Annotated in this window: 389 protein-coding genes, 17 tRNA genes, 1 rRNA gene, 2 other RNA genes and 5 pseudogenes; 140 read left to right on the top strand and 274 right to left on the bottom strand. The window is 37.8% G+C overall.

All coding sequences use genetic code 11. The features are described 5' to 3' along the window. From PTQ34_RS04475 to PTQ34_RS04360, 24 genes are all read right to left on the bottom strand, one after another. Nucleotides 1-325, bottom strand: a 16S ribosomal RNA gene (locus tag PTQ34_RS04475); the annotation flags it as partial. A 544-nt stretch (nucleotides 326-869) separates the two neighbouring features. Next, on the bottom strand, nucleotides 870-1,736 hold the full coding sequence (locus PTQ34_RS04470; RefSeq protein ID WP_273932318.1) for a Ppx/GppA phosphatase family protein: 867 nt from the start codon (nucleotides 1,734-1,736) through the stop codon (nucleotides 870-872). Next, nucleotides 1,733-2,827: a tRNA nucleotidyltransferase/poly(A) polymerase family protein gene (locus tag PTQ34_RS04465; protein WP_273932317.1), complete on the bottom strand. Its 1,095-nt coding sequence runs from the start codon at nucleotides 2,825-2,827 to the stop codon at nucleotides 1,733-1,735. The genes PTQ34_RS04470 and PTQ34_RS04465 overlap by 4 nt, the downstream gene beginning before the upstream one ends. Next, a complete protein-coding gene (locus PTQ34_RS04460; protein ID WP_273932316.1) occupies nucleotides 2,787-3,452 on the bottom strand; it encodes a CiaD-like domain-containing protein in 666 nt (221 codons plus the stop codon). The genes PTQ34_RS04465 and PTQ34_RS04460 overlap by 41 nt, the downstream gene beginning before the upstream one ends. After that, nucleotides 3,449-3,688, bottom strand: coding sequence for a hypothetical protein (locus PTQ34_RS04455; RefSeq protein ID WP_273929732.1), 240 nt, complete (start codon nucleotides 3,686-3,688; stop codon nucleotides 3,449-3,451). Before PTQ34_RS04455 ends, PTQ34_RS04460 begins: the two co-directional genes overlap by 4 nt. Next, nucleotides 3,685-4,755 carry a 3-isopropylmalate dehydrogenase gene (gene leuB, locus PTQ34_RS04450; RefSeq protein ID WP_273932315.1) on the bottom strand — a complete coding sequence of 357 codons (1,071 nt, stop codon included), beginning with the start codon at nucleotides 4,753-4,755 and terminating at the stop codon, nucleotides 3,685-3,687. Before leuB ends, PTQ34_RS04455 begins: the two co-directional genes overlap by 4 nt. A 9-nt stretch (nucleotides 4,756-4,764) precedes the next feature. Then, nucleotides 4,765-5,235 carry a 3-isopropylmalate dehydratase small subunit gene (locus PTQ34_RS04445; protein WP_273932314.1) on the bottom strand — a complete coding sequence of 157 codons (471 nt, stop codon included), beginning with the start codon at nucleotides 5,233-5,235 and terminating at the stop codon, nucleotides 4,765-4,767. Between the two features lie 422 nt (nucleotides 5,236-5,657). Further along, nucleotides 5,658-6,725, bottom strand: a complete 1,068-nt coding sequence (locus PTQ34_RS04440) for a hypothetical protein (protein ID WP_273932313.1) — start codon at nucleotides 6,723-6,725, stop codon at nucleotides 5,658-5,660. A gap of 478 nt (nucleotides 6,726-7,203) precedes the next feature. Further along, nucleotides 7,204-11,880 (bottom strand): DNA-directed RNA polymerase subunit beta', encoded by a 4,677-nt coding sequence (rpoC, locus tag PTQ34_RS04435; protein WP_273932312.1) that lies wholly within the window; start codon nucleotides 11,878-11,880, stop codon nucleotides 7,204-7,206. Then, a complete protein-coding gene (gene rpoB, locus PTQ34_RS04430) occupies nucleotides 11,873-16,015 on the bottom strand; it encodes a DNA-directed RNA polymerase subunit beta (protein ID WP_273932311.1) in 4,143 nt (1,380 codons plus the stop codon). The genes rpoC and rpoB overlap by 8 nt, the downstream gene beginning before the upstream one ends. Before the next feature lie 48 nt (nucleotides 16,016-16,063). Beyond that, complete coding sequence (locus PTQ34_RS04425) at nucleotides 16,064-16,273, bottom strand: TOBE domain-containing protein (RefSeq protein ID WP_273932309.1); 210 nt, start codon at nucleotides 16,271-16,273, stop codon at nucleotides 16,064-16,066. 192 nt (nucleotides 16,274-16,465) lie between these two features. Next, nucleotides 16,466-16,843, bottom strand: a complete 378-nt coding sequence (gene rplL / locus PTQ34_RS04420) for a 50S ribosomal protein L7/L12 (protein WP_273932307.1) — start codon at nucleotides 16,841-16,843, stop codon at nucleotides 16,466-16,468. A 26-nt stretch (nucleotides 16,844-16,869) separates the two neighbouring features. Next, on the bottom strand, nucleotides 16,870-17,355 hold the full coding sequence (rplJ, locus tag PTQ34_RS04415) for a 50S ribosomal protein L10 (protein ID WP_273932306.1): 486 nt from the start codon (nucleotides 17,353-17,355) through the stop codon (nucleotides 16,870-16,872). Nucleotides 17,356-17,455: 100 nt separating this feature from the next. Next, nucleotides 17,456-18,157, bottom strand: coding sequence for a 50S ribosomal protein L1 (rplA, locus tag PTQ34_RS04410; protein WP_273932305.1), 702 nt, complete (start codon nucleotides 18,155-18,157; stop codon nucleotides 17,456-17,458). 57 nt (nucleotides 18,158-18,214) lie between these two features. Next, nucleotides 18,215-18,640: a 50S ribosomal protein L11 gene (gene rplK, locus PTQ34_RS04405; RefSeq protein ID WP_273929742.1), complete on the bottom strand. Its 426-nt coding sequence runs from the start codon at nucleotides 18,638-18,640 to the stop codon at nucleotides 18,215-18,217. 10 nt (nucleotides 18,641-18,650) lie between these two features. After that, nucleotides 18,651-19,181, bottom strand: a complete 531-nt coding sequence (nusG, locus tag PTQ34_RS04400; RefSeq protein ID WP_273929743.1) for a transcription termination/antitermination protein NusG — start codon at nucleotides 19,179-19,181, stop codon at nucleotides 18,651-18,653. A 9-nt stretch (nucleotides 19,182-19,190) separates the two neighbouring features. After that, nucleotides 19,191-19,373, bottom strand: coding sequence for a preprotein translocase subunit SecE (gene secE / locus PTQ34_RS04395; protein ID WP_273929744.1), 183 nt, complete (start codon nucleotides 19,371-19,373; stop codon nucleotides 19,191-19,193). Between the two features lie 14 nt (nucleotides 19,374-19,387). Next, a tRNA-Trp gene (locus PTQ34_RS04390) sits at nucleotides 19,388-19,463 on the bottom strand. 10 nt (nucleotides 19,464-19,473) lie between these two features. After that, nucleotides 19,474-19,641 carry a 50S ribosomal protein L33 gene (gene rpmG, locus PTQ34_RS04385; protein WP_178696420.1) on the bottom strand — a complete coding sequence of 56 codons (168 nt, stop codon included), beginning with the start codon at nucleotides 19,639-19,641 and terminating at the stop codon, nucleotides 19,474-19,476. 79 nt (nucleotides 19,642-19,720) lie between these two features. Beyond that, entirely contained in the window at nucleotides 19,721-20,920 is a 1,200-nt protein-coding gene (tuf, locus tag PTQ34_RS04380; protein WP_273932304.1) for an elongation factor Tu, read from the bottom strand. A 60-nt stretch (nucleotides 20,921-20,980) separates the two neighbouring features. Continuing rightward, nucleotides 20,981-21,055 (bottom strand) — tRNA-Thr (locus PTQ34_RS04375). Between the two features lie 154 nt (nucleotides 21,056-21,209). Beyond that, nucleotides 21,210-21,286 (bottom strand) — tRNA-Gly (locus PTQ34_RS04370). Between the two features lie 30 nt (nucleotides 21,287-21,316). After that, nucleotides 21,317-21,401 (bottom strand) — tRNA-Tyr (locus PTQ34_RS04365). Nucleotides 21,402-21,445: 44 nt separating this feature from the next. After that, nucleotides 21,446-21,521: transfer RNA gene (locus tag PTQ34_RS04360), tRNA-Thr, on the bottom strand. Between the two features lie 168 nt (nucleotides 21,522-21,689). Between PTQ34_RS04360 and PTQ34_RS04355 the strand changes: the two genes are divergently transcribed. Next, complete coding sequence (locus tag PTQ34_RS04355; RefSeq protein WP_273932303.1) at nucleotides 21,690-23,303, top strand: flagellin N-terminal helical domain-containing protein; 1,614 nt, start codon at nucleotides 21,690-21,692, stop codon at nucleotides 23,301-23,303. Nucleotides 23,304-23,721: 418 nt separating this feature from the next. On the opposite strand, the gene hemC is transcribed toward PTQ34_RS04355, so the two are convergent. The 11 genes from hemC to pta all read right to left on the bottom strand — a co-directional run bounded on the left by hemC (nucleotide 23,722) and on the right by pta (nucleotide 34,636). Further along, complete coding sequence (hemC, locus tag PTQ34_RS04350) at nucleotides 23,722-24,651, bottom strand: hydroxymethylbilane synthase (RefSeq protein ID WP_273932302.1); 930 nt, start codon at nucleotides 24,649-24,651, stop codon at nucleotides 23,722-23,724. Beyond that, entirely contained in the window at nucleotides 24,648-26,378 is a 1,731-nt protein-coding gene (locus tag PTQ34_RS04345) for a proline--tRNA ligase (RefSeq protein ID WP_273932301.1), read from the bottom strand. The genes hemC and PTQ34_RS04345 overlap by 4 nt, the downstream gene beginning before the upstream one ends. A 147-nt stretch (nucleotides 26,379-26,525) precedes the next feature. Then, a complete protein-coding gene (gene hemA, locus PTQ34_RS04340; RefSeq protein ID WP_273932300.1) occupies nucleotides 26,526-27,797 on the bottom strand; it encodes a glutamyl-tRNA reductase in 1,272 nt (423 codons plus the stop codon). Beyond that, a complete protein-coding gene (locus tag PTQ34_RS04335) occupies nucleotides 27,797-28,681 on the bottom strand; it encodes a polyprenyl synthetase family protein (RefSeq protein WP_273932298.1) in 885 nt (294 codons plus the stop codon). Before PTQ34_RS04335 ends, hemA begins: the two co-directional genes overlap by 1 nt. After that, a complete protein-coding gene (locus PTQ34_RS04330) occupies nucleotides 28,668-29,132 on the bottom strand; it encodes a hypothetical protein (RefSeq protein ID WP_273932297.1) in 465 nt (154 codons plus the stop codon). Before PTQ34_RS04330 ends, PTQ34_RS04335 begins: the two co-directional genes overlap by 14 nt. Beyond that, a complete protein-coding gene (locus PTQ34_RS04325; protein ID WP_273932296.1) occupies nucleotides 29,125-29,376 on the bottom strand; it encodes a DUF2018 family protein in 252 nt (83 codons plus the stop codon). Before PTQ34_RS04325 ends, PTQ34_RS04330 begins: the two co-directional genes overlap by 8 nt. Before the next feature lie 185 nt (nucleotides 29,377-29,561). After that, nucleotides 29,562-29,795 (bottom strand): hypothetical protein, encoded by a 234-nt coding sequence (locus PTQ34_RS04320; protein ID WP_404814906.1) that lies wholly within the window; start codon nucleotides 29,793-29,795, stop codon nucleotides 29,562-29,564. 9 nt (nucleotides 29,796-29,804) lie between these two features. Next, nucleotides 29,805-31,337, bottom strand: coding sequence for a DUF3373 family protein (locus tag PTQ34_RS04315; RefSeq protein ID WP_273932293.1), 1,533 nt, complete (start codon nucleotides 31,335-31,337; stop codon nucleotides 29,805-29,807). 96 nt (nucleotides 31,338-31,433) lie between these two features. Then, nucleotides 31,434-32,309: a class I SAM-dependent methyltransferase gene (locus PTQ34_RS04310; RefSeq protein ID WP_273932292.1), complete on the bottom strand. Its 876-nt coding sequence runs from the start codon at nucleotides 32,307-32,309 to the stop codon at nucleotides 31,434-31,436. Between the two features lie 35 nt (nucleotides 32,310-32,344). Beyond that, the gene (locus tag PTQ34_RS04305) at nucleotides 32,345-33,538 is read right to left on the bottom strand and encodes an acetate kinase (RefSeq protein ID WP_273932291.1); all 1,194 of its coding nucleotides are present in this window, start codon (nucleotides 33,536-33,538) and stop codon (nucleotides 32,345-32,347) included. 102 nt (nucleotides 33,539-33,640) lie between these two features. Next, nucleotides 33,641-34,636, bottom strand: coding sequence for a phosphate acetyltransferase (gene pta / locus PTQ34_RS04300; protein ID WP_273932290.1), 996 nt, complete (start codon nucleotides 34,634-34,636; stop codon nucleotides 33,641-33,643). Nucleotides 34,637-34,701: 65 nt separating this feature from the next. On the opposite strand from pta, the gene flgH reads away from it, so the two are divergent. Further along, entirely contained in the window at nucleotides 34,702-35,412 is a 711-nt protein-coding gene (gene flgH / locus PTQ34_RS04295; RefSeq protein WP_273932289.1) for a flagellar basal body L-ring protein FlgH, read from the top strand. A 1,187-nt stretch (nucleotides 35,413-36,599) separates the two neighbouring features. Here flgH and PTQ34_RS04290 read toward each other — a convergent pair. Genes PTQ34_RS04290 through PTQ34_RS04255 form a run of 8 tightly spaced genes read right to left on the bottom strand, consistent with a single transcriptional unit; the run spans nucleotide 36,600 to nucleotide 46,178 of the window. Then, entirely contained in the window at nucleotides 36,600-38,663 is a 2,064-nt protein-coding gene (locus tag PTQ34_RS04290) for a phage tail protein (RefSeq protein ID WP_273932287.1), read from the bottom strand. Further along, nucleotides 38,663-38,881 carry a hypothetical protein gene (locus PTQ34_RS04285; RefSeq protein ID WP_273932286.1) on the bottom strand — a complete coding sequence of 73 codons (219 nt, stop codon included), beginning with the start codon at nucleotides 38,879-38,881 and terminating at the stop codon, nucleotides 38,663-38,665. Before PTQ34_RS04285 ends, PTQ34_RS04290 begins: the two co-directional genes overlap by 1 nt. 9 nt (nucleotides 38,882-38,890) lie before the next feature. Further along, nucleotides 38,891-39,742 carry a phage BR0599 family protein gene (locus tag PTQ34_RS04280; RefSeq protein ID WP_273932285.1) on the bottom strand — a complete coding sequence of 284 codons (852 nt, stop codon included), beginning with the start codon at nucleotides 39,740-39,742 and terminating at the stop codon, nucleotides 38,891-38,893. Between the two features lies 1 nt (nucleotide 39,743). Further along, nucleotides 39,744-40,448, bottom strand: a complete 705-nt coding sequence (locus tag PTQ34_RS04275) for a hypothetical protein (RefSeq protein WP_273932284.1) — start codon at nucleotides 40,446-40,448, stop codon at nucleotides 39,744-39,746. Then, nucleotides 40,429-41,418, bottom strand: coding sequence for a hypothetical protein (locus PTQ34_RS04270; RefSeq protein ID WP_273932283.1), 990 nt, complete (start codon nucleotides 41,416-41,418; stop codon nucleotides 40,429-40,431). The genes PTQ34_RS04275 and PTQ34_RS04270 overlap by 20 nt, the downstream gene beginning before the upstream one ends. Further along, nucleotides 41,411-42,832, bottom strand: coding sequence for a hypothetical protein (locus PTQ34_RS04265; protein WP_273932282.1), 1,422 nt, complete (start codon nucleotides 42,830-42,832; stop codon nucleotides 41,411-41,413). The genes PTQ34_RS04270 and PTQ34_RS04265 overlap by 8 nt, the downstream gene beginning before the upstream one ends. Before the next feature lie 8 nt (nucleotides 42,833-42,840). Then, nucleotides 42,841-43,425: a hypothetical protein gene (locus PTQ34_RS04260; RefSeq protein ID WP_273932281.1), complete on the bottom strand. Its 585-nt coding sequence runs from the start codon at nucleotides 43,423-43,425 to the stop codon at nucleotides 42,841-42,843. Nucleotides 43,426-43,427: 2 nt separating this feature from the next. Continuing rightward, complete coding sequence (locus tag PTQ34_RS04255) at nucleotides 43,428-46,178, bottom strand: hypothetical protein (protein WP_273932280.1); 2,751 nt, start codon at nucleotides 46,176-46,178, stop codon at nucleotides 43,428-43,430. 88 nt (nucleotides 46,179-46,266) lie between these two features. Here PTQ34_RS04255 and PTQ34_RS04250 point away from each other — a divergent pair, with 88 nt between their 5' ends. Further along, a complete protein-coding gene (locus tag PTQ34_RS04250) occupies nucleotides 46,267-46,506 on the top strand; it encodes a hypothetical protein (protein WP_273932279.1) in 240 nt (79 codons plus the stop codon). On the opposite strand, the gene PTQ34_RS04245 is transcribed toward PTQ34_RS04250, so the two are convergent. From PTQ34_RS04245 to PTQ34_RS04170, 16 genes are all read right to left on the bottom strand, one after another. Next, complete coding sequence (locus tag PTQ34_RS04245) at nucleotides 46,503-46,946, bottom strand: hypothetical protein (RefSeq protein WP_273932278.1); 444 nt, start codon at nucleotides 46,944-46,946, stop codon at nucleotides 46,503-46,505. The genes PTQ34_RS04250 and PTQ34_RS04245 overlap by 4 nt on opposite strands. Before the next feature lie 179 nt (nucleotides 46,947-47,125). Beyond that, nucleotides 47,126-48,418: a hypothetical protein gene (locus PTQ34_RS04240; protein ID WP_273932277.1), complete on the bottom strand. Its 1,293-nt coding sequence runs from the start codon at nucleotides 48,416-48,418 to the stop codon at nucleotides 47,126-47,128. Beyond that, complete coding sequence (locus tag PTQ34_RS04235) at nucleotides 48,415-48,834, bottom strand: hypothetical protein (RefSeq protein ID WP_273932276.1); 420 nt, start codon at nucleotides 48,832-48,834, stop codon at nucleotides 48,415-48,417. The genes PTQ34_RS04240 and PTQ34_RS04235 overlap by 4 nt, the downstream gene beginning before the upstream one ends. A 3-nt stretch (nucleotides 48,835-48,837) precedes the next feature. Next, nucleotides 48,838-49,857 (bottom strand): hypothetical protein, encoded by a 1,020-nt coding sequence (locus PTQ34_RS04230; RefSeq protein ID WP_273932275.1) that lies wholly within the window; start codon nucleotides 49,855-49,857, stop codon nucleotides 48,838-48,840. 9 nt (nucleotides 49,858-49,866) lie between these two features. Further along, a complete protein-coding gene (locus PTQ34_RS04225) occupies nucleotides 49,867-50,277 on the bottom strand; it encodes a DUF5675 family protein (protein ID WP_273932274.1) in 411 nt (136 codons plus the stop codon). Further along, a complete protein-coding gene (locus PTQ34_RS04220) occupies nucleotides 50,264-50,683 on the bottom strand; it encodes a hypothetical protein (RefSeq protein WP_273932273.1) in 420 nt (139 codons plus the stop codon). The genes PTQ34_RS04225 and PTQ34_RS04220 overlap by 14 nt, the downstream gene beginning before the upstream one ends. Beyond that, entirely contained in the window at nucleotides 50,684-50,899 is a 216-nt protein-coding gene (locus PTQ34_RS04215; protein ID WP_273932272.1) for a hypothetical protein, read from the bottom strand. It lies immediately after the preceding gene. Continuing rightward, nucleotides 50,853-51,200, bottom strand: a complete 348-nt coding sequence (locus tag PTQ34_RS04210; protein ID WP_273932271.1) for a hypothetical protein — start codon at nucleotides 51,198-51,200, stop codon at nucleotides 50,853-50,855. Before PTQ34_RS04210 ends, PTQ34_RS04215 begins: the two co-directional genes overlap by 47 nt. Next, complete coding sequence (locus tag PTQ34_RS04205; protein ID WP_273932270.1) at nucleotides 51,197-51,733, bottom strand: hypothetical protein; 537 nt, start codon at nucleotides 51,731-51,733, stop codon at nucleotides 51,197-51,199. Before PTQ34_RS04205 ends, PTQ34_RS04210 begins: the two co-directional genes overlap by 4 nt. A gap of 1 nt (nucleotide 51,734) precedes the next feature. Further along, the gene (locus PTQ34_RS04200) at nucleotides 51,735-52,112 is read right to left on the bottom strand and encodes a hypothetical protein (RefSeq protein WP_273932268.1); all 378 of its coding nucleotides are present in this window, start codon (nucleotides 52,110-52,112) and stop codon (nucleotides 51,735-51,737) included. 8 nt (nucleotides 52,113-52,120) lie between these two features. Continuing rightward, nucleotides 52,121-52,348, bottom strand: coding sequence for a hypothetical protein (locus PTQ34_RS04195; protein WP_273932267.1), 228 nt, complete (start codon nucleotides 52,346-52,348; stop codon nucleotides 52,121-52,123). A gap of 9 nt (nucleotides 52,349-52,357) precedes the next feature. Beyond that, nucleotides 52,358-53,095 carry a hypothetical protein gene (locus PTQ34_RS04190; protein ID WP_273932266.1) on the bottom strand — a complete coding sequence of 246 codons (738 nt, stop codon included), beginning with the start codon at nucleotides 53,093-53,095 and terminating at the stop codon, nucleotides 52,358-52,360. Further along, complete coding sequence (locus PTQ34_RS04185; RefSeq protein ID WP_273932265.1) at nucleotides 53,095-53,400, bottom strand: hypothetical protein; 306 nt, start codon at nucleotides 53,398-53,400, stop codon at nucleotides 53,095-53,097. The genes PTQ34_RS04190 and PTQ34_RS04185 overlap by 1 nt, the downstream gene beginning before the upstream one ends. A 1-nt stretch (nucleotide 53,401) precedes the next feature. Continuing rightward, on the bottom strand, nucleotides 53,402-53,590 hold the full coding sequence (locus PTQ34_RS04180; protein WP_273932264.1) for a hypothetical protein: 189 nt from the start codon (nucleotides 53,588-53,590) through the stop codon (nucleotides 53,402-53,404). Then, the gene (locus tag PTQ34_RS04175) at nucleotides 53,583-54,272 is read right to left on the bottom strand and encodes a hypothetical protein (protein ID WP_273932263.1); all 690 of its coding nucleotides are present in this window, start codon (nucleotides 54,270-54,272) and stop codon (nucleotides 53,583-53,585) included. The genes PTQ34_RS04180 and PTQ34_RS04175 overlap by 8 nt, the downstream gene beginning before the upstream one ends. A gap of 20 nt (nucleotides 54,273-54,292) precedes the next feature. Then, a complete protein-coding gene (locus PTQ34_RS04170) occupies nucleotides 54,293-54,658 on the bottom strand; it encodes a hypothetical protein (protein WP_273932262.1) in 366 nt (121 codons plus the stop codon). Nucleotides 54,659-54,784: 126 nt separating this feature from the next. Here PTQ34_RS04170 and PTQ34_RS04165 point away from each other — a divergent pair, with 126 nt between their 5' ends. From PTQ34_RS04165 to PTQ34_RS04140, 6 genes are all read left to right on the top strand, one after another. Then, entirely contained in the window at nucleotides 54,785-55,747 is a 963-nt protein-coding gene (locus PTQ34_RS04165) for a major capsid protein (protein WP_273932261.1), read from the top strand. A gap of 134 nt (nucleotides 55,748-55,881) precedes the next feature. Next, complete coding sequence (locus tag PTQ34_RS04160) at nucleotides 55,882-56,802, top strand: phage tail tube protein (RefSeq protein ID WP_273932260.1); 921 nt, start codon at nucleotides 55,882-55,884, stop codon at nucleotides 56,800-56,802. Next, complete coding sequence (locus PTQ34_RS04155) at nucleotides 56,799-57,308, top strand: hypothetical protein (RefSeq protein WP_273932259.1); 510 nt, start codon at nucleotides 56,799-56,801, stop codon at nucleotides 57,306-57,308. The genes PTQ34_RS04160 and PTQ34_RS04155 overlap by 4 nt, the downstream gene beginning before the upstream one ends. Before the next feature lie 23 nt (nucleotides 57,309-57,331). Beyond that, nucleotides 57,332-57,616 (top strand): hypothetical protein, encoded by a 285-nt coding sequence (locus tag PTQ34_RS04150; RefSeq protein WP_273932258.1) that lies wholly within the window; start codon nucleotides 57,332-57,334, stop codon nucleotides 57,614-57,616. After that, nucleotides 57,616-59,103, top strand: a complete 1,488-nt coding sequence (locus tag PTQ34_RS04145) for a structural protein (protein WP_273932256.1) — start codon at nucleotides 57,616-57,618, stop codon at nucleotides 59,101-59,103. Before PTQ34_RS04150 ends, PTQ34_RS04145 begins: the two co-directional genes overlap by 1 nt. Nucleotides 59,104-59,413: 310 nt before the next feature. Beyond that, complete coding sequence (locus PTQ34_RS04140; RefSeq protein WP_273932255.1) at nucleotides 59,414-59,926, top strand: LPD3 domain-containing protein; 513 nt, start codon at nucleotides 59,414-59,416, stop codon at nucleotides 59,924-59,926. A gap of 186 nt (nucleotides 59,927-60,112) precedes the next feature. Here PTQ34_RS04140 and PTQ34_RS04135 read toward each other — a convergent pair whose 3' ends face one another. From PTQ34_RS04135 to PTQ34_RS04100, 8 genes are read right to left on the bottom strand one after another with little or no spacing between them, the layout of a single operon-like run. Then, nucleotides 60,113-60,358, bottom strand: a complete 246-nt coding sequence (locus PTQ34_RS04135; RefSeq protein ID WP_273932254.1) for a Mor transcription activator family protein — start codon at nucleotides 60,356-60,358, stop codon at nucleotides 60,113-60,115. Beyond that, nucleotides 60,355-61,545 carry a PBSX family phage terminase large subunit gene (locus tag PTQ34_RS04130; protein WP_273932253.1) on the bottom strand — a complete coding sequence of 397 codons (1,191 nt, stop codon included), beginning with the start codon at nucleotides 61,543-61,545 and terminating at the stop codon, nucleotides 60,355-60,357. Before PTQ34_RS04130 ends, PTQ34_RS04135 begins: the two co-directional genes overlap by 4 nt. Continuing rightward, nucleotides 61,542-62,033: a hypothetical protein gene (locus PTQ34_RS04125; RefSeq protein WP_273932251.1), complete on the bottom strand. Its 492-nt coding sequence runs from the start codon at nucleotides 62,031-62,033 to the stop codon at nucleotides 61,542-61,544. The genes PTQ34_RS04130 and PTQ34_RS04125 overlap by 4 nt, the downstream gene beginning before the upstream one ends. After that, entirely contained in the window at nucleotides 62,026-62,427 is a 402-nt protein-coding gene (locus PTQ34_RS04120) for a hypothetical protein (protein WP_273932250.1), read from the bottom strand. Before PTQ34_RS04120 ends, PTQ34_RS04125 begins: the two co-directional genes overlap by 8 nt. Beyond that, nucleotides 62,402-63,064: a DUF6475 domain-containing protein gene (locus PTQ34_RS04115; RefSeq protein WP_273932249.1), complete on the bottom strand. Its 663-nt coding sequence runs from the start codon at nucleotides 63,062-63,064 to the stop codon at nucleotides 62,402-62,404. The genes PTQ34_RS04120 and PTQ34_RS04115 overlap by 26 nt, the downstream gene beginning before the upstream one ends. Beyond that, the gene (locus tag PTQ34_RS04110) at nucleotides 63,064-64,011 is read right to left on the bottom strand and encodes a replication initiator protein A (protein WP_273932248.1); all 948 of its coding nucleotides are present in this window, start codon (nucleotides 64,009-64,011) and stop codon (nucleotides 63,064-63,066) included. Before PTQ34_RS04110 ends, PTQ34_RS04115 begins: the two co-directional genes overlap by 1 nt. Further along, nucleotides 64,008-64,289 (bottom strand): helix-turn-helix domain-containing protein, encoded by a 282-nt coding sequence (locus PTQ34_RS04105; RefSeq protein WP_273932247.1) that lies wholly within the window; start codon nucleotides 64,287-64,289, stop codon nucleotides 64,008-64,010. Before PTQ34_RS04105 ends, PTQ34_RS04110 begins: the two co-directional genes overlap by 4 nt. An 8-nt stretch (nucleotides 64,290-64,297) precedes the next feature. Beyond that, the gene (locus PTQ34_RS04100; RefSeq protein WP_273932246.1) at nucleotides 64,298-64,432 is read right to left on the bottom strand and encodes a hypothetical protein; all 135 of its coding nucleotides are present in this window, start codon (nucleotides 64,430-64,432) and stop codon (nucleotides 64,298-64,300) included. A gap of 85 nt (nucleotides 64,433-64,517) precedes the next feature. Here PTQ34_RS04100 and PTQ34_RS04095 point away from each other — a divergent pair, with 85 nt between their 5' ends. Further along, a complete protein-coding gene (locus PTQ34_RS04095) occupies nucleotides 64,518-64,679 on the top strand; it encodes a hypothetical protein (protein ID WP_273932245.1) in 162 nt (53 codons plus the stop codon). Here the strand turns inward: PTQ34_RS04095 and PTQ34_RS04090 are convergent. Together PTQ34_RS04090 and PTQ34_RS04085 are read right to left on the bottom strand one after the other, a co-directional pair. Then, nucleotides 64,671-64,898: a hypothetical protein gene (locus PTQ34_RS04090; protein WP_273932244.1), complete on the bottom strand. Its 228-nt coding sequence runs from the start codon at nucleotides 64,896-64,898 to the stop codon at nucleotides 64,671-64,673. The genes PTQ34_RS04095 and PTQ34_RS04090 overlap by 9 nt on opposite strands. Continuing rightward, entirely contained in the window at nucleotides 64,895-65,110 is a 216-nt protein-coding gene (locus tag PTQ34_RS04085; protein WP_273932243.1) for a hypothetical protein, read from the bottom strand. The genes PTQ34_RS04090 and PTQ34_RS04085 overlap by 4 nt, the downstream gene beginning before the upstream one ends. Before the next feature lie 109 nt (nucleotides 65,111-65,219). On the opposite strand from PTQ34_RS04085, the gene PTQ34_RS04080 reads away from it, so the two are divergent. Continuing rightward, complete coding sequence (locus PTQ34_RS04080) at nucleotides 65,220-65,909, top strand: S24 family peptidase (RefSeq protein WP_273932242.1); 690 nt, start codon at nucleotides 65,220-65,222, stop codon at nucleotides 65,907-65,909. Nucleotide 65,910: 1 nt separating this feature from the next. On the opposite strand, the gene PTQ34_RS04075 is transcribed toward PTQ34_RS04080, so the two are convergent. The 4 genes from PTQ34_RS04075 to PTQ34_RS04060 form a co-directional block, all read right to left on the bottom strand. Then, a complete protein-coding gene (locus PTQ34_RS04075; protein ID WP_273932241.1) occupies nucleotides 65,911-66,435 on the bottom strand; it encodes a hypothetical protein in 525 nt (174 codons plus the stop codon). Beyond that, nucleotides 66,435-66,659 carry a hypothetical protein gene (locus tag PTQ34_RS04070; protein WP_273932240.1) on the bottom strand — a complete coding sequence of 75 codons (225 nt, stop codon included), beginning with the start codon at nucleotides 66,657-66,659 and terminating at the stop codon, nucleotides 66,435-66,437. Before PTQ34_RS04070 ends, PTQ34_RS04075 begins: the two co-directional genes overlap by 1 nt. 132 nt (nucleotides 66,660-66,791) lie before the next feature. Beyond that, a complete protein-coding gene (locus PTQ34_RS04065; protein WP_273932239.1) occupies nucleotides 66,792-67,175 on the bottom strand; it encodes a hypothetical protein in 384 nt (127 codons plus the stop codon). Nucleotide 67,176: 1 nt separating this feature from the next. Then, the gene (locus tag PTQ34_RS04060) at nucleotides 67,177-67,407 is read right to left on the bottom strand and encodes a hypothetical protein (RefSeq protein WP_273932237.1); all 231 of its coding nucleotides are present in this window, start codon (nucleotides 67,405-67,407) and stop codon (nucleotides 67,177-67,179) included. 562 nt (nucleotides 67,408-67,969) lie between these two features. On the opposite strand from PTQ34_RS04060, the gene PTQ34_RS04055 reads away from it, so the two are divergent. The 17 genes from PTQ34_RS04055 to PTQ34_RS03975 all read left to right on the top strand — a co-directional run bounded on the left by PTQ34_RS04055 (nucleotide 67,970) and on the right by PTQ34_RS03975 (nucleotide 76,191). Then, complete coding sequence (locus tag PTQ34_RS04055) at nucleotides 67,970-68,155, top strand: hypothetical protein (RefSeq protein ID WP_273932236.1); 186 nt, start codon at nucleotides 67,970-67,972, stop codon at nucleotides 68,153-68,155. Beyond that, a complete protein-coding gene (locus tag PTQ34_RS04050) occupies nucleotides 68,136-68,315 on the top strand; it encodes a hypothetical protein (protein WP_273932235.1) in 180 nt (59 codons plus the stop codon). Before PTQ34_RS04055 ends, PTQ34_RS04050 begins: the two co-directional genes overlap by 20 nt. Before the next feature lie 117 nt (nucleotides 68,316-68,432). After that, a complete protein-coding gene (locus PTQ34_RS04045) occupies nucleotides 68,433-68,723 on the top strand; it encodes a helix-turn-helix domain-containing protein (protein WP_273932234.1) in 291 nt (96 codons plus the stop codon). Between the two features lie 10 nt (nucleotides 68,724-68,733). Then, a complete protein-coding gene (locus PTQ34_RS04040) occupies nucleotides 68,734-69,690 on the top strand; it encodes a MerR family transcriptional regulator (protein ID WP_273932233.1) in 957 nt (318 codons plus the stop codon). A 12-nt stretch (nucleotides 69,691-69,702) separates the two neighbouring features. After that, nucleotides 69,703-69,957: a hypothetical protein gene (locus tag PTQ34_RS04035; protein WP_273932232.1), complete on the top strand. Its 255-nt coding sequence runs from the start codon at nucleotides 69,703-69,705 to the stop codon at nucleotides 69,955-69,957. 9 nt (nucleotides 69,958-69,966) lie between these two features. Then, nucleotides 69,967-70,161 (top strand): hypothetical protein, encoded by a 195-nt coding sequence (locus PTQ34_RS04030; protein ID WP_273932231.1) that lies wholly within the window; start codon nucleotides 69,967-69,969, stop codon nucleotides 70,159-70,161. Then, nucleotides 70,151-70,969, top strand: coding sequence for a PD-(D/E)XK nuclease-like domain-containing protein (locus tag PTQ34_RS04025; RefSeq protein ID WP_273932230.1), 819 nt, complete (start codon nucleotides 70,151-70,153; stop codon nucleotides 70,967-70,969). The genes PTQ34_RS04030 and PTQ34_RS04025 overlap by 11 nt, the downstream gene beginning before the upstream one ends. Further along, nucleotides 70,969-71,796 (top strand): DNA-methyltransferase, encoded by an 828-nt coding sequence (locus PTQ34_RS04020; RefSeq protein ID WP_273932229.1) that lies wholly within the window; start codon nucleotides 70,969-70,971, stop codon nucleotides 71,794-71,796. The genes PTQ34_RS04025 and PTQ34_RS04020 overlap by 1 nt, the downstream gene beginning before the upstream one ends. Before the next feature lies 1 nt (nucleotide 71,797). Beyond that, nucleotides 71,798-72,628, top strand: a complete 831-nt coding sequence (locus PTQ34_RS04015; protein ID WP_273932228.1) for a recombinase RecT — start codon at nucleotides 71,798-71,800, stop codon at nucleotides 72,626-72,628. Further along, on the top strand, nucleotides 72,615-72,818 hold the full coding sequence (locus tag PTQ34_RS04010; protein WP_273932227.1) for a DUF3310 domain-containing protein: 204 nt from the start codon (nucleotides 72,615-72,617) through the stop codon (nucleotides 72,816-72,818). The genes PTQ34_RS04015 and PTQ34_RS04010 overlap by 14 nt, the downstream gene beginning before the upstream one ends. Beyond that, a complete protein-coding gene (locus tag PTQ34_RS04005) occupies nucleotides 72,815-73,366 on the top strand; it encodes a single-stranded DNA-binding protein (protein WP_273932226.1) in 552 nt (183 codons plus the stop codon). Before PTQ34_RS04010 ends, PTQ34_RS04005 begins: the two co-directional genes overlap by 4 nt. 12 nt (nucleotides 73,367-73,378) lie before the next feature. Continuing rightward, a complete protein-coding gene (locus tag PTQ34_RS04000; RefSeq protein ID WP_273932225.1) occupies nucleotides 73,379-73,837 on the top strand; it encodes a hypothetical protein in 459 nt (152 codons plus the stop codon). 9 nt (nucleotides 73,838-73,846) lie between these two features. Then, nucleotides 73,847-74,290 carry a hypothetical protein gene (locus PTQ34_RS03995; RefSeq protein WP_273932224.1) on the top strand — a complete coding sequence of 148 codons (444 nt, stop codon included), beginning with the start codon at nucleotides 73,847-73,849 and terminating at the stop codon, nucleotides 74,288-74,290. Between the two features lie 9 nt (nucleotides 74,291-74,299). After that, a complete protein-coding gene (locus PTQ34_RS03990; protein ID WP_273932223.1) occupies nucleotides 74,300-74,911 on the top strand; it encodes a hypothetical protein in 612 nt (203 codons plus the stop codon). Then, nucleotides 74,904-75,707 (top strand): phosphoadenosine phosphosulfate reductase domain-containing protein, encoded by an 804-nt coding sequence (locus tag PTQ34_RS03985; protein ID WP_273932222.1) that lies wholly within the window; start codon nucleotides 74,904-74,906, stop codon nucleotides 75,705-75,707. Before PTQ34_RS03990 ends, PTQ34_RS03985 begins: the two co-directional genes overlap by 8 nt. Nucleotides 75,708-75,718: 11 nt before the next feature. After that, the gene (locus PTQ34_RS03980) at nucleotides 75,719-76,033 is read left to right on the top strand and encodes a DUF7768 domain-containing protein (protein ID WP_273932221.1); all 315 of its coding nucleotides are present in this window, start codon (nucleotides 75,719-75,721) and stop codon (nucleotides 76,031-76,033) included. Next, entirely contained in the window at nucleotides 76,030-76,191 is a 162-nt protein-coding gene (locus PTQ34_RS03975; RefSeq protein ID WP_273932220.1) for a helix-turn-helix transcriptional regulator, read from the top strand. Before PTQ34_RS03980 ends, PTQ34_RS03975 begins: the two co-directional genes overlap by 4 nt. Here PTQ34_RS03975 and PTQ34_RS03970 read toward each other — a convergent pair. From PTQ34_RS03970 to PTQ34_RS03945, 6 genes are all read right to left on the bottom strand, one after another. Then, a complete protein-coding gene (locus PTQ34_RS03970; protein WP_273932219.1) occupies nucleotides 76,183-77,367 on the bottom strand; it encodes a tyrosine-type recombinase/integrase in 1,185 nt (394 codons plus the stop codon). The two genes, PTQ34_RS03975 and PTQ34_RS03970, sit on opposite strands and share 9 nt — an antisense overlap. A gap of 146 nt (nucleotides 77,368-77,513) precedes the next feature. Then, nucleotides 77,514-77,589 (bottom strand) — tRNA-Lys (locus PTQ34_RS03965). Nucleotides 77,590-77,614: 25 nt separating this feature from the next. Beyond that, nucleotides 77,615-77,691, bottom strand: a tRNA-Glu gene (locus tag PTQ34_RS03960). A gap of 33 nt (nucleotides 77,692-77,724) precedes the next feature. After that, nucleotides 77,725-77,801 (bottom strand) — tRNA-Asp (locus PTQ34_RS03955). Between the two features lie 12 nt (nucleotides 77,802-77,813). Then, nucleotides 77,814-77,889: transfer RNA gene (locus PTQ34_RS03950), tRNA-Val, on the bottom strand. A gap of 18 nt (nucleotides 77,890-77,907) precedes the next feature. After that, nucleotides 77,908-77,983 (bottom strand) — tRNA-Lys (locus tag PTQ34_RS03945). A gap of 99 nt (nucleotides 77,984-78,082) precedes the next feature. Between PTQ34_RS03945 and PTQ34_RS03940 the strand changes: the two genes are divergently transcribed. Together PTQ34_RS03940 and PTQ34_RS03935 are read left to right on the top strand one after the other, a co-directional pair. Then, nucleotides 78,083-79,585, top strand: a complete 1,503-nt coding sequence (locus PTQ34_RS03940) for a M20/M25/M40 family metallo-hydrolase (protein WP_273932218.1) — start codon at nucleotides 78,083-78,085, stop codon at nucleotides 79,583-79,585. A gap of 179 nt (nucleotides 79,586-79,764) precedes the next feature. Beyond that, nucleotides 79,765-82,443, top strand: coding sequence for a hypothetical protein (locus PTQ34_RS03935; RefSeq protein WP_273932217.1), 2,679 nt, complete (start codon nucleotides 79,765-79,767; stop codon nucleotides 82,441-82,443). 460 nt (nucleotides 82,444-82,903) lie between these two features. Here the strand turns inward: PTQ34_RS03935 and PTQ34_RS03930 are convergent, their stop codons facing one another. Then, nucleotides 82,904-83,773, bottom strand: coding sequence for a polysaccharide deacetylase family protein (locus PTQ34_RS03930; RefSeq protein WP_318532614.1), 870 nt, complete (start codon nucleotides 83,771-83,773; stop codon nucleotides 82,904-82,906). A 43-nt stretch (nucleotides 83,774-83,816) separates the two neighbouring features. Here PTQ34_RS03930 and PTQ34_RS03925 point away from each other — a divergent pair. From PTQ34_RS03925 to PTQ34_RS03905, 5 genes are all read left to right on the top strand, one after another. Continuing rightward, a tRNA-Glu gene (locus tag PTQ34_RS03925) sits at nucleotides 83,817-83,891 on the top strand. Between the two features lie 75 nt (nucleotides 83,892-83,966). Beyond that, nucleotides 83,967-85,064 (top strand): glycosyltransferase family 4 protein, encoded by a 1,098-nt coding sequence (locus PTQ34_RS03920; RefSeq protein WP_273932216.1) that lies wholly within the window; start codon nucleotides 83,967-83,969, stop codon nucleotides 85,062-85,064. After that, nucleotides 85,064-86,275, top strand: coding sequence for an O-antigen ligase family protein (locus tag PTQ34_RS03915; RefSeq protein ID WP_273932215.1), 1,212 nt, complete (start codon nucleotides 85,064-85,066; stop codon nucleotides 86,273-86,275). Before PTQ34_RS03920 ends, PTQ34_RS03915 begins: the two co-directional genes overlap by 1 nt. Further along, on the top strand, nucleotides 86,272-87,294 hold the full coding sequence (locus PTQ34_RS03910; RefSeq protein ID WP_273932214.1) for a glycosyltransferase family 4 protein: 1,023 nt from the start codon (nucleotides 86,272-86,274) through the stop codon (nucleotides 87,292-87,294). The genes PTQ34_RS03915 and PTQ34_RS03910 overlap by 4 nt, the downstream gene beginning before the upstream one ends. Beyond that, on the top strand, nucleotides 87,291-88,232 hold the full coding sequence (locus PTQ34_RS03905) for a glycosyltransferase family 9 protein (RefSeq protein ID WP_273932213.1): 942 nt from the start codon (nucleotides 87,291-87,293) through the stop codon (nucleotides 88,230-88,232). The genes PTQ34_RS03910 and PTQ34_RS03905 overlap by 4 nt, the downstream gene beginning before the upstream one ends. A gap of 177 nt (nucleotides 88,233-88,409) precedes the next feature. Here the strand turns inward: PTQ34_RS03905 and PTQ34_RS03900 are convergent, their stop codons facing one another. Then, nucleotides 88,410-88,676, bottom strand: coding sequence for a hypothetical protein (locus PTQ34_RS03900; RefSeq protein ID WP_273929767.1), 267 nt, complete (start codon nucleotides 88,674-88,676; stop codon nucleotides 88,410-88,412). A 71-nt stretch (nucleotides 88,677-88,747) separates the two neighbouring features. On the opposite strand from PTQ34_RS03900, the gene PTQ34_RS03895 reads away from it, so the two are divergent. Further along, nucleotides 88,748-89,011 carry a hypothetical protein gene (locus tag PTQ34_RS03895; RefSeq protein WP_273932212.1) on the top strand — a complete coding sequence of 88 codons (264 nt, stop codon included), beginning with the start codon at nucleotides 88,748-88,750 and terminating at the stop codon, nucleotides 89,009-89,011. Nucleotides 89,012-89,155: 144 nt separating this feature from the next. Here PTQ34_RS03895 and murA read toward each other — a convergent pair whose 3' ends face one another. Next, nucleotides 89,156-90,421, bottom strand: a complete 1,266-nt coding sequence (murA, locus tag PTQ34_RS03890) for a UDP-N-acetylglucosamine 1-carboxyvinyltransferase (protein WP_273932211.1) — start codon at nucleotides 90,419-90,421, stop codon at nucleotides 89,156-89,158. Nucleotides 90,422-90,522: 101 nt separating this feature from the next. Between murA and PTQ34_RS03885 the strand changes: the two genes are divergently transcribed. The 6 genes from PTQ34_RS03885 (at nucleotide 90,523) to PTQ34_RS03860 (ending at nucleotide 95,720) form a co-directional block, all read left to right on the top strand. Further along, nucleotides 90,523-91,155, top strand: coding sequence for a CHAP domain-containing protein (locus PTQ34_RS03885; protein WP_273932210.1), 633 nt, complete (start codon nucleotides 90,523-90,525; stop codon nucleotides 91,153-91,155). Between the two features lie 98 nt (nucleotides 91,156-91,253). Then, complete coding sequence (locus tag PTQ34_RS03880) at nucleotides 91,254-91,766, top strand: rhomboid family intramembrane serine protease (RefSeq protein WP_404814905.1); 513 nt, start codon at nucleotides 91,254-91,256, stop codon at nucleotides 91,764-91,766. A 3-nt stretch (nucleotides 91,767-91,769) separates the two neighbouring features. After that, nucleotides 91,770-92,570 carry a ferritin-like domain-containing protein gene (locus PTQ34_RS03875; RefSeq protein ID WP_273932209.1) on the top strand — a complete coding sequence of 267 codons (801 nt, stop codon included), beginning with the start codon at nucleotides 91,770-91,772 and terminating at the stop codon, nucleotides 92,568-92,570. Beyond that, the gene (locus PTQ34_RS03870) at nucleotides 92,567-93,067 is read left to right on the top strand and encodes a SixA phosphatase family protein (RefSeq protein ID WP_273932208.1); all 501 of its coding nucleotides are present in this window, start codon (nucleotides 92,567-92,569) and stop codon (nucleotides 93,065-93,067) included. The genes PTQ34_RS03875 and PTQ34_RS03870 overlap by 4 nt, the downstream gene beginning before the upstream one ends. Before the next feature lie 421 nt (nucleotides 93,068-93,488). Beyond that, entirely contained in the window at nucleotides 93,489-94,580 is a 1,092-nt protein-coding gene (locus tag PTQ34_RS03865) for a PocR ligand-binding domain-containing protein (RefSeq protein WP_273932207.1), read from the top strand. 12 nt (nucleotides 94,581-94,592) lie between these two features. Then, a complete protein-coding gene (locus PTQ34_RS03860; RefSeq protein ID WP_273932206.1) occupies nucleotides 94,593-95,720 on the top strand; it encodes an EAL domain-containing protein in 1,128 nt (375 codons plus the stop codon). A 418-nt stretch (nucleotides 95,721-96,138) separates the two neighbouring features. Here the strand turns inward: PTQ34_RS03860 and hypD are convergent, their stop codons facing one another. The 20 genes and pseudogenes from hypD to folD all read right to left on the bottom strand — a co-directional run bounded on the left by hypD (nucleotide 96,139) and on the right by folD (nucleotide 114,357). Next, nucleotides 96,139-97,236 (bottom strand): hydrogenase formation protein HypD, encoded by a 1,098-nt coding sequence (gene hypD / locus PTQ34_RS03855; RefSeq protein ID WP_273932205.1) that lies wholly within the window; start codon nucleotides 97,234-97,236, stop codon nucleotides 96,139-96,141. 177 nt (nucleotides 97,237-97,413) lie between these two features. After that, a complete protein-coding gene (locus tag PTQ34_RS03850) occupies nucleotides 97,414-97,698 on the bottom strand; it encodes a HypC/HybG/HupF family hydrogenase formation chaperone (RefSeq protein ID WP_273932204.1) in 285 nt (94 codons plus the stop codon). A 152-nt stretch (nucleotides 97,699-97,850) separates the two neighbouring features. Next, a complete protein-coding gene (locus PTQ34_RS03845; protein WP_273932203.1) occupies nucleotides 97,851-98,687 on the bottom strand; it encodes a sensor histidine kinase in 837 nt (278 codons plus the stop codon). Beyond that, nucleotides 98,681-99,337 carry a response regulator transcription factor gene (locus tag PTQ34_RS03840; protein WP_273932202.1) on the bottom strand — a complete coding sequence of 219 codons (657 nt, stop codon included), beginning with the start codon at nucleotides 99,335-99,337 and terminating at the stop codon, nucleotides 98,681-98,683. The genes PTQ34_RS03845 and PTQ34_RS03840 overlap by 7 nt, the downstream gene beginning before the upstream one ends. Before the next feature lie 377 nt (nucleotides 99,338-99,714). Beyond that, entirely contained in the window at nucleotides 99,715-100,473 is a 759-nt protein-coding gene (pstB, locus tag PTQ34_RS03835) for a phosphate ABC transporter ATP-binding protein PstB (RefSeq protein ID WP_273932201.1), read from the bottom strand. Nucleotides 100,474-100,514: 41 nt separating this feature from the next. After that, the gene (locus tag PTQ34_RS03830; RefSeq protein ID WP_273932199.1) at nucleotides 100,515-102,293 is read right to left on the bottom strand and encodes a PhoX family protein; all 1,779 of its coding nucleotides are present in this window, start codon (nucleotides 102,291-102,293) and stop codon (nucleotides 100,515-100,517) included. Between the two features lie 10 nt (nucleotides 102,294-102,303). Then, nucleotides 102,304-103,119 carry a phosphate ABC transporter permease PstA gene (gene pstA / locus PTQ34_RS03825; RefSeq protein WP_273932198.1) on the bottom strand — a complete coding sequence of 272 codons (816 nt, stop codon included), beginning with the start codon at nucleotides 103,117-103,119 and terminating at the stop codon, nucleotides 102,304-102,306. Further along, nucleotides 103,106-103,939 carry a phosphate ABC transporter permease subunit PstC gene (pstC, locus tag PTQ34_RS03820; RefSeq protein WP_273932197.1) on the bottom strand — a complete coding sequence of 278 codons (834 nt, stop codon included), beginning with the start codon at nucleotides 103,937-103,939 and terminating at the stop codon, nucleotides 103,106-103,108. Before pstC ends, pstA begins: the two co-directional genes overlap by 14 nt. A gap of 19 nt (nucleotides 103,940-103,958) precedes the next feature. After that, nucleotides 103,959-104,945 (bottom strand): phosphate ABC transporter substrate-binding protein PstS, encoded by a 987-nt coding sequence (gene pstS, locus PTQ34_RS03815; RefSeq protein WP_273932196.1) that lies wholly within the window; start codon nucleotides 104,943-104,945, stop codon nucleotides 103,959-103,961. A 363-nt stretch (nucleotides 104,946-105,308) separates the two neighbouring features. Then, a complete protein-coding gene (locus tag PTQ34_RS03810) occupies nucleotides 105,309-105,893 on the bottom strand; it encodes an aminotransferase class IV (protein ID WP_273932195.1) in 585 nt (194 codons plus the stop codon). Beyond that, nucleotides 105,859-106,766, bottom strand: a pseudogene (locus PTQ34_RS03805) (aminodeoxychorismate synthase component I). Before PTQ34_RS03805 ends, PTQ34_RS03810 begins: the two are co-directional and overlap by 35 nt. 359 nt (nucleotides 106,767-107,125) lie before the next feature. Next, nucleotides 107,126-107,791 (bottom strand): hydrogenase nickel incorporation protein HypB, encoded by a 666-nt coding sequence (gene hypB, locus PTQ34_RS03800; protein ID WP_273932194.1) that lies wholly within the window; start codon nucleotides 107,789-107,791, stop codon nucleotides 107,126-107,128. A 187-nt stretch (nucleotides 107,792-107,978) separates the two neighbouring features. Further along, entirely contained in the window at nucleotides 107,979-109,079 is a 1,101-nt protein-coding gene (ychF, locus tag PTQ34_RS03795) for a redox-regulated ATPase YchF (RefSeq protein WP_273932193.1), read from the bottom strand. Continuing rightward, on the bottom strand, nucleotides 109,079-110,479 hold the full coding sequence (locus PTQ34_RS03790; RefSeq protein WP_273932192.1) for a leucyl aminopeptidase: 1,401 nt from the start codon (nucleotides 110,477-110,479) through the stop codon (nucleotides 109,079-109,081). Before PTQ34_RS03790 ends, ychF begins: the two co-directional genes overlap by 1 nt. Further along, nucleotides 110,460-111,074, bottom strand: coding sequence for a DedA family protein (locus PTQ34_RS03785; protein ID WP_273929789.1), 615 nt, complete (start codon nucleotides 111,072-111,074; stop codon nucleotides 110,460-110,462). Before PTQ34_RS03785 ends, PTQ34_RS03790 begins: the two co-directional genes overlap by 20 nt. Nucleotides 111,075-111,083: 9 nt before the next feature. Continuing rightward, the gene (locus PTQ34_RS03780; RefSeq protein WP_273932190.1) at nucleotides 111,084-111,617 is read right to left on the bottom strand and encodes an adenine phosphoribosyltransferase; all 534 of its coding nucleotides are present in this window, start codon (nucleotides 111,615-111,617) and stop codon (nucleotides 111,084-111,086) included. Nucleotides 111,618-111,881: 264 nt separating this feature from the next. Beyond that, nucleotides 111,882-112,214, bottom strand: coding sequence for a hypothetical protein (locus PTQ34_RS03775; protein WP_273929791.1), 333 nt, complete (start codon nucleotides 112,212-112,214; stop codon nucleotides 111,882-111,884). Between the two features lie 14 nt (nucleotides 112,215-112,228). Further along, on the bottom strand, nucleotides 112,229-112,663 hold the full coding sequence (gene rpiB / locus PTQ34_RS03770) for a ribose 5-phosphate isomerase B (RefSeq protein ID WP_273932189.1): 435 nt from the start codon (nucleotides 112,661-112,663) through the stop codon (nucleotides 112,229-112,231). Next, nucleotides 112,650-113,525 carry a signal peptidase I gene (lepB, locus tag PTQ34_RS03765; RefSeq protein WP_273932188.1) on the bottom strand — a complete coding sequence of 292 codons (876 nt, stop codon included), beginning with the start codon at nucleotides 113,523-113,525 and terminating at the stop codon, nucleotides 112,650-112,652. Before lepB ends, rpiB begins: the two co-directional genes overlap by 14 nt. Further along, nucleotides 113,509-114,357: a bifunctional methylenetetrahydrofolate dehydrogenase/methenyltetrahydrofolate cyclohydrolase FolD gene (gene folD, locus PTQ34_RS03760; RefSeq protein ID WP_273932187.1), complete on the bottom strand. Its 849-nt coding sequence runs from the start codon at nucleotides 114,355-114,357 to the stop codon at nucleotides 113,509-113,511. Before folD ends, lepB begins: the two co-directional genes overlap by 17 nt. Before the next feature lie 350 nt (nucleotides 114,358-114,707). Between folD and yedE the strand changes: the two are divergent. The 9 genes and pseudogenes from yedE to gltS all read left to right on the top strand — a co-directional run bounded on the left by yedE (nucleotide 114,708) and on the right by gltS (nucleotide 123,594). Then, nucleotides 114,708-115,924 (top strand): annotated as a pseudogene (gene yedE, locus PTQ34_RS03755) (selenium metabolism membrane protein YedE/FdhT). Next, the gene (gene yedF / locus PTQ34_RS03750; protein WP_059432293.1) at nucleotides 115,924-116,163 is read left to right on the top strand and encodes a sulfurtransferase-like selenium metabolism protein YedF; all 240 of its coding nucleotides are present in this window, start codon (nucleotides 115,924-115,926) and stop codon (nucleotides 116,161-116,163) included. Before yedE ends, yedF begins: the two are co-directional and overlap by 1 nt. A 303-nt stretch (nucleotides 116,164-116,466) precedes the next feature. Then, a complete protein-coding gene (locus PTQ34_RS03745) occupies nucleotides 116,467-116,820 on the top strand; it encodes a c-type cytochrome (RefSeq protein WP_273932185.1) in 354 nt (117 codons plus the stop codon). Continuing rightward, a complete protein-coding gene (hemL, locus tag PTQ34_RS03740) occupies nucleotides 116,817-118,091 on the top strand; it encodes a glutamate-1-semialdehyde 2,1-aminomutase (RefSeq protein ID WP_273932183.1) in 1,275 nt (424 codons plus the stop codon). Before PTQ34_RS03745 ends, hemL begins: the two co-directional genes overlap by 4 nt. A gap of 499 nt (nucleotides 118,092-118,590) precedes the next feature. Next, a complete protein-coding gene (locus PTQ34_RS03735) occupies nucleotides 118,591-118,899 on the top strand; it encodes an AtpZ/AtpI family protein (RefSeq protein WP_273932182.1) in 309 nt (102 codons plus the stop codon). A 10-nt stretch (nucleotides 118,900-118,909) separates the two neighbouring features. Then, nucleotides 118,910-119,392 (top strand): hypothetical protein, encoded by a 483-nt coding sequence (locus tag PTQ34_RS03730; RefSeq protein ID WP_273932181.1) that lies wholly within the window; start codon nucleotides 118,910-118,912, stop codon nucleotides 119,390-119,392. A gap of 1 nt (nucleotide 119,393) precedes the next feature. Then, nucleotides 119,394-121,316 (top strand): hypothetical protein, encoded by a 1,923-nt coding sequence (locus PTQ34_RS03725; protein ID WP_273932180.1) that lies wholly within the window; start codon nucleotides 119,394-119,396, stop codon nucleotides 121,314-121,316. Between the two features lies 1 nt (nucleotide 121,317). After that, entirely contained in the window at nucleotides 121,318-121,614 is a 297-nt protein-coding gene (locus PTQ34_RS03720; protein WP_273932179.1) for an EscU/YscU/HrcU family type III secretion system export apparatus switch protein, read from the top strand. Between the two features lie 765 nt (nucleotides 121,615-122,379). Next, nucleotides 122,380-123,594, top strand: a complete 1,215-nt coding sequence (gene gltS / locus PTQ34_RS03715; RefSeq protein WP_273932178.1) for a sodium/glutamate symporter — start codon at nucleotides 122,380-122,382, stop codon at nucleotides 123,592-123,594. Between the two features lie 140 nt (nucleotides 123,595-123,734). On the opposite strand, the gene PTQ34_RS03710 is transcribed toward gltS, so the two are convergent. Further along, nucleotides 123,735-123,821: transfer RNA gene (locus PTQ34_RS03710), tRNA-Leu, on the bottom strand. Between the two features lie 453 nt (nucleotides 123,822-124,274). Between PTQ34_RS03710 and PTQ34_RS03705 the strand changes: the two genes are divergently transcribed. Continuing rightward, nucleotides 124,275-125,939 carry a DEAD/DEAH box helicase gene (locus PTQ34_RS03705; RefSeq protein ID WP_273932177.1) on the top strand — a complete coding sequence of 555 codons (1,665 nt, stop codon included), beginning with the start codon at nucleotides 124,275-124,277 and terminating at the stop codon, nucleotides 125,937-125,939. A 212-nt stretch (nucleotides 125,940-126,151) separates the two neighbouring features. Next, nucleotides 126,152-126,805 (top strand): superoxide dismutase [Fe], encoded by a 654-nt coding sequence (sodB, locus tag PTQ34_RS03700; protein WP_273932176.1) that lies wholly within the window; start codon nucleotides 126,152-126,154, stop codon nucleotides 126,803-126,805. 151 nt (nucleotides 126,806-126,956) lie between these two features. On the opposite strand, the gene PTQ34_RS03695 is transcribed toward sodB, so the two are convergent. The 14 genes from PTQ34_RS03695 to rpmH all read right to left on the bottom strand — a co-directional run bounded on the left by PTQ34_RS03695 (nucleotide 126,957) and on the right by rpmH (nucleotide 140,698). After that, nucleotides 126,957-127,679 carry a YaaA family protein gene (locus PTQ34_RS03695; protein ID WP_273932175.1) on the bottom strand — a complete coding sequence of 241 codons (723 nt, stop codon included), beginning with the start codon at nucleotides 127,677-127,679 and terminating at the stop codon, nucleotides 126,957-126,959. After that, nucleotides 127,676-128,263: an HIT family protein gene (locus PTQ34_RS03690; RefSeq protein ID WP_273932173.1), complete on the bottom strand. Its 588-nt coding sequence runs from the start codon at nucleotides 128,261-128,263 to the stop codon at nucleotides 127,676-127,678. Before PTQ34_RS03690 ends, PTQ34_RS03695 begins: the two co-directional genes overlap by 4 nt. Then, nucleotides 128,253-129,026, bottom strand: coding sequence for an indole-3-glycerol phosphate synthase TrpC (trpC, locus tag PTQ34_RS03685; RefSeq protein ID WP_273932172.1), 774 nt, complete (start codon nucleotides 129,024-129,026; stop codon nucleotides 128,253-128,255). The genes PTQ34_RS03690 and trpC overlap by 11 nt, the downstream gene beginning before the upstream one ends. Further along, complete coding sequence (locus PTQ34_RS03680; protein ID WP_273932171.1) at nucleotides 129,023-130,303, bottom strand: tetratricopeptide repeat protein; 1,281 nt, start codon at nucleotides 130,301-130,303, stop codon at nucleotides 129,023-129,025. The genes trpC and PTQ34_RS03680 overlap by 4 nt, the downstream gene beginning before the upstream one ends. 23 nt (nucleotides 130,304-130,326) lie before the next feature. Then, nucleotides 130,327-131,103: a tRNA1(Val) (adenine(37)-N6)-methyltransferase gene (locus tag PTQ34_RS03675; protein ID WP_273932170.1), complete on the bottom strand. Its 777-nt coding sequence runs from the start codon at nucleotides 131,101-131,103 to the stop codon at nucleotides 130,327-130,329. Nucleotides 131,104-131,243: 140 nt separating this feature from the next. Further along, nucleotides 131,244-132,776 carry a bifunctional phosphoribosylaminoimidazolecarboxamide formyltransferase/IMP cyclohydrolase gene (gene purH, locus PTQ34_RS03670; protein WP_273932169.1) on the bottom strand — a complete coding sequence of 511 codons (1,533 nt, stop codon included), beginning with the start codon at nucleotides 132,774-132,776 and terminating at the stop codon, nucleotides 131,244-131,246. After that, nucleotides 132,776-133,546, bottom strand: a complete 771-nt coding sequence (locus PTQ34_RS03665) for a DnaJ domain-containing protein (RefSeq protein ID WP_273932168.1) — start codon at nucleotides 133,544-133,546, stop codon at nucleotides 132,776-132,778. Before PTQ34_RS03665 ends, purH begins: the two co-directional genes overlap by 1 nt. A gap of 233 nt (nucleotides 133,547-133,779) precedes the next feature. Further along, a complete protein-coding gene (gene purL / locus PTQ34_RS03660) occupies nucleotides 133,780-135,984 on the bottom strand; it encodes a phosphoribosylformylglycinamidine synthase subunit PurL (RefSeq protein WP_404814904.1) in 2,205 nt (734 codons plus the stop codon). A 91-nt stretch (nucleotides 135,985-136,075) separates the two neighbouring features. Continuing rightward, entirely contained in the window at nucleotides 136,076-137,392 is a 1,317-nt protein-coding gene (gene mnmE, locus PTQ34_RS03655) for a tRNA uridine-5-carboxymethylaminomethyl(34) synthesis GTPase MnmE (protein WP_273932166.1), read from the bottom strand. Next, complete coding sequence (locus PTQ34_RS03650) at nucleotides 137,389-138,315, bottom strand: Jag N-terminal domain-containing protein (protein WP_273932165.1); 927 nt, start codon at nucleotides 138,313-138,315, stop codon at nucleotides 137,389-137,391. Before PTQ34_RS03650 ends, mnmE begins: the two co-directional genes overlap by 4 nt. After that, nucleotides 138,312-139,877 (bottom strand): membrane protein insertase YidC, encoded by a 1,566-nt coding sequence (gene yidC / locus PTQ34_RS03645; protein WP_404814903.1) that lies wholly within the window; start codon nucleotides 139,875-139,877, stop codon nucleotides 138,312-138,314. The genes PTQ34_RS03650 and yidC overlap by 4 nt, the downstream gene beginning before the upstream one ends. Nucleotides 139,878-139,881: 4 nt before the next feature. After that, the gene (gene yidD, locus PTQ34_RS03640) at nucleotides 139,882-140,238 is read right to left on the bottom strand and encodes a membrane protein insertion efficiency factor YidD (RefSeq protein ID WP_273929839.1); all 357 of its coding nucleotides are present in this window, start codon (nucleotides 140,236-140,238) and stop codon (nucleotides 139,882-139,884) included. Continuing rightward, nucleotides 140,235-140,561, bottom strand: a complete 327-nt coding sequence (rnpA, locus tag PTQ34_RS03635) for a ribonuclease P protein component (RefSeq protein WP_273932164.1) — start codon at nucleotides 140,559-140,561, stop codon at nucleotides 140,235-140,237. The genes yidD and rnpA overlap by 4 nt, the downstream gene beginning before the upstream one ends. 2 nt (nucleotides 140,562-140,563) lie before the next feature. Then, the gene (gene rpmH / locus PTQ34_RS03630) at nucleotides 140,564-140,698 is read right to left on the bottom strand and encodes a 50S ribosomal protein L34 (protein WP_273929841.1); all 135 of its coding nucleotides are present in this window, start codon (nucleotides 140,696-140,698) and stop codon (nucleotides 140,564-140,566) included. Nucleotides 140,699-140,856: 158 nt separating this feature from the next. Between rpmH and PTQ34_RS03625 the strand changes: the two genes are divergently transcribed. Together PTQ34_RS03625 and PTQ34_RS03620 are read left to right on the top strand one after the other, a co-directional pair. Next, nucleotides 140,857-141,354: a uracil-DNA glycosylase family protein gene (locus tag PTQ34_RS03625; RefSeq protein WP_273932163.1), complete on the top strand. Its 498-nt coding sequence runs from the start codon at nucleotides 140,857-140,859 to the stop codon at nucleotides 141,352-141,354. Further along, nucleotides 141,351-142,565, top strand: a complete 1,215-nt coding sequence (locus PTQ34_RS03620; protein ID WP_273932162.1) for a hypothetical protein — start codon at nucleotides 141,351-141,353, stop codon at nucleotides 142,563-142,565. The genes PTQ34_RS03625 and PTQ34_RS03620 overlap by 4 nt, the downstream gene beginning before the upstream one ends. A 292-nt stretch (nucleotides 142,566-142,857) precedes the next feature. Here PTQ34_RS03620 and PTQ34_RS03615 read toward each other — a convergent pair whose 3' ends face one another. The 14 genes from PTQ34_RS03615 to gatC form a co-directional block, all read right to left on the bottom strand. Continuing rightward, the gene (locus PTQ34_RS03615) at nucleotides 142,858-144,732 is read right to left on the bottom strand and encodes an ammonia-forming cytochrome c nitrite reductase subunit c552 (protein WP_273932161.1); all 1,875 of its coding nucleotides are present in this window, start codon (nucleotides 144,730-144,732) and stop codon (nucleotides 142,858-142,860) included. 28 nt (nucleotides 144,733-144,760) lie between these two features. Then, on the bottom strand, nucleotides 144,761-145,270 hold the full coding sequence (nrfH, locus tag PTQ34_RS03610; RefSeq protein ID WP_273932159.1) for a cytochrome c nitrite reductase small subunit: 510 nt from the start codon (nucleotides 145,268-145,270) through the stop codon (nucleotides 144,761-144,763). A gap of 318 nt (nucleotides 145,271-145,588) precedes the next feature. Continuing rightward, entirely contained in the window at nucleotides 145,589-146,107 is a 519-nt protein-coding gene (gene ppa, locus PTQ34_RS03605) for an inorganic diphosphatase (RefSeq protein WP_273929846.1), read from the bottom strand. Nucleotides 146,108-146,116: 9 nt separating this feature from the next. Then, the gene (locus PTQ34_RS03600; protein ID WP_273932158.1) at nucleotides 146,117-146,686 is read right to left on the bottom strand and encodes an adenylate kinase; all 570 of its coding nucleotides are present in this window, start codon (nucleotides 146,684-146,686) and stop codon (nucleotides 146,117-146,119) included. Nucleotides 146,687-146,916: 230 nt separating this feature from the next. Then, on the bottom strand, nucleotides 146,917-148,722 hold the full coding sequence (gene aspS / locus PTQ34_RS03595) for an aspartate--tRNA ligase (protein WP_273932157.1): 1,806 nt from the start codon (nucleotides 148,720-148,722) through the stop codon (nucleotides 146,917-146,919). A gap of 66 nt (nucleotides 148,723-148,788) precedes the next feature. After that, nucleotides 148,789-149,586 (bottom strand): shikimate dehydrogenase, encoded by a 798-nt coding sequence (locus tag PTQ34_RS03590; protein ID WP_273932156.1) that lies wholly within the window; start codon nucleotides 149,584-149,586, stop codon nucleotides 148,789-148,791. Between the two features lie 143 nt (nucleotides 149,587-149,729). Next, complete coding sequence (locus tag PTQ34_RS03585; RefSeq protein ID WP_273932155.1) at nucleotides 149,730-150,518, bottom strand: SPOR domain-containing protein; 789 nt, start codon at nucleotides 150,516-150,518, stop codon at nucleotides 149,730-149,732. A gap of 11 nt (nucleotides 150,519-150,529) precedes the next feature. Further along, nucleotides 150,530-151,072 (bottom strand): DUF1882 domain-containing protein, encoded by a 543-nt coding sequence (locus PTQ34_RS03580; RefSeq protein WP_273932154.1) that lies wholly within the window; start codon nucleotides 151,070-151,072, stop codon nucleotides 150,530-150,532. Then, nucleotides 151,072-152,316: a serine hydroxymethyltransferase gene (locus PTQ34_RS03575; RefSeq protein WP_273932153.1), complete on the bottom strand. Its 1,245-nt coding sequence runs from the start codon at nucleotides 152,314-152,316 to the stop codon at nucleotides 151,072-151,074. Before PTQ34_RS03575 ends, PTQ34_RS03580 begins: the two co-directional genes overlap by 1 nt. Nucleotides 152,317-152,332: 16 nt before the next feature. After that, the gene (gene lysS, locus PTQ34_RS03570; RefSeq protein ID WP_273932323.1) at nucleotides 152,333-153,817 is read right to left on the bottom strand and encodes a lysine--tRNA ligase; all 1,485 of its coding nucleotides are present in this window, start codon (nucleotides 153,815-153,817) and stop codon (nucleotides 152,333-152,335) included. Further along, nucleotides 153,817-154,284, bottom strand: coding sequence for a Fur family transcriptional regulator (locus PTQ34_RS03565; RefSeq protein ID WP_273932152.1), 468 nt, complete (start codon nucleotides 154,282-154,284; stop codon nucleotides 153,817-153,819). The genes lysS and PTQ34_RS03565 overlap by 1 nt, the downstream gene beginning before the upstream one ends. A gap of 1 nt (nucleotide 154,285) precedes the next feature. Further along, nucleotides 154,286-154,942, bottom strand: coding sequence for a CvpA family protein (locus tag PTQ34_RS03560; protein WP_273932151.1), 657 nt, complete (start codon nucleotides 154,940-154,942; stop codon nucleotides 154,286-154,288). Between the two features lie 2 nt (nucleotides 154,943-154,944). Further along, a complete protein-coding gene (locus tag PTQ34_RS03555; RefSeq protein WP_273932149.1) occupies nucleotides 154,945-156,039 on the bottom strand; it encodes a type IV pilus twitching motility protein PilT in 1,095 nt (364 codons plus the stop codon). Between the two features lie 13 nt (nucleotides 156,040-156,052). Next, nucleotides 156,053-156,340, bottom strand: coding sequence for an Asp-tRNA(Asn)/Glu-tRNA(Gln) amidotransferase subunit GatC (gatC, locus tag PTQ34_RS03550; RefSeq protein WP_273929857.1), 288 nt, complete (start codon nucleotides 156,338-156,340; stop codon nucleotides 156,053-156,055). Nucleotides 156,341-156,500: 160 nt separating this feature from the next. Here gatC and PTQ34_RS03545 point away from each other — a divergent pair, with 160 nt between their 5' ends. Genes PTQ34_RS03545 through PTQ34_RS03515 form a run of 7 tightly spaced genes read left to right on the top strand, consistent with a single transcriptional unit; the run spans nucleotide 156,501 to nucleotide 161,476 of the window. After that, the gene (locus tag PTQ34_RS03545) at nucleotides 156,501-157,061 is read left to right on the top strand and encodes a hypothetical protein (RefSeq protein ID WP_273932148.1); all 561 of its coding nucleotides are present in this window, start codon (nucleotides 156,501-156,503) and stop codon (nucleotides 157,059-157,061) included. After that, the gene (locus PTQ34_RS03540; protein ID WP_273932147.1) at nucleotides 157,058-158,044 is read left to right on the top strand and encodes an L-seryl-tRNA selenium transferase; all 987 of its coding nucleotides are present in this window, start codon (nucleotides 157,058-157,060) and stop codon (nucleotides 158,042-158,044) included. Before PTQ34_RS03545 ends, PTQ34_RS03540 begins: the two co-directional genes overlap by 4 nt. Then, nucleotides 158,044-158,379 carry a hypothetical protein gene (locus PTQ34_RS03535; protein WP_273932146.1) on the top strand — a complete coding sequence of 112 codons (336 nt, stop codon included), beginning with the start codon at nucleotides 158,044-158,046 and terminating at the stop codon, nucleotides 158,377-158,379. The genes PTQ34_RS03540 and PTQ34_RS03535 overlap by 1 nt, the downstream gene beginning before the upstream one ends. Next, nucleotides 158,366-158,977, top strand: a complete 612-nt coding sequence (locus PTQ34_RS03530; protein ID WP_273932145.1) for a type III pantothenate kinase — start codon at nucleotides 158,366-158,368, stop codon at nucleotides 158,975-158,977. Before PTQ34_RS03535 ends, PTQ34_RS03530 begins: the two co-directional genes overlap by 14 nt. Further along, nucleotides 158,971-159,594 carry an ATP phosphoribosyltransferase gene (hisG, locus tag PTQ34_RS03525; protein WP_273929862.1) on the top strand — a complete coding sequence of 208 codons (624 nt, stop codon included), beginning with the start codon at nucleotides 158,971-158,973 and terminating at the stop codon, nucleotides 159,592-159,594. The genes PTQ34_RS03530 and hisG overlap by 7 nt, the downstream gene beginning before the upstream one ends. After that, complete coding sequence (locus PTQ34_RS03520; protein ID WP_273932144.1) at nucleotides 159,591-160,691, top strand: metallophosphoesterase; 1,101 nt, start codon at nucleotides 159,591-159,593, stop codon at nucleotides 160,689-160,691. The genes hisG and PTQ34_RS03520 overlap by 4 nt, the downstream gene beginning before the upstream one ends. Beyond that, complete coding sequence (locus PTQ34_RS03515) at nucleotides 160,688-161,476, top strand: phosphatidylserine decarboxylase (RefSeq protein ID WP_273932143.1); 789 nt, start codon at nucleotides 160,688-160,690, stop codon at nucleotides 161,474-161,476. The genes PTQ34_RS03520 and PTQ34_RS03515 overlap by 4 nt, the downstream gene beginning before the upstream one ends. 165 nt (nucleotides 161,477-161,641) lie before the next feature. Here PTQ34_RS03515 and glnA read toward each other — a convergent pair whose 3' ends face one another. Together glnA and abc-f are read right to left on the bottom strand one after the other, a co-directional pair. Next, nucleotides 161,642-163,072 carry a type I glutamate--ammonia ligase gene (gene glnA, locus PTQ34_RS03510; RefSeq protein ID WP_273929865.1) on the bottom strand — a complete coding sequence of 477 codons (1,431 nt, stop codon included), beginning with the start codon at nucleotides 163,070-163,072 and terminating at the stop codon, nucleotides 161,642-161,644. 195 nt (nucleotides 163,073-163,267) lie between these two features. Then, nucleotides 163,268-165,208, bottom strand: a complete 1,941-nt coding sequence (gene abc-f, locus PTQ34_RS03505; protein ID WP_273932142.1) for a ribosomal protection-like ABC-F family protein — start codon at nucleotides 165,206-165,208, stop codon at nucleotides 163,268-163,270. A 130-nt stretch (nucleotides 165,209-165,338) separates the two neighbouring features. Here abc-f and PTQ34_RS03500 point away from each other — a divergent pair, with 130 nt between their 5' ends. The 3 genes from PTQ34_RS03500 to PTQ34_RS03490 all read left to right on the top strand — a co-directional run bounded on the left by PTQ34_RS03500 (nucleotide 165,339) and on the right by PTQ34_RS03490 (nucleotide 168,489). Further along, on the top strand, nucleotides 165,339-166,697 hold the full coding sequence (locus PTQ34_RS03500) for an MATE family efflux transporter (RefSeq protein ID WP_273932141.1): 1,359 nt from the start codon (nucleotides 165,339-165,341) through the stop codon (nucleotides 166,695-166,697). A 116-nt stretch (nucleotides 166,698-166,813) separates the two neighbouring features. Beyond that, nucleotides 166,814-167,428: a M48 family metallopeptidase gene (locus PTQ34_RS03495; RefSeq protein WP_273932140.1), complete on the top strand. Its 615-nt coding sequence runs from the start codon at nucleotides 166,814-166,816 to the stop codon at nucleotides 167,426-167,428. Nucleotides 167,429-167,493: 65 nt separating this feature from the next. Continuing rightward, complete coding sequence (locus PTQ34_RS03490) at nucleotides 167,494-168,489, top strand: hypothetical protein (RefSeq protein WP_273932139.1); 996 nt, start codon at nucleotides 167,494-167,496, stop codon at nucleotides 168,487-168,489. Between the two features lie 190 nt (nucleotides 168,490-168,679). Here the strand turns inward: PTQ34_RS03490 and PTQ34_RS03485 are convergent, their stop codons facing one another. Then, nucleotides 168,680-170,968 (bottom strand): DNA translocase FtsK 4TM domain-containing protein, encoded by a 2,289-nt coding sequence (locus PTQ34_RS03485; protein ID WP_449727696.1) that lies wholly within the window; start codon nucleotides 170,966-170,968, stop codon nucleotides 168,680-168,682. 147 nt (nucleotides 170,969-171,115) lie between these two features. Continuing rightward, nucleotides 171,116-173,452 (bottom strand): flagellin N-terminal helical domain-containing protein, encoded by a 2,337-nt coding sequence (locus tag PTQ34_RS03480; protein WP_273932138.1) that lies wholly within the window; start codon nucleotides 173,450-173,452, stop codon nucleotides 171,116-171,118. A gap of 100 nt (nucleotides 173,453-173,552) precedes the next feature. Between PTQ34_RS03480 and PTQ34_RS03475 the strand changes: the two genes are divergently transcribed. Beyond that, nucleotides 173,553-173,750, top strand: a complete 198-nt coding sequence (locus PTQ34_RS03475; protein WP_273932137.1) for a hypothetical protein — start codon at nucleotides 173,553-173,555, stop codon at nucleotides 173,748-173,750. Nucleotides 173,751-173,783: 33 nt separating this feature from the next. Here PTQ34_RS03475 and PTQ34_RS03470 read toward each other — a convergent pair whose 3' ends face one another. From PTQ34_RS03470 to PTQ34_RS03460, 3 genes are all read right to left on the bottom strand, one after another. Beyond that, nucleotides 173,784-174,158: a YbgC/FadM family acyl-CoA thioesterase gene (locus PTQ34_RS03470; protein ID WP_273932136.1), complete on the bottom strand. Its 375-nt coding sequence runs from the start codon at nucleotides 174,156-174,158 to the stop codon at nucleotides 173,784-173,786. Continuing rightward, nucleotides 174,158-174,646: a DUF4149 domain-containing protein gene (locus tag PTQ34_RS03465; RefSeq protein ID WP_273932135.1), complete on the bottom strand. Its 489-nt coding sequence runs from the start codon at nucleotides 174,644-174,646 to the stop codon at nucleotides 174,158-174,160. Before PTQ34_RS03465 ends, PTQ34_RS03470 begins: the two co-directional genes overlap by 1 nt. Before the next feature lie 169 nt (nucleotides 174,647-174,815). Next, a complete protein-coding gene (locus tag PTQ34_RS03460) occupies nucleotides 174,816-175,433 on the bottom strand; it encodes an MBL fold metallo-hydrolase (protein ID WP_273932134.1) in 618 nt (205 codons plus the stop codon). Between the two features lie 55 nt (nucleotides 175,434-175,488). On the opposite strand from PTQ34_RS03460, the gene PTQ34_RS03455 reads away from it, so the two are divergent. From PTQ34_RS03455 to kdsB, 7 genes are all read left to right on the top strand, one after another. After that, complete coding sequence (locus PTQ34_RS03455; RefSeq protein ID WP_273932133.1) at nucleotides 175,489-176,265, top strand: NAD+ synthase; 777 nt, start codon at nucleotides 175,489-175,491, stop codon at nucleotides 176,263-176,265. A 1-nt stretch (nucleotide 176,266) separates the two neighbouring features. Next, nucleotides 176,267-177,406: a DegT/DnrJ/EryC1/StrS family aminotransferase gene (locus tag PTQ34_RS03450; protein ID WP_273932132.1), complete on the top strand. Its 1,140-nt coding sequence runs from the start codon at nucleotides 176,267-176,269 to the stop codon at nucleotides 177,404-177,406. Further along, the gene (locus tag PTQ34_RS03445; protein ID WP_273932131.1) at nucleotides 177,393-178,346 is read left to right on the top strand and encodes a tetraacyldisaccharide 4'-kinase; all 954 of its coding nucleotides are present in this window, start codon (nucleotides 177,393-177,395) and stop codon (nucleotides 178,344-178,346) included. The genes PTQ34_RS03450 and PTQ34_RS03445 overlap by 14 nt, the downstream gene beginning before the upstream one ends. 125 nt (nucleotides 178,347-178,471) lie before the next feature. Continuing rightward, nucleotides 178,472-180,181, top strand: a complete 1,710-nt coding sequence (locus PTQ34_RS03440; protein WP_273932130.1) for a DUF262 domain-containing protein — start codon at nucleotides 178,472-178,474, stop codon at nucleotides 180,179-180,181. A gap of 20 nt (nucleotides 180,182-180,201) precedes the next feature. Continuing rightward, nucleotides 180,202-181,044, top strand: coding sequence for an acetylglutamate kinase (gene argB / locus PTQ34_RS03435; protein ID WP_273932129.1), 843 nt, complete (start codon nucleotides 180,202-180,204; stop codon nucleotides 181,042-181,044). Between the two features lie 23 nt (nucleotides 181,045-181,067). Beyond that, a complete protein-coding gene (gene thrC, locus PTQ34_RS03430; protein ID WP_273932128.1) occupies nucleotides 181,068-182,486 on the top strand; it encodes a threonine synthase in 1,419 nt (472 codons plus the stop codon). Continuing rightward, nucleotides 182,483-183,223 carry a 3-deoxy-manno-octulosonate cytidylyltransferase gene (kdsB, locus tag PTQ34_RS03425; RefSeq protein WP_273932127.1) on the top strand — a complete coding sequence of 247 codons (741 nt, stop codon included), beginning with the start codon at nucleotides 182,483-182,485 and terminating at the stop codon, nucleotides 183,221-183,223. The genes thrC and kdsB overlap by 4 nt, the downstream gene beginning before the upstream one ends. Nucleotides 183,224-183,964: 741 nt before the next feature. On the opposite strand, the gene selB is transcribed toward kdsB, so the two are convergent. Together selB and selA are read right to left on the bottom strand one after the other, a co-directional pair. Beyond that, nucleotides 183,965-185,791: a selenocysteine-specific translation elongation factor gene (gene selB / locus PTQ34_RS03420; RefSeq protein ID WP_273932126.1), complete on the bottom strand. Its 1,827-nt coding sequence runs from the start codon at nucleotides 185,789-185,791 to the stop codon at nucleotides 183,965-183,967. Beyond that, nucleotides 185,784-187,127 (bottom strand): L-seryl-tRNA(Sec) selenium transferase, encoded by a 1,344-nt coding sequence (selA, locus tag PTQ34_RS03415; protein ID WP_404814902.1) that lies wholly within the window; start codon nucleotides 187,125-187,127, stop codon nucleotides 185,784-185,786. Before selA ends, selB begins: the two co-directional genes overlap by 8 nt. Before the next feature lie 94 nt (nucleotides 187,128-187,221). Here selA and PTQ34_RS03410 point away from each other — a divergent pair, with 94 nt between their 5' ends. Together PTQ34_RS03410 and PTQ34_RS03405 are read left to right on the top strand one after the other, a co-directional pair. Continuing rightward, nucleotides 187,222-188,868 carry a 4Fe-4S binding protein gene (locus tag PTQ34_RS03410; RefSeq protein WP_273932124.1) on the top strand — a complete coding sequence of 549 codons (1,647 nt, stop codon included), beginning with the start codon at nucleotides 187,222-187,224 and terminating at the stop codon, nucleotides 188,866-188,868. Then, nucleotides 188,861-189,556 (top strand): TorD/DmsD family molecular chaperone, encoded by a 696-nt coding sequence (locus PTQ34_RS03405; RefSeq protein WP_273932123.1) that lies wholly within the window; start codon nucleotides 188,861-188,863, stop codon nucleotides 189,554-189,556. The genes PTQ34_RS03410 and PTQ34_RS03405 overlap by 8 nt, the downstream gene beginning before the upstream one ends. Before the next feature lie 172 nt (nucleotides 189,557-189,728). On the opposite strand, the gene PTQ34_RS03400 is transcribed toward PTQ34_RS03405, so the two are convergent. Then, nucleotides 189,729-189,959, bottom strand: coding sequence for a hypothetical protein (locus tag PTQ34_RS03400; protein ID WP_273932122.1), 231 nt, complete (start codon nucleotides 189,957-189,959; stop codon nucleotides 189,729-189,731). 150 nt (nucleotides 189,960-190,109) lie between these two features. On the opposite strand from PTQ34_RS03400, the gene PTQ34_RS03395 reads away from it, so the two are divergent. From PTQ34_RS03395 to prmC, 3 genes are read left to right on the top strand one after another with little or no spacing between them, the layout of a single operon-like run. Then, on the top strand, nucleotides 190,110-191,486 hold the full coding sequence (locus PTQ34_RS03395; RefSeq protein ID WP_273932121.1) for a sodium-dependent transporter: 1,377 nt from the start codon (nucleotides 190,110-190,112) through the stop codon (nucleotides 191,484-191,486). 2 nt (nucleotides 191,487-191,488) lie between these two features. Further along, the gene (locus PTQ34_RS03390; protein WP_273932120.1) at nucleotides 191,489-192,697 is read left to right on the top strand and encodes a M48 family metallopeptidase; all 1,209 of its coding nucleotides are present in this window, start codon (nucleotides 191,489-191,491) and stop codon (nucleotides 192,695-192,697) included. Continuing rightward, nucleotides 192,684-193,475 carry a peptide chain release factor N(5)-glutamine methyltransferase gene (gene prmC, locus PTQ34_RS03385; RefSeq protein WP_273932119.1) on the top strand — a complete coding sequence of 264 codons (792 nt, stop codon included), beginning with the start codon at nucleotides 192,684-192,686 and terminating at the stop codon, nucleotides 193,473-193,475. Before PTQ34_RS03390 ends, prmC begins: the two co-directional genes overlap by 14 nt. A 573-nt stretch (nucleotides 193,476-194,048) precedes the next feature. Here prmC and PTQ34_RS03380 read toward each other — a convergent pair. The 3 genes from PTQ34_RS03380 to PTQ34_RS03370 form a co-directional block, all read right to left on the bottom strand. Beyond that, the gene (locus tag PTQ34_RS03380; RefSeq protein WP_273932118.1) at nucleotides 194,049-195,053 is read right to left on the bottom strand and encodes a glycoside hydrolase family 3 N-terminal domain-containing protein; all 1,005 of its coding nucleotides are present in this window, start codon (nucleotides 195,051-195,053) and stop codon (nucleotides 194,049-194,051) included. Between the two features lie 10 nt (nucleotides 195,054-195,063). Next, nucleotides 195,064-196,137, bottom strand: coding sequence for a tyrosine-type recombinase/integrase (locus PTQ34_RS03375; protein ID WP_273932117.1), 1,074 nt, complete (start codon nucleotides 196,135-196,137; stop codon nucleotides 195,064-195,066). A gap of 252 nt (nucleotides 196,138-196,389) precedes the next feature. Then, complete coding sequence (locus tag PTQ34_RS03370; protein ID WP_273932116.1) at nucleotides 196,390-197,607, bottom strand: argininosuccinate synthase; 1,218 nt, start codon at nucleotides 197,605-197,607, stop codon at nucleotides 196,390-196,392. Between the two features lie 112 nt (nucleotides 197,608-197,719). Between PTQ34_RS03370 and PTQ34_RS03365 the strand changes: the two genes are divergently transcribed. After that, nucleotides 197,720-198,211, top strand: a complete 492-nt coding sequence (locus tag PTQ34_RS03365) for a DUF4405 domain-containing protein (RefSeq protein WP_273932115.1) — start codon at nucleotides 197,720-197,722, stop codon at nucleotides 198,209-198,211. A gap of 63 nt (nucleotides 198,212-198,274) precedes the next feature. On the opposite strand, the gene PTQ34_RS03360 is transcribed toward PTQ34_RS03365, so the two are convergent. Continuing rightward, complete coding sequence (locus PTQ34_RS03360) at nucleotides 198,275-199,690, bottom strand: hypothetical protein (protein ID WP_273932114.1); 1,416 nt, start codon at nucleotides 199,688-199,690, stop codon at nucleotides 198,275-198,277. 9 nt (nucleotides 199,691-199,699) lie between these two features. Continuing rightward, nucleotides 199,700-201,091 (bottom strand): MBOAT family O-acyltransferase, encoded by a 1,392-nt coding sequence (locus PTQ34_RS03355; RefSeq protein ID WP_273932113.1) that lies wholly within the window; start codon nucleotides 201,089-201,091, stop codon nucleotides 199,700-199,702. An 878-nt stretch (nucleotides 201,092-201,969) separates the two neighbouring features. Here PTQ34_RS03355 and PTQ34_RS03350 point away from each other — a divergent pair. Further along, nucleotides 201,970-202,197 (top strand): AbrB/MazE/SpoVT family DNA-binding domain-containing protein, encoded by a 228-nt coding sequence (locus PTQ34_RS03350; protein ID WP_273932112.1) that lies wholly within the window; start codon nucleotides 201,970-201,972, stop codon nucleotides 202,195-202,197. Between the two features lies 1 nt (nucleotide 202,198). Next, the gene (gene mazF / locus PTQ34_RS03345) at nucleotides 202,199-202,537 is read left to right on the top strand and encodes an endoribonuclease MazF (protein ID WP_273932111.1); all 339 of its coding nucleotides are present in this window, start codon (nucleotides 202,199-202,201) and stop codon (nucleotides 202,535-202,537) included. Nucleotides 202,538-202,664: 127 nt separating this feature from the next. Here mazF and PTQ34_RS03340 read toward each other — a convergent pair whose 3' ends face one another. The 7 genes from PTQ34_RS03340 to PTQ34_RS03310 all read right to left on the bottom strand — a co-directional run bounded on the left by PTQ34_RS03340 (nucleotide 202,665) and on the right by PTQ34_RS03310 (nucleotide 207,128). Continuing rightward, entirely contained in the window at nucleotides 202,665-202,943 is a 279-nt protein-coding gene (locus tag PTQ34_RS03340) for a hypothetical protein (RefSeq protein ID WP_057031531.1), read from the bottom strand. A gap of 166 nt (nucleotides 202,944-203,109) precedes the next feature. Beyond that, nucleotides 203,110-203,439, bottom strand: a complete 330-nt coding sequence (locus PTQ34_RS03335) for a hypothetical protein (protein ID WP_273932109.1) — start codon at nucleotides 203,437-203,439, stop codon at nucleotides 203,110-203,112. Then, entirely contained in the window at nucleotides 203,439-204,188 is a 750-nt protein-coding gene (locus PTQ34_RS03330; protein ID WP_273932108.1) for a nucleotidyl transferase AbiEii/AbiGii toxin family protein, read from the bottom strand. The genes PTQ34_RS03335 and PTQ34_RS03330 overlap by 1 nt, the downstream gene beginning before the upstream one ends. Continuing rightward, nucleotides 204,181-204,576 carry a hypothetical protein gene (locus PTQ34_RS03325; RefSeq protein WP_273932106.1) on the bottom strand — a complete coding sequence of 132 codons (396 nt, stop codon included), beginning with the start codon at nucleotides 204,574-204,576 and terminating at the stop codon, nucleotides 204,181-204,183. Before PTQ34_RS03325 ends, PTQ34_RS03330 begins: the two co-directional genes overlap by 8 nt. Before the next feature lie 52 nt (nucleotides 204,577-204,628). Continuing rightward, the gene (locus tag PTQ34_RS03320; protein ID WP_057097539.1) at nucleotides 204,629-205,654 is read right to left on the bottom strand and encodes a hypothetical protein; all 1,026 of its coding nucleotides are present in this window, start codon (nucleotides 205,652-205,654) and stop codon (nucleotides 204,629-204,631) included. Continuing rightward, nucleotides 205,651-206,760, bottom strand: a complete 1,110-nt coding sequence (locus PTQ34_RS03315) for a hypothetical protein (RefSeq protein ID WP_273932105.1) — start codon at nucleotides 206,758-206,760, stop codon at nucleotides 205,651-205,653. The genes PTQ34_RS03320 and PTQ34_RS03315 overlap by 4 nt, the downstream gene beginning before the upstream one ends. 137 nt (nucleotides 206,761-206,897) lie before the next feature. Beyond that, on the bottom strand, nucleotides 206,898-207,128 hold the full coding sequence (locus PTQ34_RS03310; protein ID WP_273932104.1) for a hypothetical protein: 231 nt from the start codon (nucleotides 207,126-207,128) through the stop codon (nucleotides 206,898-206,900). A gap of 279 nt (nucleotides 207,129-207,407) precedes the next feature. On the opposite strand from PTQ34_RS03310, the gene PTQ34_RS03305 reads away from it, so the two are divergent. Together PTQ34_RS03305 and mobP1 (PTQ34_RS03300) are read left to right on the top strand one after the other, a co-directional pair. Next, nucleotides 207,408-207,944: a hypothetical protein gene (locus PTQ34_RS03305; RefSeq protein ID WP_273932103.1), complete on the top strand. Its 537-nt coding sequence runs from the start codon at nucleotides 207,408-207,410 to the stop codon at nucleotides 207,942-207,944. A 2-nt stretch (nucleotides 207,945-207,946) separates the two neighbouring features. Further along, complete coding sequence (gene mobP1, locus PTQ34_RS03300) at nucleotides 207,947-209,617, top strand: MobP1 family relaxase (RefSeq protein ID WP_273932101.1); 1,671 nt, start codon at nucleotides 207,947-207,949, stop codon at nucleotides 209,615-209,617. A 378-nt stretch (nucleotides 209,618-209,995) separates the two neighbouring features. Here mobP1 (PTQ34_RS03300) and PTQ34_RS03295 read toward each other — a convergent pair whose 3' ends face one another. From PTQ34_RS03295 to PTQ34_RS03180, 23 genes are all read right to left on the bottom strand, one after another. Next, nucleotides 209,996-210,349 carry a hypothetical protein gene (locus PTQ34_RS03295; protein WP_273932100.1) on the bottom strand — a complete coding sequence of 118 codons (354 nt, stop codon included), beginning with the start codon at nucleotides 210,347-210,349 and terminating at the stop codon, nucleotides 209,996-209,998. 102 nt (nucleotides 210,350-210,451) lie between these two features. Further along, nucleotides 210,452-210,832 (bottom strand): entry exclusion lipoprotein TrbK, encoded by a 381-nt coding sequence (trbK, locus tag PTQ34_RS03290; RefSeq protein WP_273932099.1) that lies wholly within the window; start codon nucleotides 210,830-210,832, stop codon nucleotides 210,452-210,454. Between the two features lie 60 nt (nucleotides 210,833-210,892). Further along, entirely contained in the window at nucleotides 210,893-211,543 is a 651-nt protein-coding gene (locus PTQ34_RS03285) for a hypothetical protein (RefSeq protein ID WP_273932097.1), read from the bottom strand. Between the two features lie 96 nt (nucleotides 211,544-211,639). Then, nucleotides 211,640-220,993: an SNF2-related protein gene (locus PTQ34_RS03280; protein ID WP_273932096.1), complete on the bottom strand. Its 9,354-nt coding sequence runs from the start codon at nucleotides 220,991-220,993 to the stop codon at nucleotides 211,640-211,642. Nucleotides 220,994-221,148: 155 nt separating this feature from the next. Beyond that, nucleotides 221,149-221,388, bottom strand: a complete 240-nt coding sequence (locus PTQ34_RS03275) for a hypothetical protein (RefSeq protein ID WP_273932095.1) — start codon at nucleotides 221,386-221,388, stop codon at nucleotides 221,149-221,151. 80 nt (nucleotides 221,389-221,468) lie between these two features. Continuing rightward, nucleotides 221,469-221,789 carry a DUF7768 domain-containing protein gene (locus tag PTQ34_RS03270; RefSeq protein ID WP_273932093.1) on the bottom strand — a complete coding sequence of 107 codons (321 nt, stop codon included), beginning with the start codon at nucleotides 221,787-221,789 and terminating at the stop codon, nucleotides 221,469-221,471. 10 nt (nucleotides 221,790-221,799) lie between these two features. Continuing rightward, entirely contained in the window at nucleotides 221,800-224,169 is a 2,370-nt protein-coding gene (locus tag PTQ34_RS03260) for a DNA topoisomerase (RefSeq protein ID WP_318532613.1), read from the bottom strand. A gap of 14 nt (nucleotides 224,170-224,183) precedes the next feature. Further along, nucleotides 224,184-224,321 (bottom strand): hypothetical protein, encoded by a 138-nt coding sequence (locus PTQ34_RS03255; RefSeq protein ID WP_273932092.1) that lies wholly within the window; start codon nucleotides 224,319-224,321, stop codon nucleotides 224,184-224,186. A 79-nt stretch (nucleotides 224,322-224,400) separates the two neighbouring features. Next, nucleotides 224,401-224,907 carry a hypothetical protein gene (locus tag PTQ34_RS03250; protein WP_273932090.1) on the bottom strand — a complete coding sequence of 169 codons (507 nt, stop codon included), beginning with the start codon at nucleotides 224,905-224,907 and terminating at the stop codon, nucleotides 224,401-224,403. A gap of 296 nt (nucleotides 224,908-225,203) precedes the next feature. After that, a complete protein-coding gene (locus tag PTQ34_RS03245; RefSeq protein ID WP_273932089.1) occupies nucleotides 225,204-226,265 on the bottom strand; it encodes a hypothetical protein in 1,062 nt (353 codons plus the stop codon). A 9-nt stretch (nucleotides 226,266-226,274) separates the two neighbouring features. Then, nucleotides 226,275-226,712, bottom strand: coding sequence for a cag pathogenicity island Cag12 family protein (locus tag PTQ34_RS03240; protein WP_273932088.1), 438 nt, complete (start codon nucleotides 226,710-226,712; stop codon nucleotides 226,275-226,277). Beyond that, the gene (locus tag PTQ34_RS03235) at nucleotides 226,705-228,597 is read right to left on the bottom strand and encodes a type IV secretory system conjugative DNA transfer family protein (RefSeq protein ID WP_273932086.1); all 1,893 of its coding nucleotides are present in this window, start codon (nucleotides 228,595-228,597) and stop codon (nucleotides 226,705-226,707) included. Before PTQ34_RS03235 ends, PTQ34_RS03240 begins: the two co-directional genes overlap by 8 nt. 2 nt (nucleotides 228,598-228,599) lie before the next feature. Next, a complete protein-coding gene (virB11, locus tag PTQ34_RS03230) occupies nucleotides 228,600-229,595 on the bottom strand; it encodes a P-type DNA transfer ATPase VirB11 (RefSeq protein WP_273932084.1) in 996 nt (331 codons plus the stop codon). Beyond that, a complete protein-coding gene (gene virB10 / locus PTQ34_RS03225) occupies nucleotides 229,595-230,728 on the bottom strand; it encodes a type IV secretion system protein VirB10 (RefSeq protein ID WP_273932082.1) in 1,134 nt (377 codons plus the stop codon). Before virB10 ends, virB11 begins: the two co-directional genes overlap by 1 nt. 7 nt (nucleotides 230,729-230,735) lie before the next feature. Then, complete coding sequence (locus PTQ34_RS03220) at nucleotides 230,736-230,903, bottom strand: hypothetical protein (protein ID WP_273932080.1); 168 nt, start codon at nucleotides 230,901-230,903, stop codon at nucleotides 230,736-230,738. A gap of 53 nt (nucleotides 230,904-230,956) precedes the next feature. Next, nucleotides 230,957-231,859 (bottom strand): P-type conjugative transfer protein VirB9, encoded by a 903-nt coding sequence (virB9, locus tag PTQ34_RS03215; protein ID WP_273932078.1) that lies wholly within the window; start codon nucleotides 231,857-231,859, stop codon nucleotides 230,957-230,959. Continuing rightward, nucleotides 231,856-232,530, bottom strand: a complete 675-nt coding sequence (locus PTQ34_RS03210) for a virB8 family protein (RefSeq protein WP_273932076.1) — start codon at nucleotides 232,528-232,530, stop codon at nucleotides 231,856-231,858. The genes virB9 and PTQ34_RS03210 overlap by 4 nt, the downstream gene beginning before the upstream one ends. Beyond that, on the bottom strand, nucleotides 232,531-232,770 hold the full coding sequence (locus PTQ34_RS03205; protein ID WP_273932074.1) for a hypothetical protein: 240 nt from the start codon (nucleotides 232,768-232,770) through the stop codon (nucleotides 232,531-232,533). Next, nucleotides 232,767-232,970, bottom strand: a complete 204-nt coding sequence (locus tag PTQ34_RS03200) for a hypothetical protein (protein ID WP_273932072.1) — start codon at nucleotides 232,968-232,970, stop codon at nucleotides 232,767-232,769. Before PTQ34_RS03200 ends, PTQ34_RS03205 begins: the two co-directional genes overlap by 4 nt. A gap of 21 nt (nucleotides 232,971-232,991) precedes the next feature. Further along, nucleotides 232,992-234,011 carry a type IV secretion system protein gene (locus PTQ34_RS03195; protein WP_273932069.1) on the bottom strand — a complete coding sequence of 340 codons (1,020 nt, stop codon included), beginning with the start codon at nucleotides 234,009-234,011 and terminating at the stop codon, nucleotides 232,992-232,994. Between the two features lie 8 nt (nucleotides 234,012-234,019). Next, complete coding sequence (locus PTQ34_RS03190) at nucleotides 234,020-234,805, bottom strand: type IV secretion system protein (protein WP_273932067.1); 786 nt, start codon at nucleotides 234,803-234,805, stop codon at nucleotides 234,020-234,022. Continuing rightward, the gene (locus PTQ34_RS03185) at nucleotides 234,786-237,563 is read right to left on the bottom strand and encodes a VirB4 family type IV secretion/conjugal transfer ATPase (protein ID WP_273932065.1); all 2,778 of its coding nucleotides are present in this window, start codon (nucleotides 237,561-237,563) and stop codon (nucleotides 234,786-234,788) included. Before PTQ34_RS03185 ends, PTQ34_RS03190 begins: the two co-directional genes overlap by 20 nt. Nucleotides 237,564-237,583: 20 nt before the next feature. Next, nucleotides 237,584-237,868: a TrbC/VirB2 family protein gene (locus tag PTQ34_RS03180; RefSeq protein WP_273932063.1), complete on the bottom strand. Its 285-nt coding sequence runs from the start codon at nucleotides 237,866-237,868 to the stop codon at nucleotides 237,584-237,586. 147 nt (nucleotides 237,869-238,015) lie between these two features. Between PTQ34_RS03180 and PTQ34_RS03175 the strand changes: the two genes are divergently transcribed. The 6 genes from PTQ34_RS03175 to PTQ34_RS03150 all read left to right on the top strand — a co-directional run bounded on the left by PTQ34_RS03175 (nucleotide 238,016) and on the right by PTQ34_RS03150 (nucleotide 241,394). After that, nucleotides 238,016-239,092: a Fic family protein gene (locus PTQ34_RS03175; RefSeq protein ID WP_273932061.1), complete on the top strand. Its 1,077-nt coding sequence runs from the start codon at nucleotides 238,016-238,018 to the stop codon at nucleotides 239,090-239,092. Nucleotides 239,093-239,194: 102 nt separating this feature from the next. Next, a complete protein-coding gene (locus PTQ34_RS03170) occupies nucleotides 239,195-239,506 on the top strand; it encodes a hypothetical protein (RefSeq protein WP_273932059.1) in 312 nt (103 codons plus the stop codon). 1 nt (nucleotide 239,507) lies between these two features. Next, entirely contained in the window at nucleotides 239,508-239,957 is a 450-nt protein-coding gene (locus PTQ34_RS03165) for a hypothetical protein (protein ID WP_273932057.1), read from the top strand. A 54-nt stretch (nucleotides 239,958-240,011) separates the two neighbouring features. Then, on the top strand, nucleotides 240,012-240,332 hold the full coding sequence (locus tag PTQ34_RS03160) for a hypothetical protein (protein ID WP_273932056.1): 321 nt from the start codon (nucleotides 240,012-240,014) through the stop codon (nucleotides 240,330-240,332). After that, on the top strand, nucleotides 240,319-240,777 hold the full coding sequence (locus tag PTQ34_RS03155; protein ID WP_273932054.1) for a nucleotidyl transferase AbiEii/AbiGii toxin family protein: 459 nt from the start codon (nucleotides 240,319-240,321) through the stop codon (nucleotides 240,775-240,777). Before PTQ34_RS03160 ends, PTQ34_RS03155 begins: the two co-directional genes overlap by 14 nt. Further along, a complete protein-coding gene (locus tag PTQ34_RS03150; RefSeq protein WP_273932052.1) occupies nucleotides 240,777-241,394 on the top strand; it encodes a recombinase family protein in 618 nt (205 codons plus the stop codon). The genes PTQ34_RS03155 and PTQ34_RS03150 overlap by 1 nt, the downstream gene beginning before the upstream one ends. 82 nt (nucleotides 241,395-241,476) lie before the next feature. On the opposite strand, the gene PTQ34_RS03145 is transcribed toward PTQ34_RS03150, so the two are convergent. From PTQ34_RS03145 to PTQ34_RS03015, 27 genes are all read right to left on the bottom strand, one after another. Continuing rightward, the gene (locus tag PTQ34_RS03145; protein WP_273932050.1) at nucleotides 241,477-241,755 is read right to left on the bottom strand and encodes a hypothetical protein; all 279 of its coding nucleotides are present in this window, start codon (nucleotides 241,753-241,755) and stop codon (nucleotides 241,477-241,479) included. Between the two features lie 8 nt (nucleotides 241,756-241,763). Further along, entirely contained in the window at nucleotides 241,764-242,039 is a 276-nt protein-coding gene (locus tag PTQ34_RS03140) for a type II toxin-antitoxin system YafQ family toxin (protein WP_273932048.1), read from the bottom strand. Nucleotides 242,040-242,051: 12 nt separating this feature from the next. Next, nucleotides 242,052-242,276 carry a hypothetical protein gene (locus tag PTQ34_RS03135; RefSeq protein WP_273932047.1) on the bottom strand — a complete coding sequence of 75 codons (225 nt, stop codon included), beginning with the start codon at nucleotides 242,274-242,276 and terminating at the stop codon, nucleotides 242,052-242,054. Between the two features lie 257 nt (nucleotides 242,277-242,533). Beyond that, on the bottom strand, nucleotides 242,534-242,983 hold the full coding sequence (locus PTQ34_RS03130) for a hypothetical protein (RefSeq protein WP_273932046.1): 450 nt from the start codon (nucleotides 242,981-242,983) through the stop codon (nucleotides 242,534-242,536). After that, nucleotides 242,974-243,282, bottom strand: a complete 309-nt coding sequence (locus PTQ34_RS03125; protein WP_273932044.1) for a hypothetical protein — start codon at nucleotides 243,280-243,282, stop codon at nucleotides 242,974-242,976. Before PTQ34_RS03125 ends, PTQ34_RS03130 begins: the two co-directional genes overlap by 10 nt. Nucleotides 243,283-243,382: 100 nt before the next feature. Beyond that, nucleotides 243,383-243,526, bottom strand: coding sequence for a hypothetical protein (locus tag PTQ34_RS03120; protein ID WP_273932043.1), 144 nt, complete (start codon nucleotides 243,524-243,526; stop codon nucleotides 243,383-243,385). Next, the gene (locus tag PTQ34_RS03115; RefSeq protein ID WP_273932041.1) at nucleotides 243,507-243,815 is read right to left on the bottom strand and encodes a hypothetical protein; all 309 of its coding nucleotides are present in this window, start codon (nucleotides 243,813-243,815) and stop codon (nucleotides 243,507-243,509) included. The genes PTQ34_RS03120 and PTQ34_RS03115 overlap by 20 nt, the downstream gene beginning before the upstream one ends. A 12-nt stretch (nucleotides 243,816-243,827) precedes the next feature. Next, entirely contained in the window at nucleotides 243,828-244,100 is a 273-nt protein-coding gene (locus PTQ34_RS03110; RefSeq protein ID WP_273932039.1) for a hypothetical protein, read from the bottom strand. Between the two features lie 139 nt (nucleotides 244,101-244,239). Beyond that, nucleotides 244,240-244,935: a hypothetical protein gene (locus PTQ34_RS03105; RefSeq protein WP_273932038.1), complete on the bottom strand. Its 696-nt coding sequence runs from the start codon at nucleotides 244,933-244,935 to the stop codon at nucleotides 244,240-244,242. A 9-nt stretch (nucleotides 244,936-244,944) separates the two neighbouring features. Next, complete coding sequence (locus tag PTQ34_RS03100; protein WP_273932036.1) at nucleotides 244,945-245,112, bottom strand: hypothetical protein; 168 nt, start codon at nucleotides 245,110-245,112, stop codon at nucleotides 244,945-244,947. Beyond that, nucleotides 245,109-245,714 (bottom strand): hypothetical protein, encoded by a 606-nt coding sequence (locus PTQ34_RS03095; protein WP_273932034.1) that lies wholly within the window; start codon nucleotides 245,712-245,714, stop codon nucleotides 245,109-245,111. Before PTQ34_RS03095 ends, PTQ34_RS03100 begins: the two co-directional genes overlap by 4 nt. A gap of 14 nt (nucleotides 245,715-245,728) precedes the next feature. Further along, complete coding sequence (locus PTQ34_RS03090) at nucleotides 245,729-245,992, bottom strand: hypothetical protein (protein ID WP_273932032.1); 264 nt, start codon at nucleotides 245,990-245,992, stop codon at nucleotides 245,729-245,731. 62 nt (nucleotides 245,993-246,054) lie between these two features. Beyond that, the gene (locus PTQ34_RS03085; RefSeq protein WP_273932030.1) at nucleotides 246,055-246,615 is read right to left on the bottom strand and encodes a ParA family protein; all 561 of its coding nucleotides are present in this window, start codon (nucleotides 246,613-246,615) and stop codon (nucleotides 246,055-246,057) included. A gap of 80 nt (nucleotides 246,616-246,695) precedes the next feature. Continuing rightward, the gene (locus PTQ34_RS03080) at nucleotides 246,696-246,821 is read right to left on the bottom strand and encodes a hypothetical protein (RefSeq protein WP_273932029.1); all 126 of its coding nucleotides are present in this window, start codon (nucleotides 246,819-246,821) and stop codon (nucleotides 246,696-246,698) included. Between the two features lie 323 nt (nucleotides 246,822-247,144). Next, nucleotides 247,145-247,474, bottom strand: a complete 330-nt coding sequence (locus PTQ34_RS03075) for a hypothetical protein (RefSeq protein ID WP_273932027.1) — start codon at nucleotides 247,472-247,474, stop codon at nucleotides 247,145-247,147. A gap of 11 nt (nucleotides 247,475-247,485) precedes the next feature. Further along, the gene (locus PTQ34_RS03070; RefSeq protein WP_273932025.1) at nucleotides 247,486-247,950 is read right to left on the bottom strand and encodes a class I SAM-dependent methyltransferase; all 465 of its coding nucleotides are present in this window, start codon (nucleotides 247,948-247,950) and stop codon (nucleotides 247,486-247,488) included. A 1-nt stretch (nucleotide 247,951) separates the two neighbouring features. Then, on the bottom strand, nucleotides 247,952-248,737 hold the full coding sequence (locus tag PTQ34_RS03065) for a hypothetical protein (RefSeq protein WP_273932023.1): 786 nt from the start codon (nucleotides 248,735-248,737) through the stop codon (nucleotides 247,952-247,954). Between the two features lie 2 nt (nucleotides 248,738-248,739). Next, nucleotides 248,740-249,915, bottom strand: a complete 1,176-nt coding sequence (locus PTQ34_RS03060; protein WP_273932022.1) for an AAA family ATPase — start codon at nucleotides 249,913-249,915, stop codon at nucleotides 248,740-248,742. 64 nt (nucleotides 249,916-249,979) lie between these two features. Then, nucleotides 249,980-250,216, bottom strand: coding sequence for a hypothetical protein (locus PTQ34_RS03055; protein ID WP_273932020.1), 237 nt, complete (start codon nucleotides 250,214-250,216; stop codon nucleotides 249,980-249,982). A 207-nt stretch (nucleotides 250,217-250,423) separates the two neighbouring features. Further along, nucleotides 250,424-250,864 carry a hypothetical protein gene (locus PTQ34_RS03050; protein WP_273932018.1) on the bottom strand — a complete coding sequence of 147 codons (441 nt, stop codon included), beginning with the start codon at nucleotides 250,862-250,864 and terminating at the stop codon, nucleotides 250,424-250,426. A gap of 88 nt (nucleotides 250,865-250,952) precedes the next feature. Further along, the gene (locus tag PTQ34_RS03045) at nucleotides 250,953-251,369 is read right to left on the bottom strand and encodes a hypothetical protein (RefSeq protein ID WP_273932016.1); all 417 of its coding nucleotides are present in this window, start codon (nucleotides 251,367-251,369) and stop codon (nucleotides 250,953-250,955) included. A 652-nt stretch (nucleotides 251,370-252,021) separates the two neighbouring features. Beyond that, nucleotides 252,022-253,290, bottom strand: a complete 1,269-nt coding sequence (locus PTQ34_RS03040) for a tyrosine-type recombinase/integrase (RefSeq protein WP_273932014.1) — start codon at nucleotides 253,288-253,290, stop codon at nucleotides 252,022-252,024. A gap of 195 nt (nucleotides 253,291-253,485) precedes the next feature. Beyond that, nucleotides 253,486-253,583 (bottom strand) — tRNA-Sec (locus PTQ34_RS03035). A gap of 454 nt (nucleotides 253,584-254,037) precedes the next feature. Next, nucleotides 254,038-255,012 (bottom strand): selenide, water dikinase SelD, encoded by a 975-nt coding sequence (gene selD, locus PTQ34_RS03030; RefSeq protein ID WP_404814901.1) that lies wholly within the window; start codon nucleotides 255,010-255,012, stop codon nucleotides 254,038-254,040. Nucleotides 255,013-255,068: 56 nt separating this feature from the next. Continuing rightward, the gene (locus tag PTQ34_RS03025; protein WP_273932012.1) at nucleotides 255,069-255,410 is read right to left on the bottom strand and encodes a hypothetical protein; all 342 of its coding nucleotides are present in this window, start codon (nucleotides 255,408-255,410) and stop codon (nucleotides 255,069-255,071) included. A 70-nt stretch (nucleotides 255,411-255,480) separates the two neighbouring features. Next, a complete protein-coding gene (gene murI, locus PTQ34_RS03020; RefSeq protein WP_273932011.1) occupies nucleotides 255,481-256,266 on the bottom strand; it encodes a glutamate racemase in 786 nt (261 codons plus the stop codon). After that, the gene (locus tag PTQ34_RS03015) at nucleotides 256,250-257,050 is read right to left on the bottom strand and encodes a YihY family inner membrane protein (RefSeq protein ID WP_273932009.1); all 801 of its coding nucleotides are present in this window, start codon (nucleotides 257,048-257,050) and stop codon (nucleotides 256,250-256,252) included. The genes murI and PTQ34_RS03015 overlap by 17 nt, the downstream gene beginning before the upstream one ends. A gap of 256 nt (nucleotides 257,051-257,306) precedes the next feature. Here PTQ34_RS03015 and PTQ34_RS03010 point away from each other — a divergent pair, with 256 nt between their 5' ends. The 18 genes from PTQ34_RS03010 (at nucleotide 257,307) to PTQ34_RS02925 (ending at nucleotide 271,379) form a co-directional block, all read left to right on the top strand. Continuing rightward, nucleotides 257,307-257,534: a hypothetical protein gene (locus PTQ34_RS03010; protein WP_273929897.1), complete on the top strand. Its 228-nt coding sequence runs from the start codon at nucleotides 257,307-257,309 to the stop codon at nucleotides 257,532-257,534. Between the two features lie 9 nt (nucleotides 257,535-257,543). Next, a complete protein-coding gene (locus PTQ34_RS03005) occupies nucleotides 257,544-258,329 on the top strand; it encodes a histidinol-phosphatase (RefSeq protein ID WP_273932008.1) in 786 nt (261 codons plus the stop codon). 587 nt (nucleotides 258,330-258,916) lie between these two features. After that, nucleotides 258,917-259,108, top strand: a complete 192-nt coding sequence (locus tag PTQ34_RS03000) for a twin-arginine translocation signal domain-containing protein (RefSeq protein WP_404814898.1) — start codon at nucleotides 258,917-258,919, stop codon at nucleotides 259,106-259,108. Nucleotides 259,109-259,117: 9 nt separating this feature from the next. After that, nucleotides 259,118-262,078, top strand: coding sequence for a molybdopterin-dependent oxidoreductase (locus tag PTQ34_RS02995; protein ID WP_273932006.1), 2,961 nt, complete (start codon nucleotides 259,118-259,120; stop codon nucleotides 262,076-262,078). 2 nt (nucleotides 262,079-262,080) lie between these two features. Then, nucleotides 262,081-262,701 (top strand): formate dehydrogenase FDH3 subunit beta, encoded by a 621-nt coding sequence (fdh3B, locus tag PTQ34_RS02990; RefSeq protein ID WP_273932004.1) that lies wholly within the window; start codon nucleotides 262,081-262,083, stop codon nucleotides 262,699-262,701. Further along, the gene (locus tag PTQ34_RS02985; RefSeq protein WP_273929901.1) at nucleotides 262,698-263,618 is read left to right on the top strand and encodes a formate dehydrogenase subunit gamma; all 921 of its coding nucleotides are present in this window, start codon (nucleotides 262,698-262,700) and stop codon (nucleotides 263,616-263,618) included. Before fdh3B ends, PTQ34_RS02985 begins: the two co-directional genes overlap by 4 nt. 109 nt (nucleotides 263,619-263,727) lie before the next feature. Then, nucleotides 263,728-264,105: a 30S ribosome-binding factor RbfA gene (rbfA, locus tag PTQ34_RS02980; protein WP_273932002.1), complete on the top strand. Its 378-nt coding sequence runs from the start codon at nucleotides 263,728-263,730 to the stop codon at nucleotides 264,103-264,105. 9 nt (nucleotides 264,106-264,114) lie between these two features. Further along, nucleotides 264,115-264,546, top strand: coding sequence for a ribosome maturation factor RimP (gene rimP, locus PTQ34_RS02975; RefSeq protein WP_273932001.1), 432 nt, complete (start codon nucleotides 264,115-264,117; stop codon nucleotides 264,544-264,546). 136 nt (nucleotides 264,547-264,682) lie between these two features. After that, nucleotides 264,683-265,123 (top strand): LPP20 family lipoprotein, encoded by a 441-nt coding sequence (locus PTQ34_RS02970; RefSeq protein ID WP_318532612.1) that lies wholly within the window; start codon nucleotides 264,683-264,685, stop codon nucleotides 265,121-265,123. Next, nucleotides 265,099-265,749, top strand: a complete 651-nt coding sequence (locus PTQ34_RS02965; protein WP_273932000.1) for a hypothetical protein — start codon at nucleotides 265,099-265,101, stop codon at nucleotides 265,747-265,749. Before PTQ34_RS02970 ends, PTQ34_RS02965 begins: the two co-directional genes overlap by 25 nt. 54 nt (nucleotides 265,750-265,803) lie before the next feature. Continuing rightward, nucleotides 265,804-266,916 (top strand): sigma-54-dependent transcriptional regulator, encoded by a 1,113-nt coding sequence (locus PTQ34_RS02960; protein WP_404814900.1) that lies wholly within the window; start codon nucleotides 265,804-265,806, stop codon nucleotides 266,914-266,916. A 64-nt stretch (nucleotides 266,917-266,980) separates the two neighbouring features. Further along, complete coding sequence (locus tag PTQ34_RS02955) at nucleotides 266,981-268,003, top strand: aspartate-semialdehyde dehydrogenase (RefSeq protein WP_273931996.1); 1,023 nt, start codon at nucleotides 266,981-266,983, stop codon at nucleotides 268,001-268,003. A gap of 10 nt (nucleotides 268,004-268,013) precedes the next feature. After that, entirely contained in the window at nucleotides 268,014-268,382 is a 369-nt protein-coding gene (locus tag PTQ34_RS02950; protein ID WP_273931995.1) for a DNA methyltransferase, read from the top strand. 14 nt (nucleotides 268,383-268,396) lie between these two features. Next, nucleotides 268,397-268,573 carry a hypothetical protein gene (locus tag PTQ34_RS02945; protein WP_273931994.1) on the top strand — a complete coding sequence of 59 codons (177 nt, stop codon included), beginning with the start codon at nucleotides 268,397-268,399 and terminating at the stop codon, nucleotides 268,571-268,573. 77 nt (nucleotides 268,574-268,650) lie between these two features. Then, nucleotides 268,651-268,773 carry a hypothetical protein gene (locus PTQ34_RS02940; RefSeq protein WP_273931993.1) on the top strand — a complete coding sequence of 41 codons (123 nt, stop codon included), beginning with the start codon at nucleotides 268,651-268,653 and terminating at the stop codon, nucleotides 268,771-268,773. Between the two features lie 55 nt (nucleotides 268,774-268,828). Next, on the top strand, nucleotides 268,829-269,869 hold the full coding sequence (gene hemE, locus PTQ34_RS02935) for a uroporphyrinogen decarboxylase (RefSeq protein ID WP_273931992.1): 1,041 nt from the start codon (nucleotides 268,829-268,831) through the stop codon (nucleotides 269,867-269,869). Continuing rightward, on the top strand, nucleotides 269,869-270,777 hold the full coding sequence (locus PTQ34_RS02930; protein WP_273931991.1) for a radical SAM protein: 909 nt from the start codon (nucleotides 269,869-269,871) through the stop codon (nucleotides 270,775-270,777). Before hemE ends, PTQ34_RS02930 begins: the two co-directional genes overlap by 1 nt. A 35-nt stretch (nucleotides 270,778-270,812) precedes the next feature. After that, nucleotides 270,813-271,379, top strand: coding sequence for a tetratricopeptide repeat protein (locus PTQ34_RS02925; protein ID WP_273931990.1), 567 nt, complete (start codon nucleotides 270,813-270,815; stop codon nucleotides 271,377-271,379). A gap of 494 nt (nucleotides 271,380-271,873) precedes the next feature. Here the strand turns inward: PTQ34_RS02925 and PTQ34_RS02920 are convergent, their stop codons facing one another. The 11 genes from PTQ34_RS02920 to PTQ34_RS02870 all read right to left on the bottom strand — a co-directional run bounded on the left by PTQ34_RS02920 (nucleotide 271,874) and on the right by PTQ34_RS02870 (nucleotide 283,544). Then, complete coding sequence (locus PTQ34_RS02920; RefSeq protein ID WP_273931989.1) at nucleotides 271,874-272,401, bottom strand: hypothetical protein; 528 nt, start codon at nucleotides 272,399-272,401, stop codon at nucleotides 271,874-271,876. A gap of 8 nt (nucleotides 272,402-272,409) precedes the next feature. Next, nucleotides 272,410-273,252, bottom strand: a complete 843-nt coding sequence (cmoB, locus tag PTQ34_RS02915; RefSeq protein ID WP_273931988.1) for a tRNA 5-methoxyuridine(34)/uridine 5-oxyacetic acid(34) synthase CmoB — start codon at nucleotides 273,250-273,252, stop codon at nucleotides 272,410-272,412. Nucleotides 273,253-273,276: 24 nt separating this feature from the next. Next, a complete protein-coding gene (locus PTQ34_RS02910) occupies nucleotides 273,277-273,672 on the bottom strand; it encodes a hypothetical protein (RefSeq protein WP_273931987.1) in 396 nt (131 codons plus the stop codon). A gap of 94 nt (nucleotides 273,673-273,766) precedes the next feature. After that, a complete protein-coding gene (gene ftsZ, locus PTQ34_RS02905) occupies nucleotides 273,767-274,918 on the bottom strand; it encodes a cell division protein FtsZ (RefSeq protein ID WP_273931986.1) in 1,152 nt (383 codons plus the stop codon). A gap of 10 nt (nucleotides 274,919-274,928) precedes the next feature. Further along, a complete protein-coding gene (gene ftsA / locus PTQ34_RS02900) occupies nucleotides 274,929-276,305 on the bottom strand; it encodes a cell division protein FtsA (RefSeq protein WP_273931985.1) in 1,377 nt (458 codons plus the stop codon). 11 nt (nucleotides 276,306-276,316) lie between these two features. Then, complete coding sequence (locus PTQ34_RS02895; protein ID WP_273931984.1) at nucleotides 276,317-277,771, bottom strand: peptidylprolyl isomerase; 1,455 nt, start codon at nucleotides 277,769-277,771, stop codon at nucleotides 276,317-276,319. A 223-nt stretch (nucleotides 277,772-277,994) separates the two neighbouring features. Then, nucleotides 277,995-280,013, bottom strand: a complete 2,019-nt coding sequence (gene glyS / locus PTQ34_RS02890; protein WP_273931982.1) for a glycine--tRNA ligase subunit beta — start codon at nucleotides 280,011-280,013, stop codon at nucleotides 277,995-277,997. Nucleotides 280,014-280,070: 57 nt separating this feature from the next. Continuing rightward, nucleotides 280,071-280,838: an endonuclease/exonuclease/phosphatase family protein gene (locus PTQ34_RS02885; protein WP_273931980.1), complete on the bottom strand. Its 768-nt coding sequence runs from the start codon at nucleotides 280,836-280,838 to the stop codon at nucleotides 280,071-280,073. Beyond that, nucleotides 280,835-281,317: a tRNA (cytidine(34)-2'-O)-methyltransferase gene (locus tag PTQ34_RS02880; RefSeq protein WP_273931979.1), complete on the bottom strand. Its 483-nt coding sequence runs from the start codon at nucleotides 281,315-281,317 to the stop codon at nucleotides 280,835-280,837. Before PTQ34_RS02880 ends, PTQ34_RS02885 begins: the two co-directional genes overlap by 4 nt. A 313-nt stretch (nucleotides 281,318-281,630) precedes the next feature. Next, nucleotides 281,631-282,461: a formyltetrahydrofolate deformylase gene (purU, locus tag PTQ34_RS02875; protein WP_273931978.1), complete on the bottom strand. Its 831-nt coding sequence runs from the start codon at nucleotides 282,459-282,461 to the stop codon at nucleotides 281,631-281,633. Between the two features lie 141 nt (nucleotides 282,462-282,602). Beyond that, the gene (locus PTQ34_RS02870; protein ID WP_273931976.1) at nucleotides 282,603-283,544 is read right to left on the bottom strand and encodes an NAD(P)-binding domain-containing protein; all 942 of its coding nucleotides are present in this window, start codon (nucleotides 283,542-283,544) and stop codon (nucleotides 282,603-282,605) included. A gap of 70 nt (nucleotides 283,545-283,614) precedes the next feature. Between PTQ34_RS02870 and PTQ34_RS02865 the strand changes: the two genes are divergently transcribed. Further along, nucleotides 283,615-284,832, top strand: coding sequence for a glutamate-5-semialdehyde dehydrogenase (locus PTQ34_RS02865; protein WP_273931974.1), 1,218 nt, complete (start codon nucleotides 283,615-283,617; stop codon nucleotides 284,830-284,832). Nucleotides 284,833-284,994: 162 nt separating this feature from the next. Here the strand turns inward: PTQ34_RS02865 and yihA are convergent, their stop codons facing one another. From yihA to mraY, 33 genes and pseudogenes are all read right to left on the bottom strand, one after another. Then, complete coding sequence (gene yihA / locus PTQ34_RS02860) at nucleotides 284,995-285,594, bottom strand: ribosome biogenesis GTP-binding protein YihA/YsxC (RefSeq protein ID WP_273931972.1); 600 nt, start codon at nucleotides 285,592-285,594, stop codon at nucleotides 284,995-284,997. Next, entirely contained in the window at nucleotides 285,591-286,064 is a 474-nt protein-coding gene (gene lptA, locus PTQ34_RS02855; protein ID WP_273931970.1) for a lipopolysaccharide transport periplasmic protein LptA, read from the bottom strand. The genes yihA and lptA overlap by 4 nt, the downstream gene beginning before the upstream one ends. Continuing rightward, nucleotides 286,061-286,570 carry an LPS export ABC transporter periplasmic protein LptC gene (locus PTQ34_RS02850; protein ID WP_273931969.1) on the bottom strand — a complete coding sequence of 170 codons (510 nt, stop codon included), beginning with the start codon at nucleotides 286,568-286,570 and terminating at the stop codon, nucleotides 286,061-286,063. Before PTQ34_RS02850 ends, lptA begins: the two co-directional genes overlap by 4 nt. Nucleotides 286,571-286,704: 134 nt before the next feature. Further along, complete coding sequence (locus tag PTQ34_RS02845; RefSeq protein WP_273931967.1) at nucleotides 286,705-287,205, bottom strand: KdsC family phosphatase; 501 nt, start codon at nucleotides 287,203-287,205, stop codon at nucleotides 286,705-286,707. Further along, complete coding sequence (gene hisB, locus PTQ34_RS02840; protein WP_273931965.1) at nucleotides 287,202-287,774, bottom strand: imidazoleglycerol-phosphate dehydratase HisB; 573 nt, start codon at nucleotides 287,772-287,774, stop codon at nucleotides 287,202-287,204. Before hisB ends, PTQ34_RS02845 begins: the two co-directional genes overlap by 4 nt. Before the next feature lie 29 nt (nucleotides 287,775-287,803). After that, nucleotides 287,804-288,019 (bottom strand): annotated as a pseudogene (locus PTQ34_RS02835) (SPOR domain-containing protein); the annotation flags it as partial. Between the two features lie 312 nt (nucleotides 288,020-288,331). Beyond that, nucleotides 288,332-288,820: pseudogene (locus PTQ34_RS02830) on the bottom strand (septal ring lytic transglycosylase RlpA family protein); the annotation flags it as partial. A gap of 94 nt (nucleotides 288,821-288,914) precedes the next feature. Next, on the bottom strand, nucleotides 288,915-289,697 hold the full coding sequence (locus PTQ34_RS02825; RefSeq protein WP_273929929.1) for a lytic transglycosylase domain-containing protein: 783 nt from the start codon (nucleotides 289,695-289,697) through the stop codon (nucleotides 288,915-288,917). A 22-nt stretch (nucleotides 289,698-289,719) separates the two neighbouring features. Further along, on the bottom strand, nucleotides 289,720-290,484 hold the full coding sequence (locus PTQ34_RS02820; RefSeq protein ID WP_273931963.1) for a TatD family hydrolase: 765 nt from the start codon (nucleotides 290,482-290,484) through the stop codon (nucleotides 289,720-289,722). Nucleotides 290,485-290,514: 30 nt separating this feature from the next. Next, nucleotides 290,515-292,056: a DNA repair protein RecN gene (locus PTQ34_RS02815; protein ID WP_273931961.1), complete on the bottom strand. Its 1,542-nt coding sequence runs from the start codon at nucleotides 292,054-292,056 to the stop codon at nucleotides 290,515-290,517. After that, nucleotides 292,053-292,922 carry an NAD(+)/NADH kinase gene (locus PTQ34_RS02810; RefSeq protein WP_273931959.1) on the bottom strand — a complete coding sequence of 290 codons (870 nt, stop codon included), beginning with the start codon at nucleotides 292,920-292,922 and terminating at the stop codon, nucleotides 292,053-292,055. Before PTQ34_RS02810 ends, PTQ34_RS02815 begins: the two co-directional genes overlap by 4 nt. Nucleotides 292,923-293,255: 333 nt before the next feature. After that, complete coding sequence (locus PTQ34_RS02805; protein WP_273931957.1) at nucleotides 293,256-293,945, bottom strand: hypothetical protein; 690 nt, start codon at nucleotides 293,943-293,945, stop codon at nucleotides 293,256-293,258. 341 nt (nucleotides 293,946-294,286) lie between these two features. Next, the gene (locus PTQ34_RS02800; protein WP_273931955.1) at nucleotides 294,287-295,426 is read right to left on the bottom strand and encodes a trans-sulfuration enzyme family protein; all 1,140 of its coding nucleotides are present in this window, start codon (nucleotides 295,424-295,426) and stop codon (nucleotides 294,287-294,289) included. Between the two features lie 9 nt (nucleotides 295,427-295,435). Further along, the gene (locus tag PTQ34_RS02795; protein WP_273931953.1) at nucleotides 295,436-296,176 is read right to left on the bottom strand and encodes an amino acid ABC transporter ATP-binding protein; all 741 of its coding nucleotides are present in this window, start codon (nucleotides 296,174-296,176) and stop codon (nucleotides 295,436-295,438) included. Then, nucleotides 296,173-296,832, bottom strand: a complete 660-nt coding sequence (locus tag PTQ34_RS02790) for an amino acid ABC transporter permease (RefSeq protein WP_273929936.1) — start codon at nucleotides 296,830-296,832, stop codon at nucleotides 296,173-296,175. The genes PTQ34_RS02795 and PTQ34_RS02790 overlap by 4 nt, the downstream gene beginning before the upstream one ends. 180 nt (nucleotides 296,833-297,012) lie before the next feature. Next, the gene (locus PTQ34_RS02785; RefSeq protein ID WP_273931952.1) at nucleotides 297,013-297,762 is read right to left on the bottom strand and encodes a transporter substrate-binding domain-containing protein; all 750 of its coding nucleotides are present in this window, start codon (nucleotides 297,760-297,762) and stop codon (nucleotides 297,013-297,015) included. Nucleotides 297,763-298,091: 329 nt separating this feature from the next. After that, on the bottom strand, nucleotides 298,092-299,600 hold the full coding sequence (locus PTQ34_RS02780; RefSeq protein WP_273931950.1) for a 2-isopropylmalate synthase: 1,509 nt from the start codon (nucleotides 299,598-299,600) through the stop codon (nucleotides 298,092-298,094). 61 nt (nucleotides 299,601-299,661) lie between these two features. Beyond that, complete coding sequence (gene pssA / locus PTQ34_RS02775; RefSeq protein ID WP_273931948.1) at nucleotides 299,662-300,399, bottom strand: CDP-diacylglycerol--serine O-phosphatidyltransferase; 738 nt, start codon at nucleotides 300,397-300,399, stop codon at nucleotides 299,662-299,664. A gap of 10 nt (nucleotides 300,400-300,409) precedes the next feature. Beyond that, nucleotides 300,410-300,790 (bottom strand): hypothetical protein, encoded by a 381-nt coding sequence (locus tag PTQ34_RS02770; protein WP_273931946.1) that lies wholly within the window; start codon nucleotides 300,788-300,790, stop codon nucleotides 300,410-300,412. A gap of 163 nt (nucleotides 300,791-300,953) precedes the next feature. Continuing rightward, entirely contained in the window at nucleotides 300,954-302,921 is a 1,968-nt protein-coding gene (gene ftsH / locus PTQ34_RS02765) for an ATP-dependent zinc metalloprotease FtsH (RefSeq protein ID WP_273931944.1), read from the bottom strand. A 21-nt stretch (nucleotides 302,922-302,942) separates the two neighbouring features. After that, a complete protein-coding gene (locus tag PTQ34_RS02760) occupies nucleotides 302,943-303,764 on the bottom strand; it encodes a 50S ribosomal protein L11 methyltransferase (protein ID WP_273931942.1) in 822 nt (273 codons plus the stop codon). 18 nt (nucleotides 303,765-303,782) lie between these two features. After that, on the bottom strand, nucleotides 303,783-304,157 hold the full coding sequence (locus PTQ34_RS02755) for a chemotaxis response regulator CheY (protein ID WP_273929943.1): 375 nt from the start codon (nucleotides 304,155-304,157) through the stop codon (nucleotides 303,783-303,785). 72 nt (nucleotides 304,158-304,229) lie between these two features. Continuing rightward, nucleotides 304,230-304,967 (bottom strand): amino acid ABC transporter ATP-binding protein, encoded by a 738-nt coding sequence (locus tag PTQ34_RS02750; protein WP_273929944.1) that lies wholly within the window; start codon nucleotides 304,965-304,967, stop codon nucleotides 304,230-304,232. Next, on the bottom strand, nucleotides 304,957-305,682 hold the full coding sequence (locus tag PTQ34_RS02745; protein WP_273931939.1) for an amino acid ABC transporter permease: 726 nt from the start codon (nucleotides 305,680-305,682) through the stop codon (nucleotides 304,957-304,959). Before PTQ34_RS02745 ends, PTQ34_RS02750 begins: the two co-directional genes overlap by 11 nt. A gap of 27 nt (nucleotides 305,683-305,709) precedes the next feature. After that, nucleotides 305,710-306,456: a transporter substrate-binding domain-containing protein gene (locus tag PTQ34_RS02740; protein WP_273931938.1), complete on the bottom strand. Its 747-nt coding sequence runs from the start codon at nucleotides 306,454-306,456 to the stop codon at nucleotides 305,710-305,712. A gap of 48 nt (nucleotides 306,457-306,504) precedes the next feature. Beyond that, the gene (hisA, locus tag PTQ34_RS02735) at nucleotides 306,505-307,215 is read right to left on the bottom strand and encodes a 1-(5-phosphoribosyl)-5-[(5-phosphoribosylamino)methylideneamino]imidazole-4-carboxamide isomerase (protein ID WP_273931937.1); all 711 of its coding nucleotides are present in this window, start codon (nucleotides 307,213-307,215) and stop codon (nucleotides 306,505-306,507) included. Nucleotide 307,216: 1 nt separating this feature from the next. Continuing rightward, nucleotides 307,217-307,831 (bottom strand): imidazole glycerol phosphate synthase subunit HisH, encoded by a 615-nt coding sequence (gene hisH, locus PTQ34_RS02730; RefSeq protein WP_273931935.1) that lies wholly within the window; start codon nucleotides 307,829-307,831, stop codon nucleotides 307,217-307,219. Between the two features lie 14 nt (nucleotides 307,832-307,845). After that, nucleotides 307,846-308,736, bottom strand: a complete 891-nt coding sequence (locus PTQ34_RS02725) for a PDC sensor domain-containing protein (protein ID WP_273931934.1) — start codon at nucleotides 308,734-308,736, stop codon at nucleotides 307,846-307,848. Nucleotides 308,737-308,738: 2 nt separating this feature from the next. Then, a complete protein-coding gene (locus PTQ34_RS02720; RefSeq protein ID WP_273931933.1) occupies nucleotides 308,739-310,511 on the bottom strand; it encodes a nucleoside-diphosphate sugar epimerase/dehydratase in 1,773 nt (590 codons plus the stop codon). A gap of 270 nt (nucleotides 310,512-310,781) precedes the next feature. After that, on the bottom strand, nucleotides 310,782-311,885 hold the full coding sequence (locus PTQ34_RS02715; protein ID WP_273931932.1) for an aminotransferase class I/II-fold pyridoxal phosphate-dependent enzyme: 1,104 nt from the start codon (nucleotides 311,883-311,885) through the stop codon (nucleotides 310,782-310,784). 137 nt (nucleotides 311,886-312,022) lie between these two features. Next, nucleotides 312,023-312,098 (bottom strand) — tRNA-Phe (locus tag PTQ34_RS02710). Nucleotides 312,099-312,140: 42 nt separating this feature from the next. Then, entirely contained in the window at nucleotides 312,141-313,358 is a 1,218-nt protein-coding gene (gene murD, locus PTQ34_RS02705; protein WP_273932320.1) for a UDP-N-acetylmuramoyl-L-alanine--D-glutamate ligase, read from the bottom strand. A gap of 29 nt (nucleotides 313,359-313,387) precedes the next feature. Beyond that, the gene (gene mraY / locus PTQ34_RS02700) at nucleotides 313,388-314,452 is read right to left on the bottom strand and encodes a phospho-N-acetylmuramoyl-pentapeptide-transferase (RefSeq protein WP_273931931.1); all 1,065 of its coding nucleotides are present in this window, start codon (nucleotides 314,450-314,452) and stop codon (nucleotides 313,388-313,390) included. A gap of 106 nt (nucleotides 314,453-314,558) precedes the next feature. On the opposite strand from mraY, the gene gpmI reads away from it, so the two are divergent. The 5 genes from gpmI (at nucleotide 314,559) to PTQ34_RS02675 (ending at nucleotide 319,505) form a co-directional block, all read left to right on the top strand. Beyond that, nucleotides 314,559-316,037 carry a 2,3-bisphosphoglycerate-independent phosphoglycerate mutase gene (gene gpmI, locus PTQ34_RS02695; protein WP_273931930.1) on the top strand — a complete coding sequence of 493 codons (1,479 nt, stop codon included), beginning with the start codon at nucleotides 314,559-314,561 and terminating at the stop codon, nucleotides 316,035-316,037. A 196-nt stretch (nucleotides 316,038-316,233) separates the two neighbouring features. After that, nucleotides 316,234-316,977 (top strand): 3-oxoacyl-ACP reductase FabG, encoded by a 744-nt coding sequence (gene fabG, locus PTQ34_RS02690; RefSeq protein WP_273931929.1) that lies wholly within the window; start codon nucleotides 316,234-316,236, stop codon nucleotides 316,975-316,977. 119 nt (nucleotides 316,978-317,096) lie between these two features. Continuing rightward, nucleotides 317,097-317,330 (top strand): acyl carrier protein, encoded by a 234-nt coding sequence (gene acpP, locus PTQ34_RS02685; protein WP_273929954.1) that lies wholly within the window; start codon nucleotides 317,097-317,099, stop codon nucleotides 317,328-317,330. A gap of 28 nt (nucleotides 317,331-317,358) precedes the next feature. After that, nucleotides 317,359-318,567: a beta-ketoacyl-ACP synthase II gene (locus PTQ34_RS02680; RefSeq protein ID WP_273931928.1), complete on the top strand. Its 1,209-nt coding sequence runs from the start codon at nucleotides 317,359-317,361 to the stop codon at nucleotides 318,565-318,567. 2 nt (nucleotides 318,568-318,569) lie between these two features. Then, on the top strand, nucleotides 318,570-319,505 hold the full coding sequence (locus PTQ34_RS02675) for an acetyl-CoA carboxylase carboxyltransferase subunit alpha (RefSeq protein ID WP_273931927.1): 936 nt from the start codon (nucleotides 318,570-318,572) through the stop codon (nucleotides 319,503-319,505). A gap of 1,180 nt (nucleotides 319,506-320,685) precedes the next feature. Here PTQ34_RS02675 and PTQ34_RS02670 read toward each other — a convergent pair. Next, nucleotides 320,686-321,999 (bottom strand): MiaB/RimO family radical SAM methylthiotransferase, encoded by a 1,314-nt coding sequence (locus PTQ34_RS02670; protein ID WP_273931926.1) that lies wholly within the window; start codon nucleotides 321,997-321,999, stop codon nucleotides 320,686-320,688. 8 nt (nucleotides 322,000-322,007) lie between these two features. Further along, nucleotides 322,008-322,829, bottom strand: a complete 822-nt coding sequence (panC, locus tag PTQ34_RS02665; RefSeq protein ID WP_273931925.1) for a pantoate--beta-alanine ligase — start codon at nucleotides 322,827-322,829, stop codon at nucleotides 322,008-322,010. A 113-nt stretch (nucleotides 322,830-322,942) separates the two neighbouring features. Between panC and hisD the strand changes: the two genes are divergently transcribed. Then, nucleotides 322,943-324,229 (top strand): histidinol dehydrogenase, encoded by a 1,287-nt coding sequence (gene hisD / locus PTQ34_RS02660; protein ID WP_273931924.1) that lies wholly within the window; start codon nucleotides 322,943-322,945, stop codon nucleotides 324,227-324,229. A gap of 195 nt (nucleotides 324,230-324,424) precedes the next feature. Here the strand turns inward: hisD and PTQ34_RS02655 are convergent, their stop codons facing one another. Then, the gene (locus tag PTQ34_RS02655; protein ID WP_273931923.1) at nucleotides 324,425-325,048 is read right to left on the bottom strand and encodes a hypothetical protein; all 624 of its coding nucleotides are present in this window, start codon (nucleotides 325,046-325,048) and stop codon (nucleotides 324,425-324,427) included. A 255-nt stretch (nucleotides 325,049-325,303) separates the two neighbouring features. Between PTQ34_RS02655 and PTQ34_RS02650 the strand changes: the two genes are divergently transcribed. The 13 genes and pseudogenes from PTQ34_RS02650 (at nucleotide 325,304) to PTQ34_RS02595 (ending at nucleotide 335,193) form a co-directional block, all read left to right on the top strand. Beyond that, nucleotides 325,304-326,104 carry a flagellin gene (locus PTQ34_RS02650; protein ID WP_273931922.1) on the top strand — a complete coding sequence of 267 codons (801 nt, stop codon included), beginning with the start codon at nucleotides 325,304-325,306 and terminating at the stop codon, nucleotides 326,102-326,104. A gap of 116 nt (nucleotides 326,105-326,220) precedes the next feature. Next, on the top strand, nucleotides 326,221-327,195 hold the full coding sequence (locus PTQ34_RS02645) for an agmatine deiminase family protein (RefSeq protein ID WP_273931921.1): 975 nt from the start codon (nucleotides 326,221-326,223) through the stop codon (nucleotides 327,193-327,195). Then, nucleotides 327,192-328,085 carry a cation diffusion facilitator family transporter gene (locus PTQ34_RS02640; RefSeq protein ID WP_273931920.1) on the top strand — a complete coding sequence of 298 codons (894 nt, stop codon included), beginning with the start codon at nucleotides 327,192-327,194 and terminating at the stop codon, nucleotides 328,083-328,085. Before PTQ34_RS02645 ends, PTQ34_RS02640 begins: the two co-directional genes overlap by 4 nt. Next, nucleotides 328,082-328,981 carry a carbon-nitrogen hydrolase gene (locus tag PTQ34_RS02635; protein WP_273931919.1) on the top strand — a complete coding sequence of 300 codons (900 nt, stop codon included), beginning with the start codon at nucleotides 328,082-328,084 and terminating at the stop codon, nucleotides 328,979-328,981. The genes PTQ34_RS02640 and PTQ34_RS02635 overlap by 4 nt, the downstream gene beginning before the upstream one ends. A gap of 156 nt (nucleotides 328,982-329,137) precedes the next feature. After that, nucleotides 329,138-329,869 (top strand): annotated as a pseudogene (locus tag PTQ34_RS08860) (HAMP domain-containing protein); the annotation flags it as partial. Nucleotides 329,870-330,106: 237 nt separating this feature from the next. Then, nucleotides 330,107-330,727 carry a methyl-accepting chemotaxis protein gene (locus tag PTQ34_RS08855; protein WP_404814899.1) on the top strand — a complete coding sequence of 207 codons (621 nt, stop codon included), beginning with the start codon at nucleotides 330,107-330,109 and terminating at the stop codon, nucleotides 330,725-330,727. A 123-nt stretch (nucleotides 330,728-330,850) separates the two neighbouring features. Then, nucleotides 330,851-331,309: an N-acetyltransferase gene (locus PTQ34_RS02625; RefSeq protein WP_273931917.1), complete on the top strand. Its 459-nt coding sequence runs from the start codon at nucleotides 330,851-330,853 to the stop codon at nucleotides 331,307-331,309. Then, nucleotides 331,258-331,758, top strand: a complete 501-nt coding sequence (locus PTQ34_RS02620) for a hypothetical protein (protein ID WP_273929967.1) — start codon at nucleotides 331,258-331,260, stop codon at nucleotides 331,756-331,758. The genes PTQ34_RS02625 and PTQ34_RS02620 overlap by 52 nt, the downstream gene beginning before the upstream one ends. Further along, nucleotides 331,755-333,563 carry a penicillin-binding protein 2 gene (gene mrdA, locus PTQ34_RS02615; protein ID WP_273931916.1) on the top strand — a complete coding sequence of 603 codons (1,809 nt, stop codon included), beginning with the start codon at nucleotides 331,755-331,757 and terminating at the stop codon, nucleotides 333,561-333,563. Before PTQ34_RS02620 ends, mrdA begins: the two co-directional genes overlap by 4 nt. Before the next feature lie 81 nt (nucleotides 333,564-333,644). Then, a complete protein-coding gene (locus tag PTQ34_RS02610) occupies nucleotides 333,645-333,779 on the top strand; it encodes a pentapeptide repeat-containing protein (protein ID WP_318532615.1) in 135 nt (44 codons plus the stop codon). Between the two features lie 315 nt (nucleotides 333,780-334,094). Next, nucleotides 334,095-334,655: a P-loop NTPase family protein gene (locus PTQ34_RS02605; protein ID WP_273931913.1), complete on the top strand. Its 561-nt coding sequence runs from the start codon at nucleotides 334,095-334,097 to the stop codon at nucleotides 334,653-334,655. A 48-nt stretch (nucleotides 334,656-334,703) separates the two neighbouring features. Further along, nucleotides 334,704-334,967: a ribbon-helix-helix domain-containing protein gene (locus PTQ34_RS02600; protein ID WP_273931911.1), complete on the top strand. Its 264-nt coding sequence runs from the start codon at nucleotides 334,704-334,706 to the stop codon at nucleotides 334,965-334,967. A 7-nt stretch (nucleotides 334,968-334,974) separates the two neighbouring features. Further along, nucleotides 334,975-335,193, top strand: coding sequence for a hypothetical protein (locus PTQ34_RS02595; protein ID WP_273931910.1), 219 nt, complete (start codon nucleotides 334,975-334,977; stop codon nucleotides 335,191-335,193). A 183-nt stretch (nucleotides 335,194-335,376) separates the two neighbouring features. Here the strand turns inward: PTQ34_RS02595 and PTQ34_RS02590 are convergent, their stop codons facing one another. The 10 genes from PTQ34_RS02590 to PTQ34_RS02545 all read right to left on the bottom strand — a co-directional run bounded on the left by PTQ34_RS02590 (nucleotide 335,377) and on the right by PTQ34_RS02545 (nucleotide 345,331). Further along, nucleotides 335,377-335,562: a hypothetical protein gene (locus PTQ34_RS02590; RefSeq protein ID WP_273931909.1), complete on the bottom strand. Its 186-nt coding sequence runs from the start codon at nucleotides 335,560-335,562 to the stop codon at nucleotides 335,377-335,379. 43 nt (nucleotides 335,563-335,605) lie between these two features. After that, nucleotides 335,606-335,966, bottom strand: a transfer-messenger RNA (tmRNA) gene (ssrA, locus tag PTQ34_RS02585). A gap of 288 nt (nucleotides 335,967-336,254) precedes the next feature. Next, entirely contained in the window at nucleotides 336,255-336,794 is a 540-nt protein-coding gene (locus PTQ34_RS02580) for a DJ-1 family glyoxalase III (protein ID WP_273931908.1), read from the bottom strand. 41 nt (nucleotides 336,795-336,835) lie between these two features. Then, nucleotides 336,836-338,428 (bottom strand): arginine--tRNA ligase, encoded by a 1,593-nt coding sequence (argS, locus tag PTQ34_RS02575; RefSeq protein WP_273931907.1) that lies wholly within the window; start codon nucleotides 338,426-338,428, stop codon nucleotides 336,836-336,838. Beyond that, nucleotides 338,428-338,685, bottom strand: coding sequence for a twin-arginine translocase TatA/TatE family subunit (tatA, locus tag PTQ34_RS02570; protein ID WP_273931905.1), 258 nt, complete (start codon nucleotides 338,683-338,685; stop codon nucleotides 338,428-338,430). Before tatA ends, argS begins: the two co-directional genes overlap by 1 nt. A 13-nt stretch (nucleotides 338,686-338,698) precedes the next feature. Next, nucleotides 338,699-339,310: a guanylate kinase gene (gene gmk / locus PTQ34_RS02565; RefSeq protein WP_273931904.1), complete on the bottom strand. Its 612-nt coding sequence runs from the start codon at nucleotides 339,308-339,310 to the stop codon at nucleotides 338,699-338,701. A 2-nt stretch (nucleotides 339,311-339,312) separates the two neighbouring features. Next, nucleotides 339,313-341,181, bottom strand: a complete 1,869-nt coding sequence (locus PTQ34_RS02560) for a midas domain-containing protein (protein ID WP_273931901.1) — start codon at nucleotides 341,179-341,181, stop codon at nucleotides 339,313-339,315. A gap of 42 nt (nucleotides 341,182-341,223) precedes the next feature. Further along, nucleotides 341,224-341,991 carry a flagellar biosynthetic protein FliR gene (fliR, locus tag PTQ34_RS02555; RefSeq protein WP_273931900.1) on the bottom strand — a complete coding sequence of 256 codons (768 nt, stop codon included), beginning with the start codon at nucleotides 341,989-341,991 and terminating at the stop codon, nucleotides 341,224-341,226. Nucleotides 341,992-342,560: 569 nt separating this feature from the next. Continuing rightward, nucleotides 342,561-344,234, bottom strand: coding sequence for a dihydroxy-acid dehydratase (gene ilvD / locus PTQ34_RS02550; protein WP_273931899.1), 1,674 nt, complete (start codon nucleotides 344,232-344,234; stop codon nucleotides 342,561-342,563). Nucleotides 344,235-344,254: 20 nt separating this feature from the next. Then, entirely contained in the window at nucleotides 344,255-345,331 is a 1,077-nt protein-coding gene (locus PTQ34_RS02545) for a DUF5416 family protein (protein WP_273931898.1), read from the bottom strand. Between the two features lie 163 nt (nucleotides 345,332-345,494). Here PTQ34_RS02545 and PTQ34_RS02540 point away from each other — a divergent pair. Next, nucleotides 345,495-345,570 (top strand) — tRNA-Val (locus PTQ34_RS02540). A 222-nt stretch (nucleotides 345,571-345,792) separates the two neighbouring features. On the opposite strand, the gene PTQ34_RS02535 is transcribed toward PTQ34_RS02540, so the two are convergent. Together PTQ34_RS02535 and PTQ34_RS02530 are read right to left on the bottom strand one after the other, a co-directional pair. Then, complete coding sequence (locus tag PTQ34_RS02535; protein WP_273931897.1) at nucleotides 345,793-346,278, bottom strand: phosphatidylglycerophosphatase A family protein; 486 nt, start codon at nucleotides 346,276-346,278, stop codon at nucleotides 345,793-345,795. Next, nucleotides 346,271-346,726, bottom strand: a complete 456-nt coding sequence (locus tag PTQ34_RS02530; RefSeq protein WP_273930001.1) for a hypothetical protein — start codon at nucleotides 346,724-346,726, stop codon at nucleotides 346,271-346,273. Before PTQ34_RS02530 ends, PTQ34_RS02535 begins: the two co-directional genes overlap by 8 nt. Nucleotides 346,727-346,769: 43 nt before the next feature. On the opposite strand from PTQ34_RS02530, the gene ffs reads away from it, so the two are divergent. Continuing rightward, nucleotides 346,770-346,867, top strand: an RNA gene (gene ffs, locus PTQ34_RS02525) — signal recognition particle sRNA small type. Between the two features lie 369 nt (nucleotides 346,868-347,236). Here the strand turns inward: ffs and PTQ34_RS02520 are convergent. Further along, entirely contained in the window at nucleotides 347,237-348,415 is a 1,179-nt protein-coding gene (locus tag PTQ34_RS02520; RefSeq protein ID WP_273931896.1) for a tetrahydrodipicolinate N-succinyltransferase N-terminal domain-containing protein, read from the bottom strand. Nucleotides 348,416-348,514: 99 nt separating this feature from the next. On the opposite strand from PTQ34_RS02520, the gene PTQ34_RS02515 reads away from it, so the two are divergent. From PTQ34_RS02515 to PTQ34_RS02500, 4 genes are all read left to right on the top strand, one after another. Beyond that, nucleotides 348,515-349,264 carry a sulfite exporter TauE/SafE family protein gene (locus PTQ34_RS02515; protein WP_273931895.1) on the top strand — a complete coding sequence of 250 codons (750 nt, stop codon included), beginning with the start codon at nucleotides 348,515-348,517 and terminating at the stop codon, nucleotides 349,262-349,264. A gap of 197 nt (nucleotides 349,265-349,461) precedes the next feature. Then, complete coding sequence (locus PTQ34_RS02510) at nucleotides 349,462-349,653, top strand: hypothetical protein (protein ID WP_273931894.1); 192 nt, start codon at nucleotides 349,462-349,464, stop codon at nucleotides 349,651-349,653. Further along, nucleotides 349,637-349,762 carry a hypothetical protein gene (locus tag PTQ34_RS02505; protein WP_273931893.1) on the top strand — a complete coding sequence of 42 codons (126 nt, stop codon included), beginning with the start codon at nucleotides 349,637-349,639 and terminating at the stop codon, nucleotides 349,760-349,762. Before PTQ34_RS02510 ends, PTQ34_RS02505 begins: the two co-directional genes overlap by 17 nt. Nucleotides 349,763-349,859: 97 nt before the next feature. After that, nucleotides 349,860-350,036: a hypothetical protein gene (locus PTQ34_RS02500; protein WP_273931892.1), complete on the top strand. Its 177-nt coding sequence runs from the start codon at nucleotides 349,860-349,862 to the stop codon at nucleotides 350,034-350,036. Between the two features lie 427 nt (nucleotides 350,037-350,463). On the opposite strand, the gene PTQ34_RS02495 is transcribed toward PTQ34_RS02500, so the two are convergent. The 3 genes from PTQ34_RS02495 to PTQ34_RS02485 all read right to left on the bottom strand — a co-directional run bounded on the left by PTQ34_RS02495 (nucleotide 350,464) and on the right by PTQ34_RS02485 (nucleotide 351,203). Next, entirely contained in the window at nucleotides 350,464-350,715 is a 252-nt protein-coding gene (locus PTQ34_RS02495) for a hypothetical protein (protein ID WP_273931891.1), read from the bottom strand. Nucleotides 350,716-350,760: 45 nt separating this feature from the next. Beyond that, complete coding sequence (locus PTQ34_RS02490) at nucleotides 350,761-350,892, bottom strand: hypothetical protein (RefSeq protein WP_273931890.1); 132 nt, start codon at nucleotides 350,890-350,892, stop codon at nucleotides 350,761-350,763. A 110-nt stretch (nucleotides 350,893-351,002) separates the two neighbouring features. Further along, nucleotides 351,003-351,203, bottom strand: a complete 201-nt coding sequence (locus PTQ34_RS02485; protein WP_273931889.1) for a hypothetical protein — start codon at nucleotides 351,201-351,203, stop codon at nucleotides 351,003-351,005. 865 nt (nucleotides 351,204-352,068) lie between these two features. On the opposite strand from PTQ34_RS02485, the gene PTQ34_RS02480 reads away from it, so the two are divergent. From PTQ34_RS02480 to mobP1 (PTQ34_RS02460), 5 genes are all read left to right on the top strand, one after another. Beyond that, nucleotides 352,069-352,488, top strand: a complete 420-nt coding sequence (locus PTQ34_RS02480; RefSeq protein WP_096025738.1) for a hypothetical protein — start codon at nucleotides 352,069-352,071, stop codon at nucleotides 352,486-352,488. A 120-nt stretch (nucleotides 352,489-352,608) separates the two neighbouring features. Then, nucleotides 352,609-352,827, top strand: coding sequence for a DNA-binding protein (locus PTQ34_RS02475; RefSeq protein ID WP_063998393.1), 219 nt, complete (start codon nucleotides 352,609-352,611; stop codon nucleotides 352,825-352,827). Between the two features lie 2 nt (nucleotides 352,828-352,829). Then, on the top strand, nucleotides 352,830-353,801 hold the full coding sequence (locus tag PTQ34_RS02470; protein ID WP_273931888.1) for an AAA family ATPase: 972 nt from the start codon (nucleotides 352,830-352,832) through the stop codon (nucleotides 353,799-353,801). A gap of 402 nt (nucleotides 353,802-354,203) precedes the next feature. Beyond that, the gene (locus PTQ34_RS02465; RefSeq protein WP_273931887.1) at nucleotides 354,204-354,734 is read left to right on the top strand and encodes a hypothetical protein; all 531 of its coding nucleotides are present in this window, start codon (nucleotides 354,204-354,206) and stop codon (nucleotides 354,732-354,734) included. A gap of 165 nt (nucleotides 354,735-354,899) precedes the next feature. Next, nucleotides 354,900-355,916, top strand: a complete 1,017-nt coding sequence (mobP1, locus tag PTQ34_RS02460; protein WP_273931886.1) for a MobP1 family relaxase — start codon at nucleotides 354,900-354,902, stop codon at nucleotides 355,914-355,916. On the opposite strand, the gene PTQ34_RS02455 is transcribed toward mobP1 (PTQ34_RS02460), so the two are convergent. The 8 genes from PTQ34_RS02455 to PTQ34_RS02420 form a co-directional block, all read right to left on the bottom strand. Further along, nucleotides 355,913-356,053: a hypothetical protein gene (locus tag PTQ34_RS02455; protein ID WP_273931885.1), complete on the bottom strand. Its 141-nt coding sequence runs from the start codon at nucleotides 356,051-356,053 to the stop codon at nucleotides 355,913-355,915. The two genes, mobP1 (PTQ34_RS02460) and PTQ34_RS02455, sit on opposite strands and share 4 nt — an antisense overlap. 97 nt (nucleotides 356,054-356,150) lie before the next feature. Continuing rightward, nucleotides 356,151-359,006 (bottom strand): type I restriction endonuclease subunit R, encoded by a 2,856-nt coding sequence (locus PTQ34_RS02450; protein ID WP_273931884.1) that lies wholly within the window; start codon nucleotides 359,004-359,006, stop codon nucleotides 356,151-356,153. After that, nucleotides 359,003-360,172: a restriction endonuclease subunit S gene (locus tag PTQ34_RS02445; RefSeq protein WP_273931883.1), complete on the bottom strand. Its 1,170-nt coding sequence runs from the start codon at nucleotides 360,170-360,172 to the stop codon at nucleotides 359,003-359,005. The genes PTQ34_RS02450 and PTQ34_RS02445 overlap by 4 nt, the downstream gene beginning before the upstream one ends. Next, on the bottom strand, nucleotides 360,172-360,453 hold the full coding sequence (locus PTQ34_RS02440) for a type II toxin-antitoxin system YafQ family toxin (RefSeq protein WP_273931882.1): 282 nt from the start codon (nucleotides 360,451-360,453) through the stop codon (nucleotides 360,172-360,174). The genes PTQ34_RS02445 and PTQ34_RS02440 overlap by 1 nt, the downstream gene beginning before the upstream one ends. Further along, nucleotides 360,450-360,662, bottom strand: a complete 213-nt coding sequence (locus tag PTQ34_RS02435) for a THUMP domain-containing protein (protein WP_273931881.1) — start codon at nucleotides 360,660-360,662, stop codon at nucleotides 360,450-360,452. Before PTQ34_RS02435 ends, PTQ34_RS02440 begins: the two co-directional genes overlap by 4 nt. A gap of 13 nt (nucleotides 360,663-360,675) precedes the next feature. Continuing rightward, on the bottom strand, nucleotides 360,676-362,238 hold the full coding sequence (locus PTQ34_RS02430) for a type I restriction-modification system subunit M (RefSeq protein ID WP_273931880.1): 1,563 nt from the start codon (nucleotides 362,236-362,238) through the stop codon (nucleotides 360,676-360,678). Between the two features lie 406 nt (nucleotides 362,239-362,644). Beyond that, on the bottom strand, nucleotides 362,645-363,907 hold the full coding sequence (locus PTQ34_RS02425; RefSeq protein WP_273931879.1) for a tyrosine-type recombinase/integrase: 1,263 nt from the start codon (nucleotides 363,905-363,907) through the stop codon (nucleotides 362,645-362,647). A 184-nt stretch (nucleotides 363,908-364,091) separates the two neighbouring features. Continuing rightward, nucleotides 364,092-364,167: transfer RNA gene (locus PTQ34_RS02420), tRNA-Ala, on the bottom strand. Nucleotides 364,168-364,250: 83 nt separating this feature from the next. On the opposite strand from PTQ34_RS02420, the gene PTQ34_RS02415 reads away from it, so the two are divergent. Both PTQ34_RS02415 and PTQ34_RS08890 read left to right on the top strand, forming a co-directional pair. Further along, nucleotides 364,251-364,336: transfer RNA gene (locus tag PTQ34_RS02415), tRNA-Leu, on the top strand. Between the two features lie 241 nt (nucleotides 364,337-364,577). Continuing rightward, nucleotides 364,578-365,399, top strand: a complete 822-nt coding sequence (locus tag PTQ34_RS08890; RefSeq protein ID WP_449727697.1) for an IS256 family transposase, variant Zn-binding type — start codon at nucleotides 364,578-364,580, stop codon at nucleotides 365,397-365,399. Nucleotides 365,400-365,699: the final 300 nt, after the last annotated feature.

Below are 365,699 nucleotides of genomic sequence, written 5' to 3'. Positions count from 1 at the left end.
GTCTCAGTTCCAGTGTGACTGATCATCCTCTCAGACCAGTTATGCGTCATAGCCTTGGTGAGCCATTACCTCACCAACTAGCTGATACAATATAGTCTCATCCTACACCGAAAAAACTTTCCCGACTTAACTTATGTTAAGAAGGAGTATGGAGTATTAGCAGTCATTTCTAACTGTTGTCCTCCAGTGTAGGGCAGATTAACTATACATTACTCACCCGTGCGCCACTAACTCATAAGAGCAAGCTCTTACTTGTCCGTTCGACTTGCATGTATTAGGCACGCCGCCAGCGTTCACTCTGAGCCAGGATCAAACTCTCCATAAAAAACCTTAAAATAAATAAGGTATGTGAAGTTTAATCTTAAAACTATTTAACTATATAAAATAGTTTGGCTCGATTAGATCACTTGTTTAGATTTCAAAGATTGACTTTGTATTCGTTTAACATAAAAAATATTAAAAAACACGCTAAAATAATGAAATAATCATATTCCAGCAAGGCTTTTCTCCAAAAGCGAGCTGAAATTATACAAGTGCTTTGCTTAAAGTTTGATTAAAATTAAAAAGTTTTTTTAAAAGTTTTTTGAAAATTTTTTAAAAGTTTTTAGGGAATTCTAAAATTGGCTAGGGAATTCTAGGTGGAATTCTAGAATTTCTAAATAAAAATCTAGAATTCCTAGAGTAAATTCTAGAAATACTAAGTAAATTCTAGAAATACTAAGTAAAAATCTAGAATTCCTAAACAAAATTCTAGAATTCCATAAGTAAAATTCTAGAAATACTAAGTAAATTCTAGAATTCCTAAATGAAAAAATACCCCCTAACCCCTAAAAAAACTAGTAGCTGCGAAGCAAAAAAACTAGGGAATTCTAGAATTGTTTAGCTTTTAGAGAGCCACTAAAAAGCGCAAAACAAATGCCCTCTCTAAGCCCATCATCTACCACCACAAAATGCGCAGATACTTTTGCTAGCAAGCATTTCATCAAAGCCGTCCCACAAAGCAAAAGATCGCTACGAGCCTTGCCTACAAGTGTGTCTTTATCATTGCTGGCTAGAATTTTAGCAGCGGCTGTGTCAAAATCTCCTAGCTCTAAGCGCATACCATTTATGAGCTTAGCATCGTAGCTCGCGTAGTTTAGACCGATTTTTAGTGCGGCTACTGTGGTTGGCACACCAGAGCTAAGCACCACCATGCTAGGCTCAAAGCCTGAAATAAACTCGCACGCACTAGCGCAAACCTCGCTGGCTGCGTCATAATCGCTGCAAAAATCATTAGCAAAGCTTACGATACCAAAATCAAAGCTTTTTAGCTCGCTTTTAAAAGAAATCTCCGTGCTAGCCCCGCCAAGGTCTATAAAAAGAGCGTTCTTGCTAGAAATTCCAAGGGCTTTTAGCCGTGAGTTTATGCCAAGTGCTACAAGCGAGGCTTCTTTTTCTCCGCTGATTATTTCAAGTTCTATGCCAAGCTCGTTTTTGATCTGCGCTAAAAAATCAGGCGCATTTTTTGCCCTTCTAAATGCTGCTGTGGCTGCGCCAAAATACTCCCCGCTTAGCTCATGCTCGCTTTTTAGCTCTTTAAGGGCTTTTAGAATTCGCTCTTTTGCCTGAGACTTTAGCCCACTCTCATCCATGCCACGAGCCGAGCCTACAATGCGCTCAAAACCCCATATAAGCTCGCCGTTTTGCTTCATTTTACACGCTCTTAGCGTGTTTGAGCCTAGATCTATTCCTATCATTTTTGCCCTTTTATTTTTGAAATTGCGGTATTTATTGCGCTTTTTTTTGCCCTTAAAATCAGTCTTTCTCGCTCTTTTGACTCTAAGCGTTTTAGCTCGTTTTCATCTAGGCTAAGTCTTAGTTTTTCGTCAAAAACTCCCATTTTTTTTGCTAGGTTTATGCGAGCTTTTGTATTTAGTCCTAGCCAGTTTTTTAGCGGTATTTTCAGTGCTAGTTCACAGAGCTTTTTAGCACTTGCTCGCTTTAAAAAAGCCTGCTTTTTTACACTCTCAAAACCAGCTAAAAGCACACCATACTCACAAAAAATATCATAAGGGATACTAAGATGATTTTTAGTAATTTTAGCATGAGAGATAGCACGCTTGATGAAATCATCGCTAAACTCTGAGCCAATTAGCTTTTTATCAAGCCCTAGCTCTCTCATTGCTAAAAGCCCTTTTTTAAGATATTTTGCGCCAAAAAGTTTATTTAGCTCCATTCGCACTCGCTCGCTACTAAGGTCGCTAATATCGATGTTTCGCATAAGCTCTAGGCTTTTTTTCTCAATTTTTAGATTAAACCTAGCTACAAACTGCGCAGCTCTTAGCACCCTAAGGCTATCATCGCAAAAAGTCTGCTTGCTAACCACCCTAAGCTGCTTAGCAAGCAAGTCAGCTCTGCCGCTATGAAAATCTAGAATTCTATTATCAAAAATATTTAACATAAGCGCATTTATGCTAAAATCACGGCGCAGCGAACCACTACGCTCATCATTACACACACGCACTTCAAAGCCCCTGTGTCCAAAGCCACTTTTGCTCTCAGTGCGAGCCAAAGCTAGATCAAAGGCTCCAAGCTTGTAGACAAAAAAGCTTTTTCCCACGCCCTTTGCCCCAAGTTCGCTCATAATGCTATCAAAAAGCTCTGGGCTAAGGTCGTAAATCTCGATATCATAATCATAGCAAGCAAGCCCAAGTAGCGCATCTCGCACACAGCCGCCTACAAAATACGCTCTTTTGGTGTGCGGCGCAAGGGCAGATTTGATTTTTTCAAACTCGACTTTTAGCTCGCTATTTTGGTAGTTTAGTAAGTCTTTCGTTTGTATTTGCAAGTAAAAATTCCAAAAAACGAATAGTAAGATCAAGGCGCAAACTTAGATTGCCCTCGCTGTTTTTTAGCCCAGCAAAAAGCACTTCTAGCCTCTCTTTTAGTGCTAAAAGATACTCTTTTTCGCTATTTGCGCTAGTATTTTGAGTACTATCAATAGAGTTTATTGCAGTAATTCCTATAGCTGCATTTGCTGCAAGCGTGGCATTTGCTGTAAGCGTGGCGTTTGCCAAAAAGTTTTTATCCTGCTCATTTGGCGTAGCATCAAGACCAGCAAACTCCATTTTTGCAATGCTATCAGGCAAATCTGCGCTAGTATCCTTTGCCCGAGCCTCACCTGCCTGGGCCTCACCAAAAACTCTAATCTCAGCTCCAAATGTATTGCTATTAGTATTTGTGATATTTAGAGTGTTTTCATTTTCTTTTTCTTTTATTACGCTAGCTACACTAGCTGCGCTAGCTGCGTTTAGCTGCGCAGCTTCATCGTTTTTTATAGCAGCGTTTAGTACTTCATTTGCAGCTCTTAGAGGCTTTGGAGCTTTGGTGGGAATTCTAGAATTCTCTAGCTCTTTAAGCTCAGCTCCCACTTCTTCAATAGCCATTTTTGCGATATCTTCGATACTGTTCATAGGCTAATCAACCACCTTTTAAACTCTTTTATTTCATTTTCATCTCTTAAGCGCAAAAACATTTCAAGTTTTTCTTTATTTGGCTCTGCCATTTCTTTTTTTAGGCGGCGCAAATGCGCTGCAGCCTTGAAATTATCAGGGTCGCTTTCAAGGATTTTTTTATATATTTCAAGGGCTTCTTCTTTTAGCCCTTGATTTTCATATATCAGTGCTTCGGTGATATTAAACTTACTCATGCTTTTTTGATATAATCGCTTATTATCGTGCCTATTTCGCTAGTGGTGCAGATTTCTTTGGCATCAAAGCTAGCTAAATCTTTGGTGCGATATCCATCTTTTAGCACGGCTTTTACAGCATTTTCTATTGCCATAGCTGCTGCTTCTTGCCCCAGTGCGTAGCGTAGCATCATAGCAGCACTTAGTATCATAGCAATTGGATTTGCTATCCCTTGCCCTGCGATATCTGGTGCTGAGCCGTGGATTGGTTCGTAGATGCCTACTTTGCTACCCACAGAAGCACTTGGTAGCAGTCCTATTGAGCCGCAAACCATACTTGCCTCGTCGCTTAAAATATCGCCAAAAAGATTTTCTGTTAAAATCACATCAAATTGCCTAGGATTGCGGATTAGCTGCATTGCGGCGTTATCTACATACATATACTCTACGCTTACATCCGGATAGCTTGGTGCCATAGCATCCACTACCTCACGCCACAACCTGCTAGTTTCTAGCACATTTGCTTTATCCACCACGCAGAGCTTACCACGCCTTTTGCCAGCTGCTACGAAAGCCACCTTTGCTATGCGCTCGATTTCAGAGCGTGAGTATACCATAGTATTGTAGGCTTTATCATTCCCCATAGCTCTTGGCTCGCCAAAGTATAGACCGCCGGTTAGCTCACGCACGATTAGCACATCTACGCCTTTGATTATCTCAGGCTTTATGGTGCTAGCATTTATAAGCTCATCAAAGATTATCGCTGGACGCAGATTAGCAAAGGCTTCTAGTTCTTTGCGTATCTTTAAAAGTCCTTTTTCAGGGCGAATGCTAGGGTCTAGATTATCCCACTTTGGCCCACCGATTGCGCCAAAAAGCACTGCGTCACTTGCCTTTGCAGCATTTAGCGTATCATCAGGTAGCGGCACGCCAAAGACATCGATCGCCGCTCCACCCATCAAAAAATACTCATAATCTAGTCCAAAGCCAAACTTAGCAGATACGCTATCAAGCACTTTTATCGCTTCATCAGCTATTTCTGGGCCTATGCCATCGCCTTTTATGACGCAAATTTTATATCTATCCATTTTATTATCCTATAAGTTTTTTTTAGCGTAGTTTATGAGTCCGCCAGCCTTTACTAGCTCTTGCATAAACTCTGGCATAGCTTCAAATTTATATTCTTCATTTTTGCTTAGATTCTTGATGCTACCATTATCTAGGCTTACTTCTAGCTTGTCGCCCTCAGCGATTTTATCAGTGTCTTTGCACTCTAAGATTAAAAGCCCAGTATTAAAGGCATTGCGGTAAAAAATTCTAGCAAAACTTTTTGCTATTACGATATCTACGCCAGCTGCTTTGATAGCTATTGGTGCGTGCTCACGGCTAGATCCACAGCCAAAGTTCTCGCCTGCTACTATGATATCACCCTTGCCTACTTTGCTGCTAAAGCTAGGATCAGCATCTTCCATAACATGCTTTGCCAAAAGTGCTGGCTCGCTGGTGTTTAGATAGCGTGCTGCGATGATTACATCAGTGTCAATATTGTCGCCAAACTTCCAAGTCATAATAAATCCTTAAATAAAAATTTGCTGATTATAGCTAAATATTTTTAAAAGTAGCTTTTTTTACATAGGTTTTTTAGGGGTGCGGGGGTGTTTTTTAGCAAATTTAGAATTCTTAAATAGAATTCCCACTTAAAGAATTCTAAAATTCCATGACATAGTAGGGAATTTTAGACGGAATTTTGAACGAGATTGCTCTCTGCTTTGCTCCCCCACAATGACGGAATTTTAGAATTCTCTGTGATGAGATCCTCGGGTCAAGCCCGAGGATGACACACTAACGGACAATGGCAGAATTTCCGCAATGACGGAATTTTGGACGGAATTTTGAACGAGATTGCTCCCTCTGCTTTGCTCCCCCACAATGACGGAATTTCCGTAATGACGGAATTTTAGAATTCTAACTAGCGGACGCGAAGCAAAAACTACGCATATACCGGCGTTTGCTTGGCTATATCAATGTGAGAGATAGCGCCTGCCTCTCCACTCTCAAAGAGAAAAACTCCACTTTTTTGTAGCACGCCAAGCGTTTGATCATCGCTATTTTTTAGCTCAAAACCACTTTGCGTAGAACCTAGAAATATAGCCCCCACGCCAGCCTCGCCAAGAGCAATTAGGCGGCTGCCCTCGCTGTCATTTAGCCACACTCTAAGCCCAGCAAAAATACTGTCATTTTCATCTATCCAGCCATTGCCATCCTCATCATAGCTAGCAAGCTCGCCAAAGCCATCGCCGGTTTTTGTGCCAAAAAGTTCGCTGCCATCGTCGATTGCGCCATTGCCATTTTTATCTAGGGCTAGAAAACCAGAGCCGCTTTTAAGCCGTGAAATCTGATCTAGCTCACCATCGCTATCAATATCAAAGCTAAAAGTGCGCTCATCTAGGCTAGGCAGTTCGCCAGAGAGGTTTATAACCAAGGGATCTACAAGGCGAAAGCTAACGAGCTGCTTAGAAATAGAGAGGTTCTGTTGCACGAAACTTTGGCTAAGATTAAAGTTTAGATCAAGATTTATTTCTTTATCTGCGGTTTTGATGATGCCCTGTGCAGCCATGCTTAGAGCGCTATTTTTTTGCGTGCTGCTCTCTAAGGTAGTAGTGGTCAGCACTTCTGCGTAAATGCCGTCTTTGGTGTAGCCCTGCTTCGTGCTAAACTCGATTTTTTCGCCGTTTAAAGTCCTTTTCATATTATCAAGGATATCCCTGAGCTTGTCATTTTCGCCGCCGCCAAGCCCTAGGCTATCACGCAGATTTTTTAGGCTTTTTATCGCTTCATCAGCAAATTTGATGATATTTTTAAACATATCTTGCTCTGAGCTAATTTTTAGCTCGCTTTGGGTGGTAGCACTTGCGCTAAATACTGCGCCTTGTCCGCTAGCAAAATGACCCTGCGAACTAGTTTCACTCGTGCTTAGCTCGGTTTTGCCAGCATTTTGTTTTAGCTCTGTGGCAGTAGAGTTTGAGTGTAGATTTAGATTATAATCCATTATTTTCATATAACAATCCTTTGTTTAGAACTGCTAGTATATCGGCAAAAGCTGTGAAATATGAAGTAAAAAATGAATTTTTATAATGAAATTTTATTAGGAATTCTAGAATTCCATAAATCTAGAATTCCTTATAGAGATCCTCGGCTCAAGCCCGAGGATAACACAAGGCAGGTCAATGACACAAGGCTTAGGAATTCTAAATTTTTGCTCGCTTTTAGGCTGGATAAGCCCAGCTTGCAAATTCTATAAGGGCTACGCCCTAAACCCTTGGGGGCCCCTAAAACCCCGCTAAAATTTAAAATTCTCCTTCGCAATGACGGAATTTTAGACGGAATTTTAGAATTCTCTGTGATGAGATCCCCCAAGGATGCTGGGGATGACATAGTAGGGAATTCTAAAATTCCCTAAAACTAGAATTCCCTAAGATAAAAAATACCCCCTAACCCCCAAAAAGCCTAGGAATTCTAGATTAAGATTTTCAAGCTTATTCGTTTATTTTTAGCTTGATTTCTTCGTCTTTATAAAGCCCAGTTCCTACTGGTATCATGCGACCTAAGATAACATTTTCTTTTAGGTCTTCTAGGTTATCACGCTTGCTAGCGATGCTTGCTTCTGTTAGCACCTTTGTAGTCTCTTGGAACGAGGCAGCTGAGATCACGCTATCAGAGCCGATAGCTGCTCTTGTTACACCTAGCAAGATTGGCTCAGCAATAGCTGGCTCGCCACCTAAGCGCAAGATTTTCTCGTTCTCATCGCGAAATTTACGGCGGCTAACCATATCGCCTACGATAAAGTGAGTATCGCCACTATCTACGATTTTTACTTGGCGCAGCATTTGCGAAATGATGATTTCAATGTGCTTATCACTGATGATAACGCCCTCTGAGCGGTAAACATCTTGAATTCCTCTAATTAAATAGCTGTGAAGTTCTTTTTCACCTAGAATTCTTAGCACATCGTGGCTAGAAATATCACCATCTGTTAGTCTCTCGCCCACATGCACAAACTCACCATCTCTAACTAGGATTTGGCGAGATTTATCAACGCTGTATTCTACGCTGGTGCCGTCGTTTGCAGTGATTACGATGCGAGTTTTGCTCTTTAGTCTAGTATCGATTTCGATCACACCATTTATCTCAGCGATATAGGCGATATCTTTTGGCTTTCTAGCTTCAAATAGCTCACTTACCTTAGGCAGACCTGCGGTGATGTCTTTTGATGTAGCGACCGCTTTTGGACGGCTAAAGATTACATCACCTTTTTTGATCTCTTGACCTTCTCTAACAGCGATTATATCGTCTTTTTCTACTGGATATTTTACTACCTTACCACCACTTGTAATAAGGATAGCCGCATTTGCTCTATAATCTCTGTCTTTATTGCCTAAAATCTGCGCTGTGCGTAGCAGGGTACTTGAAGTCATCACAAGCTTGCCCTCCTCGCTCTCAGCATCAGCTAGGATTTGAGCGTTTGCGCTTACACGAACCTTTGTAGCAGAACTGCTCTCACTAATGTCTTTGATAAGGCTATTGCGAGGATCTTTTGCTTTTAGATCTTTTGGCACGATTTCATAGTCCTCAGAGCTGATAAACTCAAAGCTAACCGTACCACTCTCAGCCGAGCGGAAGGCAGTAGAGTGCGGATCCCACTGAGCGATTACTAGTTTTTCATCACTAGCTGGGCAAGCGATGATATCACCGTCTTTTACTTTTTCATTATCAGCGATGTTTATTACACTTTGGCGTGGGATATAGTGACGAAGCGCCTCTCTATCATCTTCATCAGCAACTACCACAAATAGACCTTTTTCTTCTACTTTGTAGCCTTTTTTGATATTTTTAATACGCTCTAAATAATCGCCTTTTAGGATATAGTACTTTAGAATTCCCTCTGCGTTTGCTTTGATATTTTGTGTTACAGGATCGCCATCAGCTACTTTGATCTCACTAGCAAATGGAATACGATTTGGCACGCTCCAGTCTTCTTTTACCACTTCGACGATGCTTTCATTTTCTTTTACTTTATCGCCTTTTGCGTATGGAAGGTAGTATTTACCCTCGACCATACCGCTAACTCCTGCTAGCTCGTTTGAACCAGCTAGATTGCGCTTGCGGAAGGTATAGCGAAACTCGTCTTTTTCGCCTTTTACTATTATAGTGCGGTCTTCGTGAGAGTCTTCTATATCTATCACGCCGTCAAATGGAGCTTTTACCTTAGGCTCAACTAGCAATATAGCAGCATTACGACGGCTGATTACATAGTTGCCCTCATCTACTTCTAGGTTATAGTAGCGGATAAAGCCTTCTTTTTTAGCGATTACTTGGTAGTCTTGCTGGAAGTTTGTAGCAGCAGCACCAGAGTTAATCGTTCTTAGTGTTAGCTGCGTTCCTGGCTCGCCGATTGATTGAGCGGCGATGATACCTACAGCCTCGCCAGGGCGAACCATTTTGCCCTCACCTAGATTTATACCATAGCATTTAGCACAAACGCCTTTTGGCGCTTTACAAGTAATAGGCGTGCGGATTGAAGCTGCTTTTATGCCAGCATCGCCGATAGCACGAGCGTTTTGCTCTGTTATTAGCGTGCCTTCTGTAAATAGCACTTCATTTGTGATAGGATCGATCACATCATCGCTTAGCACACGACCAAAAATTCTATCTTCTAGGCTCTCAACTAGCTCTTCACCGACTTTTAGCTCAGTTACTTCAACACCCTCGTGAGTGCCACAATCATCCATAGTAACCTTAACATTTTGGGCTACATCGATTAGCTTACGAGTTAGATATCCGGCGTTTGCGGTTTTAAGCGCAGTATCTGTTAGACCCTTTCTAGCACCATAGGTTGAAAGAAAATACTCAATTACACTTAGACCATCACGGAAGTTTGATGTAATAGGTACATCGATGATTTGCGCACCGGCTGCTGATTTATTACCAGCTGATTTTGTTACTAGTCCTCTCATACCTGCTAGCTGTGCGATTTGTCCCACGCTACCACGAGCACCAGAGTCAGCCATCATATAAATTGAGTTAAAGCCGTTTTTATCAGCTATGATGTGCTTCATCATATCTTCTTGGACTTTTTTACCAGTATTTGCCCAAGTGTCGATTACTAGGTTTGCTCTAGTTTTATCATCTAGTAAGCCTGCGTCGTATTCTTTTTGAAGTCCAAGGACTTTTTTGCGTGCTTCATCTACAAAGGTATATTTGCTCTCAGGCACGATAATATCAGTGATAGATATAGAAATACCAGCCTTTGTAGAATAGCGGAAACCAAGATTTTTGATAGCATCAAGGAAAGATGCTGTCACGGCTAGTCCACCATTTTTGTATACATAGTTTACAAGATTTGCTATATCGCCTTTTTTAAGCACTTTGTTCCACATATTCTCAGGCACAGATTTTTCGCCCATATCAGGTAGGATTGAACGGATGATTAGCCTACCAGCTGTGGTAACTACTTGGCGTTGGTCAATGATAGTTTTTATGCGAGCATGAAGGTCTAGCAAATGCTCTTCTTCTGCTATGCGAACTTCATCTACATTTGCAAAGATTTTATTTTCACCTTTTGCATCGTCTTTTTCTAAGCTTAGATAGTAAATTCCTAGCACCATATCTTGACCCGGTATGGTTACAGCCTTTCCAGATGCTGGTAGAAGGATATTCATAGAACTTAGCATTAGCACATTACACTCAGCAATAGCCTCTTGTGATAGTGGGACATGCACAGCCATTTGGTCACCGTCAAAGTCAGCGTTAAAACCAGCACAAACTAGCGGATGCAGCTGAATAGCTTCACCTTCAATAAGCACTGGATGGAAAGCCTGAATAGACATTTTGTGAAGTGTTGGCGCACGATTTAGCAGCACAGGGTGGTCTTTTACCACTTCTTCAAGGCACTCCCAAACTTCATTTGTGCGGTCATCTATCATTTTTTTAGCTTGTTTTACTGTAGTTGCGTAGCCTTTTTCTTCAAGGCGAGCTAGCAAATGTGGCTTAAATAGCTCTAGTGCCATTTTCTTTGGCAAGCCGCACTCATCCATAGCTAGGCGAGGTCCAACTACGATAACAGAACGACCTGAGAAATCCACACGCTTACCAAGCAAGTTTTGGCGGAAGCGACCTTGCTTACCTTTGATAATCTCGCTTAGCGATTTTAGTGGGCGTTTGTTTGCACCTTTTACAGCATTTGCTCTTCTACCATTGTCAAATAGCGCATCCACTGCTTCTTGGAGCATGCGCTTTTCATTTCTTATAATAATCTCAGGCGCATCAAGCTCAAGTAGGCGTTTTAGACGAGTATTGCGGTTGATAACACGGCGATAAAGGTCATTTACATCGCTAACTGCGAACTTTCCACCATCAAGATTTACAAGTGGGCGAAGATCAGGTGGCAATACTGGTAGTATCGTAATCATCATCCACTCAGGGCGATTTCCACTATTTAAAAAGCTCTCAACTACCTTTAAACGCTTAACAAGAGATTTTTTCTTCACATCAGAGTTTGTAGCTTCTACTTCTTCTTTTAGCTCGTTTAGAATTTCTACCAAATCAAGCTCGCTTAGCATATCACGGATGACCTCTCCACCCATTCTAGCCTTAAAGCCACTTTCTTCATAGCGTGATTCTAGCGCTACATACTGCTCTTCGTTTAGTACATCGTATCTTTCTACTTTTTTTGTACCCTCAGCATCATAGCAAGCATCACCTGGATTTTCTACTATATATGCTTCGTAGTAAAGCACACGCTCTAAGTCTTTCATTTTTATACCAAGTAGCGTGCCTATGCGGCTTGGCAGTGAGTTTACATACCAGATGTGAGCTACTGGAGTTACAAGCTCTATATGTCCCATGCGTGAGCGGCGGACTTTTGAGCTAGCTACTTCTACATGGCATTTTTCACAAATCTTGCCTTTATCACGCATTTTTTTGTATTTGCCACACATACACTCATAGTCTCTAACTGGACCAAAGATTCTAGCGCAAAATAATCCATCTACTTCTGGCTTTAATGAGCGGTAGTTTATGGTTTCTGGCTTTTTTACCTCGCCAAAGCTCCAATTGCGTATAGCCTCAGGGCTAGCAAGGCCAAGCTCAAAGGCCTCAAAATCTCTTGGGCGAGCGTCTTCTTTTATTTCTATTAGTTGTAAATCTTTATTCATTTTCTTCACCTTCGCCATAAATCTTAATATCCAAAGCCAAAGACTTAAGCTCGTTTGTCAAAACAAAGAAGGTCTCTGGAATTCCTGTTTGTGGTATGTTCTCACCACGGCTGATAGCTTTATATGCACTTAGACGACCATCTACATCATCTGATTTTATCGTTAGCATTTCTCTTAGAGTATGAGCAGCACCGTATGCCTCTAGCGCCCAAACCTCCATCTCTCCAAAGCGTTGTCCACCGCTTAGTGCCTTACCACCTACTGGTTGTTGTGTTACAAGAGAGTAAGGACCAGTGCTTCTAGCATGGACTTTTTCATCTACTAGGTGATGTAGTTTTAGCATATACATACATCCTACATGCACACGCTCAGCCATTTTTGAGCCAGTGCGACCATCATAAAGCTCGGTTTTGCCATCGCTATCTATTTTTGCCATTTCAAAAAGCTTAGCAAACTCGCTAACCTTAACACCATCAAATACAGGAGTGGCAAACTTCACACCTTTGCTCCAGTCTCTTGCGTATTCTATAAGCTTTTCATCACTGATTTTTTCTAGTGTTTTTTTAGCATCCATTAGCTTTGAGACATCAGCGATTTCTATCATTTTTGCTCTTAGATTTTTAATCCAGTCTTTTTGTTTAGCATCAAAAATCTCTTGGATCTGCTCGCCTAAGCGCATACCTACAAGCCCAAGGTGGCTTTCTAGAATTTGACCTATATTCATACGGCTTGGCACGCCTAGAGGGTTTAGAACTATATCTATAGTGCGTCCGTCTTTTAGATACGGCATATCAACCTCAGGCACGATATTTGAGACGATACCTTTGTTACCATGGCGACCTGACATTTTATCGCCTACTTTTAGCTTGCGTTTTGTGGCTATATAGACCTTTACTTGTTTTACCACGCCACTTGGCAAGATATCATCTTTTTCTATGATTTCTAGTTTTGCCAAATGCTCGTCTCTTAGTTTTTTCTTTTCATCTTGGAAATATTTTTTGATTCTATCATATTCTGCTTGAACCTTTGATGAGTAGTTTTCTTTAACAAAGGCTGCGATTTTAAAGCGACCGATAGTATCTAGATCTTCTTGTTTTAGTATTCCGCCTTTTTTATATGAGCTTTTGCCGATTTTCACAGCTTTTTCAAGCGGAGTTTTTAGCAAGAAATTCTCTATAGTTAAAATCTCTTCTCTATCAAACATTAAAAGTCTATCGTGGTGTTCTTTTTCAAGCACAGATTTTTCATTTTCATAAGCTTGGATAGAACGAGCATCTCTTTCATAGCCTTTTTTAGTAAAGATTTTTACATCAATTACCACGCCTTCCATAGTAGCACCAGCATAAAGTGATTTATTTACCACATGTCCTGCTTTTTCGCCAAAAATCGCACGAAGCAAACGCTCTTCTGGAGTTGGCTTAACCTCTCCTTTTGGCGTTACTTTGCCCACCAAAATCATTCCTGGATAAATTTTAGTTCCAATTTTTACTATACCGCTTTCATCAAGGTGAGTTAGTTCATCTTCTTTGACATTTGGGATATCACGAGTGATTTCTTCTACGCCGTCTTTTAGCTCTCTTGCTTCTATTTCTTTTTCATAGATATGCACGCTAGTAAAGGCATCTTCACGGATCATTTTTTCACTAATTACCACCGCATCCTCGTAGTTATAGCCGTTCCACGGCATGAAAGCTACAAGAGCGTTTTTACCTATTGCAAGCTCGCCATTATCCATACTTGGGCCATCAGCGATGATTTGACCTGCTTGTACTTTATCACCTTTGCGGACGATAGGATGCTGTCCAAAAGCAGTATTGTTGTTTGTGCGTAGATTTTTTTCCATGCTATACTGATCGATATATGGACCAGTTTCATCTTCGCCAAGCACGAAAATATTTTTGTTATCTACTTTTTCTATAATTCCAGGGCGAGATACCTTTATACTCTCCCACGCATCTCTTGCTACTACGCTCTCCATACCAGTACCAACTATCGGTGCTGCGCTTTTAATAAGTGGCACAGCTTGGCGTTGCATGTTTGAGCCCATGAGTGTTCTTTTTGCCTCGTCATGCTCCAAGAAAGGAATAAGAGAGGCTGAAACACCCATAACCATACCATTACAAAGATCCATTAAAGTAACTTCTTCACGGCGAGAAAAAAGAATTTCTCCATTTTTGCGAGTTTCTATAAGATCATCTTTTATCATGCCATTTGCATCAAGTGCCGTAGTAGCTGGGGCTATAGAGTGACCTTCTTCTTGCGCTGCTGTTAGATAGACGATTTCATTAGTTATTTTGCCATTTTCTACTTTGCGATATGGAGCTTCTATAAAACCCATATCATTTACCTTAGAATAAGTAGAAAGAGTATTGATAAGACCGATGTTTTGACCCTCTGGAGTCTCTACTGGACAAATACGACCATAGTGAGTTGGGTGAACATCACGCACCTCAAAGCCAGCACGCTCTTTTACTAGACCGCCTTCACCTAGGGCTGAGAGACGACGTTTGTGAGTGATTTCGCTTAGTGGGTTTGTTTGATCCATGAACTGACTTAGCTCGCCACCTGTGAAAAACTCCATTATAGTAGTAGTGATCATTTTTGGATTGATTAAATCATAAGGCATAATCTCATCAAGATTTGTGCTTAGGCTAGTGAATTTATCTTTGATAGCTTTTTGCATTTTTACAAAGCCAAGATGAAGCTCATTTGCCAAAAGCTCGCCTATTGAGCGAATTCTACGGTTACCAAGGTGGTCTCTATCATCGATTACGCCATCATTGTTTTTAACACGGATTAGGTATTTTGCGGTTTTGATTAGATCCTCACGAGTTAGAACATTTACATAATCAGGCACATCAAGACCTAATTTGTGGTTCATTTTCATACGACCAACACTAGTAAGGTCATAGCGTTCAGGATTAAAGAAAAGGTCATTTACAAAAGCCTTAGCTGCTTCTTTTGTAACAGGCTCGCCAGGACGCATTACTTTATAAATGCGAATTGCAGCTAGGTCGTTTTCATCATCTACATTTTCGCTTTGGCGAAGTAGTTTTAGAGTTTCGGCATCTTGTAAAAATGAGTTTATAATAGCAGTATCCACACCAGCTGCACGGTCGTTTGCTATATCAATGCTACTCTCGCTATTTAGGATTTTTGCGATTTTATTCTCATCAAGCTGAGTTAGGGTATCATAGATCACCTCTCCGCTTTCTTTATCGTAAATAGGACTAGCAAGATAGCGGCTAAGCAGCACTTCTAGTGGATATTCTACAAACTTCAAGCCATCAGCAACTAGCTTTTCAGCTTTGGCTTTACTTAGGCGTTTACCAGCTTCTAAAACCACATTGCCTTTTTCGTCTTTTAGGTCATAATCAAGCTTGCTAGTATAGTCCTCAGGGATAAAAGGCGCAAGCACTTTATTTTTCTTTATTTTTAGGTTTATGATTGGATAGAATAATTTTACTATATCTTGTTTTTTATATCCAAGCGCACGGAAAAGCACAGTAATAGGTACTTTGCGGCGTTTGTTTATACGCACATAAAGAACATCTTTTGTATCATACTCGAAATACAGCCATGAGCCGCGATCTGGAATTATTTGAGCTGTGTAAATCATGCGGTTTGCTACGGTTGGGCTTTCTTCTTCTTTAAAAATAACACCCGGGCTTCTGTGTAATTGATTTACAACAACACGCTCAACGCCGTTTATAACAAAGCTTACACGATCAGTCATAAGTGGAATATCACGAACAAAAATTTCTTGTTCTTTTGAGTCTTTTATACCCACTTTTTCACCAGTTTTTTCATCTCTTTCGTGAACAGTAAGGCGGATTTTCATTTTTAGATTGACAGCATAAGTAAGCCCACGCTCCATACACTCGCGAACAGTATATTTAGGTGCGCTAAGCTCAGAGCCAAGGTATTCTAGGCTAAGACGATTTTGCGCATCGTGGATAGGAAATATTGATTTAAAAACCTTTTCAATACCACTTTCCATTTTATCATTATCGATATTTAAAAAGTGTTCAAAACTCTTTTTTTGAAGTTGAAGTAAATTTGGGATTTCGATTTCTTTGGCGACGCCAGAAAAATCAACCCTTAAACGATTACCAGAAAATAGGCTGTTTAGCATTATTTTTCCTTGCTAAATAGAAATATAAGCGTAAAAACGCAAGACGAATTATTCCTTTACAGGAATTACATGAATAGCTTTTACAAGCAATTTTACTTTATCACCAGGTTTAATGCCAAGATTCTCAAGCGAATCAGTAGTAAGCACAGAACTAAGTGTATCACATGCATCAAATGAACATTCTATTTGTGACATTACATCACCTTTTTTGATTTTTTTGACTGTAGCTTGGATATTGTTTCTTACTCCGTATTTCACGAATTCCCCCTCGGCGCCAAAGGACGCATTTAAAAATAGAATCTAAAGAATCAAACCTCTAAAGAAACATTAAGGATAATAAGAAAATTATTTTAATATTTTTTAGATATTCTATAAATCTAGAATTCCTACAAGGAATTCTAGATTAAAAAATTATTTTCTAGTCAAACTAGAAATATTTGTGAGCTAAAATTATTTAAGCTCTACTTTTGCACCTGCTTCTTCAAGCTCTTTTTTAGCTTTTTCAGCATCTTCTTTGCTAGCGCCCTCTTTTAGAACTGATGGAGTTTGCTCAACTGCATCTTTTGCCTCTTTTAGGCCAAGACCAGTAATAGCACGAACTACTTTAATTACGCCAATTTTGTTTGCGCCAGCGTCAGTTAGAACGACATTAAACTCAGTTTTTTCCTCAGCAGCAGCGCCAGCAGCAGCAGCGCCAGCAGCACCAGCTACTACAACTGGAGCAGCACTTACGCCGAATTTTTCCTCGAATTCTTTTACAAGCTCAGAAAGCTCAAGAACAGAAAGACCTGAAATGTACTCTAAAACATCATTTTTTGAAATTGCCATTTTTTATCCTTTTTTATTTTTTAAAATTAAGCTGTCTGCTCTTTTTTCTCTTTAAGAGCATTTAAGCCGATAACGAAATTTTGTAGTGGAGCATTCCAAACTTGCAAAAGCATAGCGATAAGCTCGTCTTTGCTTGGTAGTTTTGAAAGAGCCACAACCTTAGCAGCATCTGCAACTTCGCCGTCAATGTGAGCAGCTTTTAGCTTAAAAAACTCAGCATTTGCCTCAGCAAACTTAGCAGCTACTTTACTTACACTTAGCGCATCTCCACCCCAGATAAAGATATTTGTATCTTTTAGAGCGATACCATCTTTATTGCTGTTTTTAAGGGCAATGCTAGCTAGAGTGTTTTTAATGATTTGAACCTTTACATCAGCAGCTCTTGCAGCATCGCGCAAAGCTTCAAGCTTTTTTGTAGTAAGACCTTTAAAATCAGCAACTACAATAGCCATATCACTACTAAATTCATCTTGTAGTTGTGAAATTATTTTAGCTTTTTCTTCTCTAGTCACTTTCTTCTCCTTTCCGAAAGGCGATTTCAAGCAGGACTTTAAGGAATTCTAGAATTCCTTAAAAATTAAGTCAAAGACTCCGACTATCTCCAATCTAAGATTATTTCATATCAAGTAGCTCTTGAACATCAAGGCTAAGAGATGGGCTCATTGTAAGGCTAAGAGCCGCAGATTTGATGTAGCGTCCTTTAGCAGATGCAGGTTTTTGGCGGTTAATAGCTTTTACAAAAGTTTGTAGGTTTTCGCTTAGTTTTTCTTTGCTAAAGCTTACTTTACCTACACCAGCGTGGATATTTCCTTGTTTGTCAACACGGAAGTTAACTTGACCACTTTTAGCATTGCTAACAGCTTGAGCAACATCCATAGTTACTGTGCCAGTTTTTGGACTAGGCATCAAGCCTTTTGGTCCAAGTGTTCTAGCTACTTTACCAAGAACACCCATTAAATTTGGAGTAGCGATAAGCACATCAAAGTTAATCACACCTTTAGCTATCTCATCGATAAAATCCTCAGCACCAACAATATCAGCACCAGCTGCTTTAGCCTCATCAGCTTTAGCATCTTTTGCGACTACTGCTACACGAACCTTTTTTCCAGTTCCAGCAGGTAGCACAACAGAACCACGAACCATTTGATCAGCGTGGCGTGGGTCAACATTTAGGCTTAGAGCGATCTCTACAGTTTCATCAAACTTAGCTGATGCAAGAGTTTTTACTGTAGTAATAGCTTCATCAAGTACATAATCTTTGCTAGAATCTACTTTTTCAAGCAAAGTTTTAAATCTTTTAGTTATTTTTGACATTATATTCTCCGCAAATTTTGCTTCCACTTAGTATTTAAAGTCTGCGTGGTAATAGACTTAGTCCTCTACAGTAATTCCCATAGAGCGAGCTGAACCAGCTATAATCTTAGCAGCTTGCTCACGATCTTTAGTATTAAGATCAGCTATTTTTTTCTCAACTATCTCAAGAACTTGAGCTTTTGTAAGCTTGCCAACTTTGTTTTTAAGAGGGTTGTCAGCACCTTTTTGCACACCAGCTGCTTTTTTGATAAGGTCAGTTGCAGGTGGTTGTTTAGTAATAAATGTAAAGCTTTTATCAGCATAAACAGTGATAACAACTGGGATATTAAAGCCAGCCATATCTTTTGTGCGCTCATTAAATGCTTTACAGAATTCCATAATATTAACACCTTGTTGACCAAGAGCTGGACCAACTGGTGGGCTTGGATTTGCTTTTGTAGCAGCAATTTGAAGCTTGATTTCACCAACGACTTTTTTAGCCATTTTCTACTCCTTAGATGATCTTCTCGACTTTTGTGTATTCTATCTCAACTGGTGTATTGCGACCAAAGATTGAAACATTTAGGCGCAATTTACCTTGAAACATATTATATTCTTCAACTGTAGCGTTAAAGTTCGCAAACGGACCATCAGTAACACGCACAATCTCACCTGGCTCAAAAGAAATTTTTGGTTTAGGTGCTTCTTTTGTACTTGCTTTTTCGATGATTTGTTTTACATCTTTTTCGCTAAGTGGGCTTGGCTTTTTTGCCTCGCCGATAAATCTGCTAACCTTTGGTAAAGATTGAATCAAATGCCAAAGACTAGTATCTAGCTCAAGATTAGCAAAAACATAACCAGAATAAAGGCTACGCTCTTTAATCTTTTGCTTACCATTTTTGATCTCTATAACATCCTCAGTTGGCACAAGGATTTGTGCTAATTTCTCAGGAATTCCGTGATCAACTACTAAATTTTCAATAGCTCTTTTAACAGCCATTTCACTACCTGCATAAGTTTGAATAGCATACCATTTATGTGACATAGCGATTCCTTATGCTACAAATTTAGAAATGCTAAAACTCATTAGCAAATCTACAAGTGCTAGAAATATTGAAACTACAGCTACAACTGAAACAACAGCTATAAAAGCAGTTCGCACCTGCTCTTTTGTAGGGAAAATGACCTTAGCTAGCTCAGCACGAGCAAGTCTGAAATATCCTATCAACTTATTCATTTAAAACCTTATAATGGCAGGGCAGGAGGGATTCGAACCCCCAACCATCGGATTTGGAATCCGGCGCTCTACCGTTGGAGCTACTGCCCTAAGGGCAATATTATTTAAGCTTAGTTTCTTTATGCACCGTATGCTTTTTAAGGCGTGGGCAATATTTTTTAAGCTCAATTTTATCAGTTGTTTTTTTGCTGTTTTTAGTGGTAGTATAGTTGATATCACCACACTCAGAACATTTTAGACCTATTTTAATACGAGTATTACTTGCCATTTTTTTCTCTTTTAAAATTTTTTAAAGGCGAATTCTACAATAAGTAAAATTCGCCATAGGGAATTCTAGAATTCTAAGCTTAGCTTAGGATTTTAGAAACAACGCCTGAACCAACTGTGCGGCCACCTTCGCGAATCGCAAAGCGAGTTCCATCTTCTAGCGCAACTGGAGCGATTAGCTCAACAGTGATCTTAACATTATCACCAGGCATAACCATCTCTGTGCCAGCTGCTAGAGTGATTGAGCCAGTAACATCTGTTGTGCGCACATAGAATTGTGGGCGATAGTTGTTAAAGAATGGAGTGTGGCGTCCACCTTCGTCTTTTGTAAGAATATAAACCTCTGCTTCAAATTTTGTATGAGGAGTGATTGATTTTGGTTTACAAAGAACCATACCACGCTCAACGTCTTCTTTTTTAGTTCCGCGTAGTAGAACACCAACATTATCACCAGCCTCACCTTGATCCATTTCTTTGCGGAACATCTCAACGCCAGTTACAGTTGTTGTTTGAGTATCTCTTAGACCAACGATTTCAATAGTATCGCCTACTTTTACTACACCTTTCTCAACACGTCCTGTAACAACAGTACCACGACCTGAGATTGAGAAGATATCCTCGATAGGCATCAAGAAATCTTTATCAGTATCACGAGTTGGAGTTGGGATATAGCTATCAACAGCAGCCATAAGCTCCATAATTTTAGCTGACCATTCGCCATCTTTGCCTGCTTTTGCTTCTTCTAGTGCTTGAAGGGCTGAACCTTTTATGATTGGAGTATCATCACCAGGGAAACCATACTCGCTTAGAAGCTCTCTAATTTCCATTTCAACTAGCTCTTGAAGCTCTGGGTCATCAACCATATCGCATTTGTTCATAAATACAACGATGTATGGAACACCTACTTGGCGAGATAGTAGGATGTGCTCTCTAGTTTGTGGCATTGGGCCATCTGCTGCACTAACAACTAGGATAGCGCCGTCCATTTGAGCAGCACCAGTAATCATGTTTTTAACATAGTCGGCGTGTCCTGGGCAGTCTACGTGAGCGTAGTGGCGTGCATCAGTCTCATACTCGATATGTGAAGTTGCGATTGTAATACCGCGCTCTTTTTCTTCTGGAGCATTATCGATATTGTCATAATCTTTAAGCTCTGCTAGACCTTTGCGAGACAAAACAGCTGAGATAGCAGCAGTTAGTGTAGTCTTGCCGTGGTCAACGTGACCGATAGTACCAACATTTACATGTGGTTTGGTGCGGTTAAATTTTTCTTTTGCCATAGTATCCTCCGGGCTAAAAATTTAAATTACAAATTTACATACTAGCGAATCATCTAAAACTGGAGCTCATAGCGAGACTTGAACTCGCGACCTCTTCCTTACCAAGGAAGTGCTCTACCTCTGAGCCATATGAGCCTATGGCGAGAGAATATGCGCTAGCTAAGTAAACAACAAAAAAATCTAAACTGGAAAATCTGCGCAGACAAAAATCGCCCTCGCAAAACGAAGTAACATCAAAAAAGAAGTTACAGCTCCCAGTAAAAACTAGAATTCCTATAGAATTCAGTCTTGGAGCGGGAAACGGGACTCGAACCCGCGACCCTCAGCTTGGAAGGCTGATGCTCTAGCCAACTGAGCTAATCCCGCGTAACAGCTCGTGTAAAACACAAGAGCTAATGGTGGTGAGACGTGGATTCGAACCACGGAAGACATAGTCAGCAGATTTACAGTCTGCCCTCGTTGGCCACTTGAGTATCTCACCCTGACTATGATTGACTGGTCAAACACTGTTAAAAAAATTAAAAATGGAGCTGGTGAACGGACTTGAACCGCCGACCTACTGCTTACAAGGCAGTAGCTCTACCAACTGAGCTACACCAGCATTTTTGTTGACAGGCTGGAATTATAGTCAAAAATTTTTTTTTTGTCAAGGGTTTTTAGAAAAAAAATTGCAAAAAAGCAAAAAAATATTTTTTTTATAAAAATGCTAAATTTTTTAAAGATTTTGGCGATATAATAAGGCAGAAATTTTATATATAAAATAGGTAAAATGTCTTTTAGAATTAACACAAACATAACATCGCTATCATCTAATAATAGCACTGAGCGCACAAACAAAAAGCTAACTGCCTCACTAGAACACCTTAGCTCTGGTTTGCGCATAAACAAAGCTGCTAATGATGCTAGTGGAATGACTGTGGCTGATAGTCTGCGCTCTCAAGCAAGTAGCTTAGAGCAAAGCATAGCTAGCGGAAATGACGCAATAGGTATACTACAAACCGCTGATTATGCTATGGCTGAACAGATAGAGATAATAGATACCATAAGAGTAAAGGCTATACAGGCTGCAAATGACTTTCACACTAGAGACTCTCGCTTGGCTATACACCAAGATATCATGCGCCTTTTAGAAGAGTTTGATAATATCGCAAACACGACTACTTTTAATGGTCACAAACTACTAAATGGTAATTTTAGCAATAAAAACTTTCAAATGGGTGCTTACTCAAATGAAATTATATCTATTACGATACCTAGAGCTGATAGCAAGGCTGTGGGGCATTTGTCTTTTGCTACTAGCTCACCTCTTATGTATGAAAACACAACTGACTTTGCCAAAGCTGAGTGGACTTTCACTCTTAATCATGGAACTATAGGCAATGAAAAATTAGAGTTTAATTTTACTGGTCAAGATTTGCTCACACAAGGGTTTAAATACATCACAGATAGAGTAAATGCTGTGCATGTAGAAACTGGCATTAGAGCAAGTGCTAGGAGCGATTTGGCTACACCTGTTCCCATACTTGGATCAGGATTTTTTGGTCCAGTCGATCTTAGTATAAATGGCTATAAAATTTTAAGCAATGCTACTGTTCAAAAGGATGATGCTGATGGCATAGTGCTAAATGCTATAAACTCTCAAAGTTCTCTTACAGGTGTTACAGCCACGATAGATAATGGTTCTGGTCGCATGATGCTAAATAGCCACAACGGTTTACCTATATATATAAAAACAAATGATAATGGAGCAAAGGGAGCCTTAGGACTATCATTTACTGATCCTACTGATGCAACAAAATTCTTAAACGATGTTCTTGTTCTTGGAGAGCTTACTTTTTCTAAATACGGCTCTATACCTACCAGCTACTCCATAACACCAGCAAACACAATAGCAAAAAATCAAAAAGGCGTAGTTTCAACCGGTATCTCAGATGATGGAAAAACTAAATTTGAGGATAGCACTACTCCACATAAAGCTGCTGTAAATCTACATGATTTTCTTACAGAGCCTATGTCTGGCTCGCTAGCAAAGGCAATGGGTCATGGAGTGGTAGGAACTCAAGGTTCAAATGTTACTCAAGAACCGGGCGTTCTTACATATAATGGCTCGCAAACTTTGATAGATATAGCTGTGGTAGCACTTGGTGATCTTGATCGTATTCGCTCAAACATTGGCTCAATACAAAATCAAATCACAGCTACAATAAACAATATCTCAGTAACTCACCTAAACATAAAAGCAGCCGAGAGCCAAATAAGAGATGTAGACTTTGCTAACGAAGTAGCGCAGTTTAATAAACAAAATATTTTATCTCAAAGCGGCAGCTACGCAAGCGCACAAGCAAATCAAATCCAGCAAGCTATAATAAGATTATTACAATAAATTAAGCTAGCAAATCTAGAATTCCTAGGTTTTTTTTCTTAGGAATTCTAGATTTTATTCTAGGGAATTCTAGAATTCCTTTGTTTTTCTGGGGGTTAGGGGGTTTCTTTTTAGGAATTCTAGATTAGGAATTCTAGATTTTTGCTCGCTTTTAGACTAGATAAATCTAGCTAGCAAATTTTATAAGGGCTACGCCCTAAACCCTTGGGGACCCTAAAACCCCGCTAAAATTTAGAATTCTCTTGCTTTATCTGCGTTTTTGGGGGTTAGGGAGTATTTTTAGGGAATTCTAAATTCCCTGTCATCCCCCAGCTTGACTGGGGGATCTCTATAGGGAATTCTAAATTCTATTCTAGGGAATTCTAGAATTCCCAAAAAGACACCCCCTAACCCCCAGAAAAACTGATATAAGCAAGAGCTAAAACTCCATAGCGTTGCTCATCTGCTCGCTACGTTCTAAAAGCTCTTTTGCTCCACGAGCGATAAACTCTCTAGCTAATATCACCCCAGCCTCGCTGCCAAGCTTAGCGCAAAACTCACGCTCAGCACTCAAAATCTCGCTACCATCCACAAGCCCCAAAATGGCTTTAACTCGCACTTTATCGCCGCTAAGCACGGCTGAAATGCCAATAGGTGCCTGACAGCCGCCATTTAGCGTATCTACAAAAGCACGCTCAATACTTGTCTCGATCACGCTTTTTTCATCGTTTAAAAAGGCGATCGCTTCTTTTACAGCCGAGTTTTGGCTAGCTATTTCAATGCCAAGCGCACCCTGCCCCATAGCAGGCACGCTACCAAGCGGGCTAATGTGATTTACAAGGTTTTCTAGCCCAAGGCGAGTTATGCCAGCCTGGGCCAAAATAATCGCATCAAAAACGCCGTTTTTAAGCTTTGAAATTCTAGAATTCACATTTCCACGAAGTGAAATTACTTTAAGATCTGGTCTGCGAGCTAAAATCTGCATTCTACGGCGCAGGCTCGTAGTGCCAACCCTAGCACCAAGTCTTAAGCCCTCTAAGCTAGTATAATTCATACTAAGCAAACAATCATCGGTATTTTCACGACTACACACGCAAGCAAGCTCAAGTCCTGCTTCAAAGCGTGTTGGCACATCTTTTAAGCTATGCACAGCAACATCAGCGCGTCCTTCTAACAAAGTATTTTCTAGTTCTTTGGTAAATAGCCCTTTGCCGCCGATTTTAGCTAGTGGGGTGTCTAGTATAACATCGCCTTTGGTACTCATTTTGATAATCTCGCACTCGTGCCCAGCGGCCTCTAAACGCTTTTTTATATGCTCACTTTGCCACATAGCAAGAGCTGATTTTCTACTTGCGATACGAATTTTCATCTTTCATCCTTTAAAAGCTCTAAAAGCTTGTTCTTAACTAGCTCTGCACTGATTTTTTCTTTGATTAGCCCTTTTCTTGTGATTAGCTCCACTTCGCCGCTATTTGCGTAGTCTTTGCCGATAACCACGCCAAAAGGCACGCCAATAAGCTCGAAATCAGCGATTTTCTCACCATACCTTGCCCCTGCTCTATCATCAAGTAGTACTTCAATGCCCTGTGTCTCAAGCTCGCTCTCCAAGCTAAGAGCAAATTCCAAAGCAGCGCAGTTTTTGATATCAGGCACGATGATATGGACGCTAAATGGAGCGCATTTTTTATCCCAGATTATGCCACGCTCGTCATTACTAGCCTCTACCATGACAGCAATAAGCCGTGAGATACCTATGCCATAGCAGCCCATGATAAAGGGCTGAGTCTTGCCGTTTTCATCCAAATAAGTCGCATTCATCGCCTCGCTATATCTAGTGCCAAGCATGAAAATATGACCTACTTCAATGCCCTTTTTCATCACTAGTGGCTCGCCATTTAAGTCCAAATCGCCCTCTTTTACCGCCACTAGATCAGCCCACCTACTATCATTAAAGCCAGTCATTTTAAAGCCGATTATGTGATAGTCTTTTTCATTTGCGCCGATTATCATCTGCTCTTCATCCCTTAGCTCATTATCAATGTAGAACTCCACTGCATTAGGCAGTCCCTTTGGCCCACAAAAGCCAGCTACTAGATGGGCAGCTGCTATTTCAGCCTCGCTAGCATCCATTAGCTCCAAGGCCTTACTAGCATTTTGCGCTTTTGCCTCTTGAAGCTCATCATCCCCGCGCACGAAAAATACCACGATTTTTTCGCTAACTCCGCCTTTGCCATCATCAAAAAGCCCTTTTTTTATCACAGCTTTTACAAGGTAAAATGGATCTACATGAAAAAACTTTGCTAACTGCTCAATGCTAGTGATATTTGGCGTATGAAACTTGCTTGTAGCGTTTGCCTCTGGGCGCTCGCTGCTGCTTGTGCGAGGCTTGCGGATGGCTGCTTCTACATTTGCTGCGTAGCTGCTACTTAGCAAGATATCATCTTCGCCATTTGGCGCTAGCACCATAAACTCTTTTGAGCCAGAGCCGCCTATTGCGCCACTATCTGCGCTAACTGCTCTAAAATCAAGCCCCAGCCTAGTAAAAATACGCTCATAAGTAGCGTGCATATTCTCAAACTCTCTGCGCAAATCATCTTCGCTACTATGAAAGCTATAAGCATCTTTCATCACAAACTCACGCCCTCTCATAAGCCCAAAGCGAGGACGCGCCTCATCACGGAATTTTAGATTTATTTGATATAGATTTAGCGGGAGTTGCTTGTAGCTAGTAATTCGCCCACGCACCATATTTACCACGCTTTCTTCATTTGTTGGGCTTAGGACAAACTCGCCATTTTTGCGGTCATTAAGGCGCAAAAGCTCTTTGCCAAATTTATTCCAACGCCCACTTTCACGCCAAAACTCGCTAGGCGTCATGTAGCTAAAACGCACTTCATTTGCGCCGGCTTTATTCATCTCTTCTCTTACAACTGCGCTGATTTTTTCAAGCATTTTAAGACCCAGTGGCAAAAAGTCATAAAGCCCAGTGCCAAGCTGGCTGATAAAGCCTGCCCTTATTAAAAGCGCATGGCTAGGCAAAACCGCATCTTTTGGGGCGTCTTTTAGAGTTGGTATAAACATTTTAGAAAATTTCATATTTTATCCTTATTTGTACTTTTGCTATGGCACACCCCAGCAGAAAGCACCATAAAATTAAAATCTAGAATTCCTAGGCAAAATTCTAGAATTCCTAGGGCTAGAATTCTAAAATTCCTAAGTAAAATTCCAGAATTCCTAGGAATTCTAGATTTGCGTTTTATCCTTGCTAGTAATTTCTAAATCAAACAAAAACTCAAGCGCAGATATAGTATCACTATCGTTGCGGTCTTTTAACCGCACGGTGGGCTTGTGTAAAAAGGCCTTGAAAACTTGATGTAAAAGCTTTCTAGCCTCGTTCTCATCGCTACGCTTTAAATATCCGTGTTTTATCGCCTTTTCTAGCTCGCTCTCACAAATATCTTTTGCCCTTTGACGCAAAGCCTTGATTGATGGGGCTGAGTGCTTTTGTTTTATAGCTTTAAAAAACTCAGCCACGCCATCATTTACTATACCAAAGGCAGCCGTGGCCTCTTCTTGGCGCAAGGCAATATTTCCCTTTACTATCTCATCAAGGTCATCAACAGCGTAAATATCAATGTTAAAGCTCTCTTTTACATCCACATTTCTAGGCACACAAATATCAAAAATATAGCGCCTAAAATCACGCTCTTCTATAAGCTCATCTGTGATAATGGCCTTTGGCGCAGCCGTAGCTACAAAAATCAGCGCATAGCGATTGATTAACTCTGCTAGCTCGTCCCAGTCCTCTACGCTAGCAAGGCTACCAAGCTCGCTAGCAAGGGCATCAGCTCTTTGTTTGCTGCGGTTTACGATGATTACATTTGTGTGAGCTGCTACTAGGTGCTTTGCTAGCAGACTTGCCATTTGCCCAGCTCCCACCACGACAGCACTCATGCCCCCTAGGCTTGCTCCCATGTTTTCATAGATTTCTTTGGCTTTTGCCACAGCTACTGAGCTAATTGAAACTGGATTTTTAGAAATCTGCGTTAGGCTCTTTACCTTTGCAGCTGTCTTAAAAGCCCAGTGTATAAGAAAGCTTAGCTCACCCCCGGCATTTGCACTTTCATAAGCAAACTTAAAGGCCTCTTTTAGCTGACCTGCGATTTGATTTTCGCCTACAACTAGGCTATCAAGCGAGCTTGCCACGCTAAAAAGATGATGAATCGCCCCACTACCCTCATAAACGCCAGCATAATACTCTAAGGTCTCAAAATCCACTCCAGTAATGACTCTAAGCGCATTTAATATATGCTTGGTAGCACTTGTGGTATCATCACAAACTGCGATTAGCTCCACGCGGTTACAGGTGCTTATAGCCATACATTCGCTTATATTTTGCGCTGCGCAAATCAGGCGCAAAATCTCTTTTTTCTTTGTATCGCTATTTAGAGCAAGTCGTTCTCTAAGCGCGATATCTGTGTTTTTGTGAGTAAAGCTGATTATTAAATATTGCATTAAAACTTCCTATTTATCATAGCATTTACTACTTCTTTTAGCTCAGTATTTTTAACCGCACTTAGCGCCTTATCTGCGTAGTCTTTGGCAATCTGGACGCTTTTTTCTATAATTTTGTATTTATTAAATTGTTCTTTTAGCCAGCTAAGCTCATCTGCGCTTAAGTCCTTGGCAAATAGTGCTTTTAGACGCTCTTTTTGGCTTTCATTTTGCGCTTTAAAAAGCAAGATATAAGGCAAGGTGCTTTTACCCTCTTTAAAATCGCTCATAGCAGGCTTGCCAAGCGTAGCCTCATCGCTAGTAATATCTAGGATATCATCTATGATTTGAAAGGCTATACCAAGGTTTTTGCCGTATTCTTTATGAGAGTTTTCATCAGCACCTACTAGCAAGGCAGCAGCCCCAGAGGCAGCCTCGATAAGCACGGCTGTCTTATAATAAATCATGCGAAAATACGCATTCTCATCGCTGTTAAAAGCCTTGCTAAGTTCTACATCCATAAGTTCACCAAGACTTAGTTTACAAACAGCATCGCTGATTAGACTTGCGATTTTTTCATCAAACTTGCTAAGTTCAAAAAAGCCCTTTGAGTATAGAGTATCGCCTAGCATGATAGCGTTTTTATTGCCAAAAACTGCGTTTATGCTAGCCTTTCCCCTGCGCAAAGAGGCATCATCAATCACATCATCGTGAAGCAGGCTTGCTAGGTGGATTAGCTCCACAACAGCACAAAGTCTAACGCTTTTTTCATCATCGCCTGCGATTTTATAAATCAGCTTTGAGCGAAGTTTTTTGCCACTAGAAATCTTAGCAAACATATCGCTAACAACGCTATAATCAAGCTGGGCTATAAACTCGTTTAATTTATCATCAATTTTGTTCATCTTGTACCTCTGGATTTGGGTAATACTCGATATCCACTCTTTGGCTTTTATCCATCACATGCACGCCAAACTTAGCAGCACCAGCTTCAAAAGATAAAAACTCTATATACACTCGCACTTCATCTAAATAAGGATTTTTGCGTGCTAGCAAAATATTTTGGCTATATAGCTCTAGCCCCCTTCTGCGTGAAAACATTATCTGGCGTGGGTATAGTCGCCATTTGCTATGAACCACGAGATTTAGCCCATCATAAAGCGTCCAGCTAAACTCAAACGTTTCTTTACGCAAGGTAGCTTTTTCTGTGATAAACAAATAGGCTTTTTGATCCTTTGCTAGCAAAAAAAGTTTTGTGCTAGTCCAAGCAGGCGGCCTAGAGTGTGCAAAACTAGCACAAAACACGCAAAGTAAAAGAGCTTTAAAAAAACTTTTTAGCCAAAAAGCCTTATTCATTTTTGCTTAAAATTCCGCTTACCAAATCTATATAGAAGTCGTTTTTTGCCTCATCAAGCTCGGTAGTGTGAAGCAGGCTAGCAACGCTCTCATCGCTAATGCCAGCCTTGCTAGCTAGTATTTTTAGAGCGCAAAACTGCTCAAAAACTATCTCTAGCTCAGAGCTAACCACGCTTGGGTTTGCCCCAAAGATTATCTCAAAAGCCTTGTCTCTTGGGTTGCCTTCAAAAAGTTCATCAAACATTTATTATCCTTAAAAAAGCTTATTTTATAATATTTTTGATAAATATAGGCTAAGAAAAAGGTAAAAATTTAGAGAATTTTAAAATTTGTTAGCTTTGCTTTTGGAATTCTAACTTAGGAATTTTAGAATTCCTAGCTGAGATTTTAGGAATTCTAGATTTTGGGAATTCTAGAATTCCTAGAAAATTATTTTCCGGCGACTTGTTCTTTGTTTGGATTATCAGCAGCGCCAGCGATGAGACAGGCTTCTAGTTCTTTAGCATCGCCTGGATTATCAGAGACTTTGCGCTCTATCCAGCGAGAGATTTGCGCCATGGTCTTTTTAGCTGGGTCTGGTGCGTCATATTTAGCAATAAGGGATGAACAATCAGCCGCGCTTAGCAAAGCAAAAGTAGCAATAGAGGCTAAAAGAATTACCATTAATCTCATCTAAAATCTCACATTATAAAAGAGTGAAAATATATTTGCTTTATCGTTTACTTTATAAGTCCCACCCACAGGAACGCTGCTGTTTGCGTATTGATAATCTATATGAGTGTAGGCAAAGCGCAAATACTGATTCAAATCAAGTCGCCAAATAGCATAAATATCATAAACATTTCCGCGTGTATTTCTAAAATCTAGTGGGTCATTTATACCAGGGCGAGAGAGCGCAACCCAGTACTTGCTACCGTGAAAGAACTCAAAGCCAAGATTAAATGCCTTGGTAAAATCATAGCGCGCTCCGAGGTGAATAGCCCAAGCGTCTTTGTTATTCCAGTTTAGTTCGCCACTTTGTATAACTTTATTTTGTATACCAGCGATAGTAGCCTGTCCTACTGCCTGGCTACCTGGTATTGAATTTTCAAAGACTCGCGCCATTGCAGCTATCATATTTAGGTTTGAGGCTATATCTGTTTTTATTTTTTCTGAGTTATCAACGCCTTTTGAGCCACGGTAGTAGCTAGCTGAGACAAACCAGCTAAATGGTGAGCCAAAGGTATTTGAACTCTCAAAATGTAGGTTCAATAAATCATTATTTCCTAGATTATAAGTATCATCTAGAATTTTTAATGTTGTATTTGGCATATCTGCATCTATAGGTAGTGAGTATTTATCGCCGTGAATGTAGCTTAAAATAAGCAAGTTTTTACCAAAATCTCCAAGCGGCAGCTCACCCTCAGCCATTAGCAGATACAAATTTGAGTCTTTGCCCTTTTGGGTGCCAAGTAGATTTCTGCCCCCTACTATATCAATCTCTGAGCCTTGATAAAAACGGATATATCCAGCACGAAAAGCTGCGCTATAGTCTTTTAGACTCTGTGGTTTATAAGTAAGCACCAAGGCATCACCCATAGCATTTACTAGCATTGCTGGATAGGTACTCATACGCACTGAGCTGTTGCGTAGGTTTGAGCCTGGGCCATCGGTGCCTGGCTGACGACCGATAGTAGCCACAAAGACATCTGGGATGATGTCATAGTCTATGTAAGCTCTATCAAGATACACAACAGAGTTGCCCTGAGGGTTTCTACCACCCTCATAATCGCCTATAAAGGTTCTATTACCCATATTTCCCCAGTATTTTGCCATAGCAAGGCGACCTGTGAATCTAGTGCGGTCGTTGATTTGAGCGTTGAGATTTAGATGAACTTCTGTTGCCCATTTGTTTTCATTATTACTCTTTACACCGCCTATTTTGCCATGCACACTAGCACCACCAACGGTAAAATCAAGTCCCATTTTTACCTTGCTAAGCGCTGCGTTTAGCTCATTTTCATCGACTCTGTCTTGAAGTTCATCAATTTGTTTTTGAACTTTTTCGTTGTTATTGTTTGCGCTAGAGGCTTTTAGCTCATTAACTTGGGCTTGTAAGCTTGCGATTTGCTCTTGTAGTTCTTTTAAATTTACTTTGTTTGCATTAGCAGCTAACGCAGCACTAGCTACAAACGAGAACAAAAATATTTTTGTCAAGATTTTCATATGAAACTCCAAAAAATGAATGCTGTAATTATATAGAATATATCTTTATATAATTATTAAATTATAGGAATTCTAGAATTCCTATAAAAATAATATCTAAGCCTTACTCCAAAAAGCTAGCGAGCCAACATTTACATCTGGTGTTACTCCCATCTCTAAAAATATTTGCTCATCTTTTATGATTTTTCTCTCCAAAGCCTGACGCAAAACATCAGCGAAGTTGATATTCCAGCTATTTTGAATCATAAAATCTTTGTGCATATCTGAAAGTGGCCCAGAGTTTTTAAGCTGAAAGCCAAAAGGCTCTATGTGTGCACCACGCACAAACTCTCCAGCTTTTATTACCTCATCAAACCAGTTTTCGTTTATTTGCATTACTTGTTCTATGCTGTGGCAGGTAAAGACAAAGGCGCGTTTAAAAGGCTTTTTAAACGGCAGTTTTGGCTCAAGGTGATTGAAATGAAAAAACTCTGTTTTCATCTTTGGGGCTTTTTTGGCTAGTTTTTGTGCGATTTCTACACCGCTTTTTGTAAACTCTCCACCGATGTATTTAGCCTCCCTTGGTCCACCGCCATAAAATATCTCAAAAAGATTTCTTCCATAACCACAGCCAAGCTCGATTATGGCATCATAAGGGCCGGTTGCATCTATTAGATCAATTAGCAAGATTCTAAAATTATAGCTAGTATGCTTTGGCAAGATTATAATATTTCCATTAAAGCCCATTTTAGAATAAAGCGCAATATTTGTATCTTTTATATGCGGTTCATCATCGCTAATTTCTTTTTTCATATATGAAACTTCGCCAGTTGTATCATTTACTCCTAGCGTATAGCCACGCTCTTTTTTTTCTAGTTCTTTTATAGCTTGGAGTGCGTTTGCGCCACTTTCTAGCTGACTCTCTAAAAACTTTGCTCTAAAAGCCCAGGCTTTTTCATAAAAATCTTGCCAGTGTGGTAATTGAAATGCCATTTTTTATCCTTTTAAAAATTTTCACGCATTATACACTATTTTTCTATGGTTTCTTTTGTTTTTTGCGCAATTGCTAGTTCTTCATCTGTTGGAATTACCAAGATTTTTATCTTTGAGTCATCTTTTGAGATATCGCGATTTTCATGCGAGTTTTGTTCATTTTTAGCCTTGTCTATCTCTATACCAAAAATTTCTAGCCCCTCACACACAGCCGCACGCCATTTTGCGTCGTTTTCGCCTATGCCAGCTGTGAAGATTATACAATCAATAGCCCCGATTATCGCATGATATGCGCCTATGTATTTTTTTACCCTTCGCACATGCATAGCTAGTGCTAGGCTTGCTTTTGTATCGCCCTCGCTTACTTTTTGGTGTATATCTCTCATATCATTTGTGCCAGCTATTGCCATAAGGCCGCTTTTTTTGTTCATTATAGCATCTATCTCAGCTGGAGTGTATCTAGTATATTCTAGCAAAAACGGCACAATAGCAGGGTCTATATCTCCACTTCTAGTGCCCATCATTAGCCCTTCAAGTGGCGTTAAGCCCATGCTAGTATCTACGCATTTTCCGCCTTTTATCGCGCAAACTGACGCTCCTGAGCCTATATGTAGGCTAATTGCGTTTAGTTCGTTTTCATCCTTGCCTAGTAGCTTTGCGGCTTGTTTGCTTACATACTCGTGGCTAGTGCCGTGTGCGCCGTATCTGCGAATCTTGTGATTTTCGTATAGCTCCCAAGGTAGCGCATACATGTAGGCCTCAGGCGGCATGCTTTGGTGAAATACAGTATCAAAAACAGCCACATTTGGTATTTGTGGGCTTACCCTTTGACACTCCCTTATACCTGAAATGCTAGCTAGATTGTGTAGTGGGGCTAGTGGGATTAGAGCTTCTATTTTTCTTAGCACATCAGCATCTACTAGCACTGCGCTTTTAAAGACATCAGCACCTTGAACGACTCTGTGTCCTACAGCAGCTATATCTGCTAAGCTTTGTAAAGCTCCTACCTCAAAGAGTAAAAAATTCATCATATCAATACCAAAGCCGTGGTTAGTAATAGGCATGCTACGCTCTACATTTGCGCCGGTTTTTACATTTGTGATTTTCACGCCTGAGTTTGCTTGGCCGATTTGCTCTATTAGTCCTTTACAGATCACGCTCTCATCGCTCATATCAAAGAGCTTAAATTTAATAGAACTTGAACCTGAGTTTATAACAAGTATTTTCATATCTTACCTTTTATTTTAGGGAATTCTAGAATTCCCTACTATGTTATCCCCCGACTTGATCGGGGGATCTCTATATGGAATTCTAGAATTCCCTAGCAAATTTTATTCTTGGAGAGCCGAGATTAGCACGGTATTTACTATATCATCTACGCTGCAGCCTCTGCTTAGATCATTTACTGGCTTTTTTAGCCCTTGCAAAATTGGACCGATTGCTAGGGCGTTTGCGCTTCTTTGGACTGCTTTATAAGTGATATTTCCGCAGTTTAGATCAGGGAAAATAAACACATTTGCCTGCCCAGCTACCTTTGAGTTTGGCATTTTTGATTTTGCTACTTTGCTATCCACAGCCGCATCAAATTGCATCGGCCCATCCATTGCTATATCAGGTGCTGCTTTTTGTGCTATTTCTAGTGCTTCTTTTACAAAATCTATCATCTCGCCTTTTGCACTATCTCCGGTTGAGTAGCTTAAAAAAGCTACTTTTGGCTCATAGCCAAAGCTTTTTGCTGTGTTAGCCGTGCTTAGAGCAATGCCAGCAAGCTGCTGGGCGTCTGGGCGTGGTGTGATGGCACAATCAGCAAAAAACCATACTCTTTCGTTTTTTTCACTTTCATCTTTCTCGCTTGCGCCACCCAAAACCATCACAAAAGCCCCACTAACTGTGCTTATGCCATCTTTCATTTTGACAAATTGTAGTGCTGGGCGGATGGTATCAGCAGTAGTTGTCTTTGCCCCACTTACCATAGCATGCGCGATGCCTTTATACACTAGCATTGTGCCAAAGTACTCAGGGCGCAAGATTAGCTCTTTTGCCTCACTCTCACTCATCCCCTTTGCCTTTCTTAGCTCAAAAAGAGTGCTAGCAAAGTCATCAAAATACTCACTAGTGCTAATATCTATAAACTGAGCCTTACTAAGCTCTAGCGACCCCGCGCGAGCTAAAATCTCATCTTTTTTGCCCAAAAGTATAATCTTTGCACCATCAATTTCTAGCACCTTGCTAGCAGCTTTTAGCACACGCTCATCATCACTCTCAGGTAGCACCACAACACGCTTTAACGCTCTAGCACGGCTTAGCAAATCAGCAGAAAATCCCATATCCTCTCCTTTTGGAACTAATTTTGCTTATATTGTAGCAAAAAAATCTATTTATAGGTATAAAAATGAAAAAGCAAGTAATTTTGTTGTGTAGTTTCGTAGCAGTTGGGGGGATTTTTAGCGGTTGTGCGAGTGCTGACCCACACATCGCAATGACGCCACCTGCGTATGTAGAGCAAATGCCTAGCAAAGAAACAGGCCTTGGCATCTCTCAGCCTGGCAGTCTTTTTGGCCGTGGGGACAATCCACTTTTTGCCGACCGCAAAGCTATGAATGTAAATGATATCGTAACAGTAATAATCCAAGAAAACACAAACCAAACCAGTCAAGCTAACAAAAACACCACAAAAGATAGCACAATTGCGCTAAATGGTGGGCAGTTCACAGCTGGCGCGGGACCACTTAGCAATGTAGCAAACACGCTAAATAAATACTCAAACATCGGTTTTAGCGCAGGCGGAGAAAGCGGTTTTAGCGGCAGTGGCACTAGCACACGCACAGAGGCCTTTACTACCACAATCTCAGCTCGCATCGTAAAAGTGCTCTCAAATGGCAATTATTTCATCGAAGGTAGCAAAGAAATCCTCTTAAACAACGAAAAACAAATCATGCAAATAACAGGCGTCATCCGTCCATATGACATCAGCCAAAACAACGAAATCAGCTCACGCTATGTAAGCGATGCTAAAATCTCATATATCACTCAAGGCGACATCGCAAAAGCCACAAACAAACCATGGGGAACTAAGCTAATAGAAACTATTTGGCCATTTTAATCATAGCCTAGGAATTCTAGAATTCCTAGGCAAAATCTAGAATTCCTAATCTAGAATTCTCAAAAAAATATCACAAGAAATTCTAGAATTCCTTACTATGTCATCCCCCAGCTTGACCCGAGGATCTCTATATGGAATTCTAGAATTCCTAGGCAAACCCCCTAACCCCCAGAAAAACAAAGGAATTCTAAAATTCCATGCTATGTCATCCCCCAGCCCCTTTGGGGGATCTCTATATGGAATTTTAGATTTATTTATGATGAGATCCACAGGTCAAGTCGAGGGATAACACAAGACTTAGAGAATTCTAGAATTTTCGTCATTGCGAGCGAAGCGAAACAATCTCTAGGAATTCTAAATTTATTCTTGGAATTCTAGAATTTTGCTCGCTTTAGTGGGGCAAGCCCCGCTGCTTTTTATAAGGGCTACCGCCCCTAAAAGCCTACTAAAATTTAGATTTCCTAGATTGCTCCCTCTGCTTTGCTCGCTTGCAATGACGCAGGGAATTCTAGAATTCTTAAGAAAAATCTAGAATTCTTAAGAAAAATCTAGAATTCCTAAGCAAAATCTAGAATTCCTAAAAAATATCACAAGGAATTCTAGAATTCCTAGGCAAAGATCTATATTCTAAAAGTTTTTTTAAATTATTTTTGAAGAAAAACTACAAAAAGAATTTGTAGAGCTTTATGATAGTGGTAAAAAAATAAGTTAAATAATTTCACCCAGATTTTACCCAAGTTTTATTTTACACTCTGTATAATATTGAAAAATCAATAGAAAGGACTTGGGTAAAATGGTAAATAAAATGCTTCAAAGTATGATTTTATCGTATCCTGGTGCCGTGTAGTAGCGTGTGCTGTCTTATTTTAGCTTAGTATTTCATTGTTTTAGCGTTTTTGGCTGTGATTTATACAAGGCTTTATACAAGGATAAAAGCCCTTAATCTAGAATTCCTTAAACGCAAAAAACCCTAGCAAAAACACTAAGGGCAAAAATAATCATAGAAAGAATTCACAAAATGAAATAAAATAAAAAAAGTGCTTAGCGAAATACGGCAATATTTCACTAAGCGATTAGCCAAAAAAGTTTGTCGAGTTTTTGGTATAGCAATTATATACAAGGCGCAATTATATCAAAATACCCTTAATTTTGCTTAACGCTACTTAACTAGCCTTATTCTACACTCATCACGCTACTATGCTGATTTTATCGCTGGGGTATGCTAAGCCATGTTCGCCGATAGCATAAATGCTAAACTTAGTATCTCTTGGCGCGTTTAGCGTGATATTATCCCCTGTGCTAGTAGCTGTCTTTGCGCCGCTGCCATCGCTCCACTCAATTACCACATAGCCATCTATTCTGCCCTCATCTGCGCCAGCTGGTATAGTGTCTATATTGCGGTAGTTTGCGCCACCTAGCTTTATTCTATTTCGCCATTTTATCCTTACTTCATCGCCACTTCGCACGGCTTGTAGATTGCTTGGGGTGTAGGGCTTGTAGTTATCGTCATTTAGCTCCACTTTTAGCGTTTTTTCTATTTGTCCCCTTGAGTTTGAGAGCACAAAGCGCAAGGTAGGATTTAGGCTCACACAGCTTAGGGTTTGAACTTCATTTAGATCTACCGGTGCAAACCACACCTTTGCGCCTTTTTTATGCGCCCCTATCGGCGTGCCAGCTATGCCTCTTATAAGTCCGCCTATTTCCCATTTGCCACCGCCTAAGTCCCTTCTAAACTCATAGCCCATAACCTCATCATCAATAGCCACACTCATTTTTAGCCTTTGCCAGCCAGCCCTTGTAGCTTTTACAGCCCAAAGTTTGCTGATTTGCTCTATTTTAAAAGTAGTAGTTAGATCCACGCTCTCTCCCACCGCTATATCATCTAGCAGCGTAGCTACAGCACTATTGTCCAAAACCGCCTTTTCTCCGGTGCTACCATCTTGACAATAAGCTCTCTCTGCTAGCCCATCAGGATAAGCACACAGCGGATAAACGCCCCTTAGCTCATCAAGCTCGGCTGGGGCTTTTATGGCACCTATGATAATATCATCTTCAAACAAATCATAATTATCATCGCTCTGCATTTTATCTGCGCCTATTTGCGTTACTTGCTTGTCAATTTGCAAGCTATACATGTCTTCGGTGGCTTCTACTTCTATTTTGCCACTTTCTTCTTTATCGCCGCCTAAGCCCATTATGCGAATAGGCATGTTATAAATCCCTAGCTTTTCATTGCTAAACCTATAAACATCGCCCACCATAAGATTTGGATAGTCATTTATAGATACGCTAAACTTTAAACTAGCCCACGGATAGCACATTTTTTTAACTAGCCTATTTAGCACGCCACTTAGTGAAAATATATCCCTTATCATCATAAATGAAGTTTTAAAGTTTTTATCATAGCCTAGAATTTCTCTTGTGGCTGGGTTTTGAAAGGTTATGCTGTTTTCTTCGTGCTTATCTGCGTCTGTGAATTTTACTACCAAAGTTGAGTAGCAACTCTCCCAGCCTTTACGCACAAACTTTACGCCGCTAGCCTTGCTCTCATCTATGAGGGCTAAGCTATCAGCATTATAATCGCCCCTTAAAAGTCGCATTTTGATTTTACCTGTGCTTTTATCTAGGGCTAATGCTCCATCAATCGTTCGTAAAATCTCTTCTATCCACTCCTTTGCCTCTTTACTCTCACTCATCACAAAAGAAATGCCAAGTGGTTCGTTAAATAAAGTCTCGCCGCAGATATCAAAGCTCTGCGCATCTAAGGCATCTTCGCTAAGCCCTAGCATTTTTACAAAAATATATTTTAGCACCGCTGCTGGATTTGCGCTGCCATTTATATCTTCATGCGCTGGGTTTTTTAGCATACCTAGCTTTACTCTTTTTGCTACTACTGAGTAGTTGGGTGCGCTGCGGACATTATCGCCGATAAAGCCATTAAATACCAAATAAGCAGTATTTCTATACGCTATTGGCACGCCTGTTTTTGATGTTAGATAGGCATCAGGTATTACTTGCTCGCCGTTGTAGCAACACACTGCGCTATATGGATTTCCGCTAGGGTATTGCTCGTTCTCTAGGCCAGTTTTAGCTATAAATACTCCGGTGCCATTTGGCACTGGGTTATCAGCGCACATTTTTTTATCATCAATCATAAAGCTTACAAGGCTATCAATTTTGGAGCATAAACTATACGCTATACCCATAAAATAAGCAAAGCCTACTTGTTGTTTTTTCTTTTTTGCGCCCATTACATGCTTACCTCTATTTTTTTGCTTCTTAGATCGCCGCACCATATGACATTACCACTTAGTTTAGCAGTGCCAAAAAGCTCAGGTATAGCCCTGCCGTTTGAGTTGGTAGGATAGTCAAAGTTATTTAGCCCTGATGAGCTTGGCATATTTGCACTTGGTCTTGGCATTAGTAAAAATACCACCACCATCACAATAGCTAAAACGAAAAAATACATTTTACCCCCTTAAAAACCTTTTAGCATAGGATTTATATTTGGCACAAAAGGAAAGCCACCATAATTTAGAGAATTTGAGAATTTATTCATGCAAGTTATTATGCTTTTATCACAGCCGATTTCTATTTTAACTGAGCTTATATCAGCATTTCTTAGCGCATAAAATGGATTTAAAAGCTCTATTTTAGAGCCTGTGTGATTTATAATAAACCCTGAGTTTGCCCCAGCTTTACACACGCCGCCGTTATAATATCCGCTAGGCTTAGAGCCTAAAAGCGGATGAGATAGCCAAATGTTAGTCTCAGCTATTTGGCACTCACTTAATTTTAGAGTAAGGCTATAGGCATCTTTTAGCACACCGCAATAAAAATCGCCCAAGCTATGCGTGCACTGCGCGCTAAATGTGCGCTGTGGCAAAGACGAGCTAAACACCCCAGCCATAGAACAAACGCTTAGCGTAGCCTGTCCCTTTTCTAGGTCATAGTCTACCCCCTCAGCCTTGCCAAAAAGCAAGATTTCTAGCTCTTTATTGCGCAGTCTTATTACTATAACTTTCATGCTATCATTATAGCTAAGCGCACGAAAGCTATCAATGGGCTCTAAGCCTAGGTTGCATTTAATCTGCGCTTTATCGCCGTTTGCTTCATTGCTGATTTCACTGCGCTCAAGTGCAGCTGGGCTAAAGGTGATAGTCTGCCTTTGTGCCATACCGCTAAGCTCAAGGCTAACTTCATCTGTGCTGCCAGTATAAGCCCAAGTATAGCCACCCACGCAAAATAAAAATAAATCGCAATTTGGATAGCTTGCCTCTTTAAGCGTAGTTAGTTTATGGTTTATGCTTATTTCATATTTATACTTCATTTTACTCCTTTATGATTTCTTTGAAATTTAGGCTAATTTCATAGCGCACAGGGCTTTTTTGCGTAAAGGTAAGGCTATCGCTATCAAAGCGCACAGGCACTAGCTCACAAAGATAGTTTAGCTCTTTTGGCTCTGCTTCAAGACCGTGATACTGCATATCATATTTTATCCAATTGGTATAATACTCTTTTAAATCCTTATCAAAAACTAGAATTTCAGCAATGCCTGCTGATTTTACGCTAAGGAGTTTAAAAATGCTTATAGTGTTAAATCTAGTGCCAAAATACCCTTTGCTGCTTTTGTATCTAAGTACGATTTTTGATAAATCCTCTTTTGGATCAGGCTGCTTTTTGCTAGATAAAACGAAGTATTTATCTTGCCCAAACAGCCCTTTGCTAATATCATGGCTATTTGCTACATATACGCTATTATCTTTTAGCTTTATGATTTTAAAAGTGCTGTGATAGTCAAATAGCCAAAAATCTTTTAATTTGCCCATTTTGCTAGCAAAAAAGTTTAGAGCCCCTAATACTTCTTTGCTGCTAAAAAATACATATTTATAGCTAAAAGTGCGAAGTGATCGCCCTTTTACATACTTAAACTGCGCATCTCTGCCTAGTAGATTATAGGCGTTTTCATTGCTTAGTTTAGGCTTGTAGCAAGGCGTGTGTGGATGAAAAATGTCCTTATAGTCTATTTGAAACATCGTTAAATTCCTTAAATGTTAAACTAAACTTTGCGGTGCTATCGTTTATGTAGTTTAGATTTATTTTTTTCTCAGCCTGACTTAGCATTAGTGGCATTAGCAAAGCCCCGTCTGCTTTGATATACGGCTTACTTTCTACTTCTAAGGCTAGTTCTTTTCCATAGTTTATCTTCCATATGGGATCATAGGTGCTTATTTTGCCGTTATAACTATATATTCCTTGCTCTTTTAGCTTTATTATCTCGTAGTTATCCCCAGCTTGCCATAGGATAAAAAAGGTGTTTTTTCTATCCGCCTTTTTAAAATACTCTAAAAGCTCTTCGCTATAATCAAAAATCAGCGTTTTAGGAAAATGGTCTGACCAGCGATCGTTGCTTTTATCATCATAGCGTTTTACTTTAAAAAGCTCTAGCCACCTTGGCGTGTAGATTTTATCTTTTTGTGCGTAGCTTAGTAGATTATCTATGCGCCTTAGCTCGTTTTCATTTTTAGCTGTGTAGTTAAATGAAATTTCGCTTTTAGGCTTACTTAGCACATTTGCCCTACTTTCATGCCCATCTTGGCTAGTAAAAACATCAGTTTTAAAGCTAAGGCTTTGTTTTATAGGAAACTCTGGCACAAAGTCAAATATAGGCAAAAGCAAGGCTTTTACAAACACTGTATTTTTAACGCCGTTCATAGTGAATTCCAGCTGTTCGCTCACATCCCCAAACTCATCCATGTTTAGCTGTATTTCTAGTTTTACAGCTTCATTTGGCGGTATTATATCGCCGTTTTTTGCGCCTGTGATTTTGATTTTATCATGAGTTGGCAGCTCGTTTATAATGTAGTTTTCAAAAGTAGAGTTTAGTATATAAAACACTATTTTTTGGTTTTTGGTAATAGAGCCTATATCAAGCGTCATATTAGGCGGAATTAGCACTACTTCGCCACGGTTTAGGTGTGTTTTTGTTAGGACTGCGTTAGACATTTTTTACCTCATCAACTTGGATTAAAAGCCCATATCCATCGCTTAAGCTAGAGTGCAAAAAATCATAGGTTTTTTTACCTACTTTAAGAGTAGTGTTTGTGGGGTAGTGATTTTGTGTTTTTAATATCTTGTCATATACCCATTTTGTATTAAGGGTTATATCTGCCCACGATAAGCCTTTTAAAGGTGCCCCACTTAGTGGATTTTTGCTATTTTCTGAGAATGCATCATCAAAGCCCCTGCAATACCTTAGCTCGCCAAGATATCCATAATAGCTATTAGCGCGCGTACCATTTACATCAAAGTATTTACCAGTAGCAGATACTTCATCATCCGAGTGCCTAAAACCTAAAAAGGCAAAATCATCATCGCCACTTACCAAATCGCCAGTGCCTATAATAACTATATTTTCGCCAAACTGAATTACTAGCATTTGTTTATCAATATATATAAAGGTATTGCCTTTTACATAATTATCCCTTGGGGCGTAGAGCAAATCATTTCCCATTTTATCGCTTAACTCATCATCGCTAAAGCTAGTGCCTGATATAAACTCAAAATAAAGCCCATCTCTATAAGGGCTAGTAGGTCTATTTTTTAGAGCTTTTGCCTGTGGATTTAGGCTTATTGACATGCGAGTATAGGGCTCTAGCACGCTACTAGCTAACACACTCTCAAAAGCATGAGCAAAGCCATCATATGTCCACCCCGGAGCATATATCAAGGTACCGCCATCAGCACGGTCTATATGAAAGCCATCCCCATATCCATAATATCCTACGCTCATTTTGCCGTTTTTATCATATGTCGGTCTGCCACGCGCAGGAAACGAAAGCGTAGAGCCAATAGGAAATTTTACCTCTTTAACATACGGCGAACTTACAAAGGCAGCTACTGCATCAGGCTTTAGCCCTTGGTGCAGAGTTTCTAAACTAGGCGCAAAACCAGCATTGCAAGCTACTATAAGCTGAGAAAGTGCTATACCGTTTTTTAGCACATGCATATTGTCATAAAAGTCCAAATCATAGCGGTAAGCCTTATCTTTTGCTACAGCGTGAATGCTAGTTTCTTTAAAAGTAGCATTTAGATATGCTGGATAGTAGAAATAATTATTAAAGTTCATAGTAAAAGAAAAGCCCGGTGATTCAGCTTTCTTTAATAGCTCAAAAGCAGTTACAAAGCCCAAAAACTCGCCTTTGTCATTATATCTACAATAACACGCATTGGCATTTTGGCTAATGTGTCCATTAAGCTTGCTTATTTTGCTAAAAATTATCTTTTCGCCACCTTTGGTAAGAAATACTAGCTCTTTATCAGTATGCCTTGGCACATACCAGCCATTTTCTTTTAATATGCCGGCTAGGCGGTCTTGTAAATCACTATCGCTGATAACACCTAAGATATATTTTTTCATCATTTCCCCTAGTCTATGGCAATAGCTATAAAAGAACAAGCCCAAGAATTAAAATATTTAATCAAAAAGCAGTCTCTATTATCTATCCTTATTATATCCCCAGTTTTTAGTCCTGCTTTTACCGTTAATACTGTTTCGTTTTCACCATTTATCACTGCTTCTCCAAAGTAACTTGCATATATGCCGTCATATTTATATCTAGCTGCATCACTATATACATTACTAAAAATGCTCTTTTTATACAAATCTATTTCTTGCCCCATTGCGAGCATAGCAGCACCTAGCCAAAATGATGCATTTACAAAAATATCCTTATTATACTCTTCATCATCATAGACATAATCTCTGCGTAATTCTCCGCTATACAGATTTTCGCAAATCATATAATCAAGACCATCATTATCAAGCTCTGCAAAGCTCATCACTCTAATTGTGTTTATAAAATAATAATAATGCCCACTGCCCTTATATCCATCAAATTTACACCTAGATTTTAAGGGTGCCTTTAGCGTTTTTGCCATGCTTTTAGATACTTTATCAGCCAGTTTTGCGTGGTCTATGCTATTTTTGCAATATGCGTGAAACATTGGCATTTTTAGCCCCCATTTATGATATTTTTTATTACTTTGCGACCGGTGCGACTTTGTAGATACTCTTCCATGACTCCATCGCTTACTTGGTTTAAAATCACTATTTCTTGGTTTTGTGGCGTTGTTTGTGCTAAAAGCCCTAGATTTAGAGCCTCTAAGTTGCTCATGCCTTGACGGCTTAGCACACCTTCGCCAGTTTGAAGTATAGCTGGCACTTCCCCAGCTTGTAAACTCCCACCGATATAGCCAGTGCCACTACCAGCCTCGCCCACCACGCCACCGGTGTGATACTTTTGCGCTTTTATCTGCGCTACATTCATTAGCCCTTGCGCTATAGCCATAGCTGCTAAAACTGGACCTAGATAAGGACCGCCTTGCTCGTAGGCTTTTTGCGCTGAAGCGTAGGTGCTAACTATGGTTTGTGCTACTTGAAATGCTTGGAAAGCTCTAAATGCGGTTTTATTCTGCCCATCGCTCATGTCATAATACTGCTTTGCTAGCGAGCTAAGTCCACTAAACATAGTGCTAGCATTGCCAAGACTAGCGGTAAAGTGTGCTTGTTCCAAGGCTTTTTTCTTTTCATAATAAAGAGCGTCCATCTCGCTAAGCTGTCCGTAATGAGCTTCAATGCGCGCTTTTTCTTGGTTTAGATACTCATGGGTGGCGTTAAATCTAGTTAGCATTTGCTCGCTTATGCCAGTATTCCAGCCAAGAGCAGAGCTTAGAGCATTGTAGTTATCTTTGCGCCTTTCTTCGCCAAATTGCATATCTGCGATTTGCTCTTTAGAATATCCTTGATTTTCTAGCTCTAAGGCAGTTGCTTCGTTAGCAAAGGTAGCGGCCTTTGATTTATCGCCTAGCATTTCGTAGTATTTAGACATTTTTTCTAAGTATTTTATACGCTCATCATTTTGCTTGCGTAAATTCTCTTTTTCTATTTCTAGCTCTTCATCAGCAAAAACTTGCGCCATTTCTACTTCGCTAAGCCCTAGGCGTTTATATTCAAGCGTTTTTAGCTCACGCTCTTTTAGCTTTTTATTTTCATAGTCTTTTAATAGCTCATATTTTTTAATCTCATTTCTTAGCTCTGCTTCGTATTCTCTTTGTAATTGCTCTGCGGTTTTGGCTGTGCTTTTAGTAGTTTTAGAATTCCTTGAAAAATACTGCTCTTTTTGCGCCCCAATTAGCTTGTTCGCTTCAAGCTCGCTTGTTATACCACTTTTTGCTATTTGCTCCCTTAAAGCCTTTTCTTTTATCGCCCAAGCCGAGCTTAAATCGCCGATAGTCTCATAATAGCTAAGGTATAGTCTTTCTTGCTCTTTTAAATCTACTTCTAGTTCTTTTACGCCACTATTTGCGTTATTATTTACTAGCTGGGCGGCTGTGTTTGGGGGAGTGGTGTTTGTTGTAGGGTAATTTATTTCCTTGTATTTCTCATTGAAAATTTTGTTGTTTGCTTGACTTCGAAATTCTAGCTTTTTTAGCTCGTTGTCTGCGTTTTCTTTAAGAAAGCCAAGACCTGGAATTTTAGCTAGCACTAAATCTATTTCATAACCTAGTTTTTGAAAGCCTATTGCTAGATCAGTTACCCAAGTAGCAAAGCCATTTAGAAAGTTTGCTATATGCCTCTCAATGGTATTTAGACCGCTGGCTAGCTCGCCAGTCTCGTCATTTACTGCCCTCACAGCTCCCACGCACTCCCACAGCCCAGCTATCACCGCCACAGGCAAAAGTCGCATAAAGGCAGCCCCAGCCGCACTTAGCCCAGCACTCATCGCCCCAAGCGCGCCAGTAGCAGAAAATGCCGTGGTGCTAAAAGTAGCAAGAGATACATTTGCCATTAGAATTTTACTTTGCATTGCTACAAAGCCAGCCCCAGCTACTAGCAATACTTCGCCAACCTCGGCTATACCTTTAACAAGTGAGCTTATAGCTTCTTTGTTTTCTGCTATAAACTTATTTAGCCCAGCTATGCTGTTTTTTAGCGCATCAAATACAGGCTTACTAGCCTCAGACATAAGCCCTGATATGCTAGATTTTAGCTTGTTTAGCTCCATTTCATAAGTGCCAGCACTAAGCTTCGCCACCGAGCTAAACTCAGCCAAACGCTGCTGCAAGGTAGCAAAGAGAGTGCCATTTTGGTTTGCTAGTTTTAGCTCCTCGTTTGTTAAGCCTACTATTTTCATAAATGAGCCCATTTCAGACCCAGCTAGCACCGTGCCAGTAGCTAAGCTATCAAACATAGGCACAAGGCTAGCCATATCCTTACCTGCTACCTGCGCTGCTAGGGCAATGGCGTTAAATGCGTCCATCGCCTCACTGGCTGAGCCTTGATTGTTTGCGGTGGCATAAAACATAGTAAAGGCATCTGTTGTATCACTTACTTCATTGCCAGTAGCGGTGGCTATGCTTTTTAGCCTCTCTAAGGCTTCGCTTGCTACTGCGCTAGACATTTGCCACTTTTGCTGGGCGGTTATGACTTCGCCAGTGCTTGTTACATTTGCTGCATTTGCGCTAATAAGCCCTGTTAGCTTGGTTTGTAAGCTTTCTAGCTGGGCGTTTGCTGCTATACCAGCTGTGGCTAAAGGAATTAGCTGATTTTTAAGCACTTCAAGACCCAAAGTATAAGCCTGTAAGCTGTGTGCCGCCATATCTATATTTTGGCGCATTTTGCTTAATGTGTTTGTGGTGTTGTTTATCGCTACACTTGCGTTATCTTGTGCGTTTATGCTTATATTTATATTAGAATTTGCCACTTTTTAGCCTTTTTTTTGGCAATTCTAGCTATAATGATGGACAATTTTTTATAAAATTTGTCAATGAAATATTTTTAAGGGTTTAAAAATGTATTTTACTTCTAATTTTGGCACTGTTTTAGCTCTTATATTTTTATTTTTTTATTTTTTCCCAAAAGTTGCCAAGGCGACTTTTCTTTGGTTTTTTGTAATTTCACCTATTATTGTAGTTTTATACACATTTGCGCCTACATTTTTGGCTGTGAGTTTAGCTGTGTTTACGGCTATAGGCGCAGTTGGCGCAGTTTATAATGCGTATAAAAAGGAAAAAGTTAGCCTAAAACTCTAAACTCTTTTTATCTCACGCTCTAGCCAGCGTTCAAATTTTGGCACTTCATCACGCACAGCTAGTTCAAAAAAGGGATCGCCTTTGTAGCCTGGATGTTTTACTTTTTTAGCAAATACAAACTCACTACCCACCACCCAGCGTAAGAATTTACGCCTTTTCGCCCTTATTTCATGCGCCTTTGTCCCATTATGGACGAAAATGCCGTAACTTGCACGCTTATTATCAATGCCCACTTCGTAGTGTAAATCGCTTTTTTTGCGGTTATAAAGGGCAGAGAGTAAAACGCCAGTTTGCGTGTGCTCGTCTGCTCTATTAAAGGCGTTTTGATATATTTCATCAGCTAGTTTTGCCACAGCTCTTTTACGAATTAGCTCTTTTAGATTTTGGCTTTTGGCTTTAAAAAGCTTTATTGCTTCATCACTTATGTTTATTCTTATCATTTCAAAGTTACCCCCAAATTCTAAAATTCCGTCATTGCGGAATTCCGTCATTGCGAGGAGTGAGCGTAGCGAATGACGAAGCAATCTCATTCAATGACAGTTTAAGCGAGATTGCTTCGCTTCGCTCGCAATGACGAGAATTCACGCAATGACGGCGATTTTAGCGCGCAAGACAAAGCCTAGATATTCTTGAGAGTATCAATCTCGCTATATATTTCATTTTTCTGCTCATCATCTATATTTAGTAAATCAAGATTTACTAGCTCTTTTTTCTTAGCATTCTCCCAGCTTATAGGCATACCTAGCTCTTTTAGAGCGGACGCTATTTCTATCTGCGAGCTTAGATCATCTATTTGATAGTCCTTAGCATAAGCACAAGCAAAATCATACTCCACCCCAAGCCACATAAACACGCACTCAAAAAGCACTCTCTCAAAGTTCTCTAAGCCCCTAGCAAAGGTATTTAGCTGTGAGTTTAGATTTTCAAACTTAAACTTTAAAGCCGCACCGCTGTCATTTGCCCTAGTGCTAAATGAGGCTGGATCTAGGCTGATTTGCTCTATTATGGCCTCTAGCTTTTCTATTTGGCTCATGTATATAGTAGCACTTTCCCCACTAGGGCTTATAAAAGCTGGTGGTTTGTCATAATACAGCAAGCAATTATCAGTGCTTACTTTTAGCTCGTTAGGGCTAGCATTTTGCGTGGCGTTATAAGTAAGAATGCTAAAGGTCTGCCCACGCAGAATTTCATCAAGCTCAGATCTAGCATTATAAATGCGCCTTGAAATTCTAGCAATATCATAGCAAATGCTCCCAGCCAAAAAATCAGAGCCAAAAGAGAGAGCAAAAATAGGCGTAATGCCAAGATTATGCTCGTAGCTCTCTATGATTTTAAAGCTTTCATCTCTTTTTTCAAATTTGCTGCTGTCTATATAGTGGTATTCTTTTATAGTTTTACTCTCTTTAAAGGGCTCTTTTATCTCTTTTAAGTTTTCTAAAATCACCCATTTAAACACGCCATTATCTAGTTCGTAATCATATAGATTTAAAGGGCTTATGTTTTTAAAATACGGCAAAGCACGGCTTTCTTTTTGCTCTTTTAAGGACGCTCCTAGCTCTTTTGGCATATCCACCATTACAAGCCCTAAGCCATATAAAAAGGCATTTTCAAAGACCTTGCTTATAAAAATATCTATGCTATTTCCGTTTTTATCGCAATCATCAAAGATGATTTGCATAAGCTCATTACCACTGCTTCTCATAGCTGTTTTTTTGAAAATATAGCCTTTAAATCTATCTACTGTGGGTTTTAAGTAGTTTGTGTAATAGGCTATATTTTTGCGTGAGTTATACTTGCTATCAACTTCACGGCTAAACTGGTCTAAATACCCACCATTGCTAAACCCACCAGCCCCTAAATAAGCATTTTTTATAAAAGCCCATTTGCTTTTTGCCTCCGCTAAGCTCATCATCTACCCCCTTTTAGCTCAAACTCACTAACTAGAATTTTAAAGTTTTTTAGCGTATCGCCATCATCTTTGGTAGCTATAAACCTACATATACCCCCACCCCTTGTTTTATCATCATTTGGCTCAAATTGGGCGTTATGCAATCTTTCTTTTATCTCATATTCTAGCGAGTAGAGCTGTTCGTATATCTTTTCTAGCCCTATTTTTTCGTGTAACTGGGCACCAAAATACACGCTAAAGCTTATATCACAAGCCCACAAATCAAAATCATCGCTAAGCCTTATTTCATTTGGCACTATGCGGATTATGGGATAATCACTTGGGCTAATATTTGGCTCTAAGCCTATTTTTAGGCTTTTTATACCCTTAATGCCAGTTAAAAGCTTCCCAATTTCTTTTAGATACTCATAAGCGTTCATTGTTTAAACCCACTTTTGCACTCTTAAATTCCCAGCTGTGTAGTCGGTGCTACCCCTTAAATTCACACAAATACCAAGGCGCAAGGTGTCATCAACCTTAAAAGCGCTTTTGCCATTTTGATAGTTTATTAGCAAAATGTTATCTTCTAGCATTTCTATTTCATAAAAGCAGCCTTGCGGATATGAGCCAAACCACCACCCAAAACTGCTATATGAAGTGCTATTAAGGGCTTTTTTATATCCGCCTGAGTAGGCGTAAGTGTTTAGTGATACATTATCGCCATTTTCCCTGTAAATAACGCTAATTGCTGCATTTACGCTGGTGCTATCGTAATAAACTCTAATTTTCTTTATATCTTTTGAGAATAAAAATGCCTGATCGCCACTAACATCAGCAAAGGTTAAAAAGCCTTTGTCATTTACAAAGCAATCGCCGGTATTATTTATATTTGTTAAATCATCCCCACTTATAGGTGCCCAGCCTTTAAGCTTTGATGATAACTCATTAAGCTCGGTTTTTAGGGCATACGCACTAAGATTTATTGCGCCGTCAGCATTTTGAATTACCACTTCGCCTTTTTTAGCATAAGTTTGCTGTATTTGCGTTTTTAGCTCGTTTATTTTCTCATCTACGCCACTGCTACCAGTGTTAACTTGGCTTAGCTCGTCTTTTGTAGCAAAGCCACTAAGCTCAGCTTTTTTAGCGTATAAATTATCTGCGCTTTGCTGTGTTAAAAAAGAGTTAGCTTCTAGCTTTGAGATATATTTACTATCAGCCGCCGCTAGGGTTAAATACTGGCTTAAATCAGCATTACCTAGCTCAGTTTTTAGCGCATATATACTACTTGCCTCTTGTTTGGTTAGATAGCTAGGCACTGAGCCATCACTATTTGCGCCGCCTTGTTCTATTAAAGCTAGAATTTGCTCTTTTGTTAAAAGCTTGGCAAAATTATAGTTTAATATCTCTCGCCACGCAGTAGCACCTAGCTCAATACTTTCTAGTCCGTTTTCTAGTATTGCCATTATCGCCCCTTAAAAATTATTTATGATTTCAAGCGTTACTGGGCTTAGGTCGTCTTTATACATAGCACGAAGTCTAGCCATAAACTCATCAAGCGCAGCCCTACTATTCCACACGCCACGCGCGTCGTAGTTAAAGCCTAGCAAAATGCAGCCCTCAGTGTGCTCAGGCAGATTTCCTGAGTGAATTAGAATATATCTAGCTTGCGGCACTTGCTTATTATAGATATGTGGCAAACGGCGCTTAAAGCGTGGGCTATTGTGCCAGCGCATATTATAGCCCCCAGCTGGCACACGCCTATCAAGCCCACTTCGCACTTCATCAGCTCCCACTGGCTCAAAGGTGTAGCACGTAAAATCACCAAAATATAGTCTACCCCAAGTGCCAATCTCGTTCTCTTTAAATCTCTCAATCTCTATCATACTCATCCTTAAATCTATCACTTGGACGTCTTGCATAGGCGTTAAATCCGCTCTCTGCGCTATGAAATCGCCTTAAATCTTTAACATCGTCTTTTAGATGATGCAACTCATTTTTAAGTTCTTTAAACTCACCCTCTAGCCTACCCCTAAGCTCAGCATTGTGCCTATTTTCCATTTCTTGCTTTAAAGCCATATCTTTTATAAGCGCGATTATGCTTTGCTGGGCTTCGTTGTTTTCATTTATCAGCTTTCTAAGCTCGGCGGCGAATTTAGTGCCAAACTCCCTGCCACGCTCTTGCTCTGCCTTATATAGCTTCCAACAGCCAAAGCAGATTACAAGCATTAAAGCCGTGCTAAAATAGCCGTGTTCTATGCTAGTTTGGATAAAAGTGGCTAAAAGCTCCATTTATTTACTCCCCATTTCTACACAAACACCCAGCGCATTTTCTAGCTCTTTTGTGTATAGATACAGCTCCCACACCATAGCTGCCGCCTCACTCTCAGTGCTTGCTGTCATATTAAAATCTCTTTTTACACTTAGAAGCTCGCTATAATCTACCTTAGGTCTTTCTTTGCTAAGGCTTACTATCTCGTGTTTGCTGCTGCAACCTGCTAAAAACATCGTTGATAGCCCTACGGCAAGTGCTATTTTTATCACTGATAATTTTGTATTTAACACGCTCAACATACACTCGCTCCTTTTCGTTTTTATCCTTTGCTTTTGCTAGGAATTCTAGATTTCTTTTATGCTCTATCTCGCTCTCATCCAAGGCAATTTCTAGCTCTTTATTTGCCCTTAGGCTTACTTGCACGGCTTGGCTCAGGCTCTCATTTTCGCTTTTTAAGCTAGAAATTTTATAGCTACTATAAGCCACGTAGCCCCCACTTGCCAAAAGAGCGATTATTATGTAGATATAGCTCATGATACACTAGCCTTTGGGCGTAAAAAATAATACCTACCATTTGTGCCACGAATACATTTAATTGAAGTTCTTGGTAAAGGAATTCTAAATACTTCATTTCCACTTGTAGTTACTGGCTCTGAGTATTTGCCATCATCTATGCTTACTACAAAGTTATTTGCTGGGTAGTATGTAGTAAGTAGCGTGATATAGGCAATATTTGTTATATCTTTTTCAAAATATATATAAAAACCTTGTTTTTCTACTGGATAACTATTCATGTCATAAAGCAAAATAGCAGTGCTATAACTAGCCCCAGTTAAAAAAATATTTGATGGGTAATACCCCCCACCATAGTTATTAAACCACTCAATCCTAGCATTTATGCCATTTAGCTTAAAAGTAACTCCACCAGCACCACCACTGCCTATACCTACAATGTCAGTTACTTCTAGCTTTGTGTCATCTTTTGTGTAAAAAGCAAGGCTATTTAGATAGCCAGCACCACCATCGCCATTACCCCAGTTTCTAGCTATTACATGTATTTTTTTCATATTATCCCCTTAACTCTGCTAGAATTTCAGTTTTTATCTCAGTTTTTAACTGCGTTTTTAGCTCGTCTAAATCAAGCTCGGTTAGACTGTCAAATACTGCCATTTTATTTTTTACTTCATCAGCGATAGTATTTAGCTCACTTTTATACGCCCCAGTGTCAAACTCGTCTAGCTGACCTAGTGTTACTACTTCTTTTTTAGCTTTATCTATAAATGTATTTACCCTTGCTTCATGAGCCTCAGGGTCAAACTCATCAAGCTCTGATTTTAGAGCAAAGTCGCTGGTATCTACATTTGCGCCGTTTTTTGGCACGCTAAGCGTGTAGCTTTGCCCATTTTTATCCGTGATTTTAAGGCTTTTTATCTCTTTATTTGCCATTTTTGCTCCTAGTTAAAAGCTATGGTTAGCTCTGAGCTACTCTCATCAAAGCTTAGCTCATAAGTGCTACTTTGCCCACCACCGGCTAGCTCGCCAAGTGCGTATAGCTCTTGCAAGGTTTTATAGCTTGGCTCGCCACTCTTGGCTGTATTTACCCAGATGCCCTCAGCATAAGCTACTGGAAAGCTTGTTAAGTCGTTTTGTTGTTTTAGTGTATCTGCTACTCTTACTGCCATTTTACTCTCCTACTCAAAAACTACGCTAACCCGCCCTAGGTTTGCTTGGCTTGTTCTTACTAGCTTGAAGTTTTCTGTATGACCGCTAGCGTTGGTAAAGCTTACCTGCCCACACTCCACTAAATCCGTGCCAAAACCACCGATTTTTGCGCTACTTGGCATATTCCAGCTAGTAGGACAAGCAAAAAATGCGTATTCATTTTCCCCAACATTTAGGCTATATGTGCCCCTGTAATTCGTAGCAAATCTCTTATTTGCCAAGCCTAGTATAAACGCACTATCAAAATCACCAAGCTGTGCTACGCCATAATAAAACTTATGCTTAAAGCTAATTGTCTTTGAGGCGGTGGCAGTTTTTTGCCCATCACCTGCGCTTAGAGTAAAGGTTTTATTGCTTCTTAAATCGCCACTCCAAGTAGCAGTTCGCTCAGTAATGCCACTTAGGCTTATATCGCTTAGGCTTTGGGTGGTGATTTCTTTGTTATACGCCCAAGAAAAGCTTAGATTTGTTACGCTCTGCCCTATTTCATACTCGCTCGCAGCTGGGCTCATGGTAAAATTAGTGATTTTTGGGTCTACATAATCAATCTTATCAATTATGCCATTTAGTGCCTTTTCTACGCTGTCCCACTCTGGCTTAGCCCCATTTGTATAGCTTACGCTATCAGCACTGCCAGCTGCGCCACCAGCGAATTCGTAAATGTCGCCATTTTTGTCTTTGATTTTTAGTTTTTTTACTGTTTTCATTATTTATCCTCAATGTCAAGTGTCGCTATATCCATAAACAAAGTATGGTTGTCTTCATCAAAATCAGCGTAAATTTCCCCATTTTTTAGGTTTTTAGAATTTCCACTGATAAAGCCTTCTATCTTTGCCCCACTTTCATTTACGCTGCCTAGATAAATGCCTTTATTGTCTTTATCAAATACCACGCAAATACAAGGCTGCCCATCTTCATCAAAACTAGCTTTTAGCTCTTTTAGAGCTTGTTCTTTTACCTGAGTTTTGCTAAGGTTGCCGCCATTTTGCACTACTAAAAACGCCTTTGTCATTTCACCCCCTTAATAGAATTAAAATAAAAAGTAAAGTAGTAAAACCCCACGCAATTATTTCTATTTTTACGTATTTTTTAGGATTTTTTGCTAGGATATTTGCTAGTTTATCAAGTCCAGCGGCAAGTAAATCACGCCCCCAGTAAATCACGCTTAGCACCCTTATTTTATATAGCTGCCACTTACTCATGATCTAGTTCTTTGTATAAATTAGGATTTTGCTTAAAAAGCATTAGCCTATCAGTAGCACTCATGGCAGAAAACTGCTCTTTTGTGATATTTGCGCTAGCATTGTCATACGACCCACTTGCCCCAGCCCCAGCTTGCCCCACTGGATTTAGATACTTTTGATTTTTGCCTATAAAGTCATTTATAAAGCTTTCTTTGCTCATGGCAGTGCCATTTATATCAAAATACGCCGCCCCACTCTCATCTATTTTTATAGCATTTGCTAGCCTTAGCTCTACATCTTCTCTAAAAAGCGGATTTAGATTTGAAATTGAGTTTACACACTCATTTAGAGCTGATTTTTTAAGTAGTTCAAGCTTGCTAGCTTTCTCAGCATTTATCGTGCTTGTAAGCTCAGCTATTTTAACCTCAAGTGCATTTAGCTTAGCACTATCGCTTTTGCCTTTGCTCTCTATTAGCTCTTTTAGCTGGCTTAGGGCTGGATTATCCCCACTTAGTCCAAACTCAGCTTTTATAGCATTTAGCTCACCTTTTAGCGCGTTTAGCTCTGCGTTAGAATTCGCACTTTTTGCCTTATCAAGTTCTGCTTTGTGAGCAGAGCCAAGCTGCTCTAAATAGCTTTTTAGCGCAGTTATATCTGCCCCACCTTTTTCTAAGTTATTTAGAATTTCATTTAAGTCCATATCTGTCCTTTCAAAGTAAATTAGCCCCTAAGCAAAGGTGCGTTAAAGGCATTTATAAAAGTAGAGCTTAGCTCAGTTTGCGCTTTATCTTGCAAAGCTAGGGCTTGGACGCTCTCAAATTCCGCTTTATACTGCTTTAATTTGACAGCAAAGAGATCATCTGCGCTAGTTTGATTTTCTAAACAGCATAGAATATAAGTTTTTAAAACCACTAGCTTAGAGATAAAAAACTCATTTTTTAGTTTTAGATAGTTTATTTCAGTTTTTGCTCTTAGTTCGGTATTTGGGCTTATATTTTGCTTTAAATACTCATCAAAATAATCATATTCTAGGCTTGTGATGGTGTTTTCGTCTAATACACAAGCCCCAATTAACTCAGCTAACACTATAAACCTTTTTCTTTTTTGGCAATTTTAAAAAAACACAAGGACATTTTTCAAAAAATTTTGTCATTTTAAAAAAATACAATTCTTTTTAAGCTTGAAAAAGCAAAAAAAACACAAGGAGAGACCATGGCAAATCCAGGCAAAATAGCACTAGCAGATATGGTAGTGCCAGACATTTGGGCGAAGTTTACCACCCAGTCAATTTTATCTCATAGCGAGTTTTATGCTAGTGGAATTCTAGCTAGCAATGACTTGCTTACACAGTTAGCAAACGGCGAGGGCAAAAGCCTTAATATGCCTTATTTAGGCGAGTTAAACGGCATAGCGCAAGGTGGCGGCGCAGGATATGATGGCACTGCTATATCACAAATTGGCGGTATTGAAGTAGGCAAAAATGTAGCTACTAAGATTTTTAGCGCAGCTTCTTTTGCTGAGACTGACTGGGCGGCGCAATTAAGCGGAGCTGATCCAATTGGCGCAATCACTAACCAACTAGGCGCATTTTGGGCAAAAGAGCAGCAAAAAAGTCTAATTGCTACCATAAATGGGGCAATAGATGCGCTTGATACTGCCAAAGCAGGCGAAAAGCACACCCTAGACATCAGCACAAATGTAATCGACGCAGCAGCTGTGATTGATGCAAAATCTTTGCTAGGCAGCGAAGGTAATAAAATCAGCGCAATCTGTATGCACTCAAAGGTATACTACAAGCTAGTTAAAGACAATCTAATAGAGTTTGTCGCAAAAAGTGAGCAAAATAGCGAATTCCCAACTTACCTAGGGCTTCGTGTAATCGTAGATGATAGCCTAGTAGATACTGCTGGTGTATATACAAGCTATCTTTTTGCTAACGGCGCAATCGGCTATGCCAATATCACACCGCCTCACTCAGTAGAGCTAGAGCGTGTGGCAGATAGTGGAATTTCACTGCTATTTTCTCGCCAAGGCTGGGTAATGCACCCTTATGGATTTAGCTATCAAGGCACATTTAACCCTGATAATGTAGCACTGGCTAACAAAGACAACTGGAAGCTTACAGGCAACACAAAAGCCGTCAAAATCGCTCGCATTAAGCATAAAATCGCTTAAGGCTAAAACCAAAAATAGCCCCTTTTGGGGCTTAAAGGAATTCTAGATGATTAGCAAAACTTTTAAAGATGCACTAAGTGGCGTAAAGCCAGCAGAGCAAAAAGCAGAGCAAAAAAGCAAAAAGGAGAGCAAAGATGTCAAAGGTTCTAAGTAGATGCGGCTTAAAGGTGGGCTTAGAGACAACGCCTGGCGTTTATGAAGCACCAACGCAGGTTTTAAAGCTAAATAGCGTAATTACTCCAAATGTGGAGTTTGATAGCGTAGAAATTCCAAATTTCAGCTTTTATGCTGGGGCAAAGGATGTTATTACCATAGCTGACTGGGGGCAAGGGTCATTTGATGTAGAGACCTGCTTTTTTGATAATTTAGATTTTTATAGCACGCTTTTTAAAATTTGTAATCTAAAGCAAACTGAAGATGATCAAGGCAACGCAGTATTTACCCCTGATACACATAGCCAAAATACAGCTAGCGTAGATCTAATCTTACCTGATAGAAAGTTCAAACTTCAAGGCGCAAAATCAAACTTTAAATTAAGCGGGCAAGTAGGCGATAAGATAAATATAACCTTTGGGCTAAAAGCAGCTTATAACGATAGAGAAATGGGCAACAATACCATAACTGATATTAAAAGTGGCGAAGCTCTTGTAATTCGCCGTCTTGGTGGTATGACTTTAAACGGCGTGGCGGTAAATCTTAGCGAGTTTAGCTTTGATATGGGGTGTAATATAGGCTATGAGAAATTTACAAATGTAGGCGAATTTCACATAAGCGACTACGAGCCAAAACTTACTCTTAAAATGCGACTTGAAAAAGACGGCGCAGATGGCTTTGATGAGTTTAAAGCAGGCAGCACAATGAGCTTTGTGGCGATTTTTAGAAACGCAGCTGGCAAAGACTGCTTTAAGCTAGAAATTCCAAGGGCAAAGCTAAGCGAACAGCCAAAGTTTAGCGATAGTGATGGAATTTTTGTGATTGAGCGGACATTTTTAGCCATTGCTGATAAAGGCGATGATAACTTCAAGCTAACTTATATCAAGGAAGACAATAGATGATAAAGACCAAGTATAACGCAAAAATCAGCATTGATGATAAAGAGTTTAATGTAGTTGTAAGTGAGCCTAGCCTAGCGCAAAGAAAAGAGCTAGAAAGCAGAGCCAGTGAGCAAAAAGCAAAGCTTGATGAGCTAAGTGCTATAAACTTACAAAGAGAGGAGCTCTCGCTAGAAATAGCAAACAAAGAAAAAATTCTAAGCATAAACACCGAGCTTTTATCCACGCTTAACGCACAGCAAAAAGCAGAGCTGCTAAAAGAAAATAAAAGCATTTGCGCTGATATTTTATCGCTAAAAAAGCAAGCGAGCAAGCTATCTGCCCAGCTAAAAAGCGGTGATGAGATAAATGCCCAGTTTGAAAAGCTTATGGAGTATAAAGCCCTAATGCTAGTTAGCGGGGATGATAAAGACGAGCTATTTGCGCTAATTAAAGAGCGTGGTATAGCATTTAGCACGCTGTGGAGTGAGCTAAATGAGGCTGTGCTAAAAGATAGCCAAAAAAAGTAGAGCGGCTTTGTAAATGGGTGGAAATGGTAGCCTTAAACGGCGAAATTCCACCAGCCCCAAAGGACAAAGCAGAAGTAGAGTTTTACGAGCAAAGGGGCATTATTATACTTGATGAATATAGCGCATTTTTAGGCTCAGTGTTTTTTAGAGTATTAGAGGCTGGGCAGTATCAGATGCGCCTAAATGAGAGTATCTTGCGTAGCTATTGCCAGCGTTACGAGCTTGATTTTATAGACACTTACGAAATGTTTAGCCCTATGTTAACTTCGCTAAACAAAGCACTAAGCAAAAAGATAAAAGATGGATAATGGACTTTAAAGCACTACTTGATTTACTTGACAAACAGATAGAAAAAAGCGCAAAAAAGTTAAATGCTAAGCTTTTAGAGCTTTTAGAAAATAACGGCGATTTAAATACCGCCTTTGCTAGTTTTAGTGATGAATTTTGGGCTGATTTTCTAAAAGCCTATAATAAGGCAAATAACTCGGAGTTAAATCTAGATGAGCTAATGAACCTAAGAGCTGATAAAATCACACTTAGCAAAGCACTATACACTGAGCTAAGAGAGGTAAAAAACAGCGTCCAAGGCGTGATAAAAACAGCAATTAAAGAGCAAAAAAGCGCAAATGAACTAGCAAAAATGCTTTATGAGGGCTATGATTTTAAAGCTGATCCGCTAAAAGTAAAGACAAAATATCCAAAATATCTATGGGAAAAATCCGCCAAAACCAAGGTAAAAAACATAAAAACACCGGCTTTAAGGGCGTCTTATTCTAAGCTTTTAAAAGATGAGAGCAAGCTAGTAGCAGATAGGGCTCTAAAAATAGCTGGATATGAAAAAGCACGCTACTACGCAAAGCGCATAGCCCTAAATGAAACTGCTAGGGCGTATAATGACGCAAGAGCCTTTGAATACAGCTCTAGCAAAGATATACAAGTAGTAAAAATCCAAATGAGCAAAACCCACGCACGCACCGACATTTGCGACTATTATGCTAGCGTGGATAAATATGGGCTTGGGGCAGGCGTTTATCCAAAGGATAAGGCACCTGTGCCGCCCTTTCATCCCTTTTGTAGATGCCAAATGATACCCAAATACGCTGATGAATACAGCAAACCTAAGCTAAATGCTGATGCTGATAAAGAGTATCTCTCAGGGCTAAAAGAGTGGCAAAGAGCTAGAATTCTAGGTAGCAAAGACAAAGCTAAGGAAGCCCTAAAAACTGGCGATATAAACAGCGTATTTAACGCAATGAAGCCTGAGAGATACAAGGTTAAAAGCATAGATGAAGTAGCGGAATTTCAAAAACAAAATGGCAAAATCTCGCCTTTAAAAGAGCCTGATGAAGCGATATTTTTAGATGAAATAAGCCAAAATCAAGCAATAAAGATTATGGGCAATTATTTAAAAACTGATTTAGAACTAGCAAAATCACGGCGCAATTTTATAATTTCTAAAAATATCAAGCAGTATTTAAAAGATATTTTTAAAAATAAAAACTTACACTCTATATTTTTGAGTGAAGAGACATTAGCACAGCATTTTTTAAAGCACCCTGAAATAACAGCAAATGATTATTATTTTGTGTTAAAATCACTTGATAAAAAGCCTTTGGCAAACTTTGAAAGTGGCAAAAATAATCAGCTATTTTATTACGATAATAGTGAAAAAATTTATTATAGAGTAGCCATAAAAGTTACTAAAAATGATGAAATATTTGTAAAAAGCGTGGTAAAAGGCGACAATCTTATTAAAGAAATTAAGAACAAGCAAAGGACTTTGCAAGAGTCTTAAAAGCTGCTACTTGCGAACATTCAAAGTAGCTTTAATAGCATTCCCCGCAAGGGTGCCCCCTTGCGTTCGCGACTTGAGTTGCGCTAGGCTTTTCTTTGCTCTATCAGAATTATACCACAAAATCCATTAAAAAAACTTAAAATTATAAGTGAAAATGATAAGATAGTAAGAACTTTTATAAATGATTATAAGGTATCTAAACTAAGAAAAGAGCTAAAAAAGGCAGTAAAATAAGGCGCTAGACATATTATACACCTCTTAGTCTAGCTGGGTATTGCCGGGCGAATATCGCAGAGTTTAAAAACCCTAGGTGACCAACGCCGTAATTATACCACAAAATCATTTAAAAACTCTTAAAAATTCTAAAATTCCTAAACGAAGTGATATAATCTCGCCTTTAAAAGAGGTAAATAATATGATAAAATTAAATGGCACTATAAAAAATAACGAAGAGGTTATAAATACGCTTAAAGAATTAGCAGGGGTTGATTTGATGAATGGCGAGTTTAAGGCACAAATAAATCACAATCAAAGAGAAAAGCTTATATCAAATAGGGCAATAAGCAAAAGTGAGAATAATGGATTTAGTAGGCAAGAACATTTAATAGCTGTTGCCAATATAGACAAGCTATTTAAAGGGGCGAGATTGTTAGGTAGATTTGATGACATTAAGCACGGACAAAAAGATGTAAAAATATTGCGTTTTGAGAATTATTGTATTTTTGAAAATAAAATAGCAAAATGCTTAATAACTGCCAAAGAAACTAAAAATCATAAAATGCATAAAATAAATATATATTCGCTTGAACTCAGTGCAAACTAAGTTAACCGCAAGTGGCGAGATATGCTAAAAGCATTGCGCTTAGTTTGCTAAATAAAAAGCGTAGTGCTGTTGCGCCACTCAACGCTCGGCTTAATATTTATGGCGCAATTATACCACAAATATTTTAAAAAATCTTAAATATTCTAGAATTCTACCTTAGAATTCTCTTTTAAAATTCTAAAATTCCTAGCTTCTATCATAAATGCGCCTTAGTGTGCGGTAGCTTAGTTCGTATTTTTTGGCTAGGCGTTTGATTATGTCATCTTTGCTTACTTCAAGGTCTTTTAAAAGCTTAATGTCCCTTAAAATGCTAAGTTTTTTGCTAGGCATTTTGGGTATATAAAAGCTCATGCCGCCGCAATGCTCGGCTAGTTTAGCAAAGTTTTCAATGCCAATTAGCTCTAAAAGTAGCTCTAAGTTTTGGCTTTTCATATATCTAGCCTTAGTCCTATGGTGCTAGGTCCAGTTTTGATAAGTGGCTCTAAAGCATAGCGCAAAGCATCTATTGCGTGGTTATTATCATCTATAATTTGTGCTGTAATCTCGCCTGAGTATTTATCCACCTTGTAGCTATATAGACTAAACTCGCTTATGGTATTTACGCATTTTGGGTGTATGTAAATACGCTCAAAGCTACGGATAAAGGCAATGCCATCTTCTATGCTACCTTTGCCCTTTTTTGCTGGGCTTATGCTATAGCCTTGCCTATTTAGATAGCTTATAGTCTCAGGTCTTGCGCTATCAGCGATTATATGCGCTGTTTTTGCCCCACTCATAGAGCCGAAAAAATTATCCAGCTCATCAATCTCTATGCCCTTTGCGTAGCGTTCGTCTGCTATGTATAGATTTCGCCCTAAAATATAGCATTTAATAAGTGCTGTTGGATCATTTGCAAAGCCCCAGTCGGCACCAAAATAGCAAGACGCCCCATTTAAGTCACCCAGCTCTTTTATCTCCCATTTGCCATAAAACACCTGCGCCTTGCTTGAGATTTTAGGCTGTCCTTCCCAGATATGCAAATACTCATCAAAATCCACTCTTTTTTTATACTCCATTTCTTCTCTCATCGCCTCAGTGAAAAATGGATTATCTTGGTAATTTACTCGCAAAACTAGCGCATTTGGTGGCGGATTTACTATGAATTTTTGATAGGTTTCATCGCTTTTTAGCTTGGGGTTAAAGCTCACCCAAATTTCGCTATTCTCAGCCCTTATTGTAGGTGCGATTAGATCCCAGCTCTCACGGCTTACATTTTGGGCTTCTTCTATCCAGCATATGTTTATGCCCTCCATTGACTTAATTTTATCCACATTGCGATAAAGCCCAGCAAAGATAAACTCAGAGCCATTAGCGCATTTTATGGAGTTTTCTGTTATGCTAAAAATAGAGCTTAGCCCAAGCTCGTCAATTTGATTGCTTATAAGCTTGTGTGCGCTTTCTTTTATGCTATTTTGTATCTCACGACAGCAAAGAATTCTAGTTTTATTGCTCGCCGCTTTTAGCACCAGCATTCGCACTATATTCCAGCTTTTACCTGAGCCACGACCGCCATAAGCTACTTTATAGCGTATATTCTCAGCTAAAAATCTCTTAGCCCATTTTGGTAGCTTTATAGTCATTCTACAAACTCTATTTTTATTAAAGCATTGCTTTGGTTTTGGCTTTGATTTACTTCTACGCTAGGCTTAGGATTTGCTATGTATTCTAGGTCTTTTAATGCGCTAGTGCCAGCCTTAATATCCTTGCTACTCTCAAACATACCATCATTAAACCCATCTAGAATTCTAGCTTGAAAACGCTTAGCTAGGTGGCGATTGCTAGCCATTATCTCGCAGTCATCGATGATGGTATTTATGCGGTTTATGATCTCCGCCTTTTGGGTTTCATTTGCTTTCCCAAATTCTGCGCTTATTTTCCCACTAGCCTCACTAAACGCCGAAATAGCTTCTTTTTGGCTTTGGGTAATTTCCCACCCACTGCGCTTTATTTTGTTTGCTAGTGAGCTAGGGCTTAGGTTATATTTTTTTCTTAGCTCGGCTTGGCTTAGTCCTTTTTCGTAGTCCTTTTTTACACTAGCCCAAAAATCAGCACTCAAAGCCTTAGCCATTTATGCCCCTTATTTCTACCTTTACGCTTACGCCTTTTTGCCCTTTCATCTTTGGGCTTTTGGCGTAGCTAACCTTTGCCAAGTGTTTTGCTGTATCGTCAGTGATGATGCCAGCTGCCACTAGGCAGTCTTGTATCATCTTGCCCATATAGACATGGTTGTCGCAGTCAAAAATGCGAGTGCCACTAAAATCAAAAGCTATCTCGCAGGGCTCATCAAAAGCACCATAACGCTCTTTAAGCCCAGCAAAAAGCCCCTTTGTAAGTGCTAAATATCCTTGCTTTATCTGCTGTCTTTTGCGCCAGTGTGACCCAGCGTAAATCGCATTTAGGCTAACTACCAAGTGCTTAGGCAGCTCTAGGCTAAAGCTAATTTGCTTTGATTCTTTTGGCATCGATTACTCCACGCACCATTTCATTAAAGGCTAGTTGCGCTGGGCTTTTTTTGCTCTCTATGAGCTTTTTAGCCTCACGCCCCCTTAGCTCTTTTACCTTGCCATCCGTGCTGATTATCGCTAGGCTCATAAACTCGCCTAAGCCATTTTGCGCCTCGCTTCTACCGCTTAGATAAAACTCGCTAAAAGGCTTATTGCGATTTGCTAGGTAAGCGCTTATGAATTCCTTGCGCTTGGCGGTATTCATGGGGCTGTCGCTTGCCACATCAATGCTAGATATCGCCACCCAGCCACCAAGGGCTTTTATAGCGTGCATAATGGCATCATCGTCAAATCTTACGCTAGGATAATCGCTTAACCTACCCATCATTTCTAGCACTAGCGTCCATGCGTTCACTGCCCTTTCTTCTGGCGAGCCGTAGATGTGATTTAGCAGCTCGGCGATTTTTGGCATTGAGTTATATACACGCTCTTTTAGCACCGCACTCACAGCCATTTGCCACTGATGCGCCTCTAAGTGCTTTAAGCACTCGTAGTAAATGCTAGCATTGGCTTTTAGTCGCTCAGCATTATCAGCGCAAAAGTCAAAGTAAATCGCTAGGGTATTAAAACCACCTAAGAATTCTTGCTCACTCATCATGCTCCCCTTTCACTGGGTAAGGCTAGTTCGCTCTCTACCACTTGTGCTTGTCTATCGCTTAGCCAGTCTTGCAAGGCATCCACCATTTGCGCTGGTTGCATTGATTGCCCTTGCTTTTTATCTAGCGGTGGCATAAACACGCCTTGCCAGCCGTTTGCCATAGTGTTTTTGATAGCCGTCTCACACGCTCCGCTTTTAGCCTCTATATCATCAAGCTTAGCAAAAAACGCCTTTTTGCCTGTGGCTGTGAAGTTGTGCCTACGCTCACGCTTATAGGCGCAAAAGTCTTGCCAAGTTTGCTCGCTGATATAGCTAGGCTTGTCGTTTATGCCTAGCCACTGGCGAGCGGTTTTTGGCTCTTGTGCTTTATCTTGCGGTTTATCTTGTGCTTGGCTTTTGCTTTTCGCTTGATTTGGAATTCTAGAATTCCCTAGCTCACTCTGCGAAAAATGATGGCGACTTGTCGCCTCGCTTGGCTGAGTTCGGTTCGCTTCGGCTTGTTCGCTCTCGTGCGTGCGCATGCGCGCGTTTGGCTTACTCAGTTGGCTTATTGTATCTGGCTTATATGTATGAGACCTGCAATTTTTGCCGTTTTGAATCGGCAATTCTTGCAGATTTAAATCTGCAATTTTTGCCGTTTTAAAACTGCAATTTTTGCCGATTTGAAATACTTGAATTTCATACATTTTACACAAGCCAAGTTCTATTGAAATTAAATTATGAAGTTTAAGCTCATCAATATATTTTGGCACACTTCGCACACCACAGCCCATAGCCTCAGCCATCTCTGCTTGTTTCATCTTACAGATGATTTGCCCTTTTGAGTTTGTAAAGCCCTTTTTTGCGCTTAGCTCGTATTTGTCAAGCAATATCGTATATAACACTTTTGCCCTGATTGACATTTTGGCTGTTTTTATATCATCGTAGAATTTTGAGTAACTCATTTAAAAACCTTCAAAACTTTAATCTCATAAACATGCAAATAGCCGTGTGATACTTCTATATATCCAGCCTTGCTAAGAGCTTTCATCGCTCTAACTACTGTTTGCTGGCTTATGCTTAGTAGTGCTTGTATATCTTTGCTTTTTATGCGACATACTTTTTCGCCGTGCTTGTTTTTATTCTTACTAGATTTATAAAAATCATCTAAAAGACAAAACACAAACTGAGCGTTTTTTGTCAGTTCACGGTTTTTCATAAGTTCATCATATAACTTTATCATCTTAGCACCTACCTACACCTTGGAATTTCTATCGCTGAGCGTTGCTCGCAAGCAGTTGGCATCGGCAGCATCGCCACAGCAAATAGCAGCAGCACCATAATCACCGCCGCACAAATAATTTCAAAAAGGTTTAGAATTTTCATTTTATGCCTTTAATTTTGAGTGTTCACTCTAAAAGCCCCTTTTGCTATAATTAGCGTGCCAAATCTTATGAAAGGAGCTTTTACAATGGACAATCTAAACCTTGATATGCTGATAGTGGGCAACATAGTCGCCACACTACACGCACAAGGCAAAGACGCAAACGCTATAAAAGAGTATTTGCGCTGCCTTGGGGTAAACGATGAGCAAACAGTCATAGTAGACCACTTGCTACCAAAGCTAAACTAAACGCTTAGCGTCTTTTTCTAGCCTTGCTTGGTATGCGTCTCTAGCATTATCAAAGCAAGGTTTAAATAACTTTTTAACCTCTTTAAACAAAAACTCGCCACTTTCTCTATAGTCGCAATCCCAGCGTTTTAAGCTATTAAAAGCAGCGATTAAATCTTTTATCACATACATTTGCGCTTCTAGCTTTCTAACTCTTTGTTTTAATTCTTTTTTACTCATTTTTGCTCCCTTAATTTTAGTTGCGTGCGTGTTGGTGGCAGACCGAGCCAAGCTCTTATATCTTGCCACGCCTCAAACGGAATTCCGTGTTCTTTTGATAGCTTTAGCATTACTTCGTAGCTGGGTTTTTTCAATGACCCCGCTAAAATGTGTTTTATGCTATCTTTTGCGTAATACTCTAAAAGTATTTTTTTAAATTCTTTGTAATTCATAGGCGCAAGTGTATCACAAGGACACTTAAAAAATCTTTAAGTGTGATATTGAATTTTGATTTATAAAATAAAAAGTGGTATAATAGAACACTTTTTAAAAGGAGACGATATGAAACTAAACAAAGATAAAACTAGGCTTATAATGGACGAGCGTGGAGTTACGCAAAGCGATTTGCTAGATTTTTTAAAGCTTAAAGGACAAGCCACTTCAATAGACACGATAAAAGGCTGGTTTAGAAAAACAGCACCAAAAAATCCAAGTGATGAAAAAATACATTTAATTGCTGATTTTTTATGTGTTGATTTAACAAAAATAATTGAAAAGCAAAAAGAGCTAGAACCTTTTACCTCGCCACAAATACCACTTTTACAAATGCGAGCTGGCTTTGGCACAGAGGGCACGCTAGACCCTGATTTTAAGGTTGAAAGGTGCATCAAGCTACCGCAAGAATTCTTAGGCAAGGTAAATGCTAAATACGCAAAAATCATTCAATGCTACGGCGATAGTATGATGCCTGAGTTCAATGACGGCGACTATCTTTTGGTGGAGTTTTTAGGTGGTAGAGACTATATAAAACGCCCTGGAATTTATCTAGTTCGCCTTGGCGATGTGGTGTATATAAAGCGCATTGAGTTCTTGCCAAATAATGATATAAATCTCATTAGCATAAATCCAGCTTATCCAGCATTTACCGCTAGTAGCAAGGGCTATGCTTGGGAAATACTAGGCGCAGTATATGGCAAAATCACAGTTAAAATAGGCTCAGGTTTTCAGTTTGCTAGTCAAGGTGTGAAGTAAGCTATATATCGCCGTATTTTGCCCTATATTTGATGAGTTTAGAATTAAGCTCATCAAATGTTTGGTGTAATTTTTGAATAGTGAAATTATTATTATAAGCTAGTGTGCGAAATGCTGTATATAAACCATTTTTGCCTATACCTACATGATGATTGTTTTCTAGCTCTGCATTTACCATGCTAATAAGCTTTTTTTCTGAGTCTGCGTTTAGCTCTTTGCCTGCTTCTTTTAGCATTTTTCTCATCATGCTAATGCCTACTTCTATGTATATCATAGCAAGTTTTTTATTATTAGCAAACTCATTTTCAGCTAGTGTGTAGCTGAGCCACGAGATTATTTTATAAGGACACGCGCCATTGACATTTAACTTGTGGTTAAATATATGCTCTGCGTATTGGTCAAATATTTTTTTTAGTTCATTGTTGGCTTGGTCTTTGTCTAGTGCTTTTGCGCCAAATTGATTTGTTATGATATTAAATATCTCTAGCGCATTTGTCGCTGTGTCTAGGTCTATATTTAAATTCATTATTTAGCAAATCTTTTGTTTATAAAGTCCAGCATTTCTCTATCTCGGTCATCTAAATTAAATAAAGAGATAGTTCTTTTATCGCCTTTAAAGTAGTTTTGCAAAAGCTCTCTATCACTTTGATTTACATGGTTTTGTATATCGCCGTCTTGTAGCTTTTTGCCTTCAAAAGCCTTGTTAAAAGCATTTGTTACAAGCTCTTTTGTGAATATTCTTTCTTTCATTTTTTTCCCTCTTTTTGTAAGACTACAATTATAACAATATTTTTTAAGTTTTTGCGAAAAAAGGCTTAATTTCTTTTAATTTCTTTTAATGTCTTTACTTTTTGCTTTTTGCTTAAAATTTAGGTTAATTTTCTAAAATAATTTAGCTAAAAAGCCTAGTGAGTAATGTAGTAGCTCGCTAGCACTGCGCCTTATAAGCTCATCTTTGCCACTGCTAGCGCATTCGCTTAGCCACTCACCAAAGCTCTTTTTTTGCTCTAGGCTTTTGGGCTGTTGTTTTAGTAGCTCTAGTCCCTTGGGGCTCAAAATAGCATTATAGATAAAATCATCATTTATAGTGCTTTCAAAGTCTATAAAGCCACTATCTTTTAGCCAAATTAGCGTGGCAAACATTATCTTAGCATTTACTTCGCCAAAGTCGCTTTTATAGTTTAGCTCGCATTTACAAGGGAATTCCGTGTATAAAAATGCTAGAATTTTGCCTACATATAAATCAAAGGTTTTGATATTATCCATTTTACTCCGCAAAGACTATGTTAAAAAAGCATTCTTTGTTGTTTTCTTTGATATTTTTAAATGATACTAGCATAGCCCTTTCTAGCTCGTTTAGGGGCTTTTTACAAATGGGGCATTTATAAAGTTCGGTTATTTTTTCCCAGCTTGAGAATACCATTGCTCCACAGCATTTACACTCTACACCGATTTGCTCTGCGTTGTTTAGCACGATTTTTGCGTTTTTTATATCCATCTTTTTCCTTATTTTTGTGAAATTATAGCAGATTTTTTAGAATTTTTGCTTTTTTATCTATTTTTCGCATTTTTATGCTTTTTTAAAAAAGTGTCTTTTTATCACACTTTTTAAGCTATATTTAAGTGTCCTTTTGATACACTTCCACCAGCGAAACAAAAAGAGCTTAAAAGAGCCACAAAGTTAAAAAGCACTTTTTGGAGTAGCTGGGTTTTTTTCATATTTTCACCTTTTTTTAAGATTAAGGGGGTTCGCCCCCTAGAATATGAAAAATGTTTTTTAACTTAACATTGTCAAAGATAAAAGCTTGAAAACAAACAAGGGAATTCTAGAATTCTAGAATTCCCAAATGCCAAGATTATCCAGTCAAGCTGGATAATGATACAAAAAGACAGCTTAGGCAAGCAGTGGGGAAACAATAATGTGCATTTTAAGCATCCTTAAGAAAAATTAAAATCATGTTTTTTCCTCCTAGAAAGTTTAAACTATTGCTTAGTAATTCTAGAAAATTCCGCCGCTAGCCCCACTGCTTTTTTAAGCTGTCTTAAAAAAAGGAGAAAAAATGATAAATGGATTTGAGTATAGGGACAACTTACCAAAATGCCCTGAGCGAAGTGATAGCTGGCTAAGTCCGTCTAGCTATGAGTGCGATGAGTGCGACGAGTGCGAAGACAGCCAAGAGTCAAGCGAACAAGACGATGATGAGCTAGCCTATCAGGAGTTTTTAGATGAGTTTAGCAAAAAATGAGCCGCTAAGACCAAACGGACTGAGCCTTAAACAAGTGGGGCGTAAGCTAGGATATAGTGAAACCCAAATTCTAGTTATACAAAAGGAAGCCCTAGCAAAAATGGCAAATATCCTAAAAGCGGGAGGCATAAAAAGCCCAGCGGATCTAGGTGTGCTATGAGAGTATGGGGCGGATGTGAAAGGCGCAAAAATAATGATGATGCGCTAAAAATGTTAATCGCTGTCGGCGCTGTGGTGCTAACCATAGCCTTAATAATAATCTAAAAAAGGATGAAAAATGATAACAAATTCACAAGCAAAGCACTCGCTAGAGCTAGTAGCGAGCCTGCTAGTAAAATACGGCAAAGTAAGCTCTAGAGAAGTATTTATCGAATATGGTGTGCGTGGTCTAGCCCAGCGCATAGTAGATCTGCGCAAAATCGGCTTTAATATCGCTACTTTTAGAGTGAGGGGCGATTGTATATACGAGCTGATAAAAGCTCCAAGAGAGTATGAAAAGCTAATCACCCAGTATAAAATCAACCTAGCAAGAAAGCGCAAAATACGCAAAGAATTCCTAAGCGCATAAGGGGGAGAAAATGGCATATTTTTACGGAGAATATTCACAAAGTCAAGTAGAAGCTATCTCAGGTGTGCCTTTTGATACCATAAGGCAATACCAAAGACTAGGGCTAATAAAGCCAAAGCAAAAGCCAAGCGCAAGTGGCAGAGTGGAGCTATACTATACAGATGAGATAATAAAGCAAATACAAGCACTTTACAAAAAAGACACAAACCCACAAAAAGAGCAAGATTTAGGCAAAGATAACGAGTATATCTCGGTAACTGCTGGCGATCTGATTGATACGCTTGGCTGCGCTAAAGAGACAGCTTATAGGTATATCAGGGCTTACGGGGTTAAAAGTCCAATTACCATTTATGATGACGCGCCTCAGTATAAGATAAAAAAGAGCGACCTTGAAAAAATAAAGCAAGAGTATAAAGCAAATGTAAAAAAATACCACCCTAACCCTAAACCTAAACCTATAAGCCGCACTACATTTAAAGATGAAGTTTTAAATTTCTTTAAAGGGCAAAGAGACGACTTTGAAATAACTCTTGGCGAGATAGCGCAGATAATTGGTATAGACCCTACAAATAACACAGCGTCTTATGGAAACCTGCGAAATGCTGTTTTGTCGCTACAAGATGACGGAATTTTGAAAACAGAAATGAAGTCTCGCAAAATATTTGTATCTCTACAAAAACAGCCAGTAGGGGCTGAGGCTTATGCGCTAAGGCTAGAAAATGAGCGGCTAAAAAGTAAGCTAGACAAACTAGAAGCTGAAAATAAAATCTTGTGTGAAAACCATAAAAACGAAGTGGCAGAGCTAGAAAATGCTTATAACGCTCTAAAAGCAGAGCTAAAAAGCGTAAGAGATGAGCTAAGTCAAATGATAAAAGCTCACAACGAAGTAGCAAAGCCTACAATACAAATCTACACGCCACAAGAACAGACACAAGCTGGGGGTTGGCTTAGTAGATTTTTTGGATAAAGGGGGGTAAAAATGAGAATAGCAGACATAAAAAAGCAAAATATAGAGCTAAAAAAGCAAAATGCTGAGCTAAAAAAAGAGCTAGATTTAGCAAACGATCAGCTAAAAGCCTTTGAGAGTTTAATCTCTCGCAAAGAGAACAAAATAGGCGAGCTGATAAAGCAAAACTCAGAGCTAAGCGCAATAATACTGCGCCAAAGCGAAGAGCTGCGAAGTGCTAACGAAAAGCTAACAAAGCGCAAAGGGCTTTTTAGCTGGCTGTGGTAAAGGACGAAAATGAACGAAATAAACGCAAAAATATCTAAGCTGTGGTTTTATCTACACTCGCTAAACACTGCGCTAGATAATGTAAGAGAGGCAAACTCAGTGCAAACTCGCAATGATGAGCGCTCAGCGGCTTTGCTAGATAAAGCAGATGCTTTGCTAAAACAAGTAGAAAACGAGCTAAAGGGGCTAGACAATGACAAATAAAGACTACCACGCTCACAGCGCAATTAGCAAGAGCGATATAGATTTGTTTTTACAAAGTCCAAAGAAATTTGCGCTTAAAAAGGCTGGCAAATTAGCTAGCGATGATAGCCCAGCCTTGCTACTTGGCTCGTGCGTGCATAAGCTGATTTTAGAGCCAAATGACTTTGAGAGTGAGTTTATAGTAGAGCCTAGAATTGACAAGCGTAGCAAAGAGGGCAAGGCGGCTTATAGCGATTTTTTAGAGTTAGCTTTTGGCAAGAGCATTCTAAGCCCTATGCTTTATGAACAAGCAAGGGCTATGGCAAAAGCCGTGCTAGCTAACAAAACAGCGCAGAAATTCATCACTGACGGCTTTGCTGAGAGAAGCTTTTTTAGCACTTACAAAGGGCAAGAGATAAAGTGCCGCCCTGACTACTATAATCAAAAACTAGGGCTTGTCGTGGATGTCAAAACCAGCGCAAATGCTAGCGAGTTTGGCAAAAGCATAGGCAACTTTAACTACCACATCCAGCAGGCACTATATAGCGATATTTTAATGGCAAATGGCTTAGCGGTTAATGGCTTTGTCTTTGTGGTGGTGGAAAAAACTGCGCCTTATATGGTGGGGTTTTTTACACTTAGCGAAAAAGCGGTAGAGTTTGGGCGTGAGTGCTATCAAAACGCCCTAGATAAAATCATCGCTCTAAAAGCGCAAAATCTAGAATTCCCAGACTTTGCGGGGCTAAGCATAGATGAAAACGGGCAAATTAACCAAAAAATAATTCAAGAGATAGACCTGCCAGCGTGGGTATATAATAAGGGTGCGTGATGCAAAAATGGCAGATTTTTAACGATAATTTTCAAAACTACAAAAGCCGCCATTTGCCAAAAGCCCAGCTTGTAATCGCTGATATCCCCTACAATCTAGGCGCAAATGCTTATGCTAGTAGCAGGCAGTGGTATAAAGACGGCGGCTTAGTGGATGGATTTAGCGATGGAAATTCAAAAGAGCATTATAGCGATAAAGCTGGAAAGCAGTTTTTCGACACGGATAAAAACTTTAATTTAGCTGAGTTTTTTCACTTCTGCCATAAGCTAATCATAAAAGAGCCCAAAGCTGTTAATTCTGCTGGCTGTATGCTAGTCTTTTGCGCCTTTGAACAGCAATTTAGACTAATAGAGCTAGCTGAGAGGCACGGCTTTAAGCACTATATAAACCTAGTTTTTAGAAAAAAAAGCTCGGCGCAGGTGTTAAAGGCAAATATGCGAATTGTAGGAAATTGCGAGTATGGACTTTTATTTTATAGAGATAAACTGCCAAAATTTCGCAATAACGGCAAAATGATAATGAACTGCTTTGAGTGGGAAAATGACAGCAAAATAGCAAGAATTCATCCCACGCAAAAGCCAGTTAGGCTACTTGAGAAGCTAATTGCGCTTTTTACTGACCCTAATGATGTAGTGATAGATCCTTGCTGTGGAAGTGGCAGCACGATAATCGCCGCTAGAAATCTAGGGCGCAGAGCGTATGGCTTTGAAGTAAATAAAGACTTTGCGAGTAAGGCGGCGGAGTGGCTAAATTCTAGCTATGAGCCTGATCTCTTTAGCCTTTGCGAGCAGAACGAAATAAAACAAAAATACAAAAAAGGTGCGTAAAATGAACGAAGTAGTAAAAAAAGAGAGTTTGCCAGTAGCGGTAAAATCAGCATTAAATAGCGAGCAAGCACTCTCAAAAATGGCTGAGTTTTTTAGCGGTGATAGCGCAAAGATGACACGCTTCAAGTCCGCTCTCATTGACATAGCAAGCAGCGAAAACCTAGCGCAATGTAGCGTGAACTCGGTGCTAAAAAGCGCATTTAGCCTAGCTGAGCTTGATCTAGACATTAACCGCAATCTAGCCCAAGCTTATATCGTAAAGTATAAAAATGACGCCCAAGCCGTAATCAGCTACAAAGGCTGGCAAACCCTAGCTGAGAGAGCTGGCAAGCGTATAAAGGCGCATAGCGTGTTTATCTGCGATGAATTCAGCCGAGATCTTAGCGAGTTTGATGAGAAAATAATCTTCGTGCCAAATGACAAAGAGCGAAATTCTAGCGATGATGCGTGGTATATGAAAAACTTGCGTGGCGTGCTAGTGCTGATAAAAGATATGAGCGATGGCTATACCAAGCGCGTTTTTGTGCCAAAAGACAAGCTAGAAAAGATAAAAACCAAAAGCCCTAGCGCAAAGAGCAATTATAGTCCGTGGGCGCAGTGGTGCGAAGAGATGTATCAAGCAAAAGCGATAAAATACGTGCTAAGCCGTGAAGCACTGAATTTTAAAAGCGTGGCTATCGCAAACGCAATTGCGCTTGATAATAAGGCTGATATGGAGATGGCTAGTGATACGCCAAAAATCAGCCAAATTGATCTAAACGCAATAGCCTATGAAGCTACCGAACCGCAAATAATAGACGAAAATGGCGAGGTTTTAAATGGCAACCAGTAAGCAAGTAGGCGGCGATCACTACGCTATTATGAACATCCAGCCAATAGAGTTTATCCTAGCAAATCAGCTAGGATTTTGCGAGGGTAATGTCATCAAATACCTTTGCCGCTATAAGCGCAAAAATGGCTTAGAGGATCTCAAAAAAGCAAGGCAATATCTAGATTTTTTGATTGAAAGGGAGAGCAGATGAACTTATTTATTTTTAACGGCACGATTTGTAGAGATATAGAGCTAAAATATACGCAAAATTCAAGCTTGGCGGTGATCTCTAACTCACTAGCCTTTAATAAAAAAGACGCAAATGGCAATCAAAGCACGGTATTTTTGGACTTTGTGGCTTTTGGTAAGACAGCCGAGCTGATAAATCAGTATTATCAAAAAGGCGATATGCTCTGCGGAGTGGGCGAAATATCAGCCGATGAGTGGCAAGAGCAAGATACAGGGAAAAAACGCACAAAGCATAAAATCATCATCCAAAAGCTAGAATTTACCAAAAGCCCTAAGGCGTGGGCTGGGAATTCTGCTAATAACAGCTGGAATTCTGGGGCTGAGGCAATGGCGCAAAATATCGCAAATAGTGGGGCTGTGCTTGGCGTGAGCGTAACAAACTACGCAAATAATGGTGGGAATTCTAATCTAGGCTACAATCAAGCACCGCAAAATTATAACCAAGCGCAAAATCGTAGCAATTCACAGCCGCAAAATTTGGCGCAAGATTTAGATGAAATTCCATTTTAAAAGGTGGAGCAAATGTATTTAGACTATGATACAGCCCCAGCGCAGATAAAAGCTAGACTGATAAAAATAGCTAATATGAGCGTAAATGACCGCTCAAGGATATATGTCAGCCACAATTTTAAAGTAAGGGGCAAAACCAAAACATCAAAATACGATGGCTTTTTGTATCAAAAAAAGGGCAAAAATCATCGCACATCGCCAGTGTTTTTTGATAAAGTGGGCTTTAAGCTAAAAGAGCTAGAAAAAATAGAAAAAAATACATATTTAGCAAATCTAATTGAGAGCTACAAAGACGCTGTGCGAAGTGGCGCAAAGCTGGGGCATTTAGCCGGTGAGCTTGTAAATATGGGGCTTTTTAATGGTGCGAGCGCAGCGCATATGTATTTTCGCCAAAGCAATTACGGCAGAGATGAAGTAAATAAGGCTATTTGTGAAATCCTAGATAAATGGGGGATAAAAGCAGATGAATAAGGATAAAAAATGAGCCTAGCTAAACAAATAAAAGACAATTTAGGCACTGAACTAGCCGAGCTTTTAAGCGAGTTAAAGCAGCTAAGAGCCGAGCGAAAAAAAGGACACGCTAGCAAAGTCGTATATATGATAGATACCACCACGCAAATCGGCGGTAAATTACACGAGGCAGGATGTGGCTTTAGCCCTTGCTTTTTTGGCTCGCTTAAAGAGTGCGAGAGTGCTATCCGCTGTGCTTGCGCTGCGTGCTACAAAGCCCTTGAACGTGATAAATGCAAGCCTAGGCTAGTATCAAGCTACGATAGCGACAAGATAGCAAAGGGTGCGGTGCGCATATATTACACCGAAAAAGGCTCTAAAAAATCAGCTATAAGGGAATTCCGCCCTGTAAGCTTTGAGCTAGCAGGCACGCTAGAAAAAGCCAAAGAGCTAATGGGGCTAAATGATGAATAAGGATGAAAAATGAAAATTGATTTAAATGAAATCTACGCTAAATTAAAAGCGTGGAGACACGAGCGAGGCATAACAGCGCAGAGCCAAAAAGAGGGATATTTAGTTAATGTGATGGAAGAGCTGGGCGAGTTGGCAACGGCGCTTAGAGAGTATGAGAGATTCTCTAAGCCAAGTTATCCTTACCCAAAAAATAAAAAATACGCCGAACACGGGATAATTGACGCTTTGTGCGATATTAGCGTTTTTACGATAAACGCAGGGGCTGATATACCTTGTGATTTTAAGGTTACCCAAATCCAGCCAAACGCAAATTACAGCATAAATGCTGAGTTAAATTTTCTCATAGAGAGAGTAACTCATTTTAATAAAGCTATTATTTTTGGAGATTATCCAAAAGATACAGCTATTTATTTTAACTCAATTTTGGATAAATGTGCTGATATTTGCGAGCTTTACGGCTTTAATTTTCAAATTGCTATGGATGAAACTATTAAAGAGATTAGCTCACGCACTGGCTCGTATGATGAAGTAAGCAAAAAGTGGGTAAAAGATGAGAGCGATGAGGCAAGGGCTAGGTGGTATCAAGCTAACTATGAGTTGGCAAGGATTAGCGATGAATAAAAAAATCTATATCGCAAAATTAAGCGGTGGCAAAGATAGCACTGCGATGGTGGATTTGCTACTTCGCAATAATTATCCGCTTGATTATATCCTTTTTTGCGACACGCTCGCTGAGTTTGGCGCAATGTATGAGTATTTAGATAAGCTAGATGCTTATTTTAAAAAGGCTTATGGCAAAAGCATAACACGCACAAAGCCAAAAAAGAGCATAAACGAGGCGGTATTTTCTAGGGTTAGTAAAGGCGAGCATAAAGGCGAAATTAAAGGCGCATTTTTGCCGCAGATGGGCTATTGCGACTGGCGGCTATACTCTAAGCTACACACTGAGGACGATTTTATAAAAAATCTTGGTGTAAGCAAAAGTGATGTTATCACTTACCTAGGAATAACGATAGATGAAAAGCACAGGGCAGATTTAGAAAATGAAAATCTAGCTTACCCTTTAATCACTGATTTTAAAATGAGTGAAAGAGACTGCCAAAACTATTTAAAAGAGCGTGAGCTAGAAAATCCGCTTTATAGGCATTTTACACGCACGGGCTGTGCTTTTTGCCCTGCCCAGTCAATGCGGGCTAAGTTTAATTTATGGAAATATTATCCTAGCGAGTGGCAGAAAATAAAAGAACTAGAAAGCGAGATTTTAGCGCAAGAGGCTAAGGGCGAAAAAATCTATAATAAATACTGGTTTAATAAGTGGAGTGTGGACGAACTAGAAACACGCTTTAAAGCGCAGGATGACGGCTGTGGCTCGCTCTTTGATGATGAGCCGTTAAAAGATTGTTTTTGTAAATTTTGAGGGATAAAAAAATGAGTAAATTAGTATATATAGCAAGTCCATTTAGCAAAATTTGGGATAAAGAATTTGCGGTGCTGTTGGCAGAAAAAGCCTGTGATGAAGTGGCAAAAATGGGCTTTTATCCAGTAAGTCCTGTGCTGCTGTGGGCTGGGCGAATAAGCGAAAAAAACGCAGATGAGAGAGAGAAAAACTTAGAAGCTAGCCGTGAGCTTTTAAAATCTTGCGCTTTTATCTATGTAGCAAAAAGCAAACATAGCTGTGAGAGTGCTGGCATAGAAGCTGAGCTTAACCTAGCAGCTGCGCTAGGCATAAAGGAGCTAAAATGAGCGAGTGGCTAAGCACAAAACAGCTGTGCGCCTACTTGCACATCAGCAAAGCCACGCTTTGGCGGTATCTCAAAGCTGGCAAGCTCCCACAGCCAAAAAGGCTAAGCGATAGAATTCTGCTTTGGGAGAAAAAGCTAGTAGATCAAATGCTAGCATAAGCTATCTATATAATCAGCCCAAAACTGCATTAGCTCACGCTTTTCATCAAGGCGCAAGGCGTGGTTATACGCACTTCGCACAGTGTCTTTTTGCTCGTGGGCTAGGCACAGCTCGATTATCTCTGCGCTTAGCTTGTGCGTGGTGCTTAGCTCATTTAGCGTAGTGCTAAAAAGCCCACGCAGTCCGTGAAAGTCTTGGGCTTTGCCAAAGCCTAGAATTTTTATTGCCTTATTTAGCGTGCTATCGCTCATCGGCTTTTCATTGTGGCTAAAAACTAGCTCGCAGGTTTTATCCATACTTTTTAAAATCGCTTCTACCCCAGAACTCATCGGCAAAATAAACTCTCTTTTCATTTTCATTTCATTAGCTGGGATTATGATTAGCTTTTTGCTAAAATCCAGCCACTCCCAGCGTAGTTTTCGCACATTTGCTGAGCGTAAAGCCGTGTATATCCCAAACTTCAAAGCAGATTTTATAAGCTCGTTTTTGTAGCTATTTATGGCGGTTAAAAAGCTTTGTAGCTCGGTAGCGTCAGTAATAAAGCGGTGGTGCTTTACTTCGTGCTTGTCTTTGAAAAAATCGCTAAATTCCAAATCAGCCAAAGGGCTAGTATAATCATCTATAAGCCCTTCAATGCTAACAAATTTTAAAATATTTTTTAGAATTCCAAAGGTTTTTGACTTAGTCTCATAGCCATCGCCCCTTTTGTCTTTTAGCTCTAAGTTTTTGATAAGCTCTACAAGCTCATTGCGCTTTAAATCTTTGATTTTTCGCTGGGCTAGGCGTGGGAGCAAGTGATTCTCAAGTCTAGCTTTTATGCTTTTTTTAAAGGTGGCTAAACCCCTTTTTTCTTGCTCTTTTAGCCAAAGGCTCGCTACTTGATTAAAGCTAAGCTCGTTTTCTTGCTTTTCTAGCTGTGGGTCTAGCCCTTTGGCGATTTGCTCTCTTAGCTCATCAGCCTTGCGCCTAGCATCACTTAGACTTAGGCTTGGGTATTTGCCCAGCGTGATTGATTTTTGCTTTTTATCTTTTTCGTAGATAAACAAAAAAGCCTTGCTAGTTTGCGTAACATTTAAAAATAGATTTTTGCTCGCTTCATCATTTAACAAAACTCGCTTTTTATCACTTGGAATTCTAAACGCTTTTATCTGCGCATCTTTTACAAAACTTGCCATTTCATCCCCCTTTATACAAGGAATTATACAAGGTTTTTGCTGAAATTAAATGAAATCTTATGAAATCATTTGAGACTATAAAAGCCCTGAAAGCTTGATATATTCGTGCTATTTGATACTTTTTGAAATTATTTGATTTTAATAAGTGGTGCCCCGTGTAGGGGTCGAACCTACGGCCTTATCATTAAGAGTGATCTGCTCTACCAACTGAGCTAACGAGGCAAAACAAATTTAAAAAAAGAAAGTCTGGCGACCCTTGCAAGATTTGAACTTGCGTTCTCGCACAGAGAATGCGATGTCCTGGGCCCTCTAGACGAAAGGGTCAAGCCTGCAAAATGGTCAAAAAACCGAAAGAAATGGCGCGGCGAACGGGGCTCGAACCCGTGACCTCCGACGTGACAGGCCGATATTCTAACCAGCTGAACTACCGCCGCAACCATAAAAGATGGTGGTCGCTATAAGACTCGAACTTATGACATCTACCTTGTAAGGGTAGCGCTCTACCAACTGAGCTAAGCGACCGATCGTTAAAAAAGAAAGTGGTGTCCTGCGTTGGATTCGAACCAACGGCCCCCTCCTTAAAAGGGAGATGCTCTACCGACTGAGCTAGCAAGACATAAACTTGATTAACGAAGTGGAATTATAGCCCAAAAAAATACAAATGTCAAGATTTTTTAGTATAATTTTCAAAAAATTTTTTCTAAAAGGTGTAAAAATGCGATTTTTAGGGTATTTTGAGCAGATTTGTTCTATCCCACATTGTTCTTATCAGGCACAAAAACTAGGCGAATTCCTTCTAGAATTCTCAAAATCTCGTGGTTTTGATACCAAAATTGATGAGAATTTTAATATCCACGCTATAAAAGGCAAGCCAAAAATCTGCCTTCAAGCCCATTATGATATGGTTTGCGTGGGCGAGGCACCAAAAATAGAGCTTGAAAATGATGGAGAGTTTTTAAGTGCGAAAAACTCCACGCTAGGCGCTGATAATGGCATCGGGCTTGCTATTATTATGGATATAATGGACGAGGCGCAGGATTTAGAGGTGCTTTTTACTAGCGATGAGGAGGTGGGGCTAATCGGCGCAAATGCTTTTGCTGGCGAGATTTGCGCTCCAGCTCTACTAAACCTTGATAGCGAGGATGATAGTGAGGTCATCATCGGCTGCGCTGGTGGGCTTTTAGCAGAGTTTAGGCGTGAGTTTGAGCCTTGCGAGCTCGGTTTAGGCGAGCTTTTTAGCCCTAGCGTGAGTGAGCATTTTGGCACTGGGCTTTTATCTAATGAAGGCTCTCATAGCACTAGCGCAGAAAACTGCACTCAAAATAGCAGCAATTTAAGTGCTAATTACTACGAGCTTAGCTGCGAGGGGCTAGAGGGTGGGCATAGCGGCATGCAAATAGCCAAAAATATCCCAAATGCCATCAAAGAACTAGCGCATTTTGCCAAAAATCATGGCGCAAACATCCTTGCTATAAGCGGTGGAGATAGAGACAATGCTATACCTACTTGGGCAAAGGCGCTAGTATCTGCTTCTAGCAAGCTACAAAGCAAGGGGCTAGTCAAGGCTAAAAAGCTTGATTTATTAGGCGCAAAAGAGCTTTTTGCTAAACTTTGTGATGATGATTTAAAAAATCCCATTATAATGAAATCAAATTCGGCTGATTTCACTAGGAATTCTAGCAATTCTAGAATTCCTTTGTTAAATGATTTTTTGCTCGCTCTACCGCATGGTGTGCTTGGCTGGGATGAGGGGCTAGGACTGCCAAAAACTAGCGCAAACCTTGCTATAGTGCGCACTAGCCTTACTAGCAAAGATGAAAATGCGCGCATAGCTTTTAGCGTGCAAATATATGCTAGAAGCAGCAGCCAAGAGGAGCTAGCAAAGCTAAAAAATAGCTATGAGGCAATAAGCGAGCTTGCTGGCTTTCAAAGCTCGTTTGGGGCTAGTTCTATACCCTGGGAGCCTGAGCAAAGCGAGTTTGCTAAAAGCGTGCTAAATGCTCTACAAAAATACCGCCCTAATGCTAAAATAACAGCAATCCACGCTGGGCTAGAATGCGGCTGTCTAAGCGCAAAAATGAAGCAAAAAGGCAAAAAGCTAGTAGCTTGTAGCATAGGGCCAAACATCAGCGGCGCACACACAATAAACGAACGCTGCGAGATAAAAAGCGCACAAATCATAGCCCAAGTCGTGCGAGATGTGCTAAAAAACGCCTAAGACGCCCTAGAAATTCTAGAATTCCTAGGCAAAATCTAGAATTCCTAAGTAAATTCTAGAATTCCTAGCTAAATTTCTTAGGAATTCTAGATTAAAATTTTAAGATTTTAATGGTAAAAAGCTTAAAATGTGCTACAATTATGAGATTTATTCGCTTATGATTTTAAGGAGGTTTTATTGTGAAAAAGGTGCTTTTAGCTTTGTTTTTAATGTCTGGCTTTGTTAGTGCTGGTTTTAGCATAACTGATTTTAAAATAACTGATGAGAGTGGTTTTACGCAATCATCTTTTGGATTTTTAGAGCTAGATATCCCAACTGGTAGCGTTCGGCAATACAATGTTAATGTTACTGATATTATACCTGGTGTTTCCAAAGTTTTCTTTACAAACAATAGCCAAGGCAATATTCTACTACGCTTTAACGCTGGTGTTACATCAAAAAAACAAGCAGTATTTAAAGTAGGTAGACAAAAAGGTGATCAAAGCAACTTCCCCAATAGCGATTACTACGCTCTTTCATCGTGCGAAGTGGATAAAAACCCGAGAAATAGACCTACAAGATCATTTTTTATCATAAATAGAAATGAGACAAAAGTTCTAGAGTTTTATTTGCGAGATTGCGATACAGGCGATATTGAGACAACAGGAAAAATAAATCTACAAACCACGCTTTTAGCAATCAGGACGCAAATGAGCGATAATAGCGTTGATCCGCAAAATGGCTCTAGCGCGGATCGTGGTCTGCCAGCGGTAATCATAGCTCAAAAGACAACTAGAGACTTTTCAACTAGGTCTGCTACAGGCAAAGACGAGTTTTTGTGCAAAACAAGGAATAATATACAAAGCCTAGACCTCTACGACGGAAGTGGCAAACAAATAACGCCATTTACTTACAATTGCGAAAATGATCAATGCTTAAAAATTAATTTTACAATAGAAAATAAAAGTGGCACAAACTACCGAAAAATGCATTTAAAACTCACTTGTCAAGATGGGAAAAATCAGCAATATTACTTCGATGCTAGACCAAAGGAAATAAAAGTATCTAATCTACCAAATCCAAATAATGATTGGCTATATGCTGAACAAAGGTATAAAAGCGACGACGGCAAAGCTTATGATGATGGGTTTAGTGATGCTATAAATATAAAACAAATAGGCTCTTTAGCAAATTGCGATAATTGTAAAGTAGTAGCAAACAACATAGAATCTAAAACCATGAAACCTATCACTCTAACCCCAGTAGATGCAGAAGGCAATACAATAGAGAGCTACAACTCTATTGCCGAAATAGCAATAACAGGCAAAATATACAGCGATGGCGCTAATCAAAATCCAATAAACGAAACAAATGGCAACGCTCTAATTCGCCCTTGCGTAGCTGGTAGCAAAGCTAACTGTGAGATAGCTATAGCTGAGATTAACGGAGCTGCAAAAAGCGAGATATACACAGATATAGTAAATAAAACAAAAGTCCTAGCCTACAATAATGTAGGTCCAACTGTGCTATATGGCGTAGATACCGAGTGGACAAGATACTCTCAAAGCCAAGTAACCCCGCTTTGCGATGTGCTTGAAAGCCACGATTATGAGAAAAATGTAATGATAAACGGCAAAGAACACCATCTTGTAGGTTGTAATATACCATTTGTGAATGCAAATGGTGGTGAGATAAACTTTTATTCCTTTAAACCAGCTCTTTATAAAATGCTTTTTGAGAGCAAAAACTCACCGGCAAATGATAGCTACGGCACAGATAAGCTTACTTATATACATACAATAAAAGCAGAGGACTACAACGCTACAAATAATAAAATATTTGAAGCGGCTGATTTTAACGCTAGTATTTTGGCAATAGGCGCATCGCTTGAGAGTTTAAAAAATAATCGCACCCTTAGCCACTACGACAATAACCTAAAAGTAGCTAATACGCTAAAATTTTCAGGTAATCCAGCAAATCCTACTATCACTATAAATGGTAGCAAAACAAACGACATAGCAGCTGATTTTAGAGTAACAGTAAACAATGATGAGACTGATATAAGCGGTGCTATCATGCTCACATTAGAGCCAAACAATCCTTACAATCACGAAAAACTCTACAAAGCTAATCCTACACCAACAGAGATTACAGACAAAAATAACATTGATATAAATATGCCCAACGATAAATTCTACGCTGGCAAAAACATAAAGGTTAATAAACTAAACCTCAAGCGTGAGGATCTACTAGCTAGAAGCTATGCCCATATAGGTAGCTCAAGCGTGAATATAGACATGACTAAAAACGCAGACTTAAACACAACAATTACAGAGGAGAAAGCAGCCTTTATTTCTAGCTACAAAGGCGATGATCTAAACTTCGTAGACGCTGCTATCATCGCTCCAAACCTAGCTAGCAACGGAACTACTGATGGCGCTGTGTATCTAGCTGGATACTGTGAGTCTACAAGTCTCACAGCATGCAAAGAAATTGAGGTTTTTATCTCAAGCGCCATCGCAGGACATATAAACTACTATGGCTTTAGGGATATAAGAGGAACCGCTACTGATAATAGTCTTTTTAGGTATGAAAGAGCGGAATTTGCGCAGTTTAAAAACGGCGCAGATTTTCTAAAGAGTTTTGAAGCCGACAAAGTAACCATAATGCTAAAAGGCGATCAAGCAAAAGAGTATTGCAATATTTTTAGAAACTGCTATGAGCTAGAAACTGACAAGTTTGGCACTACATTTAATAGCTACAAAGCTAGCATTACAAAATGGCACGGCGGTGGCGACGAACAGGGCAAAACCATAGTTGATAATATAACAACAGACGGCAAAAACACTCGCCGCAAAGAACAAAGACTAAGTTTCTAAGCAATTCTAGAATTCCTAAGTAAAATCTAGAATTCCTAAGTAAAAACTAGAATTCCTAAGTGATTTTATCTAAGGAATTCTAGAATTCCTAAGCCTTGTGTCATCCCCCAGCCTGATCGGGGGATCTCATCAAATAGCCATCATTGCGGAAATCGCCGTCATTGCGAGGAAGAATTATAAAATTTTTGCGGGGTTTTAGGGGCGGCAGCCCCTAAGGGTTTAGGGCGTAGCCCTTATAAAATTTGCGAGCAGTGGGGCTTGCCCCACTAAAGCGAGCAAAAATCTAGAATTCCTAAGGATAAATTTAGAATTCCTTAAAGATTGCTTCGCTTCGCTCGCAATGACGAAATTTCTAGAATTCCCTAGGGAATTCTAGAATTCCTAGCTTTGGTCGCTTTACTCCCCTCAATGACGTAGGGAATTCTAGAATTCCCTAAGTTAAAAATACCCCTGCTAACCATCACTTAGATTTTATTAGCGAATAAAGCTGTGAGAGCGTGTCGTTGCAATATATAAATAGCGTTTTTTTCAGCCAAAAAGTGCTATTTTTGATAGCTATGCGCTTAATATGTTCGCACTCATTATCGCTTAGATTTGCCCCACGCTTTGTGGTGTAAAGCACCTTGTAGCCAGCGTCTTTGGCGATTTTTATAGAGTTTTCATCATAGACGCCACGAGGCCAGCACAAATGCACATCATCAAAGCCAAGGCGCTTTTTAATCGTCTGTTTACAAAGCCCGATATCATCTGCTAAATCAAGCTTGCCAAAATATCCGTCCGTATGTCCGTGCGTGTGCGAGTGAAAGCTAAAAACATCGCTCATCGCCTCTATCTCATCCCAGTTTAAAACAACAGCGCCGGGGCGTTCTTTTGCGAGTATTTTGGCCTTTTCGTGGCAGGCAGGCTCAAAAGCTAGTGGATGTTTGCTAGCCTCTTCTATCCAGCTAGTAATTAGAAAAATCGTAGCCTTTAGCCCATATTTTTTAAGAATAGGATAAGCATAAATGTAGTTATTTCTCCAACCATCATCAAAGGTAATTAGCACGGATTTTTTTGGCAGGGTGATTTTGCCTTGTTTATACGCTAGTAGCTCATCAGGTGTGATGGTGGTATAGCCGCCCTTTGCTAGCATTTTCATCTGCGCTTCAAAGTTTTTTTGTGAAATAGCAATAGTACCATCATTTTCAAGCACATGGTGATACATCAGCACGCTTATGCTCATTTTTGTCCTTTTTGCATTTTTGTCCTTTTTGCTGTGATTATAGCGAATTTTAGCAATTTTGCGCAAAAATCTAGAATTCCTTAGGAATTCTAGATTTTTTAAGCACATTTTAAGCCCTTAAAAGCTAGAATTACAGCCTTTTTACACCTTTGGCCCCTTCGTCTAGCGGTTAGGACATCGGCCTCTCACGCCGGTAACACGAGTTCGAGTCTCGTAGGGGTCACCAAGATTTAAGCTCTTTTTAATCACAAGCTTTTAAAAAATTCGTTATAATCATTTAAAAACCCTATTTGGCAATATAATGAAAAAAATAAATATCCTACACACCGAGTGGAGTACTGGCTGGGGCGGGCAAGAGATGCGCATACTCTCTGAAAGCCTTGCCTTGCGTGATACTTATGGCGCAAAGGTGCTACTAGCTACAAGAGATGGTGCAGTTTTAGGTCAAAAGGCAAGCGAGGCTGGGCTAGAGGTAGCATACTTTGGCTTTAAAAACTCGCTTGATATCCGCTCAGCCTATGGCATAGCAAAACTAGCCAAAAAGCATGAAATAGACATTATAAATACACATAGTGGCAAGGATACTTGGATAGGCTGGATGGCTAGCATTTTAAGTGGAGCAAAGTTTGTGCGAACTCGCCACATCGGCAATAAAATCAGCTCTCATCCGCTAAATTTTGTAAACAAAAGAGCTGATTTTATCATCACAACAGGCGAGCAAATCAGGCAAAATTTCATTGATTTTAACGGCATTTTGCCAAGCAAGATTAAAAGCATACCAACAGGTATTGACACTAAGATTTTTGAGCCTAACAAATACGATAAAAACAAGGTGCGTGATGAGCTAGGAATTCCTAGAAGCGCAGTTTGCGTGGGCAGCATGGGGCTTTTTAGAGAAGTTAAAAGGCTTGATATTTTCTTAAATATCGCTCTTAGCATACACAAAACGCACCCAAACACACACTTTTTGCTAGTTGGCAGTGGCGATACTGAAAGCTTTGTGCGTGATTTTATATCTATGCATGAGATGAGTGAGTTTGTTACTCTTTTGCCTTTTAGCCCTGAGCCTGCAAAAATGCTTAGTGCTATGGATATTTTTATGCTGACCTCATCTAGCGAGGGCGTGCCACAGACCTTGATGCAAGCCCTGTTTATGCAAAAAGCTTGCATTGCGACAAATGTTGGTAGCGTGCGAGATTTGTTTTTTAAAGATAATTTTTTGCTTTGCGACTGTGATGAAAATCAGCTAAAATCTGCGCTAAAACTGCTCTTAGAACATCCCCAAATGCTTGAAAATCTAAGTTCAAACAAACAAGAGTTTGTAAGGACAAACTTTAGCCTAGAAAAAATGGCTAGCGATGTCTATAGCGTATATAAAGAGATTTTAGGGAGCAAATAATGAAACAAGCCACTTTTAGCCAAAGCAGCCTTGAAAAAACAGCAATTCTAGAGAATTCTAAAGCTAAAATCACACTAATTAGCATTTTTAACGCACTTTTATGCGTACTTTTTTTTGCTTTGCCAATTAGCGAGGCTGTAAAACAAATCTCTCTTTATGCGCTAATCGTCCTTGGCTTTTATATAATCTGGCGGCAAAAACTTTCTTTTAAGCTTGATATGGTTGGTATTTTTCTCATCGCCTATGCTGGCTTTTTTGCGCTTAGTGCGCTTATAAACGCTCAGATGAAATACATGCTAGACCCCATTCGTAGTGTCGCACTTTTTTTGGTAATTTATGGACTTGGTGCAAAAAATATTAGGCTAAATTTTGTGCTATATTGCCTTTTTGGCGGTTATTTGATAGCATTTATTATGGCTAGTTACAAGGTCTTTTTTGCAGGGGCTCAGCTTTTTGAGCTAAAAAGCATCGGCTATGTAAATACAAGCGCCATTTACTCGCTCTTTATACTTAGCATTTTTCTTTGTGCTTTTTGGTGGAGACTAGTTAGCAGGTGGCTTTGTATAGCAGCGATTTTGCTTAGTTTTAGTGGGGTGGTGCTATCAGCTTCTAGGACTTGTATTTATCTGCTGCCTTTGCTGTTTTTGCTTTTTGGCTTTTTTGCTCTTAATTCTAGCAAAAATGAGAGCAAATTTAGCTGGGAGCATTTATTTATCATGCTTGGAGTGATTATAGCTTTAGCTTTAGTAGCTTTTTTGCTTACACTTTTGCCACACGAGCGTATTGCTTATAAAATCAGCCTTGGCAGTGGTTTTCTTAGCACAAGACTTTATATTTTTGGCTCTGCGTTTTATACTTGGCTAGAACATCCGTTTTTTGGTATTGGTGGGGCTGAGTTTTTAAATGTAGATAACTCTATTTGGTATCCAAATAGCCCAGAACCACACGCTCCACACGCACACAACACGATTTTACATCTACTTTCTACAACTGGTATTTTTACCGCACTTTGTTATATTATTTTTTGTCTTTTTGCTCTTGTAAAGTTCTTTAAAGCACGCAAAAGTGCCCTTGGGCTTTGCGCTTTATTAATTCTAGTCTTAGGCAATATCACAGGGCTAGTTGAGCTTCAATTTCACAGCGAAAATTTACTTTTGACGATGTTTATTTTTGCTCTTGCTTGTTCTTGCTTTAAGGGGCAAAAAGCATGAAAAAACTAGTATTTCTAAGAGAAAATCCAAACGCGTCTGGTGGGGCTGAATTATACTTAAAGTGGCTTAAAGCTAACTTTGAGAATTCTAGAATTCCTAGCCAAATTCGTGGTTTTAGCGGCAGCAAAAAGCTTGCTTCATGGATAAAAGCCCTGCTTTTTAACAAAGAAGCAAGAGCAAAAAAAGCCCCTGATGAGCTGTATTTTAGCCTAGCTCGCATTGATAGCAGCGATATTTACCGCACAGATGATGGCGTTCACAAAGTTTATCGCAAAAGCAAAAAGTTTTGGTGGCTAAATCCTATAAACTTCGTTCACCCCTACTTAGAGAAAAAATGCTTTGAAAACGCAAAATGCATAATAGCAATATCGCAAATGGTAAAAAGGCAAATCATAGAATGCTACAGCGTGCCTGAGAGTAAGATAGAAGTGCTTTATAATGGCGCAGAATTCCCTAAAAAAATAGATAAAAAAAGCGCAAAAAAACAGCTTTGCACTAGGCTGGGGCTTGATGAGAGCGAACCACTTGTGCTTTTTGTAGGCTCTGGCTTTAAAAGAAAAGGCGTTAAAGAACTCTTGCTTGCGCTAAGCGAACAAAAAAGTGCCTATAATGCTCTTTTTGTGGGCAAAGATAAGCGGCTTGAGGGCTATAAAAATCTAGCAAAAAGTCTTGGTGTAAAAGCACATTTTCTTGGTGCTAGCGATGGGGCTAGCGAGTATTTTGAGGCCTGCGATATACTAGCTTTGCTCTCAGTCTATGAGCCCTTTGGGCTAGTGGTGCTAGAAGCGATGAGCTATGGCTGCGCTGTGATAGCTAGCGATAAATGCGGGGCAGCAGAGTTGCTTGAGAGAGAATTTATAGCCAGTGATAGCACCTGCGCTAGCAAGATACTAGCAGGGCTTTTAACAAATAGCCAAAAGCTAAAAGGGGCAGGCTTACAAAACCGCCAAAAAGCAAAAGAACACTCGCTAGAAGCAAATGTAAAAGCGCAAATCGAGCTTGTTAGGCGGTATTTATGAGAGTTTTTATAGAGCTACCTACTTGGCTGGGCGATAGCGTGATGGCAAGCGCTGCTATAGAAAATATCGTAGCAAACTACAAAGAAGCAAAAATTACATTTTTTGGCAAAACAGCTGCTTGCGAGCTTTTTAGTGCTTTGCCAAACTGCGAGCTTATCATCACCGATAATAGCAAAAACTCAAAATCTAGGCTTTTGTGGCTCTACTCATTAGCAAAAAAATTACAAAATTACGATATTGCGCTTTCTTTTCGCTCGCATTTTGCTAGCAAGTTTTTATTGTTTTTTATAAAAGCAAAGAAAAAAGCCCTTTTTAAATACCAAAAAAACGAGCTTCATCAAGTAGAAAAATATTTAAATTTCGTAAATTTAGCCCTAAGATTAAAAAGCTTAAATAAAGCTTTAAAATTACATTTTTCACCCTATTCTTACGCTCGCCAGACGCTAGGGCTAAACCCTGGCGCAAGCTACGGCTCGGCTAAACGCTGGGGGGCAGAAAAGTTTGCCGCCCTAGCTAGTGCCCTTGCCTCAAAATACGATATAATCATCTTTGGCGCTAAAGGTGAAGAAGAAATCTGCGCTAAGATTTCAGCTATTTTAGAGCAAAGTAACATAGCCCACCAAAATCTCTGCGCTAAAACTAGCATAAAAGAGCTTGCGCAACATATCGCAGGACTTAGCCTTTTTATCACAAACGACAGCGGTCCCATGCACATCGCCTCTGCCTTTGGAGTAAAAACTCTTGCTATTTTTGGGCCTACAAACTGGATAGAAACTGCGCCGTATGATAAAGAAAATTCTAGAATTCTACGCTTAAATTTGCCTTGTTCGCCTTGTATGAAGCGAGTTTGTCCTCTAGGGCATCACGCATGTATGGACAAGCTCACAGCCCAGGTGGCACTAGCTAAACTTAGCGAACTTGGGATAAAACCAAGCTAGGAATTCTAGAATTCCGTCAAAATTCCGTCATTGTCCGTTAGTGAGTCATCCTCCGACTTGATCGGGGGATCTCTATAGTGAAATTCCGTCTAAAATTCCGTCATTGCGAGGGAGCAAAGCGACCGAAGCAATCTCGTTCAAGTCTTAATAATAAGGCTTAAAAATGAGATTGCTTCGCTACGCTCGCAATGACGGAATTTTAGAATTCCCTAACACCGAAATCACCCAGTCAAGCTGGGTAATGTCATACCAGCCATTTATCGCTTGGGCTGAGTGGGCAAGTTTGTCCGTAAATGTGTTTGTGTTATCTGCTATTTTATTTAGCGTTTTATTTGTTTTTTCGCTTTGTTTATTGAATTTATTTAGAGCATTTGTTAAATTATTTATACTAGCTTGAGCGTTACTGGTATTTACTTCTACGCTTGATTTGACATTTAGGCTCATTTTTACCACCTTTTTATATTTTTTCTGTTAAGATTTTGGAGTTTTAAAATTTTCTTGTCAAGGATAAAAAAATGTTTTCTGCTCCGAGTAGCATTTTTGCTATTATTTTTGTTTATTTATTAATTAAATGGTATATAGATGGTGGAAAATACGCAAAAATAAAAAGTCAAAGTATGAAAAAATTCAGGCAAGATTTAAAAAACGGAGTAGTGTCTTTTGAGCTTAAAAATTATCCTAATTTAACAAAAAATGATATTAAGGAAGAATTGGGCGATACTATAAATATCAGGTTTTATGATAGCGCATTAGGGCAAAAAGCAATTTATAAAGACTAATTCAGCTAGCACCTAGTTCGGCATTCATTGCGCTGATGTGTCGTTCTAGCACTTAGCTGCGCTCTGAGCGTGGTGGAATTCCGTAGGGAATTCCATATAAAATTCCGTTAGAATTCCTAGGGAATTCTAGATAAAATCAAGTTCTTAGTCTTCTTCTTTTAGCCTTTTGATATCAGCACCAAGGGCGCTTAGTTTGCCCTCTAAGTTCTCATATCCCCTATCCAGGTGATAGATGCGGTGGATATTGCTAACCCCGCTTGCCCCAAGTGCTGCGATGACTAGCGCTGAGCTAGCACGCAGGTCTGTTGCCATCACATCAGCTGCTTTTAGGCTGGCGCCAGTTATGGTGGCGATGTGTCCGTTTAGCTTGATATTTGCACCCATGCGAACTAGCTCACTAGCGTGCATAAAGCGGTTTTCAAAAAGCCTTTCATCTATGATGCTAACCCCCTTTGCCACGCAAGCAAGCGCCATGAACTGCGCTTGCATATCAGTAGGAAAGCCAGGAAACTCCGTAGTAGTAATCTCCACAGGGCTTAGAGATTTTGGCGGTATTATCGTTATGCTCTCATCTTTATACTCAAAGCTAGCCCCCATAAGCTCAAGCTTGTCAATCACAGCGCCAAGCAGCTCTTTTTGCGTGTGATTTAGGGTGATTTTTGACGCACCTATAGCAGCTGCACATAGATAAGTGCCTGCTTCGATTCTATCGCTGATGACTTTGATATCAGGCATAGAGAGCAGTTCTCCATCGCTGCCCTCAAGCTCTATCTCGCTAGTACCTATGCCACTAATGCTAAGCCCGCTATCACGCAGAATTTCACAGATTTGGACTACTTCTGGCTCTTTTGCGGCGTTTAGAATTCTAGTTTTGCCCTTAGCTAGTGCTGCTGCCATGAGTATGTTTTCACAGCCTGTGACGGTGATTTTATCAAACATTATCTCACAGCCCTTTAGCCCTGATGGTGCGTGAGCTACGACATAGCCATCTTCTATGCTAATTTGTGCGCCCATTTTTTCTAGTGCCGCGAGGTGCAAATCAATCGGCCTTGCACCTATTGCACAGCCTCCTGGCAGACTTACCTCGCAGTGGCCAAAGCGTGAGAGCAAGGGGCCAAGCACCAAGATACTAGCGCGCATTTTGCGGACTATATCATAAGTCGCTTTTGTAGAGTTTATGCTAGTTGTATCTATGCTTAGCATGTGATTAGCTAGATTTGTGTTTGCGCCAAGATTGCCAAGAAGCTTGATAAGCGTTTTGATATCTACCACTTCTGGCATATTTGTTATTTTTACTTCGTTTTTAGCTAGGATTGTGCTTGCAATGATTGGTAAAGCAGCATTTTTAGCACCACTGATTTCTACGCTGCCACTTAGTTTTGCGCCACCTGTGATTTGTAAAAAATCCATTTTTAGCCCTTAAAATCAAAAAATTTTGCGTAATTATACTAGAAATTCATTATTTTTGTGTATAATCACAGCCTTTAGGCAAAATTTTATGGGGTTTTATTGTGAGAAAAAAGTTTAAAACATTAGTATTTCTAGCTTTGGGGGCATTTTTTATCACAGGTTGTGCCACTGGTAGTTCGCAAAGCGCGACAAACTTTTATAACAAAAATAAGCAATCTTATCAAACAAGCACAGAAAAAAGAGAAAAAAATCCAAACTTTAATCTAAAAAAATACACAAACACTCGCATTGGTGGTGATTGCTCAGGGCTAATTACAGCGATAAATAAAAATAATAATAGCGCAATTTTTGATCCAAAAGAGCTAAACAAATACTACACCAGCGGTCGCAAAAGTCAAGCTATGTTTGATTTATATAAAGATAAAAACAAAATTTATTTTTCTCAGCCACAAGTAGGCGATCTAGTGTTTTTTAACAACACCACAAGAGCCACCAAAGGTCGCAGTAAAAAGCTTATCACGCATGTTGGGATTGTCTCAAAGGTAAATAAAGACGGTAGCGTGGAATTTTTACACAACACAGGTGGCAAAAATGTCGTTAGCGTGATGAATCTAAGCCTACCAAACGATCATCAAATAGCTGGTAAAAAGGTAAATGCTTATATCATCTCAAGATGCAAGGACAGCTCATGCCTTGTTAGCAATCGTTTTAGCGGCTATGGTCGTATAAAATAAGCCATGTAAAATAAGCCGTGCTAAAGAGTAATTTTAACAAAAACTTTAACTCTCTAGAATTCTCTAGAATTTTAAAGAGCCTTTTAGAAGTTAAGGCTATTTGCCTTTTAGTTATCCTTAATGTTTTAGTATATATTTTTACTAGCTTGAGCGTAAGTGATTACTATTACATGCTTTTGGGGCTAAATGCTCTGTTTTTTGAGGGTTTTTATCATCAGCTTTTAAGCTCTATTTTTATGCACGGCTCGGCTGAGCATTTGGGGATGAATATGCTAGCTCTCATTGCCTTTGGATACCGCTTAGAGCGTGCTTTGGGAGCATTTAACTTTGCTTTGCTTTATTTACTTGGTGGTGTGCTTACAAACTTGCTTAGTCTTAGCTACCTTTATTTTGAGCCTTACTCAAATCTAGTAGGCGCAAGTGGTGCTATATGCGTGCTTTTTGGCTTTATGGCGTATTTTATGCCTATGCTTCGCTCAGGGCTTTTTGTAGGACTTTTGATCATGAGTTTTGCGCCTATGCTACTTGGGGTTCAAGTAGCGTGGTATGCGCATCTTTTTGGCTTTGGCGTGGGCTTTGGCGCAGGGTTTTTAAAAGCTAGAAAAGGATAGAAAATGAACTTTTTTGAAGCGATTTGGGACTGTCTAAACGAAAGTAGCATTTCTAGCAAAACTATAAAGCTGCGTGCTATAGAAGCAAATCTTAATAGCATTAGCTTTGAGGGGCTAGCAAAGCCTAAAAGCTTGCAAACTCCAAGCTACGCTAGTTTTTGTAAAGTCTATGAAATGTCTGATTTTCCAAGGATAAAAAATACTGATAAAAATGCTGTATTTTTACATGCTATCGCTCACATTGAGTATAGTGCTATTGATATCGCTCTTGATGCTTGCTACCGCTTTAGAGGTTTGCCGCTGCAGTATTATAGCGACTGGATGGAGGTAGCAAATGATGAGATCAGACATTTTAGCAAGATAAACGAACAGCTAGAAAAAACAGGTATAAAATACGGCGATTTACCGGTTCACAACGGGCTTTTTGTCGCTTTACAAAAGACTCAGCACAGCTTGATTGATCGCATGGCGATACTTCCTCGCCACATGGAGGCAAGCGGACTAGATGCAAATACAAATATTTTGAGCAAAATAGATGAGAACTCGCCGCTTCGATCTTTGCTAGAACTAATCCGTGATGAAGAAGTCTCGCATGTGGCAAAAGGCGATAAGTGGTTTAAATACGCCTGCAAACAAGAGGGCATAGAGCCTAACTCTTGGCTAGAAATCGTGCGAAAATACTATCCAAAGGCCTTTGAAAATCCAAAGCCTATTGATAAAGAACGCAGATTTCAGGCTGGATTTAGCGCAGATGAAATCGCACAAATCGAGCTACTAGCTACAAAAAATAAAGAAAACATATGAAAATAGTATATTTTATCCGCCACGCAAAGGCAGTTCATGATGGCACACCTGATTTTGATAGAGGCTTAGAGCAGCGTGGATTTAGCGATGCAAGGCTGATGGCAGAGCATTTGAAAGAAAAAAATGTGAAATTTGATAAAATCATCTCTAGCCCATCAAAGCGCACGATGATGACGGCGCAGATTTTTGCGCAGGTTTTGGAATATAATAAAAATATAAAAGAAGTAAAAGAGCTCTACGCAAGCAGCGCAGGCCGCATAATCTCAGTGCTAAATGATGTAAAAGACAAGCACGACTGCGTGGCAATTGTAGGGCATAATGAAGAAATCACCGAAGTCTGTGAACTACTAAGCGATGAGACACTAGGGCATATACCTACAAGTGGGGTTTGTGCTATTGCCTTTAAGGTCGCTAGCTGGGCGGATGTGGAGATAGGCTCAGGTAAGATGATATATTTTGATAGTCCAAAAAGGGCAAAAAAATATAAAAAACACTAGGGAATTCTAGAATTCCATAGTGTTTTGCTCTAGGAATTTTAGATTTAATTACTAGGAATTTTAGAATTCCCTACTATGTCATCCCCCAGCCCCTTTGGGGGATCTCTATATGGAATTCTAGATTGTAGGAATTCTAGATTTTCTGGGGGTTAGGGGGTGTCTTTTTTTGGGAATTCTAGAATTCCTTAATGCTTTGCCTTAGGAATTCTAGTTTTTATTGCTAGGGAATTCTAGAATTCCTAGTCAAAAATACCCCCTAACCCCTAAAAAGCAGATACAAACTAACAAGCCTAGGAATTCTAGAATTTTCATACAAAACTCAAAAATAATTTTTTTTTAAAATTCAAGTTGATATTTCACATAAATTTTATATTATGATATAAAAATACATAATTCAAAAAAAATATTTTAGGTGGATGCTTTGGAAAGTAAAATAAGATTAAATCAGCTAATAAACGAAGATATAATAAAACAATTTCAAAGATCATTTGCTACTTTTACAGGACTGCAAATCAATGCCTACGATATGGAAGGCGATCTAATAGTTTCCAGCGATGAAAGCACGCCAATAAAGTGCAAAAACGAAGGGCTAAATCTAGCTCTAAAACATAAAAAAGCTATGATTTTTAACTGTGCTGGGAGCGTGTATTTTACCTCGCCGATAATCGTAGAGCGCGAGGTCATAGCCTGTTTTATAGGTATAGGAGCAAAAGACGCCAGGAGGTGCCAAAACGCAGAACAAATCCAAAAATCAGCCAAGTTTTTAGAATTGCTCTCAAGCGCAATCTCGCAAATGGCACACGACAACTACCGCGCCCTAAAAAATAGCGAGCAACAAAAAGAGGTCTTAAAATCCCAAGCTCGCTTTATTATGAGTGTATCAACTAAAATTCAAGAATTCCTACAAAACATTTTTAGCTCTCTTGATAACATAAGCAAAAATATAAAAAACGAGCAAAACGAAGAGCACCTAAAATGCTTAAGCAACGCTAGTCACAGCGTTTTTGCTTCTATTAAAGATATGATTGATTACATAAAAATGAGCGATGAGAAAATCTACCTTGAAGAAATAAAATATCAAAGCAGTGAGCTAAAAGAGCAGATTTTTGCCCAGCTATTGGGCTATGATGCAAGGGTGATTTTGGCTCCTAATGTGCCAGAGTGGCTTTTTGGTGATCCAGGTCGCATCGGTCAAATGCTAGTAAAAATCATAAAAACCATATTAAATGAAAAAAGCAAGGCAAAAATACTAATAAATTTGGATAGCAAAAAGCTAGCTTACGCTTTAAATCTAAATATCACGCTAAATATCTCAAAGCTAGAAAATGATGAAATAGAAGCGTTTAAAAATATTTTTGAAGAAGTAAATATAAACTTTAAAAACGAAAAGTTTGATGCTGTGTTTTTATACCTGCTTTTTGAGCAAATGTTTGTGAGCCTTGATATCAAAAGAAACGCTAATAGCGTCACTATCATGGCAAGCATACCTCAGCTAAAAGTAAGCAATAACTAAAAAGGACACAAAATGTTTGAGAAAATATTAACAAAAATAGCAAATTATAAAGGCGACTTTGAGGGCTTATCAGCTATCATCAAAGACACCTGCGAAGAGCTAAAAATCGCAAAACTAGAGTCCTTTTTTTATGAACAAAACGCCAAAGAACAGCCAGCCTGCGTGCTTTACGCAAAAGATGGTGCCAAAAGCCACTTTGCCTTTGCCAAAAAATACGAGGGAGAAAAAACACTAGTTTTTCACATCCACGCCTTTGATGAAAGCAAGCCTTGGACTGCTATGCAAAAAGAGCAAATTCAAGTTTTTACAATGGTTTTATTTACTTTTTACCAAAAATTTGAACAGCAAGATAGCCAAAAAGACCCAAAAACCAAAAAAATAGAAAAAGATTGCCTAAAAGCTATTAAAAACGGCGAGTTTGTGGCTTTTTATCAGCCAAAGGTGCTGCTTAGTAATTACACTCTTTTTGGTGCTGAGGCGCTGTGTAGGTGGCAAAAGGACGGCAAATTAGTGCCGCCAATTGAGTTTATACCGGTACTAGAGCAAAGCGAGCTTATTTGCAAGCTCGATTTTTACATGCTTGAGTGTATTTGCAAAGATATCAGGCGCTGGCTTGATGAGGGCAAAAAAGTAGTAAAAATCTCAGTAAATCTCTCACGCAACAACCTAAAAAACGAAAATCTGCTAAGCGACTTGCTAGCCATCATAGATAGGCACAAAGTCCCGCACGAACTAATAGAAATCGAGATTTTAGAAAGCTCAGGCGAGGTAAGCTATAAAGAGCTAGAAAAGCTCATCTGTGGGCTAAAAGAACATGGCATCGGGGCAGCGGTAGATGACTTTGGCACCGGCTTTTCATCGCTTAGCCTACTAAAGGCACTGCCTTGGAATGTGATAAAAATCGACCGTAGCCTACTGCCTGAAAACAGCAGCAAAAACAGCGAGCAATACCGCTTGCTTAGCCACCTTTTAACCATGCTTTACGATATGGGCTTTAAGTGCTTGGTTGAGGGTGTAGAGACCTTAGAACATATAAAAATCTTAAAAGAAAATAATTGCTATGTAGCACAAGGATATTATTTTGATAGACCTTTGCCAGTAGAGCAGTTTGAAAAGCGACTTTTAGGGATAAAAGAGTAAATTTAGGAATTCTAGTTTTTGGGGGTTAGGGGGTATTTTTTATCTTAGGGAATTCTAGAATTTAACGCAGGAATTCTAGATTGTAGGAATTCTAGTTTAGGGAATTCTAGAATTCTCTGCGTCATTGCGAGAGAAGCAAGGCAGAGGGAGCAATCTCGTTTAAAATTCCGTTTAAAATTCCCTAAAATTCGTCATTGCGAGGGAGCAAGCGACCGAAGCAATCTCGTTTAAGTCTTAATAAATAAGATTGCTTCGCTTCGCTCGCAATGACGAATTTTAGGGAATTTTAGAATTCCAAAAAAAAGATACCCCCTAACCCCCAGAAAAACTAGAATTTCTAGAATAAAAACTGGAATTCCATATAGAGATCCTCGGGTCAAGCCCGAGGATGACAGAAGGCCCCAGAATTCTAGAATTCCTAAATATTTCTAGCGTATTTGTAGTAAGCAGCACAGGCTCCCTCGCCGCTCACCATACACGAGCCTATGGGGCTTTGCGGCGTGCAGGCTTTGCCAAATACCTTACAATCATAAGGCTTTGCAAGTCCTTTTAAAATCTGCGGACAAATACACGCCTTGCTCTCAGGCTTACTCATAACGCTACAATCAAAGCGTTTTTTAGCGTTTAGCGCGTCATACTCGCTGCGCAGATCAAGTCCGCTTTGCTCTATTAGCCCAAGCCCACGCCAGAGCATATCACAGGGCATAAAGTATTTATTTATGAGCGTTTTAGCCACTTCATTACCCTTTGCAGAGACAACTCTTGAGTATTCGTTATAGACCTCGTGCGTGCCTGCTAGACATTGCTCTAACACATTTAGCACGCTAGCCATCACATCAAGAGGCTCAAAGCCTGAAATTGCAATAGGCTTTTTAAACTCAGCGCAAAGCCCCTTATACTCATCACTTCCTACGATCACGCTTACATGCGATGGGCCCAAAAAGCCATCGATTTTGGCTGTTTCGTCGCTCATTATCGCTCGCAGTGGCGCAGGGACTGTAACATGATTTATGTGAAAAAAGAGATTTTTTACATTTTCATTTAGTGTTTTTTCTACTAGCACAGCACTCATCGGCGTCGTAGTCTCAAAGCCAATAGCAAAAAATATTACATTTTTGCTAGGGTTTTGCCTAGCGATTTCTAAGGCTTCAAGTGGGCTATAAAGTGCCCTTATATCATGCCCCTGCCCTCTAAGCTGTGCTAGGCTGTGCGTGCTGCCAGGCACTCTTATCATATCAGCTAAGGTCGTAAATATCGTATTTTCCATACTTGCTAGTTTGCAAGCCTCATCAATAGCCCTGCGCGGCATCACGCACACAGGACAACCTGGTCCGTGGATGAAGTTAATGCTCTCTCCCACAAGCTGCGGCAAGCCAAACTTCATTATACTATGCGTGTGCCCACCGCAGATTTCCATTATATTAAGCGGCTTTTTTAGCGCCTTGCTTTTTGCCCTTATTAGCTTAGAAAGGGCTAAAATCTTATCCTTATCCCTAAAATCGTTTATTAGATCCATTAAAATCCTTCATATGTTAAAAATACTAGCTTATATAGAGCTGTTAAAATATCTTTATCAATCTTTTTAAGTTCATTATAAACGCTATCTTTTTGTAGTTGTAGATGCTTATTTTTCAGCTTGATAAAATATGAGTTTTTTCGCCTTTAAAGACTATATCTCAGCCATTTTTGCCCTTTATGCCTTGCTCATCGCCTTTAAGCCAAGGTCGCCCTCACTCTCATCTATCTCGCCACTGCTCATATCATCAGCGATTTTTTGGTATAGCTCTAAGCTTGCTAGGGCTTGTTCGGTGTCGATTTTGCTCATCGCAAAGCCCACATGTATAAGTATATACTCGCCCACAGCTACTGGCTCACCGATGAGATCCAAGCTCACGCCACGCTTTACGCCCAAAGTCTCAACGATAGCAAAGTTATTTTCATCAATGCTAAGCACTTTTGAAGGTATTGAAAGACACATTTTTTATCCTTATTTTCACGCATTAAAAGCGCTAATTCTAGCAAATATTTTTTTAATTTTCAAATTGCGCATTTTTATAATAACCCAAAAGCAAATCTAGAATTCCTAGGAATTCTAGATTAAAGTGCTTTTGGAATTCCAAACTAGAATTCCTACGCGTCAGCGCAAAGCACAGCAAAGGTGCTGCCGTGCTTTGTAGAGTTTGCTTTTAGCAAAAAGCTATGGATTTTACAAATTTGCTTACAAGCCCAAAGTCCAAAGCCAAGAGAGCCGCTGTTTTTGTGATTTTGCCCTTTATAAAACTTCTTAAAAATCAGCTCTTTTTCACTTTTGCTAAAACCCTCGCCAAAGTCTCGCACGAAAATTCCGCTTTTACTAAGTCTTATGATAACACGCCCAGAGCTGTATTTTAGCGCATTTGAAATTAGATTATAAAGCAGCAAGCCCATTAGCTCCCTATCACAAAACACGCACTTTTGCCCGCTTATTTCTATTCGCTCATCTGCTAGTTCGTTTTTTACTCTTAGGGCTAGCTCTGCTAGGTCTATTTTTTCTATTTTTGGCTCTATATCGCCTATAAAAGCTGAGTTTAGCGTATCAAGTAGCTTTGTGATTTTATCGCAAGAGTAGATGATTTTTTGCGCAAAGGCACTAGCTTGTAAGCTTTGAGCACTTAGGCGCATTATGGCTACTGGGTTTTTTATTTCATGGCAAATGCCCTCAATCAGGCTTTGTTGCCTAGCGTTTTGTTGGGCGATTTTGCTGGCTTGTTTTTTTAGTTTTTTATCTTTTTCGTAGATGATTTTTGCGATTTTTTTGCTTTGATTGTAGAGTAAAAAATACAAAGCCCCGCTAAAAACAAGTGAGATAAAAAGCAAGTAAAACACTATCTCATCGCTTCTAGCTAAAAAGTCATTTGCGCCTAAAATCTTTAGCAAAATAGCAGCAAAAAACACTAAGCAAAGCATAAGAATTCCCACCGCTAACATAGCTTATAGCCCTCGCCTCTAATGGCTTTTAAATGCTCTCCGCTGCTGCCTAGCTTGCGCTTTAAGCGTGAAATAGCAATGTTTATCGCCTTATCACTCACCTCATCATCGCCCCAAATCTGGCTAGCTAGCTCGTAGCGTGAAATAAGCAGTTTGCTGTGAGCTAAAAAATAGCTTAAAATATGAAACTCCAAAGCCGTAAGCTCTAAAATCTCGCCGCCTACTCGCACTTCATTTTGGGCTAAATCCATGTAAATATCCCCAAAACTAAGCTCGTCTTTATCCACAGCAGTCCTGCGCAAAACAGCTTTTATCCTAGCTTTTAGTTCGTTTATATCAAAGGGCTTTGCTATATAATCATCGCAACCGCCCTCAAAGCCAGCGATTTTATCGCTATTTGCGCCCTTTGCACTTACGAAAATCACAGCCACTTCATGCCCTTTTGCCCTTAGCTTTTTTACTAGATCAAGTCCGTCTTCGCTGATTAGATTTCTATCTACAAGCAGCAAACTAGTCCCTCCAAGGCTAAGCTCAGCCTCCACGCCAGCACTGCTTAAAAAGCACCTTGTCTCATATCCAGCTAGCTTTAAGTGGTATTCTAAAAGCTCTAACATATCTTTTTCATCATCTATTATTATGATTTTTGGCATTTTAGCTCTTTTGTTTTTTGGTAATTTTACTATAAAATCTAGAATTCCAAATTTTAGAATTCCTTAAATTCTAGAATTTAAACATTTTGGAATTCCAAAACTAGAATTCCTAAGCTTAAATTTTTATTTTTGGGGTTATGGGGTATTTTTTATCTAAGGAATTCTAGATTTTATCTAAGGAATTCTAGAATTCCAAAACTAGAATTCCTTAAATTCCAGAATTTAAACATTCTAGAATTCCAAAACTAGAATTCCTAAGGCTCCAAGATTGTGCGGTGATTTTTTTCGTCGCATGCCAAAGATAGAATACTTAATTCATCAAGGCGTGCGGCGAGAAAAAGCACCCGCAAGCTGAGCCTTTGGAATTCTAGAATTCCCTAGCCTATTTTTCCACCCACATAATCACTTAGTAGCTTCGTCTTTGGACGGTTAAATATATCTTTACTATCCCCAGCTTCAATAAGCTTGCCAAGATACATAAAGGCCGTCACATCAGCTATGCGCTTAGCTTGGCTCATATTGTGAGTTACGATTAGCACGCAGTATTTTTGTTTAAGCTCTAAGATTAACTCTTCAATCGCAGCCGTGCTAATAGGATCAAGAGCAGATGTAGGCTCATCAAAAAGCAAAATTTCAGGGCTAAGCGCAATAGCCCTTGCGATACAAAGGCGTTGCGCTTGACCGCCACTTAGCTTTGTAGCATCGCTGTCTAACCTGTCTTTTACTTCCTTCCATAAATTTGCCTTTTTAAGAGAGCTTTCTAAAATCACATTAAGTTCGGCTTTATTCTTTATGCCTTTGATTTTAAGGCCATAAAGCACATTATCCCTTATGCTCATGTTAAAAGGCGTGGGAGCTTGAAAAATCATACCGATTTTACTTCGCAGTTTTATTAGATTTGTATTTTTGCTTAAAATATTCTTGCCTTTAAAGTTTATTTCGCCTTTGTAGCGATTACCTTGTGTGATATCGCAAATTCTATTTATTGAGCGCAAAAGCGTGCTTTTGCCACAGCCTGAGGGGCCTATTAGCGCAGTTACGCTTGATTTTGCTAGGCTTAGATTAATATCTTCTAAGCTTGCGTCATTTTTATTCGCATAATAAAAGCTAAAATTTTTAATCTCTAAAATACTCATTTTCTTTCCTTTAAACAGCCTAGAATTTAAGAGCCAAAAATTTAAGAGCCCAAAATTCTGCCATCAAGCTTTCTTATTTGCATAATTGTGCTTCTTGGTGTTTTGCCATAAGGGAAGGTGCTATTTGCGCCTTTTTCGCCAGGGTGTTGGACGCCTACTAGCATTGTTTTACAATCATCGCTGATAATTACACCAGTAATTTCACAAGCAATAGGCCCACTTAAAAATCTTCTTATTTCTCCACTTAGCGGATCAGCACAAAGCATTTGGTTATTGCCCATATTAGCATATGCGCCTTTATTGCTGTATTTGCCATCTGTTTGTATCCAAAGCCTACTATATTTATCAAACTTTAATCCATCTGGACTATTAAAGATATTATCTTTATTTATATTTTTGCTAGCACCTGTGTCGCTAAATGGTTCATTACCAGCTAACAAAAATATATCCCAACTAAACTTAGTATTTATGTGTGAGCCATCATTTACAAAGCGCAAAATATGTCCGTAGATATTATTTTTTCTAGGATTTGGGGCATTTGGCTCTTCTCTTTTGTCGTTATTTGTAAGCGTAACATAGACAAAATCAGAGTTTGGGTCAGCTGCTACCCACTCAGGTCTATCCATAGGCGTAGCACCTACTATGCTAGCTGCAAGTCTTGCGTTTATTAGCACATCAGCTTGTGAGTTAAAGCCATTTTTGTCATCAAGCCCATTTTTACCATGTACTAGCTCTATCCACTCGCCACTGCCTTTATTATCCCCTACTTTGCCATGAAATTTTGCTACATACAAAGTGCCTTCATCTAAAAGATTTCTTGCTTTGCCGTCATATTTATTTTTTGAGACAAATTTATATATAAACTCATTTTTTTCATCATCGCCCATATATACTACTACATGAGAGCTTTTATCTAGCACTACCTCGGCATTTTCGTGTTTAAATCTACCAAGGGCTGTTTTTTTAACAGGCATAGAGTTTGGATTATATGGGTCTATTTCTACAACCCAGCCAAAGCGGTTTGGCTCATTTGGATTTTTTGATACATCAAATCTCTCATCAAGGCTCCAGCCATACTCGCCAGCACCTTTTTGAATTCCATATCTTTTTTGCGCGGCATCTTGACTAAACTCTGCGCTAGCATCAAAAAAATCATTAAAGTTTTCTTCGCAAGTTAAATAAGTCCCCCAAGGTGTCTTGCCACTAGCGCAGTTATTTATAGTGCCATGTACTAGCTCGCCTTTTTTATCAGCTTTTGTTTTTAGTTTTTCATCGCCTTTTGCTGGACCTGAAATTCTCATAGCAGTATGGGCTGTGATTCTGCGGTTATATTTGCTATCTTTTACTAACTCATAAAAGCCATTTTCTAGCCTTTTTACCTCAAATATACTAACTCCGCAAGAATTTTGCATATACCTTACATCACTTAGGCTTATATTTTTGCCTTTGTGATTAAACATTATTTCAGGATTTATATACTCATTATTTACAGCTATTAAAGCTCTGTTATTTTCAAGCTCAAACATAAACATACCATCATTATTATCGCCCATTACAAAATTAGCATTTTGTATAGCGTTTTCATTTATATTTTTACTTTCATCATACTCACTTGCCTGTGAAAATAGCGGATCTCCCCACGAAATAAGCGGCCTAGCCTCATAGCCCTCAGGCACCACAAACGCATCTTTTGTATTTATATCTATTGCCTTAAAGCCTAAGAGTGCATTTTTATCTTGCGTTTTAGCCATTAGTGATGGCACAAAAAAACTAGCGCAGCTAGTTAGCGCTGCTGTTTTAATAAAATTTCTTCTATTCATTGTTTTTCCTTTATTTTCTTTTTAAAAACATAATTTTACTAATAATATTTGCTCCAAGCACCATGATAAGTAGTAGCAATGCCCCGCTCCACGCAGCATTTCTAAGTGCCTCATCACTACTTAGGCTAAACTCATAAATGCTTACACTTAGACTTGGCAGCGAGCTAAAAATATCAAAGCTAAAAAAATCATTATTAGCATTTGTAAATAATAATGGCGCACTCTCACCTGCTATCCTAGCAACACCCAAAATCACGCCTGTTATAAGCGCAGGTCTTGCATTTGCCATCATCACACTCATTATCACCTGCCTTTTACTAGCCCCAAGTGCGTAGCTAGCTTCTTTTAGCTTAGGATCAACCGAACCAAGTGCTTCAAAAAAGGTCTTTGCCACCACACAAAGCATGATAAAGCCCAAAGCTAGCGAGCCAGCTATGCCAGAATAAGAGCCAAAAGTGCTAACAAAAATCGCATAAATAAACACACCAACAATAATGCTAGGTGTGCTAAGTAAAATTTCTATCACGCAGATTAGGCCGTTTTTTACAGCCTTGTTTTTTGAGTATTCGCTTATGTAAATACCAGCAAAAGAGCCGATAAACAGCCCAAAAACACTAGCCATAAAAACTAAAATAATCTGTCCTAAAATAGCATTTGCTAGCCCACCAAAAGCAGTAGGCAAGGTAAAAATCGCGGGACTTAGCCCCAAAATGCCTTTGTATATAAGCGAGCAGATGATAATAAGCAAAAAACCCACTCCAGCAAGCCCAAAAAGCACGCAAAGTGCGGTAAAAATATTATTTTTTATCTCATTATTTAAAAACATATCTTACTCCACTTGAACAAAGCGCAGAAATCACAAACAAAATAAAAGCCAAAGCAAATAATGCGCTCTCATGCGCTGGGTTTGTCATAGCTTCGCCAAATTGTAAAGCGATAGTTAGCGCAATAGAACTAGCAGGTTCAACCAAGCTTGGCTGAACTTTTAGCACTCCACCCATTAAAAAAACCACCGCCATAGTCTCACCAAGAGCCCTTGCTAGGGCTAAAATCGCACCGGCTAAAATTCCAGTTTTAGCGCGAGGTAGGACTACTTGGCATAGCACCTGAGCCCTTGTAGCACCAAGTGCGTAAGCTGATTCTACCACGCTTTTTGGCACAGCGTTTATCGCATCTTTGCTAACACAGGCTATCAAAGGTAAAATCATAATAGCAAGCACGCCAGCACTAGCGAGCAAACCTACACCAGAGCCACCAAAAATAGAGCCAACTAAGGGCACAAAATATAAAAATCCCCACATACCATAAATGATACTGGGAATCGCCGCTAAAAGCTCTATACAAATGCTAAAAAACGCTCTAAATCTTTTAGCCAAAATGTGAGTAAGAAAAACTCCAACCCCAAGTGCTACTGGCAGGGCAAAAATCATCGCCAAGGCAGTGCTAAGCAAGGTAGCATAAATAGCAGCCCCGCCGCCAAAATGCCCTTTATTAACATCCCACACACTATCAAAAATAAATCCTATCCCAAAGCTTTTAAATGTAGCACTTGATTTAAAAACTAGCACCGCAAAAAGTAGCAGTGCCAAAAACACTACAAAATACGCTCCAAAGCGAATTAGAACCTTAAAACTAAGCTCTTTCATTGTTTGTTCTTATTTGTTATTATTGTTTATCCAAATACTCTTTTATCGCTTTTGCTGTATTTTCATCAATTGGCTCATAGCCTAGCTTTCTTGTAGCATTTAGCGCCTTTTCATCACTCATAGCCCAGTTAAAAAACTTCGCTACTTCTTTATTATTTTTGCCCTCTTTATGTAGTAAAATAAAACTAGCTGCAACTAGCGGATACGACCCCTTGCCACTAGCGTTTGTAAGAATTTTGTAAAAGCCATTTTCGCTAGTAAATTTAGCATTTTTGCTAGCTACCCCAAAGCTTGCTGGGCTTGGCGCAATATACTCATTTTCAGAGTTTTTTAGGCTAGCTAGATTCATGTTTTTAGCATAAGAATACTCTAAATATCCTATACTAAAAGGCGTTTTTTCTATCATAGTAGCCATTAGCGGATTTGAGGCGACTGGCGTTACTTTTGCTTCCCAATTTATGCTTTTTGCTACGCCGTATTTATATTTCCACTTTTCATCATTTGCTAGGTAGTTTGTGAAGTTAAATGTAGTTCCACTAGCATCACTGCGCACTATTACGATTATATCAGCGTTTGGCAGCTTTATGCTAGGATTTAGAGCTTTGATTTTCATATTATTCCATTTTGTAATCTCACCGCTATAAATCATCGCTAAGGTGCTAGGATCAAGGCGTAGATCTTTAATACCATCTAGATTATATCCAAGCACAACAGCCCCAATCACAGCTGGAAACTGAACTAGATTTTTTTCTTTTAATACCTCTTGCGTTAAGGGCTCATCACTACCGCCAAAGTCGCCATTTTTTGCGCTTATGCTAGCAATCCCCTTGCCTGAGCCACCACCTGAGTAGCTTACCTCATTTTTAGTTTGTTCATAGTAGATTTTTGAGAGTTCTTTGTAAATTGGCATAGGGAAAGTCGCCCCCACACCAGTAAGACTAGCAGCACTTGCACTAGCGCAAATCACAGCTGCACCAAGACCTGAAAGTAAAGTTTTTTTAAGCATTTTCGCTCCTTTTTTATAAATTGCGAGCGAATTATAAAAATGCTTAATAACTTTTTGGAAACAAAATTTAATTTTGGAATTTCAAATTCTAGAATTCCTTAAATTCTAGAATTCCAAACTAGAATTCCTAAGCCTTGTGTCATTGTCCGGCTTTACCGGACAATCTCTATAAAAACCCCCGTACCCCCAAGAAAATATCTAAATTTTGAAATTCCAAACTAGGATTTCAAATTCTAGAATTCCTTAAATTCTAAAATTCTAGAATTCTAGAATTTAAAAAATATAGACGCAACACACAACTTCGAATAAATTTGTTATTGATCTAAAATTTTAAAAAATTTTCTAGCAAAATACATTCTTTTTTTATATTATTTTAAATTTATCTAACTCTACAAAGCCTATCATAGCGTTCATTAAAGCGATCTTTTTAGCGTTCAAGAGCTCATTTTTACTTATGTCTTTTGGTTTTAAAAAGCCGTTTTGAAGTAGCCTTTGTCTTGAAGTGCCTTTTAAAAGTGGAGTTTTTGGAGTAAGCCACAGACCTAAGCTCTCATCAAAAATAGCTAAATTCGCTATGCTAGTGTCTGTTATGAGAGAGTTTTTCATCATAATTATCTCATCAAAGCCGCTTTTAGCTTTGTCTATGTCGCTTCTATCTAGATATTTTTTATCGTAGCTAAAGCTTATATTTACTAGCTTGAACTCGTAAAAATCACGCATTTTGTATGGAAAATACTCTACGCTTACAAGCTCGCCGTTTTCATCATATATCACTTTGGCCCTGTAAATTCCGTCTGTTTTTGGCTTTAAGACCTTTGCAAAGTCAAATTTAAGCTCGTTTAAGACGGAATTTTGAGCTCTTTTGATGTGAAAATCTAAATTTAAAACATTACCGTTTTGAATTTTTATAGTCTCAAAAAGGAAAATAGACTTTTTGGATGAGTTCATCATACTCCTTTTTTGCCTCACTCATTACCGTAATACCTCCACCGCTGAAAAAATACAGCCCATCAGAGCGCTCTTTGACAAACCTTATCATAACAAAGCTTTGGCAAACTACTCCGTCAAAATATATAAAAACTCCTGTATAAAATCCCCTGGGCTCTCTTTCGCACTCTTTGATGATGCTCATTGTCTCTTGCTTTGGCGTCCCTGTTATGCTACCTGCTGGAAGCAAGCTAGAGAAAATCTCATCAAAACTTATCCCTTTTTTTAGCTTTGCGCTAATGTGTGAGCTAGTTTGATATAGCTGCGCTACTTTTTGTATGTATCTAAAACTCTCTACTTTAACCTCAGTGGAGATGGCGCCAAGATCATTTCTCATGAGATCTAGCATCATAGCTGATTCGCTAAACTCTTTTGGATCGTTAAAAGCATTTCTTTGGCTTTTGGAAGTGCTGCGTTTATCGTGCCTTTCATAGGAAAAGCATGGATAAAACCATCTTTTATAGTAACAAAAGGCTCAGGGCTGAAGCAGACAAAATCATCTTTTTTATAGATAATAGCTTCGCCCTTTGTATGCTCAAATATATCTTTTAAACTTAAATTTGTTTCTATCTTAGTAGAAAAACATAAATTTAAAAGATAACTATCTCCGTTTTTTTGATGATTTATGACTTTATCAAAGCTTTTTTTGTATGTATCAAAGTCTATTGGATATTTTTTTATAAAATGATTTATGGGGCTAGCTTTTTTTACATTTAGTTTAAATTCTATGCCAAATTTCTTTGCGTCTTTGGGGTGAGTGATGATATTTTGCTCTGGGGTATCGTAGCTAAGAAGAGCTATGAAAGGCTGATTTTTAGGGAATTTATAGAGCATTACTTTTTCTAGCGAATTTCGCAACTATTTTTGCTTTTTTAGCCAAATCAAAAGCCATCATTGACCTCCTGAGCGGTATTAAATTTTTAAAAGGCAATTTTAACTAAATAAATCAAAATATAACTTAAATTTATGATGCTTGGAATTCCAAACTAAAATTCCTAGGAATTTTAGATTTAAAAATATTTGGAATTCCAAAACACTGGCGGAATTTTTGAAATTCCAAATTCTAAAATTCCTAGAAAATATAAAAAAGAAAACCCCCGCACCCCCAAGAAAAAAGATACTAGGGAATTCTAGAATTCCCTAGTGATAGGAATTCTAGATTTTATTTAGGAATTCTAGAATTCCCTAGAAATTTACTTTTTCAGCAAGGCTTTTTGCTCAGCGATAAACTCTATCCACGCCTCAAAGCCCTCGCCGGTTTTGCTATCAAGTGTGATGAGTTTTGAGAGCGGATTTAGCTTTGCTAGCTCGCTTTTAGCACGCTCTATGCTAAAATCAAAATGCTCTATTAAACTAACTTTTGTGATAATCACAAGGTCGCTGCGGCGAAACATCACAGGGTATTTTGGGATTTTATCATCGCCTTCTGGCACGCTTAGAAGCACGACATTTGCGTGCGTCCCCACATCATAGCTAGCAGGACAGACAAGATTTCCCACATTTTCTACAAAGAGCAAATCAAGCTTATCAAGCGGCAAATTATCAAGCCCCACCTTTACCATATCAGCATCTAAATGGCAGCTTTGGCCGGTGGTGATTTGGTAGGCTTTTGCGCCGGCCACTATGATGCGATCAGCGTCTTTGTTTGTCTCCAAATCGCCCTCCACCACGCCGATTTTTACGCTCTTTTTGCCAAGCTCTTTTATCGTGCGCTCTAAAAGCGTGGTTTTGCCAGCACCTGGGCTACTCATTAGATTCATCGCCAGTAAGCCCCTAGCGTTAAAATCAGCTCTTATTTTTGCCGCAGCTTTATCATTTTTGCTAAGAATGCTCTCAAATACCTCAAGCGTGCTTTTCATTTTTACCCTTTTTATAAATTTATTAAAAATTCCCTTGAAATTGCCCTTTATTTAGCTACAATCACTCCTAAATTCGGGGGCGATCAGCTGTATTTGATAAAAATCGCAAATGATATCTATTTGTTTTATAACCCTTGAATTTTTATTTCTAGAATTCCCAAAAATACCTAAGGAATTCTAGAATTCCCTACACATTAAATCTAAAATGCATCACATCTCCGTCTTTTACTTCGTATTCCTTACCTTCTATGCGTAGTTTGCCAGCTTCTTTTGCACCAGCTTCGCCCTTACACGCTACAAAGTCTTCATAGCTTATTACCTCAGCTTTGATAAAGCCTTTTTCAAAGTCATTGTGAATGACACTTGCCGCTTTTGGGGCTAGCCAGCCACGCTTTATAGTCCAGCTACGCACCTCTTGCACACCTGCTGTAAAGTAGCTAATAAGCCCAAGCTTAGCAAAGGCAGCTTTTATTATAAGCTCCAATCCACTCTCATCTGCTCCCATCCCAGCCAAAAGCTCTTTGGCTTCCTCATCGCTCATACCTACTAAATCTTCTTCAATCTTAGCACAAAGCTTGATAACTTGCGCGTTATTTTCTGCTGCGTGAGCTTTTATCGCTTTTACATATTCATTATCGCTTGAAAGCCCATCTTCATCTACATTTGCGCCGTATATCATCTCTTTTGCTGAAAGCAGTCTTAGCTCTTTATTAAGACTTTCAAAAACATCTCCACCATCAAAGCTACTAGCCTTTTTGCCAGCATTTAAATGCTCTAAAAGCGCATTTGCGCACTCCAAGCTAGCCTTTGCTTCTTTGTTTGCCCCAGATTTTGCCTCTCTGGCAAGTTTTTCTATTTTTTTATTTAGTTGCTCCATATCAGCCAAGATTAGCTCAGTTTCTATTATTTCAGCATCTCGCACTGGATCAGTATGCCCTTCTACATGCGTGATATTACTATCATCAAAGCAGCGCACGATATGAAGTAGCACTTCACACTCTCTAATATTTGCTAGAAATTTATTTCCAAGTCCCTCGCCCTTGCTAGCACCTTTTACAAGCCCAGCGATATCTACAAACTCCACCTGAGAGTGCATAATTCGCTTTGGCTCTACGATTTTTGCTAGCTCATCAAGACGTGCATCAGGCACTTCTACCACAGCCTTATTTGGCTCAATGGTACAAAAAGGATAGTTTGCAGCCTGAGCGTTACTAGCCTTTGTTAGAGCATTAAATGTCGTGCTTTTGCCCACATTTGGCAAACCTACTATTCCTACTGCTAGTCCCATTATTTGCTCCCCAAACTCTCTAAAAACGCCACGCAGGCTCTAACCCCAGCCCCAGAGCCACCTGCTGGATTTAGCCCCCAAGCCTTGCTTACAAAAGCAGGCCCTGCTATATCAAGGTGTAGCCATTTGTCTTTATACTCATCTTTTATAAACTTATCTAGAAATAACCCAGCTGTGAGAGCCCCGCCATAGCGAGTATTAGCAGCGTTTGAGACATCAGCGATATCACTTTTTATATGCTCAGCTAAATGCTCATTAAACTCTAAAATACTAAAAAACTCTCCACTAGTTTTTGCCGCTTTATAAAAATCACTTTGTAGCTCGTAGTTATTGCCCATTATAGCGCTTGTATACTCCCCTACGCCTACTACACAAGCCCCTGTTAAAGTAGCTAGGTCAATGATAAAATCAGGCTTAATGTTTTCTTGCGCCCACGCTAGCGTGTCAGCTAGCACGAGGCGACCTTCTGCGTCTGTATTTCGCACCTCTATGCTAACGCCATTTTTGGCAATTAGCACATCATCAGGCTTATAAGCCTTGCTGCCTATTGCGTTTTCTACGCAGCCTAGCACTGAGTGAATTTCTAAGGCAATTCCAAGCTCGCTAGCAGCTTTGATTATACCAAGAGCTGCTGCTGCGCCACTTTTATCAGCTTTCATACTTAGCATATAATCACTTGGCTTTAAGCTAAGTCCGCCAGTATCGTAGGTCACGCCCTTACCTACAAAGCAGACCTTTAGCTTTGCGCCTTTTGGTTTGTAGCTAAGATGAATTAGTTTTGGCTCGTGTGGACTAGCGTTTGCTACAGCTAGCATAGCGTTCATTTTCTCTTTTTTTAGCTCACTCTCGCCTAAAACTTCACATTTTAGCACTTTGCTATTTTTGGCTAAGTCACACGCATCCTTTGCCATACGCTCAGGCGTGTAAATAGCTGGTATTTCATTTACTATATCACGCACGAAATTCACACTCTCACTTAGAATTTCACAATTAGCTAGAATTTGCTCTGTACCTTTTAAATTAGTATCAATTAGCACTTTTTCTAAGTTTTTTGGCTTTTTATCACTTTTGTATTTTTCATAGCTATAAGCACCTAGCAAAATTCCCTGCACCGCAGCTTTTAGCTCGCACTCGCTTTTAAAATCAAAGCAAAGCTTGGCACTTTTGATTTTTAGCTTTGAGATAGCGCGTATTGCAGCTGAGGCGGCATTTGCAATAGCGTTAAAATCACGCTTTTTAATAGCAGAATAAATGCGCCTTTTCTCACTTAGATTTAAAAGCCCCTCACCCTTGTAATCATAAAAGTCAAAGTCTTTAAAATCAGCCGCTGTTTTAATCTCATCTTTTTCAAGCAAGATTATTTCATAATCGCTTTTTGCTTTACTTAATTCTATTTTCATTTTTTCTTAACTCCCTTTTTTTAAGCATGTTTGATTCTATTTTTTTGAATGTTAGCACCACGCTAGCAGCAACCATTATTAGCAGCGGTACGCCAAAATACCAGTGTTTTTCTATCCAGTGAATCACTATCCAAATCTCATCGCCAAAATACCAAGCTAGCAAAATCGTAATCGCCGCCCAAACCCAAGCACTAATTAAATTTATAATAGCAAACTTAATGCTAGAATAGCGAGTAACGCCTATGCTCATCGGTATCACCGTGCGAAAGCCATAAAGATAACGCTGCACAAAAATCACCGGCCAGCCGTATTTTTGAAGCAAGACATGCGCTATGGCAAACTTCGTACGCTGACTAGCTAGCTTTTTTTGGATATATTTTTTGTTATAGCGACCGATGTAAAAATATATTTGATCCCCACAAAAGCCACCAAGCCCAGCTATAAAAATAACAAGCCCCAAATTTACCCCGCCAGAGTGCGCAGCAATGCCAGCTAAAATGAGTGCTAGCTCACCTTCTAAAATACACCAAAAAAACACAATGAGATAAACCCAACTAGGATAAGTCTCAAAAAGTCCGGTAAAAAACTCTTGCATTTCAAGCCTTTATAATTTTAATATACTATAAACATCACAAAGCGCTCTTAGCTTGCTAGCACCGCCAAGCTCTGTTAGTTCTATGATAAAGCAGGCTTCAACCACTTTTGCGCCTACGTTTTTTACTAGCTTGCAAGCAGCTGTGGCTGTACCGCCGGTGGCTAGCAAATCATCTATTAAAAGCACTTTTGCGTCCTTTTGCCCTCTAAACGCGTCTTTGTGAATCTCAATCGTAGCAGAGCCGTATTCTAGCTCATAACTCTCTTTAAAAGTAGCACAAGGCAGTTTGCCAGCTTTGCGAATAGGCACAAAGCCAAGGCAGAGCCTGCTAGCAAGCGCAGCACCAAAGATAAAGCCCCTACTCTCAATCCCAGCGATAAAATCAATATCGCTATTTTTGTAGCAAGATTCTAGATAATCAAGCAGTCTAGCAAAGGCCTGCGCATCGTTTAAAAGCGTGGTTATATCACGAAATAAAATTCCAGGCTTTGGAAAATCTGGTATAACTCTAATGTCTTTTTCTAATTGCTCGCTAAATGTCATTTTTGTCCTTTTTTATACTAGGAATTCTAGATTTTATCCTTAGGAATTCTAGAATTTTACCTAGGAATTCTAAATTCTATCCTAGGAATTCTAAATTCCGTCCAAAAATTCTGTCCTAGGAATTCCAAAACTCTCAACCCAAGATTAGGATTTTTGAGTGATTTTTGCTTTGGCGGTGCGAAGATAGAATGCTTAATTCATCGAGCACCGCCAAAGTAAAAAGCACCACCCATCGGGTGCAAAGCAAAAAAGCCGAAGATAACCTTATAGCAAGGCTTCGATTTTGCCCTCAAGCTCTTTAATATGCTGATTTAGCTTATCATTTTCTAGGCGGTATTGAGAGTTTCTAGTCCTTAGGTTTGTTACATCGCCTTTGATTTTGTTTAGCTCATCGGTTAGTATATCGATATTTCCAAGACTTCTTTGAAGCTGAACTTGTAGTTTGCGGATGACGATTTCAGTATCATCAAGGTTTGTTTTCATAAAATCCCTCATTGTGCGTTCTTTGCCAAGCAAGGTTTTATAATAAAACACCATAACCGTAAGATAAGCTATCAAACACACCAAAGAAGTGTAGAAAATAAAATCAAAAACCATTTTTTCTCCAAAACTTAAAGTTTATCAATGCGCCCTTGATGCCTGCCGCCCTCAAACTTGGTATCAAAAAAGGCTCTCAACATCGCTATAATCATCTTTTCATCGCTAAAACGACCTGAGAATGCTAGCACGTTTGCATCATTATGAAGTCTGCTTAGCATAGCAGTATTTTCATCGTGACAAAGTGCGCAGCGTATATGTTTGTGGCGGTTTGCGGCTATACTTATGCCAATTCCAGAACCACAAACTAGAATTCCCTTAGCCCCTTTATCATTTTCTAACTTCGCCGCAAGAGCGTTTGCAAAATCAGGATAATCAACGCTAATCTCAGGGCTATTACAGCCAAGATCTACGCAATCAAATCCACGCTCTTTGCAGTATTTAAGAGCAATTTCCTTGCCTTTAAATCCGCCGTGGTCGCTAGCTAAATATACTTTATTTGCTTGCATTTATATATCTCTCATCACTTTCTAAGCTATCAACAAAACGTCCTACTCTATCCCAGCGAACTTCTTTTTTGTCCCCGTCCCAGCTAAAATAGACAAACCACGGCTTGCCTACTACATGCTTGTAATTTATTGGTCCCCAAAAGCGGCTGTCATTGCTATTTTCTCTATTATCGCCAACCATAAAAAACTCATCTTCTTTTACTTTAAAATAAAAAGCATTAAAATCAAGCCCATCAAGTGGCGCTAACTCAGGGGCAAAAATAGCGCTCATAGCAAAGCGCCCTTGTGCCGCAAACATCGTAGCTATACTAAAAATATCTATTTCTTGCCCACCAAAATTATCCTTACGCTCGCTAGAATCATAGTGAATTCCTAGGTTTTTATAAGGCTCACGCACATAAAACTTTCCGCCGATTTTAAAAAGATTTTCATCGCCATAAGTTTTGCGTATTTCATCATCGCTCATATTTGGGCGCAGATACATAGCCCTTGGGGCAAAAATCACCTCATCGCCAGAGACAGCAAAAAGACGCTTTACATAATAAATCTTTGGCTCATTTGGATAGCGAAACACGACTATATCGCCACGCTGTGGTCTTTTTCCCTCCCAAAGGTGCCCATTGCCATTAAAATCAGGCGCTACTGGCAGCTCCAGCCACGGGATATGCGGCGTAGGCATACCATAGCTAAACTTTTTTACAAAAAGAAAATCACCGATTAAAAGCGAGTTTTTCATAGACCCTGATGGTATCACAAAGGCTTGCGCCACAAAAAATATAAAAAACAGCACAATAATAATCGTGCCAGTCCAGCTAGAACTAAACTTGCTTAGTTTTGAAAGAAAATTATGCCCTGAGTTCATTTTTTGCGCTTTTTATGGTATTTGATAGCAGCATTGCTATTGTCATTGGACCAACGCCGCCTGGCACTGGGGTTATGAAGCTACATTTATTCTTTATAGCCTCAAAGTCCGCATCCCCACACAGCGAGCCATCATCAAGCCTGTTTATACCTACATCAATGATAGTCGCGCCGTCTCCAACCATATCAGCACTTAGGAATTTTGGCTTGCCGATAGCTACTACGATGATATCCATAGAACGTGAGATTTGAGCTAGATTTTTTGTCTTTGAGTGAGCGATGGTCACAGTCGCACCTGCATTTAGCAGCAAGGCTGCCATAGGTTTGCCAACTATATTTGAGCGGCCAATTACTAGAGCGTTTTTACCTACTAAATCAATATTATATTCTTTAAAAATCTCCATTATACCAAGTGGCGTACAAGGCACGAAGCCATCTAGCCCTGAGTTTAGCTTGCCTACATTTAGAGCATGAAAGCCATCTACATCTTTATTAGGATCAATCCGTCTTAAAACTTCGTTTGTATCAAGGTGCTTTGGCAGTGGGAGCTGAACTAGAATTCCATGAATGCTATCATCTTTATTTAGCACTTCAATTAGGCTTAAAAGCTCATTTTGCGTAGTTTGCTCGCCTAGGCGGTGCATGACTGAGCCCATGCCAGCAGCGATGCAAGCTTTTTCTTTGCTTGCTACATATGTTTGGCTAGCTTTATCTTCGCCCACTAAAATCACAGCCAAAGTAGGCTTAATGCCCTTTGCTATTAGTTCTTCGCAGTCTTTTTTTACTCTCTCTTTTATTTTTGCGCTTAACGCCTTGCCATCGATTATTGTCATTTTAACCACCTTTAAATATAAAAAAAGCGTATGATAGCAAAATTTTTTTTAAGCATAATTTAGAAATGAGTAAATTTTTATATATTTTTTTTATATTTTTTTTATATTTTTTTTATATTTTTTTTATATTTTTTTATTATTTTGTACCCTAAAAGCTGGGTAGTAGGATGTCTTGGGGCTTGCACACTTTAAAAAAATGCTTTAAGGGCTGTAAGCTAGTCCAAAAAATAGACTGAACCATAAAAATCAAATTTAATTGTTTTATTTAAGTAATATTAAATTTCTTTATTTATTACAATTGCGTTCTTAAAGTTGCCAGTTTGGCAAATAACAATTTCAAATGTTAATCAATGATTTCTGCCTTAAATCAATTTAAACAAAAATATCTTATATATTTTTGGGACACTGCAAAGTCTATGATAGCACTTGCCATCATAGCTTCTATTTACTTTGGTTTTTTTGGTACTGGTTGGCAAGTAACTGGTGAGATGACGCGCTGGGGTGGTGAGTTTTTAGAGCTTTTTGGTCTTGATACTAGCAAATATAGCTATTATAAAATGACAAATCTCTCAGGCAATCCGCTTACTCGCTATGAAGGACTTGTGCTTATAGGTATGTTTATTGGCGCATTGATAGCGGCTCTCTTTGCAAATAAGGTTAAATTTCGCCTACCAGCTAGCCGCATACGCATCTTTCAAGCTATAGCTGGTGGTATCCTCTCAGGTTTTGGTGCTAGACTTGCTTTTGGTTGTAATCTGCTTGATTTCTTTACCGGACTTCCATATTTTTCTTTGCATACTTGGGAATTTGCTGTGTTTATGGTGCTTGGTATTTGGTGTGCTACAAAGGTCGGTAAGCTAAAAATTTTTATGCCAAAAGCTACTCCCCAAAATGTGGTATAAATGGCAAAGGCATCGAGCATGACAAAGGACGCGCAAAACGCCATTTTAGATATGGTGTGGTGATTTTGATTGCTACGCTTGTTTGGCTTGTTTATCTTTTTGTCGTTACAGAACCATTTAAACTAGGAGTAAAATCTAGCTTTCTTCCACTTGGGCTTATCTTCGGTCTTATTTTTGGTTTTATTATATCTCGTGGTCAAGTATGCTTTACATCATGCTTTCGCGATTTGTTTTTGTTTGGTCGTGATAATGCCGCAAAGGGAGCATTTTACGGAATGCTTATCGCCACATTTATAATTTTTGTGCTTATGTTAAATGGTTATTCGGCTTTTGTTAGAAGCTTTTCAATTGCTGTTGCTTTAGGTGCATTTTTATTTGGTTTTGGTATCGTGTTTGCAGGAGGTTGCGAATGCGGATGGGCTTATAGAGCAGCTGAGGGACAGACGCATTTTATGATAGTTGGTGTGGCAAATTTCGCCGGAACTGCTATTTTAGCAATTATTTATGATCAAATTCCAGATTGGATCAAGTCTGGTCCAAAGATTCAGTTTTTAAATGAGCTTGGTTCTTTGCCAGGACTTACATTAAATGCTGGACTTTTATTGCTTTGTGTTGCACTGATTTTTGCTTATAAAAAACGATTTTTTGCAAAAGGAGGTTACTAATGAAAGCTAATTATGAAATAACTTATAGTCTTGATATCCAAGGCGAGGCTTGTCCTATGCCAGCGATTGCTACCTTGGAGGCATTACCACAGCTAAAAAAAGGAGAGGTCTTAGAGGTGCTTTGCGACTGTCCACAGGCGATAAACTCTATCCCTGTTGATGCAAAAAACCGCGGTTTTGAAGTTTTATCTATAGAACAAGATGGTCCGACTCTTAGATTTATCATAAGAAAACCATAAATCAATATGAATAAATTTGGGTTAGTTTTAGCCCAAATTTTTAAATTTATAAGTGTAGTTTTTTTCTATTTTGCATATATGAGTAAAAAATTAACAAACTAAGAGCCACAGCTAAAAAAATAACTCTAAAAGAGCCTAGAAAATAGCAAAATGGGAATTCTAGAATTCCCTTAACTCACTGCTAGACTTCTAGCACTCATTTGAATTTTAAAATTTCGTAAAAAGACAAAATTTTCTAACTTAACCGCCTTTTAATATAAAAAAGCGTATGATACTAGAATTTTTTTTAAGCATAATTTAGAAATGAGTAAATTTTTATATATTTTTTTATTGTTTTGTGCCCTAAATGCTGAGGACTTTATCTCAAAAATGGAATACGCTCGCATGCTATACCAAAATCCCAGAGGTATCGGCTGTAATAAATGCCACGGCGAAAATGGCGAAGGCAAGCTAATAGCTAACTACAAACAAAAAGATACCAAAAACGGCAAGCTAAGCACTTTAAGCCTAAGCGCACCGCAAATAAACAATATGGATTTTGAAAGCTTTAAAAAATCAATAAATAAAAGTACAGGTATGATGCCAAGTTATTTTCTAACAGATGCTGAAATACTCACTCTTTATGAGTATTTACAAACCAAAAAGGAGCAAAAATGACAAATCAAAAAGCCTTTGAAAAAGCCAAAGAATACATCCCAGGTGGCGTAAACTCGCCTGTTCGTGCCTTTAAAAGTGTAAAAGGCTCTCCAATTTTTATTGAGCGTGGAAAAGATGAGTTTATCTACGATATAGAGGGCAAAAAGTATATTGACTATGTGCTTAGCTGGGGGCCACTTTTTCTAGGACACAGCGATAAAAGCGTAGAGGGCGCAATTACTAAAACCATGAAAAAAGGACTTAGCTTTGGGGCTCCAACGCTGATTGAAACCCAGCTAGCAAAGCTAATTTTAAGCAAAATCAGCTACCTTGATAAAATCCGCTTTGTAAGTTCAGGCACAGAAGCTACCATGAGTGCTATCCGCCTAGCAAGAGCTTATAGCAAAAAAGATGGAATAATCAAGTTTGAGGGCTGCTACCACGGACATAGCGACAGCCTACTTGTAAAGGCAGGTTCAGGCGCAACCACCTTTGGAAACTCAAGCTCGCCTGGCGTGCCAGAGGATTTTGCTAAGCACACGCATTTAGCTATTTATAACGACATTGCTAGCGTGGAGAAATGCTTTAATGAAAGTGATGATATCGGCGCTGTGATAATAGAGCCTATTGCTGGAAATATGGGGCTTGTGCCAGCTAGCCTTACATTTTTGACCCAGCTTAGAGATTTGTGCCGCAAAAAAGGTGCTGTGCTTATCTTTGATGAAGTTATGAGTGGCTTTAGAGCAAGTATGACAGGCTCTTATAAGTTTAATAAAATCAAGCCTGACCTAGCTACTTTTGGTAAGGTTATTGGCGGTGGGCTAAACGCAGCTGCCTTTGGCGGAAAAGATGAAATAATGAGCCTTCTAAGCCCAGATGGAGCTGTGTATCAAGCAGGCACGCTAAGTGGAAATCCACTGGCTATGGCAGCTGGAATTGCTACACTTAGTAAGATTTTTGCTACTCCAAATGTATATGAAAAACTAAATAGCAAGGTAAAAAGCATACTAAAATGTATGAATAGCAGCGCAAAACGCAAAGGCATAGCCTTGCAAACAGAGCATCGTGGCACGATGTGGGGCTTTTTCTTTAATGAAAATAAGGTTACAAACTACGATATTGCGCTAAAAAGCGATACACAGATGTTTGCGAAGTTTCACGCAGCTATGCTAAAGCGTGGGATTTACCTTGCCCCTAGTCAGTTTGAGACTTGCTTTATTAGCACGAAGCACAGCAAAAATAGCATTGAGGCGACGTGCGAAGCTATAGAAGCAAGCTTTAAAGCACTTTGATTTTTGCGAATTGTTATTAGTGACGGATTGTGCTTAAAGCCTAGTAGGCGCACGGCTCAATGAACCTTATGTTCTATTTACGCCGTACACCTACTAGCCTTTAAACACACTACGCCTATTCTAAAATTCGCCCACTTCGTGAAATTCTAGAATTTGGTGTTTTTTAAATTCTAGAATTTGGCATTAAATTCTAGTTTTAAATTCTAGAATTTAAAAATTTTAACAGTCGCGACAGCGGCAATAAAAACAAGGCGCGGCACTTGAGGTGAATTTGTCCGCCGCGGTGCGTGCGCTAGATATATAATCTGCGGAGCATCGCGGCGGACAAAGACACCCAAGAGCCCCGCCAGCCGATAAAAGCAGCAGCAATAAAAAACACGGCTCCAAGATCGTGAGGTGAATTTATTCGCCGCGCGCTGATGATAGAATACTTAATTCATCGAGGCGTGCGGCGGATAAAGGCACCCACGAGCTGAGCCGATAAAATAAAGATAAAAAAATGAAAGAACAAAACAATAGTAAAACTTTTAAAATAGCGCGTGCAGCTGATAGCCTAAGCCTTGGCATTAGCATGGTAGTAGCTGTAGCAATTGGCACAGGTCTTGGCGTGTGGTTACGGCAGTACTGGGGAAACTGGGCGCTTTTTGGCGGAATTGCCCTTGGCGTCTTCGCAGCGATAAATAATGTCTTCAAAGCCTACAAAGCCCAAAAAGCAAGCTATGATGAGCTTGGCGATACTCACGCTATAATAAAGCCAAATAGCACTAAAAAAACCGCCCAAGATGACGATATAGGCAAAAATATTTAAGTGAGTAAAAGTGGCAAAAAAACTAGCTTTAATTTATCTTTGTAGCGACGCAGTGCTGATTGTTATTTGTGCGTATTTTGGCGCAGTCCATGTGCTAAACTCACAAGTTGCTTTAATCTCTAGTTCGCTCATCATCTTAGCTAGTTTTTTAGGATATAAAAAGCGTGTGGCAAAAAAAATAGTAAATGCTGATATAAGCGCATTTGATGATGTTTTTGATGATAATGAGAATTCTAGAATTCCCAGCCAAGATGAAGTAGCAAAGCTAGAGAATTCTAGAATTCCTAATGAAAAAACCCCAAAAATACCTTTGCGCCTTTATGAGTTTGGCTCTGTATTCTCGCCTTTGCGCTTGCTTGGCTATGTTTTGCTTATTTTAGCTTTTTTTATTCTATTAAAAAAAGAGCTTTTTGAGCCACTTAGCTTTTTAGCTGGCATTGCTGTGATGCCTATTTCTGCGCTATTTTCAGCTGTTTTTATAAAAGCAAAATAATATGATAAACACATCCATAACCCAGCCGTTAGTAGACAAAGAAATAAGGGAACTAGAGCGAGATAAGCGCATAAAAGATGTCTCGCAGCGAGTAACAAGCACCAAAGACACCACCACAAAAGACGCTACAAGCAAGCCGCTTTTTGACAAGCAAGAAATCCTAGGAGAAAAACAAACCTTAATAGAACAAAAGCTAGGTGAGCTTACAAACAAGCTACTAAGCGGGCTAAAAAGTGGCGAACAAGGCCCAAATATGCCACGCCTGCTCCAAGTCGCCCCAAACCTAGCAAGCGATGTAAGAGAGCTGCTAAAAGCCCTAGAGGGCAACGAAAAGCTAGCCACTTTTAAAGAAGCCTTAGCAAAGTTCATAAAGCCGATTGAAAACCTAAGCCCACAAGGCGTAGCACAAGGGATTAAAGACTCAGGCATAATGCTAGAAGCCAAAATCGCCCAAAGCCTAGAAGCCCAAAGCCTACCAAGCAAAATCAAAGAACTACTTAGCCAGATGAAAAACACGCAAAATCAAGGGCTAAAAGAAAGCTTTTTAAAGCTACCAAACGACAGTGATGCTAAAAAGAGCATAAACGACCTTCAAACCCTGCTAAAAGAGCAAAAAAAGCTAAATCAAGAGATTATAAATAACTCGCCTTTTAAAGCCCTAGACAAGGCAAGCAACGCCCTAGAAAACGCAGCAAAATACCTTGATAAACTCTCAAATCTAGGCAAAAACCTTAGCCTAAAAACAGCCCAAAATCTGCTCTTGCGCATAGAATCAAGCATACAAAACGCCCAAAAAAGCGCAAATAACTACAATCTAAATAGCGCTACACTAAAAGATGCTAGAGCTATCAGGGAACAAATAAATGCTAGCGCAAACGAGCTACAAAACGCTCTAAATTTGCTAAAAAATAAAGATAGCAATTTTAAAGCCTTTCTTACTCGCTATGATCCAAATAATAAGGAAAATGCCACGCTAAAAGAGGCTTTAAGCAAACAAAACGAGCCAAAAGCAAATCATATAAGAATAAATATACAAACAAGCAACACAGGTAGCACAGCGCACTCGTCTTCTCTAAACGCAAACTCTGCGCAAAACGCCAGTTTATCGCAAAACGCTAGCCAAAATAGCTCTTTATCTCAAAACGCCAGTTTCTCGCAAAACTCCACTCTAACACAAGAGCAAAATAGCTTTAAAAACATAAATCTATCGCAGTTTAAAGAAGCAATCGCCTCAGAGGTAAACACCCCAAATCTCCAAGGCAAAATCACTGAACTAGCTCGCGCCTTAACTAGCCTAAAAAACACTCTTAGCCCAGAACTAGCTAGCGCAAAATCAGCCCTTGAAGAAATAAAAAGCCTTGCTCGCTCAGCCAAAAGTGCTGCTAAAAGCATAGGCGCAATCAAGCCAAATAATGCAGAACAAGCTCTAAAAGAGCTACAAAGCGATATGAAATCTGTGCTTTTAAACCTTAAAGAAAGCACGCAAAATCAATCCAGCACGCAAAATATCCACACCGCTGCGCAACGACTTTTAACCCAGATTGAAATCCACCAGCTAGCAAGCTTTGCGCAAAACTCGCTACAAACCTACCTGCCCTACCACTGGGACGAGCTAAATAGCTCAAACCTTAGCTTCAAGCGTGGCAACAAGGACAAGTTTTACGCTCGCATTGAGCTTAGTTTTGTGAAATTCGGCGAAATTGGCATAGTGCTAGGTCTGGCTGAGAATAAATTTCTTGATGTTAGCATACAGACTGGCAATGATGGCTTTAAAGAAATTATTTTAAGCGAGACCAAAAGTCTTAAAAGAGCGCTAAACGAACTTGGGCTTGTGGTAAATAACTTTTTTGTGGCTAGCAAAGGCGGCAAAAGTGCCTATGAACAATTCGAAGACATCGACCTAGGATATAACATAAAGGCATAAAATGGCAGAGAAAAAAGCTAAAAATCCACTAAAATCAGCTCTAAAAAAGGCTGTCGCCCTAGGCTATAACAAAGAAAAAGATGGCGCCCCAAAGGTGCTAGCAAGCGGTCAGGGCGTCATCGCTGAAAACATCATCGCAGCAGCCAAAGAAAACAATATCCCTATAAAAAAAGATAAAGACCTAGTTGAAATCCTAAGCAAAATCGATATAGACCAAGAAATTCCACCAAATCTATACCGCGCGATTGCTGAGATTTTTAGCTTTCTTTATCGTGCCACGCAAAATGCCAAGCGATAGTTTTTTTTGGGGGTTAGGGGGTATTTTTAGCTTGGGAATTCTAGAATTCCTACGAAATTTAATTTAAAAATTCTAAAATTCCTACTAGGAATTTTAGAATTTATTCTAGGAAATTTTAGATTTAGTCTTAGGAATTCTAGATTTTATCCTAGTAATTCTAGAATTCCCTACTATGTCATCCTCGGGCTTGACCCGAGGATCTCTATAGGGAATTTTAAATTTATTTGTGATGAGATCCCCCGATCAAGTCGGGGGATGACACAAGGCTTTGGAATTCTAGAATTTTCGTCATTGCGAGCGAAGCGAAGCAATCTCTAGAAATTCTAAATTCATCCTTAGGGAATTCTAGAATTTATTTAGGTAATTCTAGAATTTTGCTCGCTTTAGTGGGGCAAGCCAGCCCCGCAAATTTTATAAGGGCTGCGCCCTAAACCCTTAGGGGCTGCCACCCCTAAAACCCCACTAAAATCTAGAATTCTTGCTCGCAATGACGGAATTTTAAACGGAATTTTGAATGAGATTACTCCCTCTGCTTTGCTCCCTCGCAATGACGGAATTTAATCTAAAAAATCTAGAATTCCTACTAGGAATTCTAGATTTAGCTAGGAATTCTAGATTAAAAGACACCCCCTAACCCCCAGAAAAGATAAGCTAAAAATGAGTAAAATAGTAACAATAAAAAATAAAATTTACTTTTTTATACTGATTTTTCTCTTTGTTGTTATTTTTTTGTTAGTATTTTAGCAAAAAAATAAAGGAGATTAGATGCAAACAATTTCATTTGATTTTTATTCTACTTTGGTGGTTATGGTCTTGGTGCTTTTGCTTGGGGCTTTTTTGAACTCTCGTATAAAGGTGCTTAGCAAATACAATATCCCAGAAGCCGTGGTAGGCGGCATCATAGCAGCTAGCTTGTTTTTGCTTTTGCGTGTTTTTGGCGATATCAAGCTTAGTTTTGATGGCTCGCTAAAAGACCCGCTGATGCTAGCATTTTTTAGCTCTATTGGCTTGCTCGCTGATTTTTCATCGCTTAAAAAAGGTGGCAAAAAACTCTTTATTTTTTTAGTCGTCATTAGCGTGCTTTTAGTGCTGCAAAACGCCGTTGGTATAGGCATTGCCACAGCCCTTGGACAAAACTATCTTATAGGACTTTTAGCAGGTTCAATCACTATGAGCGGAGGGCATGGCACTGGCGCTGCGTGGGCTAGTGTGTTTGGCGCTGAGCCTTATAGCTTTGCTGGGGCTTTGGAGGTGGCTATGGCAGCAGCTACCTTTGGGCTAGTAATAGGCGGCATTATAGGCGGGCCGGTGGCTACTTATCTTATCAAAAAGCACAATCTTAAAACCCCAGGCGATAGCGCAGAGAGTGTCCATATCCCTATAACCGAGCTTGAAGCATATAAAGAGCGCAAAATTACGCAAAACAGCTTCACCCAAAGCCTTGCTTTGCTTGCTATTTGTTTGCTTGTGGGGGTTTATGTTGCTGATTTTGTAAAGGGGCTTGAGCTTGGTTTTACCTTGCCTACTTTTGTGTATTGTCTTTTTACTGGCGTGATTTTGCGCAACTCTTTAAGTGCACTTAAAATCCACGAGGTCTTTGATAGAGAGGTTGGCTTGCTTGGCAATGTTAGCCTTGCGCTATTTTTAGCTTTTGCTTTGATGAGCATTGATCTAGTTCAGCTAGCAAATCTTGCTTTGCCGATATTTAGCGTGCTTTTTGTCCAAAGCGTGCTTATGGTGTTTTTTGCGATTTTTGTTACATTTAGATTTTGTGGGAAAGACTATGATGCAGCCGTGCTCTCAGCTGGGCACTGCGGCTTTGGCATGGGTGCTACGCCGACAGCTATGGTAAACATGCAAGCTGTGTGTAAAAACTACGGTATGAGCCACACAGCCTTTATCATCGTGCCGCTATGCGGAGCCTTTTTTATAGATATAGTAAATGCCATTGTGATAAATGGCTTTTTATCTTTATTTTAGGCTTGAAATGTAAGTTAAATAATTTCACCTAGATTTTACCCAAGTTTTATTTTACACTCTGTATAATATTGAAAAATCAATAGAAAGGACTTGGGTAAAATGGTAAATGAAATGCTTTAAAGTATGATTTTACTATATCGTGGTGCCTCGGGTCGGACTCGAACCGACACATGGTTGCCCATACCAGATTTTGAGTCTGGCGCGTCTACCAGTTTCACCACCGAGGCAAAAAGGCTGTGATTTTAGCCAAATTTTCTTTAAGCTTGGCTTATTTGCTTGAATTATTTTTAGATTTTTAAAAAAATATTTTGTTAGCAGAAGCAAAAATAAAAGCGCAGAAAGAAAGAGATAAATTAACAAACATCACCATAAATGAAGTTAATTCTACCTTTAAAGAGTGTTTTTTTAAATATTGTAGGCATAAAAAAATGCATTAAGACCAAATAGTATAAAATCACTAGAAGCTTGCTATAAAAATTATTTTTCAAAACTTGATAATAAAAAACTTTATAAAATTACACGCAAAGATATCTTAAAGGCTCTCGAGCCACTCATACAATCTAACAAAGCTACAACGCTTGAAACAGCCATTATTTTTTTAATATGAGCTTACTGCCACACCAAAGGATAGCTCAAATGTAATACACTATACAAATGCCAGAGAATTAAAGCAAGAAAACATGGTAAAGCTACTAGTAATTTTATGCAACTTTGTAAATGTAGCAAGTGTTATAGACAATGCGATAGTTATGCAAAACAGACTAGAAGCAATAGCAAAAAATGAAAATTCTAATTTACGACCAATAGTGCTATTTCAAGCACAAAGTGGAGCAAATGAAGATGCGCATACTTTTGAGAAACTAAAAAATAAGCTAGTAAATATCGGTATAAAAAAAGAGCAAATAGCGATAAAAACTGCTAAAATCAACGAACTAGATAAAATTGATTTATTAGATAAAGATTGCAAAATACGCTATATCATCACTATAAACGCACTAAAAGAAGGCTGGGATTGTCCTTATGCGTATATTTTAGCTAGTATTGCTAATAAAAACTCTACTGCTGATGTAGAACAGCTAATAGGTAGAGTATTGAGGCAGCCAAACGCTAGAAAATACACAAATCAAGAATTAAATGTAAGCTATGTGCTTACTTGCTCAAATGACTTTGAAAGAACCGCTAAAAGTGTAATAGCTGGATTAAATGGAGCTGGGTTTAGTAAAGATGATTATAGGCAAAAGGATTTTAGAGAGCTAGATGAGTCACGAGAAGATAAGGGTATTTTGGAGTATGCAAATGATGAAAATAACAGCAATGAAAATAGCGAGTTTTTATCTGCTGATGTTAGTATAGACAATATCACAAAGAATATAGAGTTAGAAAATAAAGTAAGTAAAATACTTGAAAATGCCAAAACTATGGCTAATGAATACGACAAAGAAATAAAAGAAAATTCATCTAACTTAGATTATTTTGGAGATTTAGAAGTGAAAGCTAGTAAGATAAAATTTGAAGTTGAAAAAATACCGCAATTTATAAAGGTTTTGCCTAGTGGCTCTATTTTATTTGAAGAATTAAATAGCAAGGTGCTAGAAAAAGAATATTTGGAAAAAGATTTTAAATTAGCAGATAAAGATATACAAATCAATTTTGACTTAGCAGAAGGCAGTATTTTTGAAGTGTATTTGAGTGAAGAAGATAGTTTGCCAAAATATAAAAAAGTAGCACAAATACAAAGAGAGTATTTTAAGCAGTATCTAAAAACAACAAATGATGAAACTAGAATTCGCCAAAGTATAAATTTGATTTTTGGTAAGCTAAGAAATGATAATGCTTTAAACGAAAATGATTTAAAAAACTATATAGAGCGTATAGTAAATAATCTAAGCGATGAAAGAAAAGCAAAATTATTAGATGAAATAGACGCATACACAATAAAAATAAAAAATAAAATTAAAGAGTTAAAAAGTGAATATAGAGAAAAAGTATTTTATGACTTATTAAATAAAGGTATCATCAAAATAAAAAATACTTTTAGCTTTCAGCCAAAAATACAAGCTTATAAACTAAGCTCTTTGCATGATAAATCTCTTTACCAAGAAGAAATAGACAATTTGAATTCGTTGGAAAATAAAGTGCTAACCGAGATTGTATCGTTAGGTAACATAAAATGGTGGCATAGAAATAAAGATATGAAACCTGGATTTTGTATAAATGCTTTTATCAATCATTACCCAGATTTTATAATTTGCACCGAAAATGAAAATATCATAATGCTAGAAACAAAGGGAGATGATAGAACAAATGATGATAGCAAGACAAAGCTCAAATTAGGCTCAAAGTAGGAAGATAAAGCTGGGGATAAATACTTTTATTTTATGGTGTTTGAAAATAGTAAAATTGAAGGCTCTTTACTAGTAGATAAGTTTATTGATACTATAAAAGAGTTGTGATATTTAAATTTCGCAATATTTGTAAATTTATTTAAGAGTTTTACGCTCTTGCTGAATATTTTAGGCTATAATTTCAAATCTCAAATTAAATCAAAGGAGAAAATATGCTAGAGTTAAGAAACCTACCATTTGACCCAAATTCCAACGCAGTAGTTAGTAAAGAAGCCTGTGATTATCACCACGGCAAACACCACCAAACATATGTAAATAACTACAACAATCTAACAAAAGATAGCGAACTAGCTAATGCTAGTTTGTATGATGTGCTTGTAAGCTCACAAGGCGGATTATTTAACAACGCTGCGCAAGTGTATAATCACGATTTTTACTGGGATTGTATAGCGAAAAAAAGCGATAAAAGCAGTGAGCTTGAAGCGGCTTTAAAAAGCGATTTTAAAGACTTTAAAGCTGAATTTATAAACTCAGCCACAACTCTTTTTGGTGCTGGCTGGACTTGGCTAGTTTATAACCCAAACACAAGCAAACTAGAGATCAAAAACACCTCAAACGCAGCTACACCAGTAACTGATGGATTAGTGCCACTTCTAGTAGTTGATGTATGGGAGCACGCTTATTATATAGATAGTCGCAATGCTCGCCCGGCGTATTTGGAGAAATTCTATGAAAATATCAATTGGGATTTTGTAAGCACAGCTTACGAATGGGCGAAAAAAGAGGGGCTAAAATCTGTGAAATTCTACATAGATGAGCTTCACCCTGTAGCATCTGGTTGCTGCGGCGGCGGATGCGGTCATTAAATTTCTATTTAAACTCTAAAGAAATTTAGAGTTTAGTTGTGTTTATATTTTGTTTTTAGCATTTTTTGGTTTTATTATAGCGTATGTTATGATAAAACCTTTGATAATCCAAAAAATTGTTAAAAACCACCCTAAGCTAATTGAAATAAAACTAATCTTGGCTTATTTCAAAGCTATAAGTGATTTTATTTTTTATCTTTGTAATTTCAAGTAGTTTTAAATCAGGAATCTTTAAAGCCAAAAACTCATCAAAAGAGCCACAAGCATTCATAGCAATATAGCGCAAAACAAGCCCTCTATAAGCCTTAGCAAAGTGACTAACGACCTTGCCGCCCTTGATAAACTTTAAAACAATATATTCTTTGCTAGGCACATAAAACTTCTCATAAAACCCAGCCCTTAAATCTAAAATTTCATCATTTTGCAAATACTGATCCAAAACCGCACTAAGCACGCTTTTATAGTAGCTTGCCGTGTCTATCCCAGCGCATTTTTCGCCTTGTTTTAGCTTATAGCAAGGCACTTTATCATTTGGCTTTAATACGCCAAAAAGATTAGAAAAAATTAGCAAATTTTGCTCTAAAAAGTCCTTGGCATCCTTATCTAAACTCCCATAATCAAGATAATCATAAGCCACGCCGCTATAACGCAAAATAGCCTCTAAACTCGTGCTAAAATCAAAAATCTCAGGCTTTTTAAGCCCTGTTAAAGCGCAAATCTGCGCCTCATCGCCACTTTTAAAAACGCTTAGATATTTATCCCAAAGCTCCGCTCTTAAAGCACCTAAACTCTCATCAAAGCTAAGCTTGCCTATATCAAATCTAGAATTCCCACCAGAATTTTTACTCTCGCTTGGGGCTAGCAATATTTTCACTTTTTATCTCCAAAAAGCTCATTAAACGCCACTTTTAGCTTATCAAACTGCTGCCCAAAAGGCACGCCATGAACGCGCGCACCGCCAATTGTGGTTATGAAGTTCGTATCTCTCTCCCACCTAGGCACAAGGTGTAAATGCACATGCTCAGCTATCCCAGCTCCAGCACAAGCTCCTAAATTCATCCCTAAATTTACTCCTTTTACGCCAAGAGTATTTTTTAGCACCGCTACGCTTTTTTGTGCTAGGCTAGATATTTCTAGCCAAATCTCACTCTCTAAGCTTTCTATATTATCGCTGTGCTTAAATGGTATTATCATAAACTCGCCTAAGGTATAAGGATAGCGGTTCATCACGCCATAGCAATGTTTTGCACGAAATAGCACGAAGTTTTCATCATCTTTGCTAGGCTCATTAGCAATAGTGCAAAACACGCAACCACTAGGCTTTGAGCCAAAATACTCACTACGCCAAGGCGCAAAAAGATGAGCAAAGAGCTCTTTATTTTCTGAGTTAGGACAAAACTCGTAGTTTTTCTCACTGCTTTGCTCTACTCTAGGAATTCTAGAATTCTCATTTTCCATATTTTATCTCTTTTAAGGCAGCCCCTGGGCTAGTTTGTTTCATAAAATGCTCACCTATCAAAAAGGCATTTACGCCTAAGGCACTAAGCTCTTTTAGCTGTTCGTGTGTCTTTAGACCGCTTTCAGCTACGATGACTTTGTCTTGTGGGATCTCAGGGACAAGGCGAGTGCTAAGGCTCATATCCATTGCTAGCGTATCAAGGTTTCTGTGATTTATGCCAATGATTTGCGCTCCAGCATAAAGAGCCATTTCAAGCTCAGCTTCGCTATGAACCTCAACAAGCGCAAAAAGCTTGATTGAACGAGCATAATCTAGCATTTCTTTAAGCTTTTCTTTGCCCAAAATTCGCACTATCAAAAGCACAATATCAGCACCATAAAGCCTTGATCTAGCGATTTGATAAGGATCTATTAAAAAATCTTTGCGCAATAAAATCGTGCTATTAAAACGCCTAATAAGTCCTAAATACTCAATATCTCCGCTAAAATAATAAGGCTCAGTTAACACAGAAATCGCACTTGCGCCGTTTTGTTCGTATTCAGTAGCGATTTCTAGTGGATGAAAATCAGCTCTTATTAGCCCTCTACTTGGACTTGATTTTTTTATCTCAGCGATTATATTCATAGAGCCTCTAAGTGCCTCTAAAGCGTCTCTTGGTTCATATCCGCTACTCATGGCTCGCTCTAAATAATCCAAGCTCATTTTCTTTTTTTGTTCAGCAACTCTATCTTTTGTCTTTGCTATTATGTCATCTAAAATCATTTTTGCTCCATTACACATTTGTTTATCGCATCTAAGTGCTCTTTTACCTCATCACTACTAGCAAATTCTTTATCTGTTAAAACTCGCTCTAGCCACTCTTTTGCGCTTTTACACTCACCTAGCTTGTAGTATCCCCACGCAACTGAGTCAATGATAAAAAGTGCCGCTGGGTCAAGCTCGTGGGCTTTTAGCGCAAGTTCTAAGCCTTTTTTAGCATCTATATCGTGATTTATAAGCAAATATCCGTAGTAGTTGTAAAAAATAGCATCCTTGCTCTCATAAACAGAGCGTTCAAAAAGCTCTACTACTTGCGCTAAAAGCTCTTTGCTAGGTTTGCTTCCAGCGTTTTCGTATTTATATATCGCCATTCTAGCAAGGTAGCTAGGCTCTTTGCTGTTTTCATAAAGCTCACTAGCTAGCTTATAAGCATTCTCAAAAAGCCCTAGCTGAGAGTAAAGCTCCATAAGAACTCCATCATCAAAGCGGTATTTTTCAAGCAGTGCCCTAGCCCCAGCAAAATCACGCTTAAAAAGCAGCACACTTAGCCCATCACGCAAGAAATTCTCACCCCCAAAGCTATCATAAAGCATAGAATAAACAGCAGCCATATTTGTACTATCTTCATTTGCAGCATAAAGCCCAAGCAGCACCAAGCAAGTCTGCTTTGTGCATCCATACTTGCTAACCCAATCACTAGCAAAAGAAATAGCCTCTTTTTGCCTGTTAAGTACATTTGCTAGCATGTCAACGAGCTTTAAAAGATTTATCTCGCTAGGCTCTAGGCTATAAGCCTTTTTAAAGGCAAAAAGTGCCAAGTCCTTTGAGTCCTCAAGCACATAAATAGTACCTAAAATGCTGTAATTTACAGCTGAGTTTGGCTCCATGGCAACTAGTTTTTTTATGATTTTTTTAGCATTTGCGATTTTTAAATTTTGTAGCTCATAGCCAGCTAGAATTCGCAAAACATCGCTATCTTTGCTCATTTGCTTTTTTGCTACCTGGACTAGCAAATCTAGCTTATCATTTCTTAGCACAAAAGCTAGTTTTAAAGCCTCTTTAGCACAGATTAACGAGCCAGTTTTTTTATACAAAGCAAAAAACTTCTCAAACGCCACTTCCTCATCTCCCCTATTTAGCGCATCAAAAGCCTCTAAATAAGCCAAATCATCGCTATTTTCTACATTTACCTGCGCTAGATTATTTGGCATGGTAGCAGTAGTCTTCGCACACGCTCCAAAAAACAGCATCACAACCAACAAAAGCCAAGTAGCTTTCATTTCCTTACCTCTTAATTAAATTATCAAATCAACGCTTGCAAATCAACGCTTATAAGATCTGCTTTAATAAAAACCTCTTTGGCAAAATCTGAGTGCGTTCCACTCTCATTACAAGCAAAAAGTGAGCCAAAAACGCAAAGTGGCGATTTTGCGCCCTTTTTAGCCACTACTAGCACGACATTTGCAGGCTTGCTAGGCTTTGAGTGCAAAAACGCTAGTTTAATAGGCTTTAGCCCCGCTTCTAATAAAGCTTGCAAAAGCCTATCAACGAGCCTTGCATCATAGCACAGTACCAGCTCGCCTTTTGGCGCAAGTAGCTTAGAGCATTTGCTAGCAAAGGCTGATATATCAAAGTTACTAGCATTGCGGCTAGTGTTTTTGTGAGCGTTTTTATTCTCTCCACCAAAATCATAAAAAGGCGGATTACAAATAATTCGCTCAAAGCTTTGGTTTCTTTGACAGCTTTGACTAGGAATTCTAGAATTTTCATCAAAATTACTAGGAATTCTAGAATTCCCGCTCTCCCAGTCTTTAAAAAAATCAGCGCAAATGATGCTAGCTTTTATATCATTTGCCTGGGCGTTAATCTGCGCTAGCTCGCAGTTTTGTGGCTGGATATCAATGCAACTTAAAGCGCAATTAAAATCTCTAGCTAAAAGCAAGCCCAAAATTCCGCATCCACAGCCTACATCTAGCAGGCTTTGGCTGGCTCTAAAAGAGCAGTTTTTTCTAGCAAAATCCCACAAAAACAAAGAATCGCTATTGTAGCGATAGCCATCTTTTAACTGAAAAAGCTTCATTTTAAATACTCAAAACTAGCAAAAACTAGACCACTTAAAAAGCAAGTATCTTTGAGTGATTTTTGCTCGCGCGTAGCAAGATAGAATACATAATTCATCGCAGCTGCGCGCGAGTAAAAAGCGCCAAAGAGACGAAGCTTTTAGTGCCAAAAATGGCGAATGCCGGTGAAGTATAAACTCATCCCATGCTCATCACACGCTGCTATCACCTCATCATCCCTTATGCTACCACCTGGCTGGATCACATTTTTTACGCCCACTTTGGCAGCAATATCAATGCTATCACGAAACGGAAAAAACGCCTCGCTAGCAAGCGCGCAGCCTGTTAAATCAAGCCCCATATCATTAGCCTTTGCCACAGCTGCACGAGCTGCGTCCACTCTGCTTGTCATACCCATGCCAATAGCTACCAATGCACCATTTTTTACATACGCTACGCAGTTTGATTTGGTTAAGGCTGCGATTTTCCAAGCTATTTTTAGATCATTTAGCTCAGCTTCATTTGCGCTTTTTTTACTCATTAGCTTAGCATTTGCTACCTCATCATCGCTTAGCTTATCACGCTCTTGGAACACAAATCCACCATCAATTGCTTTATAATTAAAGCTCTCAGTGCTACCAAGCAAAAACTCGCTTTCATGGCTAAAAATCTTTGTGCGTTTTTTATCACTATAAGCTTCGAGTGCCTCAGGCTCCACGCTAGCAGCGATGATAACCTCAGTAAAGACCTCTTTCATAGCAAGGGCAAGTTCTTTTGTAAGCTTGCCATTTATCGCCACCACGCCACCAAAGGCACTTATAGGATCGCATTTAAGCGCAGCTTTATAGCTCTCAAGTAGATTTTCTTTTATTGCAAAGCCACAAGGATTTCCATGCTTACAAATAACCACAGCAGGAGCATTGCCAAAGGCGCTAGCAATAGCCACAGCTGAGTTAAGATCAGTCATATTATTAAAGCTTGCTTCGCCTTTTAGCACTTTAAAGTTTTTGCTGATAAAGTCATCATACTCATACACAGCGCCTTTTTGGTGCGGATTTTCGCCATAACGACAATCAAATACCTTTTTTCCAGCTATAAAGCGAGATGCGCCAAAACCACCATTAAATCTATCATTCATATAGTTTGCTATCATGCTATCATAGCTTGCTGTGTGTTCGTAGGCTTTTATCATTAAATATCTACGGAATTCTAGATCCACGCTATTATTTTGAAGTTTTTCAAGTGTTAAGCCATAGTCTTTTGCGTCTGTCAAAATCAGCACAGAAGCATGATTTTTAGCAGCCGAGCGAACCATAGCAGGACCGCCTATATCAATGTTTTCTATAATCTCATCAAAATCATCAGTTTGTTTGATTGTGGCTTTAAATGGATACAAATTAACACAAACTAGATCAATTGCGCCTATATCATGTTTTTTAGCATCTTCTACATGCTCTTTTATATCTCTGCGGTGAAGGATTCCGCCATGGATTTTTGGATGCAAGGTCTTTACACGCCCATCAAACATCTCAGGGCTTTTTGTATATTCGCTAACCTCTAAGGCTTTTATGCCATTTTCTTTTAGCACTTTATAAGTCCCACCGGTGCTAAGAATTTCCCAGCCAAGGGCTTCTAGCCCCTTAGCAAACTCTACAACTCCACTTTTATCACTTACGCTAATTAACGCTCTCATTATTCACCTTTCATTTTTTTGATTTGTTCGTAGGCCTCGTTTATTTCTTGAGTTTTCTTTGTCGCTTTTGCCACCTCATCGCTGCTAGCCCCAGCACCCAAAAAATCAGGATGATGCTTACGGCTTAGCTCTCTGTATTTTTTCTTTATCTCAGCAAAACTAGCATCTTTTGAAACGCCTAGCACTTCGTAAGGGTCTATTTCTCTCTTGCTCTCGTAGCTACCATTTTTGGAATTCCAGCTAGAATTCCAACTAGAATTCTCACCTTGCCAAGACCTGCTAAACTCACGCTCAAAACTAGCATAAAAAGCAGATATATCGCCAAGATTAAAGCCCCTTGCCACCTCATCAATCGCTCTTTTTTCATTTGGGTGCAGCGAGCCATTTGCGTAGGCAAGGTGAAGCAAGTAGACGATCACGCTAGCGCATTCATCATTAGTTAAAAACCTTGCGCTTTTATACATTCTAGCCATTTCTTCTATGCTAGTTTGCGAGTTTTTTTGCTCATCAAAGATGCGTTTTAGCCTAGCTCTTGCGCCAGGGTCTTTTAGCTCTTCTTCGCACATATCAAGTATGCCTGAGATGTAACGAGCCTCGCTCTCATTAATAACCCCATCAGCCTTGGCAATGCGAGCAAGAAGCGCTACCAAAAAGGCAGCATCTTGTTCGCTAAAAGCCTTGTGCGCCGAGCCTGCTGGACTTTTGGCATAGCCCTTAGTAAGAGCGTAAAAAATAAGACCGATAATAAAAAGCGAAAACCAAAAACCCATTTTTATCCCAAAAATTTTGATTTTATAGCTTAGCAATTTAAAAAATTTCTAAGCTATAAAATTAAATAAATTTCAAAAATTCTTAGGAATTCTAGAATTCCTAAGAATTTTGAATTCAAAAAATTCTAGAATTCCTAAGAGTTTTGAATTCAAAAAATTCTAGAATTCATAAGAGTTTTGAATTCAAAAAATTCTAGAATTCCAGCATTTAAAACTCTAAATTCTAGAATTCCCTATTTGCTTAAAATTTCACTAAAACTTGAAAAATACAGCTTTTTAAGTTTATCTAAGCTCATTTCTATACTGCCTAGTTCAAAGCTATTATTAGCCTTTGTTTTGCCGATTTTTTGGCATTTTACGCCGGCTTCTTTAGCCATAGCTTCAAGTTTAGCTATATTTTTTTTGCCTTTTACGCCCACAATAGAGCGTGAGAAACTCTCGCTAAATAGCCATCTCTCATCATCATAAGGACACTCGCCCTTAAAGCCCACACCGCCAAAGGCAGACATTTTAGCTAATGTTATAGCCACACCACCCACGCCCACGCTATTGGCAAATTCCAGAATTCCCTTATCATTTGCTTTGATAACCAAATCCCAAAGAGCCCTCTCAGCTTTAAAATCAAGCTCTTTTAGCTCGCCGCCACAAACGCCAAAGAGGCTTTTCATATACAGCGAACCAGCAAAATCCGCCCCAGTATCCCCAAGCACAAAAACACTCACGCCGCTTTCTTTAAAGTGCGAATTAAGCAGTTTTTTCGCATCTTTTAGCACGCCAACCATAGCAATAGCTGGTGTTGGCTGAACGCTAATGCCGTTTGTTTCATTATATAGGCTCACATTTCCGCTTACAACAGGTGTATTTAGCTCTTTACAAGCGATTTTTATACCTTCGCAGCCTTTGGCAAACTGCCACATTACCTCAGGATTTTGCGGATTTCCGTAGTTTAGGCAGTCTGTGATAGAAAGTGGCGTAGCACCGCTCATTGCTACCTTTCGTCCAGCAGCTGCTACCGCAGCGGCGGCGCCTACTAGCGGATTTACAAAGTTCATTCTAGTATTACACTCACACGCCATCGCCACAGCCGCACCACTCTCTTTAATGCGGATTGCCCCAGCACCTAGCGAGCCTGGCATTTTTATGGTATTTGTGCCGATATGAGCGTCGTATTGGTCATAGATATAGGCTTTATTTGCGATATTTTCATCTTTTAGCAAGGTTTTAAAGGCCTTTTTAGCACTAATTTTTCTAAAATCATCTATTTTTATATTTTTGATTTTGTTTAAATATTCTGGCTCTTTTGTAGGGCGATCTAGCACTGGGGCAAGTTCTGTGACAGGCGCTATTGGTATAAGCCCAGCTAGCTCTCCCCTCCAAAATAGCTCCATATTGCCAGTGTCTGTTACTTCGCCTATTACTTCTGCGTGAAGTTCGTATTTTTCAAAAATCTCTTTGATTTTATTCTCAAAACCAGGTTTTGCGCAAATTAGCATGCGCTCTTGGCTCTCGCTTAGCATTAGCTCGTATGGATTCATGCCCTCTTCACGCATTGGCACTTTATCAAGGTATAGCTTCATGCCAGCACCACTTTTGCCAGCCATTTCAAAGCTAGAGCTAGTTAGCCCTGCTGCGCCCATATCTTGAATTCCTACGATATAATCGGTCTTAAATAGCTCTAAGCAAGCCTCCATCAAAAGCTTCTCAGCAAAAGGATCGCCTACTTGAACAGTTGGGCGAAGTTTTTTGCTAGCTTCGTTAAAGCTATCGCTTGCCATCACAGCCCCACCTAGACCATCTCTGCCAGTGCGACTGCCTACATAGATTACAGGGTTGCCAGCAGAGCCTGCTTTTGCGTAGAAAATCTCATCGCTTTTACAAATCCCAAGCCCAAAGGCATTTACTAAAATATTTCCATTAAAACTCTCATCAAAGCTAGTCTCGCCAGCTACTGTTGGCACGCCCATACAGTTTCCATAGTGGCTAATACCTGCCGCGACGCCTTTGATAAGGTATTTTTGGTGCTTATTTATACTCTCATCTTTGCCTTTAATCTCGCCAAAGCGCAGTGAGTTCATACTAGCCTCTACGCGAGCTCCCATAGTAAAAATATCACGAAAAATTCCACCCACGCCAGTAGCTGCGCCAGCAAAAGGCTCGATAAAGCTTGGGTGATTGTGGCTTTCCATTTTAAATACAGCCGCCCAGCCCTTGCCGCAGTCTATAACGCCAGCATTTTCGCCAGGTCCTTGGATGACCCACTTTGCCTTGGTTGGAAAGCCATTTAGGTATTTTTTGCTAGATTTATAGCTACAATGCTCACTCCACATGGCAGAAAATACGCCAAGTTCAAGCAGATTTGGCTCACGACCTAGGATTTTTAAAATACTTTCATACTCACTAGGGCTGATTTTATGCTGTGCTACTATTTCTGGGGTGATTTGATTATTCATTTTTACTTCCGTTTTGATTGAAATTAATGCGTGATTATATCTAAATCGCTGTGAAATTGCGCTAAATTTAACTTGAAATTTATTTTCCAAGGCAAAATGAGCCAAACATCGCATCTAAAATATCACTATTATAAGCAGGCTCGGTGATAGCTGCGATATTTTTTAAAGCCGCATTTATATGAAAAGCAAAGATTTCTAGCTCGCTTTCATTTAGCTTAAAAACAGCTTCTTTTAGCTCCTTAAGGGCAGCTTTTACAAGGCTTATTTGGCGATTTGAAGTTAGCATTAGCTCGCCACTTTGCTCAAAGCTAGCTAGCTTTTTTATCTCTTTTTTAAGTCCAGTTATATCATCTTTTGCGCTGATTTTTATAGGCTCATTTGGCAAAGAGTTTGTAGGGAATTCTAGATTTAGATCGCATTTGTTTAGCACCAAAATTTTAGTTTTTTCATAACTAGCTAAAAGCTTTATTATTTCATCATCTTCTTTGCTTTTATCTTTGCTAGCGTCAAATACAGCGATGATGATATCAGCGTCATTTGCAGCTTTTTTGGAGTATTCTATGCCGATTTTTTCTATCTCATCAGTGCTAGTGCGAATTCCAGCAGTATCTACAAAACGCACAAGAACTCCGTCAAAATTAACGCTTTCTTCAATAGTATCTCTTGTAGTGCCTGCCTTATTGCTTACAATAGCTCTATCATAAGCTAAAAGTGCGTTTAAAATAGAGCTTTTGCCTACATTTGGCTTGCCGATAATCGCTATTTTAAAGCCATCAATTAGCCCTTTTCGCTGCTCGCTTATGCTAACAATGCTTTCTAATCTAGCAATGCTAGCATCCAAACGCTTTAGAATTCCCTCTAAAACATCACTTGGCAAATCATCATCGCTATAGTCTATACAAGCTTCGCAGTGAGCTAGGATATAAATAAGCTCTTTTCTAAGAGAGCTACAAAACTCTCCAAGCTCTCCACAAAGCGTGCGTGCTAGCATTTTAGCTGCTCCTGCAGAGCGAGCTTCTATCATCGCAGCTATGCTCTCAGCCTTGGCTAAGTCCATTTTGCCATTTAGCACAGCCCTTTTGCTAAACTCACCTGGGTTTGCCGCCCTTGCGCCAAGGGCTAAAAGCTCGTCTATTATAGCAGAACTAGCCGCCTCGCCGCCGTGAGTGTGAAACTCCACTACGTCCTCACCAGTAAAGCTAGCCGGGGCTTTAAAATATATAACCAAAGCCTCATCAAGCAACTCCCCGCTCTTGCTATGAAGCTTTTTTAGATGAGCATGGCGAGGGCTAAGCTCGCCCCCACCGCTAAGAGTCTTAGCAAGTTCTAAAGCCCTAACCCCGCTAAGCCTGATTATGCTTATAGCACCGCTTGCGGCTCTTGCTACTATGGTCATCGGCTGTGAAAGTCGTTTATAATGATATATTTGCCCTCTTCACTATTTTTGATACCGACATATTTGTCTTTAAATCTCTCTCTTAGTTGTTCTAGGGCGATTTTGATTAGCACGCCATCAAGCGGTTTTGTGTTAGCATGACCAGTTTCTTCTACACGGCGAATAATGCCTTCTAGATACACTCTCATACCAGCTTCTTGATTTTTTAGAAACTCAGCGATTTCAAGGCGAACATTGAGATTGTATTTTGAGTTTATCCAGTTATACAGTAGACTTGAGAGTGCTTTGTAGCGATATCCTTCTTTGCCTATTAGTAGGGCGCAATCTTCGCCATCAAGCTTGATATATACGCTATTTTCATCATATTTGCTAACTTCTTCAATGTGTATTTTAAAATCACTTGCGTCAAAAAGAGTTTTTAAGCCACTTTCAATTTCATTTAAAATCTCAGTGTTTAATTCCCCGCCTTGCTTATTTTCAGCTTTTTTGACAAATGGCATCTCTTTTGGCTCTTCTGGTTTATTTTCATTAGAAGCATTAAAGTTATCAATGATATTATCATAAGCTTTAAGTACATTTGAGCGTTCAGGTTTTTTGCTAGGGAATTCTAGATTTTCTTTACTCTCAAAACTATTTGGCTCAGGCTTAAAACCACTCTGGCTTTTTATCTCAGGCTTTGGCGCAGGACTTTGGACTTTAGCCTCAAATCTACTCTCGCTAAAATCTTCTTTAGCAGGTTTTTTAAAGTCTTTTACCTTGCGTTTAGTAGTGCTTACCTCAAACTCTCCAAGCTTTTTAAAAAAGCCTAAAAACCCAGCACTAGGCTTTGTGATAATCTCTACATTTACATCCGCAGCTGATACGCCTAGTTCTACTGAGGCTTTTAGATAAGCCTCGCTTAGTGAATATGCTTGGATTCTCATTTTTCGCCTTTATGATGAGCGGCAATCTCTTCTGCTTTGTGGCGAGCAAAGAGCTTATTTACCACGATTTGTTGTAAAAGCGAGCATACATTGTTTGTAAACCAATATAGCGTAAGTCCTGCTGGAAAGGTGATAAAAAATAGCGTAAATATAGCAGGTAACCAGCGCATGATTTTTTGCTGCATTGGGTCGCTAAAGGTAGTTGGGGTAATGCGTTGTTGTAGATACATAGCCACACCCATTAAAATAGGCAAGATAAAATACGGATCTTTTATCGCAAGGTCATTTATCCACAAAGCCCATTGGGCACCCTTTAGCTCAATTGCATTTAGTAGCACGCGGTAGATAGCAAAGAAAATAGGAATTTGTAATAAAATCGGCAAACACCCACCCATAGGATTTGCGCCACTTTTCTTATACAGCTCCATCATGTGAGTATTTAGCTTGGCTGGGTCGCCTTTATATTTTTCTTGGATTTCTTTCATTTTTGGGGCAATATCTTTTAGCTTGTTCATTGATACCATGCCCTTATATGTAAGTGGGAATAGAATAATGCGTATAACAATAGTCATCACGATAATCGCCCAGCCCCAGTTGCCAAAATATCCATAAAGCCAGCTTAAAAAATCAAACACAGGTCTAGCTATAAAAGTAAACCAACCATACTCCACAGCGTCTGCTAGGCTTGACTCAATTGAAGTTAGCACTCTTTTTTCTTTTGAGCCGATATAGCCTTTAAGCTTCAGCTCGCCGCTACTTCGCACGAAAGCTAGGGTATTTTCATCCTTTGAGTTTTGGATAAAGACATTTAATTTACGCTCTTTATCGTAAAATAAGCTTGTATAGTAGCGATCAGCACTTGAGATAAGATCTATATTATTATAGGTTTCATCACCTTTTGCATCGCCATCTTCTATTATATCTAGGCTATCATCGCTTTTGCGAAGCATCACACCATGGACTGTGTAGCCATCAGCTAGCACATCTGGTCTATGACCTGGAGTGATGAAAAAATCACTATTTGATTTTACACTCAAATCATAAGAGCCATTTGCGTAGAAAGTAAGGTGTTTTGAAATGCTCTTTGCGCCTAGTTCTTGGGTTAAAATTGCCTCAAAAATTCCACCATTTTTTGGCTCTATTTGCTCTATTTTATAAGGTGTTTTAAAGGCTAGTTCATTTAGCGCAGTATCACTAAAACGCACTTCGAGTGGCATAGGGTCTTTGCTGATTAGTTCTATATGAGAGCCATCTTCATTTACAAACTTTGCGTTATTTAATATAAAACTAGAAATACGTCCTAGCTCATCAATTGTAGCGTTAAACTCGCTAGTATTTATGTGAGCTAAAATAGCTTTTTGATCCTTAGTAATAGGGGCTTTTACTAGATTTGAAGCATCATTTGGATCTAGAATTCCCTCTTTTAGCGCAGGGGCAGCATTGCTCGCATTTAGGCTAGCGTTATTTTCTAGCTGTTTTTTTGGCATAAAATAAAAATCATAAGCTATAAAAAAAGCCACAGAAAGCACCGTGGCAATAAGTAGTCTTGTTTGGGTTGTCATATTGCTAAACACTTGGATTTGTCCTTATATTTTTAATAAGATAAAATTTTTTATTTTTGTAAGGGACTAGCCAAAAGCTAGGGAATTTAATACTTTTAGAATTTGGGAGCAGATTATTTTTTGCTATATTTTTCTTTATAACAGGATATTCTATGCCACCGCTAAAAAGCTGATTACAGCGTAGAATTCTAAGCATTATCGCTAAACTTGCTTTGAAAAAATTCTCATTTTCTAAAAGCCAGCTAGCATAGCTAGAACAGCTTGGATAATACCTGCAATTTTGCCCCAAAAGCGGTGAAATAAATGCTTTATAAACCCTTATAAAAAAGAGTGGTATAAAATTCATACTTTTTACGCTCATTGCAAAGCCCCTATTTTTTTAAGAGCCCAGCGGATATTTTTGCTAGCTTGAGAATACTTTGAACTAAGCAAACTATCCTTTGCGATTATCACATAATCACCAAGCTTAGCAGTGCTGGCCAACTCACTAAATATCGCTCTTAGGCGTCTTTTGGCACGATTTCTGGCTACAGCATTGCCGATTTTTTTGCTTGCCACTACTGCAAACCTAAACTCATCAGCTGCCAAAAAATACACGCTAGCATCATAACAATGCCATTTTTTAGCATTTTTATATACCTTAGCAAACTCGCTTGTATCGCTAAGACGCCCATATTTTGGCATTATTAGGCTGCTAGTCTTTTTCTGCCTTTTGCTCTGCGTGCGCTTAGAACTTTGCGGCCATTTTTAGTTTTCATACGCTCTCTAAAGCCATGAGTGCGTTTTTTAGGCACTTTGTGTGGTTGATATGTTCTTTTCATCTTGTATCCTTTAAAAATAAAATAAAGCGGAGATTTTAGCCAAACTTTGCTTAAACTTTTATTTGTATGCTCTAATTTATTCTAAAATTCTTTAGAAATTCTAGATTTTAAGCTAAAATCAGCTAAAATCTCAGCCAAATTTTTTTAGTAAAATCAAAATGAACCAAAATTTAATTAAAAATGAAATCATAAATTGTAATCTATGCCCACTCTCAAAAATACGCTCTACTAGCGTAGAACCAGTGCTTGAGAGCGTGGATGTGCTTTTTGTGAGTGAGTTTTTTGATGAGAGTTTTGAGCCGCTTTGTGATTTTAGCTGGGCTTATACTAGTATTTTTAAGTGCATCCCAAAGCAAAATGCCTTAGCGCAGTTTTTAAAAAACGCTGATTTAGCTACTTCTCTTGGCTTTTGCGCTGAGTATTTAAAAAGTGAAATTAGCATTTCACAACCAAAAGTGGTAGTAGCCCTTGGGCAAAGTGTTTTTGAGTTTTTTGTAAGTCCGTTAGAATATGCTTATTCTAGCATTGTTGGGGATTTTTATCGCTGCGGGGAGTTTTTTATCATGCCAGCACACGAGAGTGCGCATCTAGCAAAAAACCCTAGCCTAAAAGAAAAAATGAGAGAAAATCTAGACAAAATAAAAGGAATGATATGAAAAAATCTTTAAGAGCATTTTTGCTTAGTATTTCGTGCTGTGCTAGTCTTTTTGGAGCAGCAAATAAACTAAGCGATATCGAACCAGCAAGAGAGTTTTATGTGGATTTAGAACCAAAAGCCTGCGATACAAAATGCCTTTTAACTCTGCTAAAAAAAGGGCAGATTTTTAGCTTTTTATCTAGATTTAGAGAAAATTTCGCAAATGACGAGTTAAGTATGAAATACAGAGATTTTCTAGCTGGAAACTTTGGCTCTTTTGTTACTTCATCTACGCCTAGCTTTGTGCCTACTGGTAATACTGCTAAAATCGCCGTGCTAATCCCGCAAAAAACCATAAAAAGCTACTCTGTAATCGTAAGCAACTCTATAATCGCTTATAGTGCTGCTGCGAAAAATAAAGCCTTGGTGCAGTTTTTTCTTTTTGATGATGAGAGCAATATAGGATCTGTGCTAGAAAATATCCTAGCGCAGGGCTTTAACTACGCTATTGCGCCTATTACTGATGCTGCCTTGGAGCAAATCGCTGATGAGAGGTATAAAGGAATTTTCTTTTATGTGCCGACCTTACACGCAAGTCTAGCTCGCTATGAGCAGCCAAATATACTTTTTGGCGGTGTTGACTATGATGGGCAAATACGCTCTTTAAGCCAAAAAACAGATGGTAAAATCGCCTCAATAAGCGATGGTAGCAGGCTTGGCTCTATGCTAAATCGCCAAGTAGCCTTGCAAAATCCAGATGCTTTTTTAAGCGTGATTGAGACAAAAAATGTGGATTTAAGAGGTGAACTAAGGCGTTCAGGCTTTATGGGGGCTAGCGTTTTTCTAAATACCACTTTGCTAAAAACCTCGCTGATTAGCTCACAATTTAGGGTATATGATGTAAATGTAAAAAAGGTGCTTTGTACGCAGATTTGCTACGACCCTGCGCTTTTTAGCCTTACTCAGCCAAGCGATAGGGCAAATATGTTAATTGCGATTTCTTTTAGTGATATTGATGAGAATCTGCTAGCAAACGCAAAACTACTTGGCGTGGATCTAAAATACGATAGAGTTGCGTATCCGGTGATGTTTGGGATGGACTATATCATCACAAATTTCATTGACAAAAACGCTCATAGCTTTTTTATGGAGAGCGTGAGTGGCTCACAAGTCCAGTATAAAACGCAGATTTTACAGCCTACAAAAAGCGGCTTTGAAATCGTAGAGTAAAATATTAGCAAATATCTAGGGAATTCTAGAATTCAAAATAATCTAGAATTCCCTAGATATTCTAGAATTCCCTTTTTAAACTTCATCTAGAATTCCCAGATAATCTAAAATTCATTAAACATCTACTAGTCTAGAATTCCCTAGACAATCTAGAATTCCCTAGACTTTACGCTTGGTAAAAATTGAAAATATATAAAGCAAGTATTTAAGAAATAAAAAAGCCCTTAGAGTCAGAAAACCTAACTCTAAGGGCAAGGGCTAGCAAGCACTAGCCCTCTTTGATCAAAGCATCTTAGTAACTAGAAAGCTTTGGATCAATTTTCTTGAAATTATAAGGCTTGTTGTTTTTATCAAGCTCTAGTTTGTCAGCTGCTGGAGCATCATTTATATTGCTGTGCTCGTAGAAGCGATCGCCTGCTTTGTGGCCTGGTTTGCCAGCTTGGTGAGAATCTTCAAGGTCTACTTTGTAAGTGATCTCGCCTGGATTAAATTTTTGGATGTCATCAAAGCCTAAGTTGCTGATTTTAAAGTCTTTAAAGCCGTATTTTACAGCAACCTCCATTAGCTTAGTTTGACCCATTCTAGCCATCTCAAGAGCTTGTAAAAGCATTCTGCTAGCTTCTCTTGGAGCGTGGAAACCAGTTGAGTTTTCAGCACCTACGAAGTCACCTCTCATTTGACCTTTACGGTGAAGCTCTAGGATTTCTTTTAGCTCAGCTGAGATTTTAGCATCATCTGCTTTGCCATTAGTTTGGAACTCAGGCAGTGCGCCTAGTCTTTCACGCATATTTTTGATATCCATGATTAGGCTTACTGTTGCATACTCAACACTTCTTAGATCAAAGGCGATAGATTTTTGGATATCGCTAACTTGTTTTTTCAAGTAGTCTTCGCTTTGAGTGTGGCAACTTTTACAAGCAGCGTTTATATCTTTAAGCGGAGATGTGATGTTGTGTTGAGTAACTTTTGTTGAACCTTTGCGAACAAAAGGCATGTGACAATCAGCACAAGTTACGCCGTTTGCTGCGTGAACGCCAGCACTATAAAGCTCAGTTTCAGGGTGTTGAACCTTGATCATAGGAGCTTTTGTGATTTTGTGTTGCCAGTCTTGCGGGAAGATATCTCTTGTAGCTGGCTCATCATAGTACTCATCAAACATTTCAATTCTAAATGGAGCATTTTTAGGCCATTGTTTCCAAGGGAATACTAGTTTAATACCATTCACTTCAGCTTCAGTAGCTTTGTTGCCATCTCTCCAGCTATCAAACTCATCATAGTCTTTTTGAGTGCCGTTCCACCATTTTTTAGTTGGGTCACTTGCGATAGTCTCAGCAACTACTTTTGTTTTTGTGCCAGTTGGGCGGAAGTAGTACTCTACGTGGCATTGTGAACAAACTAGAGTTCTCATCTCAGAGCGAGTAGCTTTTAGACCTGTGGTAGCGTCTTTTTGGTAGCCTCTCCAGTTGCTCATAGCCTCGATAAATGCTGTGCGAGTTACACGAAGTTCCATAGTGTTTGGAACATGGCAGTCGCCGCAAGCTGGTCCCATTCTTTTACCGCCGTGAGGGCCGCTGTGCTCAGCTGAGTTTTCTTTGATATCGCCTAGTGCTGGAACTTGTTTGATCATAGTCCAATATTTAGCAGAGTTAAATGATATCCATTTTTCCTCAGGAGTTGTTCCTAGTGCTGCGTTGTTTTCTAGCCATTTTGTCCAGCCAGAGTGGCAGTTCATACAGGCTGCTGGTTGGCCGCCAAATTTTGCAAAGCCGTGAGCGTTTAGGAAATCTTTGTTATTTCTTGCTGTATCCATTTGGTCAACTTGAATCCAAAAGTGTCCACGCTCTTCGTTAGCATCTATGCTAAATGGATAGCCAGCCCAAAGAATAGTAAGTTGTGGATAGCGGATAAGCTTAGAATAAGAGTGGTTTCCACCAAACTCAGTCTCAAACGGAGCCTCAGTTTCTACTGCTTGATACATATCAGCATGCTCTGGGAAGTTTTTTGACCACACATCAATTCTTGGATCATCGTCACTCATCATGACAATATCTTTTGATACAGCACCAGCCATATCAGGTTGTGCTTTTTTGTTTGAAATATCACTATTCAACCAAGAAAAGCCTACCACTGCTGCTATTACTACTATAGCAAATAAGACCTTTTTCATTGTCTTTCCTTTCTTTAGATTTTATTTGTTAAAAGCCACGAGTGTGCCCTACACCAGCGTGACATTTGGCACATTGAAGTGAATCAGAAAAATGCGGATCATCAGGTTTTGTTGTCGCATTTACTACTACGCCTACTAGCTGCGCATGACAGCGAATACAGTTTGCTTGAACTGCCGCTTTTGTCACAGTATTAGCATCAAAGTGCTGTGGTAAATCATCTAGCTTAAAAGTGAAAGAATACGCATGAGAAACACCACTTTTAGCTTTAGAAACCCATTTGCTAACAAACCCATCGTGTGGCAAGTGACAGTCGTTACAGGTCGCACGAGGTTTTCCGGCTACTATTTGAGCGTGAGAGCTCTTTCGCCAACTTGCATAAACATCATTCATAACATGGCAGTTGTTACAAGCAGCACTATCGTCGCTTAGGTATGATAAAGCATTTGCGTTGTGAGCGGTATAGCCTGCAAGCGCAAGCACGATAATTACAAGAACTACAAACCATGAAAGTCCAGATTTTTTAGCATTGTTTTGCAAACCCAGCCTCCTTTCCTCGTAAAGATAGAAAATTGAAGTGGCATTATAATACTTTTTAAATACTTTGTCAAGGTTTTTAAATAAACTTTTAATAGTATATTTTTTATCTTTTTTGCCTAAAAAATAATACTTTGTTTGCTATTTTGCTGGGTATTGCTGTTAAATATTTATTTTAAAAAAATAAGAAGTATTTTCAAAAAAAATAGTAAATATAAAAATATTTATAAATAAAAATTTATTTAATAGAAAATCTAGAATTCCTAAGGAATTCTAGATTTTTTTAAAATTTTTACTTAGGAATTCTAGAATTCCTAGAAATTATTTGTAATTTTTAATAGCTTTATCTAATATTTCTTGTGCTTTTTTAGCGTTTTCAAAGCCTTTTACTTTTACCCATTTGCCAGGTTCAAGTAGTTTGTAAGTCTCAAAGAAGTTTTTAATTCTATCTTGAGTTGCTCTTGGTAAGTCGCTAAAATCATTTATATTTTCATATCTTGGATCGATTTTTGTAACAGGCACAGCTAGAAGTTTCTCATCCATTCCAGCCTCGTCTTCCATCACAAGCACGCCTATTAGACGGCATGGGATAACTGAGCCAGCTTGAAGTGGGTATTCATTTAGCACCAAAATATCAGCTGGGTCGCCATCATCAGCTAGTGTGCCAGGCACAAAGCCGTAGTTTGCTGGGTAAAAAACAGCTGAGTAAAGCACACGGTCAACCACTACAGCGCCACTATCTTTGTCTATTTCGTATTTTACATTTGAGCCATAAGGTATTTCTATTACAGCATTTAGCTTATCTGGGTTTGAGCCGGTTTTGATTTTTGAGATATCCATTTTTTCTCCTTATTTTAGATCATTTATTAGCTTGGTCATATTTGCTACGATTTCTTCTATGCTTGCTTCGCCACTGATAGTGTATAGCAAGTCATTGCGAGTGTAAAAGTCTTTTATACTAGCAAGTGGTTCAGTATATACTTTCATGCGGTTATAAAAAACCTCTTCATTATCATCAGCTCCTCTTGCGCGGCCTAGCACTCGGTCTTTTGCGGTTTGTTCGCTTACTTCTACTTCTATGACGCCTTTTAGCTCGATCTCTCTTTCATCACGCAAAACATCATCTAGTGTAGTCATCTGCTCTACACTTCTTGGATAGCCATCAATGATGATATAGTCTTTTGGGCTTGATTTTATCGCATTTACTATGGTACCTACTACGATATCAAGTGGCACTAGATTTCCACGGCTGATAAAACCATCAATTGTCTTGCCACGCTCAGAGCCACTAGCTACTTCAGCGCGAAGCAAATCTCCTGTGCTAAAATGCGCAAAACTAGCATCGTTTTTAGCAATAATGCTAGCATCTGTGGTTTTTCCACTACCTGGCGCACCGATGATTAAAAATAATTTTTTCATTTTTATCCTTTTGTTAGAGTTCTAAGTTTTATAGGAATTCTAGAATTCCTTAGATATTTAGTTTTAGAGAATTCTAGAATTCCTGGGCTTTTTCTAGCGATTTTTAGAGTGGGCGTAGTGTGCATATTTTTTGTGCGGTGCGGTGCAGGGATAGAACAGATAGTTCATCCCAAACCGTGCTAGCCCAAAAACACGCACAATAGGTGTGCTATAACAAATCGCAGTTATTATTATTTGCTTTGCTCTCTTAGTTTTATGCCCAGCTCTCTCATCTGCTCTCCACTCACCTCGCTAGGTGCTTTTGTCATCAAACAAGTTGCCTTTTGGGTTTTAGGGAAGGCGATTACATCTCGTATGCTAGGGCTTTTGGTTACAAGCATCATAAGACGATCTAAGCCTATAGCAAATCCACCATGTGGTGGCGCACCAAAGCTAAGCGCATCTAGCAAAAAGCCAAATTTTTCTCTTTGTTCGTCTGGTTCTATTTTTAGCAATTTAAAGACTTTTTGTTGAATATCGTCTTTGTGAATTCTAATAGAACCACCGCCAAGCTCCACGCCATTTAGCACCACATCATAAGCAATGCTAGTGATGTCTTCTAAATCGCTTTCATCAGGGTTGTTTGGCATAGTAAAAGGATGGTGCATAGCTGAGTATGAGCCATCATCATTTTGCTCAAACATAGGGAAATCCACTACCCAAAGGAACTTTAACTCATCAGGATTGATGATACCAAGCTCATCAGCTAAAAATAGTCTAAATCTACCCATATAATCAAGCACGATTTTTTTAGCTCCCACGCCAAAGAACACTACATCGCCGATTTTTAGCTCTGTGCGAGAAACTAGCTCTTTTAGATCGCTTTCATCAAAAAACCTAACTAGAGGACCTTTTAGGCTAAGTCCGTCAAAATTCACGCAATTATCTTGACCGGCTGTGTCTTTTGGATCTTTTATTTGGATAAAGGCTAGACCTTTTGCGCCAAATTTTCGCACAAACTCTTCAAAGCGTTGCATTTGTCTTTTGCTAAAAATATTATCGCCGCCCTTTACTACAATAGCTTTTGCTCTGTTATGTTTTTTGCCTTTTTCATCTTTAAATGGATCAGCAAAAATGCTGTTATTTGAGCGAGCAAAAATATCAGCTACATCTATTAAAGGCATATCAAAGCGCAAATCAGGCTTATCAGAACCATAGCTCTCCATCGCCTCATTATACTTCATACGCATAAAAGGCATTTTTATATCCTTGCCACAAGCGGCAAATACATCTTTTAATAGCTCTTCGCCCACAGCAATTACATCATCTTGATTGCAAAAGCTCATCTCCACATCAATCTGAGTAAACTCAGGCTGGCGATCAGCTCTTAAATCCTCATCTCTAAAGCACTTTGCGATTTGAAAATATTTATCAAAGCCAGCACACATCAAAAGCTGTTTAAAAAGCTGCGGGCTTTGAGGTAAAGCATAAAATGAGCCATTGTGAACACGGCTTGGCACTAGATAATCTCTTGCGCCCTCAGGCGTAGCACGGGTAAGAATAGGCGTCTCCACCTCAACAAAACCAAGGCGATCAAGTGTGTTTCTAGCAGCTATCATAGCCTTTGAGCGAAGTTTAAAGCGCTCAAAGGCACCTTTTTCTCTAAGGTCTAAAAAGCGGAATTTTAGCCTAGTTTCTTCACCTACATTTGCATCGCCTATTACAAAAGGAAGTGGTGCAGAAGCGTTTTCTATAACAAGATCGCTTGCTACTACTTCAATCTCTCCAGTTTTTAGCTTAGGGTTTATCATATCAGCACTTCTTGCGCGAAGCTTGCCCTTTACTTTTAGCACATACTCATCACGCACATGACTTGCTACTTCGTGAGCTTGCCTGCTGTCTTTTGGGTCGCAAACCACCTGAATAACACCACTTCTATCACGCAAATCTATAAAGATAACACCACCGTGATCACGGTAGCTATCAGCCCAGCCACAAAGCTCGATTTCTTTGCCGATATCGTTTTTGCTGAAATTTGTACAATAATCTGTTCGCATTTTTTATCCTTAAAAATCCATAAAAATCGCAATTATACACTTACAAAGCTTAAAAGTAAGAATTTTTTAAAGGCTTAAAGCTTTGCGCATAGCAATTTGTATTTTTTCTCTCTCATTTTTTTTACTACTAAAATGCTCAAATGCTAAAACTGCTTGATACAAAAGCATTTCTAGTCCATCTTTTACCCTTAGGTTTTTTGCTTTTGCTAGTTTTATAAACTCTGTATCTCTGCCATAAACCACATCAAAAGCGTATTTTGCACCAGAAAAAAGCTCATCTAAAAGCTTCTTATCACAAGGCAAACCAGCAAAAGTAAGTCCAGCAGGAGTAGTATTTACAATGAGTTCGTAGCTTTTGCTAGCTTTAAAATTCTGCGTGGTAAAATAAGCAAACTCGCCAAAAGCCCCCGCTCTACCCTCTGAGCGGTTTAGCACGCTTACTTCTGCCCCGCTAGCTTTTAGAGCGTGAGCTAGGGCTCTTGCTGTGCCTCCTGCGCCGATGATTAAAGCATTTTTTATATTTTCAAACTCAGCTATAGCCATCATAAAGCCTGGTGCGTCTGTATTAAAAGCGTGAATTTTGCCAGCATTTAGTACCAAAGTATTTGCGCTGCCGATTTTTTTTGCTAGTTCGTCTTGTTCGTCAGCGCATTCTAGGGCTATTTCTTTAAAAGGCACGGTGATATTTGCCCCACTTAGCCCAAGGGCAAAAAACTTTTGCCTTAGCTTACTAGCACTTGCGCTAGTATCAAGCAAATAGCGTGAGTAAACACTATTTATGCCAAGTGCTTCAAAGGCGTTATTATGAAGTCTAGGCGAAATGCTATGAGCGATGGGATTGCCGATGACTGCGTAGTAATTCATTTTAAATCTTTGTGAAATTATTATCTAGAATTCCTTATAAAAAACTAGAATTCCTAGAGCTTTTTGGCTTGGGAATTCTAGAATTCCTTATAAAAATCTAGAATTCCTAGGGCTTTTTAGCTTGGGAATTCTAGATTTAAAGCTTATTTTATTTTATAAATATAAGCTTTTTGGTCAATATCAGCTTTGATTTGACCTAGTTTTTGGTTTAGTTCTGCGCCACTAAATGGACCAATTAGCACTTTTATGACCTTTTTGCCATTTACTGTGGTTTCATAGGTTTTATACTCATATCCTGAGCTATTTAGCTTTTTGATTAGCGAGCTTTTAGGATCAAGCTTTGCTACACTTGCTACTTGCACATATGAACCTGCCATCACTGATGAGCTAGCAGTCTTAGCTTTAATCTCTGGCTTCGTTAGCTCTTTTTCTAACGCAGGTTTTTTTGGTTCTGGTTTGATAACAGTTGGCTCAGGTTTTTTAGGCTCTGGCTTTTTGATTTCGGGCTTTTGGGGCTCTGGCTTAGCAGCTGGCTTTTTAACCTCAGCTTTTGGTGCTGGTTCAGGTTTTGTCGTCTCTGGCTCTTTTGGGGCTATTAGCTCTGCTCTTGGCTCGTCTTTTAGCTCTAGTACTTGGTTGATAGTAGGTGCTGGCTCTGTTACGATAGGCATTTGCTCAAAGCTCTCAGGCATAGGCATAGGAGCTACCGGTTCATCTGGCAGTATCAAAGCACCTGCTGTATTTTGGCTTAGCACTGGTTCTTCTTCATCATTTGTGTTTAAAAACTTAACTACAATCACGATGATTAAAAACAAAATAATAAGCGAAATAATCGTAGTTATTATTTTTTTAACTTTGCCGTTTGGGTTTTCGTCATCATTTTCTAAGATTATATCTTGTAACTCTTGATTTTCTTGGTTTTTTTCTTCCATTTTAGCCCCTTTTACATAAATTTTGACCAGCTTGCGCCACGCTCTTTTTGGAAAAGGTCATAAGGCAAGTTTAGAATCTGGAATTCCCTAGGCATATCTACATTAGGAAACATTCGCCAGCTACAAGGCATTTTTTGGCTTAGTGTCATAGAAAGCTTGTTTGCTAGCTGATACGCCTCACTAAGTACGGTATGACCCTTGTGAACATAAAGGTGTAGATGTCCATTTGTCTTCGTCCTATACGCAGTAAAGTTCACAAAGCCCATTTCTCTAAGCATCAGCTGAGCTCTGTGCCAAAAACGATCTGGGTCATAGCCATTGTAGTCAAATACTATGTTTTCTACGATTTTTTCTTTGTCATTTATAAGGTCGTGAGCTATAACTCTTTTGCCCTCAAAGTGCTCTTTTTGAATAGACATAGTAAGCTGAGAGTCGATGCGCTCATAACGATCAAAGAAATTCTTGCCATTAAACTCCACTTTACGAAGTTTTCCAGTATTTTCATAAAAATGATCACCGATGATTTTAATCAGCGTAAGCTCTACACTTTGCATTAAAATACCGCCTTATTATAGATGATAAAATTTCTTGCTAGTGCTGTTAGCTCATCTTTGATTTTAGCTTGTTTGCTTTCATTGCCTATATCATCAAGCACATCAGCAATTCTAGTTGCGATTAACTCAAATTGCTCTTCTTTCATGCCACGAGCAGTTAGGGCTGCTGAGCCTACGCGAATTCCACTTGTGATAAATGGTGAGCGCTTCTCGCCTGGAACTGTGTTTTTATTTACAGTAATTCCAGCTCTGCCAAGCGCCATATCAGCATCTTTTCCGCTAAAATCGCGGTCTAAGAAGCTTACTAGCACAAGGTGGTTATCAGTACCGCCACTTACTAGATTATAGCCACGAGATACTAGAACTTCGCCAAGACGCTTAATATTTGCTTTTACCTGCTTAGCATATACTTTCCACTCAGGGCTTAGGTTGTGTTTAAAACCTACTGCTTTGCCAGCGATTACATGCATAAGCGGTCCGCCTTGAATTCCTGGGAAAATTGAGCTATTTATTTTTTTGGCAAACTCTTCTTCGTTTGTCATAATAATACCGCCTCTTGGGCCTCTTAGCGTTTTATGCGTTGTAGAGCTTACTACATGGCAGTGCGGGAATGGATGAGCATGCTCGCCAGCTACTACAAGTCCAGCGATGTGAGCCACATCAGCAAAAAGATATGCTCCCACGCTATCAGCAATTTCACGGAATTTCTTAAAATCAATCTCTCTTGGATACGCACTTGCGCCACAAACTATCATTTTTGGTTTTACAATATTTGCGATATCTGCCACGCGCTCGTAGTTTATGCGTCCATCAAGCTCCACGCCATAAAAAAAGCTCTCATAATTTTTACCCGAACTTGAGACTTTTGATCCGTGAGTTAGGTGTCCGCCGTGGCTTAGATCCATGCCTAGAATTTTATCGCCTGGATTTAAAAATGCGCCATATACACCTTGATTTGCTTGGCTGCCACTATTTGGCTGAACATTAGCAAAAGCACAACCAAAAAGCTCCTTACATCTATCAATAGCGATTTGCTCTATCTCATCTACAAACTCACAGCCACCATAATAGCGTTTGCCAGGATAGCCCTCAGCGTATTTGTTTGTTAGTACTGAGCCCATTACTTCCATTACTTCTGGATAAGTGAAGTTCTCACTAGCGATCATCTCTAAGTGATCGCATTGGCGAGCTAGTTCTTTGTTTAAAAGCTCGTAGATATCCTTATCAAAATCTTTTAGTTCCATTTTTACTCCTTTGAAATTAGTCTTTTTTTGGTCTCATTGCTGGAAACAAAATCACATCTCTAATGCTTTGTTTATTTAATAGCAGCATTACAAGGCGATCAACTCCTAGCCCCCAGCCAGCAGTCGGTGGCATAGCGTATCCTAGAGCTTGGCAGTAGTCCTCATCCATCTCGTGAGCTTCATCATCGCCTGCGTTTTTAGCATCAATTTGAGCTTTAAAGCGTTCGTATTGATCTAGTGGATCGTTTAGTTCGTTAAAGGCATTTGCTAGCTCTTTACCAGCGATAAATAGCTCAAAACGCTCAGCTATTTCAGGATTTTCATCACTTCTGCGAGATAGTGGGCTAATGCTAATTGGGAAATCAATGATAAAGGTAGGATTTATAAGCTTGCTTTCTACATAATTATCAAAAAGCTCAGCTTGTAAATGACCTAAATCAAGCTTAGAATTCGCTTCAAAGCCATCGGCTTTAAGTTTATCTAGAATTCTAGATTTATCATTTATTATTTCTTTTGGAATTCCGCCTATTTCGTGTAAGGCGTCTAGATATTTTATGCGTCTAAATTTTTTGCTAAAATCAATTTCCAGATCACCATAAGGTAAAATTTTTGGTAAATTTAAGCTATCAATTAAAAAACTAAATAGCTCTTCTGTTAGATCCATAACCTCAAAATAATCATGCCAGGCCCAATAAAACTCAATGCTAGTAAACTCAGGGTTGTGGGTTAAGTCCATGCCCTCGTTGCGAAAACATCTATTCATCTCAAAAATAGCGTTCATTCCACCTACGATTAGGCGTTTTAGATATAGCTCTGGAGCGATTTTTAGGTAGAAATCCACATCAAGCGTGTTGTGATGAGTGATAAATGGTCTTGCGTTTGCACCACCTGCAATTGGATGCATCATAGGGGTTTCAACCTCTAAAAAGCCACGCTCTTCAAAAAACTTGCGAATTCCTGATATTATTTTAGCTCTTTTTATAAAATCATCTCTAACATCACCATTCATTATCATATCAAGGTAGCGCTTACGGTAGCGAATCTCTGTATCACTTAGTCCGTGAAACTTCTCAGGCAGCGGGCTTAAAGCCTTGCTAGCTAGCACGATTTTGCTAGCGTGTATGCTAAACTCGCCAGTTTGAGTGATAAAAGCATAGCCTGTGATTTGCACTATATCGCCTACTTCAAGGTTCTTTTTAAACTTAGCGTATTCTTCTTCGCCAATTGAGCCAAGAGAGTAATAAACTTGTATATTTCCGCTATCATCTTCAATGTTAGCAAAAGTAGATTTTCCAGCCACTCGCTTTAGTTTTAAGCGACCTGATAGAGTTACAATCTCATCAGCTTTTTTCTCAGCCAAGTCTTTGATAAAAGCAAATTTCTCTCTAAACTGGGCTATACTCATACCACGCTTTAAAAACTGCGGATAAGGATTAACCCCAAGGCTTTTTAGCTCGTCTTTTTTAGCAATTCTTACTTGTTCTAATTCATTATCAAATATCATTTATTTCCCTTTTTACTACATTCAGCGCAAATTCCATATAACTGCATCAAATGCCCTGTGAGAGTAAAATCATGCTCTTTTGCGATATCAAGTTGCTTTTGTTCTATTAGAGCATTCTGGAATTCTGTAATTCCACCGCAGATTTTACAAATCATGTGATCATGGTGCGGTTTGTTAGCAAGTTCGTATTTTTTACCCTGAGCCCCAAAGCTAAGAGAGGTTACAATACCAGCATCCTCAAGTAAATTTAGAGTGCGATACACAGTTGCTATACCAAGATTTAGCTCTGGATAAATAGACTTTATATGTAAATACAAATTCTCAGGCGTAAAATGGTCATTGTTGTTATAAAGGCATTTTAGTAAGATCTCGCGCTGTTTGGTGTATTTTAGCCCATTTTGGCGCAAAATCTCTTTAAAAAGCTCTAAAAGGTTGTTGTATTCTATATTTACTATGTTTGACATATTAAAGCCCACTTGCGTTGTTTTCAGTAATGCCTAGGTTTAAAGGCTCTATGTTCAAAGTAGCATTTGCCTCATTTATACTAGCATTTAGTTCATCAGCAATAGCTTTTTGAACTTCTTGTTTTATATTTTGCGTGGCAGTTTCACTTATTTTTTTAGCCTCGCTCACAGCTGGGATATTTTGGTTCATTATAAACTCGCCAGCAGTTAGCAAAAATGGATATAAAAAGCTTTTTTTAGAATAAGGCTCTATTTTTTCGTTTATAATCGCAATGCGTGAGATGATAAAAACAAAAATCGCAAAAACCAAAAAAATCTTCGCAGAGCCTACAATGAAGCCAAGCAAGCGATCCAAAAAGCTAAAGCCACTCATTTTTAGTATTTTGTTAAATATCTGTCCAAGTCCCAAGCAAACGACCCAAAATACAATAAGAGTGATTAAAAAGCCGATATGAAACCAGAAATTCTCAGCAATAGCATAAATATTTTTACTTATTAACTCGCCTACTTCACTAGCATAGCGACTAGCTACGATAACACCACCGATAAGACCTATAATACCAAAAATCTCTTTAATAAAGCCATTTAAAAGACCTTTTATACCAAGCACCAAAACAAGTGCCACCACCACTAAATCAAACCAAGAAACAGCATCCATTATCATACCCCCATACCAAGCTGAGCTTTTAGTTCTTGTAAATTTACAGAATATTTTAGTGCTGATTCTTTGCTAATTAGCCCAGAACGGATAGCATTCATCATAGCCTGGGTTTGTGTTTGCATTTTTGTGTTTTGCTGATTAAGCTGCATTTGTGAGTAAATTTGATGTATTTTGTTCTCACGGATAAGATTTGATATAGCGTGATTTGAGATAAGAATCTCATGAATTGCCGTGCGACCTCCACCTATTTTTGGCAAGAGAGCTTGAGAAACTACTGCGTTTAGTGAGCTTGAGAGCATTACTCGCATTTGAGCTTGTTCACTCTCAGGATAAGCCTCTACTATGCGGTTTACTGTTTGCACAGCTGAGTTAGTGTGCAAGGTGCCAAATACCAAGTGTCCAGTTTCAGCTGCTGTTAAGGCAATGCTAATTGTTTCTTTATCTCTCATCTCACCGATTAGGATTACATCTGGGTCTTCACGCAGTGCTGAGCGAAGAGCGTTTGCAAAGCTCTTTGTATCATTTCCCACATTGCGATGAGAAAAAAGTGAGCGTTTGTGAGTGTGATAAAACTCAACTGGTTCTTCAATAGTGATAATATGCTTGCGCTCAGTTATATTTATCTCATTTAGCATAGCTGCTAGCGTGGTTGATTTACCAGAGCCTGTTGGGCCAGTTACTAGCACCAGACCTTTTTCACGGTGAACCAAATCTTTAAATATTTCAGGTGAGTTTAGATCATCAAGTGAAGGAATTTTTTCAGGTATCACACGAAAAGCAGCTGCTAGATCGCTGCTTTGGCTATTTATACTCATTGTGTAGTAGTAGTTCGCGCGAAAGCGGCCTACACCTTTGCGGTTAATGGCAAAATCTAGTTCTTTATTTTCTTCTAAAAAGCTTTTTTGTGTATCTGTGATAATGCTATAGCAAAGCCTTTCTATATCATTGCCAGTCAGCTTGTTACCATCAAGCTGACGCATAATGCCATCAATGCGGATTTGAGGCTCAGACCCAGCTACAAGGTGTAAATCGCTTGCTCTATTTTGCGATACATTATATAATAAATCATCAATATTTATCGTAGAAAAATCCATCTTTAATCCTTAATTATTCTATGATTTTTGGAACTTCAAAGTATGTTTCATATGTTTTTGGAGCGTGTTTTAAAATATCTTTTATAACCTCGCTTTTTACAGGTTCATCCTCTCTTAGGCGAGCACTTTGTTTTATCGTACTTACCTCAGCTTCAAGTCCAGCAAGATCAAGTTCATCAAGTATCTCTACAAAGCCTACAATTTTACCAAGTTCGGCTTTAAACTCCTCTTTTTTGCTCTCGGGAATTTTTAGCGCAGAAAGCCTTTCAAGCTTGTTTAGCATATCATCTGTGATTACCATTGATTTTCTCTTTTTTAGAATTTTGGCTGAAATTATAGCACAATTTTCGCATATTTCAAGGCTTTTTGATAATTAAAATATAAAAGATCTTTATAAAGTAATTTTAAAATATTTATGCTACAATGTGCAGGTTAAAATCACTTTATTTAAAGGACGAAATTTGGCTAATGATAATCTAGAGTATATAAAAGAAGGCTTAAGCACCCAAGAACAAATCCTAACTCAAGCAATCGCAGGTGAGCGTTTTGCTAGAAAACACAAGGGTAAAATCATAGCAATAGTAGTTATTGGCATACTAGCTATAATCTACTTTAGCGTAGCTCATTTGATAGAACAAAACAACATAAAAGCAAACAATGCCCTTTTTAGCAAGCTTTTGGCAAATCCAACTGATACTGCCTTGCAAAACGAACTAGAAAAAGCAAATATCAATCTTTTTGCTCTTTTTGCTCTCGGGCAAGCAAAAGAAAATAATAGCACGGCTTTAATAGATCGTGCTTTAAATAATATAAAAGATGAAAATCTGCGCCAAATCTTACTAGCTAGCAAGGGCGAAAATGTAGCTTTAATGGGCGATTATGAGACTTTAATCTCTGGCTTTAAAGAGTTAAAAAATGCTAAATTTGACGCTGCTAAACTAGAATTCTCTAAAATTCCAGAGAATTCTAGTTTAAAAGAAATTAGTAAAAATCTAGAACATTATCAAGGGATAAAACAATGAAAAATTTAATCTTTTTAGCAATTTTTGCACTAGTTTTTAGTGCTTGTTCTACAAAAAGGCAGTATTTTGAGCCAACAAATATAAGTGGTGATGCTAAAATCTCAAGTCTAAATGCTAGCATAAAGCACTCTACACGCAATGGTGCTACGCTCTCAAATGGCACTCTAATCACGCAAAATGGCCTCCAAAGTAAAGCCCTAAGTGCTAATGAGTATTTTCTTGGCTCGTATGAGGGGCAGGATGTAAGTTCTACAATCGAGGGCAAACTAACGATCCGCCAAGGCTCTGCACTGGTTTTTGAACATCAGTTTGATGAGGCAATAGTCTCAGCCTCTATAGAGGGCAACCGCCTAGCAGCACTAAGTGCGGCAAATAAAATCTACTTGCTTTTGATAGATACAAATGAAGTTATTTTAGAATACGCAAGTGGCGCAAGCTACGCGCAAGATGCTAGGACAGCTGCGCCTGTGTTTTTAAATACCATTATTGTATATCCTACGCTTGATGGTAAGGTAATGATAGTGCAAAAAGACAGCGGTACTATAGTGCGTGATGCTGTGGTAAGTAGTGAGAATTTCTTTAACAATATCATCTATCTAGATGTAGAAGGCGACTATCTCTATGCTGCATCTGGGACCAGAATTCTCTCTATCAGCCCTGATCGCACCACCACAATAGCCGAACAGATAAAAGATATCAAGCTGCATAATGGGCGCATTTATGTTCTACTTAAAAACGGCTTTATTAAAGTATATGATCTAAATCTTAGAGAGATTAATAAGCGTGAGTTTAAATTTGCGATTTTTTCAAATATTATCGCTCGTGGAGATAAGCTATATATCTTTGAAAAAACAGGCTATATCATAGAAACAGACTTAAATCTAGGCAACGAACGCATTCTAAAAGCTAGCGAAATAACAGATAAAAGCTTTGCTTCATCAAATGCGTTTTATTATGATAATAAAATGATTAACATAGAGTAATGAATAATTTTATCTCTTTACTTTTTAGCGGACAAAAACTTTTATTAAAAAATACTAAAAGCCTTGATTTTAAGGCTTTTAGCGCAAAGCGAAATTATGAGCTTATTTATGGTATTGATGAGAGTTCGTTTCACACCTTTGTTTTTATCCGTAATGCAAAATCTAGATTTGTGCTAAAAGATCTAGAATTCCTTAATGAACTAAGCGAAAAAATAGCTTCAAAACTAGGTATAGTAGTAAAAAAACGAGTGCTATTTTATAACTCGCCTATTTGTTCAAAGGTTTTAAAGCACGAAGAATTTAAAAAAAATTGGAAATTTTATGATTTTATGTGATATTGGAAATACAAATGTCCATATTAACGAAAATGGCAAAATACGCACTTTAAGCTTTGAAGAGTTTAAAGTATATCGCCCTGATGAAGTGCTATACTACATAAATGTAAATCCGTCTGTTAAAGTAAATGCTAGTTTTGTAAATCTAGCTAAGAAAATTAAATTTCGCAGCACTTATACAGGACTTGGCGTAGATAGAGCCTTTGCTTGCTACAGCGTGGAAAGTGGCGTAGTAGTAGATAGTGGCTCAGCAACTACCATTGATATAATGCACAATGGCATACATCTAGGTGGGACGATTTTGCCAGGGCTTGAGGCTTTTGCTAGGGCTTATGAGAGCATTAGTCCAACCTTAAAATTCACACTAAATACAAATATCTCGCTTGATACCATACCACAAAACACAAATGATGCTATTAGCTACGCTGTAGTAAAAAGCGCAGTAGCAATAATAAACGAACTAAGTGGTGGTAAGAATATATATTTTACAGGTGGAAATGGAGCCTTTTTAAGCCGTTTTTTTGAAGGGTCAATATATAATAAAAACCTAGTTTTTGATGGTATGATAAAGCTTTTAAAAGAGGAGAATTTATGCTAAAAATCGCACTGCCAAAGGGTCGCATAGCAAAAGAGACTTTGAATGCATTTTCGCAAATTTTTGGCGGCAGCTTTGAGTTTGAAGATAGAAAATTAAAGCTTGTTAAGGATGATTTTGAGTTTTTAATGGTGCGAAATCAAGACATCGATACTTATGTTATGGGCGGGGCAGCTGACCTTGGTGTGGTTGGGCTTGATGTACTTGAAGAACACGGTAGCGATGTTTTGCGCCTGCTTGATCTAGATTTGGGGCATTGTAAGGTTTGTGTTGGGACAATAGGTGGCGAACAAATTGATTATAACAAAACTAGCGAGCTAAGAGTAGCTACAAGTTTAGATAATATCACACAAAAATATTTTAGCGCAAAGGCTGTGCCTGTAAAAATAATTCATCTTTATGGCTCAGTTGAGCTAGCACCTCTTGTAAATTTAGCTGATTGCATAGTAGACATCGTAGAAACAGGCGATACTATGCGCCAAAATGGGCTTGCACCTTGTGAGGAAATAATGAAAAGCTCAGCCTACCTAATCGCAAACAAACTAAGTTTTGTTAGCAAAAAAGCAGAAATTTTAGAAATCTACTCAAAACTAGAAGCTCTTATAAAGGCCAGAAATTGACATTTTTTAGCATAATTGGCTCTATTATCTTTTTTCTTTTTAATCTCTACTCTTATAAAAGTCTATGTAAAAATGCTTTATTTAAGCGACTTAATGTGGTTTTGCTTTTTATTTTTACCCTACTTTTTAGCTGTGAGTTAGCATTTTTCTTTCATTGGACTAGCTCAAATAGCATGGCTTATTCTCTTAGCGTTTATGCTATTGGCTTTTCTTTTATGGCTTTTTGTGTGCTTGGGCTTGGAGATTTACTTGGGGCGTTTTTTGCTTCTCGCAAAAACAAAAGCCGCCAAAATATCCGCATGGTTTATGACACGCTAGTGCTTTGTTTGCTAGTTTGTTATATCGGCTTTGGGGCGTATAATGCTTCTACTTTAAAAGTTAAAGAGCGTAATATAGAAATAGCAGGACTAGAAAAAAGTCTGCGAGCTGTCATGATAAGCGATGTACATCTTGGCAATTTTTTAGGACTCAAACACGCCCAAAAGGTAGTAGAGCTAATAAATAAAGAAAATCCTGAGATGGTTTTTATAGTAGGTGATTTCATAGATACAAAGGCTTATAGGCTTGGTGATATCGCAGAGCCTTTTAAAAACCTTAAGGCTCAGGCCTTTTTTGTAAGTGGAAACCATGAGTTTTATCACGGTATAGAAGGAATTTTTGAAAAAATCTCTGAGCTTGGCATAAAGATAATAGACAATAGCTCAGTAGAGCTTGAGAGTATAAATATAGCAGGACTTAGCGATCTTCAAGGTGCAAACTTTGGCATGGAGCCAAATCCACTAAAAGCTCTAGCAGATGTGAACCGCTCAAAGCCTACTATACTGCTCTCTCATCAGCCAAAAAGCCTATCGCTACTAAGCTTTGATGAGCTAAATAATATCTCGCTAGTGCTTAGCGGACACACGCACGCTGGACAGATTTTTCCATTTTCACTGCTTGTGTGGGCAGCACAAGGCTATATATATGGAGAGAGCGACATCACCCCACGAACAAAGCTAGTGGTAAGCTCTGGCGCAGGCTTTTGGGGGCCACCGATGAGAATACTCTCAAACAATGAAATAGTAGTACTAAACCTTATCCCAAGAACGCCTAAATGATAAATAATATAATTTCTAGAGCTTTTGGATCTTTTGCTAGCATAAAATTTCCAAAAACTATACAAAATATCATAAATAAAAGCTATGCTAAGATGTTTGGTATAGATTTTAGCGAGTTTAGAGACTGCGGCGAGTATGAGAGCCTAACTGCGCTTTTTACACGCACTTTAAAAAACCCTAGAAAGCTAGATGATGGTTTTATCAGCCCTTGTGATGGACTGGTGCTTTATTGTGGCAAGGGTTTTGAAGGGCAGGCTTTTAGCATAAAAAATCACACTTATAGCCCAAAAGAGCTTTTATCTAGCGCTTGTGATGAGAGCGAGCTTGATGGGGGCTTTGATTATGCTAACCTTTACCTTAGCCCAAGGGACTATCACAATTTTCACGCGCCTTGTGATTTTGAGCTTTTAAGTGCTGTTTATGAAAGCGGCGAGCTTTATAGTGTGGCTCCAAAATACCTAGCAAAAATCTCAAATCTATACGCTAAAAACGAGCGTGTAGTGCTGCGCTGTAAAAGTGGAGAAAAGCTCTTTTGGCTGGTGTTTGTAGGGGCTTTAAATGTTGGAAAAATAAAGATATTTTGCGATGAGCGCATACAAACAAATGCAAATCTTGGTCCTAGCGTGTATGAGTATGAAAACAAGCATTTTAGCAAGGGCGAGCCTTTGGGCTGTTTTGAGCTTGGTTCTAGCATTGTAATAATCGCTCAAAAAGGGCTACTAAACTTTAATATCCAAGAAAATCAAAAAATAAAATTCTCTCAAAAAATCGCTGATATAAAATAATAAAAAGCTAGGGAATTCTAGAATTCCTAGTAAAAATCTAGGCAAAATCTAGAATTCCTATATGAAGTTTGTCTAGGGAATTCTAGAATTCCTATATGAAGTTTGTCTAGGGAATTCTAGAATTCCCTAGCAAAATTCCAGAATTCCTAGACAAATTATCCGCAGCTAGCAGCTAAATACGCTTTTAAACTCAAATGGAGTTGGACGCTCTTCATACGGCCAAACTTGGGTTTCAAACTTATAGTGTTGGTAAGTTTGGATAAACTCATTGCTCATCGCAGGGGCCAAAAACTCATTATCTCTAATAAGTGCTTCTAGGCTACCACGCAAGGTGTGTGGAAACTGCTCTATTCCACGCTCTCTAATCTCATCAAGCGTTAGTTTAAATAGATTTTCATCCATAGGCCCTACTGGCTCTGTTTTTTTGCGGATACCATCAAGCCCCCCAAGCAAAAGTGCTGCAAAGGCTAGATAAGGACAGCTTGTCGCATCTGGAAATCTAAACTCTGCTCTGGTGCTTTTATTACTGCTACCATAAGGGATGCGCACGCTTGCTGAGCGGTTTTGGCATGAGTAGGTTAGGATATTTGGTGCTTCAAAGCCTGGGATTAGGCGTTTGTAGCTGTTTGTGCTAGCGTTTGTAAAGGCTGCGATTGCCCTTGCGTGAGCAAGAACGCCACCTATATACCAGCGCGCGATATCGCTAAGTCCGGCATATCCGCCCTCTTCGTAAAATAAATTTTTACCATCTTTCCAAAGCGAGTTATGCACATGCATGCCGCTACCATTATCTCCATAAAGTGGCTTTGGCATGAAAGTAGCAGTTTTACCATTTAAATGCGCTACCATTTTTACTACATATTTGTAGATTTGCACATTATCAGCAGCTTCTATTAGCGTGCTAAACTTCACGCCGATTTCGCCTTGGGCTTGGGCTACTTCGTGGTGATTTATAAAGGTTTCAATTCCTATTTGATTTAGCACATTTACCATTTCAGCCCTTAAATCTACCATTGTATCAATCGGCTGAACTGGAAAATATCCACCTTTTGCTCTTGGGCGATGACCGCTATTAAAGCCGTCTTTGTAGCGTTTAGTATCGTTCCACTCGCCCTCTTCGGTATCTAGCTCAAAGCCAGCGTGATTTGGACTATCAAAAATTCTAACATCATCAAAGACAAAAAACTCATTTTCACAGCCCACATACACAGTATCAGCTAGGCCGCAACTTTTTAAATGCGCGATGGCTTTTTTGGCAATTGAACGAGGGCATTTTTCATACATTTGCCCCTTATAAACATCATAAACATCGCAGATTACAACCACAGTCATATCAGCTGTAAATGGATCTAAAAACGCAGTTTCAATATCTGGCTTTAAAATCATATCGCTTTTATCAATCGGCTGCCACGCATCAATGCTGCTGCCATCAAAGGCAATGCCATCAGTAAAGCTTTCTTCATTTAGCGCACTTAGGTTGTAGCTCATGTGATGCCACATACCCTTTATATCAGTAAAGCGGAAGCTTACAAACTTAACTTCGTTTTTGTCGCAAAAGTCAAAAAAGCCCTTTACATCATTTACGAATTTTCCCATTATTTCATCCTTTCAGGGTAAATTTTTATTTTGATACTGAAATTATATCTCTTTAAGCTTAGTTTAATATTAAAAAAAGGGGTCTTTTTGAAAATTCACTTATTTTTTACTCTAGGAATTCTAGAATTCCTAAATTCTAGAATTCCTAAATGAAAATTCACTACAAATCTAGAATTCCTAAGGAATTCTAGATTTTTATGAGTTTAGATTTTGCGCAAACTCTAGCACCTCGTAGTATTCTTTTTCTAAAATTCCTAGCTCGCCTTTTTTGTCTTCTAGTTCTTCAAACAAAGCTTGAAGCCCTATTTCTTGATATATTTTTGGATCGCTTAAAGCATGGTTTAGCTCAGCTATTCTAGCCTCTATTGCCTCGATTTTCTCAGGGTGCTTGTCTAGAATTTGCTGTTGTTTGTAGCTTAGCTTGGCTGTTTTTTTCTTGGCTGGTTCTGCTAGGCTCTCATCATTTGCGCTTATTTCACTCTCGATTGCGTTTATTTGCTTCATTTCTTCTTCGTACTCAAGATACTCGCTATACTCCATGACAAGCTGGCTGATTGAGCCATTTTCATACGCCCAGAGCTTGTTTGTGATTTTATCTACAAAGTAGCGGTCATGACTTACTATTAAGATTGCTCCCTCAAAGCTTAGCAAATACTCTTCAAGTATATTTATAGTAGCGATATCAAGGTCGTTTGTAGGCTCATCAAGGATAAGGCAGTCAAACTCGCCGGTAAAGAGTTTTGCAAGGCTTAGGCGGTTTTTCTCGCCACCACTTAGCGTGCTTACTGGCTTGTCTAAAAACTCTTTTGGAAACAAGAAGTTTTTAAGATAGCCATAAACATGCAAGCTACGACCCTTTACGCTGATATGATCGCCTCCATTTGGACAGAAGTTTTCTATAAGGCTTTTTTCTTCATCTATATTTGTGCGGTGCTGGTCAAAATACCCTATGCGAATATCGCCTTTTTTTAGCACGCCACTATCAGGGGCGATCTGCCCGAGCAAAATTTTTAGCAAGGTGGTTTTGCCAGAGCCATTAGGCCCTACGATGCCGATACGCTCACCTTGAAGCACCCTAGCATTAAAGCCGTTAAAAAGCAGCTTGCCATCCATACTTTTTGCTAGATTTTCACACTCAAAGAGCATTTTTTTGCGGTTTTGGTTTAGCCCACCTTGATTAAAGCTTTTTGTTGCCCTCTCAAGCTCTAGCTTTACTTTGCGGATTATGCCAGGATTTTTTTTGGCTTGTTCTCGCATTGAGAGTATGCGCTCTTTTCTGCCCTCATTTCGCTTTAGCCTACCACGCACGCCGCGCCTCAGCCACTCTTCTTCTGCTTTTAGCTGTTTTAGCAAGGTATCGTGGCTTTTTAGTGCTGAGGCTAGAATTTGTTCTTTTTTATCCAGGTAATTAGCATATCCACCATCAAAAAATGTTAGCTTTCCACCATCAAGCTCTACTGAGCGAGTGGCAAGATTGTCTATAAAATATCTATCGTGGCTTATAAAAATCATAGTTTGATTTTGCCCAAGCAAAAGTTCTTCCAAAAAACGCACCATATAAACATCAAGGTGGTTTGTGGGCTCATCAAGCAAAAGAATATCAGGCTTTTTAAGAATTAAGGCACCAAGGGCAACTCTACGGATCTCTCCACCGCTAAGAGAGGCTATCAGCCTATGCTCAAACTCACGCAAAGCAAAGCTATCAAGCACGCGTTCTACTTTATTTTCTATATTCCAGCCTTCTTTGCTCTCAATAAACCTTCCTAGCTCATCTTGACGAGCGTGGAGTTCTTTATCATCTGGATTTATAGCCATTTTTAGCATTAGTTCTTCGTATTCGCTTCTAGCAGCGTAGATATCTTTTAGCTCGTGTTTTAGGGCGGCTCTTACATCAAAGCTATCATCAAATTTTGGCGTCTGGCTTAGCATTTGCACGCTAATTCCACCTTCTTTTATCACCCTGCCAGCATCTGGGGCTAGGCTTTGTGAGATTATATTCATTAGCGTACTTTTACCATCGCCGTTTTTGCCGATGATTGCTATGCGTTCTTTTGCGTTTATGCTGAAATTTACATTATCTAGCACCACTTTATCGCCAAAACGCTTTGATACATCAATAAGGTCAATTAGAGCCATAATTGTTCCTTTTTTTATAAATTTTATTAAAAGATTAAAATTTCTTATTATATCTTTTAAAATTTAAAAAACCTATAAAATTCTAGAATTCCTAACTAAAATCTTTAAGAATTCTGCTAGAATTTTGCTTATGGAAATAAGCAAAAATACAAAAGCAAAAGAGCTGTCTTTGCGCTCACTAGCCCTGCCAATTTTCTTTGATATGGCACTAAAAACGCTTAGTGTGACGCTAAATGTCTTTATGGTGGCGCATGTAAATGTTCTACTTGTAGGAGCCATGAGCGCTGGAAATCAAGTATTTACGCTATTTATCACAATTTTTAGCTTTTTATCTATTGGCTGTTCTGTTGTAGTAGCCCAAAGTCTAGGCGCAAAAAACGCAAATTTAGCTTTGCGGGCAATTCATATTTCAATCACGCTAAATGCTTTTTTAGGGCTTGTTAGCACAGCTTTTATTTATTTTTTTACAAAAGAAGTTTTAGCACTACTAAATGTGCCAGATGAGATTTTTAAAGATGCTTATGAGTATTTACACTACATGTGTTTGGCACTTTTTTTAGCTGGTATTGGCATCGTTGTAGCTAGCATTTTGCGTGTAAAAAACATGGCAAATTATATAGTCATAGTCTCACTCATCACAAACGCTATCGTGCTACTTGGCAATGCTTATGTGCTTGGCTTTCTTTCATTTTTGGGGCTAAATGAAGAGAGCCTGGGGCTAAAAGCTGTGGCTATGGTCGCTATTGTAGCGCATTTTAGCGGGCTTTTGCTGCTAATATTTTTTCTTATTTACAAAGCAAAAGTTCATATACATTTGGGCTTATTTTTTAAGCTTACTTTAAGCGTTGTTAGCAAAATCTTAAAAGTTGGCTTGCCAAGCGCAGGCGAGAATTTACTTTGGTTTGGTCAGTATATGGTGGCTTTTGCCTTTATTGGGCTACTTGGCGCTGCTAGCCTAAGCGTTCAAAGCATTTATTTTCAAATCAGCACTTATATTTTTCTTGTTTGCACCTCTGTTTCTATGGCCTGTGAGGTGATAGTGGGGCATTTAGTGGGAGCCAGACGCTATGATGAAGCCTACAAAAAAGCCTTTTACGCACTTAAAATCGGCGTTGGCACGACTTGGGTCATAGTGCTAGGCTTTTGGATATTTAAAGAGCAAATCATGGATCTTTTTGATTTAAGTGGCGAGATTAGAGACATTATGAGACCGCTTTTTACGCTCTCGCTTATACTTGAAAGTGGCAGGGGCTTTAATATCATCATGGTAAATAGCCTTAGAGCCACTGGTGATGCGAGATTTCCTTTTATTATGGGGATAATTTTCATGTGGGGAGTGAGCTTGCCTGTGGGCTATATCTGCGGTATCGTGCTTGAGTTTGGCATTGTTGGTGTGTGGGCTGGATTTTGCGTAGATGAGTGGGGGCGAGCTATCGCAAACACACTTCGCTGGCGCAGCCGCAAATGGCAAAATAAAACGCTAGTGTAGGGAATTCTAGGGAATTCTAAAGAATTCTAGAATTCCCTAGGCTTTTTTTGGACTATGGAGTATTTTTTATATACATTAAATATAAACTAATTAAAAATCCTTGATATAATTGCGCTATGAAGTTTTATGAGTTTGAGATAAAAGAGAGTAAAAAGGCTGTTAAATACCTGCGCTTAAAAGTGGGACAAAGTGGCGAAATTTCGCTATCAATCCCACTTCGCACTAAAGAAAATCACATCCTAGAATTCCTAGAAAAAAACCTAGAATGGCTACGCAAAACCAGCGCAAAAATAAAGGCAAAAAATAGCGCAAAAAATGAAAATCAGGTAGAATTTCTGGGTCTAAGCTACGAGCTAATCATAGATAAAAATGCAAGTGGTGTTAGCATCGAGCTTTTTAGTATAAAAGCAGCTAGCAAGGCTGATTTTAGGCATTTTTGCGACCAAAAGGCAAAGGAGCTATTAAATGCTAGTATCGCGCACTTTGCCCCACTTATCGCTCGCCCCATAAATCACATAAGCTTTAAGCACATGCGCACTCGCTGGGGTAGCTGCAACAAAGCCAAAGGCTACATAAATCTAAGCCTAGATCTAATCACAAAGAAAAAAGAGTTCATAGAATATGTCGTTTTACACGAACTAGCCCACCTAGTTCACGCAAATCACAGCAAGGACTTTTACGCCCTTATTTCAAAGCATATGCCTGATTACAAAGCTCGCATAAAAGGCTAGGAATTTCACTTAATTTAGCTCAAATTTTGATAAAATCAGGGCAAAATCTTTACAAGGAGTGTCAAATGGCAATCGGTTTAAACTCAAGCTTTGCTTATCAAGGCAACTACTACGATCCAATGTCAAGGAATGACCAAGCACAAAACCAACAAGCAAGTGTAGCTCAAACTGCTATAATGCAAAACAATGTAATGCAAGCAAATAATAGCAACCAAAGTGGCACAAGCACAAGCGATCAAAGCAAAAATTCGCAAAGTGTAGCTTCTGTGCAAAGCGCAGCTTCTACGCAAAACGCGGCTTATGTGAACAATAATACTAGCGTAAATAGCATAAACGGCGCACAAAACAGCCAAAATCCAAATAATAGCCAAATCCAAACGCTAAATGCTAGACTAGCACAACTAAACTCACTAACTCAAAATAGCGCAAACTACGGCGTAGGCGCAAATGTGCTACAAAATATCGCTATCCAAAACCAAGGCTCAACGCTAGGCAATCAAAATATCACCGCACTACAAAATACAGCTAGCCTAATGGCAGCCCGCAACGCAGCGATAAACACAAATCCAGCGCAAAACGCTAACCAAGCGCAAATGACACAAAATGCCAACCAAGCGCAACAAAACGCTAATCAAACAGCACAAAATAGTAGCGTAAATGCTCTAAATGCTAACTACATGAACGCAAATAGTGCTACAAATACGCAAAATTCTACAAATCCAGCTTTTGCTAACACACTAAACTTTAACCAAAATAGCGCAACGCAATATAGCCAAAACACAGCTGCTGCGCTAAATAACTTTACAAACGCAAATGCTAGTAACTTTGCTAACTACAACGGTGCAAATGCTACACAAAATATTAATTTTGCAAATAACACGCAAAGCACAGCTTCTGTGCAAAACGCAGTTTCTACTCAAAACGCTCAAAATATAGCAAACCAAAATGTAGCAAATAGCATTCAAAGCAATGTAAATAACCTACAAAACACTATCCGCCAACAAATGAATATGCTAAATAGTGGCGCAGTCCAAACACAAAACTTCAATCCACTTGTCTAAAGCAACTTTTGCGCTAAAAATCTAGAATTCCTATGCTCTAGGAATTCTAGATTTTAAAGCCAAAAAAAATCCCTAAACTTCAATTCCCTAAGTTTTTTATTGTTTCTAAGTGATTTTATATATAGAATTCCTTAAAGAAAAAAAGCACTCTAAAAGGGAATTCTAGAATTCCTAGAGAATTCTAGAATTCCTAGAGAATTTCTCTTTGTCCCTTAGCATTTGGCTCACTTAAAAAGCCTGCGTTTTGAAGCTGTTCGATTATATTTGCAGCTCTATTATAGCCTATGGTAAGGCGGCGCTGAAGGTAGCTAATAGATGTTTTTCTCTCGCTTAAAATCACTTCTTTTGCCTGTTCAAAAAGCTCATCTACCTCGCCACTAGCACTACCCCCTAAGCCTGCGCTAGTATCTTTGCCATCGCTTAAAAAGCTCTCATCATAAAGCGCCTCACCTTGTTCTTTTAAAAACTCCACTATAGTCTCTATCTCAGCCTCGCTGGCAAATGGCGCGTGCAGCCGCACTAGCCCAGGGCTGCCAGGTGGTGTAAAGAGCATATCTCCACGCCCCAGTAGGCTCTCAGCTCCTAGTTGGTCTAGTATTACTTTGCTGTCTATTTTTTGCCCTACTCTGTAGCTTATGCGGCTTGGCAGGTTTGCTTTGATTAGCCCAGTTACTACATCTACGCTAGGGCGCTGTGTGGCTACTATCAGGTGTATGCCACTAGCGCGCGCCATCTGGGCTAGGCGACCTATGCTAAACTCCACATCCTTGCCAGATGTCATCATAAGATCAGCTAGCTCATCAATGATAACTACGATAAAAGGCAAGCTCGCCTCGCCTTGTTCTTTCATTTTTGCGTTGTAGCTTTCTATGTTTTTGGTCTTGCTAGCAGCCATGAGCTTGTAGCGACGCTCCATTTCAGAGACTAGATTTTCTAGCACATTTACAGCCTTTTTTGCCTCGGTTATGACTGGCGTTAGCAGGTGTGGAATTCCCTCATACATTGAAAACTCCAGCATTTTTGGATCTATCATGATTAGGCGCAGGGTTTGTGGGCTATTGCGGTATAAAAGGCTTAAAAGCATTGCGTTTATGCCTACGCTTTTGCCTGAGCCGGTTGTGCCTGCAATTAGCAAATGCGGTAGTTTTTTAAGATCAGTTACAAAAGGCGCGCCAACTATATCCTTGCCAAGCGCTATTGTTAGTTCGCTTTTTGCGGTGCTAAAAATCTCGCTTTCTAGTACTTCGCGCAGGTAAATCGTCTCTATATCGCTATTTGGTATCTCTATGCCTACTACATCTTTGCCTGGGATTGGGGCTTGGATGCGTATAGTTTGCGCTCTTAAAGCCATGGCTAGATCGTCTTGGAGATTTAGGATTTTTCGCACAGGGACATTTGGCGCAGGCTTAAACTCAAAGGTAGTAACAACTGGCCCTGAGTATGTGCGGATCACATCTCCGTCTATTTTGAACTTGCGAAGCTTTTCAAGCAAATCAGCGATTTTGCTATCTATCTCGCTCTCGCTTACGCCTTTGCGCTTTTTTGGTGCTTGGGCTAGAAAATCTAGGCTTGGAAGTTTAAAGTCCTTTGGGGCTTCTTGATGGCCTTTTTCTATTTGGGCTAGAAGTTCTTTATTTTCTGCTACTTCGCTTAGGATTTCTACGCCGGTGGCGGTGATTTTTGGGGCGTTTTCATCAGGGAATTCTAAATTCTCATTAGGAAATTCTACATTTTCATTTTGGAATTCTAGTTTTTGTTCTTGGAATTCTAGATTTTCATTAGGGAATTCTAGTTTTTCATTAGGGAATTCTAGATTTTTATCTTGGAATTCTAGTTTTTCATCAGCGGAATTTTGAGCAGAATTTTGCTCGTTATATTCGTTTGTTTCTAGGGCGTTTTTATATGATTGTAGTTCATCTGTGCTTTTGGCTTTTTTGATTTTTGGAGCAGTCCTAGGCTTTATGATATTTTGCGTGCTTGGCGCAGGTGCAGCAGGCTTGCTAGCTGGTTTTAGAGACTTGGCGTCTTTTTTTGCCTTGGCAAAGGCTTCAAGTATCACAGTATCAAGCCTTTTGCCAAAAGAAAGGCTAAAGCCTATAATAATGCCAGCAAGAGAGCAAAGCAGCGCACCAAGCGTACCTATATAGCCTTTTAAAATATCTAAAACAAAAACGCCAAAAAGCCCAGCAAAACTAGGTTTTAGCATGGCAAGTGCTAAAAGAACTGAAAGAAATAGCAGCAGCCCACCAGCAATGCCTGAGCCTAGATTCCAGCTAAAATGATGATGATATTTGTAAATTTTCCACGCAGGATAAAGCAAAGCAAAAGGATAAATAATGCCAAAAGAGCCAAAAAAATCTCTGTTAAAAAAGCCGATAAATGAACCCACGCCGCCTACAAAATCGGCATTTGGCATAGCTGATGAAATACCGACAAAGAGCAAAATAAACACACAAAGCAAAAAAATAGAAAGTCTCAAAATAAAAATCCTAGAAAAAAAATCTCCGTGATTATAGCTTATTTTGTTTAAGTTTGTATTAAGGGAATTCTAGATTTGCCACGCTAAGCTTGGAAAAAATCTAGAATTCCTAGCAAAAGTTGCTCAGCAATTCTAGATTTTTGGCTATTACATATAGTTTAGCAGGCTAATTTGGTTGATTTTTGAAGTAGCTTGTAGCATTGCCTGATAGGCTAGCAAGTTGTTTTGAAACTGCATTGCTAGCTCGCCATAATCAGCATCAATCACCGAGCTTTTTACCTCAGCTACATTTAGGTATAAGGTAGTCGCGCGCTCATTTGTGTCTGTGATGTGGCGAGAGTTTGTGCCAGCGATAGCGTGGATTTTATTTACATGATCCATGATGTGATCTAGGCGTTTTATAGCACCTTGGACACCTGATGTGCGTGGGTTTACGCCATTAGCATTGCCGTAAAAATCGCCGTTAAAAACAGCCTCTATCATATCATCAAGATCAGCAAAAAGATCAATGCTAGGGCGGTCTATCGTCACAGCATCATTTTTGTTAAAGCTTAGCACACTAGCACTTTTGGTGTTTGCGGTGCCGACAGCATCTGGATAATCCTTGCCCCCGTGATCTTGATACATTGCTATTTTTATGTTAGTTGCTGATGTGGTTTTGTCCTTTAGAGTTATTAAACCACGGTGATCCATAGTGCTCTCAACTGAGACTGAAGCTTGTAAAAAAGTCTCTTCAAATGCTGCGTAAGCTGCATCTAAGTCTTGCTGCGTCTTAGGGTTTGTATGATTTTTACCTTGCATTTTATCAAGGTTGCCACTTGCTAGGATTGTAAGCATATCATTTATTTCTTTAAAGCTTAAATCGTCAGTTTCTACCATTTTGGCTTGATTGCCTATTTGTCTAGGCGGATTAGCATTTGGGTCTATTTGCTCATTCCAAAAGGTTTTATAAAAGTTACCTTGATAAACAGCTTTGTCTGGTTGAAATGGCGGTTGTCGAATCGTAATGGTTGGATAGGTTGTAACTACTTTTGTAACTGGGTCTGTTACTTGCGTTCCGTTAAAATCAATGGTAGCTTTATATCTATTTCCATTTTTTGCAGTTACATCAATGATAAGATCATCAGCTTTTGCTAGTGTAGTTCCAGCAGCATTTGGGTTGCCACCTCCAACTGCGCCGATTTGTCCTGATGAGAGGCCTGCTACTTCGCTTAATCTAGTGTTGTTTGTAGCAAAGCTATTGTCTTTGCGAACGATTTGGCTGGTGTTGTTTTGGACTGTTGCGCCTTTGTTAGCAAAGTTTACTTTGTCATAGTCTGTAGCCGTCGCTATGCCATCATCTGGGCTTACATAGTTTGGTGAGCTTATAAAGCTTGTTAGATGCACATTTCCAGCAGCTACTGCTTGTTTTATTTCCTCTAAGCTAGTTGCTTTTTGAATTTTATCAGTCTTCCACAGATTGGCTTCTTGGGCTGTTCCTTCTTGCGCTGTTAAGCCAAAAATCGAAAAGCTCATCATTTCATTGCCGTTTTGTAAATTTGTCATTTGGATTTGAGCATCTTTGTTTATACTAACTTCTACTACTTTGTTTGTATCAGTATTTCCCATGGCTCTGCCCATTTGCTCTAGCAGGTCTGAGACCTTTGCACCAGCGCTTAGCTCAAACTTGGTTGAAAAGCTCTCTCCGCTTGGACGCTGTCCTTGCATGAAAAATACAGTTGGCGGCAGATCTTTTACCTTATCCCTGGTAAAATCTGTCGTATAGTTCATTTTACCATCTGCTGCTATCTTAGCACTAGTGCGGTAATCAGTGCCAATAAACTTATATATTTCATCAGTTAAGCGCATATATTCTTTATTTCCGTTTTGCGGGTTTAGCTCTTCGTGTTTGTTTATTAGCGTGATATTTGTAGTTACTTGCTTAGCATAGTCATTATCCCTGCCTAAAAACAAGCCCTCGCCTGGGATATTAAAAGGCACGGTTAGGTTTGAACCAGCTAGCACCTCGATATTATTACCATTGCCATTATAAGTACCATCAGCACTAATTGGCTTGGTATCAACTGCTGTGCCTGAGAAAAGATATTGTCCGTTTATAGCGGTGTTTGAGATGCTTACTAGCTGGTCGCGCATTGCTTTTAGGTCGTTTGCGATAGCCACACGGCTAGTTGTGCTGTGCTCGCCTGAGTTTGCGGCTTGGATGAGTTTTACTTTGAAGCTATCAAGCGTATCGGCAAAGTCATTTAAGGTCTGGTCTGTGTTTTTGGCAAACTCGCTGGCTTTGGTGGTGGCTTCTTTTATTTGTTCTAGTGTGGTTGCCTCGTAATCAAGACGAGTTGCATCTACATAGATGCCTACATCCTCATAAGGTTTGGTGATTTTCATGTGGGCTGAGAGTTTTTCTATTGAGTCGTAGTTTTTTGCTGCGCTACTTTGGTAGTTTAGTAGGTTTTGGCGGCTTTGTAGTTGGTTTGTGATACGCATTTTTATCCTTTTTTTTGCTTTTAGGCTAAAATCGGCAAAAAGCAAATGTTTTTTAGACTTACAAGCAAATTTCGTGCCGAAAATGCGATAAGGGCCCATCTTGCGGACGCTTTTTGAGAGTTTTGACTTGGGCAGCCCAGCACCTTACGAGCGAGCTTTTGCACCGTTTTCCTGCGGCTTTTGCCTTGAAAAACTGGCGCAAAACTCGCTCGAACGCCACCGCTACGGTGCTCTAGCCCTGCGCCAAAACTCTCAAAAATCGCCTCGCAATCTTAGAGCCTTTGGGGGTAGTTGTTAAATCTAGGGAATTCTAGAATTCCCTAGAAAAAAACTAAGAAATTTTACTTAAAATCTCTTTAAATCTATTAGGAATTCTAGAAATTTTGCTATTTTCTATATACACTAGCTGAACTTCTGCGCTAAAAATCACCTTTTCATTAAGCAAAATTTCTTGCTCTAAAATAATAGCCAAATCACTATTTCTAGCACAAACTGAGCGTACTTCAATCTCATCACCAAGCCTAGCTGAAGCACGAAATTTAGCATTTATGCTAGTTAGCACAAAGTAGCATTGCTCATTAAATGCGTCTTTGCCAAGAGTGCGAAAAATATACTCACTTCTAGCCCTCTCGCAAAAGCGCAAGTAATTTGCGTGATAGACTATGCCCTGAGCGTCCGTATCATCGTAATAAACACGAAATTTCATCATTTGCTCTCGGCTCTGGCAAAAACGCTGATTTTAGCTCGCAAGAAAAATAGCCCAAGGCGAGCAATCATCGCAATTTTCAAGGTTGTTTCGCTAGCTTCGTGAATGCGAGCAAAGTTCTCATCAATAGCACTCTCGCCAAGAGCCGCTGCTGCTGTAATGTAGCTCGTAAAATAATAAAACAAGCACGCCAAAACCGCAATAATAAGGCTTAGCATAAGAGTGCTAAGTTTAAGCTGGAAACTAGCCCCGCTCCCCCGCCAGCTAAAAATCTCAAATAGCAAGGCAAAAAATCCACAAAATAGCGCAATATAGTTGTATTTCATAAATACCTGCGCTAGCAAAGTGCCAGCTTGTAAGGCACTTAGCGTGCCTGGCGTGATGTAAAGATCTGATCTAAAGAGCACCGGCGCGCTAAGACCGATTGCAACCTCCACGCCCAAAGTAAGTGCAAGTATAAAAAGATAAATGCTTGAAAGTGCTTTCATGTTTTTCCTTTTTTTATATTTTTTATGCTTTAAAATGCTTAGGAATTCTAGATTTTATTTTAAATCTTTTAACAAATCTAGAATTCCCAAGCCAAATCTAGAATTCCTAAAACTAAAAATCTAGAATTCCCAAGTCAAATCTAGAATTCCTAAGCTAAATCTAGAATTCCTAATACTCTTGCCAAAGTCGCATATTTAGCATATGAGCGATATTTGCTCTCTCATCATCTAGGCTTGTTGGCTCGCCGTGACCGCAATAAAGCTTGATATTTTGTTTGATTTCTAAGACCCTGCGCAGACTTTCTTGCATGTCCTTTGCGTTTGAAAACTCAAAATCCCAGCGCCCAACCGAGCCTTTAAAGATAAAATCTCCGCAAAACCAAGTATTTTCTAAGCCCTCAAGCTCTATGCAAGAACAGCCCGGCGTATGCCCAGCAAAGTGATGAAAAGTAGCCTTAAAGCCTGAAATATCCACGCTCCCATTTGGCTCAACTAAAAAATCAGCATCAAAACTATCTCGCAAAATTGCAAAAGGATCGCTAGCAGTAAAGACCTCATCTGCCTTTGGCAAATAAATAGGCACGCCAAGCTCACGGCGCAAAACATCAGCGTCATAAACATGGTCAAAATGCCCATGCGTAAGCAGCACGGCTACTGCGCCTACTGCGTTTTGTTTTACCCACTGAGAGGCACCCATGCCTGGATCAATTATCAGGCTTTTTTCGTTATTCTTTACTATATAGCAGTTTGTGGCATATTCGCCAAAGGCCCTAGTTAAAATTTCCATATTTTTCCTTTAAAATAAAGCTAATCTTAACATTTTTTAAGCTAAAATTCAAGCTATGAATTACGAAAAAATTGAAAAAAATATCCTAGAATTCCTTAGAGATTATTTAGCTACAAGTGGCGCAAAGGGTTTTGTGCTAGGGCTTAGCGGTGGGCTAGACTCAGCTGTGGTTGCCACGCTGTGTGCCAAAATCGCTCCCACACACGCTTTGCTTATGCCAACACACCTTTCAAATAAGGCAAACTTAAAAGATGCCCTGCGCCTAGCAAAAACACTTGGCCTAAATCATAAAATCATTGATATTTCAAATATTTTAGAGAGTTTTTGCGCAGCAAATGAACTAAGCAAGCAGCAAAAACTGCGCTATGGCAATCTTTGCGCTAGGGTAAGGATGTGCTTACTTTATGATTACAGCAGTGAGCATGCTTTGCTTGTAGTTGGCACGAGCAATAAAAGCGAACGCCTGCTAGGCTATGGCACGATTTTTGGCGATATGGCGTGTGCCTTAAATCCCATCGGCGAGCTATTTAAGAGTGAAATATTTGAGTTTGCGGACTTTTTGGGCGTGGATAAAATGATAATAAACAAAGCCCCAAGCGCAGATCTATGGGAAAATCAAAGCGATGAGAGCGAGCTAGGATATAGTTATAAAGAGCTTGATGGCGCACTTGATTTTATCTTAAAAGGTTTAGGGAATTCTAGAATTCCTAGCGATGAAATTCCTAGCGATAAAATTCCTAGCGCAGGAATTCTAGAATTCTGTAAAAAACGCATGAAAAACAATGCCTTTAAGCTAAACACGCCAGCTATCGCTAAAGTGCTAAGAGAGTAAAATGGAAAATATAGAAAATACTAGCCTTGAAATACCTTTTTTCAAGCCCTTTTTTGATGAAAGTGAGAGCGAGCTTATCAGGGGGGCATTAAATGGCGAGAAAAGCACGGCTATTTTTGAGGCTAAAGTAGCTAGCTACTACAACGCAAAGCACGCAATAGCCACAAACAACGGCACTGCTGCCAAGCACCTAGCCTTGTGTGCTATGGATATAAAAAGAGGCGATAAGATAATTTGTCCTGTAAATAGCTTTGTTAGCTTGCCTGAGGTTATTCGCTACTTTGATGCTGAGCCGATTTTTGCTGATATTGATAAGGATGATTTTTGCCTTGAGCCAGCGGCTTTAGAGAGCGTTATAAAGGCAAATCAAAGCAAAAAGCTAAAGGCTGTTTTTCTAACTCACCTTGGCGGACAAAGCGCAAAAATAGATATCATCAAGCAAATTTGCGAAAAATATGGGCTAAAAATCATACACGATAGCGCCTTTGGAGTGCGGTATAATGGTGCTTTGGTTGGTGGTGGCGATGAGTTTATGGGCTGTTTTGGCTTTCAGCACAGTGGGCTTAATCAAATAGCAAGCTCAGGCATAATCCTAACAAATGATGATAAAATCGCAGCTAGGGCTAGACTCTTTCGCTCTCATGCTATGGAGCAAAAAAGACTTGATGATGGAAGCCTTGCTTATATCTATGATGTCAAGTACATAGGGCAAAGATACGACCTAGACGCACTTAGCGCTGCTTTTTGTCTAGCGCAGTTTGGCAAAAACGAAAGCAATATCAAAGCCCACCAGCATATAGCGCGTCTTTATGATGAGAAGCTAGCAAATGTCGCTCACATCAGCACCCCAGTAAAAAAAAGAGATCATATCTACACACAGTATATCATCAAGGTTGATAAAAATAGAGATGGTTTTGCCAAAGAACTGCTAGCGCAGGGCATAGGCGTGGGCTTACACTATGTGCCACTTCATTTGCTAAGCTATTATAGAAAAAAGTATAACTACCGCATAACTGACTTTCCAGCTGCGCTAGGAGCGTATTCTCAGGTACTTTCCTTGCCTATTTATCCAGCCTTAAGTGAAGCTGAAATCGAGCATATCTGTAAGGTTATCACAAGGATAGCAAGTGCTAGAGTATAGGGGCTTTGAGAGCTTTTGTTCGGCTTATTTTTATAGCCCTAGTTGGTGGCAAAAAATGCTTAGTTTTTTGCTCCTGCCTTTTTCGCTGATTTATTGCTTAATCTCAAGGCTGAAATTTAGCTTTTTGTGCGGCCAAAAAGACTTAGGAATTCTAGTTTTTAGCGTGGGAAATCTAGTAGTTGGCGGCTCTGGCAAAAGCCCACTATGTAAGGCGATTTATAGCTTTTTTAATGAGATGAGCGAGTATAAAAATGCTGTTTTCATCGTGCTTCGTGGATATAGGCGAAAAAGCAAAGGCTGCGTAGTGGTATCGCAAAAGGGCGAAATTCTAGTGCCTTGTGATATAAGCGGCGATGAGGCTATGGACTATGCGATAAATGGCGCAAATGTGATAGTTAGCGAGGATAGAGAAGCTGGCATTTTAAAAGCCAAGCAACTAGGCGCAAAAATCGTTATTTTAGATGATGGATTTAGGCATTTTGGTATTAAAAAATTTGATATTTTATTAAAACCTTTTAGCGAACCAGCTTGTGATTTTTGCCTGCCAAGTGGGGCGTATAGGCTACCAAAGAGCTTTTATGCTTTGGCTGATTTTATACCTGATGATAGCGATATAGTAAGGAATTCTAGAATTCTCTACCCCACAGAGCGTATGGTGCTAGTCTCAGGCATAGCAAATCCAAGCCGTCTAAATAAGCATTATGGTAACTGCGTGGCGCATTATCATTTTAGCGACCATTATGATTTTAGCGCAGATGAACTAAAAGAAATTCTAAAAAAACACGCTGCTACAAGCCTACTAGTTACCAGCAAGGACTACGCAAAGATAAAAGATTTTGGAATTCCTGTTTCAGTTATAAAATTAGAGTTAAATTTAAGTGAGAATTTTAAGGAAAAATTACTTGAATATGTAAGAAAATGTGACATAAATAAAATGTAGCATTTACTTATTTTATTTATGTGCATTTATAAAATTATCAAATTTTAATTATAATTAAAGCGTGAAAATCAAAAAATTTAGCTAAAATTCAAAAATTTCAAACTTAACTTTTGGTGGAGTAAAAAATGTCAAAATTAAACATAGACCAAAAAAAGATTAAACAATTATTTGAAGATAAAAGATCTGATTTTTTAATACCTGATTATCAACGCCCTTATGCTTGGGGAGAAGATGAGTGTCAAACTCTTTGGAAAGACATTTTTGATTTCGCTTTTCCAGATAAAAAACCTGAAAATTTTAATTCTGATGAAGAATATTTTTTAGGCCCTATTGTAACTTTTGAGAATAATAAAAAGCTTGAAGTAATAGATGGGCAACAAAGGCTTACTACTTTAATGCTATTGCTTAGGGTTTTTTATAAAAGACTTGAAAAAATGGAAGATGAAAATTCTATGCGAACAAAGCAAAACTTGGCACAATGTATTTGGAAAAGTGATGAATTTGGCAATGAAAACAAAGAAAAATTAAAAATAGATTCTCAGGTAGCCTTAGATGAACATAAGAATGAATTTTTAGAAATTCTAAAAACTGGTGATGCTAAAGATTTTAAAAGCCAGTATGCCATAAATTTTAGGTATTTTGAAAAAGAAGTAGATGAATTTTTAAAAGAATATCCTAATTATTTCGCCTATTTACCAACTAGAATTTTAAATAATTGTATTTTATTGCCTATTGAAGCAGATAATGAAAAAACAGCACTTAGGATTTTTTCTACTTTAAATGATAGAGGCAAGCCACTAGCTGATGCAGATATTTTTAAAGCACAATTTTATAAATTTTATGTAGCAAAAAATCAAAAAGATGAATTTATAGAAAAATGGAAAAATTTGGAAATTTTATGTAAAGAGGTATTTTCTAAAAAAGATAATACTTCTACTGATGAAATTTTTAATCGTTATATGTATTATCAAAGAGCTTTAAAAGGTAATAAAAATAGCACAACAGAGGGTTTGAGAGATTTTTATGAAAAGGATAGTTATGCTTTATTAAAAAGCGATAGGACTTTTGAAGACTTGCAAAACTTGGGTAGCTTTTGGCAAGCAATTTCTATTCAAGATAAAAATTATTTTGATGAAAATACTTTAAGATGGCTTTTTATTTTAAACTATGCCCCAAATATAATGTGGGCAAATATCACTTCTGTATATTTTATGAAAAATAGAGATGAGCAAAATAAGCTTGATAATATAAAATTTGCTAAATTTTTAGAGAAAATAACAGCGTTTATTTTTGCATATTCTTTTATATATCCTAGCGTCTCTCAGCTAAGAATACCTATTTATAGTGCTATGATAGATATTATTAACGACAAGGAAATGGATTTTTCAAAGTTTTTGTTTGAAAAAGAAAATTTAAAAACATTTATACAAAATCAAAAATTTAGCAATAATAATTCAATAACTCGTTCTATACTTACTTGGTGGTTTTTAAAAGATAGTACCCAAAAAACACCGGGATTAACTGAGCAATTTCAAATAGAACATATTTACGCAAAAGAAAGAGCAAAAAGAGAAAATTTTAGTGGCAATGAAATAGAATTTATTGGCAATAAAGTCCTTTTGGAGCGAACAATAAACATTAGAGCAAGTGATTTTAGTTTTGCTGACAAAGAAAAACATTATAAAAAATCACAAAATAATGAATTAAACTCTATACATAAAAACTATAGTGAATTTGGCAAAACCGAAATAATAGAAAGAAATAATAATATTATAAATGATTTTATTTCTTTTGTAGAAAAAAACAATTTAATTAAAACAACAAGTTTATCTTAGTTATATTAAAAGGATAAAAAATGAAATCTCATATAAAAACCGCTGAAATCATACTCTCAGCCTTGCCTTATATACAAAAGTTTCGTGGGCAAGTTTTTGTGATAAAATATGGTGGTGCAGCACAAACTGATGAGGGACTAAAAAGCGATTTTGCCCGTGATATCGTGCTTTTACAGCTTGTGGGTATAAAGGTAGTAATCGTCCATGGCGGCGGCAAAAAGATAAACTCACTGCTAGATAAACTTAACATAGAAAGCCACTTTGAAGATGGGCTAAGGGTGACTAACAAAGACACTATGGAAGTAGTAGAAATGGCACTAAGCGGACTAATAAATAAAGAAATCACAAGCCTGCTCGTAGCTCATGGCGCAAGGGCTGTGGGCATAAGCGGCAAGGATGATGGACTGCTTAGAGCATCTGCTTTTAACCTTGAAAAATACGGCTTTGTAGGCAAGATTGATGAGGTAAATGAAGCTGTGATAAATGCACTTCTTAAAGAAGACATTATCCCAGTAATCGCTCCAATCGCACTTGGCGCAAACGCTACTAGCTACAATATAAACGCAGATCTTGCAGCTAGCGCAATAGCTGCTAAGCTAAGGGCTAGCAAGGCTATATTTCTAAGCGATATAAAAGGTGTTTTGGATAAAAACGGCGAGCTAATAAGTAAGCTTGATGAGGCTAAAATAGCAGAGCTTAAAAGTGGTGGCACCATAAGCGGTGGTATGATACCAAAGCTAGAAGCTAGCTTAGAGTGCATAAAAGCAGGCGCAAAAGCTGTGCATATCATAGATGGGCGCGTGTCTCATTCGCTACTTTTAGAGATTTTTACTGATGAGGGCATAGGTAGCGTGATACGCTAAAATCTATAATAAAAGGATAAAAAATGCTAGTAAATACAAGATTACAAAACGGAGAAAGCCATGAGAGCGTAAGCTTTGAAGAGGCTATTCTCTCGCCGATGAGTGCTCATGGTGGGCTGTGGGCACCTGCGCATTTTGCCAAGCTTGATTTTGGCTCGCTTAGCAAAGACTACAAAGAACTAAGCCTACAAATCATTAGAGCCTTTGGGATAAATGAAAGCCTTGTTAAATCAGCCTTAGCTCGCTATGATAGCTTTGATAATGGGCAGGCTGTGGAGCTAAAAGAAATAAATGGACTTTTTATTAACGAGCTTTGGCATGGGCCAACTCGTGCTTTTAAGGATATGGCGTTGCAACCTTTTGGTGCTATTATGGACGAACTTGCTAGCAAAAAGGGCGAGAAATACCTCATCATCGTAGCCACTAGTGGAGATACTGGGCCAGCTACTTTACAAACCTTTAAAGGTAGCAAAAATGTCCGTGTAATCTGCCTATATCCAGATGGTGGCACAAGCCAGGTTCAGCGTCTTCAAATGCTTTCTTATAATAGCGAGCCAAACCTAAAAGTGCTTGGCATAAAAGGCAGCTTTGATGATGCGCAGCGCAGTCTAAAGAGCCTGCTTAGCAATGATGATTTTAAAGGCTTTTTAGCTAGCAAAGATCTTCATCTAAGTGCTGCAAACTCGGTTAATTTTGGTCGCATTTTATTTCAAATTATTTATCACATTTACGCTTTAATTAAAAGTGGCGCAAGTAAAGAAAATCCAAAAAATATCATCGTGCCAAGCGGAAACTTTGGCGATGCTCTGGGTGCGTATTACGCCCGTAAAATGGGCGCACCGATAGAAAAAATCGGCATCGCATCAAATGCTAATAATGTGCTAACTAGGCTAATAAATGAGGGCATTTATGACGCAAAAGATAAAGAGCTAATCCCCACTATTTCGCCTGCTATGGATATTTTGCTAAGCTCAAATATAGAAAGACTGCTTTTTGATCTTTTTGGTGCATACCGCACAAAAGAGCTAATGGATGAGCTAGCTAGCTCTAGATGCTACAAGCTAAGCGCAGGCGAGCTATCAAAAATACAGCAAATTTTTTATGCTGATTGGTGCAGCGATGATGAGTGTAAGGCTATAATCAAAAAATACGCTAGCATGGGCGAGCTAATAGACCCACACACAGCAACAGCTCTAAAAATGGCTCAAAACGGCGATATAATCGCTTCAACAGCGCAGTGGGTGAAATTTGCCCCAAGTATGAAAATCGCAATTGACGGAGTACCTTGCGATGATGAAAAAGAAACGCTAACTAGCCTTGCTGCTAAGTTTAATGTCTGCTTGCCAAGTGCAATTTTAGCGTTATTTGATGGGACTTTGCCACCTGCGCAAATCTGCGAAAAAACTGAGATAGAGAGTGTTATCAAGGACTGGCTAAAATGATAATCATCCCAGCACGCCTTGCTAGCACAAGGTTTAAAGAAAAAATTCTTTGTGATATCGGTGGCGAGCCGATGTTTGTCGCAACTGCTAAAAATGCGCTAAAAGTTAGCGATGATGTGGTAGTAGCCTGCGATGATGAGAGCGTAGAGAAAATCGCAAAAAAGCACGGCATAAAAGCGGTGATGACAAGCAAAGAACACGAAAGCGGAAGCGATAGAATAAATGAGGCCTGCGCTAGCCTAGGGCTAAGAGATGATGAAATAGTAATAAATATCCAAGCTGATGAGCCCTTTTTTGAGCTTGAAAATTTGACCAAGTTTATAGACTTTGCTAGAAGTTCTATAAAAAATGGAGCTTTTATGGCAAGCTGTTTTAAGGGCATTGATTTTAAAAGCGCAAGTGATCCAAATATCGTAAAAGTCGTGCTTGATAGCAATTTAAATGCGCTGTATTTTTCTCGCTCACTCATACCTTATGCTAGAGACGAGAAAGAGCGCGCAAGCCGTGAGTATTTCGGGCATATCGGCATTTATGCTTATAGCGTGGCTACTTTAAGGGCGTTTTGCGTCTTTAATGATAGGGTGCTTGAAAATACTGAAAAGTTAGAGCAACTTCGTGCCCTAAGCGCAGGGCAAAAAATCGCTATGCTAAAAATAAACACAAAAAGCATGGGAATTGATACCAAAGAAGACTACGAAAAAGCCGCTAAAATCTATGGCTTTGAAGCAAAAATCTAGGAATTTTGAAATTCCGTCATTGCGAGGCTTTGAAAAGCCGAAGCAATCTCTATAAAAATCCCCCGACCTGTCTTGTGTCATCCTCTGACTTGACCAGAGGATCTCATCATAGAGAATTCTAAAATTCCGTCATTGCGGAATTCCGTCATTGCAAGGCTTTGAAAAGCCGAAGTAATCTCACTTAAGGCTTAATAAATGAGATTGCTTCGCTTCGCTCGCAATGACGAATTTTGGGGAATTTTAAAATTCCTAAGCAAAAATCTAGAAATTCTAGAATAAAAAGAATGAAATTCTAGAATTCCTAAATGCTAAAATTCTAGGAATTCTAGATTTTAAGAATTTCTACAAGAAATTCCAAATTGTAAGAATTTCTAAGCAAAATTCTAGGAATTCTAGATTGTAAGAATTTCTACAAGGAATTCTAGAATTCCCAGAATAAAAACTAGAATTTCTAAGCTAGAATCTAGGAATTCTAGATTGTAAGAATTCCTGTAATAAAAACTAGAATTCCTAGAACATAAACTAGAATTCCTAAGAAAAATTCTAGAATTCCTAAATGCTAAAATTCTAGGAATTCTAGATTGCAAGAATTCCTACAAGGAATTCTAGAATTCCCAGAATAAAAACTAAAATTCCTAGAATAAAATCTAGAATTCCTAGAGTTTTAAAATACCCCCTAACCCCCAAAAACTAGAATTCCTATAATAAAATCTAGAATTCCTAAGCTAAAATCTAGAATTCCTAAGATTTCAGCACTCTTTTGTTTTCTATTTTTTCTATTCTTTCATCATTATCAAGGGCTTCTAAGTATGCTATGGTGTATTTTCTGCTAAGATTTAAAAAGTCCTTTGCGTTGCTTACATCAGCGTATCCATCGCGCGCGATTAGCTCCAAAAGACGCTTTTTTGCAAGAGCAAGGTTTTTTGCACTGATGAAAAGATTATGCTCTAGCCTTACTACCACGCCTCTTGCGGTCAGCCTTTTTAGCGCATCATCGCCAGCCTTTCTATCACACTCAAAAATATCATAGATATTATAAGGCGCAAGTGGGGCTAGCTCGCCCCTTTCAATCTCCCTTAAAATGCCTTCTTCTAAGCTTTCTTTAAGTTTGCTAAAATCAGCACCTTTTTTGAAATACAGACCATTTTCAAAATCCAGCTCGCTTTTCATCTCATCAATTGCCATCCCAGCAAGCATTTTGCTAGCCCAAGGCAGTTTTAGTGCCACTGATGAGGCTGAAAACATTGCTAGTTCGTTTTTTGAGATAATAAAGCGTATGAAGTCCTTTAAACTCTCTTTTGCGCTAGTATCATAGACATTTAGCTCATCTTCATCTATAATAGCGTTTTTTAGCTCTTTTGCGATTTTTAAAGCACTACTTGGCAAAATGCCAAAGCGCTGGGCCGCGCAAAGCAAGCCAAAGCCCTTTTCGTGCGTGTTTTTAAGCAGTTCAAACGCCCCCAAAAAATCATGCTCTAAAAGCATAGTAAGTAGCTCTATTTTTGCTCTTTTTTTCAGCGGTTCGCTAATAGGATTTAGCACCCTGCCCCCACCTAGCAAAGCTCCACCACCAAGCAAAACAAAACGCTCATCAAAGCTAGCAAAAACCTCTTTATCAAGCTTTAAGGTAATAAAATAACTCTCGTTTTTCTCGCCTTCTTTTTTGCTTGAAAGCACGCTTGCTTTAGCGTTTATGCTCTTTGTGCCTATACACAAACTTACTTCTGCGCCGTGCGTTATAGAGCCAAAAAACACGCAATCAAGCTCTTTAAAGCCCCTAAAATTGCCCTTTTTACTGATAAAATCGCCTTTTTTGATTTTATAGGCTAGGGGCGAGCTAATGTTTATCGCTACTCTTTGGGCGTTATTTGCCACGCTTACTGGCTTATCATGGACTTGCATAGAGCGGATGCCAAACTCTACGCCTGCATCGTAGTCATAGAGCTTTCCTCCAAGTTCTATACTAGAGCCAAGCAAGGTACCAGTAGCCACTAGCCCTGCGCCTTTTATGTTAAAAAGCCTATCTATATAGTAGCGTGGCAAGCAAGAGTTTTGCGCATTTTCAATACGCAAAGCAAGCAAAAACTGCCTAAGCGCCTCAATGCTACTGCTATCAAAAATGCTAAGCTCAAAGCTTTTTAAAACATCAAAATCATATTTTTTTAGCTCTGCTAGGCTAGTAGACTTTGAGTGCGAGATCTGCTCTTTGCTTGCTATATCGCATTTTGTGATACATAAAATTATTTTTTTTATCCCAAGGAATTCTAGAATTTTTATATGCTCCAAGCTCTGGGCTTTTAGCCCTTCTGTGCTGCTAACTACTAGCAAAGCGCCCTGCGCTCCAAAAGCTCCTGAAATCATCGTTTTAAGCAAATTTTCATGCCCTGGCACATCTATAAAGGCTATATTTGCGCCGTTTTTTTCTAAATGCGAAAAACTTAGATCTATAGTAATCCCACGGCGTTTTTCTTCGTCTGTGCTATCGCCCTCAAAGCCATTTAGCGCCTTTATAAGAGCGGTTTTGCCATGGTCTATATGCCCAGCACTTGCTAACAAAATACTACTCATCTTGCCCACCAAAAATACTATTTATAGCTGTAATCAAGGCACTCTCATCACTAGGCAAAACAGAGCGTAAATCAAGCAAAAAACACTGATTTTCTATGCGGCCTATCACGCCTTTTTGGCGAAATTCACGCTCTAGGTTTTCTATTTTTTGCCCCTTTTGGGCTCTAAAGGCAAGTGCTACGCTTTGTATTTTTACATTTGGCAGGGTTCCACCACCACCAAAAGTCGCTGTATCAATGATGCTAGCTATATTTTTACAAGAATTATTTATGCGCTTTGCCACGCTTTTAAGCTCGCTAGTGCTGCGTGAGAGCAAAAAGATAGTAGGCACGCTATCATAGTCTTTATCTAGATATGAGAGCACCGTGCTTGCTAGCAAGGCAAGAGTGATTTTATCACTTCTTAGCATACGCAAAAGCTGATTTTTTCTAAGTTTTGCGATGAGTTCTTTTTTGCCTAGTATTATGCCAGCTTGGACTGAGCCAAAGAGCTTATCTCCGCTAAAACTTAGCAAATCCACGCCTGTTTTAATCAGCTTTTGGGGCACAGGCTCAGAATTAAAACACGCTAAGCTAGAGGCCGCCCCACCGCCAAGGTCGTAGTAGCTGATGATGCCACGCTCTTTTGCTAATTTTGCTATGTCTTCTAGGCTTGTATCTTGCTTGAAGCCTACTATATCAAAGTTTGAGCGGTGGACTTTTACTAGCATTTTTGTATTTTCGTCCAAAGCATTTTCATAGTCGCTTAGGCGAGTTTTGTTCGTGGTGCCAACCTCAGCTAAAATCGCTCCGCTTTCTTTCATCACCTCAGGCACTCTAAATCCACCGCCGATTTCTACTAGCTCACCACGGCTAAGCACGCACCTGCCACCTTTGCCAAAGGTATTTAGCACTAAAAACACAGCCGAGGCGTTATTATTTACAACTAGCGCATCCTCACAGCCAAAAAGAGTGCTTAGCAAATATCCAGTGTAGTCATAGCGGTTGCCACGGCTGCCACTTTCAAGGTCGTATTCTAAATTTGAGTAAGAACAAGCAATTTGCTTAGCTCTTTGCCAGGATTTTTCATCTATTACGCTACGGCCTAGATTTGTGTGCATTACGATGCCAGTTGCGTTTATTAGCGGTTTTAGGGCTTTTTTCTCAAAGGCTTTGTAGTTTTTGTTTATTTGGGCGTAGATTTTTTCTTCGTTTATTTCTTCATCTTTTGAATTTGAGCGAATAGAGTTTAAAAGCTCTCTTGAAATTCTAGCTAAAATGCCTTTATTATAATCTTTAAAAGGCTTATGATTTAATATTTTATCAATTTGTGGCAAAGTACGCAAGTTTTGCATAATAACTCCAAGTAAAGTGGTTTTTACTAATTATAGCTTTTTTAAAGGCAATTTTTGTATAATTTTGCTATTTTTTTAAAGCTTAAAAGGATAAAAAATGAAAGAATTTGCCTATTTTGGCAAGCCAGCTTTGCCTCTTGGCGATGAGATAGAGTGTGAAGCAAAGCATGAAAACTACTACCTTATAGCCAACAAACCTGCGCCAAATACCCAAATACACGCAAGAGAGATTGATTATTACCTTGAAAGTAGCGACGAGGACGCATTAGAAGTTAGCAAAAATGTTAGCATTTTATACGAGGCAAGAGCCTTAGCCTTTGATGGTTCTAAGTTTGAAAAATACAGCAAAACAGTGGGTAAAAGGGTGCTTTTTATAGGCACTACCCCTGATATGAGCCTTAAAGCAAGCTTAGAAAAGCTAGATTTTAAAGTTATTTGCTTGGATGAGATTAAATTTATCTACGGCTGTGCGGGCGAGCTTTGCGCTATAATAGAACAAGGCTTAGAACAAGCTGAAGTTGAGTGCGATTTTGCCGTGTTTTTTGGAGGATGTGAAAGCTGGGCTACTAGGCAAAGCGGCTGTTTTGATGCTAGTGCCATAAGTGCGAAGGAAATTCTAGAATTCCTTAGCTCTCATGTTCCAAACTACACTTATCAAAACTACATTTTTTGCCAAAATGATGCTTGTTTATACCATCACAAGCGTGGAGATGTTTGTTCAAAATGTGTAGAGCTTTGTCCTACGGTGGCGATTTTAAAAAACGAGGATGAAAAAGAACTAGTTTTTAGTCCCATTGACTGCATTGCTTGTGGGCGTTGTGTTTCAATCTGTCCTAGCGGGGCGATAGATAATGCAGTGATTACTAGGACTAGCTTTGAAGCTCTTGGCAGACTCTTTAAATCTAGAATTCCTATAATAGCAAAAGATGGTTTTTTGCCCAAAGTGCGCTTTAAAAACTCGGTTTTGCCGCTAGTGCTACCAAGCGATGGAATTTTAGATTTTAATAATATTTTAAGCTTAGTTTTAGGCTGTGGCGGAGAGATTTTTATATTTTTACCAAATATGCCTAAGGCTAGCAAAGAGGCAATCGCTTTGGCAAATGAGATTTTTAAAGCTAGATTTGGCTGTGAGCTTGTGCGTGTTTTTGATGATGAAATAAGCTTACAAGAAGCTATTAGCAAAGCTAGATATAAAAATATAGGCGAGTTTGAGCTGGGTATTTATCCAAATAAAGCTAGTGCTATCTCAGCCAAGCTTGCTCTTATCGCTGGTTCTTTGGACTTGGGCGAGTTTAGCACCTATGAGAGCACAGCGCATGGCAAAATCAGCGTGGATGAGAGCAAATGCACGCTTTGTGCCTCTTGTGCTGGGGCTTGCCCAACATCTGCTCTTATCACTGATAGCGCAAATAACGCTCTGTGCTTTAATGAAAGCCTTTGTATAGGTTGTGGCTACTGCGTGATTAGCTGCGCTGAGAGTGATACTATTAGCCTTAAAAAGGGCAAAATGCATATAAACACAGAGTTTTTTAAGCCAAAAGAACTAGCCAAAGATGAGCTATTTGCCTGCGTGGAGTGTGGCAAGGAGTTTGCTACCAAAAAAGCAGTAGAAAAAATCGCTAGCATACTAACACCAGCATTTAGTGGCGATGAGAAAAAGCTTCGCACGCTATATTGCTGTGCTGAGTGTAAAGCAAAGCTAATGATTTTATCTCAAAGTGATGTGGGAGTGCTAGATGTTTGATACTGATGTTTTAAGGGCTAGGGCTAGATTTTATGAGTTTTTTTCTTATGCGTTTTTTTATGATGAAAAGGGCAAAGGCTTTGCAAACTGGCAAGAACAAGCGAAGTTTTTTAGCCAAAATGAGCTAGGCTGTGATTTTGAGCCTATTTTAAAGGCTGATTTTACTAGCTTTAAAGCTGAGCAAAATGCTGTGCTTTTTGATTTAAGCTACGCAAATGTGCCCTTAAATGCGTCGTTTTATGATGAGGGCAGAGATAATGGCAAAAAAAGAGTAGAAGCAATAGCCGTGCTAAAAAACTCAAATTTGCGCAGAAATATTGAAAAATGCTCTGAGAGCGAGGATTTTATCGGCTTTTTGTTTTTGATGATGAAAGAGTTTTTAGAAGGGCAAATAAAAGGGCAAGAAAATGCCAGTCAAAACGCAAAAGATACCTTTGAATACCTAATAAATCCTTGTATAGACGAGCTTTGCGAGCTTTTGGGCTCTCATGAAGACAGCTGTATTTTTAAGGCTTTAGCGCAGATTATAGCTTGGTTTGTGAATTTAGAGCGTGCTTATTATGCGCTAAATGCACCGCAAAAGGCGCAAATCAGCGTGGCAAAAGAGGCTATGAATATGCGTCCGCACTCAAGCAAGATGCCAACAGCAAAATCAAAGCTAAACTGGGATGAATTTACTAGTTTGTAGGGAATTCTAGGGAATTCTAGATTTTAGGAATTCTAAATTCTAGGGAATTCTAGAATTCCCTAGAATTTAAATTATGCCATATTTGCACCAGTATTATCGCTGCTTTGCCCTGCGTATATTACCATAGCTATTAGCAAGGCTATTACTGATAGCAGTATTATCATTGCGCTCATTATTTTAATCTCCCTATTTCTTTTGCGGTTTTGTTTATGTGGTACTGAGCTATAGCTATGCCTACTGCTATAGCGACTAAAGCTATAATCCCAGTAATACGAAGCATCGCATCTAAACTTTCATAGCTTACAAACAGCCAGCCAGTAACCCCTAGAAGTCCAGCCAAAAGAGCGTTTAAATAATTTTGTATATTATTTGCTTTTATATTTAGTTCATCTTTTTTACTCATGGCACAATTATAGCAGATTTTTAAGCAATTTTTAGATTCTAGTGCTTTAAAAATACCCCCTAACCCCTAAAAAGACTAGAAAAATTCGCTAGGAATTCTAGAATTCCCTAGATTTTATGCTAAAATTGCGCTTTTATTAAAGGATAATTTATGAATAGACAAAGTTGGAGTTCACAATTTACCTATATTTTGGCGGTGGCTGGGGCTACTGTGGGCTTTGGTGCTACTTGGCGTTTTCCTTATTTAGTGGGGCAAAATGGCGGTGGAGCGTATGTGCTAGTATTTATCATCGCTATGATTGTAATTGGCGTGCCTATGCTACTTGTTGAAAACGCTATTGGTCGCAGAGCGCATACAAACGCAATTGATGCTTTTGACGGCGAAGTAAATGGCAAAAAAATCTCAAAGCTTTGGCGCATTGTAGGATATAGCGGTATTGTCGGTGCTTTTGGCATTATGGCTTATTATATGGTTATTGGCGGCTGGGTGATTGATTATATTTATAGCATTATTTCAGGCACTCTTAACCTTGGGGGCGGCGTGCTAAGTGCTGATGTTACAGCTAGTTTTTATGAAGAGCAAATAAACGGCTCGCCTATTGCTATTAGCATTATGACGCTGATTTTTGTGCTTATAAATTATATTATTTTAACAAGTGGGGCTATAAAGGGCTTGGAGCTAGCTGCTAAATATCTTATGCCGCTACTTTTTTTGCTTATGCTTGGTATGGTGGCAAAAAATCTTAGCTTAGATGGCGCAATGGAGGGTATAAAATACTATCTTACGCCTGATTTTAGCAAGATTAGCTCAGGGCTATTTATAGATGTGCTAGGACAGGTGTTTTTTGCGCTTAGTCTTGGTTTTGCTACTATTCTTACGCTCTCAAGCTTTGTGAAAAAAGATGAAAGCCTAGTTAGCACTTCGGTTTTTACAGGCACTTTAAACACGCTAATTGCCGTGGTGGCTGGATTTATGATATTTCCATCGCTTTTTACCTTTGGTATAGAGCCAAATGCTGGGCCAAATCTAGTTTTTAAAAGCCTACCGATAGTATTTTCTAGTATGACTGGCGGGACGATTTTTGCGCTTATGTTTTTTGCGCTTTTGCTTTTTGCAGCACTTACTACTTCGCTGCCTATTTATGAGGCTATAATAACGGCCTTAGAAGAAAAAACAAAGCTTAAAAGGCAAAGCTGTATTTTGCTAACTCTTGGCGTGATTTTTGTGCTTGGCAATATCCCTTGTGCGCTCTCATCAAATGTGCTAGCTGATGTTAGGGTATTTGGCATGAGTATTTTTGATGCTTTTGATAATATTTCAGCAAATATTTTCTTTGTGCTAACTTCACTATTTTCAGCTCTTTTTGTAGGCTGGGTTTTGGGTGATGAGGCAAAAAAAGAGGTGCTAAGGGGCAGCGAAAAATACGCCAAGATAGTAGATTTTTGGTTTGTTTATGTTAAGTTTATCGTGCCTTTTGTTATACTTGTGGTTTTCATTAGTAGTTTTTATAAAAGTTTTATAGGATAGAGATGTTAGAGATTTTAGTAGGAATTTATGCCATTTATACGCTCTTAGAGCTAGTTTTACACGGCCTTGAGCTTGGTTTTATAAAAAAGCGTATGAGCGGGGAGGCTGTGATTTTAAGCAAACAGCAGTTTATAGCTAGCGCAAATGCTAGCATAGCAAAGCTAAAATTTAAGCTTTTTTCGCTTTGTTATGCTTTTTTGCTACTTGTTTTTTGGCTATTTTGGGGACTTGGGGCATTAAGACAGCTCTTTGAGACTAGTGTTGATTTGAGTGGAATTTTAGCGCAAATGCTTTATTTTTCACTATTTTTAGCTCTCTCAGAGCTGCTTTCATTGCCACTTGAAATATACGAAAAGTTTGTGCTAGATAAAAAACTAGGATTTAGCAATATAACAGCCCCGCTTTTTATCAGCGATTTTATAAAAAAGCTTGTGCTTGTGGCTATTTTTGCTGCGCTTGGAGCTGGGCTTTTTATGCTTTGTTATGATTTTCTTGGGCCATTTTGGTGGCTGTGGGCGTGGGCTTTGGCCTTTGGGATAATCTTGCTTGCAAATCTCATTTATCCTACGATAATTGCGCCTATTTTTAACAAAACTAAACCATTAGAAAATAGCGAGCTAAAAGCTAGCATTGAGAGTTTGCTAGATTCTTGTGGGTTTAAAAGCAGTGGTGTTTTTATCATGGATGCTAGCAAGCGTGATAACCGCTTAAATGCGTATTTTGGCGGACTTGGGGCCTCGAAGCGAGTTGTGCTTTTTGATACGCTAATTAACAAACTAAGCCAAGCTGAGATAATCGCTGTTCTAGCTCACGAACTAGGGCATTTTAAGCACAAAGATATTATTAAAAACATAGTTTTTATGGGCGTTATGCTTTTTGTGTTTTTTGGAATTTTGGGGGCATTAGATGCTAGTGTGTATGGCGTCCTTGGCCTTGGTTCTAGCTCTCTTGCATTGCTTGTGTTTTTCATGCTTTTCTCGCCTGTACTGGGGGCTATTTTTATGCCTGTAATGAGTGCATTTTCGCGCTCACATGAGTTTGGGGCTGATAGCTTTGCTGCAAAAAACTCAACCAAAGCCGACATAATAAACGCTCTAAAAAAGCTAGGCAGTGAAAATAAAGCTTTTCCGCTCTCTCATCCACTATACAGCGCTATTTATCACAGCCACCCAAGCCTTAAAGAGAGGATAAGCGCACTTGAAAATCTCTGAGGCTCTCAGGCACGCAGGGCTTAGCAGTGCTGTTCTTAGGCGCATTCTTTGCGAGCTTTTGGGCTGTTCTTTTGAGAAGCTTTTTTTGCTAGCTAATGATAGCCTAAGCGCAGAACAAGAGAGATGCTTTTTGCAGATTTGCTCGCTTTTTAGCTCTGGGGTGCCGCTAGAGTATATTTTTGGGCGAGCAAGCTTTATGGGGAGAGAGTTTGATGTTAGCCCTGCTGTGCTTATCCCAAGGGATGAAACTGAGATTTTAGTGCTAAAATGCCTTGAAATATCTAAAAACTTTAATGAACCTGTGATTTTTGATATTTGCACAGGTAGTGGCATAATTGCTATTAGTCTAGCACTTGCTCTAAAAAAAGCTAAAATCTACGCAAGCGACATCAGCCCTGCTGCGCTTAAAATCGCTAAGCAAAATGCTAAAAAACTAGGCGCAGAAAATATAGAGTTTTTGTGCGGAGACTTGCTTGATAAACTGCCGCCAAAAGCTGATATAATCGTCTCAAATCCACCTTATATAGCAAATGATTATAAGCTTGATATTTGGCTTAGGGCTGAGCCTAGCTTGGCTCTTTTTGGCGGGGTTAGAGGCGATGAGATTTTAAAACGCTTGGTAGAACAAAGCGTGGGCAGGACGCAATATCTGCTTTGTGAAATGGGCTATGATCAAAAAAACTCTATGCAAAAGGCTTTAAGCAAACACGGCGCAAAATGCGAGTTTTACAAAGACTTAGCTGGATTTGATAGAGGTTTTGTAGCGCAGTTTTTCTAGGAATTCTAGAATTCTAAGTTAGGAATTCTAGTTTTAGCATAGGAATTCTAGAATTCATCCCACGACTTGATCAGGGGATCTCATCACAAATAATCTAGAATTCCATATAGAGATCCTCGGGTTAACCCCGAGAATGACATAGTAGGGAATTCTAGAATTCCTAAGAAAATTACGCTAGGAATTCTAAACGAGGCAACTCATCTTGCGTGAGTTTAGCTTTATTGGGCGCAGTAGAATTACTATTTTGCTAGGGAATTCTAGATGTTTTTTGGGGTTATGGGGTATTTTTAAGAAAATTTTACCTAGGAATTCTAGGTTAGGAATTCTAGAATTTAGCCCTAGGAATTCTAGAATTCCCAAGCCTTGTGTCATCCCCTGACTTGATCGGTGGATGACATTACAAAGAATTCTAGAATTCCATATAGAGATCCTCGGATCAAGCTGGGGGATGACATAGTAGGGAATTCTAGAATTCCCACAAGCTAAAATGTTAAATCTAAAATTCCTAAGAAAATTACGCTAGAAAATCTAGAATTCTAGGTTAAGAATTCTAGATTTACAATGCTAAAAACGCTAAAAAGGCAAATTAGGCTTGCTTTCTTTTATATTAAAAACCTCGCCCACTCTCTCAAAACTTTTGTTAATTCTAGCATTTGAAATGCTGCCATTTTGCGTGGCTTTTAGCAAAATATTGGCTGCCCTACTAGCCTCTGCGCTATCGCTAAAATACATTATATCGCCACCTGCGCCTAAAAATGCATTTACTTTTTGCTCTGTGCTATATCCTGAAATCTTGCTTAAATCAGCGCTGATAATAAGCCCTCCAAAATGAAGTTTAGCTCTAATAAGCCCACCTATTGCGTGGCTTGAAAGGCTTGCTGGTGCGCTTTCATCCATGCTTTTTATCTCGCCATCACCAAGCATAAAAATCCTAACAGACCTAGCAGCCACCGCGCCTCTATAAGTATCTAGCAGCCTGCGAAACTTCTTTGTATCGCTGCTAAAATCTAGCTTAAAGGCTGTTGGCAGACCTGCGTTATTATTTATGCGCAAGCTAGCAGCCGCAAAGGCAGTATCAAGCCCAGCATTTACTAGGACTAGATCGCTCTTTGATAGCAGCAGATCGGCGCTACTTGCGCTACTTTCAAACACCACTTTAAAGCCACTTGCCTTTGCGCTAGCACTAGTGTTTGCATCCTTTACTAGCACAATTCCAGCCTTTGAGCTTTTATCAAAATCGCTCATAATCAGCATGCGGATTTTGCTTTTTAGCCTCTCATCTGGCGTGATTTGCGCAGTTAAATTCTGCTCTGCGCTAGCCTCTATATTTTTGGCTGTTTTTTGCTCTGCTGCCCTGCTGCTTTGCTTGTCTTTTAAAGCAGCTGTTATATCAGCAGCCCTACTTGCTTTTGTGCTCTTTAGTTCAAGCTTTGAGGCGTTTTGATCTTTTAGATTTGTGCTCTCATTATAAAGGCTTTTTAGATCCAAATCAAGCTCTTTAAGCACGCTATTTGCGCCAAACAGTGTTGTGCTAAAAAGCGCACAAACTACGCCCAAAATCAAAATAATTTTTTTCATTTTATTCCTTTTAGCTGCCTGCGTTTTCGTTTAGCTCTTCTGCAACCTTGGCTGCTAGGCGCAGTTTGCCATTATCAAAGTGCGTGTAAATGCGAGAGGTATCTAAGCTAGCATGACCCAAGGCTTCTTGGACTAGCACAAGGTCTTTTTGCTTTTGATAAAGCATAGTTGCAAAGGTGTGGCGCAGCATATGAGCGCCATTTTTTTGCTTTCTTATGCCAGCCTTAAAGAGAATTTGCTCCACCATGCGACTTACATAAGCCTGCGTTAGAGCCTTACCATCTCGGTTTGTAAAGAGCAGTCCTTGATCGCTTAGCATATTTGTAGGCAGGCGGTTTAGCAGCTCTTCTATTAGGTGGCGTTTTATCATTACTACCCTGTATTTATTGCCCTTTCCACGGATTCTAAGCACGAAAAGATCACCCTCAGCACTGATATCACGGCGTTTAAGTGCTAAGGCCTCACTTACACGGATGCCAGTAAAAATTATTATTTTTATGATTAGCTGGTTGCGGGCTGTATTTATGCGAAAATTACTCTCATCAAGAGCGGTTAAAAATCTGCTAACTTCTTCTTCGCTCATGTACTCAGGCAGTTTTACACCCTTTTTGCCTGTGATTCCACCCCAGTTTTTTAGCTCTATATTAAAATTATGCGCTTTGCCCTCTTCTTCGTTTTGGGCATCAAGGAATTTAAAAAAGTTAATTGTAGCTATGCGAAAGTTCTTTTTACTAGCATCGCTCAAAGCCCCAGTCGCACTTGCTAGCACCTCGCTAAGTAGCTCTTCATCAATCTGCGCTAGGCTCTTTAGCTCGTAAAACTCTAAAATCTCATATATTTTTTTAAGTGGATTAAAATAAGTACTAGCCCCACCAAGCCCTGCGTTTCTAGCCTTTTTTACAAGGGCGTCAAGCTCTGCTATATTTTCTACGCCTTTTGTAAGCGCAAGATTTACGCTAGCTAGCACAGCTGGGTCTTTTAGCTCTTTGTTTGAAAGGCTTGTAAGCTTGTATTTTACAAACTTCGTAAGCCAAAATAACATACTTTCTTTAAAGTTCTTTTTACAATCTAGAGGATATTTCATTGACTATAACTTTGTTTTAATTTTAATCTAGGAATTCTAGAGAATTCTAGAATTTTCTATCCATAAAGTGAGCAAATTTTAGAATATAAAAATTCTAGAATTCCCTACCAAATAAAGTGGCAAATTTTAGAATAGGCGTAGTGTGATTAAAGGCTTTTTGCGCTTGCGCAGGGATAGAATATAAATTCATCTGGGGCAGGCGCAAAAAGGCTTTATTCGCAATCCGTCACTAATAACAATTTGCTTAAAAAATCAGTATTTGCGTCCAGCTTTACCACCTATTATAAATCTCAAAGCATTTAACTTAATAAACCCATTTGCGTCTTTTTGATCATACACGCTGTCTTCTTCAAAGGTGCTGTAAGCTGCGTTAAATAAGCTATCATTTGCACTCTCTCTGCCAATTACTGTTACATTACCTTTATAAAGCTCTAAGCGCACCTTGCCGTTTGCGTATTTTTGGCTCTCGTTTATAGCAGCTTGTAGCATTAGTCGCTCTGGGCTATACCAGTAGCCATTGTAGATTAGCTTTGCGTAGCGTGGCATTAGCTCGTCTTTTAGATGAACTGCTTCTCTATCAAGCGTTATGCTCTCTATTGCTCTATGAGCTTTTAGCATAATAGTGCCGCCTGGGGTCTCATAGCAGCCGCGGCTTTTCATACCTACATAGCGGTTTTCTACGATATCTAGCCTGCCTATACCGTTTTTTGCGCCCAGTTCATTTAGAGCGCTTAACATTTCATGTGGTTTTAGAGCTTTGCCATTTAGTGCTACTGGATCGCCGTTTTTATACTCTATTTCTATTGTAGTTACTTCATTTGGCGCATCTTGTGGGCTTAGGCTCCATCTCCACATGTCATCTTGTGGTCTAGCAGCCGGATCTTCAAGCACAAGGCCCTCGTATGAGATGTGAAGCAAGTTTGCATCCATTGAGTATGGCGATTTGCCAGGTTTTTTAGCTATGTCAATGCCGTTTTTTTCAGCATACGCTAGCAGTTTTTCACGACTATTTAGATCCCACTCACGCCATGGAGCGATTACTTTGATGTTTGGATTTAGTGCGTATGCGCCGATTTCAAAGCGCACTTGGTCGTTACCTTTTCCTGTTGCGCCGTGGCTAATAGCATCTGCTTTTGTAGCAGCGGCTATGTCTATTAGGTGCTTTGCGATTAGTGGGCGAGCGATAGATGTGCCTAGTAAATACTCGCCTTCATAAATCGCATTTGCCCTAAACATAGGAAATACAAAATCACGCACAAACTCTTCTCTAAGGTCGCGAATAAAGATATTTTCTTCTTTTATGCCAAGGCTTAGGGCTTTTTTACGAGCAGGGTCAAGCTCTTCGCCTTGCCCGATATCAGCTGTAAATGTCACCACTTCACAGCCGTAAGTATCGCCAAGCCATTTTAAAATAATGCTAGTATCAAGTCCACCGCTATATGCAAGGACTACTTTTTTTATCTCTGCCATTTTTGCTCCTTTTTGGTAAAAATTTCGCCATTATAGCTAAAAATGTCTTATATTAACCATTTTTTAACCTATTTTGCTTAGACTTTCACAAATTTTTTAAAAAGGATAAAAAATGAAAAACATTAGACTTTTTGGCACGAGTGCTACTATAATCACCTTTGCGCTAATTGCTCTATCTGGCGTGGGGCTGTTTTTTGGCATTAGGGCTGGATTTATCAAAACAGCGCACCAGTGGATAGGGCTTGTGATGGTAATAGCCACTCTTGTTCACATAGTAGCAAACTGGCGTGGATTTCTAGGGTATTTTAAGGGCGCAAAAACAGCTGCTATTATCCTACCAGTGGTGATAGTGCTAGGCGCGTGGGTATATAGCACCACTATGCCAAAAGACGCCGCAGCAATGTGGAAAAAAGGTCTAGCCTACGAAAAACTAGTTATGATGGATGTAAATACCGCTATGGACGCACTGGGCGGAAATAAAGCTGGTTTTGCTGAATTTCTAGCTAGCAAGGGTATAAATGCGCCTACTAACATCAGCATAAAAGACTTTGCTAAAGCAAACAAGCTAAAAGAACACGAACTACTTAACGCAATGTTAAAATAAATATTTTCTAGGGAATTCTAGAAAATATTGTAGGGAATTCTAGATAAAAACTCTAGAATTCCCTTATCTTTGCTTATTTAAATATTCTTGTAGCTTCTTACCAAAAACTATACTTTTTACAAAAGAACCTGAGTTTGCTGCATGATAACTACCTTCAAGTTGCATTTTTGGGTAAGCCCCTAAGTCTTCTCCAAGATTCATAATATCAAAGCCAAGTGGTTCGTAAAAGGTCTTATAAAAAGTATAATCAATCAAATATTCACCATTGCTAGTAAAAGGATTTAGTAAAAACACCTTTTTGTGTGGGCTGATTTTATTTATAGCTTCAAGTTTTTCTTTTACATTTTTAATCTGAGAGTCGGTTATTCCTATATCTATTTCTTTTAGTTTTGGTGTAGGTATTGCTATATAATACTTTGGTAGGTGTTGTGTTACGCTAACGCCATCATTAAAATCAATAAAATATCCACCACTATTTCTAGTTTTTATATCAAACCACTCTTTATTTATGTATTTTTCAAAAAAAGCAGTATAAAACTGCGGTGAAATAAGAGAAAATCCATGCTCGCCCAAATACTCAGAGATAAGTTCGTTTATAGGCTTGCTAGTCTTGGCCCAGCTCTTTTGCTTTGTTTCATTACCCAGTAGTGCTGTTTCATTACTATCTAGAGATGTTTTTATATTCTTAAACTCTTCATTTAAAATAAACTTTTCTAGTTCACTATGCATGGTAATCTCATTTATTTTATAGTCTCTTGTTATTGCAAAATTATTTGAAAATATTATAATCGCATCATCTTTTAAATAGTAGTTTGCTATGATTTTAAACATCTTTGCTGTGCGAGGATTTAGAGGCAAACTCTCATAAGCAAAAAATCTTATTTTTTTATCTTTTACAAACTGCTCTGTGATACTATGTATAGCACTCCAGCTAATAGAGCTATCGCCGATTACCAATACATCTACACTCTTTGGCTCATCTTTAAAAAGTGCATTATTTTTAAAATTTGGCATTCTATTTTTGCTAACATATTTTAGCTGCTCAATGCTAAGGCCATAATCGCTAGCTATTTTTTCATACTCGTCCCAAAAAGGATTTAAGATTTTATCTCCAACTACCACTTCTTCTTTTATACCAGTAAAACTAGTTTCTTGCACTTTTTTTGCTATGATTTTTTGATTTATTAAGCCTGCAAAAGCACTAAGTCCAAGCACTAGCAAAGCAAGAGATAAACTAAATGGATTTGCCCAGTTTAAACGAAATACCCTATTTTCACTGCCCTTTATATCAGCTCTAGGCGCAAAAATAAAATATAGCAAAATTACAGCTAAACCTAGCAAAATAGCACTAGCTACAAGCGTATTTCGCCCTGGCATTAGCTCATCAGCACCCACAAAAAAGCGTTTAAAAAATATTATAAACACCGCACTAACAAAAGCAATGCTAAATCCAGCTAATAATAAAACTCTCTTTCTCATCACTGCTTCCTAAAAATCAAAATAAATAAATGGCAGTGGCGAACCAGAAAAGTTTAGTGCAAAATAAAGCAATACTGCTAGCACAAAAACACTAGCAAATGACTTATTGATCACCACATTTCCTTCATCATCTACCTTATAAAATCTAAAAATATGATCAAGCACCACAAAACTAAGCAGAGCAAAAATCACAAAAACATAATAAGGCGAAAGTGTATTAAAATCTTTTGATAAAAAGCCAAACATCTTTGCAACTAGCTCACAAGCAAGAGAAAAATCCAACCTAAAAAATGCCCAAGCCACAGCCACAACTATCATCGTAATAAGCCAACGAAACAGCCTTGGTATTCTCATATAAGATTTGAAAAATAATTTCTCAAAAATTATCACAATACCATGCAACGCACCCCAAACAGCAAATCCAAGCCCAGCACCATGCCACACACCACTTAGCACAAACACTACAAAAATATTAAAGCAGCTTTTCGATTTGCCAACTCTAGAACCACCAAGCGGGATATAAAGATAATCCCTAAACCAAGTAGAAAGCGATATATGCCACCTATGCCAAAACTCAGTGAGCGAACAAGCAAGATAAGGATAGTTGAAATTCGCTTTTAGCCTAAATCCCATAAGCAGCGCAAAACCAATAGCCATATCGCTATATCCACTAAAATCAGCATAAATCTGCGCGCTAAAGCCTAAAATCGTAGCCCAAGCCTCCAAAGTACTCATATTTCCAATGCCAAAGTCTATATTCCAATTCACATAAGCACCGATATTATCAGCTATCAAAAGCTTTTTAACAAGCCCGGAACTAATCAAAATCATAGCCAAAGTAAAGTAATGTAAAGTAAGCTTTTGTGGCTCTAAAATATTTGCAAAAATTTGCTTTGCTCTAAGTATAGGACCGCTTGCCAAATGTGGCCAAAAAGCCACGAAAAGCAAGCACTCTAAGAAGTTTTCAAAAGGTTTGGTACGATCTTGATACAAATCCACAAAATACCCAATAACGCTAAAAGCATAAAAGCTAAGACCTAATGGCAAAACAAGCCCTAAAATATAATCATCTAGTCCAAAAACACCAAGAAAATAATCAAAATACTTAAAAAATAGCAGTGGAGTAAGAGATAAAAGTATAAAAATCCAAAGTTTAACCTTGCTTTTTTTATCACTACAAAGTATCTTAGCAAACGCTGAAATAACAGCATAATAAATTAACAAAGCAATAGCTGGTGGATACCACAACGCATAAAAAAGCGCAGAATAAAGTGCTATAAAATAATCTTTTACTCTTGGATATTTGATATTAAAGCTAAAAAGTTTTTCATTAAAAACCGTGTAAAAAAGCGCAAAAAAGATTAAAATCAATAAAAAAACTAGGTTGTTTGTAAAACTCATTGTCTCTCTTTTTATCAAAAATAAAAAACCAAAAAGCATTTTGGTGGCTCTAAAAAGCCCCTAGATAAAAATGCATTGCTCAAAGCATGCTAAAAATACATAAAATTTTGGCGAGAGAGTGAGAGATTTTAAAAAATCCCCCAAAGCCCCCAAACAAAATAATTACTCGGACTATTATAAATAAAAAATTCTAATAAAATACTTATAAAAAACTAAAACAAACTCTAAAAATATAACTCTACAATTAAGTATCCAAATCAATATTTTACAAAAAAGATAAAACTTAGCTATTTTTTCATAGGACAAGCTAAAACATTGATTTTATAATGATTTATAGAATTTAATTTTTTTATTTTTTAATTTTAGCTATTTTTTCATAGGACAAGCTAAAACATTGATTTTATAATGATTTAAATATATAGTATTTTTAATTTTTTAGCTATGTGTGTGTCCCCCGCGCGCACGCGTATACTAATTATGTCAAATGAATTTTTATAATATTCTAGCCGTCCAATGAAAATTAGTGCTTCGCCCTTTTACACCAAAAAAGAAAAACTAGAATTTCATTTCAGCTTAAACATCAACTAGCCATTTAAAGCATTTTAATGGGTCTATTATGCTTTAAAAATAAAAAGTAATACCCAAATAGCACTAAAAGCCTTTTAGGCTCTCACAGCTCTCTAAAGTGGCAAGAATAAGATTTTTCTCTTTTTTGGTGTAAAAGGCTTTTGAGCGTTAGCGAAAAAGCCCATAATTTCAGAGATTTTTTTGGTTTGCCTGTAAAACTATATTGACTTTAGTGGTTTTTAGATCTATGCTTGTTGATTTTTTTAAAAAAATATATTATACTTCTGTATAAACTTGAAAGGAAGTATTTTATGGAAGTAACACTTAATAAGTGGGGAAATTCTATGGGGATTAGAATTCCAAACTCGCTTATACAACAATTAGATTTAAAAGAAAATATGCTTTTAAAAATAAACGCTATTAAAAATAAGCTTGTAATTGAAAAAAAAGAAAAAAGCATAGAGAGCTTGTGTGAAAAAATTACAGATGAAAACCTGAATATTTACAATGATTTTTCAAGCATAGGCAAAGAGTGGTAAGATGAACTACACACCACAAAAGGGGCATATTGTGTGGATTGATTTTAATCCACAGCTTGGTAGCGAACAAGCAGGAAAAAGACCAGCACTTGTATTAAGTCCTAGCATTTATAACTCAAAAACTGGTCTTTGCTTGGTAGTCCCTATCACTACGCAAATTAAGGGCTATCCATTTGAAATACCAATAAAAACAAAAACAGTAAATGGTGTAGCCTTGTGCGACCAAATAAAGAGCTTTGATTATAGAGCAAGGAATTTTGCCTTTGCTGATAATCTTGGTAAAAATAACTTTAATGAAATTGTAGAGTTTATAAATAGCATTATAATCACTAAAATTTAGTCCTCATAAGTGGCTGTGCGACATTTTATTTTGTGATTTAAATTAACAACGCTCACACAGCCAAGCTGATGATAGCGGCGTTGCTTAATCGCTATCGGCTTCAATGGATATTATAGCATATTTGCTTTTAGCCTTGAGTTTTTCTTTCAAAATTCTCAAAATCAATTATAGAGCGATACATAAAAATTCTTGCATCATCTAAAAAAATCTTATAATCAGCAATATCTCTACGCTCTCCACCACTTGTTATGTGGTTACCTAACTCATCAAGAGCGTCTGCTCTTTGTTCTAACATTTCAGCGAGAGAAATATTATTATAGCCACGCCACTGTTCAGCTATATCCCTAAGCTGGTTTTTAATGTGATTTAGCTCACAAAAGAATAGCTTTTGCTCTTCTGTCATCATTATTCTACCTACATTATGTTAGATTTTTTATGCTTTTTTATAAAAAGCTCTTGCTTTTTAGCTAGATTTTTAGTATAATGCCACCTGATTTCGAGGGGGATGCTTTTCCCCCATTTCTACTCAAAATCCCTGCATTCATAGTTATCACTTTTTATATCTTTGTTTTTTAATTTTTCACAAAAACAACATTTTCAGGGTCAATCTCATCAAGAGCTTTAATTATAGCATTTAGTGCCTTTTCTTTTAGATTTGGATTTATTTCTATACTAAGCTCCAATGTGCTAAAAATATGTCCGCCAAAACTTTCACAATCACTTTTTCGCAGTAAAAAATCAATCATTTTTTTAGCGTAATCTACATTTTTGCCTTGTATTTGATGATTGCCATTTTGATATATTGTAATAACTGCTCCATCTGATTTTGCCATATAGCTATTCCCACGCTTCTCAAAATCAAATAGCTTTGAAAACAACTCCAGCTTATCATTTTGGCTCATTATCTTTCTCTTTGGGGTTCTTTATTTTGTATTTGTTTGTCTTTTATACTCAGATTTTTGATGAATTCTTTTTGCTTTTCTATTCTCTTATCATTCAAAGTATTTTCAATTCTAGCTTGAAAATTTTGAACGAAATTATTTAAATCTATATTCTCATTGCTTATTAGTTTATGCTTCTTAACTTCATCGGCTAAAAGCATATTTAACTCATCAGCTCCGCAATATGCTATCCTTTCATTGATTTGCCATAATTGTTTGTGATTAAAATACTCAGGATATTTGTTCAATAAAAAGTTTAAATCATACAAATCCCTTACTTTATCCCTGCCATTAAATGCTGCTATTTTCATATCTATTAGCTCTGAAATATTATAAACATTAACTCCATCTATATTCGTGTATGTCAAAGAACCTTGCTGTAAAAAGATTTTATTTCTATTGCTCACTTCTATTTTTAGCGGATAATTTCCTAAATGTGATTGTCCACCATAATCTAGCATAGTCCTGAAAACAGTGTCAGTATCTTTTTTAATAGTAATGTTGTAGTCCCTAAAGTTTTTATTAGATTTTAATAGTTTAGTTATATCCATATTATTACTTTTGGCATCCAAATCAATATCCTCTGAATATCTATTCAAGCCATAATATAAGGATAAAGCAGTCCCACCCTTTAGCACAAAATTATCATTTAGTGCCTGCAAAACCTTTTTGATTATGTCTATTCTCTCTTTTTGATAATTTTCATACATCTTGATTTTCCTTATCCAAAAAATAGTATTTAGTCAATTCGTATTTTAAAAAGTTTTTAATATTATCTAATGTTTTATACTTTTTTAAAATCTCATAAAGCTCTTTTGCTTCATCGTCATCCAAATAATCATATACACAATTTTTTAGCTCTTTTATCTCATTTTTTAGCACCAAATCAGCAATAGCTCTTGGGTAGTTAGCTACATAGTCTTTTTTGCCAATAAACGATATAAAACGCTCACTTATCCCCCAGTCGCCTAAATCTTTGTTGAAAGTATATTTTTGTGGCCTGCAACCCCAATAAGATAATGGGTGCCAATCAGCAATAGCACCACTTTCTTTTGCTAAATTTAAAGCTTCCCAGCCCGAATAATACTCTTTTATCATTGTTTTACCATCATTTTGCTTTTAAGTTACAAAAATTATAACAAATTTTTATCTATCTTTCTCTTTCAGGCTCTTTGTTTCCTTCTAACTTCTTAGAAAAGCTCACAGCTCTTATTTTGTTTTTTAAAGTGCCATATTTGATTTTTATATCGTTAAAATCACTTAGTTTTTGTTCTACATCATCTTTATTTAATGCTGGACTAAAAACTTTTACCGCTGGTAACTTTTCCTTTACTTCAAGAGCTTTATTTAACCCAACATTGATATTTTTGGCTATATCGTTATCAGCATAAATACTTATAGGTTTGTCAGGATAAAGATTGTGTATTTTTTCTGCCACAAAGAGTAAATTACCAGCGTCAACTGCCATTATCGTGGCTTTTTTCAGCTCATCTTCTAGAGTTTTAGCAGTAGCAAATCCCTCGCAGATAATAAACTCATCTTGATCATCTAAGGGCTTGCTAGTATAAAAACAGCCTTTTTTCTTTGCTGGGAATTCTAGATTTTGCTCTTTTTCTTCGGTCGTGCGAATTGCTCCAATAAACTTATCGCCTTTTTGTGTTATTCTTTGAACACTCCAAAGCTTACCATTTTCATCTTGCAATGGTATAAGTAAATTGCCATTTTTATCAAGTTTTATATCCTGCCCTGCACCTATCTCTTTTTTGGTTAAGTAAGGATGATTTTCTACTTGTTTTGCTGCTTGATATTCTGCGCAGAGCCTATCTGCTGTCTGCAGATATTTAAGCTCCAGCTCTTGCTCTCTTGCCAATATTTTTTGCCTATTTTCCTCAATTTGTTTTTTGTATACTGCTTTATAATCAGTATCGTATTTCACTTTACCATCATATTTCCACTTAATACCACCCTCGCCACTTTTAAAATTTTGAATATAGCCAGCAGGATGTCCATCTAAATGTAAAGCATAAGCTCCGCTAGTTTTGCTGCCAAGATCACCAGCAACTCTTAATCTATGAATTTTGCCATCGGCTATTATATTTTTATCTATAATAAACCCTTGCTCTCTTAATGAATTTTCAAATTGAGCTAATACTGCTTCTGTGTCAAAATTACTCATATATTTTGACCTCTATCTGTTGGCTGATTGCTTCTGCTTTGCTCTTTAGTTTTAGCCGTTTTTGCTAGATTGTTTTTTTTTATATTTTCCAAAGCAAGCTCTTGCATTTGGGTTTGCTTTTTCACACAGCCCAAATATTCAGGAATACTTATTTTATATTTTTGTTCTAGCTTCTTTTCTGCTTCTATTTTTTGAGCTTCATTTTTGTTTTCAGCAAAAGTAGTTTGTATTTTTTCATAATCTCTTCCATAAGCCTGAAATGCAACACTATCCTCTCTAAATTTCTTTACATAATCAGGCTCATTTTTATCATTATAAATTGTAGTTTTGGTTTCAGCTTTCTCATCAAAAACTTCACTATTCTTTTTTGGAGTTTCTTCCCCTCTTGTAACTTCTTTTGCTCTTTGATCATTCCAAGCTCTTATGAAGCTTTGCCTATCTTGTTCTTTATCTTTGCTCAAAAAGTTATCTATAAAATGTGCCATAAAAGCCGAAGCCTCTGGTGATAAATCTTTTGGAATAGCATTTTGTAATGCTTTGGTAAATTGATGAGCTTTGCTGGCTAATTTTTTTTCAGTAATTTCACTAGGAATTCTACATATTCTATCTAACTTAGCTTTTGTTTTAACAACACTTTTGTTTTTATTATTATCTATTTGATCAGCTTGTTGAAGTAAATGTTCAAAGCCTTGCCCCATATCTTTAATTCCCATTTGGAAATCTTTAAAACTAACAATATGAATTCCGTTTTTATCATCTTTTAGTGTCAAAGAAAAATCTAATTTTTTGCTGGTATCAATACCGCCTCCATTTTGCATATTTATCTCGTGGCAAAAGGCATCTAGATTAACTAGCTTATGCAAAAAAAGTTCAGCTAACTCAGGCTCATTATCAATTGAAGAATAACCATTTTCATCTTGCATTGCTTCACCAACGAGATCATCAGCAATTGACTTACCAAATTTTTCAGCAAGATACTCTTCATTATTTAGAATTTTAATACCAATTAATTCGCAATTTTCATATATCTTTTTAGCCTCTAATCTGAAAATACTTTCATTTGCTAATAGATCGGTATTATTAAGATTTTGTGTATTATTTTCCATCATCCTCTCCTTCGATGTTTTAGATTAAATTTTTGTTTGGCAGCAAAATTTAAGAAAGTTTATCTATGGAATTTTAAAAAATTCCCTAAACACCTAATTAAAATTTTTAAAAAAAATATTTTATAAATAATGATATCTTATTTATAAAATTCTAAAATTTTTACAAATTTTTCATCTAAGTTTTTTAAATTATCTTTTTTTAGAAATGCTAAAAAATCAGAATTAAATTTTTCATCTTTTAAAGCAATTTCTACTAAATTATTAGAAAAATCAATTAAAGATTTTTCAATAACTTTCCGCTCTTTCTCAACAGCTTTAAGATATTTAGCTTTTAGATTTTTTATTTTTTCATTATTTGGTGTCAGCATTTTTTTTGCTCCTTTCTTTCATCGTGTATTGTAATAAAAGTTAGCTTAAAGGAAGTTTAAGAAAAGGCGTGCTACAATTCTCATTGACTAAATGCAGGAAAGGGCAAAAAGTGCCTAACATATATATGTTATCCCTTTTTGCCCACCTGCGCTGCCGCAGGCTCTTTGTATTTTGGCAAGCCAAAATAGGCATTAAATGCTAGAGCATTTAATGCGAAAGTCCCAAGATTTTTTTTCAAAAATCTTGGGAAGTTTTCTAAACAACATTAAGGAAAAAATATGAAAATGTTTTCATTTTTTATAACTGATGAAAATAAAAAATTTTTAAAAGAATTATCTCAAGAAACTAAAACTAATATGAGCCAAATTATAAATTCTATGATAAATGAAGCATCAAAAAAAGAAAATTTTAAAAATAAAAATAGTGATTATAATGAGCTAGAAAATACTCCAGATAGTAAAATAAAAATTGTCAAAGTTAGAATAAATGAAAATGAATATTTAAAGCTTAAAAAATTAGCAGTTAGCGAATTTTTAAATGTAAGTAGATATATAAAATTTTTGATTTCTCAAAAAATTTATACTGATACTAATCCAGCAAATTCTCAAATAAATGAAATAAATCAAATAAGAAAAGATTTGCTAAAAATCGGTGTAAATATTAACTCTATAGCTAAAAAAATAAATACAGATAATTATGCTAGTAATGATCTACTAAATTTATTGTCAGAGACACTTAAAGATATACAAAAGCAAGATAATACAATTAAGTTAAAAATCAATAGCTTTGCTTCAATAAATAAGGATAGATTTTAATTATGCCTCGTAATATTTATGATGAATTTGATGAATATAGAACCAAAACAATTTATCTTGGAAAACAGCAAAAAATAAATCTACCAGTTGCTTATATTGAGCGCAATATAAGCAACTATAATTTTCGTAATACCTTTACAAAAAATTATGAAAAACAGCACGGAAAAACTCCTAAGTTTTCATTAAAATCTACAAATAAAAATCAATACACAAAAAATACAGAAGTTGTTGTAAAGCTGAGCTCTAGTTCAAGAAATATGAAATCAATAAAAAATCATATTGATTATATAACACGCAATGGACAAATAGATTTTTATTTGCCTACAACTGAGCAAGATAAAAGCGAAGCCGAGTATAGAATAGGTCTTACAGCTGGCGAGCAATTTAGCGCTCCTAATAGCTTAAAAATAAGAAATTTAATAAAATCTCAGTATGAAGATTTTATTGATGATGACAAAGAAATTAGACGCACTTTTAATATGATTTTTTCAATGAAAGACTACACTGGAGTTAATGAATTTGGCTTTGATCCGCACCTAGTTAGAAAAGCAGCTATACATACGATTGAAAAACACTATCCAAATAATTTTTTTGTCGCTGCTTTACATACTGATACCAACAATCCACATTGCCACATTTGTTTAAAAATTAGAGATAATGATGGTAAAAGAATTGATATTCGTAAATATGATTTAATAAAACTTAGGCAAACTTTTGCGCAGGAATTATGCAACAGAAATATTGAAGCCACTGCTACATTAAGAAAAGATAGACCTTTCAATAAAGAAAAAGAAATTCAACGCTCTAGCTATCCTTACGACATCCAAAGCAATAGCAAATTCCAAACACACACACTAATCAAAAATCCTCGCTCCAATGCTGTCAAAAATAGCTGTTTTGAAATCGTTGATTTTGGCGAAAAAAAATACAAAGAAAGTGATAAAAAAGGAACTTTTTATATTACTTATCAAACTAAAGATTACAAACCAGTCACCATTTGGGGCAAAGATTTAAAACGACTTATTGAGCAACATAATTTGAAGAAAGGCTCATTTGCAAAATTCCAGCAAATCGGCACAATCTACGAACAAAAATCACGCCAAGTTCATAAGAACGATAACCTCTTTAATGTTACAGAATATATACCGACTAAGAAGTGGGATTGTATTGTATACAATGCCGAGACCAATACATTAAGCAAGGATAAATTTGATCCAAAATTACCAAAAGTTGAACAACCAAAAACAGAGATAAGCTTTATCAAAAAACTTACTAAGGATGAATACGATGAGCGACCAAATAAACTCACAAGAAAAGCACCAAACGCAAGAAAATACACAAGAGAGCAGTGGGCAATTTACAACGCAAACAGAGCAAAAGCAAAACCGATACAGCGAGAATTTGGCTTATGTCTCACCAACAACCTATCAACTAGTCCAGCTAGGTCGCCACGAAGTTTTACCGCCATCACTGACTATATGCGAGCTGTGTCCGCAGAGCCTATGGACGCTAATAAACAATCAAGAGCTGAATTGCTTTTGCCAAGCAATGCACAGTCTAACATACCAACACCATCAACCTCAATCAGTGAGCCAGTGCGACCAGCAGATCCGAGCGATAGAGGAATTTCTAGCCAGCCAACAAGAAAAATAGAAAAAGAAATAGAAAGATAAACTAGCCCTTGAGCTTTATCAATTTCCAAGCAAGAAAACTTCCGCTTCTAATCAGCATATCAACTTGCTTTTGCCCAAAATACAAAGAACAGCAAGGAAAGAGCAACGGCTGGGAACGATGATCGTTAGCCCAGCCACAGCTCTTTTAATGAGCTGTTTTAGTGTTATTTTTTGATTGTAAATAAGCTTTAAAAAACAAATATCCAGCGTAGCAAGTTACAACACCACCAAACACTAAAAATAATTCTTGATTTGTCATTTTTGTCCCCTTTTCAGCTTCTATTTGTTCGTATTTAGCCTGATATTCTTCAAAAAGAATAGAAATAGAAAGATAAACTAGCCCTTGAGTTTTATCAAGGGCTAGTAAAATTTGAAGAATTATTTTGAGAAATATTTTGTATTATCTCTATTTTTCATCATTTCTTCTACTGAAATAACTACACGAAGCCGATGAAACATATCATTTATCGTCTTATATTTATTTGTATTTAAAGCATCTTTATACTTTAAAGCATCTTCGGCAATTAATTCTTTACCATAAACAGAATTACATTCGCTAAAGAATTTTGTTCTCTCATTTTTCTCAAAAGAACTTTGGATTGTAAGCAAGTTTTTTTCTACTTCTTGGCAGTTTTTATAGTTCTCGTGTGAAGTAATTTCTTTTGGTAGATTATCGCCACATCCAGCTAGAAATACTCCAGCAACTACTACGCTTAAAGCTAATTTTTTCATTTTTTCTCCTATTTGTGAAATGATTTTTGATTATACATAATTTTGCTAAACTAATAAGCAGACCTTTGACATTTTCGTCAAAGGCTGTTGAATGGTTTTTAATTATTTTGAGAAGTATTTTGTATTGTCTCTGTTGCTATCTTGTGCTTTAGAGTAAGAATAAGAAACAAACGACTTATGAAGTTCATTTAAAGACAATTTCCCTTTTTTTATTAAATGTTCTGTTCTATTATTCTTAAAATCATCAATTGCACTTTTATTTAATAGATCATCATAATTTCTTTCTTTGAAATATCTAGTGCAATTTGAGTAAAACTCCACTCTCTCATCTTTTTCAAACGAGTTTTGAATTGTAAGCAAGTTTTTTTCTACTTCTTGGCAGTTTTTATAGTTCTCGTGTGAAGTAATTTCTTTTGGTAGATTATCGCCACATCCAGCTAGAAATACTCCAGCAACTACTACGCTTAAAGCTAATTTTTTCATTTTTTCTCCTATTTGTGAAATAATTTTTGATTATACATAATTTTACTAAATTTACAAAACTTATGCTCTTAAGCTTGGATCATATTTTTGTGCATCCAAAAAGTCCTCATACTTAGCCTCTACCTCTGCTTCCATTTCAGCTTCTATTTGTTCGCATTCAGCTTGGTCTTCTTCAATGCGTTCTTTTTCATACTCATCATAATACTTGTCGTATGTTACTTCAAGCACATTACACATAGCCACAAAAGTAGCTTTTATGCGCTCGCAATAAATTTCATAATCACCAAAAGTATCCCAAACTAAATTCTCAAACTCAGACCAGCTCCTTTCTTTGATATCCTTATGCTCATCTAACCATTTTAAATTTGGCAATTTTAGACCATTTGTAAATCTTTCTTGAGCTAAACTTTGTATTTTTATGATAACTTTTCGCTTTTTATTTAGTATTTCTATGCTGAGCCTGCTATCTTCATCATCGTGATGAGAATTCAAGCCTATAAACAAGTCGATTTGTTTGACATCTATAGGCTCAAACAAAGTTACAATCGGTGTTTCTATGAAATTACTGATAGCATCTGCGCAGCCTAAGCAATATTCATATGCATCATAATTCTCCATTTCAGCTCTAGTTGGCGGAGCTGGAACAATTAGTTTTAATAGTTCATCAGCTACACTCTTTGGATCAAAAGATTTCAATGCTTCATTTTCCATTTTTTCTCCTTTTAAAAAAAGTAATCAGCATTTTATTATAATAAACATTAAAAAAAGTTTAAAACATTAAAAAATGTTTTATATATTTTATAATGTTTATCTTTCTTTGCTTTCTGTATTTTTTTCATTTTCAATACCGCTAGAATTTAGACATTTTTTATAACTAGGTATCCAATCATTATTTTTGTTCTTTAAATGCTTCAATATCTCTTTTTTATCGCTTCTTAAAGCATTTAAAAGTTTTTGATTTGGATAGCCTTGCTCTTTTATTTCATTAAGAGTATTTTTGCCAAATTCTACTTCTTTTTCTAGAGTTTTTACTGCAGCCTTAGCTTCATCAAGCAAAAGAGGTAATTTTTCTAGCTCATCATCTACTTTTTTCATAATATAATTTATGTTAAAATCCTTAGATAAAAAGAATTCTTGTCTAAATTTAGCTTTTGGCAACGCTACAGCTGAATTACTATCAAAATTATCGCTTGGGCAAATAGCCAGTGAGTGCATAGGCTCTCCTAAACTATTTTTACCAGTATTTAATTTAACTCCAACGCTAACACCTTTATAATCTGCAAAAAGCTCCTCGCTTCTATTTGAGCCTATATTCATCACTCTAGATATATAGAGCTTGCTTCTTTCTAGCATATCATTAACTTCTTTTTTTACTTCCCCTATTTCTTTTGGTGAATTTTTTTCGCTCCAGCTATACTTTCGATATCTATCTATTTTAACGATAATAGGTTTTGTTAAATGTTTATATTTACTTTCAACTTCACTTTTATAATCGTTAGTGGTTTCAATCATTTTCCCAAAAGTTTTTATGTCTTTGGTGTTTTGGATCATTTTTTCCGTTTTGTTTCTAAGATTATTTTCGGTTACAATTTTATCGCTTTCCCAAAACGCAAAAGCTCTTTCCTCTTTTTCTAGCATATTGCCTATTTTAAACTCTTCTATCATTAAAGGATTTCCGCTAGCAATAGCTTTCATTTCAGCAAATTCCATTGCGGCCGTGCTTATATCTTCAAAGCTATTAAGCCCTAGTCTATCGGCGTTTTGTAGCATATAAATGCCTTTTTGCTTTGTTTCCAAAAGTTGTAAAGCTTTGACATCATAAGTTCTCTCTGTTGCATAATTATAAACTTTTGGCTGAAAATTTTTATCTGCTTCAAAAAACATATTACCCTGTCTAGCAATGCGCCCTACTCTTTGCTCCATTCCAGCTGGGTTCCAAGTATAATCTACATTATGAAGCGCAACTAATCTTTTTTGCACATTCATACCAACACCCATTTTAGAAGTAGAACCCAGCAGAACACGCACTTCTCCATTTCTCATTTGCTCAAAAAGTTTATCTTTATCAGCTTTTTTTGGATAATCGTGTATGAAAGCAATTTCATCTCTTGGTATTCCAGCTTTCATAAGTTTTTTAGCAATATCGCTATAAGCATCAAAAGATACATCTTTTAATGCTTTATTATCGTTTTCAGCAGCTATATCTATTTTAGAAAAGCCTGTCATTTCAAATTTATTTGGTTCAATTTCTTCCAAATCTCTTAAATTACCCAAATCTTTTGGCAATTTAATACCTAGCGCCTTAAGCTCTCTAACATACTCAGCAGCTTCAAAAACTTCAACCTCTCCGCTCAAATAAGTTATTCTAAAATCATCCTTTATTTCTTCTCCGTTTTTATCAAACACTGGCTCAAGTGTTTCATCAGATCTGCTACTCTTTTTTATTTCTGCTGATACGCTCTCTATTCCTTGTGTCTTATTTTCCTCTTTTAACTTTTTGTCTTCATCTAAACTAATATTTTTTAGCTTTTGTTTAGCCACGCTTAGATCCAAGAAAATGATTTGAGTGCCTTTTTCATCAGCGTGATTGTTTTTATAGTTATCAACTACATTTTCAACTACTTTATTGATTTTTGAAACCTCAAAATCATTTTCAGGCTTGTCTTCAATAAGCCTATAATCAACAGCTGCTTTTCTAGCTATATTAGTAAGTCTTAAAGGATTATTTTCTTTGATGTTTTCTTGAAAATGACCGAAACGATATAATAAACTTCCTTTTGGGAATTCTCCATTTTCATCAGGCTCTCCATAAAGTTCGCTTATTGCTTCATTGCGTGGTATCACTTCTTTTATTGTTTCTACTTTTGGAATAAAATTTTGCCCTGCTGCTTTTTCTATATCCTCGTTATTCGCATAGAAATTAACTTCTCTAAAACCGCCAGAAAGCTCTTTTAAATTATTAAATCTAGCAAAACGAGTTACTAGCTTAGGCTCTCCACCAGCCCCCATCTCAATATCAGTTACATCCTCTCCAAAGGTATTTGCCCAATTGTCAAAATTGTAAAAACCTTTATCCTCTAGCCACTTTGGCTGTAAAAAACTCTGCATATGGTATAGCTCACACATTGAGTTCGCTATAGGCGTGCCAGTAAGAAAATACAATTTCTTACCACTATCATTAAAATCGTCTGTAACAATTTTCATATCAAAAGCTTTATCACTACCGTTTTGTGGCCCAAGCCCTAAAACTCTTGTTTTTTGAGTTTCGTAAGATAAATTCTTGTAAAGATGAGCTTCATCAACGATCAAGCAATCAATTCCAAGCTCATTAAAAGTAACTAAATTATCTTTCTTTATTGTATCAGCCGTCGCTCTAGCTTTTTGTATTTGTTTTTCTAACTTTCCTATTTGCTTTTTTAACTGAGTGTTTTTCTTATCCTTCTTGCTTTCATCATAATCAGACTTAACCATTGATAGTCTAAGAGCAAGATTTGCTATTGTTTTTTCAGGATTTTTTGGAATTAACTTGAATTGCTCAGCACTCATAATTACAGCGTCATAATCGTTTACTTGTATTTTTGCTAAAAACTTAGCACGATTGTCTTTGGTAAAAGATTTTTCGTCCAAAGCTAGAACATTTGCATTTGGGTAAAGTGTTTTAATCTCTTTCTCCCAACTGCCAACTAAAGTTTTTGGGGATACGATCAAGGTTTTATTTATTAACCCCATACGCTTTTGTTCTAAAGCCACTGCTGCTCCCATAAATGTTTTTCCACCACCAACATTAACATTAAATAGTGTAGCTTGTTCTTGCACACCACGCCATACTCCAGCATTTTGGTGTGGGTATAGTTTAATATTTGGATTAGCCCCTTTTAAATCTAGTGTTTGTGTATTAAAATCTCTTACTCTATCAGTATTTATTTTATCATTGTAAGCTTGTTCAACTTCTTTGCGCAAGTCTTCATTAGACAACACGAAACGCAAGAATTTATCTTGAATTTGAGTTATCATAGCATTTAAATCATCACTCAACTCTTTATGAAATTCTTTTTTTATCCTAGGTGTGCCATCTTTATATTTCAAAATCTCTCCAGTCTCATCATCTCTAATATAGCCAAGCGAGCGTTCAATTCTAGCTTTCTGTCTATTTAAAGCAAGCGGTAAAGCAGCATAAACTAATGGTATTCTTTTAGCATTATTAAGTTCTTCATTGCTCCAGCCCATATGTTTTTTAAACTCATCGTAGCTAAAAAAATCTCTACCATTGCCAAAATTCAAACCATAGGTGGATCTGCTCTTGCCTTCCCTTTCTTTTTCAGAGCTAAGCATAGCCATATAATAAGCATTATTTTTAACTAGATTTTTTGTATAAGTGTTGGCATTATTTTCAATTATATACTCTCCATTTGAACTAAGAGTTATTTCAAACACTTTATCTGCAACATCCGAACCCCTTCTTTCAATGCCTTCAAATCTATATTCACTGGCATAAGCATCTATAAATTCTTGATATATATGAGTAGGTATCCAATTCATACCAAGACCAAAAGAAATTTCCTTGATATTTCTATCAGCTGGGAATACTTCTTTTAAAGAGTTAGCATTAATCTCCAAGCTTTTATCACCAGTCTTTTTTATAGCCTCTAAAACTTCATTATATTTCTTTTTAACATTACCACTTAAATAAGCATCAGATGTTACAAACTTCTCTTTAGAATAAGGCTCGTGATTTTTGAAAATCAACTTCTCTTCTAACAATTTATTTAGCGTATCATCTAATGATTGATTTGGATAAATATCTTGGATATAATCTAAATCTATTTTACCTTTCATAGATAAGCTAGCAATTAAAGCTTCTTTTTCATTTGAAACTTTTGGCTCAACGATCGGTGATGAAATTCGTTGAGAAAAAATCAAGGCTTTTTCTCCTTTTTCATTTTCTAAGTTACTAATAAACTCAAAAGATAAATCCATATCACAAGCTTTAAACGCCTCCTTTAAAGGCTTCTTATATTTTAACTTCATTTTATCATAAGAAGTGTTTAAATCTTGACGAAATTTTGCTATTTCTTCATCACTTTTATTTGGATCAAGTTCAGCTCTTAAAAGTGTATTAAGACTATCTCTTAATTCAATATAACTCAACACTTGTTCTTTTAAAGCCTTTTCTTCTTTTTGGCGTTTATTGTCATCATAATTTCCAGCTTTATATTTACTTAACTGTGATGCCACAAGAGAATTTTTCCAAAATTCAGTATCACTAACTATTCTATATTCATAACTATCAATTTTTAATGCTAACGCTCCATTGTTAGTATTGTCTATAAAAAAGCTTCCTTTTTTAAGATTATCAATATAAAACTTGCTTTCAGGATGAGTGATAAAATCAAATTGTCTATAAGGGCTTGTCTCCCTCTCAATATCTTTATAGATATTCTTAGGCAAATTCTCTATAAATCTATTCAGCTCTGCTTTTAAATCTAGATTTTCATCAGCTTTAAATACTGGCACATTTTCTCCAAATCTATTTGTGTCTATTTCAAATTTGCCTAAGATATTTTGTGGATTATTCAAAAAATAGTCATTTATCTTGAACCTACGATAAAACTTATTTTCTCGCTCTCTTTCGTCTAGTTGTTCTCTTTCTTCGATAGTGAGTTTATCTTCTACTGATTTAAATTTATTTTCTAATTGCTCTCTAATTTCAGGGCTCAGTCGTCTCATATCAAAATTAGCAGAAAAGCCTTGCGCTTCTAATTCAGCATTTATTGCTTTATCATCTTTGTTTGTTAATAAATCTTGTTTTTGAAAGAAAACGATATCAGTATTTACTTCTGCGCCTTTAAAAGCATTGTTCGGCAGTCTTACAGCTCCTAAGAATTTACCGCCAGCTTCTACAAGTCTTTCTAAATGCTTATCACCATTATGATCTAAAAATGCACTAGGCATAACAAAAGCCATTATTCCGCCATCACGCAAATTTTCCATTGATTTTATAGGGAAATAATTTGCAATTTTTAGATTATTGCCTAATGAATTAGTATCATTTACATAGAAATCTGCAATGTAAGGTGGGTTTCCTACAACCAAATCGAAGCTATCCTTTGCTCTAAAGGTTTCAAAACCACCATTTCTAATATCAGCATTTGGATTAAGGTGCTTAGCTATATCGTAGGTATGTTTTTCTATTTCTATCCCAGTAAAAGAAAAACTATTATTTTTACTGCCAATGATAAAATTGCCAGAACCACAACTTGGTTCTAATACACGCTTTTCTACACCATTATCATTGACGCCCATTTGCTCTAAACCTTTATATATTGTGTCAACAAGCAAAGTATTTGTGTAATATGCGCTACTTGATGAATGAGCCATTGATATAAATGCTAAATTTCTATCTACACTATTTGAGATATTCTCATCCAAATATTTATCTAAGCGTTTTCTAGCTTCACCAAAATCTTTATTAGTTTCTTCAAAAACACCATAACAACCACCCCAGCCACTAAATCCTGCTAGAATTTCTTGCTCCTCTTTTGTAGCGAAACGATTTTCTCTATTCAATTTAGCAGACAACTCAAGTGCTTCAATATTTTTATAGGCACGACCAACAGCCCCAACACCATCCAAATCAAAATTATTTGAGCGATAATCACTTACTGCTAATTTCTGTGCTGAGATATCTCCATATCCAGCCACTTTGTTATCTAATGCCTCAGGTATATTTTCACTTGCTTGTGTTTTTGTCTTGTTGCCCCTATCATTAGTTTTGTTTTCTACTATCTTGCTTACAATTTCATCATCAAAAAGACCGACTTCTACCTTGTTTTCCCCAGCTTGCGCTATTTCTTTTTGTTCATTACTCTCACTAACTTTTTCTTTTCCTATTGCTTCCTTCTTTAAATTCTCATCAATAAATACAGCAACACCACCATAATTTTTGTCTAACTCACGAACTACTTCGTGTAACCACTCAGGCGGCACTATATCACCACGCTGATAAGCATCATTCAAGCTTTTAGCTATCAATTGTGGGCTATACCCTGCTTGCAAACGAATAGGCAAATCATCAAGCTGTTTTTTTACCCAAGCTTCCTTTTTAGTAACTTCGACAGCTTCTTTTTCAAGCTCTTCCCAAGATTTTTTATTTTCTTGTTTTTCCATAATAAGAGGCTCTACAATTTCAAGCACAAAACCAGCATCAACGCTTTTTAAAACCTGCCCAGTTCCAAATTTAATAGCATAATTAGCAGCAGATTTTGCCTCTAAAATCTCCTTATTTTCACTTGCCCATTCAATTAAATTATCAAGCTCTTTTGCATCAGTGGCTTCTCCATTATACAACTTCATTAGAGTTTGATAATTTTCTTCACTAGCTACAATCCCTTGATTTTTTAGAGGCTCTTGCTTTGGCTCAGTATTTTCATCAGGTTTAACAGTAATAGCTTCATCAATCTTATTTGAAACTTTCTCATTATTTTCCTTGTCTTTGGTATGTATGTAATCAGTTAAAGCGCTATAAGTTAGCCCAAGCTCTTTGCGTTTTACTTCAAGCTCGCAAGCCTCTTTCATATCAGCAAATCTAAAATTTGGATTATCTAAAAGCAAATCCATTTTATAATAAAATTGCTCGCTTACTTTTGGAATTTCATTATCAAGCAAATTATCTATTCTTTTGTTTGCTTCGTCTAAATCTAGTGGCTCTTTGTAATTTTCTCTGAATTCTTGCGCAGCTCTTTCTTCTACTCTTAGAAGCTCTTTAATATGATCTGCTCTATAAGCAACAAATTCATTTGTTTCTAAATACGAAGCTATTTCAGTAGCTGCGCCTTGTCCATCTAGTTTTTCTGCTAGCGCAAGCTCAGCTCTATGAAAAGCTTCTTTAAATTGATCGTCGCATACAAAAAAAGCTGTTTCAAATTCAGCTCTATGATTTGCTAATCCAGCTTCTTTTCTATCACTTAAATAATTAGAAATGTGCTTTAATCTAACTTCATCAACTTCATTAAACTTGCCATTTATTTCGCTTAAGTAATCTCGGTTAATTCTAGTAAAAATAGCAGAACCATTTCGCTCTACTAGAAAATCAGGCACTTCATCAGTGTGAGCAAAAGTAGAGCTCATATGTTTTACTAAAAACTTCTTTAACTCTCTGCTTTCAGTTTTTTTCAATTCATCATTTAAGCCTTCAGCTACTTTATAAAGAGCATTACTAGGCACAAACTTTCTAACACCATCGGCAACTTCTCGTGGTTTATTGTCGCTAAATTCTATTGCATTTCTAGCCAAGAATTTTGATAATTCAGCGCACTCATCTAATGTCAATTTTTCTTTTTTATAAGTAAGCTTAGTTGCTTTTTGTATATCTATATCATCAATAGTTACTCTATTATCTCTTTGCCAGCTAGAGCAGTGATTAAACCAAAAAGTGCTAAGCTCATCTGCAGGATGATTGCCTAGCCCGTGTGGCAAAATTTTATCCAACATAATACTGGCTAAATTGCTATTTTTGTTAATGGCATTGCCAGTAGTTTTATCAGTTAGGACATAATCATCTTGAAAAATTTCTATTCTATGCTCTTGCCTTTCTTTAAGAATTTTTTCTACGATTTTTTGTTCTGCTACTGTATAAATTGTATTTTTATCATCTTGTGCCAAAGCTGTAGCATAATCAACATCACTCTCTTTTAGTATGTTGCTTAAATAAGTCTCTTGATTAGCTTTTAAGCTCAAAGGCACATTGAGCATATTTTCTCGCCAAGCAGGCTCTACTTCTAAAATAACCTTAGCAATCTCTGCTTCAAACTGATCTTTTAAAGCATTGTTTTCTTGTTCATTTACAAATCTTTTTTGAGTTACAAACTCATCGTCCACTTTTTCTACAAAGAACTTTTCTACCATATGAATTTCGCTCTTAGTATTAGGGGCTTCGCCACCCTTATAATTGCTATGGGCTGGAGCTGTTTCAATTTCAGCCTTATTTTTTTCTACACTATCATCATCCGCTTTATCACTAGGAATTCTAGAATTCCCAGCCACTTTTTCATTATATTCTTTTATATATGTGTTTATTAGCTCGTCTCTTTGCGCTGCGATTTTATTTTGTGCCTTTGTGATTTCTGCTAACTGCGCACCACTTGGATAACTGCCGCCTTCGCCGGCTGTGTATTTAGCACTTTGTAGCTTATCATACTGCGCTTGTAGTTCTTTGCCTTTTGCGCTAAATCTAGCCTCATCTACCACTTTCATTTGATTTCTAAAACTAAGCTCATTATAAGGTATTTTGCCAAAGACTTCTTCATCATATTTTATCTTTGGCGCATCTAGAATTTGGTCTTGTTTAAACTTTGGCATATCATCAAAAAGCTCTTTTTGCTCTTTGCTCCATTGCTCCATTGGCGTGGCTTTCATACTCTCTATTAGCTCTTTATCACTTAAAATTCTAGAATTCCCTGCGCTTTTAATCTCCCCTTGACTTTTTATCTCATCTACCATTTGAGAGTTTTTTAAATTTTGTTCCGTGAAATGTTCTTTTGGATATTCTTGAGCCACTACTCTTTTATCAAGCTCTTTTTTAAGAACCAAATTAGCGAAAATAGCCAAATCATCTTTTTGTGGTGTTATTTCACTGCTTACATAGTTATTTTCACCTAAAATATTTTCTCTATCAACATAAAAAGCATTTCTATTGTCTAAAATTTTTTCTTGAACTACTTGATTTAATCTAGCTTCTATTTGTGAGGCAAGCAATACAGAGCTAGTATTTGTGCTAGCATATAAATACATAGCAACAGAATTATCATTACTTAAATCACTATCATAGAAAGCTACATAAGAAAGTGGCGGCTTAGAGCCTACCTCTATTTTATATCCATTATTCTCATAGACCTCTAGTCTATCTTGTTTGTTTTTATCCAAATCTTTATAAGCTTTAGATATGCTAACAGATAATTCCTTTATGAGTGTTTTTTCATCTTTATTTTGTGTGTTTGTTTGAATATTCTGTTCTTGCTCTCTTTGCGATGCTTGTAGCACCTCAGGCTTTAGCATTGCTGGTATTACACGCTTAAACAAATTGTCATTTGCTACATATTGCCCATCAACTTCTATGAACAAATCCATAGAATTATCCACGAGTTTTCTTTTAAAAGTTTTCATTTGTTTTCCTTTGTGTTTTAATATTTTGTTTGGCATTTAAAATATTTTTTAATGTAATTAGCTTTATTAAATGTTTTAAACATTTAATAAAGCTAAAAATAAGTAAATTGTTTTCTTGTTTTAATAACAAGATTTTATAAAATTACTATAGATTGCTATAGCCAGTCAAACAGATCAAGTTCTTTTTTTGCCTCCTTATTTGTAATATTTTTAAGAGCTTCAATTTCAACAGAACACTTTTTTAATTCTTTTTCCAATCTATCAATTTCAATCTTCAAATAAGCTTCTTTGGCTAATAAACTTTCTAGCTTTCTTGCTTCTGCAAAGTTTTCTAAAGAATGACTGGGTTCAACTTTATAAGGTGCTTTGTTGGCGCAAATTTTTATTTCACTCATTTTTACACTTCCCCATCAGTTTTTCTGCTTTATCTAAAACTTCTATATGATGTTTATACATAAATATTGTTTCCCACAAATCAATCCTTTAATTGTCTAATGTGGTTTTCTTCTGCAATCAATAATTCTAAGCATATTCCCTCACTTTCCTTACTATGCTTATTATTAGCCACATAGATAAAATCACATCCCAAGAGCAATTTTTTACAAGCTTCTAAATTACGATATCTATCGTGTTTCGTAACTTCTGCTTTTAGATCTCCCCAAAGTAAGACTGGGCTTATAGGATAAAAATTAACATCGAAGCTTTCTACTTTTTTACAAGCTTTTTTTGCTATTTTAAAAGCCTTTTTTTTATCAATTTTACTAAACGGACTTGCCACATAAACCAATTTTGTCATTATTACTCTCCTAATTTTTATTAAAAATCATCTCAACGAGTTCGCCATTTTCATTTCTTGAATATTTGGCATCACATCCTGCCTTCCACTCAGAGCAAGAAAGCCATTTAAAGCCTTTTTGACTAACTCTCTCAATCAAAAAGCCTTTATTACATTTTGGACAAGCAATTGAATTCTCATCTCTTTTTGGCGTGTTGTCAAAATCAACTATGTTGCCATTATTATCGTATTTAAACTTAGCATCACACCCACTATTATCTGCCTTCCACTCAGAGCAAGAAAGCCATTTAAAGCCTTTTTGACTAACTCTCTCAATCAAAAAGCCTTTATTACATTTTGGACAAGCAATTGAATTCTCATCTCTTAGTGCCTTTTCTTTTTTTTCTAAGATCGGCTTGCCATTGTCATCTCCAAAAATACCACTACAATTTGGATAAGCCGAACATCCCCAAAAATATTTCTTTGTCTTTTGGCTTAAACGCCTTACAAGCACTCCCTCATTACAATTTGGACACTTAATTCCACTATTATTTACTTCCATTTTAAACTCCTCACCGCTTTTTATTCTTTCAATTTCCACTTCAATATCATTTTTTACACTAAACAAAAAATTATCTTTTGTTCTATTGCCTGCCTCAATTTCTTTTTGATACTCATACCAAAGAGCAGTCATATCAGGCGTTGCCAACAAATTTGAGCAACATCTGATGAGATTTTTACCCTTATCGGTAGATTTTATTTGCTGCTTTTTATCTTTACTAATCTCTATATACTGCTCCTTAATAAGCTTTTCTATCATATCACTTCTAGTAGCAGGCGTTCCAATACCACCATTTTCACCCTTTTTCTCTTTATCTTTTTCTAGTAAAAGTTTTTTGATTTTTTCATCTTTTACATATTTTGCTACACTATTCAAGTCTTTTAATAAGCTTGTCATAGTATAAAGTGGTCGTGGCTTAGTTTTTTCTTTGCTTATTATTACATCACTACAATCAGCAGTAGTATTGTTATAAATAAGCAAATCAGTCCCTATTGTCTCGATTTCATCATCATCGCTTGTATCGCTAAAAAACTCTTTAAAACCAAGTTTTATATTGCGCCTAGCATTCGTTTTAAAACATATTTCATCTTTTTCAAAGCTAATTGCATAGCTAATATATTCGCAAGGATGGAAAAATTGTATTAAAAATCTTTGAGCTATAAGCCTATAAATATCTAGCTCATCTTTGCTAAGGTTTGCTTTATCAAATTTAGCTTGAGTAGGTATTATTCCATAGTGAGCAGAAAGCTTGCTATCGTCAAAAGCTCTATTTTTATAGCTTGTATCTGCCTTGCTAATATCTAACCCAATATTTTCACTAACTGCTTTTAAAACTGCTGGCGCATTTTCAAAAGCAGTAGTAGGCAAATATTCACAATCACTTCTGTTATAAGTAATAGCTTTGTGTTTTTCTCTTAGCGTTTGCGTGACTTCCAGTGTTTTTTTAGCAGAAAAGCCAAAAAGTTTGCTAGCTAATGTTTGTAATGTTAGCAAATTAAAAGGGAGTGGTGGTTCCTCTTTTTTTTCAGTAGCACTTACTTTTACACCAAAAGAAAAGCCAACACTAGAGCCTTTGATTTCGTTTGCTCTATTTTCATCCTCTATTCTTTCATCCTTGTCTAAAAGCAAAGGTGCTACAACATTGCTATCTCCACTACTCAAAGAAAATTTGGCTTTAATCGCAAAATAATCTTTGCTTTTAAAGTTAGAATTCTCATAATCTCTATTAACTATTAAACTCAAAATAGGTGTTTGAACCCTGCCAACACTAATGCCGCCTTGTCCTCCTCTAAGTCTATAAGCGATAGTATAAGCTCGTGATAAGTTCATCCCTACCTCCCAATCAGCAATGCTTCTAGCAAATCCCCTATCGCTTATTAGCTTAAACTCGCTATTTGGCTTCATATCTGCTATTTCTTTTTGAATTGCTTCTTTGGTTAAATCGTTGATTAAAACACGCATAACTGGCTTTTTGTTTTTGGCGTAATTTAAAATCTCTTCAATTAAAATTTGCCCCTCATCATCAGCATCACCGCAGTGAATAATCCTGCTAACTCTATTGTCATTTATTAAAGAACAAATTATTTTTAATTGTTCTTTTGTGCTGTCTTTTGGTTTATATTGATACTCTTTAATTTCTATCGGCAAACAATCAAAAGACCAATTTTTATATTTTTCATCGTAATCGTCAGGCTTATAAAGCTCTAATAAATGACCTACAGCATAAGTTACAATGTTATCGCCTTTTATAAAATATCCCTTTGCGATACTCTCAGCACCACTAAGAGCCTCTTTGATTGCTTTTGCTAACTCTGGCTTTTCTGCTATATATAAATCCATACTATTTTCCTTATTTAAAAAATATCTTTAGTGTCTTTTTTAGCAACATCTATTGTTTTGTTTTTATCATTGTTTTTACAAGTTAAAACATAATATAACCACGAATAAAAATTTTTCTTTCTCTTCTTTAAAGAGTTGCTTATCTCTCTCATTATTTACCTCCTAGTATCTTTACAAAAAAAGCTAGGGGCAAGCCCCTAGCCCAACTTGTATTAGTGCAAGCTTAATAAATTATCTGTCCATATCCTGAGACTTTTGTGGCTCAGCTTTTGTTTGCTCTTGCGAACTTCTTTCAGCTTTTGCACTTGCGAGTTCATTTACAGTAGAGATTTTAATCTCATCTTTTGAAAGGATAGCTACAACTTTAGAGTTATCCCCTTCTGGTCTTTGATACTCTTTAAGCTCTTTAGCAAGCTCAGGATTAGCTATTTGCACGCTGACTGCTAGATTTTGATAGCCATTGTTTTCCTTTACTTTCATATTATTTAAAAGCTCTTGTGCTGCTGGTGCCTCTTTATTCATAACAAAGTAAAATAGAGGCTCGCCCTGCTCAGTTCTTTTTACATTGCCTTTATCATCAGTATCATATTTTTTATTAAAATAGACTGCTTCTTTACCAGCCACTTGAGCTTCAGGGTTTGGCTGCAACACTAAATTTCCATCTTTTGTTTGATTTACATAGTATCTAGTGTAATCATCATTTTTATCTTGAATGCTTACTGATGTTCTTTGTCCCATTTGGTTTACATTGTTTACTTCTCTGACAATTTCAGTTAGAGCAGTTTCTGGATTTTTTAGTGCTTGCTCTCCTTGTGAATTTGTATAATTTAGAGAATTTGGGATTTCCAGCATTACTTTTCCGTTTGGTGATAGACTACTTATAGCCATTTTTTAACCTTTCTATTGTTTGATTTAAATAATTTTTGTTTGGCAAAATGCAACTTGTTCTGAATTACTTATATATAATAAGCCCAATTTAAGAATAAAGATATATAATTACATCGCTAGTGTCCTCCTTATTTAGTTATTTTTAGCTATTTATCTAGGCTTAGCTTAACTATCTTTCCCTCGTGTTTGATAGATAAATTTTGTTTGGCAGCAAAATTTAGGATGGTTTTACCGCCATCCTCTTTTAATTCTAACTCTCCATTTTCTATTAAAAAGCGAACAGCAGAATTTGTTTCTCTTAAAATCTCTGCTTGAGCATCATAATTCTTTTTTGCGCCTATAAAAGTTGCGCCCAAAACACCTAATATTAAAGCAAAGCAAAAATTCATAGCATAAAATCCAAAAGCAAACTTAGTAAAATTTTTATAATTTGAAACATTCAAATTTTGCCAAGTTACCAGCTTGTCTCCAAAAATAGTTTTAAACTTCTCATCAAAGTTTTCTAATTCTTTTTTAGCTGTTTCATCTAGTTGTGTAATTTTTTCTTCTACATCCTGATGTGCTTTTATGAGTTTTTTTCTAGTTTCTTCTATTTCATTAGCAAATTTATCAATAATTGATTTTTTAGCTTCAAACATATCATTAAAAAGCCTTTTTGATCTTTCACTAAAATCATTAACTCCTTTTATAATATCTTCATTTTTATCTTTTAGTGCTTGTATAGTCTCGTTTGCCGCATACTTGCCCACTTCTTCATTAAAAATTTTCAACTGATTGTTTGTTTCTTCTAATGATTTACAAAATATCTCAAAATTTTCCCTTGTTTCTTGCGAGCTTTTGGCAATAGTTATAAACTTATTTAAGTCGTTTATATCTTTATTACTCAAACCTCCATCTAAAAAAGCATTGACTTTGTTGGCTATGTCAACTGCCGAAATCCACATATTATATAAATCATCAATCTTTCCAGTGATAGAGTTCATTTGGAAAAACTCATCAAAATTGTTTTCTTTTAGAGCATTTGTCAGCTCATTTAGCTGATCTCTCAAGCCAAGATACCCACTCTCAACTTGGCTGGCTTTTTTATAAAATTGTTTAAACTCGCCTCTAAAATTAAAGGGCATTCTATCTACTTCATTATCAGCACGAGCAAAGCTATCGCTCTGCTCGCTACTAACAACAGTTTCATTTACTGCTGTGGTGTCCATTTTTTATCCTTAGTTGCTTTCAACTCTTTTATTAAAGAACAGCATTTGCACTTGAGTATCAAAAATTCCATCTGCATTATCAAGTGGTTGAATATAAATATCAGCCATAACACCATTTTTAATAAAATAAGCTTTATACTCACTAAGTAGTGGCTCTTTCCCCAAAAGAACGATCTTATTTGAGTTGTGAGCTAGCATAAATGTTTTTACGACTAACTCATTAGGCAACATATAGCCTCCTTGTTTTCTAACCCAAAGCTCATAGCTATAATTCAAATTTTCCAAATAACTATCTTTTGGAACAAAATGATATTGTCTATCTAGCAAACGATTGTTTATCGTCATTTGCTCTCCTTTAAAAGCATTTTTTGGTTCAGGTGCTTTTATGCTACAACCAGCAAATGCAAAAGCAGCTACTAACGCACTGCAAACTATTTTTTTATTCATTTTCTTCTCCTTGTTTGGTGTTTTCATCATTGTTTTCTTTAACCACTTCATTTGGTCGCCTCACTCTACATTCTCCAGCTAAAATAGCTTTTTCAAATACATCTCTATTTGGCACTCCTTCTATAGATTTTAAACTTGGCGCAATCTCTTTAAACTTATCCATAAAGACTTTATCACTATAATAAAAAGCTTTATTACAAAGTATAGGGTGGCCACTATCAATCAAAATGATTTCTTTTGAATAATCCATCTTTATAAGCTCTTGCGGTAACATTAAAGCTCTATGTGTTTCACTTATGCTTCTGCTACCGCCACCACTTTGACCATAATTACTAGAACGAGAGGTTTGTTTAACAGTAGTATTGCCTAAGAGCTTAGAGAGAGTTTCTGCGTCTGCTAGTTCTTTTGGCGCATAGTAAATTTGGCAAGCGTGGTTTGTAAGCAATGTTTGAGCACCTTCTTTACCATATCCCATAGGCGCAGGCGTCTCTAATTGCGAACGAGATTGATAAATCATTAAAAGTCTTAGATTATATCCAGCAATGAAGCTAACACCTTTTTGTAAAATAGCTATGCGACCAACAGCGGTAAACTCATCCATTAAAAGTAAGCAAGCATATTTTAATTTAGCATTTTGCTGCGGCAGTTCTTTAGTGTTAATTGTCATAAGTTGAGACCAAAACACATTCAATAAAAAAGTAGCATTTGCTAGTTGATCTGGAGTGATGCCAATATAAATTGTCATCTTTTTCTTGCGCAAATCTCTAAAATCAAAATCACTTGTTTCGGTAGCTCTTCTTAAAGTTTCGCCCTCAAAACTTGAAAGTGGCGAGACAAAAGTTGCCATAATAGAACTTTGAGTGTTTTCACTCTTAACTTGCATATAAGAGCTTAAACGCCTAATCGTAGCATCGCCCAAAATACCAGCTTCTTTTAAAAACTCATAAGTTGGAGCAAGTCCACCAGTAATAACTTCTACCTTCTTATTGTTCTTATCAGTGGCTACGATTTCCAAACCTTTAGAGAGCTGGAGTAAGCCATAGAAATTAAACTCGACACTAAGCCCCCAAGTAAATAAGAAATTTCTGCCTTTTTCAGTTAAAGCCAAATCTCTATATAAATAACATAGACCTATAAAAAGATTTTGAGCTTGTCTCGGCCAAAAGTTTTTATCTTCATCATCACTGGTTGGATAAATTATATTTGCTAAGTCTATTAGTTGGTTATCTGCTGCCAATTCATCGCTCATATCGATATAACTAAAAGGATTATATCTATGAGTTTCTAGTGAAAAAGGATTAAACAAATAAACTTCATTACCGAGTTTTTCAGCACGATATTTTGAAGTATAATCAAAACACTCTTGCTTGATATCTTGAACAACAGCACTCTCTTCCCAGTGAAGCAAATTTGGTATAACTATACCTACACCCTTACCACTACGAGTTGGCGCGCCAAGTGCCACAAATTGCTGACCACCAAATTTTAGAAATTTATTATTCCATTTGCCTATAATTATCCCACGCTTAACATAGTTTTTACTATCACCAAATAAACCTAGTTTTTGAATATCACTAAAAGTTGCAAATCTAGCATCACCGTGTAGTGATTGTTTTTTCTTTGATACAAGAATTCCAGCAACTATAAATAAAATAGCAAAAATATAAACACCAAAGAAAATACCTATTGCCTTATACTCTCCATATTCTGCAATAGCTTGATAGGTAAAGTTAAAATTCCAATACTCTTTAAAGCGTGATAAACCACTTTTGCCTAGTGCCTCGTGTAGCAAAACAGCGCAAGTTATCATACCGCTGATAAAATATGAGAATATAGCTAAAACTACAAACCCAATGCCTATAAATACTTTTTGTCCAGCATTCATTATTATTTCACCAAATCTTTAAAGTATATTTCGCTAATATGCCTTTTACCAGCGTGTGCATATAAATGAACAATTACATCAATAACATCAAAAAGCATTTTTTGAATAATCTCATATGGTATATGCTGACCTTGTGGATTTTGTAAAATCATCATACCAAGACGCTTAAAGCAATCAGCAGAACTTCCAGCGTGGCAAGAAGTAATACTTCCTCCGTGTCCACTGGTTAAAACATTTACAAAATCGTAAGTTTCAGCCCCACGAAGCTCAGCTAACAAAATTCTATCAGGCTTCATACGCAAGCAAGATTTCAAAAGCGTTGCGCTATTTAGAAAATCTCCACTTTTTGCTTCACTTGGATAAAATAACTGAACGAAATTTTTATGCTCATAGAATTTAATTTCTTCGACATCTTCAATAGTAATTAATCTATCAGTTGTTGGTATAAAATCTATAAGAGACTTCATAAAAGTTGTTTTACCTGAACCAGTCTCTCCACAAATTACTAAATTCTTACCATACGCAACAGCTTTGGAAACGAATTCTGCCCAATTTCTATTTTCATATAAGCTATAAAGCTCTACATCATTTGGTGTTTTATTTTTGTTGCTATCTTGTGCTTTTATGCTATCAAAAATACCACTTTTTTTATAATCATCGATAGTATAACGCACCTTGCTAGGCTTACGGATTGTAATGCTGATATGATCTCTTTTAGCAGCTGGTGGCATTACAATCTGCACACGCTCTCCAGTTACTAAAATACAGCTCATAATAGGTCTAGCCTGATTGATTTGATCTTCTTTAAAGGCACCGCTTGCTTGCGCAAAAGCGTTTGCGCCATCAAAATCAAGTTCTGTTTCGTGGCATTCCCAAATACCCTTAGTATTTTGTGTCCAAAGCTTATCATCTCCGTTGTAGCAAATCTCGGTTATATTATCATCATCTAAATAAATACCGAAATATTTTCTAGCATATTTTTCTAATGAAACACTCATTATTTTTTCCTTTTAAGCTCGTAAACATTTCTAAAATCAATATCCCTATTAACATAAACTCCTACTATATCTCCGTGGTTTTTATAAAGAGTGGGTTTAATGTTAATCATCTTATCAAGCGTTTTACTTGCTAAATCATTAACCTGCTGTTGTGTGGCTTGCGGATTAAAGTAATTAGTCGTATTTGTGCCATTGCCATTATTTTTTCTCTCACTCAAACGAGTAGAAACAGCTGACATAAAATCATCAATCACTGAAACTAAAATAGCTGAGCCAAAGCGTTTAAAATAGTGATTATCAACCCAACCAACGATGCCTGCTCCACCAAGTTCATCACTAGCTCCACTAAATACTGGTATAATAATATTATTTGGAGTGCGTATTTCTTGCCAAATCACATAAATACGCTCCATACCTTCCTCTATAGAAGCTCCGCTATAAGTTCCAGTTATTAAAGAACCTTTTTCAATAAGTAGAGTTCTTCCATTGTTTGAATACACATCATTGCTAACCACGCAAGCTATACCACCTTTTATATCACTTACTAATCTAGTTTTTAAAGAACAACCTATATAAGTGCCCTTTGAAAGCAATAAGTTTTGATCAAAATTAGAAAAATAAGCAGCAGTAGGGCTATAAATCTCGCCATTACCATTACCTTCGCCACTCATTTTTGGTGTTACATTTCCACTATCATCCTCAGCTTGACCAAAATTAAATAGCATTTGTGATCTTCTAAATTTTCTACTGCTTTCGCTATCATCAACTCCTACTCCAGTATTAGCTGCATCGCCCACGACTAAGCCAGTTTTGGTAATTATCGGAGGAGTGACCTTTTTCTTAGTTGTTTTATTTGCTTCAACAATCATAGATTTTGGTGGCTCTGCTGTGGTATTTTGCTCAAATTTTTTATCTTCGATAATAGCTGAAACAAAGTTACGCTTTTCCTTATTTTCATAGCTAGTTTTATTTTTTTCTTTTGCTTCATCAGTGCTAAAATTTTTCCAAATGAAAATTCCACCCAAAATTATTATAATAGCAACCACGCTAAAACCTATTAACGCATATGCCCAAAATGGATTTTTTAAATTCTCAGTCTGCTCTCCAGCCAACTGATTACGCTGTTCATTCATATTGTTGTTATTTTCCATTTTCTATTTCCTCAATTCTTTCTAGAATGTTTTTTACATCATTTCTAGTATCATTTATCTTTACTTCAAGATCACGCAATAGCAAAAGCATTTTGCTAATATTCTTACTTAACACACTTAAAGCCGCATTTATTTCTTTTTCAGTTTCAAAAGACATTTAATTCTCCTTAGCAAACAGAATTCAAGCTAAAAGCTTGAATTCCCTTAAAATTATTTTGCGTTTTGTAAAATACGCTCAACCATTTCATCATTTGATGTTTCTTGTGTCTTTTCAACTGGATTTTTAGCATAACCTTTGTTGACAATACCCACTACTTTTGAGCCACTTCTCAAAACGATTTGTGGCATTATTTTTTGAATAACAAGCACATCATAGTTGCCATCTTTTTTTATATGAGTGTTTAAAATATGTTCTTGCTTATCATCATATCCAAAGACACTAGGGAAAGTTTTTGTATTATCAAAGCCAAGATATGTAAAAACGCCATCATCATACGCATAATTTGGAGTAATACTATCGCTATTTGACATTACTGACATATAAAAATCCCAGTTTCTAGGCACTGAAACTCTATTAAGAGCAGCATCAACTATTGCTTCTTCGCTTTTTTGCTCCATTTGCTTGACTAGTTTATTTAGCTTAGCAACTTCTCTATCAGGATAAATAAAGCTAATTTTAAAAACATTGCTATCGCCATTTAAATTTAGCTCAAAAACATACATAGATAGATTTGTGCTAACCACCAAATTTGTTTTCCATTCAAACTGATTTGGAGTAATTGTTCTGTCTTTTTCTACTTCCCTAGTTTCACCTTTTTCATTTGTCTCTATTTCAGTAACTTTTGTTACAAGTGATTTTGGAGTAACAAAAAGCAAATTACCTTTTGCTGTTAAATCCCAGCCTTCGCTAAAGCCAGTTGCCATATTTACAATATTTTCTTCTTTGGCAAACTCCACAACTGAAACAAAACCAACCTTAGCGTTTAGTCTTATTACATTATTTACATCATATGGTGCTGAAGTGATGCGTCTATCTAGGCTGCTTCCTTTAGGAATTTCTAGCGCAAAAATCTCGAGTGCTGTTATAAAAAGAAGACATAAAAGCTTCATCATCTTACAATCTCCTCATCAACTCTGTAATTAAGAACTTTAAAGCCCAGCGGATTATCTAGTCTGTCTTGCTCTCTTATAGCCTCTAAAAAGTAATCATAACTTAGAGTTACAACGATCATCTTTTCCACTATACCCTGAGTAGATTTATTAAATATTTTTAGCTTTAATCTCGTAGTAGCAATCTTAACTCCATTTGAATTATTCAAAACAATACTTAGAATTTGGGGATCTATTTGATAATTATTTTTTAGCTCCGCATCTCTAGCATTTTCTCCTTCGTAAATTAAGCGATAATCACTTGCAACCTCAGGACTAGAAAGAAGTTGGACTAAAACATAATCTTTGTTTAGCATATCATAGTAATAACCTTCTCTTGCTTTTACATACTGAGTAATAAAATGCTTATCAAGAGCTTCATTGCTAGTGATTTTTTCTTCATTTAGCGTAGTTAAAATATCAACCATTCCAGTTACATTATCTACTCTAATAACATAAGGCTCAACAGTCTTTAATGGAGTTAGAAAAGAAACTGCAAGAACGCTTGCTAATGCTACAATAACTGAAAAAAAAGCTACTATCCAAGCTCTTTGAGTGCTTTTTTTAGCCATATAGCTAAGACTTGTTTCAAAATCCAATGCTTGCCTATCAAAATTTTTACTATTGATTGCCATTTAATTCTCTCCTTTGCTTTTATTCATTTCAATATTAGAAAGCTCTTGCTTATATAGAGCCAACTCACCAAGATTATTTAAGAACTCTTTAATTAAAGCGTTTTTGTAATCTTCCCTTTTTTTTATTTCCTCTAGCACAATTTCTTTATAATTTGATTGATTTTCTCTCAAAGCTCTCAAATATTCCAAAGGCTCAGTATCAATTAATTTTCTTATATCCACAACATCGCTAATACTCATTTTTTACTCTCCATTCTTTCTAATAATTTAGCTTTTTCATCATCACTATTTACTGGCTTCATTTCTTTAGCAAATAAATAGTCATAATTAACCCTTTGTCTTGGCATATCATCACTTTTAGGCTTTAATCCAGCACAACCGCCAAATAAAGCGCATAAAAGTGATAATGTTAGAAATTGTTTCATTGTTTTACCTCCCATAAATTCACATTTTCAAAATTTTTATTGATTACCACCTTTGCCTAAAAACTTCTTAAGCCTATTAAACCCACTTGCTCCAGCTAAAAATGAACCTCCTGCTGCCTTGCTTGCAAAACCAGCACCCAAAGATTTTACTCCTAGACCACCAACAGCTTTGCCTGCTTTGCCAGCCATACCAACAGCTGCACCTGTGCTACCCATAACACCAGCTGCGGCTGCACCAGCACCACTATCTAGGCTAACACTAGCTAAACCTTGTGCTATCTGAACAACCATTTTTATAGCTACTACAAGCATAATTGAAGTCAATAAGATACTTATTCCTTTTGAAAAAAAAGGATAACCATTTGGTATATTTGTTACACCCAATGTAAAGGTGGTTTGAAATACTCTAATAACCATATCAGCTAATGCGGAATATAAAATCAGCACAATTAGATTAGATATAAACATATTAAGCCATTGTCCAAACATTTGTTTTGTTCTCTCCCACATCAGCGCAAACAATGCAATAGGCAGAACAAATATAAGCAAAGTATTAGTTAATTGAGCTGTAATTAGCGTAAAGGCAAATGCTAAAGCTATAAAAATATAGCCTATAGTTAAACACAGCATACACCATACAGGACCTACTATATTTGTGCTATCAAAAAGTCCAACGCTAATACTTTTATAAAATGAATTCATAGCCTCCACATATTTATCAGTTATAGTATCTAGCTGACCATAAAAATTTTGCTTAGCACTAGCCCAATCATAAAAAGCATCGCATAGCTCTTTAGATTGAGTAAACCAACCATTGATATTTAAGACAAACATTATTATTAAAAGCTTTTTTGATATATCCCATACAAGCTCTTTAATGGGCGATTGAGTTCTGCCAGCTAAAGTTTGAAACCCTTTATACATAATAACAACAGTTAAAATAGCAGCTAATGAACCTTGAACCCAAGTAAATTTTTCATTCAAAGTAGCGTCAGTGAAAATTTTTAAAATTTCATCTACTCCACTTTGAATTTCGCTAAAAATTGTTGTTGCCATATAAATTCCTATTTTGAAGTGAAGTATTTAGTATCATCTCTATTTTTCATCATTTCTTCTACTGAAGCTTCTATAGCTTGTTTTTTTTCTAGCTTTGCCTTAGCTTCTACTTCTTGTAGCATTGCTTGTTTTCTAGCTTCGTGTATAGCTAAGTCTAATTGCTGTTTTGCGATTAAATTACCTACATCGGTGCTAGCTTTAATGTCCTCTGCTTCTTTAATTTTATCTCCAAGCTTATCAGAGCTTTTAGAAACTTCTTTATAGTTTTCTAATGCTTTTTTGTTTAACCCAGCTGTAGTTACATCCTTAGCAAAGCTAGCATAGCAAGAAGCTCGAGCTTCACCGCTCATTTTAGAACAACCATCAAATTTATTGTAGTCTTTCCAAGTGTCTTTAAACAAATCTTTCGCAAAACTAGCTGGATCATTTACAATCTCTTCACCCCACTTGTAGAGCTCTTCCATTTTGTCATAAGCACCTTTTAGCTCATTAAAACTAGAAACCAAATCTTTTACACCAGTTGTTGCTATAAGCTGATCTTTATACGCTTGTATTTCTTTTGCATAATGTGCTAAATCTTGAGCCCATTTTGTTTTTTGATCAGCCCATTGAGCAACTTCTTTTGCTTGCTGAGCAATAACCTGTGCAAAGTGACCAGCATTTGTAGACATTAAGCTGGCCACAAGAGAGTGTGTGCCAGGATCAGCTACAGTCATAGCATTTACATTAGTAAAAACTAAACTACTTGCTAAACTAACAAGAACCACTTTTGATTTAAGCATTTTTATACACATCTTTAAGCTCCTTAATTTTTTCGTGTAGCGTTTTATCTTCTTGTGAAAAAATCTTATCTATCGTATCAATATAGCTAGCACCAGTGCTAAGTATCATCAAATTTTCTTTGCCAACCGATGATAAATCTAGTGTTGCTATTACTTTCTCATCTTGTCGTTTTACTAAAAATTGTCTATTTGTAGGAATAAACGCCTTGATGATTTCATATTCCTCTTTGCTAAGATTTAAACCCTTTACATAATCATCTTCTTTTGCCAATGGATTTGGTAAAAAGATTTTTGTAGAACTTTGCTCAATTAAAGTTTTTGCTATAGGCAAGCGCAAAAAGTCTTCTACACTTTGTGTAGCAAGCCTTAGAAAACCATTTTGCTTACGAATTGTTTTAAACTTGTTTTTGACTTCTTCTGCAACTACTTCATTTTCAAGCCACTTCCACGCCTCATCAATATCGCAAACAAATCTGCGTCCATCAGCGCAATTCATTACACGCCATAAAATGTAATAGCTAAGAATTCCATTAACATCCTTATCATCTAGGAATTCAGTTCCATCTATACCATAAATACGAATATCATCAGGGAAGTCTAGGCAATCAATTTCATTGTCAAACACCCAGCCAAATTGTTTTCCTTTTTTAAATGCACTTAATCTTGCTTTTAAAGAATTTGTATCATTAACATCCTCTGTTAAGTTTTCAAGCATAAGCGAAATAGGAAATTTGCGTTCGTGCATTTCAAACTCACGCATAATAAACTCTACTGCTTCACCTAATTGCTTCTCTTCTTTGGCGTTTAGTTTCTCATCTTTTCTAGTAACTAGCATAGCCATCAAGGCTTTTAGCTGACGCAAATTTTCAGGCGTATTTTCTACCCAAAACGGATTAAAATTAGTAGGCACACCATTTTTAATCTCAATATATCTACCACCAGCCGCTAAAATATTTCCTTTAGCACCAAAATCTTTGTCAAGATAAAATGAAATCATTTTTTTCTTATCATCAGGTGTTCCTTCTGGAAAAGTAGCAGGATCAGCATATTTTTGCATTTGGTCAAAAGTGAAGTTCATAAAAACAGTTTTACCACCGCCACTTTGACCCAAAATCAAAGTATTAGCCAAAAATAGCTCACCAAAATCGTTCTTATTTCTATTTGATTGATGAAAATTAAGTGCATAAGCTGATTTATTTGGAGTTTTTAAAATACAAACTGCTTCACCCCAGCAATTATTATTAGCTTTGCCAGCATAGAAATTATGTAATCCAATAAGTGAGCTAAAATTGTAACTTGAAACTAGGTTTATTCTTGGTCTAATTGTAAAGTTGCAAGGAATACTAGAAAAATAAGCAGCTGGTAAAGCTATAGAAGCAGTAGCTACCATCAAACCAATTTCATTTAAATAAGTTATAGCCTCATTTGTATTTTTTCTGCATTGTTCAAATGTATCCCCAAAGATAGTTAAGCTAAAATGATATTTTCCAAAACCAATATCACCACTAGCCAAACTATCAAGCGCAAAATCTAGCTCCTCTACTTGAGAAACAGCGTCATCTTCGCTAGCGATTAACTGCTTTCTTTGTTTGTTAAGAGCTGCTTTTGCTTCTATTAGTGGAAAAGGCTCATAGCTTTGTGTTAATGTATATTCGCAATTCATATACATTAGAGCATCTAGAATTCCTGCGTAAGTAGCATTAGTATAATCTTTTATTTCAATGATACGGAAAAATTTGTTTTCCTCATCATTGTTATAGCTAATCTGACCAGTATCTTGTGAAAAATAGATGTGATTAACACCTCCTGTAAGATATTGCGAAATTTGTGCTGGCAGAATTCTTACTGGCAAAAACTTGCCGCCCAATATAAAATTATAGAATTCTAGCTGTTTGCTATAAAGATTTCCATCTTTTTCATAATTGCCTAAAAGTCTAGGATTAAAAGCACTTAAATTGCTTTCAAGCCTTAATAAATATTCATTATGTTTTTTAAGAAACTTTTTAAAAAGTTGCTCTTTTTTCGCAATAGAATTTTTGCTAAAAACTTTTTTCTCTAATCTTCCAATCGGAGCATAAATCATAGTTATGAAAAGACTATTTTTAAATAATGTTACACCATTAAAACCATCATAATACTTTTCATCAATTTCTTTTAAATATTCATTGTCAAAATTGCCGTGAAGCTTTTGGGCTACTTTGTGTCTTGCATTATGAAAGTAAAAACTTACTGGCTCATTTGCAAAAGCTTTACAAAACATATTAAGCAAATCATTTTTAGCATCCAGCTCATCATCACTTTCACACTCAAAACTTATTCCATCTAGCTCAAAAGTAGAAACAAGCAAATGTTCTTTAGTAAGCACTACACCATCAGCTATTGTTGTGCTAAATGGAATAAGTTTTTCAAAATTTGGTTCAGCGTTTAAGTTGGCAACAGATAATTTAGGATATTCTACATTATTCAATGTATTTTTTGAAAAACTACCATAAGACTGCGCAGAATATGCTTGCCCCTTATGGAATTTTTTTGAAAAAGGGTTAGTGAAAAATCTCATTTTTAAAAATACCAATCTAAAAATAAAACTATCTTTTTTAGTCATTTCTTTAAGCACGAAATATAGTGGCAGGCAAAGAATGCTTAAAAAGATGTATTGAGTATAAAAACAAATCAGTAAGACGCTACCCATTGCGATAATAAATGGAGCAATAGGAACTCCAAATATCATCGCTGGGCGTGTCAAACCTTTAAACAAAGGTTGCGCTTTCATAATAGCCTACTTGTTCTCTTTTAAGAGATTATATAAGCTGCTATTGCAGATGCTGAACCAACAATTACACCACCAATAAATACTGGTGCGACTTCTCTAAGCGTTTGACCTTGAAACATAACTTTAAAGCCTGCCCACATAAATGCTATAGTTAGCACAACAGCACCAATACCGTATAATGCAGTTGAGAGGTTTTGCATAAAGTCATTAACCTTATCAATACCACCACCGCCAGCAGCTAACGCCACATTCGTAAGAATAAAAGGTGTTAAATACACCAAAAAAGAAAGGTTTTTCTTTTTCATTTTTCGTTTCTCCTTAGTTTGAATTTAAACGAGCGTTAATACTTTTCTAAGGGAAAACTAGTTAGAATACTAGATATTTCAATATTTGGATAAAATTATTTTTATCCAAATAAACAAAATTTTGATTACAAAAAAGATGATGTAAAAATGAAAGAATTTATACCAAAAGAACTGCCTGTAGAGCTAGAATTAACGCCAAAAATTTATAAGGCATTAAATTTAGCTTCTCGCAGGCTTGGTGAACTAAATGGTTTTATTAAAACTATTCCAAATCAAGATATTTTAATAAATTTACTTGTATTACAAGAAGCCAAAGATTCAAGCGAAATAGAAAACATCATTACTACTCACGATGAGTTATTTGCAGCACAGATAGATGAAAGTAAAATCACACAAAGCACAAAAGAAGTTTTAAGATACGAAGTAGCGCTAAAAAAAGGATATTCACTTATAAAAAAAGACAATCTTTTGCTTAATAAGCATATTTTGGAAATACAAAAACTATTAGAAAGAAATTGCGCTGGCTTTCGCACTCAAAGTGGCACTATGCTAAAAAATCCATCAACTGGAGAAATAAAACATATCCCTCCGCAAAATAGTAGAGACATAATTCGTTTAATGACAAATTTGGAGAAATATATAAACGATGATTTAGATGACATAGATCCGCTTATAAAATTGGCAATAATTCACTATCAGTTTGAAACTATTCATCCATTTTACGATGGCAACGGTAGAACTGGCCGCATAATAAATGTTTTGTATTTGGTTTATAAAGAACTTTTAGATTTGCCTATCTTATATCTAAGTGCGTATATCATTAAAAATAAAGCCGAGTATTATAGGCTTTTGCGATCTGTAAGCGAAAAATCAACTTGGAATGAGTGGATAGAATATATTCTAAAAGGCATAGAACAAACTGCTGCCGCATCAGTGGATATGATAAAATCAATTGACCAAGCTATGCAAAAATTTGGAAATCTTTTACAAGAAAAAGAGCCCAAAATTTATAGCAAAGATTTTATAGAGTTACTTTTTTCATATCCATATACCAAAATAGGAAGTGTTGAGAATAGCCTTAAAATTACCAGACAAACCGCAGCAAAATATTTAAAAATTGCCCAAGATTTAGGCATTTTTAAATGCGTAAAATTAGGTAAATATAGTTATTTTGTTAATCTTTCTTTGTATGAAATTTTAAAAAAAGGACTTAATATAAAATGAAACTGAAAAGTGTATTTTTTTTAACACATTTTAATAATATGTTAAAATTTTGACCTTTTTTTAACACGACTAATAAAAAAAACAAAATATAAAAGGATAAAAATGCGTGGAACAAGATTTGAGCTAGATGAGCAAAAAGCAAGCAAATTAAGCGGTATGAGCGTGGAGCAGATGTGGGAATTCATCAATGAAATCGCTAGACAAAATAACTTAATTAAAATTAAAAACGGAGAATATCATACAAAAGGTCAAAATGATGATGAATCCGATATGGCTATATTTGTGTTTGATAATTTGCTTGAAATGTCTTGGTTTACAAAAAGCACAAAAAGCTGGATAGAGTTTTATGATGATGGCTCAATAGAAGATATTAAATATTGCGCAAAGATTGAAAATGTAGGTGTTTGGAGCTAATGTGGATAATGTAAAATATTATAAAATTTTAAATTTTGATTTAGATACAAATATGTTGAAAGATATTTATTATAGAGGCGTTTATACGAATGCTTATAGCGAGCTAGGTAATTTTTTAAAAAAACATAATTTTTCAGAGCACGACCAAGGTTCTTGCTATATATCGAATACACCCATAAGCGATTTTAAAGCTAGACAAGTTGTAAAATTAGCAAGAGAGGAAATAGATTGGTTTACATTTGCAGTTAAAAGAATAAGAAAAAGTAACTCGCTAAATCCAAAAGTAGATGATTTATCAAAATTTGCGCAAAGAGATCAAAACAAAGAAAAATACGATGAATTAGTAAGAAAAACGCAAGAATCTCGCAGACAAAAGCAATTAGAAGCATTGCAAAGACACAACCCAAAAAAATCAAAAACCCAAGATAAAAGCACAGATAGAGAGCGTTAATGAATTTGCTTGCATCATACCAACTTTGTATGAAATTTTAAAAAAAGGACTTAAATGATTATTAGTGTTAGCAATAAGGATAGAGAAACACTAAAAGACTTATCTAAATATATTTGGTGGCAAGATAGCGAGTATGCTATCAATCACAACACCTTGCGCCTTATTGCTTCTGCTATGTGTTTAGCAAATAGTGTAGAAGATTTTATTAAGGTAATAAGCCTTGATAAAGAGCTTTTAAAAGAGGCTCTAAAACAAGCACAGCCTGGCTGGTTTGATGCTAGAAATTGGCATTTTTGGCATTATAGGCTTTATGGCTCAGATACAATAATACCAAAATTAAAAAAGAGGAAATGTATAGACAATGAAGCTATTTAAAGAAATATTACCAAAAGGACAACAAGAAATAATAGATACGGATGACGGAATATTAAAACTTGCTGATTTAAATTCTTTATTAATCACAAAACTAAAAGCAACTTGCGATAGAAGCGAATATAAAGACTATATTGATATTTATACAATTTTAAAGCAAGGAAATGAAGTTGAACGCTTAAGCGAAGCTATAATAAAATTTCCTAACTTTTTTGGCAGAGATTTTCCTAGCATTAATCTACTTAAAAATTTGACATATTTTGAAGATGGGGATTTAGATAGATTGACTAAAAAGGAAAAAGCATTTTTGGTTAATACTGTTGAAAAAGTTGACGCTAATAAAATTATTGAAGCTCAGCGTAGAGAATTGCAACTAAAAGCAATAGAACAATTTAAAACAAATAGAACACCAGAAAATTCGGCTAGAAAGACAGGTAAAGAGCGTTAATGAATATAGCCTATATCCGTGTTTCTACTGACAAACAAGACAAAGCTTCTCAAAGACTAGAAATAGAGCAATATTGCGCAGAAAAAAATATTAAACTTGACAAAATACTAGAAGTTGAAATTTCCACTAGAAAGACTGAAAAAAAGAGAAAAATTCCAGAGCTTAGAAAACTAAAAAAAGATGATTTGCTAATTACTTGCGAGTTATCTAGGCTTGGCCGTAGTATGTTTGAAGTGATCGAGCTTATAAATGAGCTAAACAAAAAAGGTGTAAAGCTGCTTTTTTTACGCCAAAGAGAGCTTTCAAATTTCAATGAAGGAGGTGCTATATCAAAACTTTTAGTGGCAATATATTCGTATTTTGCCGAGAGTGAGCGTGAGTTTATTAGCCTGCGAACAAAATCAGGGCTAGAAAAAGCTCGTGCTGCTGGTAAAATTCTAGGTCGCCCAAAAGGGCTTCGATTATCTAGCTTTGATAAAGATAAGCAGAAAATCAAGGAGCTTTTATCTCAGGGCTTAACAATAAGAGCGATTTATGAAAAACTCTACAAAAAGTCCAAAAAAACTTATGCCAGCTTAGCTTGGTTTTGTAGAGATAGAAAATTGACAAAAAAATAAAAATTAAGCTAACTTTTTGTTTTAATTTGATAAAATTAACGCTCGTTTATTTTAACTACAATTTAGCCAAAAATTACAAATTTTAATCTGCTTTATTGTAACTTTTTATATAGCTTAAAACTAGCTGTTTAGCTACCGCTTGCGCTGACATTCCCATAAATTTTTCAGCACCGATTTGCTCTAAAATTCCAAACTCAGCAGGCGTAAAATACAAAAGCACTCTTGCTGATGACTTCTCGCTCTCATTTTTTGCTTTTCTGCCTACTTTTTTGGCATTGCTTGCTTTTTCAAATGTTTTTTGAGATGTTACACCGCTTTTACTTGCTTGACTAAAAATAGCATTAAAATCTTGCTTTTTCATTATTTCTCCTAGTATTTTTTAAATAATTCAGTATGTGAACCAATTCTTACTAAATGCAATTCATTACCCACTATTTTGTATACCAAAAGCAAGTCGGGCATAATTTTGCATTCATAATATCCAGAGTAGTCACCAGATAATGCGTGATTCCGTTGTCTTTCATCCAATGGTAATTGACACTGAAGTCTATAAATAATATCTGCTCCAATATTAGCTTTTATACCTTGTTTGACAACTCTCTTAAGGTCTTTCTTGTAAGAATTTTCAATATACAATTCTAGCACTTAAGGTCTCCTCTAGGTATTTAGCTCTTTTAAAAAATCATCATAGCTATCATAGCGAGTAGAGCCTTTACCAGTGTCACATTCTTTGATAGCCTGTATTGTTTCATCGTTTGGCGAATAATCATCTATTTTTTCAATAGATATTCTATTCTCAAAAAGTCTTTTAGCAAATGCCACTATTTCATCAAAATTTATGCTTTGAGTATCATCTATTTGTCTAATCAAAATTCCGCTCATTTTAGCTCCTTTGTGTAATATAATTGTGCTATCTTATGCTTTCTTTAATATAGACTTAAAAGCGATTAAGCTCGCTTGGAATAAAAGATGTGTAGCTAAAATTAAGCCACCTATACAAGCACATATAGAAATCAATTTAATCATTTTCAACTCCTTTATTTCTCTTAATTTTAGCAAGAATTATCTTAAATAATGTTTAATACTTTAAAAAATGTTTTAAATATTTTTTAAAGTATAAAATATTTATTTATGCTAAATTAGCGTTCTTTGTCTTTGCTTTGAATTATTTGCTTATTGTTTATCTTAAAATTTTTTAATGTTTCTAATTGCTTTTGTCTGCGTGCTTCTTTTGTTTTTTCTATTAACTCATTATATTCTTTTTCATTTTTGCCGTTTTGTGCGATATGTGTTAGATTGCTAAATTCAGGTGATTCTAAATTAGCAATGCGCATATCCTTTACGCCGTATTTAAACCAGTCAAAAGTGTTTCGTGCTTTTTTAATAATATACTTTACTGTATTAGCACTTATTTTTGTGGATGATATATAAAATGAACCCTCAGGATGTTTGTCAAATTTATTCTCTTTTAAAAATTGCCTAAACTCATTGTATGAATTTCTGTAATTTCCCTTATAGTAAATTTCATCTAATACCTTAGTATCAAAATCAAAGGCTAAAATTTTATAAGATTTATCGCTCATTCCCATACGCCCTCATTCATTTCTTTTGAAATTTCTATAAAGTCCTCTTCCATATCATCGCCAAATTCAATCCAAGACTTTACGCTTTTTGTAAACCACGGAATTTCAACCATTTCTAAAACCATAAACACGCCAATATCGCCCAAATCGTGTTCTGTGCCTTTGGCGTGGTATTCGCCATTTTTTACCACGATTAAATCTGCTTCTTTGGCTTTTTGATTTATGAAATTCCACACTTCATCTACGCTCATACCGCTTAATTTGCTTGCTTTTTGCTCATCTAATTCAAATTTTGTGCCACGCATTTTTTATTCCTTTCATTAATTTTAGTTTTTATTTAATATTAAAAACTTTCAAAAATGTTTTAAATATTTTATAAAATATAAAATATTTATTTATGCTAAATTAGCGTTCTTTGTCTTTGCTTTGAATTATTTGCTTATTGTCTATTTTAAAATTTTTTAATGCTTCTAATTGCTTTTGCCTGCGAGCTTCTTGCGTTTTTCTTACTAATTCATCGTATTCTTTTTCATATCCACACGCCTTCATTCATTTCTTTTGCTACTTCTATAATATCATCTTCCCTATCATCTTTAAACTGAACCCACGATTTTACGCTTTTTGTAAACCACGGAATTTCAACCATTTCTAAAACCACAAACACGCCAATATCGCCCAAATCGTGTTCTGTGCCTTTGGCGTGATATTCGCCATTTTTTACCACGATTAAATCTGCTTCTTTGGCTTTTTGATTTATGAAATTCCACACTTCATCCACGCTCATACCACTTAATTTGCTTGCTTTTTGCTCATCTAATTCAAATTTTGTGCCACGCATTTTTTATTCCTTTTAGCATTCTTCTATTGTAATTATTTTTTCTTCTATCACACCATATTCTTCATTGCTATAAGAGATTTTTAATTTATCATAAGTTGGCTCAAAATCAATTTTAAAGTCTTCCTTTTTCGCTTTATATTTTTGACACATAAACTCAATTTCTTTTTCTGCTAGGTTCTCAACATATTTTTTAACTGCGTCATAGTCATAGCCTTGATATTCTTCCAGCCATATTTCTTGTCTTTTAATTAACTTTGAGCCAACTTTTACCATAAAAGTTTTCATTTTTACTCCTTTTTAAAATTTTTGCTGCTTTTTTATTTTTTTTAGAAGTCGTAATATAAACTTAAGCTTACTCCATAGATTTGGTCTTACTTTTCTTCTTCTAAAAGTTTGTTTTGTTTTAGTAAAATTTGCCATGTTTTTAGTCCATTTCCCCTTTAGCTTTCATCACTGCTTTTTCTAAAATGCTCCATGCTGGTGTTATCATTTCCACCATTACAGGTGAGCATAATTTTTCCGCATAATCTTTTAAAAAAATCGGCTGTGCTATTTTGAATTCTTTTTCTAAGTTTTCTATCAACTCGCCATTTTCTAGCAAGTTGCAGCACGGCTTAATGCTATATTTTATTATAATATCATCATTTTTTAGTAAAAAATCTATTCTTTCAATATGGGCAGTCTCTTCGGTTATATGTTTCCACCTAAAAGCTCTTTCTATTTCTTTTGCACCTAGAATATTGATTATTTCAGTTTTGATTTCATAATCAATTTGTGGATATTGTCTATTTTCTTTGATTGCGTTTAATAAATGGTTTAAATTCTCCTTGCCTATGATTGACGAAAAATACTTTTTTACTTCTTCTTTTTCTTCTTCGGTTCTTTCTCTATCTTCCATTAATGCTTCGGCTTCTTCTTCCGTTATATAATCAATATTATATAAATCTTTTAGAAGTTTGTTATAAGGCTCTATCCCTAGTCTCCATTTTGCCTTTTCTAAGCCATAGTTGCCGATATCCCCTTGTATAATTTCATATTCTAGCGTTACCTTTTTTATTTTTGGGTTCATTGCTATAATTTCGCCAGTAAGATTGTCTTCTTGGATGAGTTTTAAATTCATTTTTTTCCTTTAAAAGTTAGCACATTTGCTTATAAGTTCGCTTATTGTTATGCCTCGTGCTTTTAAGCACTCTTTATCCACAGCACACAATATTTGTGCTAAATCTTCTTGTTTAAAACCTTTGTATTTTATCCACTGACTGATTTCATTAAATGCCATATTTTGTGTAGGGTTCATTTTTTTATCCTTGCCAACTCATAGTCGGCTTGATACCACTTCGCACGAGCCTCATCGCTCTCATCTTTAACCCACTTTTTGCTAGCCTCATCATAAGCACCAGTGCGTGAGCTAATTTCTTTAATAGTTTCATCCATAGCTATTTGAAAATCAAAGCCGTATTGTTCGCAAACACTAGCACAACATCTTAAAATACGGGCAAAATCATAATAATTAAAAGGGGAGCCATTTACAAAAGGGGAGTTATTCACATCAGTTCTAATAAAATCAGCAATTGCCACAAAAATACTAGCAACACTAAATTCCCTTTTAGTCTCTATGATTAAAGGTTTAAGTCGGCAAGGTATATCCGCCCCAGCGTTTATTGTAAAAACGCTAATATCGCACAAAGCGTCAATTATCTCGTGTTCTGCTTTTTGCTTTTTGGCGGCATCTTGTCCAGTTACCGAGAATTTCTCGTAATCTCTAAGGGCTGCTGCTAATTCGCCAAACTCTTCCATCGCATTAACTAAATAGCCCTCTTTTTGGCTTTTAGCTGTGATTTTACGCTCAGCTCGCCACGCTTTTAATTTAGCGTAGATTTCATTTAGATTTATTTTCATTTTTTATTCCTTTTTTAAAAATGGTTGTATTTTATATAACCTTTTCCTAGAGTATCAGTCCGCCATCTTGTAGCTATTGATAATGCTAGTTTTGGTGCGCCATTTTCATTTATAAACTCGCATAAACTTCCTAAGTCATAGTCATCTTGGTATTTAATACCTATACAATATTCTCCAAACATTGCTCTACCGCTATATTCATAATCAATTTTTAAATCGCAATCTTCTGCCGCCATCTCTAAGATTTTTAGTTCTTTTTCTTTTATTTTGTAACTCATTTTTTTCCTTTTTTTAGATTATAATTAAGCCTCTTTAAATATTAAAAACTTTAAAAAATGTTTTAAATATTTTTTAAAGTTTTTAGCAAACGCTCATACTCACTCATAAAATTCTTATAAGACACCTTTGCTAGTGGATTTTCATTTGCCAGCTCTAAAAAGCTAGAAGCACTAGCAACTGAATTCTCTATGATGCGGCTTTGTCTAAATCTAAAGAATTCTAGATTATCAAACTTCTCACTCAACAGGTTTTCTACTTGCTCTCTTTGGCTTTCTAGTGTGAAGTTTGTGTTTAATACTAGAATTTTAGAATTCACAGCTCTTATTTCATTTATAGTTTCAATCGTTCGCAAAATAGAATTATAATGCGCCACGCAAGGCACAAGCACGCAATCACTTTCTTTGGCGATTTCTAGCACGCCTTTACTCACAAAACCGCCAAAATCAAAAACACAATTATCACAGAGCTTTGGCTCTTCTAGTATTTTAGCTTTATTTGGATAAATACTCTCAATCACGCTTGCGTCATTGCTTTGTAGATAAAGTCCTAGATCCTTCGCTATTGAAAAAGCAAATGATGTCTTACCTACGCCACCTTTTTTATTTATTACTGATATTATCATTTTAATTGCCTTTCTTGTTTTTTGGAGCTGGCAAGCCAGCTCTTTTACACCAAAAAAAGAAAAAGTCTTTTCTTTTAGCCTTACATATTTCCAAGCACAAAAGTATTTATGAAAGCCCACAAGCTAAAAATAAAACTAATTGGAGCAAAGAATATAACTAAATGCTCTCCAGTAAGATTTTCTAATTTTTTTTGTATTTTTTGCATTTTAAAGCCTTTTTATAGTATAATGCAAAAGTTGTTTTACTTTCTCAATTGAAAACAACACCTCCTGTGTGAAAAGTCTCCAGCTTTTCACACTTCCTTTTATTTTTGTTTTACACCTCCTTAATCAAATTCTCATTTCAACTGCTGTTTTACTCCTAGCTATCTCTTTTAATATTAAAAATTATAACATAAAAAACCTTAAATAATGTTTAAAACATTATTTAATTTATAAAACATTTTTTATAATTAAATACATTAAAAAAAGTTTTATATATTTTTAAAAATCTTATTTTGTATTGTAAAAATTACACCAAAGAGAGCTTTCAAAATCTATTTTCTATCAAGTAAAGCTCCATCAAATAAAATTTGACTTCTTGTCTGCGACCATAAATATCTCTATAATAATAAGTATGCGCTAAGACATCTTCATTGCTTGAGATGTTGCTTTCAATCAACTCATCTATTGTTTTACCGTCATATTCATAAATATACTTATGTTCCATTAAGTGATCTTTGAGCATAACTAAAGCATCGTTAAAAGCTGACATCTTATCTTTTTCTGCATATATAAAAATACTTTTACACTCGCTTTCACCAAGATTACTAGACCGCTTTGTAATTTGATAGAATTTTTCTCTCTTGCCTACATACATTTTTAGTCTCCTTATTTAAAAAACACGCACCAATGCGACTTATTAGCTGTATTTTGCGTGATTAGTGGCTTTTGCGAAAAGCACTTTAATATCTCGCTAAGCTTTATGTCAATCTCAGCCCACTTAAATATAAGCGTGCCACCACTTTTTAGCACTCGCCAGCACTCATCAAAGCCACGGCCAAGCTCTGCTTTCCACTCTGGCGTTAATTTTCCATATTTGAGAGCCATATAAGCACTATCGCCTACTTTTAGCAAATGCGGTGGGTCAAAAACCACTAGCGCAAAGCTCTCATCATCAAAAGGCAGGTTTTTGAAATCTGCTAGCATATCAGGCTTTACTACAAACTTACGGCCGTCACAAAGCGTAGTGTCTAGCTCTCTTTTATCGCAAAACAGCACTCGCTCATCTTGTTTATTATTGTAAAACATACGGCCACCGCAGCAAACATCTAGCACTTGCTTATTGCTATACATTTCAATCCTTAGTGATGATGTCCACGATATTTTGCCCCTTGTCATCAAGCATAATATCGTTTATTAAAAGCTTTTCTACCTCTTTGGCGTTTAGGTGTGGCCATATATAATTACCGAATTTACTAAGAGATATAGGCAACCTACCACCTGCTTTAAGATCTGCAAGTTTTTGCAGATATTGCTCTTTCTTTTCTTGTGCTATTTTGAAATTCTCACTTAGAATAGGATAAAATACTTTTTTTGTAGCGGTTTTTGAATTATCTATGCGCCAAAACTTTCCATTAAATTTATCAAACAGTTTCCACTTTTTGTTATCGCCCACTATATCAATACCAGCACTTTTAGCTCTAAGTTTTATAGCAATCGTTAATTCAGTTTGAGTGATCTTTGGTTGTTCATCTATAATTTCTTTGGCTATTTGAATTGTGTATCGTTCTTTATCATTTAAAAGTTCTAGAGCAAGCTCATCTTTATTAGCTTTAAAATCTATTCTTGTAGCCCTTAGTATGTCAACTTCTTCTTGTAAAGCTTTTAATGTCTTAATAGCCTTTCCTAAATTATTCTTAAGTTGTTCCAGCTGTTTATTATTTGCTAAGCTCTCTGCTGCGATAGCTCGCATAAGAAGTTCTAAAGCTTTTTTCATAGGATCGCTAATTTTATTTTCACTCACAGATGTTTTTAGCGCATATTCAGTATATCCTATTTGCTCTCCAAGCTCTTTATAAGTAAGTCTTAAAAACTTAGAGGTTTTAACCACTGGATGCTCAAAATTTTTACTTCTTTTCATTTTTAATCCTTAGTGATGATGTCCACGATATTTTGCCCCTTGTCATCAAGCATAATATCGTTTATTAAAAGCTTTTCTACCTCTTTAGCGTTTAGGTGTGGTCGTATAGATTTTCCAAGTTTGCTAAGAGATATAGGCAACTTGCCACTTTTTTTGATCTCTATAAGCTTTTGCAGATATTGCTCTTTCTTTTCTTGTGCTATTTTGAAATTCTCACTTAGAATAGGATAAAATACTTTTTTTGTAGCGGTTTTTGAATTATCTATGCGCCAAAACTTTCCATTAAATTTATCAAACAGTTTCCACTTTTTGTTATCGCCCACGATTAACACACCAGCAATATCTGCTCTTTGTTTTACTGCGCTAGATAATTCACTTTGAGTAATTTTTAAGCGTTCATCTATGATTTCTTTTGCTATTTCAATAGTGTATCGTTCTTTATCATTCAGGAATTCAATAGCAAACTCATCTTTATCAAGTTTTTTAATCTTATGCGTTTCTTTGTAGATTACAAATGATTGATTTGCTATATTTGCTCTCTTTTTTATCACTTCCAAGCTAATAATCATTTGTCTTTCTTTTTTTATTGATGAGACATAATAAGTATTATCAGCACTATCGTTAAATGTTGTAGAACCTTTCCAAGCTTTGTTGTTTTCTTCGCCAATTTGCTTTGTTTGGTGATGTAAGATAACGACTGTGCCACCTTTGGCTGTGATGACTTTTAAAATCTCCATAAAATGATTTACATCTTTGTCTTTTGTCATATCGCCAATGAAAAAATCTTTTACACTATCAATCACAATCAGAGAATTTTTAAGCTCGCTAGCATCGCACTGGGTAATTTGTTTTAAAAATTCAAATCTATCTTTTTTAGGTTTGTCAGTAACAATTTCATAATGAAAATTAGAAAACTCATCCTCTATTATATCTATGCCACGATCTTGCGCTATATCTAGTGTGTTATCGCCATCTATGTGATAATAAGAGATTTCTTTTTTATTTTTTACTATATCCCTAGCTAGTGCTGTCATAAACGAGCTTTTGCCAGTATAAGCACCAGCATAAATCATAGTAAGAGAGCCACGAGGCAGGCAGCCAAAATTATCCAAAAAGCTACTTTTGGCTTCGTTATCCTTGATTTTTTTAATATTTTTTGTTATAATGCCCATATTCATATGAAAGAAATCTCCTTTCTATAATGGAGCTCTAGATTTACATTGTGCCAGCAATGTAAATCACCTATTTATTTTCTAGACTTTTTAGCCACCTAATGATTTCACTTCGCAAATAATAAATTCTTTTGCCCTGTTTGATAAATGGAATTCTTTTGTGAGGATTTAATCTATTTTTCTCCATACGCATTTCTGCTTGCGCTTGTAAAGAAAAACCAAATTCAGCTTTAACTTGCTCTTTTGTCATAGTTGTCTCGCCATCAATTACGATTGCTGGATATTCCCAAGCCATAGTTAACTCCACTAACTTATTTTCTTTAAACTTTCTACTTGCTTTGCTTCAAGCCATTTTTCTATTGCTTCTTGCTCATAAAAAATGATTTCTTTAGAGTGCCATCTTTTTCAGTGTTATATTTAGAATTTCTCATTTTTGCTAAATATATCTCACTTACACCTAGCATTTGCGCTACTTCTTTTGACTTTAAATATTTGTTCCATCTTTTTTCCTTTTTTAGCTACTCATAGCTTTAATAGCTAAATTAAAAACAATTTTTTGTTTTTCAATCTCTTTTTTTAAATCATAATTTTTTAAAAAAAGCTCTAGAGCTTTTTGCATAGGAACACTTAATTCACCACGCACAACAGCATTAGTTAATGCCATACCAGTATAGCCTATTTGTTTTCCAAGTTCTTTGTAAGTAAGACCTAAAAGTGCTGAGACTTGTTTAACAGGGTTTCTAAACTCTTTGTATAACTTTCTTATGTTTTCTCTAGAAAAAAATCCTATTGATCTGTAAGGTGTATCATTGCCAAATAGTCCACGATTTTTACAATATTCTATAAAATGATCGTAGTTATCTCCAAGATTAGCATCAAGTTTTTTTAGTTCTTCATCAATTATAGTTTTTGGATTTTCGCACTGAATTTGAATTGTAGATATTTTTCTTCGCATATTCGCCTCCTGTTTTTAAGCTCAGGCGAATTATAAAAGAATATTTCTTAATTTTAACTGAAAGATAGAAAATAAATGTTTTTGTTATTTAGTTATCCTGTAAAATCTTTTTTATTGTATCATTAAAAAGTGTATTATCTCTTTTTCTTTCTTCCCTCAAATTGTGATTTTCCAATAAAAGTTCTATAGATTTAAGCATAGGATTACTTATCTTGCCTTTCATAACAGCAGTTATCAAGGCAGCCTCAGTGTAACCTATTTGTTCTCCCAACTCTTTATAAGTTAACCCTAAAAGCTTAGAGGCTTGTTTTATAGGACTTCTAAACTCTTTATAAAGTTTCCTTATATTTGGGCGTGTAAAAACCACCCTATTATAAAAAGGCACATCATCACCAAACATACCACGATTTTTACAATATTCTATAAAATCATCATAGTTATCCAGCTTTGCCCCTATTTTTTTTAGCTCTTCATCAATGATGATTTTTTGCTGATCTGTCATCATCAGTTACCCTTTTTTATATTATTCTGTTATCGAAAAACTACATTTATGTAGAAGATTATACTAAAAACTCCCTTTTTATTTTCTTTTTTTTACACCAAAAAGAGAAGTTTAAAAATGCTAATTTTATTTGAAAAATTTTGTCCAAGCTAAAAGAGTGACTAGACCCACAAATAATGAATATAAGAACATTACAAAGTATTTTTTAAAAAAATCCAAGTGGGACAACTAGCAAAATGACTTCAAATAATGAATATATAAGCATTTCATAGTATTTTTAAAAAAATCCAAGTGGGACAACTAGCAAAATGACTTCAAATAATGAATATATAAGCATTTACTCCTACTTTTTTCTATGATTTTGAGTTATAAAAATTATGAAATACCTTCAAATGATTATTATATCATCATTTAATACCTATAAAAAATTATATGATTTGTCCTAGCGGACAAAAAATTTGCTTATTTTTGTTAATTTTTTTTAAAACGACTTTACTATTTCATTGTTTAAAGGCTTGAAAAATTTACTACACCCACATATAGCTAAAAAATTAAAAATACTATATATTTAAATCATTATAAAATCAATGTTTTAGCTTGTCCTATGAAAATGGATTTTGGACTTTTTGGCTTTACAAAATTAAAAAGTTAAATTTTACTCAAAAAAAGCACAAATTTTATTCAAAAAATCTCCATACCACTGCATAAGTTTTATTTTTTGTTCCAGCGTTGCTTTTGCTCTTTCATACGAATAGATTATTTCATTGCTTTCTTTATGCGCCAAGCACTCTTCAATTACTTTTTCGCCTATACCTATTTTTAAAAGCTCGGCTTCGTGTGTAGAACAAATCGTCTTAAAAGTAGCACGAAATCCGTGGCTGGTAGCCAATCCAACATATTTCCCCTTAGACAAGCTGGTTCTAATAGCTTTACCTATGCTATCTCTATTTAAATGTCCACTTTTTGTTTCCCTAAAAGATGGAAACACAAAAGTAGAGTTTTTGCTAAAAAGATATTGTTCTTTTAGTATTTTAATAGCATAAGAGCTAAGAGCTACCTTATGTGCTACTCTTGTTTTCATTTCATAAAATGGAATATTCCAAACTCCTTCATCAAAATCAATATAACTCCACTTTGCACTAACTGTATTAAAAGGGCGGTTTGCTGTGAGTATCTGTAAATAAATAGCTCTTTTGGTTTGTAAATCAATATTACCACAAAGCTTTAAGTCTAGCAGGAAATCTTTTAGTAGATCTATATTAGTGATAGCTTTATATCTGCCATCTAGACCATTAAACTTATTAAATTTTTCTCTTGTAGGGAATTCTTGGTGTAAAAAAGCTATATCGTTAAAAGAAATATATCTATCTTTTTGTGCCAGCTTAAAAACTCCATTTATATTGTCAATCAGCTTATGGATAGTCTCTATTCTTGGCATATTATGATTTTTTGGGATGAATATAGCATTTAAAATTTCTAAAATTTCGCTATATTTTATCGTCTTGATATCTCGGTTTTCAAAGCTTGGCAAAATATATTTTTTATGTGTATTTTCTATGCTTCTTAAATATTCTGAGCTTGTAACTTGTCTTTTCTTTTGTTCCAAATATAGCTTGAATAAATTGCCATATTGATATTTTTTAGATTTTCCAAAGAGATTTCCAACACTAACTCCAGTTTCGATCTTTTTTAAAAGCTCTAAAGCTTCTTTTCTTGCTTCAGCTACACTATACAATCCAGCTCTAAATTCTTTGATTTTCAAATACTTAGCATTTACTTTTAAAACGAAAGTTTTAATTCCACTAGGATAGACTTTTACATAGAGCTCTTTTGGACTGCCCACAGCTCTAAGATACATTTTTTCTTTTGGTGTTAAATTTCTTAGATCTTTATCCTGCAAGAAAACTTTTGCTACTTTACCCATATTTATCCTTTTTTTTGAAAAAATACCTAATGTTCCCAAAAGATACCTAATAAAATACCCAATGCAAACAAATCAATTTCATATCAAAGTATAAAAAATGGATAATTAAAAACAACTGAAATAGCGATATTTTCATAATTAAAAACAATTTTTACAAATTGAAAGCTAATTAAAAAATAATTAAAAAAGTTACTTTGGCGAGAGAGTGAGAGAATCGAACTCCCCGCGAGATGGTCAACCACCCCGCCAGCGGATTTGAAGTCCGTGAGTATCACCAGATAGCTTTACCCTCCAAAAATAGCTAGGAATTCTAGAATTCCTAAGTTTTATGTCATCCCCCGGCTTGACCGGGGGATGACATCACAAATAAATTTAGAATTCCATATAGAGATCCCCTAAAGGGGATAGGGGATGAGAGGGAATTCTAAAATTCCTAATCTAAAATTCCTAAAAAGAAACCCCCTAACCCCTAGAAAAACAAAGGAATTTTAGAATTCCATATAGAGATCCTCTGGTCAAGCCCGAGGATGACATAGTAGGGAATTCTAAAATTCCTAAGAGAAATTCTAGGAATTCCCAGAACAAAATCTAAAATTCCTAAAACAAATTCTAGGAATTCTAGAATTCCTAAGCTAAATTCTAGAATTCCTAGAAACTAAAACCGCAATTCTAGCAAAATTTTTTAAAATTCACCCTAAAAACAAGATTTCAAAACTTAAAACTTACTAAAAATTCTCTAAAATTCGCTTATATGATTTTTATAGGCGCTGATTTAGCCCTTGGTAGAACCTGCGCTATAATACTAGCATACTCACAGCCAGCGTCTTTTAAAGCCCTTAGCGCCGCATTTGCCTCTTTATTAGGCAAAGCCAAGAGCAATCCACCAGAGGTCTGCGCATCATAAAATGCTGTTATGTCACCCTTGCTAGCATTTTCTACAAAAGCGCTAGCAAAACTCTCATTTGCGCTAGTTCCACCAGGCACGAAGCCCTGCGCTATCATCTCTTTTAGACCACGCATCAAAGGCACAGCATCCAAGCTAAGCTCAAAACTAATGCTAGGATTTAACATCTCACTCATATGCCCAAGTAAGCCAAATCCAGTAACATCCGTGCACGCCCCCACGCTAAAATCACGCATAGCACGCATAGCGTATAGATTTAAAGTGCACATTTGCTCTATCATCTCATCACGCAGCTCATCACTTAAAGCGCCGTTTTTTAGCGCAGTGCTAAGCACACCAGAACCAAGCGGCTTTGTAAGGATTAGCACGTCGCCAACTCTTGCTGTGTTATTTGCCCAAAAGCTCTTTGGATGAACCACGCCAGTCACACTAAGCCCATAAAAAAGCTCCGCACCCCTCACGCTATGTCCACCAACTAGTGCAGCTCCGCACTCACGCACCTTGCTAGCCCCACCAGCTAAAATCTCACTAAAAACCTCAGCTCCAAAATGCCCCTCATCAAAGCTAATGATATTCATAGCACTAAGCGCCTCGCCGCCCATAGCAAAAACATCGCTTAGAGAATTTGCGGCCGCAATAGCCCCAAAGATAAATGGATCATCTACAATAGGCGTGATAAAATCTAAGGTCTGCACTAGTGCCCTACTCTCATCAAGCACGAAAACTCCAGCATCCTCGCTAGTATTCGCGCCGCTAATCACACGCTCATCAGTCAAGCTGAGCTCTGCTAACATATTGTTTAGATCCCCCGGACCTATCTTAGCAGCTCAGCCAGCGCAGCGCGCGTATTTCATCAGCTCTTTATTTTGGTATTTCATAGCGTTATTTGCTTATGCGAGCTTAGCAAATTTGCGATTTCTACAGCGTTTGAGATAACACCTATGCTTAGTTTATCAGTTAGTTTGTAAGCCTCTAAGCAAGTTCCACAGCTTAGCACCTTTAGCCCTGCATGTTCTAGCTCTTTTAGCGCAGCATATCCCACTCTGCCTCGCTCAGTGCTTAGTCGCACGGCTTCATTTACGCAGATTATATACTCAGGCTTATTTTCAGCTTGCAAAAAAGCTAGCAAAAACTTTGCTAGCAGTGCCTCTCCAACCTCGCCAGAACCAGCCCTTAGCTCGTTTAAATAAATTAGTGATTTCATATTTTTATCCATTTTTAAAAATGCTTGGACCCAAGCCTAAATTGCCAAAATTATAGCAAAATTTCTAGAAATTCTAGAATTCTTATTTAATTGACCTGCTCATTTTAGCGCGAGCTAGGCACTTTTCAAATAGCGGAATTTCGCTAGGCGTGATTTCTAGATTTGAGATGAAAAACTTAGTTTTTTTCATAAGCTCTGCTATATCTGCTTTGTTTTTGCCTAGATCTACACCAATAGTGTGCGCTAGGTGGCGGATAGTGCCAAAGTTGCCATCAACAAAATCAAGCCCTAGATTTGCTAATTTCATCTCTTTTTTAAAGTAGTTAAAATGCGTACACCCTAGCACCACGACATCATATTTATATAGCCCTATGGTAGAAAGATATCCTCCAGCCGAGCGAAAATCTCCTGCTTGAGCATAAGAAACAAGTCTTGGCAAAGCCATCAAATCGCAGTTTTTAGCATTTAGGCTATCAAGCAGATTTTTTAGCTTTTCACCTATTATCGTTGCTTGCGTGGCGGTAATGAGAATTCTAGATTCAGGGTAGTTTACGATGGCTGGTTTTATGGCTGGTTCCATCGCTATTATCGGCACGCCAAAACTAGCACGAAACTCTTTATTAGCCACGCTACTAGCGGTGTTACAAGCTATTACTATAGCATCACAGCCTTCTAGCTTTAAAAAGCGCAAAGCATGAAATAATAAGTTTTTTATCTCTCCACTGCTTTTATTTCCATAAGGGACATTGTCATGGTCGGCATAATAAACAAAGCTAGTGTTTTTTGGCAGGCACAAAAAGGCTTCATAAAGCACATTTAGCCCGCCTACACCACTATCAAAAAAGCCGATTTTAAACCCCTTGCTCATCATGTACCTCACTTAATTTAATCAAAAATTTTAACCCAAACAAAAACACTATCCACGAGACATACAGCCACAAAAAGAAAAATAGCAAAATAGACATAGAACCATAAATGCTAGTGTAGTTTTTGTTGTAAAATGCATAGCTTACAAACAGCAGTTTTGAGATATTCCAGACAATTGATGCTAAAAACGAGCTTAAAAAAATATCTTTTATTAGCAATTTGCGGTTTATACACACTCCATAAGTGATGCCAAATATCGCCCAAATAATAATATAAGGCAAAATCTCAAAGAAGTTTATCCCCATATCAAGCTGTTTTATAAAATCATTTAAAAAGGTTGAAAGCCACAAGCTAAAAGCAAGCCCTAAGGGCATCAGCGTAAGCAAAGTCCAAAAAATACTAAGTCGCATAAAAAAGCTTCTAGGCTTCGTTGCTGAAAGCCTTGTAATAACATACTCAAAATCAGTAAAAAACATCACAGTAGTAAAAATCATCGCAATCACACCCATAAGCCCTAGATGAGAGCTATTGCTCAAAAAGCTCTCTAAATAGTTGCTAAATTGCTCTGCATTTGTTGGCAAAAGCGAGCTAGCAATGAAGTTTTGGATAGCTAGCGAGTGTTCTTTAAAGCTTGGTAGCTGGAAAAACAGCGAGAGCGAAATAAACAAAAAAGGAATAAGTGCAAGCACACTATGAAAACTAAGACTAGCTGCGTAGTGATAAAGGCTTTTATCATTTATCGTGGAGATGACTTGCGCTGCGTATTTTTTTATTTTTTCTTTCATTTTTTAACTTTTAGTTTTTTAGGCACAAAGAGTAGCAAAATTGCCCTAAAATTTTTATGAATTCCTATGAATTCCTAGGGAATTCCTAGGGAATTCTAGAATTTTCTAGCCGCCAAATAAAATAATCAAAGTAAAATTATGCTACAATCGCTTAAATTTTCAAATAAAGGAAAACAATGAGAGAGCTTATTTTCTTAGCTTTGGTGCTAACTTTTGCCTTTGTTTTTTACAAAAACTTTCAAAAAATGGCAGAAAAATGAGCAAAAAAGATAATACTCAAAACAAAATAGATGTTTGTAAAAGTGCTTTAAACACTATTTTAATATCGTTTTTGGGAGTTTGTGGCTTTATTTTTATACAACTTGATACGCTAAGTACAATCAAATTTGCGATTTGTATTTTAGTAGCATTTGGACTAATTTTAGTTTGGACACTTGTTTTTGCGTTTTTTAACAAATACAATGCTCAAATTTTAGATGAATAAAGGCAAAAAATGTTAATTGACCTTCACAATCATACCCCGCTTTGTAATCACGCCACAGGCACTCCACTAGCCCTTGCAAGCCGTGCTTATGAGCTAGGATGTAAATACTACGGCTTTGCAGATCACGCTTTTATGCCCTTTGAGCCAGAGTACCGCATGAGCGAGGCGCAGATTGAATTTTACGAGGATTTGGTGAAAGAGACAGCAGAGCATTTTAGGGGCAAAATGGAGATTTTGCTAGGTTACGAGGTTGATTTTATGGGTGATGAGAAGTATTTTAGCCCAAGGGTGATGAATAGCAAATGCGATTTTCTTATCGGCTCAGTTCATTTTCTAGACTTTTGGGGCTTTGATAATCCTGCTTTTATAGGAAGCTACGAGGGCAAGGATATTGATGAGCTCTACGGGCAGTATTTTGAAGCCATTGCAAGATCAGCAAGGTGTGGACGCTTTGATATTTTAGGTCATATTGATCTTATAAAGGTATTTAATTACCGCCCCAAAAAAGAGATAAAAATCCTAGCCCAGCCAGCTATAAAAGCTATAAAAGAAGCCGGAGTTTGCGTGGAGCTAAACTCGGCTGGCTGGCGCAAACCTTGCAGCGAGCTCTATCCAAGCGATGAGATTTTGGAGCTTTTGGCTGATTTTGATGCGCCTATTACCTTTTCAAGCGACGCTCACAGCGTAGAACAAGTTGGCGCAAATATGGATAAAACCATAGAAAAAGCTCGTGAGTTTGGGTACAGCAAGGCTTGTGTGTTTAAAAAGCGCAGTAGAGAATTTATATCTTTTTAATTCGGCCAGATTGTAAAATTTGCTGGTGGGGCTCTTACGCTTACCCGCTATGCGGCAGCGCTTGATGAATTATGTATTCTATCTTCGCACTGCTGCAGGCACGCTAAACGCAAGTGCCGCACCTTTTATTTTTATTGTCGCTGCTGCGAAGCCCAAAACACTGCGCAAATTCTAGAATTCCCTCTAGAATTGGTTTTTATGTGGGGTTTGGGGCGTAGCCCCAAGGGCTCAAGGGGCGCTATCCCCTAAAAAACAAGCGAGCGTGTGCCCGCTTTTAAGCGGGCACCCAAAGCGAGCAAAAATCTAGAATTCCCTAGAAAAATTCACAAGGAATTCTAAAATTCCCTAAGCAAAATTTGGAATTCCCAAGATAAATTCACAAGGAATTCTAGAATTTCTAAGCAAAATCTAGAATTCCCTAGAAAAATTCACAAGGAATTCTAGAATTCCTAAGTCTCTCTTAAGAATTCTAGAATTCCCTAAAAAATAAAACTTTTCTTAAGAAAAAAAACTAATTTATTTTTTAATATTTAATAAATACAATTTATACTAAAATTCCTACGAATCCAAATTTTATTAGGAGGTAAATGGTGCTACAAAACCGCAGAAAGTTTTTACAAAAGGCACTTGGCGTAGGTGCTATAGCAGTAGCTTCGGCAGCTACAGCAGCCAAGCTAAATGTAAATGAAAACCCAGTGCCACAAGGCAAAAGCAAAAAGCAAGAAGTGCTTTATTACAAAACGCCTTTGTGGGAACAATATTATAAAATCGCTTATTAGGAGTAAATGATGGCAAATGCATCAAGACGCTCGTTTTTAAAGCTTGCAGCACTTGGAGCTACTGCTAGCACAGCCTTTGGTGCTAGTAGCGACAAAATCGCACAAGCTAGCGAGCAAAAAGTGCCTGATCCATATCCAGGCTCAAAAACAGTACGCACAATCTGCTCAATCTGCTCAGCAGGTTGCGGCATAGAAGCAGAGGTTCAAGACGGCGTTTGGGTTCGCCAAGAAATGGCTATAAATCACCCAATTTCACAAGGCTCTCACTGCTGTAAAGGTATAGATCAAATTGATCTTACAAAAAGCAAACAACGCATAAAATTCCCAATGAAAAAAGTAAATGGAAAATGGGAGCGCATAAGCTGGGAGCAAGCAGTAGATGAAATCAGCGCAAAAATGCTTGAGATTAGAGAACAAGATGGCCCTGATAGCGTGGAGTTTTTGGGTTCAGCGAAGTTTAGCAACGAACAAGCCTTTTATTTCCGCAAATTTGCGGCATTTTGGGGAACAAATAATATAGATCACGTAGCACGCATTTGACACAGCGCAACAGTGGCCGGTGTGGCCAATACATGGGGTTATGGCGCTATGACAAATCACTTTGGTGATCTAACCGAACACTCAAAAGTAATACTACTAATAGGTGCAAACTCAGCTGTAGCAAACCCAGTGGGTGCTATGAAGCATATCTTACAAGCAAAAGATAGAACTGGTGCTAAGCTAATAGTAGTTGATCCTGTATATACAAAATCAGCAGCAAAAGCTGATTATTATGTGCGAATCCGCCCAGGAACTGATATAGCATTTGGTTATGGAATGCTTCATCTTATCTTTAAAAACGGCTGGGAGGATAAAGAAGTAATCCGCACTCAGGCCTACGCAATAGATGAAATTCGCAAAGAAGCCGAGAAATGGACACCAGAGGAAACTGAAAATGTAACTGGAATTCCAGCTAAGCAACTTGAAGAAATCACTAGAATCTTTGCTACTTCTAAACCTTCAACTCTAGCTTGGGCACTAGGCGTTACGCAACACTCAGTTGGTAGCTCAAACACTAGAATCTACTCTATCATCCAGCTTGTACTTGGCAATATGGGTAAAAAAGGCGGCGGCTGTAATATTATCCGTGGTCACGACAATGTCCAAGGCGCAACTGATATGAATAACTTGGCTGATAGCTTGCCAGGCTATTATGGTCTAGGTGATGCGGCGTGGAAGCATTATTGTCAGGGCTGGGGACAAGACTATGAGAAGTTTGTAAAACGCTTTGCTGTAAGCGTAAAAGAGCCACGAGCTAAACTAGGCGAACCGGTAGAAAATACAAACTTTAAAGAGTATTTCTACTACGATGAAAAGCACCCAGAGGATAGAAACTGGCGCAATGAAAAAGGATATTCTCTTTCAAAATGGTGGCAAGGTGTGCTAAAAGAAGAAAACACCTTCTCAAGCGGAAATCTGCGTGTGCTTTGGGTTCAAGGCACAGGAATTACTTCTATGGCTCACCTTACAAAAATCCAAGAAGCTATAAATAAACTTGATATGCTTGTTGTAGTTGAGCCTTTTGTAAATGAAGTGGCAATTCTTAGTGATAGAAAAGATGGCATTTATATCCTGCCAGCTAGCACACAGTTTGAAAGTAGCGGCTATGTAAGTGCTACAAACCGCTCAGCGCAGTGGCGTACTCAGGTCGTAAAACCTATATTTGAAGCAAAACAAGATCAAGAGATTATGATGCTTTTTGCTAAGAAATTTGGCTTTTATGATGAGTATGTAAAAGGCATGATGCTAGGCTTTAGAAACGGCAAGATTGAGCAGGTAAAAGACAGCTGGGTTTGGCCTGATGATGCTACAAATGAAATCGCAAGATGTACTCAAACCATAGGAAATGTGGGCAGAACCGCCGAGCGTCTAAAACGCCACCAAGCAAACTGGCAAAATTTTGATCCAAATACTCTAAAAGGTAGAGAAGGCACAGAAGTAGCAGGCGAGTACTATGGACTTCCATGGCCGTGCTGGAATGAAAACCACCCTGGCACACCTGTGATGTATGATATAACTACTCCTGTTTGGAAAGGTGGTATGGGCTTTAGAAACCGCTTTGGCCTAGAGCATAATGGCGTAAGCCAGCTAGCTGATGAGAGTGTAACAATCGCTGGCTCAAAAGTAAAAGGTGGCTATCCGCAAATTACTAAAGAAAACATAGAAAGCGTATTAGGTATCACACTAACTGAGGAAGAAAAAGCGCAAATGGGACCAAGCTGGAGTATGGACTACTCAGGCATAATCCTAAAAAAATGCGAAGAAGCAGGCGTAAGTCCGTGTGGAAATGCTAGGGCTAGGGCTATGGTTTGGGAGTTTGTTGATCCTATTCCAAAACACCGTGAGCCAATTCACAGTCCACGCAAAGATTTGGTAGAAAAATACCCTACTTTTGGCGATCAAGAGCGAAATTTCCGTGTTTCTACTAAGTTTATTAGTGAGCAAACAGCACAGGATTGGAGCAAGGATTTCCCTGTAATAATCAGCTCTATGCGCCTTGTAAATCTAAGCGGTGCTGGTATGCTAGAGCGCACAAGCAAATACCTAGCAAATATCACACCTGAAATGTTTGCGCATGTAAATCCTGATTTGGCTGGAAAATATGGAATTCTTGATGGCGAATACATGTGGATAAAAAGTCCACAAGGCACAAAGATAAAGGTAAAATGTATTTACTCTCATTCTGTTACGCCTGATCGTATTTGCTTGCCGTATAACTTCGCTGGCGTGATGCAAGGAGTGGATCTCTCAGCTCGCTATCCAGAGGGCACTAAGCCTTATACCATAGGCGAGAGCTCAAATATCGTTACAAACTACGGCTTTGATGTTGTTACGCAGATTTCAGAGTTTAACGCTGGTCTTTGTCAGCTAGAGCGCTGCGAGGATCAAAGTATGTTTAAAACGCAGTTTTTTGATGAAGAGAGGAAATAGCCATGGCAAGAATGAAGTTTTATGTGGATACTAACCGCTGTACTAGCTGTTTTGCTTGCCAAGTGGCTTGCAGCTCAGCACACGAAGTGCCTGTGGGTATAAATCGCCGCAAGGTTATCACACTAAATGAAGGTATAGAGGGGCGAGAGATTTCTAGCACTATTGCTTGTCAGCACTGCACAGATGCGCCTTGTTCGCAGGTTTGTCCTGTAAAATGCTTTTATATCCGTGAAGATGGCATAGTGCTTCACGATAAAAAAGAGTGTATAGGATGCGGATATTGCCTATATGCTTGTCCTTTTGGTGCGCCACAGTTTCCAAGAGACGGCGCCTTTGGCATAAAAGGTGCTATGGATAAATGCACCATGTGCGCAGGTGGCCCAGAGCCTACAAATAGCCATGAGGAGCGTGAGCTATACGGACAAAACCGCATAGCAGAGGGCAAGGTTCCTATGTGTGCTGCTGTTTGTTCGACAAATGCTCTTTTGGTAGGTGATGCTGTAGAAGTGTCTAATATGTATAGAAAACGCGTGCTAGGCAGAAACGCAAACCGCAAAAACGATGATCTAAGCCTAAATGGCGAATACGCAAATCTAGCGCAGCTAGCTGGAGCTAGGGTATGAAACTTTTATCTTGGCTACTGCTTGGCTTAGCGCCACTTTTTGCTGATGGGTCAAACCAGCAAGATAGCCCCCTTTGGGGGCAGGCTCGCCTTTTAAACATAGATACTTACACTGATGGCTTTGCGCCACTTTGGGTGAATTTACAAGGTGGGCATTATTTTGCCTATGCGCTTGTGATTTTGGTGCTTGCAGTGGTGGTCGCGTTTGCTTTACATTACTTAGTTATTGGGCCAAAGCACTTTGATCATCACGGCAAAAAAATTTATGCCTTTAACGCCTTTATTCGCGCTATGCACGCACTAGCAGCTATTAGCTGGATAATTTTAGTGCCAACTGGTGCTATTATGATGTGGGGCGAGAGCTTTGGTGGTGGTGCGTTTGTGAGATTTGCTAAAAACGCTCATGGCATAGCTACAATTATCTTTTGTATAGCTGTGCTGCCGCTGCTTTTTAGCTGGCTAAAACGCATGCTACCAGCAATCTATGATATAAAATGGATGCTAATCGTGGGTGGCTATCTAAGCAAGAAAAAGCGTCCAGTGCCTGCTGGTAAGTTTAACGCTGGGCAAAAAAGCTGGTTTTGGATAGCATTTCCGGGTGGACTTGTGATGATAATCACAGGTGCAGCGATGTATTTTCTGGACTTTAATGGCGGAGATATTTTTGGCATTAGCCAAATCGAGTTGCTTCGCATCTCAGCGATAATTCACAACGCACTTGGCATAGTTTGCGCTGTGTTTTTGCTAGTTCATATCTACATGGCTTGCTTTGCCATTGCTGGAGCGATACACTCTATGATTCACGGCTATAAAGAAGAAGAAGAGGTTTTTATATTGCACCACGAGTGGTATAAAGAACTTCGCAAAAAAGGCAAAATAGAACGCTCAAAATACGAAGAGCAGTATAAAGCTCAGTGATTTCTGCCTTTTTTTAGGGAATTCAATCTAGAATTCCCTACCCTTATTTTTAAAACTTCAAAAAATTTTTGCTATAATCAGCTTTTAAAAATTGTTAAAGGCTTTAAAAATGACACCAGCACAAATAAAATTACTAAGAACGCAAAGTGTGCTAAAAGAGCTGATACCACAGGCTTTAAGCACGCTTGATGATGAGCTCTTGCATGGGCTTTGTGTAACTGATGTGGAGTGTAAAAGGGGTCGCTATGATGCTTTTGTGTATTTAGATAAAATGATGCTTGATGAGCGTGAGCAGGCGTATATTTTAAGTCATTTAAAGCGTGTTAGCCCTGTGATACAAAACTTTATTTTAGAAACTGAGGGGTGGTTTAGAGCACCTAAGCTTCATTTTAAATTTGATGATATTTTAGAGCGTCAAAATGCGATGGATGCGCTCTTTGCCAAGGTTGAAATGGAGCTAAAAACTGGCAAAAAAGCAAAAGAATAAGGGACAAAAATGAGTGAAATTGAAAAAATCATAAAAGAACTTGGCTGCGAGCTATATGATACTGAGAGCGTGAGTGAAAATGGGCACGCGATTTATAGAGTTTATATCACAAAAAGCGGTGGTGTTAGCCTAGATGAGTGCCAAAAAGTAAGCCAAATGCTAAGCCCTATTTATGATGTAATGCCGCCTATTTCAGGTGATAAATGGTTTTTGGAAGTCTCAAGCCCAGGGCTAGAGCGCAAGCTTACTAAAATAGAGCATTTTAAACTCTCTCTTGGCGAAAAAGCAAAAATAACGCTAAATGATAAAAGCGTAATCACAGGTGATATAAAAGCTGTGGATAATGAAATAATCACTATTTTAGCTGATGAGGGCGAGCAAAAAATCTCTTTTAATGATATTAAAAAAGCTCGCACTTTTATAGAGTGGCAGAAATTCTAAAATTCTAGAATTCTAGAATTCCTGGCTATCAAAAACAGCTAAAAATGCTAAAATATTAGCATTTTCACAAGGAATTCTAAATTTTTGGAACACCTTTTGCTTATTAAGCAGTAAAATTCATTTTGAAAGGTTTACAATGAAAAAAACTTTACTTTTTGTTGCTGTAGCACTTGCGTTTACAGCTTGTTCGCAAAGAGGCGATATCTCTCTTGCACCAGCTCAGCCAAAGGCTGAAGTTTATGGCTTTGAGACTGTGCCAACAGCTACATTTACAGCATTTGGTGATGGTGTGCCACCACTAGATACTTACAGCCCAGCACAAGCTAGAGCACTTGCAAAAAGAGCAGCTATCGCTGATGCGCAACGCCAAATCGCAACCAAATTATTTGGAGTAAAAATCAACGCTAAAGATACTGTAAAAGACGCAATGCTAAAAAGCTCTATCATCGAAGCACGCGTTCATGGTCTAGTAAAAAACGCAGCTATCGTTGATGAGCAATACAAAGACGGACTTTACAGAGTTGAGATGGAAGTTCAAATGGATAAGGCTACATGGGAAAGACTATTTGCCTACTAATAGCATTAGTTTTTTTAGCGCAGGCTGAGTATGTAAAATCACTCCAGCCTGCCTTACAAAGCCAAGAAAAACCACAAAAAACACCAAAAACTACTAGGAATTCTAGAATTCCTAGCGATAAAAATCTCAGCAAAGCAGAGAATTCTAAAATTCTCTTAACACCATCAAAACAGCAAAATTCACAAAATAGCAGAATTCCTTTAAACACTAAAAACACTAGCGGATTTTCTAAAAATAGCCCCACAAAAAGCCTAAATCCAGCAAAAAGCGATGAGTATATATTTTGGGCGCATTTTTTTACTACAAATCAAATGCTAAGCACTAGAGTGATAGCAATCTCAAAAGCGATGAAAAAAAGCGATGAGAGCGAGTTTTTGCCTTTTTGCGAACTAAGGGCTACAAAAGTGGCTGGGCAAAGTGAGATAGAGTTTTTTCGCTCGCACGAAGAAGAGTTAGCCGATTGCTTTACAAAAAGCCCTTTTAAAGTGCTAGAATACTCAGGCTATGAGCTAAAAGCAGCCAAGCAAAAAGCAAAGCTTCACACAAATATCACGCAAATTCCTATTCATTTCATAGCGATTTTTAAGGCGCAAGGTGCTACAATCCTAGCTAAAATCAGCCAGTAAGGATAAAAAGTGAGTGCTAAAACCAAAGTTAGCATAGTAGAAGATGATATAAATATGCGCAAGTCCTTGGAATTCGCACTTAGCGAGTATGAGGAATTTGAGATAAAGTGCTTTAAATCAGCCCTTGATGCGCTAAAAAAAATGCCAGAAGATACTGATATAGTAGTAACTGATATAAATATGCCAGGCATGGACGGACTTGCTTTTGCCAAAGAACTAGCCGGAAAATATGATATAGTAATCATGACAGGCAATGCCACTCTAAGCGGTGCGATTGAGAGTTTACGCCTTGGAGTTAGGGATTTTCTAACTAAGCCTTTTGATGCTGATGCCCTTGTAGCTGTGCTAAGAAAGGTGCGAGATGAAAAACCAGCCAGTAAGGCTGTAAAAATCATAGAAAATTCTAGCGATGATGAGCCAAATAAAAGCGCATTTTTTGGCAGTTCGCCTGTGCTTGAGGCTCTTTTAAAAACAGCCAAAAAGGCAGCTGTAACGGACGCAAGTGTAATGATAAATGGACAAAGTGGCGTGGGAAAAGAGCTTTTTGCTCGCTTTATACACGAAAACTCACCAAGAAGCTCTGCGCCTTTTGTAGCAATAAATATGGCTGCAATCCCAGAAAATTTGCTTGAAAGTGAGCTTTATGGCTACGAAAAAGGTGCTTTTACAGACGCTACAGCCACGAAAAAAGGGCTTTTTGAGCTAGCTGATGGTGGGACGCTGTTTTTAGATGAAATAGGCGAAATGCCAGCAAACTTGCAAGCCAAACTACTGCGTGTAATCCAAGAGCGAGAACTAATGCGAGTTGGTGGCTCAAAAACCTTTAAAATCAATGTTCGCATCGTATCAGCCACAAATGCTGACCTTAGCGAAAAGATAAAAAACGGCGAGTTTAGAGAGGATCTTTTTTATCGCTTAAATACCATACCTTTAAATGTCCCGCCACTAAAAGAGCGAAAAGATGAGATTGAAGGTATTGCAAGCTCAGTTTTAAAGCGAGTTAGCAGCAGCTATAATCTAGGGACAAAAAAGCTTGGAAAAGACGCTCTAAAAGCACTTTTAGCTTATGATTATCCAGGAAATATAAGAGAGCTTGTTAGCATAATTGAAAGAGCTGCGATTTTAAGTGAGAGCGAAGAAATTTCTAAAAGCGACCTTGGAATTTAAAAAAAATTTGATAAAATCACAAAAAATAACTAGGGAATTCTAGAATTCCTAAAAAGGATAAAAAATGAAAAAATATTCTGTAGCAGTAGTAGGCGCAACTGGCGCTGTGGGTGAAGAGATTTTTAGAGTGCTTGAAGAGCTTGATTTTCCAGTAGGCGATGTTTTGCCACTTGGCTCAGCTCGCTCAGCTGGCTCAGAAATCGAGTTTAAGGGCAAAAAATATAAGGTAAAAGAGCTAAGCGAGAGCACATTTAGCGAGCATGAGGTGGATATTGCGTTTTTTAGCGCAGGTGGTTCGGTGAGCGAAAAATACGCAAAATTCGCAGCAGAAAGCGGCGCAGTCGTCATCGACAATACTAGTCATTTTAGAATGCAGCCAGATGTGCCACTAGTAGTGCCTGAGTGTAACCCAGACGATGTAAAAGAGTGGAAAAATACCGGAATAATCGCAAATCCAAACTGCTCAACAATCCAAATGGTTCAGCTTTTAAAACCGCTAAATGATGCTTTTGGCATTCGCCGTGTGGATGTATCTACCTACCAAGCAGCAAGTGGTGCTGGCAAAGAGGGCATGGAAGAGCTTGTTTATCAAATGCAAAAGTTCTTTGAGTTTAAGCTTGATGAGTGTGAGCCAAAGGTTTTTGCCCACCGCCTTGCGCTTAATGTAATTCCGCATATTGATGTGTTTTTGGATAATGACTACACAAAAGAAGAGATGAAAATGGTAAATGAAACCCAAAAAATCCTTCACAAAAAAATCGAGGTTTCAGCCACTTGCGTGCGTGTACCAGTGCTGCGTAGCCACAGCGAGGCTATTACAATTCACTTTGAGCGTGAGGTGGATGCAGCAGCTGCAAGAGAGGTGCTAAGCAAAGCTCCAAGCGTGGTAGTAATCGATGAGCCAAGCAAGAAGCTATATCCAATGCCAAGCATTTCAAGCGATACAAATGAAACTTATGTAGGTAGAATTCGCTCTGATAATTTTGATAAAAAGATTTTACACCTTTGGTGCTGCGCTGATCAAATCCGCGTGGGAGCTGCGACAAATGCTGTAAGAATAGCGCAAATCTGGGCTGGGGAGAACTAAAATACTAAAAATGATAAATGATTTGGATTTGTCTCACTGGCGAGAACTTGATATTTTAACCGATGATTTGTGGCTCTTTGCTAGTAGGGATAAAACTGGTAAGCATAAAAATATTTATCACGGAAATTTTATCCCACAAATTCCATATCAACTAATCTCTCGCTTTACAAAAGCAGGTGAGGTAGTGCTAGATACCTTTTGTGGCTCTGGTACTACGCTTTATGAGTGTGAAAAACTAGGTCGCAAATTCATAGGACTTGATTTAAATCCGCAGATTTTAGATTTTGTAAGCTCTCAAATGAAAGAAAGTAAAAGTGATTTTTATAGATTAAAATTACGCGATAATACCGATGAAAATTCTAGAATTCTAGAATTCTAGATTAAAGGCAATTTATGCTAAATCTAACTTATGATGAAGCCATAGAACAAATAATGCTAAAAAACGGTGTTTTTGCTAGTTTCAAACAACTTTATAACGACATTTGGCTTTTTAAAGATAAGAATAGCAGAAAAACACCAAATAACACAATTCAAGAGCGAGTTCAAAGATCTAACTTGATGATTTACTAAAATCTGCTAAATTTTCGCAAATTTTTCTTAGTTACAACAACGAAGGAATTATAAGTCCAGATGAAATAAAAAAAACTATGTCAAAATACGGTAAATATGAGTGTTTTACCAAAGAATACCGCAGATTTAAAGCAGATAGTAAAAGAGAACATAAAGCAGATAGTGTAGTAGAATATCTACATTTTTTAGAAAAAATATAAATATTTTTAAGATAAAATTTTTAAAATTATTAAAATCTAATTTAAAAGGTAAAAAATGATTTTTATTGATGCATGTTTGGGTAAAGAGACTGAGTATACGCCTGTTTGGATGATGCGCCAAGCTGGTAGGTATTTACCACAATACCGTGCTTTGCGAGCTACTACAAGCGATTTTATCAGCTTTTGTAGAGATAGCGCAAAGGCAGCCCAGGCCACTTTACAGCCTATTGATGAGCTTGATGTAGATGCGGCTATTATTTTTAGCGATATTTTGGTGCTGCCGCTTGAAATGGGCATGGATTTAAGCTTTAAAGCTGGAGAAGGCCCTGTTTTTGCCAAGCCGCTAAGCGAGCTAAAAGCCCTTGATAAACTAAGTGGCGATAGAGCAGTAGAAAAACTAAGCTATGTCTATGAAGCTCTAAAAATCGCTCGTGCTAGCCTTGCGCCAAACAAAGCTCTAATCGGCTTTTGCGGTGCGCCTTGGACTTTAGCAACTTACATGATAGAAGGCCGTGGCTCAAAAACTTATGAGAAAAGCAAAAAAATGCTTTATAGCAATCCGCAGCTGCTTCACTCTATTTTGCGAAAGCTTACAAACGCCCTAAAAGACTATGTTTGCGAGCAGATAAAGGCTGGTGCAAATGCTATTCAAATCTTTGATAGCTGGGCTGGGGCTTTGGAGTTTTCGGCTTATTATGAGTTTGCGTGGAGCTATATCAAAGAAATCTGCGCTCATATCAAAAAAGAGCATCCAAATGTGCCTGTGATCGTCTTTCCAAAAGGCATAGGTGGATTTATCACAAAGCTTGATGGCGATTTTGATGTGCTTGGAGTTGGCTGGGAGTGCGATATAGCAAGCGTGAAAAACTCTCTTGGAGCTAAATATGTGCTTCAAGGCAATCTAGAACCAGCAAGGCTATTTGATAAAATGGCTATCGAAGACGGCGTTGATGAGATTTTGGGCGTTATGGGTGGCAAAAGACACATTATGAATCTAGGTCATGGTATCACTCCAGATGTGAGCGTAGAGCACGCAAGGCATTTTATCAACTACACTCGCTCACGCTCAAAAGAGCTGATAAAAGGTAAAAAATAGTGGCTATTATCTTTGGTCCTGTGGCATCTAGACGTTTTGGTAGCTCGCTTGGCATTGATCTAAGCCCAGAGCAAAAATGCTGTAACTTTGACTGCCTTTACTGCGAGCTAGCCCCTGCAAAAGTGAGGGGCAATATAGCAAATCCGCCAAGTGTAGAGCTTGTAATAAGTGAGCTAAAAAAGGCTATATCTACGCACGGCGCAACTGATGTTATTACGCTTACAGCAAATGGCGAGCCGACCTTATATCCATATCTAAAAGAGCTAATCACACAAATAAATGCTATAAAAAGCACGCAAAAAGTGTTAATTTTAAGCAATGGCTCTGGGGCGATGGATAAAGGAATTCTAGAAAGCCTTAAAGAGCTTGATATTGTGAAATTTAGCCTTGATAGCGCAGATCCGCTTACTTACAGAAAGATCGACCGCACACTTGCTAAGCCTGATTTAAGCACGCTTATAGCAAATATGAGCCAGTTTGCCCGTGAGTTTAAAGGCGAGCTTGTGATGGAGGTTTTGGTTTTAGAGGGTCTAAATGACAGCGAGCGTGAGTTTGAGCTTCTTAATACTGCCTTTAGCAAAATAAAGCCAGCAAGGGTGGATATCTCAACGCTTGATCGCCCACCAGCCTACGCAAATGCCAAGGCTATAAGCGAAGAAAGGCTAAGAGAGTTAGCCTCGCTCATAACAGCTGCGCCTGTATTTGTCGCTACTAGAAAGGCACCTGCTAGCATGAAAGAGCTTAGCAAGAGTGAAATTTTAAAGCTTTTAGCACTTCGCCCACAAAGCGTAGCTGATATAGAGAGCGGCTTTTGTGAGAGTTCAAAAGAGATTTTAAAAAATCTGCTAAACTCTGGGCAAGTCGCCATACACACCTGCGCCGGCGTGGAGTTTTATAAGCTTAAATAGCATGGGAATTCTGGATTTTTTGGGCTTTAAAAGATATGAAAATAAATAAAATTTTTGCTCTTTTGCTTGTGTTTTTTAGCCTATGCGCTGGGCAAAACGAGCTAGAACTAGCAAAAAATGCCTACGCACAAAGAGATTTTAAAAAAGCTTTTTTGCTCTACCAAAAGGGCTGTGATAAGGGCGATTTATACGCTTGCTACGCTCTAGCTCTTGCTTACAGGGACGGAGACGGCGTGGCAAAAGATAGCAAAAAGGCTTATGAAATGCTTGATAGCCTTTGTGCCAAAAGCGTCTTTGGTGCGTGCTTTAGCCTTGGGGATTTTTTTGAGCAAGACTATCGAAAGGCAAGCCTGCTATATCAAAAAGCCTGCGATGGCGAGCATATCGGTGCTTGCTACAAACTAGCTACTTTGCTAAGAAGCCACGGCGAGAGCCAAAAAGCCCTAAGGCTCTATGAGAAAATATGCCAAAGTGGCGAGGCAAATTCTTGCGCTTTCGCTGGCGAAATATATAAAAAGTCAAACACTACTTTGTCACAAAAATACTATCAAAAAGCCTGTGAGCTAGGCTTAATGCTAGCTTGCGAAAAAGTGAGCGAGTAAAGGCTATAGGGAATTCTAGATTTTAGCTTGGGAATTCTAGTTTTTGCTAGGGAATTCTAGAATTCCCTACTATGTCATCCCCCAGCTGTTTTGTGTCATCCTCGGGCTTGACCCGAGGATCTCTATATGGAATTCTAGATTATTTGTGATGAGATCCTAGGGTCAAGTCGGGGGATGACACAAGGCTTAGGAATTCTAGAATTCCTAGTGATTTTTGCCTAGGAATTCTAAATTTATCCTTAGGAATTCTAGATTTTATTGCTAGGAATTTTAGATGTTTGCTCGCTTTAGTGGGGCAAACCCCGCTGCTTTTTATAAGAGCTACGCCCTAAACCCCCACTCTTTATCTGCGTTTTTGTGGAAATTTTAGTCTTAGGAATTCTAGAATTCCTAGGTAAAATACCCCCTAACCCCAAAACTAGAATTCCTTAAACTAAAATTCCCTAAAAAAATTCTAGAATTCCCTAGCAAATTCTAGAATTCCCTAAAAGCTATTATTTTTGTTTTGCTCTTAGTTCGCGGCTTTCTCTGGCTTGTTTATCAAGCTGGCGTTTTTGTATGCGAAGGATGTGATCTTCAAGCAAGATTATTGAAAATGTCCCCTCAAACACACGCACTTCATTTACAGAGCCCACCACTCGCACATCTTGCTTTTTGCTCTCGCTAAAAAATGCATTTGCCTCAAAATCTATAAAATCGCCGATTCTAACAGGGCTTAAAAAATTTACTTTTGAGGCTACTGAGATTTGATATTCTTTGTTTATAGCCACTTGCGCCGCCCAGCTAGCTGCTGTGTAGACAAAGCCATTAAACGCCAAGCCCTCTGAGTCATAAGTCATATCTTTTGTAACTCTAAAACGAGTTTTAGCATAGTCTTCTCTTGCAGCTACTACCATACCAGCAAAAGTCTCATCCAGGATGGAGTTTATCCCCATATCGCCTTCATAGGCTTCTTGTTCCTCCTTGGCTTCGTCAGCCATCACATTTTGCGGTTCTTGTTCTTCTTGGATTTGCTCTGCCATTTTCTTACCTATTTTAGTTTGATATATGCTCTTTTTGGCGCAGGATAGCCCTCTATGGTAAGCCCATCGCTACCCATAAAATCATTTAAGCTCTGTCCGCCTATCCACTGTGTTTTGCGCTGTTCGTTTAAGTCTGTATCGCTAGTAAAAAGCAGCTCAAAGCTACTAAATCTAGCCCTAGCCGCCCAGCCCTCAAGCGCCCTTAGGCTAGGGATAAAATACGCATTGCTCATTTTAGCATAGCTTTTAGCGGGGCTTAGCACTAGCTCATCGTCTCTGTCTATAATAAGCGTATCAAGTATAAGCTCTCCATTTTTGGCTAGGGCTGATTTTAGCTGTTTTAAGGCAGAAATCGGATCGCTTCTGTGATAAAGCACACCCAGGCAAAAAATCAGCTCAAATGCTCCATTTTTCGCCGCATAAGCAGGCAAATCCTCCACCCCCAAACGCTCAAAGATAATGCTAGTTTTTAAAAAATGATTTATAAAAGCAAACTGCGAACTAAAAAGCTCTGATGGATCAAAGCCCACAATTTGCCTTGCGCCAAGAGCATTTAGGCGAAACATATAATAGCCGTTATTACAGCCCACATCAGCTATACGCTTGCCGTTTGCCTCAAAATGCGGTAAAAGAGCATTAAACTTCACAAAACTTCGCCACTCGCTATCGATAAAAAGCTCTGCTAGCCTAAAAGGACCCTTTCGCCACGGCATAAGAGCCTTAGCAATGCTCTTAATCTCGCTCTCATCGCTAAGTCTAGCAAAATCTAGCTCCACGCAATCACCAAAACTAGCACTTTTTAGCTCAAAGTCCAAAGCATCTAAGCGAAGTTTTAGCTCGTCGTAGTTCATATTTTTGCTTTTTTTGGCAGATTTTTACTCGCCAAAATCCTTTGTTTCTTGGTTGTCTTGCTCTTCTTTTTTATTTGCTAGCTCCCCAGCTCTAGTGGCTTCTTTAGCAGCTTTTGTGGCTCGTTTTCTTGCTTGCTCTTCTTCTTTTTCAAAGTCTTCTTCAAGCTTGTCTATTGCAGCCTCGTCTCTTGCGCGCTCTTGATTTGCCTTTTCTAGTTCTTGCTGGGCTGCTGTTTTTTTGGCATTTACTAGCTTTTTAGCATCGCTAAACTCAATGATATTTGGCTCGCAGCCCTCATGATAAACTCCAGCTGCGTCATAATAAGCTTTGCAATCATTATAATAAGTGCTCGAAATTCCACGCTCATTTAGATAACAAGCACTAAACACAAGTGGCAAAGCAAAGATAAAAGCACGCATAAAATCCCCAAAATATCTTAAAATAACTCTAGAATTGCTAAAACTTTTTTAGGGAATTCTAGATCTAGGGAATTCTAGAATTCCCTAAAAAGCCTTAGTCTTGCTGGCGTCTTATATAAGCTGGCTGGTCAAGGTCTACTTTGTCCAAATCTACCTTGCGAGATGGTGAGGTACTATAAAAACTTGAAAACAAATCATCAGTACCTGTTTTTTGTAATTTTTGTGGTTCTGGTTTGTCAAGTTTTTCTTCTTTTCCATCAAGTCCAGTTGCGATTATAGTTACCTCTACAGCATCTTCTGGCATTTTTGAGTCAGTCCAAGTACCAAAGAATACATCCGGATCTTCTCCATCATCACCGATTAGACCATTTAAGAATTCCATTGCCTCATAAACATCATCAAATGGATGGCTTGGGTGCATTTTGAAGTTTGCTATAAGACCTCTTGCGCCTTTTAGTTCTATATCATCTAGTAAAGGCGACTGGGTAGCGTTTTTAACAGCTTCTTGCGCTGAGCCCTCTCCACTAGCCTTGCCCATACAAAGCAAAGAACTGCCACGGTGGCTCATAGCAGTTTTAACATCGTTAAAGTCTATGTTTATATCGCTCTCGCCTGATTTTAGGATTACAGCACACATTCCGCTAACTGCATCGCTGAGCACTTCATCTACGATTTTAAAGGCATCTTTTATGCCAGCACCCTTCATAGCCACACTGCGTAGCTTTTCATTTGGGATTACGATGATGCTATCACATTCTTTGCGAAGTTCTTTTAGTCCTTCTAAGGCTGTGTTCATGCGCTTTTTCATTTCTATTTTAAAAGGGGTAGTAACTATAGCTATTGTAAAAGCACCTACTTCTTTTGCGGCTTTTGCGATAACTGGTGCTGCACCTGTGCCAGTGCCTCCACCAAAGCCAGCTGAGATAAATACTAGATTTGCTCCATCTAAAACCTTTGTGATTTCTTCATAGCTTTCTTCGGCTGATTTTTTACCCATTTCGGGGCGTGCTCCAGCACCAAGACCGCCTGATGTGCGCTCGCCTAGTTGTATTGTAGTGTGTGCTTTTGAGTTTATCAAGGCTTGAGCATCAGTATTTGCTGAGATTAGCTCTAAGTTTTCTAGCTCTTCTATAGCACCTTCACGGACAATGTGGTCTATCATATTTCCACCGCCACCGCCTACGCCAATAACCTTGATTTTTGCCTCAAAAGCAGATTTTTTTGCTTCTTCTATTGTAAAACCCATTTTTCACCCCTTAAAATAAATTTTTGATTTTGTTTATGACTTTATCAGTCCAATAATTTTTAGCTTTTTGTGCTTTTTGTGGCACTTCGCTTTCTATTCTTAGGTTTAAACTCTCATTTACCTCAGTTTCTTCAAACATCGGCTCATTATCACCAAACTCCGCAAACTCAGCACCCTGGCTAAGCCCATTTTCATCAAAACCATCGCTCTCGCCATGGTAGCGCATCTTGCGCTCACTATCTATCTCATAAGGCGTAAAATGCCCTGCTCCATACAAGCAAAGACCAATAGCACAAGAATACATAGGCTCTTTAAATCTATCATCAAGTCCTTCTATATCACTAGGGCGAGCTATGCGAACTGGTAAGCGGTCAAAGATAAGAGTTGCGATTTCTCTAAGCCCCTCGATCTTTGTCATACCGCCAGTTAGCACCACACCTGCGCTGATAAGATGTCTGTAGTTTGAGCTACCAAGCATCTCAGCTAGTATTCTCATAGTCTCATCTACTCTTGCCATGATGACATCTTGAACTATAGATACAGATACAGATCTACTAGCATTCTCATCACCGATATCAGGCAGGTCTATTTGCCCCTCTACCCTAGAGCGAAGTGAGCCGTATTTTATCTTTACTTCCTCAGCCTTAGCAATTGGCGTGTGAAGCGCAGCTGAGAGATCAGTGGTAATAAGCGTAGACCCCACTCCCAAAAAATCACTATAGCGGATAGAGTTTCCTGCGTGGATTACCATATTACAAGTAGCACCACCTATATCAATAAGTGCAGCTCCAAGTTGTTTTTCATCCTCATTTAAAGTAGCAATGGAGCTAGCATAGCCACAAAGCACGATATTATCAGCCCTTAGCCCTGCTTTTTCTATGGCTTTGCGCAGATTTACTACAGCTGCTCTTTGAACTGTGATTATCTGCGCTTCTACTTCAAGACGAGAACCACTCATACCAAGCGGGTCTTCGATATTATCTTGGTCATCAAGCTTAAAGTTATAAGGCAGCACATGAATCGCTTCATACTCATATTCTATCTTTGCTCTATAGCACAAATCTTGCATTAGCCTTTCAATCTGACTTATGGTTACATCTTTGTTTGGTATATTTACCATGCCCTTGCTATCAAGGTTTTTTGATTTGCCGTTAATAGATACTATTACTTTATTATAGTTTGTCCCAGCGATGCGAAGTACATCATTTACCGCTGTTTGGATAGAGCTTGCAGCTAGCTCTATATTTTTGATTTCGCCTTTTTTGATACCTTTTGACTCAGCACAACTTACTGCTATAATAGATACTTCGTTGCTGGCATTTAGCTCTGCCATTGCTGCGCATATCTTTGTAGAGCCGATATCTATACCTAAGATTTTAGCTGACACTATTTGCCTTTCTATTTATAATACTTTTCAATTTTATATCTCTTAGCAAGAGAGCTTAATAAGCCATTTTCTAGCTGAGAGTTTTTTAAAGCCGCAGCATTTGAGCTAAAAGCGATTTTAAAGGTGTTAAATTTCTCAACATCAAGCAAATTTTGCTTTTTTATTTCATAAGCTACCGCCATATCATTAAAGACGATATAGCCATCTTTTGCGTTATTTGAGAAAATTTTATTTATGAGAGCTACGCTATTTTCTGCACTAAGTCCTAAAATCTCAGTATCGTTTTTTGATACTTTTGCGCTTAGATTAAAGTCAGCTTTGTTATTTAGAGCTATTTTTGCGCTTTCTTCTAGGGCTTTTTTGTTTTTGCTTGCCATGACCGAGGCTTTTACTTGCTCTTTTGCTTCTTCATAGCTTTTTGGCTGTGGTTTTATGATATTTTGAACTTTTACTACCATAAAGCCGCCATCACTCTCCATAGGTTTTAGCACCTCGTCCTTTTTAGCTTTTTTTATCTCATCTATATTTAGATTTTTGCTATCTTCATTTGAAATTAGTAGAGTGCTTGCAGTTGCGTTACTCTCGCCTTTTTTGATTTTTACATATTCTTCAAGGGCAGCTCGTTTAGCATTTTTTAGGGCAAAGTCAGCTATAAGAGCAGGTTTTGCATCCTCAAAGCTCATTATTTTATCTTCGCCATCTCTGTAATCGCCACGATTTTCTTCATAAAAGGCTTTTAGTTTTTCATCGCTAGCATTTTCTTTGCTAGCTGGGATAAAGTAGCTTAAAAGCTCGTATTTTTGGCTAGTAAGATATAAATCCTTGCTTTTCTCCCAGCTTGCTTTTAGCTCATCTTCGCTTACTTCTATCACAGATGCTGTGATGATTTTTGCTGATATTTCATCGTTTAATAAAGCATTAGCGGCTATTAGCTCGGTATCAATCTCATTTGCGCTAAGGTTAAATGCTCTAAAAAGCTTAGATAAAATAAGCTTGTCTTTTAGCTCGGCTTCATATGCGCTAGGTGTTGTGCGAAGTGATTTTAGCACACTTTCATATTGTTTTACATCAAAAGCACCATTTGTTTGAAAGCTAGGTGTAGCTACTAGCTCAGCTATGATTTCATCATCATTTGCGCTAAGTCCAAGCTCGCTAGCATAATTTAGCAAAAGACTTTCTTGAATAAGGCTATTTAAAGTAGCTTCTTTTAGCCCCATTTGCTGGGCTTCTTCATCGCTTATATCTCTACCAAGATTATTTGCATAAAAGCTATAAAGCCTAGAATATCCGCTTTGAAACTTTTGCATGGTGATATCTATATCTCCTACTTTTGCTACTGATGTGGCACGAGATTTGTTAAAATCATACGCTCCCCAGCCCACAAAACCAGCACCCACAAAAGCTATCGTGCTTATCCAAATAGTAACGACAAGATACTTCTTGTGCTTTTGCATCCAAGTTATCATAATAAGCAATCCTTTTAATTTAGAGCGGAGATTTTAGCTTATTTATGTTTAAATTTCTATAAAATTTCACGGATTTATTAACGGAATTTATGAAAAATTAATGATTTTTTCACATATTTTCACAGGATTTGGTAATTTCAATAAAATTTGACCTAGGAATTCTAGAATTCCTAGATAAAATTTCATAACAATTCTTAGGAATTCTAGAATTCCTAGATGAAATTTACGCAGAGATTTCTTTTATATCAGCGATTTTGATAAAAGCCTCATAAATACCGCCAATTAGCGCAATGCGGTTTGCTTTTTTGCGCTCATCAGGGTCATTTATCATTACGCTATCAAAGAAGCTATCAATATCGCCTTTTAAGCCAAAAAGCTCGCCCAAATACTCGCTAGGCTTTGAAAAATCTAGCTTACAAGCTCTAAACGCAGAGTAAAGTGCTTTTTCGCTCTCATTTTCTAGCAAGCTCTCATCCACTGAGCCGATTTTAGCCTCTTTTAGGATATTTGCAAGTCGCTTAAAGGTATCAAACCAGACCTCAAAACCATCAGCACGCACGATTATATCAAGCGCACGGATATTTGCATCAAGCTGGACTAGGTCGCTTACACCAGCGTTTATGCAAGCTTTTATGATAGATGGATTTATTTCATAAAGCGCGTAAAGTCTATCAAGGATGAAATCATAAAGCGTCTCTAGCTCAAAGCTTTTATAATTTTTGCTTAAAGTTGCCAAAAGCTCTTTTATATCAAAGTTCACACCAAGTTTTAAAGCAATCTTAATAACGCCCAAAGCCGCACGGCGCAGTGCATACGGATCTTTTGTGCCACTTGGGATTTTATTTATACTAAATAGAGCTAAAAGTGCATCAAACTTGGCACTCATTGCCACAACAGAGCTAAAAGCATTGCTAGGAAGCTCGCTCTCATCGCTATTTGGCAGGTATTGCTCCCTGATTGCTTTACAAATTAGCTCATTTTTGCCAGCGTGCTTTGCGTAGTATCCACCCATGATGCCTTGAAGGTCGGTAAACTCATATACCATAGCTGTAGCAAGATCAGCTTTTGAGAGCATAATAGCTTCTTTTAAAAGCTCCTTGCTAGCACCAAGAGCCTTTAGCTCACTGCTGTAAATATCAGCTAGAACTGCGCTTATTTCGCACTCTCTAAGCTCTTTATCATACACTGAGCCTAAACCTGCTAAGTAGGTTATATTTTTTAGCTTCTCGGCGTTAAATGGATTTTTTAGATCGCTATGCCAAAAAAACTGCGCATCGCTAAGTCTTGCACGCAATACTTTTTCATTACCAGCTACAATTAGCGCGCTATCTTTTGCAGTAGAGTTTGCCACTACTACAAAGCGGTTTGCTAGGCTACCATCATTATTTAATAGGGCAAAATACCTTTGATTTTCTTTCATTGAAGTAATAATTACTTCTTTTGGCACTTCTAAAAACTCTTTATCAAAGCTTCCTAAATGAGCGTTTGGATACTCAGTGATCGCTACGACCTCAGCTAGCAGCTCAGCATCACGCTCTATTTTTAGCCCACTTTGTTTTTCTAGCTCGTCAAATTGCGCTAGAATTCTAGATTTTCTCTCTTCACTGCTTAAAATCACAGCATTTTTTTCTAGCACTTCAAAATACTGCGCTGCTGTATCAAAGCCCACTTTATCATAGCCAAAATCCCTATGAACAAAAGTAGCTTTATTTGAGCGAACCCCAAAAAGCTCGCACTCTAGTAGCTCATCATCAAGCAGCACTACTAAATTTCGCAGTGGACGGATAAAAGCGCAGTCCTTATCACCCCAGCGCATAGTCTTACCAAAGCTAAGTGAAAGCGCAAAATCCTCTATAATGCTAGCAAGCACGCTTTTTAGGCTAACACCCTTTGCTATGCTTTTGTGATATAGTACTTCTTTGCCTTTTATTTCTTTAAAAGCTAGTTCGCTCTCGCTAATGCCACATTTACTAGCAAAGGCAAGGGCTGCCTTGCTCCATTTGCCATCACTATCAAGGGCTACATTTTTTGGAGCGCCTATGTTTTCTACTTCTTTATCAGGGGCAAACTCTGCTAGTTCTCCACTTAGCACGATGCGTCTTGGGGTGTAATCAAGCTTAAAATCAGCTTTGAAATTATGCTTAGCTAGTGCTGCGTCCCACTTTGGTAAAATATTATCAAACTCCCGTAAAAACGGCCACGCAGGCAGTTCTTCAACACCTAATTCAATCAAAACTTTCATATCAAATCCTTTTTTAAATCGCAAATTGTAGCAAATTTTTTTAAAATTTCGCAATTTTTAAAATTGCACGATTAAAGCATTATGATCTGAGCTTTTAGTTTTATAAACCCAAAAATCAGCACTCACAGCACGCGCTAGGTCATTTTTTATCATTATATGATCTATTGTGCCGCCACTTTTGTATGAATTCCAGCCCTTTTTATACTGCCAAATGCTTGTATAGTCATTTTTTAGCTCTTTTAGTAAAAACTTATCATCCCAGTTACTATTAAGATCACCCAAGATTATAGCATTTTTTACTCCGTGTACTGCTCTTAGCATTGTTTTTGCGGCATTTAGCCTTTTTTCTAGCGAGTTTTTCATAGCTGGAAAATGCGCGCCAAAAATATTTAGCTCGCGTCCAGCCTCACGCACTTTAATTTGCAAAATCGGCCTAGTTTTCACCCTTGGCACAGCGTATTCTTTTACGCTTAGAATTTGTTTTTTTGAGAGATAGCCAAGGCCAACTGGGGCTTTATCGTTGCCTCTGCTAAATACGCTATATTCATATCCTGTGCGGCTAGCTAGTTCTTTTAGCACACGCTCATTTTCGATCTCTAGTAGCAAAATCACATCAGCGTTAATTTCTTTTATATCCTTGCTAACAGCAGCGATTTTTTTCTCATATTTTTCTTTATTCCAGTTTTTTTTGCCACCTTTTTTAAAATCAGCATACTCAGTCCCATCTGTTTTATCATCAAAGAGATTTTGGACATTAAAGCTTGCTATTAGTATCTTTGCGCTAAGCAAGCTTACAAAAAATAACGCTAAAACTAAAATTCTCATTTTATACTCTTTCTTAAATTAAAGTGCTTAAAGTTTTGTCTAATTGCCTCATAAGTAATAATTCCCACGCTTGTAGCCAGATTTAGCGAGCGACCCTCGGGGCTCATAGGTATTGTTATACAGCGGTTTTCATTTTCTTTTAGCAAGGCTTGGGGCAGCCCCGCATCCTCCCTGCCAAAAAACAAATAATCCCCAGGCTCAAAACTAGCCTCAAAATATAGAGTATCTGTCTTTGTCGTAGCAAAAAAACTGCGCTTCCCTGCAGCTGCATTTTTAGCATAAAACTCGCTTAAATTCTCATAAATTCGCACATCTAGCCTCGCCCAGTAATCAAGTCCAGCTCTGCGCAAATGCTTATCATCAATAATAAAACCAAAGGGCTTAATAAGATGCAAAACACAATTAGCATTTACGCACATTCTGCCTATTGAGCCTGTGTTTGTGTGAATCTGTGGTTCAAGTAAAACTATATTAAACATCTTTCGCTTTCTTTATGGAATTCTAGAATTCCCTAGAATAAATTCCAAAATTCCCTGCAAAATTTTCCAGAATTCCCTAAGGAATTCTAAAATTCCCTAGAATAAATTCCAAAATTCCCTAAAAAATCTAGAATTCCCTAAAAAATTCCCCAAGGAATTCTAGAATTCCCCAGAAAACGGCAATTCTAGCATTGTGGTGCTAGTATGACAAAAGGCAGCGAGTGCGCCGCAGGGATAGAACATATAGTTCATCTGGGGGCGCACGCAGCTGGCTTTTTTTATAATAGTGCTGCAAGGCGAATTGCCAACTAGCCTAGAATATCACGGTTTTGTTTTTATACACAAAAACTCTCTCATCAAAAACCAAATCAAGCGCCCTTGTAAGCACGACTTTTTCTATATTTCGCCCTGCTCTTCTCATATCTTGCCAGTCCATTTCGTGATTTACTAAGACCACATCTTGGGTGATAATTGGCCCCTCATCAAGGCACTCAGTTACAAAATGCGCCGTAGCACCTATGATTTTCACACCTCGCTCGTAGGCTTGTTTATACGGATTTGCACCGATAAAGGCTGGCAAAAACGAGTGATGGATATTTATAATTTTTTCTTCGTAGTTTAAGACAAAATCACTACTTAAAATTCTCATATATTTTGCCAAGATAAGATAATCAAAATTAAACTTTTTAAGCTCATTAAGCACCATTTTTTCATGCTCTTCTCGCCCCACTCCATCGCTTGGCACGCAGATAAATGGCACATCAAACTTACTAGCAAACTCGCGCAAGTCTTCGTGATTTGCCACCACAGCTAGCACATTTGCGTTTAAATCACCGCTATTTTCTCTAATCAAAATATCACCTAGGCAGTGATTTTCTTTTGTCGCCATGACAACTATATTTTTGCGCCTTATCTCCTCGCAAAATACCTGCGCCGAGCGTGGCAAAAAGGCTAGCAGAGTGTTTACAAAACCCTTTACCTCAAGTTCTCCATCTAAAACCGCTCGCATATAAAATCTATGATTTTCGTGGTCAACAAACTCATTTGTGCTAAGGTAATTTAGCCCATTTTTTACGACTATTTCGCTAATGCGAAGTATTAGCCCCTTTTCATCATCACAACTAACTTTTAAAATATATTCCATTTTTTTACCTTAAAAAAACTGCGATTTTATGAAGATTTTGCTTAAAAAACAAGAAATAAAAGTAGTAGGAATTCTAGAATTCCTAGTAAAAAATCTGCCAAATCTAGAATTCCTAGCTAGGAATTCTAGATTTTAAAAGCATTATTTATTTTTTACTATGTAATCTATGATTGTGTGAGCGTTATTTAGCGCAACTACGATTGAGCCACCTTTTTTGCTAGCGATATCACCGCCTACAAATAGCCCTTTTGTCGTGGTTTGGAAATGCTCATCAATGATAGGGTCTTCGCCATTCATCTCAATTCCGCATTTTGCTAGAAAATCCACAGGAGTTGAGCCGCCGATTGCATAAATTGCTCTATCATAAACCTCGCTTTTGCCATCAGTGAAGTTTACACAAACCTTGCCATCGGCATTGCTAAGCTCGCTTATATCAGTGCCAAGAAGTAGCTTTAAGGTGCCATTTTTCTCGCTTTCATAAACAGCAGCCTCATTTATATCATTTAGTCTTGTAAACTTTTCTTTGCGGTAGCATAGCGTTACATCATTACATTTGCCAAGCTCGCAGGCGTATTCAGCAGCTGAGTTTCCACCACCTACAACGATGATTTTCTCGCCATTTCCACAGTTATTTAGATTAAAATTCACAAGATTCATTATACTAGGCGGGATTTTATAATCAGGCTTATTTGGCTTACCCATGCGACCGATTGCCACCACCACATTTTTAGCTTTAAAGCCAGATTTTGAAGTAGTTATCTCAAAATAATCGCCATTTTTTTTCACGCTTTCAACCTCAACATTGAAAATCGCCTCAAACTCGCCCTCATCAAGCAATTTATCAAAGTAATTTAGTGTGCTTTCTTTTGTGCCATCAAAAAACTCAATTGAGCCTTTTGTAGTGCTATCAAGCCCTTTATACTCTTTATCTACGCGTTTGCCGTCTTTGTAGAACTTGCGGATAGTTTGACTGTGATTTTCTCCTTTTTCTAGCAATAAGATTTTTGCTAATCCAGCGTGTTTTGCTTCGATTACTGAAGCGATACCACAAGGTCCGCCACCGATTATTACGATGTCATACATGTTTAATCCTTTGTTTAAGCAATTTAATAGTAGAATTAAAGCACAATTTTTTTAATATTTAGGTAAAACAATGAAAAAAATTTTAAATTCCGTAAAAATTGCGCAAAAAGAATTAGCAAAACTTAGCGCAAACGAACGAAACGAGTTAATATTTCGCATAGCTAGCAAGGTAAGAGAAAATTGCGCAAAAATACTAGCCGCAAACGCCGCTGACCTAGCAAACGCAAAGGGGCTTAACTCAGCGATGAAGGACCGCTTAAAGCTTGATGAAGCCCGCCTAAATGCGATTTGCGCAGGTTTAGAAAGCATTGCCGGCCAAAAAGAAGTAATAGGCGAGATCAAAAAAGGCTGGGTGGCAAAATCAGGTATAAAAATAAACCAAATCGCCGTGCCAATAGGCGTAATTGCCGCAATCTACGAAGCTAGACCTAATGTAACGCTAGAAATCGCAGCCTTAGCAATTAAAAGCGCAAATGGCTGCGTGCTAAAAGGCGGCAAAGAAGCACGCCTTACAAACTTAGCGTTTATGGAGGCACTAAATAGCGCATTTTTGCCTCTTGGCTTTTGCTCTGTGGCTTTTTTGGACATAAGCCGTGATGAAGTTTTAGAGCTTTTGGGCATGAGTGAGTTTATAGACATGATAGTGCCTAGAGGTGGCGAAAATCTCGTTCGCTTTGTAAGCGAGAATTCTAGAATTCCTGTGCTAAAGCACGACAAAGGACTTTGCCACATTTACATAGATAAAGCAATGGAGCTTCAAAAAGCCCTAAATATCGCAATAAACGCCAAATGCTCTCGCCCAGCAGTGTGTAATGCAGCTGAGACATTTTTGGTTCACGAAAGCGTAGCAAGCAAGTTTCTAAGCGCTGTTTATCCGCTACTAAAAGAATATAATGTAGAGATTTTTGGCTGCCCAAAAACTGCTAAAATCATAGAGTGTAAAAGTGCTAGCGAGCAAAATTACGACACTGAATACGATGATTTTAAGCTAAATATAAAAGTAGTAGCTAGTATAGACGAAGCCCTTGCGCATATCGCAAGATACGGCTCAGGGCACTCAGAGGCGATAATCAGCGAGGATTACTCAGCTTGCCAAAGGTTTTTAAGCGAAGTTGATGCAAGCTGCGTGTTTGCCAATGCTAGCACGAGATTTAATGACGGCGGCGAGTTTGGCTTTGGCGCAGAGGTGGGAATTAGCACAAACCGCCTTCACGCAAGAGGCCCAGTAGGCGTAGAGGGACTTACAAGCTACAAATACATCATCTACGGCAACGGCGAAGTGCGTTAAGTGCTTGAATTGTCTTTTACTTCGTAGCTTTTAGGTAGAGATATTTTCTAGGGAATTCTAAATTTTCTAAACTTGAATTCTTAAGAATTTTAAATTTTGTCTTAGGAATTCTAAAATTCCCTAAAAATTTAATCTAAAATTCCCTAGAAATTCTAGAATTCCCTAAGAATAAAGTGCGTTAAAAATCTGCTCTTTTAGCTCGTTTATGCCGGTTTTTTTAGCCGCACTTACTAAGATTGCGTTTTTATCTTTTGCTTTTATTTTTGCTTTACCGCTTTGATTTAGTTTATCAGCCTTGGTATAAATACGCAAGATTTTTTGATCAGGGCGGATAAACTCAGCCATAAACTCACTTAGATTTTCATCATTTTCTAGGCTGTCGTGACGAGAGTCAATGAGGTGCAAAAAAGCCCTTATATGTATGCGACCACGCAAAAACTCACTTAGATTTTTGCGCCACTGCTGTTGCACGCTTTTGCTAACCTTAGCATAGCCAAAGCCTGGCAAATCCACAAAAACAGCCTGCGAGCGCTCTTTTTTCTCATCATCTATAAACTCTGCGCTAAAAAAGTTAATAAGTTGCGTTTTGCCAGGCGTGGAGCTTGATTTTGCTAGGCCGTACTGATTGCAAAGTGCGTTTATTAAAGAGCTTTTGCCTACATTTGAGCGGCCCAAAAAAGCCACCTCACTAAGTCCAAAATCAGGGCACTGACTTAAATTTTGGCTTGAGGTTATAAACTTTGCGTTTATAATATTTATCATTTTTTCACTTCAGTTTCAAAGATAAACTTCACAGGCTCTTTGCCCTGCCCATAAACGCTATAAACACCCTTTGCTTTATTTACAACGATTTTTGCGCCATAGAGCTTTTTATCAGTTTCTACCTCGTGTAAATAAGCATTTCCGCTTAAGGTATAAATCTGCTCAGCTGGTTCGTAAGTAAGCTCTGCGCCACTGCCATCGTAGTCCTTACCCTTTAGCTTGACCCAAAACTTCGCATTGCCGCTAGCGATATACTTTTTGGCTTGTTTTTTCTCATCAAAAAGCACTCTTGCGTGATTTGAAGTTAGCTTATCAAAGCTGCCATTTTTGATTACAACATTGCCATCAAGCTTGCCTATAAGCTTGTTCTCATCAGCCTCAAAGCTATCAGCTGTAATCTCAATCTGCTCAGCACCAAGAGCGCCCATAAGCCCAGCCAAAACAGCCAAAGAAAGAAAAAACTTTTTCATCTATTAAACTCACCTTTTACATTTTTTGCTTTTAATTTTTTGTTATTTATATCATAGCTACCGCTTGTCCCACTTACTCTATCGCCATTTTGCGTGATGGTAAAGGGCACATTTGAGCGCAAAAAACCCTCGCCCCAAATGAGCTCATTTGATGAGTAAGTAAGGTTTTCATCGCTATTTTGATACATAGCATTTTGCTTCATAGTTACATTTTTGTCTTTGATTATAGCAAAATCCGAGCTTAGGCGGTGTAGATTATCATTTTGAAAAAAGCCATCAAAGCCAAAAATCTCATCATGCTCATCATAGCGCACCACCTCATCTGCTTCATAAACCGCATCTATATTTGTAGCATTTAGCTCGTAAGCTTTAACATTTAGGGCTTTCATATTGGCTAATTTCACATCATCTTTGTTAAAGCCAAAATTATAAGAGTTATCAAAAAGTCCAAAAACAACACTCACGCTAAAAAGCGCAATGAGAAAATAAAATATTTTTAGTGTCATTTTATACCTTTTGTTCTAATGCTTAAGCTAAAATTCTAGAATTCCTAGGAATTCTAGATTGAAAAAAACCTTAGGAATTCTAGATTTAAAAAAACCTTAGGAATTCTAGAATTCCTAAAAATCTAGAATTCCCACTAACCCACAAAGCCCTTTATCCACGCCTGCTTTTGTCCGTTTAGCTCCAAAACATCTTCTATCATCTCACGCACAGCCCCATATCCGCCCTTTGCTTGTAGCACTGTTTTTACAGCACTTTTTGCCTCTTTTGTAGCGTCATTTGGTGCGTAGCTATTTTTTATAGCTTTTAGAAGGCAAATATCGTTTAAATCATCGCCGATGACAGCAGCCTCATCAAAGCTTAGTGCTTCAAAAGCTAAGATTTCTTTTGCTTTTTCAAGCTTGTTTTTCACACCCTGAAAGCAGTATTTAACCCCTAGTTCTTTAGCACGAAATGCTACTATATCGCTACTTTTGCCAGTGATTATCGCTGAGATGCCGCCAAGTGCGGTATTCCACTGCTGCAAGGCAAAGCCGTCTTTTACATCAAAGCGTTTAAAAAGCTCGCCATTTGTGCCTGTATAAATCCCACCATCGCTAAGGCAGCCATCCACATCCAAAAAAAGTATTTTTATCACAAACAGCCCTTTGTGCTAGGCATACCGATGCGTTCGTTTTTTGCTAGGGCTTTGCGCAGTGCTACAGCCACAGCCTTAAAACACGCCTCTGCTATGTGATGAGCGTTTTTGCCACGCTGTTTTTTTATGTGTAGGGTGATTTTGGCATTATGCGCAAAAGCTGTGAAAAACTCAGGGATAAGCTCACTATCAAAAGCACCGATTTTATCTTTCATCTTGGCTTTAAAAACTAAAAACGCTCGCCCGCTAATATCAAGCGCAGCCGATACTGCTGCTTCATCCATCACAAGCACGCTATCGCCGTATCTTTCTATACCTGAGACTGGATAAACAGCCTTAGCAAAAGCCTGACCTAAAGCAATGCCACAATCCTCTACGCTGTGGTGGTCATCAATCTCTCTATCACCCTCGCAGCTTAGTTCTATATCCATTAGCGAGTGCTTTGCAAGCGCATTTAGCATATGGTCAAAAAAGCCTATGCCAGTATTTATCTTTGCCTCGCCTTTGCCATAAACTTCAAGTTTTACGCTGATATTTGTCTCTTTTGTTTGTCTTTTTATTTCTACCATTTTTTGCTCTTTTTTAGGAATTCTAGATTTTACTCACGCACGATGTACGCACCACCAAAGTGTTTTGCCTCTACAAAATCTCTTGCCTCAGCCTCACTTCTAAATCCGCTTAAAAATACTCTATAAATCTTTTCTCCATCTATATCAAAGGTGCGAATTAGCGTTTTATAGCCGTATTTATTTGCATTTGAGTTTTTAAAACTCTCAGCTCCTTCTAGCCTTTTAAAGGCTCCGATTTGAACCATAAATGAACCACCCTCAAAGCTTTGCTGACCTTGGCTTATTTTTCCAAAGTTTGCGCTATTTTCGCTAGCTTCATTTAAGCTAGTAAATTCATTATTAGGACTTACTAAGTTTGAGTTTTTCTCAAAAGTTTCTGAGATTTTTTGTGATGCTTTTTGTACGCCTTTATCCACAGCTTGTCTTATAGCTGAGTTTGCGGCTGATTTGGCTGCACTTTTGGCAGCAGAGCTAGCCGATGAGACTGCGCCACTTATGCCACCGCTCATTGCCCCACTAATGCCAGCAGTAATTATAGTACCACTTACGCCTGAGCCCCAGTTTTTAGAGTTATACACACTAGGCGGGCTACTTAGAGAACCTGTATTTTGGTAGTTTTTGCCATCACCATAAAAGCCCACTACTTCAAGCTTTACTCTTGCGGTACCAGTCCCAATCATACCGATACTAGTAGCTGCCGCTTTGCTAAGGTCTATGATGCGCCCAGCCACAAATGGACCTCGGTCATTTATACGCACGGTGGTTTGTGCGCCATTGCCTAGGTTTGTTACACGCACCATGGTATTCATAGGCAAGGTTTTATGTGCTGCTGTCATAGCATTCATATTATAAGTCTCGCCATTGCTCGTTTTTTTACCATGAAAATCAGGCCCATACCAGCTAGCAATACCAGAGGCAGTATCTCCAACGCTTACGGTGGTTGGATAGTAGGTTTTGCCGTTTATGGTATAAGGACGCATTGTAGCCCTTTGGCTTGCTGCGCTGGTATTTGGCGAGCTTTTGAAATCCTGCGAGCTATCTGGATAGTTTGATAGTCTAATTGGCGAGCTACAAGAGACTAACCAAATACCAGCAAATATGGTTATAGCGTATTTTAGCAGGCTTTTCATTTTTTATCCTTTACTTTTTGGCACTTTTAATTTTTTGGATAGCTGAGTTTTTAAAGGCGTCTTTGACATTGATTTTTGCGATATTTATATCATTTGGATTGTTAAATAGCCTTGGATCTGAGCCCATGATTTGATTTAGATCATTAGCAATTTGTGCTGTGATGATGATTTTTCGCAAGAAATTTCTAGTCTCTAAGCCTACAAATTTTTTATTTGGGTCTAGTAGGTCTTTTATATCATCGCTACCAGCTCTTGCTATGGCCTTGCGAAGTGCGCCATCACCGCAGTTATAGGCAATTAGTGCTAGATACCATTTGCCAAACTGCTCTTTTAGCTCACTTAGGTATTTTGCAGCTGCTTTTGTACTCTTTAGTGGATCTAGTCTTTCATCCACTTTACTATCTACCCTTAGTCCCATAGCCTTTGCAGTGCGAGGCATGAGCTGCCAGATACCAACTGCGCCCATGCGTGATTTTGAGTTATTTTTTAGTCCACTTTCGATTACAGCTAGGTATAAAATCTCAGTTGGAACATTTTGTTCTTTTAATATATTTTGCAAGATTACTATATTATCGTATTGCTCGTTTATTGCTTTTAAAAGATGTTTTTTATAGGTTTTGCTTTCGCTGATTTTTGTTTTTACAAAGTTTAGATCTTTTATGTAGTTTGAGCTAATATCTAGATTTCTTAAAATGTTTATATCTTTTTGATAGTCTATGTGGTGCTCTACAAAATACGCAGATGCAGTGCCACAAAGCACACAAACTAGTAAAAATGATGATAAAAACTTCATTTTTTCTCCTTAAATTGCAAATTTAAATTGCAAATAGTTTTAGAGCGTTTTGTGTGGTGATTCTTTCAATCTCATCGCCTGAGAGATTTAAAATTTCGCTCATTTTATCCCGCACAAAAATCGTGCGAGCTGGTTCGTTTCGCTCTCCACGGTGAGGCGTTGGCGTTAGATATGGAGCGTCAGTTTCTATTAGCAAACGCTCTTTTGGGATTTGAGGCAAAATCGCGCCTAGTTTTTTTTCGTTTTTAAAAGTAAGCACGCCGCCTATACCATAATAAAATGTCTTGCTGAGTTCAAGCAAAATAGGGCTTGCATTATAGCAGTGAAGCACACCGCCAACTAGCTTGTCTTCATACTCTTTTAAGATACTTAGGCTATCTTCGTTTGCATCTCTTATATGAACGATAAGTGGCTTTTTTAGCTCACAAGCTAGCTTGATTTGAGCTATGAAAACCTCTTTTTGGCGTGCTTTATACTCGTTAGTGCCAGATTCTGGCAAGCGGTAGTAGTCTAGCCCACACTCGCCCACAGCTACGCATTTTTCATGCTTTGCAAACTTTCTTAAAACACTCTCATCCATCTCATCAACATGATATGGATGAACTCCCACAGCAAAAAAGATATTTTTTTGCTCCTCGCTTATTCTAACAGCTTTTGGTAAATCTTTAATACTAGCACCAGGGATAATGATTTTTTCAATATTTGCATCCTTTGCCCGCTCTAAAACAGCAGCCAAATCAGCCTCAAAACTCTCATCATCAAGGTGGCAATGTGTATCTATTATCATTTTTTATCCTTTTTTTATTCTAAGCAAATTCTAGTCCAAAAGCTTTTTAGCAAAGTCTTTTGCTTCTTGGCTTACATGCTCGCCACTTATCATGCGAGCTAGTTCATGTTCTCTCTCAGCTTTACTAAGCTCTCTTGCACTTGAAATTTCGCCTTTTTTTTCTATCAAAAAGTGATGAGCTGCCTTGCTAGAAAGCTGCGGCTGATGTGAAATAGCAAAGATTTGATAGCTTCGTCCTAGCATTTCAAGCACAGATGCTATACTCATAGCTTCTTTGCCACTTAAATTTGCATCTATTTCATCTAGGATTAGCACGCCTGTTTGGTTTTTTGCCGTAGTAGGAATTCTAGAATTCCTACTACCCCCTAGCTCAGCACTAGTTGCTATAAAGGCTAAGCGCAAGCGATTTAGCTCGCCGCTTGAAATGTTTTTTAGATTTACAGCACCTAAGTTTACCTCTACTTTATCAAGCCCTAGCTCACTCATTGTAGATTCTTTTAGCTCCAAAAAAAGTGCTGGCAAATACATTTTTTCTAAATACTCATTTAGCTTTGCTTCTAGTTTTGGCAAGGCTTTTTTGCGTGCTTTGCTAAGCTCGCTTGCTAGGGCATTTGCGCTAGTACTCAGCTCATTTACCTTATTTTGTAAATGAGTTTTTTCAAACTCTATTTTTTCTAGTTTTTCTAGCTCAGCTTTTTTGCTAGCTAAAACCTCCAAAGCACGCTCAATGCTGCCATAGCGACGCTCTAAGCCACTAAGAGCTTCAATGCGGTCAAGCACGCCCTCAATCTCATCATCGCTCAGCTCTTCAAAGCTTAAGCTCTCTTTTGCAGAGCGGAGCTCGTTCATCGCATCGCTAAAAAACGCACTATCACGCTCACACAGCTCCAAGGCACGAATAACAGCACTCTCAAACTCAAAAATTCCACTTGCGCTCTCCCAAGCCTGCTCTATTTTATCACGCTTGCTAAGGCGTTTTTTAAGCTCACTTAGCTCTTCAAGCTCGCCGATTTTTGGGTTAATTTGTGAGATTTTATTTATCTCAAAGCTAGCTAGCTCTTTTAGCTCTTCTACATGGCTCTCATCAGTTTTAAGCTTTTCTAACTCAGCTTTTGCGCTATTTAGCTCTTTAAAAATACTAGCAAAATCAGCCTTATTTTTAGCAAAGTTTTTTTCATCCACCAAAGCATCAACTAAGCCTAAAAGTGCGCTGTTTTCAAACTCGCCACTCTCTTTTGCTCCCAAAAAACGAACAAAAGAAGCGCAAGCTGAGCTTAGATTTTTCTTTGAGATTGACTGAGAGTTTAGAAAGTATCTTGCTGAGTTTTGTTTTAGCACTTTAAAAACATTTGGACTCTCATCGCTAATATCATCAAGCCCTAGCGTGCAAAAAGCATCGACTTCTACAACCTGAGCTGTCGCCTCACTAAGCCCAAAGGCTGAGAGCAAAGCCTTCATAAGCACGCTTTTTCCAGCACCGCTTACGCCTGTAAAGACATTTAGCCCCTCGCCAAAACTAAGCTCGCAAGACTCAAAGCTAAGATGATTTTTTATAAAAAGCCTACTTATCACTGATGCCCCCAACGCAATTTTTCTTTTAAAATCTTAAAATAATCTCTATTTTTGCGGTGAATTAGCGTGATTTGCTCTTTGCTAGCTCTTATTTTTACGCCACAAAAGCCACTTAAATCTAAGTGGTCTTGCCCGTCCATCATTACAATTACATCGTCTTTTGAGCGAAACTCTATTTCGTGTTCGTCGCCTAAAATCATCGGTCGCTGTGAAAAAGAATGTGAACAAATTGGCGTTAGGCTAAAAGCTTTTACGCTAGGATGAAGTATCGCTCCGCCTGCGCTTAGATTATAGGCTGTTGAGCCCATTGGACTTGCTACTATCACACCATCGCCATAGTATGAATTAAAGCAAAAATCGTCCAAAAAAGCATCAATATGCGCCGTGCTAGTAGGATTTTTGCGCAAGATTGCAATGTCGTTAAAGGCTAGTTTGCGTTTTTGAGTTTTGCCACTCTCGTCCAAAAAATCAGCCTCTAAAAGCTTTATGCGCTGGGCTACAAACTCGCCTGAGATGATTTCTTTTAGCGCAGTTTCGCACTCGCACAGCAGCGCATCAGTCAAAAAACCAAGATGTCCTGTGTGCACACCAAAAACACAAGCTCCATAACGCACAAAACGCCTGCAAGCACCGATATAATTGCCATCTCCGCCAAGGCTTAGCACAAATTTCGTGCGAGAAAAAATCTCATCTAAGCTTAGTCCATCGCTTCGCCCAAGTATCCCTGCGCTATGCGTTTGAAGCAGCATTTCTAAGCCAAGTTTATTTAACACGGCTTGTAAGTTTTTGATATTGTCTTTTTGGGCGTTTGCGTCTCTTGTGGTTACAAAAACAGCTGATATTGAACTAAAATCTATTTCATTCATTTTGAGATTATACAAAAAATAATTAAATTATAAAAATTTATTCTAGAATTCCTTATTTTAGTACTAGGAATTCTAGATTTGTCCCTAGGAATTCTAAATAGGAATTCTAGATTTTTTCAGGAATTTTAAATTTATCCCTAGGAATTCTAGAATTTCTGGAATTCTAGATTTGCCCCAGAAATTCTAGAATTCTCTAAAAAATTCGCCACTGACTCGCTAAGATAAAGCCTTATTAACCCTAAGTTCTACGCAAATGTAAAAAATCTCTTTATCGCTGGCAAACTAAACAATGTTTTTCATTAAATTCATTATTTTTTGGAATTCCAAAATTTATCACCTTTTTTCTAACTTTTTAAAGCGCCACCATGCGATAAAAAGTAGTACCCAAGCGATGATAGAGACAGCAGATGCTAAAGAAGTGATAATCTCAGCAAATTCTACAAAAATGCCAAATACACTAAAGCACAAAAGCACGCTTGCAGTATATATCCAAAACGCCCATAAAAACAGCGAACTCCCACTTAGCCTAGCAAGCTCGACGTGTATTCTATAGCCACAAATCACCACGATTAGAGCGATCATAGGACCAAACAAAAGCATAGTGCCCAAGCCCGACATGATCGCTGGCATAAGGAGAATAATACCCAAAATGGGTGCTAGCATATAAACGAAAAAAAGACCCAAAAAGTTAATGATTACAGCGATAATGTAATTTTTAAATAAGCTTTTGCTCGCTGCTGCCTTTCTAACTGAGTAAATCGCCATTGAATATAGCACAAGTCCCACAATAGCAATGATTTGCCCGATATGCCCGATATCTTGAATAAAGTTAAAATTTTGCCCGATATATAGAATAAAACTAAAAATTAGAAGCCCAATCCCCCAAAGCGCCTTTGCTCTAGCAGAGCTAATGCTATCAGCTGATAAAATACTACTTACATTTAGATTTTCATTGGTTATATAAATAGACTTTGCCACTCTCTTATCAAAGCTTAAAAACTCCACCTGAGAACCAGTTAGCACAGCTAGGTCTTTACCATCTAAATTTATAACATCGTTTTTATCGTATTCATAGCGTTTGCCATCATCTCCGCTTATAAGCTGGGGGCTTAGAATTTTACCTTGTATCTTTTATCCTTTTTGTAATTTTAGCTATAAATTTGCTCTAAAACTTTTATTATTTTTTTGCTTTCTTTAAAGCCCTGCTCGTTTTCTAGTTTTGAGTTAAAATCAATCAGGGCAAGCCAGCTAGCCTTGTTTTATTAAAAACAAAACTATCGTTTTTATATCCAAAGATTTTGCGATATCTAGCGCAAAAACAAACCTGAGCTACATCTCATGCTTTGCTAAAAAATCTAGAATTCCTAGCTCTTTTTTGCCTTAGCAAAGGCCTTAGCTAAATCAGCTATTAGATCCTCCCCATCCTCACAGCCAATAGCTAGGCGAAGTAGATTATCCTTTATGCCGATTTTTGCCCTTAGCTGCTCGCCGTAGCTTGCGTGGCTCATCGTAGCTGGATGACAAATAAGGCTCTCAACCCCACCAAGAGATGAAGCTATATCAAAAAGCTCTAGCGAACTAGCAAAACGCTCATAGCAGTATTTCTCACTCATCTCAAAGCTAAGCACCGCACCCAAGCAGCCCCCAGCTTGCGCCTCGTGCACAGCCCTTTCGTGCTCGCTAGCCCCTCCTGCAAAATAGAGTTTTTGGACTGCCTTATGGCTTTTAAGGAATTCTAGAATTTTCTTTGTATTAGCAATTTGCGCATCAAAGCGCAGTTTCATGGTCTTTAAGCCACGCAGCATAAGATAGCTATCAAAAGGCGCAAGGGCAATTCCTAGCGTGTTTTTTAATGAGCCAATCTTTGCGCCAAGGGCTTTGTCATTTGTACACACCACGCCACCAAGAGAGTCGCCATGCCCACCTATAAACTTCGTAGCACTATGCAACTCCACATCCACCCCAAGAGCCAAAGGACTTTGAAAAAGTGGCATAAAGGTATTATCAGCTATGACTATTGCGTTATTTGCGTGAGCTAGGGCTACGATTTTTTTGATATCGGTTATGTTTAAAAGTGGATTTGAGGGCGTCTCAATGTATATCGCACCCACATCAGCACTAAGGTTTTCAAGACTTTCTAAATCGCTTCTTAGTTCGTATTTTATCCCTATATTTTCCATAATTTGCTTAGCGTAGCGAAAAGTCCCGCCATAGATATTTTCACAAAACAGCACCTTTTGCCCTGTTTTTAAAAGGCTTAAAGCCAAAGTGATCGCTCCCATGCCACTAGCTGTTGCGTGAGCGTAGCTTGCGCCAAAGACAGCGCAAATGCTGTCTTCAAAGGCTTTTGTAGTAGGATTTTTGCCACGCTGATACTCAAACTCGCCAGGCTTATTTATCTCATCCTGGGCGTAAGTGCTAGCTAGAAAAATCGGCGTAGTTATCGCAGAATATGGATTTTGCTTAGTGTGAACTGCTTTTATCAGCTTGGTTTGAATTTTCATTTTTATCCTTTATATAAAGCTCTCGCCTGCTATGAAGTTTATTATCTTCATATCATTTGAAGCAAAAAAGCTAGTCTTTGGACCATCAAAAAGCACCTTGCCTTGTTCTAATAACACAATTTTATCAGCGCAGCTTTTAGCAAATTCTAGATTGTGAGTTACTAAAATTATGCTTTTATTTTCTTTTGAGAGTGCTTCAATCACCTTTAAAACCTCATTTGTAAGGCTAGGATCAAGTGCGGTAGTAGGCTCATCAAGCAGCAAAAAATCAGGCTCAAATGCCAAAGCCCTTGCTATTGCCACTCTTTGGGCTTGACCGCCTGAGAGCATTGCTGGATAGTGCTTTGCGTATTCTTTTAGTCCTACTTTTTCTAGCAAGGCAAGCGCAAGCTCATCTGCTTTGATAGTAGGGATTTTTTTTACTAGGCGCAAAGGCTTTGTGATGTTCTCTTTAGCTGTTAAATGCGCAAAAAGATTAAAATGCTGAAAAACCATAGTCGTATGCGCCCTAATAGCCCTAATCTTTGTGCTATCAATTTTTTTGCTAAAATCAATGCTATGCTCTTTTATGCTAAGCTTGCCACTTTGAGGGATCTCAAGCAAGTTTAGCGAGCGAAGCAAGGTGCTTTTGCCGCTGCCAGAATGACCTAAAATCGCAGTCGTCTCTCCACTCGCAAACTCCAAATTAAGATTATCAAAAATAACTTTATCGCCAAAACTTTTGCGCAAATTCTCTACTTTTATACTCATGATTCTACCTTTAAATGCACATTTGCTCTGCGTTCTAAAATCACTTGAATTCCGCTTAAAACCGTGCAGATTACTAGGTAAATAAGGGCAACTTCTACATAAAGCAAAAGTGGCTCGTAAGTGCGAGCAGCTATGCGCTGGGCTACCATAAACATATCAACCATAGTAATTGAGGCTGCTAATGAGGTGTCTTTAACAAGTGCTATGAAGCTATTTGAAAGTGGCGGTATAGCTATGCGAAAAGCCTGAGGGGCAACAATGTGAAAGAAAATCTGCGCACTACTCATGTTTAGGCTAGCGGCTGCTTCTACCTGTCCTTTTGGCACGGCTAAAATCGCAGCTCTCACGCTCTCGCTAGCATACGCACCTACATTTAGGCTAAAAGCTATTGTCGCACACGCCCACACATCAAGGGTAACGCCCACGCTAGGCAAGCCATAAAATACGATAAAAAGCTGAACTAAAAGCGGCGTGCCACGAAAAATCCATACATAAAAGCCAAAAATAAATCTTAAAATAGCGTTATTTGAAAGCCTAGCAAGCGCAGTAATCACCGCAATGCCAACACCAAAAATAAAAGAAATCACAGCTAAGGGGATACTTACTTTAATCGCTGCTAAAAGCAAGGGTGGCAAAGAGCTAAAAAATAATTCCATTTTTGACCTTTATTTGTGAAAATCCTAGGGAATTCTAGAATTTTTAAGCTTAAAATCTAGAATTCCAATAGGGTTGCTAGGGCAATTTTAGCAAAATTTAGAATTCCCATAGGATTTCTAGGGCAATTTTAGCAAAATCTGGAATTCCTAGAATAAAATCTAGAATTCCTTAAGAAATTCTTATTTTGAAATATCTTTGCCAAAGTATTTTTGGCTGATTTTTGCGATGGTGCCGTCTTTAAATAGCTCATCAAGCGCAACATTTATAGCAGATAGTAGCTCAGTATTTCCCTTTGCTACGATTGCGGCTGAGAGCATTGGCTCCTGCCCTTTAAAAGCGATTTTCAAAGGCACTTTTTTATTTTTTATAAAGTCATAAAAAGTAACATCATCGTTCATAAGTAGCTCAGCCCTGCCTGAAAGAACTAGCTCAACTGCTTGGTTAAAGCCGCTAACAGTTTGCACCAAAGCTCCCCACTCGCTTAAAGTAGTACCATATACGCTAGTTGCACTGCTTGCGCCCTTTTTGCCTTTTACATCGACTTTGCTTTTGATGCTATTATTGTCCTCTTTTACCACCACGGCTGGATAAACAGCTGTATAAGGCGTGCTAAAATCGTATTTTTTCTTACGCTCATCTTTTATTGTTACTTGATTAAACATTGCATCACTTTTACCAGCATCAAAGCTTGCTAGCAAAGCATCCCACGGAGCCTCCACAAACTCAACTTTTACGCCGATTTTTTCTGCCACAGCTCTTGCGATTTCTACATCATATCCTACCAAAGCATTACTCTCATCGTGGTAAGAATACGGCTTATACACGCCCTCAGTGGCTATTTTTATTACACCAGCTTTTTTTATCTCATCTAAGCTAGCTGCGCTAAGTGCTGTAAGGGCAGCAAAAGAAAGTGCTAAAAACTTTTTCATTTTTCGTCCTTTAAAATTTGTTTATGAAATTATAAAATTCTTTTCATAATATTTAGTAAATATATATAATTTATTTTAAAAGATTACTATTTAAGCTTTTAAAATATTTATAGAATTACTATATTTTATTTTTTAGCAAAAAATTTATTGGGAATTCTAGATTTAAAAATAGTTAAAAGATTAAAAAATGTAAGTAAGGAATTCTAGAATTCCCAAAAAAATCTAGAATTCCTAAAAAACTAGAATTTCTAAAATTCTAGATTTTCTGAAAAAACTAGAATTCCCAAAAAAATCTAGAATTCCCAAAAAAATCTAGAATTCCCAAAGAATTATTTCATAGACAAAAAGCTATTTAGTGCTGAAATATACGCTTTTGCAGTAGCCAGCATGGTATCTACATCAAGTCCATGCCCTATCATCGTGCGCTCGCCAAATTTTACCTTTACATCTACCTTAGCAAGTGCGTCTTTGCCCTGAGATACTGCGCGAACTTTGTAGTCTTTTAGCTCGCCCTCATGTCCGCTAATTCTATCAATTACCTTAAAAATAGCGTCCGCTGAGCCATTGCCAAGCGATGCTTCTTCTTTAAGCTCATTTTCGTGAAGTATAGTAATAGCAGCGCTTGTATGCCCATCTTTGCTAGCTTGGACGCTTAATTTTTCAATGCTGTAAATCTGCTCAACCTTAGCAATCTCGCTATTTACAAGAGCTCTTAAATCCTCATCAAAAATCTCTTTTTTCATATCGCAAAGTGCTTTAAAATCAGCAAAAGCTTTATCTAGCTCATCATTTTCAAGCTCAAAGCCAAGCTCTTTTAATCTATCTTTAAAAGCATGTCTGCCGCTGTGCTTGCCAAGCACCAAATTTGTCTTAGCAGCACCTATGCTCTCAGCGCTTATTATTTCATAAGTTTGAGCGCATTTTAGCATGCCATCTTGGTGAATTCCGCTCTCATGCGCAAAGGCGTTTTTGCCTACTATTGCTTTATTTGGTTGCGGCTCAATACCTGTTATGCTAGCAACAAGCCTACTTGTAGGATAAATCTCTTTTGTAACAATATCTGTGTATAAATCGCCAAAAATATCTTTTCTAGTATTTATCACCATTACAATCTCTTCAAGCGCAGCATTTCCGGCTCTTTCTCCAAGTCCGTTTATGGTACACTCCACCTGTCTAGCACCAGCTCTTACGCACTCTAAGGTATTTGCCACCGCAAGACCTAGGTCGTTGTGATTGTGAGCTGAAATTATCGCCCTATCGCCTACAAAATCCACTAGTGCCTTTGTGCGAGTATAAAGCTCGCCAGGCAAGCGAAAGCCCACAGTATCAGGCAAGTTTATGGTGCTTGCCCCTGCTGATATTACAGCATCGCTCATTTCTTTTAAAAACTCTATATCGCTACGCCCAGCATCTTCAAAGCTAAACTCCACATCATCAACAAAAGTCCTAGCGTATTTTACAGCCTGGACTGCTCTTTTAAGCACTTCATCACTTTTCATTTTTAGCTTATGTTCCATGTGAATAGGACTTGTAGCTATAAAGGTATGAATGCGCCTATTTTTTGCCGGTGCTATTGCCTTGCCAGCAGCCTCTATATCACGCTCTATCGCCCTTGCAAGGCTAGCTACTTTTATGGTATGAACCTCGCTAGCAATCTGCTTAATCGCATCAAAATCCCCTGGACTAGCAGCCGCAAAGCCACTTTCTATGATATCAACACCAAGGCGTTCTAGTTGGAGTGCGATTTGAATTTTCTCTTCTGTATTCATGCTTGCGCCAGGGCTTTGTTCGCCATCACGCAAAGTGGTATCAAAAATAATGATTTTATTTTTATCCATTTTCCTCTCCTTTAATAATAAAATTTATTGATTAGTATAATTTACTTAGTTAAATATCATTTTAACATGCTTTGCTTTCTTTTAGGTTTATATGCTTAGCAAAAAACCTAGCCCACACCCCACGAACTATGCCATAAAGTACATAAAGACTAAGGCAGATCGCACTTGCTTCAAGCGGATAAATGTAGATTAAGGACAAAATAAGCAAAAGTGCGATTAAAAAGCGGATGAAATTTGCTCTTTCGTAGTTTATTTTTTTAAAACTAGGAAATCTCACATTTGAGACCATTAGCACGCTAAAAACAGCTGCTGCTGCTAAAAGCACATACTCATAGCCTTTAAAAATCTCGTATTTATCCCAAAGTCCTATCCAAAGTGCCAAAAGCACAGCAGCAGTAGGTATCGGTAGGCCAATAAACACATTTGGCTCACTAGCACCGCTCATTACATTAAACCTAGCAAGGCGAACGCCACCAAAAATCACAAACAGCGCAGTTATCAGCACGCCAAAGCGTCCAAAATTCTGCCCCACGCTAAAATAAAACAACATAGCAGGTGCCACGCCAAAAGCTACTATATCAGCAAGGCTGTCAAACTCCACGCCAAACTTTGAAGTAGTATTTGTAAGGCGAGCCACCCTGCCATCAAGCCCATCAAAAACAAGCGAAAGCACGATATAAATGATAGCCAAACTAAAATCGCCCTTAATAGATGAGAGCATGCTAAGCACACCTAGAAAAATGCTAGCAGCGGTAAAAAGATTTGGCAAAATATAAATTAGCTTTAATTTTTCGTTCATTTTCTAGCCCTTACCTTCTGCCTTTAAAATGAGGTCTAAAATGCCTGTAGTGGCGATGCCTAAAATACGGACGCCTCTCAATAAAAATGCCGATACTAGGTGATGAATAAAACCCGCCATAATACCACGGATCGCCAAAAGCCATGTTATTTTCTATGCTTCTAATCTCACGCTCTTTTAAATAGGCTTCATACTCAGCTGGCGAAGTCGGCGATATTAGCTCGCCTGTTTTGCTACAAACTATCTCATCATTTTGTGCTGGCGTATAATACTCACACTGCGGCGGCAGCCAGTAAATCTTGCCATTATGCTCAGCTCTTACAAAATGCCCTCTGCTAGCACAAGCGCAAAATAAAAAAGCAAAAAAAAGCAAAAAAACTACATTTTTCATACACTGCCTTTAAACTAGAATTCCTAGGAATTCTAAAATTCATTCTAGGGAATTCTAAATTCAAGGAATTCCAAATTCACGGAATTCTAGATTTTATTCTAGGAATTCTAAATTCACGGAATTCCAAATTCTAGGAATTCCAAATTCACGGAATTCTAGAATTCTACTTCGCACTATCTTCTTTTGCGTCCTTTTTAGCTTGTTCTATATCGCTATTTTCGCTCTCTTCTTCGCAAAGGCGAGTTGGCATATTATTTGCTATTTCATAGTCTTTGATGATTTGTCTAACCTTAGCACCCTCTATGGTCTCAGTCTCATACAAAGCCTTTACCATATTTTCAATAGCCCCTTTGTAGCTCTCAAGCGTAGAGACCACAGCCGCAAAACGCTCTGCCAAAAAGCTTTTGGTAAAATCATCAAGCTTTTTAGCCATATCATCGCTATAGTCTTTTAGAGTTTGTCCGCCGTTTAAGAATACATTGCGCTGTTTTTCAAGCACCATAAGCCCTGCTACATCGCTCATTCCATACATGCCAACCATGGCTTTGATTATATCAGTAGCACGCTCTAAGTCATTGCTAGCTCCCGTGCTAATCTCGCCTATAAACACATGTTCAGCCGCACGCCCACCAAGCAATACATCGATTTTTGCGATAAGCTCATGCTTTTGCATCAAAAATTTATTTTCCTCAGGCGCATTTAGCGTATATCCAAGTGCTGCAAGTCCTCTTGGGATGACTGAAACTTTGGTAACCTTATCAGCGCCCTTTGTAGTCTCAGCAATTAGCGCATGCCCGCACTCGTGGTAAGTAACTATTTTTTTCTCTTTTGGATTTATGCGGCGTGATTTTTTCTCTAAGCCAGCTATCGCGCGCTCCACAGCTTCAACCAAGTCTTGCTGTTCTATGCTAGCCTTACCAGCCCTACCAGCTAGCAAGGCAGCTTCGTTTATGATATTTGCAAGGTCAGCCCCAGCAAGCCCAGCTGTAAGCCTGCCTATCTCATCCATATCCACGCTTTTATTTAGTTTAACTTCTTTGCTATGAACTTTTAGGATATCCACACGACCTTTGAAATCAGGCTTATCAACTAGCACTTGCCTATCAAAGCGTCCTGGACGCAAAAGCGCAGCATCAAGCACTTCAGGGCGGTTTGTAGCAGCTAGCACGATAACAGGACTTTTATCACTATCAAAGCCGTCCATTTCGGCTAGAAGCTGATTTAGCGTCTGCTCTCTTTCATCATTTCCACCCATCATGGCACCAGCCGCGCGACTTTTTCCTATTGCGTCAATTTCGTCAATAAACACTATCGCAGGGGCTTCTTTTTTTGCTTTTTCAAAAAGATCACGCACACGGCTTGCGCCCACGCCCACAAACATCTCAATAAAGCTTGAGCCAGAAACTGAGAAAAACGGCACATCAGCCTCTCCAGCCACAGCCTTTGCTAGCAGCGTCTTACCAGTGCCAGGAGGTCCTACTAAAAGCACACCTTTTGGTATTTTAGCACCAAGGGTGATGTAGCGCTCTGGATTTTTTAGAAAATCAACGATTTCTTTTACTTCTTCTTTGCTCTCTTCAACGCCTGCTACATCATCAAACTTCACCTTTGGACGCTCTGAATTTATAAGTCCTTTAGTACTTCCCATACCAAGAATTCCAGAACCAAGGTTTTTTTGCATGCGACCTGCTAAGAACATCCAAATCGCAAAGAAAATAAATACAGGTATCACCCAAGAAAATAGTATATCGCTAAACCAATTACTCTCAGAATACGCTGAATACGGCACTCCAGCCTCTTCAAGCGTAGGGATGAGGGTATTATCTCCAGCTACTTTTCTAGTGCTGTATACCACGCCAGATGAGCTAGTGGCTTTTATGGTGGTTTGTGCGATTGCTACATTTGTGATTTCTTTGTTTTTTATCATTTGTTTTAGCTGCGAGTAGCTCACATTTGCTGAGCCTTGTTCGCCACCAAAGCCCCCTAAACCACCATCGCTAAATGAGCGAAAAAACAGCACGATAATTATCGCAAAAATCGCAAAAGTAAAGATTGGATTGCGGTTAAATGGATTGTTACCACCTTTGTTTTGTCCGTTGTTCATTTGATTATTCATTTGTGGATTATTCATTTTTTGTCCTAAATTTTTTTTTTATTTTGCTATTTTTTGGTAAATAAAACTTTCCCATTCATTTTTATTAATGCTTTTAATCAGCTCTAATTCGCTAAACTCAGCCAAAATTCTTTGTTTATAGCGATCTAGAATTCCTGATAGCACCAAGTAGCCACCTACATTTAGCTTTGCTTTTAGCTCATTTGCCAAAAGAAAAATCACATCAGCGATAATATTAGCACAAATTACATCATATTTGCCACTAGCCTTATCAATGCTACCTAGCAAAACTTCTTTTAGTTTTACATTATTTTTGCTAGCATTTATAAGGCAGCTTTCTACTGCTTGGCTCTCAGTATCACAGCTACTTACTTCAAAAGCAAGTTTAGCTAGCGCAATGCTAAGAATTCCACTCCCACAGCCCACATCTAAAGCAGTTTTTAGCTCTTTTTTACCTGCGCAAAACTCGCTGATTAGCTCCAAGCACGAACTAGTGCTCTCATGATGACCTGAGCCAAAGGCAAGGGCTGGGTCAATGATAATATCAATGCTATCTTTACTAGCTTCATGCCAGCTTGGACGGATGTAAAAAGAACCACATTTTACAGGCTTTATGCTATTTTGATAGTTTGAAATCCAGTCGCTATTATTTTTGATTTGTATTTGTGTAGAAATGGGGATATTTAGAGCCTTGGCTAGACTTTTTATGCCAAGTTCTACAAGCTCCAAATCATCATTTGAGCGCACGATAAAGCCGTTTTCAAGCTCTTCAATCGCTGTAACACCAAGGTCAAAAGCCAGCTCTTTTAAGCTCTGTTCATTTGAGCCTAAAACGCTAAGTTCAAAATATTGTTCTTTCAAAGCTTTGCCAAAGAACGACTACTGAGCAGTTGGCAATACGTCTTCAAGCTTTTCTTTTAAAACTTGTGGCGTAAATGGCTTAACGATATAGTTATTCACACCAGCTTTTAGGGCTGTGATAACCTCAGCCTTACCACCTTCTGTGGTTACCATAATAATAGGCATATCAATATATTTTTGCTCGGCACGGACTTTTTTTACTAGCTCAAGTCCATTCATCTCAGGCATGTTCCAGTCAGTGATAAGCACATTTATATCGCTGTTTGCTTCTAGAATTCCCCAAGCCTCCAAGCCATGCTCAGCTTCTAGAATATCTTTGTGACCAAGTCTTTGAAGCGTGTTTTTAATAATTCTTCTCATAGTAGAGCTATCATCTACGACTAACAGTTTCACGAGCTTTCCTTTGAAAAAATTCTAAATAATCTGCGCATTTTAGCAAAAAAACTTTAAAATATATTAAAAAATTTAAAGAATTCTTGATAAAAATTCCTTTAAACGGCTATTTTTTGGGTTTGAAAAAATTTCATTTGGGCTTGCATCCTCAGCTACAATGCCCTTATCAAAAAACAGCACTCTGCTTGCAACTTCTCTTGCAAAACCCATTTCATGAGTTACTACTACCATTGTCATACCTGATCTTGCAAGATTTTTCATTACATTTAGCACCTCACCTACCATCTCTGGATCTAGCGCTGATGTAGGCTCATCAAATAGCATAACATCAGGGCTCATAGCAAGTGCACGAACGATTGCTATGCGCTGCTTTTGTCCACCGCTTAAGCTGCTTGGATAAGCGCTTATTTTATCAGCAAGTCCTACTTGATTTAGCAGCTCCATTGCTTCTTTTTTTGCTTGTTCTTTTGATTTTTTAAGCAGTTTTATAGGGGCTATGCAGAGATTTTCAAGCACGCTTAAATGCTCAAAGAGATTAAAATGCTGAAAAACCATTCCCATTTTTTGGCGGTGTTTATTTACATCACTTTTTTGGGCGCAAAGCTCATTTCCCTCAAAGATAATTTTACCAGAACTAGGTACTTCAAGCAGGTTTAAAGTGCGTAAAAAAGTGCTTTTGCCAGAGCCTGATGCCCCGATTATCACCACTACTTCACCTTTTTTGATTTCAATGTTTATGCCTTTTAGCACTTCGTGGTCGCCAAAGCTTTTGTGAAGATCTTGAATTTTTAAAAGTACTTTAGTGTCCACGGCGGTGTAATCTCCTTTCTAGCTTTTTTACAAAATAGCTAAGAATCATTACTAGCACAAAGTAGATTAACGCCACAGCAATAAGCGGCATAAAGGCTGAAAATGTCCTACCGCGGATAATATCACCAGCTCGTGTAAGGTCAGTAATTGCCACATATCCAGCAATTGAAGTTTCTTTTAAAAGTACTATAAACTCATTTGCTAAAGCTGGCAAGCAGTTTTTAAAAGCTTGTGGAAAAATAATCAAGGTCATAGTAGAAACATAGCTAAAACCAAGACTTCGTCCTGCTTCATACTGACCTTTATCTACTGAGATTATCCCACCTCTAAAAATCTCAGCCACATAAGCCCCTGAGTTTATCCCAAAGGCTAAAATAGCAATAAGAGTAGCGTTTGTAGAACTAGCAAAAATTATATAATACATAATCATCAGTTGAACCACCATAGGTGTGCCACGGATAACTGCCAAATACGCCCCAAAAATAGCGTTAAAAAAGCTTAAAATGTGCTTTTTAAACCCTGTCATCTCAGAAATATGCATATCATAAGTAGCCCTAACTACCGAGATAACAAAGCCTATCGCAAGTCCCAAAATCCCAGCAAAAAGCGTGATAATAAGTGTTTGTTTAAGACCACTTATTATCAGTAAGTATCTATCGCCCTCAATGAAGTTTAAAATAAACGCAGACCTAATATCCTCAAACCAAGCTAGCAAAACATCCCCTTTAGCTTTTAAAAAGAGCTATTTTATATATTTTTTTTGAATCGCATCTATTGTACCGTCGCTTTTTAGCTTTGATATAATAGAGTTTATCTTTTTAAGCAGTTCTTCTTTTTCTTTGCTAACGATGATTGCGTATTCTTCTTCTATATACTCAGTGGCTAGAATTTGTAAACCACGATTTGAAGCTACAAAGCTTTTTGCTGGCTGTTCATCTATGATAACGCAGTCGATTTTGCCAGCGATGAGAGCAGCCACAGCATCGGCTCCATTGTGGTATTCTTGTAAAGTAGCTTTTGTTTTTTTGTTTTTTATATCATCGCCAAAATAAATTGCTCCGGTTGTTGAGAGCTGAACGCCCACACTATAAGCATTATCTCCATAAAGATCATCTACTTTTTTAATAGAACTATCATCTTTTACGATGATTGCTTGTTTGCTTTTTGCATAAGAGTCGCTAAAGTTTATGCTTTTTTTGCGCTCATCAGTTACAGTAAAGCCTGAAATACCAATATCTACTTTATTGCTAGCCACAGCAGCGATGATAGAGTCAAATGGCATATTTTGGATATCTAGTTTTAGATTTAGCTCTTTTGCGATTTGTTTTGCTATTTCTATATCAATACCTGCATAATCTCCATTTTCAATATACTCATATGGAGGGAAGTTTGCGTTTGTAGCCACTCTTAGAGTATCTTTTTCATTGCTTGAACAAGCAGATAAAAATAAAGCCACAAAAAGCCCTAAGCCTAAAAGAATTTTTCTCATTTTACATCCTTTTTTTAATTTTCTAGCTATTTTAGCATATTTTGGCAACTATTTAGTCATTTTAAAAGCAGTTTTTAAATCCAGCGTGCCTTCATAGTAAGCCTTGCCTACAATAACTCCAGCTATGCTAGGGAATTCTAGAATTCTCTCAATATCGCCTATATCACGCACACCGCCACTTGCTATGGTAGCAATCCCACTAGCTCTTGCTATTTCATCAGTTAGCTCTGCATTTACCCCACTTAGCGTGCCATCTTTGCTAATATCAGTTGTGATGATAGCTGATACTCCAGCATTTGCGTAGAGTTTAGCAAGCTCGCTGCCTTTTACCTTGCTTACCTCTACCCAACCCTCAACTGCTACCATACCATTATTTACATCTATGCCAACTACGACTTCGTATTTGCTAGCCATTTGCTTAGTAAACTCAGGGTCTTTTAGAGCAACTGAGCCTAAAATCACACGCTTTGCCCCAGCATTTAGATAGTCCTTTATGCGCTCTTCATTGCGAATTCCACCGCCGATTTCTATTTTTAGTTTAGTGCTTTTAGCGATTTTTTCAACTACATTAAAGCTTATCGCCTCGCCTGCTATAGCGCCATCAAGGTCTACAATGTGTAAATAACTAGCGCCCAAATCCTCAAAAGCTTTTGCAAGCTCGCTAGGCTCATTTGAGTAGATTTTTGCACTGTTCATATCGCCTTTATACAGCCTTACAGCACAGCCGTTTTTTAGATCAATTGCTGGGATTATTTCCATTTTATAGCTCCACGAAATTTTTTAGTATTTTTAAGCCTACATTATGCGATTTTTCAGGGTGAGGCTGAAAGGCGTAAATATTTTTACTCTGCACTGCTGAGATAAAATCATAGCCGTAGTTTGTAGTAGCTAGCACAAGGCTTTCATCGCAGATTACATGGTAGCTGTGGACAAAATAAAAATACTCGCTTTTTTTAAGCCCTGCATTTAGAGCACTTTGCTTACAAAACTCGCAGGTATTCCAGCCCATGTGCGGGATTTTTAAAGGTTCGTTAAATTTACTCTCATCAAACTTCACAACCTCTCCATCTAGAATTCCAAGCCCCTCATGCTCACCAAACTCATAGCCTTTTTTAAAAAGCAAATGCAGTCCCAAGCACACGCCTAAAAGTGGCTTATTAGAGCTAGCAAAGTCTTTAACAGCTTTGTCCATGCCAGTTTTTTTAAGCCTATCCATCGCATCGCCAAATGCCCCCACACCTGGCAAAATCACTTTATCATAGTTTTTTAGCTCTTTTGGCTCGCTTTCAAGCGTAGAGCTAGCACCTATAAAACTAAGTGCATTTTGGACGCTATGAATATTTCCTAGACCATAATCAACTATTGCTATTTTCATCATTTTTTCCTATTTCATCCTGCTTTTTTACTCATATACAAATACACACTAAGTGCTATTAAAAGTAGCGAAACACCGCTTATTAGCCACACAGCGTAAATTATCTGCTCTGGGCTAGTTATAGCAAACTTAAATACAAGCATAAGCGCTTCAATAGCAAGGGCGATGATAATAGATGAGAGAAAACGCACCATAGTGCGAGATACGCCGCTATTTTCTTTAGCACTTTTGCCAAGCACCTCTTCATCAAAAATCGCCTTTACTAGATCAAAAAGTGCAAGGGCTAAGGTAAGAATAATCGTACTCTCAAACATATCAGCTACATTTAGCGCACCAAATGGAGCCCAGATAATGCTTTTAATGCCAAGGACAAAAAGCACAGCTGTAATAGCAAAAAGCGCTAGTGAAATAAGAGCATAAACAAACCTAGAAAAGCTCTCAAAGCCAAAATCAAGCCTGCCAGGTGGAATTAGCTTTAAAATATCATTTAGCGAAATATCTACGCAAACTATATATAGTAAAGTTCCTTTTTCATCATAAACAGGCTCGCTAGCTGATACACAAAGCTCACCAGTTAAGCTACTTGGATAAGGATCACTTAGCACGCATCTGCGCTCTTTTACAGCTCTGTAAAAATACGCCTTATTGCTTCTATTTTCTCCTGCGCCTATGCGCCTGCTCTCATCTAGGCTGATATTGTTTTCTATTTGCACACCATCAGGAGCAAGGATGTAAAAAGCATCAAAATTTTCTACTTCGTGTGCGATTTTATCAAGCCCAGATTTTATGATATCTAAATTTATCATAGGCAAGCGATTTGGTATATTTCTCTCAAAAAGATAGGCTAGATATGCCCTTGCGTTATATCTAATCCTAGCAAAGCGTCTAATATCTTGAATTAACAATTTTATCCTTTATTATTGTGATTAAACTCAGGCACAATCTCTTTTAAAATCTCTACGATTTGCTCAGGTTTTGCCTCTAAAAGCTTTTTTATTTGCTCATCTAAAATTCCTACATCCACAGCCTCAGAGTGCGTTACAAAAATACTCTCAAACTTCGTTTGCTTGTCATTTTCATCCACAAGTAGCTCTTCGTATAGCTTCTCACCAGGTCGCAAGCCCACATACTCAATTCCTAGCTCTTCTTTTCCACTTAAAAGAAGCATTTTTTGGGCTAGATCAGCGATTTTTACAGGCTTGCCCATATCAAGCACAAAAAGCTCTCCACCTCTAGCTATGCTAGCAGCTTGAAGCACAAGCTGACAGGCCTCGCTTACAAGCATAAAATAGCGTGTGATATCAGGATGCGTTACGCTTAGAGGCTTATTAGCAGCAATTTGAGCTTTAAACTTTGGTATAACTGAACCAGAGCTTCCAAGCACATTGCCAAAGCGCACCGCAACTACATCGGTTCTCTCATCGCCTGAGTTTAGCGCATAAAGCTCGCAAACTCGCTTGCTAGCTCCCATTACATTTGTAGGGCGCACGGCTTTATCAGTAGAGATTAGCACCATTCTTAGGGCGGCGTATTTTTTGGCAAGATCTACTACATTTTTTGTGCCTAGGATGTTGTTTCGCACGGCTTCTTTTGGATTAAACTCGCAAAGTGGCACATGTTTATAAGCAGCTGCGTGTAGCACGATTTGTGGACGGTAGCGATTAAATACTCGCTCCAAGCTATCAAGCTGCGTTACATTAACAAGGGCTAGTTTACACCTTTCATTAGCCCCAAGTGCTTCATTTATCGCATAGAGATTATACTCGCTATGCTCTACTAAAACGAGCTGTTTTGCGCCAAAAGCAAGGCAAAGCCTACTAAGCTCAGAGCCAATAGTCCCGCCAGCTCCAGTAATCATCACAACCTTGCCGCCTATGAACTCTTTTATAACGCTACTATCAAGGTCTTTTGGCTTTCTTGCTAGCAGGTCTTCTATGCTTATGTCTTTGATATTTGCATCATCACCAAGTAGCGAAAAAAGCTTGATTTTTTTGTATCCATACTCGTTTAGCTCTGAGTGTAGCGCATCTAGCTCTGCTGGGCTTAGCTTTTTGCTGATTATTGCTGTTGTTATGCCCTCGGCTGGGTATTTTTTTAGCTCGTCCATAGAAGCTACCAAAAAATCTCCACAAGTAGTGCCAATGCTGTCTTTTCTAGGATCTACGATGTATTGTGGATAGTAGCTTGCATAGCCACTAGCAAAGCCTTTTAGAAGTTGTAGAGTTTTATTTGTAGCTCCGATTATCACGCAGGGCTCGCCAGCACTTGGCTTGCGAAAGTCAAGTAGCACACGCTTTGATATGCGCAAAACGCCCATCAAAAGCAGTGAGATTAACGCATATATAAGGATCACGCTGCGAGGAAAAGGCTCAAAAAAATCATAAAAAATAAAGAAAATGCCAGTAAAAATAAGTGCACAAAGAGCCGAGTTTATAAGCATTTTTCTAGCTTCTCTAAGCCCAAAAAAACGCCAAGGAACCTTATAAAGCCCAGATTTGTAAGCAAAAATAAGCTCTAAAATCAGCATAATAAACGCAAACTTAATCATACCTGAAATAAAAATATAAGGAATATCTCCAGAAAATCTAAGCAAAAAGGCAAAATACGCACTTGATAAAAATATCAAAATATCGCTAAAAACAAAAAATATCGTTCTTTTGGTTTTTGTAGCTTTTATCATTTTTTATCCATTTTTTTAGGTTTTGACGGAATTTTAGAATTCCTAAATAAAACTAGAATTCCTAAAGTAAAATCTTAGAATTCCTAAGTAAATTCTAGCTAAGAATTCTAGAATTCTTAAGTAAAATCTAGAATTCCTAAAGTAAAATTCTAGAATTCCTACGGAATTTCTAGCTAGGAATTTTAGAATTCCCACGAAAAAACTAGAATTCCTAAATAAATTCTAGAATTCCTACGGAATTCTAGCTAGGGAATTCTAGATTTTTTAGACTTAAAGTGCGCTTTTTACGATGCGCGCTACTTTTTCTACTAGCTCATCGCTCATATCAGCCCCACTTGGCAGGCAGATACCACGGCTAAAAAGATCATCGCTAGTGCCGTCAGTCACAGCCTTTGCGCTCTTAAACACAGGCTGGGCGTGCATAGGCTTCCACAGCGGGCGGCTTTCAATATTTTCTTTGCTAAGTGCTTCAATCACTTTTAAATGTGCATTTTTTTCTTTAAATGCTAGCGTGGTTAGCCATCTATTTGCGCAGGTATTTTCAAGCTCAGGCATGAAATGATCCACACCATCTAAACCGCCCAAAAGCTCTTTATATAGCGCAAAAATCTCTCTTTTTCTTTTCACGCGCTCACTTAAAACCTCCATTTGCCCACAGCCAATAGCGCCTAAAATATTGCTTAAGCGGTAGTTATAACCATAGTCTAAATGCTCGTAGTGAAGCAAAGGCTCTCTTGCTTGCGTGCTATAATACCTTGCCTTTGAGAGCAATTTTTCATCATCGCTTACTAGCATTCCGCCGCCGCCACAAGTGATGATTTTATTGCCATTAAAGCTATATGCGCCAAAAACACCAAAAGTGCCAAGTGCTTTGCCTTTATAGCTTGCGCCAAGGGCTTCTGCGGCATCTTCAATTAGCGCAATATTATTTTCATCACAAATCTCGCAGATCTCATCTAATTTAGCAGCTGCGCCGTATAGATGAGTTAGGATTAGGGCTTTTGGCTTTTGCTCGCACTCACGAATAGCTTTTTTTAGCAGCTCTGGGCTTAGATTCCAGCTCTCATCGCAGTCAATTAACACCATTTTACAGCGTTCATACATTATAGGATTTACACTAGCTGCAAAGGTAAAAGTGCTAGCAAGCACGGTATCTCCGTCTTTTATGCCAAGAGTGCGAAGGGCAAGGTGAAGGGCAGCCGTGCCAGCATTTAGAGCAAGGGCGTATTTTGCGCCGCAATACTCTTTAATTTTACTCTCAAAGCCATCCACAAAAGCACCAAGTGGGGCGATATAGTTATCGCTAAAAGCTTGTTCTATGTTTTTTAACTCAGATCCACCCATATAAGGTGCTGATAAGAAAATTCTTTGCATTTTATATCCTTTCAAAGGACGCATTTTTTAAAGCACGCATTTTAGCACAAAAAGGCAAATGTTTAAGTCTAAAATAAAGATATTTTATAAAAATTTTAAAGGAATTCTAGATTGAAAAATGAAAAATAAGAAAAAAGTGGTGGCGAGGGGCGGAATCGAACCGCCGACACAAGGATTTTCAGTCCTTTGCTCTACCGACTGAGCTACCTAGCCACGCAAATAAAAGACTGAAATTATAGCAAGCTTTGCTTAAAATTACTTTAAATTTGCTATTTCTTCTTTAAAAATATCTCCACGCTGAGCGTAGCTTTTAAACTGATCTAGGCTAGCACAGGCTGGACTTAGCAAAGCCACGCCAGAGCCGCTAAAATCAGTATCTATTGCCTTTATGGCCTCTTTTAGCTCATAGCAAGCTAGACAAGAAATTCTAGAATTCCTAGCTAGATTTACGATTTTTTCGGTATTTGAGCCTATTGCATATATTTTTGGCTCTTGCTTTAGAGCAGATAGCGCATCAAAAACTGGACTTAAATCCACGCCTTTATCATCGCCTCCTAAGATTATAAAAATCTTCTCATTCTCATAACGGCGAATAGCTTGCATGCTAGCATCAATGTTGGTTGCCTTTGTATCATTTACCCATAGCCTGCCACGATTATCACGCAGTTCTTCAAGCTTATTATTTTCTATCACAAAGGTATTTACTCTTTCATAATCAGCTTGCCCTAGCAAAATTTTTTGCACAGCCAAAGCAAAAAGTGCATCCATTAAAAATGGCACTCTAAAAGCGATTTTATCGTACTCTAGCTCAAAAGTATCAGCCAAATCTTGCTCGCTAGAATAAAAATAAATCTTTGCACTAGAATTCCTTACAATCTCACGCTCCTTAAAGCACGCTGGGATGATAGCTATGCATTGCTCGTTCATCATGCTAAGTGGCTTTAGCTTGGCATTTTCATAGCCATTCATATCGCCATGCCAGCTAAGATGATCAGGCGTGATAGGCAAAAGTGCGTATATATCAGGTCTAGCTCGCTTTGTATAATGTATAGTAAAGCTAGAAGTCTCCAAAATCCATAGCCTTGCAGCTCTAGGCAAATCAGCAAGCGCAATGCCCACATTTCCACCCATAAAAGCCCCATGTAAGCGCAGTAAATGTTCACACATTTTAGTAGTAGTGGTTTTACCATTTGTTCCACTTATCCACACACTCTTTGGCATACCCATATCAAAAAAATAATCATACTCGCTGATTAAGTTTCTAGCTTTTAAAATCAGCTCATGACTTGGCGCAAAGCCTGGGCTTGGGATTTCAAGCTGGCTTTTTTCTGCCTTAAAATGCGAGCTTGGCAAAAGCAAATTCCCCCACTCATCGCTAGAAATTCTCTCAAACTTATCATCATAAATCGCCCAGCCACCGCTTTTTGCGATAGCTTTTGTGGTATTTGCGTAGCCAAAAAGTGATTTCATTATTATATAGCCTTTTTAGGGAATTCTAGATTTTAGCGGATTTTTAGCAAGATTAGCGCAATGATATTTGCCAAAAGCGCAATCATCCAAAAACGCACAATAATCTTACTCTCGCTCCAGCCTTTTATCTCAAAGTGATGATGTAGCGGTGCCATGAGAAAAATGCGTTTTTTGCGTATTTTAAAGCTTCCAACTTGAAGTATAACTGAGAGCGTCTCAAGCACGAAAATCACGCCTATTAGCACTAGTAAAATTTCGTTTTTTGTAGCTATACCAAGGTAGCCGATAAACGCACCTATACTAAGGCTTCCACTATCTCCCATAAATACTTGCGCTGGATAGCAGTTATACCACAAAAAGCCAAGCAGCGCCCCTATCATCGCACTTACAATGATAACTAGCTCGCCAATTCCAGCAAACTTTGGCAAAAGCAAATATCCGCTATATACAGCATTTCCCATAAAATACGCATAAACCCCAAGTGTGAAAATCGCAAGCACACTAGGCACAGTAGCAAGTCCATCAAGCCCATCAGTGAGATTTACAGCATTTGAGGCTGAGATGATAACAAGAGCCCAAAACAGCAAGCTAAAATAGCTAAAATCAAAAAGCGAGTTTTTCAAAAGTGGCAAATAAAACTTCGTATCAATGCTAGAAAACACCCACAGTAGTACGGCTGTTATAAGAGCCAAAATACACTGAATAACAAGCTTTTGCTTTGGGCTAAGTCCTGCGTGATTGCTAGCCCCTAAAATCTTTGCCCTATCATCAATAAAGCCAAGCAAAGAAAAACTAACAATCACAAAAAGTGAAATAAGCACAAAAGGCTCATCAAGCTTTGCGCTAAAAAGGCTAGCAACTACAGCTGAGGCGACAAAAATAATGCCACCCATAGTAGGCGTGTGACACTTGGCTTGATGAGTGCTAGGAGCTAGTTCGTAGATAGGCTGGCTAGCGCAGGCCTTTTTCGCCCAGCGGATAAAAAAGGGCAAAGCCAGCACGCAAAGCACAAAAGAGAAAAAAAACGCAAAACCAGCTCTAACTGTGATATAACTTAGAAAATTAACATTAAAAATTTCAGCAAAATAATAAAACATAAAAATATCCAAAAATAATTTAAAAAGCATAATTTTAACTAAGATAAGTTAATGTTTAACTTTTAAAGCTACAATTTGGCAAATAATTTTCAAAAAAGAGTAAAAAATGAGTAAAAAATGTATTTTAGTAATAACTGATGGAATCGGCGCAAATCCTGATAAAAATGACGCTAGCAATGCTTTTATGAGGGCAAAAAAGCCTACTTATGATATGCTTTTTAAAAAGGCAAATTTCTGCTATCTTAAAACCAGCGGTCTAGCTGTGGGCTTGCCTAGTGGGCAAATGGGAAATAGCGAGGTTGGTCACATGACAATAGGCTCAGGACGCATACTATATCAAAGCCTAGTTAAGATTGATAAAGCAATTGAAAATGGCAAGCTAGCTAGTAACCCTGCCCTAAAAGAGCTTCTAGCAAAATGCCAGCGCATTCATATAATAGGGCTTTATAGCGATGGTGGCGTACACTCGCATTTGCGCCACTTTGACGCTCTTATAGATATAGTAAAATCTGCTGGGGCAAAGCCCATAATCCACGCTATCACAGATGGTCGTGATGTGGTGCCTACTACTGGGGCAGGCTTTATAGAGCATTTAAGCAAGAAGTATGAAATAGCTAGCATTTGCGGACGCTTTTATGCTATGGATAGAGATAAGCGCTGGGATAGAGTAGAGAGTGCTTATAGAGTGATTGCTGAGAATTCTAATTTAAGCGAGCTTAGCCCTAATGAATATATGAAAAAAAGCTATGAAAATGAGATTTTTGATGAGTTTATAAAGCCTGCTAGCTTTTATGACTTTGGTGGCATCAAAGCTGATGATGGCATAGTTTTTGTAAATTTTAGAAATGACAGGGCTCGTGAGCTTTGCTCGGCTCTTAGCGTGGCTGATTTTAGCGAGTTTGAGCGCAAAAATATTTGCCCTAATCTAATCACAATTACTAAGTATGATGATAAGTTTACTTTCCCTGTGATGTTTGCCCCTGATGAGATAAATAACACTCTAGCGCAAGTAATAGCAGCAAATAACCTACGCCAGCTACACACCGCTGAGACTGAGAAATACGCTCATGTGACTTTTTTCTTTAATGGTGGCAAAGAAGAGTGCGTAGAAAATGAAGCCAGAGTGCTAATCCCAAGCCCAAAGGTAGCAACCTATGATGAAAAACCAGAAATGAGTGCTTATGAAGTTTGCGATGCGGTGCTAAAAGGGCTTGATGAGGGCTTTGATTTTATAGTAGTGAATTTCGCAAATGGCGATATGGTAGGACACACAGGCGATATAGATGCAGCCACAAAGGCAGTCGAGGCTGTAGATAGCTGTCTTGGCAAAATTATACAAAAAGCTAGCGCAAATGGCTACGAATACATACAAATCAGCGACCATGGCAACTGCGAGGCACTGCGCTCAGCTAGTGGCGAAATGCTTACAAATCACACCACTTTTGATGTATTTTGCTTTGTGCTTACTAGCGATGGTAGAAGATTGGAAATGGCAAGCGATGCAGGACTAGCAAATGTCGCTCCTAGCGTGCTAAAACTAATGGAGCTTGAAATTCCAAAAGAAATGGAAAAGCCGATTTTCTAGGCTTTGCTAGGGAATTCTAGAATTCCCTAAATTATGCTAAAATAAAAAATTTAAAAGCAATTCTAATATTGTGCACCTAGTGTGGCAAAACTGAGCGAGCACGAGCGTAGATAGAACAAATAGTTCATCAAGCAATTGCGAGCGAAGTTTGGTCGCAATAGGTGTGCAAGACGAATTGCTACAAAGGAGAATAAATATGAAATTTAGTGGAAAAAATGTCCTAATAACCGGCGCAAGTCGTGGAATAGGCGCAAGTATTGCTGAGAATTTAGCTGGCATGGGTTTAAAAGTATGGATAAACTACCGCAGCGACCCAGCACCTGCTGATGAGCTAAAAGCAAAGATTGAAAGCATTGGAGCAGTAGCAGCTCTAATTAAGTTTGATGCAAGTGACGAGAGCGGCTGGGCCGAGGCGATAAAGCTAATAACTGAAAGCGATGGCGAGCTAAGCTATCTTGTAAATAACGCTGGAATTACAAATGATAAACTTGCACTTCGCATGAGCGAGAGTGATTTTACAAGCGTGATTGACGCAAATTTAAAAAGTGCGTTTTTAGGCTGCAGAGAGGCTCTAAAAGTAATGAGTAAAAAACGCTTTGGTGCGGTGGTAAATATCGCCTCAATCGTGGGCGAAATGGGCAATGCTGGGCAAGTAAACTACTCAGCTAGCAAAGGTGGCATGATAGCTATGAGCAAAAGCTTTGCCAAAGAAGGCGCAAGCCGCAGTGTGCGCTATAACTGCGTAACTCCTGGCTTTATTGAAACAGCAATGACTGAGAAATTAAGCGATGAAGTAAAGGACTACTACGCAAAAAATATCCCGCTAGGCCGCATGGGCAAGGCTAGCGAAATTGCTGATGCGGTGGCGTTTTTGCTAAGCGATCATGCTAGCTATATCACAGGCGAGACGCTAAAAGTAAATGGCGGACTTTTGATGTAAGGAATTCTAGAATTCCTAGGAGTTTTTATAGGAATTCTAGATTTTTTTCTAGCTTTAAGCAATAATTTAAGCAAAATTATATTATTATTAGCAATTCTATTTTTATTAAGGAGTTCAATATGGCAATTTTTGACGAAGTAAGAGATGTAGTAGTAGAGCAACTAAGCGTGGCTCCAGATGCTGTAAAATTAGAGTCTAAAATCATCGAGGATCTAGGTGCTGATTCACTTGATGTAGTAGAGCTTGTGATGGCTCTTGAAGAGAAATTCGAAGTAGAAATTCCAGATAGCGAAGCTGAGAAGCTAAAAACTATCCAAGATGTAGTTACTTTCGTAGAAGGTCTAAAGAAATAATGCTAGGTGCATTGTTTAAAGGACTTTAATGAACAGAGTAGTAGTAACTGGCATCGGTATGATAAATGCCCTTGGCAATGATGCAAAAAGCTCGTTTAAAGCCATTTGCGAGGGAAAAACTGGTGTGAAAAAAATCACACTATTTGATCCCAGCGAGTTTCCTGTGCAAATCGCAGCTGAAATAAGCGATTTTAATCCTGAGAGCGTTGTAGATCCAAAAGATGTAAAAAAGCTTGATAGATTTATCGTGCTAGGACATGTGGCAGCTGATGAGGCTATGAAAGACTGCGGACTTAGTGAGTTTGAGCCAGATGAGTTTGGTATAAGCTCAGCTGCTGGTATAGGCGGCTTGCCAAATATAGAAAAAAACTCAAATATCTGCTTAGAGCGTGGCCCTCGTAGGATTTCTCCATTTTTTGTGCCATCAGCACTTGTAAATATGCTAGGTGGCGTAATTAGCATAAAACATAATCTAAAAGGTCCAAATGTCGCTAGTGTAACAGCCTGCGCTGCTGGAACTCACGCTATTATAGAGGCTGCAAAGACTATTATGGTAGGTGAAGCAAGAGCTATGCTAGTAGTTGGAGCTGAGAGCACTATTTGTCCTGTGGGCATAGGCGGCTTTGCTGCTATGAAGGCACTCTCTACTCGTAATGACGACCCAGAGCATGCTAGCCGTCCTTTTGATGGCGGTAGAGATGGCTTTGTTATGGGAGAGGGAGCTGGTGCTCTAGTGCTTGAAGACTATGAAAGCGCAAAGGCAAGAGGCGCAAAGATTTATGCTGAGCTAATAGGCTTTGGCGAGAGCGGCGATGCTCATCACATCACTAGCCCTAGTCTTGATGGACCAGTAAGGGCGATAAAAAGAGCTCTTAAAATGGCAGGCGATGTAAAGATTGATTATATCAATGCTCACGGCACATCAACACCAGCAAATGACAAAAACGAAACCGCAGCTCTAAAAGAGATTTTTGGCTCAAATGTTCCGCTAGTTAGTTCCACAAAAGGACAGACTGGACACTGTCTAGGCGCAGCTGGAGCAATAGAAGCTGTGATTTCTATCATGGCTATGAATGAGGGCATTGTCCCACCTACCATAAACCAGCTTGAAAAAGACGAAGACTGCGATTTGGATTATGTAGCAAATACTGCTAGAAAAGCAGAGCTAAATGTCGTAATGAGCGAGAACTTTGGCTTTGGTGGCACAAACGGCGCAGTAATATTTAAAAGAGTTTAGTTTTGGCAAATTATTTAGATTTTGAAAAAAACATAAAACAGCTTGATGAAGACATCATGAACGCTAGGATAAGAGGCGATGATGAGGCTGTGGCGATTTTAAATAGAAATCTTGAAAAAGAAATAGCAAAGACTTACAAAGGGCTAGATGAGTATCAACGCCTAGCCCTAGCTCGCCACCCTGATCGTCCTTATATGCTAGATTATGTTCGTGCGCTTTTTAGCGATGCAAAAGAAATTCACGGAGACAGAGCCTTTAAAGACGATACTTCTATCGTGTGTTTTCTAGGCTATATCGGTGGTAAAAAAGTAGTTATCATCGGCGAGCAAAAAGGCCGTGGCACAAAGTATAAAATCATGAGAAACTTCGGTATGCCGCATCCTGAGGGTTACCGCAAGGCTCTAAGGGTTGCAAGGCTGGCTGAGAAATTTGAGATTCCTATTGTATTTTTTATAGATACTCCAGGTGCTTATCCAGGGATTGGCGCAGAAGAGCGTGGGCAAAGCGAGGCAATAGCTAGAAATCTAGCAGAGCTTGCTACACTTCGCACTCGCACAATCTCAATTGTAATTGGCGAAGGCGGCAGTGGCGGCGCGCTTGCTATTGGCGTGGCTGATCGCTTTGCTATGCTAAAAAACTCAGTTTTTTCAGTAATTTCGCCTGAGGGCTGCGCGGCTATATTGTGGAACGACCCAGCAAAGGTTCAAGCAGCCACAAAGGCTATGCAAATCACTGCTGATGAGCTAAAAGCCCAAGGACTAATAGATGCTGTAATAGACGAGCCTATAAACGGAGCTCACCGTGACAAGCAAGGCGCAGCGCAGTTTGTAGGCGACTATATCGTTAGCGAGCTAAACGAGCTTGAAAAACACAGCATTGACGAGGTCATCTCGCAGCGCATGGAGCGCATACTAAACAAAGGTAGCTTTACTAGCTAATCTAGAATTTCACTTTAAGCTTTTAGGACAAAGTCTTAGAGTTTTAGGAATTCTAGATTGAATTTCTTAAAATAATTTACTGCTTAATTTAAGCTAAATTTCTAATAAAGTTTTCACTCATTTTGCCTTTATTTTTAAAAGGATAATAAATATTAAGCTTTTTCTAGTTAGGAATTCTAGAATTCCTAGGCTTTTGGGGGTTAGGGGGTATTTTTTATCTTATGGAATTCTAGTTTAGGAATTCTCTTTGGGAATTCTATAATTCCTAGGCTAAATTCTAGAATTCCTTAGAAAAAAGGGGTTTAAAGTGGCTTGCCCCTTTCTCTTGCCAGACACGAAACTAGCGAGCTGGGCTAGATTTATCTAACCCAAAAGCGAGCTAAAAAAGAATTCTAAAATTCCCAAGCTAAATTCTAGAATTCCTTAGAAAAAAATCTAGAATTCCTTAGAAAAAGGGGTATTTTTATTAGGGAATTCTAGATTAAGGAATTTTAGATTAGGAATTCTCTTTAGGAATTCTAGATTGAGAATTCTAGGCTAATATTTATAATCTTATAAAATATAAATTACAAATTACAAAAATACCCCTAACCCCAAAAACTTAGCAAAGAGTGGATGCGAAGCAAAAATAGGAATTCTAGATCAGGGAATTTTAGATTAAGGAATTATCTTTAAAAATTCTAGAATTCCTAGGCAAAATACCCCTAACCCCAAAAAACTTAGCAAATAGCGGATGCGTAGCAAAAATAGGAATTCTCTTTGGGAATTCTAGATTAAGGAATTTTAGATTAAGAATTCTAGTTTAAGGAATTCTAGAATTCCTAGGAATAAAATCGCTAAAAATCTAGAATTCCTATGTAAAATACTCCAACCAGCGGATGCTAAGCAAAAATAGAATTCTAGATTAGGAATTCTCTTTATGAATTCTCTTTGGGAATTCTAGATTAAGGAATTTTAGTTTAAGGAATTCTAAATTAGGGAATTCTAGAATTCCTAGGCAAAATACCCCTTAACCCCCAAAACCTAGCAAAGAGCGGATGCGAAGCAAAAAGGCAAACGCAAAGCACGGTTGCGTAGCAAAATAGGAATTCTAGTTTAGGAATTTTCTTTGGGAATTCTAGTTCGCAGCCTAGGAATTTTAGAATTCCCTAAGAAATTTTCCTAGGAATTCTAGAATTCCCTAGGCTTCTTTTGTGATAGTAGCGATGGGATTTAGCCCAGCTAGTTCTGTGATTTTAGCGCAGTAGAGTTTGCCATTTTCTAGCTTTTCTATCTCGCTTTCGTTTATTAGCACCTCGCCGTCTATGTCCCTATCCCACGCTAGCGGTTTTGCGCTGTAAAACAGCTCGCTCTCATCACTTTTGCCGTTTAAATACACTAAAATCTCTTTGCCCCTCATCGCTGCTAGGCTCGTATTTAGCGCCTTTGTAGTGATTTTTTCTATCTTTTTTAGGCGTGAGTTTATTATTTTTTTGCTCACTTGCTCCATGTCATAAGCAAGGGTGTTTTCTTCGCGCGAATACGCAAAAGCAGAAATTCTATCAAAAGAAAAACTCTCTAAAAACTCGCAAAGCTCATTAAAATCAGCCTCGCTCTCGCCAGGATGCCCCACGATAACCCCAGTTCGCAAAAAGCTATCAGGCGCTGCTCTCATCGTCTCTAAAAGCTTTAAAATATGCTCTTTTGGCGTGCCACGGCGCATAGTGTTTAAAAGGCTTTCGCTTATGTGCTGAATAGGCATATCAAAATAATTCACAAAAACAGGGCTAGCGATGATTTTACGGACTAGTTCTAGCGAAGTAGAACTTGGATAAAGATACAAAATGCGAGCCGAGCGCACACCAGCGATGCCCTCTACCGCATCAATCAAAGCCAAAAGCCCATCACGCTCACCGCTGTCTTTCATATAAGAGCTAGAATCTTGCGCTATAAAGCTAAAATCTTTATATCCACGCCCCACTAGCTCTTTTATTTCAGCGCTTATTGCACTTAGCGAGCGACTTTGAAGCTTACCTTTAAAAGTAGGTATAGCACAAAAGGCGCATTTTTGATTGCAACCCTCGCTTATTTTTATGTATGCGTGGTAGTTTGAGCCAGTTATTACTCTGCTTTCTTGCTCTTGTAAAAACACAGCGTTTTTAAAGTCCGCATTCTCACGCTTTGCGATAAGCTCATCAATCTTAGCAAAGTCCCCAAGCCCAGCAAAAAGATCAACCTCACCTTCAAGCTCACGCATTAGCTCATCAGCATAGCGCTGCATAAGACAGCCAGTAACTACCAAAAGCGAGCCCTTTTTACGCTCGCTACTAAGCTCTAAAATCGCTCTAATGCTTTCTTCTTTAGCACTTTCTATAAAGCCGCAGGTATTTACAATCAGCACATCAGCACTGCTTACATCATCAGTGATTTCATAGTTTTTTAGCCGTCCTAGCATGACCTCGCTATCTACTAGATTTTTATTACAGCCAAGCGAGATTAGATATAGTTTTGCCATTTTTTAACTCACAGCCAAAGATTATCAATAAGCCTAGTTTTGCCCACATACGCAGCGATTAGGATTATGCTTTTATCTGTTTGTATTTGATTTATGCTATTTAGTTCTCTATCACAAATCTCGATATAGTCTATTTTAAGTGGGTTTAGCACCTTTGCCATCTCAGCTTTTATCACATCACTACTAAAAGTACCTGCGCTTACTAGTGCTTTTGCCTTTACCAAAGCACGATATAGCTTACACGCCTCGATCAGCTCGCTCTCATCTAGATATGAGTTGCGACTTGAAAGTGCTAGCCCATCCCCTGCCCTGATTATATCGCAAGGCACGATTTCTATATCAAAAAATAAGCTTTTTACTAGATTTTGGACGATGATTAGTTGTTGGGTGTCTTTTTTGCCAAAATACGCACGCATAGGACGAATTATGTTAAAAAACTTAGCCAAAACAGTACAAACCCCATCAAAATGCCCAGGTCTAGTAGCACCCTCTAAAATGCTAGCTAGCGCACTAGGGGCTTTTATACTAATATCGCTTGGATACATTTGACTAACCTTGGGCAAAAATATAGCAGTTGCCCCAGCAGCCTTTGCTACCTCTATGTCGTGCGCCTCATCTCTTGGATAGTTTTCTAAATCCTCTCCAGGCAAAAACTGCGTAGGATTTACAAAAACGCTTACAATGCTAACTTCATTATCTTGAACTGATTTTTTTATAAGGCTTTCATGACCTGCGTGAAGTGCGCCCATGGTAGGCACAAAGCCGATTTCTTTGCCTTGATTTAAAATTAGAAAATCTTTTACTTCGGCGATATTTCTTAAAATTTGCATAAAGAATCCTAAAATTTAAAAAATAAAAGCCAACATTTTAGCACTTCGCCCTTAAAAACTTATAAAATTTAAAAAATCTTGTGCTATAATTTCTAAAAACTTAAGGATAAAAAATGCAGATTTTAAAATTTTCACAGCCGGATTTTGACGAAAAATTCAGCATTTTAGCAAATCGTGGCGAGATGGATATGAGTGAGGTTATGCCAAGAGTGGCTAGCATAATAGCTGAAATTCGCAAAAGTGGCGATAAGGCACTTTGCGAGCAAATAGCTCGCTTTGATAACTGGGAGCCAAAAAGTGGCTATGAGCTAAAAATCAGCACAGATGAGATGGAGCAAGCATGGAATTCTACCGATGAAAAGCTAAAAGAAGCCCTAAAAATCGCCTATGAGCGTATAAAAGCCTACCACGAAAAGCAGATTGAAAAAAGTTGGCTAAGCTATGAAAAAGATGGAGCTGTTTTGGGGCAAAAAATAACGCCAGTTGATCGTGCTGGGCTATATATCCCAGGCGGCAAGGCTGCTTATCCTAGCTCACTACTTATGAACGCAGTGCCAGCGATAGTAGCAGGAGTCGGTGATATCAGTGTTTGCACGCCTGCTGTGGGCGGGGAGGTAAATGCTCTGCTTCTAGCTGCTATGCACATGCTAGGCATAAAAAACGCCTATAAAGTAGGTGGCGCAAGCGCAGTTGCTGTAATGGCGTATGGCACAGATACTATTAGTAAAGTAGATGTGATAACTGGACCTGGAAACATATATGTAGCAACGGCTAAAAAAATGGTCTTTGGCGATGTTAACATTGACATGATAGCAGGACCTAGCGAAATAGGCGTTATCGCTGATAGTAGCTGTAATGCTCACAATATCGCAGTAGATCTGCTAAGCCAAGCTGAACACGATGAGATAGCAAGTAGTTTTTTAATCACCTTTGATGAGGGGCTAGCAAAGGCAATTGAGACTGAGATGATGAGCGTTTTGACTACTTTAAAGCGTGAGAAAATAGCAAGAGCAAGCGTGGAAAATAAAGCTGCTATCATAATCGCAAGGGATAAAGCCCACGCAATAGCACTAGCAAATGAGCTTGCTGTAGAACATCTAGAAATCGCTACAAATGATGCGTGGGAGTATTTACCGCATATCAAACACGCAGGCGCAGTATTTTTAGGGCACTTTACGCCTGAGGCTGTGGGCGACTACCTAGCAGGGCCAAATCACACCTTGCCGACAGGCGGCACAGCTAGATTTTTTAGCCCACTTGGAGTAAATAACTTCGTAAAGAGAAGCTCAGTAATAGCTATGAATGAAAAAACCTTGCGCGAACTAGCCCCAGCGTGCATGGCACTTGCTAGCGCAGAAGGACTTGGCGCGCACGAGCTATCAATAAAAGTAAGACAATAAATATTGCTTAAATTCTAGAATTTGGACTTTTTAAATTCTAGAATTTAAGAGCAATTCAAGAGCTAAATTCTAGAATTTGAAAATTCTTTGCTTTTTGCTTGTTTTTTGCTCTACATTGCCATAAATTAAAATATTTTGTAAGTTTTAAGTAGTGGTGGCATTAAGCACATCTATTAAAAGATTGTCATTCATTTTCTACCCTTTCAGTTCGATTTTTTCATATGCGTAACCACTTTTGTCAAAAAACATTTTAAGATTTTTTGGCTCAATTTTTATTCTTTGCTTTAAATAAACATCCACTTCTTTTTGGATATTTTTATTTAGCATTGTTATATTTATAATTTTTTCATCTTGTTTAATCAAATAAGCATCAAATAATCTATATTCTTTTAAATTTCTAGAAAATAAATAATACGAGAATTTTCCAATCACACCTAATATTATAAGAAGTGGCATAAAAGGAAATAAAGCAAAATGGACAAATTTATTATAATTTGATAGTTTTTGTGACTTATGATAAATCGGCTCAAAAGTTTTGTAAATCTCAAAATTAGTGCTTAGATCTATATTTTCAAGCTCGTTATTTTCTTGTAAAAAATATATTTTATTGTTTGTAAGTTTTACTAATCGTTTATTTTTATATTTAGCATATTGAGTTATAGTTGGGACAAACATAAGAATGGCGCAAAACAAAATATTTGTTCCAGGCTTTAAAACAGCTATCAACAAACACGCAAAGATTAGTGGAGATTCTCTTAATAAAATAAATAATAAATTCATATCTTTTATTACAATAGGCTCTTTATCGTAATCTCTCATTTTACCTCGCTTTTGAAAAAAGAGCAGAATTATATAAAAATAAAGCTCAAAAAATTACACTTATATAAAACTAATAATTTTTTTTAAGAAAATTTTAAAAAATATAAAGTACGATTGCTAGAAAATATTTTGCCAAGCTGATACTTAAATTCTAGAATTTAAGTAGAAAAAATTTTGGAATTTTAAGAAATGCTTAACTAAAATTGGTATAAAATTTGCTTATCTAAAAACAAAAAAGGCTTCAAGGAGGATAAAATGGCAATGACAATCGGTTCAACGGATTACACAACCGGACTTCAAAACAAATATATGAACAACGCTCAAAGTAGCGCAAGCAAAGCTCTAGGCAATATCTCAGCACTTCGCGCGCTAAGTGGGACTGATACAGCAAACCTAGCTATCGCAGACGCACTTCGCAGCGATGCTAATGGAGCACGCCAAGGCCTAGCAAACGCAAATGACGCAATCGGCATGATGCAAATCGCAGATGGCGCATTAAGCAGTCTAAATGACGCTACAAACCGCATGAGCGAACTAAGCGTGCGAGCAGTAAATGGCGTAAAGCTTGATGCAAATGGAAATATTGATCCAAGTTCTATGAATACTGACTATCAAAAAGCGATTTCAAGCGAAATGAGCGCACTAAAAGAGAGTATGCAAGGCAGCATTGACCAAGCTACTTTTAATGGTAAAAGCGTGTTTGGCGGTCAGTTAAACTTTGAGACAACTAGTGGCGTAATCGGTGTAAATGTAGAAGCACCAAACCTAAATCAGCTTGATATCAGTAATCCACAAAGCATAAAAGACTTTAGAGACACAATAAACCGCATGAGAAGCGATATAGGCGCAGCACAAAACAATATCGCAAGCAACGCAGAGAGCATAGCTATAAAAAATATAAATCTAACAGCTAGCCAGAGCCAACTACAAAACAGCGATATAGCAAAGAATTATAGCAATTTACAAGCTTCAAATATGAAACTAAACGCTGCTACAATCGCAAGCGCACATAACTTTGCTGGCCTTCAAAACAAAGTAGCTACTTTACTTGCTTAATTTAAAATTCCTAAGCATTTTAGCTTAGGAATTCTAGAATTCTAGATTTTTTTCTAGGAATTCTAGAATTTTTTCTAGGAATTCTAGATTTTCTACATTTTTTTCACAGAGGGAATATGAGAGCTTTTGGCGAATGGGAAGAACAAAGTGCGCTGCTGCTAGCCTTGCCGAATAAAAACACTGACTGGGCACCGTATTTAAAAGAGATACTTGATAGCTACTATGAGCTTATAACTGCTGTTAGCAAATACCAAAAAATCATACTTTTAGCCAAGGATACCAAAGAGAATTCTAGATTTAAAATGCCAAATGTAGAGTTTGCGCCTGTGGCTGTAAATGATACTTGGATTCGTGATTATGGCGTTATTTGCGCTGATGATGGCTCTGGTGTGAGATACTATGATTTTTGCTTTGATGCTTGGGGTGGGAAGTTTGAGTCCGTCCTTGATAATGCTGCAAACAAAGAACTTTTTAGACTTGGCGCGTTAAAAGGCAAGCGCTATGAAATTCCGCTAGTGCTAGAGGGCGGCAGCGTGGATTTTAATGGTTCTGGTGTGATGCTAACTACTACAGAGTGCTTACTAAATGCTAATCGTGGCTCAAGAGATAAGCAAAATCTAGAATTCCAGCTAAAAGAGCTTTTTGGCTTAGAGCAAATAATCTGGCTAGAAAATGGAGAGATTTTAGGCGATGATACAGATAGTCATGTTGATACTTTGGCTAGATTTATTGACCCTCACACCATAGCCTACGCAGCTTGTGATGATAAGGCCGATCCGCACTACCTGCCACTTTCAAAAATGAAAAGCGAACTAGAAAAAACTGGCTTTGATCTAGTGCCGCTGCCGCTGCCAAAGCCTGTGATGTTTGAAAATAGACGCCTTGGGGCTACATATGCGAATTTTATTTTTATAAATGACGCTCTTATCGTGCCTACATACGGCGATAAAAAAGCTGATGAAACTGTGCTAAATGCGCTAGCAAAGCATGTTAAAAATAGAGATATCATCCCTATTGATGCTAGGGTTTTTATCCGCCAAAATGGCAGTTTGCATTGTAGTTCGCAAAATATCTATAAAGGCAGTAAATGAGTGCCAAAAAAAGCTTTATTACTCCACCTTTTATAGCTGGACTTACTGCTAGCGTGCTTGCTGTTATCAAGCTAGTTTTTGGGCTTAGCAGTGGTTCTATGGCTGTTGTTAGCTCTGCGCTTGACTCACTTGGGGATTGCTTAGTAAGTGCGATTAACTTTTTTGCGCTTAAAAAAGCCAATGCTCAGCCAAATGAGAAATTTAACTTCGGCTATGGCAAGATTGAAGCACTCACTACGCTATTTGAGGGCTTTTTTATCATGGGGGCAGGCTTGCTTGTCGCTTATGGTGGAGTTATGAAAATACTAAACCCTGAGCCTATTGATTTTAGCATAGGTGCTGTGGTTATGGTGATTTCGCTTGTGATGACAACTGCGCTTGTTATTTACCTGCGCCGCGCGGCTGCTAAATACGATAGTATGATTATCTACGCTGATGCTACGCATTATCAAGTAGATTTGCTTACAAACGCAGCCACGCTAGCAGCTTTGATAGTCGTTCATTTTAGCGGTTTAGTCATTATTGATGCGCTTTTTGGTATAGGTGTTAGTGCTTATATTGTATTGCAAGCTATGCCACTCATCAAAGAAAGCGTGTATATGCTTCTAGATGGCTCACTACCTACTGAGATAACAGATGAGATAAAAGAGCTAATAGCCAAAAAAGAGCCTATTCTCTCAACCCACCTAATCCGCACTAGAAAAAGTGGAAATATTTGCTATTTTGGCGTTCATTTGGTGTTTGATCCAAACATTACCCTAGCCAAAGCCCACGAGTGCGAAGCAGAGCTAGAAAAAGAAATAAAAGAGAGATTTAGCCAAAATAAATGGATATTTGAAATTCACTTTGATATCACAGATGATGAAGAGATTGAAAGGGGCGAAATATGAATGAGCTAAATATAGCTATCATAGCACATGCTTATGAAGGCAGCAAAGAAGCAAGCATTGCTAAAACCTGCGCTTTAATAGAGCGTGCAGCAAAAGGCGGTGCACAGCTAGTTTGCCTTAGCGAGCTACATCAAGGGGCATATTTTTGCCAAAGGCAAAATGTAGATAACTTTGATCTAGCAAAGGATTTTAATAGCGATTGCGAGTTTTGGGGCTCTATAGCAAAAAAACACGCTATAGTGCTAGTAACTTCGCTATTTGAAAGGCGCAGTGCTGGGCTGTATTTTAACACAGCGGTGGTCTTTGAAAAAGATGGCTCTATAGCTGGCAAATACCGCAAAATGCATATCCCAGATGATCCAAACTTCTATGAAAAGTTTTATTTTACCCCAGGTGATCTTGGCTTTGAGCCCATAAAAACTAGCCTTGGCACACTTGGCGTGCTAGTGTGCTGGGATCAGTGGTATCCAGAAGCTGCTCGCATAATGGCTCTAAAAGGAGCTGAAATTCTTATATACCCAACAGCTATAGGCTGGTTTGATGGTGATAGCAGCGATGAAAAAGCTCGCCAGCTTGATGCGTGGATGGCTGTGCAAAGAGGGCACGCAGTAGCTAATGGCTTGCCGGTAGTAGCGATAAATCGCATAGGCTTTGAAAGTGCTAGGCTAAGCGATAAAAACGCACTTTGCGCTGGGAATGAGGGCATTAGATTTTGGGGGCATAGTTTTGTTTATGGACCTCAGGGCGAAAAGCTCTTTGAAAGTGATGAGAATAGCGAGGTTTGTGAGGTGATCAAGCTTGATAAAGGGCGCTGTGAAAATGTGCGTAGATGGTGGCCGTTTTTGCGTGATAGGCGCATAGATAGCTACAAAAAAATTCTAAAAAGATTTTGTTAAAAAAACTTAGATAAAACTTATTAAGAATTCTAGAATTCCTAATAAGTTTTAACCAAAAAATAAACTTTTTACAATAAATTTTTAAAAAAATCATTTTTTAAGTAAAAAAGACTTACAAATTCGCTATAATTCCGCAAAAATTTAAAGGGTGAAAAAATGTTAAATTCAATTAGCAAAAAAGTCATCTTGGGTATAAGCATTGTTTTGCTTATCAGCTTTGGTATACTTGAAGCTATTATTATAAATGAGTTTCAAAGCTACAATAAAAAATCTGCCAAAGAAAATATCGCAATGATGGGAGAGTCTATCTTTCAAACCGTGCGAACATCGATGAATACAGGCGACCCTGAGGTGATTATGGGCACAGTTCACGAAGCTAGCCAAATCGAAGGTGTAAGCTCACTAGTAATTTACCGCTCAGACACCATAGCCGAAATCTTTAATCTAGAAAAAACTCCACCAAAAGATGATATAATCGCAAATCAGTTTAAAAATCCAGAAAAAATCACGCTAGAATTACAAAAAGGTGATCAACACCTACTTCGCCAAATCGTGCCTTTTGTAGCCAAAGCCCAGTGTCTGGCCTGCCACGCAAACGCAGCTGAGGGTGAGGTGCTTGGTGTGATGGATCTAGAATACTCACTAAACAAACTTGATGAGGAGACCTTTGAGGCTAGCAAGCTATTTTTAGCTATTTTTATAATTTCTCTTATTATTACCTTGCTTGTAGTAGTAGGGCTTCTTCGCCATGTAGTAATCTTGCCAATAAATAACCTACTAGCAAAAGCAAAAGATCTAGCTGTAGGCGAAGGCGATCTAAGAGCTCGCATCGATGTTCGCTCAAAAGATGAAATAGGCTCAAGCTCAGCAAATATCAATCAGTTCATAGAAAAAATTCAAAACACAATCATAGCTGTCAAAAAAGACGCAGATAATGTAGATGAACAAAGCGAGTCACTATACTCAAACTCAAACAAACTCTCAAGCAATGTCCAAGACGGACTAAAGCAACTTGAAAGTCTAAGTGAAATTTCACACCAAGTAGAAGACGAGCTTGAAAACTCTAAGGTTCTAGCAAGAGAAGCGGCTAACTCAAACAAAAGCTCATTTACTGAACTTGGAGTGATGATAACAGAGCTTGATAAGTTTGTAGGCAGAGTCCAAAGCGCAAACAAAGAAGAACAAGCCCTAGCAGCCCAAAGCAAAGAACTAGTAGCCAAAACTGAGGCTATCAAAAATATCCTTGGCACCATAGCAGAAGTCAGCGAGCAAACAAACTTACTAGCGCTAAATGCTGCTATAGAAGCAGCTCGTGCTGGCGAAGTAGGTCGTGGATTTGCAGTAGTAGCTGAAGAAGTTCGCAAACTAGCCGAACAAACAGATCAAAGACTAGCTCAAATAGACGCTGATGCTAATAGCCTAATAAAAGAAGTAAATAGCCTAGGTCGCGCCCTAGCAAGCAACGCTACTAAAATCGGTCAGCTAAACGATGATGCCAGCTCACTAATAGCACAAGCTAGACAAACACAACAAAACAATAGCAATGCCCTTGAAATGGTAAGTAGCGTGGCACAAAAAGCTGAGAGTATCAAAACTCAAATCGACAAGCTAACAAAATGCGTAGATGAAAGCAATCAAATAACCAAAAACAACGCTGAAATCTGTGATAATGTAGCTGCCTCAGCTACCAAGCTACACGATACTACAATCAGCCTAGAAAAACGCCTAAGCAACTTTAAAGTGTAATAAAACAAGGAATTCTAGATGAAATTCTAGAATTCCTACATCTCTAAGCAATACCAAAAAGGTAAATTCTAATAATCTAGAATTCCTACTAGAATTTTTAAAATGCTAAAAATCGGAGAAAAATTGATAAAACTAAGCAAAGCCAAACCAGCTGATATAAAAGCAATGCAAACCCTAGTCGCCCCGCAAGTAGAAGCTGGCATAATACTACCTAGAAGCGATGATGAAGTAGCCCAAAACATTCGCTCGTATATCCTAGCTAAAAGTGGTGAGCAAATCATCGGCTTTGGTGCTTTGCACATAATAGCCCCCGACCTTGCTGAGGTTCGCTCGCTAATCGTAGCACCAAGCGAACAAAAAAGCGGTATAGGTGCAAAAATCGTAAACGAACTAATCGCTGAGGCTAGAGAACTTGGGCTTACAAGGGTTATTGCCCTAACCTACGCTCAAGGTTTTTTTGAAAAACTTGGCTTTAAGTTAATAGAAAAAAACCAAATCCCAAGCCAAAAAATATGGAGTGACTGCGTAAAATGCAAACACTTTCCAATCTGCGACGAAAAAGCCCTAATGCTCTGGCTCTAAGCCTTTTGCTCGTAGCTATCATAATCTACGAGATGCTTAGCACGGCGTTTTTATTTTTGCCACCACTTATGGGTGTGATTTTTACTTATTTAGTAGAAAAGCGCCGTGAGGCAGAAAAACTGCTCTCAGGTGTGGCTATGCCGTGGTTTGCGACTTTTGCTCTACTCATATTTGCTGAGCAGTTACATGGCTTTGTACTTTTTAGCTCGGCTATTTCGTATTTGCTGTTTTATCATATTTTTTATGAGTGGGTGGTGATAAACTTTAAAGCTCGCATTATACAGCTTGCTATTTTTAACGGGGCTGCTTATATAGGCACATATAGCATTAGCAATCTAGTGCTATATGTGCTAGATCGTGAGCTTTTGCGCTACTCGGTAGAGTATGTGTATTTCATCATTGCTGAGTGCTTGCTTTGTCTTTTTATATTTAAAGAAAGTAAAATATGAGAATAAAAATTGCCTTTACCTTGCTTGCTTTAATGTGGATTCTGCTACTAACTAGAGTGTATTATCTAAGCATAAAATCAAACAAATACTACGAGCAAATAGCCGAACAAAACTCTATAAAATCAGAGCGCATCGCCCCTGTGCGTGGGCAAATCCTAGACCGCAATCACCAGCCACTAGCTGTAAATGACCTTGGTTTTAGCATAAATATCAAACCACACATTAAAAAAGATGCTGAGCTAAATAGCTATATAGAGCATATTGTCTCGGTTTTTCCTGAGTTAAATGCTACCCAGCTTGCTAAAAACTACCGCCGCTTAGACTCACCTTATCACCAAGATTTCGTGCCAGTAGTGGAGTTTTTGGACTACAACAAAACCCTTACTCGCTACGCTCAGCTTGAACTAAATGATGCTATTTCGGTGCGCGCTACATCAAAAAGGCTATATCCCTACGGCGATCTAGCAAGCCACATCATCGGCTACATAGGCAGGGCAAATCTAAAAGACACAGAAGAAGACCCTACCACAAAGTTAACAAACTACATAGGTAGAGCTGGTATAGAGCGCTTTTATAATGATGATTTGCAAGGCATCCCAGGACAGCGCCGCACCAGAGTAACAGCACTAAATCAACGAGTAGAACTAGTAGAACAAATCAATCCATCAAGCTCTGATGTAATGCTCTCAATAGATCTAGAATTGCAAAAATATTTACTAGAAGCCTTTGGTGAGCAAAGAGCAGGTGCGATAATCGTTATGAATGCTAAAAATGGAGAGATTTTAGCAGCGGCTAGCTTTCCTGAGTACGACCTAAACCCCTTTGTGCTAGGAATTCCGCAAAAAGAATGGGATGAGCTGATAAATGACATTGACCATCCTTTTACAAACAAGCTTGTAAATGCCCTATATCCGCCAGGTAGCGTTATTAAAATGACTATGGGAATGGCGTTTTTTAATAGCAATTTGTTTAATGCTCACTCGCCTATACTTTGCGATGCGTATTTTGAACTAGGTGATCGCAAGTTTCGCAACTGGACAGATAAAATCAACTACAATATGACCATAGTAGATGCTATCAAAACTAGCTGCGATACCTACTTTTATAGGGGGGCGTATCATGTGGGGATTGATAGGATTACTCCGGTGCTTGAGCGATATGGCTTTGGCGTGCGAACTGGAATTGACCTGCCAAATGAGTATGTGGGAGTAGCACCAGGCAAAGAGTGGAAACGCAAACGCACCAAAGAGCCGTGGTTTCAAGGTGATACCATAAATACATCCATAGGGCAAGGCAATTTTTTGGTAACGCCGGTTCAAATTGCTAAAAATACAGCTATTTTTGCTACTGGGCGTTCTGTTACGCCGCATTTTGCGCTTAGAGTGGGAGAAAAAGAGCTAGTCTGGGATAGTAATGATACTATGAGCGAGAGCGAAAAAGCTGCTCTGCCAGAGGTTCGCCGTGGTATGTGGGCGGTGGCAAATGAGCCTGGCGGGACTGGATTTAGAGCCCTAGCAGGCGCAAAAATAAGGCTTGGTGCAAAAACTGGCACCGCTCAGGTTGTAGGCATCAGCCAAAGCGAAAAAGTGCGTATAAAAGAAGAAGCCATGGAGTATCTAAACCGCTCTCATGCGTGGATCACCACCTATGGTCCAGTTGAAGAGCCGCAGTATGTAGTAACTGTGCTCGTCGAACACGGTGCGCACGGCGGCAGCACTGGTGGACCAATCGCAGCAAGAGTATATAATAAGCTAATTGAACTTGGCTATATAGATGAAAAATACCTAAAAACGGCTAAGAAATAATCTAGAATTCGCTATGGAATTCTAGATTAAGGAATTCTAGAATTTTGCTAGGAATTCTAGAATTTTGTTAGGAATTCTAGAATTAAGAATTCTATATTTAGGAATTCTATATTTAAGAATTCTATATTTAAGAATTCTATATTTAGGAATTCTATATTTAGGAATTCTAGTTTTAGGAATTCTAGAATTTTACTAGAAATTCTAGAATTTTGTTAGGAATTCTAGATTTAAGAATTCTAGAATTTTACTAGGAATTCTAAAATTAAGAATTCTAGATTTAAGAATTCTAGAATTTTGCTAGGAATTCTAGTTTTAGGAATTCTAGAATTCCTAGGTAAAAAATACCCCCTAACCCCCAAAAAGCAAGCAACCACCGGATGCGAAGCAACCAGCGGATGCAAAGCAAAAAAAACCATAGCTGCTAGCAGATACAAAATAATAAAAATATTTTTAAATATTTAATAGCATAAAAAATATTTTAAATGATTTTTATGCTATAATACGCTAAAAATGCTACATAAAGAGTAAAATATGATTATTTCAATAATAAATAAAAAAGGTGGCGTGGGAAAAACCTCATTTGGCTTTTCTATAGCAAAGGATTTGGAGCTGTATTTACAAAGCAATGATGCTAGCATAATCGAGAGCATTTATCCAAATATGAGCAAAATCTCAGCGCAGCCAAAGCTAATTGATAACTGCGTTTATGATTTTGGCGGATTTGTGAGCGCTGGCGTGCTAGACATAGCCACAAAAAGTGATTTTATCATTGTGCCTTGTACTGCGCTATATAATAGCATTTTGCGCACGAGTGAGACTATAAACGAGCTAAAAGAGGTAAATAAAAATATCATCGTGCTAATAACAGACTACACAAGCGACGAGGACAAAGAGCAAGTAGAAAGTGCGCTTAAAAGTAGCTTTAAAAATCTAAAATATTTTTATTTTAAACGCTCAAAAATACTAGAAAACTCAATGCGACTTGGCGGGTCATTTAAAGAACTTGGTGAGGCTAGCCCCTTATTAAAAGTGGCTTATAGGAATTTTCTTGGTGAGTATGATCGGCTTTTAAAAACATTAAAAAGTATTTAAAATATTTTTTATGCTTTAAAAATATAAATAACATTTAAAAGGCTAAATATGCAAAAAAAAGATATAAACGAAGTTTTAAAAGAAGCAAATAGCTCTGGTATCACAGCACAGCGCACCTTTGAAGCCCAGGATAGACCTAGGGGTAGAAAGCCAAAAAACGAGGACGAAAAAGCAAATCAAAGAGTGTGCTTATACCTTACAAAAGATGAGTACGCAAAGCTTGAGAGCATTTCACAGCAAAAGTTTTTAGGCATGTCAGCCCAAAGCTTAGCAAAACAAGCCTTGCTAAAGTTCATTAGTGAGCAAAGTTAGGGCTAAAATGGGGATTTTACAACGTAGCCTTAGCATAGCAGGTAGGGTGATAAAAGTGCTTGGATTTATGCTATTTCTTTTTGTTTTGGGGCTTGATATCCTCTATCACGCAGTGGTGCTAAGTAGCGATCAAATCATCTTTTCAAATGCTAAAATGGCTGAGATTTTAAGCATTTTTATGGCTGAGTGCATTTTGTTTTTTATAAGCTTTTTTATCTTGTTTTAGTATGTCTGTTTTTTGGGCTCAAATTGCTAGTTTTAGCTTTTAAAAAGCCCTAAAATACTAGCACAGTTCTGCTAAAAAGCCTTAAATGCTAAAATTATTTTATACCTCATTCTGCGCTTTATAGCCTTTTGCCTTTGCAAATGTGCTTAAATCATCTTTTATCCCATCAGCCAAGCTGCACTCCTAGCTAAGCAAACTTCTAGTAAAGCATGAAATATTAAGCAAATCATCAATTATAAACTTGCTCAAAATCACCACTTCATAAGGCTTGTATTTTTTAGCCTTAAAGACAAATTTTTTAAAATAACAGCAAAATAGCAGCAGTTTTAAAAAAATAGTCAGTATTGAAGCAAACAAAGCATGTATCAAAAAGATTTAGAGATTCTTTGTAAAAAGCTTAAAATAAAGAAAATGGTGGAGGTGTGCAGGGTCGAACTGCAGTCCAAAAAAGCGTCCAAAAACTCATCTACATGTTTAGCAAAAGTGAAAATTTCGCTCTTGCAGGCTCACTTTCCAAAACCTCTTACAAAAGCTAAGCAAGATTTTCGTCCCTTGTGCTAGCCGGGCACAAAAGCTTAGTCCCTATAATGACCCAAATCAGCACGCCTAGAGACGAGCGCACCACAGGGGCTCAACTGAACTTACGCAGCTTTAGCGTAAGCAGGAGCAAATTTAACGTTGTTTGCGTTTAATTTTAATTTAGGCTTTTTAAGCTATGCCAAAAGCTACATGCGAGCTAATCTCGGCTCTCCTGTCGAAGCCAAATCACCCCCACAAAAAAGTGGACGGCAATTCTACTACTTTTTACTTAAAATAAGATTAAAATTCTAGAATTCCTATACAAAATTCTTAGAAATTCTAGAATTTCCTAGAAAACTAGAATTCCTAAGCTAAATTCTAGAATTCCTTAAATAAAATCCAGAATTCCTATACAAAATTCTTAGGAATTATAGAATTCCCTAGAAAACTAGAATTCCTAAGCTAAATTCTAGAATTCCTTAAATAAAATCTAGAATTCCCATATAAAATTCTTAGGAATTCTAGAATTCCTAGGCAAAAATCTAGGCTAAAAGCATGCCTTTTGCGACTTCATCTCTTTTTGCTCTACCCTCTAGTAGCTCTAAAAGAGCAAGACCAAAATCATATGCTGTGCCTGGTCCTCTTGAAGTGATGATTTTGCCCTCAATCACTACTTTTTCTTTGCTTGGGGCGCTAGTGCTTACATTACTCTCAAAGCCAGGGTAGCAAGTATAAGCGCCTTTTATAAGCCCAGCCTTAGCAAGCGCCATAGGTGCTGCGCAGATTGCCGCGCAGTATTTGCCAGAGTTTGCCTGAGAAAGTAGAAGCTCTCTTAGCTCGCTACTCTGGCTTAGGTACTCGGCGCCTGGCAAGCCACCTGGCAAAATAATCATATCGCAAGTGCTAAAATCATAGCTTTTTAGCGTGCTATCAGTCTTTATGCTCACGCCATGCGCACCTATGACCTCACTACTATCCAAGCCCACAAGGCTAGCATCCACGCCACCTCTGCGCAAAATATCAAGTGGAGCGATAGCCTCAATCTCCTCAAAGCCAGTTGCTAGAATTATTGCTGCTTTCATCTTTTCTCCTTTGAGTAAAATATAAGGAATTCTTAAATTCCCTACTCGCCCATGACATCAGCTGCTTTTATACCAAGCAGACCAAGGGCTGTGCGAATGCTAAGAGCACATAGCTCAAATAGCTTTAAAAGCATGCTTTCATGCTCGCTGCCTAGCACTTTGTTTTCATTATAAAACTTGTGAAAATCACCTGCTAAAGTGCGCAAATACTCGCAAATTTTATGCATCTCTCTTTTGCTAAGCGCAGCTTCAAGCGTGCTATTTAGATTAAGAGCGTTAAAAGCTAGGTTTTGCCCCTCAGGGCTAAGTACGCTAAAATCAGCATTTGCTATACTCTCATCGCTTAGGCTAGATTTTGTCCTTACTTGATGGACGCGTGCGTGAGCGTAGTTTATATAAAAAACAGGATTTGAACTATCTGTTTTTTTAAGCTCGTCTATATCAAACTCCAAAGGAGTATTTGCTGATTTTGAGATAAAAATGTAGCGTAGAGCATCGCTGCCGATTTGCGCTACTATATCGCTCATTAGTATAGCTGTGCCATTGCGTTTTGAGATTTTAAAGGGCTTAGCGTCTTTAAGCAGATTTACCATTTGCATCAAAATAACCTCAAGCTTGCTCTCATCATAGCCTAGAAAATGAATAGCTGCTTTTAGCCTAGCGATGTAGCCGTGGTGGTCAGCACCCCAGATGTTGATATAGTGATCGAATCCTTGCTCAAACTTATAGCGGTGATAGATGATGTCGCCTGCTAGGTATGTAGGGCGACCATCCTCTCGCACGACCACACGGTCTTCGTCATCGCCACATTTTGTGCTAGCGATAAATGTTTTTCCATCTTTTTTATACATTTGCTCGCTTTTTGCTAGCTGAGCTATGGTCTCTTCTAGCTCGCCATAGCGTTCTTTTTCGCTTGCCCAGTGCTCTATGAAAATATTATTATCAGCCAAATCTTTTTTAATGATTTTTAGCACTTCGTCTTTAGCAATCTGCGCTAGATGCGCCTCATCACTAAAAATTTGCTCGCCATAACGCTCTTTTATCACAGGTATTAGCTCGTCTATATACTCGCCTCTGTAGTATTTCTCAGGGTAGCTTACAGGCTCACCAGCAAGCTCCTTTGCCCTTAGTGCCATGCTAAGCCCTAGCAGGTCTATTTGATTGCCAGCATCATTTATATAATACTCAGTGCGAACCTCATGCCCAAGGTGCTTTGCTGTGCGCGCAAGAGCGTCTCCATACACAGCCCCACGCACATGTCCTATGTGAAGTGGCCCAGTTGGATTTGCGCTTATATATTCTATGTAGAATTTCTCAGGCTTTTCTTGCTTTATTTTGGCAAAATCAGCTGGATTTTTTAAAGCCTTAGTAGCAAAGTCATTTAAAAAACCAGCATTAAGTTTGAAGTTTACATATCCGCCCACAGCCTCTGCGGTAAAATCATCATTTGCGCTAGAATTCAATTTCTCGGCAATTTCAATAGCAATTTGCGGAGGGGCTTTTTTTAGCTCTTTTGCTAGCACAAAAACTGGCATTGCATAGTGAGCTAGATTTTTGTCTTTTGGCTGTTCTAGCTTTGCTTTTAAGTCGCAGCCTAAGATACTTTCTATTCTAGCTTTTAGCATATTTTTCATTAGGCTTTTTGCTCGCTATTCGTGTTTGTTTGAGTATTTGCTTGAGTGTTTGTTTGAGTGTTTGTTTGAGTGTTTGTTTGAGCGGTGTTTTCAGTCTTTGTGATTTGCTCATTTTGTTCATCATCGCTCATTTCTTTTTTAAAGCTTTTTATGCCTTTACCCACGCCTTTTGCTAGCTCAGGTATTTTTTTTGCTCCAAAAAGCAGCACAATTACAGCCAAAACAATCAGCCAGTGTCCCATACTAAATGATCCCATTTTTTCTCCTTATTTAATTATTCCAGTTTTGGCAAAACTCTTCTATCTCAAAGTTTGCACATTTTGAGTGCATTGAGATAAAAATCGCCCTTAAGCTCTCATAAGCCGCCTCTAAATCATCATTTACGATAATATGGTCGTAGTCTTTTATGTATTTCATCTCGTTTTTAGCATTTTCTAAGCGAGTTTTTATACTCTCATTACTTTCACTGCCTCTATTTTCTAAGCGAGAGGCTAGGATACTAGAGTTTTTCGTGCTGATAAAAACAGCGGTGATTTCTTTAGGATACTGCTTTTTGGCTAGAAAATAGCCTTGAACATCTATATCAAAGACCACTACTTTACCCTCATTTAGCGCATGCGTTACAGGTCGCAGGCTCGTGCCATAGAGATTACCATGTACATTTGCCCACTCCAAAAAAAGCCCAGCGTTAATATCAGCTTGAAACTGCTCTTGGCTTATAAAATGATAATTCACGCCGTCTTTTTCACCCTGCCTAGCAGCTCTTGTGGTGCTTGAGATTGAAAAATAAAGCTTATCTTTAAACTCAGCAAAAAGCTTTGAGAGCAGCGAGCTTTTACCAGAACCACTAGGTCCGCTGATTAGCAAAATTTGTCTACTCACCACTACTCCTCAAAGCTTATGTTAATCTTAATTTTCATGCCTTTTATCGCCTCTTTTAGTGCTGGCGAGCTAGCTAGCGTAGCACCTATTGTCTCGGTGATTTGTGAGCTGATTTGAGATTTTGCTTGTTCTATATCTGCATTGTTTTTTTGCTCTTTTGGCTTTTCTTGCTCGCTAGAAAGCCCAGCTATATCAAGCCCCAAAGCCCTAGCCAAATCACTCTCGCTAATACCAGCAAACTCATCATCGCCACTAGCTACTTCATCGCTAGTTTTGGCTACTTCATCAGCTACTACTTCATCACTAGCTTCTGCTATCTTGGCAACTTTGCTAATTTCATCCTTAACTTCGCTGATTTTAGAGATTTCATCGCTAGTTTCTGCTATGTCATCATCACTAACGCCAACTAAGTCTTTAAAATCAGTCATATCCAAGCTATCATCATCGCTAGCTATTTCATCAGCTACTATTTCATCACTAGCTTCTGCTATTTCGGCAACTTTGCTAATTTCATCTCTAACTTCGCTGATTTTAGAGATTTCATCGCTAGTTTCTGCTATGTCATCATCGCTAACGCCAACAAGCTCTTTAAAATCAGTCATATCCAAGCTATCATCATCATTAGCTGCTTCATCAGCTACTATTTCATCGCTAGCTTCTGCTATCCCGGCCGCTTCGCTAAGTTCTATATCTTCATTGCCCTCGTCCGTTACAGCTGCTGTTTTCTCCTCAGCTTTTGCCATTTCTTCTTTTAGACTAGCTACTTGCTCTTCTTGACTTAGTTTGCTAGATGCTGACATCTCATCTGCTACAACTTCATCAAGTTCTTCTATTTCATCAGCTGGGGCTACATCTTCTGCGATTTCCTCAAGTCCGGCTACTTCATTTGTGCTTTCTTCTTTAGTCTCTGCTTTGTCGCTAACGCCAACTAAGTCTTTAAAATCACTCATATCTAAACTATCATCGCTTTCTTCAGCACTGCTTTTTTGCTTGTCCATATTATCTATTTCATCTACCATAGAGCTTAGCTGGGCTAATTGCTCTTTTTTCTCATCGGCTAGATTTTCTGGGATACTCTCTTCTATTAAATCATCTTGTTCATTAACATCACTGCTAGCTAGCTGGGCTGGAATTCTATCTTCTATTAGATCGTCTTCTCCACCTTCTACAAAAGATTCTGAGAGCGTAGTATCAAGCCCCTCATCACTTTTTTTGCTTACATTAGTGATTTGCGCTACTTCTTTGCTCTCATCACTTGTCTGCTTGCTCTCATCATCTTCAAAATCCAGCTGTCCTAAAATATCATCAAGATTCTTTGTATCTAGCTCGCTTGGTTCATCTAAGTCCTGGGCTAGCTTGCTACCAGACAAGCCCTCATCACTCTTAGCACTCTCATCGCTAGGTTTATTAGTACTATCACTTTGGCTAGTCAAATCATCATCAGCTAAAGTATCAAAATCACCAAAACTATCTAAATCTAAATCATTAATATCACTAGAAAAATTCTCTGCGCTAGTATCACTAAAATCACTGCTGCTAGGCTCTTGTAGTTCTGCTTCATCATCGCCGCTAGTAGCCACTCTCTTTACAAAATCCATAAAATCAGTAGGCAAAAACGGCTTTTCAAGCGTGTGCTTGCCAAGCTTTTTGGCAAAATTTCGTGGCACTAAAAAGATAATATGCTTACCAAAAGGTGTGTAATCCACGCTATCATCAACTAGTTCATGATCACAGATAAAAACATCAGCTGGATTTTGCTCATCAAGCTGGGCTATGTTTGAGTATTCTTCAAGTTTGTAGCCGATTTTTTCTATGCTTAGCCTAACTAGACGAGAGACGGCTGGATTTTGATTTAGTAGTATTACTTTCATGTTTTATCCCAAAAAAATTTGTCTATTCTAGCAAAATTTACTTTAAAAAAACAAAAATGGCAAATCATTTAAAACTCTTGTCAAAAGCACTACAAAAAGCTTGACAATTGCCGCAATAGTCGCTATTAGCACCCCAAATGCCACTACGATTTTAATAGGAAAACCCACGACTAAAAGATTAAATTGTGGCATAGTTTTCATAAGCATCCCAAAAATAAAATCACTCATAAAAGAAAGCGCAAGTATAGGAAATGATATAATAAAGCCAAATAAAAACATATTTACCACGCTTTTTGAAGCGTAGCTCCAAATATTTTGGCTTGGATAAAAGCTGCCAAGCTCAAGCAGCGACACGCTTTTTGCCATGAATTGCAAAATAATATGATGCCCATCAGCAATAAGAAAGGCTGTTAGCACGATGAGCGTTAGCACATTTGAGATAAGCGGACTTTGAACGCCGGTTTGTGGGTCCATCACATTTGCCATAGAAAAGCCCATAACCATACTAATCTGCTCGCCTGCTAGGCTTAAAGCGGCAAAACAAATGCTTAGCATAGCCCCAGCAGCCAGCCCAAAAAGCAGCTCTGAAATGCTCTCAAGCACGAGATATTCTAGGCTTAGCCCTGTGCTAACCACCGGCGTAAAAGGTAGCAAAAAAATCGTAAGCACAAAGGCAAATGCGCTTTTTATCACCACAGGCACTTGCATATGTGAAAAAAATGGAAAAAACACCACTAGCCCGCTCATGCGCAGCAGCAGCAAAAAAAATGTAACAACATTGCCCTCGCTTAAGTATTGTAAAAATTCCATTTTCTTGCTTTGTCTTTTTTGTGATTTAGGAATTCTAGAATTCCCTAACAATTGTTTTTTTATCGGCTGGCTCAGCTTTTATGCGCTTTTTAGCCTTAAAGTCTTGCGCAGCCCTGCGCCTTACGCAAAAGCTTTTGCTCGCTTTCCTGTGCTACGCTTGAAAAGCTGTCGCAAAACTTTTGCGAACGCTACCGCTACGGCGCCCCACGGCTAGCGCAGCGGCTTTAAAACTAAAAATCGCTCACCCATCGGGTGCGAAGCAACCAGCGGATGCGAAGCAAAAAAATCTTGGAGCCTAATTTTTACTGCCGCTACCGCGAATTTTAAAGGACAGCACGAGTTTAGAATTCCCTAGGAATTCTAGAATTCCTAAATCTAGAATTCCTAAAAAATACCCCCTAACCCCCAAAAAGCCTAGGAATTCTAGAATTCTCTAAACTAAAATTCCATAACCTAAAATTCCTAAATCTAGAATTCCTAAGAAAAATTTACCTAAATCTAGAATTCTATATAGAGATCCCCCAGTCAAGCTGGGGGATGACAGGGAATTCTAGCCACCACGCCAAACTCTAGGCCTCTAAAATCGCTCCATTGCTAGCATTTGTTACTAGTTTTTGATATTGTCTTAGCCACTTGCTTGTCACTTCCTTGCCAGCGTATTTCCACTCGCTTTTGCGTTTTGCTATCTCATCAGCACTAAGCAGCGCATTTATGCTAAAGCTATCAACATCTATTTCAATCTCATCGCCGTCTTTAAGCAGACCTATTAGCCCGCCCTCAGCAGCCTCTGGGCTAACATGCCCTATGCTAAGCCCCCTAGTTGCGCCGCTAAAGCGCCCATCAGTGATGAGAGCCACATCAGCGCCTAGCCCACGACCTACGATTAGGCTAGTTGGGCTTAGCATTTCTTGCATGCCAGGACCGCCTTTTGGCCCTTCGTAGCGGATCACTACTACATGACCTTTTTGTACCTTACCAGTGCTGATGCCTGCTATTGCTTCATCTTGGCTATTAAAGCAGATTGCCTTGCCTTTAAACTTACGCTCGCCGATGATTCCAGCTGCTTTTATCACACAGCCTTGCTCGGCTAAATTGCCAAAAAGTATAGCCAAGCCACCACGCTGTGAGTGGGCGTTATTTGCGCGGCGTATGATTTTTTCGTCGCTAATTTTTGCATTTTTTATGCGTCCAGCCATATCGCCACCCTCGATTACAGCAGCATTTAGATCAAGTAGGCTTGAATCGTGTTCGCTGATTTCTTTTATGATAGCAGCTAGACCGCCAGCAGCGTGCACATCTTGCATGTGTATGCTAGGCTCACTTGGGGCTACTTTTGTGATGTGTGGGACTGCGCGGCTAATGTCATTTAGCTCTGCAATACCAAGCGGCGCGTCAGCCTCACGGCTTATTGCTAGCATGTGTAAAATCGTATTTGAGCTACCACCCATCGCCATATCCACGACCATTGCGTTACGGATTGAGCGGGCGTTTATGATATTTTTGATTTTATACTTATCATCTAGGGCGATCTGGCAAATACGCCTAGCAGCCGCTCTCAAAAGCTCCTCACGCTCAGGGCTAAGAGCCAAAATCGTGCCATTTCCACTAAGGGCAATTCCCATAGCCTCACAAAGTGTATTCATAGAATTTGCTGTAAACATACCAGAGCAAGATCCACCACCAGGACAGCAAGCGCACTCTATTGCGTGAAGTTCGCTCTCATCTATTTTTCCAGTTTCATATGCACCAACTGCCTCAAAAGCTGAGTTTAGATCTAGGGCTTCTCCGTTTTTGCCCACGCCAGCTCTCATTGGCCCACCACTAACAAAAATTGTAGGCACATTTACTCTTAAAGCACCCATTAGCATACCAGGCACGATTTTATCGCAGTTTGGGATGCAGATTAGAGCATCTAGCGCGTGTGCGCTCATCACAGTCTCAATAGAGTTTGCGATGATCTCACGACTAGGCAGCGAATAAAGCATACCGCTATGACCCATGGCTATTCCATCATCAACGCCTATTGTATTAAACTCAAAAGGCACACAATTATTTTTGCGGATCTCATCTTTGATGATTTTAGCATATTCATTTAGATAAAAATGCCCCGGGATCACTTCTATAAAGCTATTTGCCACGCCGATAAAGGGCTTAGCAAAATCCTCGTCTTTTAGCCCAGTAGCACGCAAAAGTGAGCGGTGCGGGGTCTTTGTGTAGCCTTTTTTTACTATATCTGATTTCATTTTTTATCCTTTATTTTGGTTTAAGCAAAAAGCGTAGTCTCTAGCACCGGCTCTACGCTTTCGTTTATGAATATTTCAATGTTTTTTGGCACTTGGCGTTCTGTTTTAAAGCTAAAGCCAGAGATAAACTCGCTTGCAGTATTTGCATCCATAGTAGCAATAAAAATCGCCCTTAGCTCGCCGATTTTAATAGAGTATTTATACTCGCAATCAGGCGGAATTCTCTCAAAGCTAAAAGAATCACAACTCTCATCATAGCCGTGAATGATGAGTTCTATCTCTACTACTTTTGCGCTGATGATTTCGATGTTTTTGGCAAAAAATATCTTTTGGCTGTCGTGATGAGCAGGGATGATTATTTCATCATTTGCTAGGCTTTGGTTTGCTTGGTTTGTTTGGTTTGTTTGGTTTGCTTGGTTTGCTTGGCTAGTTTGGCTGGTTTGAATTTCATCAGCAAAATTTTCATCAGCCAAACTTTCATTAGCAAAATTTTTATCAGCCAAAATTTCATCAGCCAAAATTTCGCCGCTATTTTTAGCATCTTCATCGTCTATGATTTCAAATGAAGCAGACGGAATTTCGCCCAGCAAGTCTTCATCCAGCGGACTTTCACCCACTAAGCATTTATCCCCTGCGCCATCGCTATTTTCATCTATGATTTCAAAAGCTAGAGCTTTGCTAGCCTTAGAATTTTGGCTCTCAAAAGCTGAGCTTTCATCTGTGATTTCATCTATAATTTCAAAGGCAGGTTTTGTTTCCTCAAACTCTATGCTAAAATCTGGCGCGCTAGGTTTTTCATTTATCGCTTCTTTATCCTCTTTAATCTCAAAACTAAGCGAGTCTTCTTTAGAACTTTTTGGGGCGTTTTCTTGTTTGTGTTCTTTAGGGGTTTTTTCACAGATGTAGGCACGGATTTCATCGCTGGTTTTGGTGCAGTCTTTAAAGACTAGTTCGCCAACCTCCTCGCCTATTAGCTCTGAGCTGTATCCACCACGCTTTGTGATGATGAAATACCCGCTCATTTGCGTGCTAAGATGGATTTCATAGTCGCTAAAAGCACCCTCAAAGCGTGCTGCGATACTGCTAAAATCTCTCATTTTTTTTGCCCTAAAACTTACTTTCTTTTAAAATCATAAGCGAGATTATAGCAAAAAGGCTAGATTTTTGAGTGATTTTTGGCTATTTTTATGCTTTTTTGGCTTGAAAAATTATATTTAATTTTATTTTAAGCAAGCTTTATATAGAATTTGCGCCTTTTTTGGTCCCGTAGCTCAGCTGGTAGAGCACCACCTTGACATGGTGGTGGTCGATGGTTCGAACCCATTCGGGGCCACCATTGCTAGCAGGACTTGCCAAGGCTTTTATTTTACTACTGCTACAAGGTTTAGTAAATTCTAGAATTCCTTAGAAAAATCCAAAATTTCTTTTAGTTTGTTTTAACAGCGTTAAATGCGCTATAAGCAATAAATATCATGCCACCCAAAAATATTGCCATTAAAATATATCCAAGCATTTTATTCCCTTGATTTTAGATTTTTGATTTCTTTTATAATGTTAGCTAAAACAACGCAATACCAAAGATCTGCTCAGGCAAATAAGGCCTACTTAGCACCCAAATCGCACCAGCAACTAGCCCAGCAATAAGCCCAGCTAGCATATCATCGCCCATCACGCCAAGCCCACCTTTTACTTGCTTATCAATCCTGCCGATAAAACTAGGTTTTGTGATATCAAAAATACGAAAAAACACTAGCGCAAGCACGCTAGCTAAAATCCCACCACCACCAATAGCGATTGCTAGCCATACGCCTGCGACCTCGTCTATTACGATATGACTAGCATCGTGAGTTTGCGTGCTAGCTTCGTAAGCATCGATGATTTTAATGCTTACCAAAAAGAGCAAAATACTAGCCAAAAACAAGGTCTCACGGCTTAGTAATTCATAAATAAAATATCCACAAATCGCCCCAGCTACGCTGCCCCAAGTCCCAGGAGCTGGTCTAAGCAGCCCCACACCAAAAAAAGTTACAAATAATTTATGCATTTTTTTCCTTTTTGTTTGTTTTTGCTTGTTCTTTTTCCTCTACTCTGCGCACTTCTGAGAGTATGAAATCATAAACTTGCGTTTGAGTTATAGCGTCTTCTTCATCACTTTCTATCATCAACTGTCTTAGGTGGCTAAAGTCGATTTTTTTGACATATCGTGGGACGCTAGTAAGCTCAGAGTCAATTAGCCCCAGCATTCTATCTAGCGTGCCTTGTTTTCTTTGGATTTTTTCTACATAGTCTTTTACAGTATTTAATAGAGCATTACAGCGCCTCATATCTGAACCATAAATCTGGCTTGCTATTTGCGTAATAGCGGCATAATCGCTACTTGTAACATTTTTTTTAGCCACTAGCATAGCAGCAAAAATCAAGGCTCGAAAGTTTAGCGAGCGGTGATTTGGGATGAGAAGGTCATTAAAAAGTGAAAGAAATTTAAATGCCATTTTAACCTACTTTAAGCTTTTTTTGCTAAAATCTCGCTTGCCTTTTCTAGACCTGTGCAAGGCTTTGATAGAGCAGCGCTTCAGGGTGGGAACACAGCAGAGCACTTTGTTTTGGTCTGTGCCGCAGTCATCTGGAAAGGGTTCTTCTAAATATAATCCAATCATTTTTTTCAACATTTTTTAAAATTATAAAATAAAATTCTAGAATTCCTTAGAAAATTCTAGAATTCTCTATAAAAATTTTAGAATTCTTTATAAAATTCTAGAATTCCTTAGAAAAATCTAGAATTCCTTATAGAATTCTAGAGAGAATTCTAGAATTCTCTATAAAAATCTAGAATTCCTTCTAGAATTCTAGAATTCCTTAAAAAACGGCAATTCTAGTATTGTGGTGCTAGTGTGAAAAAAGGCAGCCAAGCGCACCGCAGGGATAGAACAGATAGTTCATCCCAAGGCGCGCGTGGCTGGCTTTTCATCGCAATAGTGCCGCAAGACGAATTGCCAAACGCTTTAGTGTAAACTTTCGTTTAACTTAATCGCTCTTGTACTAAGCGCTGCTGTGATTTGACCACTCCTACTATCTTGTCTAAAATGTAAACCATTTAGTCCGCTTAGTTCTCTTGCTTTATAGATTTCTTTATCAAAGCTGAAATCTTTATTGATTTGTGCTAGTTTTTTTCTATTATCAGCTGAGATAAAGACCTTTGTGCCCTCTAAAATCGCAAGCCCAGCATCCACGATGCAGCCATCGCCTAGTGGCACGCCTGTTGTGCTATTTGCGCCAAGAAGGCATTTTTCGCCTACGCTAATAGGATTGCCGTTTGTGCCACTTAGCACGCCTAAAATGCTAGCACCACCGCCTACATCGCTGCCGGCTCCCACTCTAACTGAGCTTGAGATACGACCTTCTACCATGACTGAACCAAGCGTGCCAGCATTGAAGTTTATGTAGCTAGCGCCTGGCATGACCACAGTGCCAGGTGCTAGGTGTGCGCCTAGGCGGACTTTTGCGCTATCTAGCACGCGAGTAGCGTTATCACTTGGGATGATGTGGCTTAGCATGCGAGGGAATTTGTCTATAAAAGCGATATTTGGATATTTGCCCTCCATTTTTAGCTCTATTTCATGCTCTCTTAGCCACTCAAGCTCATAAGGCTCTCCGCTTTCGTCCCACGCTAGATTTGGTAGTATCCCAAAGGCACCATCAAGGCAAATTTCACGAGGCTTTACAAAGTTTTTTGAAAGTAAATATAGCTTTAAATACACGCTCTCCACGCTTGCTGGCTTAGCGTCACCATAGAGAAAAACAGCCTCAAAGCTATGTGAGTAGTCAAGAGTGTAATCAACTTTAGCAGCGTTTTTAGCGCATTTTAGAGCTTTTACATTTGCGTGTTTATCTAGCTCGCCAAAAAGTGAGCTAAAAGGCTCTAAAGCATCACCCAGCACGCCACCATGAAGCTCATAAACAGCCTCTGGTGAGTTAAAATCTAGTTTTGCGCCGTTTTTTTCTAAAGCGTGCAAGATAACAGCTGCTGAGGCAAATGAGTTTTTGTAGTTTACCACAGCAAAATCTACTTTTATGCTCTCGCCTTTCATATTTTTTAACACTCTTGCTATACCAAAGGCTAGTGGATCTTTATAGCCTGCTTTTTCGTGCATTTTGCTTGATATTTCGTTAAAATCTGGCATTTTTGTTCCCTTTAAATTAAAATAATTTTGCTTATTTTAGCAAAAATAAGAAAAATTGCGTTAGAATTGCTAATTTTTTATGAAAATTTAGGATGAAAGATGTTTGAGAGTTTGTATATTTTGCCTTTTGTGGGAGTGTTTGTAGGCTTTATTTCTGGCTTTTTTGGCATTGGCGGTGGGGCGATTTTGGTGCCTGTGCTGCTAGCTTTTGGCTATGATATAAAAAGCGCTATTGCTGATGCTACCATGCTTATGCTAACAGCTGCGATTTTTGGGTCATATTTTAACTACAAGCGTGCTAAATACGAGCTTAGAGGGGCGATTATTTTAGGGCTTGGAGCGGCGTTTGGCTCGCTTTTTAGTGGCTTTATCGTTGAGGCTGTGCCAGAACTAGCTCTTAAAATCACGCTTGCTTGTGTGATAGCCTTTAACTTCTACCGCTTACTTCGCATAAATATACACGAAAACACCGGTGATGTAAATATCCCTGAGATCTGGCTATTTATCATCGGTGCTGTGATTGCTGCCTTTGCGATATCAATCGGCATGGGTGGGGCTGTGTTTTTAACGCCGCTTTTAGTTGGCGTGCTTGGAGTGGATATCAAAAAGGCAATCTCGCTGGGGCTGTTTTTTGTGATTTTTTCTAGTTTTGGAGGCTTTGTGAGTATGAGCTATAATGGGCTAATTGATTATAAAGTCGGTGCGATTTTAAGTGTCGGCGGGCTTGTGGGCGTGTATTTTGGCACGCTAGCACATCACAAGATAGAAAAACACAAGCAAAAACTAGCTCTTATGGGGCTAAATATCATAACTTTTAGCCTTGTTATGCGCTCAATTTTTTTAAGTTAAAATTAGGGAATTCTAGTTATAAAATCTAGGGAATTCTAGAATTCCTAAGATAATTAAAATTAAAAGGCAAGAAAATGTATAAATAGAAAGATAGCTATCTGCCACATCCATCACGCAAAAGCAAAACAATCAAAATAATTGATTTTAAAATAAAAAACGATAACAAATAGCCTGCAATTCTAGCTAAAATTGCCAAAATGCAAAAAATGTATCGGCAGGCTCTTTTTGCTAGGCTTTATAGCGACAAAAAAAGCAGGATAAATCGATTTAAAATTTATGATGCTTTTGATGATAGTAGCGAGTTCTATGGCACTGCCAAAAAGTGCGATATAATCAATTTTGATAAGCAAAGTGGGATAAATTTGGCTTTTTGTGATAAACGACCTTAGCAAAAACGCCAAAGAGCAGTTTAACAATGTGCGTGAAAATATCGCTCGTTTTGAGAGAATTCTAGAATTCCCTAATGAACCAGAGTGCGATATAGACATGCATTATTGAGAGCCTTATGCTTGCTGGGCTTTTAAGTATTACTGAATAAAGGCTAGCTTAGCTAAAAGCACGCAAAGAAAAATCTAGAATTCTTAATGCTGATGCTGTGTGTGAGTTTTTAGCCATTCTTAGCTATCTGCTATATCATCTTGATTTTGAGACTTTTCAAAGCGCAGTTGCGCTGTGGGGCTTGCTAGCCTATTGCGGGCTAGACATGCTAGCGATGATAAAGGTACTTGAAGGACTAAAAGAGCTAGTAAATAATGAGAAAACTATAGTCTAAATATGAAATAATTACTTTTAAAAATGCTTAGGGTAAAATTAAGGAAAGTAGTGGTGGTGGGTCCACTAGGACTCAAAAAGAGCCCTCAAACATTATTTTTACAATTTAAGGTTTGAAAACATTGGTAAAAATATTGGTAAAAAAAAGACTATTTATTCTTACAGGTTAAGCTAAAAATTTCTAGCATTATATAGAAATTTTTTAAATTTCTTGTATTGCCCTGACTTTTTAAGCTAACAAATGATGTAATAAAAGCCAGAATTTAGTTTTTTACCTGTTTTTTAATTGCTATTAAAAAACTAGAAAGCACGATAGATTCGCTTTTAAAGGCAGATTTTAGCTCTGTTTTTTAGTTTTTTATAAAGCATTGAGGCTGCTGTCATCATGCTAAAATAAAACTACTAAATTTAGTATTTTTTACCAGCCTTTATAGCTTGTCCATAAGCAAAAAATCTTTTAGCTTTATATGTCTAACCGTGCTAGTAGAAAAATCTATTTCATCATTTGTGATAAGCACTTTTGCCCTTGAATTATCCAGGCTAGCAAATGCGCCTATTTCACGCTCATAAGCTTTATTCTCAGTCACGCTATAAGCAATTAAATACTCTTTGCCACCTTTGATAGCCAAAAAATCAATCTCTTTGCCGTTATTATCGTATAAAAATAGCTCGTATCCCATAAAAATAAGCCCATTATAAATGATATTTTCTAGGTTGTGATGTCCTTATCCTCTTCTGCGGATCACGCTAAAAGCGATGTCTTCGTTATAGACTTTTTCAAAAAACTCTAATTTTCGCTTAGCTTTTAGGCTGTATTTTGGTAGTTTGCGGATAGCATATGCTTTTTCTAAATGCAATAAATACTTAATTACCGTGTTTATTGAACAAGTGATTTTTTGTGATTTTATGTAGTTTAAATGCTATTAGCACCCTAGCATTTGAGAGTATTACAAAATCCACAATTTTTTTAAAAAGCTCGGTTTTTGATATTATATCTATCGATTAAATCATTGATAATTACCGTGCTATCAAGGTCTTTTAAGTAGGCTTTAACACTCTCATTGCTTTGGAATTTTAGAATTTTAGCAAAGCCACCAAGGCTTAGATACTCGCCCAAGCTAAAATCCTTGCCAAGCCCATTTGCGTATTCTTTTAGCTCTTTATGCACAAAAGGGCGGATATCAAAGCTTACAAAACGACCGCTATGCTAGCTATGTATTTTTCTCTTTTTATCATTTTTGCCTGCTTGTTTTGCCAATTGAGAAAAACTTTTCACTTTTTTTGCTATTTTTAAAATCTAGAATTCCAAAATAAAATAGAGGCCTTAAGTAGCCAAAATATCAAGCTAAACGAGCAAATAAAAGCTCTAGGCTCTAAAAATGCCCTAAGTGCTAAAGAAATAAAAAAGCTTAAAATACAAGAGCATATCAATACTATGAAATACATTATTGACAAGCTTGATGAAAGAAAACGATAATGAAGCAGAAGCCTTTATATAGAGGCGATGAGCATAATAAGCTTTTAACAAAGCTTTTTGATAGCATTAGGGCTTTAATGAGAGTAAATGCTAATTAATCTCAATCAAACTAAATCAAAATAAGCTAAAATAATGAATATATCGTGTTATTCTAAATCAAAATAAATCAAAAGAAGCTTAAATGGTGGGTTAAGCTCACTCGTTTATATATCTCTAAAGTTCTAAATAACAATCTTTTAGCCAATTAAGTTTGTGCAAGTGAGTTTAAAACTAAGTTATTTATTTTTTATTTGCTTTTTTAAGCTTTTAAAGCCAATCTCATATTATAGCCAATTTTGCTTAAAAATACTCTATGATTACTCTGTAATTACGATAAAATAATAACTTTTTAAACTTTTTAATGAATTCTAATTAAAATTTTAAGCTCAAACGCTACTATATAGTAATATTTTAAAAATTTTAATGTATATATAAAAGAGTAAATTTTGTTAAAAAATAATAAATAAGCCTTATTCTAAACCATTTTTTAGTATAATCAGCCAAAAAAGGATATATGATGAACTATGAAAAAGATATAACTGAGTTAAAAAAGTGGTTTATAAATGAAAAGAACGCTGATGAGCAAGATTTTAATGATTTTTTAGAATATTGCCAGTGGCGTGGCATGCTAAATAAAGATGCTAAGTTTATTGACAAACTACCCTTTACCAAAACAAATGCTAGCAAGCTTCTAAAAGAGTTTAGCAGTCCAGTAAAACGCACAGCAAAGCTTTTGGGACTTACTTATAAGGAATTAGCAAAAGAGCTAGGATATAGCGAACCAGCCCTAAAAAGTGCTGTTGCCAAAGACAAAGTAAGTAGCCCTATGCTAATGACACTAAATCTACTTTTAGAAAATAAAGCCCTTAAAGATGAAATACAAGATTTAAAAGCGAAGTTTAATAATCTAAAAGAAACGCTTAATTCTATAAAGTAGAGAATTTCTATAAAACTAAAAGAATTTTCTAAAATAAAAGTATATATTACATACTTTGTTTATTATAAATTAAATCAATAAGAATATAATTCGTTCTAAATTTAAGAAAAAGGAACGAATATGAACGCAATTCAAACACTAGCTGATGGCTGGCTAAGTCCAAGTGACTTACAAGAACAATACGCCATCTCAAAGCCAGCCCAAGCAATACTACGCCTTAAAAAACGCCAAGAAAGTGATAGATTTCCTTTGCCTTTTACTAAGATAGGCAAGAGAATTCTCTATAAAAGAGAGCAAATCGAAAACTGGCTACTTGCTAACCAAAATGGAAATATCTAGTCATGATAGCAAAGTTTAAAGATATAAAAACTCTTGATGAGTTTGCTAAGCTAGATTTAAAGTGGCTTGTTGATGGCTTTATCAAAGAGCAGACTATCACTCAGCTCTTTGGTCAAAGTGGTGGTGGTAAAACTACACTTAGCCTAGCTCTAGCCAAATACGCACTTGATAATAAAAGCATAAAGCAAGTTATCTACATAGACTGCGACAATAGCCTAGCAAGTTTAAATGATAATAATGTAAGGGATTTTATTGAAAAATATAAAAATATCTTTTATTACTACCCTGATTATGAGCCAAGTCGCTTTGAGTGCGATTTTAGCTCTTGTGATGATTTTACTGGTGTGCTTTTAATCATAGATGGCACTATAAATCTCATAGATGGTGGCAAGATAAATAGTGATGAGAGTGCTATAAAGTTTATGAGATTTATAAAAGAACTAAGAGCAAAAAGACTTACAATAATCTTTCAAAATCACACCGCCAAACATGATAAATCTAGCTCAAAAGGCAATAATCAGCTAGAAAACTACTCAGATGAAAACTTCAAAACCGAAAGAATGGCTAGCATCTATACTCTCACTCCAAAAAAATATAGAATTCCAAATATCAGCCCTTTAAAAATAGAAGTAGATAAAGAAAACTTTGAGATAAAAAGCATTTGTAAGTTTAGCGAGCTTTTTAATCTAAGTGATGAGGAAAAAATGTCTATAAAACTATGTGTTGAGATCTTAGAACAAGATGAGAGTGGTCTAAATCAAAAAGAACTCACAGCAAAGCTTTATAAAATCAAAGATGAAACACACTTTGAGATTGTTGGTAGAAACAAGCTTTGGAGTTTGCTTAAAAAGTTTGAAAATAAGCTTTTTAGCATAAAGACTGGCGAAAAGCCAAATGAGAAAATATACAAACTCTGCCAAAATAAAAATGCTGATGAGATTAAAAAGATTGTTTTAGACATGGAGGATTTGTAAGAATTCTTTTAGAGTTAGCAAGGGGAGTTTCTCTTTTTAGTGGTGGAAGAATTTTCTCTTGTTTGAAGTGGAAATTCTCTTTCTTAGTGGTGGAGAAATTCTTTTTTATTTGGAGTGGAAATTCTCTTTTTAATGGTGGAAAATTTAGTGGTGGTTTTTGGAAAATTTGAGATATTTTTTTTGAAAAAATATTTTGGAAATTTTAGAATTTTCGCAGATAAGTGCGCAATGAAAGTTTTTTGATTTTGGTATTTTTTGTGAGAGTTTTTGCGTGAGTGGGAGGTTTTTAAAATTTTGGATTTTTGTAGAGTTCAGGATAGCTTTTTTGATATCAAAGTGTGGAACTTTGAATCAAAAAAGCATTGTCTGCGACGCTCTTAATGGTAATATGAAAGGATATAAATGAGAGAAATAAGGCTAAGAGTTAGCGATGAAATTTATTATAGAATTTTGCTACTAATGGAGCAAAATTCTAGTAGCAAAAATGCTTTAATAAACTCGGCAATTTTAGAGTTTTTAGATAAGGATAAAAGTGATCAGTTTTTAGACAATAACGCTCAAACTAAACTCAATCATAAAATACAAATTCCACTTAGTGATGATGAGTATAATTTGCTAAAAAATAGAGCAAAATCTCACGGATTTAGCTCTGTAAGAAAAGAGTGTAGATACCAAGTTATTAACTCACTTTATGATGAGCAGTTTTTGAATAATTGTGAACTAAAAGAGTTTAAAACTGCTACTGCGAAATTCAATAAAGTATCAAAAGATTTGTTTGAGTTTATCACGCTTTTTAAGCAAAGCAGAGAGTATGATTTTATTCAAAGCTTTAAAGGCTTTGAGCCTATAATTGATGAAATCAATCAAGCCTTGGAGAGCTATAAAAAGGATTTGGATATTATCAGCAAGAAAAGGCAAAATCGTTTGAAATAGCTAAACAGCATAATCTATCTAAAATGCTCTTATTATAAAATCATTATGATTTTAGCATTATACTAGCCAAATCAATTTTATCATTTGTCCATCCGTAAAACACAGCCGAAACTTCATTTTATGGGCGAATTCATTTTATTTTCAATCTAAAATAAAAGGAATTTAATGCCTAAGAAGTTCTTTGATGATGAGTTTAAGGCTAAAAAGGTTTGGCAAGATTATCTAAAACGATCTAAATCAGCCACTACTTTTAAAATAAGACAAGCTAAAAGCTCTAAACAAGTTAGCAATAACCCCTTTACACCACACAACGCAGAAGTAGTTATTAGAGTAACTGGCTCATCGTGTGATTTTAATCGCCTAAAAGCGCATTTGCACTATATCTCACGCAATGGAGAGCTAGAAGTATTTGATAAAGATGAAATGCGTAGCTATCAAGGCAAAGAAAGCATTGAGAGTATAGCGCAGAGCTTTAATGAGTATTATGAGATTAAAAGCAAGAAAGAATTAGAGCGTGATGATATAAAGCCAAAGCGTGAGGCACTTCATATAGTATTTTCAATGAAACATTATCACAATGCTACAACTGAGCAGATAAAAAAAGCATCAATCAATGCTATAAAGCAAAAGTATCCACATAATCACTTTGTAATTGCTATGCATAATGATACAGACAATCCACATTGTCATTTAGTGCTAAAAATGATGGGCGATGATGGTATTCGCATAAATCCCAATAAAGCTGATCTAGCAAATATGAGAGAGCTATTTGCTAGGGAGCTTAGATATATGGGGGTAGATGCGAAAGCTACTAGGAAATCAAGGGCATTTGGAGAATTAAAGCTAAATGGAAGTGAGAATTTTGGACATAAGCCTCATCATTATATGGTAAAAGACTTTGGCAAGGCTAATTTTAATTTTAATGATGAAAACGAGATGAGCTATTATGTTACATACACGACAAGCAAAGGTAAAGACATTACTATTTGGGCAAAAGACTTAGAGCGTGTAGTAAATGAGAATAATATCCAGCGTGGAGAGTATTGTAGATTTGCTATAACTGATGAAGTGCCAAGAACAATTACTATAAAAGATAAAAAACAGCCAAATATAGTGTATTCAAAGGTGGTTTATGAGAAAAAGTGGAATGTAAGCGTAGAAAATAGAGTTAAACCCACTTAAACGCCCATCAAAAAGCACTTATAGCACTTACGATATCCAAGCGCAAGGGCAACCAACGCACACCACGCAACAAGCCTACCAACATACAATAAACACCACGCAACCACAGCGCAAGGGCTTTGAGTGGTAATAAGCAAAGCTCATCGCTCTACTTTATCCCCCACCCCACAGCGCAATGCGCCAAGAGCGTTTTTACCAGTAAGAAAAGAAAGCAATCTTACAATTTAATTTTTACTATACAAAAGAATTATCAAAAATTGCACTTGGCTCTTTAAATACCTCTATAAACTCGCTGAAAGCCTCTTTTGCCTTTTCTTTATGAGCATTGCTTTTTGTGCCAAAAATGCTACCTCTATCCACAAAAACGCCATCAAAATCCGTGCCATTTAGCATAAGCTCGCCCCTGTGTAAGCAAGTTTCTAAATAATCCCTAGCCTTGTTCTCATCTAGCTTAAACTCAGCATTAGTTAGCATGTTTTTTAATTGCTTGTTTTTCTCTTCTTCAAAATGCGCCATCCACTGCGCTGAAATATCGCTATAATTACCATTTGCTGTAATCTTATCAATAAAACTCATTATAAGCTCTTGTTTGCTTTTTAGTGTGATGTCAGCACCCAGCATTGAGCCAAGGCGTTCTTTGAAGTCTGCTATCTTTTGCCCTGAGCCCCCAAAGTCCTTGATAAGTGCTAGCAAATACTTTCTATCCACTACATAATTGCTCAAAATCTCCACTGGCACAAACTCTATATCATCGCTAATATCAGTCTTTTCTCGCTTTTGCTGCGCATGTCTGCGTTTTAGCTCATCATAGCGACTTAGTAGATTTTCTATCTCTCTATCACTTCTTAGTGCTTTTTCATCAAACTCTATAAAGTTTTTCAAAATATTTTCAAGTCGCAAAATATCGCTAAAGCATTTTATAAACGCTCTTTCATCATCCTCACTCTCAAAGCTAATTCCTCTTAGCTCATCAAACTTCGCTTTCAAAATCCCAAAATACTCATCAAAGCCCTTTACAAAAAGGCTATCTTTTTGCGTGGCGACATTGTCATTGTTCGCATATAGCCTTAGAGCGTTTTCTATCTCGTTTTCTAGGTTTAGCAAGCAGACTATATTTCCCATTTTCTTTCGCTCATCGCTTATGCGGTTTGTGCGAGAAAACGCCTGAATTAGTCCATGCATTTTTAGCCTTTTATCCACCCAAAGAGTATTTAGACACGGTGCATCAAAGCCAGTTAAAAACATATCCACCACGACTAAAATATCAATCTTTCTATCCCTTAAAAGCTCAGCTATTTTTTTATAATATTCGTTAAAATTCTCTAGTCCATAGCTAAAACCAAAGTTTTTGTTAAAATCATCTATCGCCCTAGCTAAAAAGCTTTTATTCTCACTCTCCAAGCCTTCAATGCTGACATTTTCTTCGCTTTGTTCGTTATTTGAGCCTGTGAAAATAATCGCTATTTTATAGCCCAAATCCGCGCTTGCTATCTGCCTTTTTAGCTCGTTATAGTATAGCTTAGCACTAGCAGTAGAGCTAGTAGCAAAAATGCTATTAAAAGCCCTTTTATGTGTAAGTCCCTCAAACTCTTTTAGCACAAAAGCGCAGTTATTTTCTATCCTGCGCTCATCATTTAGTGCACTTAGCTCATCTATGCCCTCTACTTGCTCGTCTACGCTGTCCTTTGCCTTTGCGCTGGCTGTTTTGATGATATTAAATTTCAGCACATTTTCATCTCTTATCGCTGAGATTATATTATAGGTGTGAAGTCTATCGCCAAAGAGATTTTCAGTCGTGTTATAGTAGCTATTTGCGCTAGCATTTTCATCAAATATCGGCGTGCCAGTAAAGCCAAAAATATGCGCCCTTTTAAACCGCTCTTTTATGCGCCTGTGCATATCGCCAAACTGCGAGCGATGACACTCATCTATTATGATAGCTACTTCATCATCATACACGCTAAACTCATCATTTAGAGCCTTTACTAGCCTTTGGATTGTGGTTATTACGATTTTTGCGTCTTTGTCGCCCAAAAGCTTTTTTAGAGTCTTGCTATTGTTTGCGCCGTTTGCGCTACCTTTGGCAAAGTTCTCATATTCTCTTTGTGTTTGAGTATATAGGTCTTTTCTATCCACTACGAAAAGCACTTTTTTGATATTTTCTAGCCTGCTTGCTAACACGGCTGTTTTAAAGCTAGTTAGTGTCTTACCACTACCTGTGGTGTGCCATATATATCCGCCAGCCTCTCTGCTACCAGCCTGCTTGCTACTAGAGTTTATACGCCCCAAAATTCTCTCGCAAGCTGCGATTTGATACGGTCTTAGCACTTTTAGATTTTTCTCGCTATCAAGCACGCAGTAGCGAAAAATCACTTCTAAAAGCGTCTTTTTGGCTAGAAATGTAGCGCAAAAGTCTTTTAAATCATCTATTTCATTATTTTTAGCATCCATCCATTTTGAGGTAAAGCCATAGTCTTTTGCTGTATTTGAAAAATACTTGCTAAAAGTGCCATTTGAGATGATAAAAATCTGCGCAAAGCCATAAATGCTATCTTCGCTCATTTGCGCCTTATACCGCTTGATTTGCTCAAAGGCATTTAGCATACTTACTCCACGCCTTTTTAGCTCTATATGCACAAGCGGAAAGCCATTTACAAGCACACTAGCATCATAGCGATTTTCGCCACTTGTGTTTCGTCTTTGCCAAATTTGATTTATGATTTGAAGTTTATTTCTGCCTAGCTCGTTTTTATCAAAGATTTTTATATTTTTATCTTTGCCATTATCTAGCTTGATTGTTAGCACATGCCCACTCTCAAAGACTATTGCGCTCTTTTCATATCTGCTTTTTTTGCCTTTTAGATATTCTTTTATCTGCACCCACTCGCTTTGGCTAAGCTTTATATCATTTAGCTCTTCTATACATTTATGAGCATTTTGCCACAGAGAATTTTCATCTTTTATATCTGCTTTGTATTCATACTCGCCAGTATTTACAAGGTCGTTTATTAGCTCGTTTTCTAGCTCACTCTCACTTTGAGAGCTTTGCTCGCTTTGGGGAATTTTGCTGTAATCATCTAAAACTATCATTTGCTATCCTTGCTAGGGAATTCTAGAAGTCTATCTCGCCAGTATTCATACTGCTTTTGCCTAAGTTCTATTTCTTTTGGAATTCCTGCACTAAGTCCATTTGCTAGTTCATTTAAAGAATCTAGAATTCTTACTATTCTTTCTTGCTCATCAAGTGGGGGCAGGGGAATTTCTATGTTTTCAATATCATTTCGTGAAATTCTAGGTACACTTGCTTTACGAACTTTACTAAGTAATTCATTTTGTTTATTTATTAAAATATAATAAATAAAACGATTTATGACATTTTCGTTAGTTTTACAATAGAAACAATCGTCAGCAGCCCAAAAATCATCATAACTATAACCAATACTTCCAGCAGAACCACCAACTATGATAAAAGTGCTGTTTGCACTACAATTTGCTTTATCGTAATTTCCAAGTGGTTTTAAACTATTTTGATAGACTAAATATTTACCATTATTTAAGTCTTTTTTTGTTACACGAATTCCACGAACAAACTCACACACTTCGCCGAGTTTGAAAATTCTAGAATTCCTAGCATTTGTGATAAGATGATTTAGATAATATTTATATTGTTTTTCGCGCGCAGTTTTTTCAAGCACAAGGCTACGCACAAGGCTACGCACAAGGCTAGAAAAGCTATCTAAAACCTCTACAATCTTATTTTGAACCTCTAAACTCGGCACAGGAATTTTAATACTTAAAATAGAGCTCATTTCAGGGTGTTTGATGCCAGCACCACGAAACATTTTTTCTATAATTTTTAAATTACTTTGTAAATAATAAAATATAAATTTTAAATTTACTTTGCTTGTATCTTTTGATATAGCAAGTAAATTGCCACTATCGATAAATTTACCATTAAAATATTTGATATTAGCAAAGCCGCCACTTGGCAAAGCTATAATTTCAGCTTGATTGAAATTTTTACAAATTTCGCTATTTGTATAGCCACTAAAATTTCCAGTAGAAAGCAAAAAAATATCGCCATCATCGCAAAGTAAATTTTTTAAATCAGCAGATAAAATGTGATTAAATTTAATAGTTTTTTCTTGCCACTCTTTTGGAATTCCTTTAAATTTTTTATCCCAAATGGTAAGCTCATAAAGTGGTTTAAATTCCACATTTTTACAATTTTGCTTAATAAATTCTAGAATTCTCATTATTTTAGTCCTAGTTTTGAGTGCGAACCAAAGCGCAAGCAGTGTAAAATAAGCTCATTTTCGTTTTTTTCATATACCAAAAGTGCATCGCCTTTTATGTGGCATTCTCTCGTGCCGACAAAATCGCCTTTTAGTGCGTGGTCTTTGTATTTTGGCTCTAAAATCTCATCATTTGCTAGCTTTTCTATAACAGCACGAAGCTCGGCTATAAGCGCAGAGTCGTTTTTAAAAGGCTTTAAATCTTTTTTAAAAACCTTGTGGTATTTAATGCTAAATTTCATTTTAGCAAGTCGCTCATAAGCTCATCTACATCGCTATAAGCTTTTGAGAGATTTTTGTTATTTCTAGCTTCGTTTATTACTTTTAGCGTTTGGCTTTGTTCGGTGCTAAACTTAAACTTTTGATTTTGTTCTTTTGCTAGTTTTTTGGCAAATTCTAGAATTTGTTCTAAAAATGCGCTATTATTTGCACTTATTGTTAGGCTTGTCATTTTATTTCCTTTTTTATAGCTCTTTTAGAATTTTATCTATTTTAGCTCTTAGTTCGTTTTGCTCTTTTAGACAAACATTAAGTTCGCTATTTACCTCATTTATATCAATTTGCTCTTTTTGCTCACTTTCAAAATACGCACTAGGGCTAAGGTTTGAGCTATTTGCGATTATTTCATCATTTGAGACCAAAGCGCAAAATTTGCTGTTCTCTCTTTTGTTATAAATATCCAAAATTCTAGCTATATTTTCATCGCTTAAATAGTTATTATTTGGCTCTTTTTCATAAAAGCTAGTGGCGTTTATAAATAGCACAGATTCATCTTTTTTACGCTTTTTAAGCACCATTATACAAGTAGCAATTGATGTGCCAAAAAATAGATTTTCAGGCAAGGCTATAACGCAGTCTATGAAGTTATTTTTTAGCATATATTCTCTTATAGTTTTTTCAGCACCGCCACGATACATAATGCCAGGAAAACATACTATTGCGCCAGTATCTTTTAGCAAATAAAGCGAGTGCATTATAAAAGCTAGGTCTGAGTAGCTTTTTGGTGCGAGTTTGCCAGCTGGACTATATCTAGGGTCAGCTACCAAAACTTCGCTATTATCGCCCTCCCACGAAGTGCTATAAGGTGGATTTGATACTAAAAAATCAGCACTAAATTCTTTTATATCTAGCTTGATTGCGCTATCATCTGCGCGCGTAAATTTTGGCTCAGTGAGCGTGTCGCCATTAGTGATAGAAAAGTTCTCATAGCCTACATTGTGTAAAAACATATTTATTCTACAAAGGTTATAAGTAGTGATATTTAGCTCTTGTCCGTGCATCTGCGCTTTTATGCCTTTGCTTTGAGCTTGTTTGTGTGCTTTTATAAGAAGTGAGCCTGAGCCACACGCTGGGTCGTAGATAGTGGCACTTTTGTAGTCTTTGGCGCCATTTAGCACTAAATGAGCTAGTAGCTCGCTCACACTAGCAGGGGTGAAAAACTCACCGCCACTTTTGCCAGCATTACTAGCATACATTGACATTAGATACTCATATGCATCGCCTGCTATATCATTTATCGTATCGCCATAACTAGCAAAATCAATATCATTTATAGCTTTTAGCACTTTTGAGATGTTTTTATTTCGTGCTAGGGTGTTTGCACCAAGGCGATTTGAGTTAAGGTCTATATCATCAAAAAGCCCTTTTATATCCTCAGCACTTGCTTTGTTTTTGGCAGAATTCTCGATGTTTTTAAAAACCGATTTTAAAATCTCATTTATGTTTTCTTCGTGTTTATCAAGGTTTTTGATGATATTTGAAAAAAGCTCACTAGGCAGGATAAAAAAGCCTTTTTGGCGGACGATTTCATCCTTTGCGTCCTTTGCCTTATCGTCGCTAAGCTCAGCGTAAGCAAAGCCTGCGCCCTCAGCTTCGTTTATGTAGCTCTCCAAACTCTCGCTAATAAAGCGATAAAATAGCACTCCAAGGACATACTGCTTAAAATCCCAGCCATCTACTGAGCCTCTGAGCTCATCTGCTATTTTCCAAATTGCGCTGTGAAGTGCCTTTCTCTCCGCTACATTCATATTTTGCCTTTTTATTTTTTCTTGCTGATATTTTAGCGAAATTTTGGGGAAATTTTACGAAAAATAGATTTTTTAGGGTTTATAGTTAATCACATAAATTGAGAGTAGATTTTAACCTACTCTCAAATATTTTACCAATAAAAGAGAAATCGCCATTAAGAAAGAAAGGCTATTTTATTTACAATCGCACCACTAACCCAAAGGCATTTTTTAAGGCTAATAAATATATATTAAAATTTTTAAAATTTTACGATATAGTAGCGTTTGCGGTTAAAATTTTGGCTAAAATCCATTAAAAAGTTTAAAAAGTTACAATTTTATCGTTATTTGAAAGATTTTTGAGATATTTTGCTAGATAATCAACGGAAATTATAGCACAAAAATAGAATTTTGTGCTAAATATCCCTTAAAAAAGTGGCTCAATATTATTTAAATAATTAGCATACCACTCTAAAAGTGTGCGTTTTTGCTCTATTGTAGCTTTTTCTCTCTCGTATGAAAACTTAACTGGATTGTATTCTTTATGCGCTAGCACACTCTCAATAGCCTCTTCGCTTATACCCATTTGAAGTAGTTCAGCCTTGTGCAAAGAACAAATCGTGCGAAATGTAGCACGAAAACCATGAGATGTGACCTTGCCATTATATTTATCTTTGCCTCCTAGGTTGCGAATTGCCTTGCTTATACTATCTCTGTGTAGATGTCCAGCCATTGTGTCAGCTGGAAACACAAACACACTATTACCGCTAAAAATCTGCTGTTCTTTAAGCACTTTTAGAGCGTAAGAACAAAGTGGAATTTTGTGTTCGCTTTTGGCTTTCATTTCAGTAGCCTGTATAGTCCAAATGCCGTTTTCAAGGTCTATATCACTCCACTTAGCACTTGCTGTATTTATAGGGCGATTGCCACAAATAATTTGTAAGTATAAAGCTCTTTTTGTTTGTAAATCAAGCCTATTATCGTTTTTAAGGTCAATTATAAAGCTTTTTATATCGCTCTCATTTGTCAGCGCTGGATATCTAGTATCTATTTGATTGTCCAAATTAAACCTGCTTGAAGTAGGAAACTCATCATGTAAGCCATCGCTTGGATTATGCTCAATATATCTATCTTTTATAGCTATTTTAAAGACAGCATTTAGCTCATTTATAAGGCGATGAATTGTTTCTAGTCTACTCTTTCTTGGATTATTTGGATTAAAAATGGCATTAAAAATTGCTAAAAGCTCGCTATATTTAATACCTTTTACATCACGGCTAGCCAAGCTTGGCATCAAATAATTATTAGCCATATCAACTATTTTCTTTAAATAGCTATCTTTTAAACCTCTTTTTTGCTTTTGGGCTATGTGTAGCTCAAAAAGATTTTTGAATAGATATTTGTCGTTTTTACCCTTAATGGTAGCCATATCTTTGCCACTTTCTAGCTCTTTAAGTAGTTTTGTGGCATCACGCCTAGCATCAGCCACGCTATAAATACCCTCACGGAATTCTTTTATTTTAATGTAGTGCTTATTATAGTATAAACTAAAAGTTTTCATTTTAGTCTTTTCATACACACAGACATAAAGCTCTTTTGGGCTACCAACTACTTTTTTGTAATCTTTACCTATAAATTCTAATAGCCTAATATCTTTATCAAGCAAGTAAGCTTTTGAAATATTCGCCATTTTAGCCCCCTTTTTTTTATAAAAGTGAGTTATTAAGCTCTAAGTGAGTTAATAACTAAGCTAATTATTCTACAACAAAAGCTAATCAATGTCAATCAATCTAAATCAAACTAAGCTAAGATAATGAATATATCGTGTTATTCTAAATTATTGTAAATCAAAAGAAGCTTAAAATAAACTGAAATGGTGGAGTTAAGCGGGATCGAACCGCCGACCTCTTGAATGCCATTCAAGCGCTCTCCCAGCTGAGCTATAACCCCAAAATAAATATTGTATTTTAGCAAAAAAATCTTAAATTTGAGCAAGTTTTAAGAAAATTTTGCTATAATTTTATTCTTTAATTGCCCAGGTGGTGGAATGGTAGACACAAGGGACTTAAAATCCCTCGGCCTTTTGGCTGTACCGGTTCAAGTCCGGTCCCGGGCACCAGCTTTACTTTCCTTAATTTTCCCTAAGCATTTTTATTAGACTTTATGCTTTTGCTATTTTAGTGGTAAAAAGTATTTTACTTCAAGTGAGATTTTAGATATTGAGATTATATCAAAATCAAGTTTAAGCAGTATAAGTAAATTCTAGAATTCTGGCATAATGATAAAAAAGTGGGTATGAAAATGCTATAATAGTCCCTTAAATTCATACTTACAAGGGGTATAAAAAATATGAGTAAAAAATTTATCCATCCAACGGACCCAGTAGCAAAAATTGTGGCGGTAATTTAGTAGTAAAAATAGGTTTTACAAAGAGCAAAAACCAAAGATTTAAGTGCAAAGATTGCTCTAAAAAATTCACTTTTAAAAACAAAAATAAAGCTGAAAAATTATTTAATTCTTACATTATAGAAAAGAAAACATTAAATACCTTATCCAAAGAAAATAATATCTGTGAAAAAACACTTAGAAATCGCATAAATACCATCAAGATAACCAAGCCTATAAAGATAAATCTAAAAGAAATTATATTGCTAATAGACACTACTTACTGGGGCTTAAACTTTGGAGTAGTAGTCTTTAAAGATGCTATTTCAAATAAGTTTATTTGGTGGCATTGTATAGAGCAAAAACTAGAAGACTACAAACTGGGCTTTAAGTGGTGCGTGGAGCAAGGATATATAATCAAAGCAGTAGTAAGCGATGGCTTTAAGGGACTTGCCAAAACTCTTTATCCTATTGCGTTTCAAATCTTTCACATACTAAGAGCTGTAATGGCAAAGCTAACTAGAAAGCCTAAAAGTGATGCTGGAATGGAGCTTCTAGCACTTAGCAAAGAACTTTGTAAGCTTAGCAGTAATGATTTTATCAATAAACTTTCTAAGTGGCAAGAAAGACACAAATACTTTTTAAATGAAAAAACTATTGATGAAAATGGTAAGTGGCGATATACACATACTAGATTGCGATCTGCGAATTACACTTTAAAACGAAATATAGCCTTTCTTTTTGCCTATGAAAGCGTAGAAAATCTACCAAAAACAAATAATGGACTAGAAGGATAATTTGCTCATTTAAAGACTAAACTTAGAGTTCATAGTGGATTAAAATTAGAAAACAAAATGTCTTTATTCCACATTATTTTAAGCTAAAAAATAATGAAAGATAAAAGCAAAAAGTGGAATTTCATACCCATTTTTTTACTATTATGCCGGAATTCCTAAAATATTAGGAATTCTAGAATTTAAAAAAAATCTTTTAAATTCTATTTTTATATTGCAATAATCTAGCAATTTTTTTAAGAAAATTAAACACAAATTGGATAAAAGCTCTATAAGCTCATCTTTTAAAAGCTCCTCTTACCA

This window comes from Campylobacter magnus, assembly GCF_028649595.1.
Lineage (GTDB): Bacteria > Campylobacterota > Campylobacteria > Campylobacterales > Campylobacteraceae > Campylobacter > Campylobacter magnus.
This window is presented reverse-complemented; position numbering and strand designations above follow the sequence as displayed.

What these genes read in the sequence shown, in the direction of transcription:
- PTQ34_RS02655 (WP_273931923.1), bottom strand. Translation starts at nt 325,048, where the DNA reads ATGAGAGATTACGATAAAGAGCCTATTGTAATAAAAGATATGAATTTA.
- gatC (WP_273929857.1), bottom strand. Translation starts at nt 156,340, where the DNA reads ATGGTAATCACAGATGATATGCTAAACAAGCTTGAAAGGCTTTCTGCG.
- rpoB (WP_273932311.1), bottom strand. Translation starts at nt 16,015, where the DNA reads ATGCTAAACAGCCTATTTTCTGGTAATCGTTTAAGGGTTGATTTTTCT.
- hemC (WP_273932302.1), bottom strand. Translation starts at nt 24,651, where the DNA reads ATGAAAATTCGTATCGCAAGTAGAAAATCAGCTCTTGCTATGTGGCAA.
- PTQ34_RS03460 (WP_273932134.1), bottom strand. Translation starts at nt 175,433, where the DNA reads ATGGAAATTTTAACTAGGGCCTTTGGCGAATATGCCACAAACTGCTAT.
- rplL (WP_273932307.1), bottom strand. Translation starts at nt 16,843, where the DNA reads ATGGCAATTTCAAAAAATGATGTTTTAGAGTACATTTCAGGTCTTTCT.
- PTQ34_RS02440 (WP_273931882.1), bottom strand. Translation starts at nt 360,453, where the DNA reads ATGAAATTTAGCATTAAATACCACAAGGTTTTTAAAAAAGATTTAAAG.
- PTQ34_RS04095 (WP_273932245.1), top strand. Translation starts at nt 64,518, where the DNA reads ATGGACAATCTAAACCTTGATATGCTGATAGTGGGCAACATAGTCGCC.
- PTQ34_RS03260 (WP_318532613.1), bottom strand. Translation starts at nt 224,169, where the DNA reads ATGGATTTATATATAGCAGAAAAGCCAGAGTTAGCAAAAGCAATCAAA.
- PTQ34_RS03440 (WP_273932130.1), top strand. Translation starts at nt 178,472, where the DNA reads ATGTCAAAATTAAACATAGACCAAAAAAAGATTAAACAATTATTTGAA.
- PTQ34_RS03195 (WP_273932069.1), bottom strand. Translation starts at nt 234,011, where the DNA reads ATGGCAACAACAATTTTTAGCGAAATTCAAAGTGGAGTAGATGAAATT.
- pta (WP_273932290.1), bottom strand. Translation starts at nt 34,636, where the DNA reads ATGGGATTTTCTGCTGATTTGCTAAGCCGTGCTAGAGCGTTAAAGCGT.
- PTQ34_RS03720 (WP_273932179.1), top strand. Translation starts at nt 121,318, where the DNA reads ATGGCAGAGAAAAAAGCTAAAAATCCACTAAAATCAGCTCTAAAAAAG.
- ychF (WP_273932193.1), bottom strand. Translation starts at nt 109,079, where the DNA reads ATGGGACTAGCAGTAGGAATAGTAGGTTTGCCAAATGTGGGCAAAAGC.
- PTQ34_RS02450 (WP_273931884.1), bottom strand. Translation starts at nt 359,006, where the DNA reads ATGATAGTTTTAGATGATTACAGCAAAATTCCCCAAAGCGAGCAAAGC.
- PTQ34_RS04230 (WP_273932275.1), bottom strand. Translation starts at nt 49,857, where the DNA reads ATGGCAATACTAGAAAACGGACTAGAAAGTATTGAGCTAGGTGCTACT.
- PTQ34_RS04180 (WP_273932264.1), bottom strand. Translation starts at nt 53,590, where the DNA reads ATGAGTAAGTGGCAGCTATATAAAATAAGGGTGCTAAGCGTGATTTAC.
- PTQ34_RS03100 (WP_273932036.1), bottom strand. Translation starts at nt 245,112, where the DNA reads ATGAACCCTACACAAAATATGGCATTTAATGAAATCAGTCAGTGGATA.
- PTQ34_RS04075 (WP_273932241.1), bottom strand. Translation starts at nt 66,435, where the DNA reads ATGAATTTAAATATAGACCTAGACACAGCGACAAATGCGCTAGAGATA.
- PTQ34_RS02910 (WP_273931987.1), bottom strand. Translation starts at nt 273,672, where the DNA reads ATGCGTGCTTTTATCTTTGCTTTGCCACTTGTGTTTAGTGCTTGTTAT.
- PTQ34_RS03075 (WP_273932027.1), bottom strand. Translation starts at nt 247,474, where the DNA reads ATGTATGTAGGCAAGAGAGAAAAATTCTATCAAATTACAAAGCGGTCT.
- PTQ34_RS03970 (WP_273932219.1), bottom strand. Translation starts at nt 77,367, where the DNA reads ATGGCAAGTTTTGTAAAAGATGCGCAGATAAAAGCGTTTAGAATTCCA.
- PTQ34_RS03985 (WP_273932222.1), top strand. Translation starts at nt 74,904, where the DNA reads ATGAATAAAAAAATCTATATCGCAAAATTAAGCGGTGGCAAAGATAGC.
- PTQ34_RS03130 (WP_273932046.1), bottom strand. Translation starts at nt 242,983, where the DNA reads ATGGGAATGAGCGATAAATCTTATAAAATTTTAGCCTTTGATTTTGAT.
- PTQ34_RS03455 (WP_273932133.1), top strand. Translation starts at nt 175,489, where the DNA reads ATGAATTACGAAAAAATTGAAAAAAATATCCTAGAATTCCTTAGAGAT.
- PTQ34_RS02945 (WP_273931994.1), top strand. Translation starts at nt 268,397, where the DNA reads ATGCTAAATCTAACTTATGATGAAGCCATAGAACAAATAATGCTAAAA.
- PTQ34_RS03240 (WP_273932088.1), bottom strand. Translation starts at nt 226,712, where the DNA reads ATGAATAAAAAAATAGTTTGCAGTGCGTTAGTAGCTGCTTTTGCATTT.
- PTQ34_RS04010 (WP_273932227.1), top strand. Translation starts at nt 72,615, where the DNA reads ATGGCAACCAGTAAGCAAGTAGGCGGCGATCACTACGCTATTATGAAC.
- PTQ34_RS04135 (WP_273932254.1), bottom strand. Translation starts at nt 60,358, where the DNA reads ATGAAAAGCCAAAACTTAGAGCTACTTTTAGAGCTAATTGGCATTGAA.
- PTQ34_RS03015 (WP_273932009.1), bottom strand. Translation starts at nt 257,050, where the DNA reads ATGAAAGAAAAAATAAAAAAATACGCAGCGCAAGTCATCTCCACGATA.
- PTQ34_RS03135 (WP_273932047.1), bottom strand. Translation starts at nt 242,276, where the DNA reads ATGAGCGGAATTTTGATTAGACAAATAGATGATACTCAAAGCATAAAT.
- PTQ34_RS04200 (WP_273932268.1), bottom strand. Translation starts at nt 52,112, where the DNA reads ATGGCAAATAAAGAGATAAAAAGCCTTAAAATCACGGATAAAAATGGG.
- PTQ34_RS04440 (WP_273932313.1), bottom strand. Translation starts at nt 6,725, where the DNA reads ATGAAAATAATGGATTATAATCTAAATCTACACTCAAACTCTACTGCC.
- murI (WP_273932011.1), bottom strand. Translation starts at nt 256,266, where the DNA reads ATGAGCAAGGGGTTTAAAATCGGCTTTTTTGATAGTGGTGTAGGCGGG.
- PTQ34_RS03615 (WP_273932161.1), bottom strand. Translation starts at nt 144,732, where the DNA reads ATGAAAAAGGTCTTATTTGCTATAGTAGTAATAGCAGCAGTGGTAGGC.
- nusG (WP_273929743.1), bottom strand. Translation starts at nt 19,181, where the DNA reads ATGTCACATAAATGGTATGCTATTCAAACTTATGCAGGTAGTGAAATG.
- PTQ34_RS03790 (WP_273932192.1), bottom strand. Translation starts at nt 110,479, where the DNA reads ATGAAAATAGAATTAAGTAAAGCAAAAAGCGATTATGAAATAATCTTG.
- PTQ34_RS04130 (WP_273932253.1), bottom strand. Translation starts at nt 61,545, where the DNA reads ATGACTATAAAGCTACCAAAATGGGCTAAGAGATTTTTAGCTGAGAAT.
- PTQ34_RS02560 (WP_273931901.1), bottom strand. Translation starts at nt 341,181, where the DNA reads ATGAAAGTAATACTACTAAATCAAAATCCAGCCGTCTCTCGTCTAGTT.
- PTQ34_RS04045 (WP_273932234.1), top strand. Translation starts at nt 68,433, where the DNA reads ATGATAACAAATTCACAAGCAAAGCACTCGCTAGAGCTAGTAGCGAGC.
- thrC (WP_273932128.1), top strand. Translation starts at nt 181,068, where the DNA reads ATGCTAGTAAATACAAGATTACAAAACGGAGAAAGCCATGAGAGCGTA.
- PTQ34_RS04460 (WP_273932316.1), bottom strand. Translation starts at nt 3,452, where the DNA reads ATGAACAGTATCGAAGATATCGCAAAAATGGCTATTGAAGAAGTGGGA.
- PTQ34_RS03270 (WP_273932093.1), bottom strand. Translation starts at nt 221,789, where the DNA reads ATGACAAAATTGGTTTATGTGGCAAGTCCGTTTAGTAAAATTGATAAA.
- PTQ34_RS03470 (WP_273932136.1), bottom strand. Translation starts at nt 174,158, where the DNA reads ATGAAATTTCGTGTTTATTACGATGATACGGACGCTCAGGGCATAGTC.
- PTQ34_RS04235 (WP_273932276.1), bottom strand. Translation starts at nt 48,834, where the DNA reads ATGAACGCTTATGAGTATCTAAAAGAAATTGGGAAGCTTTTAACTGGC.
- PTQ34_RS03830 (WP_273932199.1), bottom strand. Translation starts at nt 102,293, where the DNA reads ATGAATAGAAGAAATTTTATTAAAACAGCAGCGCTAACTAGCTGCGCT.
- pssA (WP_273931948.1), bottom strand. Translation starts at nt 300,399, where the DNA reads ATGAACGAAAAATTAAAGCTAATTTATATTTTGCCAAATCTTTTTACC.
- PTQ34_RS04080 (WP_273932242.1), top strand. Translation starts at nt 65,220, where the DNA reads ATGAAACTAAACAAAGATAAAACTAGGCTTATAATGGACGAGCGTGGA.
- mobP1 (WP_273931886.1), top strand. Translation starts at nt 354,900, where the DNA reads ATGCCTAAGAAGTTCTTTGATGATGAGTTTAAGGCTAAAAAGGTTTGG.
- PTQ34_RS03940 (WP_273932218.1), top strand. Translation starts at nt 78,083, where the DNA reads ATGCGATTTTTAGGGTATTTTGAGCAGATTTGTTCTATCCCACATTGT.
- PTQ34_RS03160 (WP_273932056.1), top strand. Translation starts at nt 240,012, where the DNA reads ATGATTATTAGTGTTAGCAATAAGGATAGAGAAACACTAAAAGACTTA.
- panC (WP_273931925.1), bottom strand. Translation starts at nt 322,829, where the DNA reads ATGCAAATTTTAAGAAATATCGCCGAAGTAAAAGATTTTCTAATTTTA.
- PTQ34_RS03585 (WP_273932155.1), bottom strand. Translation starts at nt 150,518, where the DNA reads ATGGAAGAAAAAAACCAAGAAAATCAAGAGTTACAAGATATAATCTTA.
- PTQ34_RS03905 (WP_273932213.1), top strand. Translation starts at nt 87,291, where the DNA reads ATGAGAGTTTTTATAGAGCTACCTACTTGGCTGGGCGATAGCGTGATG.
- PTQ34_RS04155 (WP_273932259.1), top strand. Translation starts at nt 56,799, where the DNA reads ATGATAAAGACCAAGTATAACGCAAAAATCAGCATTGATGATAAAGAG.
- yihA (WP_273931972.1), bottom strand. Translation starts at nt 285,594, where the DNA reads ATGATAAATATTATAAACGCAAAGTTTATAACCTCAAGCCAAAATTTA.
- PTQ34_RS03780 (WP_273932190.1), bottom strand. Translation starts at nt 111,617, where the DNA reads ATGACATTTAGCGAGCAATTAGAAAAAGACATTAGAGTTATACCAGAT.
- PTQ34_RS03845 (WP_273932203.1), bottom strand. Translation starts at nt 98,687, where the DNA reads ATGTTAGCGGTGGGAATTCTTATGCTTTGCTTAGTGTTTTTTGCTGCT.
- PTQ34_RS03115 (WP_273932041.1), bottom strand. Translation starts at nt 243,815, where the DNA reads ATGCGTGGCACAAAATTTGAATTAGATGAGCAAAAAGCAAGCAAATTA.
- pstC (WP_273932197.1), bottom strand. Translation starts at nt 103,939, where the DNA reads ATGAAAGAGCTTAGTTTTAAGGTTCTAATTCGCTTTGGAGCGTATTTT.
- PTQ34_RS03735 (WP_273932182.1), top strand. Translation starts at nt 118,591, where the DNA reads ATGAAAGAACAAAACAATAGTAAAACTTTTAAAATAGCGCGTGCAGCT.
- mrdA (WP_273931916.1), top strand. Translation starts at nt 331,755, where the DNA reads ATGAGAATAAAAATTGCCTTTACCTTGCTTGCTTTAATGTGGATTCTG.
- PTQ34_RS04065 (WP_273932239.1), bottom strand. Translation starts at nt 67,175, where the DNA reads ATGGATAATATCAAAACCTTTGATTTATATGTAGGCAAAATTCTAGCA.
- PTQ34_RS03255 (WP_273932092.1), bottom strand. Translation starts at nt 224,321, where the DNA reads ATGAGAGAGATAAGCAACTCTTTAAAGAAGAGAAAGAAAAATTTTTAT.
- PTQ34_RS02850 (WP_273931969.1), bottom strand. Translation starts at nt 286,570, where the DNA reads ATGACACTAAAAATATTTTATTTTCTCATTGCGCTTTTTAGCGTGAGT.
- PTQ34_RS04445 (WP_273932314.1), bottom strand. Translation starts at nt 5,235, where the DNA reads ATGACTTGGAAGTTTGGCGACAATATTGACACTGATGTAATCATCGCA.
- PTQ34_RS02920 (WP_273931989.1), bottom strand. Translation starts at nt 272,401, where the DNA reads ATGGCAGAGCAAATCCAAGAAGAACAAGAACCGCAAAATGTGATGGCT.
- PTQ34_RS03295 (WP_273932100.1), bottom strand. Translation starts at nt 210,349, where the DNA reads ATGAAAAAATTAGCTTTAAGCGTAGTAGTTGCTGGAGTATTTCTAGCT.
- PTQ34_RS04115 (WP_273932249.1), bottom strand. Translation starts at nt 63,064, where the DNA reads ATGAGTGAGCAAGAATTCTTAGGTGGTTTTAATACCCTAGCGATTTAC.
- PTQ34_RS04100 (WP_273932246.1), bottom strand. Translation starts at nt 64,432, where the DNA reads ATGAAAATTCTAAACCTTTTTGAAATTATTTGTGCGGCGGTGATTATG.
- PTQ34_RS03370 (WP_273932116.1), bottom strand. Translation starts at nt 197,607, where the DNA reads ATGGCAGAGATAAAAAAAGTAGTCCTTGCATATAGCGGTGGACTTGAT.
- PTQ34_RS02965 (WP_273932000.1), top strand. Translation starts at nt 265,099, where the DNA reads ATGGGAAAGACTATTTGCCTACTAATAGCATTAGTTTTTTTAGCGCAG.
- PTQ34_RS04315 (WP_273932293.1), bottom strand. Translation starts at nt 31,337, where the DNA reads ATGAAAATCTTGACAAAAATATTTTTGTTCTCGTTTGTAGCTAGTGCT.
- PTQ34_RS03480 (WP_273932138.1), bottom strand. Translation starts at nt 173,452, where the DNA reads ATGCGTATCACAAACCAACTACAAAGCCGCCAAAACCTACTAAACTAC.
- PTQ34_RS04145 (WP_273932256.1), top strand. Translation starts at nt 57,616, where the DNA reads ATGGACTTTAAAGCACTACTTGATTTACTTGACAAACAGATAGAAAAA.
- PTQ34_RS03650 (WP_273932165.1), bottom strand. Translation starts at nt 138,315, where the DNA reads ATGAGAATCCAAGCATATTCACTAAGCGAGGCTTATCTAAAAGCCTCA.
- PTQ34_RS04240 (WP_273932277.1), bottom strand. Translation starts at nt 48,418, where the DNA reads ATGATGAGCTTAGCGGAGGCAAAAAGCAAATGGGCTTTTATAAAAAAT.
- PTQ34_RS03910 (WP_273932214.1), top strand. Translation starts at nt 86,272, where the DNA reads ATGAAAAAACTAGTATTTCTAAGAGAAAATCCAAACGCGTCTGGTGGG.
- PTQ34_RS03365 (WP_273932115.1), top strand. Translation starts at nt 197,720, where the DNA reads ATGAAAAACATTAGACTTTTTGGCACGAGTGCTACTATAATCACCTTT.
- PTQ34_RS04160 (WP_273932260.1), top strand. Translation starts at nt 55,882, where the DNA reads ATGTCAAAGGTTCTAAGTAGATGCGGCTTAAAGGTGGGCTTAGAGACA.
- rnpA (WP_273932164.1), bottom strand. Translation starts at nt 140,561, where the DNA reads ATGCCAAAATATGGGCGTCTTAGCGATACAAGCGAGTTTGCTAAGGTA.
- PTQ34_RS03350 (WP_273932112.1), top strand. Translation starts at nt 201,970, where the DNA reads ATGGAAGTAACACTTAATAAGTGGGGAAATTCTATGGGGATTAGAATT.
- PTQ34_RS02950 (WP_273931995.1), top strand. Translation starts at nt 268,014, where the DNA reads ATGATAAATGATTTGGATTTGTCTCACTGGCGAGAACTTGATATTTTA.
- PTQ34_RS02940 (WP_273931993.1), top strand. Translation starts at nt 268,651, where the DNA reads ATGTCAAAATACGGTAAATATGAGTGTTTTACCAAAGAATACCGCAGA.
- PTQ34_RS04015 (WP_273932228.1), top strand. Translation starts at nt 71,798, where the DNA reads ATGAACGAAGTAGTAAAAAAAGAGAGTTTGCCAGTAGCGGTAAAATCA.
- lepB (WP_273932188.1), bottom strand. Translation starts at nt 113,525, where the DNA reads ATGAACTCAGGGCATAATTTTCTTTCAAAACTAAGCAAGTTTAGTTCT.
- flgH (WP_273932289.1), top strand. Translation starts at nt 34,702, where the DNA reads ATGAAAAAGCAAGTAATTTTGTTGTGTAGTTTCGTAGCAGTTGGGGGG.
- PTQ34_RS04250 (WP_273932279.1), top strand. Translation starts at nt 46,267, where the DNA reads ATGTATTTTACTTCTAATTTTGGCACTGTTTTAGCTCTTATATTTTTA.
- PTQ34_RS03810 (WP_273932195.1), bottom strand. Translation starts at nt 105,893, where the DNA reads ATGAACTCATCCAAAAAGTCTATTTTCCTTTTTGAGACTATAAAAATT.
- PTQ34_RS04205 (WP_273932270.1), bottom strand. Translation starts at nt 51,733, where the DNA reads ATGAAAAAAATACATGTAATAGCTAGAAACTGGGGTAATGGCGATGGT.
- PTQ34_RS02465 (WP_273931887.1), top strand. Translation starts at nt 354,204, where the DNA reads ATGAGAGAAATAAGGCTAAGAGTTAGCGATGAAATTTATTATAGAATT.
- PTQ34_RS03465 (WP_273932135.1), bottom strand. Translation starts at nt 174,646, where the DNA reads ATGAAAGCACTTTCAAGCATTTATCTTTTTATACTTGCACTTACTTTG.
- murA (WP_273932211.1), bottom strand. Translation starts at nt 90,421, where the DNA reads ATGGATTTTTTACAAATCACAGGTGGCGCAAAACTAAGTGGCAGCGTA.
- PTQ34_RS02680 (WP_273931928.1), top strand. Translation starts at nt 317,359, where the DNA reads ATGAACAGAGTAGTAGTAACTGGCATCGGTATGATAAATGCCCTTGGC.
- kdsB (WP_273932127.1), top strand. Translation starts at nt 182,483, where the DNA reads ATGATAATCATCCCAGCACGCCTTGCTAGCACAAGGTTTAAAGAAAAA.
- PTQ34_RS02475 (WP_063998393.1), top strand. Translation starts at nt 352,609, where the DNA reads ATGAACGCAATTCAAACACTAGCTGATGGCTGGCTAAGTCCAAGTGAC.
- acpP (WP_273929954.1), top strand. Translation starts at nt 317,097, where the DNA reads ATGGCAATTTTTGACGAAGTAAGAGATGTAGTAGTAGAGCAACTAAGC.
- rbfA (WP_273932002.1), top strand. Translation starts at nt 263,728, where the DNA reads ATGACACCAGCACAAATAAAATTACTAAGAACGCAAAGTGTGCTAAAA.
- PTQ34_RS03285 (WP_273932097.1), bottom strand. Translation starts at nt 211,543, where the DNA reads ATGGAAAATGAAGCATTGAAATCTTTTGATCCAAAGAGTGTAGCTGAT.
- hisH (WP_273931935.1), bottom strand. Translation starts at nt 307,831, where the DNA reads ATGAAAATAGCAATAGTTGATTATGGTCTAGGAAATATTCATAGCGTC.
- PTQ34_RS04035 (WP_273932232.1), top strand. Translation starts at nt 69,703, where the DNA reads ATGAGAATAGCAGACATAAAAAAGCAAAATATAGAGCTAAAAAAGCAA.
- PTQ34_RS03390 (WP_273932120.1), top strand. Translation starts at nt 191,489, where the DNA reads ATGTTAGAGATTTTAGTAGGAATTTATGCCATTTATACGCTCTTAGAG.
- PTQ34_RS02785 (WP_273931952.1), bottom strand. Translation starts at nt 297,762, where the DNA reads ATGAAAAAGTTTTTAGCACTTTCTTTTGCTGCCCTTACAGCACTTAGC.
- PTQ34_RS03315 (WP_273932105.1), bottom strand. Translation starts at nt 206,760, where the DNA reads ATGGAAAATAATACACAAAATCTTAATAATACCGATCTATTAGCAAAT.
- PTQ34_RS03915 (WP_273932215.1), top strand. Translation starts at nt 85,064, where the DNA reads ATGAAACAAGCCACTTTTAGCCAAAGCAGCCTTGAAAAAACAGCAATT.
- PTQ34_RS03565 (WP_273932152.1), bottom strand. Translation starts at nt 154,284, where the DNA reads ATGTCAAACATAGTAAATATAGAATACAACAACCTTTTAGAGCTTTTT.
- PTQ34_RS04060 (WP_273932237.1), bottom strand. Translation starts at nt 67,407, where the DNA reads ATGGATATAAAAAACGCAAAAATCGTGCTAAACAACGCAGAGCAAATC.
- PTQ34_RS03920 (WP_273932216.1), top strand. Translation starts at nt 83,967, where the DNA reads ATGAAAAAAATAAATATCCTACACACCGAGTGGAGTACTGGCTGGGGC.
- hypD (WP_273932205.1), bottom strand. Translation starts at nt 97,236, where the DNA reads ATGGATCTAATAAACGATTTTAGGGATAAGGATAAGATTTTAGCCCTT.
- abc-f (WP_273932142.1), bottom strand. Translation starts at nt 165,208, where the DNA reads ATGGCTCTAATTGACCTTATTGATGTATCAAAGCGTTTTGGCGATAAA.
- PTQ34_RS03090 (WP_273932032.1), bottom strand. Translation starts at nt 245,992, where the DNA reads ATGAGTTACAAAATAAAAGAAAAAGAACTAAAAATCTTAGAGATGGCG.
- PTQ34_RS03110 (WP_273932039.1), bottom strand. Translation starts at nt 244,100, where the DNA reads ATGAAAACTTTTATGGTAAAAGTTGGCTCAAAGTTAATTAAAAGACAA.
- PTQ34_RS04220 (WP_273932273.1), bottom strand. Translation starts at nt 50,683, where the DNA reads ATGGAGCTTTTAGCCACTTTTATCCAAACTAGCATAGAACACGGCTAT.
- mobP1 (WP_273932101.1), top strand. Translation starts at nt 207,947, where the DNA reads ATGCCTCGTAATATTTATGATGAATTTGATGAATATAGAACCAAAACA.
- PTQ34_RS03275 (WP_273932095.1), bottom strand. Translation starts at nt 221,388, where the DNA reads ATGAGTGAAATAAAAATTTGCGCCAACAAAGCACCTTATAAAGTTGAA.
- PTQ34_RS03330 (WP_273932108.1), bottom strand. Translation starts at nt 204,188, where the DNA reads ATGTATGAAAATTATCAAAAAGAGAGAATAGACATAATCAAAAAGGTT.
- fabG (WP_273931929.1), top strand. Translation starts at nt 316,234, where the DNA reads ATGAAATTTAGTGGAAAAAATGTCCTAATAACCGGCGCAAGTCGTGGA.
- PTQ34_RS03325 (WP_273932106.1), bottom strand. Translation starts at nt 204,576, where the DNA reads ATGATAAAAGAGTATTATTCGGGCTGGGAAGCTTTAAATTTAGCAAAA.
- PTQ34_RS03555 (WP_273932149.1), bottom strand. Translation starts at nt 156,039, where the DNA reads ATGGATTTTTCTACGATAAATATTGATGATTTATTATATAATGTATCG.
- PTQ34_RS03400 (WP_273932122.1), bottom strand. Translation starts at nt 189,959, where the DNA reads ATGAGTAAAAAAGATGAACTAAATATAAAAGCAAATAATATACAAAAT.
- PTQ34_RS04345 (WP_273932301.1), bottom strand. Translation starts at nt 26,378, where the DNA reads ATGAAATTTTCTAAAATGTTTATACCAACTCTAAAAGACGCCCCAAAA.
- PTQ34_RS04110 (WP_273932248.1), bottom strand. Translation starts at nt 64,011, where the DNA reads ATGAGTTACTCAAAATTCTACGATGATATAAAAACAGCCAAAATGTCA.
- PTQ34_RS03185 (WP_273932065.1), bottom strand. Translation starts at nt 237,563, where the DNA reads ATGAAAGCGCAACCTTTGTTTAAAGGTTTGACACGCCCAGCGATGATA.
- PTQ34_RS03125 (WP_273932044.1), bottom strand. Translation starts at nt 243,282, where the DNA reads ATGCGTGGCACAAAATTTGAATTAGATGAGCAAAAAGCAAGCAAATTA.
- PTQ34_RS03840 (WP_273932202.1), bottom strand. Translation starts at nt 99,337, where the DNA reads ATGCCAAAAATCATAATAATAGATGATGAAAAAGATATGTTAGAGCTT.
- PTQ34_RS03930 (WP_318532614.1), bottom strand. Translation starts at nt 83,773, where the DNA reads ATGTGCTTAAAAAATCTAGAATTCCTAAGGAATTCTAGATTTTTGCGC.
- PTQ34_RS03745 (WP_273932185.1), top strand. Translation starts at nt 116,467, where the DNA reads ATGAGTAAATTTTTATATATTTTTTTATTGTTTTGTGCCCTAAATGCT.
- PTQ34_RS04050 (WP_273932235.1), top strand. Translation starts at nt 68,136, where the DNA reads ATGAGTTTAGCAAAAAATGAGCCGCTAAGACCAAACGGACTGAGCCTT.
- PTQ34_RS03975 (WP_273932220.1), top strand. Translation starts at nt 76,030, where the DNA reads ATGAGCGAGTGGCTAAGCACAAAACAGCTGTGCGCCTACTTGCACATC.
- PTQ34_RS02870 (WP_273931976.1), bottom strand. Translation starts at nt 283,544, where the DNA reads ATGTATGACATCGTAATAATCGGTGGCGGACCTTGTGGTATCGCTTCA.
- PTQ34_RS02895 (WP_273931984.1), bottom strand. Translation starts at nt 277,771, where the DNA reads ATGATAACTTGGATGCAAAAGCACAAGAAGTATCTTGTCGTTACTATT.
- yidD (WP_273929839.1), bottom strand. Translation starts at nt 140,238, where the DNA reads ATGAGCGTAAAAAGTATGAATTTTATACCACTCTTTTTTATAAGGGTT.
- PTQ34_RS03405 (WP_273932123.1), top strand. Translation starts at nt 188,861, where the DNA reads ATGTTTGATACTGATGTTTTAAGGGCTAGGGCTAGATTTTATGAGTTT.
- PTQ34_RS08855 (WP_404814899.1), top strand. Translation starts at nt 330,107, where the DNA reads ATGATAACAGAGCTTGATAAGTTTGTAGGCAGAGTCCAAAGCGCAAAC.
- PTQ34_RS02825 (WP_273929929.1), bottom strand. Translation starts at nt 289,697, where the DNA reads ATGAAGTTTTTATCATCATTTTTACTAGTTTGTGTGCTTTGTGGCACT.
- PTQ34_RS03150 (WP_273932052.1), top strand. Translation starts at nt 240,777, where the DNA reads ATGAATATAGCCTATATCCGTGTTTCTACTGACAAACAAGACAAAGCT.
- PTQ34_RS03335 (WP_273932109.1), bottom strand. Translation starts at nt 203,439, where the DNA reads ATGAGCCAAAATGATAAGCTGGAGTTGTTTTCAAAGCTATTTGATTTT.
- PTQ34_RS03025 (WP_273932012.1), bottom strand. Translation starts at nt 255,410, where the DNA reads ATGGATAAAAATATGAAATCACTAATTTATTTAAACGAGCTAAGGGCT.
- PTQ34_RS04000 (WP_273932225.1), top strand. Translation starts at nt 73,379, where the DNA reads ATGTATTTAGACTATGATACAGCCCCAGCGCAGATAAAAGCTAGACTG.
- PTQ34_RS03220 (WP_273932080.1), bottom strand. Translation starts at nt 230,903, where the DNA reads ATGTCTTTTGAAACTGAAAAAGAAATAAATGCGGCTTTAAGTGTGTTA.
- PTQ34_RS03340 (WP_057031531.1), bottom strand. Translation starts at nt 202,943, where the DNA reads ATGATGACAGAAGAGCAAAAGCTATTCTTTTGTGAGCTAAATCACATT.
- PTQ34_RS02515 (WP_273931895.1), top strand. Translation starts at nt 348,515, where the DNA reads ATGTTTGAGAGTTTGTATATTTTGCCTTTTGTGGGAGTGTTTGTAGGC.
- PTQ34_RS03900 (WP_273929767.1), bottom strand. Translation starts at nt 88,676, where the DNA reads ATGAGCCTAAATGTCAAATCAAGCGTAGAAGTAAATACCAGTAACGCT.
- PTQ34_RS03205 (WP_273932074.1), bottom strand. Translation starts at nt 232,770, where the DNA reads ATGAGTATTAGCGATGTTGTGGATATAAGAAAATTAATTGATACTGAG.
- PTQ34_RS03540 (WP_273932147.1), top strand. Translation starts at nt 157,058, where the DNA reads ATGAAAAATTTAATCTTTTTAGCAATTTTTGCACTAGTTTTTAGTGCT.
- PTQ34_RS03580 (WP_273932154.1), bottom strand. Translation starts at nt 151,072, where the DNA reads ATGCAAAGTGTAGAGCTTACGCTGATTAAAATCATCGGTGATCATTTT.
- PTQ34_RS03665 (WP_273932168.1), bottom strand. Translation starts at nt 133,546, where the DNA reads ATGGGTTTTTGGTTTTCGCTTTTTATTATCGGTCTTATTTTTTACGCT.
- PTQ34_RS03500 (WP_273932141.1), top strand. Translation starts at nt 165,339, where the DNA reads ATGGAAATAAGCAAAAATACAAAAGCAAAAGAGCTGTCTTTGCGCTCA.
- rplA (WP_273932305.1), bottom strand. Translation starts at nt 18,157, where the DNA reads ATGTCAAAAATAACTAAAAGATTTAAAACTTTGCTTGAAAAAGTAGAT.
- PTQ34_RS04285 (WP_273932286.1), bottom strand. Translation starts at nt 38,881, where the DNA reads ATGTATTTTTTCGTTTTAGCTATTGTGATGGTGGTGGTATTTTTACTA.
- ilvD (WP_273931899.1), bottom strand. Translation starts at nt 344,234, where the DNA reads ATGAAATCAGATATAGTAAAAAAAGGCTACACAAAGACCCCGCACCGC.
- PTQ34_RS04320 (WP_404814906.1), bottom strand. Translation starts at nt 29,795, where the DNA reads ATGGTAATTCTTTTAGCCTCTATTGCTACTTTTGCTTTGCTAAGCGCG.
- mazF (WP_273932111.1), top strand. Translation starts at nt 202,199, where the DNA reads ATGAACTACACACCACAAAAGGGGCATATTGTGTGGATTGATTTTAAT.
- PTQ34_RS02865 (WP_273931974.1), top strand. Translation starts at nt 283,615, where the DNA reads ATGAAAAAAATTTTAAATTCCGTAAAAATTGCGCAAAAAGAATTAGCA.
- PTQ34_RS03050 (WP_273932018.1), bottom strand. Translation starts at nt 250,864, where the DNA reads ATGCGAAGAAAAATATCTACAATTCAAATTCAGTGCGAAAATCCAAAA.
- PTQ34_RS02530 (WP_273930001.1), bottom strand. Translation starts at nt 346,726, where the DNA reads ATGGCATTTAAATTTCTTTCACTTTTTAATGACCTTCTCATCCCAAAT.
- ppa (WP_273929846.1), bottom strand. Translation starts at nt 146,107, where the DNA reads ATGGATATCTCAAAAATCAAAACCGGCTCAAACCCAGATAAGCTAAAT.
- PTQ34_RS03995 (WP_273932224.1), top strand. Translation starts at nt 73,847, where the DNA reads ATGAGCCTAGCTAAACAAATAAAAGACAATTTAGGCACTGAACTAGCC.
- PTQ34_RS03085 (WP_273932030.1), bottom strand. Translation starts at nt 246,615, where the DNA reads ATGATAATATCAGTAATAAATAAAAAAGGTGGCGTAGGTAAGACATCA.
- pstS (WP_273932196.1), bottom strand. Translation starts at nt 104,945, where the DNA reads ATGCTTAAAAAAACTTTACTTTCAGGTCTTGGTGCAGCTGTGATTTGC.
- PTQ34_RS04210 (WP_273932271.1), bottom strand. Translation starts at nt 51,200, where the DNA reads ATGAGCTATATCTACATAATAATCGCTCTTTTGGCAAGTGGGGGCTAC.
- PTQ34_RS02670 (WP_273931926.1), bottom strand. Translation starts at nt 321,999, where the DNA reads ATGGCAAAACTATATCTAATCTCGCTTGGCTGTAATAAAAATCTAGTA.
- gltS (WP_273932178.1), top strand. Translation starts at nt 122,380, where the DNA reads ATGCAAACAATTTCATTTGATTTTTATTCTACTTTGGTGGTTATGGTC.
- PTQ34_RS03155 (WP_273932054.1), top strand. Translation starts at nt 240,319, where the DNA reads ATGAAGCTATTTAAAGAAATATTACCAAAAGGACAACAAGAAATAATA.
- virB10 (WP_273932082.1), bottom strand. Translation starts at nt 230,728, where the DNA reads ATGAATGAACAGCGTAATCAGTTGGCTGGAGAGCAGACTGAGAATTTA.
- ftsH (WP_273931944.1), bottom strand. Translation starts at nt 302,921, where the DNA reads ATGAATAATCCACAAATGAATAATCAAATGAACAACGGACAAAACAAA.
- PTQ34_RS03375 (WP_273932117.1), bottom strand. Translation starts at nt 196,137, where the DNA reads ATGAAATATCCTCTAGATTGTAAAAAGAACTTTAAAGAAAGTATGTTA.
- PTQ34_RS03775 (WP_273929791.1), bottom strand. Translation starts at nt 112,214, where the DNA reads ATGGTTTTTGATTTTATTTTCTACACTTCTTTGGTGTGTTTGATAGCT.
- PTQ34_RS04265 (WP_273932282.1), bottom strand. Translation starts at nt 42,832, where the DNA reads ATGAAAAAATATATCTTAGGTGTTATCAGCGATAGTGATTTACAAGAC.
- trbK (WP_273932099.1), bottom strand. Translation starts at nt 210,832, where the DNA reads ATGAAAAAATTAGCTTTAAGCGTAGTAGTTGCTGGAGTATTTCTAGCT.
- PTQ34_RS02650 (WP_273931922.1), top strand. Translation starts at nt 325,304, where the DNA reads ATGGCAATGACAATCGGTTCAACGGATTACACAACCGGACTTCAAAAC.
- PTQ34_RS04225 (WP_273932274.1), bottom strand. Translation starts at nt 50,277, where the DNA reads ATGATAGAGATTGAGAGATTTAAAGAGAACGAGATTGGCACTTGGGGT.
- PTQ34_RS02720 (WP_273931933.1), bottom strand. Translation starts at nt 310,511, where the DNA reads ATGATAAAAGCTACAAAAACCAAAAGAACGATATTTTTTGTTTTTAGC.
- PTQ34_RS04335 (WP_273932298.1), bottom strand. Translation starts at nt 28,681, where the DNA reads ATGAACAAAATTGATGATAAATTAAACGAGTTTATAGCCCAGCTTGAT.
- selB (WP_273932126.1), bottom strand. Translation starts at nt 185,791, where the DNA reads ATGAGTAGTATTTTGTTAGCAAGTGCTGGGCATATAGACCATGGCAAA.
- PTQ34_RS04290 (WP_273932287.1), bottom strand. Translation starts at nt 38,663, where the DNA reads ATGGGCGCAAAAAAGAAAAAACAACAAGTAGGCTTTGCTTATTTTATG.
- PTQ34_RS03280 (WP_273932096.1), bottom strand. Translation starts at nt 220,993, where the DNA reads ATGAAAACTTTTAAAAGAAAACTCGTGGATAATTCTATGGATTTGTTC.
- PTQ34_RS04190 (WP_273932266.1), bottom strand. Translation starts at nt 53,095, where the DNA reads ATGAAAACAGTAAAAAAACTAAAAATCAAAGACAAAAATGGCGACATT.
- PTQ34_RS03320 (WP_057097539.1), bottom strand. Translation starts at nt 205,654, where the DNA reads ATGAGTAATTTTGACACAGAAGCAGTATTAGCTCAATTTGAAAATTCA.
- PTQ34_RS03190 (WP_273932067.1), bottom strand. Translation starts at nt 234,805, where the DNA reads ATGTGTATAAAAATGCTTAAATCAAAAGTGGTTCTTGTTAGTTTAGCA.
- PTQ34_RS03065 (WP_273932023.1), bottom strand. Translation starts at nt 248,737, where the DNA reads ATGAAAAGAAGTAAAAATTTTGAGCATCCAGTGGTTAAAACCTCTAAG.
- PTQ34_RS02770 (WP_273931946.1), bottom strand. Translation starts at nt 300,790, where the DNA reads ATGAAAAATGTAGTTTTTTTGCTTTTTTTTGCTTTTTTATTTTGCGCT.
- PTQ34_RS03575 (WP_273932153.1), bottom strand. Translation starts at nt 152,316, where the DNA reads ATGGAACTAAAAGATTTTGATAAGGATATCTACGAGCTTTTAAACAAA.
- PTQ34_RS03145 (WP_273932050.1), bottom strand. Translation starts at nt 241,755, where the DNA reads ATGAAAAAGCAAGATTTTAATGCTATTTTTAGTCAAGCAAGTAAAAGC.
- PTQ34_RS03560 (WP_273932151.1), bottom strand. Translation starts at nt 154,942, where the DNA reads ATGGATGCTGTTTCTTGGTTTGATTTAGTGGTGGTGGCACTTGTTTTG.
- rpmH (WP_273929841.1), bottom strand. Translation starts at nt 140,698, where the DNA reads ATGAAAAGAACATATCAACCACACAAAGTGCCTAAAAAACGCACTCAT.
- PTQ34_RS04355 (WP_273932303.1), top strand. Translation starts at nt 21,690, where the DNA reads ATGTCTTTTAGAATTAACACAAACATAACATCGCTATCATCTAATAAT.
- PTQ34_RS04040 (WP_273932233.1), top strand. Translation starts at nt 68,734, where the DNA reads ATGGCATATTTTTACGGAGAATATTCACAAAGTCAAGTAGAAGCTATC.
- PTQ34_RS02430 (WP_273931880.1), bottom strand. Translation starts at nt 362,238, where the DNA reads ATGAATGTAGCGGAGAGAAAGGCACTTCACAGCGCAATTTGGAAAATA.
- PTQ34_RS02740 (WP_273931938.1), bottom strand. Translation starts at nt 306,456, where the DNA reads ATGAGAAAAATTCTTTTAGGCTTAGGGCTTTTTGTGGCTTTATTTTTA.
- PTQ34_RS03625 (WP_273932163.1), top strand. Translation starts at nt 140,857, where the DNA reads ATGAACCAAAATTTAATTAAAAATGAAATCATAAATTGTAATCTATGC.
- PTQ34_RS04020 (WP_273932229.1), top strand. Translation starts at nt 70,969, where the DNA reads ATGCAAAAATGGCAGATTTTTAACGATAATTTTCAAAACTACAAAAGC.
- PTQ34_RS04310 (WP_273932292.1), bottom strand. Translation starts at nt 32,309, where the DNA reads ATGGCATTTCAATTACCACACTGGCAAGATTTTTATGAAAAAGCCTGG.
- tuf (WP_273932304.1), bottom strand. Translation starts at nt 20,920, where the DNA reads ATGGCAAAAGAAAAATTTAACCGCACCAAACCACATGTAAATGTTGGT.
- PTQ34_RS03980 (WP_273932221.1), top strand. Translation starts at nt 75,719, where the DNA reads ATGAGTAAATTAGTATATATAGCAAGTCCATTTAGCAAAATTTGGGAT.
- ftsZ (WP_273931986.1), bottom strand. Translation starts at nt 274,918, where the DNA reads ATGGGTTTTACAATAGAAGAAGCAAAAAAATCTGCTTTTGAGGCAAAA.
- mnmE (WP_273932166.1), bottom strand. Translation starts at nt 137,392, where the DNA reads ATGACCATAGTAGCAAGAGCCGCAAGCGGTGCTATAAGCATAATCAGG.
- PTQ34_RS02480 (WP_096025738.1), top strand. Translation starts at nt 352,069, where the DNA reads ATGAACTATGAAAAAGATATAACTGAGTTAAAAAAGTGGTTTATAAAT.
- PTQ34_RS03380 (WP_273932118.1), bottom strand. Translation starts at nt 195,053, where the DNA reads ATGAAAAAAATTATTTTGATTTTGGGCGTAGTTTGTGCGCTTTTTAGC.
- PTQ34_RS04165 (WP_273932261.1), top strand. Translation starts at nt 54,785, where the DNA reads ATGGCAAATCCAGGCAAAATAGCACTAGCAGATATGGTAGTGCCAGAC.
- hemE (WP_273931992.1), top strand. Translation starts at nt 268,829, where the DNA reads ATGATTTTTATTGATGCATGTTTGGGTAAAGAGACTGAGTATACGCCT.
- PTQ34_RS02495 (WP_273931891.1), bottom strand. Translation starts at nt 350,715, where the DNA reads ATGGGATACGAGCTATTTTTATACGATAATAACGGCAAAGAGATTGAT.
- PTQ34_RS03515 (WP_273932143.1), top strand. Translation starts at nt 160,688, where the DNA reads ATGATAAATAATATAATTTCTAGAGCTTTTGGATCTTTTGCTAGCATA.
- PTQ34_RS04245 (WP_273932278.1), bottom strand. Translation starts at nt 46,946, where the DNA reads ATGATAAGAATAAACATAAGTGATGAAGCAATAAAGCTTTTTAAAGCC.
- PTQ34_RS03600 (WP_273932158.1), bottom strand. Translation starts at nt 146,686, where the DNA reads ATGAAAAAATTATTTTTAATCATCGGTGCGCCAGGTAGTGGAAAAACC.
- PTQ34_RS03450 (WP_273932132.1), top strand. Translation starts at nt 176,267, where the DNA reads ATGGAAAATATAGAAAATACTAGCCTTGAAATACCTTTTTTCAAGCCC.
- hisG (WP_273929862.1), top strand. Translation starts at nt 158,971, where the DNA reads ATGCTAAAAATCGCACTGCCAAAGGGTCGCATAGCAAAAGAGACTTTG.
- PTQ34_RS04305 (WP_273932291.1), bottom strand. Translation starts at nt 33,538, where the DNA reads ATGAAAATACTTGTTATAAACTCAGGTTCAAGTTCTATTAAATTTAAG.
- PTQ34_RS02810 (WP_273931959.1), bottom strand. Translation starts at nt 292,922, where the DNA reads ATGAATGAAATAGATTTTAGTTCAATATCAGCTGTTTTTGTAACCACA.
- PTQ34_RS03725 (WP_273932180.1), top strand. Translation starts at nt 119,394, where the DNA reads ATGATAAACACATCCATAACCCAGCCGTTAGTAGACAAAGAAATAAGG.
- PTQ34_RS04090 (WP_273932244.1), bottom strand. Translation starts at nt 64,898, where the DNA reads ATGAGTAAAAAAGAATTAAAACAAAGAGTTAGAAAGCTAGAAGCGCAA.
- PTQ34_RS03070 (WP_273932025.1), bottom strand. Translation starts at nt 247,950, where the DNA reads ATGTATAGCAATAAGCAAGTGCTAGATGTTTGCTGCGGTGGCCGTATG.
- aspS (WP_273932157.1), bottom strand. Translation starts at nt 148,722, where the DNA reads ATGCGAACAGATTATTGTACAAATTTCAGCAAAAACGATATCGGCAAA.
- PTQ34_RS04175 (WP_273932263.1), bottom strand. Translation starts at nt 54,272, where the DNA reads ATGGACTTAAATGAAATTCTAAATAACTTAGAAAAAGGTGGGGCAGAT.
- cmoB (WP_273931988.1), bottom strand. Translation starts at nt 273,252, where the DNA reads ATGAACTACGACGAGCTAAAACTTCGCTTAGATGCTTTGGACTTTGAG.
- PTQ34_RS02960 (WP_404814900.1), top strand. Translation starts at nt 265,804, where the DNA reads ATGCGCAAGTCCTTGGAATTCGCACTTAGCGAGTATGAGGAATTTGAG.
- rpmG (WP_178696420.1), bottom strand. Translation starts at nt 19,641, where the DNA reads ATGGCAAGTAATACTCGTATTAAAATAGGTCTAAAATGTTCTGAGTGT.
- hemA (WP_273932300.1), bottom strand. Translation starts at nt 27,797, where the DNA reads ATGCAATATTTAATAATCAGCTTTACTCACAAAAACACAGATATCGCG.
- PTQ34_RS03850 (WP_273932204.1), bottom strand. Translation starts at nt 97,698, where the DNA reads ATGTGTCTTTCAATACCTTCAAAAGTGCTTAGCATTGATGAAAATAAC.
- PTQ34_RS04150 (WP_273932258.1), top strand. Translation starts at nt 57,332, where the DNA reads ATGGTAGCCTTAAACGGCGAAATTCCACCAGCCCCAAAGGACAAAGCA.
- PTQ34_RS04125 (WP_273932251.1), bottom strand. Translation starts at nt 62,033, where the DNA reads ATGGCTAAGGCTTTGAGTGCTGATTTTTGGGCTAGTGTAAAAAAGGAC.
- PTQ34_RS04280 (WP_273932285.1), bottom strand. Translation starts at nt 39,742, where the DNA reads ATGAAGTATAAATATGAAATAAGCATAAACCATAAACTAACTACGCTT.
- PTQ34_RS02470 (WP_273931888.1), top strand. Translation starts at nt 352,830, where the DNA reads ATGATAGCAAAGTTTAAAGATATAAAAACTCTTGATGAGTTTGCTAAG.
- glyS (WP_273931982.1), bottom strand. Translation starts at nt 280,013, where the DNA reads ATGAAAGTTTTGATTGAATTAGGTGTTGAAGAACTGCCTGCGTGGCCG.
- hisA (WP_273931937.1), bottom strand. Translation starts at nt 307,215, where the DNA reads ATGGAAATAATCCCAGCAATTGATCTAAAAAACGGCTGTGCTGTAAGG.
- PTQ34_RS04330 (WP_273932297.1), bottom strand. Translation starts at nt 29,132, where the DNA reads ATGAATAAGGCTTTTTGGCTAAAAAGTTTTTTTAAAGCTCTTTTACTT.
- PTQ34_RS04005 (WP_273932226.1), top strand. Translation starts at nt 72,815, where the DNA reads ATGAACTTATTTATTTTTAACGGCACGATTTGTAGAGATATAGAGCTA.
- PTQ34_RS03875 (WP_273932209.1), top strand. Translation starts at nt 91,770, where the DNA reads ATGAACTTTTTTGAAGCGATTTGGGACTGTCTAAACGAAAGTAGCATT.
- PTQ34_RS03690 (WP_273932173.1), bottom strand. Translation starts at nt 128,263, where the DNA reads ATGGAAAATGAGAATTCTAGAATTCCTAGAGTAGAGCAAAGCAGTGAG.
- PTQ34_RS02445 (WP_273931883.1), bottom strand. Translation starts at nt 360,172, where the DNA reads ATGAGAATTCTAGAATTTATTAAGCAAAATTGTAAAAATGTGGAATTT.
- PTQ34_RS03040 (WP_273932014.1), bottom strand. Translation starts at nt 253,290, where the DNA reads ATGGGTAAAGTAGCAAAAGTTTTCTTGCAGGATAAAGATCTAAGAAAT.
- PTQ34_RS03005 (WP_273932008.1), top strand. Translation starts at nt 257,544, where the DNA reads ATGTTAATTGACCTTCACAATCATACCCCGCTTTGTAATCACGCCACA.
- lptA (WP_273931970.1), bottom strand. Translation starts at nt 286,064, where the DNA reads ATGAAAAAGTTTTTTCTTTCTTTGGCTGTTTTGGCTGGGCTTATGGGC.
- PTQ34_RS02535 (WP_273931897.1), bottom strand. Translation starts at nt 346,278, where the DNA reads ATGCATAAATTATTTGTAACTTTTTTTGGTGTGGGGCTGCTTAGACCA.
- PTQ34_RS02580 (WP_273931908.1), bottom strand. Translation starts at nt 336,794, where the DNA reads ATGAAAGCAGCAATAATTCTAGCAACTGGCTTTGAGGAGATTGAGGCT.
- rpiB (WP_273932189.1), bottom strand. Translation starts at nt 112,663, where the DNA reads ATGCAAGCAAATAAAGTATATTTAGCTAGCGACCACGGCGGATTTAAA.
- PTQ34_RS02885 (WP_273931980.1), bottom strand. Translation starts at nt 280,838, where the DNA reads ATGAGAATTTTAGTTTTAGCGTTATTTTTTGTAAGCTTGCTTAGCGCA.
- PTQ34_RS03495 (WP_273932140.1), top strand. Translation starts at nt 166,814, where the DNA reads ATGAAGTTTTATGAGTTTGAGATAAAAGAGAGTAAAAAGGCTGTTAAA.
- PTQ34_RS04470 (WP_273932318.1), bottom strand. Translation starts at nt 1,736, where the DNA reads ATGATAGGAATAGATCTAGGCTCAAACACGCTAAGAGCGTGTAAAATG.
- PTQ34_RS03235 (WP_273932086.1), bottom strand. Translation starts at nt 228,597, where the DNA reads ATGAATGCTGGACAAAAAGTATTTATAGGCATTGGGTTTGTAGTTTTA.
- PTQ34_RS03010 (WP_273929897.1), top strand. Translation starts at nt 257,307, where the DNA reads ATGAGCAAAAAAGATAATACTCAAAACAAAATAGATGTTTGTAAAAGT.
- PTQ34_RS04275 (WP_273932284.1), bottom strand. Translation starts at nt 40,448, where the DNA reads ATGTTTCAAATAGACTATAAGGACATTTTTCATCCACACACGCCTTGC.
- PTQ34_RS03785 (WP_273929789.1), bottom strand. Translation starts at nt 111,074, where the DNA reads ATGCAAGAGTTTTTTACCGGACTTTTTGAGACTTATCCTAGTTGGGTT.
- PTQ34_RS02595 (WP_273931910.1), top strand. Translation starts at nt 334,975, where the DNA reads ATGGGGATTTTACAACGTAGCCTTAGCATAGCAGGTAGGGTGATAAAA.
- PTQ34_RS03250 (WP_273932090.1), bottom strand. Translation starts at nt 224,907, where the DNA reads ATGGGACAAAGAACATCAGTAAGCATTCAAGATAAAAATGATGATTAC.
- secE (WP_273929744.1), bottom strand. Translation starts at nt 19,373, where the DNA reads ATGAATAAGTTGATAGGATATTTCAGACTTGCTCGTGCTGAGCTAGCT.
- PTQ34_RS02985 (WP_273929901.1), top strand. Translation starts at nt 262,698, where the DNA reads ATGAAACTTTTATCTTGGCTACTGCTTGGCTTAGCGCCACTTTTTGCT.
- PTQ34_RS03490 (WP_273932139.1), top strand. Translation starts at nt 167,494, where the DNA reads ATGGCAATCGGTTTAAACTCAAGCTTTGCTTATCAAGGCAACTACTAC.
- argB (WP_273932129.1), top strand. Translation starts at nt 180,202, where the DNA reads ATGAAATCTCATATAAAAACCGCTGAAATCATACTCTCAGCCTTGCCT.
- PTQ34_RS04260 (WP_273932281.1), bottom strand. Translation starts at nt 43,425, where the DNA reads ATGCCAATGTTTCACGCATATTGCAAAAATAGCATAGACCACGCAAAA.
- PTQ34_RS03870 (WP_273932208.1), top strand. Translation starts at nt 92,567, where the DNA reads ATGAAAATAGTATATTTTATCCGCCACGCAAAGGCAGTTCATGATGGC.
- PTQ34_RS03080 (WP_273932029.1), bottom strand. Translation starts at nt 246,821, where the DNA reads ATGCAAAAAATACAAAAAAAATTAGAAAATCTTACTGGAGAGCATTTA.
- PTQ34_RS02425 (WP_273931879.1), bottom strand. Translation starts at nt 363,907, where the DNA reads ATGGCGAATATTTCAAAAGCTTACTTGCTTGATAAAGATATTAGGCTA.
- PTQ34_RS02545 (WP_273931898.1), bottom strand. Translation starts at nt 345,331, where the DNA reads ATGAGAGATTTTAGCAGTATCGCAGCACGCTTTGAGGGTGCTTTTAGC.
- PTQ34_RS02605 (WP_273931913.1), top strand. Translation starts at nt 334,095, where the DNA reads ATGATTATTTCAATAATAAATAAAAAAGGTGGCGTGGGAAAAACCTCA.
- PTQ34_RS04195 (WP_273932267.1), bottom strand. Translation starts at nt 52,348, where the DNA reads ATGGCAGTAAGAGTAGCAGATACACTAAAACAACAAAACGACTTAACA.
- PTQ34_RS03120 (WP_273932043.1), bottom strand. Translation starts at nt 243,526, where the DNA reads ATGAAGGCGTGTGGATATGAAAAAGAATACGATGAATTAGTAAGAAAA.
- PTQ34_RS03200 (WP_273932072.1), bottom strand. Translation starts at nt 232,970, where the DNA reads ATGGGAGGTAAAACAATGAAACAATTTCTAACATTATCACTTTTATGC.
- PTQ34_RS03620 (WP_273932162.1), top strand. Translation starts at nt 141,351, where the DNA reads ATGAAAAAATCTTTAAGAGCATTTTTGCTTAGTATTTCGTGCTGTGCT.
- PTQ34_RS03060 (WP_273932022.1), bottom strand. Translation starts at nt 249,915, where the DNA reads ATGAATATGGGCATTATAACAAAAAATATTAAAAAAATCAAGGATAAC.
- PTQ34_RS03105 (WP_273932038.1), bottom strand. Translation starts at nt 244,935, where the DNA reads ATGAATTTAAAACTCATCCAAGAAGACAATCTTACTGGCGAAATTATA.
- trpC (WP_273932172.1), bottom strand. Translation starts at nt 129,026, where the DNA reads ATGATTTTAGATGACATAATAGCAAAGACAAAAGATAGAGTTGCTGAA.
- PTQ34_RS03860 (WP_273932206.1), top strand. Translation starts at nt 94,593, where the DNA reads ATGTTTGAGAAAATATTAACAAAAATAGCAAATTATAAAGGCGACTTT.
- hypB (WP_273932194.1), bottom strand. Translation starts at nt 107,791, where the DNA reads ATGAAAAGCACGCTTGAGGTATTTGAGAGCATTCTTAGCAAAAATGAT.
- hemL (WP_273932183.1), top strand. Translation starts at nt 116,817, where the DNA reads ATGACAAATCAAAAAGCCTTTGAAAAAGCCAAAGAATACATCCCAGGT.
- yidC (WP_404814903.1), bottom strand. Translation starts at nt 139,877, where the DNA reads ATGACAACCCAAACAAGACTACTTATTGCCACGGTGCTTTCTGTGGCT.
- PTQ34_RS03210 (WP_273932076.1), bottom strand. Translation starts at nt 232,530, where the DNA reads ATGGCAATCAATAGTAAAAATTTTGATAGGCAAGCATTGGATTTTGAA.
- fliR (WP_273931900.1), bottom strand. Translation starts at nt 341,991, where the DNA reads ATGGAATTTTTACAATACTTAAGCGAGGGCAATGTTGTTACATTTTTT.
- PTQ34_RS03705 (WP_273932177.1), top strand. Translation starts at nt 124,275, where the DNA reads ATGGTAAAGCTACTAGTAATTTTATGCAACTTTGTAAATGTAGCAAGT.
- PTQ34_RS02970 (WP_318532612.1), top strand. Translation starts at nt 264,683, where the DNA reads ATGAAAAAAACTTTACTTTTTGTTGCTGTAGCACTTGCGTTTACAGCT.
- PTQ34_RS02600 (WP_273931911.1), top strand. Translation starts at nt 334,704, where the DNA reads ATGCAAAAAAAAGATATAAACGAAGTTTTAAAAGAAGCAAATAGCTCT.
- pstB (WP_273932201.1), bottom strand. Translation starts at nt 100,473, where the DNA reads ATGAGTATTTTAGAGATTAAAAATTTTAGCTTTTATTATGCGAATAAA.
- PTQ34_RS02435 (WP_273931881.1), bottom strand. Translation starts at nt 360,662, where the DNA reads ATGACAAGCCTAACAATAAGTGCAAATAATAGCGCATTTTTAGAACAA.
- PTQ34_RS04105 (WP_273932247.1), bottom strand. Translation starts at nt 64,289, where the DNA reads ATGATAAAGTTATATGATGAACTTATGAAAAACCGTGAACTGACAAAA.
- tatA (WP_273931905.1), bottom strand. Translation starts at nt 338,685, where the DNA reads ATGGGATCATTTAGTATGGGACACTGGCTGATTGTTTTGGCTGTAATT.
- rplK (WP_273929742.1), bottom strand. Translation starts at nt 18,640, where the DNA reads ATGGCTAAAAAAGTCGTTGGTGAAATCAAGCTTCAAATTGCTGCTACA.
- PTQ34_RS03000 (WP_404814898.1), top strand. Translation starts at nt 258,917, where the DNA reads ATGGTGCTACAAAACCGCAGAAAGTTTTTACAAAAGGCACTTGGCGTA.
- PTQ34_RS03590 (WP_273932156.1), bottom strand. Translation starts at nt 149,586, where the DNA reads ATGAATTACTACGCAGTCATCGGCAATCCCATCGCTCATAGCATTTCG.
- PTQ34_RS04185 (WP_273932265.1), bottom strand. Translation starts at nt 53,400, where the DNA reads ATGACAAAGGCGTTTTTAGTAGTGCAAAATGGCGGCAACCTTAGCAAA.
- argS (WP_273931907.1), bottom strand. Translation starts at nt 338,428, where the DNA reads ATGAAAAATATGCTAAAAGCTAGAATAGAAAGTATCTTAGGCTGCGAC.
- rimP (WP_273932001.1), top strand. Translation starts at nt 264,115, where the DNA reads ATGAGTGAAATTGAAAAAATCATAAAAGAACTTGGCTGCGAGCTATAT.
- virB9 (WP_273932078.1), bottom strand. Translation starts at nt 231,859, where the DNA reads ATGATGAAGCTTTTATGTCTTCTTTTTATAACAGCACTCGAGATTTTT.
- PTQ34_RS02520 (WP_273931896.1), bottom strand. Translation starts at nt 348,415, where the DNA reads ATGCCAGATTTTAACGAAATATCAAGCAAAATGCACGAAAAAGCAGGC.
- virB11 (WP_273932084.1), bottom strand. Translation starts at nt 229,595, where the DNA reads ATGAGTGTTTCATTAGAAAAATATGCTAGAAAATATTTCGGTATTTAT.
- PTQ34_RS04325 (WP_273932296.1), bottom strand. Translation starts at nt 29,376, where the DNA reads ATGTTTGATGAACTTTTTGAAGGCAACCCAAGAGACAAGGCTTTTGAG.
- PTQ34_RS02635 (WP_273931919.1), top strand. Translation starts at nt 328,082, where the DNA reads ATGAATGAGCTAAATATAGCTATCATAGCACATGCTTATGAAGGCAGC.
- PTQ34_RS03245 (WP_273932089.1), bottom strand. Translation starts at nt 226,265, where the DNA reads ATGGACACCACAGCAGTAAATGAAACTGTTGTTAGTAGCGAGCAGAGC.
- PTQ34_RS04025 (WP_273932230.1), top strand. Translation starts at nt 70,151, where the DNA reads ATGACAAATAAAGACTACCACGCTCACAGCGCAATTAGCAAGAGCGAT.
- PTQ34_RS02645 (WP_273931921.1), top strand. Translation starts at nt 326,221, where the DNA reads ATGAGAGCTTTTGGCGAATGGGAAGAACAAAGTGCGCTGCTGCTAGCC.
- PTQ34_RS03675 (WP_273932170.1), bottom strand. Translation starts at nt 131,103, where the DNA reads ATGAAGCTTTTTCAGTTAAAAGATGGCTATCGCTACAATAGCGATTCT.
- rpoC (WP_273932312.1), bottom strand. Translation starts at nt 11,880, where the DNA reads ATGAATAAAGATTTACAACTAATAGAAATAAAAGAAGACGCTCGCCCA.
- PTQ34_RS03410 (WP_273932124.1), top strand. Translation starts at nt 187,222, where the DNA reads ATGAAAGAATTTGCCTATTTTGGCAAGCCAGCTTTGCCTCTTGGCGAT.
- PTQ34_RS03175 (WP_273932061.1), top strand. Translation starts at nt 238,016, where the DNA reads ATGAAAGAATTTATACCAAAAGAACTGCCTGTAGAGCTAGAATTAACG.
- PTQ34_RS04215 (WP_273932272.1), bottom strand. Translation starts at nt 50,899, where the DNA reads ATGTTTTTAGCAGGTTGCAGCAGCAAACACGAGATAGTAAGCCTTAGC.
- mraY (WP_273931931.1), bottom strand. Translation starts at nt 314,452, where the DNA reads ATGTTTTATTATTTTGCTGAAATTTTTAATGTTAATTTTCTAAGTTAT.
- gpmI (WP_273931930.1), top strand. Translation starts at nt 314,559, where the DNA reads ATGAGTAAAAAATGTATTTTAGTAATAACTGATGGAATCGGCGCAAAT.
- PTQ34_RS02715 (WP_273931932.1), bottom strand. Translation starts at nt 311,885, where the DNA reads ATGCAAAGAATTTTCTTATCAGCACCTTATATGGGTGGATCTGAGTTA.
- PTQ34_RS02640 (WP_273931920.1), top strand. Translation starts at nt 327,192, where the DNA reads ATGAGTGCCAAAAAAAGCTTTATTACTCCACCTTTTATAGCTGGACTT.
- PTQ34_RS03360 (WP_273932114.1), bottom strand. Translation starts at nt 199,690, where the DNA reads ATGAGAAAGAGAGTTTTATTATTAGCTGGATTTAGCATTGCTTTTGTT.
- PTQ34_RS02955 (WP_273931996.1), top strand. Translation starts at nt 266,981, where the DNA reads ATGAAAAAATATTCTGTAGCAGTAGTAGGCGCAACTGGCGCTGTGGGT.
- PTQ34_RS03310 (WP_273932104.1), bottom strand. Translation starts at nt 207,128, where the DNA reads ATGCTGACACCAAATAATGAAAAAATAAAAAATCTAAAAGCTAAATAT.
- PTQ34_RS03530 (WP_273932145.1), top strand. Translation starts at nt 158,366, where the DNA reads ATGATTTTATGTGATATTGGAAATACAAATGTCCATATTAACGAAAAT.
- PTQ34_RS02620 (WP_273929967.1), top strand. Translation starts at nt 331,258, where the DNA reads ATGCAAACACTTTCCAATCTGCGACGAAAAAGCCCTAATGCTCTGGCT.
- PTQ34_RS02925 (WP_273931990.1), top strand. Translation starts at nt 270,813, where the DNA reads ATGAAAATAAATAAAATTTTTGCTCTTTTGCTTGTGTTTTTTAGCCTA.
- PTQ34_RS03095 (WP_273932034.1), bottom strand. Translation starts at nt 245,714, where the DNA reads ATGAAAATAAATCTAAATGAAATCTACGCTAAATTAAAAGCGTGGCGA.
- PTQ34_RS04085 (WP_273932243.1), bottom strand. Translation starts at nt 65,110, where the DNA reads ATGAATTACAAAGAATTTAAAAAAATACTTTTAGAGTATTACGCAAAA.
- PTQ34_RS04270 (WP_273932283.1), bottom strand. Translation starts at nt 41,418, where the DNA reads ATGTCTAACGCAGTCCTAACAAAAACACACCTAAACCGTGGCGAAGTA.
- hisD (WP_273931924.1), top strand. Translation starts at nt 322,943, where the DNA reads ATGCAGATTTTAAAATTTTCACAGCCGGATTTTGACGAAAAATTCAGC.
- leuB (WP_273932315.1), bottom strand. Translation starts at nt 4,755, where the DNA reads ATGGATAGATATAAAATTTGCGTCATAAAAGGCGATGGCATAGGCCCA.
- PTQ34_RS04120 (WP_273932250.1), bottom strand. Translation starts at nt 62,427, where the DNA reads ATGCCAAAAGAATCAAAGCAAATTAGCTTTAGCCTAGAGCTGCCTAAG.
- PTQ34_RS03895 (WP_273932212.1), top strand. Translation starts at nt 88,748, where the DNA reads ATGTTTTCTGCTCCGAGTAGCATTTTTGCTATTATTTTTGTTTATTTA.
- PTQ34_RS03170 (WP_273932059.1), top strand. Translation starts at nt 239,195, where the DNA reads ATGCGTGGAACAAGATTTGAGCTAGATGAGCAAAAAGCAAGCAAATTA.
- fdh3B (WP_273932004.1), top strand. Translation starts at nt 262,081, where the DNA reads ATGGCAAGAATGAAGTTTTATGTGGATACTAACCGCTGTACTAGCTGT.
- purU (WP_273931978.1), bottom strand. Translation starts at nt 282,461, where the DNA reads ATGGAATATATTTTAAAAGTTAGTTGTGATGATGAAAAGGGGCTAATA.
- PTQ34_RS04055 (WP_273932236.1), top strand. Translation starts at nt 67,970, where the DNA reads ATGATAAATGGATTTGAGTATAGGGACAACTTACCAAAATGCCCTGAG.
- pstA (WP_273932198.1), bottom strand. Translation starts at nt 103,119, where the DNA reads ATGTTTTTAAATAATGAGATAAAAAATAATATTTTTACCGCACTTTGC.
- hisB (WP_273931965.1), bottom strand. Translation starts at nt 287,774, where the DNA reads ATGGTAGAAATAAAAAGACAAACAAAAGAGACAAATATCAGCGTAAAA.
- PTQ34_RS03180 (WP_273932063.1), bottom strand. Translation starts at nt 237,868, where the DNA reads ATGAAAAAGAAAAACCTTTCTTTTTTGGTGTATTTAACACCTTTTATT.
- PTQ34_RS02790 (WP_273929936.1), bottom strand. Translation starts at nt 296,832, where the DNA reads ATGGAATTATTTTTTAGCTCTTTGCCACCCTTGCTTTTAGCAGCGATT.
- folD (WP_273932187.1), bottom strand. Translation starts at nt 114,357, where the DNA reads ATGACAATAATCGATGGCAAGGCGTTAAGCGCAAAAATAAAAGAGAGA.
- PTQ34_RS03395 (WP_273932121.1), top strand. Translation starts at nt 190,110, where the DNA reads ATGAATAGACAAAGTTGGAGTTCACAATTTACCTATATTTTGGCGGTG.
- PTQ34_RS03535 (WP_273932146.1), top strand. Translation starts at nt 158,044, where the DNA reads ATGAATAATTTTATCTCTTTACTTTTTAGCGGACAAAAACTTTTATTA.
- PTQ34_RS02820 (WP_273931963.1), bottom strand. Translation starts at nt 290,484, where the DNA reads ATGATAATAGATACACATTGCCACCTTGATGATGAGAGTTTTGAGGCT.
- PTQ34_RS03305 (WP_273932103.1), top strand. Translation starts at nt 207,408, where the DNA reads ATGAAAATGTTTTCATTTTTTATAACTGATGAAAATAAAAAATTTTTA.
- purH (WP_273932169.1), bottom strand. Translation starts at nt 132,776, where the DNA reads ATGAGAGCGTTAATTAGCGTAAGTGATAAAAGTGGAGTTGTAGAGTTT.
- PTQ34_RS04070 (WP_273932240.1), bottom strand. Translation starts at nt 66,659, where the DNA reads ATGAAAGAAAGAATATTCACAAAAGAGCTTGTAACAAATGCTTTTAAC.
- PTQ34_RS02800 (WP_273931955.1), bottom strand. Translation starts at nt 295,426, where the DNA reads ATGAAAATTCAAACCAAGCTGATAAAAGCAGTTCACACTAAGCAAAAT.
- PTQ34_RS03045 (WP_273932016.1), bottom strand. Translation starts at nt 251,369, where the DNA reads ATGATGACAGATCAGCAAAAAATCATCATTGATGAAGAGCTAAAAAAA.
- PTQ34_RS02510 (WP_273931894.1), top strand. Translation starts at nt 349,462, where the DNA reads ATGCAAAAAATGTATCGGCAGGCTCTTTTTGCTAGGCTTTATAGCGAC.
- PTQ34_RS02795 (WP_273931953.1), bottom strand. Translation starts at nt 296,176, where the DNA reads ATGAGTATAAAAGTAGAGAATTTGCGCAAAAGTTTTGGCGATAAAGTT.
- PTQ34_RS04030 (WP_273932231.1), top strand. Translation starts at nt 69,967, where the DNA reads ATGAACGAAATAAACGCAAAAATATCTAAGCTGTGGTTTTATCTACAC.
- yedF (WP_059432293.1), top strand. Translation starts at nt 115,924, where the DNA reads ATGAAAGCTAATTATGAAATAACTTATAGTCTTGATATCCAAGGCGAG.
- glnA (WP_273929865.1), bottom strand. Translation starts at nt 163,072, where the DNA reads ATGGGAAAATTCGTAAATGATGTAAAGGGCTTTTTTGACTTTTGCGAC.
- PTQ34_RS02880 (WP_273931979.1), bottom strand. Translation starts at nt 281,317, where the DNA reads ATGTTTAATATAGTTTTACTTGAACCACAGATTCACACAAACACAGGC.
- PTQ34_RS03990 (WP_273932223.1), top strand. Translation starts at nt 74,300, where the DNA reads ATGAAAATTGATTTAAATGAAATCTACGCTAAATTAAAAGCGTGGAGA.
- sodB (WP_273932176.1), top strand. Translation starts at nt 126,152, where the DNA reads ATGCTAGAGTTAAGAAACCTACCATTTGACCCAAATTCCAACGCAGTA.
- PTQ34_RS03355 (WP_273932113.1), bottom strand. Translation starts at nt 201,091, where the DNA reads ATGAGTTTTACAAACAACCTAGTTTTTTTATTGATTTTAATCTTTTTT.
- PTQ34_RS02780 (WP_273931950.1), bottom strand. Translation starts at nt 299,600, where the DNA reads ATGGATAAAAATAAAATCATTATTTTTGATACCACTTTGCGTGATGGC.
- PTQ34_RS03680 (WP_273932171.1), bottom strand. Translation starts at nt 130,303, where the DNA reads ATGAAAGCTACTTGGCTTTTGTTGGTTGTGATGCTGTTTTTTGGAGCG.
- PTQ34_RS04455 (WP_273929732.1), bottom strand. Translation starts at nt 3,688, where the DNA reads ATGAGTAAGTTTAATATCACCGAAGCACTGATATATGAAAATCAAGGG.